We start from the raw sequence: 452751 nt of genomic DNA, 5'->3' as shown, positions 1-452751 counted from the left end.
GAGCCTGCGCGAGGCCAAGGACATCGCCGACAACGCCAGGGACAATGCCACCAGCGCGATGATCGACGACTGGACGGACCAGGCCGAACGCCGCGCCTGGTTCCTGTTCGAGGCTGGGCGGAAGGCGTGATATGGAGGCTGATGCCTGTTCTTGCGCGAGTTAGCGGACGGATAAGCGTCAGCCCTCGATCGTGATCAACCACAGATCGGGCGGCGCGCCGAACCGGAGCGGCGGGCCGCTCGTGCCTAATCCTCCGGTCACGATCACGGCACGCCCCGGATCGAGCACCAGCCCGCAGCGATACCGGTCCCCGAGACGGGATACGCTTGCAACCGGGCCGTAAAAGGGCAGCACGCCTTGTCCGCAATGCGTGTGTCCCGCGAGCAGCAGATGCACGTCCCCCGGCAATCGCGGCGCGATGTCGGGAGAATGCGTCAGGATGATGCGTGCTCCCTCGAACGGGCGCAGCTTGGCCATCGTCGCGGCGATATTGGCATGGTGGGAAAAATCATCGTCGATCCCTCCAATCGCAATTGGCCCGCGCGCTGTGACGTCGTTGACGAGAACGGTGATCCGCGCCTGGGCCAACGCGCTGGTGACGTCGTCGGCTCCGGTCCAATGATCGTGATTGCCGAGCACCGCGACGACGCCGAGCGGCGGATGCAGTTTCTTGAACGGCGCCACTAACCCGGGCCCGAGCTTCCTCCCGCCATGTGGATCGTGGCCATAGATGAAGTCGCCCGCCATCAGCACGATATCGGGATTGAGCGCGTCGATCTGGTCGACGATGCGGCTGAGGCGCGCTTCGTCCATCGCGTGACTGCCGATATGCACGTCGCTGATCAGGACGGCGCGAACCGGCTTTATTCCCTTGGGCCAGCGCGGCAGCTTGATCGTGGCGGTGCGCACTACGGGGTCCCACCGCGCTTCGGCGCGCGCATAGAGATAGAATCCCGCCACGATCAGCAGCAGGATCAGCAGAACCTTCAGCAGCTTGCGCATGGTCGAGGGCGTAAGGGGTGCGCGGGCGGCGAGCAATGGTCTGGAAATTCCTCCCCGTGCCGGGGAGGAATTTTGGACATGCACGATCATGCTCGCCTTCGCCAACGCCTCTGGTGGAACCGTTACGCGAGCGCCATGTTGGTCGCGACATGCATGCTTTCGCGCAGCTCCTCGATTCGCTGATCTACACGCGGTCGCGCAACGCCAAGCTCAAGCTGATCGGCGATTATCTCAAGGCGACCCCCGATCCCGATCGTGGTTGGGCGATTGCGGCGCTGACCGGCGATCTCGACCTTCCCGCAATCAAGCCGGCAGTGATCCGCGCGCTGATCGAGGAGCGTGTCGACCCGGTGCTGTTCCGCATGAGCCGCGATTATGTCGGCGATACCGCGGAGACGATCGCCTTGCTGTGGCCCGGTGCCGATGACGGCAGCGGCGAGCCGCTGTCGGTCGGGCAAGTGGTCGACACGCTCAATTCGCTGTCGCGCTCGGACGCACCCGCTGCACTCGCCGCGATGCTCGACCGGATGAATGCGGAGGAGCGATTCGCGCTGCTTAAGATGGCGACCGGTGCGCTCCGCATCGGCGTCTCAGCACGCCTCGCCAAGACCGCCTTGGCGCAGGCTTTCGGCGTCGCGGTCGAAGGTGTCGAGGAAGTCTGGCACGCGATTCGCCCGCCTTATGCCGAATTGTTCGACTGGGTCGAAGGCCGCGGGCCCCAGCCGACCGCCGCCGACGTACCCGTGTTTCGCCCCTTCATGCTCGCGCATCCGCTCGAGGACGGAACGGTCGATCTCGCCGATTATGCCGCCGAATGGAAATGGGATGGCATCCGCGTCCAGCTCGTCCATGTCGGCGGCACGACGAGGCTCTACAGCCGTGCGGGCGACGACATTACCGGGAGCTTTCCCGACATCGCCGCGGCGTTCCGCTCGCCGGGCGTGCTCGACGGCGAATTGATGGTGAAGGGCGAAGCGCAGGGCAGCGCGCTTGAGGGCGGCGCGGGTGCCGCCAGCTTCAATGCGCTGCAACAGCGGCTGGGACGCAAGACCGTGTCGGCAAAGATGCTCGACGATTATCCAGCCTTCGTCCGCCTCTACGACATCTTGTTCGATGGCGGCGAGGATCTGCGTGCGCTCGCCTGGACCGACCGGCGCGCGCGGCTCGAGAGCTTCGCCGGCCGGCTCGATTCCGGCCGGTTCGACATCAGCGTCCTGATCGAAGCGAAGGATTTCGCCGCGCTCGAGGAACTCCGCGCCGGCGCGCGCGATGCCGCGATCGAGGGCGTGATGCTCAAGCGGCGCGATTCCGACTACGTCGCCGGCCGCCGCACCGGCTTGTGGTACAAATGGAAACGCGATCCGCTGACCGCCGATTGCGTGATGATGTACGCGCAGCGCGGCAATGGCCGGCGCTCGTCCTTCTACAGCGATTATACGTTCGGCTGCTGGACCGAGGAGGGCGAGTTGCTGCCCGTCGGCAAAGCCTATTCGGGGATCACCGACGACGAGCTGAAATGGCTCGACAGCTTTGTGCGCAACCACACCGTCAACCGTTTCGGCCCGGTGCGCGAGGTCGAGAAGACCCTGGTGCTCGAAGTCGCGTTCGATTCGATCCACGAGTCGAAACGGCACAAATCCGGCGTCGCGATGCGCTTCCCCCGCATCCACCGCATCCGCACCGACAAGCCGGCCGCGGAGGCGGACACGATCGCGGGGATCAGGAAGCTGGTGACGTGAGAGACCGGCGCCGGGGGAATGACGCCGGTCCCTCGCTGCCCCGGAAGGAATTAGGGCAGCAGGACGGTGTCGATGACGTGGATCACGCCGTTCGATTGCATCACATTGGCGATGGTGATCATCCCGGTGTCACCCTTGTCGTCCATCACGGCCCAACCGGCGCCCATCTTCTTGAACTTGAGCATGCCGCCCTGGGCCGTCGCATAGCTGGCGACGCCGCCATTCTTCTTGGCCTTGGCCGCGATGTCGGCCGCGGTGATGCGGCCCGGCACGACGTGATAGGTCAGGACGGACGCCAGCTGGCCTTTATTCTCGGGCTTGAGCAGAGTGTCGACGGTGCCTGCGGGCAGCTTGGCGAACGCGGCATTGGTTGGGGCGAAGACGGTGAACGGGCCCTTGCCCGACAAGGTGTCGACCAGCCCCGCGGCCTTGACCGCGGCGACCAACGTGGTGTGGTCCTTCGAATTGACGGCGTTCTGGACGATCGTCTTGGTCGAATACATCGGCGCGCCGCCGACCATCGGGTTCTTCATCGCGGCGACGCCCGCGGTGGCGCCGGCGACCAATGCGGTCGCGAGCGCGAATTTCCGGAATACCTTCATGTCGCTCTCTCCTGAAGCACGCCTTCTGGCGCGTGCATCGAGAGGTACGGCTGGGGATCACCCTTGGATGCAGCTAGGCGATCGAGAGCTTGCCGCTCGCCACCACCGGTCCGGTCGGCAGGCCAGTCGGCGACCCGCCCAGTGGTTCGATCGACACCGCCAGCATGATCCCGGCTTTCAGGCCGCGACGCTTCTCCATCGGCAGCATCATGCGCGACGGTCCGGTCGAGGCCAGCATTCCCATCGGCTTGGGCACGCCGTCGCCGCCGATCATCCAGAGCTGCGCGGTCTTGCCCTGGGGCGCCATCCCGGCCTCGCCGATCCGCATCTCGCCGGTGGTCATGTCGACCATCGCCGGCACCGCGCTCGATTTATCGCTCATCATCAACGAGGCGACCATCATGTGGTGCGGCGGGCCGGCCACTTGCGACGTCGGTTGCAGCACGACGAACAGCGCAAACATCGCTGCGACCGCGCCGACCAGCGCTGCTATCGGCCAACGGAAGCCGGGTGTCGCCCGTGCCTGGGGCAGCGGCTCGGGCGCGGCCAGCCGTGCGGCAACCGAGTCGGGGGCCGCCACCTCGGGATAATCGTCGAACAGGCCGGCCAGCCGCTGGCGCCATTGCTCGACCTCGCGCGCGAAATGGGGATCGGCCAACACTCGGCGCAGCGCCGCGGCGCGCTCCTCGCCGTCGAGCAGGCCGAGCGCGAGTTCGGCGGCGGTCATATCGGGATCGGGAGCGTCAGGCGTCATCGACACATCCCCTCAGCTGGAGCAGGCCGCGCCGCATGATGCTCTTCATCGTGCCCAATGGCACGTTCTTGCGCTCGGCCAATTCGGCATAGGTCACGCCGTCGAAAAAGGCCGTGCGGATCGCGTCGCGCGCGCGCTCGTCGAGCGCGTCGAGGCAATCGTGTAGCCGTTGCGACTCCTGGTCGCGCTCGGCGATCTCGCGCTGATCGGGGGACGGATCGGCTACCAACGCGGCCTCCTCGACCGGATGCGAGGGCCGGGCGCCTCTTGCCCGCACCCAGTCGATCGCCTTGTTGCGCGCGATCGTCGCCAGCCACGAAATCGGACTCGCGCGGCCGGGCTCGTACGCGCCGGCGCGCTTCCAGATCGTGAGATAAACCTCGTGCAATACATCTTCGGCAGCGCTCCGCTCTCCACAGATACGCAGGCAAATTCCGAAAAGCTTCGCCGATGTCAGCCGGTACACGTCCTGCAGCGCCGCGCGATCCTCCTGCCCGGTACGCACCAACGCCTCGGTCAGGCGGGCGCGCGCGGCGGCGGGATCGGTAGGTGGGCGCACGCCCCATGACTAGACGTCGGCAGCGGCGCACGCAATTAGGGCGAGGATGACCGCCATGCTCGCGCCGCTGCTGATGATCGCTTCGGGATCTGTCCACGCGGTGGTCAATGCCATCGTCAAGGGCGGCAAGGACAAGATGGCGTCGCGCGCGATGACCGACGGGTCGGCGGCGATCATCCTGCTCCCTGCCTTGCTGCTCGTGCCGTTGCCGCAGGGCGCCTGGGTGTGGCTCGCGGCGACGGCGCTGGTCCATGCGCTCTATCTCTACGCGCTGATCCGGGCGTATCAGGTCAGCGATTTCTCTTCGGCCTATCCCGTGCTGCGCGGTACCGCACCGCTGGTCACCGCGGGCGTGACGCTCGGGCTGCTCGGCGATCATGTTTCGACGCTGGCGGTCGCCGGGATCGCGCTGATCGGCGTGTCGATGTTCGTGCTCGCGATCGGCCGTCACCTCAGCCGCGCCGGGTTCGGCTGGGCAGTGCTGACCGGTTTCACCATCGCCGCCTATACCGTGATCGATGCCGCCGGCGTGCGCGCGGCGCCGACGCCGTTCAGCTATATCGCCTGGATGTTCGTGACGATGGGGTTGGTCATCGTCGGCCTTTTCGCGATCCTGACGCGCGGCACCTTGTTCGCGTCGATGCGCCAGCAATGGCGGCCCGGCGCGATCGCCGGTGCGCTGTCGATCCTGACCTACGGCCTCGCGCTCTATGCACTGTCGATCGGTCCGACCGCGCCGCTCGCCGCGTTGCGCGAGACGGGGATGGTGACGGCGCTGATCATCGCTGTCGTGTTTCTGAAGGAGCGGGTGACGGTCGGGCGTGCGGTGGCGGTGCTGGGGATTCTGGCTGGGGCAGGGCTGATCTTGCGGGGGTAGTTCAATCCTCCCCGTCCCGGGGAGGATTTAGTTACGAAAAAGCCCGGCCCGCGCATGGCGGACCGGGCCTTTTCAAAAGCAGAACCGGAGGGCGATTAGATCGACGTCAGGTTCACCGCGGCGTATTTGCCGCGACGATTGTCGACCTCGAGCTCGAATTCGAGCCGATCGCCTTCGTTCAGGCTGGTCATGCCGGCGCGCTCGACTGCCGAGATGTGGACGAACGCATCGGGCTGGCCGTCATCGCGCTGAATGAAGCCGAAGCCCTTCATCGCGTTGAAGAACTTGACCGTGCCGGTCGCCTTCTCGCCAGTCAGCTCGCGGCCACCGCCGCCGCCAGCGCCACCCGGGCCGCCTGCCGCACGCTCGGGGCGCGGGCCGCGATCCTGGACCGGCAAGGGCTCGCCCTCGATCTTGAGGTCGGTCGCCGAAATGCGGCCGCCGCGATCGACGAGGGTGAAGCCCAGCGGCTGGCCCTCGGCCAGGCCGGTCAGGCCGGCCTGCTCGACCGCACTGATGTGCACGAACACGTCCTCGCCGCCATCGTCGCGAACGACGAAGCCAAAGCCCTTTTGTCCGTTGAAGAACTTTACGACGCCGGTGCCTTCACCGACGACCTGGGGGGGCATGCCGCCGCCGCCACCACCGCCACCACGGAACCCGCCGCCACCGCCGCCGCCGCCGCGGAAACCGCCGCCGCCGCCGCCGAAGCCGCCACCACCGCCGAAGCCGCCACCGCCGCCGCGATATCCACCGCCGCCGCCACCATAGCTGCTACCGCCGCCGAAGCCACCGCCGCCGAAATCACCACCACCGCCGCCAAATTCGTCACCGCCGAAATTGTCGCGCTTGTCACGGCCGCGACCACCACGATTGCCACGGCCACCTTTATCGAAACTCATGCCCTGTTCGTCTTTCCGGTTCGCCCCGTATCACATTCAAGAACCAACGCGTCGGACGACAGACGCAGGCCTTCGGACGCAAACCAATAGCGCCTTAGTGCGAGTCTTAGCCGAAAATCGGCCACGCCGCGAACAAAATCGTCGGCATTCCTGCCCTTGTCGTCGCGATACTTGCGCGAGCGTGGCCAAGACGGCACAGCCCTGCCCCATGTCGATCATCGAACTTCTCGCCAGTCCGGCCGCTTGGGCGGCGCTGTTGACGCTGATCATGATGGAAGTCGTGCTCGGCATCGACAACCTGGTCTTCGTCGCGATCCTGTCGAACAAATTGCCCGAGGCGGACCGTGCCCGCACGCGGCGAATCGGGATCGGGCTCGCGCTGATCATGCGTCTGCTGCTGCTCACGACGATCAGCTGGATCGTCGGCATGACGGCGCCGGTGATCGATCTCGGGCTGACGGGTGCTGCCGACGCGCATGGCACTCCCAGCTTCGAGACCGCCTTTTCGATTCGCGATCTCATCCTGATCGCGGGCGGCCTGTTCCTGCTCTACAAGGCGACGACCGAAATCCATCACAGCGTCGATCCGGCCGAATCGGACTCGCCACTCGACAAGACCAACAGCCAGAAGTCGCTCGGCTTCGCGTCCGCGATCGCCCAAATCCTGGTGCTCGATCTGGTCTTCTCGATCGATTCGATCCTGACCGCCGTCGGCATGACCGACGAATTGCCGATCATGATCGTCGCGGTCGTGGTCGCGGTCGGGGTCATGCTGCTCGCCGCCGATCCCTTGTCCAACTTCATCGCCAAGAACCCGACCGTGGTCATGCTCGCGCTCGGCTTCCTGTTGATGATCGGCCTCGTGCTGATCGCCGACGGCTTCGGCGTCCATGTCCCCAAGGGCTATGTCTATACCGCCATGGCCTTCTCCGCCGGGGTCGAGATCCTCAACATCTGGAGCCGCAAGGCGCGCGAGCGTCGAGGCGGGAACAGCGCCGCTCACTGAACGCCGCATCTTCCCCAGCCATTGAGCGTTCGGCTCGGAAGGGCTAGGCGCTAGGCGATGACCGTATATCTCCATGAGGAAGACCTTCCCGCCGGGCTGTTCGCGCCCGGCGCCGCGATCGCCGTCGATACCGAGACGATGGGGCTGATCACGCCGCGTGACCGATTGTGCCTGGTGCAATTGTCCGATGGCGGACCCGACGAGCATCTCGTCCGTTTCGGCCCCGGCAGCGATTATGCCGCGCCCAATCTCAAGGCGTTGCTCGCCGATCCGGCGCGCGACAAGCTCTATCATTTCGCGCGTTTCGATCTCGCCGCGATCAAACACTATCTCGGCGTCACTGCCGGCCCGGTCTATTGCACCAAGACCGCGTCGCGGCTGGTCCGCACCTATACCGACCGGCATGGGCTGAAGGAGCTGGTCCGCGAGCTGCTCGGTCAGGACATTTCGAAGCAGCAGCAATCGTCCGATTGGGGCGGCCCCGAGCTGAGCGACGCGCAAAAGGATTATGCCGCGTCCGACGTGCGCTATCTGCATCGCCTGCGCGCCGAACTCGATCGCCGCCTGGTTCGCGAAAATCGCGCCGAGCTGGCGCAGGCCTGTTTCGACTTCCTGCCGTGGCGCGCCGAGCTCGACCTCGCCGGCTGGCCCGAAATCGACATCTTCGCGCATGTCTGACGTCGCGCTCCAGATGCGGTCCGAGCGTCAGCGCTGGGCGGCGCCGGGGAGTGCACACGACACATTGATCGCGATCCTGCGCGTCGTCCTGCCGTCGGCGGTCGGCGTCGTCGCCGCGCTGATGGTATTCCTGCCGCTGACCGCCGGCGGCGACGTCAGTTTCGTGCTCGACCGCAACAAGGTGGAGATCACTAAGGAGCGCCTGCGCGTCCAGTCGGCAACTTATCGCGGGCAGGATGACAAGGGCCAACCCTTCACCTTGACCGCGCAATCGGCGGTGCAACGCGACGCCACCCAGCCGATCGTCGAGATCGACCGGATGAACGCCGATATCCTGCTGTCGGACGGTCCCGGCACGCTTCAGGCGCCCAAGGGCAATTACAATCTGAAGAGCCAGCAGGTCGACGTGTCGGGGCCGATCACCTTCACCGGCCCCAGGGGCTATAGCCTCCAGAGCAAGGCGGCGACGGTCGATTTGAGGAAGCGCACGATGCAGGGGACGGGCGGCGTCTCCGGCACCTTGCCGCAAGGTAATTTCAACGCCGATACGATGAACGCCGACCTCGAGAATCGCGTGGTGCGGCTCAACGGACGCGCGACCATGCACTTTAGCGGCAAGGCCAAGCGCAACCGATAGCCCGATTTATTGGCGCATCCGCCGCGCACACGCTTGCTCGCGGCGAGACGCCGGTGCATGGCACCGCGCGCGCCATGCACAAAGCTTGCCAATTGCCTGTCCGATAACCATTCAGTAACCAAGAGGCGGGCACTCAGGGAGCCGATATGAACGATACCGTTACCCTGGAAGAGATACCGCCGATCGCGGAAGCCCCGGTGATGCGCGGCCTGTCGGTCGTGTCGATCGCCAAGTCCTACGACAAGCGCGTCGTGCTGACCGACGTGTCGCTGTCGGTGGGCCCAGGCGAAGTGATCGGGCTATTGGGTCCCAACGGCGCCGGCAAGACCACCTGCTTCTATTCGGTGATGGGGTTGGTGAAGCCCGATTCGGGCCGCATCATGCTCGATGGCGACGACATCACCGGATTGCCGATGTACCGCCGCGCGATCCTCGGCCTGGGCTATCTACCGCAGGAAACCTCGATCTTTCGCGGCCTGTCGGTCGAAAAGACCCCCCCCGCGCCGAGATCGCGCGGGCGCTCGCCGCCAATCCCTCGATCATGCTGCTCGACGAGCCGTTCGCCGGCATCGATCCCTTGTCGATCTCCGACATTCGCGACCTGATCGTCGAATTGAAGAAGCGCGGCATCGGCGTGCTGATCACCGACCATAATGTCCGCGAGACGCTCGACATCGTCGATCGCGGCTACATCATCTACGATGGACGCGTGCTGTTCGCCGGCTCGCCCGAGGAACTCGTCGCCGACGAGAATGTCCGCCGGCTCTATCTGGGAGAGAGCTTCCAGCTCTGACCAGCCCATGAGTCTCGCGCCTCGCCTTGATCTTCGGCAGTCGCAATCGCTGGTGATGACGCCGCAGTTGCAGCAGGCGATTCGCCTGCTCGCGCTGTCGAACCTCGAAGTCGAAACCTTCATCGCCGAGGAGATCGAGCGCAATCCGTTGCTCGACAGTTCGAGCGCGGGCAGCGACGACGACGGCCCGATCGTCGAACGCGAGGCACCGGTCGCGATGGGCGACGAGCCGGCCAGCGCCGATGCCTTGCTCAACGGTGAGAGCGGCGGCGAAGCCTCGCTCGACGTCGACTTCGCGGCGGAAAGCTTCCACCACGATTCGCCGTCCGATCAGGCCGGGATGGATGGGTCGCTCGGCATGAACGGCGGCACGTCGGGCGGGGCGAGCGAGGACGGTCCCGATCTTGACGCCTTTGCCGACACCAGCCTGACGCTTGCCGATCACTTGCTGACCCAGGCGGGCGAAGTGCTGTCGGGCGTCGACATGTTCGTTGCCCAGCATCTGATCGACCTGATCGACGAAGCGGGATATCTGACCACGCCGTTGCTCGACATCGCCAACCGGCTCGGCGTGCCGCTGGTGCATGTCGAGGACGTGCTCAAGGTGATCCAGACGTTCGACCCAACCGGGGTCGGCGCGCGCGACCTCGCCGAATGCCTCGCGCTCCAGGCGAAGGAGGCCGACCGCTACGATCCGTGCATGGCGCGATTGATCGACAATCTCGACCTCGTCGCGCGCGGCGAGATGTCGCGGCTGCGGCGGATTTGCGACGTCGACGACGAAGACCTCGCCGACATGATCCGCGAGTTGCGCAATTACGACCCCAAACCCGGATGCCGCTTCGGCGGGGAGCCGATGCAAGCGGTCGTCCCCGACCTCTATGTCGCGCGCGCCAAGCAGGGCTGGGCGATCGAGATCAACGCGGCGACGTTGCCCAAGGTGCTCGTCAACCGCTCTTATTATGTCGAATTGTCCTCGGGCCCGCAGGACAAGACGGCCAAGGCGTGGCTGAGCGAGATGCTCGCCAGCGCCAACTGGCTGGTCAAGGCGCTCGACCAACGCCAGCGCACGATCATCAAGGTCGCGAGCGAGATCGTGAAGCAGCAGGAAGCGTTCTTCCTCCATGGCGTCGCGCATCTGAAGCCGATGACCCTGAAGCAGGTTGCCGACGCGATTGAGATGCACGAATCGACGGTCAGCCGGGTGACCTCGAACAAATATCTCAGCTGCGCGCGCGGGCTGTACGAGCTCAAATATTTCTTCACCTCGGCGATCCAGGCGGCCGATGGCGGCGATGCGGTGTCGGCGCAAGCGGTCAAGTCGGCGATTCGCACACTGATCTCGGCGGAGAGTCCGAAGGCGATCCTGTCCGACGACACCTTGGTCGACATGCTCAACGCCAAGGGTTTCGACATCGCGCGGCGCACCGTCGCCAAGTATCGCGAAGCGATGGGGATCGGTAGTTCGGTCCAGCGCCGGCGGCAAAAGGCGCTGGAGGGAGTCGGGTAGTTTTTTACCGTTCGGCAAAACATTCGCTCTAACCAAACGGCATGGCTGCACATTTCACGGTCCGGGCCGAACCCTCGCGCGATTTGATTCGCATCACCATGTCCGGCTTCTTCAATCCCGACGACATCCAGGCATTTTGCGACGCGCGCGCCGCGGAACATGCCCGCCTGACCTGCGGGCCCAACCAGCATGTCACGCTCAACGACCTCAGGGCGATGAAGGTGCAGGCGCAGGACGTGGTCGCCGCCTTCCAGAACCTGCTCGCCGATCCGGCCTATCGGTCGCGCAAACTCGCGTTCATCGTCGACCGCACGCTGGCGCGCAGCCAGCTGATGCGCGCGCTCAACGGCCGCACCGCGAAATGCTTCGAAAATCGCGTCGATGCCGAGCAATGGCTGTTCGCGCACGATTCGGAGATGGTGGCGGCCTGACGGGCCGTCCTTTCTCCTGCATCACCCCGGCCTTGTGCCCGTGCCGCCAGCGCGGAACGATGAGCTCAGGCATCTCGCTCGCCGGCCCGGTGGAGGCCGGGACGAGCCTGGCATGACGTGAAAAGGACCGGATGCGCCATATTTCTTTTATTTTCCTTGTTTTATAATACTTTCGTTAGTTCCACAGAACGCGAAAATGCTCTAGCCTCCCACCTAGGGAGAGGGCGTCATGATCATCGTCACCGGCAGCATCACCGCGAAGGAGGGCCAGTTCGAGCCGTTGCGCGATGCCTGCCTCGCGCACGTCCACCGCTCGCGGACCGAGGACGGCTGCATCAGCCATGCGGTTCATATCGATGCCGAAAACCCGCTCCGTCTGGTGTTTTTCGAGGAATGGCGCGACCTGCCCGCGCTGCAGGAACACTTCCTCACATCCGGCATCGCCCAGCTGATGGCCGCGATTCGCGAGCACGCCGCGTCGAGCGAGAAGATCACGACCTACAGCGCGCACAAGGCGCCGGATCAGTAGTCGATGCTTGGATACCAGTCGGTGCCGCGCCCGGCGGGGATCGTGTCGAGCACGTTCCATAAAGGCGACATTTCGGGCGCGCCGCGCGGGTCCTGACCGGGATCCTGGGTTCCGCCCAATTCCGATCCCCAGACATGGCGGATCGTGCCGTCCTTGTCCCTGGTGAACACATCGTAGGACGGCCAGTCGCCATCGTCGTGCCAGGCGTTGTGATCGCGGCCGAATGCCTCGCTGGTGTCGCTATAGAGCGGCAGACCGCGCCAACCGCGCTCCTTGGCGAAATCGTACAGTCGTTCGACGGGCGACCGCGCGATCACCGCCAGCGCGACCTTCTGGCGCAAGTCGAGCGCATTGGCTGCCAGCGCGCCGAGAAATTGGGTACACATCGGGCATGGCCGCGCGCGTTCGGGGCCGAACATCCAGCAATAGGTGACGAGCGCGTCATGCCCTTCGAACATATCGGCGAGTCCGACCTCGCCGTCTTTGCTTTGGAAGCGATAGTCCTTCGTGACCACCGGCCCTGGCGGCAGCGCGCGGCGTTGCGCGGCGACGCGTTCCAGGTGTCGTCGTAATTCAACTTCCTCGGCGAGAAGCTTCTTGCGAGCCTCGGCGTAATCGGCGCTTTCGCCTGGATAGGGATGATGCGCCTTATCGGCGAGCTCGCTGGCGGGAGCGAGCATTTTGACGTCGGCCTCGGCCATGATCCTCTCCTTTTCGCGCATCAAAGCGTTCGAAGTCGGAGTCGGGTTCCTATCAGGCGATGGCCGGATCGACCATGATCTTCACGTGGTTTTCGGGATCGCCGAGGTCGGTGAACGCCTGCGGCACGCCGTCCAGCCCAACCGTCCCGGTGATGACCCGGCCGACGTCGACCGTCTCCTCGGCGATCTCGCGCAACGTCGCGGCGAACTCGTCGGGGGTGTAGCCATAGACGAATTCCAGGTTGAGTTGCTTGGTGATCGCCATCGACGGACGGAAGCTGTCGGGTTCCATGCACACGCCGGCGACGACGATCTGCGCGCCGGGCGGGCAATCCTCGATGATCCGTTGCACCATGCCGGGCACGCCGACGCATTCGAACACGATTGGGCGGGCGTGCAGCTTGCCCGCCATCCGCGCGATATGCGCCTCGGCCTCCGTGGCGGGGACGCCATAGTCGGCCCATTTGCCGTGCGGCCCCTCGACCGCAGGGTCGATGATGACATCGGCGCCCATCCGTTCGGCCTCGGCGCGGCGGCGGGGAGAGAAATCGGCGGCGATCACCGGTCCCTTGCCGGCGATCTTGAGCGCGGCGATGATCGCCAGCCCGACCGGACCACAGCCGATCACCAGCGACGCCGACCCCGGCTCGAGCGCGGCGCGCGCGACGGCATGCGCGCCGACCGCGAACGGCTCGGTCAGCGCGGCAAGATCGTCGGAAAGGCCATTGGGTACCTCGAGCAACAACCGCTCGTCGAGCAGCATGCGTTCGGCGAACCCGCCCGGCGCCGAAGGCGAATAGCCGACGGGATGATAGCCTTTGGAAGAATTGGTGACGGGCACCGAGACCACGCGCGTCCCGGGCTTGAGCCGATGCGGCGTGTCGGGACCGTAATCGAGGATTTCGGCGCAGAATTCATGTCCCATCACCATGTCGGGCAAGGGGCGCGGCGTGCCGCCGGCGCGCTCGGCGACCATCTTGTCCATATGGTGCAGCGCGTGGAGATCGGACCCGCAAATGCCGCAACGTAGCGTCCGCACCAGCACCTGCCCCTTGTCGGGGGTCGGCTCGACGATCTCGTCGAGTTCCAGCCGCTGCCCCCGCTTGACCACTGCCCGCATCGCGCTCTCCTTTTTCCGTACCCTCTTTTCGAAAATACGGAGCGCGGTCAATCGTCCTCGTCTTCGAATCCGACCAGCGCCAGCGCGCGCGCCTTGATCTGCCGCGTCTCGCACCAATGGATCAGCGCGTCCTCGCGGCCGTGCGTCACCCACACTTCCCTGGGCGCGATCTCGATCAACGTTTCGGTCAATTCGTCCCAGTCGGCATGGTCGGACAGGATCAGCGGCAGTTCCACCAATCTCTGCCGCGCGCGCTGGCGGACGCGCATCCAGCCCGAGGCCATCGCGGTGATCGGGTCGGGCAGCCGCCGCGACCAGCGATCGTTGAGCGCGCCTGGTGGGCACAGCACGATCCGGCCCTGCAACTCGGCCTTGGCGACTCCGGTCGCGGGGCGAAGCTCACCGAGATCGACGCCCAGGTCGACATAGAGGTCGCACAATCGCTGCAGCGCGCCATGGATGTAGATCGGATCGTCATAGCCCATGTCGCGCAGTTCGCGGATCACGCGCTGCGCCTTGCCCAAAGCATAGGCGCCGACCAGAACGCAGCGATCGGGATTGGCGCGCGACGCGACGAGCAATTTGTCGATCTCGTCATGCGTCTCGGGATGGCGGAAGACGGGCAGCCCGAACGTCGCCTCGGTCACGAAGACATCGCACTTTACGGGCTCGAACCGCGCGCAGGTGGGGTCGGGGCGCCGCTTGTAATCGCCCGAAACGACGATCGTCTCGCCGCGATATCTCAATACGATCTGCGCCGATCCCAGCACATGGCCGGCGGGGACGAACTCGACCTCGACCCCGCCCATGTCGCGCGGTTCGCCATAGGTAACCGCGTGTCCGGCCTGCGGGCCGTGGCGGGTCTCCATGATCGCCAGCGTTTCCGGCGTCGCCCATACCGCCTCGTGCCCGCCGCGCGCATGGTCGGCGTGACCGTGCGTCACCAGCGCGCGCGGACTGGGTACCGACGGATCGATCCAGACATCGGCCGGCGCCACATAAATCCCCTGTGGGTGGGGCGTGATCCAATCGCCGAGCTTGCTCATCACGCCAATATGGCGCGGCGAGCGTTCCTGTTCCATCTTGCCCGGAAATAAGGAGGAAACGGATGCAGCAAACGGCTCTCGATCAGCGGCTCGATCGGCTCGAACGTACGGTCCGGCGGCAACGGTTGATGATGGGGACGGTCGGACTCGGTGGCGCAGCGGCGTTGCTGATGGCGCTCGCGCCCGCCGCGCCCGGCACGGTCGAGGCACAAGCGATTCGTATCGTCGATGCCGCGGGCAAGCCGCGCATCCTGATCGGCGCGCCGCCGCCCGCCGACGGTCGCCAGCGCAAGGATGCGCAGACCGCGTCGATCGTCGTACTCGGCCCCGACGGCGCCGATCGCCTAGTGCTGGGCGAGCAGCCGCCGGTGCTGGTCGACGGCAAGGCCTATCCGCGCATCGCCAGCGCCTATGGTCTGCTGATCCATGATGCCAAGGGCAATGAGCGCGGCGGCTTCAGTTTCCTGGACAATGGCCGCGCCATCCTGTCGCTCGACCGGCCCGGTGGCGATGCGGTGCTGCTCACCGCCAACGATAAGACCGGGTTCGCCGGGCTGGTGGTCAACTACCGGAACCCGCTGGGTAAATATGCCGAAGGGCTGCGGATGGGGACGCAAGCCGACACCGTCTGGCTGTCGCTCCAGGACCGTGCCGAGGGCGAGCGCGCAAGGCTGGCGGTCGAGGGCAAAGCGGCGCCGAAGCTGATCGCCCGGCCCGCAGGCGCGCCGCCGGCGCCATAGCGCGATCGGCGGCCCGCACCCTATATCTGCAGGATGAGCGCAGGCTTCCGTCTTTCCATAGCCCCTCCCCTTCAGGGGAGGGGTTGGGGTGGGGCCTATCCACAGGCGACTTGCTTGAGGCACTGCCCCACCCCCAACCCCTCCCCTGAAGGGGAGGGGCTTTAATGGAACTTCCCGCCCCTCTGACTGACTGGTTCGCCGCGCGCGGCTGGCGCCCGCGGCGCCACCAGTTCGAGATGCTCGACGCCGCGCGCGCCGGGCATCACGCGCTGCTCGTCGCCGCGACCGGGGCGGGCAAGACGCTGGCCGGTTTTCTCCCCACGCTCGCCGAGCTGATCGAGACCCCCGCCGAGGGGCTGCACACGCTCTACGTCTCGCCGCTCAAGGCGCTGGCGGTCGACGTCCAGCGCAACTTGCTCACCCCGATCGAGGAGATGGGAGTCGATATCCGCGTCGAGACGCGCACCGGCGACACGCCGAGCGACCGCAAGGCGCGGCAGCGCGTGCGCCCGCCGCAGATCCTGCTGACCACGCCCGAAAGCCTGTCGCTGCTGCTCAGCTATCCCGACAGCTTCCTGATGTTCGCCGGGCTCAAGCGTATCGTCGTCGACGAAGTCCACGCCTTCGCCAGCGGCAAGCGCGGCGACTTGCTGTCGCTGTGCATGGCACGGCTCCAGCGGATCGCACCCGACATGCGCCGTGTCGCGCTGTCGGCGACCGTCGCCGATCCCGATGCCTATCGCGCCTGGCTCGCGCCTGACGGCGATATCGACATGGTCGACCTGGTGCTCGGCGAGCCCGGCGCCGATCCCGACATCTCCATCCTGCTGCCCCAAGGGCGCGTGCCATGGGCGGGCCATTCGGGCCGCTACGCCGCCGAGCAGGTGATGGCGGAGATCGAGACGCGGCGCACGACGATCGTGTTCTGCAACACGCGCAGCCTCGCCGAGCTGATCTTTCAGGATCTGTGGAAAGTGAATCTGATGTCGCTGCCGATCGGCGTGCATCACGGCAGCCTGTCGAAGGAAGCGCGACGCAAGGTCGAAGGCGCGATGGCGGCGGGGCAGCTGCGTGCGCTGGTCGCCACCGCCAGCCTCGATCTCGGGGTCGATTGGGGCGACGTCGATTGCGTGATCCAGATGGGCGCGCCCAAGGGTTCGTCGCGCCTGCTCCAGCGGATCGGCCGCGCCAACCATCGGCTCGACGAGGCGAGCGAGGCGATCCTCGTCCCCGGCAACCGCTTCGAATATCTCGAGGCGCGCGCCGCGATCGACGCGGTTGAGGCGAACGAGCTCGACAACGAACCGTTCCGCCCGGGCGGGCTCGACGTGCTGGCGCAGCATGTCATGGCGTGCGCCTGCGCCGCGCCGTTTCTGAGCGACGAGATGCTCGCCGAGGTGCAAAGCGCGCTGCCCTATTCGGCGCTCGATGCGGAGACGTTCGAGCGCGTGCTCGGTTTCATCCGCGACGGCGGTTATGCCTTGCGCGCTTACGACCGGTTCAAGCGGCTGACGCAGGAGCCCGACGGCTCGTGGCGCGTCAGCCACCCGCGTTTCGTTCAGCAGCACCGCCTCAATGCCGGGATCATCGTCGAGGCGGCGATGCTCAATGTGCGGTTCAAGAACGGTCGGCTGCTCGGCAAGGTCGAGGAGGGGTTCGCCGCCTCGCTGTCGAACGGCGACACTTTCTTCTTTGCGGGCATGAGTTGCGAGGTGTTGCGCATCGATACCGAGGACGTGCTGGTCCGCGCCTCGACCCGCCCGGCGCGCATCCCGACCTATGGCGGCGCGCGCATGCCGCTGTCGACCCACCTCGCCGACCGCGTCCGCGGCTTCCTCGCGCAACCGCAGGAATGGGCGCGCTTCCCCGACGACGTGCGCGAATGGCTGGAAGTGCAATCCTATCGCTCGCGGCTGCCCGAAGCCGGGCAATTGCTGGTCGAGACCTTTCCCCGTGAAGGCCGTCAGTACATGGTCGCCTATAGTTTCGAGGGCTGGAACGCGCACCAGTCGCTCGGCATGCTGGTGACCCGGCGGATGGAGACACAGGGGCTCAAGCCGCTCGGCTTCGTCGCCAACGATTATGCGCTCGCTTGCTATTCGCTCGATCCGGTGACCGATCCGGCGTCGCTGTTCTCGCCCGACATCCTCGAACACGAATTTGTCGACTGGGTGCAGCAATCGCATCTGCTCAAGCGCGCGTTCCGCGAGGTGGCGGTGATCGGCGGCCTGGTCGAACGCCAACATCCCGGCAAGCGCAAGTCGGGCAAGCAGGTCACCTTCTCGACCGACCTGATCTACGACGTGCTGCGCAAATACGAGCCCGGCCATTTGCTGCTCGAGGCGGCCTGGGCCGACGCCCGCGCGCGGATGACCGATGTCGGGCGTCTCGCCGATCTGCTCGATCGTGCCGGTGACACGATGATGCACGTGACGCTCGACCGCATCTCGCCGCTCGCGGTGCCGGTGCTGACCTTGATCGGCCGCGAAACCGTGGCGCAGGGGCTCGCCGACGACGCCTTGCTGATGGAGGCCGAGGTGCTGGCGCAGGAGGCGATGCGGCTCGACTAGGCCCATAGCCCCGTTCGGGGGCGTATTATCCGCTTGGTACACGTCCGAAACGGGCGTATGATCCGGGCATGCGCGGGTTTATTCCCTTGTTGGCGCTTGGCATCGGTGCACTGGCCGGACCGCCCCTCGCCGCGCAACAGGCGCAGCCCTCGATCAAGCCCGTCGTCGCCGCTCCCGCCGAGGGACCCGCACCGGACGTCCTCACCATCGGTGAGCGCACCGACCGCATGACCGTCCCGGTGACGATCGGGCCGCATGGGCCCTTCCCCTTCATCATCGATACCGGGGCCGAACGCTCGGTCGTCTCGCGTGAACTCGCTGGCTACCTCAAGTTGCTGCCCGGGACCGATGTGAAGCTGTTCGATTTCACCGGCGCCGCCCAGGTTACGACAGTAAAAGTGCCGTCGCTGACCGCGGGCAAGCTCGGCACGCCGGCGATGGAAGCGCCGCAGCTGCTGCTGGCCGATATCGGTGCCCCCGGCATGCTCGGTATCGACGCGCTCCAGGGGCAGAAAGTCATACTCGATTTCAACACGCGGCGGATGCTGCTGCGACCGGCGCGGCGCCACGCCTCGGGCGATTTCGTCATTCGCGCCGAGTCGCGTACCGGCCAATTGATCGTGACCAAGGCGTGGTTCAACAATCAGCCGATCGCGGTGGTCATCGATACCGGATCCTGGCTCAGCGTCGGTAACACCGCCATGCTCAAGCTGGCGAAGAAAACACCGCGATCATACGGGCCGGTAGCGATCACGTCGGTGACCGGGCGAACTTTTACCGCCAATTTCGTCTCGATCAGCAACGTCAAGATCGATACCATCCGGTTCGACAATTTCGGGCTGGTGTTCGCCGATGTGCCGCCGTTCGATCGTTTCGGTCTGCGTGACCAGCCGGCGCTGATCCTGGGGATGAGCTCGCTCAAGCTGTTCGGCCGAGTCGAGCTCGACTTTGTCAATCGCGAGATCGGGTTCAGCCTGGCGCGGCCGCAGATCGATTTTCACGACATCTGCCGAAACGGCAGTGCCGCCTGCAGGAGTATCGGCCCGTCGTCCTGACTGGCAGTCCGCCGATAATTATTATGCGTCGATCTTCAACCCGGCTCGGGTGACGGTCGGCGCGATGCTCAAGGAGATGCCGCGCAAATATTGGAAAAACATGCCCGAAACCGCGTTGGTACCCGAGCTGATCGCGGGGGCGCAGGCACGGGAGCAGGCAATGGTTGCGACGGCACGGGCGAAGACCGGAGACAATGTCGAGGCCGCCTGGGCGGCGCTGCGTGACGAGGCGATGCATTGCCGCCGCTGCAATCTCTACAAGCATGCGACCCAGACCGTGTTCGGTGAAGGGCCGGTCGACGCCGACCTCGTCTTCGTCGGCGAGCAGCCGGGCGACCAGGAGGATCTGGCGGGCAAGCCGTTTGTCGGCCCGGCCGGGCAGGTGTTCGACCGCGCGCTGGCGGAGGCGGGGATCGACCGCGCCCGCGTCTATGTCAGCAACGCGGTCAAGCATTTCAAATTCGAGCAGCGCGGCAAACGCCGCATCCATTCCAAGCCCGATGCGGGCGAGATCACGGCCTGCCGCTGGTGGATCGAGCAGGAACTAGCACTAGTGAAGCCGCGCGTGACGGTGGCGCTGGGCGCGACCGCGGCGCGATCCTTGTTCGGCAAGACGATGACGATCAGCCGCGAACGCGGCCGCCCGCATGATCTGCCCGAGATCGGCGAAGCCTGGATCACCGTCCACCCCAGCTTCCTGCTTCGGCTGCCCGACGAGGACGCGCGGCACGCGGAATTCGCCAAATTCGTCCACGACCTCAAGGCTGTCGCCAGCCGCCTCCGTCGTTGACCGCGAACATTGCCGGCGCGTTACCGCCGCGCCCGATGCCGAAACCCCATCGCAACCCGGGCGCAAACAAGGGGCAATGACCCTGTCCCAGTGACAAACTTATGCGACAAATCGCGCTTAGCCCGGCCGCAGCGCGACGAAGGAGACGACATGACGGCTGGCGGCGGCCGGAATTCAGAGCGAGCGGGGTGTTGATGGCCCGCGACGAGCGCGCCGCCGACGAGCGGCGGGAGATGCCGTTGCTCGCGCGCCGGGTGCCGCTGTGGATGCTCGTTCTCGTCTGCAACGTGTCGCTGATCCTGGTCGTCGCGGTGGCGGCGCTCGCTCGCAGCGCGGAAAAGCATGGCGCGCTGGGCGTCGCGGCGGCGCAGATTGCCGAAATACCCGACACGATCGGCGATTGGTGGAAAGGCGCGGCGCCGTTCGCCAAGCCGCCTTACGAAAAGCTCCCCGGCGGTTTCCAGCGCAATGTCGCGCGGTCGTTCGTCGATCCGGGCTATGCGCTGATCACCCCTTATGACACCAAACGCGGCCGCGCGACGGTCCAGCTGATCCGTCTGTCCGATGGTCGGATACTCAAGGAGTGGCTGCCCGACGTCGCGGCGATCAATGCGCACTCGCGTTTCCAATCGGCGATCGTCGACCTCTATCGCGACAAAAGCGTGGACCGGATGCGACCGATGCATCCGATGCTGCTCGCCAATGGCGACTTGCTGGTCCACGACAACACGCCCTTGTCGCGGATCGACGGCTGCGGGCGGCCGCGTTGGGTGATTGACGGCATCTTCCACCATTCGCTGGAACGCGCCGCCGATGGCACGCTGTGGATTCCCTATCGGCTGACGCGGTCCAACGTTCCCGGTGTCGGCGCCAAATTCGCCGACGAGGCGCTGGCGCAGGTGGACGAAAAGGGCCGGCTGATCCGCGTCGAGCGATTGATCGACATCCTCGACCGCAACGATCTCGGCGGTTTGTGGCGTGGCCGCCCCTATGAGGAGGACCCGTTCCACCTCAACGATATTGAGCCGGTGCTGACTTCGGGCCCTTATTGGCAACAGGGGGACGTCATCCTGTCGCTCCGCAACATGTCGCTGATCGCGCTCTATCGGCCCTCGACGGGCCGCATCCTGTGGACGCGCGCGGGACCGTGGTCGGCGCAGCATGACGTCTCGATCCTCGACGATCATCGTATCATGGTGTTCGACAATCACGTGCGCTGGGGCGTGGCGGGGCGCCGCGTCGACGGCAACAGCCGCTTGCTGATCTACGATCTGGCGACCGACAAGGTGAGATCGCCGTTGGCCACCACCTTCGCGGTGCGGGGCATCACCACCGCGACCCAGGGCCGCGCCACGCCGCTGTCGAACGGCGACGTGATGGTCGAGGAGACCGAGCGCGGCCAGCTGATGCGCATCGCCCCCGACGGCAGCCTGCGCTGGCGCTACGTCTCCGCCGACCCCTCCGGCCGCCGCTTGTGGCTGAGCTGGAGCCGCTATCTCGACCCCAATGATCCGGGGGTCCTTTCCGCCGTCAAGGCGGCCACTGCCAGGGAGCAATGCACATGACCCCCCATCGCATTCCCGCGCTGACCGGCGCGATCCTGCTGACGATGATCCCGGCGATCGCCCAAGCCTATAGCGGCCCGGGCGTCGGGCTCGGCGCAATCGGCGTCGTGCTCGGTATCCTCGGGTCGGTGTTCCTGATGACCGTCTCGCTGATCTGGTATCCGGTCAAGCGCCTGATCCGCAGCTTGCGCCAGCGCCCGGCGCCGCCGCCGCGCGACAGCAAGGCATGATCGGGGCGATCGCACCGATCGTGCTTTTGCTCGCCGCGATCGTCGCAGCGGGCGAACTCGCGCGCCGGCTGCGCATCGTGCCGCGCTTCGCCACGCTTGCCGCGCTCGGACGTCGCGCGGGCACCGTGCTCGCCCGGCGCGGCGTGTCCGATCATCTGAAGGAACGCGCGACGCGCATCCTGGCGGGCCGCATGATGGCATCGTCGCTGACCGCCGGAGCGATCCTGGCGCTGGTGATCGCGCCGGTCGTCTTGCTGCTGCTGGCTGACGGGACGGTGCCGCTTGGCGTGCGCGCTGCCTTTTTCGATTGGCAAGCGCGTCTCCTCATCCTTGTCGTGAGTCTGATCTATGTCCTCGCTCGATGGCGGATCGGCCGGCGGCGGCTACAGCCGCGCTGACCGTCTGCTCCACCGCCTGGCGATGAACCCGGCGGTGCTCGACCTGTCGTTCGACCTCGAGCGCGCGCGTTATGGCGCCGCCGCCCGCGTGCGTGACGGCGGCGCGCCGGTGTTCGTCACCGGGCTGGCACGCGCCGGCACCACCATCCTGCTCCGTTTGCTCCACGACAGCGGCCAATTCGCCTCACTCACTTATCGCGACATGCCGTTCCCGCTCGCGCCCAATAGCTGGCAGAAAATGAGCAAGCGGTCGCGCCACGATCTGGCGGCGCAGGAACGCGGCCATGGCGACGGCATCGTGCACGATCTCGACAGCCCGGAAGCGATCGAGGAAGTGTTCTGGCGGACGGCCGAGGGCAAACGCTACATCACGCGCAGCCATCTCCATCCGCACCACCCGCTGCCCGACAGCATCGACGCCTTCCGCGATCTCGTTGCGTTGGTGCGCCACCGCTACGATCGCCCACGTTATCTGTCGAAGAACAACGCCAATGTGCTGCGCCTCGGCGGGATCGTCGCGGCGTTCTCGGATGCGGTGCTGATCCATCCGTTTCGCGATCCGCTGCAACAGGCGGCGTCGCTGCTCAACCAGCATCGCCGCGCGGTCGCGCTCGGCCGCGCCGATCCGTTCCGCGCGAGCTATATGCGCTGGCTCGGCCATTACGAATTCGGTCGCAGCCACCGGCCGCCGTTGATCCCTGGTGCGCCTGCCGCGAGCGAGCCGACTGACCGGATCGATTACTGGCTGGCGATCTGGAGCGCGGTTCACCGTCTGTTGCTCGACCAGCCGGGCGAGGTGAGGGTGCGGCAAGTGTTCGTCGATTACGATGCCTTGTGCGCGCAGCCAGCCGCTGGTGTCGCGCGCGTTGCCGCCGCGACGAGCGTGGTGCTTGGCTCGGGTGACAGCCTCCGACCGCCGCCGGTGCATGGGGTCGAGGGCGCGAGCGACGACGTGCTCGCCGAGGCGCGTGCGGTCCATAGCCAATTGGTTGCGCGCGCCCGTTGAAGTTGTCGCGCCCGATTGCCGATTGACCCTAACCGGCCATTCTGCGCATCGGTCGGTCCCATGATCGAGAAAATCCTGGGCTGGCTGGCCGGTATCATCATCGCCGTGATCTCGTCGGGCGGCTATCTTGGCATCGTCTTGCTGATGGCGATCGAGAGCGCATGCATTCCGCTGCCGTCCGAAATCATCATGCCGTTCGCCGGCTATCTCGTTTCGACCGGGCGGTTCGACCTCTATCTAGCCGCGACCGCGGGCGCGATCGGCTGTAATCTCGGTTCGATCGTCGCCTATGAGATCGGCAAGCGCGGCGGCCGCCCGCTCGCGCTCAAATGGGGCAAGTACGTGCTGGTCGGCCCGGGCGAGATCGACGCCGCCGACCGTTTTTTCGAGCGTTACGGCTCGATCGCGGTGCTGATCGGGCGGCTGCTTCCGGTGATCCGCTCGTTCATCGCCTTTCCGGCCGGCGTCGCGCGGATGCGGCTGGTGCCGTTCCACATCTATACGTTCCTCGGCTCGTGGCCATGGTGCTTCGGGCTCGCCTGGATCGGCATGAAGCTCGGCAAGGCATGGGACAGCGATCCGCGGCTGAAGGCGGCGTTCCATTCGGCCGATGTGGTCATCGCGGGCCTGCTGGTCGCGGCCGTCGCCTTCTACCTGTGGCACCGCCTGCGCGGCGTCAGGAAAAACCCAAGCGAGCCGCCGCGGCCCTGAACTTTTCCTCACGGTCAGGCGCCAGCTGCGCCACCCGCCGCTGATAGGTCGCGACCAATTCGGGTCCGGCTTTCTCGGGCGATCCGGCGTCGAATGGCGGTGCGGGGTCATATTCCAGGCTGAGTTGTACCGCCTTGGCGAACCCGGCGCTGCGCACCTCGGCCATTAGGGTCAGCGCGAAGTCGATCCCCGCGGTGACGCCGCCGCCGGTCACGCGGTTGCGGTCGACCACCACGCGCTCGGGCGCCATCTCGGCTCCGAACATTGCGAGATAATCGCGCCACGACCAATGCGTCGCCGCGCGATAGCCTTTGAGCAGTCCCGCCGCGCCCAGGATCAAGGATCCGGTGCAGACGCTCGTCACCCAGCGCGCTTCGGCCCCGACCACGCGAACCCACGCCATCGCCTCGTCGTCGGCGATCACCTCGGTCACGCCCATGCCGCCGGGGACGCACAATATGTCGGCGCTAGACACCTCGGCGAAGGTTGCGGTCGGCACGATCGCGAACCCGGCATCGGTCGTGACGGGCGCACGATCCTTCCACACCAGATCGAGCGTCACATTGCCCAGCCGCGACAGCACTTGCGCCGGCCCGGTCAGGTCGAGCTGGGTGACGTTGGGGAACAGCAGGAAAGCGACGGAAATCGGCGGAATGCTGGCCATGAGCGGACTCCTTGTCGAGTGCGGGATGCCCAGGCGAGCGGCGGGATATCAGGCTGCGCTCCCCTGTGGTGCCCCACGGTTTCGCCAGTCACGCAGCGGGGCGGAGTGTATCGCGCGAGCGGCGCCGGGCCAAGCGGGGGGGTGGCCATTCTGCGAAAGGTTCGAAATCGCGGGGGCGAGGCAGTGCGTCCAACGGGTCGCGATCAATTCCGACGCCGAACCCTTATTGCAATGCGGACAAGGCCGGCCACTGCCATGCGACCAGGCCGGCAATGACGATGAGCGCGATCGCCGCGGCAAGAACCAGGAACCAGCGTGCGCCGCCGGGCCGATCGTCGATCTCCGCTTCGTCCGCCTCGACGTCCGCGGCCGGATATAGCGTCGGCAGGTCGATCGCGACCGGCCGATCGACGGGCGTGGCAACCGCGACCGCCGGTTCGTCGCGTACGAAGACCGCGGGATCGTCGGGTTCGGAGGCGGCCGGATCGTCGGGTTCGGAGATGGCGTCCGGCTGGGCATCGCTGGGCCAGTCACCCCCTGCCAGGACATGTTTTTCGACCGCGATCGCCGCCTTCTGGCATCCGATGAAGCCGGACAGCGCTGCATCGCCGCCTGGGTGCGCCGGGGCGGCGTCCATGATGGCCGCAAGCTCCGCCATTTCCGCCTCGATATCGAGCAAGGTGTCGAGCGCCTGCATCGCGGAGCGGCGGTTCGACTTGTGGAGCGCGAGCTGCAGCCGGACCATTGTCAACTGACTTGCCCGCGCCAGGTCAAACCCGGCGCGCAATGCCGCCAGTTCGTCGATCGTCTTAGGATCAGTCGATCGGCTGGCGGCTGAAGCGGCGGCGGCTATATTCACGGCGTCGTTCCCGGATCCCATTGCCTGACGGATAGGCGCCGCGCCGCGTTGAATGTGAACCGCAATCTGGCGATCCGTTGGAACTTCACGCCCGATCGCCTTCCTGCCCCGTCGCGGCGGACCGGCGAGGGGCATTCCGCATCACGCTGCGGCGAAGGTTCAAGCTAGCCCAGGACGATGCGTCCGGAACGAGGATGTTCGGAATTGCGTAAGGCCGATAGAGCGTTCAGCATGATTGTCGCCGTTGGAATGCTCGGTTCGAAGGCAGGCACTGCATGTCGCGTTTGTTGATGCTGACCGCTGGGCTGTTGCTCGCTTCGCCATACTTATCGGCGTCTGCGCAAGATCGTGCGGCTTCGCCGGCACTGTCGGTCGCGGGTGGCCCACGTGGCGATCCGTACAAATGGTTCACCGATTTGGACTACCCTGCCGCTGCCCGGAATACAGGAGCGGGAGGGAAGGTGTCGGTCATGTTGAGCATCGATACCAATGGTCGTGTCGACGGCTGTCGTGTCACCGCGTCGAGCGGAAATCCCGCGCTTGACGAAATGACCTGCTGGCTCGTCCAGCGCCGCGGCCGGTTTATCGTGCAGAAGGACGCGAGTGGAAACCCCGAGCGCTATACGTTCGCGCTACGCGACGTCCCATGGCATCCGCCGAGTCGGTAGGAGCCGACCAAGGTCTCCACACTCACGACATGGTGAGAGCTACCGGCTTAGCCGCAGCTGCCGGGCTAATAGAAACGCCAAGGCGACCGCGGCCGTCAGATAGATTTCCACGCCTGGGATCGGACTCCACCCCAGGAAATCGCTTGGCAGCGTCCTCAGAGCGCCCGCCTTCCATGCCGTTAGGATCGGATCGGCCAGCGGGAAGCGATAGGTGTCGGGCGTGGTGATATTCGCCGCAGCGATCATCAGGTTGATCACCGTCGAAAGCAGCAGGAGTGCGACAGTCACCGCGCGCTCCCACGCAAACCTCAGGCTCGCCCAGAACGGCGCCAGGCCGATCGCGATCAGGCCGATCGCGGGGACCGAATGGCGCGGACCGGTCGAATGGCCGCCGTCCCAATAGACATAGGCCGAATTGACCAGCAGCACGGTGAGCGCCGCCGCCGCCAGCATGATCGCCAGGCCGCGATGCCTTCTGCCGAGCAACCACAATCCGATGAAGGCTGGGATCAGCACCGGTGCCACCCACAATAGGCCGCGCCGCATGCCGACAAGGATCTTCAGCAGCACCATCGGCTTGGGGCTGGTCAGCCCGAACAGGCCCTCGTCCATCCCGGCGAAACCGACGACTCCCTGATAGCCGAGCCGGAATAGCGTGCCGAAAGCGATCATGTTATAGGTCCAGAACGGCACGAGCAGCGTAACAAGCCCGGCGACCGCCGCTGCCGCGACCGCGCGGCGGTCGGCGCGCCACAGCCGGAGCGCTCCCCAGATCGCGATCACCGACCCCGCCAATGCCGCCTCGAACTCGATCAGTACCGCCAGCCCCAGCGCCGCGCCGCCGATCGCCGCGAAGCGCATCGTCTGACCCTCGCCCGCGCGCCACAAGGCCCACACCGCGATCACGAACAGCCCCGCCACCGGCGCATGGCCGAACAAGGTGGTCGACCAGCCCCAGACCGGCGTGCCCAGCGCGAAGCCCAGGCTCGCGACTAAAGCGCCGCTCGCACTCCCCGTCAGCCGCAGTCCGAGATCGTGCATCGCCAATGCCGCCAGTGCGGTGATGACGGCGCTCGCCAGCGCGACCGCCAGACGCACGCGTACCGTCATGTAATGTTCGAAGGTCGCGTCGTAGAGCGTCGGCGGCACATATTCGAGCGGCCGCCCGACATGGTCGGCGATCGCCATCGCGGGCAGCGACAACAAGGTCATCCCCGGTGCCTTGTCCATATAGAAATGGCCGCCGAACTCGGCCTTGTCGATCGTAAGCGCCTGATATTGATCGATCCGCGCGTCGCCGCGCTCGACCAGCGCCATGCCGGCATAGATCCGCGTCGCATTATTGGGATTGAGCGCCCACGATCCGAACCATACGCATGACAGCCAGACCAATGCGAACAGCAGCAATCGCGTCCGCGCCATTCGCTTGTTAGCCGAACAGCCAGCCGCCGAGCAGCCGAAACGGCGGCAAGGTGAAGAAGCCGGCGATCAGCAATGCGCCGGTGACCAGCCCGCGCACCGTCGCGCGATGCCGCGCGACCTGATGCGCGCGCGCGGTCAGCCAGACGCGCGGTGCCATCACCAGCACAAAGATCGACAGGATATGGATCAGGCTGAAATGGCCGGGATTGATCGTCTTGACCAACAGGCTGAGCGCCGCGGTGGCGACCATCGCCGTTACCCAGATCTTGCCGAGTAGCCGGTGGGTCTTGGTACCGCGCGCCCTGAGCAGCATCCACGGCGTCAGCACCAGCGCGACCAGCACGGTGACGAGATGCGCCCAGACGATGCCGGGAACGTGCGGCCATTGCGGCGCGCCCCGCGCCAATGCGACGACCATGATCGCGAGCAGCAGCATCGCCGCGCCCGACAGGACCTTGTCGTACCAATTGGGCGCGATCGAGCCGGCCTTCGTATCGGTTTTCATGAATAAGGTTGCCATCGGTCCCCCATGTTGTCGGGGCGAACCTAGAATCGGTTCCAGCGCGAGGGAAGGGAACAAGTGGTCCTGGCGCACGGCGGCGCCACCGACGTCACCCCGGCCTTGTGCCGGGGTCCACTCCTCCACTACCGAGATGAGGTGTTGTTGCACGGTGGATGCCGGGACAAGCCCGGCATGACGGTTGAGCAATGCAACGCAGCGTCGGCCCGATTCAAGGAGCTACAGCCGGACCCGGCCGCCAGCGCTACCTGGGCCTACTTCCCCTCTTCCTCGGCTTCCTTGCGGTCCTTGTTGATCAGCTTGTTCTCGCGGAACTGCTGTTGCGAGCAGCCGAGCGAGCCGCCCGGGCCGATCGCCGAGCACGATCCGATTCCCGACGCGCCGGTGTCGAGCGTGCCTTGCGCGCGCAGCGCCCAGCTCTGATTTTCGGGCGTGACCTTGAAATTGCGCAATTCCTTGGGAACCCGGAATTGCTCGGCGGCGTCGCGGCGCGTGCAGACGACGATCTCGTTGCCGTCGCGGTCGGTCGGGCATTGCTCGTTGCCATAGAGCACCAAAACCCCGTTGACCGGCGCGTTGCGCGACACCTGGCCAGGCGCGGTCGGCTTGGGCGGCGGCGGCACGCCGGGACCCGCCACTTGTGCGGTCGCGGGCATCGCGATCATCGTCGCGGCCAGCAGGCCCAGGGCAATATTACGCATCCTCGTCTCCTTCTCCCGCCAACGCCTAGAGGCGCTTGGCGGTTTCGATCGCCACCCTGCAGCCGAGCCGGATCAGCGCCGACATCAGCGGATAGGCCGGCGCCGATTCCGCGCCGTGCGCCAGTGCGGTCTCGCGATGCTCGACCTCCTCGGCCTGAAATTCCGCGATCGCCGCCGACAATGCGGGATCGCTATCGCCTAGTTGCTGAAGCTGTTCTGAATAATGTTTGTCGATCTCGGTTTCGACCGCCGCGGTGCAGGCCATCGCGGCTTCGGGGCCGATCGCCGCGGTCGCCGCGCCGAGCGCGAAGCCGGCGACGCTCCAGAATGGCTGGAGCAGGGTAGGGCGCACGCCGCGATCGGCGATCATCTTGTCGAAGAACGCGCGATGGCGTTCCTCCTGCCGCGCCATGCCGGCGATCTCGCGCGCAGCGTGGGTGCGGTCGCCCATGATTGCCAATTGCCCGGCATAGATGCGCGTCGCGCCGTACTCGCCGGCCTGGTCGACGCGGATCATCGAGTCGGTCCGCGGTCTGCGATCACCGGGGCGCCAGCGCTTCATGCCGCGCGGCTCCGGCGAGTCAGCAGGACCAGGATGACTAGCGCGCCGCTCAGAGAGACGATCGCGTTGAACCCCGCCAGCGAAATGCCGGCAAAGGTCCATTGCGGCGCATCGCAGCGCACCACCGGCGCGTTCATGATCGCGGTCAGCGTGTCACCGCCGCTGCTGAAGGTGGAGGTGCACGGCGTGAACCCCTGCCACCAATGATATTCGACCCCGGCATGCGCCACGCCGATCGCGCCGCTGATCGCAATCGCGATCGCCGCCAGCGCGACCAGTGGCCGCTGCGGCATGCCCGGCACGAACGCCAGCAACGCGATCGGCAGCGCGGCGTAATGCGGCCAGCGCTGCCAATGACACATCTCGCACGGGTAGAGGTGCCCGATCAGCTGGAACCCCCAGGCGCCGGCGAGCAGCGCGGCGGGGATCAGCAAGGCGAGCGCGCGGGCCTTTTGCAGCGAGGTCATGACGGTCTCAGCGCTTCTTCGGCGTCGCCGCCGCGGTGGTCACGGCGGGCACCTTGGACAGTCGCCCGATCGTCTGCAGCGCGTACCACAGCTGGAAATCGGTCACGCCCTTCTTCTTGAGCTCATCGGGCGTCGCGGCGAAGCGCGGATCGGTCTTGGTGTCCTCTTCGAGGATCGCGTTGTCGGCCTTGACCTCGTTGACCAGATGCTTGCGCAGATCGGCTTCGCGGAAGATCGGGCGCGATTTGTAATCGGGGTCCGAAATCTGCGGCACTGCAATGTCGGGGCGGATGCCGCCTTCCTGCACCGACCGTCCCGACGGCGTATAATAACGCGCGGTGGTCAGGCGGAGCGCGCTATTCTCGTCGAGCTGGAGCAAGGTCTGCACCGATCCCTTGCCGAAACTGCGTTCGCCCATGATCAGCGCGCGGTGATGGTCCTGCAGCGCGCCGGCGACGATCTCGGACGCCGATGCGGTGCCGGCATTGGTCAGCACGATCACCGGCAGCCCGGTCGCGAGATCACCCGGCTTGGCGTAGTAACGCTCGATATCCGCGGCATCGCGGCCGCGCTGGCTGACGATCTCGCCATAGGACAGGAACGCATCGGACACTTCGATCGCCTGGCTCAGCAAGCCGCCGCCATTGTCGCGCAGGTCGACGACATAGCCGAGCGGCTTGTGTCCGAGCGACTTGTCGACGCTGGAGATCGCCGAGCGGACGTCGGCGCCGGTATTTTCGGAGAAAGTGTTGATGTTGATATAGCCGATACCGTCGCGGACTTCCCACTTCACCGGTTTCTGGACGATGATCTCGCGGACCAGGCTGACGTCGATCGGCTTGTCGCGGCCCGGACGGACCAGGGTCAGCGAGATCTTGGTGCCCGGCTTGCCGCGCATCGAGGTGATCGCCTGGTCCAGCGTTTCGCCGAAGATCAGCTGCCCGTCGATATGGGTGATGTAATCGCCGGCCTTGATCCCGGCGCGGAAGGCGGGCGTGTCTTCCTGCGGCGCGATGACCTTGACCGCGCCGTCCTGCATCGTGACCGACAGACCCAGGCCGCCATAATTGCCTTCGGTCAGGATCTTCATGTTCTGAAAATCGACCGCGTCCATATAGGACGAATGCGGGTCGAGGCTGTTGAGCATGCCGTCGATCGCGCCGCGGATCAGCGTCTTGTCGTCGACCTTGTCGACATAGGACTTCTTGACCTGGTTGAAGACCTCCATGAACCGGTCGATCTCGCGATAGGTGTCGCCGTCGGAGGCCGCCATCGCCGCGGTGGCGGTAGGGACGAGGGCGATGGCGCCGGCGATGGCGGTCGCCTGGAGCCAGGTAAAAGCACGGGCCATGGGGTTACTGCGTTCCGATCTTGCTCAACTTCTGGTGTCATGTAGCGGTATTCGGCGGGCCTAGCCAGTCAGCGCCACCGGATCGACGGGACGGCCCTTGCGGCGCAGTTCGGCGGTGACCTGGCGATCTTCGCCTTGCGGTGCCGCGCCGAGCAGCGCGCCTTGTCCGACGCGCTGGCCGGTGGTGACCGACAAGCTGCCCAGCCCGATCAGCACGGTGCTCCAGCCGCCGCCATGATCGATCACGACGATCTTGCCATAATCACGGAACGGGCCGGCGAACACGATCTTGCCGGCGGCGGGCGCGGCGATATCGGCGCCGCCCGGCACTGCCCAGGTCAGCCCGCGCGAGGTGACGCCGGCGTCGGACGACACCTCGCCGAACCCGGTGACCAGCTTGCCAGTGACCGGCACGCGATAAGGCGCCGTGCCGCCGGTCCACGACAAAGGCGGGTCGGTCGCCTCGCCGGGGCGCGGCAACGGTCCCGACAGCGCGGCCAGCGCGGTCGCGGTCGCGCTGGCGTTGGTCGTTTCCTGCATATTGTCGACCAAGTCGCGGGCGCGCTCGCCCAGGCCGATCGCGCGGTCGCTCTCGGCCAATGCGGAGCGGCTGAGATCCTGCGACTTCAGGCGATGCTCCGCCTCCAGCCGCGCCAGCGCGATGCGGTTGCTCTCCAGCCGGCGGCGCCCTTCGGTCAGGCTGCGCGCGGCGAGCGCGGCGTCGGCGCGCAGCCGGCGGGTATTGTTCAGGTCGGCACGCAACCCCGCCGTGCGCGCACGCACCAGTGGCAGCGTGCTGCCGATCACCGCGCGGACATGGACCAGGTCGCCGACCGATCCCGGCTGCATCACGCTGACCGCGTCCGGCCGCTGCGCCAGCGAACAGAGCGCGGCGATCAGGCGCGCGATCGGACCTTGCTGCGCCGCCAGCCGGGCCTGCTGGTCGCCGAGCAGCCGATCGACCAACGTCACCCGCGCGCTCGCCGCGGCGATATCGGCCTGGGCCTGCTGGATCCGTGCGCCCATCGCCTCTTCCTCGGCGCGCGCCCTGGCGGCTTCGTTCTGTTCGGCTTTAGCCGCGGCGTCGAGTTTCGCCGCACGCTCGGCGGCGGCGGCCGATTGCGCCCGTGCGGCGAGCAAGCGGCGCTGCTGGTCGGCCAGATCGGACTGTGCTGGATCGGGTTGGGCATTGCCCTGGCTCGCGGCGAAGGCGGCGGCGATCGGGAGCAAGGCAAGAGTCCAGGCGGCGCGCATCGCGCTACCCTTCGCGATGATAGGGATGGTTGGCAAGGATCGAGCTCGCGCGCCACAATTGCTCGGCCAGCATCGCGCGCGCCAGCATGTGCGGCCAGGTCAGCCGGCCGAACGACACCAGCCAGTCGGCGGCCTTGCGCTCCTCTGCGGAAAATCCGTCCGCGGCGCCGATCAGGAAGCGGATTTCGCGTACCCCGTCGTCGCGCCATTTGCCGAGCTTTTCGGCGAACGCGACCGACCCCGGCGTGTCGCCGGTCTCGTCGAGCATGACGATGCGCGTTTGCGGTTCGACCACCGGCATCTTGCCGCCGGTATCGGGCAATTCAGTCACCCGCGTCGGGAAGCTGACGCGCTTGAGATAACGGTCGACCAGCTCCGCCTCCGGACTCCGCCCGATCCGGCCTCGCGCGACGATGTGGAGGAGCATTGGACTAAATCCTTCCCGTCATGCCGGACTAGTTCCGGCATCCAACGTGCGACAACGGAGCGATTCCGGTGTGGAGGGTTGGACCCCGGAACAAGTCCGGGGTGACGTATAGCGGTGAGGCTGTCTCACCCCACAAACACTTGTCTTAGTGCGACGAACCCGATGGCCCGTCGCCGAACGCCCACATCCGCTCGAGATTGTAGAAGGTGCGGACCTCGGGGCGGAACAGATGGATGATCACGTCGCCGGCGTCGATCAGCACCCAGTCAGCGGTCGGCAGGCCTTCGATCCGCGGGCCGCGGCCGGTTTCGGCCTTGATCCGCTCGGCGAGCTTCTGCGCCATCGACGCGACCTGACGCGTCGACCGGCCGCTCGCGATCACCATGTGATCGGCGATCGACGATTTGCCGGCGAGCGGGATCGAGATGGTGTCGACCGCCTGGTCGTCATCCAGGCTGGACAGGACAAGCTGGTGCAACGTCTCGGCCCCCTGGGGGTCGGACGAGCGGTACGCATGCGGGTTAGTGGCCAATGTGGGTCCTATGGTGCGGAGGAAGGAGGATCGGTGTCGTGCGATCGACGAAGGAAACGACGCTGCCAGGCCGGATCGGCCAAACGCAGCCGGGTGGCTGAGGTGGAATCAGGGCGGAAACGAAGCAGCACGAGGGCTGGCAATCTCCACATAGTCCAGTTCTTCGCCTGGTGTACGGGCCGGAAAAAGCGCCGCAACCAACCCATAGCGGGTACCGCCTGGGCAGCATGATCATAGCCCGGCCGCGCGATAACCGCAATCGGGATCGATTTCGCTATATGGCGCCAACCCTTCCACTGGTCGAAATTGACCAGATTGTCCTCGCCCATCAGCCAGATGAAGTCGATCCGCGAATAGAGCTGCTGCAGCTTGGCCAACGTATCCACCGTGTAGCGCGTCCCAAGCCGCTGCTCGATCGCGGTCACCCGAATCGGCGCGTGCCCGGCCATCGCGCGCGCCGAGGCGAAGCGCACCGCGAACGGCGCCATGTCGGTCGCCTTGTCCTTCAGGGGGTTGCCGGGCGACACCATCCACCAGACTTCGTCGAGCCCCAACGCCTTGATCGCCGCCAGGCTGATCGCCCGATGCCCCGAATGCGCGGGGTTGAACGATCCACCCAACAGCCCGACGCGCAATGCCCCCGCCATCAGATGCCGGACGATGCCTTGGGCGCGGGAGCGGGCTTGGTCATCGTTTCTCTGTGGACGGGTGATGTTCGCCGGGCAAGGGGGAGGGGAATATAGCTAGGCCGTCATTTTCCAATATGGAAAGTTTTTACTTGCCAACTTGGAAAGTTGGAAATATCTCTTTCCATATTGGAAAGTGAGGAATCGATGATGACAACCTTCGAGGAACAGGCTCGCCTCGCCTTGATGGCAAAGGGCGCGGCCGAACAGGACCTGGCGCGGCTCGCGATGTGCCCGCCCTGGCGCCATGCGGTGTTCGCCGGGATGATGGCGGCGCTGGTCGCCACCCCCGCCGTGCCGCTGACGCTGCGCTTCGTTCTGCTGGCGCTGATATTCGTCGCCATCGCCCTAGTCGTGCAATCCGACCGGCGCCGGCTGGGCGTGTTCGTCAATGGCTATCGCCGCGGCAAGACGCGCTTGGTCGCCTTGCCGATGCTGGCGCTGATCCTGCTGCTCTATGCCGCGAGCTGCTATTTCGCGCTCGATCGCGGCCAGCCCATGATCAGCCTGGCGCTCGCCGCGGCGTCGTTCGTCATCGGCTATATCGGCAGTATGATCTGGCAGCGGGTATTCGTCCGTGAACTCGGCGCCTGAGCCGCTCAACCCGATCGCGGGGTTCGAGCCGCTGCTCCAGGCGCCGGCGCGGCTCCAGGTGATGGCGGTGCTGGCCAATGCTCAGGACGCGGAATTCGCCCGGCTCAAAGAGATCACGGCGAGCAGCGATTCGGTGATGTCCAAGCACCTTGCGGCGCTGTCGGACGCGGGGTTCATCTCCTTGCGCAAGGCTGCGCTCGACGGCCGCCAGCGCACCTGGGTCAGCCTGACTCGCATCGGCCGCAAGGTGTTTGACGACCATGTCGCCGCGCTCCAGCGGATCGTCGCGGGCGGTTGAGCGGAGGACCGGGCGCCGCCCTGGAAGGAGGCATGAATGGCGCGCAATTTAACGGTTCCGCTATCGCCGCAGGAACGCAGCAACGTCCTTCGCAAAACGCTGCGGTTCCTCGACGAACATGAAGTGGCCGTCGTTTGGGTAGAGCAGGAAGCGGCCGCGGGGCAGGGCCTTCGCCAGGTCGCGTTGCGGCGCCTCGACCGCCTGGAAATCACGGCCGCCGGCGATGACGAGCGTCGGCGCGCTCACCTTGGCGGCGTCGGCGAAGTGGTAGCTCCATAACCCCTTGGAGCTGAGCGCATTGCCCAATTCGCCGGTATTGCCGAGGCTGTTGGCTGAATCCATCGCGTCGACTTTCCGGCCGATGGCGGCGTTCGGATACATGTTGCGGTGGATCGCTGCGCTCATGGCGTCGCCGTCATAGGCGCTGAAGACGTCGCAGCGCGGATAGGCACCCGGAGTCTTGCCCTGCGCCGCGCGAGCGAAGGCGGCGGGGTCGCTCGACTGGAGGCGCGCGCACTGGATATCAATCGCGCGCGGCAGGTCCGGCACCGCCCCGGCGAGCACGAGATGCGCGACGCGGTCGGGATAACGCGCGGCATATTCGAGGCCGAGGATCGTCCCGAACGAATGGCCGATCAGGTCGATGCGCGGCGCACCGAGGTGGACGCGGAGTGCTTCGATATCGTCGACCAATTGTGCGATCGAGTAATTATCCGCAGCCTTGGGCCGGTCCGACCGGCCACTGCCGCGCTGGTCGAGATAGACCATGCGCAATCGGGCTTCGAGCGTCGGCCCGGCGTAGCGTGCGAAGGTCTGGCTGCCCTCGCCCGGGCCGCCGTGGAGGAAGACGACCGGCGTGCCGCCGGGCTTGCCGGCGACGCGGTACCAGAGGTGGACACTGCCGACGGCGAAGCGATGTTCGCCGGTAGCTGTGGCGGTGGAGCGGGCGGCCGCGGGGGTCGGGAGTAGTAAAGCGGTCGCGAGGACGGCGGGCAGGAGTCGGAGCCGGGTCATGGACCGAGGCTCCATCATCCGGCCGAACGAGGCAAGGGCGCTTGCGAGTTCGGATGAACCGTCGGGCAGTTTCATCCACCGTGCCTCTGGGCGCGGAATTTGCGGCTCCGTGGATGCCGGGACGGGCCCGGCATGACGGGTTAGGTCAGTCACGCAGAGTGAGCCACTCCTCCTCTGGCGCCCGCTCGGTGCGCAAGCGGTTGGCCGCCTCGCTCTCATCCTCATACCCGATCGCCATCCCGCAAAAGAGCATGCGGTCGGCGGGTGTGCCGAGGAAGCGTTCGATCGTCTCGGGATACATCGCCCAGCATTCCTGTGGGCAGGTCGCCAGCCCGGCCTCGACCGCGAGCAGCATCACGTTCTGGAGGTACATGCCGAGATCCGACCATTGCGGCGGGCCCATCCGGCGGTCGACCGTGCAGAACAGAGCCGCTGGCGCGCCGAAGAACTGGAAGTTGCGCGCGAACCACGATCGCCGCGCTGCCTTGTCCTCGCGCGGAATACCGACATGGCCGTACATCGCCTCGCCGACCGCGAAGGTGCGCGCGCGATAGGGCGCGACGAATTCCCTGGGATAGATATCGTAGCCGGGGGCTTCGGTCTCACCCGCCTCAAGCTTGGCCGCCATGATCGCCTTGAGCTCGACCAGGCTGTCGCCGGTGACGAGGTCGATATGCCAGGGCTGGATATTGCCGCCGCTCGCCGCGCGCGCGGCCTTCACCGCGATGTCGCGGAGCAGCGCCGGGTCGACCGGCGTATCGAGGAATCCGCGCACCGACCGGCGCGCCGCGATGGCGTCGGAGACGTTCATGCCAGCGACCCTTGCCCGGCGCGGGCGGATCGGCAAGCGGGATCGCGTAGCGACTGCCCCGGACGGCACGCGCCATCCGGGGCCAAGCCGGTTATTTCGCCATCGTCATCTCGGACCACAGGCCGTCGTCGATGAAGGTGCGGTACTTCTCGTACCCAGCCACCGCGATCTTGCCCTCTTCCTCGCTGAACTTGGCGAAGATTTCCTTTTCGATCATCTGGTCGCGCGCCTTATCGGGCTCGAGCATCGCGGCGCTGGTGAAATGGGTCATGATCAGGACGCTCGGCGCGCCCTTGTTATAGCCGTTGCGGACGAGGAACTTGTAGGAGTCGATGACTCCATGCGCCTTCATCACCTCGAACCCGGGGACCTGCGACTTGCGTAGGCCGGTCAGATAGTCATCGACGTGATTGGGATCGACCTCGATGGCGTTGATTTCCCACACGCCCTTTTGTGGAATGTAATCAGTATATTGCTTTGAGATGGCGACAGTAGCGGCAAGACAAGTGGCGCCTACTGCCACCAAAATCATGGCACGACTCATGGTAGCCTCTCCTATGTTAATTATAGGAGGAAGGCCTCATTCGCAAATTGATGCAACCAAAATCGTTCCGCTCCGGCAACGGATTGGAAATAACGAACCTGATCGACATATCATCTATGCGCTAAGTTATACCGGTCAGGGGACTCGACTTGTCCACCAGGGGTCGGCAAGGACGAGCCATGCCTCGCCCTGCACCCTGGCGGCTCGATCCAACCGCCTATCCGCATCACGACATCATCCAGACCCGCTTTCAGGATCTCGACGTGCTCGGCCATATCAACAACGTCGCCTGGGCGGCGTTGTTCGAGACCGCGCGGGTGCGGTTCTATCATAGGCTCAACAGCCTGGGGCCAGGGCGCAACCGCGGGCTCGTCGCCAATGTCGAGATCAATTATCTTGGTGAGGGCAATTTTCCCGCCGAGGTGACGATCGCCAGCGGGATCGGTCGGCTCGGCACGCGGTCGTGGCAGACGCTGAGCCTCGCATTGCAGGACGGCGTGCCGCTGGCGACGTGCGACGTCACGATCGTCAGTACCGGCGTTAGCGAAACCGACCCCGCCTTTCGCGCCGAACTGGAGAAATGGCCGGTGCGCGAAGCCTGACGTGTCACAGGTCGACGATCACCGGCATATGATCGCTGAGCGTCAGCCAATCTTTCGGATCGCCGACCTCCAGCCCCGACCAGCCCGGCGGCACTTGGCTGGCGTGTGCGAAGAGATAGTCGAGGTGGAAAGGCTTTGCCGGGTTGCGGTGAAGGAAGAAGGTCGGTTGGCTCTCCGCTCCCTGCGGTTCGCCTGATGCGACGTGATACAGGCTGACCAGGCCGACCTCGCCGAGATCACGCACGCAATCCGAATGGTTCCAGTGCCGCGTCTTGCGGTCCCAGATCGCGTTGCTGTTGAAGTCGCCGCAGATCAGCGAGTCCGACCCGAAAGCGGCGCGGTGGCGCTGCAGATACTGCCAGAACTGGCCGATATAGGAATAGGTCGACGGCACGACCGGCTGCGTCCAGACCGCGAGCAGATCGAGCCGGCCGCCGATCCTGACCGGCAGGAAATGCGCCAGTCCGTCACCGTCCCAGCCTAGCGTTTCGATCGCAATGCCGTTGCGCGCGAAGACGCCGACCCCCTTGTGCTTGATCGCGCCGGTCCAGGCGTAATTGCCCGCCCAATCGGCATAGGCACTGTCCGATGCCGCGGGATTCTCGCATTCCTGGACCACGAGGATATCGGCCCCGAGCGCATCGATCGCCGAGGTCTTGCGGCGGAGCGCGCCGGCGCAGTTCCATGTCACGATCCTCATGCAGGACCGTTGTCGGGGGCCCGGCAGGCGGGGTTCGACCTGAATCGCGCGACGGGCATCTGCGGAGTCCGCCTACCCCAGGTCGAACCCGCGCGAGATACGGTCGACCGGTGTACCATCAGTGAGCGGGACGGCACGCGCGACCGCGTAGTCGACAAACCCCATCCGCGCGTAGAAGGCGAGGCCGCCGGTATTGTCGGCGCGGATCGTCGCGTTGATTGCACTCAGCCCGGCGGCGACCGCCGCGGCCCTGGTAGCGGCGAACAGCGCCGATCCGATCCCGCGCGTGGTCGATCCGCGGCGCGCGAACGTGCCGATATCGCCCCAGCCGGGCCCGAGCTTGTCGCTGGCGAGCAGGATCTGGAAGCCCATCGGGCCGCCATCCTCGTTCTCGGCGATCATGCTGGTGATCACGCCCGGCCCATCGACATGCGCGTCGGCAAAGGCCTCGGGTGTGAACGGCGTCTCATAAGCGGTAGTGCCGCCCGCGGCGATGATCTCGTTGAGCAGGTCGGCAAGCGCGGCGGCATCGGCACGTACTGTTGGCCGGACGTTCAGCTTCATCTCTCTCAGACCTCGAACAACGCTGCGCGCCTCGACATGGTTGGCGGCAATTCTTTCCATCATATTGGGCGGCTCCACTCTTCTCAAAACCGGAACTTGCGGACGAGCAGCCCGCGCGCGGCGAACGCCTCGATGGCCGCGCCGTCATGTCCCGGTACCAGGATCAGCCCGGGATTCGCCCTGCTGACCGCGGCGATCGCCTGCAATTCGGCGGCGACCGCGCCGCGATCGTCGCCGCTGATCAGCCAGGTGACGTAGCGCGATCGCTGGTGCTCGAGACGGACATTGTCGAGCATCGACGCAACGTCGCCCATGAACAGGAATTCGCGACCGTCGGCCTGGCGGACGTAGATCATCTGCGATCCCGGCGTGTGCCCCGGCGCCTTGATCAGCACTATTCCCGGCGCGATCGCCTTGATCGACGCGTAATCGAACGCCCGCAACGCGTCCCGGGCGCCTTCGGGCCAGCGCGGGGCCACCGCGCTGCCGGCTTGCGCGCGAGTGAGCAGCAGATGCGGCAGGTTGCGCATCAAATTGGGACTGGTCAGCACGCCGCCCAGATGATCGCCATGCTCGTGCGTCACGATGATCGCGCTGGCCCGGTCCAGGCCCGCGAGCATGCGGCGATAGGCGGCGCGATCGTACCGGTCGGCGCCCGAGGCCCGCGCGCTCGCCTCGTCATAGCCGGTATCGACGATCACCGAGCGATTGGGCGACACGATTCGGTAGCTTGCCCGCGCCAGATCGATCTTGCTCCAATCGGTGCCGCTCACCATCGCTGTGCGCGGCACCGCGTCGTGCGACAGGATTTCCAGCTCGATATGCGTGGGAAGATTGCCCGGCACACTCGCCGCCGCCACCCGGATAGCCGGCAAGTCGAGCGCATAGCCTGCGCGTGGTGCCGGACCAGTATCGTAGAACAGCCAATAGACCGCGGCGCCGGCCAGACAGAGCAGCACGACCGCCGTGATCGCCAACCCACGCGCCAGTCGTCTCAGCGTCATCCTGTTCCTCCTCTCAGCCCCTGCACCGACAGGCCAGGTCCTCGCCCTGCTTCAGTCCTGAAACGCCGCGGCGCGCTTCTGTATGTTGGCGGCTACCGCTTCCATCATGTTGGGCTTGCCGATCACCTTGACCTGCTCCTCGGTTTCGGCGGCGAGCATCGTCACCGGATCGACATCGTGCATCATGTTGAGCAGGCGCTTGTCGCCGCGAATCGCATGCGGACTGCGGCCGGCGATCTCGCGCGCCAGGTCCATTGCCGCGCTGAGCGGATCGTCGGCGAGGCGGGTGACGAAGCCATGCGCCAGGGCTTCCCGGGCATCGAATTCGCGTGCGGTATAGACCAGTTCGCGCAGCACGTCGTCGCGGACCAGGCTGCGCCAGAGAGGAAAGCCGGCCATGTCGGGAACCAGGCCCCAATGCGTTTCCCGGATAGCGAAGCGCGCGGTCGGCGCGGCGATGCGGATATCGGCGCCGGACATGATCTGAAAACCCCCGCCGAACGCGACGCCATGGACTGCCGCGATCACCGGCATCGGCAGGTTGCGCCAGCCCCACGCCACATGCTGCGGCAGGATCGCCCCCTGGTCGTTGCGGCCGCGCGACGACAGGCCCGAGCCACCCCCTTGCATGCTCGTCATGTCGAGCCCGGCGCAAAAGCCGCGCCCCTCGCCCGACAGCACCACACAGCGGACGTCTGCGCGGCCGGCGAGCGAATCGATTGCCGCACCGATGCCTTCGAACATTGCCGGGTCGATCGCATTCATCTTGTCGGGCCGCGCCAGCCGGACGTCGGCGATCTGGTCGGCAATGGTGATGGTGACGCGGTCGTTCATGGCAGRGCCGGGGCCGCTGGGTTCACGCGCGCGCTTCGAATCGCGAAGCGGCCCCGGCCTCCGCCGGGGCGACGCGCACTTAGACGATCCTGCTCCCGCTCTCGCCCCAATAGCGATCGCGGAGCAAGCGTTTGTAGAGCTTGCCGGTGGGGTGGCGCGGCAGTTCGGCGGTGAAGTCGATCTGGCGAGGGGTCTTCACCCCCGACAATTCGGCGCGGCACCAGGCAGTCAGTTCCTCGGCAAGCGCGGGGCCGGCATCGGCCATGTCGGCGGGCTGAACAACCGCGATCACGCGCTCGCCCATATCTGGATCGGGGCCGCCGATCACCGCGACGTCGGCGACCTTGGGATGAGTGATGATGCGATTCTCTATCTCCTGCGGATAGATGTTCACTCCGCCCGAGATGATCATGAAGCTCTTGCGGTCGGTCAGATAGAGGAAGCCTTCGTCATCCAACCGCCCGATATCGCCGAGAGTCGTCCAACCCTTGGCGTTCGATGCCTCGGCGGTCTTGGCCGGATCGTTATGATAGGCGAACTGCCCGCCGCCTTCGAAATAGATCAGGCCTTCGCTTCCCGCCGGCAATTCCTCGCCATCCTCGCCGCAGATATGCGCGATGCCGTAAGCCGGCTTGCCGACCGAGCCCTTGTGCGCAAGCCATTGCTCGGCGGTGATCGAGGTGAAGCCGTTGCCTTCGGATCCGGCATAATATTCGTAGATCACTGGCCCCCACCAGGCGATCATCTTTTCCTTGACCGGGACCGGGCAGGGTGCCGCAGCGTGGATCGCGGCTTTCATGCTCGACACGTCATGTGCCAGCCGATCGGCTTCGGGCAGTTTGAGCATGCGGACGAAATGGGTCGGCACCCATTGGCTGGCGTTGACGCGATATTGCGCGATCAGCGCGAGCGCGGCGACCGGATCGAAATGCTGCATCATGATTACGGTGCCGCCGAGCCGGTGGACGGTCATGCACCAGCGCAGCGGCGCGGCATGATACATCGGCGCGGGGCTGAGATAGATTGTGTCGGGACCGAAGCCGTAAAGCCCCTGCGCCAGCATCGCCAGGACGTTGACCGCGGCGATGTCGGTATCCTCGGGCAAGGCGACGCGAACGCCTTTGGGACGGCCGGTGGTGCCCGACGAATAGAGCATGTCGATCCCGGCGCGCTGGTCGGCGATCGGCGTCTCCGGTTGTGCCGCCAGCGCATCCTCGAAGCTGTTCCAGCCGGTCGTCGTGCCGCCCAGCATCAGCCGGTCGAGATCGGGAATCAGCGCGGCCAGCGGCTCGGCAATGGCTGCGAGCGCGGCCGAGGCGACGACCAGTTTCGCGCCCGAATCGCGGACGATATAGTCGGCCTCGGGCGCGGTCAGCTTCGACGAGATGCAGACGTAGAACAGCCCGGCACGTTGCGCGCCCCAGGTCAGCGCGAAATATTCCGGCACGTTGTCCATGAAGATCGCGACGGTGTCGCCGATCGCCAGGCCGCGCGCGCGGAACAGCTGGGCGACGCGGTTCGACCGGCGATCGAGCTCGGCATAGCTCCACGTCTCGCCGGTTTCGGCGACGATCAGCGCCGGTTTGCCGGCGTCGGTCCGCGCATGGACGCTGGGATGCATCCGCCTCTCCTTACATCGTTGTCAGCAAGGCTAGCCAGTCGCCGCGACAAGGCAAGAGCGCGCGTACCCGGTTGCGCCGGGCGGCGGCGCGTGTAGGGCAATGGGCAATGAGTGAGGGCTTTCAGTTCGACCCCGCGCGGTTCCTCAACAGCCGGCTGGGACATGGCGGCGCGATCGGCATCGGCTATCGCGCGCACGGCCCCGATTGGGCCGAACTCGAATTGCCCTATGACGAGCGGCTGATCGGCAATGTCGACACCGGCGTGATCGCCTCGGGCCCGATCCTGTCGATGATGGACATGGCGACGAGTCTGGCCGTGTGGCTGCGCGCCGACGCGTTCGTCGCGCATGCGACGCTCGACCTGCGGGTCGATTATCTGCGGCCGGCGACGCCGGGCAAGACCGTGATCGGGCGCGGCGAATGTTACCGGCTGACGCGGTCGATCGCGTTCGTGCGCGGCCAGGCGCATGATGGCGATCCGAGCGATCCGCTCGCGCATGTCGCAGGGACGTTCATGGCGCCCGACGGCTATCCGCGATGATCGACCGGCTGCCCCCTTACGCGCAACTGCTCGGCCTGACCGCCGAGCGCGACGGCGATGGTGCGCCGGTGCTGGTGATGCCGTTCGGCGTCGACGTGCTCGGCCGCCCCGGCTTCCTCCATGGCGGCGCGATCAGCGGGCTGATGGAGATGGCGGCGATCGTCGCTTTGTACGATGCCTTGGCGGGCGAGGGCGGGGGCGAGGTCAAGCCGGTCAACGTGACGGTCGATTTCATGCGCGGCGGTCGCGACAAGCCGACTCGCTCGCGCGGCATCGTCACCCGGCTGGGCACACGCGTCGCCAATGTCGAGGCGACGGCGTGGCAGGACGACCCCGACAAGCCGATCGCCGCGGCGCGGATGAACTATTTGATCGTGCGGGGATAAGGATAGCGCACCTCCTATTTCGGCCCATGCCTTTGCCGGAGTGACGCCGGGCTTTTGCCAGGGTGAGATGAGCGGGCGTTATGCTGCCCTCTCCCGCTTGCGGGTGCACCGGGTCGGTCATGCCCTCGGCATGACCTGAACAGCGCGGGGCGCTGTTCACCCGGTGCAGGTTGGGTGAGGGTCTTCTTCCTTCTTCCAAGCGGGCAACGCGACGAAACAAGAAAGAAGACCCTCACCCTCCCACCGCTTCGCGGCGGGCCCCTCCCTCTCCCGCAAGCGGGAGAGGCGACCTAGGTGACAAATCCCGCTCCCTCGCAATAGCGATCAGCTCCAATCACCCCTTTGGCGTCAGCCGCATCAGCCGTCCGCCGGAGCCCTCCTCGCCATCCTCGAGCAGCCAGATCGACCCGTCGGGCGCCTGCGCCACGTCGCGGATGCGCGTGCCGAAATCCCAAAAATCGGCTGCGGTCGCGGTATCGCCCGATAAAGTCACGCGAATCAGGCCGGGTGTCGACATCGCGGCGATGAAAAGCGAGCCCTTGTATGCCGGGAACATGATGCCCGAATAATAGATCATGCCGCCGGGCGAGATCGATGGGTTCCACCACAATTTGGGCGCTTCGAGATCGGGGCGGCTGGGATGGTCGGGGATCGGCTGGCCCGAATAATTGTCACCGTTGGAGACGATCGGCCAGCCGTAATTCTTGCCCGGCAGGATCAGGTTGAGCTCGTCGCCGCCGCGCGGGCCCATTTCCTCTTCCCACAACCGCCCGTCGGGGGCGAACACCAGGCCGTAGGGATTGCGATGGCCGCAGGTCCAGGTCATCGCCTCGACGCCGCCCCGATCGTACATGGGATTGCCGACCGCGGCCTTGCCGTCGAGCGTCAACCGCAGGATCTTGCCGAGCGCCTGTTTGGGATCCTGCGCCGGGGTGAAGCGCTGGCGCTCGCCCGAGGTCAGGAACAGATATTGACCGTCGGGCGAGAAAGTGATGATCGAGCCGAACTGACCGCCGGGCCCGGCCGAGCCCGAGCGCCAGATCACCGACAGGTCGTCGAGCTTGTGCCCCTTGAGGTCGAGCTTCGCCTTGGCCAACGCGAGCTGGCTGCCGTCCGTGCCCGGCTCGGCATAGCTCAGATAGACGATATGGTTGTCGACATAGGTCGGCGCGATGGCGACATCGAGCAACCCGCCCTGTCCGCCTTTGGCAACTGCAGGCACGCCGGCGATCTCGAGGACCTTGCCGTCGGTCTGGCGCAGCTTTAGCACACCCGCTTTCTCGGTGACGAGCAGCCCCTGGTCGGTGGGCAGGAAAGCCATCGCGAACGGCGCATCGAACTTGCCGATATCGGTTACGGTGAACGGTGCCGGCGCGATCGGCATGTTGGCGCGTCCGGTCGTCGCGGGCACGTTCTTGATATCAGGTTCGAGCGGGGAATTGCGCGGCACGCTGGTCTTCGTCGCGGACTGGGCGTTCGCCGGTCCGTCCGACGGGCCCGAGCACGCCGTGACGATCAGGCCGGTCAACAACAATGCGCGACGGATCATGATCGCAGCTCCCTGAAAGAAAAAAGGATGCTGACACAACGCCCCATTCGCCGCCAGGGTTGCCGGCTTGCCACGGCGCGCGGACCGGCCTATATCATTGGCCAATCTCTACATCGCCAGGTGAAGAGGTCGGAGGGTTCCCGCTCTCCGGCGCCGAACCTGCTTGTTTCACGGACACCCCATGGCGGACATCGCCCGACTGACGCAATTGATCGAGCCCGAGGCGCAAGCCCTGGGCTTCGACCTGGTGCGCGTGAAGATGTTCGGGGGCAAGGACGACCTGACCTTGCAAGTGATGGCCGAGCGGCCGGACACGGGTCAGCTGACGATCGACGATTGCGCCGAGCTGTCGCGCCGCATCTCCGACAAATTCGACGAGGTCGATCCGATCGAGGAGGCGTACCGGCTGGAAGTCAGTTCGCCCGGAATCGACCGGCCGCTGACGCGGCTCAAGGATTTCGCCAACTGGATCGGGCAAGAGGCACGCATCCACCTGACCGCGCCGGTCGATGGCCGCAAGCAACTCACCGGTGATCTCGCTGGTGTGGACGGCGACCGCATCACGATCGATGTAAAGAAGCATCAGCCGATGACGATCGGCTTCGATCAGGTCGCCGACGCGAAATTGCTGATCACCGACAAACTGATTGCCGCAACCGCGCCGCTGTCGAGCGACGGCGCAGAAGAATTCGAGACAGAGGAAAGTAACTGATGGCCACCGCCGTTACCGCCAACCGCGCCGAGCTGATCGCGATCGCAAACTCGGTCGCGACCGAGAAGATGATCGACCGCGGCATTGTGATCGAGGCGATGGAAGACGCCATCCAGCGCGCCGCCCGCGCGCGCTACGGCGCCGAGAACGACATCCGTGCCAAGCTCGACCCGAATACCGGCGACCTGCGCTTGTGGCGCGTCGTCGAAGTGGTCGAGGCGGTCGACGATTATTTCAAGCAGGTCGATTTGAAGGGTGCGCAGAAGCTGCAGAAGGACGCCAAGGTCGGCGACTTCATCGTCGATCCGCTGCCCCCGATCGAATTCGGCCGCATCGCAGCGCAAGCCGCCAAGCAGGTCATCTTCCAGAAGGTCCGCGACGCCGAGCGCGAGCGCCAGTTCGAAGAATTCAAGGATCGGATGGGCGAGATCATCACCGGCGTGGTCAAGCGCGTCGAGTTCGGCCATGTCGTCGTCGATCTGGGCCGGGCCGAGGGCGTCATCCGCCGCGACCAGCAGATCCCGCGCGAAGTGGTGCGCGTCAACGACCGTATCCGCTCGCTGATTCTCAACGTTCGCCGCGAGAATCGCGGGCCGCAGATCTTCCTGAGCCGCGCGCATCCCGATTTCATGAAGAAGCTGTTCGCGCAGGAAGTGCCGGAAATCTATGACGGCATCATCGAGATCAAGGCCGCTGCCCGCGATCCCGGCTCGCGCGCGAAAATCGGCGTGATCAGCCACGATTCGTCGATCGATCCGGTCGGCGCCTGCGTCGGCATGAAGGGCAGCCGCGTCCAGGCGGTGGTCCAGGAAATGCAGGGCGAGAAGATCGATATCATCCCCTGGTCGGAAGACACCGCGACCTTCGTCGTCAACGCGCTGCAGCCGGCATCGGTCAGCCGCGTCGTGATCGACGAGGAAGAGGACCGGATCGAAGTGGTGGTGCCCGACGACCAGCTCAGCCTGGCGATCGGCCGCCGCGGCCAGAATGTCCGCCTGGCCAGCCAGCTGACCGCCAAGGCGATCGACATCCTGACCGAGGCCGATGCCAGCGAGAAGCGCCAGCGCGAATTCGTCGAACGGTCGGAAATGTTCCAGAACGAACTCGACGTCGACGAGACCTTGGCCCAGCTGCTGGTCGCCGAGGGCTTCGGTGCGCTCGAGGAAGTGGCCTATGTCGACCTCGCCGAGCTCGCCTCGATCGAAGGCTTTGACGACGATCTCGGCCAGGAGCTGCAGAGCCGCGCGCAGGAAGCGCTCGATCGCCGCGAACAGGCCAATCGCGAGGAGCGCAAGGCGCTCGGCGTCGAGGATGCGCTTGCCGGCATGCCGTACATGACCGAAGCGATGCTGGTCACGCTCGGCAAGGCGGGGATCAAGACGCTCGACGACCTCGCCGATCTCGCCACGGACGAACTGGTCGAGAAGAAGCGCCAGGAACCGCGCCGCCGCGCCGAGGACGCGCCCAAGCGCCCCGAGCACAAGGGCGGCGTGCTGGCCGAATATGGCCTGACCGACGAGCAGGGTAACGAGATCATCATGGCCGCCCGCGCGCATTGGTTCGAGGACGAACCCGCGACGGAAGGCGAAGCGGCGGAGGGTGAAGAAGCCTGATGCCGTTCGTCTCGATCCGCATCTCGGGCACCGCCACGAAGGACCAGAAGTCCGGCATCGTGGCGGACGTCACCCAGTCGCTCGTCGAGCGGCTGGGGAAGAACCCGGCTGCGGTGCAGATCGTGATCGAGGAAGTTTCGACCGAGAATTATGGCGCCGGCGGCATCCTGATCGCCGATCGCGATGCCCCCAAGATCGAGGGAGACGCGCATGCGGTCCCCTCGCAATGATAATGCCAACGTAGGCAAGCGGCGTAACCCCAGCCACTCCCCTTCGGGAGAGGGGCAAGAGGTGGAACAGCAACGGTCGACGCTCGATGCCTCGGCCGATGCTGCAGTTACAGACGACTCCTCTATTCCGAAGGGGAGGGGCTCCAGCGACCCGATCCGCCGCTGCATCCTGTCGGGCGACCGCGAGCCGCGCGGGGAGTTGATCCGGCTGGCGCTCGGGCCGGAAGGTCAGGTGCTGCCCGACATCCGCGCCAAGGCGCCGGGACGCGGGGCGTGGATCGGGGTGACGCAAAGCGAGCTCGACGCGGCCAATGCCAAGGGCAAGCTGCGCGGCGCGCTGGCGCGGGCGTTCAAAACCAACCAACTGACGATTCCCGCCGATTTGGGCACGCTGATCGCCGATCAGTTGCAGCGTGCGTTCCTCGACCGGCTCGGTCTCGAATCGAAGGCGGGCAAGATCGTCAACGGCACGGAACGGGTGGAGAAGGCGGCACGATCGGGCCAGGTCCGGCTGTTGCTCCATGCCTCCGATGCCGGCACCGACGGTGCGCGTAAGCTCGCCCAGGCGTGGCGGGTCGGGCGCGATCGCGAAGGATCTGGCGAAGAGGGCTTGGCACTTCCCCTCCCGCGCACCATATTGTCCTTGGCGCTAGGCCGCGAAAATGTGGTACATATCGCCGTGACCGACCCCGCTGCCGCGGTCCGCGTGCGTGACGCGCTCGACCGCTGGCGGCACTTTATCGGCCCTGATTTGACTACCGAGCCTTGCGAAACGGCCTCGCAGGGCGCATCGGCGCTTCCCGCGGCAGTCGGAAGCACTGGCGGCTCGGCCGACAACGACGAGGATATTGAGTGAGCGATACCGACAACGACAAGCCGAAACTCGGAATGCGCCAGCCATTGGGGCTGAAGCGCACCGTCGAGACCGGCAAGGTGAAGCAAAGCTTCAGCCACGGGCGCTCGAACACCGTCGTGGTCGAGGTCAAGCGTCGCCGCGTGCTCGGTCCGAATGCCGGCGGCCCTGCCGAGGCGCCGGTCGTCGAGGAAGCCCCCGCACCGGCCCCGGCGCCTGCCCCGGCCGCGCCTGCCGCGCGCGCACCGTCCGCGCCGCAGCTATCGGCGCAGGAGCGCCAGACGCAATTGCTGCGTGAGGCCGAGGAACAGCGCATGAATGCGCTGGAGGATGCGCGCCGCCGCGAGGACGCGCAGCGTCAGGCCGCGGTCGAGGACGAAAAACGCCGCGTCGAGGAAAAGAGCAAGGCGGCGGACACGCCGCCCGCGCCGGTCGAGGCTCCTGCTCCGGCCCCCGCACCGACCCCGGCTGCCCCCGCCGTCGCGGCGACACCCGCCGCGCCCAAGCCCGCCCCAGCGCCAGCCCCCGCACCCGTGCCCGCAGCGCCGGTCGCGGTGCAGCTCGATCCGAGCTTGCCGGCGCCGCGCCGCTTCACCCCGGTCGCGCGTCCCGAGATTCCCAAGCCAGCCCCGGCGCCCGCATCTGCTCCGGCGCAGGCACAATCGACTGCATCGGCGCCGACCGCTGCATCCGCATCCGCACCCCGCGCTACGCCGTCGGGCTCGGGCCAGGCGACGCCGCGCCGCGGCGCCGAGACCGCGCAACCCGCACGCCCCGGCCAGCGCGACCGCAAGGGCGAGGAACGCCGTGGCGGCAAGCTGACCGTCAACCGCGCGCTCGGTGGTGAGGAAGGCGCTCGCGCCCGTTCGCTCGCCGCGCTCAAGCGTGCGCGCGAAAAGGAACATCGCCGTCACGTCGGCGGGTCCGCGCCGCGCGAGAAGCAAGTCCGCGACGTCGTCGTGCCGGACGCGATCACTGTCCAGGAACTCGCCAACCGCATGGCGGAAAAGGGCGCTGACCTGGTCAAGTCGCTGTTCAAGATGGGCATGCCGGTCACCGTCAACCAGACGATCGACCAGGACACCGCCGAGCTGCTGGTCACCGAATTCGGCCACAACATCACCCGCGTCAGCGATTCGGACGTCGATCTGTCGACCCATGAGATCGAGGATGCGGTCGAGACGCTCAAGCCGCGTCCCCCGGTCGTCACGATCATGGGCCATGTCGATCACGGCAAGACCAGCCTGCTCGACGCGCTGCGCGGCACTGACGTGGTGCGCGGCGAGGCCGGCGGTATCACCCAGCATATCGGCGCCTATCAGGTCACGCTGAAGGACAAGTCGAAGGTCACCTTCCTCGACACGCCGGGCCATGAGGCGTTCAGCGAGATGCGCGCGCGTGGCGCCAACGTCACCGACATCGTCGTGCTGGTGGTGGCCGCGGACGACGGGCTGATGCCGCAGACGATCGAGGCGATCAACCACACCAAGGCGGCCGGCGTGCCGATGATCGTCGCGATCAACAAGGTCGACAAGCCCGAGGCCAATCCGCAGCGGATCCGCGAACGCCTGCTCGAGCACGAAGTCGTGGTCGAGCAGATGGGCGGCGACGTCCAGGACGTGGAAGTCTCGGCGCTCAAGAAGACCGGGCTCGATGAGCTGATCGAGAAGATCCAGATCCAGGCCGAGCTGATGGAACTCAGGGCCAATCCCGACCGCGACGCCGAGGGCACCGTGATCGAGGCCAAGCTCGACAAGGGCCGTGGTCCGGTCGCGACCGTGCTGGTCACGCGCGGCACGCTCAGGGTCGGCGACGTGTTCGTCGCCGGCGCCGAGAGCGGCAAGGTCCGCGCCTTGGTCAACGACAAGGGCGCGCAGATCAAGGAAGCCGGACCGTCGATGCCGGTCGAGATCCTGGGTATTTCGGGCGTCCCCTCGGCGGGCGATCCGCTCCAGGTGGTCGAGAACGAAGCGCGTGCCCGCGAAGTTGCGGCCTATCGTGCAGGCGTCATCCAGGACAAGCGCACGACCAATGCGCCGGCCAGCCTGGAGAGCATGTTCTCCGCCTTGAAGGCCAACCAGGCGATCGAATATCCGCTGGTCATCAAGGCGGATACGCAAGGGACGGTCGAGGCGATCGTCGGCGCGGTCAACAAGATCTCGACCGACGAGATCAAGGCGCGCGTGCTCCATTCGGGCGTCGGCGGCATCACCGAAAGCGACGTGACCCTGGCCGGTGCCTCGGGCGCGCCGATCATCGGCTTCAACGTCCGCGCCAATGCCAAGGCGCGCGAGATCGCCGAGCGTCAGAAGGTCGCGTTGAAATATTATGACGTGATCTACGACCTGATCGACGAGATCCGCGCCGGCATGGCGGGCGAGCTCGGTCCCGAAGCGTTCGAGACCGTGGTCGGCCGCGCCGAAATCCGCGAGGTCTTCTCGGCCGGCAAGCACGGCAAGGCGGCCGGTCTGCTGGTCGTCGACGGCGTCATCCGCAAGGCGCTCAAGGCGCGCATCACCCGCGAGGATGTCATCATCTATCAGGGCGAGATCGCGAGCTTGCGTCGCTTCAAGGACGACGTCGCCGAAGTTCGCGCGGGGCTGGAATGCGGTGTGACGTTCACGCAGAACTTCACCGACATCAAGGCCGGCGACTTCCTCGAAACCTTCGAGGTCGAACTGCGCGAACGGACGCTGTAAGATCAACCGTCATGCCAGCGAAAGCTGGCATCTCGAGCCGCGGGCGGTACCTTATCGGTCTCGCCCGCGGCATGAGACCCCAGCTTTCGCTGGGGTGACGCAGTGCCGGAGGCCGCGTCATGCAAAACAAAGATTCCAGCCCCGAAAAATCGGTCCGCACGCTCCGTGTCGGCGAACAGGTACGCCATGTGCTGAGCGAGATCCTGCAGCGCGGCGATGTGCACGACGACACGCTGGTCAACCACATGGTCTCGGTCACCGAAGTACGGATGTCGCCCGACCTCCGACATGCGACGGTGTTCGTGAAGCCGCTGCTCGGCAAGGATGAGGACGTGGTGCTGAAGGCGCTGCGCACCAACACCGCTTATCTGCAGCGCGAGGTCGCTAGCCGCGTGCAGACCAAATATGCCGCCAAGCTCAAGTTCCTGGCCGACGAAAGTTTCGACGAAGGCAGCCATATCGACTCGCTGCTGCGCGCGCCCAAGGTGGCGCAGGATCTGGACCAGAACGGCGACGACTGACCGTGGACGCGCGGCGCGCCGCGTGCTTAGTTTCGTGACATGATGCTCCGTCGGCTGTTGCCGCTCGCCCCCTTCCTTCTCGCCGCCTGCCATTCGCCCGGCGGCGCACCCGCCGCGCCGGCGGTGACGGCGGACCAGATCGCGATCGAAGCCGCGGTCGTGCGTGACTATGCCGCGCGCTATTCGGGCAATGCCTGCGTCGCGCCGCAGACGGTCGCGCGCAAGGGTCCCGAGCCGATCCCGCCCGCCATCGCCGGCAAGGCCATTACCTGGACCTATCTCGAGCGCGACGCGCAAGGCCTGTATCAATTGGTCGACGACCAACTCGCGAGCACGCTCGCCGCAGCCTGGGCGCAAGCTCGTGCGCGCGACTATCCCGCGCTGACTCTCTCCGCCTCCGTGCAGCGCGACAAGCCGGCCTCGTGCGGCAGAACGCTGACGCTGACCTCGCCGATGATCGTCGCCAACATGGCGTTCGTCCGCTGGGACGACGGAACCAGACGCCGCACCATCGCGATCTACAACAATGGCAAGGGCTGGGCAGTCCTGGCCGAGGGACCCGCGAAGATCGGCTGATGGCGAAACTCTATTTCTATTATGCGTCGATGAACGCCGGGAAATCGACCACCTTGCTCCAGGCCGATTTCAATTATCGCGAGCGCGGCATGACGACGATGTTGTTCACCGCGGCGATCGACGACCGCTTCGCCGCGGACGCGATCACCTCGCGGATCGGGCTCGAAGCGAACGCGATTCCGTTCGACGGCTCCACCGACATCGCGACGATCGTCGCCGAGCGTCATGCGCATGAGAAGATCGCCTGCGTCCTGGTCGACGAAGCGCAATTCCTGACCTCGCCGCAGGTCGATCAGCTCGCTCATCTCGCCGATGTGGTCGGGATTCCGGTGCTCGCTTATGGTCTGCGCACCGATTTCCAGGGGCAGCTGTTCCCCGGATCGGCGCGGCTGCTGGCGTTGGCCGATTCGCTGATCGAGCTCAAATCGGTATGCGAGTGCGGGCGCAAGGCGACGATGAATCTGCGCGTCGATGAGCAGGGCCGGGCGGTGGTCGAGGGCGCGCAGACCGAGATCGGCGGCAACGACCGCTATGTCGCTCTGTGCCGCAAGCATTTCGTCGCGGCGCGGCAAGCGGCGGGGCAATGAACACCACGCTCTATACGGTCGCGATCTGGCTGATCCCCTTGGTCATCGCGATCGTGTTCCACGAAGTCGCGCACGGCTATGTCGCGCGCATGCTGGGCGACCAGACCGCGGCCGAGCGCGGGCGGCTGACGCTCAATCCGATCCGCCATGTCGATCCGGTCGGGACCTTGCTGGTGCCGATGATGCTCGCGCTCGCCAATGCGCCGATCTTTGGCTGGGCGAAGCCGGTGCCGGTGATCACGGAACGGCTCAACCATCCGCGTCGCGACATGGCGCTGGTCGCGCTTGCCGGGCCGGGGATCAACCTGGTCATGGCGATTGTCGCTGCGGCCGCGCTCGGGCTGTGGAACCTGTGGGGCGGCGGCCTGCCGCAAGTCGGCGGCGGCAGGTTCGCGGTCGATAATCTCGCGAGCTTCCTGCGGATCAACATCTTCCTGGCGATCTTCAACCTGCTGCCGGTGCCGCCGTTCGACGGTGGGCACGTGGTCGAGGCGCTCCTCCCGCGCCCACTCGCCGCGCAATATGGCAAGCTGAGCCGTTTCGGCTTTCCGGTGATGCTGTTCCTGCTGGTCATCCTGCCAATGCTACTCCCAGGTGCCAACGTCGTCGCGCGCGTCGTCGGACCTATCGTCTACGGCGTAATGGGCGCGCTATTGTCGCTGTTCGGCCTGGCCTAACGCTTCAGCCCGAATTCAGCCTTGGCGTGGCAGGACAAGGGTGACAGTCATTCACTTCGTCCTGGTTCTCGAAAGGCAAGGCACATGATCCGTACTCTGACGATCGCGATGCTGGCGGCGGTAAGCCTGGCCGGCAGCGCTATCCCCGCCGCCGCCAAGCAGCAGGATCGCACCTGGCCCGCCGACAAATTGGGCAAGGAAACCAGCATTCCGTTCATCGGCACGATCGGGCTCTATAATTTCGAGGCCGATAGCGACCGCGGCGTCTGGCTGCAGGACCAGCAACGGCGCTGGTATTATGCCACCGTCATGGCACCGTGCACCGGCCTGTCCTTCGCGAACCGGATCGGCGTCGACACGCGGTTCGGCGGCACGCAGCTCGACCGCACCGGCACCTTGCTGGTCGATCGCCAGCGCTGCCATATCGACAGCCTGACCGCGAGCAACGGCCCGCCGCCCAAGGTGAAGAAGGTCAAGAAGAAGGGCTGACCGCGCCCGCCCCGCACGCTAGGGCGCGCGGATGCATGGCTGGATCATCCTCGACAAACCGCTCGGACTCGGATCGACCCAGGCGGTGAGCGCGGTCAAGCGCGCGCTGCGCCAGGGCGGCTATGGCAAGGCCAAGGTCGGGCATGGCGGGACGCTCGATCCGCTCGCCTCGGGCGTCCTGCCGGTCGCGATCGGCGAGGCGACCAAGCTCGCCGGACGGATGCTCGACAGTGACAAGATCTATGAGTTCTCGATCGGGTTCGGGGTTGAGACCGACACGCTCGATGGTGAGGGTATTGCGATCGCGGAGAGCGATGTGCGGCCAACGCTGCCCGAGGTGGAAGCGGTGCTGCCGCGCTTCACCGGACCGATCGAGCAGGTGCCGCCCGCCTATTCGGCGCTGAAGGTCGATGGCGAGCGGGCGTATGACTTGGCGCGGGCAGGCGAGGAGGTCGTGCTCGCGACGCGGGCGGTGACGGTGCATTCTCTTGCCGTCGCCCCGGCGGAGGCCGGGGCCGCTGGAGTTGGGGCACTGCCATCGCCAAGTAGCCCAGCGGCCCCGGCCTCCGCCGGGGCGACGGCTGATGCCGTCRCCCTCACCGCCCACGTCTCCAAGGGCACCTATATCCGCAGCCTTGCCCGCGACATCGCACACGCCCTTGGCACTGTCGGCCACGTCACTTATCTCAGACGGGTCAAGGCAGGCCCGTTCGACCTCTCCCACGCGATATCGCTGGACAAATTGACCGAATCCGCTAATGCGCGGCGCCTTGAACAGATTCTCCTGCCATTGAGGGCGGGGCTGGACGACATCCCGGCTCTCTCCCTCGACCCCGACCAGGCAGGAGCGCTCCGACAGGGGCGCGTTCTGGTCGGGATTGCCGAAGACGATGGCCTTCACTTCGCAATGCTGGGCGAAACCCCGGTGGCGTTGGTGGAAGTCGAAAGCGGGGAAGCTCGTATCGTCCGCGGGTTCAATTGTTAGTCACGCGATGTCGAAGGAAACAGAATGTCGATTACCCCCGAGCGCAAAGAAGCAGTTATCAAGGACCACGCCCGTGGCGAAGGCGACACCGGCAGCCCCGAGGTCCAGGTCGCTATCCTGACCGACCGCATCAAGACGCTCACCGAGCATTTCAAGACCCACGCGAAGGACAATCACTCGCGCCGCGGTCTCTTGATGATGGTCAACAAGCGCCGCTCGTTGCTCGATTATCTGCGCAAATCGGATGGCGACCGTTATCTCGCCCTCATCGCGAAGCTCGGTCTTCGCAAGTAATTCAGGGACGGCGCCTCAGGGCGCCGTTTCGCTTATTCGGCCCCGTACAATTCGGTACGGGCCGGCGGCGGAACTCTCCGCCACCAGGACCTGAAGGCAGGTCCTCATTTGGGTTCCCATGAAAGCATTACTTTCATGGGGTCCCTTCAGGCACCGGCAGGCATAGGGCCGCCGGACGAAGGAAATAGAATGTTCGATACCAAGAAGGTAAGCATCGAGTGGGGCGGCAAGACCCTCACGCTCGAAACGGGCAAGGTTGCCCGTCAGGCCGACGGCGCGGTGATCGCGACCCTCGGCGAGACCGTCGTGTTGTGCGCGGTCACGGCCGCCAAGTCGGTCAAGGAAGGGCAGGATTTCTTCCCGCTCACCGTCCATTACCAGGAGAAGTTCTCGTCCTCGGGTCGTATCCCGGGCGGCTTCTTCAAGCGCGAGCGCGGCGCCACCGAGCGCGAGACGCTGATCAGCCGTCTTACCGACCGCCCGATCCGTCCGCTCTTCCCGGAAGGCTTCTACAACGAGATCAACGTCATCGCTCAGGTGATGTCGTATGACGGCGAGAACGAGCCCGACATCCTGGCGATGATCGCCGCCTCGGCCGCGCTGACCATTTCGGGCGTGCCATTCATGGGCCCGATCGGCGCCGCGCGCGTCGGCTACAAGGACGGCGAATATCAGCTCAACCCGACCGACGCCGAAATCGCCGAAGGCGAGCTCGACCTGGTCGTCGCCGCCACCCATGACGCGGTGATGATGGTCGAATCCGAAGCCAAGGAGCTGTCGGAAGAGGTCATGCTCGGCGCCGTGATGTTCGCGCACCGCGCGTCGCAGGACGTCATCAAGGCGATCATCAAGCTGGCCGAGCAATCGGCCAAGGAGCCCTGGGAGCTCAAGAACAGCGACGACAATTCGGCGATCAAGGCTGAGCTGAAGAAGCTGATCGGCAAGGACATCGACGCGGCCTACAAGCTGGTCGACAAGTCGGCCCGCTCGAACGCGCTCAACGAAGCTCGCGCCGCCGCCAAGGCCGCGATGGCCGACAAGGCGCCGCAAGAGCAGATGGTGGCGATGAAGCTGGTCAAGAAGCTCGAAGCGGAAATCGTCCGCGGCGCGATCCTCAAGACCGGCCGCCGCATCGACGGCCGCGACACCAAGACCGTCCGTCCGATCGAGGCGGAAGTCCACTTCCTGCCGCGCGCGCACGGCTCGGCCTTGTTCACGCGTGGCGAGACGCAGACCATCGCGACGACGACCCTGGGCACCAAGGACGCCGAGCAGATGATCGATGGGCTGGGTGGCCTGAGCTACCAGCACTTCATGCTGCACTATAACTTCCCGCCTTATTCGGTCGGCGAAGTCGGCCGCTTCGGGGCGCCCAGCCGCCGCGACATCGGCCATGGCAAGCTCGCCTGGCGCGCGCTGCACGCGGTGCTGCCGTCGAAGGAGGAATTCCCCTACACGATCCGCGTCACCAGCGACATCACCGAGTCGAACGGCTCGTCGTCGATGGCGACGGTGTGCGGCGGTTCGCTGAGCCTGATGGACGCCGGTGTGCCGATCAAGCGCCCGGTCTCGGGCATCGCGATGGGCCTGATCCTCGAAGGCAAGGACTTCGCGGTCCTGTCCGACATCCTGGGCGACGAGGATCACCTCGGCGACATGGATTTCAAGGTGGCGGGCACCTCGGAAGGCATCACCAGCCTTCAGATGGACATCAAGATCGCCGGCATCACCGAGGAGATCATGAAGGTCGCGCTGGCGCAGGCCAATGAAGGCCGCGCGCACATCCTGGGCGAAATGGCCAAGGCGCTCGACCACACCCGTTCGGAACTGTCGGCGCACGCGCCGCGGATCGAGACCTTCACGATCGACAAGACCAAGATTCGTGACGTCATCGGCACCGGCGGCAAGGTCATCCGTGAGATCGTCGCCACCACCGGCGCCAAGGTCGACATCGACGACGAGGGCATCATCAAGGTCTCGTCGTCCGACGTCAGCCAGATCGAAGCCGCGATCAACTGGATCAAGGGCATCGTCGAGGAGCCCGAGGTCGGCAAGGTCTATAACGGCAAGGTCGTCAACATCGTCGACTTCGGCGCGTTCGTGAACTTCATGGGTGGCAAGGACGGTCTCGTCCACGTCAGCGAAATGAAGAACGAGCGGGTCGAGAAGCCGGGCGACGTCGTTTCCGAAGGCCAGGAAGTCAAGGTCAAGGTCCTCGAGATCGATCCGCGCGGCAAGGTTCGCCTGTCGATGCGCGTCGTCGACCAGGAAACCGGCGCCGAGCTGGAGGACACCCGTCCCCCGCGCGAGCCGCGCGAAGGTGGCAACCGTGATCGTGGTCCGCGCAGCGGCGGCGGTGATCGTGGCGGTGACCGTGGTCCGCGCCGTGACGGCGGCGGCGATCGCGGCCCGCGTCGCGACCGTGGTCCCGACCGTGGTGGCGATCGCGGCCCGCGTCGCGAGCGCAGCGAAGGCGGCAAGGACGAAGGCCCCGAGCCCGAGTTCGCGCCGGCGTTCCTGACCGAGCGCAACGACGACTGAGCTTTGCGCGGGAAAGCGGCTACCGCTTTCCCGCAAAAGCGATAGGACGACAAAAGGCATAACACCGGGAAAGCCGGGGAGGATGAAGCGGCTCGGGAGCAATCCCGGGCCGCTTTGCCGTTTGGGTCTCAGCGCAATTCAGGTGTCGGTGGCGACATCGTCCCAATCATCATCCTCATATCGGCAAAGCCAGTTCAGAGCATGATGGCGTTCAATCACGACACCCTGGTCGATGCCGGGAGGCGGAGGACGATGGTGCAGTTCCGCGTCGCGCAGCCGCCAGTGCAGGTCGCGGATATGATCGGTCGCAGATATAATCTCCGCTTCCGGCCTTATCTCCACGTCTTTCCAATATCCGGCCGGGACAGTGAGCCAGAACTCGGACAGATATTCGAAGTCGAAGGTGTCGGTCGGCTCCGGCATCATCTCGAACAACCCAGTGGCCCACATCAATGGGACCATCGCCTCGCGCCGCCAGCTCAAGGCAACGCGCTGTTTGGCGGGCATAGGATCGGTGGTGAGAAAGCCTCTTTCTATTGGCGTCAGAGAACCCTCAAGATCCCATGCACGCAACAGATCCACGCCCTTGTCGACGGCATTGTGGATCGCGGCATAACTGACCGCGAAAAGGCACATGGCTCGGCGCATTGTTTCTTCGCCGGTCCTCACCGCCCCGTAACCACTCACGTCGTTCAATGCGGCCTCCCCCAAACTGCCAGCGTCATACCAATCGGTATCGGCATGTATGATAACGAGTTTTCGATCCGTGGCGGTGCCTGGGGTTGACGCGAACTACGGTATGAACAATACTTCGCTACATGGTGAAGTATCAGTCATCCGCGATCGACCGCACCTTTTCCGCGCTGGCCGACCCGACGCGACGGCACATCCTGTTGCGGCTGAAGGACGAGCCCGGCCTGTCGGTGAGCGAACTCGCGCGACCTTTGTCGCTCAAGCTTCCCGGCATGATGAAGCATCTCGACGTGCTGTCCGATGCCGGGCTGATCACGCGGGCCAAGACCGGGCGCACGGTGTCGGTCAATCTGTCGGTCGGGCCGATGCAGGAGGCGATGGCGTGGCTGCAACGGTACGAGCGTCTCTGGACAGTGAGCATCGATCGGCTCGTCGCCTACGTCGAACAGGATGGCGAATAATGGCCGACACTCTGCCGAGCGTGACCATCGTCCGCCGCATCAAGGCTTCGCCGGCCAAGGTCTGGGCGGCGATCACGCGGCCCGATCAGATGATCCAATGGTGGGGGCCCGATGCCGGGCCGACGCTGCGTGCCGACGTGGATGTGCGCCCCGGCGGCCGGTTCAGCGTGGTGTTCCGCTTGCTCAACGGCGACGAGCACAATCCCACCGGGATCTACCGGGAAGTGGTTCCTGAGCGAAAGCTGGTCTTCACCTGGGATCTGCCCGGCGAGCGCGAATCACTGGTCACCTTCCTGCTCAAGCCGATCGACGGAGGCACCGAACTGACGTTGCTCCACGAGCATCTTCCCAACGAAGCCGAGCGCGAGAGCCATGAGCAAGGCTGGCGCGGCCTGCTCGACAAATTACCCCTATTCCTTGGAGTCTGATGACATGGGCGATCTGACCCTGTTCACCTACGATTGGGTTCCCGAGCCGCCGCGCGGCTTCGTGCGCGACATACGCTTGCGCTGGGCGCTCGAAGAAGCCGGATTGCCCTATCGCGTCGCGAGCGTGCCGTTCAAGGACCGCGGTCCCGAGCATTTCGCGCACCAGCCGTTCGGTCAGATCCCCTGGCTGACCGATGGCGACCTGTCGATCTTCGAGAGTGGCGCCATCCTGCTTCATCTCGGCGGCTTGAGCGACACGCTGATGCCGACCGACGTCCAAGGGCAAAGCGACACCAAGGAATGGCTGTTCGCAGCACTCGCGTCGGTCGAGGCCGCGAGCCAGCCCTGGTCCTTCTTCATGTTCTCCGGCGATACCGGCGAAAACCCGATGCGGAAGTTCTTCGATGGCTTCCTCGAGGCTCGGCTCAAGCATATGGAAATCGTGCTGGGCGACAGGGAATGGCTGGCCGGGAACTTTTCGGTTGCCGACATCCTGATGTCCGATGTGCTGCGCCTGGTCGATCGGTTCGACGGACTGGCGGACTATCCCGCCTGCCGCGGCTATGTCGAGCGCGCGACGGCGCGGCCGGCGTTCGTCAAGGCGCATGCCGACCAGATGGCGCATTTCGCCGCGGCGGACGAGGCGGGGACCGCTCCGTGAGCCGCATCGAGATCAGGCCCCACAATTGGTCGCAACGGGGTTGACGAATCGCGCTCGCCGAACCACTTGCGCCCACGGCTCCGCTTGGAGTCGCAACCCATTTTTCCTCTCAGAGGGACCCATGTCCGACAACGACCATAGTCGATCGACCGTCCCTCTGGAGGCGACTGGCGGAGTGAACTGAGGTTCATCTCACCGGCGGCGCCCCCAGGGGGCGGTCGCAGCAATAGGTGAGTTATGAACGCAATCCGTTTCTTTGCCGGCCCCTTCCGGCGTGTCCCGCGCGTCCGCGACGTCAACGAGGTTTTCGAGGCGCGCCTGACCTTTGGCGACCGGCTCGCCGATCGCGTCGCTGCGATCGGGGGATCGTGGAACTTCATCATCGGGTTCACCTTGTTCATGGTGGTCTGGGCCATCCTGAACACGGTCGTTCTTGTCCGCCACGCCTTCGACCCGTTCCCCTTCATCTTCCTCAACCTGATGCTGTCGATGCTTGCCGCGCTGCAGGCGCCGATCATCATGATGAGCCAGAACCGGCAGGCCGCGAAGGACCGGCTCGACATGCGGCTGGATTACGAAACCAACCTGCGCTCGGAACAGGAGATCGCCAGCCTGCACGAGAAGATCGACCTGCTGCTGGCAATGGCGGGCGATGAGGCGATCGCTCTGCGCGAAGCGGCACACACCTCGAAGTGACGCCCCTCAGGTCAGTCGCCAGACCAGGCAGAGGATCGTGACGAGCACCACCGGCGCCGCGGCCGCGAACATGCGGTGACGGCCCGGCATGTCGCCGCCGGCCATGTCGCCGGCGGCGATGAGCGCGGCGATCAGCACCGCGAGCATAGTCCAGAGGTGATAGCGCAACTCGCACGCCACGCTCGCCGGCAGATAGCCGAGGCCATAGAGCAGCCCCGATAAAGCCAGCGGGATGACCAGCCGCCGCGACGGCAGGCCGGGCGCGATGACAAGCAATCCGATCGCCAGCGCCATCCACCAGACCGGCCAGCCCAAGGGCGTATGCGCCGACCAGCGCGCGCCGCGGTCGAGCCAGGTCAGCACCGGATTGGGCGTGAGGCGGAAGCCCCAGTCATTGGGCGGGATCTGGCCCATGACCGGGCGTTCGACCTCGTCATGGACGAGGAAGCGGATGTTGATGTTAAAATGCGTCAGGCGATGCTCGGCATAAGCGATCGGGTGCGTCAGCACCGCGCCGAGCCAGTGGCGGTACGGATTCTCGCCGCTCTGCTTGAACAGATCGTCCATCGCGTCGAACCCGAGCGGGCAGGGATCGGGCACCCACCAGCTATAGGAATCCCAGCGCTCGGGCTTGTAGCAATGGCGATTGACCGCGACCGGATCATCGACATCGTCGTCCGCGGGAAAGGCGTCGACCCCGCTGAACCGGGTGATGCCGCCGAGGTCGAAGATGACCAGCGACAGCCCGACGCCGCTCGGTTTGGCGCCGACCGCTCGATTGGCGAGCGGCAGCGCGGCGGCGATCACCGCGGCGCCGATCAGCAGCGCGGCGCCGAACCGCACCCGCGTCGCGCGCCACGATGCCGGCAGCAGCGCGATCGCCAGCGGCAGGCAGGCGGGGAGCGCGTTGAAGCGCAACGTCGCCGCACAGACGATCAGGATCAGGGCGATCACCCGGGCGACGGGCCGGCCGCGCGTCGGGATCGCGACCAGGATCGCGCTGGCGGCGAGCAGCAGCGCGGCCATCAAGCTGTCCTTGATGATCTCCGCCATCAGCACGACCGGGAGCGGCAGAACCGAGGCGATCGCCAAGGCAATGCCGAGCCGCCGCCGACCCGCGCGCATCGCCCAGACGACCAGGCCGGCGAACGCTGTCCAATAGAGCCCGAGCTGGATCGCCAGCATCGGCGCGGGACCATGCGCGATCGGCAATGTTTGCCGCCACAGCCATTCCATCGCCGGCGGATGCCAGTCGTCGAACTCGCCGCTCAGCGCCTGGCCATATTGGCGGATCGAATCCCAAGTCATCAGCCCAGGCGCATAAGCATAGGCCTGCGCCGCGCAGACGAGCGCCATCGCCAGCAGCAAGGCTGTGATCAGTCGATGGTCGGTCCAGCGGATCGGCACGCCGCCCGGTCTGCGCCGATTGACGGCGCCGACGCAAGCGCGGTTGCGATCAGTCGCGGAAGCCCGGGTCGATCCGGTCGAGCTTCCTCAGCAGGGCCGGCCAGGCGAGACGTTCGGCCGCCATTGCCATGCCCGCGGGCGGGGTCTGGCCGGCGACCTTTTCCTCGGTTCCCTGGGGCGGGTTGGAGAGATGATCGTAGCCGGCCGACAGCATCATCACCTGCGCCTGGCACGCGCGCTCGAGGAAATAGAGCCGCAGGAAGCAATCGCCGACGGTCTTGCCCACCGCCAGCGTGCCGTGATTGCGGAGGATCATGGCGTGCTTGTCGCCCAGATCCTGGACCAGCCGCTCGCGCTCGTCGAGGTCGGTCGCGATGCCTTCATAGTCATGGTACGCGACATTGTGCTTGGCGATCATCGCCGTCTGGGTGTGCGGCAACAGGCCGAATTCCATCGCCGACACCGCCTGGCCGTGCGGGGTGTGGAGGTGCATCACCGCCGCCGCATCGTCGCGCGCCATGTGGATCGCCGAATGGATGGTGAAGCCCGCCGGGTTGACCGGATGCTCCGACTTGCCGACCGGATTGCCCTGAACGTCGATCTTGACCAGGCTCGATGCGGTGATCTCCTCGAACATCATGTCATAGGGGTTGATCAGGAAATGATGCTCCGGCCCCGGCACGCGTGCCGAGAGGTGGGTGAAGATGAGGTCGTCCCAGCCGTAGAGCGCAACCAGCCGGTAGGCGGCAGCGAGATCGACCCGCGCTTCCCATTCGCCCGGGGCCATGCCGGTATCCTCGACCTTTGCCAATGTCGCCATGTCAGCCTCTCCGATTCCGTTGCGCCGAACCTAGCTCGGCGAGCGCAATCGAACAATGGGTATGGTGGGCTCTGGGTTCGACGACGGAATAATGCGCTACTTCTCTCGAATCTGTAACATTCGCCGGCCAAGCAGCCGGCGACAGCGGGAGAAGCGACATGGCGGGACGGTGGATGGTCGGAGCGGCGGCGCTGCTCGGCTTGGGATTCGCCCTCGGCGCGTCGGCGCCCGCGCGGACGTCGGCCGATGCGCTGATGGTCGACCGCGTCGTGGTGATGATGCGTCATGGCGTCCGCCCCCCGACCAAGAACCCCGCCATGCCCGCCAAATATGCCGCCGATGCCTGGCCCGGCTGGTCGGTCAATCCCGGCTGGCTGACCCAGCATGGCGCGCAGGCCGTCGCTGCAATCGGTGCCGCCGATCGCGCTTTCTACGCGCGTGCCGGTCTGTTCGCGCGCGGTTGCCCCGATGCCGCGATGATCGCCGATAGCGACCAGCGGACGATCGCCACGGCCCAGGCTTATGCCGGCACGTTGGCGCCGGGCTGTACGATGGCGATCGATCATCAGCCGCAGGGCGCCGACGATCCGCGCTTTTCGGCGATCGAGCAGGGGCTGGGCACGGTCGACGCGCCAGCCGCCAATGCCGCGATGGCCAAGGCGATCGGGCCGGGCGGGATCGCCGCGGTCGAGGCGCGGATGCGGCCGTTGCTCAACCGGCTCGACGCGATCCTGTGCGCGAAGAAAGCGGTTTGCGGAGTGAGCGCGGAGCAGACTGCCATCGCGCCAGCAGCTCCGAACAGGCGCCCCGATTTGACCGGTGCGCTCGATCGCGCGTCGACCGCGGCGCAAATCCTGCTGCTCGAATATGCCGACGGCAAGCCGATGCGCGAGGTCGGCTGGGGCCGCGCGACGGCGGCGGACGTTACGGCCTTGAGTGAATTCCACGCGCTCGAATTCGCCATCCTGGCGCGGCCCAAGCCGATCGCGGCCGCGAACATGGCCGGGCTGACCCCGCCGATCCTGCGCGCAATGGCGGGCGAAGGTCCGAAGCTGCTGATGATTTCGGGCCATGACACCAATGTCGCCAATCTTGGCGGGATGCTCGGCCTGCACTGGCGCGTGCCGGGTTTCGCCGCCGACGATCCTGCGCCGGGCGGAGCAGTGATCCTCGAGCGGCTGAAGGACGGCGCCGGGAATGCTTTTGTCCGCGCTTATTATCGCGCCCAGACGCTCGATCAGCTCCGTGCGGGCGCGGCGCCGGGCTATCGCCAGATTTTGCCGATCGCGGGCTGCAAGGCGCGCGGTGTCGCTGGCCTGTGCACGCTCGCGCAGTTCCAGACGGTGATGTCGGGGAAATAAGGGTAAGTGGGGAGCTTCTGTTGCCCGGTGCTCCCCGTACCGCTGGAATCCGCTTCTGTTGCCCGGTGCGGTCCAACCGCGCATTTTAGAATAACCTTAAGCCGTTAGGCCTTGGGGTTACGCCGCAATAGCGAGTGCTTCGTTATCGTTGGCACTTGTGTAATGAGCCGTCACAGTGGCCCGTTCTGAGCGAACGTCGGCGCTTTTCAACACACGTCGATCCTGGTTCGGCCCCGTCAGAAACGGTGTCCAGATCCACCACCATTTCTGGTGGAGCCGCCGGGTACTGCCCCCGGGTCCGCTGCGTCTATTGCACGCCATCATTTATCGCCATAGCCGGCGAACCGGCTCCTCCAATATAGGCACTGCGCGCTTAAAGGAAAGTGGTGCCCGCAATCGGCTCGGGCGGATGGTCGACACTGGCCGCTCCCGCCGACATCAAAACGGCCAGAAAACACGCTTTTTCGCGAGTTTTGCCTGTACTTCGCCTTTCGGTCGCCACATTATCGGGTAATAAGGTTACCTATTATGTTGACGCAGCGTTCCCGTTACGCGCTTCGCGCGATGCTCTATCTGGCCGAGGCGCCCGCGGGCGGCCCCCCGATCCCGATGAACCGGATCGCCGAACATGCCAATGTCCCGCGCAAATTCCTCGAATTGATCCTGGCCGATCTGCGCGAGGCAGGCTTCCTGCATAGCCATCGCGGCAAGACCGGCGGCTATTGCCTATCGCGCCCGACCCATTTGATCTCGCTTGGAGAGATCATCCGCGTGATCGAGGGGCCCCTGGCGCTGGTCCCCTGCGTCAGCCGCACCGCCTATCGCCGCTGCGCCGATTGCAAGGACGAAGCCGCCTGCGCGATCCGTCACGCCATGGCGCGTGTCCGCGACGAGACCGCGCGCATCCTCGACGGTACCAGCTTGGCCGATGCGGTCAGCGAGGATCTCGCGGCCGCTTGAGCAAGCCGGTTCCCCTCCCTGGAAGGGAGGGGTTAGGGGTGGGTGGCTCTCAGTAACGCCATCGAGATGATGCTGATCTTCGGACGCCACACCCTAGCTGCGCCTAGGAGCGAGCTCAGCAGTTTCCACACGCCCACCCACCCCCAACCCCTCCCTTGACTAGGGAGGGGAGTTTTGAAGGTTGAAGCCTAAACCCCCTTGCGTGCCCGCAATTCGTCGCGGATCTCGCGCAGCAGCACGACATCGGCGGGATCGGCCGGCGCGGCTTCCTCGGGCTTGGGCGCGACGCGGTTCACCGCGCGGACCAGTAGGAAGATGATGAACGCGACGATCAGGAAATTGACCGCGGCGGTGATGAACTCGCCATAGCCGAACAACGCGACGCCAGCCTTTTTGAGTGCGGCGTAATCGGTCGATCCGGCCAGCGCCGGGGGCACCTTTTCGGGCGACAGGACGATGAAATGGCTCGAGAAATCGAGTCCGCCGAAGACTTTGCCGATCAGCGGCATGATGAGGTCGTCGGTCAGCGAGGTGACGATCTTGCCGAATGCCCCACCGATGATCACCGCGACCGCCAGATCGAGCACGTTGCCGCGGGCAATGAACGCCTTGAATTCCTTGAACATGATCCGATCTTTCCCTGTCTCAGCGCGGCACAGCCTAAGCCTGGATTGCATGGATGCAAGCGGCGGTCCGTTGCGCCCGCGCAACCGAATCCGCTTCACGACGGCGCCGGGCGTCACTACATTGCCGCCACGCAAGGGGCACTGGAGGATATCTCGATGAAGTTTCGTGCGATGATCGTGCTGGCCGCCATGGCGATGCTGTCGGCTTGCGGGATCAACTCCGTCCCGACCGCGGAGGAAAATGCCAAGGCACGCTGGGCCGACGTCCAGGCCGCCTATCAGCGCCGCGCCGATACCATTCCCAACGTCGTCGCGTCGGTAAAGGGCAGCGCCGCGTCCGAAGGCAAGATCCTGACCGACGTGATCAACGCGCGCGCCAATGCGACGCGGGTCCAGGTCAACGCCACCGACCTGACCGATCCGGCCAAGGTCGCGAGCTTCCAGGCCGCGCAGAACCAATTGGGCTCGTCGCTCGGCCGGTTGCTGGCGACGGTCGAGGCCTATCCCGATCTCAAGAGCCAGGAGAATTTCCGCTCGCTGATCACCGAGATCGAGGGCAGCAACAACCGCATCACGATCGCGATCCGCGATTATAACACCGCGGTCCAGGCGTATAACACGCGCATTCGGACCTTCCCCGACGCGGTCGGCGCCAAGATCTTCTATGGCGCCAAGCCGATGGTCCCGTTCCAGGCGCAGCCGGGCGCCGAGACCAACCCGACGGTCGATTTCGGCAACACGAACTGACCGGCGTGATCCGGGTGCTGACCCCTGTTCTGCTGGCGCTGGCCGCGTGCGGCCAGCCGGCGACGAGCGCCCCGACCGCAACGGCGACGCCGGGATATGATTTCCCGGCGTTGACCGGCCGGGTAGTCGACCGCGCTGAGATACTGCCAACAGCCGACGAGGCGCGGATCGTCGCCAAATCGGATGCCCTCGAGCGCACTACTGGCCATCAATTCGTTGTCGTGACGGTCCCGACCCTGGGCGGCCATGCCATCGAGGAGTATTCGCGAGCGCTCGGCAGCAATTGGGGAGTCGGCCGCAAGGGCGCCAATGACGGCGTGCTGCTGGTGGTTGCCCCGACCGAGCGCAAGGTCCGGATCGAAATCGGCAAGGGGTTGGAAACGACGCTCACCAATGCCGAGGCGCAGCGGATCATCGACACCGACATCCTCCCGGCATTCAGGTCGGGCGATTTCGTTCGCGGGATCGATAATGGCGTCGATGGCGTGATCCGCGACGTCGGGCCGGCGGGAGGTGGCGCATGAAGACGCTTCGTGCCCTGATCCTGATGCTCGCGCTGCTGGTCGTCCCGCAACTGGCCTCCGCACAAACCTTTCCGGCGCTGTCGGGACGCGTGGTCGATGCCGCGAGCCTGCTCAGCCCCGCGCAGAAGCAGCAGCTCGAGGCGCTGTCGACCGATGTCGGCAATGTCGCGCAACGCCAGTTCGTGGTGGCGACGATTCCTGATCTGCAGGGCTATCCGATCGAGGATTACGGCTACAAGCTCGGCCGCGAATGGAAGATCGGGCAAAAGGACGCCAATAACGGCATCATCCTGATCGTCGCGCCCAATGAGCGGAAAGTGCGGATCGAGGTCGGCTATGGGCTAGAGCCGATCATGACCGACGCTTTGGCGCAGACGATCATCGATGACCAGATCCTGCCCAAATTCCGCGCCGGCGACATGGCGGGAGGCATCATGGCAGGGGCGCAGGCGATTGCCGAGCAGATGAAGGCGCCACCCGAAGCCGCCGAGGCGAGAGTCAAGGCGGCCGCCGTTAAACCGCAGGCGGCGCGGTCATCGGGCTCGTCATCGGACGGCTTCATCGCGATCTTCTGGATCGTCATCATCCTGTTCTTCGTGCTGCCGATCGTCTTTCGCGGTGCGCGCGGCCGGAAATATCGCGGCGGGCGTGGGCCGGTGGTGCTGTGGGGTCCGGGGCTGGGCGGCGGCTGGGGCAGCGGCGGCGGATCGTCGTCGAGCAGCTGGAGCAGCGGCGGCAGCGACTGGGGCGGCGGTGGCGGCGGCTTTTCCGGCGGCGGCGGGTCGTTCGGTGGCGGCGGCGCGTCGGGGAGCTGGTGATGCGCGGACCGATCCTGACCCCGGCCGAGCGCGAGCAAGTGACCCAGGCGGTCATCGCCGCCGAAGCCGGCACCGATGCCGAGATCGTCACCATCGTGGCGCCGCGATCGGACCCCTATCACGATATCGGCCTCAACCTCGGCATCGTCGCGATGCTGTTGGTGGCGGGGATCGCCGCGCTCAATCCCACCGCGATCGAAGACAAGATCGCCTGGTTCCAGAATGGCTGGCAGGGCGGGGTCAACCTGGGCCGGTCGTTCTTCGCGCTGATGGTGGTGGAGGCGGTCGTGTTCCTGCTGGTGCGCGGCGCGCTCTATTGGGCGCCGCTTCGGATGGCGCTGACGCCCAAGGCGGTGCGGTCGCGTCGGGTGCGGCGCCGCGCGATCCAATATTTCAAGGTCGGCGCCGAACGCCGCACCGCCGCTCGGATCGGGGTGCTGCTCTATCTCTCGCTCGACGAGCGGCTGGCCGAGATCGTCGCCGATGAAGCAATCCATGCCAAGGTCCCGCCCGAACGCTGGGGCGCGGCGATGGCCGCGCTGATCGACCGGGTGCGCGCGGGCCATCCGGGCGACGGTATGGCCGCCGCGGTGACAGCGATTGGCACCATCGTCGCCGAACATTTCCCCAAGACGGAAAGCGACGTGAACGAGCTCCCCGACCGGCTGATCGAATTGTGAGCGTCACCGACGCGGAGCTGCCCGAGGAAACCGTCTGGAAAGGCCGTTTCCTCGAAATGAAGAAACGCGGCCGCTGGGAATATGTCGGGCGCGTCGGTGGCGTCCAGGCTGCGGTCATCATCGCGATCGACGACGGGCACGTGATACTCGTCGAGCAATATCGCGTACCGCTGGGACGCTCGTGCCTCGAACTGCCCGCCGGCCTGGTCGGCGACGAGAGCGAAGGCGAGACTGCCGAAATGTCGGCCGCGCGCGAGCTCGAGGAAGAAACCGGCTATCGTCCAGCCAAATGCACCCCCTTGGGGACCTTCTATGCCTCGCCCGGCATGGTCAGCGAATGCTTCACCTTGGTCCGCGCGAAAGGGCTGATGCGGGTAAGCGAGGGCGGCGGGACGCCGGATGAGAATATCATCGTCCACCGCGTGCCAGCGGCGACAATAGCAGACTTCATCGCCGAGCGCCGCGCTGCGGGTGTAGCGATCGACGTCAAGCTGCTGACGCTGCTCGGGCCATCGTTGCTTTCCGATCAGGCGGTAGATTCATAGAAAGCCGGATTTCGGCAAGCGACTCATTGGTTAACTCTTGGAGGCGAACAGAGCCGCCCGAGACGGTCGTTACTGCTCCGGCAAAAAATCCCAGGAATACGTAAATGTGTGCTCGCACTTCAGCCCTGAAGGGTCCCGAATTTCAAAACGACTATATACGCTTTTATCATTCTTCCGCCCCCTCAGGTTTATGCCCGTGAGCCATATTATGAGACGGGGCTTGCCGTTCGAGAAGCTGGTCGGACCATAGATGGCGTAACGGCCGCCCCTTCCCCGCACGCGATAAACCGACGTGCTTCCGTTGGAGTAGACCAAGCGCTTCAGCCCTTTTGCTGGCGCGAATATCTCGCCCTCACCAATCGAGAAGTGACCGGACCTGCTGGTGACGGATACCGAGATTCCTTCCGGCGAGCCAGACAACTCTGCGATACTCTCGCCCTCGTCGAGGTAGAATGTGCTGTATTTGAAGCAGATTAGTTTTGGGCCGATGACGGGTTTGTCGAGCGTGTCGGCTCGGGCTGCGACAGCTCCAAGGGAAATCAGTGTCAGTAATATCGCTCTGGTGAACATAAGCCCCCCATGCTTAGCCCGGTCATAGGGGACAAAACGTGCTGATCCAATGTCCATCACGGACGTCCCACGACCGAAAGCGGATATTCGCCTTATCACCCAGTTTTCTCCACTCGGCCTGTATCCTGATAGCGGCCGTTATGGATTCGAGAGTTTGCGATCGTCTGTACCCGATTGCGATGGCGCTTGGCGCGGCGTGCCCCTGACGCACACCGCGGCTTACCAGGCGCCGAGCCCCGTGAGCCCTTGCCGATATTCGGCGATCCGGCGCGCGGTGGCGAGGGACAGTGGAGCGGGCAGGGCGTCCGGCGCGAACCAGCCGGCCTCCTCTATCTCGGCCAGATCGGCGCGGCGCAACTCGGCGCTCGCGTCGGGACCGGCCTGCGCGACGAAAATGACGATATGGTCGTCCTTGCCCTCCCGCCGGCTATGATAGACGCCGAGGACGCGCTCGATCGTGGCGCCGATCACGCCCACTTCTTCCGCAAGCTCGCGAAATAGAGCGGCGTCGATACTCTCGCCTTTCTTCACTCCGCCGCCGGGCAGGTACCATTGATCCATATAGGTGTGGCGGACCAGCGCGATGCGGCCATCCCGATCGAGCAGGATTGCGCGAACCCCGAGCGTCCGCGGCCGGGTGATCCGCCACACGATGCGCGCGGCCTTGCCGGCCAGCCGATGCGTCCACGCCATCCCCGGCCTCCTTCGCAGGCGCCGGCTGCGGCGCGCGTTTACCAATGCACCAATCAAACTGGAGCGTACATGGTGGCGCACCGACCGTGCGAATTCCACCCTTGGGTAAACTCACGCCGCAACTCGATAATCAATACTCTTATTCGGCCTCTCAAGCGCCGCCAGTCGCCGACGGGTCCATCCACATGATCTCCCAGACGTAACCGTCGAGATCCTCGACATGACGGTTATACATGAAGCCCAGGTCCTGCGCGGGATTGGGATCGGCGGTGCCGCCCGCTGCCGCGGCGCGATCGACGAGCGCATCCACCTCATCCCGGCTGTCGGCCGACAGCGCGAGCAGCAAGGGGCTGGACGCATGCGCATCGGCAATCGGACGCTTGGTGAATTCGCCATAATGCGCATGGGTGAGAAGCATGACGAAGATCGTGTCGGAGAACATGAGGGAGGTCGAAGTCTCTCCCGAAAACTGTGGGTTAACCGTGCCGCCCAGCGCGACGTAAAAGGCTGTCGAGGCCGCCAGATCGCGTACGGGGAGGTTCACGAAAATCATTTTGGGCATGGTCTGCTCCACTGCTAGCTCGAATCTAGTACTAGACCGGCTAGTACTGGTGGCGAGCTAGCATTCGGTGTCGGTACTGTCTAGTACCGCGTCGGCGAGGGCGCATGAAAACTGACGGCGAGACGAGATCGGCGCGCAAGGAGCGCGACATCATCCAGGCGGCGACGGCCACTTTCATCAGCCAGGGCTATGACGGCACCAGCATGGAGGAGATCGCCACCAAGGCGGCGGTCTCCAAACAGACGATCTACAAGCACTTCACCGACAAGGAGACGTTGTTCGGAGAGGTCGTCCGCTCGACCGCGGCCGGGGCGAACGACATCGTCGAGTCGGTGACGACCTTGCTGTCCGACACCAAATTCCGGCAGGGCGGTCTCGTCGAGCTCGGTCGGCTCGTGGTGACGACGCTGTTGGACGACGAATTGGTGAAACTCCGGCGCCTGATCATCGCCAATGCCGATCGGATGCCGAGCCTCGGCCGCGATTGGTACGAAAAGGGTTTCGAGCGAATGCTCGGCACCATGGCATCCTGCTTTCGAAAGCTGTCGGCTCAAGGCCTCATGCGAGCCGATGACGCCGATCTCGCCGCCAGCCATTTCTTCGGAATGCTGCTGTGGATTCCGATGAACGAAGCGATGTTCACCGGAAACCGCCATCCCCGATCGAGGACCGAGCTGGAGCGGCATGCCGACGCCTCGGTCGAGGCCTTTCTCGCCCTTTATGGAAGGACGTCCGGCCAAGCCCGTTGAGGGATCGCCAAACTAGGACGGGTCGAACGATGGCGGAAAGTCGAGCACCGCGCCGGTATAGGTTTCGACCACGTAACTGAACGGCTCGCCATCGGCGCGCGTCAGCAGGGCCTGATGCTCGATCACCTTGTCGGGAATCAGCAAGGAAGCGCCTGGATTGGCGCGCGGCAAGGGCGCGCCGCCGCTATCCCAACCCTCGGGCAATGGCGACCAGAGGAGCTTGGCCGCGACGGTGTGACGCTGGAACCGAAGCGGCTGTACGACGCGACCGAATGCCGTATCGCTGGTTTCCAGCGTTCGGTTCATGTCGGGCGTGAGGCGCGACGGCACGTACCAATTATCGGCTTCGGACAGGATGTGCTCGCCGCAGCGCAATCGCACCCGGCGATAGGCGATCGGCTGGTCGGCCCCGGCATGCAATTGTTCACGGACCGCGGCGGGCGGTGCCTTGTCCTGGCCGCGGACGCGGTCCGCCACGATCTTGGCGCCATCGGCGAGATGGTGGTGCGCGCACCAGCGGTCGAGCGTCAGCGTCGCGCTGTCATGGCTCAGCAGATCGGCATTCAGCGTCTGGAGTTCGGCCAGTATTTCGAGCCTGGCGATCGGCGCGTCCGGCCAAGCCGTCCGTGCGGGCGACGCGCCGAGCGTCAGCACTGCCAGCGCGCCGGTGGTCAAGGTTCGCTTTAGGGTGGCGATGACGGGTGCTCCTGAGTCGGGATCACGTTGATATGGGCAAAATACCTTTCCCGGGCATTTTGGGCATGTCACGTAGTTTCGGATACCGGCCAGGATTCGTCGCCGATCCGATCCGGCGTCACCGCAGCTTGACGACGACCTTTCCCTTCGCCCGCCCCGTTTCGACCAAGGCCAGGGCTTCGTTGGTATCGTCGAATGGGAAGATCCGCTCGACGACCGGGCGGATGATGCCCTTGTCGATCAGCGTCGCGATCTGGCCGAGCTGGTTGCCGTTCGCACGCATGAACAGGAAGGAATAATGGACGCCGCGGGCCGCGGCCTTTCGTCGGATGCCGAGGCTCAGCAGCCGCATCACTTGCCGCAGCGCCCAGCTCAACCCCTGCTCCCGGGCGAAATCCGGGTCGGGCGGACCGGAGATCGAGATCAGCTTGCCGCCCGGCTTGAGCACATCCAGCGACTTGCGAAGCGTGGTGCTATCGAGGCTGTTGAGGACGACATCGTAGCCGGACAGCAGCTTGTCGAATTCCTGATTGCGGTAATCGATGACGATGTCGGCGCCGAGGCGCTTGACCAGATCCACATTGGCCGTGCTCGTGGTGGTCGCCACCGTCGCGCCGAGATGCTTGGCGAGCTGGATGGCGGCAGTGCCGACCCCGCCGGAACCCGCATGGATAAGGACCTTCTGCCCTTGCTCCAGACCCGCTCGTTCGACCAGCGCCTGCCAGGCGGTCAGCCCGGTCAGCGGGATCGAGGCCGCTTCCTCCATGCCGATCGTTCCGGGCTTCAGCGCGACATCCGCCTGGTCGATGGCGATCCGTTCGGCGAAGGCCCCGATCCGGCCGTCGCGCGGCCGGGCATAGACCGCATCGCCAAGCTTGAAGCGCCGGACGTTCGCGCCGACCCCAATAACGATACCCGCCACGTCGTGGCCCAGAATGAAAGGCGGCCGATAGGGAAGGATGGCCTTGAACGCGCCGTCGCGAATCTTGCCATCGAGCGGATTGAGCCCAGCGGCGTGGACTTCGACCAGGACGTCGTCTTGCCCCGGTACCGGCTCCGGCACGTCGCCATAGCGCAGGGGTTCGTTCTTCCGGTAGCGATCGACGATATAGGCCTTCATGCGCGATGTCCTTGCCAAATGCGGGGCGGGATCAGCGACCCCGCCGAACGTTCAGGCGGGGAGCCCGTTGAACTTCCTGAGATTCCGGTCGACGAACGACTCGGGCATGAAGCGGCGTATGAAGCGCACCTGGGCCGCCACTTTTCCGGCCGTGTAGCGTCGCTTGGGTACCACCGCATTGGCGGCCTTGACGACCGTGTCGGCGACGATCTCGGGAGCCTCGCCCTTTTCGATAACCTCGCGCATCAGCACCTCGGCGGCTGTTCGGACGGTATCGTAGACGGGAAGCGGGCGATCCGCGCGCGTCAAATTGTCTTCGAACGAGGTGCGGATGCCGCCCGGCTCGACCAATACGACGCGGATATTCTGGGTTCGCACTTCGTGGTCGAGCGATTCCGAATAGCCCTCGATCGCGTGCTTGGACGACGAATAAAGCGCGTTGAACGGCGCCGGGATGAGGCCGACCAGTGAGCCGAGATTGACGATCCTGCCGCTTCCCTGGCGCCGCATCACGGGCAGAACGGCATTGGTCACCCGCAACACGCCGAAGACGTTCACGTCGAACAGCGCCTTTGCCTGGGCTGGGGACGATTCCTCGGCACCGCCAAGCAACCCGATTCCGGCATTGTTGACCAGCAGGTCGATCCGCCCCGCGCGGCCCACGACTTCGTCGACCAGCGCCTGCACGGACGCGTCATCGGTGACGTCGCAGACCAGCATCGTCACGCCCTGATCGGTTTCGGCCATCTTTTTGCGGCTGGTGCCGAACACCCGATAGCCGTCCCGGTGCAGCGCCCGTGCGGTCGCCAGTCCGATTCCGGAGGAAGCGCCTGTGACCAGCGCGACGCCGCGTTCAGTCTTGCTCATCGATCTTGCCTTCACTTTGTCGTGGAACACCGTCGCGAGCCCTGTTACTATCGATTCGATATTAAGTCACTACTAAAAAGATACTGACATGTCGAATCTCTCGGAACAACCTTGCCTGATCGCCCGCAGCCTCGCTTTGGTGGGGGATGCGTGGAGCATGCTCATCCTGCGCGATGCCCATGCCGGGCTCACCCGTTTCGACGAGTTCCGCAAAAGCCTGGGCATCGCGCCGACGATCCTGACTCGTCGCCTCGCGATGCTCACCAAGGAGGGGCTGCTCGAAAAACGGCGCTATTCGGAACGCCCGCCGCGCGACGAATACGTGCTGAGCGAAGCGGGACGCGACTTCCTGCCGGTGTTGTTCGCGATCAGCGCCTGGGGCCGGAAGCACCGCAATGGCGACGGCGTGACCCGCTTCTTCGACGCGGAGGCGGGCAGCGAGATCGACCCCGTCACCATCGATCGGTCGACCGGCGCGCCGATCGGAACGCGGGCCATTCGGATTGTGCTGCCCGATTGACGGGGACAAACGCCGTTACGGCCTCGGCTAAACCAGGGTGTCAGCCAGATCGTCCCTCAGCCTTTGCGCGTTTCGCTTGAGGAAGTCGGCGATAAGCTCCAGCTCCTCGCCATCGTAGCGCTCGCATAGTTCGGCCAAAGACGGGTTCGGCACGCCGAAGCCGCGACGCGAGGTCGTCACGGAAGCTTCGTTCAGCGTCACGACGATCCGCCGCCGATCCGTGGGGTGGGGGCCTCTGCTGACATAACCCTTCGCAACGAGGCGATCGATCAGGTCGGTTACCGACGCGGTCGCCAGCCCGGTTTCCTTCGCGATCTCCCCTGCGCTGAGCGGGCCCAGGCGGCCTAGCAGAAACAGCGTCTTATAGGCTGACGGGTCGAGGCCCATGCTCTGGGCAACCGACGAATGGAACAGCACCACGGCCTCGCTATGCGCATTCAGGGCCGCAGCCAGGTCGGCCGGAACCTTGTCCAAACGGTCCGTCTCCTCGTGCTGTTTTGACATGATGACCTCAAAGTGTTACGGTCTACCGTAATATACGTCATACCGTAGTAAATCAACGCGGGGCCGCTGATGCGGGCCGCTGTCATGGAGCACCACGGTGGGCGCGTGTCGACTCGGGCGGTCGGGATATGCCGCCGCCGAGTACGCAATGAACTGGTCGCAAACAGCGAAGGAGGATGGACAATGAAGGTTCTCGCAGCCCGTTCGGCATATTTTTTGGCGATCTTGCGGATCGTCGCCGCACTCCTGTTCCTGGAGGCGGGGGTATACCACCTCTTTGAATGGCCGGCATTGCCGATGCCCGCGCCACCGCCCGAAATGGCGCCCTGGCTGTTCGCGGCCGGTCTGCTCGAGTTCGTCGGAAGCATGCTGCTCATCGTCGGGCTCTTCACCCGTCCGACTGCCTTCCTTTTGTCGGGAATGATGGCGGTCGCTTATTGGGGGTTCCACGTGCCGATGGGATTCTGGCCGGTCGCGAACATGGGGACTGCGGCCATCCTCTATTGCTTCATCTTCCTTTATTTCGCAGCGGCCGGCCCTGGCGCCTGGGCAATCGACAATGTCCGGGCGCGCGATCCGGAAGATCATGCCCTGCGGCGCTCGGTCGCCTGATTCTGGCCATCGCTGACCTATTCGAGCCAAGCCGCCGCGTCCCGAGCGCGCCGAGCTGACCATCAGGTTCGTCCAAACAAACGGGGATTCAATTGCCCGAACCCTGCATTTCGGCCGAAAGCGCGGATGCCGGTCGCCAACGCGGCTGGCCGAAGCGCCTGCTGCCATGGATCCCCATCGGCATGGCGCTCGCCTATCCTTGGACGTTGCGCCTTTTCCACGAGGCAATCGTCGCGCAGCCCCGGAGCGTCGTTCCGGCAATCTGGCTGATCCTCGCCTTCGCTCTGCCCCTCTCATGCCTGGTCTTCGCCTGGCGCTGCGCGGAACGATCTGGCGATGCGCTACCGGTTGTACGCCGCGTCGCTTTCGTCGCTTTGGCGGCACCGCCTTTGTTCGTGTCGACCGGCGTGATTTCGAGTTTGGTCAACTCTCCTGTCCCCGACCTATGGACCTGGTCTATCCTGTGGCTCGGACTCGGCATCGGCGCTGCGGTCGCGAGTTCCAAAGGGCAACCGCGACCGCCGGGGGTCATGACGGGCCGCTTGCGCGTGGCGCATGGCATCTCCGCTTTGGCCATCCTCCTTTTCGTGGCTTTCCATCTGACCAACCATCTGTTCGGATTGTTCGGACCCGTCATGCACGCGCAGGTGATGGCGATAGGGCGGGTCGTGTATCGCTCTCGATTCGTCGAACCGGTCCTCGTCGCGATCCTGCTTTTCCAGGTTGCGAGCGGCGTCAAGCTGGCATGGCGATGGAGCGCTCGTCCGCTCGATGCCGCGGGGGTGCTACAGGTCGGATCGGGCGCGTATCTCGCGGGGTTCATTCTCACCCATCTCAACTCGGCCTTCGTCTCGGCGCGATGGGTGTACAACATCCCGACCGACTGGGCCTGGGCGACGGGCGCCCCGGACGGTCTGTTAATGGACGCGTGGAACATCAGGCTGCTGCCGCATTATGCGCTCGGCGTCTTCTTCGTCATCGCCCACGTCTTTTGCGGCTTGCGCACGGTCTTGTTGGCGCACGGCGTCAGGCCGTCGTCCGCGAACCGTCTATGGGCGTCCGGTCTTCTATGCGCGGGCGGCGTGTCGCTTCTGATCACAGCTGCCCTTTGCGGGCTGCGCATCTGAGGTCGCCAGGACCGGAAGAGACTCAGGAAGCGGGTTGTGGCGGAAGCGGATAGACAATGAAGTCGGTATGCCGATCGACCATCGGCGCCGAACTCATCTTTGCAACCGCCCACTGGAGTTCTCCGATCGCCGACGGCGGCAGCGGGAGGGGGTGTTCCAACGGGTGCGCCGCGGCCTTCATCGGATAGTCCTGCCCGGGCGCATTGGTCATCTCGATATGCGCCCCGAGCAGCGCGCGAATCGGATGGCTGGCCGCGAAGGCGGCTAGCCGGTCGACGCTCGCGCGGAACTGGCCGAACTGTCCACGCGGCACGTAGAGCCTACCCGGGTAGAGCATGTCGCCCGAGAACAGCAATTGTGTGCGCACATCATAGACCATGATGTGCGCCGGCTGGTGGCCGGGGGTCGGGATAATGTCGAGAACGCGCCCGCCGAGATCGAAGCGAGCGACGTCCTTTGGCCAACTCTTGATACGAAAGAAGGTCGCGACATCTTCCGGCGCGAGGCCGACAATGTCGGTGTCGGGACGATCGCGAAATTCATCGTCACCCGCATGATGATCGCCATGGCCGTGCGAGTGCGCAACGATGAGGTGGAGCGAACGATCGCGATGTTTTGTCCGCCATTCGCTTATTATCCGGTCGATGGTCGGACGGATCCTGAGTCCTCCTGCGCCGGTGTCGATCAACAGCGCACGATCCTTGCCGAACAGCAGATAGAGGAACGGCGCTTCGAAGTTGGTTTCGACCGACTGACGAATGACGAATGTGTTGGCATCGATCATCTGGACCTGTGTCTCGGGTTCGTTCGCCGTTGCACCGTCGATCCAGTGCGCGAACTGCGGCAAATTGGGCCCGGAAGGCGCTGAGCCAAGCAGCAATACCGAACCGATCAGCGCCATGGAATGACGGCAGGTGGCCAGGCGGCGGGCGGTGCGAAACGAGGCGAGCAGGTCCATAGGCTCACCATATGAGGTATTACCTATTCCGACAAACGTAATATCATGGCAATCGCCACGGGCTCTACTTGTCAGAGACGTGCGCGAGAAAGCCGTCAGTCCGGACAGGCCATTTCCGATCGCCTCAATGAATCGTCTCGCCGCGCGCGCACATCCCGACGAATTTCGCGATCCGCGCGGCCCGCGTTTCCGGCTTCTTCGCGGTCTGCACGCGGTACAGGATCGCGTAGCGGTTCGCCCCGGTCAGCGTGTCGAAGAACGCCCGCGCGGCGGGCACCGCGTCCAGCGCGGCCGTCAAATCCTCCGGCTCCGCCGCGGTCGAGGCTGGGGCATAGGCCTTGTCCCAGCGCCCATCGGCCTTGGCCGCTTCGATCTCCGCCAGTCCCGCCGGCGCCAGCCGGCCGTCCGCTACCAGTTGCTCCGCGCGCTTGCGGTTGTTCTCCGACCATTTGCTGGTGCGCTTGCGCGGGGTGAAGCGGGTCAGGAACCAGGCCTCGTCATATTTGTCGATCTGCCCGTCGATCCAGCCATGGCATAGCGCGCCGTCGATCGCCTGCGCCTTGGTCAGGCTCGACGCAGCGTTGCCCGCCTTGGCGATCTTCAGCCACAGGCCGGCGGCATTTCCGCCGCGTGTCGCCAGCCACGTCTCCCACGCTTCGGCATCGACGAAGTCCAGCACCGGCAACCCGCCGCGTTCCTTATCCATCGCGCTCTCCATCGCCGCTCTCGCACACCCCTTGGCATTGCCGGCCTTGACTCTTCAATTACTGTGCATCATACAGTGTATATCACACACTATGTGAAGCACAGCTCATGCCGGTCGATGACGACACATTCGAGAAACTGCGCGTCGAGCTTCGGCGGGGGTCGCTGGTGCTCGCCGTGCTCGGGGCGCTGCGCGAGGAACGCTATGGCTATACGTTGCGCCAGTCGCTCGAGGATGCCGGGCTGCTGATCGACGAAGGCGCGCTCTATCCGCTGCTGCGCCGGCTCGAATCGCAGGGCCTGCTGATCAGCGAATGGCGCGAGGAGGCCAAGCGCACCAAGCGCTTCTACCGCCTCTCGGTCGACGGCACCGACACGCTCGCCGCGCTGCTCCACGAATGGAACGCGATTTCAGAATCGATCCTGCGCCTTACCGAAAAGGACAAATGAGATGGACCTGATCGACCGCTATCTCGCCGCGATCGCGCGGCGCCTGCCGGCGGACAAGGCCGACGATATCGTTGCCGAGATTCGCGACGACCTGCTCACCCGCCAGGAAGTGCGCGAGGACGCGCTCGGCCGCCCGCTCGACAGGAAAGAGGTCGCCGCGTTGATCAAGGAGGTCGGTCACCCGCTGATCGTCGCCTCGCGCTATCGGCCGCAGCAATATCTGATCGGGCCGGACGCCTTTCCGTTCTTCGTCGCGACCTTGCGCATCGTCGCGATGGTCCTGGCGCTGGCCTTCGCGGTCACCGCGGCGTCGAGCGTGGTGTTCGGCCATGCCGATATCGCCCATGCCCTCGGCCGCACGATGTCCAACCTGTTCGGTTCGGCGATGCTCGCCTTCGGCACGGTCGCCGCGGTGTTCTACGCGCTCGAACGCACCGGCTTCCCCGCCGACCATCTCGCCAAATGGCGGCCGCAGGACCTGCCCGAGGTCAAGGACAAGCAACCCAATGTCTGGGGATCGGCGTTCGAGGTCGCGATCGGGGTCTATTTCATCCTGTGGTGGTGCGGCTTGGTGCCGTTCCCGGCCTATTACAGCAACGTGAAGGGACTGACCCTGACGCCCGATCCGGTCTGGACCGCGATCTGGTGGCCGGTGCTGGCGTTGATGGTCGCGCGCCTGGTGTTCAACCTCGTCCAATGGCTGCGCCCGCGCTGGAAAGCGGTGCTGGCGGCGCTCGCGGTCGCCACAGCGGCGGGCGGGTTCGGCCTGGCCTATATAATCTATCAGGCCGGCCATTGGCTCACCGCGAGCGGCACGCTCCCCGCCGACAAACTGGCGCAGATCGATCGTGGCGTGAACATCGGCATCCACTGGGCGATCGTCGTGGTCGGCGCGATCCTGGTGCTCCAGGGTCTCCAGGAAGTGTGGCGCCTCGCCAGGTCGCGTCCGGGGGCGGTGGGCGTGAAGGCGATCTAAACCGCTTCTAGTGGTCGAAGCCAAATGTCTGAAATAATGTTTGAATAACGGCTCCGACCATAATGGACACGATAAGCTATTCCAAAGTATTGCGAATGCTCGTCTCCTGAACTTGATCGTCCCGCCCGGCGGGCGAGTCGTGGGGAGATGAGCGATGTCCGAAAAACTCATGCAATCGACCAAGGCCGCCGAAAGCAGCCGCGTGATCGCGTTCGAGAGTGCCGAGGTGGTACCAGGGATCGTCAACGGCACCTTTTTCCTGATCGTCACCGGCACCGCGCCGTGTTTCAACATGACCGTCAAACTCACCCCGCTGATCTACATCCGCCAGCCCGATTATTGGGGCATCGAGGTAGTCGGCACCTTGGCTGGCGGTATCTGCCTCGACGCGGTGAAACCGTATCATGTCTCCTTGCCGCTCACCGGTATCACCGGCACCAAGGGGATCGAGGTAATCGGGGCCAATCAGACCGAGCAATTCGACGTGTCCTAGCCTTGCTCGTATCGGGTATCCGACGCGAACGAGTTGCCGATATCGTGATCGACCGCCATGCTCCCGGCATGGCGGTCCGGCCGGCCGCGCTATTTCGGAGGATGCCCGATGAAGCTCCTGCTCTGCGCCGCTCCGCTGCTGCTATGGCCGCTCGGCTCGCTCGAAGCGGCCGCGCCGGCCGCCACCGCGTGCAACGTCATGGTCAGCGTGATCGATCCCGATCCTGCCGGCACCAATGTGCGCAAGACCCCCGGCGGCGCTGTCGCCGCGACGTTGCGCACACCGCGCACGGCCGACGACTGGATAGAGGTCCATGTCGTGGGCCAGGCGGGCGACTGGTTCGCGATCGACCGCGCCGATCTGGTCGGCGACGCGCGCAAGACGATCTTCCGCGGCAGCGGCTATATGCACCGCTCCGTCCTCGGGTCCGATGGGCTCGTCAACGGAGAGCCGATCCGTGCCGACCACGACGAACGCGTTGCGCAGATTCTGGCAGGGGAGATTGGCGACCAACCCGCTTATCTGCTCGGCTGTGCGGGCGATTTCGTGAAGATCCGCATCAAATCGGGGGTCGGCTGGACCAAGACATTGTGCCTCAACCAGCGCACGACCTGCGCCTGAACGCTATTTTGACGGGCTTGCTATTGCTCGTCAGGCTGCCGCGCAGTCCGGCCGAGCCAGCCCCAGCAGCAATTGGTCGACCACGCGGCCGACATCGCGTTGCGCCTGCGCCGGGTCGGCGGCGGTCGCCAGGAACAGCGCGCCTTCGCGCACCATGCCGAGCAGGACGTGCGCCAGCGGCGGCACTGGCTGCGGCGGGATTTCCCCCGCCGCGATCGCGCTGCTCAGCAGATGCTCGACCAGCGCCAGGCTGTAGCGGTCGCCGATCGCGCGCCAGCGTTCCCAGCCCAGCACCGCCGGTGCCTCGATCAGCGCGATCCGATGCACCTCCGGCTCGCGGCACAGGTCGAGCCATGCTCTGGTTCCGGCACGTATCCGATCGAGCGCGCCGCCCTCACCACCGGCGGCGGCGAGCCGGGCGATCGTCTGCTCCTCGATCGCCTCGAACACCGCGGCGAACAGCCCCTTCTTGTCCTCGAAATGGTGGTAGAGCGCGCCGCGCGTGACGCTGGCCGCCGCGACGATCTCCTCGGCGCTGACCTCGGCATAGCTGCGCTCGGTGAACAGCGCCCGCCCCGCCGCGATCAATGCGCCGCGCGTGGCGGTCGTCCGTTCGGCTTGCGTACGGCGTTCCGTTTTCATACAAACTGTATGTATGTTTCTGAGTCGAGCACACGCCATTGTCGGCACCGGACCGCGAAGTGCAAGCCAAAGCGCATCCCATCCATAGCGGCGACCATGCTGAGCCCGTCCGACCAGAGGACAATCATCTGTTTTCGTGAGGGAGTTCGAACCATGGACAAGACGATCGAAATTACCCGCGCGGCCGTGATTGCCGGCCTCGTCGCCGGCACGATCGACATCGGCGCGGCGGCGCTCATCAACCATGTCGGCCCGGCGCTGATCCTTCAGGGCATCGCCAGCGGGCTGATCGGAATGAAATCCTATGCCGGTGGTGCTGGGACCGTGACCTTGGGACTAGCGCTTCAGCTCGCCATGTCGATCGCGATCGCCGGCATCTACGCCGCCGCCGCGACGCGGCTCGCCTGGCTACGGACGCGCCCCGTCCTGGCCGGTCTGGCCTTCGGTCTCGGCGTGTTCGTCGTGATGAACTTGATCGTCGTGCCGCTATCGGCGTTCGGCCCCAAGCCGGCGCACATCTCGCTGGTCTGGCTGTTGCTCAATGTCCTGGCGATGCTGGTGTTCGGCGTGATCGTCGCGATGATCGTCCGCTGGGGCTTCCGGCGGGCGACGGCGGGATAATCGGGCTGCGCGCGAGCTACGCCGCGCGCTTCTCCAGCGCGTGCGCGGCTTCGGCCATCAATTGCGCGATGATGTCGGCGACTGGTTCTTCCTCTTTCACCATGCCGACCGACTGGCCGGCCATCAGGCTGCCATGCTCGATATCGCCGTCGATCACCGCACGGCGCAGCGCGCCGGCCCAATAATGTTCGATCTGCAACTGCGCCTCGGCCATCTCGACCGTGCCGTCGTTGAGCGATTGCGCGACTTCGAGCTGTTTGGCGGTGAACAATTCGGTCCCGGCATTCTTGAGCGCGCGGACCGGGATCACCGGCAGGCGCGGGTCGATCTGCACGCTGGCGACGGCGTCGCGGGCATTGGCGCGGAAGAACGCCTTCTTGAAATTGGGGTGCGCGATCGATTCGGTCGCGCAGGCGAAGCGCGTGCCGAGCTGGACGCCGGCCGCGCCCATGTCGAGATAGCCGGCGATCGCCTCGCCGCGGCCGATCCCGCCGGCAACGAACACCGGCACCTGCTCGGCGACCTCGGGCAGGATTTCCTGCGCCAGCACGCTGGTCGATACCGGGCCGATATGCCCGCCGGCTTCCATGCCCTCGACGACGAGGGCGTCGACGCCCGAGCGGATCAGCTTCTTGGCGAGTGCGAGCGCGGGAGCGAAGCAGATGAGCTTGGCGCCGTTTGCCTTGATCGCGTCGAGCGACCCCGTCGGGGGCAGGCCGCCGGCCAGCACGACATGGCCGACCCCATGCTTGCTGCAGACCTCGATCAGGTCGAACAGCATCGGGTGCATCGTGATCAGATTGACGCCGAACGGCTTGGCGGTGAGCTTCTTGGTCTCGGCGATCTCGTTATCGAGCAATTCGGGAGTCATCGCCCCGCACGCGATCAATCCGAACCCGCCGGCGTTGGACATCGCCGATACGAGGTGGCGTTCGCTCACCCAGGACATAGCGCCGCACAGGATCGCGACCTCGGAGCCGAGAAAATCCACGCCGCGCGCCATGCGCCGCTTTAGGCGCTCGGCGCCGATCGATGAAGGGGATGTCATGCCGCCGGACCTAGCCTTGCCCGGGGGTTTGGGGCAAGCCCGCGTCATGCGGCAGGAAACCACACGGCTCGTCGTTCGGACGCCCGGCCAGGGGTTGCACGACTATACCGAGGTGATTTGTCGTTGGGTTGCGGACAGCGGGATCGTCACCGGGCTGCTGACGGTTTTTATCCGTCACACCTCGGCCTCGCTGTTGATCCAGGAAAATGCCGCTCCCGCCGCGCGGCGCGACCTCGAGCACTATTTCGTCAGCATCGCACCCGAATCACACGATTACGAACATGATGACGAAGGTCCCGACGATATGCCCGCGCACCTGCGTGCCGCGCTGACCCAGACCAGCCTGACGATCCCGGCGATCGGCGGCCGCCCTGCGCTTGGGACGTGGCAAGGCATTTATGTGTTCGAACATCGCCATGCTCCGCATTCGCGGCAACTTGCGCTTCACCTCATCGGCGAGTGAGCAGCCCTTCTAATTCCGGACGCCCAACCCAAATCGAATTACCTCCTCAAGAACATCTATATTGATGTCCTTCAATTTCTTGAATTTGATGCAATAGCCAGTCACAGATGCTTTTCCGAGTTTTTGGCCATAAGTCTGGGCGAGGTATTTCTTGTCTTCTACGCCGATTATATAGACCGATATTCCGGTCGTATTCGCGCTCAGGCCGATTTGGTAAAATTCCCTGGTTTTACCATCGGCATATTCGATCGTCTGGGTTCCATATCCAATATTCGGATTGGAAACTGTTTTGCCTTCCTCGTTCCTGCCGTCCAGGAACCATGTTTTACAGGTCGGCGAGATGCGCAGGATGAGCTCGTGCAGCTCCCGCAGCTCATCGCCTTTCGGCTGGGGCTGCCCGGCAATATAGGCATGGATTTGCTCATCTATGGTCATGGCGGGAGCCCCCTTCCATCGTCACCACGCTCGTCGCGCGCCTGCGGACGGCGACTCTAGGCTTTGTGCCTCCAACGGCCCAGCCGCATCTCGCCCGTGGCGGACAGTCACGGGCGAGATGCGGCTGATCAGGCCGGGCCGTCGATCCCGCCGATTGGTTGATCCCCGGCATTCGGCAGGCAATGATGTGTTCGAGCACCGTCGGGCACCGCATCGGCGGCACCTCGCGCTTCATCTTATCGGCGAGTGAGTCTCGGGCCCTGCGCAGGCACTTCGAATGTCAGGAAACGACAGGGCCGCCGACCGGCACGATTTGTCGTCCCCAGGTCGCATTGGTGACGAAGGCGAAGCTGCCGTACATCGCCAGCGATCCGCAGAGCAGGCCGAGCCACCCGCCGAGATGGCCCAAAGCGGGCTGCCCCAGCGCCGCGCCCAGTCCCAGCAGGAAGAATGTGGGCCAGAGCGTGAGGAAGATCAGGAAGACGATGCGCGCCAATCGAAAGGTGCTGATCCAGAGACCGAGCGTCAGCACGCCCCACAACAATAGCGCGACCCCGACCGTCGGACCCGCCGACGAAATATCGATCACGCCGGTGTGCGCGAAAATCTGCAGCAGGCCGAACCACAGCCAAAAGGCGCCATAGCTCAGAAAGGCCGTCATTCCGAAGGTGTTGGCAAGCCGGACTTCGAGCAAGCCGGCGATGAGCTGGATCAGCCCGCCAAAAGCGAGCGCCAATGGCACGACCACGCCTTCGCCACCCGCGGGAAGCAGGCCGGCGTTGATGAGGCTGAGCAATATCGTCGTGAAGCCAAAGCCCACGAGGCCAAGAGCGGCAGGATTGGCCGGCGCCGGCACGGTGTTTGAATCAGGCACGAACCTCTCTCCCCCTAAGCGATCTTGCAGTTGACCTAACAAACACGGTTCGCCGCCACACAGTCAAGCGTGCGCCGCTCCGTGAGCCTGTTCAGCGTGCTTCAGGCCGCCGCTTCCTCGGCATCCAACCCATAAGCGGTATGCAGCACGCGCACCGCGAGCTCGGTCTCGTCCTCGTGGATCAGCACGCTGACCTTGATCTCGCTGGTCGAGATCGCCTGGATGTTGATGCCGCGCTCGCCGAGCGTGGTGAACATCTTCGACGCGACGCCGGCATGGCTCTTCATCCCGACGCCGACCACCGAGATCTTGGCGACGCGGGTGTCGTGGACCAGTTCCTCGAACCCGATCGATTCCTTGGCCTCGTTCAGCGCCTGGATCGACCGCGCCAGGTCGACCGCGGGGACGGTGAAGGTGACGTCGGTCGACCCCGCGCGCCCCGCGCTCTGGTGCGCGATGTTCTGGATGATCATGTCGACGTTGATATTGGCCTTGGCGAGCGGCGCGAAGATCGCCGCGACCGAGCCCGGCGTGTCGGACACGTTGGTCAGCGTGATCTTCGCCTCGTTCTTGTCGTGCGCGATGCCGGTGATCAGCTGGCGTTCCATGTCGTCGATCTCCTCTTCGCCCACGATCATCGTCCCGGGCAATGTATCCGCCATCGGCGCGTCCTCGCCAGTGAACGACGACAGCACCTGGACGCGGACATTTTCCTTCATCGCAAGGCCCACCGAGCGCGTCTGGAGCACTTTCGCCCCGACGCTCGCGAGCTCGAGCATTTCCTCGTACGTGACTTTCTTGAGCTTGCGCGCCCTCGGCACGATACGCGGGTCGGTCGTGTAGACGCCGTCGACATCGGTATAGATGTCGCAGCGATCGGCCTTCATCGCCGCCGCCACCGCCACTGCCGACGTGTCCGATCCGCCGCGGCCAAGCGTCGTGACGCGGCCCTGTTCGCCATCGGCGCTGTCGGCGACGCCCTGAAATCCCGGGATCACCGCGACCTGGCCCGAGGAGAGCGCGAGGTCGAGCGCGGCAGTGTCGATCTCCTCGATCCGGGCAGAGGCATGGGCGTCGCTGGTATGAATCGGCAACTGCCAGCCGAGCCAGCTCCGCGCCGGCACGCCGATCGCCTGGAGCGCGATCGCAAGCAATCCGCTGGTGACCTGCTCACCGGCCGAGACCACTACGTCATATTCGCGCGGATCGTAGAGCGACGACGCTTCGCGGCAGAAATTGACCAGCCGATCGGTCTCGCCGGCCATTGCCGATACCACCACGGCGACCTGGTTACCGGCATCGACCTCGCGCTTGACGCGATTGGCGACATTGCGGATTCGCTCTATCCCGGCCATCGACGTCCCGCCGAACTTCATGACAATACGGGCAGGGGGCGCGGCCATCGGAGGAGCGGAAGTCCTTTGGATTGGAGAGGCGCGCCTGATAGGAAGCCGCGATGGCAAGCGCAACCGTAACGTCTGTAACCACTATCGACCCCGAGGAAGCCGCGCATTTCGGCAAATTGGCGCGCGACTGGTGGGATCCCAAAGGCTCGTCGGCGATGCTCCATCGGCTTAACCCGCCGCGGCTGGGCTATATCAGGCGCCAAATCGATGCGCATTGGGGTGGCGATCTGGCGAGCTTCACGCCGCTGGCGGGGAAGCGCACGGTCGATGTCGGCTGCGGTGCCGGGTTGTTGTGCGAGCCGCTGGCGCGGCTAGGCGCCGAGGTCACCGGGATCGATGCCGCGGCGGAGAATATCGGCGTGGCGCGCACGCATGCGGCGCAATCGGGGCTGGCGATCGATTATCGCGCGGGCAGTGTCGAGCTGTTGGCCGGAGAGCGGTTCGACCTCGTCACCAGCATGGAAGTGATCGAGCATGTCACCGACCCGGCGGCGTTCGTCGCGGGGCTGGCTACCGCACTGGCCGAAGGCGGGTTGATGATCCTGTCGACGCCGAACCGCACCGCGCTGTCGCGTCTCGCGATGATCACGGTAGGTGAAGGCAGCGGGATGATCCCCAAGGGCACGCACGACTGGAGCAAGTTCCTGACGCCTGAGGAACTGACGGAGCTGGTCGAGGATGCGGGACTAAAGGTGATCGACGTCAGCGGGCTGAGCTTTTCGCCGGGTAAGGGGTTCAAGGTAAGCGACGACACCAAGCTCGACTATTTCCTGACCGCGGTTCGGGGGTAAATTTCCCTCTCCCTTCGGGAGAGGGAGGGAGCGCCCATAGGGCGCGGAAGGGTGAGGGCAGAGCGTTGCTCCAACCTGCCCTCACCTTTCCGCCGCTGCGCGGCTCCCTTCCTCTCCCAAGGGGAGAGGAATTTGGTCACGCCATCACATTCCGCCCACGCGCAACGCTCGTGCTATGCCCGACCACCGCATTGCGCGACTTCGCCCGGACCGTATCGACGAACAGCCAGTCGTTCGACACCTTCTCCGGCGTGATCGTCAGCGCCATGTAGCCGCGGTGCGAGGTGTCGCACCATTTGAGTTCGGGATTGCCTGCGACCAGCCCGGCGGCGACCGTCTTGGGATCGACCTTCACTTCGTGCTCGTAGCCGGGCGAGGTCACGCTGTGCCCGGCGAACTCGACGCCCGCCGCTTTGCCATCCTGCTTGAGATCGAACGCCCAGCCATTGTGGCTGTCGCCTGAAATCACCACCAGATTGGCGTTGGTCCCCTGTGCCGCGCGCAGGAAACGAGCACGCGCGGCCGGATAGCCGCCCCAATTGTCGTAATTGAACGGCAGGCCGAGCTTGCCCGCCTGGATACCGGCGAGGACGTAATTCTTCGCCCGCTCGCTGGCGTTCGGGTCGACCCAGCCAAGCGCGGCGGCGGGCATCACCGTCTCGCCCAGGATCGTGCCGAACCCGACCAACTGCCATTTCTGCCCTGCCGCGACCGATCGGCGCATGGCGTGGAACAGCCAGTCTTCCTGCTGCGTCCCCATCATCGTCGCGGCGGGATCCATCCAAGGGCCATCGCGGAACGCCTTGAGCGCCGCGACCGGGTCGGCCGCCTTGAACAAGGGCGCGATATCGGGCTGCTCGGTGCGCGCCAGCACGCGCGTTTCGGTGCGGAACAGCGTGGCGAGATCGCCGATTTCATAGGCTTTCCACGGCTCGTCGCTGACCGGCATCCATTCGCGATAGACCTGGATCGCGGCCATCTTGCGCAGCGTCCAGTCGCCTTCGTCGGGCTGGTGGTTCTCCGCGCCGCCTTCCCACGAATCATTGGCCGATTCGTGGTCGTCCCATTGCACGATCATCGGCAGGCGGGCGTGGAGCGCCTGGAGGTCGGGGTCGCTGCGATAGCTGGCATAGCGGATGCGGTAATCGGCGAGATGGACCAATTCGTTGGCCGGTTCGGTCGAACGCACCGTGTCCTTGGGGGCGGGATAGCCGCCGGTCTTATATTCGTAGAAATAGTCGCCGAGATGGATGGCGAGGTCGAGATCGTCGCGCGCCGCGGCGTGACCATAAGCGTTGAAATAGCCGAACGGCATGTTCGAGCAGGAGAAGATCGCCGCCCTGAACGCATTGGCCTGCGGCCCCGTCGGCAGCGTACGCGTCCGGCCGGTTGGCGATTTGGAGCCATCGGGACCGACGAAGCGGTAGAAATAATTGGTGCCCGGCTTGAGGCCATCGACGGTGATCTTGGTCGTCCAGTCACGCCACGGTCCGGTGATCGCCATGCCGTTGCCCGCGATTTTGGCGAAATCGGCCTGTTCGGACAGTTCGACCGTCAGATGGACGGGCTTGCCGTCGGCCGGGACGTAGCGCGTCCATAACAGCATCGAGTCGCTGGCCGGTTCGCCGCTCGCGACCGAATGGGTGAAGCCGGTCGCGGTGGTGACGTTAGTTGTCTGCGCGAACCCTGGGACGCTCCAGGCACCCAGTCCCAACGTGCCGGTGACGAGAAGCGAACGGCGATCGATCCGAAGCATGCGTTTCTCCTTGCGGTGCCGGCCCCCTTGCGCGCTTCATATGGCGCGTTCGTGACAGGTCCGGTACGGACGCGGCCATGTTGCTACGGATGATGCGTGGGGGGCAAGCGGGCGCACCGCTGATCCTGGGTCTGATCTTCCTGTTCGCGGTGCTGTCGGTGCTGCGGCCGGTCAATCATGACGAGAGCCAATATGTCGCCGCCGCGATCCTTGCGCGCAACGCATTGCCGTGGCGCGACTTCGCTTATTTCCAGACGCCGTTGCAGCCGGTGTTGTTCGCACCCTTCGCGGTCGGCCTGGGGACACTGGCCTGGCCGGGACTGCGAGTGCTCAATGCGGTGCTCGGCGTGGTCGCGGTGCTGATGGTCGGTCGTGCGGCGCGGGCGGCGGGCGCGACATCGCGGATGGCGATCATCGTCGCCGGCTTGTTTGCAGGAACCGACGTCCTGCTGTTCAGTGCGGGGACCGCGCGCAACGATGCGCTTCCCGCCGCCGCGTTGGCGGGTGCGCTGGTGCTGATCGCGCGCGCGGCGCAAGGGCAAGGCTCGACGCGCCACGCGCTGCTGACCGGGTTCCTGCTCGCGCTCGCTGCGGGAGCCAAGATCAGCTACGCGATCCCGGCGGTCGCTTATTTCGTCTGGGCATTGCTCGACCGGCGCCATCGTCCGGTGATGATCGCGCTCGGCACGCTGCCGGTAATCGCGCTGATCGGCTGGATGGTCGCGCAAGCGCCCGAAGCGGCGCGGTTCGAGATGATGACCTTTCCGGCGCTCGCTCCCGACCAGATGTACCGCGATGCTGGCCGTGCGTTCAAATTGTCGCTCGGGTTCAAGGCGATCGATACGCTCAAATTTCTCGCTCTCGGCACCGCACTGCCCGCGATCGTCGCGGTCGCGGCGCGCTGGCGGCGCGACGAACAGGGAGTGGCGCGGCTGCTCGACATGTTGATCGTGGCGGGGCTGGTCGCGGCGTTGCTGCCCGAGCCGACCTGGCGGCAATATCTGCTTCCCGTTCTGCCGCCGTTGTTCGTGCGGCTGGCATTATTGTGGGAAAGCCGGCCGCCGGCGCGCTGGGAGCGGATCGCGTTCGCGGTGTTCTTCTTCGCCGGCCTGGCGCCGTCGGTCGAGGCGATGGTGCTGACCGCCGAGCATGGCGCGCCGATGGCCAATGCGGTGGCCGACGGCGCGCGGCTGACCGCGGCGATGGACCAGCAAGGGGTGACCGGCATGGTCGCGACGCTATCGCCGCAATATGTCGCCGCGACCGGCCGCGCGATCGATCCGCGGTTCGCCGCCGGGCCGTTCTATTTCCGCAGCCACGATCTGCTCGATCCGGCGAGCGAGCGGAGGCTCAACCTGGTGTCGGCGAAGAATTTGAACGGCGCGGCACTGCCGGATGCGGTGCTGGTCGGCGGCGATGCCGATGCCGAAGGTGGCGATGCCGCGCTCGAGGCGAAGCTCGCGGCCTGGGCGGCACCCCACGCAGTCGGCATCGCGCGGTTGAACGGGAAGTTTACGCTCTACGTGCTGCGCTGACGCCGGCGCCGTCGCCGTCACGCGCGTCGATTAGCGACTGGTAATAGGCCATCAGGTCGACGGCATGTTCGCGGTCGGTGCGGACGCGGCCGGCCGCGACTTTTGCCGCCTTGCGCAGGATAGCGGGTTCGCGCACGAACAAGCGCTGGATCGCGGCAGCGGCCGACACGGCGTCACGCGCGCGATAGGTTTCGCTGGTCAGAGGGTCTGCAACCTCGGCACAGCCGCCGGTATCGGGGACGATCAGCGGCAGGCCCGACGCCATCGCCTCGGACGGGACCAGCCCGAACGGCTCGGCCTCGGAGCCGTGGATCAGCGCGTCGGCGCTCGCCATGATCCGCGCCAGTTCGTTGCGTTCGTAAACCGGCCGGAACAGCCGGATATGCGGGTTGCCGTCGATCCGCGCCTCGAGCCGCTTGCTCTCGGGACCAGTGCCAAGCAGCATCAGACCGACGGGCAATTTGTCGCCCGCCATGCGCACCGCATCGATCACCAGCGGCCAGCGCTTCTCGCCATGATGGCGGCCGATCCCGATCAGCAGATGCCCTTCGGGCGGCAGGTCGACCTGCCGCAGCATCGCCGCGCGCAATCGCTCGTCGCGCAGACCGGGCGAGAAATGGCTGCGCTCGATGCCCAGGGTCATCGCGGCATCGATCCGGACACCGCGCCGCGTCAGCCGCTTCTGGAGCGCCGGGCCGTTGGTGACGACGGTGTCGTAGAGCGTCAGAAAGCGGTTCATGTACCGCGCATAGAGGGCGCAGGCCTCCTCGATCTGCTCGGGCGGGGCCAGCCCCTCGAGCCAGCGCATCGGATAGGCCGCGATATTGTCGTTGTGCATGAAGAACGACTTGAGCGCACTGCCCTGCCACTTGCCGACGATCCAGGCTGGGCGCCATGGCGACGAGGTTTCGACGACGTCGGGCTGCAATTGGTCGAGCCAGCGCCAGATCGGCTCGTAGCGTGAGAACAGGCCGTAATTCTTGTCAAACGGCAGACCCGGCGACTTGATATAGATGATCTTGCCGCCGCCGGCGCGTTCCTCGACCCGGTCTTCCTTGCCGCAGGCGATGCAGATCAGTTCGTGGCCCATATCGGCCATGATCGACATCTTGCGGTCGATATAGGTCCGCACGCCGCCACCGGTCGGCGAGTAGAATTCGTTGACGTCGACGACCAGCATCGCGCGCGGCCTAGATCTGGCGCTTGATCAGCGCCTGGACCGCGAAGAACGCGGCAAAGGCGACATGGACCACGAGCGTCAGCGCGGTGGTGAAGGCGATCAAATTGGCGAGATCGACATTGGTCGCGTTGCTGTTGCTGTGAACGAGAATCGCACTGGTCATCGTCGCGAAGACCAGATCCTTGTTCACGAACGGCAGGCGCGACACCAGCATGCGCACGGCGGACAGGATCAACCAGGCGCCGATGCCGACATTGGGCAGCCCGAAATGCCAGGCGAAGGCGATCAGCACGCAGCCGACCGTCAGGCGCGCGGCATGAATCCAGAAAATCCACCACAGCGTCTTGCGGTCGAGCGAGAACACTTTGCGCGAGAAGATCAGGAACGGCAGGCACATCGCGATCACGACGGGGATGCCGACGGCCAGGCCGGTATAATAACGTGGCGGCAGCACCTCGAGCGCGAACGGCAGCGCCAGCGCGGTCATGACCAAGGTCATCATGTTGCCGGAAATCGCCGACAGGATCGAGACGTCCTTGACCGCCCCGAACGGGGCCGCGACCATCGCCGCGCGTTGCCGCGCCCAGGCGTAGAAATAGGCATCGCCCGAATAACCGACCACCGCCTCGTTCGCGATGCGCTTCTTGATCAGAGCGCCGAATCCCTCGAACGGAATTTTCCACAACCGGCGGAAGATGATGTAATCGCCAGTCGGCGGCGAAATGTAGAGCAACGCGAAGGCTATGTAATAGAGCCAGCTGTTGGGCGCAGCGTGGCTGAACCCTGCCAGACCCGAGCCGAGCAGTTGCTTCGCCAGCCCCGCGATCATCGCCAGGCTCAGCACGCCGGCGATGATCATCGGCCAGCGGCTCTTCAGGCTCCTGACGGGTTCGAGCCCGGCGAGGTCCTCGGCCGCATCAACAATCTTGGGCGCCAGACCGGCGGCAGGATTGTTGGATGCCCCGACAAAGCCGCTGTTCATCGACGCTCCAAAATCTGTTCATCCAAATGCGGCAGTTTAGTCTCCAATCGGACCTGCCCGGAAATAATGGCCGCTTAACGGCAATGCACGAGCACGACAATTGGCCCGCGACAAGCCGGTTGCCGCGAGCGCCGCGCGATTTGGGGGTGGAAAGGGCGAATGACAAGCACTATGTTGCAGCGCAGCATCGTTTCGGAGGCAAATAAGTCGGTTTTGCCCTAATTTTTTCGCTTCCGAGAAACTTTTGACACAAATCGACGTTAGCGCGCCAATTCATGCTCAGTCCTTACGCCCCCGTAAGAATCCTGACTTTCGCTCATAGCCTTCAGGGCGGCGGGGTCGAACGCGCGATGTTGCGGATGATCCGCGGCTGGGTCGAAATAGGGCAGCACGTTACCTTGGTGCTGAGTTCGGCGCGGGGGCCGCTGGCGGCCGAAATCCCCGACGGCGTGCAACTGATTGAGCTCGGTACGACTCATCTCGGCATGATCCGCGCGCTTCCCCAGGCAGTGAAGAGCGCCGCGCCCGATATCGTGTTCTGTCCGGGCAATCATTATTCCAGCGCGGTCGCCTGGCTGAAGCTGCGGCTCGGTCGCGATTGTCCGCCGGTGGTGGGCAAGGTGTCCAACCGGCTCGACCGCGGGGATCAGCATTTTCCGGTGGCGCAGGGCTATCGCGCGTTCCTGCGTTCCTATCCCAGCTTCATCGATCATCTGGTCGCGATGAGCCCGGCGATGGCCGAGGAAACGGTACGGATGACCGGAATCGGTGCCGATCGCGTCAGCGTGATCGCCAATCCGCCGAGCCCCGAGCCGATCGGGGCGCCGACTCCGCCGCTGCCGGGTGCCGACTATCTGATCGGGATCGGCCGGCTGACGCCGCAAAAGCGCTGGGACCGAGCGATCTCCGCGCTGGCGCGGGTCGAACGCCGCGACGTCAAGCTGATGATTGTCGGCGAGGGAGAGGTTCGCGGCGAACTGGAGAACCAGATCGACGCGCTGGGTCTGCGCTCGCGCGTCCATCTGCCCGGCTATTCGACCAATCCGCGCCCCGCTTTGGCCCAGGCGCGCGCGTTGGTGCTGACCTCGGACTTCGAAGGTGTGCCCGGCGTGCTGCAGGAAGCATTGGCGCTCGGCACGCCGGTGGTCGCCACCGACTCGAGCGTCGCGATCCGTGAGATCGTCGCACATCCGCGTCTCGGCAGCGTCGTGCCCACCGACGATCCGCTCGCTTTGGTCTCCGCGTTCGACCATTGGCTCGCCCCCGGCCGGCCACGTCCCGACCCCGTGCCCGAACGTGGGCGCGATTCGATCGAACGCTATGTCAGGCTGTTCGAAGAGCTGGTGCTCGATCGCAAGCTCAGGTCGCTGAGGGATTAGGGTTCGCCTGGCGAATCCATTCGCCGCCCGATTGATGCTCAGCCATAGGTAACTCTGGCGCGCCGTTGCAGCGCAGCATATGCTTACCCTATGCGGATCGCGATCATCGATACCAGCACGACTCGTGCGGCGATCATATCTGAAGGTCTGCGCGAGGCGGGACTCGACGATCTCATCCTGATCGACAATTCGAATGCGCTCGTCGCGCAAATCGAGGCAGCCAACCCCGAAGTCGTGCTGATCAACCTCGAAAACCCCAGCCGCGACGTGCTGGAGGAATATTTCGCGGTGTCGCGGGCGCTGGCCAAACCGATAGCGATGTTCGTCGATCAGAGCAATCCCGAGACGACCGCCGCGGCGATCGATGCCGGCGTCTCGGCCTATATCATCGACGGTCTGTCGAAACAGCGGATCATGCCGATCGTCGATCTCGCGGTGCGACGCTTCAACGCCTTTTCGCGGCTCCAGGACGAACTCCACGAGGCGCGCAACGCGCTGGCCGACCGCACCGCGATCGACAAGGCGAAGGCGATCCTGATGCGCCGCCGCGCGATCGACGAGCCCGCCGCTTATGCCTTGCTGCGCAGCCACGCGATGCAATCCAACCGCCGCATCGCCGACGTGGCGGAAGCGATCATCACCAGCGCGGCATTGATGGGGGACGATATTTGACGCTCGACCGCATCCGGATCGGCTTTCTGCCGCTGGTCGACGCCGCCTTGCCGATTCTGGCGCGCGAGCGGGGATTCGCCGCAGCGCACGGACTCGAGATCGAATTGGTTCGCGATCTCAGTTGGGCGACGGTGCGCGACCGCCTGCTCTATGGCCATACCGATGCCGCGCACATGATCGCACCGCTGGCGATCGCCACCGCGCTCGGCCGTGGCCGCCCGGCGGTCGAGATCGACGTGCCGTTCGCGCTCGGCCTCAACGGCAACGCGATCACCTTCTCGATCCCGCTCGCGGCCGAAACGCTGGAAAGCGGCCAACTCGGCGACCCGCGGACCGTCGGAGAACGCCTCCGCCAGGTCGCATTGGCGCGGGCGCAAGCGGGTCGCCCGCTCCGCTTCGGCGTTGTCCATCGCTATTCGAGCCACAATTACATGCTGCGCTACTGGTTGGCGGCGGTCGGCATCCGGCCCGACATGGATGTCGAGATCGTCACGACCAGCCCGCCTTTCGCCGCGGACGCGCTTGCCGCGGGAGAGGTCGACGGCATCTGCGTCGGCGAACCGTGGAACAGCGTGGCGGTCGATCGCGGGGTCGGACGGATTGCGCTGGTGACGGCGCAAATCTGGCGGCGCGGGGTCGAGAAGGTGCTCGCGATGCGGCGCGAGACGGTGCGCGGATCGCCCGAATTGGTCGAACGGCTGATTCGTGCGCTGCACGATGCCGCGGCGCATTTCGTCGAGCCGGACGCAGCCGAAGAGAATGCACGGATCCTGGCGCAGCCCGCTTATCTGGCGGCGCCGGAGGAGACGATCCTGCGCGCGATCACCGATCGCGTCCGTTTGTCGCAAGGCGCGACCCCGCTCCACATTCCCGATTTCATGTTCCAGTTTCGCGAGGCGGCGAACTTTCCGTGGCGCAGCCAGGCGGCGTGGCTCTATTCGCAAATGACGCGGTGGGACGGCACGCCTTTCTCGGCCGAAGAAGCCGCCCGCGCCGAAGGCGTGTTCAGGCCGGACCTGTATCGCGCTGCGCTGGCTGGGTCGTCGGCGATCCTGCCGGGCGCGAGCTCGAAACTGGAAGGTGCGATCGGCGATCCGCTCGGTGCCGGATCGGTCCAGGGGCGGCTTGTGCTTGGCGCCGATCGCTTCTTCGACGGCCGCGCGTTCGATCCCGACGATGCGCAGGCGTATCTGGCGTCGCTGCCCTGATTTTTGCTGCAAGTGCGAAATAAGCTTGCGTCCGGCGAGCGAATCACGCATCATCCCTTTCGCAGGGCAATGACGCTCGGCACGAAATAACCGCGACGACCTCCACCGACGGGGGTAATTGCGGGGCGGGTCCGACGATCCGCCAAGGCAACGAAGCCGCCCCGACGCGCCAATATTGGCTGCCGTCGGGGCGGCTTTTTTCTTGTCCATCGCACGCGAAGGGGATCCGCATGGCGACCGCATTCTGGAACAGGGAACAAGGCAGGCAGCAGGACGGCTTCTGGTCGAGCGGGCATGTCCCGACGCTGATCGCCGCGTTCCTTTATTTCGACCTCGCCTTCATGGTCTGGGTATTGCTGGGGCCGCTCGCCCCGGAAATCGCCAAGACATTGGCGCTGACGCCGGCCGAAAAGGGCCTGATGGTGGCGACGCCGACGCTCGCCGGCGCAGTGCTGCGCGTGGTCAACGGCCTGCTCGTCGACCGTATCGGTCCCAAACGCTCGGGCACGATCAGCCAGATCATCGTCATCGCCGGACTGCTGACCGCCTGGTTGGCCGGCGTAACCAGCTTTGCCGGCACCTTGGCGCTCGGCGTCATTCTCGGGTTTGCCGGGGCGAGCTTCGCGATCGCGCTGCCGCTGGCGAGCCGCTGGTACCCGCCGCAGCATCAGGGCAAGGCGATGGGGATTGCCGGCATGGGCAATTCGGGCACCGTGCTCGCCGCTCTGTTCGCGCCCTTGCTGGCCAAGGCGTTCGGTTGGAACGCCGTGCTCGGCCTGGCCTGTATTCCGCTGGTGCTCGTGCTGATCGCCTATCAGTTGATGGCGCGCGATGCGCCCAACCGCCCCGCGCCCAAGTCGCTCGCCGAATATCTCCACCCGCTCAAATCGGCCGACGCCTGGTGGCTGATGGGCTTCTATTCGGTGACCTTTGGCGGGTTCGTCGGACTCGCCGCCTCGCTGCCGATCTATTTCACCGATCGCTTCGGGCTGACGCCGGTGGCCGCCGGCTATTGCACTGCCGCCTGCGTGTTCGCCGGCTCGCTGGTTCGGCCGCTCGGCGGCGCGATCGCCGACCGGATCGGCGGTGTGAAGGCACTGACCGCCGTGTTCGCCGCCGCCGCGCTCGCGCTGGTGGCGGTCAGCATGGCGCCGACCCTGGTCATGGCGATGGCGATGTTCGTGCTGGCCATGCTGGCGCTGGGGGTCGGCAACGGATCGGTGTTCCAGCTGGTGCCGCAGCGGTTTGCCGAAGAGATCGGCGTGATGACCGGGCTGGTCGGCATGGCGGGCGGCGTTGGCGGTTTCTACCTCGCCTCTTCGCTCGGCATCGCCAAGCAGCTGACTGGCAGCTTCGCACCCGGCTTCCTGATCTTCGCGGGACTCGCACTGGTCGCCGGACTCGGTCTGCTGATCGTCAAGCATTCCTGGCGCCGGCGCTGGGGCGCGGCGGCAGGCGTGCGGATCTGAACGAGAGCAGGGGAGACACGCGATGAAACCTGCCTGGTTGATCCTTGGAAGCGTGCTGGCGGCAAGTCCCGCCATGGCGCAGGACATCAAATTGAAGCCACTGATCGATGCGCGGTTGCGCTATGAAACTGTCGATCAGGCGGGGCAGCCGAAAGATGCGGAGGCGGCGACCATCCGCATCCGCAGCGGGGTGCAGGCGAGCAGCGGGCCGCTTTCCGCGATCGTCGAAATGCAGGGCACCCTTGCGCTGGTCGGCGACTATTATGACGGACTGCATGGCGCCGCCACGCGCCCGCTGATCGCCGACCCGCAGAATATCGCGCTGTACCGCGCGCAGCTCCAATATCGCACCAAAGCCGTCGCCCTGACCGTCGGCCGCCAGCGGATAGCGCTCGACGACGAGCGCTTCGTCGGTGCGGTGCCGTTTCGCCAGAACAGCCAGACCTTCGATGCCGCACGCTTCGAATGGACGGGCGTGAAAGGGCTGAAAGCCGACCTGACCTATGCCTGGCGGGTCAACACCGTCTGGGGAATCGACGGCGTGGGCGCGCGGCCGCGGTCGATCGGGGGCGACAATGTGCTGGGCAATTTGTCCTATGCCAGCCCGCTCGGCACGATCACCGGCTTCGCCTATCTGGTCGACCAGGACGAAGCCGCGGTGCAGGGGTTCCGCCTGTCGAGCCAGACCTATGGCGCGCGGCTGGCTGGCGCGCGCCCGCTCGGCAAGGGGGTCAAATTCTCTTACCAGCTGAGCTACGCGACCCAGTCCGATTATGACCGCAACCCCAATCGCTATCGCGCCGATTATTATCTGATCGACGGCGGACTCGATCTCCACGCGGTCAAGCTCGGCGCGGGGTATGAAGTGCTCGGCGCCGACAAGGGTGCCGCGCTCACGTCCTTCCAGACGCCGATCGCGACCGGCTTCAAGTTCCAGGGCTGGGCCGACAAGTTCCTGACGACGCCGCCCGATGGCGTCCGCGATCTCTATGGCAATCTCGGCTATGGCTGGAAACAGGCGGGGCCGTTCAAGGCATTGACGCTGCAGGCGGTCTATCACCGCTTCGCCAGCGACCGGCATAGCCGCCTCTATGGCGACGAGATCGACCTGCTCGCCAGCGCCAAGCTGGGCAAGACCAGCCTTTCCGCCCGCTACGCCGATTACCAGGCGGACGGCTTCGCCACCGATACCCGCAAATTCTGGCTGCAGCTCGATTGGAGCTTGTGATGGATTTCCTTGTTTCCGCGTCCAACCCTGACTCCGAGCCGGACGCGCCGTCCGGCTCGGAGTCGGGCCTTCCCCATCTGGTCGTCATCGGCAACGGCATGGCCGGATGCCGCGCGGTCGAGGAACTGATCGCTCGCGACGCCGGGCGTTACCGGGTGACGATCTTCGGCGCCGAACCGCGGGTGAACTACAACCGCATCATGCTGTCGCCGGTGCTGGCGGGCGAGAAGACGTTCGACGACATCGTGATCAACGACGCCGCCTGGTACGCGGATAACGGAATCGAGCTGGTCGCCGGCGATCCGGTGGCGGCGATCGACCGCGCCGACAAGACCGTAACCGCGCGATCGGGCCGGTCGGTGCGCTACGACAAATTGCTGATCGCGACCGGATCCGACCCGTTCATCATTCCGGTGCCGGGCAAGGAGCTGCCCGGCGTGATCACCTTCCGCGACATGGACGACGTCGATCATATGCTGGCGGCGGCCGATCGCGGCGGCAGCGCGGTGGTGATCGGCGGCGGGCTGCTGGGGCTGGAGGCGGCGCACGGCCTGTCGCTGCGCGGGATGAAGGTCACCGTGCTCCACTTGATGCCGACCCTGATGGAGCGCCAGCTCGACGAAGCGGCAGCCTGGCTGCTCAAATCGGCGCTGGAGGCGCGCGGCCAGACCGTCCTGACCGGCGCCGACACCGCCGAGATCCTGGGCGACGGCAAGGTCGAAGCGGTGCGGCTCAAGGACGGACGCGACATCCCTGCCGACCTGGTAGTGATGGCGGTCGGCATCCGACCCGCGGTCGGTTTGGCGCGCGCGGCCGGCCTGGCGGTGGGGCGCGGCATCCAGGTCGACGACCATATGGTCACCAGCGACCCCGACGTGCTCGCGGTCGGCGAATGCGTCGAGCATGACGGTCAGGTCTACGGGCTGGTGGCGCCGCTCTGGGATATGTGCCGGGCGCTGGCTGACGGACTGGTCGAGCGGCCGAGCGGCTATCGCGCCAGCGTCACCTCGACCAAGCTCAAGGTGGCCGGGCTCGACGTATTCTCGGCGGGTGATTTCGCCGGCGGTGAAGGATGCGAGGACATCGTGCTGCGCGATGCCAGCCGCGGCGTCTACAAACGCGTCGTGCTCAAGGACGACCGCGTGGTCGGCGCGGTGCTCTATGGCGATACCGCCGATGGCGGCTGGTATTTCGACCTGATGAAGCGAGGGGAGGATATCTCCACCACGCGCGACCTGTTGATCTTCGGCCAGGCCTTCGCCTCGGGAGGGGGGCAAGCGGACCCTAAGGCGGCCGTTGCGGCACTCTCCGACGGAGCGGAGATTTGCGGCTGCAACGGCGTCAACAAGGGTCAGGTCGTCTCCTGCATCGCCAAAGGTGCGCACAGCCTCGATGCGGTACGCTCGGGCTGCAAGGCAAGCGCGAGTTGCGGATCGTGTACCGGGCTGGTGGAGACCCTGCTCGCACTGACACTCGGCGAGGATGTCGAGGCGGGCCCGAAGACGATGTGCAAATGCACCAGCTTCGGCCATGACGACGTCCGGCGCGAGATCGTCGCGCAAGGCATGCGCTCGATCCCCGAGGTGATGCACAAGCTCCACTGGTCGACGCCGGATGGATGTTCGAGTTGCCGCCCGGCGCTCAATTACTATCTGCTCTGCGCCTGGCCCGGCGAGTATGAGGACGACCAGCAGAGCCGCTTCGTCAACGAACGCCTCCACGCCAACATCCAGAAGGACGGCACCTATTCGGTCGTCCCGCGCATGTGGGGCGGCATCACCAGCCCGCGCGAGCTGCGCGCGATCGCCGACGTGGTCGAGAAATACGACGCGCCGATGGTCAAGGTGACCGGCGGCCAGCGGCTCGACATTTTCGGGATCAAGAAAGAGGATTTGCCTGCGGTCTGGGCCGACCTCAACGCCGCCGGCATGGTCTCGGGCCATGCCTACGGCAAGGCGCTGCGCACGGTGAAGACCTGTGTCGGCTCTGAATGGTGCCGCTTCGGCACCCAGGATTCGACCGGGCTGGGCGTCAAGCTCGAGCGCGGTTTCTGGGGCAGCTGGATGCCGCACAAGTTCAAGATGGCGGTCTCCGGTTGTCCGCGGAACTGCGCCGAGGCGACGATCAAGGATTTCGGCGTGGTCTGCGTCGACTCGGGCTACGAACTCCATGTCGGCGGCAATGGCGGCATCCATGTCCGCGCGACCGATCTGTTGACCAAAGTCGCGAGCGAGGAAGAGGCGATCCACGTCGCCGCCGCCTTCGTCCAGCTCTACCGCGAGGAGGCGCGCTATCTCGAGCGCACCGCGCCGTGGATCGAGCGCGTCGGGCTGCAACATATCAAGGATCGCGTGGTCGAGGACGAAGCCGGCCGCGACGCGCTCGCCGAGCGCTTCTGGTATTCGCAGAAATTCAGCCAGGACGATCCCTGGGCCGAACGCGCCTCGGGCGCGGCGCGCGAACAACATGCGCATATGGCGCATTTTCAACCTTTGGCATTGGAGGTCGCGGAATGATCGGCGATTGGCTCGATATTGGCTGGCTCGATCAAATTCCGGTTCGCGGCAGCCGCACCGTCACCGTTTCGGGCGGCGAGGAAGTCGCGGTGTTCCGCACCGCCGACAATCGCGTCTTCGCGCTCGCCAATCGCTGTCCGCATAAAGGCGGACCGCTCAGCCAGGGCATCGTCCACGGCCACAGCGTCGCCTGTCCGCTGCACAATTGGCGGATCGCGCTCGCGACCGGCGAGGCGCAGGGCGAGGACAAAGGCTGCGCGCCGACGATCCCGGTCAAGGTCGATGCCGGCCGCGTGCTGCTGTGCCGCACCTCGACGCTGAAAGCCGCCGCCTGACATGGAAGCGGTCCGCACCACCTGCGCCTATTGCGGAGTGGGGTGCGGCGTCGTCGCGCGGCGGACCGGCGAGCGCAGCGTGGAGATTGCCGGCGACCCCGATCATCCCGCCAATGCCGGTCGGCTATGCTCGAAGGGCACGCATCTCGGCGAGACCGTCGGGCTGGAAGGGCGCCTGCTCCATCCGATGATCGGGGCCAAGCGCGTCGGCTGGGATCGCGCGCTCGACCTGGTCGCGCGGCGCTTTCGCGACACGATCGCGCGCCATGGGCCGAACAGCGTCGCTTTCTACGTCTCCGGCCAATTGCTGACCGAGGATTATTACGTCGCCAACAAGCTGATGAAGGGGTTCATCGGCTCGGGCAACATCGACACCAATTCGCGGCTGTGCATGTCGAGCGCGGTCGCCGGCCATGTCCGCGCGTTCGGCGAGGATGTGGTGCCGGCAAGCTATGCCGATCTCGACGTGGCCGACCTGATCGTCTTGGTCGGGTCGAACACCGCCTGGTGCCATCCGATCGTCTATCAGCGGATCATGGCCGCGCGCGCCGCTCGCGGGACGAAGCTGGTGGTGATCGATCCGCGCCGCACCGAAACCGCGGCCGAGGCCGACCTCCATTTGGCGATCCGGCCGGGCAGCGACGTCGCGCTGATGAACGGGCTGCTCGCCTGGTGCCGCGACGCGGGGCTGATCGATCACGACTATCTCGCCGGGCATGTCAATGTTCCCGGCGATTTCTGGGACAAGCTTGGAGAGGGGAACGATCTGTGGTCGACGGCGCGGACGTGCGACGTCCAACCCGCCGACCTCAGACGTTTCTACGATCTGTTCGCCGCCAATCCGCGCACGGTGACGATGTTCAGCCAGGGTATCAACCAGTCGGTCAGCGGCACCGATCAGGTCAATGCCATCACCAACCTGCACCTCGCGACTGGCCGGATCGGCAGGCCCGGCGCGGCGCCGTTCTCGATCACTGGCCAGCCCAATGCGATGGGCGGGCGCGAAGTTGGCGGGCTCGCCTCGACGCTGGCGGCGCATATGGACTTCGCGCCTGACAATGTCGCGCGCGTCGGCCGTTTCTGGGCCGCGCCCAACATGGCGACCAAGCCCGGATTGAAGGCCGTCGACCTGTTCCGCGGCGTCGGCGAGGGACGGATCAAGGCGGTGTGGATCATGGCGACCAACCCCGCCGTCTCGATGCCCGATGCCGGCCAGGTGCGCGAGGCACTGGCTGGATGCCCGTTCGTCGTCGTGTCCGATGTCATCGCTGATACCGATACCAGCCGCTTCGCGCATGTCCGCCTGCCGGCGACGGCCTGGGGCGAGAAGGACGGCACGGTGACCAATTCCGAGCGCTGCATCAGCCGCCAGCGTCCGATCTTCGCGCCGCCGGGCGAGGCGCGGCCCGATTGGTGGATCGTCAAGGAAGTCGGCCGTCGCATGGGCTGGCGGTCGGCCTTCGCTTTCGACCGTCCGGTGGACGTGTGGCGCGAACATGTCCGGCTGAGCGCCTATCAGAATGACGGTGCGCGCCGCTTCCGCCTCGACCGCGCGACGCCGGGCAATAGTGATTATGAGACGATGGAGCCGTTCCGCTGGGGCGACGACGCCTTTGCCGATGGCGTCTATCCGACGCCGGACGGACGGGCGCGGCTGATCACCGTCACCCGGCGTTCCAGCGAGCGGCCGCTCGACCGCTGGCCGATGACGCTCAATACCGGGCGGTATCGCGACCAATGGCATACGATGACGCGCACCGGGCTCGCCCCCAAGCTCGCACGCCATCGCGAGGAGCCGTTGGTCGAGATCCATCCCGACGATGCCGCGCGGTTGGACATTGCCGACGGCGCCCTGGCCCGGGTGTCGACGCCGCGCGGCGAGAGCCTCTATCGCGTTGCCGTGACGGACGCGCAGCGGCTCGGCGAATTGTTCGTCCCGATCCATTGGACCGATCGCGGGTCGACCGGCGGACGCACCGGGCTGCTGCCGCGCCCGCTGGTCGATCCGCATTCGGGCCAGCCCGGCTTCAAGACGACGCCGGCGGCGATCGCGCCGGTGGCTACCGCGTGGCACGGCTTCCTGCTCATGCGCGGCGAGCCGGCCGCGATGCCGGACTGCCTGTGGGCCACCCGCGTCGCGGTGCCGCAAGGGACATTGTGGGAACTGGCCGGCGACGGCGACGCCGCGGCGATCGAGCGCCTCTTGCCGCAAGGCGACCGCATCGAAGCGTTCGATCCAGCCAAGGGATCGCGCCGCATTGCCGTCATCCGCGAGGAGCGGCTGGCGGCATTGCTGTTCGTCACGTCGGAGGGCGTGCTGCCATCGCGCGACTGGCTGATCGCGCAATTGGCGGCGCCCGCGGTCGCACCGACCCTGCTCGCCGGCCGCGCACCCGGGCCGAGCGTCGATCGCGGCCCGATCGTCTGCGTCTGTTTCGATATCGGCGCGCGCGCGATCACCGATGCGATCCGCGCGGATGGCCTGGCGGACGTTGCCGCCGTCGGCGCGGCGCTGCGCGCGGGAACCAATTGCGGATCGTGCCGCCCGGCGATCGCCGGATTGATCGCCGATCACGCCAATCGGGAGAGTGTCAATGTCGGTCGATGACTTTCCGCCAGGCAGCGTCTGGCTGGTCGGCGCGGGTCCCGGAGACCCCGATTTGCTGACGCGCAAGGCCGAGGCGCTGTTGCGCCGCGCCTCGGTCGTGTTCCACGACGCCCTGGTCGGACCTGGCGTGCTGGCTCTCATTCCCGACCATGTCCGGCTGGTCTCGGTCGGCAAAAGGTCCGGGCGCCATTCGCGCGACCAGGAGGCGATCAACCGCCTGCTGATCGAGGCGGCCGGCGACGGCGAGCGGGTCGTCCGCCTCAAGGGAGGCGATCCGACCCTGTTCGCGCGGTCCGCCGAGGAAATGGCCGCGCTCTCCGGCGAGGGGATCGCTGTTCGGATATGCCCCGGCATCACCGCGGCAAGCGCCGCCGCGGCATCGGCGGGACTGTCGTTGTCGCTGCGCGGCCAGGCGCGGCGGGTCGAATTCGTCACCGCGCACGCCGCGCCGGGCCGCCCGCTCGAGCTCGATTGGCGCCGGCTGGCCGATCCGCAAGCGACGATCGCTTTCTACATGGGGCGCGGCGCCGCGGCCGACATCAGCCGAAACCTGATCGCCGCCGGGCTTGCCGCGGCGACGCCCGTGATCGTGGCGTGCGATATCAGCCTGCCGGGAGAAACCAGGCTGCAGACCCGGCTCGACCTGCTGCCGTTCGCGGTCGCTGCAATCGCCGACGATCGCCCGACGCTGATCATCGTCGGGGAGGCCGTCGCGCCGCCTGGGATGGCGATGGCGCAGGTCGCCGGGACGAAAGCGGCCGACGCGCAACGTTAGAGCGTGATGACGTGAGGAGCGTCCCGCTTACCGCTTGGTCGTGCGATCCGGGACATAAGGCCGCCCGGCCTTGTCCGCTGCTGCCTTGGCCGGCGTATCGGGGAACAGGTCGTTCATCTTGGTCGGCAAATTGGGCTGGACGTACCATTGCGGCGGAAAATCGGCCGCGCGAGTGCCGTTCACGTCGCGGTTGACCAGCCCGCTACTGGTCTTCTCGGTATAGGGCACGACATGCTGCCCCCTGCTGTTGGAGAGTTGCTCGAACAGCGCGTGGCGCAGCACCAACTTGCGATCGAAATAGGCGGGATCGTCGACCAGATTGTTCATCTCGTCGGGATCTTTGGAGAGGTCGTACAGTTCCTCAATATCCCATACCCCCTGATACTGGATGTATTTCAGGCGATCGCGCTCGATGGCAAAGGTGGTCGGCGTTTGCGGGAAGGTCCATTCCCAATAATATTCATAGACGAAATCGCCGGGCTTCCAGTCGGCCGGTTTCACTTTGCCTTCGGCCAATGCGAGCCAGCTCTTTCCTTCCATCTGCTTCGGCTCGGCAAGATGGGCGACATCGAGGAAAGTTGGTGCCAGATCGAGGTTGCGCACCAGGGCAGGGTTGACCGCGCCGCGCGGCAGCATGCCCGGAGCATAAGCGATCATCGGGACGCGGACCGATGGCTCATAGGCATTGCGCTTGTCGATCAGGCCATGGTCGCCGATCAGGAAGCCATTGTCCGAATAGAAGACGATCATCGTGTTCCGTTCGAGGCCTGCCTTCTTGAGATAGGCGATGATTCGACCCAGGCTCTCATCGACCGGCGACAGCGTGCGGTAGATATCGCGCACCTGCTCGGTCAGCTTGCGATCGGTATGATACGGGAAGCCGGCGCCATGCCAGCTGTTGCGCTGGTTACGCACCCATATCGGCTTGCCGCGATTATTCTCGGGCGTGTTCGCCATGCTGGCCGGCAGCTTGATCTCGAGATTGCTATATTGCGTCTTGTAGCGATCCGGCGGCACCGCGTCCGAATGGACGGCCTTGTGGCTCAGATAGAGGAAGAACGGCTTGCTCGGATCGCGCCCCTTCTCCAGCCAGTCCATCGCATAATCGGTCAGCTCGTCGGTGATATAGCCCGTTCGCTTGACGACCTTTCCGTCGACATTCAGCGTCTGGCGCTCGCCCGCCGCGATCTGGGCTGGCGATAGCTGATCGGTCGGGAAATAGGTTCCCTGGCCCTTGAAGCTGACCCATTTGTCGAATCCCGGACGCGGCGCGTCGGTGTCGTTGCCCATATGCCACTTGCCGAAGAAGCCGGTCTGATACCCGGCCTGCTGCAGATAGGCGGGAAAGAAGATCAGGCCTTTTTCCGACGAATTGTTGTTGTCGATCACGCCGTGATTGCGCGCCGTTTGCCCGGTAAGGATCGTCGCGCGGCTTGGCGAGCATAAGGACGAGGTGACGACGGCATTGGGGAAATAGACCCCGTTCTTCGCCAGATAATCGATATTGGGAGTCCGCAGGCCAGGAGTGAGGAACCCCATCGCATCGAAGCGAAGATCATCGACCAGCACGAAGATGATGTTTTCGGGTTTCGCCGGTACGGGCCTTGCCGGCTTGGGTTTTCCCGCCGGAGATACCGTTGCGGGTCCTCGGGCGGACAGCGGAGAGAGCGCCAGGGTGCAGGCCCCCAGCGCGACGATGCTCAGGCGAAAGCGGCGACGGACGGTCATGGTCTGTCCTTTCTGCGTAGCACGCATCGAAAGCCGATATGACTGGTGGAGGAGTCGATCGCCTGGGCGTGCCGAGCCGCCGGGCGATAGCGCTGGCAGTAATTGGCGGCGCAAAGATGCGATCCGCCTTTCAGCACCTTGCGCCCGATCCGCACGTCCGGCGTGACCGGATCGCGGCTGTCGCGCTCGCGGCCGCCACGCGGATTGGCCGGAACGCAGCAGGCGTTGCCACGCTTCTTTTTCTCGATCGTCGGAAGCGCCCACCAGTCCGCGGTCCACTCCCAGACATTGCCGATCATGTCGAACAGTCCGTAGCCGTTGGGCGGATAGGTGCCGACCGGCGACGTGCGCTCCCATCCGTCGAGCAACTGGTTGGCAAAGGGAAAGGCACCTTGCCAGTAATTGGCGAGCATTCGGCCCTCGGGCGCCAGCTCGTCACCCCAGGCGAATTCGGTGCCGTCCAGGCCGCCGCGCGCGGCATATTCCCATTCCGCCTCGCTCGGGAGGCTTTTGCCGGCCCAGGCGGCATAAGCTTCCGCATCGCTATAAGCGACATGGACGACGGGGTGATCGGCCAGATCGTCGATCCCGCTGTCCGGTCCGAGCGGATGGCGCCAGTCCGCACCGAAGGCGAAGCGCCACCACAAGGAGAAATCCTGCAGGTCGACCGGTCCCGTGGTCGGCTCGAACACCAGCGACCCGGGTTGCGCCATCTCGATGGGCATGCCGGGATAGTCCGCCGGATCGGGAGCGATCTCGGCCAGCGTGCGATGACCGGTCGCGGCGACGAATTGGGCGAATTCGCGGTTGGTGACTGGCGCTTCATCGATCCAGAAGGGGTCGACGCGCACCAGGCGCACCGGCGCCTCTTCCGGGTAGAAACGCTGCGATCCCATCTTGAAGACGCCGCCGTCCAGATGACGCATGCCGGCGGTCGACGCGATGCTTTCACCTGTCGTGACGGACGCCGGTGTCACCATCGCAACTGCTCCTGACCGCAAAGGGCGTCGACCGGGCTGCGTCCGGTGAACCCCGCCTCGCCGACCAGCCGGCGAACCAACTCGCGCTGGTTGTCGGCCAGCGAACAATAAGCGTTGATATAGGTCGAGAAATTGGGCGCGTCGTAGAGATAATAAGGCTGGCCGAACGACACCAGCAGGGTCGGAACCTCGCGGTTGAACTGGGCCATCGCCTTGCGCGACCCGCCATGCAGTTTGGCCATGTCGAGGAAGATATGGCCAAGGCTCGGCGTCGCTTCCTGGCCGATCAGATAGACCAGCAAATCGGTGTCGGCCGGCGTCGGAAAGTGATCGCGATCGTACAGGCGCAATTCAAAGCCGCGCCGCTCCATCTCTTCGACGAACGGCGCGAAGCTGCGCTCGGGCGCGCCTGAGAAAAAGCTCCAGCCTCGCTCGGCGATCATCGTCACGCGCCGATGGCGTACAGGGTCGAGCGGCAGCAGCGCTTGCGTATCCTTGACCAGCGTCAGCCCCTCGCCAGCCGCCCGCCGCGCGGTGGCGAGATCGGCCGGCCGTCGCAGCCGCGCGCGGACCATATCGAGTGGTGGGAGCCGCTCCTCCACGGTGGCGCGGTGCAGGCCGAGCTTCGCCTTCAATGTCAGCATCCGGGTTACCGCTTCGTCGAGCCGGGCCTCGCTCAACCGGCCCTCCCGCAACCCCTTGAGCATCAGCGCCAGGTCGGATCGCGGGTCGCGGCTGAACAGGAACACATCGCAGCCATTCTCGATGACCGCCGGAACCGCCTCTTCGCGGTCCATCCAGCTGGTGAGCCCACCCATCGGGGTCGCGTCCGACACGATGAGTCCGCGAAAACCCAGGCCATCGCGTAACAATGTCTGGTTGAGCAGGCGCGAGACCGACGCCGGACGGAAAGCCTCGCGGCCCGCGTCGGGGATCAGCGACCGCACGAAGGCGGGCAGCGCGATGTGCGCCGACATCACCGTCATCACGCCATCGCCGATCAGCGAACGATAGATGCGCCCAAAACTGTCTTCCCACTCCGCGAGATCGAGCGGATTGACGGTGGTGGTAAGATGCTGGTCGCGGTCGTCGATCCCGTCGCCCGGCCAGTGCTTTGCGGTCGCGGCGATGCCATGCGCCTGCAACACCCGGACATAGGCCCGCGCCTGCGCGATGATCGTGTCCGTGTTCGCGCCGTAGGACCGCGTCCCCACCACGGCGTTGCGGAAAGCGCGATTGATGTCGACGACGGGCGTGAACGACCAATTGTAGCCGAGCGCGCGGCTCTCGCTCGCGACGATCGCGGCGATCTCCTCGGACAGCGTCAGATCGTCGCAGGCCGCGATCCCCATCTGGTTGGGAACGGGCGTGACGAACGGATAGCTGGTCGTGCCGCCTTCGATATCGCCCGAAAGGATCAACGGAACCTCCGCGCCGTCCAGCGCGTCGCGGGTCGCGCGCCACGCGGCGGCCAGATCGCCGGCCGGAAAGCGGTGGATGCCGCCGGGAGCGAGCGCGGAGAGCGCCGCGGTCTCCTCGGCGGTGTCTTCGCGGCTCGACAGCACGAAAAGCTGTGCGATACGCGCTTCGGTGTTCAGGCCGTCGCGGGTGCGTTCCACCCATTGCCGGTCCACCGGGAGAAGCGCGAGCGGATCCGGCATGGCGCCGGGCTGATCGGTCATGGGTGGCATGACCACGAGTTCGGGGGTCATTCGGTGCCCTCGATCGATTGCGTGGCCTTGAGCCCGTGCATGCCGAGCAGGAGAAAGGCCACCGCGAGCGGTGAGAAAACGGCGCAGGTGATGGCGATGGCCTCGGGCAGGCGCTGCGGATCGTGGAAGCCGTAATCGGTGATGAGCGCCACTACCATCGGCCCGAGAACGCCGCCGACGAGGTTGACCAGCAGCATGTAGCCGGCGGAGACGAGCGCTCGCATGCGATTGGGCGTAAGGTCCTGGAGCGCGGCGAGGCCGCCGCCGAGGTTGAAGCCCGCGAAGAAGTTCATTGCGCCGATCATCGCCAGGGCCAGCCACGGCGCCGCGACCAGCGGAAACCCGATCGTGAGCGGCACCAGCGCGACGAAGCCGGTCAACGCCACCAACAAATTACCCCGCGAGAAGCCGAGGCGATGCAGCCAGCTGGCGCAGAAGCCGCCGGCCAAGGCGCCGGTCGTCCCGCAGAAGAAGACGATCAATCCGTACCGCGCCCCGATCTCAGCGATCGTCCAACCGAACTTGCGCCCGAAAAAGGCGGGGATCCACGCGCCCGTGCCGTTGCCGACCAGGATCATCATCGCAAAGCCCAGGCCGATTCCGAAATAGGCCGCCTTGCGCGACAGGACATGGCTGAACAGCGTTGCAAGCGGCACCGAACCGGAATCCGACGTCAGCCCGCGGCGCGCGGGTTCGCGGATCGCCAATACCAACAGCGACAGGAGCAAGCCCGGCACACCCAGTGCGAGGAAGACGACGTGCCATCCCTTCACCGCGCCGATCACCGGGAGCGTGAACGAGCTTTCCGGCGGAAGCACGCCGGCGACCAGTCCGCCGATGAGCAATGCCAGCGCACCGCCGAGATAGACGCCCATCTGATAGACGCCCATCGCCGAGGCGAGCCGTTCGCGGGGAAAATAGTCGGACAGCAACGAATAAGCGGACGGGCTGAATCCCGCCTCGCCCGCGCCGACGCCGATGCGCGCCACGAACAAGGCGCCGAACGATCGAACGAGCCCGCACGCCGCGGTCGCCAGGCTCCACACGAAGATCGATGCCGCGATGATGTTGCGCCGGTTGGAGCGATCGGCCAGCCGTGCGACCGGAATGCCGACGCCGACATAGAAGAGCGTGAAGCTCAATCCATAGAGAAGGCTCATCGCCGTATCGGAGGCATGCAGATCCTGTTTGATCGGCTGCACAAGCAGCGCGAGCGCCTGACGGTCGACGAACGCCAGCGTGTTCGCCAGCATCAGCACGATCGCGACGAACCAGGCCGTTCGCTGCGGTGGCCAGACGTCCACGCTGGTCGACTCCTCGCCCATCAATCGGGCTGGGCCAGGCCGGGCGGCGTGAAGTCGCGGAAAACCGCCGGAACGCCTTTCTTGAATCCGGCGAAACGCGCGCGCGCGGCGGCGAAGCGCGCGCGCATGTCGGCAAGCACCTCGGGATAGCGATCGGCGACGCTGTAGCTTTCGCTGGAATCGGCGGCGATATCGTAGAGTTGGGGATATTTGGCGTCGGTCGAGATCAGGTGACCGCGATAATAATCGAACGCCACATATTTCCACCGCTGCGTACGGATGCCGACGAGATCCTCGTTGTTGAACAACAGCAATGCATCGTGCGGCGTCCGCGCCGCCGACCCGTCGAGAACCGGCGTGAGGTCGCGACCGTCGAGCTCGACCTGCGGCAACGATGCGCCGGCGAGCCTGCATAACGTCGGCAGGAAATCGATTCCCATGGCGATCGCATCGGTGCGGCGTCCGGCGGGAATCAGCCCGGGCGCCCAGGCGATCAGCGGAACGCGATAGCCGCCATCATAGCCGCCGCCGCCCTTGCGCTGGCGCAGACCTCCTGCCGAACCCTCGAACCAGGGACCGTTGTCCGACGTGAACAGGATCACCGTGTCGCGATCGAGCTTGCTCGCCTTGAGCTTGGCGACCAGCCGGCCGACGATATCGTCTATCTCCGCGACGACATCGCCATAGGAGCCGACCGCGGCGCGTCCCCGAAAGGCCTTGTTGGGATATTCCGGCAAATGGGGGGCGCTCAACGCCAGTTCGACGAAGAAGGGGCGGGACACGTTCCGCTCGATGAAGCGCTCGGCTTCGGCATAGAAACGTTGCTGCAATTGGGGCAGGTCTGGCTTCTCTTCGCGCACCGGCCCGTCGCCGTCGATCGTGTAGAGCGGCAGCGGCGCCATGTCGTGGCTGTAGGGAATACCGAAGAAGTAATCGAAGCCGTGCGCGATCGGGGTCCAATGGTCGCCGGTATGACCGAGATGCCATTTGCCGAACAGCCCGGAGACATAACCGGCAGGCTTGAGCGCCTGCGCGATCGTCACTTCGGATTGAGGCAAAACGCGCGTGTCGTTCTGCATGATGACCTGATAGCCAAGGCCGGCGCGGACCGGATAGCGTCCGGTCAGCAACCCGGCACGTGATGGCGTGCATACATTGGCGGGCGCGTAATAATCGGTGAAGGTGAGGCCTTGCGCGGCCAGCCGATTGAGGTTGGGCGTCGGGATACGGCGTCCACCCGTCGGCTCGATATCGCCATAACCAAGGTCATCGCAAAGGATGACGATGAAGTTGGGCGGCCGTTTGGAACCGCGCGCGCCCAGCGGGCCGGACAGGGCTTGGCTGGCCAGCAATGCCGCTGCCGACCCGAGAAGCTGACGACGATCCATCGCTTGGTTCCTTCAAAATCCCGCCGGTCATATCCTCAGAAATGCACCGCGAAGGTCGCCCCCACATAGCGGTCGGCATCCTTGTTGAAGGTCGCGACGATGTCTTTCGAATTCGTCGTCGTGGCGAGCAGCGAGTTGTGCGCGATGGTCGAATAGTAATTCTGATCGAACAGGTTCTTGGCGAACAATGTCAGGCTGAAGCGGCGGTCGCTGGTATAGGCGCCGATGCTGAGGTCGACGATCGTATAGGCCTTCTGGATGAGCAGCGGATCCTGCTCGATGGCGAAGCCTTGCTTGCTCTGATAGCTCACCGCCACCTGCGCGAAGCCGCCAAAGGCGCTGCCGACATCGAAATCGTAACGCGGCGCCACCGTGAACCGCCATTTGGGCGAGGCCGGCAAGGGCGCGTTGCGCAAATCCTGGCGCGGGCCCGAAACGGTCGTCACGCCGTTCACCGTCGTGCTGGCGCGATAACAGCTGTTGGTAGGGAAGTTGCCGGTGAGGGTCGGTGCCGCAGCCTGGAATTGTAACGGGCAATTCAGACCGTCGATGCTCACCGTCGAGTCGGTATAGGCCAGCGATGCCTGGATATCGAGTTTCGCCAGGGGATGCAGCGTGGCTTCCAGCTCGACGCCCTGGCTGCGCGATTTGCCGGCATTGGTCGAGATGAAGGAAATGACGCCGGTGATGGGGTCGCTGCGGTTGGCCTGCACCTGCAGGTTCGTATAATCCGCGCGATAGACGGCGAGCGCGAAACTGAGCAGCCCGTCTCCGGTCCGGCCCTTGAGGCCGATCTCATAGGCATTGACGTGCTCGGGCTTGAGGTCGGTCTGATGGGCGAAGTCGGTGCCGGCCTCCATATTGTAGCCGATGCCTTTGTACCCCCTGGTATAGGTCGCATAGGTCTGCAGGTTGCGGCTGAACTCATATTGCAGGCCGGCCTTGCCGGTCACCGCGGTGTCGCTGTCCCTGAGGGTTCCCGTCGAGACGGCGGCCACGCCCGGCAATAACGTGTCACCGGCGTTGGTGACGCCAAGCTGCGTGCCGAAATTGGTGCCCGTTTCATATTGGACGCGCAGCCCGCCGATCAGCTTGAGTCCGCCGACGACCCGATATTCCGCCTGGCCGAATGCCGCGATATTATCGGTCTTGAGGTCGGCGAAGCTCGACGAGGATTGATAGGTCGGCGCGGCGCAAGGCTGGCCGATCGTGCCGCTCGCGCAGACCGCGCGGCGGCGTGCGTAAGGCCTTTTCACCTCGCCATGGCTGTAAAAGGCGCCGACCACATAGGTGAAGTCGCGATTGCCGTTGGAGGCGATGCGAAGCTCCTGCGAGATCTGGTTCAGATCGACGATGCCCTGGTTGAAATTCCACGACGCGTAAGCGGATGGGCCGACATAGAGCACCGGGTTCGAATCGATGCGATCGACCGGCTGGTTCACCAGCAGGTGATATTTCTGATAGGCGGTGATCGACGTGATCGTGGCCGCGCCCAGATCCCAGTCGCCCTGCAGCGAGATTGTCGTCTGGCGGCTATTGGCCTTGTTGGGGGTATCCTCCGAGACCAGGCGATTGGTCGGAGAGGCTACCACCGGGGCTTCGAGCCGGGCGATCACCGGGTTGACCACGCTGATCGACGAATAGGTGCAACAGCTCGAATAGGTCTCGCGATAATCGGCGCCGAGCAGGAAGGTCAGATTGGGCGCCGCCTCCCATTCGATCTTGCCGCGTAGGCCCCAACTCTCCTGACCGTTGACATGGCGTTTCAGCGTGACGTTGTACGCCGGCCCCTGCACATTGTTGTAAAAGCCGCCGACGCGCACGCGTAGCGTGTCCGAGATCGGGCCGGACAGGGTGCCCTTGACGCGATATTCATTGTCCTCGGCGATCGTCACATCGCCCTTCGCTTCGAAAGTCGACGTGGGGCGGGCGGTCACGATGCTGAGCACGCCGGCGCTCGCATTCTTGCCGAACAGCGTACCTTGCGGTCCGCGCAGCACTTCGATGCGGTCGACGTCCGCGATGTCCGACAGAGACTGGGCGGCGCGCACCATCGGGACGCCGTCGACGACCACAGCGACCGACGATTCGACCCCCTGACCGAACAAGGCGGTGCCGACGCCGCGGATACGGAAGGTGGTGTTCGCCGGGTGGTTGCCCTGTTGGAAGGTGAGAGAGGGGACTGCCCGCGTCAGCGCCGTGGTGTCGTTGATCTGACGGCTGGCGAGCGTTTCCCCGCTGACCGCGGTTACCGCGAGCGGCACGTCCTGCAATCTTTCGCTCCGCTTTTGGGCGGTGACGATGATGTCGTTCGACGAATCCTGCGCGGACGCCTGGTCGTCGCTTGGCGCCGCGGGGCTCGCCGGGGTCGGGGCCGGCGCCGGTGCGGACTGCGCATGGGCGGGAAAGGCGCCGATGGCCAGCGAAATGGCGAGCGCGCCCGCCGCGCTGGAGAGGCTATAGAAGCTACGAAGATCGGCCATGTTGGGGCATCCTCCTTTTTCCGAAGCCGCACATGCATGACGGCCCAAATCGGGATGCTCGAGCCCTTGGTGCCCGCTATCCCCTCGGCTCTGATCTACGTCAGATGTAGCGCTACATGATCTGGGGTTTGGAGCGAGTCAACAACTTTGTGTAGCGCAACAAGTTGGTTTCTGAGAGGATGCGGATGTGGGCGACAAGGACAGATCTCGGAAGTCGAGCAACGCGGTGACCATGCACGCCGTCGCCGTTCGTGCGGGCGTATCGCCGATGTCCGTCTCCAACGTGATCAACGGCCGCACCGTTCGGCCGGCAACGCGCGAGGCGGTATTGCGGGCGATCGAGGAGCTCGATTACACGCCGAATGTCGCCGCCCGCGCGCTGGCGAGCGCGACGATCACGCGCATCGGATTGTTGTATCACAGCGCCGAGAGCGCGTTCGTCAGTGCCTTGCTGGTGGGGGCGCTCGACGCCGCCTCGCGCTTCGGCGCGCAATTGCTGATCCGCCGGTTCGACGAGGCGCGTTCGCTCGCCGATATCCTGCTCGACATGGTCGCGGGCGGCGCCAACGCGCTCATCTTGCCGGCCCCGCATTGCGAGGCGATCAGTGGCACCGGCCTGGTCGAGCAACTGAAGGTACCGGTCATCGCGCTCTGTTCCGGCGACGAACTGCCCGACATGTCCTCGGTCCGCGTCGACGACGTTGCCGCGGCGCGCGACATGACCAACTATCTGATCGGCCTCGGCCATCGCCGCATCGGCTTCGTGCGCGGCGCGCAAAACCACGTCATCAGCAGGACGCGGTTCGAGGGCTATCGTCTCGCTTTGGCCGAGCATGGCGTGGACCTCGATCCCGACCTCGTCGTCGATGGGGATCTCACCTTCGATTCGGGTCTGGCGGCAACGGAGCAATTGCTGTCCTTGCGCGATCCGCCCACCGCGATTTTCGCGAGCAACGACGACATGGCGGCGGCGGTCGTTTCCGTCGCCCATCGTCGCGATATTCGCGTGCCTGATCAGCTTTCGATCGTGGGCTTCGACGACAGTCCGATTTCGCGCAAGATCTGGCCGGCCCTGACAACCATCCGACAGCCGATCGTGGACATGACGGCAATTGCCGTCGAATCGCTGATAGCGATGCTCGGCGATCCCCAGGCAAGATTGTCTCCGGCCATTTCCACGATTTATGCCGAACATTCGCTCGTGATCAGGGGATCGAGCGGTGCCCCGGAATGTCCCGGGTGAGCTGAACACTAGGATCGCTGCAACTCATCAAGTGCCTTAACGTGCTGTGCATTGGGCTGCCTGGTGGGTAAAGTTCCTCAAAGTCAGCCTCATTGAAATAGAGGCCATCTTTATACGACCAGCAAGACCGTGCTGCACGATCGTCGAAGACGACGCCGAGATCAGCGAACTCGCTGCGGCGCTGTTCAGTCGCGAGGCCTTAGCGGTGGGCGTTTGCCGGGATGGAGCTGAGGTTGACCGGCTGAGTGGCAGCCGCCGTGAGCGGTCGGACTAACGGCCGACAAGCGAAGACGATCAAGCCCCCGGCACCGCTATAACCGCGGGTCTCTTGCCTCGTTTTCCTGAAAAATGACCGGGCCGGTGCGATTGCGACCGGCCCGGTGAGGCTTCTCCGGCCATCATGGGGTACCGAAGACGATTCAGGCGCTGCGGTCTGGTTGTCCGGTGATGGGCGTGTGTTGCGAATAGATGGCGATCCAACGACCATCGCGGCGGTTGAAGACATCGATGCCAAGCGATGTCGCGCCGCGATAATGGACGATCGCGACATCGCCGACCAAATCGATCGTGACCGATGGGTTGGGCGGCGGCGCTTTCCAATCGGGGTTGGCGCCGGCGCGTCGCTTCGCGGATGACAGCAATTGCATCTTGGTGTGAACATTGCCGTTGTCGCTGATCGACACATATTCGGGCGCGAGCAGCCTTTCCAGGAAAGGGACGTCTCCCTGCGCTTCGGCGCGATTCCAACCATTCTCCGCAACCATGATTGCCGCGCGCGGATCGTCTGATGCAGCCATGGCCATGGCGAGTAACAAGGGTATCATGGTGTCTCCTTCGTGGGTGAGGATCGACGGCGGCGGTTCGGCATTCGCCGCCCGTTTTCGCTAAGTCTTGTCGGTCTCTTTTCCTGTTGGAAAAGTTGCGCGTGCGGCAACAAGCCAGGCCGAACTGGCCAGCATCACCGCCATTGTCAGCATCGTCAGTTCCAGCCGGTTGCCGGGCGCCGCTGCCACGCGCGGAAGGTGCAGGAGGAGCACAAACGAGCACATCATCAGGGCCTCGACGGTTGCTGCCAGCGCGGCGGCGCGATCGATCAACAGGCACAGGCCGGTTACGATGTGGATCGTCCCGGTCAGGTAGGCGAGCACCAGATGATGTGGCAGCCATGCCGGGATCATGCCCGCGGTGAAGTCCGCATAGACGTAATGCGCCGTTCCGAACACGATGCAGCACAGCCCGAACCCGCGGCGGAGCAGCTTTGTCCAGCGGTCGTCGTTGCTCGCCAATGTTGCCAGGCCCGCGGCCATGGCGAGGTTCTCCGCCGTACCGTTCAGCGAGGCGACCGAGCCATGCGCGGCCCAGACCAGCGGCAAGTGCAGGGCGATCGCCCAGAGTAGAAACCAGCCGCCAGCGACATTGGCGGCGATCGGACGCGCGGCTTTCGCGACCAGGGCGGAGCCGGTGACGATCAGGAGCAGCGCCGAGAGATAGACGATGACGAGGCGGCCGGTAATGCCGGCGGGAAGCGGCTGCCATTGCAGCAGCGTGTCGCCGAAGACGAGCGTCAACAGGCCCATCGCAATCATCGCGGTCAGCGCGCCGCCGATGCCGATCGCAAGCGACACGCGCGCAGGCAGCGGCCGCAGCTTGTCTCGCAGCGCCTCCGGCCCGGACATGAACCGGGCGCCGCGCAGCGCGGGGTGGCGTTCGAGCCGGTTCATGTCAGTCTCCCAGGGCGTGGACGGGATGGGCACCGCGCGTGGCGATCGTCTGCCTCCGCGCGGCCGGCACTGTCAGATCGTGTGGCGAAACCGTCACGGGCCAGTTGGGACTTCGCGGTATGAGCCAGACCGGGCCGTCGGCCACCACGGCCTCTGGGCCGCTGGCGATCGGCGCCTGTCGCGGGCGCGGGTCGGGCCGGATGATTTGCCGTTGCGCAACGGAGAGGCCGGGCGGTTGCCCGACCCCTCCGCTCGCAACGATGACGTCAGAACTTGAACGTCGCGCCCGCCTTGAAATACCGGCCGATCGCGCCCGAGGCAGCCCAGGCCGGATTGTAGTTGTTGCCGCCATAGGTGTTCGGATCGAACGGCGCCTTGGCGTCGAACAGATTGGCCACATTGGCATAGAAGGTGAAGCGGTCGCCGACCTTCACACTGGTATTGAGGTCAAACGAGAGGAAGTGCTTCACCGTGCATTGCAGCGCCGGTCCAAGCGTGCGCGCGGTACCGTCGGCATTGTACTTGACCGACGATTCGGGTGTCGCGCCCGCGCCGCAGCTGCCGACGCCGGCATAATCGGCCGCCCAGCCCCTATATCCGCTGGTGTAATAGCCCGTCAGGCTTACCGCCCAAGGCCCGATCTCCAGCGTGTTCTGCCACGTCGCACGCCAGCGCGGCGTGCCTGATGCCGAGGTTACATTGTACGATCCGAGGGTCCCGAGATAATCGTAGATCGAGCCATCGGCATTGATCTGCTTGTACTCGAGAACCTCTGTGCCCTCGAGATTGGTCGTCCATTTGACGTCCGGCCCGAGGTGGAATGTCGCCTGGAGCTGGGCGTCGATGCCCGAGGTCTTGAGCGACTGACCATTTTGGTAGGCCGCGTTCACAAACAGCGGCGTGGCGAGCAGATTGGGATGGTCGGGATCGGCCGGATTGAGCGTGACCGTGATCCCCGGCGGCAACGCGCCGGCGGTCACGCCATTGCCGAGGTACGTGGTTGCAAACGTTGAATCAGCCGGACTGTAGATGACGTTCTTCTTCCTGATGTTGTAATAGTCGATCGTCAGGCTGATCGAGTGCACAGGCTGGAACACGGTACCGAACGTGAAGCTTCGCGATGTTTCGGGCTTCAGGTTCGGGTTGCCGACCGAATTGAGGCCGAGCGAGTAGGGCAGCACATAGGCGTTGTTGCCATGCGCCGCCGACACGGTCGAGTTGGGCGTGTAGTTGACGAACCCGATCACGTTACCGCTGGTTTCCGGCACCGACGGCGCCCGGAAGCCTTCCGAATAGGTGCCACGGATCGCCAGTTGCTTGATCGGCTTGAACTTGAACCCGAACTTCGGGGAGAAATGGTCGAAGCCGATCGAATAATGGTCGTAGCGGCCCGACGCGTTGAGTTCGAGCATGTTCAGCACCGGCGCCTGGACTTCGTAGAAGGCCGAACTGATGTAACGGTGACCGATCGCGGTGAAGGCGTTGATCGTCAGGAACTGATTGCCTGGATTCGGCGTCGGATCGAAGATGTTTTCATAGCGGAACTCGCCACCGACACCGAGGCTGAGCGGACCGCCCGGCAGCTGGAAGAGATCGTGGGTGACGACGCCCTGGATTTCACCGGTTTCCGAATGCGCCTTGCTCTGCTGTTCGGGCGAAATCTGATCGCGGATCGCCTGGCTGTTCGACGACGGATTGATGAAATTATAGGTGCCGTCGTTGATCGCCTTGGTGAGGCCGGCGAGATTGATGTTGCCGGTGCGATCCTGGGTCAGGTTGGTGCGCATGTAGCTGCCGTTCAGGCTGTAGCTCCAGACGCCGCCGTCGCCGAACTTGCCGTCGATGCCGCCCGCGATGCGATAGGTTTGCGACGTGTTCTTCAGCGCCGACGGAATATCGCCGAACGAGTAGAAGATCATCGCCGCCTTGCCCGCCGCGGCATAGGGGTCCTGCGGATTGAGTGAGCCGTTCGACAGATGCGACGGCAGGACGAGGCCGTAAGTGAACACCGGGTTGTTGGACCGCAGGGTGCTGGGCGGGCGATTCTGGAAGATGATGCTCTCGTAGAACGTGCCTGCGAGATAGGCCTGCGCATTCGAACCGACATTGACGGTCAAGCGGGCGGTGCCGCCAAACCGGGTCTGATCGGGCGCCAGCTGTCCATACTTCTTGACCTGATCTTCCTCGCAATACTGGCCCGCCGAGTTGGTGCGCGTGGTCAGACCCGCGCCGCAATCGGTGCGTCCGAGGATCTGATACTGGCCGCCGGCGATCGCGACCCCGCTCAGGATGTTGCCGGGCGTGATCTGGTTGGCCGGGCGAACCACCGCGACCGTCGTGCTGCTGGCGCTGCTGACGCTCGGCGGCAGGAAGTCGACGTCGCCATTGGCCCCGGTGAAGCCGTTGCCGGCATCGATCGACGACAGGTTGTTGGTGTTGAGCGGGAAGCCGCGGTCGCGCGCCCAGATCGATTTCTGGTGCTGATATTCGCCGCTGATATAGATGTTCCAGCCCTGCTCGCTCAGCTTGCCGTAGCCGGCCGTGAGCTGCGCGCGCTGGCCGCCGCCGTCGCCGCGCTGCGAGACGCCGCCTTCGAGGCGACCCTGGATCCCCGTGATCTCCTTCTTCATGATCACGTTGACCACGCCGCCGACGGCGTCGGCGCCGTAGGTCGACGACGCACCGTCGCGCAACACCTCGATACGATCGACGATCGCCGACGGAATGGTGTTGAGGTCGGCGAAGCTGCGCTGGCCGTCATCGGCGAGCGGGTAATAAGCGGGGCGCAGGCCGTCGAACAGGATCAGCGTCGAGTTGACGGTGAGACCGCGCAACGACACGCCCTGCGCACCCGAGGCGAAGGCATTCATGAAACCCTGCGGAACACTGCCGCCATTGCCCGCCGAAATGGTGTTGATCGCATCGGCGATCGTCGTCAGGCCGCGCTGTTCCAGCGTCTGAGCCGATAGCGACGTGACCGGCGACGGCGTCTCGGTATCCGTGCGGCGGAACAACGTACCGGTGACGACGATATCGTTCGCCATGGCGTCCTGGCCGTTATCGGGGGCGGGCTGGCTCGACGCCGGCGTCGCGTCCTGAGGCTTGACGGCATTGCTCGCCGTTTCCTGGGCGAATGCCGGTTGCGTCGCTGCCAGCGCGCAACACGTCAGCACTGCAAGGCTGGCTGCCGTCTTGAAATGGGCTCGGCGTGCTCTGGTACGGTTTCCCAGCGGAAATGCTTCGTTCTCGGTCATTAATGTCCAACCCCTTGTGAACCCGCCGGTCGCCCCGGCTGCCGCTCTGGTGCGGTTCGGTGGAGGCGTGGCGGGTGCGCGTTATCGCGATCGCCCGGCAGACGGATGCCTACCGGGCACGATCGACCGCGCGGTGTCGCAAGAAGCGGCGCGAGCCGATTGGGCCAGAATGCCGGATTGCGGCTGGGCCAAGCGGCAGCCGACCCGCGATAGAGGAAAGGTGACGGCTAGGGAGCGGCGTCGAGCGTCGGCGGGCCGCGTGTAATCGCCTCCGCCAGCCGCTTGGCGAGCGCCGGCGCCCGCCGCTCGGGGACGTTGGCGAAACCAACCAGAAGGGCGTCGCGCAGGTCCTCGCGCGCAGTGAGGCGTGCCAGAGCGAGTGCTCCCAGTCCCTCCGGCCGCAATGGATCGAAATGAGCGAACCGGCTGCCTTCGCCGGGAATCCTCAGCAGCAGATGAAGGCCGCCGATCGCCTGGTCGATCTGTGCTCCTCCAGCGAACTCTGCCTCGATCGCCTGCGTCATGGCGTCGCGGCGCGTGGCGTAGGCGATCCGCATGCGCTGGACGTGACGCGCGAACTGGCCGCTGGCGAGAAGGTCGGCGACGGCCGTCTGGTCGACGATCGAGCGACCGCCTTCGCTAACGCGCAGCGCGCGGCGCAAGCGATCGGCGATCGGCCGCGGAGCGACGATGTAACCGAGCCGTAGACCCGGGAAGAGCGACTTGCTGAACGTGCCGGCATAGAGCACGCGTTCGCCTTCATCGATGCTCTTCAGCGAGGGCAGGCTGCGCCCGTCGCTGCGAAATTCGCCATCGAAATCGTCTTCCACCACCCAGGCGCCTTGCTCGTACGCCCAGGCCAATAGTTGCTGACGTCGCGCGAGCGACATCGCGGTCCCCAATGGATATTGATGCGCTGGGGTCACGACGCAAAGCGCGGCGTGCGGATCGAGCGCGCGTCCGGCGTCGACCGACAGGCCCTCGCGATCGACCGGTACCATGATCTGGCCGAGCCCCGCCTGGCGCACCGCGGCACCCGAGATCGGATAGCCGGGATCCTCGAGCCATACCGACCGGCCACGGCCGGCCAACTCGCGCATGATGAGGGTGAGCCCGGATTGGAAGCCGCCCGTCACGACAATCTGCTCGGGTGCGCAGGCGATGCCGCGCGAGACGCCGAGCTGGGTAGCAATGACGCTGCGCAATTGCGGCAGCCCGGCCGCGTCGGGATAGATCATGTCGGTGCCGCTGGTCGCGCGCGCGGCCCGGCCGATGGCCTGCGCCCATATCTTGCGGGGAAAGAGGTCAAGCGCCGGGACGCCCGGCGTAAGCGGCAGCAACGCGTCGGGCCGCCAGGAGCGTGTGGACTTGGTCGATGCCGCGGCCGGTGACGCTCCAGGCAGATCGTCATTGCCCGCCGGCGGGCGCCGCGCGACAATCGTGCCGATCCGCGGTCGTGTGTCGATAAAGCCGTTGCCCGCCAACATTCCATAGGCCGCATCGACGGTGCCCCGCGCAACGCCCGTCTCATTGGCATAGGCGCGCGCAGACGGCAGCCGGTCGCCGGGCTGCAGCCGCCCGTCCAGGATCGACTGGACGATCCGATCGTACAGCTGGCGATACAAGGGTGTGGCGGCCTCGCCGGCGGCCTCGCGCCCGGCGGCATCATCGAAGGGACGTAGGTCATTCATCGGGTCAAAATCCGCTCGTAACCGGAAGGAACCCATGCAACATGCGCTGCGGCAGGCGTGGCATATCCCATACGCTGGTCCGTGGCCGATGTTGTAGCACGCCCATCGTGCCATAGGGAAAGACGTGAGCAGGCGGACCCGGCCTTGGGAAAGGCGATGGGGCGATGCGATATGGCGAGGTGTCGTCGCGACTGGCCGATACCGAGCATTTTCGGCGCTGTCTCTCATGCTTGCCGGGCTGAACGGATGTCGGGCCAGGTCGATTGCCTTTGCCATAGGCGTCGGCTCACGTCGTTTTGAACCTATTTGCTCTCGACGCGTCCGACAACCTGCACATCGAATGGTCCGCGGCACCGTCCGGCGTGGACTGACACTCGGCGACGTCGTCAATGGCCGTCGGGTCAACGGACTACGCGCCAGCGTAAGCGACAGGGGCCGGGGGGCCTCCAATACGTCAGGGCGCGAACTACGACGTGCCGGGAACGAAAAAGGGTAGCACGGGCATAACTCGGGCGGATTGCGGAAACACGTTCCGCGCTGCCCGATAAGTCATTGAGAAATGGCGCACCCGACAGGATTCGAACCTGTGGCCTCTGCCTTCGGAGGGCAGCGCTCTATCCAGCTGAGCTACGGGTGCGAGCCGGGTGCGCCTAGCAAAGCATCGCTGCGCGCGCCAGCGATTCTATTTCGCGCCTATTTCGTAATCGTGACCGGTTGGAACTTGCCCAGGCCGCAACGCGGGCCGGGGCCAGCACCGCCCGATTGCAGCACGGTGATCGTATCGACCGAGCATAATTGGTTGGTCGATACCGAATAAGCGAAGCGCTCCTCGAAGCCGAGGCCGGGGCACGAATTGGGCAGGGTGTTGCGCAGGATCTTGCGGTTGTTCATCTCGAAATCGATCACGCTGTCGCTGCGGACATGCGTCTCGCGCACCTGGCTCAGATTGACGCAATCGACCGCGGGGCCGGCGGGGGTCGCGGGCGGGACTTCCTTGTCCTTCGCGCTCAGCGGGGCGACGATCGCGGCGGCGGCGAGAGCGAACAAGAGCGGGCGCATGGCTTTTCTAACTCCGTATCAGGCGGCGCGGGTCTTGGGCGCCGGCGTCTTGGGCTTGAACGCACAAAGATCGGCAACGACGCATCGCCAGCATTCGGGCGTGCGCGCCTTGCAGACATATCGGCCGTGCAGGATTAACCAGTGATGAGCATGCAGCCGGAACGGCTGCGGCACGGCCTTTTCCAGCTTGAGCTCGACCGCTAGCGGGGTGTTGCCACGCGCCAGGCCGGTGCGGTTACCGACGCGGAAGATGTGGGTGTCGACCGCGAAGGTCTCGGCACCGAAGGCGACGTTCATCACGACATTGGCGGTCTTGCGCCCGACCCCGGGTAGCTTCTCCAACTCGTCGCGGTCGTCGGGGACCTCGCCCTGGTGATCGGCGATCAACTGCTCGGACAGCGCGATGACGTTCTTCGCCTTGGTGTTGAACAGCCCGATCGTCTTGATATGCTCCTTGAGCTTCTCTTCGCCGAGCGCGACCATCTGCGCCGGGGTATGGACCTGCTGGAACAGCTTGCGGGTCGCCTTGTTGACCCCGACATCGGTCGCCTGCGCCGACAGCACGACCGCGACGAGCAATTGATAGGGATTGCCCGATTCGAGTTCGGTTTCGGGATGCGGATTGTCGGCGGCGAGGCGGCTGAAGAACTCGACCACATCGGCCTTGTTCATGCGCTCCTCACCGTTGGCCTCACAGGCCCAATACCTCGGGCATCGTGTAGCGCCCGGCCGGCTGGCCGGCGAGCCACAAAGCCGCACGCACCGCGCCGCGCGCGAACATCTCGCGGCTTTCGGCGCGGTGGATCAGTTCGAGCCGTTCGCCCGGTCCGGCGAAGATTACCTGATGATCGCCGGCGATCGATCCGCCGCGGATCGCGGAAAAGCCGATCGTCCCTTCGCTCCGTGCTCCGCTCAGTCCGGCGCGGTCGACCACTTTGAGATCGGCAAGCGCCGCGCCGCGTCCCTCGGCCGCCGCATCGCCGAGCAGCAGAGCGGTGCCCGACGGCGCGTCGACCTTGTGGCGATGATGCGCCTCGACGATCTCGATATCCCAATCGGGTCCGAGCCGCGCGGCGGCATCGGCGACCAGCCGGGTAAGCAGCGTGATGCCGAGCGAGGTCGTGCTGGTCTGCAGCACCGCGATCCGCGCGGCGGCATTGTCGATCAAATCGTGATGCTGCGGGCCCAGCCCGGTCGTGCCGACGACGATCGGCGTCCCCGCCTCGCACGCCGCCGCCAGATTGGCTTCGAGCGCGGACGGCGCGGTGAAGTCGACCAGCACGTCGGCGCCACGCGCGAGCGTCAGCGGATCGCCGCCGGCGTCGACGCCCCCCGCCACGGTCGCGCCGAAATCGGCGGCGATCGCGGCGATCGCGCGGCCCATCCGGCCCTCGCTCCCCAGAATCCCTATCGCGGTCATGGCTGTCCCCTTGCACCAATCTCCGGCGGCGCGACAGGGGGTAAGGGAGGCTGAGCGCCGGGCAGTGCGGGCGCGGCGCCCAATACCAGCGACCAGGGCTGGGGCAGATAATCAACCGACATGTAGAAATAGAAGGCACAGCTGCCGTCGGGACGATAGGTCGCACCCTTGAGGATGCCGAGCGCGGTCGTGCCCGAGAACACCGGCGACCCGCTGTCGCCGCCCTTGCAGGTCGGGCCGGAGACGGTGACCCAGGTCGGCAGGCACGCGCCGCCGCACAGATCGCCGGCCGGCGCGAAATCGGTCAGCTCCACCAATGCGCAACTATAGCCGGTGCGCTCGCCGCGATGGCAGACGAAGTCGCCCGCGCGCGTCTGATCGCGGGTGCGCGATCCCGTCACCGGGCGCTCGATCGTCTTGGCGGTATCGGCGTAGAATAGCCCGGCGAGCGGCCCCTGCACGGTGCCGATCTGGAGGTCGTGATAACCCCATCCCCATTGGCCGACGAAATCGAGCGGCACCTCACTGTGGTCGGGGGCGATGAAGCTCATTTGGTCGAGGCAGTGCGCGGCGGTGGCGACCCCGTAGCGCGCGCCATCGGTGACGACGAAGCCGCTGGTGCACAGATAACGCTTGCCGTCATCCGGGCTGACGCCTTCCAGCCGCGCGCCGCCAAGCGGTGGCGCGGACAGATTGACGTCGACCTGATCGACCACGCGGATGCTGACCGGCACGCCCGCCACGCCCTCGACCTTCTTGCGCCATTGCTCGACGCCGCTCTTCGCCTCGCCACTGGTGATGAGCACGACCAATTCGCCTGTACGCGGGTCGAGGCCCATGGCGGGCGGGCGCGAGAACATCGCGCGGATCTGCGCCTGGTGCCAGGTCACTGCCCAGATTACGCGATCGCGCGAGGCGCGCGCGCCGGTGCGGAAGGTGACGGGGACGGTCATCCCGCCCAGTTGCAGCGTCTCGTCGGGAACGGCCTCGCTGCCGGTCAGGTAAACGTTGATGCGGAAGTCGGGACGATGCTGGATCGAGATGCCGGCGATGCGGTCGCGATATTTGGCTTCGATCGCGTCGGTGACGGGGACGCTGGCATCGAGCGCGGCGAGGCGGCGTTCGGCTTCATCCTGCGGGACGGCGAACAGCTTGGCATATTCGGCGGCGTCGCGGGTCAGGGCTTCCGCCCGGGTTTCGATGGTCTGCGCGTTCGCCATGCTGGGCAGAACCGCGAAGAAAAGCAAAAAGACGGTCAGCAGAATACGCATATGGCCGCCATCACTACATCGTCATCCCGGGCTTGTCCCGGGATCCACGGTGCCACCATCCGCGAAGCGAGAGCCTCTTGTCCAGCGCCTGCCTCCCGGTGGACGCCGGCACAAGGCCGGTGTGGCGAAGGTGTTGGTTCACTGTCCAATTCCACCACCCCGTTCGTCCTGAGCTTGGCGAACCGCTGAGAGACTAGCCCGCCGCCATTGCTCCCATGGTCACATAATCGAGCTTCCCCGTCCCGAGCACGGGCAATGCCTCGACCACCCGAATATCGCGCGGCACAGCCAACTCGGCGATCCCGTTCGCCTTGCCCCAAGCCTGAAGTTCCTGCGCCTTCGCTCCCTTGGCGGTGGTGAACAGCACGAGTTGCTCGCCCTTGCGCGGATCGGCACGCGTTACCACGGCATGGTCGGCGTCGGGCCACACCGCGGCGGCATAGCCCTCGACCGCAGGCAGCGAGACCATCTCCCCGCCGATCTTGGCGAAGCGCTTGGCGCGGCCACGGATGGTGATGAACCCCATCTCGTCGATCGTCACGATATCGCCGGTATCGTGCCAGCCCTCGACCGGCGGCTGCAGCATGCCGGGGCCGTCGGCCTTCATATAGCCGGCCATGATATTGGGCCCGCGGATCGACAATTTGCCGCCTTCCCAGATACCCTCGACCGGCTCGACCTTGGCCTCGATCCCCGGCAGCAGGCGCCCGACACTGCCCGCCTTGAAATGCATCGGCGTGTTGACCGCGATCACCGGCGACGCCTCGGTCGCGCCATAGCCTTCGAAGATGCGCACGCCGAACTTCTCGGCCCATACCTTGCGCGTCTCGTCGCGGACGCGCTCAGCGCCGGCGAAGACGTAGCGGACCGAATAGAAGTCGAAATTGTGCCCCATTCGCGCATAGCCGGCCAGGAAGGTGTCGGTACCGAAAAGGATCGTCGCATTGGCATCATAGGCCAACGCCGGGACGATCCGGTAGTGGAGCGGATTGGGATAGAGCAGGGTGCGGATCCCGCTCAGGATCGGCAGCAACGTACCCCCGGTGAGCCCGAAACTATGGAACACCGGCAGCGCGTTGAGCACCAGGTCGGACGAATTGAAGTCGATCCGCGCCGACAATTGCTTGCAGTTGGACAGCAGGTTGCGATGGGTAAGCACCACGCCCTTGGGCAGCCCTTCCGACCCGCTGGTGAACAGGATCACCGCCGCGTCGTCGGGCGATACTTTACGGCGGCGATGCAGCCGTCCCGCCCAGCGCGCCGCGACCAAGGCGCGCAGCTTGGCGACCGTGCCGAGTCCGGTGCCGATATCCTCGAGATAGACGATCTTGCGGCCATCGGCCTCAAGTCCTTCGACGATCGGCTCGAGCTTGCCCTGCGTGACGAAGGCGCGTGCCGTAATGATCGTTTTGACTTCAGCCGCCTGGCACGCCGCCTTCAAATTGGTCAGCCCGGCAGTGTAATTGAGCATGGCCGGCACGCGTCCGATCCGCTGCAGCGCGAAGAAGGTCGCGACCACGCCCGCGACATTGGGCAGCAGCACGCCGACCGCTTCGCCTTGTCTGGTCATCGGATCGAACGCGCGGCCCAGCGCCATGCTGCCGACGACCAGTTTCTTGTAGGTCATCGGTTCGCGCTTGATGTCTTCGACGATCGCCGACTTGCCGCCATTGATGTCCTTGGCGTCGAGCAGCGCCTGGAACAACGTCGTGTCCGTGTCCGACGTCGCGAAGATCATGTTGCTCATCTCGTCGTAGAGACGGCGCCCGGCGATCGTGCGGCGGGCGCGCGCGGTCATCTCGCCCAGAATCTCGAACCGCCGCGGCGGCAACACGGTCAGCGTGATCTTGGGGAACAACTTCAATCGCACCTTGCCGCGCAACTTGGAAAAGGTCGAATATTGCGCCCCGTCGATGCGCACCGGGATGATCGGCGCATCGGCCTTGTCGGCGACCATGCCGGGGCCGTCGAACACCTTCATCAGCGCGCCGGTGACGGTAATCCGTCCCTCGGGGAAGATCACCAAGGTGTTGCCGTCCTTGACCGCCTTGACCATCGCCTTGGTCGACATCGGATTGGTCGGATCGACCGGGAAAGCGCGGAACAGCTTGAGCGCGGGCTTGATCCACCAGCTCGCGACCACCGCGCTGTGTACCGCGAACACCGGCTTGCCCGGCAGGAACACCGCGAGCAGCAACCCATCGAGCCACGACACATGGTTGACCACGACGACCGCGCGCTCGCCCGGCCTGGGCATATTCTCGGCACCATGCACCTCGACGCGATAGGCGATCTCCAGCACGGTCCGGATCAGCCGCTTGATCACCGTTTCGGGGAGGAGCCAGCAACTGACCAAGGCGACGATCAATGTCGCGAAGCCCATCGTCGCGATCACCACGGGGATCGCTGCACCGTAATGCGCCATCGCGATCACCACCGCCATGACCAGCACGATGACGAGTGAATTGACGATATTGTTGGCGGCGATGATCCGCGACCGCTCGGCGACCGGGCTGTTGGTCTGGAGCAGTGCATAGAGCGGGACGATGAACATGCCGCCGGCAAAGGCGAGGCCGGCGAGGTCGATCAGGATGCGCCAGCTGCCCGGCGCCGCCACGAAGCGCGCGATATCGGCACCGGGCGCGGTGACGACGAAGCCGCGCGTGGCCAGCCACAAGTCGATCATGAACCCGGCCATCAACAGCGCCGACAGCGGCACGTAGCGCGCCGATACCTTGCCCTTGAGCAAGCGGTTGACGGCCAGCGAGCCGATCGCGATCGAGATCGAGAAGACCAACAGGAACAGGGTCACGACCGGCTTGTCCGCACCGAGGCGATTGGTGACCAGCGGCGCGAAATCGTTGAGCAGCACCGCGCCGATCGCGAAGAACCAGCTGATTCCCAGTATGCACAGCCAGGCGTCGCGCCCGTCATGCGCCGATTTGAGCACATGCCATGTGCTGCGGAACACATTGCGCTCGACCCGGACGACGCCTGGCGCGGCCGGTGCCGGCGGGATCGCCAGGCTGGCGAGGAACCCCAAAACCGCCATCCCGGTCGCGACCAACCCGGCTTCCCAGGGCGGGATGAAATTGGGCATCAACTGGCCGCCCAGGATCGCCAGGAACGTCCCGGCTTCGATCATGCCGGTGCCGCCCATGATCTCGTTGGGGCCGAGATGCTGGGGCAGGATCGAATATTTGACCGGGCCGAAGATGGTCGAATGGCACCCCATCAGAAACAAGACGGTCAGCAGCAGCGGCACCGATTGCAGCGCGAGTCCCGCAAGACCGAGCGCCATGAAGACGATTTCCGCCGCCTTCACGATGCGCATCAATTTCGCCTTGTCCCAGCCGTCGGCGATCTGTCCGGCCAGCGCGGAGAACAGGAAATAGGGCAGGATGAAGAGCCCGGTGGCGAGCGCCGCAAGCGACGCCGCCCCATTCTCGTCGCCCTTGTAGAGGGTGAAGGTGACGAGGAAGAGCATCGCATATTTGAGCGCGTTGTCGTTGAACGCGCCGATGAACTGGACGACGAACATCGGCCCGAAGCGGCGCTTCGCGAGCAGCGAGAAATCAGGTGCGGACATGTTACCCCCGGGTGTCGGCAGGAACGGTATCGGCCGAGTATGACTCTTCGGTCAACGCGGCGTCAGCCAATGCTGCATCGGGAAGATAGCGGCTGTAGAGCCATCCCACCCCGATCAGGCTGAAGCCAAGCGCGGCGAACGATGCGATGCGCAGCAGTCCGTCAAGACCCGCGGCGTCGAGCAGGAACACCTTGCCCACTGCCGCCAGCATCAGCACCAGCGAGACGATCCGCCAGTCGCGCGACGCACGACGGATGCCCCATTGCAGGAAGCCGATCGCGATCACGATCGCGGTCAGCGACCGACCAATATCCTCAGCCTGGCTCACCCCCGCTTCCGACAGCAACGAGCCGTGGAATGCCTGGCGGAGCAGCGACGCTGCGAACATCAGGATCAGCGCCATCCGCATTCCATCGCGTGCGCGGTCCGCGCCCGGCTCGGGGAAGTCATGGCTCGACAGCCACAGCAAGACGAAAGCCAGACTATAAGCCGGCACCAGCCAGGGCCCAACCCACTGGTCGGTCCATAACGGGTTGTGCATCGCGCCGGTGAACCACGCGAAGTGGAGCAAGGCCGCGACGCCCAGTCCGATCGCGATGCGCTGGGCGCCGAGCCGCCAGGCGCCGAAAGCGGTGGCGGCGAGCAAGGCTTCCCACAGGCTTCGCTCGGCCATGCCGGCAGCGGCGAATCGCGCCGCGTCGGCGATCGCCAGGACATGCTTCCACAGCGAGTGGGTGGCGATCAGGCTGAGCACGATCGCGACAATCGATCCGATCTCGCGCAGCCGCTCGGGCAGGATATTACGGAGCAGCAGGGCGATCAGCACGCAGGCCGGTACGGCAACGCGGATCAGCGTCATGTCGATCGCTGGGGTCGCCGTGACGAGGAAGGGTATGCCGACAACCGCTCCGCCCGCGCCGGTTGCCCAGATCAGCAGCGGCTGTACCGCCCAGCCGATCGACAACAAGGCAGCCATAGGCGCCACGGTCAGCGGTGCGCGCCGGCCCGCCAGCGCCGCGCCGGCAAGCATCGCCGCTGGCACCAGCGCCAGCCAAGTTGCCGGCACCATTTGCGTCGCGGCGACATACACGAGCAGGACGGCGATCGCGGCACTGACCTGACGCGCTCCGCGGTCGATCGACCAGCGGGCAAAGCTCGTCGCCGCTGCCGCCCCGACGGTCCAGCGCAGCAAGGCGATGCCGGCATCGCGATCCTGCACGAGGCCGACCGCGCGTCCGATCTCATTGGCGTCATAGCCGACGAGCAACGCCATGGCAGTCATTCCCGCCACGAACGACGCGTTGCCGATACGAGCATCGTCCGCGGTGCGGCCGAGCAACAGTATAGCGGCCGCACCCAGCGCGACGATCGGCCCGATCGCCCATACCGGCACCGTCAGGCTGGCACCGAGCGCCGTCAACACGACCGCGCTGATACCCAGGATCGCGAACCGCGCATCATCGCGCCGATCGACTATCCGCCAGCCCCAGCCGGCTGCTGCGCCGGTCACGATCGCGGTGACGAGCGCTAGCGGGGCGAAATCGGCGCGCGGCTGCTGGAGCCAGAAATGGCTCGCGGGGATCAATACGCCGGCAAAGCCGAGCACCGCGACCTGTGCCGCGTCGCTCAACCGGCCGTCGGGGCGCCACAGCCGCCACAAGGCGGGCAAGCCATAGATCGCCGACCCGCCGGCCAGCACCAGCGCCAGCATCATGCCGTCAGGGCTTGGCCAGACAGCGGAGAGCAGCAGCCCGACCACCAATCCGGCTAGCGGCAATTCGGCAAAGCTGGGCTCGCGTCGTGCCAGCCAGATCATCGCCGCCGACAGCAAGGCGAACAGGCCCCAATCGAGCGGAGCGAAACCGCCGAGCGCAACGATCGCCGCCATTTGCGCGCAACCGAACAAGGCGGCGATCAAGCGAGCCACACGCCCGGGGTCACCGGCCATCGCAAGCGGAAAGACGATCGCGAGCATCAGGATCAGCATGCCGGTCGACAGCAATGATGCGATGTCGTGCAATCCGGTGGCGATCAATACCAGACCCCAGCCGAACCCGCCCGCCACCGCGAGCGCGCCGAGCCACCACCAGCCCTGCCGCCGCCCGAGCATCGACAATCCGCCCGCGGTCAGTGCCAGCCAGCTCGCCAGCAACGGCACGTCGGGGGAGGTCGATCCGACCAACGCCGGCGCGGCGAGACCGCCGACCAGCCCCAATATTGCACTCGGGGCGCCGAAGCGGACCGACAGCAACCCTGCGAGCAAGGTGATCGCGGCCAGCCCGGCAAAGGCGGTCATCGGCTCGATCAAATGATAGAGATTCGCCGCGACCAGGACGGAGGCATAGAGCGTCGCGATGCCCGCGCCCGACAAAGCCTGGCGGATGCGCGGATCGCGCGCCACGTCGTCGCGGCGCAGCGCGAGTTCCGCGCCGGCGATCAGGGCGCTGCCGAACGCCAGGCCCAGGATCACGCGCACTGGCGGCGACAACAGCCCGGAATCGATCGAATATTTGACGATCAGGAACCCGGCCACCGCGAGCGTGATGCCGCCCGCCCAGATCGGCAGGTAGCGCCCGAAGATATCCTCGAACCCGAAGCGCCTTGCGTGATGTTCGACCGGCGCGGCGACGTGCGTCACCGGTTCGATAGCCGGGGCAGGGGGGAGGGTTTCGGATTCGGGCGCGGCATAGCGCGTCACCGGTTCGGTCTCGGCGATTGCTTGGGGGATTGGCTCTGCCTCGGCAGACGACGGCGGCCCCGGCTCCGGCGCAATCCAGTCGGAGCGCTCGAATCTTGCTTGATCAGACATGGCATCTCGCGCGATCCGCTCCCCGCGATCGAGCGCGAGCTCAAGCGAGGCGATCCGCAGTTTGAGCGCGTCGTCGCGCTGCCACAAAACCGCCGCCACCACGATCAGACCGATCAGCACCAACGCCGTCATTGCCCGAGCCTCCTCCAGGATGGCACGCTGGATAGCATAAACTGAGCGGTGTTCAATAAAAATATTAGACAGTGTTCAATTAAGCTTTTAGGCGGACTCCATGGGACGGCGGTCAGATCATACGCGCGACGAACTCGAACAGCTGATAATCGGCGCGGGGCATACCTTGCTGGCCGAGGTCGGCTATCAGCGCTTCTCGGCGCGTGAGGTGGCGAAACGGATCGGCTATTCGGTCGGCACGATCTACAATGTGTTCGACAGCCTCGACGACCTCATGCTGGCGATCAACGGCCGCACCTTCCTGATCTGGGCGGAAACGATCGCCCGGTCGCTGCAGAATGCCGGTCCCGATCGCATCGCATTGCTGGTCGCCTCCTATTTCGATTTCGCGACGAGCAACCGCAATCTTTGGATGGCGATCTACGACCACCGCCTGCCGGTCGGCGTACCGCTTCCCGAACGTTATGCGCGTCAGCGCGGGGTGCTGACCGACATTCTGCGAGGTGAAATCGCCGCGGTGCTGCCCGACGACCGCCGCGACCGCTCCGCCGCCTTGGCGCGATCGTTGCTCGCCACTGTGCATGGCCATTGCGTGTTCGCGCTCAACGGCACGTTCGCGCTGCTCGAGGAACACGATCCGCACGGCGCTGCGCTGGCGCGCGTGCGTGAAGTGCTGGCGGCGGCGGGAGCGATGAGCGACGAATAAGCAAACGCGACGAGCGTTTTGCGGGTCGTTGCACGGGATCCGGCCTAGCCTGCAAACGACTCGCAACAAAGCGACTCCTGGAACGAACCCAACCTCGGTGCGGTTGAAGGGGGAAAATCAGGAGAGACACCATGGCCGACAAACAGGATGCGATCGCGCTGCTGAAATCCGATCACCGCAAGGTCGAAGACCTGTTCGAGCAGTTCGAGAAGGCGAGCGGTGAGGGTCGCAAGCAGAAGATCGCGCTCGAAATCTGCCTCGAGCTGACGGTCCATGCCCAGATCGAGGAAGAGATATTCTACCCCGCTTGCGAGGGCAAGGTTGAAGAAGATCTGCTCAAGGAAGCCTATGTCGAGCATGACGGCGCCAAGGTGCTGATCGCCGAGATCGAAGCGGGCGCGCCGAGCGACGAGTTTTACGACGCCAAGGTCAAGGTGCTGTCGGAACAGATCGAGCACCATGTCGAAGAGGAAGAAAAGCGGATGGAAGGCATGTTCAGCCAGGCGCGCCACGCCGGGTTGGACATGGATGTGCTCGGCGATCAGCTGCGCGCGCGCAAGGAAGAGCTGATCGCCAATTATAACGCGAATGGGCTCGCCAAGCCGGAAACCACGACCTTGACCGAGGCCAGCGTCTGACGGCCGCGCCCGTCCGTTCGTCACGAACCGGGCCGTCATGTTGCCATGCTTGACTGCGTGGTGGTGGGCGGCGGCCCGGCCGGGCTGACGGCGGCGATCTATCTCGCGCGCTTCCATCTCGACGTGCGCGTGATCGATGCCGGTAACAGCCGCGCGGCGGCAATCCCGATGACGCGCAACCATGCCGGATTTCCCGATGGCATCGCCGGCACCGATCTGCTCGACCGCATGCGGACGCAAGCCCGGCGCTATGGCGCGGCGTTGGTGCGGGCCGAGGTCACCGGGCTAAAGGCGGCTGCCGACGGCCTGCACGTTTCGGTCGGTGACGAGGTCATCGCCACGCGGAGTGTCCTGCTCGCGACCGGGGTGGTCAATCGCCGCCCGCCGATGCCCGACGATCTGCATGCGACCGCCTTGGCGCGGGGATTGCTGCGCTATTGCCCGATCTGCGACGGCTATGAAGTGACCGATCGCCGCGTCGGCGTGCTCGGCACCGGCGGCCACGGGACGCGCGAAGCGGTGTTCCTGCGCGGTTACACCGCCGATGTGACGTTGATCGCACCAGCGGGAAAGCACGACCTCACCCCTGCCGAGCGCGCACTATTGGCGCAATGCGGGGTGGCAACGGTCGACGGTCCGGCCACTGCTTTTGCGATCGACGGCGACGAGATCGGCCTGCGGACAGCCAACCGCGATTGGCGCTTCGACAGCCTCTATCCGGCGCTGGGTTCGGACATCAATTCGGGAGTGGCCGCGGGCCTCGGCGCGGCGCGGTCGGAGGAAGGCTGCTTGATCGTCGACGCGCATCAGCGAACCAATGTCGGTCGCCTCTATGCCGCGGGAGACGTGGTCAAGGGGCTCGACCAGATCAGCCACGCGATGGGCGAAGGCGGCGTGGCGGCGACCACGATCCGCAACGACCTGGCAAGCGAGCACGCCCTGCTGCGCTCTACACCGCCTGGATAGGGCGAAAAGCTTAGCGCTGGCTTTCGTTGCTGGCTGGCATCGCCGGCGTCCCCACGACTCGGCTAATATTGGCTACGTGCACGTCCATGCGGCCCGGACTGTCCGCACAATGCGCCGCATAATAAAGCCGCTCCGGCGTTCGCCGGTCGATCGCCGCGCCGAGGATGAAGGGAGAGCAACCGATGCCCAGCGGGCGCCTCGACGTCCAACCCGATCGCGTACGATAAGATATGAACAGCCGCACGTCGGCCGTATCCGCATCCATGTCTCCAACGCTGAAAACGAGCGTGCGGCCATTGGGCGTAACCGCGGCATCGAGTTCGTCGAGCGGGCCGTTGATCGCATCGCCTAGATTGGCCGGCCTGGCACCGGGCGTGCGAAGATCGACCTCGTACAGATCGTGCTTGCCGCGGCCGCCCCAGCCGTTTGAGGAAAAGATCAGCCCGCCCGCAGGCGTTGGCGTCGCGGCCCATTCCTCTCCGGGTGTGTTGACCTGCGGGCCCAGGTTGCGGGGCGTACCGAAGCGGCCGCTGACCGGATCAATCGACACGACATAGAGGTCGCTGCCGCCGAGCCCGCCGGCGCGGTCGGACTGGAAGTACACCCAACGGCCGTCCGGCGAGAAAGCGGGATCGAATTCGGCCGCGTCGGTATCGAACGACACCCGTGCCGGCGCCGACCATCCCCTGCGAATGCGGTGGATTTCCCAGATATCCTGCTGGTCCGCCGCGGCATCGCGTCCGATCGTGCCCCACAAAATACGTCTGCCATCGGGGCTATGGGCGATTCGCACTTCCGCCGCGGCGGTCGAAATCATGCCGGGACGAACCAGCGCGTCGGTCGCCGGTGCCAGTGCGAGCGAAAGGGCCAGGGCGGAGATCATGCCGATAGCCGTCGCGCCGTTCGGCACGGCCAATGATGAACAAATGCCATCGTCGATCTATGTAATTGGTGCCGGTTATCGGCAAGAGCGGCAGCGTTTCGGTCGAAGCAGAACTCGGTCGAGCGACTCAATGGCCCCATCCTTCCCGGACTTCCTCGCGACCGTCGTCGGGAGCGGCCAAACCAGCATATCGATGCTCAAACATCTTCTCCCGCGAAGCTGAATAGCGCGGTGCCTGTCGGGTGCTCGCTCTCCGGAAAGGGCCGGGGACGCTGACCGCGACTATTTCTTGGTATCGCAAAAATACTAAACGGTCCAAAATGGTTCAGCATTGGGCTAGCTTAGCATCATGGATGATTCGCGCTTCTCTTCGTTGACCCCTCGGGAGATCGAATGTTTGAAGGGTGTCGCGCAACACAAGCGCACCAAGGACATTGCGGCCGACCTGCAACTCTCCCCCAAAACGGTCGACGCATACATTGCCAATGCGGTGCGAAAGCTCGGTTTCTCCGATCGCGACAGCGCGGTTCGGGCACTGATGAGCAGTAGCGCGATGGTAGGGGGTTTTTCCTCATCGGCAATTTCCGGCGTTGAGAATGAGGTTTCTAACGCGCCTTCCTCGTGGCTCGGACGGCTGCCCTGGCCGTTCCCGACGCGAGAAAGGCCGACCAATGACTTGAACTATCCTGGGACGATCGCCGCCATCCTAATCGCGGCGTCGCTGATGGTGACGGCAGTGTCTCTCTACATGCTCGCCATCCGCATGCTCATCGAGCGCCTCTAGGCGCGCATCCAGCAGTCGATTTTTGATTGGCCGGACCAGTGGTCCCGGCGGAGGGGGAATCATGTCCGTTGCATCAATGCAAACTAGCAGTCTCGCCGACATTCCGACAACCAACCTGGCAGTGGCACGGAGGATCATGCGTGCGTTGCTGCCGGCAGAAACCGGCATCGACAGCGCGATCATCGCCCAAACCGACCTGATCGGCTCGATCGTCCGTGGCCGTATGGAAATGGGCGCGTCGATTGAGGTGGGTCACGACGCGGCGGTTCTGGCGGCGCATTCGCTCGCCCATCTATTCGAGGCTCGCGAGGACACGATCAAATGCCATCAGCGTCTCGCCGTCACACGTGATGTACTGGGGCTGGACGGGTCCGATGTCGGCTGCGGGACCGACAAACTGATGGGGGCAGGCCGCAAGGCTAGGGCTGCGTAAATTCGTCGACCGATATAGGAATCGGATCCTATGCAACTCTATCTCTATATCGGTCTTGTCGTCTACGTCATCGCGTTTCCGGCACTATGCGTATTCGCATGGTTTCGAGGCGGCGTGACCGAGCGACGGGTGGCAACCTCTTATATGATTGCCGCCATCGCCTCGATCTCCGCCGGCCTGTTCGGCAACCATTGGCATGGACCCAATTGGGGCGTGATCGTCGTCGACGTCATATTCCTGATCATCCTCGTCGTGATCGCGCGTCAAAGCACAAGGTTCTGGCCGCTATGGACAGCAGCATCTCAATTGGGAGGGTGCCTCGCGCACTTTCCCGCAATCATGAATCCGGCATTTCCCAAGGAACTCTACGTCAGCACGCAACCCTATTGGGCACTGCCACTGCTGGTGAGCCTGTTGATCGGAGTGATTTCCGCGCATCGGCAACGTCGAGTGTGGGAGACGTCAGGCGGCATGAACTCCGGGCCTCGCCCGCCGATTCCGGTCTAATCGCCTACGCCAAGTTCCTGCTCAAGACGGCGGGACGACGGACGAAGGTAGCGTCGGACCTCCGCCTGGTCAGCGCGCAGTGGAGTATCCTGCTCGACTTGTTCATTTCCGCCTTCGAGCGGCGGGCGGTGCCGACCGGCGATGCCTGTCTCGCCAGTTCGGCACCGCATTCGACCGCGCTGCGTCACCTCATCTTCCTGATGGAAGCGGGTTATGTCACCAGAGTACCGGACCCGGACGATGCGCGCCGCACGCTGGTCGGATTGACGTCCAAGGGCGTGGAACTCGTCGGCGGTTGCCTGCAAGCGGAATTCGATGCGCTGAAGGCGGCCCTGGCGGGAGCGACCGACTGAACTGCCTTGGGAGGGCCGGCCGGTCGCTTACGACCAGCCGCCTGCCAGGGCGCGGAACACGTCGATCTGGGCGTCGGCGATCCGCGCGTCCTGCTGGGCGAGCGTCGCCTCGGTCTCGGCATAGGTCCGCTCGGCGTCGAGCCAGGCGAGCGAGTCGACTGCGCCTTCCCGCTGTTGCGCGCGCGTGATCGCCGCGGCGCGTGCCGCTTCGTCGCGCGCCGCCTTGAGCGCGGTACGGCGGTCGAGCGCTCGGGCGTAGCTGTTGAGCGCGGTCTCGGTCTCTTCGAGCGCGCGCAACACGGTGCCATCGAAGGTCGCGAGCGACGCCTGGGTGTCGGCCTTGGCGGCGGCGATCTTGGCGCGCGCGCCTTCCTGGTTGGGAAAGGCCCAGTTGATCAACGGCCCAAGCAGCCAGCGCAGCGGCCCGCCGCCGAACACGTCACCGATATTGGGACCGGTCGAACCGATCGATCCTCCCAGGCTGATACGCGGATAGAGATCGGCAGTGGCGACCCCGATCCGCGCGGTGTCGGCAGCGAGCCGGCGGTCGGCGGCGAGGACGTCGGGGCGGCGCTTGAGCAGGGCAGCGCCGTCACCAACCGGAATCGGCTGGGTGATCTCGAGCCCGACGACGCGTTCGGCGGCGGCAGTCGGAAGGTCGGCCGGCGGCCGACCCGTCAAGGTCGCGAGGCGGAACAAAGCGGCCTGGCGATCGGCTTCGAGCGCCGGAATGTCCGCCGCTCGCTGTTGGCGGAGCGTGGCGATACGCGAGACGTCGAGCTGGGTGGCAAGGCCGGCCTCGTGCCGCCGCTGGGTGAGCAGCAGCGATTTGTCGAGCAGATCGACGATCTGGTTGGCGACCTTGAGCCGCGCGGCGCCCGAGGCGGCGTCGGCATAAGCGCGGGTGGTGTCGGCGACCACCGCGAGGCGGACGGCATCGGCATCGGCCGCGGCGGCGGCTTCGTCGCCGCGTGCCGCCTCGATCCCACGCTTGACGCGGCCGAACAGATCGACCTCGTAGGACACCGACAAGCCGGTATCGATCGACCAATCCTCACGCGGGCTGCCGGGCGCGCGTTGGCTTTCGGGCAGGCGGCCATAGGTCGCGCCGGCATTGAGGCCGGTCGACGGCAGCCGGTCGCTGCGCGCACCGCGGAGCGAGGCGCGGGCGCGTTCGAGATTCGCCACCGCGACGCGGATGTCGGTGTTCGATTTGAGCGCATCGGCGATCAGCACGTCGAGGACGGGGTCCTGATAGAGCCGCCACCAATTCGACGCCGCCGGATCATTGCTGAGCGCGGGAGAATTGGCCGAGACGAACTGGCCGGCCGCGGTCGGCGGCGTGATCGGGGCGACGTAGTTCGGCCCCACCGCGCAGGCGGCGAGCGACAGCGCGGAAACAGCGGTGAGAACCAGCCGCAGTTTCCTCCCTCTCCCCGGAAGGGGAGAGGGTTGCGCAGACTTAGCGCGCGCGAAGCGCGGGCTTAGTCGGAGCTGGGAGAGGGGTGAGGAAGCACGCTGTCCGGAGTGCTTCCTACCCCTCTCCCAACCTTCGCTAGGCGCGCCGACTGCGTCGGCGGGCCAAGCTTCGGTAACCGTCCCTCCAGAGGGGAGAGGGAGTGTTTGCTTCACATCAAACGAACGCATCGAATTCCTCCTCATTCAGCCGGCTGCAGCGATCCGGACAGGTCCGGGCCGGCGGCCGGCCGCTTGCCGCGGGCGCGGGCGATGCGATCGCCCAGCGCGCGGCACACGACGTAGAAAGTGGGGGTGAACAGCAGGCCGAAGGCAGTGACGCCGATCATCCCGAAGAACACTGCGGTACCCAGTGCCTGGCGGAGTTCGGATCCCGCGCCGCTCGCGATCAGCAGGGGCACGGTGCCCAGGATGAAGGCGAAGCTGGTCATCAGGATAGGCCGCAACCGGGTCTGCGCCGCCTGGATCGCGGCACGCGCCGGGCTCAACCCTTCCTGCTCCTCGCCCTGTTTGGCGAATTCGACGATCAGGATCGCGTTTTTCGCTGCCAGCGCGATCAGCACCACCAGGCCGATCTGGGTCAGGACGTTATTGTCCATTCCCCTCAGGTTCACGCCGACCATCGCGGCGAGCAGACACATCGGCACGATCAGGATGATCGACAGCGGCAGGACGAGGCTTTCATATTGCGCCGCCAGCACCAGGAACACGAACACCACCGCCAGCGCGAAGACCACGCCCGCCGTGCTGCCTGCCGCCTTTTGCTGATAGGCGATGCCGGTCCATTCGGTGCCGTAATCAGCGGGGAGATTTTCCGCAGCGAGCTTCTCGAAGGTCTTCAACGACTGACCCGACGAATAGCCCGGCGCGGTGTCGCCATCGACCTCGACCGCGGGGAACAGATTGTAGCGCACGACGCGATACGGCCCGGTCTTGTCGCTGAAATTGGCGACCGATCCGATCGGCACCATCTCGCCCGAATTCGACCGCGTCTTGAGGTTGGCGATATCGGCGACGGTCGCACGGAACGGGGCGTCGGCCTGGGCGGTGACGCGATAGGTGCGTCCCAGCAGGTTGAAGTCGTTCACATAGGCCGAGCCGAGATAGACGTTGAGCGCTTCGAAGACGCGCTCGGGCGGCACGCCGATCAGGTCGGCCTTGGCCCGGTCGATATCGGCGAAGACGCGCGGCGTGTTGGTGTCGAAGAAGGTATAGATCTGATTGAGGCCCGGCGTCTGGTTGGCCTTGCCGATCAGACCGTAGGACTTGGCGGCAAGGTCGGCATAACCGTGCCCGCCGCGGTCCTCGACCATCAGGCGATAGCCGCCGGCCGAGCCGATCCCCTGGATCAACGGCGGGGGCACGATCATCAATCGTGCCTCGTTGATGTCGGCGGTCGCCTTGCGCGCCTCACCCATGATGCTGGCAAGCGTGACGCCGAGTTTCTCGCGATCCTCGAACGACTTGAGCGGGATATAGGCGGCGGCCGAATTTGGCGCGAGCGTCTGGGACGGCCCGTCGAACCCGGCGAGCATCACCGCACCCTTGACGCCCTTGAGCGGCAGGATGCGGTCGGCGACCTTGCGCATCACCGCGTCGGTGCGTTCGACCGAGGCACCGGGCGGCAGCGAGATGACGGTCAGGAAGTAGCCCTGATCCTGCGCCGGGATGAAGCCGGTCGGCGTCGCCCAGAACAGAGCGCCCGTCGCGGCGATCAGGCCGGCATAGATGGTCATCATCCGCTTCGGTCGCGCGACGAGACGCGCGGTGAGCCGCGCATAACCATTGCTCATCCGCTCGAAGCCGCGGTTGAAGCGATCGCCCGCCGCCAGCACCAACTGGTGCAAGCGGCCGCCTTTGGCTTCCTGCGCACGCGGGCGCAGCAGCAAGGCAGCGAGCGCAGGCGACAGGGTCAGCGACAGCAGCAGCGAGATGATCGTCGCGGTGGTGATGGTCACCGCGAACTGCTGATAGAAGGCGCCCGACAGGCCGGTCAGGAACAGGGTCGGCACGAACACCGCGCAGAGCACGAGGACGATCGCGACCAGGGCGGCGGACACTTCGTCCATCGACGTGCGTGCCGCCTCCAATGGGCTCAGCCCGTGTTCGAGATTGCGCTCGACATTCTCGACCACGACGATCGCGTCGTCGACGACGATGCCGATCGCCAGCACCAGGCCGAACAGCGACAGGTTGTTGAGCGAATAGCCGAGTCCCGCAAGGACGGCGAACGTGCCGATCAGCGAGACCGGGATCGCCACCACCGGGATGATCGCGGCGCGCCATTTCTGCAGGAACACGACGATCACCAGCACGACCAGCACGATCGCCTCGAGCAAGGTGTGCATCACCGCGGTGACCGATTGCTGGATGAAGTCGGTCGGGTTCCAGATGACGCTATAGGCGAGACCCTTGGGGAATTTCGCCGACATCGCGTCCATTTCCGCCTTCACCTTCTCGGCGGCGGCGAGCGCGTTGGATCCGGGCCGCTGGAAGATACCCAGAACCACAGTCGGCTTGCCCGACAGATAGGTGTTGGAATTGTAATCGGCGGCGCCCAGTTCGACGCGCGCGACGTCGGAGACGCGGACCTGGCGTCCGTCGGGATCCGAGCGGACAACGACATTGGCGAATTGCGCCGGGTCGGTCAGCCGGCCCTGCGTCTCGACGTTGAACTGGAAGGCGTTGCCCTGGGCATAAGGCGGCTGGCCGAGCGAGCCAGCGGCGACCTGGACGTTCTGCGCGCGGAGCGCCTGGACGATCTCGCCCGCGGTCAGGTTGAGCGCGGCGGCGCGATTGGGGTCGATCCAGACGCGCATCGCATAATCGCGGCTGCCGAACAGCCGGACGTCGCCGACGCCGTCGATCCGGCTCAACCGGTCGCGCACCTGGGTCAGCGCGTAATTGGAGAGATAGCCGCGATCGAGCGAATTGTCGGGCGAGACCAGGTTCACCACCATCAGGAAGTCGGGCGAGGTCTTGCGCGTGACGACGCCAAGGCGCTGCACTTCCTCGGGCAGGCGCGGCACGGCGATCGCGACGCGATTCTGCACCAGCACCTGCGCGGCATCGAGATTGGTGCCGATCTTGAAGGTGACGGTGATCGTGACGTTGCCGTCGCCGGTCGATTGGCTCGACTGGTACAGCATGTTGTCGACGCCGTTGATCTCTTGCTCGATCGGCGCGGCGACGGTTTCCGCCACCGTCTCGGCCGAGGCGCCGGGATAGGACGCACTGACCGTGACGGTTGGCGGGACGATGTCGGGATATTGCGACACCGGCAGGCCGACCCAGGCGATCGCGCCGACGATGGTGATGATCACCGCGATGACCGCGGCGAAGATCGGGCGCGTGATGAAGAAGCGCGACAGGCGCATGATTCCTGTTCCTCGAAGAAAGAGGCGAAAATTCCGGATGTCTCCTCCCCCGTTCGTGCCGAGCCAGCGAAGCACGAGGAGGCTCGGCGCCCGTCGATACGCTCGGGCGAACGAGGGAAGAGTGGAGTCTTACTGGGCGAGCGTGGCCTGACCCGCGGGCGGTGCTGCCAGCTGGGGTGCGGTGGCAGTGGGCGCGACCGGCGCGATCTTGCCGGCCAGCGTCTGCACCTTGGTTCCCGGCTGCGCCATCTGCGTGCCGACGATCACCACCCGGTCGCTCGTCGCGAGCCCGCCGCGGATGACGCGGAGGCCATCGACCACCGGGCCGAGCTGGACCGGCTTGGCGGCGACGCTGCCGTCCTTGGCCACGACCAATACCGTCTTGCGCGCCTGGTCGGTGACGATTGCGGTGTCGGGCACCATCAGCGCGCGGCTGTGGCCGCCGGTCGCCAGCCGCATATTGCCGAACATGCCGGGGGTCAGGAACAGGTTCGGGTTGTCGAGCACGGCGCGACCCCGGATCGTCCCCGACTTCATGTCGAGGCCGTTATCTGTGAAGTCGAGCCTGCCCTTCCAGCGATAATCGCCCTCGTCCTGCAATTTGACCTCGATCGGCGACGCGGCGCCGGCGCCGGCGCGCTTGGCCTTGAGGAACAACGCCTCCGATCCGTCGAAGCTGAAATAGATCGGGTCGAGCGCGTTGATCGTGGTGAGCAAGGTGGCGTTGCCGCCCTCGCCCGCCGCGACCAGGTTGCCGGCATCGATCTTGCGGTCGGAGATCCGGCCCGAGATCGGGGCACGGACGACGGTGAATTCGACGTCGAGCGCACGCGCGCGGGCCCTGGCCTGTGCGGCGGCGAGCGCGGCGGTGGTCGCCTGGACGCGGGCGCGCAGGCGATCGAGCTCGCTTTTCGACACGCCATCGACATCGACCAGCCGCGAGGCGCGGTCGTAATCGACGCGGGCGAGCGCGAGATCGCTATTAGCGGTCGCGACGCCGGCGCGCGCTTCCGCCAGAGCAGCGGCATAAGGACGCGGGTCGATCGTGAAGAGCGGCTGGCCGGCGCGGACGATTTGGCCGTCGGTGAAGTGGATCGCGGTCACCGCGCCCGAGACGCGCGGACGCACCTCGACCGAGCGGCTCGGCTCGAACCGGCCGACATAATCGTCCCACTCGGTGACGTCGCGTTCGAGCGGCGTGGCGACGGTGACGGTCGGCGGTGGCGGTGCGGCCATCGCTGGGGCCGAGCGATGGACCAGGCCATAGCCGGCGGCGAGCAAAGCAACGGGAGCGGCGACCCAGGCGGCACGCTGCCACAGCTGGCGGCGTCCCGGCGCGCTACCGTCGAGCGGATGCGCGGTAGCGTCGTCGTTGATCGGGGTGATCATGTTCATCGGCGGAAGCTCCGGGGAAGATTGGTGCGGATCGCATTGATCCGGAAGAGCAGGGTTTCGTACTGTTCGAGCGTGAAGCCGGCGGCGAGGAAAGCGCGGACTTCGGCCGGCGCGACGGAGAAACCGCGATACCAGCTCAGCACGGCGATGCGGCGCAATGCCTCGAGCCGCGGATCGGATAGGGCCGTCTTGACCACGCCGCCAAATGCCCAGCGAAACGCGCGGGCGAGCGCGCCTGGGCGGTTGATCGACGATAGCCGATCACGCTGGGCGAGATCGACGACCTGCCATTCGAGCGCGGAAAAATCGGCCGGCTTCGGCGTGAAGCTGCGGGGTGCCACGGGGGACCGATCGAGCAGCGCGCCGCCGCCGGCGGGGGCGAATTCGAGATAGGCCATGGCGTGTCCTCCTTATTGTTGGGGCCGCCGCAGGGGGCGTGCGGCGGCCCATGCCCGGCGATGGGGTAGTCGCCGGGGTGATCCGATGAAGATGTGACAAGTCGCGCGCTCCGGCACCGCATCCGGCGCTCGGGGGCGAGGGCTTATCCCTATAATACGCAAACGCTAGAAGTGAGTGTCCGCTCGGCCGTTCATCCGGTCTCTTCCCTTCGACCCGAAGGACGCCCTGGGGAGGATCGTCCATCTTCTATACCGAGCAGTATAGAAACTCAGGTGGAATGGTTCAAGGGAAAATTCTGTACCGAGCGATATTTTTTGCAATGCGGCGTGAAGCCTGGCTTGTCAATCAGCGGCTTGGCCATACAGCAAGCGTGGTATCGACCAGCCGCTGCAAGTCCTCGCGTGAGGCGCCCGCGCCGGCCTGGACCGCCATGCCCTGAAGGATCGCGGTGAGGTATTTGGTGATGCCCTCGGCATCGACCGGAGTGTGGAAATCGCCTTCGGCGACCGCGCGCTCCATCCGCTCGATCAGCGCTTCGTGCGCGATCCTGCCGCGTTCGAGCACTTCCTGTCGGATGCAGTCGGCTTCGGCGCCGCACGCGACCGAACTGATCACGCCGAGACATCCTCGTGGGTCGTCGCGGCTGGTCTGGTTTTCCAGGCTGCCCTGGAGCAAACGCTGGGCGACGCCGCGTGCGGTCGGTGCCTCGAGCGCCTGGCCCATATAGCACAGCTTCTCGCGCTCGTAGAGGTCGAGCGCCTTGCGGAACAAGGCTTCCTTGTTGCCGAACGCGGCGTAGAGGCTGGGACGAGTGATCCCCATCGCATCGGTGAGGTCGGTCATTGACGCGCCCTCATACCCTTTGCTCCAGAACACGCGCAGAGCCGCCGTCAACGCCTGGTCGACGTCGAATTCACGGGGGCGGCCACGGAGGACGGCTGTTTCCATATCGGTCGGTAGATAATTATCGAGTCGGTGTTTGTCCATAGCGGCGCCCTACCCAGCTTGAGCGGTTGTCATCCCTCGGGTTAGCGGCATAGTCGGCTGATGACGAACAGGGTCGAGGAACTGGCGCCGGATGCCGCCATCGTGCTGGCCGATCGCACGGCGCCGGCGGTTTTCCGCGGGATCGCCGCTGACTGGCCGGCGGTGAAGGCCGCCGACCCTGGCGCCTATCTGGCGCAATTCGACACAGGCAAACCGATCGGCGTGGCGATCGCGCCGCCCGAGGCCAATGGACGACTGGGGTATAATGCCGACATGTCGGCGTTGACCTTCGTCCGCGACTCGGGAACGCTTGCCTCGTTGTTTGCGCGGCTCCACACCGCCGCACCCGCGTCAACGCCGCCGGCGATCGCGGCGCAAGCGGTGGCGGTGCCCGAGGCGCTGCCGGGCTTCGAGGCGGAGAACCGAATGCCGTTGGTGCCGGAGGGCGTGGCGCCGCGCATCTGGATCGGCAATCGCGTGCGGGTCGCGACGCATCATGACATGAACAGCAATATCGCCGTGGTGATGGCGGGGCGGCGGCGCTTCACGTTGTTTCCGCCCGATCAGGTCGCCAATCTCTACATCGGTCCGATCGAATTTACCCCTGCGGGCACGCCGATCGGTCTGTTCGATCCCGACGAACCCGATTTCGATCGCTTCCCGCTGGCGCGCGAGGCGATGGCGCATGTCCATATCGTCGAACTCGAGCCAGGTGATGCCCTCTTCATTCCGCATATGTGGTGGCACCATGTCCGCTCGCTCGATCCGGTGAGCATCCTGGTCAATTATTGGTGGGACGAGGCGCCCGCGCCGCAGCCGGGGCTCGCGCCGCTCGACACGATGGTCCACGCGATCCTGGCTTTTTCCGGCCTGCCCGAAAACCAGCGCGCGGCGTGGCGGGCGATGTTCGACGAATTCGTGTTCGGTCCGCCGCTCGATCATGTGCCCGAGGAGCGGCGCGGCATTCGCGGGACGTTGAGCGAGGACAGCAAGGCACGCGTGCGGCGGCAGCTCGGGCAGATGATGTCGCGTTGATTTTTCGGTGCTCCCGGGAAAGCAGGAGCAGGAGTTATCTGGCGACTGCCGCTACCGGTTGCACCACACCACTCGCCTCACCGCCGATCCACGTTTCGTGCACGGCATAATCGTCGTCGAGCAGGACGAGATCGGCGCGCATGCCGGCGGCGATCGTGCCGGTCTGGCCGCTCAGTCCCAGAAACGCCGCCGGTGTCGCCGAAGCCATCGTCACCGCCGTCGCGAGCGAGACGCGGCCGCGCTCGATCATGCCCTTGACCGCGCCTGCCATCGTCAGGGTCGAACCGGCGAGCACGCCGTCCGCGCCATGCAAGGTATCGCCGTCGCGCCAGATCTCGCGGCCCTGGAGCACGAACCGCGTCTCATCCGAGCCGACGCTCGGCATCGCGTCGGTCACCAGCATCAGGCGATGTTGCCCCTTGGCGCGGACCGCGACGCGCAACGTGGCGTCGTGGAGATGGTGGCCGTCGGCGATGATGCCGGCATAGGTGCTGTCATCTTCGAGCGCGGCGCCGACCATGCCGGGCGCGCGGTTGGCGAGCTGCGACATGGCGTTGAACAAATGGGTGAAGCCGGTCAGGCCCGCATCGATCGCGGCGCGGACGGTTTCATAGCGCGCGTCCGAATGGCCGGCACTGACGACAACACCCTTGGCGGCGAGATGCGCGATCTGCGCGGGGGTGGCGCATTCGGGGGCGAGCGTGACCATCGTCCGACCGCGCTTCGCCGAGGTCAGCAGATCGAGATAATCGTCCTTGAGCGGCTGCAGCTTGTCGACCGAATGGATGCCGTGCCGCGCGCTGGACAGGAACGGCCCCTCGATATGGATGCCGAGCACGCCGGGCAGTCCGGCGTCGATCGCGGCATCGACCGCACGGATACCGGCTTCGACTACCGAGAGATCGTCGCTGATCAAGGTCGGCAGCAGGCCGGTGGTGCCAAAGCGGCGGTGCGTTTCGGCGATGACGCGGATCGTCTCGACGCTGGGATCGTCATTGAACAGTCGCCCGCCGCCGCCATTGACCTGGGTGTCGATGAAACCGGGGAGCAGCAATCGGCCGGTGAGATCGACGATCCGTGCATCCTGAGGCGGGGCGGACGAGATCGCGCAAATCTCGCCATCGCCGATCACGACGCAGACATCGTCGCGCAGGCCGGAAGGCAGCAGCACGCGGGCATTGGTGAGCGCGGTGCGGGTCATACCGTTTCGGTCACCTTGGCGAGATGCGGAGGACGGTCGGGATCGCGGCCGCGCGCGACGGCGAGCGCGTTGGCGAGGCGGTAGAAGCTCTGGACGAGCAAAACCGGCTGGAGCACCGGATGCGCGTCGAGGCTTGGCAAGCTCAGGCCCGGCGCATCCTTCAACCCGGCACTCAGCACCAGCGCGCCGCGCTCGGCGAATTCGGGGGCGAGGTCGGCGACGCTGTCGCGCGATTCGTCATCCTGGCCGAGCAGCAGGACCGGAAAGCCCTTTTCGACGATCGCCATCGGGCCGTGGCGGACTTCGGCGGCGCTGAACGCCTCGGCATGGAAGCCGCAAGTCTCCTTGATCTTGAGCGCCATTTCCTGCGCGATGCCGAACGCCGGGCCGCGCGCGACGACATAGAGATTGGTGGCGTTGCGCAGCGGCTCGAGCGCGGGCGACCAATCGAGCGCCCAGGCCTGCTCCAGCAGTGCCGGCAGCCCGTCGAGCGCAGCGAGCAATTCGTCATCCTCCGCCCAGTCGGCGATCAGATGGATCAGCGCGGCGACGCTGGTGATGAACGATTTGGTCGCGGCGACGCTCTTTTCCGGGCCCGCGGCGAGCGGCAGGAAGGTGTCCGCAAGGGCTGCGAGCGGCGAGCTTTCGTCGTTGACCAACGCGACCAGCCGCGCGCCGCCCGTTTTAGCCATCTCGGCGGCGGCGATCAGATCGGGGCTGCGGCCCGATTGCGAGACTGCCAGCATCAAGGTGCCGGCATAATCGGGTGCCGAATCGTAGACCGAGGAAACCGAGGGCGCCGCCGAGCTGGTCAGCAGGCGAAGATGCGTTTCGACCAAATAGCGTGCGACGGTTGCAGCATTGTCCGAGCTGCCGCGCGCCAGGGTCACCACCGCGCGCGGCGGCGCCTGACGCAGCGCTGCGGCCAAGGCGATACGCGCATCGCGCTGGCGGATCGCCTGGCGCGCAACCGCTTCCGCCGCTTCGGCGGCTTCGGCAAACATCAGCGTATTGTGGGGAAGAAGCGGCACGGGACTCTCAGGCTGGCGGGACGTTGAGTTCGGCGACGAAGTCATATGCGTCGCCGCGATACCAGGATTTGGTGAATTCGACCGTACGGCCATCCTGGGTATAACCGCGGCGTTCGATCTCGAGCCCCGGCGAATTGCGCGGGATCGCCAATAATTCGGCCTGCTCGTCGGTGAACAGCACCGCACGGAAGCGCTGCAGCACGCGCACCGGACGGTCATCGCCCAATGCGTCGTAGAGCGATTCGGTCACCGCCTCGAGCCCGGGCAACGAGCTCGCCGGGACGGTCGCATATTCGAGCGCCATCGACACGCCGTCGGCATAGCGGATGCGAGTGAAGCGATAAACCTGGCTGCCGGGGCTGAGCCCCAGCGCCATCGCTTCCTCGGGGGCGACGGTGCCTTCGGTGCGCGCCAGCCACTCGCTGTGCGGCACGCGGCCGCGCGACTGCATGTCCTCGGTGAAGGACGAGATCGTCGCGAAATTCTTCTCGACGCGCGCGGCGACGAAGGTGCCGGCGCCCTGGCGCCGAGTCAGCATCCGCGCGTCGACCAGCCCATCGAGCGCTTTGCGCACGGTGACGCGCGAAACGTTATAGGCCTGGGCAAGATCGCGTTCGGGCGGCAGCGCTTCGTCGGGGGCGAGAACCTGGCGCTCGATCGCGGCGCGCAGCACGCGCTGCAGCTGCTGGTACAGCGGCGCGGTATCTCCTTCCGGCAGCTTTCCTACGCGATCGACGAACATGGCGGACAACCCCCTGACACGACATTCTTTAAGCCATCAGATAATGCCATTTCAATACCAAAGTGCGAAATATTTGCACTGGTATTGATTTTGGTATTGCAATTTAATGACCAATACGCCTTTATGACACTCGCAACAGACCTGATCCGGGCCAAAAATGAGACCGGACAGGGCAGATGGCGACAGTTGGTCGTACTTTGGTACAGTCCAATCCAGGGGTTGAAGGGGAAGATCATGGTCACGTTCCAAACCAAAACGCATCGGGCGATGTTCGCCTGTACCGCAAGCGTGCTCGCGCTGACTATCGCGGCGCCTGCTTTTGCGCAGACCGCTCCAGCAGCGGCGGCGCCTGCCGATGTCGGAGGCAGCGGTCAAGCCACCACTGCCGATCCGCAGGACCAAAGCAACGACATCGTCGTCAGCGGCATCCGCGCCTCGATCCAGGCGTCGCTCGATTCGAAGCGCGCCAATGACGTCGTCTCCGAAGTCGTCACCGCGCAGGATATCGGCAAGTTTCCCGACAAGAACGTCGCCGACTCGCTCGGCCGTCTGACCGGCGTCAACGTCGTCACCGGATCGGCCAATGCTGGCGGCTTCGGCGAGAATCAGTCGGTGTCGATCCGCGGCACCGACCCGACGCTCAATCTGACGTTGCTCGATGGCCATTCGGTCGCGACCGGCGACTGGTTCGTGCTCGACCAGACCAGCGGCGGGCGCAGCTTCGACTTCAGCCTGTTGCCGTCGGAAATCGTCGGCAAGCTGGAAGTCTATAAATCGTCCGAAGCCGACCTGCCTGAAGGCGGCATCGGCGGCACGATCAATCTTCACAGCCGGCGCCCGCTCGATCTGCCGGCCAATTCGTTCAGCCTGACCGCCCAGGCCAATTACAATGACCTGGCCGACAAGGTGAAGCCGCAGGTGTCGGGTCTCTATAGCTGGAAGAACCAGGCGGGGACGGTCGGTCTGCTGATTGCCGGCTATTATCAGGAGCGCGAGTTCCGCCGCGATGGCCAGGAATTCCTCGGCTACACCACGTACAACAATTTCGCCGGCACCAATCAGACGGTCACCGCACCCAATCTGATCGGCGCGGCCTATTTCAGCCAGAAGCGCGTCCGCAAGGGCGGTACCGTCGCGCTGCAATACAAGCCGAACGACCAGTTCGAGGTGACGCTCAACGGCATCTACACGCGGATGGACGCCAACAACGTCAACCGCAACTCGATGGCGTGGATCAGCCGGGTGATCGGCAGCAATTCGACGCCGGGGTCGCCGACCAACGCATTGGGTCCGTACACCGTCACCAACGGCTATCTGACGGCGGCGTCGTGGAACCAGCTCGATGCCAGCGGCAATCCGATCCAGGGCCGCGTCCAGGACGACATCTTCCGCGACGCCTATTCGTCGACCTGGGTGATCAACCTGGAGACCGAGTGGAAGCCGACCGATCACCTGACGCTGTCCGGGGAAGTGGGCTACACCAAGGGTGAGGGTGCCACCAAGGACACTTATGCCTGGGAAACCTATTGGGACACCGGCGTCAATTACGCGCTCGCCGGCAAGGGCGCGACGGTCAATTATCCCGGGCTGCCGACCGACCCGAAATCGGCGGCGTATCTCAACAATTATTACAGCTGGTCGTGGGGCGGCCGCATCCTGTCGCCCGACAAGGAAACCTATGTCCGCGCCGACGCCGAATATAAGTTCGACGGCGATTTCCTGACGGCGATCAAGATCGGCGGCCGGTATACCGACCACACGCGTGAGGTGAACTACACCGCTTATTCCTGGGCCGGGAACGGCCTCTATTCAGGCACCAAGGGTGTCGGACTCGGCACCGTGTTCAACGGCGGCACCACGCCGGACGATTTCCTCGACGGACTGGTCGCCTTCCCGCCTTATTCGATCGCGGACAAGGACAAGGTGCTGGCGACCTTGGCGACGCAGGGCGGCCGCCAATTCGCTTTCTATCCGCAGGCGAGCTTCTCGGTGAAGGAGAAGACCGAGGCGGTCTATGCCATGGCCAAGCTGGGCGGCGAGAGCCAGGGCTGGCGCGGCAATATCGGCGTTCGTGCAGTGCATACCGAACTCAACACCACGCAATACACGCCGAACCCGCTGGCTACTGGCGGCCTCGATCCGGTCTATTCGATGTTCTGCCCGACGCAGTCGGACGGGAAGGCCTGGTGCGACACCAATCGCGTCAATCGTAGCTATTGGGATTTCTTGCCCAGCGCCAACCTGACCGTGAACGCGATGCCCAACCTCCTGATCCGAGCAAGTGCCGCCAAGACGATGACGCGGCCGGGCTATGCTCAGCTCGCCGGCGCCTTCACCGTCAGCGACCTCGCGTTGACCGGTACTTCGGGCGGCAATCCCTATCTGGATCCGACTCGTGCCTGGCAGTTCAACCTTGCGGCCGAATGGTATTACGGCAAGCAGTCGCTGTTCTCGGTCAATTTGTTCTACCTCGACATCGACTCGTACATCACGACGAACACCACGACGCAGTTCCTGATCACGCAGCAGCACCCGGCGGGCGCGAACTTCCTGATCACCGGCCCGGTCAACGGAAAGGGCGGCACCAACAAGGGCGTCGAGGTCAATTGGCAACAGCCGATCTATGGCGGGTTCGGGCTGCTGGCGAACTACACTTATGCCGATGCCAAGGCGGCGGACGGCGGTGTCATCGACGGCAATTCGAAGCACACGTTCAACGTCACGGCCTATTATGAGAATTCGCTGATCTCGACCCGCTTCGCTTATACGTTCCGCTCGAAATTCCGCTCGGGCATCGATCGCTCGACACCGATGTGGCAGGCCGATTTCGGCACGCTCGACGGTTCGCTGACGCTCAACGTGACCAAATATTTCGCGTTGACCGCCGACGCGCAGAATCTGCTCAACCACAAGCTCTATTACTTTGTCGGCGACCCCTCGATCCCGCGCGCTTATTACAACAATGGCCGCACCTTCTGGGTCGGTGGCAAAGTCCACTTCTGACCTGTCGCGCATCGGCAAGACCGAATAGGATTACCCGATGCGCACCGCCCTGTTCGCCGCCGTCATGATCTCGACCATGCCGGCGGCGGCATGGGCATCACCTGACCTCCCCCTGCTGCCGATGCCCGCGACGGTGACGTCGCAGGTCGGCAGCTTTTCTTTTGCCCGCGCGACGATCGCCGCCGACGATGCCGGCGGCACCGCCGCCGCGCGACGCCTGGCCGAACTTGTCGCGCGCACCGGCGGACCGAAGCTGGCGCTGGCCAGAGGGGGCGCGATCCGGTTCCGCCGCGACGCGTCGATCAAAGGGAATGAGGCCTATCGCCTGCGCGTGACGCCGGCCGGCGTTACGGTATCGGCGTCCACCGACACCGGGCTCTATTATGGCGCGACCACTCTATGGCAGCTGATCGCCGCATCGCGCGACGGCCGGATCGGCGCGATGACGATCGACGACGCGCCGGCTTTCACCTGGCGCGGGGTGATGCTCGATTCCGCCAGGCATTTCCAGCCGCCGGTCTATGTCAAACAGCTGATCGATCGCCTGGCGATGGAGAAGCTCAATATCCTGCAATGGCATCTGACCGACGACCAGGGATGGCGGATCCAGATCGACAAATATCCGCGCCTGACCGCGATCGGCGCGTGGCGCCAGCCGGCGGGCGCAGCCGGTGTCGACCCGAAGACCGGCAAGCAGGTGCGCTATGGCGGCTTCTACACCAAGGCAGAGATTCGCGAGATCGTCGCTTATGCCGCGGCGCGGCACGTCACGATCGTGCCCGAGATCGACATGCCGGGCCACGCCACCGCGGCGATCGCCGCCTATCCCGCGCTCGGCTCGACCGCGACCCCGCCCAAGGCTCCCAGTTCCGACTGGGGAGTGATGTACAATCTGTACAACACCGAAGACGCGACCTTTACCTTCCTGACCAATGTGCTCGACGAAGTGCTCGAGCTGTTCCCGTCGCGCTATGTCCATGTCGGCGGCGATGAAGCGGTCAAGGATCAGTGGAAGGCCGATCCGCGCGTCCGGGCGCGGTTGAAGGCGCTGGGGCTGAAGGACGAAGAGCATCTCCAGGGCTGGTTCATGGCGCGGATCGGCGACTATCTCCAGACGCGCGGCCGACGGCTGGTCGGCTGGGATGAGATCTTGGAGGGTAAGGTGCCACCCTCGGCGACGGTGATGTCATGGCACGGCGTGTCCGGCGCGATCACTGCGGCCAAGGCAGGGCACGACACGATCCTGTCGCCCTCGCCCGATTTCTACCTCGACCATATCCAGAGCGATTCAGGCGACGAGCCGCCGGGGCGCGGCGGAGTGATGGACTGGAAGCACATCTATACGTTCGATCCGCTCCCCGATGCGCTGAGCGCGGACGAGCGGCGGCATCTGTTAGGGGTGCAGGTCAATCTGTGGACCGAGCATGTCCGCACCACCGCCTATGCCGATCGCATGCTGTGGCCGCGCGCGGCGGCGCTCGCTGAACTCGGCTGGACGCCGGCGGCGAAGCGTGACTGGAAGGGATTCGCCGCGCGATTGCCGGCGGAGTTCGCGCGCTATCGGCTGCTGGGGCTCGGGTACAATATGACTCCCCTCGAGCCGCTCGCGAGTGTCGATGGCAAGGATGGGGAAGTGACCATCAAGCTTCGCCAGCAGGCCGATGTCGGTACACTGCGCTATACGATCGATGGAAGCGCGCCGAACCCGGCCTCGTTGGTCTATGAAGGTTCGCTGACCTTGCCGGAGGGAACCCGGCTCCGCGCGCGCGCCTTTGCCGGGAGCGAGCCGCTAGGCGCCGGGCGCGACTGGACGCTGACCGCGGCCTTGCTGCGGACTCGCACCGCGACCGAGATGGACTTGTGCACCTCGGCGGTCTCGCTGCGGCTCGAGGATGACGGCGTTACCGACGGGCTACGCCGGGTGCATTGGGGCGACATCTTCCATCCCTGCTGGATCTGGAAGCGCGCCTCGCTCGACGGCATCGCGTCGCTGTCGGCGGAGGTCGGCCAGGTGCCGTTCAACTTCTCGATCGGCGCCGACCTCGCCAAGGTTGTGTTCGACAAACCGCGCACGCCGACCGGCGAGCTCGAGGTCAGGCTCGACCGCTGCGATGGCCCGGTGGTCGCGAGCATTCCGCTCGGCGCCGCGATACGCAATGCCGGCGTCAGCACGATCACCGGATCGCTGCCGCCGCAACAAGGACGCCACGATCTGTGTATGACTTTCACCCAGACCGGCCCCAATCCCCTGTGGATGCTCGACCGGCTGACCCTGGGCCCGGCGAAATGAGCCTGGCCATCGCGAGCCCGCTGGCGGGCTGGGCGACGCGATTGGCCGAGGTGCCCGATCCGGTGTTCGCCGAGAAGATGCTGGGCGACGGCGTCGCGATCGACCCGGTCGAGGGGCGATTGCTAGCACCTGGCGCGGGCGTGGTGGTGTCGGTGCACCCGGCGGGGCATGCGGTGACGCTGCAACTCGATACCGGACCGGTATTGCTGATGCATATCGGGCTGGAGACGGTCGGGCTGGGCGGCGAGGGCTTTGCGCCCAAGGTCGCCGACGGCCAGCGCGTGGCGGCGGGCGAGTTGCTGGTCGAATTCGATCTCGATCGGCTGGCGCGGACGGCGAAGAGCCTGATCACCCCCGTCATCGTCACCAATGGCGACGCGTTCGCAGTCGAGGATCCGGTGAGCGATCGCGCAGTCGCGGCAGGCGAGACGGTGATGCGCTTCCGGTCACTCGGCGATGCGGTCGCGGCGACCGAGGCGACGGCAGCGACCATCAGTCGAACGCTCGACTTGCCGCTCGCTTATGGGTTGCACGCGCGGCCGGCGGCGCGGATCGCGCAACTCGCGGCTAGCTATCCTGGAACGATCGAAATCGTCGCGTCGTCGGGCCGGGCCGCCTCGGCGCGGAGCGCGGTGGCGATGCTTGCGCTGGCGCTGGCGCACGGCGCGGCGATCACAGTGCGCGGTAGCGATGGTGACGGCGTTGCGGCTGTGGCGGACTTGCTGGCGACCGGGATGGGCGAGCTCAAGCCGGTCGGCGGGCCTGCCGAACCGGCACCGAGCGCTGCAATTGCCGAGCTGCCCTCGATTCTGAACGGCGTGACCGCGGTGCCGGGAACGGCGATCGGACCCGCCTTCCGTCCGGTCGATCCGGTCGCCGACATTCCTGAGAACGGCGCGGGAATCGACGCGGAACGCGCCGCACTCACCGGGGCGAAGGATCACGTGCGCGCCGAGCTGTCGGCGGATGCTGCGGGCGAGGGCGATCGCGCGGGCATCGCAGCGGCACATCTCGCTTTGCTCGACGATCCCGAATTGGCGAGCGCAGCCGACGCGGCAATCGCGGCGGGCAAGAGCGCGGGCTTCGCCTGGCGGCAAGCGATCGGTTTCTATGTCGACCAATTGCACGGCGCGGCTGATGCGCGCTTCGCCGAACGGATCGACGATTTCAATGATCTCGGGCGCCGCGTGGTGCTGGCGATCCACGGCGAACCCGATCAGGTCCCGCCGCCGCCCGGCGCGATCCTGATCGCCGATGAACTCTATCCTTCGCAATTGATGGCGCTGGGCGAAGCGGGGTTGGCTGGAATCGCGACCTCGCGCGGTGGGACGACCTCGCACGTCGCGATCATCGCGGCGGGGATGGGGCTGCCGATGCTGGTCTCGCTCGGCGACGCGCTGGGGCGGATCGAGCCGGGCACCGAATTGGTGATCGAGGACGGTGCGCTACGGATCGCGCCTGATGCGGCGGACGTGGCGGCGGTGCGCGCACGGATCGAGACGCGGCAGGTGCGCCGCCAGGCAGCGTTGGCGCATGCCGACGAACCCGCGGTCACTACCGACGGCAGGCGGATCGAGGTGTTCGTCAATCTCGGCTCCGCCGCCGATGCGCGCGCTGCGGTGGCGGAGGGCGCCGAGGGTTGCGGGTTGCTGCGTACCGAATTCCTGTTCCTCGATCGCGCGACGCCGCCCGACGAGGAGGAGCAACGCGCCGCCTATCAGGCGATCGCCGATGCACTGGGCGAGCGGCCGCTGATCGTGCGCACGCTCGATATCGGCGCGGACAAACCGGCGCCCTATCTGACGATCGCGGCCGAGGAGAATCCGGCGCTCGGCTTGCGCGGCATCCGGCTTCAGCTCGCGCGGCGCGATCTGCTCGATGCGCAGTTGCGTGCTTTGCTGCGGGTGAAGGCGCACGCGCCACTCAAGCTGATGCTGCCGATGGTCGCCGATCGTGCCGAGCTGACCGCGGCGCGCGAGGCGCTGGCGCGGCATGCCGACGATCTTGGCGTGGCAGCGCCTGAACTTGGCATCATGGTCGAAACCCCCGCAGCAGCGCTGACCGCGGCGGGACTGGCGGTCGACGCCGACTTCTTCTCGATCGGCAGCAACGACCTCTCGCAATATGCGCTCGCCCGCGACCGCACCAATCCGGCGGTCGCCGCCGGGTTGGATGGACTGCATCCCGCGGTCCTGCGGCTGATCGACGAGACGGTGCGCGGGGGTGCAGTGCACGGACGCTGGACCGGCGTGTGCGGCGGGCTCGCCGCCGATCCGGAGGCAGTGCCTTTATTGATCGGAATGGGCGTGACCGAATTGTCGGTGCCGGGCGCGGCGGTCGCCGAGACCAAGGCATTGGTCCGCACGCTCGATCTCGCCCGATGCCGCGCGATCGCCGCGAAAGCGCTGACCGCGCCCGATGCCGATGCGGTGCGCTCGCTCGTCTCTTCTCTGTCGGAGCAAGGCCAATGAAGCTCTCGCTGCAATCGCTCCAGCCGCTCGGCCGCGCGTTGATGCTGCCGATCGCGGTCCTGCCGATCGCAGGGCTGTTGTTACGCTTGGGCCAGCCCGATCTGCTCGACATCCCGTTCGTCGCCGCGGCGGGGGGGGCGATCTTCGACAATCTCGGCCTGCTGTTCGCCCTCGGCATCGGGGTCGGCATCGCCAAGGACAATAATGGTGCGGCGGGGCTGGCCGGCCTGGTCTGCTTTCTGGTCGCGACGCGCGGGGCGATGACACTGCTTCATGTGCCACCCGACATCACTGCCAATATGGGCAAGGATATCGCCGCGCTGGCCGAGGCGGCGTGGCGCGACAAGGCGATCTCCAAACTGGCGGTGCCGATCGGGATCGCCTCCGGGCTGATCGCGGGGGCGTTCTACAATCGCTATTCGACCATCAGACTGCCGGATTATCTGTCGTTCTTCGGCGGCCGGCGGTTCGTGCCGATCCTGGCGGGGTTCGCCGGGCTGGCGCTCGCGGCCTTCGTCGGCTTCGGCTTCGCGCCGATTGACGCGGGCGTGGACGGGCTGAGCTATGGCGTCGTCCAGTCGGGAACGATCGGGCTGTTCGTCTATGGCGTGCTCAACCGGCTGCTGATCGTGACCGGCCTGCACCATGTGCTCAACAACGTCGCCTGGTTCATCATCGGCGATTTCCACGGCAAGACCGGCGACCTCAACCGCTTCTTCGCCGGCGATCCCAGCGCGGGCGGGTTCATGTCGGGATTCTTCCCGGTGATGATGTTCGGCCTGCCCGCCGCCTGCCTGGCGATGTACCGCTCCGCCTTGCCCGAGCGGCGCCAGGCGGTGGGTGGCATGCTGACCTCGATGGCACTGACGGCCTTCCTGACCGGGGTGACCGAGCCGATCGAGTTCACCTTCATGTTCCTCGCGCCGTTGCTCTATTTCATGCACACGATCCTGACCGGCGTGGCGATGGCGCTGATGCACATTCTGGGCGTGCATCTGGGGTTCGGCTTTTCGGCCGGGTTCTTCGATTACGTGCTCAATTTCTCCAAGTCGACGCGGCCGTTGCTGTTGCTCCCGGTCGGGCTGGCCTATTTCGCGATCTATTACGGCACCTTCCGCTGGGCGATCGTGAAGTTCGACCTCAAGACGCCAGGCCGCGAGCCCGAGGAGGCGGAGGAAGAAGGTGCCGCCCCGCTGCCGGCCGAACGTGGACTGGCGTTCGTCGAGGCACTGGGCGGGGCGGGCAATCTCGCCAGTATCGATGCCTGCACGACGCGGCTCCGCCTGGTGGTCAACGATCAGGCGAAGGTCAGTGAAGCGCGGCTCAAGAAGCTCGGCGCCAGGGGCTTCATCCGCCCGAGCGCGCAGGGACTGCAGGTGGTGCTCGGTCCGATCGCCGATTCGGTGGCCATGGAGATGCGCGCGGCGGCGGGGCCGTTATCCGCTGCCGTAGCGGTGGCCGAAAGCCGGCCGACAGTGACGGCCGCCGATCCGGCGCCGTGGCTCGCTGCGTTGGGCGGACGCGGCAATATTTCCGCATCTGGCGCGGCATCGAGCCGATTGTGGGTCGATCTCGCCGATCCGGCGCGCGCCGACGAGGCGGCGCTGCGGCAACTCGGCGTGCGGATGATCGCACGGCCCTCGGCCAATGCGCTGCACCTGATTTTGGGCGCCGATGCCGCGTCGGTCGCGGCGGGGCTTCAGGCGGCGTAGCCGCCCCTGGCAATTGCCTCGGCCAGGATGGCGCGTGCCGGCTCGAGTTCGCGCGCATAATGCCGCCAGCGCCCGATCGAACGATCGTTGAGCGGTTCCTGGACCTGCGCATAGCTCGGGGTCGGGGCGAAGCGCTGGCTTTCGTGGAAAGCGAGCTGACCAGGCTCCATCGGCAGACCGATATGCGCCATCAGCGCTTCGGTTTCGCCCATCTGCGCAGCGACGAAATTCTCGTAGCGGAGCTGATGCGGCGCAATCCCCGGCAGTTTCCGCCACTCGGCCATCAGCGTGTCGATCAGCGCATAATGGCGCGCGGCATCCTCGAGCCGATAGCCGCAATTGAAGCCATGGGTGAAATCGTGGCTCATCGCCGACACCATCACGTCGAGCGGATGACGCCCGACGGCGACCAAAGGCGCTGCGGGAAAAGCGAGGCGTAGCAGCGGCAGATACAGTTCGTTGAGCGGCATCTTGTCGGTGAAGAACGATGTTCCGGGTGCGAGCAGCCCGAACGCTTCGGCGCGGGCAACATAATGGTCGCGCAGATCGATCGCCAATGTGGCGCGGGTTGCGGCGTCGAGGTCGTTGACATGCGTGGGAAAGGCGCCGCGGGTCCGTTCCGTCGCCATCGCCGCCAATTCGGCGGCGAAGGGCAGCTCGCCGCCAGCGCGGACGCCGGAATGGCTCGCCAGCACTTGTTCGGTCAGCGTGGTGCCCGAGCGCGGGAAGCCGAGGATGAAGATCGGTTGCGGTACATCGTCGCGGACCGATGCGGGGGCCAGTGCGGCAAACCGCTCGGGCCGGAAAAACGAGGTGAGATCGGCGATCAGGCGCTCGACCTCGGCGCGCGCATAGCGGCGGGCTGACGCAGCGGAAAGCGCGGCCTTGCCGTCGGTGAAGTCGCGCCAGGCCTCGGCGTGGCGGCCGGCGCGATCGCGCATGCGCCCGCGCTGGAGCAGGGCGGCACCCGACAGGCCGGGCTCCGCATCGAGCAGCGCCAGCCCGTCGCGCCAATCCTCGGTGCGCGACAGCAATGCTGCGCGCTGCAAGGTAACGTCGCTGCCTTGCGCCCGCGCCAGCCGCTCGGCGCGGTCGAGCATCGCCGCCGCCTCGTCGAACCGCCGGGCCTGTTCGAGCAACTCGGCCAGCCAGGCGAGCGGCGGCAACGCGTCGGGCATCGCGGCGACGGCGCGGCGCAGCAGCGGCTCGGCGTCCGACAGCGCTCCCTGCCGCTGCAGATTGCGGCCGAGATTGGCGAGCAATTGCGGATGCTCGCCGGCCAGCGCGATCGCCCGGCGCAGATGGGTGGCGCCGGCGACCAGCTCCTCGCGTTCGGACAGGATATTGCCGAGCATCATTTCGGGTTGCGGATTGCCGGGATCCGCGGCGATGGCGGCACGGCAGGCTGCCTCCGCCGCGACCACGCGTCCGCTGTCGAACAACATCATGGCAAGGTCGTCATGCGGCCAGCGCGGGCGGGAGTCGATCGCGATCGCTTCGCGCAACAGCCGTTCGGCACCGGCCACGTCGCCGCGCCCGCTATGGGTCAAAGCGAGAATTTCGATCGCATCGAGCGATGCTCGATCCTGCGACCGCGCTTCGGCCGCCAGCTTTTCCGCCTCCGCATGGCGCCCGGACTGAAACGCGGCGCGGGCGCGGGCGACCAGATCGCTGGCGGAAGAAAAAGGGGACATGGCGTCGGATAACGCCATGTCCCGCTCTAAGGAAGCCGATGCTAAAGGGAGGCTCGGCTCTGGACTAGGGTATTCAGACTGCCGGCAAACAATCTGGGGGTCGGAACCGCCCACCCTTGCGATGCAAAAGGGAAGCTGGGGTGGGCGGTTCCGATACAACCGGGATAACGGCGGGAGGTCGGCGCCGCATGTCCCGGTCGTAACGAAAGATTGCTGGAGCAATCCTACGCAGCGAGGCGAGCGAGCCGTCCGTCGGCGCCGAGCAGGGTGACACTGGCCCCGCTCGCGCGGCGCCGTGCCAGCCACTCGCGGAACAGTTCCGCGCAACTGTGATCGACCGCCGCCAGCCCGCGGACGTCGATCGTCAGCGGTTTGTCGGCAGGCGCCTTGTCGAGCGCGTCGCTCAGTCGCGGCAGTTGGACGAAGGTCGCGGTGCCCGACAGGCTGATCGCGGCATGCTCGTCCACTTCCTGGTGATCGACGCCGAGCTTGAGGCGCTTGATGTGCGGGATCACTTCGATCAGCGACAGTGCGATGCCGACCAGCACGCCGGTCAATAGATCCTCGGCGACGACGATCACCAGGGTGGCTGCCCAGATCACCGCGGGCAGCACACCGTGATGGCGGAACAGCTCGCGGACATGCGCGACATTGACCAGCTTCCAGCCGGTGACGACCAGCACTGCGCCCAGCGCCGCCATCGGAATCTCGCGCAGCAGCCAGGGCAGCAGGGCGACGAAACCCAGGATCCAGACGCCATGCAGGATCGCCGACAGCCGCGTCACCGCGCCTGCCTGAACGTTGGCCGAGCTGCGCACGATGACGCCGGTCATCGGCAAGGCGCCGGCCGCTCCGCACAGCAGGTTGCCGATACCCTGCGCGCGCAATTCCTTGTTGTAATCGGTGCGGACGCCGTTGTGCATCTTGTCGACCGCAGCTGCCGACAGCAGCGTTTCCGCGCTGGCGATGAAGGCAATGGCCAGCGCAGCGGCCAGCGTCGACGGCTTGAGCCAGGTGGCGAACACCGACGCGTCGGGCAGCGACACCGCGGCGGCGATCGATTGCGGCACGTCGACCCGGGTGACGTCGAGCCCGAACAGATAGGCAGCCAGCGTGCCGGCAATCACCCCGAGCAACGCGCCGGGGACGAGGCGCAAAGCGGTTGGGCGCAATTTCTCCCAGCTGATCATCACCCCGATCGTCAGCAGCGCGATGAGCAGCGCGAGCTCAGTGGCTTTGGCATTGGCTGGGTCAAGGCCGAGCAGGCGGCCGGGCATGGCGGCGAGATTCTCGAGCCCGCTCGACAGTGGCTTGGCGTCGAACAAGACGTGGAACTGACCGACCACGATCAGCACGCCGATTCCGGCGAGCATGCCATGGACCACGGCAGGCGAGATCGCGCGGAACCAGCCGCCGAGTTTGAAAATGCCCGCGACGACCTGGATCAGCCCGGCGAGGATCAGGATCGGACCGAGCGCGGACAGGCCCTGATCGCGGATAAGCTCGAACACGATCACCGCCAGGCCGGCGGCAGGGCCGCTGACCTGGAGCGGCGATCCCGCCAGCATGCCGACGACGAGGCCGCCGATGATGCCGGTGATCAGTCCTTTTTCGGGCGGCACGCCCGAGGCGATGGCGATGCCCATGCACAGCGGCATCGCGACGAGGAAAACGACGATCGAGGCAGTGAAGTCGCGGACGAGGAATCCGCTTGCCGGCTTGGCCAGGCTCATTCCGCCGCCTCCGCGAAATCCTCGTCCATCGCCAGGCGCTGCGCGGCGGCCAGCGCCACGGGAAGCGGGCGATCGTCGCGGATCGGCAGGAAGCGCCCGGTATCGCCGTCGAGCCCGAGCATCACGCCCTCATGGATATCGACGAACCAGCCGTGGAGCGAGATTTCGCCACGCGCGATCCCCGCCGCGACTGCCGGGTGCGTGCGAAGGTGCGCGAGCTGGACGACGACATTCTCCAGGCTGGCGGCGCGAACGCGCTCGTTGTTGGTGAGCGGGCCATAGCCGGCGCGCACGACGCTTTCGGCGGCATGGCTGTGGCGCAGCCAGGCGGCGACGTTAGGCATGCCCTCGAGCAATTCGGGGTTCATCAGCGCCTTCATCGCGCCACAGTCGGAATGGCCGCAGACGATGATGTCGCGCACGCCGAGCGCGAGCACGGCATATTCGACGGTCGACGACACGCCGCCATTCTGTGTCGCGAACGGGGGGACGATGTTGCCCGCATTGCGGCAGACGAACAGGTCGCCGGGCTCGGCCTGCATGATCAGCTCGGGCACCACGCGGCTGTCGGCGCACGAGATGATCAATGCCTTTGGGCTCTGCCCGTCCACCGCGAGCTTGGCATAGAGGTCGTTGCTGGGAAAAACGCGCTTTTCGAAATCGAAAACGCGTCCGATCAGATCGTTCACGGCAGATGCTCCTCTTGGCTGGTTGCCGGGAAGAGCTAGGGTGTTGAATTTGCCGCAGTGCAGCGCGGGCGTAAGGAAATGTTGCCGACGGCGCAGCCGCTTAGTCGCCGGTGACGAGATCAGTTCGCTTCGGTGCTTGTACTCACCCGACCAAACACGATCGACCGGCCGTAGCGGTCAAGCAGCAGATTGCCGTTATCGATCCGCAACGGCGTCTCGGCGAATGCGACCTTGCCGAGGTCGTTCTGCTCGAACCGGACGTGGACGCGCGAGGCCGGGGTGCCGTCGAGGGGAAAGGCACCGCTACGAAGTTCGTACACGCCCAATACCAGGCGCAACGATACCGGCCGGTCGCCGGGCGCTAACGGAATCGCGTCGCTGTCGTCGGACAATGGACCGCCGACGGATCGGCCATCGGCGAGGCCGATTTCGGCATCGAAATATTGCCTCGTCCAGCCCTTGGGCAAATCGAGCACGAGACGCGTCTTCCCGTCGGATGCGGGTCTTTGCTCCAGCAGCGTGAACTTCGGCGGTGTGACTGGATCGCTCGTCAGGAGGACAACATTGCCCTCCACGCGCCAGGTGCCGCTCGCGCTCTCATCCAGCGCGCCATAGGACAATCCATAGTAGAACCGCCCATCCGCCCGCAGCTCGAGGCCGACCGCCATTTCCATCTGGTGGCCATCATAGGTTCCGACCAATGACGATGAACTCGCCGGCGGGCTCTGCCAGACCGCGCCGGATGAGGTGGCCGCTGCGATCGCAAGCAAAAACCCGCCCATTGCGGCGGTCATCATGTAATTCCGCAGGTGCCGCGCGATGGAAGGCATGTGGCCATAGTAGACGCCTCCGTAACGACCGTACAGGCAGGGCCGATTCTGGCAAGATGCGCATCGCGACGACCTTAATGCCTAGCTTATGCGAGCTGGCTGCAATCGCCGTCGAACCTTAACGGCCGACTCTCCTATCTTGCTGCCAGCACCGACGATGACCGGCGCCTGCAACGAGCGTGATGGCGATGAGCGATGGAAATGACCGGAACAATGACGATCGCCCTGCTGGCGAGCATCCTGATAGCTGCGGCGATGGCGTGCGGGTTGGGCAAGCGGCAAGCGCCACGAGTCGGCGACTACGCGCCGCCGGCGCCCGACCCGACGCGGGGCTTTCGCGATCCGTCGCTTTGACGACCTTCTGGCAACGCGTCGATCCACGGCCTGGTGAGGAGCGTTGAACGATGGCGAGTCCAGCCTATCGCGTCGATCGCTGGCCGGTGACTGCGCAGCCGGGCGAGCAGAGTAGCGACGGCGATGTCCGCGCAAAGATCGACGCGGTGCTCCGCGACTTGCGCCTGCGGGCCGGCACGCGCTCCGCATTGTCGATCTAGGCTGCGGCACCGGCGGCTGGCTGATCGCCACGGCAAAGCGTGCCCGCGACCTGGGGTTCACCGCGATAGAGGGGCGCGGCGTCGATCGCGATCCCGACGCGATCGAGCGCGCCTGGGCGGCAACGCTCGTCCGGCGCGACCCGGCGATCGGCTTGACCTTCGAAATCGGATCGATCGCGCGCGCCGTCGACGAGGAAAGCGAGGAGGGCTGCGATCTCATTCTGTGCCTCGACCGCGGCCTCGATGAGGTCGATCCCAGCGGGGTTGCGGGACTGGTGCGGGCGATGCTGCTCTGCGCCGATGCCGCGGCGTTCGTGACGATCGGTAGCGGGCAACACCGGCGCGTGATCGAGGCGTTGCCGCTCGGGCCGCGTTAGGTCCGTACTCAAATACCGCGAGGATCGTGACGGCTCAGCCAGCACCGCGCCTGTTTTCGTGTCGTAGCCGACGAAAGAGCAGGACTAGCCCTGCCAGGACGAAACAAAGCCACGGCACCGCCAGCCAGTCGATCCAGTCCGGGCCGGTCGGCGCACTGGTCTGGCTGTCGGTATAGGCGGCCAGCAGCACCAGCGCGACAGCGTGCGCCAGGACCAGCCACAGGCTATCGGAAGTGATTGTCCAGGAACGCTTGTCCGCGGGTTTGGTCAGCAATGTCCGGATCGCCGATAAGAGCGCGGCAACGATGAATATCCCGCCGCCTGCGACGAGGACCAGCCCGAGCAACAGGCCGTCTAATCGGATCGCGATGTCGCTCAATTGCCCTCCCTGGCGTCGGCCCCGCTCAATGAGCCGATCGCACGAATATCATCGGTCGGACTCAACCGTCCCGTTTTTTGCCGCGCAGCGCCTTGCACACCTCGGCCGGCCCGGCTGCCAGTATGGCGGCGATGATGAACGCCGATAAGAACGGCGCCAGGATGATCCCGATATACGTGCTCTTCAGCACGGATTTCTTGATCGGATCGGGGTCCATGGTCGATTCATATCAGTTTCGTCGACCACTGGGCAGCCCGCTGGGCGCGCTACTCGGCGATCGCCGCCCCGCGCGGCAGCGTGATCCGCGCGCTGAGCCCGCCCGACGGCGCACTATCGAGCGCGAACTCGCCGCCATGCGCCGCCACCGCGCGCTGGACGATGGCGAGGCCGAGGCCGAACCCCTGCGTATCGCGGCCGCGCGCGTCGTCGAGGCGGACGAACGGTTCGAGCGCGCGGGCACGATCCTCTGGCGCGATACCGGGGCCATTGTCCTCGACCGCGATCGTCACTCGATCGGGAGTGGCATCGAGCCGAATGTCGACGCGCTTGCCGTAATGAAGCGCATTCTCGACCAGGTTGGTGACCGCACGCTTCAGCGCGACGCGGCGGACGATCAGTTCGCAATGATCGGGGCCGTGATATTTGGCCTTGCCGCCACGATCGACGGCGTCATCGGCGAGAGTCGCGCACATCACCGCGAGGTCGGTCGCGCTGGGCGCTTCCCCGTCGGCTTCGTCCTCGCCTGATAGATAGGCAAGCAACGACGCGACCATCTGGTCCATCTCGACCACGTCGTGCTGGATCGCGTTGCGCAACTCCTCCTCGTCGATCGCGTCGGCGCGCAGATGGAGGCGAGCGAGCGGGGTGCGGAAATCGTGGCCGACCGCGGCGAGCGCCTGGGTGCGGTCGGCGATCAATGTGTGGATGCGCGCCTGCATCGCGTTGAACGCGACGATCACATCGCGCACTTCGCTCGGACCGCGCTCGGGCACCGCTTCGACTTCGCCATGGCCAACGCGGTCGGCGGCGCGGGCAAGATCGCGCATCGGGCGCAGCATCTGGCGCACCAGCAATCCGCCGATCAGGATCAGGGCGACCGCCGGGGTCAGCGCGAGCAGGATGCGGCTGACCGCCATGTCGAGCGCGCGCACCGGTTGGCGTGTGCGAAACGTGACCCAGCTGGCATCGTCGAGCCGGAACGCGCCGGTGATGAAGCCGTCGCGCCCCGGCGAGGTCAGGCTGAGGCGGAGGTCGCGCCCATCGAGGTCGGGTTCCCAGGCGAGCACTTGCTCGGTCAATTTGTCGAGCGACGGTGCGACCGCGGGCGATTTGGGCAGTACCGCGCGCCATGCGACCGCGTAGCGCGACGTAGTGAGCTCGGACGCCATCGTGCTGCGCTCGCCGATCGGCGCTTCCTCGATCAGCTTGCTGGCGATGACGAGGTGCTCGGCGAGCCGGTGCGCTTCGTCCTGGCGCACCGAGAACTGGCTGGCGCGCTCATACAGGAATGTGCTGGCGCCATATTCGACCAGCACCGCGAGCAGCAGGATCGCGAAGACGCGGCCGATCAGCCCCAGAGTGAGATGGGGCAGGCGCGTCAACGCCGCTCGACCGCGACGTTGAGCATATAGCCGACGCCGCGCACGGTGATGATCGGGGCGGGCTTGCCCGCGCTCGACAATTTGCGGCGCAGACGGCTGATCAACACGTCGACGCTGCGGTCCGAACTGTCGCCGAGTCGGGTGCGCGACAGCTCGATCAGGCGTTCGCGTGCGATCACGCGCTGGGCGTTGTCGCACAAGGCGACGAGCAGATCGAACTCGGCGCCGGTCAGCTCGACCGCGGCGCCGGTCGGCGACAGCAATTCGCGGCGCGGCAGATTGACCGTCCAGCCCTCGAAGCTGAGCTCGCCTTTCTCGCGATCGGCGGGGCCGCGCTCGATCGCATGGCGGCGCAAGACGGCGCGTATGCGGGCGACCAGCTCGCGCGTGCCGAATGGCTTGGCGAGATAATCGTCGGCACCGAGTTCGAGCCCCACGACGCGATCGGTCTCGCTGCTCTTGGCCGAGATGAAGATGATCGGCACCTCGCTCGTGCGGCGAAGCTCGCGGCACAAATCGATGCCGCTGGTGCCGGGCAGCATGATGTCGAGCAGGACGAGATCGACGGGGCCTTGTTCGAACGCGCGCCACATTTCGGGCGCGGTCGCGGCGGGCCGGACATTATAGCCATTCTCCTGTAGCGCGCGGGTAGTGAGCGTGCGGAGCGGCGGGTCGTCCTCGACCAGGACGATGTTGGGGGCGGTCATCGGACGGCCTCTATCGGTGTCATGCGCTGGACCTAGTCGCGCGACGCTCCGCCCTCAAGGTTGCCGCCCCGGGCCGGCAATGATTTGTTACGGAGCGGCAAGGCGGCGCGACGGACCGAATGGCAGGAAGCGGGCTCTTCAAAAAGGAGTCCAATGTGAAATCCGTCCTGATCGCCGTGGCCGCCGCGCTTGTCCTGCCGCTGCCCGCCGCCGCGCAATCGCTCGATGAAACGCACGAACTGGTCTGGCACCCGGCCGGCAAGACCCCTGCGGCCACCTATCGCATGCGCGACCGTCCGGCATGCACCCCGACCGCTGGGCATCACCAATCGGGCAAGACTGCGATGCCGACGAAGAAGGCTTGCCTTGTGGAAGTGGCGAAGGCGCCGGCCGCAGCGAAGGGTGGAGAGCCAGCGATCGGGCAATAACGGGGCTTCCCCACCCGCCAAGTTCAAAGGCCGTCTCGCCCGTTTCGCAGCTCAAGGCAGCGCGAGTTGCGCCTTGGCGACCTGTTGCAGCTGGACCGCGACCCGGGGATCGATGCCGAGATCGTCGGCGGCGCGCTCATTGGCGCCCAGCCTGGTCGGGTCGACCCCGGTGACGCGGCCGAACACGACCAACGCCTCCAGATAATAGCCGAAGATACTGGCGTGGTAATGGTCGTAGGTCCACAGATCGACCTGGCCGAACGCGACGCCGTTATAGGGATCGGGGTCGGCGATTCCGCTCGCGATCGCGCGGTTCCATGCCTCCCCGACAGGGAGGACGCCGCGGAACGCAGGCGACAGCGCGCGAACCCCCTCGGCCGCGCGGCGCAAATCCTGCGCCATTGCCGTGATCGGCTTGCCCGACCAGGGGCTGCCCGGCAGATAGACCAGATCTGCGCGGCTCCAGGTCGCCATCAGATAGACGTCGACCCGCGGGTTGTTGCGCGCGAACATCGCTGCGAATTGCGGGGCATAGGTGCGGTAGTCGGTCGGGTCGCCCGGACGCTCGCGGTCGAGCGTGCTCAGCTCCTGGAGGACGACGACATCCCATTGCCGGGAGACCAACTGACGGCGCTGGTTCCAGTGGAAGCCGAGCGTCTTGCCGCCATCCGTCTCCAGCGCCACCGTATAATTGAGCCCCGATTCGGCAGCGAACAATTTGAACAGAGCCGGCACGCCGCCATAGCCGTCGCCGTTCAGATCGATCACGGTGTTGTTGCGATAGCGTTTGACCGCCGAATGCGCCCCTTGGGTGAAGCTGTTGCCGATGAACAGGATCGAGCGCGGCCGAGCAGCCGTCGCGGCCGGGGGCGCGGCGGTCGTAGCCGGTGGCGGCGGGGCCACCTGCGCCGCCGCCGGGGTGGCGGCGATAGTGGCAAGTGTGAAACCGAGCGCGGCGCCAAACAGGGCAAGTCGCTTCATCGTCAGAACTTCTTTCCGATCTGCATGTACCAATAGCGTCCATAGGGCACGTAGAGCGAGCCGAGATAGCCCGACTCAGTGACTGGCGGCTGCTTGTCGAAGATGTTGCGCGCGCCGACCCTGAAGCTTGTGCCGTCCATCGGGCCTTTCCGGAAGCGGTATTGCACATAGAGGTTGAACTGGGTCTGGCCGTCCACGACGAACGGGTTGCCCGCGCCATCGAGGAAGTTGGTGTCGTACACTGTGCCGATATAATTGGCGTAGCCGCCGAGCTGGACCCCGCCCAATGTCCAGGTCAGCGATCCCGACCAGCGCCATTTGGGCTTGCCGTTGACCTGGAGCAGGCTGCTGGCATCGGTCAGCGGGGTAGCCGGATTGATGGTGCCGGCGGCGCGCGCGTCGAACAGCGCCTGCACCACGGGCGGCGTCTGGCGGCTATACTTGGTCAGCCGCGCGACGTTGACGTTGAGGTTGAAGCGCCCGAACCCGGTCTTGACCGTGTAGAGCATGGTCAGATCGTAGCCGCGCACCGTCTGCGGCAGCAGGTTGACGAACTGGTCTTTGATCAGCGTCACCGCGCCCGCCGGGGCAAGCCCGGTGCCGGCGAAGACCGGCGTATCGTCGCTGGTCGGTGCGGCGCGGATCACATTGGGATTGCTCGAGCCTTGCAGGCGCAGCAAGTAATCGAGCACCAGCGCGTTCTGCGCGCCGAACTGGCCGACGATTCCGGTCTGCTTGATCGACCAGTAATCGGCGGTGAAGGTCAGCTTGCCATACTCACTCGGGATGAACTTGGGTTCGAGGACGACGCCCGCGGTCCAGTTGGTGCTGTTCTCGGGCTTGAGGTCGGGATTGCCGCTGACCGAAATCGAATAGCCGATCGTGCGCGAGCAGCCGGGGAAGTTGTTGGCCGCCAGCCGCCCGGCGCGAACATCCGCTTCACAGCGATAATAATCGGTCGATGCGGCGCCGTTGGTGTTGAGCCGCGAAAAAGCGACCGCGTTGGTCTGCTCCAGGTTCGGCGCGCGGAAGCCCTTCGAATAGGACCCGCGCAGGCGGATGCCGTCGATCAGGTCCCAGGCGGCGGCGATCTTGGGCTTCGCCACTGATCCGAAGTCGCTGTAATGTTCGTAGCGGCCGGCGAGTTGGACATCGAGGCGGCGGATCAGCGGCACGTTCATGTCGGGCGAGATGACCGGCACGGCGAGTTCGCCGAAGGCCGAAAAAACCGTACGCTCGCCATGGGTGCTGAACGTCGGACTGACCGCGGCGATGTTCGACAGGTTGGTCGCGCCGGTCACCGTATCGGTGAAGGTCACGGTACCGTTGAGGTTCGGGTCGCGATCGTCGCGCTGCGTTTCGCGCCGGCCTTCGATCCCGAGCGCGATACCCAGGCCGCCGGCGGGCAGGCTGATCAGGTCCGGTTTGGACAGCTTGAAATCGGCGAGGCCTAGCGTGGTCTTGGACTGGCGGCGCAGATTGACCTTGAACTGGTCGATCGTCGACTGGCTGGCGGGCGAGCAATCGCCCAGGCTGGGCGATGCAGCGCAACCGCCGCTGAACGGATTATAGGCGTCGGGCGTCGACAGGCTCAGATTCTTCTGCAGCCTGGTCATGTCGATCGCGTTCGAACTGTCGGTCGCCTGGGCCTCCGAATAGAGCAGCCCGGTATCGAAATCGAAGCTGCCGATCTTGCCCTTGGCGCCTATCAGGAAGCGATCCTGCCAATTGACCGTGTTCACCACCTGATAGCCGGCATCGAGGAAGCGATAGGTGCTCAAGGTCACCGGCAGGCCGGCGGCGGGGACGTTGGTCAGGCCCGGGATGCGGTTGGGGTTGGTCTGGCCATTGGCGAATTTCACCGGGCCGAACGGGTTCCAGTAATTCGACGCCGGGATCGTGATGGCGTTGAGGTTGATCGTCGGCGGCTGGATGCGCTGCGTATCAGCGCGGTAATAGCCGAACTCGGTATAGAGCGTGACGCGATCCGACACGTCATAATGCGCGGTCAGGAAGCTGTTGTAACGATTGAGCGACGGCGTGACCGAGGTGCCCGGACGCGTATCGAACCGCTCCGAGCGCAAGGTCGTCGCGGTCGCGCGGGTGCCGGTGCCGAGGCAGGTGTCGGCGCTGATCACGAACACGCAGCCGGGGTTGAGCACCGACTGGGTGTGGAAGGCGCCGGCCGACGAGGTCAGCGCCTTGTTGCCCGGGCTCATGCGGATTGTGCCCGGGCCGCCGACCACGGCGAGGTTGGCCCAGGGCGACTGAGTGGCGCGGCCGTCCGCGCTCAGGTTGCCGGCGAAGGCGGGATTATCCGCGAACAGCGAGAGCAGATTATCGGTTGCGGTATAGGGCTGGTCCGAGGCGAGCTGCGCGGTGTGTCGGGTGTAATCGAGGTAGAGCGACACGTTGCCGCGGCCGCCGCCGAAATTCTTGCCGTAGGTGCCGGTCAGTTCGTAGTCGCGGCGGCTGGTGCCCTCGGGCCCACCATAGCGGAAGTCGAAGCTGCCGCCGTTGAGGTCGGTCTTGGTCACGGTGTTGACCACGCCGGCGACCGCGTCCGAACCATAGATGGCGGCGGCGCCGTCGCGCAGGATTTCGACACGCTCGAGCCCCGCAACCGGCAGCGAATTGGCATTGTAGCCGAGCACCGGGACATTGCCTTCGCCCGCCTGGCTGGTCGGGTGCGAGACGAGGCGGCGGCCGTTGAGCAGCACCAGCGTGTAGCCGATGCCGAGATTGCGCAGATTGATCGAATTGACGTCGCCGCGCGCTGCGTTGCTGGTCTGCGGATTGTTGCCTTCGTTGAAGGTCACGTCGCCGGCCTGCGGGATCGAGCGGAACAGATCGTCGCCCGACGCCGCGCCCATGGCATCGATCTGGTCGCTGCCGATCACCGTGACGGGCAAAGCGGCGGTGGTCTTCGCGCCGCGGATCTGGGTGCCGACGACGACGATGTCCTTTTCGGATCCGGACTGGCCGTTCGCCTGACTGTCGCTGCTTTGCGAGTCGGTAAGACCGGGGACGTTATCCTGCGGCGCGGGTTGGTTTTGCGGCGCTGCGGCGGGTTTGTCCTGCGCGAATGCGGGGTTCGCCGCAGTCAGCGCCGCCAGCGCGGTGCCCGCAGCCATGGCGCGCCGCCCGATCGATCGGTTCATGTCACTCTCCCTTATTTTATTATGCGATGTTTGTTATGCGATGATCTGCGGCTCGACGGCCGCTTCGAGATTCTCTTCGATGAGTGGGCGTTGGTTGAGTGCGCGGTCGAGCGCGGTGCGGTCGAGTTTCCCTTCCCAGCGCGCGACGACGATCGCGGCGACCGCGTTGCCGATGAAATTGGTCAGACTCCGGCACTCGCTCATGAAGCGATCGACGCCCAGGATCAGCGCCATGCCGGCGACCGGCACCGACGGTACGATCGACAAGGTCGCAGCCAGCGTGACGAAGCCCGCGCCGGTGACTCCGGCGGCGCCCTTCGAGCTCAGCATCGCGACGGCCATCAGCAATAATTGGTCGCCCAGCGACAGATGCACCCCCGTCGCCTGTGCGATGAACAGCGCCGCCAAAGTCATGTAGATGTTGGTGCCGTCGAGGTTGAACGAATAACCGGTCGGCACGACCAGTCCGACCACGCCGCGATCGCAGCCCGCCGCTTCCAACTTGGCGATGAGGTTGGGGAGCGCAGCTTCGGACGACGAGGTGCCGAGCACGAGCAGCAATTCGGCTTTGAGATAGGCTAGCAGCTTGAGGATCGAGAAACCGTGCACGCGCGCGACCGCGCCGAGCACGACCAGCACGAACAGCAACGACGTTAGATAGAAGGTCGCGACCAAGGCGCCGAGATTGACTAGGCTGCCGACGCCATATTTGCCGATGGTGAAGGCGATCGCGCCGAATGCGCCGATCGGGGCGGCTTTCATCAGGATGCTGGTGAGCTTGAACACGACGAGGCCGAGCCGCTCGACCAGTTCGAGCACGGGCTCGGCGGGGCGGCCGACCAGCGACAGCGAAATGCCGAACAGGATCGCGACGAACAATGTCTGGAGGATCGACCCTTCGGTCAGCGCCGAGACCATCGTGGTCGGGATGATCGCCATCAGGAAGCCGGTGACGCTGGTCTCGTGCGCATCGTGGGCATAGCCGGCGACCGCCTTCATATCGAGCGTCGCGGGGTCGACGTTCATCCCCGCGCCGGGCTGGACGACATTGGCGACGACCAGGCCGATGATCAGCGCCAGCGTCGAGAAGACCAGGAAATAGCCGAACGCCTTGATCGCGACGCGGCCGACCGAGCCGAGCTCGCGCATCCCGGCGATGCCGCCGACCACGGTCAGGAAGATGACCGGCGCGATGATCATCTTGACCAATTTGATGAACCCGTCGCCGAGCGGCTTGAGCGCCTCGCCGCCAGCCGGCCAGACATGGCCGAGCAGCGCGCCGAGCACGATTGCCGCCAGCACCTGCGCATAGAGATGACGGTAGAAAGGCGCGCGCGCGCGAGCGGCGGGAACCTCGACAGGTTGGGCGATCATTCTTCCTCTCTGTGGCGGCGGCAAGCCGCGCGGCTCTTGTCACCGGGCCTTGGTCGTGCATTCTTGCAGCAAGGAGAGAGGCGGGCCAGCGGCTTGTCGCTTCGATCTAATAGACTGAGAAACATGGAATTTATCGATTATTCCAGTCGACGCTCGCAGACAAAATGTGTGGATTCCCGCACACTATCGGCGGGATAGTGCGGATTTTCGCCCCTTCGGTCCGCGCGGCTTGGCGCCGGGTCTGGCTGATCGGGCTCGTGCTGCTGGCGCTGGCCGCGCTGTTGGTCTGGGTGGGCGCGCGCTGGTCGCTGGCGCAGGCGGAGGCGGTGGCCGACGCCACCGCGCGCCAGACCGCACGCACCCATGTCGCCTTGCTGTCGAGCGAGCTTCAAAAATTCCGTCTGCTGCCGCTGGTGCTGGTCGAATATCCCGACATGGCGGCGACACTGGGCGACAGAAGCGGCGCCGCGCAGGCACGGCTCGACCGCACGCTCGAACAGCTCGCGCAGCGCACCGACGCGGCGGCGATCTATGTCGTCGACGCCGCGGGCACGACGCGTGCGGCGAGCAACTGGAACAGCCCCGCCAGCTTTGTCGGCCAGAATTACGGCTTCCGGCCCTATTTCCGCGACGCGATGGCAAACGGGGCGTCCGAATTCTTCGCCTTGGGAACGGTCAGCGGCCGCCCCGGCCTGTATCTTGCCCGCCGCGTCGACCGCGATGGCCGCGCGCTCGGCGTGGTGGTGGTGAAGGTCGAATTCGACGGCGTCGAGGCGGCATGGACGCGCAACACGGGCATGAGCTTCGTCGTCGATGCGCATGGCGTCATCCTGGTGACGGGGGTGCCCGACTGGCGCTTCCATGCGATCCGGCCGATCGATGCGGCGACCATCGCCGACCTCAGGCGCACGCTGCAATTCGGCAATGCTCCACCGGCACCCGCGCCTGTCGCGTTCGACGGTGCCGGAGCGCTGGTCGGCGGCAAGACCCGCTATCGCGTCGCGACCGAACCCGCGCCGCTCGGTGGCGGGCGGTTGTACCATTTGTCGCCGCTCGATCCGCCGCTGGCGGCGGCGCGCAGCCAGGCTTTGTTGCTCGGGCTGGGGCTGCTGCTGGTAGTCGCGGTCGGCGCCGGCTTGCTGATCCGATCGGCCGAGACGCGGCGGTTGCAGGCGGCGGCGCGCGCGGCGCTCGAGGAAGAAGTGAAGCGCCGCACCGCCGAATTGAGCGACGCCAATGCGCGGCTGGTGGTCGAGTCCGAGGAACGTATCGAGGCCGACCGCCGCTATCGCGAATCGCGCGAGGAACTCGCTCAGGCCAACCGGCTCGCCTCGCTCGGCCAGATCACCGCCGGGGTCGCGCATGAGATCAACCAGCCGGTCGCGGCGATCCGCACCTTTGCCGAAAACGGCACGACGTTCATCGACCGCAATGCCCCCGGCAATGCGCGTGAGAATCTGGTGCGGATCGTCGACCTGACCGCGCGGATCGGCACGATCACCGGCGAATTGCGTGCCTTTGCGCGGCGCCGCGCGGGCGCGAGCGGCACCGCAGCGCTGGGGCCGGTGCTCGACGGCGTATTGCTCCTGCTCGGCGAACGCGCGCGGGGCGTGGTGCGGGTCGCGATCGACGATCGGCTGCTCGCCTCGCCATTGGTCGGCGATCGCACCCGGCTCGAACAGGTTGTCATCAATCTCGTCCAGAACGCGATCGAGGCGGTCGACGGGCGCGCCGACGGCAGCGTGATACTGACCGCGGCACCGGTCGACGGGGCGATCGAGCTGACCGTCGCCGACACCGGGCCAGGGCTGGACCCGGCGATCGCGGCGAGCCTGTTCACGCCGTTCGCGTCGGCCAAACCCGAAGGGCTTGGACTCGGGCTGGCGATCGCCCGCGACATCGCGCGCGAATTCGGCGGTGACATCACGCACAGCCCCGGTCCGGCGGGCGCCACTTTCGTCGCGCGATTGAAGACCGCATGACCGGCCCGGTGATCTTCGTCGAGGATGACGACGCATTGCGGCTGGCGACCGGACAGGCGCTCGAACTTGCCGGGATCGAAGTAATGCCCTTCGCGCGCGCCGATCACGCCGTCGCGGCGATCACTCGCGACTTTCCCGGCGCGATCGTCAGCGACATCCGCATGCCGCATATGGACGGGCTCGAATTCCTGGCGGCGGTGGCAGCGATCGACCGCGAGATCCCGGTCATCCTGATCACCGGTCACGGCGATATCGCGATGGCGGTGGGAGCGATGCGCGATGGCGCGGCCGATTTCCTGACCAAACCGTTCGCGACCGACCATCTGGTCGCCGCGGTCCGCCGCTCGCTCGACCATCGCGCGCTGGTGATGGACAATCGCCGATTGCGCTTGCTCGCCGAGCAGCCCGCCGACGATCCGCTGATCGGCGACAGCCCGGCGATGCAGCGGCTGCGCCACGTCGTCCGCCAGCTGGCAGAGGCCGATATCGACGTGCTGGTCGAAGGCGAGACCGGGACCGGCAAGGAACTGGTCGCCACCTTGCTGCACCGTTGGGGACGGCGGCGTGCGCGCCCGCTGATGGCGGTCAATTGCGGCGCGTTGCCCGAAGGGCTCGCCGAGATCGAGCTGTTCGGCCATGCCTCGGACAGCGTGCCGCACACCCGGCTGTCGCGCGTCGGCCAGATCGCGGCGTCGAGCGGCGGCACCTTGCTGCTCGACGAGATCGACAGCATGCCGATGGCGATGCAGGCGCGACTGCTCCGCGTGCTCGAGGAGCGAGAAGTCCATCCGATCGGCGCCGAGCGCCCCGAACCGGTCGATTTGCGCGTTGTCGCGACCAGCAAGATCGATCTGGCCGAGGCGGTGAAAGCGGGGCAGTTCCGCGCCGATTTGCTCTATCGACTAAGCACAGCGCGCATCCGCGTGCCACCGCTGCGCGAGCGCGGCGAGGACGTGCTGGCCTTGTTCGCGCTGTTCGCGCGCGAGGCGGCCGAGCAGTTCGGCCAGGCCGACTGGCGCATGGACGCCGTGACGCGCGGCCGGCTGCGCCATCACGATTGGCCCGGCAACGTCCGCGAGCTGCGCAATTTCGCGGTCGAAGCAGTGATGGGTATCGCACCCGACGACCTGCCAGGTCGCGCCGTCGCCCGGTCGCTGCCGGAACGCGTTGGCGACTATGAGGCGAGCGAAATCCGTGCCGCGCTGGAAGTCAGCCGAGGACGGATCCAGCCGGTGCTGAGCGCGCTCGGGCTGCCGCGCAAGACACTCTACGACAAGATGGCGAAATACGGGATCGTGCCGGGGAATTACCGAGGAACCTGACGACGATTCGATCTGTCGGAGTGCGGTGGCGCCGACACATCCCCCCCCGGAAATGCTGGGGTGCGGCCTCATCCTTGCGGATTGGCCAGCGTTCCCCGGTCGCAGCGCCACCGAGTGGATCATTAGCGCAATTCCGCGTCATCGCCTTTGAATGCGGAGCCCGCTTACTTGAACGAGTGTTTCAGATAGCGGCGTTAATGATCTTCGTCGGCCAGATCTCGACCGGTTCGGCGGATATATCGCTCGAATTCCTCTACCTTCAGGGCTGCTCCGGTGGGTGCCATCGCGCGATTCGCACGCCAAGAAATACCGCATTTGAATGCACGTTCCGTGTGCGTAACCACCGTCAGATCGATGTCAGGCCAATCAATTGCCGCCGGTAGGTGCTGGGCGCGACGCCGTAGCGCGCGCGGAACGAGCGCGACAGGTGCGCCGCGTCGCTGAACCCGTAAAGGTCGGCAAGCGCCTGTAGCGGCTCGTCGCTGCCGGGCTGGCTCAAAAGCTGGTGGACCGCTTCGAGCCGACGGTTTCGGATATAGGCCTGGACGCCGCCATCGTCGTCGAACAACCGATGCAGGCTGGTCCGCGACAGACCAAGGTCACGGCACAAGCGCGCGATGGTCAGGCCGGCCGATCCGAGGTGTGCGTCGATCAGCGCCCGGGCGGCGTGCGCAGCGGCAGCGCGACGCACTGCCTGTGCGCTTTCGGGCTCCGCCGAGCGCTCGGTCAATACCAGCAGGTCGATGATCGTCCGCGACAGCAGCGGAATGTCTTCCTCGCAATAGGCGTCGGCGGTCTGCAACAGCCGGTCGAGATAGGCGATCAGCGCGGCGCCGGCGGCGGAGCGGACGACCACGCCATGCAAGGCCGCGACGTCGAGGCCGTTGCTGGTCGCCAGCGGTCGAGCAACGGCCACCAGGATCGTCCGGCTCGCGCTCGAATCGTGGCGCGAGGTCTGCGACAGGTCGACGAAATGCACGCTGCCCGGGCCGGTGCGAAACGGGCGGTCGCCCATAACGCCTGCCGCGCGCCCGGCCAGCGTGATGGCGATATTCAACGTCCCGGGATCGTTCGCGGCGATCAATTGGGCATCCCGAACCCAGCGCTGGGCCGTGAAATCGGCGCGATGCACGATCAGATCGCCGAGCAGGAGCGACACCGCCGAAGCGGCGAACGGCTCGTGCGGCGTCGTGCGATAGAGCGTGCCGATGCTCGGCCACGGCCGCTCGACCCAGGCGCTGTGACTGGTGGCGCCCGAATCCGCCTTGAAGTGCCGAAGCCGGAGGCGCGGGGACGAACGCATCAGCGTCTCCTAGCAGCGGCGGCGACGTTAGTGGAGCGCGCGGAGGCCGATCCCGACCTGCTCGCCAATGCTCGAGACCTTGCCGCCGCTACCAAACGTGGACGCGATCCTCGGGCGCCAGGTACAATTTGTCGCCCGGCTTGACGCCGAACGCGGCGTACCAGGCGTCCATGTTCCGGACGATGCCGTTGACGCGATATTCCTCCGGGCTGTGCGGGTTGGACAGAAGTTGCGCGCGTAACGCGCCTTCGCGTGCCTTGCCTTGCCAGCTCTGCGCATAGGCGATGAAGAAGCGCTGGTCGCCGGTATAGCCGTCGATCACCGCCGGCTCGCCATGGCGCGCGACATAGCGCCGATACGCAGCGTATGCGGCTTCGAGCCCGCCGAGATCGCCGAGATTCTCGCCCAGGGTCAGCTCGCCCTTGATGTGGACGCCAGGGATTGGCTCATAGCCGTTGAACTGCGCGACCAGCTTTTGCGCGTGCGCGGTGTAGCGGTCGGCCGATTCCTTGGTCCACCAATCGCGCAATTTGCCTTGTGCGTCGAACTGGCGGCCTTCGTCGTCAAAGCCGTGACCCATTTCGTGGCCGATCGTGGCACCGGTCTCGCCGTAATTGACTGCAGGATCGGCGGCGGGATCGAAGAACGGTGGTTGCAGGATCGCCGCCGGGAACGTCACCTGGTTCATCAGCGGGTTGTAATAAGCGTTCACTTCCTGGACATTCATGTCCCACAGCCCGCGGTCGACCGGCTTGGGCAGCCGCGACAATTCGAGCTTCCACTGGAAATCCTCGGCAGCGATCGCATTGCCGAGCGGATCGGTCCGCGACACCGTCATCGCCGAATAATCGATATATTTGGCCGGATGCCCGATCCGCGGATCGAACGAGGCAAGCTTGGCGAGCGCTTCCTTGCGGGTCGGGTCGTCCATCCATGCCGCGTTGTCGATCTTCTCCTTATACGCGGCGCGCAAATCGCCGATCAGTTCGGTCATCTGCTTGTCGGTGTCGGCGGTCCAGTGATGCTGGGCGTAAAGCTCGCCGACTGCCTCGCCGAGATAGTCGTTGAGCAGGCGCACGCCGCGCTTCCAGCGCTCGGGCTGGCTCTGCACGTCCTGCATCGTCCGGCTGTAGAAATCGAACCGCGTATCGTCGAACGTCTTGGGCAGATATTGCGCATGGTCGCTGATGAAGCGGAAGGTCATCCAGTCCTTCCAGGTGGCGAGCGGCGTCGTCTCGATCGCCTTGCCCGCAGCGGTCACCGCGCTGGGTTCGGCGACGACCACGATCGGCATCTTGCCCAGGCCGATCTTGGCCAGCACCGGGGTCCAGTCGAATTGCGGCGCCAGCTTGTTGAGGCCGGCGCGGTCCATCGGGTTGTAGGTCTTGACCGGGTCGCGCCGCGCTTCGGGCGTCCATTGGTCCTGCGCCAGCTTTGTCTCGAGCGCGATGATCGCATCGGCCTTGGCCGCGGCATCCGAGATCCCGGCCAGCTGCTGGATATGGATGATATAGTCGCGATAGGCCTTGCGGTAGCCGACGTACTTGGCGTCGGGCAGCAGATAATAATCGCGCGTCGGCAGGCCGAGCCGGGCTTGGCCGGTGTCGACCGTATAATGGGTCGGATCCTTGGAATTGGGGCTGACCCCGATGTTGATCGGCGCGGCGTAACCGGGCTCGGCCATCAGCGCGACGAGCTGGTTGGTAGTGCCGACCGCGGCGATCCGCGCGAGCCAGGGCTTGAGCGGCGCAGTGCCGCGCGCCTCGATCCCGGCCTGGTCCATCCAGGCGCCATAGAAATTGGTGATCCGGCGCATCTTGGGATCGGCGGGGTTGGGGCCGGCATCCTCGACCAGCTTGCGGACTTCCGCCTCGCTCTCGTCGGGCATGTCGTAATTATAGCCGGCGCGCGCCTTGTCGGGTGCGATCGGCGCGGTCTTGAGCCAGCTGCCCTCGGCGTAGCGGAAGAAATCGTCGCCGGGCTTGGTTGCCTTGTCCATCGAGGTGTAATCGACGCCCCAGGGACCGTATTTCGGCTTGGGTGCGGTCTGGGCAAGCGCCAGCCCCGACATGCCCAGCAGCAACAGCGCAGCAACCCGCTTGATCGCCATGACGAAACTCCCCGCTCGATGATCGCTCGCGCGGTGTGTTGTCAGACTATGGCGGCCGACAAAAGCGGAATCTTGTTGCCCCGGTTCAGGCGGCTTCGGCGACGATCTGGCGCAGCGCGCGCTCGAACGCTTCCGGCGGCTGTCCGCCCGAAATCAGATAGCGGCCGTCGATGACGATCGCCGGCACCGAGTTGATGCCGCGCGACTGCCACAGACGCTCGGCGTCGCGGACCTCTTGCGCATAGCGGCCCGAGGACAGGACTTCGCGCGCGGCGGCGCCGTCGAGCCCGGCCTGTTCGGCAATGGAGACCAGGATGTCGTGATCGGACACGTCCAGCCCTTGGGTGAAGTTGGCCGCAAGCAAGGCATGTTTGAGCGCGACCTGGCGCCCTTCGGTCTCGGCCCAATGAAGAAGGCGGTGCGCGTCGAACGTGTTGTGTAGCCGCCGCTCGCCCAACATCGCCATGTCGAAGCCGACCGTCGCGGCGCGGTCGCGGATCGTCTCGCGATTGGCGGCCGCTTGCTCGGCGCTGATGCCGTATTTGCGCGTGATATGCTCGACCGAATCCTCGCCTTCCGGCGGCATGTCGGGATTGAGCTCGAACGGCTGGAACGTGATGTGCGCATCGACCAGGTCGCCGGTGCGCGCCAACGCTTCCTCCAGCCCGTTAAGCCCCACCGCGCACCACGGGCAGGCGACGTCGGAAACGAAATCGATCTTGATGGGACGGGGCATCGGCTATCCTTTCGTGTCGCGGTCGCGGCACAGATAAGGATCGAGCCGGCGCGTTTCATCAGGGCTGCGGCCCAGGCGCCGCCGTTTCCGCAGTGCGTCGCGCGTCGGGAAAGTGGCGCGCGGCGTTACGACGCGGTTTACGCGCACTTAATCGTGTCGGGTGCATGAAGCGGCGATGCTGCATGCGCCCGTGTCCAAGCCGGAAGAGGAATCGCCGTCGCCTTCGCTGTTTGCGCAGGCGCGGTCGGCGGTGATCTGGCGCTCGGGCGCGCAGATCGTCGGACAGATCATCACCTGGGGCGCGACCTTCCTGGTCATCCGCATCCTCGATCCGCACGATTACGGCCTGTTCGCGATGACCCAGGTCGTGCTGGCGGTGCTCAACATGCTCAACGGCGCGGGGTTGGCGAGCGGGCTGATCCAGAAGCCCGACGCCGACGAGCGCACGATCCGCCAGCTGTACGGCATGCTGATCGTGCTCAATTTCGGGCTGGGCGCGGTGCAGTTCCTGATGGCGCCCTTGGTCGCGGCCTATTTCCACCAGCCGATCGTCGCCGACCTGCTGCGGGTTCAGGCATTCATTTATGCCACGACGCCATTCGTCGCCTTCCCCTACGCACTGCTGGCGCGGGCGATCGACTTCAAGCGGCAAGCCAAGGTCTATTTCCTGTCGTCGATCACCGGTGCCGTGGCGGCGCTGGCGGGTGCTTATGCCGGGCTAGGCGTGTGGACGCTGATCCTGGCGCCGGCGGTATTGTACATCACACGCGCGATCGGGATGACCAGGGTGTCGGGGCATCGCTACCGCCCGCTGTTCGACTTCCGCGGCGCGGGCGAGCTCGCCAAGTTCGGCGGGCTGATGGCGGCGGGGCAATTCTTCTGGGTGCTGCAGAGCCAGGCCGACGTGTTCATCGCCGGCCGCGTGCTCGATCCGGCGACGCTCGGGCTCTATACGACCGGGCTGTTCCTGACGCAGATCCTGGTGTCGAAGTTCGTGCCGGCGATCAACGACGTCGCCTTTTCGATCTATGCGCGGATGCAGGATGATCGCGATGCCGTCGCCCAAGGTTTCGCGCGATCGTCGCGGATGGTGATGCTGGTGGCGATGCCTTTCTATGTCGGGCTGGCGGTGACCGCCGGGCCGCTGGTGGCGACCGTGCTCGGACCCAAATGGGTCGAGGGCGCGCCGCTCGTCCGCCTGCTCGCGGTGGCGATGCCGGCAATGACGCTCCAGGTGCTGTTCAGCCCGGCGTGCAGCGCGATGGGGCGGCCTGGAATCAACGTCCATACCGGTATGATCGGGGCGGTACTGTTGCCGCTGGCGTTCGTGGTCGGGCTGCGCTGGGGTGTGACCGGGCTCGCCGCTTCCTGGTTCTTTGCCTACACGATCTACCTCGCGATCACCGCATGGCGGGTGCTGCCGGTGCTCGGGTTGTCGGCGATGGCGCTGACGAAAGCGATCGCGCCGACGGTGACGCCGGCACTGGCAATGGGCGCGCTGGTCGTGGGGATCGACACCATCCTGCCGGCGATGGCGGTGCAGCTTCGCCTCGCGATCCTGGTCGCGGCAGGCGGCGTCGCCTATCTCGGCTGGCTGTGGCTGTTCTCGAAAGACATTGTGCTCGAGGCGATCTCGATGGTGCGCGGCAAGCCTTATTATCGCGCGGGCGAAGGCCCGGCCCAGGTCACCAGCGCCGCCTGATAGCCGGGCGCGGGCTCGAACGAAGCCAAAATCCAACCCGGCTCGCCGCTGGTGACGCGTGCTGGCTCGCCGGGGGCCACCGACACGGTGAAGGCGTCGAGCGGGTGCGAGAGGCCGAGGCCGAGCGCTTTCACGTACGCTTCCTTTCGCGTCCAGCAATTATAGAAGCCGGCGATCCATAGCTCGCTCGGGAGCGCGGTCAGCGTCGCATATTCTTCGGCCGCGAACAGCCGTTGGGCGACGCGCGGACAGGCCAGTTCGGGATTGCGCCATTCGATGTCGCAACCGATCGACCCTCCGCGCATCGTCGCCAGCAGCGCCAGCCCGTTCGAATGCGAGAGGTTGAAGGCGAGATCGGGATCGTCGCGCAGAAACGGCTTGCCGTGCTCGTCCGTGGCGATGCACACCATCTGCGGCGCGATACCCAGTTCCTGACCGAGATGCGCGCGCATCAGTCCGCGCCGAGCGACAAATCGGTCGCGGTCGACCGGACGACGGAAAGCCGCCGCCCGCCGACATTCGTCCGCGTCGAGCCAGCAACGATATTCGTCGAGTTCCGCGCGCGGCAGGTCGAGGTCGAGCAACGTCAGGGTCGCAATGCCCGGCGCGGCGCGGTCGATCGCGACCATCTCCATGATCAGGGCCTCAGGCGGCGGCCCGGCCGGCAGGCCCGATCGAGCGCTTCGTTCAGCCGCTGCGCGAAGGTCGCGACGTTCGGCGGCTCGGCCATCGTGCCGTGCGTGCCGGGAACGTCGAACGATTCGAGCGAGCCCCGTACGACTTCCGACCAACCCGGGCGGCTGTCGAGCACCGCCAGCCGTTCGGCCGGCTGGAACAAGGCGACCACGCCGTCATAGTCGCCGGGGAAATAGCTATACGCGGCCTGCTCCATCTGCGCGGCGAAGACGCGGTAGCGACCCTCGCGCTCGGCGATCTCGGCGACGCCGACATCTTCCATCAGGCCCCGCGCGCGGTCGAAGGCGTAATCCAGCCGCTTGCCGATCGGCAGATTGCTCCACACGCCGAGATGGTAGCGCGCCTTGCTCATCCGCATCTGCGTCGAGGTAATCTTCTGGAATGCGACCGGGTTCATCGTATGGCCGAGCGCGAGCAGCGGCACGTCTTCGCCCGCGGCGCGCAATTGCCGCGCGACCTCGAACGCCATGATGCCGTTGGTGCACCAGCCGCCGATCAGATACGGACCGTGCGGGCGGCTCTCGCGGATCACCGTGACGATCTCCGACGCCATCTGCTCGAACGTCATGCCCGGCTGCAAGGTGCGCTCGAGGATCGGGCCGAGCGGCAGCCCGAGGAACGGGCGGTCGGTGCCCATCGCTTCCGCCAGCGCCATGAAGGTCGGGCCGCCGTCGAGCCACAATAGCGGCAATTCGTCGCCGAGCGGCTGGAGCGGCACCCACTCGCCGAGATCGGCAATGACATTGCCCTCGATCCGCTCGGCGAGCTTTTCGAGCGCCGGCGCCTGGAAGAATTCGGCCATGCCGATGCGGCGGCCCCATTGCTGTTCGATGCGGACGAGCAGCCGCGCGACGAGCAGCGAATGCCCGCCGAGTTCGAAGAAGCTGTCGTCGCGGCTGACCTGGCCGATACGCAGCAGGTCGCACCAGATCGCGGCGAGCTTCTCCTCGGTCTCGCCCTGCGGCGGTTCGATCTCGCGCGCACCCGCGCCACCAGGCTGCGGCAGCGCCTTGCGGTCGACTTTCGCATTTGGCGTCATCGGCAAGGCCGGCAGATGCTCGAAATGCGAGGGGATCATGTAATCGGGCAGCGTCCGGGCGAGATGCTCGCGCAGCTCGGCGCGGCTCGGCGGCGTGTCGCCGCGGGTGACGATATAGGCCGCGAGTGCGCGTTCGCCCGAGGCGTCGGGCCAGCTGCGCACGGCGGCGGCGGCGATGTCGGGATGCTCGGCGAGCGCGCCTTCGATCTCCTCGACCGCGACGCGATAGCCGCGGATCTTCTCGTCATTGTCGACGCGGCCGAGGCACAGGATCGTGCCGTCGGGCCGATAGCGGGCGAGGTCGCCGGTGCGGTAGAGGCGCTCGCCACGGATCTCGACGAAGCGCTCGGCGGTGAGGTCGGCGCGGTGGCGATAGCCGTGCGCGAGGCCGGCGCCGCCGATGAACAATTCGCCGACCACGCCGATCGGCGCGGTGTTGCCATAGCGGTCGAGGATATGGATCGTCGTGTTGGCGATCGGGCGGCCGATCGGCACCGGGCCGTCGCCGGGCGTGATGCGCGCGACGGTCGACCAGATCGTGGTCTCGGTCGGGCCGTAGACGTTCCATAGCTCGCCCGAGCGTTGGATCAGGCTTTCGGCGAGGTCGCGCGACAGGGCTTCGCCACCGCACAGGATGCGCAAGGTCGGCGATCCTTGCCAGTTCGCCTCGATCAGCGCACGCCAGGTCGCGGGGGTCGCCTGCATGACGCTCGGTTTGGCGCCGACGAATAGCTCGTTCAACTGGCGCGGGTCGGCGGTGACGCTCTTGGGCGCAACGATCAGCTCGCCGCCGCTGATCAGCGGCAGGAACAGTTCGAGCGCGGCAATGTCGAACGACAAGGTGGTGACCGCGACCAGCGAATCCTCGGACGTGAAGCCGGGGTTGGCGCGGAACGAGGTCAGCAGGTTGATCAGCGCTTGATGGCCGATCTCGACACCCTTGGGATTGCCGGTCGAGCCCGATGTGTAGAGGACGTAGGCGAGGTCGGTCGCCTGGACGGCGACCGACGGACGCGTGGTGCCGGCCGGCGCGACGTCGTCGATCAGAATGCGCTTGAGCGGGCAGCCGGGCAGGACGTGGCTCAGGCGTCGCTCGGTCAACAGCGCCGCGGCACCCGCGTCGGTCGCGATATAATCGAGCCGCGCGGCGGGGAAATCGGGATCGAGCGGCAGATAGGCGGCGCCGATCCGGTGCACCGCAAACAAGGCGGCGACCATATCGGGCGAACGGTCGAGGCAGATGCCGACCAGGTCGCCCTGTTTGAGCCCCGCCGCATGCAAGGCCGCGGCGATCGCGTCGGCACGCGCGTCGAGCGCGGCATAGCTGACCGCCTGATTGCCGAAGCGGATGGCAATGGCATCGGGCCGGTCGGCGACTTGCGTACGGAACGCTTCGGACAGCATCGCCGGCGACAGCGGCACGGCGGTGTCGTTCCACTCGACCTGCAATTGGTGGCGCTCGGTTGCGCCGAGCAACGGCAAATCCTTGAGCGGCAGCGTCGCATCCGCGACCACGCCTTCGAGGATCGTCAGATAATGACCGATCATCCGCCGCACCGTCGACGGATCGAACAATTCGGTCGAATAGAGGAAGCGACCGTGCATTCCCTCGCCCTGGCGCTCGTCGAGTTCGAGATAGAGGTCGAATTTCGCGCCACCCACGACGACATCCATCTGGGTCAGGTCCCAGCCGTCGGGGAACGGATCGACCGGCGGCTCGATCGAGAACAGGCAATTGAACAAGGGATGCGTGCCCGGCCGGCGCTTGACGTCGAGCGCGCGGACGACTTCGTCGAACGGCGCTTCGCTCGCGGCTAGCGCGCCGAGCACCGAGTCGCGCACTTCGGTCAGGAAATCGCTGAACCGCGTCTCGCCTTTGGGCCTAGCCCTCAGCGCGATCGTGTTGAGGAAATAGCCGACGACATTTTCGAGTTCGGGGCGGCGGCGCAGGTCAGTAACCCCGCCGACGATGATATCCTCGTCGCCCGAATAGAGGTGGAGCTGCGCGTGATAGGCGGCGAGCAGGGTCATGTAGAGCGTGACGCCGTGGCGTTGTCCGACCAGCTTCAAGTTTTCGATCAGGTCGTTCGGAATCTCGAACACTTCCATCGACCCGGCATGGGTCGGGCGCGCCGGCTTGGTGCGGTCGCCGACCAGTTCGAGCTTGGGCGGCGCATCGGCGAGCATGCGGCGCCAATAGTCGATCTGCTTCTGGATCGGCGCGCTCTTCAGATGCTCCTGCTGCCAGATCGTGTAATCGCCATATTGCAGCGCCGGCATCGCCAGCGGCGAGGGCGCGCCGCGCGAGAACGCGTCGTACAATTTCGCCAGCTCGGGCACGATCACGCGATAGATCGCGACGCCGTCGAAGATGATGTGGTGGAGCGTGAAATAGAGCCGGTGATTGTCGTCGGCGAGCTTGACGATGCGCGCGCGGAACAGCGGCGCGTCGTTCAGGTCGATCGCGCGGCGCGCATCCTCCTGGCCGATCGCCAGCGCGGCGGCGTCGCGCTCGGCTTCGGGCAGATGGCTGACATCGTCATAGGGCAGCACGATGTCGTGATGCTCGCGCACGCGCTGCACCAGCACGCCGCCTTCCTCGACGAACGCGGTGCGCCACGCTTCGTGCCGACGCAATATCTCGTTAACGCTGCGCTCCATCGCGCCGCGGTCGAAACTGCCGAAGCGGTGGATCGTGATCGATTCGTTATAGAGCGGCACGTCCGGCGCCATGATGGCGTGGAGCCACACCTGGCGCTGGTCGGCCGACAGCGGAATCTCCGCGTCGGGCGCGCGCTTCTCGATCTGCTGCGGCTTGGCGGCGGCGACACCACCGCCGCGCATCATCTTTTCGAGCAGTGCCCGCTTCGACGCGGACAGGTCGACATGCGCATTCATGGGTGTTCAGGCCTCCACGGGGCGGAAGGCGAGCGGGAGGGCGCTCAACCCGCGCAGCCCCGAATTGGTGCGCCATTCGAGCGTGCTCTCGGGCACCGCGACGCGAATGTCCTCCATCCGCGCGAGCAGGGCGAGGTACGAGATCCGCGCTTCCATCCGCGCCAGCGCCGCGCCGAAGCAGAAATGCGCCGCCCAGCCAAAGGCGAGGTGACGGTTGTCGGTGCGGGTCAGATCGAGCTCGTCGGGATTGGGGAAGCGTTCGGGATCGCGGTTGCCGGCCGCCATCACCGCCATCACCGCCTCGCCCTTCTTCATCAGCTTGCCGCCGATCTCGGTGTCCTGCTTGACGATGCGGGCGGTGTGCTGGCTCGGCGTCTCATAGCGCAGCAATTCCTCGACCGCGCTTTCGATGATCTCGGGATGCGCGCGCAATTGCGCCATCTTGTCGGGCTGACGAGTGAGCGTCAGAATCCCATTGCCGATCAGATTGGTCGTGGTCTCCTGACCGCCCACCATCGTCACGATCGTGTTGGCGATGACCTCGTCCTCGGACAGGCGCTGGCCGTCGACCTCGGCATCCATCAGCGAGCGGATCAGCCCGTCATGCGGGTTGCGCTCCTGCTCGCGAACGGCATCGCGGAAATAGCCGGTCATGTCGGCGACGCACTTGAGGACGTCGCGGACGCGGTCGGGGTTGTGCTGGAAATTGCCGAGCATCTCGGCGAAGGTCGCCGACCAGGCCTTGAGCTGGCGATGGTCCTCGAGCGGCACGCCGAGCAGGCCGGCCGTGACGATCGCCGGGAAGGGCTCGGCGAAATCGGCGATCAGCTCGCACTCGCCGCCTTGCACCGCCTGGTCGATCAGGTCGTGCGCGATCTCGCGGACCTTGTCCTCCATCGCATCGACCCGGCGCGGGGTGAACGCGCTCATGCACAATTTGCGCAGGCGGGTGTGGTCCGGCGCGTCGAGGAACAGCATCTGCCGCGCCATCAGATCGGCGACGGGGCCGAGCGAGGGCAGGCCGAGCGCCTCCATCTTCTTGGGATCGGGCGTGCGGTCCGCGCTGAATTCCTTCAGCACGAAATGCACGTCCTCGTACCGAGTGACGACCCAGGTGTGCATGAACGGATCCCACATCACCGGCGCTTCCTCGCGGAGTCGGCGGTAGAACGGGAAGGGATCGGCATGCACTGCCGGGTCGAGCAGCTGGAACAGGCTGAGGCTCGGGTCGAACGGCTGGGCCGCGGCGATGGGCGAATGCTCGGTCATATCTCTCGGCTCTCCGTTGGGCCGTTATTGCTGGGCGCGCGTGGCGGCTTCGTCGTCGTCCATCGCCTCGATCATCGCGAACACGATCTCCTCGATCCGCGCGGCGAGCTGGCGGATGGTCGGCGCCTGGAACAGGTCTCGCAGCGTCAGATCGATGCCGAACGCCTCGCCCGCGCGCAGCACCACCTGGGTGCCGAGCAGCGAGTGACCGCCGAGCAGGAAGAAATTGTCGTCGACCCCGACATTGCCGCGGCCAAGCACGCCTTCGAGGATCTCGGCGAGCTTTGCTTCGGCCGGCGTCTCGGGCGCGGCGAACCCGGCCGAGGCGAGGGCGTTGGCGTCGCTCGGTTCGGGCAGAGCGCGCTTGTCGAGCTTGCCGTTGGGCGTCAGCGGCAGCGCGTCGATCCGGACGAACGCGCCGGGGATCATATATTCGGGCAGGGTCTTGCCGAGGAATTCGCGCAGTTCTTCGGCCGACAGCGGGTCCTTCTCGACGACATAGGCGACGAGCATGTCGCCGCCATCGGGCGAGGGCGCCGCGATCACCGCGCCCGAGCGGACGCCGGGATGGGTGCGCAGGACGCTCGCGGTTTCCTCGGGCTCGACGCGATGGCCGCGCACCTTGGCCTGGTCGTCGACGCGGCCGTGGAACGTGAGCTGGCCATCGGGGCGCCACGCGGCGCGGTCGCCGGTGCGGTAGAAGCGCTCGCCGTCGATCATGATGAAGGCGGCGGCGGAGAGCTCGGGCTGATGGCGATAGCCGCGCGCGACTTGCGGACCGCCGATATAGATTTCGCCCTGTTCGCCATCGGCAACGGCCTTGCGCTCGCCGTCGAGGATGCGGATCGTCGTGCCCTTGATCGGATAGCCGATCGCGGGAAGCCCGGTTTCCTCGTTGCCCGGCGGCACGATCGCCGACGTGGCGACGACGGTGCATTCGGTCGGGCCGTAATTGTTGACCAACGCGAAGGGCAGACCCGGACGCGGACGACCGAGCAGCCGATCGGCGCCGGTCAGGATGTAGCGGAGCTTGGTGCCCATCGCCCAATCGTCGCGGACCAGGTCCTGCGCAAGCGCGGTGGGAACGAAAGCGACGGTGACGCCCTGGACGATCAGCCACGCGCGCAACCGCTCGTCCGAGGTGCGGACGTCGTCGGTCGCCAGCACCACCGAGGCGCCGGCGCACAGATACGGCCAGACTTCCCAGACCGAAGCGTCGAAGCCGAGACCGGCAAGGTGGCTGCCGCGATCGTCGGCGGTGACGCCGAACGCCTCGTTATGCCAGCCGATCAGCCAGGAGAGATTGGCGTGGGTGACCTCGACGCCTTTGGGCTTGCCGGTCGTGCCCGAGGTATAGATGACATAAGCGAGCGCATCGGGATCGTTGGGCGCCGCGGCGAGCGGCTCGGCGGTAGCGAGCTCCGGGGCCTGCCAGTCGAGCGTGACGACCGGGGTCGGGCTATTGGGCACGCGCGCGGCAGTGTCTCCGCGGCCGACGACGAGCGCACAAGCGGCTTCCTCGACGATCGTCTGGAGGCGGCCGTCGGGCCAGCTCGGATCGAGTGGCAGATAGGCGGCACCCGCTTTCCATGCGCCGAGCACGACGACGAGTTGGTCGAACGAGCGCTCGAGGCACACGCCGACCAGCGATTCGCGACCGACGCCCTGCGACGCCAGCCAGGCGGCGACGCGGCTCGCTTGGGCGTCGAGCTCGGCATAACTGAGCACGCCGCAGGGTGCGACCAGCGCGGTGGAATCGGGATGGCGCTTGGCGATCTCCGCGACGACATGCGGCGTCGAGAAGGGCGGCGCGACGAAAGCGGCGGCGCGGGTTGCCGGGGATTCGCCGCCCTGCGACGAATGGAGCGATGCGTTGTGCTGACTAGCCATAGGCTCGCGCTTAACCGATCAGTCGTTTTGAAACGTTTAAAGCGGCGGCAACCCTCTCGTGCCCGCTGCTCGGCGAAGAGCGGTTAAGAGAGGCCGAGTAGTGAAGGCCGCGTTAACCATCGTCGCTCAACGGATCGAAACGCGTCCCGGGCAATATCCTGCTTATGGGGGAGGGCCTTCAGAACCGCGATGTCGCGTGGACATCACCCCCGCCGCGCGTCGACAAGCCGCGCGTTTCGGGCATCGATCTGTTTCGCGGCGCGCTGGTCGTCCTGGTCATCCTCGGCCATTTTGCCGAACTGAGCCAACGCCACCATTTCCTGACCTGGTTCGGCATCGGCTTCCGGATGCCGCTGTTCATCGGCCTGACCGGTTATCTGTTCAACCTCGAACTGGCGCGCAGCCTGTCGTCGGCGGGACTGCTGCGGAAATATTATGACCGCATGGTGCTTCCCTGGCTCGCCGCCTGTGCGGTGGCGGTGGTGATCACCGGCTCGATCGCGTGGTTCTCTCCATTCTATGCGGTGATCCGCCCGCCTTATCATTTGTGGTTCGTGCCGGTCATCCTGGCCTTCATGTTCGCGGCGAAGCTGTGTCGCCTCGGTCCCGCGACGATGCTGGCGATCGCCATCCCGATCAGCATTGGTTCGATGTACGTGTTCGGCGTCGGGCACGATGTCTGGCAATTCGGCGCCTGGACGCCCGACCGGCGCTATTTCATCTATCCGATCTATTTCACGCTGGGGATGTGGGTCGCGCGCCGCCCCGCGCCGACGCGCGAATATCCGCTGCTGCTAGTCGCGTTTGTCGGGCTGCTGTGGTGGTCGCGTCTGTACGATCATCCCTCAACTCCGGCCGAGGCAGCCGCCGAACTGCTGCTGTGCGTTCCGCTGATCGCCTTGTTTCCCTGGTTGCGGCGGATAACGTTCGACATTCCGCTGATCAGTGCGATCGGCCGGGACAGCCTGTTCTTCTACCTTTGGCATCCGCTGGTGTTCGCCTTGTGGTCCGCCTGGGGATTTTCTGGCGCGCCTCTACTGGCGCTCGCGGCCGGCACGACATTGGCGACTTGGGTGGCGATCGCGCGCTTGCCCAATTTGTCAGGTGTGCTGGGCGTGCGGCCGGTCGCCTCGCCGGCTCCCGCCGCAGCGATCGGAATGCCCGATGCCGCATCACCCGAGGGCGCGGTATGAGCACGGCGTTCAGACTGTGCCGCACGGGCATGATGACCATCGCCTGGATCATGGTGTTGCCGTGCCTGCTCATCCTGATCGGCGCGGTCGTGCCGATCATCCCGTGGTTTCGTATCTATGCGTTGGGCGTCGTACCCAACCACACGTCGTGGCTGTTCCTGTGGGGGATCGTCGCGCTGTTGATCGGGTTGCTGGCGAATTCGCTGTTCAAATCCCGGGCCGCGATCGCCCTCGTCGTGACCGCCGTCGTCACCATTCTCGCGACAACCTGGGTGATGCTCCACTTGCTCTATATCGCGCAGGTCAACGGCGCGCGGATCAACGTCGTCCGGGCGCTCGACTTGCGCGAAGTGCGGGACGGCGCGCGCCCCGACGAAAGCCGAATCTATTCGCGGCCGGGCGGCGAAGACCTGTGGCTCGATATCTACCACCCCGCGCCAAACCCAGCCGGCACCTTGAGTCCGGTGCTGATCGCGGTGCATGGCGGAGGCTTCTTCCAGGGCAGCCGATCGTTCGGCGCCGCGAACCAGCGCTGGTTCGCCGACCATGGCTGGACCGTGGTCAGCATCGACTATCGGCTGGCCAGAGACGATCGGCCGACCTGGAATCTGGCCACGCGCGACGTGCAATGCGCGCTCGCCTGGACTGTCGCCAATGCGGGCGCGCTGCACATCGACCTCGATCGCGTGACGCTGACCGGCGGGTCCGCTGGAGGCAGCCTGGCGATGGCCGCCGGATATCTGGCCAATGCCAAGCGCACCGACCCGGAATGCGGCCCCGCCATTCCGCACATCGCGGTCGTGGTCGCCAAAGCGCCGCTGATCGATGTCATCGGGTCGTGGTATTATGCTAGCGAATTGCGTGACGAGCAGCGTTCATACCTGACGCGCTATATCGGCGGGTCGCCGCGCGATTATCCCGATCGTTATGCCGCGATCGATTTGCGCCATTTCCAATTCCCCAGCAATCCGCCGACGCTGATCCTGGGCGGAGCCTCCGATCCCTTGTTATCGCCGGAAGCCGGGACGGATTTCGTGCGCAAGGCAAATACCGCCGGTCTTGAGGTCCACCAGATCCTGTTTCCCTATTCGGGGCATGATTTCAACACGACCTATAACAGCATCACCAACCAGGCGATGCGGCAGATCATCGCGCAATTCATCGTCGACCATGGAGCGGGGCCGAAGCTAACCGGACTGACGTTCGCGGACTGACTGGCGTATCCGTTCCTGGATCGGCCGGGCTGCTTTCGCACGCGGTCAAGCGCCGCCCGATCGCTCGGCTATTCAGTCAGCGGGCTTGAACCGGTCGGGGTGCGCCGCGGCGACCGCGTCGATCTCGGTCAGCCGCGCATCGATCTCCACCAGGCGGGGAAAGGCCTCAAGTTGGGTTTCCAGCCGTCGCGCATTGTACATTTGGGGCACCAGGCAGACGTCGGACAAATCGGGCGATCTCCCGCCTAGGAAGGCGCCGCTGCCAGCCATGGTCTCCAGCGCAGTGAAGCCCTCGATGATCCAATGGCGGTACCAATCGTCGCGCGCCGCCTGATCTACACCCATCTCGTTCAGCCGGCGCAGGACGCGCAGATTGTCGACCGGGTGGATGTCCGCGGCGATCACCAGCGCGCGTTGCAGGGTCATGGCGCGGGCGAGCGCATCAGCCGGGATCAGCCGCGGACTGGGAAAACGCGCGTCGAGATAGTCGATGATCGCCAGGCTCTGGCCCAGAATATGGCCGTCAATCTCCAGCGTCGGCACCAATCCCTGCGGATTGACCGCGAGATTTTCCGGTGAAACGTGCTCACGCTTGAGCAGATTGACGTCATGACGCTCATAGTCGACCTGCTTCATCGCCAGCGCGATGCGGACACGATAGCTCGCCGACGAGCGCCAATAATCGTGCAGCCTTATCGTCACAGCATCCCCATGCCGGCAGCCGCCGCTTCGGCATCCTCCTCGGCGGTGCGTTCCGAATTGCGCTCGAGCGCAACCTTGATCATCGCGGTCAGCGGGTCGGCGAGCGCGAGGCCGAGCACGCCGAACAGGGTCGAGGCGAGAATCTGCATCGACAGGGTCAGCGCCGGGGGCAGATCGACCGTGCGCCGCGCGACCAACGGGATCACCACCCAGCCGTCGAAGGTCTGGATGACGAAATAGATGAAGATCGCCCACAATCCCTTGTCGACACCCGCGCTGAAACCGACCGAGATCATCAGGACACCGCTGACGAAGGCGCCGACATTGGGGATGAACGCCAGCATGCCGGTGATGATGCCGAGCACCAGCGCCATCGGAATCCCGGCGATGCTGAGCGCGATCCACATCAGCACGCCTTCGAACGCCATTCCCGCCAGGCGGCCGGCCAGCAGCCGCCGGAGCTGGGATGCCATCCGCCCGAGCGTGATCGAGAATTCGGCGCGATAGTCGCTCGGCACCATCCACTGCAGCCCGCGGTCATAGATGCGGGGTTCCATCGCGACGAACAGCCCGATGACCATGATCATGAACAAGGTCGTGACCGCACCGAGCGCAGTACCGATCCAGCTGGTGAGCTTGCCGACCGATCCCAACGCCTGTTGCGCGAGGCCCTTGAGATCTTCGGCTCCGGGCAGGATGCCCTGCGCTGCCGCCCATTGCGACATGCGGTCGGCCTGGATTTCGAGCGTGGCCTGGAGCTGTTGGAACTGGATCACCACGCCCGCGCCCGTCTTGTAAAAGACGATTCCGATGAAGGCGATCGTCAGGATGACGACGATCAGCAACCGCCAGCTGCGCGCGATCGGCAAAGCGCGGCCCAACAGCCGCACGCCGCCGTCGAGCATCGAGGCGAATACCAGACCCGCCAGAATGATGAGGATCGGCTGGATCAGGATCACCACCAGCGCCATCGTCGCGGCGAGCCCCAGCCAGACGGCCGCGCGCTTCAGCTCGCGGCGCATCTCGGGATCGCGCATTTCGTTGGGGCTGGGCTCGGCGACCAGCGCTGGGGTGTCGTCGGCCATTTATTTATCCCGTGCCGGGTGGAGCGAGGTACCCGCGCGGCCGCCGCGCAGCCCGCCCCACCAGGTCAGCGGGTTCCAGGTCGCCCTGCCGTTCTTGGAAAAGGTGACGAACTCGGCGCGGCCGCCGATATATTCCCACGGCACCGGGCCGCCCAGCCCGCCTTGGTCGAGCGCGATGCGGCTGTCCGCCGAGCGCTCGCGGTTGTCGCCCATCAGGAAGACATGGTCGGGCGGCACCACGCGCGGGCCGTAATTGTCGCCTTCGTAATAGCTCGGACCGCTGTCCGGCGTACCGCGGCTGAGATCGACCGTTTCGAAGCTGCGCCCGTTGGGCAAGGTCTCGCGGACCAGCGGCAACCGGCAAAAATGCTTGTTCGCCGGACCCTGCAGGCCACCGGGGATGTCGCAGGTCGTGCCATATTCCTCACCTGTCAGCGCCACGCCGCCATAATCGGGCAGGTCGACATAGTGAACCGGGCCGCGCTTCACTGGTACATTGTTGATGAACACGACGCCGTTGCGCACCTCGATTCGGTCGCCCGGCAGCCCGATCACGCGCTTGATGTAATCGGTGTTGCGCCCGGGAGGCGTGACGATGACGACATCGCCGCGCTCGGGCAGGCGGCCGAACAGTCGGCCGTGGATGAAGGGCAATTGCACGCCCCAGCTTTCCTGCGGCTTGTGCTGGACGAGATCGCGCCACATCGCGATGGGGTTGGGCAAGGTGGGCGAGATGAACGACCAGCCATAAGCATATTTGGCGACGACCAACTGGTCGCCGACCTCGAGCCCCGGCAGCATCGATTCGGACGGGATGTAGAATGGCTTGGCGATGAAGCTGTGAAAGCCGAGCACGGCGAGGATCAGCCAGAAGATGCCGGCAATCTCTTTCCAGACGGCGTGTGCGCCCGCACGCCACTTGTCCGCGGGCGCGGGCTTGGCGGTTTCGGCCGGTGCCACGGGGTCGAATTTTCCGTCGTTCAACGCCAACTCGTCACTCATTCGTCATTCCCGATACCATGTCTCGACCCGATAGCATCATCCGGGGCCGGCCGCGCCTCGATCACCACGAAGGCCTGCGCCCAGGGATGATCGTCGGTTAGTGTTACATGTATATAAGACACGTGGCCAGCCGGTGTGATCGCGTCGAGCCGTGCTTTCGCGCCGCCGGTCAGCGCCAGGGTCGGCGCGCCCGATCGCGCATTGACCACACCGATATCGCGCATGAAGACGCCGGCCTTGAACCCGGTGCCGACCGCCTTGGAAAAGGCTTCCTTGGCGGCGAAGCGCTTGGCCAGCGTGCCGGCCTTGGTGAACGGGCGGCGATTCGCCTTGGCACGCTCGCCGCACCCCCATCCGGCCGCCCATAAGATACCATGACTGGGCGGCCGGGTGGGCGCGCGGGCCGGCMCCGCGCGCCTCTACGCACATCAGCGCGCCCATCAGGCCGTCGCCCCAGCGAAAGCTGGGGTCTCGTGCCGCAAGCGCGCGCTCCGAAGGCCTGAGATCCCAGCTTTCGCTGGGATGACGGGATCGAGCTAGGCTCACCTAGCCTCATCCATCAGAGCACGCATCCGCCGCACCACCGGCGCCAAGCCGTCGAAGATCGCCTCCCCAATCAGGAAATGCCCGATATTGAGTTCGCGGATCTGCGCGATCGCGGCGATCGGTACGACATTGTCGAAGGTCAGGCCGTGGCCGGCATGCGCTTCGATCCCGTTCTTGGCGGCGAGCGCTGCGGCATCGGCGATTCGGCGGAGTTCGACGGCGCGGTCTTCACCGTCCAGCTCGCAATAGCGGCCGGTATGGATCTCGACCACCGGCGCGCCGAGGCTCAGCGCCGCCTCGATCTGGCGCGGGTCGGGCTCGATGAACAAGGAGACGCGGATATTGGCCGCGCCCAGCGCGCGGACCATCGGCGCCAGGTGATTGTGCTGGCCCGCGGCGTCGAGGCCGCCTTCGGTGGTGCGCTCCTCGCGCTTTTCGGGAACGATGCACGCCGCGTGCGGTCGATGACGCAGCGCGATCTCCAGCATCTCGTCGGTCGCCGCCATTTCGAGGTTGAGCGGGATCGGGAGCTCGGCCGACAGCCGCGCGATATCGTGGTCGGTGATGTGGCGGCGGTCCTCGCGCAGATGCGCGGTGATCCCGTCGGCACCCGCCTCGGCCGCGAGCAAGGCGGCGCGCACGGGATCGGGATAGCCGGAGCCGCGCGCGTTGCGGACGGTCGCGACATGGTCGATATTGACGCCCAGGCGCAGGCGTTCGGAAGGGGAGCCGCTCATCTGACGCCCCAGATACGGGCCCGGTTCGAGGCGCGCAACGTCATGTCTCTGCGAAAATCGACTCCCGCGCTTGAAGATTGCGACGCGGGCGGCGTATAGGCCCGGGCCAGACGGGCCAAATCCGCGACTTATGGGGCCGCTGCCGCGGCTCAAATGCTTGAACAGGGTGACGCGACAATATGCGCTTTACGGTTGTGAAAACAGCGATGCTGGCGGCGGGGCTGATGCTCGCCGGCGCCGGCCAGGCCGCGCCACAGGCGCCCACGGCGCCGCCGCCCGCCACCGCCGCGACTCCGGCGGCGACGACTGCCGCTCCTGCCGGGGCCATCGTTGTCACGGCGGTGCCCAAAGGGACGCCGGATGCCAAGGCGGCGCCCGCGGCTAACGATCCGTTGCTGTCGATGGACGGCGCGCCACCGATGAAGCCCGTCGCAGGGATCGGCCAGCCGGTCGATGGTGAGATCGGTCTCCAGCCGCAGGTGACCAAGAATGGCGAGCGTGCCGCCTGGTTCCACAACGGCCCGCTGCTCTGGACGATCACGATCATCTCGGTGTTTGTGCTGCTCCTGCTGCTCTGGGTGATCTTCCGCTATAACCGCCGGTCAAACCCGGTGCCGTCGAAGACCGCGCACAACACGATGATCGAGGTCGTGTGGACCTTGCTCCCGGTGGTCATCCTCGTGCTGCTGGCGATCCCGTCGATCGGCCTGCTCCAGGCGCAATTCGCGCCGCCGCCGAAGAATGCCATCACGCTCAAGGTGACCGGCAACCAATGGTATTGGACCTATAGCTATCCGGACAATGGCGGGTTCGAAATCACCGCCAACCTGCTCAAGGAAAAGGACGAGGTCGGCCCGGGCGAGCGCGCGCGCACCGACGACGACGGTCCCCGCCTGCTGGCGGTCGACAATCGCGTCGTGCTGCCGGTCGGCGTGCCGATCCGCCTGATCACCACCTCGGCCGACGTCATCCACAGCTGGGCAATGCCGGCATTCTGGATCAAGCTCGACGCCGTCCCCGGCCGCCTCAACGAGACCAGCTTCACGATCGAGAAGCAGGGCCTCTATTTCGGCCAGTGCTCGGAATTGTGCGGTCCCAAGCATGCGTACATGCCGATCGCGGTCGAAGCGGTTCCGCTCGACGTCTACAACAAATGGGTTGTCGCCAAGGGCGGCAAGGTCGCCGGTGCGGCCGAACCCGCCGCGGCGCCGGCTGCTGCCAATGCGTCGGCTCCGGCGGATGCCAACACCGCCGCACCCGCGGACAATATGACCGCCTCCGACAATGCCGCTGCCGGCAATTCGACTGGACAGTAAGACAATGAGCGATATCGCCCTCACGCCCAACGCCTTCGAGGCGCATCACGGCGGCCACGAGCATCATCATGACGCGGATCACAAACCGGGCTTCTTCGCCCGCTGGTTCATGTCGACCAACCACAAGGATATCGGGACGCTGTACCTGATCTTCGCGATCACCGCGGGGATCATCGGTGGCGCGATTTCGGGCCTGATGCGCGCCGAATTGATGCATCCGGGCATCCAATATCTCGGTTATTGGGCCAATACGCTCAATCACATTCGTGGCGGCGGCGACGTCAACATGGACCAGGCGCGCCATTTGTGGAACGTGCTGGTGACGGCGCACGGCCTTATCATGGTGTTCTTCATGGTCATGCCGGCGATGATCGGCGGGTTCGGCAACTGGTTCGTGCCGCTGATGATCGGCGCGCCGGACATGGCATTCCCGCGCATGAACAACATCTCGTTCTGGCTGCTGATCCCCAGCTTCACGCTGCTGCTCGCCTCGCCATTCTTCGGTGGTGCGGATGGCGGTGCGGGTACCGGCTGGACGGTCTATGCGCCGCTATCGACGCAGGAGGCGGGGCCATCGGTCGACATGGCGATCCTGTCGTTGCACTTGGCGGGCGCGAGCTCGATCCTGGGCGCGATCAACTTCATCACTACCATCTTCAACATGCGCGCGCCGGGTATGACCCTGCACAAGATGCCGCTGTTCGTGTGGTCGGTGCTGGTCACCGCGTTCCTGCTGCTGCTGGCGCTGCCGGTGCTCGCCGCGGCGATCACCATGCTGCTGACCGACCGCAATTTCGGCACGACCTTCTTCCAGGCCGAAGGCGGCGGTGACCCGATCCTCTACCAGCATCTGTTCTGGTTCTTCGGTCACCCCGAGGTGTACATCATGATCCTGCCGGGCTTCGGCATGATCAGCCAGATCATCGCCACCTTCTCGAAGAAACCTGTGTTCGGGTACCTGGGCATGGCGTACGCGATGGTCGCGATCGGCGTGGTCGGATTCATCGTGTGGGCGCACCACATGTTCACCACCGGCCTCAGCGTGAACACCAAGATGTACTTCACCGCCGCGACGATGGTGATCGCGGTGCCGACCGGCATCAAGATCTTCTCGTGGATCGCGACGATGTGGGGCGGCTCGCTCAGCTTCAAGACCCCGATGGTCTGGGCGATGGGCTTCATCTTCATGTTCACCGTCGGCGGCGTGACCGGCGTCGTGCTCGCCAATGGCGGCGTCGACGACTACATGCAGGACACGTACTACGTGGTGGCGCACTTCCACTACGTGCTCAGCCTCGGCGCGGTGTTCTCGCTGTTCGCGGGCTTCTATTACTGGTTCCCGAAAATGTCCGGCCGGATGTACAACGAGCTGCTCGGCCATGTGCATTTCTGGGTGTTCTTCATCGGCGTGAACGTGCTGTTCTTCCCGATGCACTTCCTCGGCCTGCAGGGCATGCCGCGGCGCTATCCGGACTATCCCAACGCGTTCGAATATTTCAACAAATTCGCGACGATCGGCTATATGATCATGGCCGCGGGCATGGCCATCTTCTTCATTAACCTGATCTGGTCGCTGATCGCGGGCAAGAAGGCGCCCGACAATCCCTGGGGCGAAGGTGCGACGACGCTCGAGTGGACCTTGTCGAGTCCGCCGCCGTTCCACCAGTTCGAAACGCTGCCCGTCATAGACGGGGGTGATTCCCATCATCATTGATCGGTACTGATCCGGCAACGGAGCGCCCCGGAAGTTTCCGGGGCGTTTTCGTTTCGGCGCAACCGCTTTGCATGCCGCCGCGAGCCGCTTATAGGCCCCCTCAACCCATGACCACCGAGACCATCGCCCTTCCTGCCGACTGGCGCGATTTCCTGGCGCTGACCAAGCCCCGGGTGATGACGCTCGTCGTCTTCACCGGGCTGTGCGGCATGCTCGCGGCACCGGTTGCGATCCACCCGGTGATCGGCTTCACCGCGATCCTGTGCATCGCGCTCGGCGCGGGCGCGGCGGGGGCGCTCAACCAATGGTATGAAGCCGATATCGACGCCAAGATGAAGCGCACGCGCGGGCGGCCGCTGCCGGCCGGGCGGATGCGCCGCGACTCGGCGTTGCAATTCGGTGTCGGGCTGGGTGTGTTCTCGGTGTTGCTGATGGGGCTCGCGACCAATTTGCTCGCGGCGGGCATCCTGACGGCGTCGATCCTGTTCTACGTCTTCATCTACACGATCTGGCTCAAGCCCAGGACGCCGCAGAATATCGTCATCGGCGGTGCCGCCGGTGCCTTTCCCCCATTGATCGGCTGGGCGGCGGCGACCGGTAGTCTAGCGCCGCTGCCGGTGCTGCTGTTCGCATTGGTGTTCCTGTGGACGCCGCCGCATTTCTGGGCGCTCGCACTGTTCGTGAAGACCGATTACGCCAATGCCGGCATTCCGATGCTGCCGGTGGTCGCGGGCGAGCGCGCCACGCGGACGCAGATCGGACTCTATACCATCCCGATGGCGGTTGCCGCGGTGGCGCCCTGGCCGCTCGGGCTGACCGGCGCGATCTATGGCTGGGTCGCGGTAGCGGCAACAGCCTGGTTCGCGCTGCTCGCGGCGCAGATCACATTCCGTACGACCGGTGCCGAGGATCGCATGCGCCCGGAAAAGCGCCTGTTCGCTTATTCGATCGCCTATCTCTTCATCCTGTTTGGCGCGGTTGTCGCCGATCGGTGGCTGGCATGACTCCCGACCAACAGAGACTCGCGGCGCAACGCCGCAATGCGCGCGCACTGGCGCTGGTGCTGGGCATGCTGGTGATCCTGATCTTTGCGCTCGCCATCGCCAAGATCGGACTGGGTTGGTCGCACGAGTGATGGCGATGCAGCGGACCACACGTACAGCACTTCTGGCCGTGATCGGCGTATGCTGCTCGACCGGCCTCGCCTGGGCCAGCGTGCCGCTCTATCGCATGTTCTGCCAGGCGACGGGGCTCAACGGCACCACCGGACGGGCGCTGCGGGCGCCGGGCGCGGTGGACGGCAAGGTCACGGTCGCGTTCGACACCAACGTCGCACCCGGCTTCAAATGGAATTTCAAGCCCGAGAACGAGTCGGAAACGATCGATATCGGCGCGCGCGACATGGCGTTCTTCGATGCGACCAACACGTCCAGCCAGACGCTGACCGGTACCGCGACGTTCAACGTCACCCCGGCGCAGGCGGGGATATATTTCAAGAAAATCCAGTGCTTCTGCTTCACCCAGCAGACGCTCAAGCCCGGCGAGACCCAGCGCATGCCGGTGATCTTCTTCGTCGATCCGGCGATCCTCAAAGACCCGGACGCGCGCGATATCCAGACCATCACGCTCAGCTATACGTTTTACCCGGTAGATTCCGCGAAAACGCCAAGCTAGAGGCTTAATCAAACCAGTCTAACGGGGACCGACATGGCCGGCGCCAAGAACCACGATTACCATATCCTGCAACCCGATCCCTGGCCGCTGATCGGCGCGATGTCCGCGCTGGCGCTGGCGTCGGGCGGTATCATGTGGATGAAGGGCGCGCATTACGGTTCGCTGTTGTTCGGCTTCGGCCTGATTTGCGTGCTGTTCACGATGTTCTCCTGGTGGTCCAACGTCATCAAGGAAGCGCATCAGGGCGATCACACCCCGGTCGTGCAGCTCCACCTGCGCTACGGCATGGTGCTGTTCATCGCCTCCGAAGTGATGTTCTTCGTCGGCTGGTTCTGGGCGTTCTTCGATTTTTCGCTGTTCCCCGCGCCGGTCGTGTGGGACGCCGCGAGCAAGACGGCGAGCCTGGCGACCGAGAATATCGCCGCCGCCTCGGTCTGGCCGCCCAAGGGCATCGAGGTCATCAACGCCTTCCAATTCCCGTTGCTCAACACGATCATTCTGCTGCTGTCGGGCACGACGGTGACCTGGGCGCACCATGCGCTGATCCACAATCAGCGCGGCGGCGCGATGAAGGGCCTATGGGGTCTGCTGGGCGTCGGCGAGAATGACGGCGTCAAGAAGGGCCTGTGGCTGACGATCGTGCTCGGCGTGCTGTTCAGCTCGATCCAGGCGTATGAATATTCGGAAGCGCCGTTCCCGTTCAAGGGTCTCAACTATGGCGCGTCGTTCTTCATGGCGACGGGCTTCCACGGCTTCCACGTGCTGATCGGGACGATCTTCCTGACCATCAACCTGATCCGCGCGTACAAGGGCGACTTCACCCCGAAGCAGCATTTCGGCTTCGAGGCAGCGGCCTGGTATTGGCATTTCGTCGACGTGGTGTGGCTGTTCCTGTTCATCACGATCTACGTCTGGGGTGGCTGGGGCGCGCCCGTCCACGCCGGCTGATGACTGAGGCGCGACCCGACGGGGGCTCTGCGCCCGCCGTGGTCGCGCCGGTCCAGGTTGCGCTGCGCGGTCTCTGCCCGCGCTGCGGGGCGCCGACCTTGTTCTCCGGTTGGGTGCGCTTTGCCGATCGCTGTTCCGCCTGCGGGCTCGACATTTCGGCATTCAATGTCGGCGACGGTCCGGCGGCGTTCCTGATCCTGATCCTGGGCGGGGCGATCGTCGCTGCGGCAATCACGCTCGAACTGTCGCTATCGCCACCCTTCTGGGTTCATGTGCTGCTCTGGATTCCGCTGAGCGCGGCCGCCGTGCTGCTGGCGTTACGAGTGTCGAAGGCAGGATTGCTCGCGCTCGAATATCGCAACAAGGCGCGCGAATTCCGCAGCGAGGGCCCGCGATGAAGCGCTTCCCGATTGTGGCGACCGTGCTGGTGGCCTTGGCCGTGACCGCGATGATTGCGCTGGGGTTCTGGCAATTGCAGCGGCGCGGGCAGAAGCTCGCCGAATTGGCCGTGCTCGCCGCCAACCCGTCGAAGCCGCCGATCGCCTTCCCGATCCCGGCGATCGGCGACGATTTGCTGTTCCGCCGCGCCGGCACCTTCTGCCTGAAACCGGTCAGCTTCGCGCTCGACGGCGCGGGCAAGGCCGGGTTCCGTGTCATCGCGCGATGCGCCACGGGGGCCGAAGGGCCGGGCTTTTCGGTCCAGCTCGGCACGACGCACAATCCCGAGTTCAAGCCCAAATGGACCGGCGGCAAGGTCGACGGAATGATCAGCCACGCGCCGTCGAGCACCCCGCTGATCGCGACATTGTTCGGCAGGGCCGCGCCCAAGGAATTGCTGTTGGTGGCCAATACGCCGGCGCCGGGACTGGCGGCGAACGAGATGCCCAGCATCGAGTCGATCCCCAACAACCATCTCGCCTATGCGGTGCAATGGTTCCTGTTCGCCGGGATCGCGGTGATCATTTATCTGCTGGCGCTGCGCCGCCGCGCTCGTAAGGGGTAAGCATGCAATATGTGAGTACGCGCGGGGCAGCGCCTGCGCTCGGTTTTCGTGAGGTCACGCTGGCCGGATTGGCGAATGATGGCGGATTGTACCTTCCCGAGGCGTGGCCGACGCTGAGCCGCGACGAGATCGCCGGGCTGGCTGGTCTATCCTATGTCGAGACCGCGGTCCGGGTGATGGCGCCGTTCGTCGGCGACGCGCTGAGCGAGAACGAGCTGCGCGATCTGTGCACCCAGGCTTACGGCCGTTTCTCGCACGACGCGGTGACGCCGCTCGTCCAGCTCGATCACCGGCAGTGGCTGCTCGAATTGTTTCACGGCCCGACCTTGGCGTTCAAGGACGTCGCGCTGCAATTGCTCGGGCTGCTGTTCGAGCGCTTCCTGGCGGGCACCGACCAGAAGCTGACGATCGTCGGCGCGACCAGCGGCGATACCGGATCGGCGGCGATCGATGCGGTCGCCGGGCGGACCGGGGTCGAAATCTTCATGCTCCACCCGAAAGGGCGGGTGTCCGACGTCCAGCGCCGCCAGATGACCACGGTGTTCGCGCCCAACGTCCACAATATCGCGATCGAGGGCAGTTTCGACGACGCCCAGGCGATGGTGAAGGCGATGTTCAACGCCAATGCCGCCGGGACCGGCCCGCTCGGGCATCTGACCCTGTCGGCGGTCAATTCGATCAACTGGGCGCGGCTGATGGCGCAGGTGGTCTATTATTTCTACGCCGCCGTCCGGCTCGGCGCGCCCGAGCGGGCGATCGCCTTTTCGGTGCCGACGGGCAATTTCGGCGATGTGTTCGCCGGCTATGTCGCGGCGAAGATGGGACTGCCGGTGGCGAAGCTGATCGTCGCGACCAACGTCAACGACATTCTCCACCGCGCGCTGTCGAGCGGCGACTATTCGGCCGCCGGGGTGGTGGCGACGCCGACCCCGTCGATGGATATCCAGGTGAGCTCGAATTTCGAGCGGCTGCTGTTCGACGTCGGCGGACGCGATGGCGCGACGATGGCGGCGCAGATGGCGGGGTTCGAGGCGTCGAAGGCGATGCGGCTGACCAACCAACAGCGCGAAGGCGCGGCGGATCTGTTGTCGAGTGCGCGGATCGACCTCGACGACATGGCGTTGGCGATGCGCTGGGCGTGCGAGCGCGCCGGGCAAGTGATCGACCCGCATACCGCGATCGGTCTCGGCGCGGCGCGGCAGGTCGACGTGGACGCTCCGATCGTGACCTTGGCGACCGCGCACCCGGCCAAGTTCGGCGATGCGGTCGAGCGTGCCACCGGCGTACGCCCGGTCCTGCCGGCGCGGGTGGGCGATTTGTTCGAGCGCGAGGAACGGTACGAGACGCTGCCAGCGACGTTCGAGGCGGTGACGGAGTACATCGCTAAGACGGCGGCCTGATGCACAGACCCTCACCCTTCCGGCGCTTCGCGCCTCCCTCCCTCTCCCGCATGCGGGAGAGGGAATGGGCCCGCCCGGCGCMGCCGGGGGGGAAGGGTGAGGGTCTGTCGAAGGCCATCGTATGAACCTCGACACCATGATCGGTGAGCCCTGGGCGGACTACGGGCTGGTCGACTCAGGCCATGGCCGCAAGCTCGAACGCTATGGCCGCTTCCGCTTCATTCGCCCCGAACCGCAGGCAATGTGGGCACCAGCAAGCCCCGACTGGAAGGCCGACGCCGAGTTCATCCCCGGATCGGACGAGGAAGGCGGCGGGCGCTGGCAATATAGCGGCCAGGTGCCGCGCGACGGCTGGCCGATGAAATGGGACGATGTCGGCTTCACCGCGCAGACCACGCCGTTCCGTCACCTCGGGTTCTTCCCCGACATGGCGCCGGTATGGACTTGGATGCGCGAGCGGCTTGCGGGCCTGGACGAGGCGGAGGCGCTCAACCTGTTCGGCTATACCGGTGTCGGCACCCTGGCATTGGCGTCCAAGGGCGTGAAGATGGTCCATGTCGATGCCTCGAAGAAATCGGTCGAAGGCGCACGCGCGAACGCGCGGCTGGCTGGCCTCGATGACCGGCCGGTACGTTGGATGGTCGACGACGCGACCAAATTCGCCGCGCGCGAGGTGCGACGCGGCCGGCGTTACGACGGAATCCTGCTCGACCCGCCCAAGTTCGGCCGCGGCCCCGAGGGCGAGGTGTGGCGGCTCGAGGAAGGGCTGCCGGGGCTGATCCAGGACTGCCGTCAATTGCTCGACGAGCGCTCGCGCTTCCTGTTCCTGACCGTCTATGCCGTGCGGATGTCGGCACTGGCGATCGGTGAACTCGTCAGCCAGGCTTTCGCCGATCTGCCCGGCAAGGTCGAGGCGGGCGAACTCGCGGTTCGCGAGGAGGCGCGCGGACTGTTGCTGCCGACCGCGATCTGGGCGCGCTGGAGCCGGTGAACGGCCGTAGCTGGTAGATGCCTGTCGGCCCGCTTTCGCGATCCGTCGCGCCCGTGCCTCGACAGCTGAAAGGGGCCGGTTTTCCACTGCCCGACGAACATGCTATTCTCCGCCGACATTGCGGGGAGCGGTCCAATGCATCGGTTTCTGAGCACCTTGACCATCCTGTTGGCAGCGACATTGGCTGTCCTTCCTCGCACCGCTGTCGCCCAGCGCGCCGGCACGCTCATCGCCGCGCAGCCGGTCGGGGACGCTCCCGCCAATGTCCGGGCCTGGCGGATCGAATATTGGACCAGCGGGGATCGCAACCAGCCGATCCGGGTGACGGGCATGGTCATCGCCCCTCGGGACCGCTCCAGTGCCGGTCCGCGACGGGTGATCGCCTGGACGCATGGCCTGATCGGCATCGCGAAGCGCTGCGCGCCTTCGCTGGGCAATACCAACTTCACGCTGATCCCGGCGCTCGATGAGGTCGTCCGCCGCGGCTATACCGTCGTCGCGCCCGATTATCCCGGGCTCGGTTCCGACATGGTCCATCCCGTGCTGGTCGGCACCAGCGAAGGTAAGTCGACGCTCGACGCGGTCCGTGCGGCGCGGGGCATTCCCGAAGCCGAAGCCGGATCGCGCTTCGCCGTCTGGGGCGAATCGCAAGGCGGGCATGCCGCGTTGTGGACCGGCCAGCTGTGGTCGAGCTACGCCCCCGATCTGCAACTCGTCGGGGTCGCGGCGATCGTGCCGCCGACCGACCTGCACCGCAATTTCAAGGAAGGCAGCGACGCCCGCGTCCGCGCCCTGCTCACTGCCTATACCGCGACGAGCTGGTCGCGTTATTACGGCGCGTCGATGTCGATCCTGGGACCGCGCTCGGTCCAGAACGTGATGACCCGGCTGGCCGACAACAATTGCGTGAACTTCGACGCCAAGCCCAAGCTCGGCACGATCATCGGCATCGTCATCGCCCAGCGCGCGATCCGCAATCTCGACCTCGGCACGAAACAGCCCTGGGGACGGTTGATGCGCGAGAACAGTCCGTCGGCTGCTGCCATCAAGGTGCCGGCGCTGATCGCCACCGGGACCGGCGACACCATTGTCGCCCCGGCCGTGGTGCGCGATTTCGCGCGCGCCGCCTGCGCCTCAGGCAAGACGGTGCGCTTCATCTCGGTGCCGGGCGGCGAACACGGCACTGTCGCCCGTACCGAGGCGGAAATGACGCTCGGCTGGATCGATGCGCGCTTCGCGGGAGGGCGGGCGCCGAGCAATTGCGGGTCGTTCTAAGCGCCTGCGGAGCCCTTAATCCAGCCCGGCGCGGATCGCCGCACCGGCGACGAACGGCGCTCCCGCGACCAGCACCAGGCTGACTGCCGCCAGCAGCTTGAGCGCACCGACACCGCCGTCGAGACTGCCGGCGCCGAAGATCAGCAACGGTACCGCCAGCGGCAGCAGCAGCAGCCCGGCGATCGCGCCGGCGCCGCGCAGTCCCGCGACCAGCGCTCCGGTTGCCAGCGCGAGCGCGGCGAGGCCGGGGGTGCCGATCAGCAGGCTGATTTCGACCCGGACCAGCGTCTTGGTCGAGAGGTTGAGCAACGCCGCCGCGGGGAGTGCCGCGAGCAGGATCGGAGGGGCGAAGGCGAGCCAGTGCGCGATCAGCTTGGCGAAGGCGAGCGTCGCGGCGGACTGGCCGCGTGTCAGCAGTTGGTCGATCACCCCGCTGGCCAGATCCGGCGCGACGAGGCGTTCGATCGGGATCAGCGCGGCGAGAAGCGCTGCCGCCCACAACACGCCGCCGCCGACACGCACGAGCAGCTTGGCGTCGGGGCCGATCGCGAACGGAAACAGGATCGCGACGAGCAGGAAGAACGCCACCGGCAGCAACGCGCCGCCGCCGATCCAGGCGCGGCGCAGGTCGCGGGCGATGAGGAGGACGAGAGCCGAACTCATGCCGCCGGCCCCAACTGAGGCAGGTGCTGGGAAAGATCGATTGCGAGGGCGTCAGGCAGCGCGATCGGTGTGTGGCTCGCCACCAGAACCGCGCCGCCCGACGCGCGATGCTTGGCGAGCGCCGTTTCGAGCAGACCGAGCGCGGCCTTATCCAACCCATTGGCCGGCTCATCGAGCAGCCAGAGCGGTGCGCCGCTAGCGATGACGCGCGCAATCGCGGCCCGGCGGCGCTGGCCAGTCGAGAGCAAGCGGACGGGGATGTCGGCGAGATCGCTCAGCGCAAGAGCGTCCAGTGCGGTCGTGACATTGTCCGCTGCTCGATCGAGCAGCGCCCAAAAAGTGAGTGCGCGGGCCAGCGGCAATTCCTCGTCGAGCGAGGGCTGGTCGGTCAGGAGGGCACGCGCCGCGTTACCGGCGATGCGACCGGCGGCAGGGGCGAGCAGCCCGGCGGCGAGACGGATCAGGCTCGACTTGCCGATGCCGTTCGGGCCGGTGACCAGCGCCGCTCCACCCTGCTCCAGCGTGAAAGACAGGCGCTGGAACAGTGCCCGTCCGCCGCGAATGCAGGTGACGGCGTCGAACGCGATCAGGGTCACGCGTCGTCCTCGAGCCGGTGCATATCGTCGTCGCTCAGGCCGAAATGATGCCCGACTTCGTGGATCACGATGTGGCGGACGAGCGTCGTCAGATCCTCGCCGTCCTCGATCCATTCGTCGAGGATCGCGCGGCGATAGAGATGGATGCGGTCGGGTACCGCGCCCGACTCCATCGATGATTTCTCGCCGATCGGGCGGCCATGATAGACGCCCGTGAGGTCGAACGGACTTTCGATATCGAGCGCCTTCAGCGTCTCGTCATCGGCGAAATCCTCGACGATCAGCACGATCTCGCCGAGATGGCGGCGAAACGCGTCGGGCAACGCCGCGAGCGTTCGGCGCGCGATCGCCTCGATCTCCTGTGCGCTTGGCGCGACATGTGCGCCCTCTTGCCCGCTCATGACGAGCGGCATAGGCCGTTATCCATCGCGGCGGCAAGCAAGGGAGAAAGCGATGGTCGAACAACTGAGCGACGAGGAACGCGGCGAAGCGCTCGATGAACTCGACGAATGGGATTATGACGAGGGCCGCGACGCGATCAGCCGCAGCATCACCTTCGGCGATTTCAGCGAGGCGTTCGCGTTCATGACACGCGTCGCGCTGTTGGCCGAAAAGCACGACCACCATCCGGAATGGTCGAACGTGTGGAACCGGGTCGACATCACGCTGACCACGCACGACGCCGGCGGATTGTCGCACCGCGACATCGCGATGGCGGAGGCGATCGATCTGTTAGTCGACTAGCGATGGGATTCCGCCGCCATTGCGTGGCCGTTCCGCTTAGCGGATGTCCTCATAGCCCTTGGTGGCGGGCTTGCCGCGGAAGACGATCGAGAAATAATTGAGGAAATAGATACCGGCGATCTTGGCGAAGCCCTGTTTCTTCATCCGCCGTCCCGAGGTGGGCATGACGAACCGCGGCGAGAACAGCACTTTGCCCTGTTGCTTGGCGCGCTTGGCGATGTCGACATCCTCGCCATAGAATTCGATCGAGCTGTCGAACCCGCCCATCCGCTCGAGCACGTCGCGCGGAATGGCGAAATTGCCGCCGACCATCATATAGCCGGTAATCCCGTACAACGGCCGCGCCGCGACGAACCATCCGCTCGAAATCTTGTTACGCAGCCCGCTGAGGTCGTAAAAGCTGTACGGCCCGGACAGGCAGGCCAGATTCTTGCGCTTGCCGAACTGTTCCCAGATCTGCTCGATCCAGCCCGCCGGCGGGTGCGTATCGGCATCGACATAGGCCAGGATATCGCCGGTCGCCTCGAGGAAGCCGCGCTGGCGCGCCCGGGTGATGCCCTTTTCGGGCTCGAACACATAGGTGACGCCGGGATAGCGCTCGATCACTTGCCGCGTGCCGTCGGTGCTGTTGTTGTCGACGACGATGATTTCGGTCACCTTGCCCGCGACGTTGCGCATCACCGCATCGAGACAGGCGGGAAGATATTCCTCCTCGTTATAAGCGGGGATGATGAGGCTGATCGTCGGCCTTCGCTCTTGGGTCACGCCGGGCATAAATTCGCTAGTGCCGCAATATCCGCTTCCTGGCCAGAGCAAGAGCGAACGCACCGAAGTCGGGGATGTTCACCGGGCCGATTCCCGTTCCCGATCCCGCACCAATCGATCTCGCGACGAGCGCCATAGGCCGCGCCCGGTGCGTCGTCAAAGCGCCAGCGACCACGTCTGGCCGACCAGGTCCTTGCCGAAGGAATGGTGCGGCGTTTCGTCGACCAGCACGAAACCGGCTCGCTCGTAGATCGCGCGCGCGGCGGACAGGACGCTGTTGGTCCACAGGTCGAGCCGTTTGTATCCGACCGCCCGCGCACGGTCGATGCACGCCGCGACCAGCATCTTGCCGACCCCCGTGCCGCGCGCATCGCGCTCGACATAAAGCAGGCGCAATTTGCCCACGTCCGGCTCGTCGCCATGAACCAGGAAGATCGAGCCCGCCATCCGCCCGTCCATCTCCGCGATCCAGGCCGCGTCGCGGTCGGGATCGAAGGACTGATGGAAGTCGGCGAGGATGCGCGCGACCAGCGCTTCATAGTCGCCGTTCCAGCCATATTCCTCCGCGTAGAGGATCGCCTGTCGCGCGGTCACCATGCCGAGGTCGCCGGGCCTGAGTCCGCGCAGCACGGGCCGGGGCGTGGTATCCTGTTCGAATATCCGGGTTATCGTCCTCGCCGCGGAGAGCATCGCCGCGCGCCGGAAGGGCGGCAATCCGTCCAACAGCGCGCCGACCGCGCGCTGCGTATTGCCTTCCAGCGCGGCAAAGGCGGCTCGGCCCGGCCCGGTGAGCGACAGCAATTGGTGGCGGCCATGCGATGGATCGTCACGCATCGTGACCAGGCCGCGATTGGCGAACCGCTTGATCGTGCGACTGATCTGCGCCGGGTCGAGCCGGAGCACGCGGGCGATTTCCGCCGCGGTTGGATCGGTCCGGTTGGCCAGTTCGTAGAGAATCCGCGCTTCACTCAGGGTGAACGGGCTGTCGTCGAGATGGGCGTCGAGCAGTCCCAACTGCATGGTATAGACGCGGTTGAAGCCGCGCAGCGCGGCCACGTCCCGCTCGTGTCGAACCGTCATGTCGCAACAAATCCATTATGTTGATCGAATCAACACTATAGAATCATGACTGAGTCAACAATCCCTCCCGGCGGACAGAATGGGGAGGTCTGAATGTCGATCCACCTAATCCTTGCTGCCGATCCCGCGCCGCATCATCTTCCTGAGCTGGCCTGGCATCCAGCGGGCGGCGAATTTCATCCGGAACGCGGTCTTGCCGACATAAGTGTGGACGGCGTCGCCATGAACCGCATTCCACGCGGCGTCGGCGACGTCGGCGGCGCTGCTCAGCTCTAGGCCCGCCGCGGTTACTGACTCGCGGATATTGCGATTGCTGCCGTCGACCGGCACCTGGAGCAAAGGCGTGTCGATAAAGGCGGGAATGAGGTCGCGCACCTTGATGCCGTCGCCATACCATTCGCCATCGAGCGCCTCGGTCAGCGAACGCACGGCGAACTTGGTCGCCGAATAGACCGACAGGCCGGACGTGCCATAGATCGCCGAGGCTGAGGCGGTGTTGAGCAGGCACGATCCCGGCGTCTTGGCCAGATAGGCATGGCCGATCTTGGCGCCGTTGAGCACGCCGACCAGGTTGATCTGGACGACCCGGTCGAGATCCTCGAAGCTCATCTCGGTGATCCGCCCGCCGGTGCCGATCCCGGCATTGTTGAACAGCACGTCGAGCCGGCCGCCGGTCTTGGACGTGAAATCGTCGAGATCGTTCTTCCACGAATCGCGATCGCGCACGTCCATGATATAGGTGTCGCTCATCCCCGTAGGCAGCAACGCGGCGGTCTCGGTCAGTCCCTTGGCGTTGACGTCGGCGAGGCCGACCCGCCAGCCCTCCCGCGCGAACCGCTGTGCCACCGCGCGGCCGATGCCCGATCCGCCGCCGGTGATGAAGATTGCTTTGGTCGTCATTCCCCGCCCTTTTCGTACCGTCGTCATGCCGGGCTTGTCCCGGGATCCACGGAGCCTCTTGGCCCAGGATTGCGGCACAGTGGATCCCGGGACAAGCCCGGGGTGACGAATTCGAGCGTTTGACCCTGTGGCAATCGTTCCGCACAACGTCCGCGTGAGTCTGCCAGGCCCATCCGTCGCCCTTTCCGGCGTGACCAAGAGCTACCCCGGCGGCACCGTCGCGGTCGACGACGTGACGGTCGAGATCGCCGGGGGAAGCTTCGTCGCGCTGGTCGGCAGCTCGGGGTCGGGCAAGTCGACTCTGCTCAAAACGATCAATCGGCTGATCGAGCCGAGCGCGGGCAGCATCGCGATCGACGGGCAACAGATCGATACCGAGGACCGGTTCCGACTGCGGCGGCGGATCGGCTATGTCTTCCAGAATATCGGGCTGTTCCCGCATCTGACCGTCGCCGAGAATGTCGCGATCGGGCTCAGGCTGGAGGGAGAGAAGGACCCGCACGCCCGCGTTGCGGAACTGCTCGGGCTGGTCGATTTGCCGGCGGACTTCGCGACGCGCATGCCCGATGCCTTGTCAGGCGGGCAGCGCCAGCGCGTAGGTGTCGCGCGCGCCTTAGCGACCGAACCCAGATTGTTGCTGATGGACGAGCCGTTCGGCGCGCTCGACCCGGTCACGCGCGATCAATTGGGCAACGCCATCCGCGCGCTGCATGATCGGCTCGGGCTGACCACGATCATGGTCACGCACGACATGGCCGAGGCGCTGCTGCTCGCCGACCGCGTGCTGGTCATGGACAAGGGTCGGATCGTCGCTGATGCGGTGCCTCGGGCGCTGTTGGCCGGTGAAGGCGGCGCAGCGGCGCAGGCGCTGGTCGCGGTGCCGCGCGAACAGATGAAACGGCTCGGCGCGCTGGAGGCGAGCGCGTGATGGGTTCCCCCCAAATCCTCCCCGCTTGCGGGGAGGGGAACCAGCCGGAGGCTGGTGGAGGGGGGGCGCCACCGGCTACATCCCTGGAGGCCTACCCCCTCCACCACCGGGCTGCGCCCGGCGGTCCCCCTCCCCGTGCCGGGGAGGAGTTTTAGTGGTCGACTTCCTCGACGCCCTAGCACGGGTCCCCGATCTCCTCGCCCAGCATCTGTTGCTGGCGATGAGCGCATTGGTGCTGGGGATCATCCTCAGCCTGCCGCTCGCGGTGTGGTCGGCGCGGGTTCCTTCGGTCGGTCGGATCGTGCTCGGCTTCGCGAGCCTGGTCCAGACGATCCCGAGCCTGGCATTGCTCGCTCTGTTCTATCCGATCCTGTTGTCGCTCTCGACGCTGGTCGGCGGCGGAATTCCTGCATTGGGCTTCCTTCCCTCGCTCCTCGCGCTGACGCTCTACGCCTTGCTGCCGATCCTCAGGAACGGCGTGACCGGGCTCGCCGGGATCGATCCGGCGGTGATCGAGGCGGCCGATGGTGTCGGCATGACCGCGTGGCAGAAATTGCGGCTGGTGGAGGCGCCATTGGTCGCGCCGGTGCTGATGGCCGGCATCCGCACGGCGGCGGTGTGGACGATCGGCGCGGCGACACTGTCGACCACGGTCGGTCAGCCGAGCCTGGGCGATATGATCTTCGCCGGGCTGCAGACGCAGAATTGGGCGTTGGTGCTGGCGGGGTGCACCGCGGCGGCGGGACTGGCGCTCGCGGTCGATGCGCTGCTCGGCGTGATCGAGCGCGGCATCGCGCGGCGCAAACGGCTCGGCGCATGGATCGCGTTCGGTCTGCTCGCGCTCGGCGTCGTGATCGCCTTGCTCCCGGTGCTGCCGGTGCGGCAGGAGACGGTGACGATCGGCGCCAAGGGCTTTTCCGAACAATATATATTGGCGCGGATGATCGGCCATCGGCTAGAGGCGGCGGGCTATCGCGTGCGCTACAAGGAAGGGCTGGGATCGGGCGTGATGTTCGCGGCACTGACGTCGAGCGATGTCGATGTCGCGGTCGATTATACCGGCACGATCTGGACCAACGAGATGATGCGGACCGACACGCCGCCACGCGATGCGATGGTGGCGGCGATCCGCGACTGGCAGACGAAACAGGGGCTCAATCTGCTCGGACGAATGGGGTTCGAAAACGCCTATGCCTTCGCGATGCGGGGCGATCGGGCCAAGGCGCTGGGGATCGCCAGTCTCGACGATTTGGTCGCCAAGGCGCCGGACCTGCAATTCGGCGCCGACCTCGAATTCCTCGAACGCCCCGAATGGAAAGCGGTGCGCGTCGCCTATCCGATCCGGTTCGGATCGGCCCATGCCTACAACCCGACCTTCATGTATCGCGCGCTGGAAAGCGGGCAGGCGGACGTCATCTCGGCTTTCTCGTCCGACGGGCGGATCGCGGCGGACAGGCTGACCGTGCTGAGCGATCCCAAGGGGGCGATTCCCAATTACGATGCGATCCTGACCATCGCTCCGCGCCACGCGAAGGATGCGCGGATGATCGCGGCGCTGAAGCCGCTGATCGGGCGCGTGCCGGTCGAGGCGATGCGCGAGGCCAATTACATGGTCGATCGCGATGCGGGGAAGGAGAGCCCAGACGCGGCGGCGCGGTGGCTGGAGAAGAAGGTGGGGTTGTAGGGATCTCGGCGACGACATTCTCCCCTCCCTGAAAGGGAGGGGATCAAGGGGTGGGTGTAGCGTCGGGCGAGGCTCGATGCCTCGTCCGGCGCTCTCTAGCGATCGGCCAATGAGTCTTTACGGCGCGCAGACGCGCGCACCCACCCCCAACCCCTCCCTTTCAGGGAGGGGAGTTAGTTGGGGATTGTGCAGTAGCCGGCCTCTCGACGCGGCAAAGCCGCGTCGGACGGCGCCTTTGGCGCCGCCGGCCGGGCCGAGCGCCGGGCGGGAAATAGCGCCGCTATTTCCCTGCACGCGGCCTAGAAGAACACCTTTCTCACGCTCAGCCGAATCGTCCGGCCCATCGGGTCGAGATAATCTGGCTGATAGCTGATCGGCGTGTCGCCATTGGCGTCACGGACGCGCTGGCGCGAATCGAAGACGTTGTTGAGCGCCAGGGTCACCCGCATCCCCGCTGCCCAGGGGTTCTTCTTGAGGAACTTAAGCTGTTGGGTGAGGTCGGCGAACAGCCGCAGGTTGATCGTCCCCAGGCTCGAAAAATCGAGCGGGTTGGGATTGCCCGGACTGCCGCCCAGCACATGCGTGCCGCTTTGCCAATCGGCCGACAAGCGGACGCCCAGGCCGTTATTGGAATAGCCCGCCTGTGCCTCCAGTTCGTGGCGCGACTGGCCGCCTTGCCCGATCGTGCCGCCATTGAGCAGGTCGACGACCGGGAGCGTCGGCGAAAGCTCGACGCGGTCGGTGAAATGCCAGGTGTGGTAGAAAGCGAATTGCAGCCGGCCACCGCCGCCGCCGAACGCACCACGACCGCCGCGCCCGCCGCCGCCGCCGAAACCACCGCCGCCGAACCCGCCACCGCCAAAGCGTCCGCCACCAGGACGGCCGCCGCCGGCCGCACCATCCTGGGGCGGGGTACCCGTCGCGTTGGGATTGCTGCCGTCAGCCGGCGGCGTGGTGGCATTGGGCGTGCCGCCGTCACCCGGGGGTGGACCGCCCGCGCCCTGCGGCCGCTCGCCAAAGCGGCGGTTGTTGGGCAAGCGCAGGCCCTGGAACGGGTTGGGGCCCTTGCCGGCGCGGAACGCCTCGATTTCTTTCTGCAACTTGGATTTGAGCGGATGCGAGAAATTGAAGCCCCAGCGCAATTCGGACCGGTCGGTGCGCGCGAAGTTCACCGTGCGCGTATCGATCGCGGTGAGGTCGCCATCGGCGTCGCGCGTGAAGCGGTCGGGAAAGGCGGCCTCGACCGCCGCCGTCGCCGACGGCAAGCCGGCGATCGCGTTGCGCACGCTCGACTTCACGTAATTGGCGGTCAGCGTGAAATCGGTCTTTTCCCACGGCTTCAACGTCAGGCCGATCTTCAGCGTATGCTTGCTGTCGGCGTTGAGGAAGGGGTTGCCGCCGGTCGTGCTGGTGACGCTGACCGTCTCGCCCTTGATATAGTCGAACACGCGGACGTTGGGCGTGACGACGGTGGGATTGGCAAGCTGCGCGGCGGACGGGGCATCGTCCTGGTCGGTCACCGAGGCGATGAACCGCACGCCCTGGATCGGCTGCCAATTGGCGCCGTATCCGCGGGTGGTCAGCGTGCCGAAGTCCGACAATTGGTGCACCGCGTAATTGCCGTTGAGCGACAGGTCGCCGATGAACGCCAGGACGTGCTTCGATTTGCTCGCGATCGGCACGTCGAGATTGATTTGCCCCGAAGCTTCGTTGCGCGTGGTCGATCCGCTGGTGCTGACCAGCCCGCTCTGCGAGTCGAGGCGATACGACTGGCTGTCGAGGCTCGACAAGGAGCCGCCGACCCGGATCGCGGTCGAAATGTCGCCGGCGGGCAGCTTGAGCAGCTTGCCGTTGACCAGCGCATCGACGCCGCCGCTATTGGAGGTCGATTGCCCGCGATTGGCCGGCGCCACCGCATAATCGAGCGGATTGATCGGTCCGAGCGGATTGAACGTCGGGTCGCCGGCATCGAGCCGGGCTTGAAGGGCGCTGACGTCGAACCCCGTCTCGCTGAACGTCTCGCTGTCGACGCGATCGTAATTGGCGGTCAGCGACCAGCGCCATTGCGTCCCGAACTGGCCGTTGAAGCCGGTGCCGAGATGATAGGTCAGCGCCGAATTGCGCTGCTTGAGCGGATCGTAGCCGGTGGCGACGCGGTCGATCTCGACATCGCCGGCGGAGGTGGAAAACGGATTGCCCGCGGGCAAGGTCAAATCGAGCGTCGGCAGACCCTGCGCGCCGGTCGATTCGGTATATTGGAACGTGCCGTTGATCGTCGCATTCACCTTGCCCAGCGGCCGGGCGTAGACCAGGTTCGTCTGGAAATTGCGGCTCGACGACAAGAGCGTGCGATAGGGCCGCTGGTCGAAGCCCGGATTGAGGTCGATCGTTCCCGGCGTGGCCGGCTTGGTCACCGGCGGCAGGATGTCGCGTTCATTCTCGTAGAGCGGCGAACTGTCGGTATAGCCAGCGTGCAGGCTGAAGCGGTTGTTGCGGCGGATCGTGACGATATCGCCGGTCACCGATGGCGTGTTGCGGCCGCCTTCGGTCGCGACCTGGTCGCCCAGTTCGGTGGTGATCGACTTGAAGCGCTGACGCAGGACGATGTTCACCACCTTCTGGTCGGCGGGATAACCGTATTTGAGCGCGACTTCCTCGGGCAGGATATCGACGCGCGCGATCGCCTCGGTCGGCAGATCGCGGATTTCGGCGAAGCTCGAGATGCGGCGACCGTTGAGCAGCACCACCGGCGCGCCGCCCGATCCACGATCGCTGCGGATCTGCGGCGCGAGTTCGTTGAGCAGGTCGCTGACGCTGTTGACGCCGTACGAGCGGACATCGGCAGGCCCGAGCGACTGTTCGGGCGGGATATCGCCGACTACCGCGCCGGGCAGGCTGCGCGAGCCGGTGACGACGATGTCGTTCTCATCCGCGCTGTCGTCGTCCGATTGCGGCGCAGATGCGGGCTTCGACTGCGGAGGCGCCGGGTTCGGCGCTGGGGCAGGCGCGGTTTGGGCGTGGAGCGCGACGGGCGCGCTGCCGGCAAGCAATAAGACGAGGCTGATCGAACGACGCATTCATTATCCGCTACTGGTCGGGAGCAATGCAGGCCACTACATTCGAATTGTCGCAGAATTGTGCCGTTCCGGTGCCTTTGTAGCGGCGGGTCTGTCCCGGGGAGAAGGCGATGCGGATCACCGTCAACGGCGAAGCGCGCGAGGTGGAGGCGGACGTTCGCACCACCTTGCTCGACCTGTTGCGCGAACATCTCGGTCTGACCGGCGCCAAGAAGGGATGCGATCACGGCCAGTGCGGCGCGTGTACGGTGCTGGTCGACGGGCGGCGGATCAACGCCTGTCTGAGCCTGGCGGTGATGCACGAAGGCGACGAGGTGGTGACGATCGAGGGACTCGGCACGCCCGACCAGCTCAGTCCGTTGCAGGCGGCGTTCCTCCATCATGACGGTTTCCAATGCGGTTATTGCACGCCGGGACAGATCTGCTCGGCGACTGCGATGCTCGATGAAGTCGCCCAGGGCTGGCCGAGCCATGTCAGCGACGATCTCGATCATGTCGTGTTCGACGATATGGAGATACGCGAGCGGATGAGCGGCAATATCTGCCGCTGTTCGGCCTATCCGACGATCGTCGCGGCGATCCGCGAGGTGGCGGATGCCAAGCGCGTGGCGGAGGCCGCGGAATGAAGCCATTCGATTATGCGCGGGCCGCGACCGTCGAGGACGCCTTGGCCGCCGGCGCGGACGGTGGGCGTTATATTGCCGGTGGGACCAATCTGGTCGACCTGATGAAATTGCAGGTCGAGACGCCGGTCAGGCTGGTCGACATCAGCCGGCTCGCACTCGATGGCGTCGAGCAGATCGCTGGCGGCGGCGTGCGGATCGGCGCGTTGGTACCGAATAGCGATCTCGCCGCCCATCCGCTGATCCGTGCGCACTATCCGATGCTGAGCCGGGCCCTCTTGGCGGGCGCGTCGGCGCAATTGCGCAACAAGGCGTCGACCGCCGGCAATCTGCTGCAGCGGACGCGCTGTTATTATTTCTACGAGACCGCGGCGGCCTGCAACAAGCGCGAGCCGGGCAGCGGGTGCGACGCGATCGGCGGGTTCAACCGCATCCATGCGGTGCTCGGTGGATCGGAATCGTGCATCGCGACGCATCCGTCGGACATGGCGGTGGCGTTGCGCGCGCTCGACGCGGTGGTGGTGACCGCGCTGCCTGACGGCGAGGAGCGGCGGATCGCGCTCGGCGATCTCTATCGCTTGCCCGGCGACACGCCCGAGATCGAGACCAATCTCAGACCCGGCGAACTGATCGTCGCGATCGAGCTGCCCGCGCCGCCACCTGGCCGGCAACTCTATCGCAAGGTGCGCGACCGCGCGTCCTATGCCTTTGCGCTGGTGTCGGTCGCGGCGGCGGTTGCGGTCGAGGATGGTGTCGTCACCTCGGCGCGGCTGGCGTTCGGCGGGCTTGCGTCGATGCCGTGGCGCAGTGCCGAAGCCGAAGCCGCATTGGTCGGCAAGCCTGCCGGGACCGAAGCGTTCGAGGCAGCGGCCGACGCGCTGCTGAGGGCCGCGCGCGGGTACGGCCATAACGATTTCAAGATCGTGCTTGCGCGGCGCACGCTGATCGCCTGCCTGCGTGACCTCACGGCGTAGCGGGCTGGTCGGTCGCCGCCATCTCGACCGGCTGGCGGCCTTTCCAATTGGTACGTTCGGCACTCTTCCAGGCGGCGTGAAGCCTGGCGTGACCCATGCCCAGGCCAATCCGGTCAGCGGTTTCGGCCCAATCTTCGCCGATTGCGGTAAGGCGGACATTGGTCGGCCCCGGTGGTAGATCGTCGACCCAGCCGCTGATTGCGGTCGGATTGAACAACGCCAGTCCCAACGTTGCCAAGGCGACGATCACGCCCGTCCATTTGAGCGTTGCGTGGCCGTCATCGTCTTGGTCGGGAAGATTGGCGGGGAATTCGTAGAGGTCGGACATGATCGGCTCTCTCAGAAGCGGAAGTAGATGAACGGGGCGATCCCTTCGAAGCGCATCGCGTCGACCACCAGCATCGCCGCGACCAACGCGCCGGCGAGCGCGGGCGCGGGCAAGCCGCGCAGCCGCTCGGCCAGTCGCGTCATCGAGTCCCAGCGTAAGGCGTGGATGGCGAGGCCGAACGCGATCAGCAGGACGACCAATGGCGTCACGGTGACCGCGCCCGTCGCCGGCGCGACAATCCCGCCGAGATAGGCCAGCGCGTCGCCGAAGCTTGCCGCGCGGAAGAAGATCCAGCCCAAGGTCACGACGTGGAAGGTCAGCACGACCTTGGCCCAATGCGGCAGAACGATCTTTCGGGTCTGCGGGCTCGTTGCCCAGACCCGCTCTATCACCAATGCCGCGCCGTGCAGTCCGCCCCAGATCACGAAGGTCCAGGCCGCGCCGTGCCACAGCCCGCCGAGCAGCATGGTGATCATCAGGTTGCGGTAGAGCCGCATCTTGCCGCCGCGGCTGCCGCCCAGCGCCTCGATATAGAGATAATCGCGCAGCCAGCGCGACAGGCTGATATGCCAGCGCCGCCAGAATTCCTGGAGCGAGGCCGAGCGGTAGGGCCGGTCGAAATTGCGCGGGAAGCGGTAGCCGAGTAAGGCGGCGATGCCGATCGCCATGTCCGAATAGGCCGAGAAGTCGCAATAAATCTGGACCGCATAGCCGTACGCCGCGAGGATCAGGTCGAGCGAGCCATGCGCCGAGGGGGCCGAGAAGACCGGGTCGACGAATTGCGTCGCGAGCTCGGACGCGATTACCGCTTTCTTGAACAATCCCCAGACGATCAGCAGCAACCCCATCGAGACCATTCCACGATTGAGCTTCGGGGTCTGCTGGAACTGGGGCACGAGATCGGCGGCGCGGACGATCGGCCCGGCGACGAGATGCGGGAAGAACGACATCAGCAGCAAAATGTCGAGCAATCGCGCGGCGGGAACGCGCCCGCGATGCACGTCGACGACGTAGCTGATCCCCTGGAAGGTGAAGAACGAGATGCCGACCGGCAGGATCACCTGCATCAGCGGCGCGTCCTGGCCGATGCCGAACAAGGTGAGCAGGCTGCCCGCCTGCTGCGCGAAGAAGTCGAAATATTTGAAGAAGCCGAGCACCAAGAGATTGGCCGCGACGCCGCCGATCAGCAGCGCCTTGCGCGCACGCGCATCGTCGCTGCGCGCGATCAGCGCGGCGGTGCCCCAGTTGATCAGCGCCGAGCCGATCAATAACGGCACGAAGCGCCAGTCCCACGCGCCGTAGAACACCCAGCTGGCGACGAGCAGGAGCAATTTTCGCCATTCGTTCGACCGCGCGGCCCACACCGCGGGGAAGACGATCAGGAAGAACAGGCCGAAGGTCAGCGTGGGGAACAGCATCGCGTCACTCGCTCATCGCAGCGTCGAGATCGGCTTGAAGCCGGGCGGCGAGCGCCTGACCGCCAAGCCAGCGGAAATGGACATGGTCGGGGCGCATCAGCGGCGGCATCGCGTTCGTCCACGCGCGCGCCGCGCACGGCCCGCCCATCGCTGCTTGCCAGTCCCAGAAAGCGATGCCGAGATCGCGTGCGACCTCGCGCTGGATGCCGCGAACCCGCCCGAGTGCCGGCGGCGCGATCAAAGAGGGCGTTACCGCGTCGGGGCAGCCGAGCAGCGCGCCCTCGGCATTAGTCTTGAGCGCCTGGTTACGGGTCAGCGCGTCGGGCGCGCCGAGCAGCAGCAGCGGGATGCCGGGGGCGAGCGTGCGTATCCGGTCGATTTGGCCGCGCAAGCTTGTCTCGTATTCGCGCGGGTCCAGGTGCGGCGAGAATCCCTCATTGGTGCCGAAGGCCAGCACGATCAGATCGGGCGTATAAGCGCGCAATTCCTCGGCGATCACCGCATCGTCGGTGCGGCCGAAATGCCGCAGCTGCGCGCCGACTACGCCGAGATTGGACAGCACCACGCCGCCCTGGTCGCGGAACGTCGCCCAGGAGGTGATCGTCGCGGGGCGATCGCCGGCGGTCACGGCGACCGACGATTGCGGCATAGAGCTACGAATCGTCGTGCAGCGCGGGGTCGGGACGGGGGCGTCGAGCGTGATGCGCTGGTCGATCCCGCTCAGCCGGACGGTCAGCGTCGCATCATTGGGTCCAGCCATCGCGCACAGCACGAAGCGGTCGAAATCCATGGTTGGGCTGTCGGTAGTGAGGCCGATCGTCGCGCCGGGCTGGAGCGAGGTCAGCGAATAACTCGACAGGCCGAGCGGCACCGCCATGTTCTCGGAACCCTTGCCGAAACTTGCCGCGACCCGCCAGCCAGGCGACATCGTCGCGGTCACGCCATGCGTAATATAGCCGTCCCATGGCCGTCCGGCGGCGAGCACGCCGCGCCCTCCACTGCCATAGCGCGCCTGAAGCAGGTCGCGCCAGGCGCCGGTCAGCACATCGCCGGCGGTGTGGCTGTCGCCAATCTGGATGATATGGACCGGGCGCATGCCCGGGATTCCCGCCCGCGCCGCGTCGAGCCGCGCGAAGACTGGCCTGAGGGTGGCGAGATTGCACGCCTCGCGCTGGCAATTGTCGGCAGCGGCGGTGCCGGGCAACAGCAACGCCAGGGCAAAGGCGAGCGCCTTCACTGCGCGACCTCTGGCGCGACGGCGGGCGCGGTATCGATCGCTCGCGTGGCATCGACATAGTCGCGGATGCGCGCCGCCAGCCCCTTGGTGATCCACAGATAGCCGGTCATCGACATGTGCACGCCGTCGCCTTCGCGGACCAAAGTGCGCTCGCCAGTCTTGGGATCGGGCAGATAGGCGGCATATTGGCCGTTCTTGTCCGAGGCGAGCGGGCGGGTGTCGACAAACGGCACGCCGAGCCTGGCCATTTCGCTCGCGTAAAAGTCGTTGATCGCGCCCATGTCGCTGTCGGTCTGCGCCTCGCGCATGCGCGGCAGGCCGACCCAATAGACCATCGCATGGTGGCGGCGGAGCAGGCCGACGAAACGGTCGATCCGGGTCGCGATCTGCGCCTTCCAGCGGTCGCCGAGCATCGGGCCATATTTGCCGTCATCGGTGATGATGCCCTGGATGTCGTTGGCGCCGAACGAGATCACAGCGATATCGATCGGCTCGGCGCCGAGCTGCTCGGCGGTATGTGCCTCGATATTGAGCCGCTTGTAGCGCGTGAAGCCGGTTGCCGGCTGACTGTATTTGACGACCTCGAAGTTCGCGCGCGGCAATTGCCGCTGCAGCCCCGACCAGACACCATCGCCGTACGAATCGCCGAACACCGCTACACGTACCGGGCGGCCTTGGTGCAAGGTGGCGATCAACTGTTTTTGCGGAACCGATCCGCATAAGCGCGCGGCGGCGACTTCCGGCGGCGCGGCGTTCGTCTTGGCGGGAATCGCGCAGACAGGGGCTTTTACTGCGGACGCGCCAGAACCGGCGTGCCCGACAAAGCCGAGACCTATGGCGGCCCCGGCGCACACGCCGAGGAGAAGGACCGCAGAGCGGTCCAATACTATGAATGGCAATGGCATGGTGAACCCGTTAGTTCGAGTGCGATATCCAGGTACGCCGAATCATACGAACGGGCAATAGTATTTTATTGATATTATCTCATAATTACTTGAGGAGATGGCAGGCTATATTTAATCTCCATCAATAGGTTGTGCCAATTGGGGCAGGCTAAATGTCCTATCCACGTATATGGCGCGATCTATCCACGGCAATTTAGCAAGAATCGCCGGTCAGTATTCGATCGCGTTACTATCCGTCACCGTTTTCCGCTGTTTTTCCGAGGCTCCGGCGATTCTCGCGACTAAAACCGATATCGTTTCGGCGACGACACTTTATCTCGCGACAATTCGCGCGACGAGGCGAGCCAAATCAGCGGTGAAACGTGATCCGGGTGCGACGAAATGAGGAAGATTGGGCCGGCCGACGGTTTTCAGTCGATTCGTGGCCATGAGTCGCCGCCATTCCGTCGATTGCCTTGCCCCGGTCGCTGCGGCACGATCCGCCGATCGATGGGAGGGATTGCCGATGGCCCGGGTGGTCATGCCGCTGCCGCATCGCGATTTCGATCCGTCGGAAGTGGCGGTCAGTTGGCGCGTGCTGACCGATCGCGGACATGAGGTGTGGTTCGCGACGCCGGATGGCGGACCCGCAACGGCCGATCCGATCATGCTCGACGGCATCGGGCTCGATCTTTGGAGTCGCGTGCCGGGACTGCGCCGTATCCGCCTGATCGGGTTGGTGCTGCGCGCCAATCGCGATGCGCGGCGGGCTTACGCCGAGCTCGAGCGCGATCCGCATTTCCGTACGCCGCTGCGCTGGGATCAGGCATCGGCCGGCGATTTCGATGGGCTGGTGCTACCCGGCGGACATCGCGCGCGCGGGATGCGCGATTATCTCGAAAGCGCGATGCTGCAGCGGCTGGTGGTTGCCTTCTTCGATGCCGACAAGCCGGTCGGCGCTATCTGCCACGGCGTGCTGCTCGCCGCGCGCAGCCTGCGCGGCGACGGCAAGTCGGTGCTGCACGGCCGCCGCACCGCGTCGCTGACCTGGGCGCAGGAGCGCGCCGCCAGCGCGCTCGCGCATGTTGGGCGCTGGTGGGATCGCGATTATTACCGCACCTATGTCGAAGAACCCGGTCAGCCCAAGGGCCATATGTCGGTCGAGGCAGAGGTGACGCGCGCGCTGGCAAGCCCCGGCGATTATGTCGACGTGCCGCGCGATGCGTCCGATTTCCGGCGCAAGACGAGCGGGCTGGCGCGCGATACGATCGACGATGCCCGCCCGGCCTGGATCGTGCGCGACGGCAAGTATGTCTCCGCGCGCTGGCCGGGCGACGCACATACCTTCGCTGCGCGCTTCGCCGAATTGTTGGACTAGCCCGGGCGGGCCGCGCGCTGCTAGGCGGTTCGCGAGGAGCCGCGACGGATGCGTCAACCAATTCAACGGCCTGCGATCGCGCGACTGGTCGGCATTGCCCGCGGGAGCGCGCCAGCCTTAGCCATTGCAGCAGCGATCGCGATCCCCGGGCGTGGCGGCGCGGACGGTCCGATCGGAGGCTCCGGATTCGACGCCAGCGGCATGGACCGCAGCGTCGCGCCGGGGGCCGATTTCTTCCGCTACGCCAATGGTGGTTGGGAGCGCCGCACCGCGATTCCCGCCGACCGGTCGAGCATCGGCACGATCGGCCAACTCGACGATCTCAGCCGGACCCAGGTCCATGCCATCCTCGACGAACTGGCACGCGACCGAGCGAGCCGCGCCGGCACCGCCTATCGCGCGTTCCTCGACCAGGATCGTATCGACCGGCTGGGCATGGCGTCGGCGAACGCTTGGCTCAATAAGCTGCGGGCGGTCCGGTCGCCGGACGATTATTGGGCCGCCGCCGCCCAGGCCGGCCGGCGCGGGGTCGATCTGCCGCTTGCCTTCGCGGTCGAACCCGACGACCGCGATCCCGGCCATTATGCGCTCACCGTGTCGCAAGGCGTGCTCGGCATGCCCGATCGCGATTATTATACCTCCGACACCCCGACGATGCGGCAGGCGCGCGCCGCGTATCGCGATTACCTGATCCGGATGCTGAAGGTCGCGGGCGTCGCGGCGCCGGACAGCGCCGCGGACGCCGTCTTTCGCCTGGAGACGGCGATCGCGGCAACCCAATGGTCGGCAGCCGACAGCCGCGATGCCGCCCGGACCTACAATCCGGTTGCCGTGTCGGCGCTCGATGCCGGGCGCTCCCGCTATCGCGTCGCCACGCTGGTGCGGGCGCTGGGCTATCGCACGCCGCGGATCATCGTGCGCCAGCCCGATGCCATCGCCGCCACGTTGCGCCTGATCGATGCGGCCCCGGTCGCGACGTTGCGCGCCATGCTGATCGTCCGCACGCTCCATCATTATGCTGAAGTCTTGCCCGCAGACGTTCGGGCGGCCGATTTCGCATTCTACGGTCACGTGATCGATGGCGTGGACACGCCGGAACCGCGCTGGCGCCGCGCGATCGCCTTCGTGCTCGACGCGGTGCCCGACGAGGTCAGCAAAATCTATGTCGCGCGCCATTTCGCGCCGGCGACGCGCACCGCCGCCGAGGCGATGGTGCGCAACCTGGTTGCGGCCTTTAGCCACCGGATCGACGCGCTCGACTGGATGACGCCGGAGACGAAGGCGCGCGCGCACCGCAAACTGGCGGCCTTCCACGCCCAGATCGGCTATCCCGATCGCTGGCACGATTATGCCGGCCTCACGATGCGCGATGGCGATGCGTTCGGCGACGCCATGCGCGCCGCCGAGTTTCGCCACGATTGGGAAGCGGCCAAAATCGGGCGAGCTATCTATCGCTGGGAATGGAGCGCGACGCCGATGACGGTCGACGCCTTTGCCAATTACCCAAAGGTCGCGATCACCTTTCCCGCAGCGATCCTGCAGCCGCCTTTCTTCGATCCCAGAATCGATCCGGCAGTCAATTATGGCGGCATCGGCGCGTCGATCGCGCACGAGATGACGCACCAGTTCGACGATCAGGGCGCCAAATATGACGAACAGGGGCGGCTGGCATCCTGGTGGTCGGCCGCCGATCGCGCCGCGTTCGCGAAACGCACCGCGGTGCTGACCGCGCAATTCGACCGCTACGAGCCATTGCCCGGCCTGCACGTCAACGGCGCACTGACGCTCGGCGAGAATATCGCCGACCTGGGTGGACTGACGATCGCTTATGACGCCTATCGCGCTTCGCTGGGCGGACGAGAAGCGCCGGTGATCGACGGCCTGACCGGCGACCAGCGGTTCTTTCTCGGCTGGGCGCAGATCTGGCGGCTGAAATATCGCGACGCCGACCTCAGGCGGCGCTTGTTGACCAACCCGCATGCTCCCGCCGCGCAACGCGTGTGGACCGCGCGCAACATGGAGGCATGGGTGCGCGCGTTCGGAGTCAGGGCGGCCGACCCGCTATATCTGGCGCCCGGCAATCGGGCGGCGATCTGGTAGGGACTCGGACAGACCCGATAATCTCCCAGCCTTCTTTAAGGCCGAGCGGCTCCTGCACGCTACCGTAATAGTACGGAAGCGACATCGGCCAATATCTTTCGATATACTGGACGTATAAATCTTGCTCATTTTGGCTTCGATTTACCAGAAGATAGTGATTGTCTGATACATAGGTTATAATCTCAAGTTGACTAGCGTGGTATTCGATGCCGGGAGTATAAAGCGTCAGCCGTACGGGGGACGTAGTGCAAGGTATTTTTGTAAGAGCGTCGGAATTTGCGCGCCAATTCGGCCACCTGAGTCAGGCTGGTAGGACAGTATTCGTCACACATCATGGGCGCGAAACCCATGCTCTGCTCCCGATCGCCAATTATCACGAATTTATCGCCACCGCGAAAAGCGACGATCATGACTCGCTCTTTTCCAACCAGGAACTCGCCGACTGGCTGCCATTATTGCTCGTCGTCGTCGATGAAGGGCGGAATATCATCATGGCCAACCGCACCGCGCATGCGATGGCGCGCAAGGCGGAAGGGGCGCTTCCCGGGCGCGGCTTGTTCGAGGCCTTCCCGGCGCTCAGGGAAACCATGTTCGAGAGCTATTGCAATCGGACCGAGCGCTCGGGTGAGCCGTGTTCGTTCGAACTGCCGGGGCTGTTCGGGTCGGACACCTGGCATCGGATGGAGACGTTCCGGACACATCAGGGCGTCGTGATGCTCGCGCGCGACATTACCGATGACGTGAAAGCCTATCGGCTGGCCGACACGAAGAAGGCGCTGATCGAAGCGATCCTGGCGCATGGTGGGATCGGCTATATCTGGTTCAACGTGCGCGGACGGATCGAGGAAGTCGACGCCGCGATGAGCGACCTGCTCCAGCTTCCCCGCGAACGACTGTCCAACGTCTCCGTCGTCGATCTCGTGCCGGTTGGGCAGCGCGTGATGCTGCGCGAGGCGATCGAGACCGTGCTGAGCCACGGCGGCACGCAACGGTTCGAGACCGAATTCCTGCGCAACGACGGTACCACCGTCCCGGCAGTCGGGGCGATCAAGGACCTGCGCGGCGTCTATGGCAGCGAAGGCGCGGTGATGGTGGTGACGCGCAAATAGATTTACTCGGGCGACGCCGAACCCGCCCTGCCGCATGAGGCTCAGATATCCAGCGGTTTTCCCAGTTCCTGCGATAGCGCGGCGTACTCGGCATGCGCGGCGCTCGGCACGCCGTACGGCATGACACGACGGCAACAGGCCGCCGACTCCCGAGCCATGTGCTGAACGACGCTGAGGTGCAGATGCTGGTCGAACATCAGTTCGGCGAAACCGCTGTCGCTCCAGGCGGTACTCGCCTTGATCGGCGCGAAGCCATCGACGAACAAGGTGATCGGTCGTTCGACCCGGATCTTGAATCCGGCCCATAATCCGCAGCCGGCGACCGACAGTTCGAGCAGCAAGATGTCGAGGCGGCACGACCGGAATTCGCGGATTTCGGCCGGCAATTCGAGCCGATAGCTGAGCGGCCGCCAGGTATCGTCGCGCCTGAAGACTAAATTCGATCTACCCATTTCCTCCCCACCCCGGTCGCTATCCGACCAACACCGGCGTGCCGCATCGCACACCATTTACCCACACGTCCGCTTGCCCGACGTGAACCCCCAGCAGCGACGTGACCTGGCCAAACACACCGTCTAGCGGTGCGGCCGCCAGATTGAGCACCTGGCCGACCAATGCCGTCAGCGTCCCCACGTTCAGCCCCAGTCCCAGCACATTGACGTTGAGGTCGATCCGCGAAATCAGCGAGGATGCCACGTCTTGGAGCAGGTCGTTGGTGCTGACCTGCTTCACGGTGTGGTTGGCAATGTCGCTCGCCGAAAAGAACACATCCTGTGGATCGGCGCCGCCCAGCTTGACGTCGGCGAAGCCGGACACGCTGGCGAGCGGCGTGCGCAGCATCGTCACGCGGTTGAGCGTGGGCGCCGCCTGGAAATTTCCCAGCGTGGTCGGATCGACATCGGCGATCGCGGCTTCGCCCAGCGAAGGCGTCACGGTCAGCTTGACCGTCGCCTTGCTCGCTCCCGCGGAGCAGGACACCTCCTTCAATCTCGCACTGGCGGCGGCCAGTTCGACATAGATCGGCACTCTGAGCGAGGCGAGGCCGAGTTGCGGCGCGACCTGGGTATCCAGATAGATCCGCGTCTGCGCCGTACGTACCTCGACATCATGCGCCGCGGTGACCCTGAGCCAAGGCGAATTTGCCGGCCGTTCACCAATCGCGATCCAGATCTTGGTCGAGGTGAGGCCCGGCACCGTCGCGCCGAGATCGGTACTGATCTGATGCTGCCCGCCAAGCTCGAGCGTGCCGCGCAGCATCGAGAAAGCATCGACGGTAATCGGCCGCGACGGGTCGGACTTGGTCTCTTCCGCGAGTGGACCGAGGTCGATCAGCGAAGACAATTTGGTCGAGTTTTGCGGCAACCGGTTGGCGACGGCACTCAGCACCGACGACGCCTGGGCGTCGGTGACCGATGCCGCCATCGCGCGCGAAATCTGGGGCAAGCTGGCCTCCATGTTCATCAGCTCGCCAAAGGTCGCGGTCTGGACGTTGAGTTGCGAGCGCAGCGCCTCGCTGAATTTGAGGATGTCGAGCTGGCCGCCGGCGAGTGCCTGATAGTCCATTGCGCTCAGTTGCAGGTCGGTGCCCGCGAGTTGCGACAGCATGGCGTTGGGCAGACCGCCGCTGACCCCCGCCAGCCGCGAGCCGATCGAGAAGGCGACCAGATCGATCCGGGCGGCGGTGCCGCGCGCTTCGACCGGCACGGTCGGCTTGCCGAAAATCCGGGCGAAATAGAGCGGCACGTCGACATGGACACGGACGCGCGCGGCGTTGGCGCCATCGGCACCCACGACGAAGCGTGTGCTTGCCGCAATCTTCGGATCGTCGGTATATTTGCCAGGCTCGACGCTGACGATCGAGAGCCCCTGCATCGAATTGGCGTTGCGCGCCGCGGCTGCGGCGCCGCTCGCATCGTCAATATTACCCGCCGCCGCCAGCGCCGCCGCATCGGCGATCCCCTGAGCATGGCGCTTGGCCAAATAAAGATTGGTCGCGTCGACCGCGAGCGAAGCGACCCCCAGGAACGCGAGCAGGCCGCCGCCGAACAGGATCGTGACGTTGCCGCTGGTCGAGGCGAACAGGGAAGATCTGACGCGCATTCTTGCCCCCTTCAAAAATTGCTCAACCGCACGGCGGCGCTGCGCGATAGGACCTTGTCTGGGATGGGTGCGAACGGCAGCTTCATCACCGGCTGGTCCGACATGTCGTAATTGACCGTGACGTTGAGCGTGGCGCCGTCGTCCTGGATGCCGACAACCACCTTGCGCTGGTCGATGCCGTCATAATGCGACAGCGAGTCGGTAACCGTCTGCCGCGCGGTCAGCGCGCGTTCTTCCTGCGACAGGCCCGACAAGCTGGCGCGCGCGCCTTCGTTCGCACTTTGTTGCAGGGCGTTCGCACAGGCCAGCCATTGTCCGTAGACGATGATCCCCATGATCAGCAGCAGCAGCACGGGCAGGACCATCGCCATCTCGACCAGCGCCGCACCGCGTTCGTCTTGAAGAAGTCGCCGGCGACCGCCGCGGTGGCGAGACAGGAAGGCGTTACGGCTCGTCATGACGACATGGTTAGGCGAGGGGCATTGCCGAAATCGCTAGCGGCCTGTTCGATGCAATTGCTCAAACTGCGCAGTTTTACGCGTGCTGGCTGCCGCATCCGGGGCGCGCACCGGGCGGCGGCGACAGCCGTTTCGCCACTTCCGCGGCGAGCAGTGCGACTCCGGCCTGGGCGTTGGCAGCGAACACGCTGGTCGATCCGCACCAGGTCGCGCTGCCCGCCGGTCCGACCGACCATGACAGCGCCAACCTGGTGTCCGAGCGGAGCCGGTCGACCTTCAATTCGCCTCGTATTTCGCTGTTACGCAGGTGCTCGGGAAGATTTTGCTGGATCCGGCGTGACAAGTCGTCGGCTTCGCCCGCGGCATCCGTGGAGGTCGTCGCGATCGACACGCGCGATGCCGGCGCGGGCGTGGTCGCAGCCGCCGGGTCACTGCCCTCGGCGTCGGAGGATGCGATCGCGGTCGACACTTTGCCTTCGACCTGGCGCATCCCCAGTGCGTCGCTGCGCACCCCGACCATCATGAGTTCGGTGATAACGAGCATCGACACGCCCGATTGGATGAATACCGGCGCCCCGGATCGCCACACCAGGATCAGCGAGGCGAAGGCGCCGAAGCACATCGGCGCCAGCCACATCATCGGCGGCGACGTGCGTCCGACGATCAGCACGGCGGCGACGACCAGGAACAATCCGACCGGCGCGAGCGCTGGCCAGGGACTGGAAGGGCCGGGTGAGAATGTCGCCGTCGGTCGCATGCAAACCTTTTCGATGATGGGCGAGGGGTTTGCGCGCACGCGCATTGCGCGACCGTTGACGGGGGCAGAAGGCCAACTGCGCAATTTACGCAGTTTTTGGCTTTGAGTCTGTGCGCTCGGGCGACAATCGGTACGATTCGGTCGGCGATTCAGCCTGCTAGACACGCGATTAGACGGATTCCACTCACTCGCATCACGCTCTCGGCCGGACAGAAAAAGGGGCGCCTGTTGCCGGACGCCCCTCTAATTTTATGCGCGATGGTCGTTGGCGTCAGAACTTCACCTCGACTGACATGGTGTACGACCGGCCACGCGGATCGGTAACGCGGGGTTCCCATGAGCTACCGGCGCCAGTGTTGCCGTCATAGGTGATGGCGAAGGGCGGATCGGTGTTGAACAGGTTCTTGACGCCCAACGCGATCTTGAAGCCCTTGAGACCAGTATAGGCCAATGATGCGTTGTAGATGATGTAGTCGTCGACGAACTGGTTGTAATCGGGCCGCGAGACGGTGCCCGCGGCGATCCCCGGCAAAGCGAAATTCTTATAGCCCTTGCGGAAAATCTGGGTCAGCGAAACGCTGACATTGTTGTTCGACCAGGCGACGAAGGCGTTGTGCTTCCACCGGATGCCCAGGTCGCCAGCGAAGGTGAACACGCCGATCAGGCTCGGCCCGTAAGCCGAGGTCGGAGTGAGCTTCTCGCGCTTCTTGAGCAGCAACGAGCCGTCGAGCCCGGTGCTGATTGTGCCACCCAGCGCGTCGAACGAGCCGCGATAGGTGAATTCGAGGCCTTGGGTGCGTCGCGACCCGGCGTTGATCCAGCGATCGTCGATCGTCACGATCGTATCGGTCGAATCGCGGATGAACCGATCCTGGAACAACGATGCATTGTCGATCAGCTGACGTAGGGTCAGCAGTTGGATGGTGTTGTCGACGCTGATCGACCACCAGTCGACCGACAGGCTGACGTTCTTGACTGGCTGCAGCACCACGCCGAGGTTGAACTGCTTGGCGGTTTCGGGCTTCAGACTCAGCGTGCCGCCAGTCCAGATATTCGGTCGGATGAACGCGCAGGCCGGATTCGTCAGGTTAGGCACGCCGCCCGAGCATTTGACGGGATCGGCCAAGTCGCTGCCCGCGTAAGGCGATTCGGTGATGCCGTTGAATATCTGGTTGAAGGTCGGCACGCGGAAGCTTGTATTGTACGATCCGCGAAACATGATCTGCTGGACCGGCCGGAACTTGAACGACACCTTCGGATTGGTCGTCGTGCCAAAGCCGGTATAGTCGTCGACGCGCACGGCTCCGGTTACGTCGAGGCCCGGTAGGATCGGTACCAGCATTTCGGCATAGGCCGCCTTAACGGTGCGTTCCTTGGGCGTCAGTGCGTTGACGTTATCGAACGCCGCCAGGAAGATCGTCGGCTGGCCTGCGGCTGCCGCCGGCGACCCATTGAACGAATAGGTCTCACGGCGATAGTCTACCCCCAATGCAAGCTGGATGTCGCGGCCCCCGATCGGGAAGAGCGGGCCCGAGATGGAAGCGTCGAACTGCTTCACCTCATATTTGCCGCCATAGAGCGTCGTGCCCTTGGCCGAGACCGCCGCTAGTCCATCGATTGCCGCCTGGGATTGGGTCAGCGAGAACGGGTTGAGGATGCCGCTGTTGATCAGGCCGACCAGGCCAGGCTGGGTTGCGCCGGGTGCGATTGGTGCCTTGGGATCGTTTGAATAAGTGGTGACGGGGGGCGTGCCGCTAATCGTGGCGAGGATGCCCGAATAATAATAACCGCTTCCCAGCACCGACGAGGATTCGCTGCGCGCATAGGAAGCGCCGGCGCGATAATCCCAACCTTTGAGCGGCAGGGGCCCTTCCAATCCTGCCGCGATCCGGAGCGTCTTGGTGTCGGTCACATATTCGCGCGGACCGCAGGCGGCGCAACGCCAGCGGAAGCCGATCGGCTTGCCGTAATTGGCGTTAAGCCCCGCCGTCGCACCGGGGAAGTTGGTCAGGAGCGCATTGAAGATCGAGTCATAGGTCGATTTGGTGATCGAATTGAGCGGGTAGGCGACCGGCAGACTGGTCGTATTGCCCGACAGCTGCGCATTGGAGAAACTCTTGGCCGACTTTGCATCCGATCCGGTCACTTCGAGCGATAACTCGCTCGCCCCGAGCTTGACCACGCCGCGGCCATAATAGGTCAGAGTCTTGATCGGCTGTTGGATGACGGCAGCACGGCCGGTGTCCCAGGAACAGGCATAATAGGCCGTCGGCGCGTTCCACAGCACCTCGTCATACGCCATCCCGCCATCGATCGAGGCGCAACCGGCGCCGCCGGGCAGATCGAGCGTGTTGATGCCGCCGGCAGCGGCATTCGCACCATTGGGGGCTGTCAGCGTCAGGCCGCCAGTCAGCGTGCCCGTCAGCAACGGGTTGAGCGAGTTGCGGGGCTGCAGCACGCTGGCGCCGGTGTTGAAGATGGTGGCGATCGGCGTGCCGCGGGTGTCGATCGACAGGCCGCGATTGGGTTGGTTGCCGTTGACGAAATCGCGGTCCGATCCGCGCAGGATCTGGTTCCAGCTATAGCTGACCGCGGCCATGATATTGAAGCCGTTCTTGTTCAGGTCGCCATAGCCGACCACGCCCGACAAACGGTAGATGTTGCCGTCGCCCTGCTCGGTCGTGTCGGTAAAGCCCTGGACATCCAGGCCGGTGAAGTTTTTCTTGGTGATGAAGTTGATCACGCCGCCGACCGCGTCGGTGCCGTAGATCGCTGAGGCACCGTCCTTCAGCACCTCGATCCGGTCGATCGCGGCGAAGGGAATCTGGTTCACGTCGACCGCCGATCCCGACAGACCGTGCGCGGCGACGCGGCGGCCGTTCAGCAGCACCAGAGTCGCAGCCGACCCCTGGCCGCGCAGGTTCGCCGCCGACAGGCCATTGGTGCCGCGCTGCGCACCGCTGACCACGTCCGAATTCGATGCAAGGTTGTCCGCGCCGCTGCCGTTGGTCGGCAGGAACATGATCAGCTGTTCGGGACTGCTGATCGAGTTGCGTTGCAGGTCCTGGTTGGTGATGATCGTCAACGGCAGCGCGCTATTGTTCGGGTCCTGCTTGATACGCGAACCCGTGATGATGATCTCTTTGCCGCTGCCTCGGTCCTCCTGGTCGTTGACCACCGGCGCCGCCGCACCCGTCGGAGTCGCGGCGGGCGCCGTGGTCTGATCGCTATTGGTCGATTGCGCGAAGGCAGCGTTCGGCAGCAAGCACAAGGCGGCAAGCGCCGTCCCCGACGCCAGCACGAGACGAAGCGAGTTCGATCCTGTCATGATATGGTCCCCCTGGACGCGCCCTTCCCGAGGCGCTTTCATTGGCGACATTAAGCATCAAAATGGACAAGTCTTGTCACCTTCCTTTTGCGCCAAGAGATGAAACCGGTTCCCTTTTTGTGTGCAGAAGGGGCAAAGCGTTGCGTGGTTGCAACACAGCAGCCATTGACGCGGCCGGGCGGGCATCGGACCGTGGCTCCAATGCGTGAGAGAGGATCGCCGGTGCAGCATTTGATCAGCCGCAAGATCGGACCGCGCGCATGACGGCAGGAGCGATGGATTCCGGTGCGGCCGAGCGCACTGTGCTGCGTCCGGGTTTCGGGCGGCTGGCGCTGTACACGCTGCTCGGCTTTTCCGCCGGCTTGCCGTTCTACATGTTCAACACCGTGCTGTTCCTGCGTCTGGCGCGGCACAATGTCGACATCGTAACGATTGGCTATTTCGCCTGGGTATCGCTGCTGCCGACGTTCAAATTCGCCTGGGCGCCGTTGCTCGACAAATATGACATGCCGGGGTTTGGTCGCTTCTGGGGCCGGCGGCGCGGCTGGATCATGGTTTCCCAGCTCGGCATCTTCCTATCGACGATCGGCATGGCGTTCACCGCATCGGACAAGAGCCTGCCGCTGACCGCCTTGTTCGCATTGCTGCTCGCCTTCTGGACCAGCACGCTCGAGATCGCGGCAGATGGGTGGCGGGTCGAACTGGCGCCGACCGCCGAAGAGCAGGGGCCGCTCGTCGCGGTCAACCAATGGGGCTATCGCATCTCGATGGTGGTGGCCGGCGGCGGCGCGATCTACGTCGCCGCGATATCCGACTGGACCTTCGCCTATCTGGCTATCGGCGTGCTGGCGTTCCTGCCTTTTCCGCTCCTGGCGGCGATGCGGTCCGAGAGCGGCCGCGTCGACGGTCGGATCCCCGCGCTGCTGAGCGGTTTGCTGACCAGCGGGGCGGCAATCGCTGCCATAACCGTGGCGACCGCAGTGATCGGTTGGGTGCTGCTGTCCGCGATCGGCTCGGTCGGGATCGATAATCCCGACATCATGAAATATTGGGTGGCCGGGCTCGGGCTGCTGCCGTTCCTGGTGCTCGGCGCGGCAGTGCCATGGCTACGCAAGCTGCCCTGGCACGCACCGCTGCGACGGTCGCTGGCGGTCGGTCCCTATGTCGACGTGGCGTGGCGATACGGCCTGGTCGTCATTCCGATCCTGCTGTTCATCTCGATTTACCGGACCGGCGATGTGATGGCGAACACGCTGTCGCATCCGATGTTCAATTTCCTGGGCTATGGGCTCAAGCAGATCAGCGCCGCCGACGGCGTCGTCGCTTTGGTGTCGGGGTTGCTCGGCGTGACCTTGGGCGGGCTGCTGGCGGCTCGGGTGTCGATGGGCTGGGCGCTGGTGATCGGCGGGGTGATGTCCGCGCTCAGCAACTGGATCTTCGCGTGGCTCGCGCATCAGGCGCCCGGCGGGCCGGTATTGTTCTCGCTGTTCGGCCTCGGCGTGACCGCCGGCGATCTCGATCTCTATCTCGCCATGGCGGTCGATCAATTCGGGCACGGATTCGAAGGCGCGGTGTTCGTCGTGTACCTCTCGCTGCTCGTCAATCCGCGCTATCCCGCCGCGCAATATGCGCTGTTCTCCGGGCTCGCCTTCCTCATTCCTAGATTGCTCGCAGGGTTGTCGGGGGTGTTCCAGAAGGCAATCGGCTATGACGGCTTCTTCATCATGGCGGGCACGATGAGCGTAGCAGTGCTGGTCCTGCTGCCGTTCATTGTCCGCGCGAAGCCGCGACCCGACGATGATCCCAACGCGACCGGAGCCGTGGCGGCATGATCGAACAGGCCTTCGCTCCTGCCGCCGCCGCGGTCGTGGCGGGCAGGATTCCCGGTGCGACGCTGGGCGTGGTGGCAGCCGACGGGCGGCGCTGGGTGACGCATGCCGGGATGGCCGCGCTGCTGCCCGAGTCCGAGGCGTTGACGCTCGACCATTGGTTCGACCTCGCCTCGGTGTCGAAAGTGATCGCGACGACGACGATGATCTTGCGCCTTGCCGATCAGGGCAGGCTCGACCTCGACCGCCCGCTGACCGACGCCATCCCCGATCTGCGTCAGTACGACGTCGCCAACGCCGCCGAGCGCAAGCTCAGCTTTCGCGACTGCCTGGCGCATCGCAGCTTCCTTCCCGCGGTCGAGCCGATCTACACTTATGGCGATGACCCGGCGCGGCTGCGCGCGTTCGTGTTGCAGCGCGAGTGGCGGCATGGACCGCCGGTCTATTCGGACATCAACTTCATCCTGCTGGGGATCGCGATCGAGCGGATCACCGGGCGGCCGCTCTCGGCCTGGCCGCTCGGGACGGGGTTGAGCTACGGCCCGCCGCCGGGTCCCGCTGTCGCGACCGAGCTTTGCCAGTGGCGCGGACGCGTCCTCAAGGGCGAAGTGCATGACGAGAATTGCTTCGCGATGGGTGGCGAGACCGGTCATGCCGGGCTGTTCGGGACGGTAGCGGGGGTGCTCGATTTCGCTTTGGGGCTGCTCGACGGCAGCGGCGCGTCGTCGGCGATGCTCGAGGCGATGCGCACGCCCTATTACGGCCACCGCACCTGCGGCTGGGAACGGTGCTTCGACGGCTGGTCGGGCGGGGCGGCCTGTTCGGGCGAGACGATCGGCCATACCGGCTTCACCGGTACCGGCCTGTGGGTCGATTTCGACCGCGGCATTGCGTGGACCTTGCTGACCAACCGTGTCCATCCGTCGCGACATAGCGAGGCAGGGAAGAGCATTTTCGAGGTCAGGCCGGCGACCGGCGATGCAGTGATCGCGGCCTGGGACGCGCAGCGTCAGGCTTAGCGGCGGCGACCGACTGGGCTAGTTGCCGCCGCAAGCATCCGCTCGCCCGAGCAGAAACGCCTGCTCGCGCGCGTTGCGGGTAAGCGCGGCGGCAGCCTCGAATGCCGTCCGCGCCTCGGCCAGCCGGCCCGCCCGGAACAGGAAATCGCCTCTCGCCGCCGGGAATGGCGCATAGTAGCGCAAGGCGTCGGCATCGGGAATCTCGTCGATCAGCCTGAGCCCTGCGTCCGGTCCGAACGCCATACTGTGCGCGATCGCGCGATTGAGGTCGACCACGGGCGAGGGGGTCACGACGCGCAGCCGATCGTAGAGCGCGGCGATGCGCGTCCAATCGGTATCGGCGGCCCGGCGCGCGCGCGCATGGCAGGCGGCGAGTGCGGCCTGCAGTACATAAGGCCCCTGACCGCCGAGCGCGTCGGCGCGGGCCAGCGCGTCGAGCCCGCGCAGGATCAGCAACTGATCCCAGCGCGCGCGATCCTGCTCGGTGATGGGCACGAACGCGCCGTCCGGCCCGGTGCGCGCGTTCAGCCGCGACGCCTGGATCTCCATCAGCGCCAGCAGGCCTAGTACTTCAGCTTCCTCGGGCATCAACCCCGCCAGGATGCGCCCCAACCGCTGCGCCTCCTGCGCCAGCCCCGGCCGGACCAGGTCGTCGCCCGCCGTCGCCGCATAGCCTTCGTTGAAGATGAGATAGAGGACCTCAAGCACCGCGGGCAGCCGCGCCGCCCGCTCGGCGCCCCGCGGCACCTCGAACGCCAGGCCGGCCTTGGCGATCGCCTTCTTGGCGCGAACGATGCGCTGTGCGATCGTCGCTTCGCTCGACAAAAAAGCGCGGGCGATCTCGTCGGTCGTCAGCCCGCCGACCACCCGCAGCGTGAGCGCCGCGCGGGCATCGGCCGACAGCATCGGATGACAGGCGGTGAAGATCAGCCCGAGCAATTCGTCGCCGAGGTCGTCGTCCAGCGCGGCGTCGATCGCCGCGGTCGCATCCTCGGCTTCCTCATCGAGCGTCCGCGCGATTTCCTCGTGCTTGCGCATCCGCATCTGGTCGTGCCGGATGGCGTCGATCGCGCGCCGCTTGGCGACGGCCATCAGCCAGGCGCCCGGATTGGCCGGAACGCCGGTCTTCGGCCAATCGGACAACGCGACGATCAGCGCTTCCTGCGCCAGTTCCTCGGCCCGGTCGATGTCACGCACCATGCGGGCGAGGCCGGCGATGAGCCTGGCCCGTTCGATGCGAAAGGTCGCCTCGATCGCCTGATGGGTTTCGCCGGTATACGTCTCGCCTGCCGTCACGCCGCCCCTTGTCCGTCAGGGGCGGCGACGACGCAAGCAGGCCGTTATTCAGCTGGTCGGCGGCGCGTTCACCGCCAATTGCGCGGCGAACGCCCGCTGATAGGCCGGGCGCGCTTCGCCGCGTGCGACATAGGCGGCCAGGGTCGGAAACTCATCCAGAATCCCCGACATCCGCAGCCGCAGCAGCACCGACACCATCAGCAGGTCACCTGCGCTGAACCTGCCGTCGAGCCACTCGGCATCGCCCAGGCGATCGGCCAGCTGGCGCAACCGGGCGCGGATGCGGTCGAAGACCAGCTGCATCCGCTCCTGCGCCCATGGCTTGTCGCCTTCCGCGAATTTGGCCGTCTGGAGGTCGAGGATCGGCGGCTCGACGCTGCTGAGCGCGGCGAACATCCAGGTAATTGCGCGCGCCCGGGCATCAGGGTCCTCGGGCAGCAGGGCCGTGTGTCGCTCCGCGATGTGGAAGACGATCGCGCCGGTCTCGAACAAGGCGAGATCGCCTTCCTCGAATGTGGGTATCTGGCCGAACGGATGCACCGCCAGATGTGCCGGTTCCTTCATCTCGGCGAAGGAAACGAAACGAACGTCGTACGGCAGCCCTGCTTCTTCGAGCGCCCAGCGAACCCGCGTATCACGTGCCAGGCCTTTGCCGCCGTCGGGCGACCGTTCGAACGCAGTGATGGTGATGGTCATCGTCAATCTCCGATGATGGCAAGGCGTGTCGACGAAACGATCATCGGCCGCCAATCAGAGTGAAGCCGGCTGGAGAGGCCTTGCCGCCCCAGCCGACCGGTTCAGGCGACGCCAAGCTTGCCGCGGTCGCCGCCGCGCGGGCTGGCGAGTTCCTCGGGCGCGACGAAATCGGCCAGGTCCGCCGCTTCGTAGAATGGCCGGATTTCGACCTCGCTGCCGGCCATCATGGGGTAGCGCGTGGCCCAGGCCACGGCCTCGTCCATGTCCCTGACTTCCCAGATCGAGAAGCCCGCGATCAGCTCGCGCGCTTCGGCGAACGGCCCGTCGGTGACCGTGCTGCTGCCGCCCTCGTACGCGATACGCTTCGATTCGGTGCCGGGCTTGAGCCCGGCGCCGGCGATGAAGATGCCGGCCTCGACCAGTTCCTCGGTGAACCGGTCCATCGCCGCGAACGCTTCCAGCATTTCGGAGGTGGGCGCGAGGCCCGCTTCGGTGTCCTCGTTGCCTTTCACCAGCACCATTACACGCATCGTCTGTCTCCTTGGTCGAGCCGGCCCCAATTGGCGTCTCATCGGGACGACGAACGAGTGTGTCGGAAATCGACATGAGTTCGCAAATTTTTTCCGACGGGCAATGTGCGTGGTTGGTTAGGCTGACTGACCAGCCGTGTCGCTCCGCTTTGGTGTCCTTCAATTCTCCGCGGCGATCAGTTCCAGCGCGGCGTCCACCGCCTTGGTCGCTTCGACGCCCGGTGGGATGTCGTTGGCATAAGTCGAGAAGGTCAACGTACGGCCGCTCTTGGCAATCATATAGCCCGACAAGGCAGCCGAGGCGTTGAGCGTGCCGGTCTTGGCGAACAATTTGTGGTCGAGCAAAGTCCCGCCGAAGCGCTTTGCCAGCGTGCCGTCGACCCCGCCGACAGGCAAAGTCTCGCGCCACGCCGCGCCCCAGGGCTGCGTCGCGATCCAGCGCAGCATGATCACCGCGCCGCGCGGTGCGACGCGGTTGTAGCTCGACATGCCCGACCCATCCGAGAAGTCGAATGCCGCGCGCGGCACGCCGGCCTTGGAGAGCATCGCGCGCACCGCGACCTGGCCATCGGCGATCGATCCGCTGCCGGCGACCAGCGACGAGCGGCGCAGGAACAGTTCGGCGTGGAGATTCTGGCTGACCTTCATCGTCAGATGCATGTCATCGATCAGCGGCGGCGGAGTCAGCTTGGCGAGTGCCGGGGGCAATGGCGGCCGGGCGGGCGGCGCGTTGCCGCGGATCGCCGGATCGTCGCCGGGCATCAATGGACGGTGGCGGACGTTGACCTTGCCGGTGACGCGGACACCGCGTGCCTTCAACAACTGGACGAAGCGCCAGGCGGCGTAGCGCGCCGGATCGTCGATCCCGACGCGCAGCTTTTCGGGCTTGGCGTCGGCGCCGACCGTGCCGGTCAGGCGAAGCTCAAAGCCATTGGGCGCGCGATCGAACTCGACCGAGCTTTTCGCGCCGGGAACGGTGATCAGACGGTTATCGACCGTGTAATAAGCCGGCAGCTCGACCTTGGGCACCGAACCGACCGGGCCGGGCGTGATGGTCACCGGTAATTCATTGTCGTCCATCGTCAGCGCCGAGGTGCCGGTACCCGATCGCGTCGGGATGTTGTTCCAGCTCATCCCCGGGCCCCAGCGCTCGTCGGGCAAAAGGGTGTCGTCGCCGATGACATCGCCGACCACGCGCGTCTTTTTCGCGACCGCATCGGCGAGCGTCGTCAGGCAATCGACCGTGCAATCGTCGGCGCCCGACAGCCGCGCGTCGCCATTGCCGATCAGCACGACGTCGCGCCCGTCGAGCCGCACAGCGGCACCCCCGGTCGTGTCGGGCTGGGTCAGGTCGCCCATCGTCGCCAGCGCCGTCGCGGTGGTGAACATCTTGGTGTTCGACGCCGGGATGAAGCGCGCATCGGGGTTGATCGCGACCACGTCGCGGCCCTGGTCGTCGACCACGACGATGCCGAACCGCGTCCCCGGCCCGGCCAGCTGTGCCAGCGTCGCCTCGACCCGCGCCGTGAGGTCCTTGTCCTGCGCCGTCGCGGGAACCGAGACGGTCAGCGCAGCGAGCAGGGCGAGCGTGGTTTTCTTCGTCGGCAATGTCGCCATCGGATCCTCTATTGTTTGGGAATGCGGGTCGCGCTGGGCTCGTCGATCCATTGCCGCTCCATGGCATCGCCGGTCAGGCGAACTCGGAGATGATCGTCATAGCCCTCGATCGAGAACAGCCCGTCGGCGGTCAGCGGTACCAGCTTCACCACCTGACCGTTGGTCCGCTGGTAGGTCAGGCCGCCATTCTGAAACCCGATGCGGTTGGTGCCATAGACGCCGGTCCACGACCGGAGCTTGGCCTCGGCGATTACCGGCGGACGCAGGCGGGCATCGATGGCGATGCGCGCCCATTGCCAATCGGCACGATGGCCGGCGTCCGCGTTGGGCCGAGCGGCGAGCGATGCCAGCGCCAGCGACTGGGCGGTATCCAATGCCAGGCCGGGATCGATCGCCACGTCGGGCGACACACCGTTCTTCTCCCAGTTCGACTGCGATATCGGATGGACCGGTCGGCCGAACGAGACGCTCAGCATGAATCCAGGTGCGATCGGCGAAAAGCGGTTGTTGTTCGCCGCACCCGCGGTCGTCGCGCCGATCAATGTTCCCAGCCGAAATTGCTGGACGTCATAGGCAAAGGCCTCCGCGGCCGACCCGACATATTGGTCGATCAGCACATAGAGCGGCTTGCCCTTGAGCCGTCCGGCCGGAAGATATTCCAGCGTCCGCGACTGCGACGGCGGCTCGCCGGCCTGAAGGAAGGTCATGTCGAGCGTGTCGCCGTCCATGAAGTGGCTGAGCAGATAGCGGACCGCGGCATGCGAGCCGCCGCCATTGCCGCGCAAGTCGATGATGACGGCATCGCCGTCGCGCAGGAAGCGCATGGCGGAATCGTACGCTGCGCCGGTCTGGTCATCGACCCACTCGAACCCGGTGATCTTCAGATAGCGGACATTGCCCGGCAGGATGTCCATCCGGGCCAGGCCATGATTGGCGCGGATCGCGGTGCGGCGGTGGATCGCTGCCAGCGCCGGGCTCTCCTTCTGGTCGTTTGCGGCGGTCCCGGCGTTCCCCGCTGCGGCGAATTCGTCAGGCGCGTAGTTGAGATACATGTGCCGGTCGTTGCTGGCGGCGCGGAGATCGGTCGTTACCCGTTCGGCGAAGACGCTGGGATCGGCGGTGTCGTAGCGCTGGGTGAGCCCCTCCTTCAGCCTGGCGACGATCGCGGGAACGCGGTCGGGAAAGACATAGCCTTTTTCGATCGTGCCGATGATCTGGTCGATCGCGGCGTTACGTGCCGCTGGCGTCAGCGCGATGGCGGTACCGGTGCGTGCCACCGCGGTAGGCGCCGCGCGTTGTGCCTGGACGGGCATGGACGTTGCCGATGCGAGCAAGGCGACGATCGCGAAGCGAGGGGCGGTCATTTTCGGGTCTCCAGCGAAAGGATGATTCGCTGAAAGGGTAGATCGACTACATCTGTAGTCAACAATGATTCCTGTCGGAACAACGGTATCGCGATTTGTGCTCACGAAAAAGCGAGCGGCGACGCCGCCCATTCGGCGCGTGCCCGCGCGATCAATGTCTTGAGCGTCGCTGCCTGCCGCCGCCACGCGCCCTCGGTCGCCGCGTCCCAATGGTCGATCGTGTCGCGCAGCGCATCGATCGCGAAGTCGACGAACACATCATATTCGTCCTGGCGGAGCTCGCCGTAATTGCGGTGGTTGAAGACGAGTTCGGCAACCTGGCTCCAGACCCATTTACGATCCTGTGCCAGCCCGTACATCCATTGCAGCGTCTCGTCGGTCATCCGCACCGAGGTGGCGTCGACATGGATGAAGATCGCGCGGCGTTCGGGGAAGCGCGCGAAGAAGCGATCGAACAACAGCCCGCGCATCGCGGCCTCGCGGCCGTCGAGCGCGATCAGGCTCGCTTCGATCAGCGGGGCGTCACTCATCGTCGGCCGAGCGATAGATGTCTTCGTCGAGCTCGCCTTCCCAGCGCGCGACGGTCGTGGCGACGGCGAGGTTGGCACACGCGCTGGGCACGGTGCGGGTCATGTCGAGCAGGCGGTCGAACGGTAGGACGAAGCCGACGACGAGCGCGGTCTGCTCGGGCGGGACGCCGACCGCCGACAGCACCGCGGCGAGCATGAACAGCGACGCGGAGGGGACCGGCGCGGTGCCAAACGCGGCGAGCGATCCGGTGAGCAGGACGAGCAGGTATACCGAGGGCGTCAACGGTGTGCCGAACGCCTGGAGCGCGAACAGGCTGAGCAGCCCGACATACATCGCGGTGCCGTCCTTGCCGATGCTCGCGCCCAAGGGCAGCACGGTCGAATAGACCGGACGGCTGATGCCGAGATTGTCCTCGGACACGCGCATCGCGACGGGGAGCGTCGCCCCGCTCGACGCGGTCGAAAAGGCGACGACCAGCGCGTCGACGATGCCGCGGAAGAAGGGCAGCACCGGTAGCTTGGCGACCAGGCGCAGCAACAGGCTGTGCACCACCAGCATCTGGATCAGCGACCCGACGACCACCGCCAGCGCGAGCCAGCCGACATGGACGAAAACCGCGGCGCCATTGGCCGCGACCGCATTGGCGATCAGTGCGAACACGCCGAACGGAGTCGCTTCCATCACGATCGTCACGACCTTGAGCAGCACCGCCGAGGTCGCCTGGAGGAACGTGGCGAATGGCTTGCCCGCTTCCCCGGTCAGCACCGTGCCGACCCCGAACAGGATCGCGACGAAGATGAGGGCGAGCATGTCGCCCTTGGCCAGCGCATCGACGATGTTGAGCGGAATGATAGCGATCAATTGGTCATAGGGCGTGACCGGCGTGCCCAGCGCGTGCGGCGCGGCGGTGCCGAGCGGGGCGCCGGCGCCGGGGCGGATCACGGTCGCGACCAGCATGCCGACCGACACCGCGATCGCGGTGGTCGCCGCGAACAGCCCGATCGTGCGCGCGCCAAGGCTGCCGAGCTTCCTGGGATCGGCGAGGCTGGTGATGCCGGCGGCGATCGTCACCAGCACGATCGGCGCGACCAGCATGCGGATCGCGCGGACGAACAGGTCGCCGATGAACTGGACGTACGGGGCGCCCGCCGGCCAGGCGAGCGCGAAGATCACGCCGAGGATGAGCGCGCCGACGACGCGCTGCCACAAGGGGATGGCGAACCAGAAGCGCAGAGGGTTCACAGGCTCTCACCCTTCCCATCGCTGGCGCGATGGGCCCCTTCCCTCTCCCGCATGCGGGAGAGGGAGGGAGGCGCGAAGCGCCGGAAGGGTGAGGGCAGCATTATGAACAGGTGCCGGGCGTCGGCGTATGCGGCAGCGCGCGGCCGGCGGCGGAGCCGGTCAGCTTGCCGTTGTCGACCGCGACCTTGCCATTGACGACGACAGTCTTCACGCCGGTCGCCGGCAAAGTCGGCTGCTCGTAGGTCGCCTGCGCGGCATAGGTCTTCGGGTCGAACATCACGACGTCGGCGAACGCCCCAGGCTTGAGCTCGCCGCGTCCGGTCAGTCCGAACCATTTGGCGGTGACCGACGAACTGCGCTCGATGAAATCGCGCAGGCTGATCACCTTATCCGCGACGACATATTTGGCATATTTGCGCGCGAACGTCCCCCAGACGCGGGGGTGGCCGCTCGACGCGTCGCTGTCGGTCATCACCCAGGGCTGCTTCATGAACGCGGCGATGTCGGCTTCGCTCTGGTTGAACGAGACGACCCCGGCATCGTGCACCCGGATCGCCGCGATCGCGGCCGAGATCGGATCGGTCTTCATTACCGCGGCAATCTCGTCGAGGCGTTTGCCGCGCCATTGCCCCTCCGTGATCAGCAGCGAATGCGGCCCGCCACGCTTTCGCATATTTTCGGCGATGCCTTCCCGCAGCTTCTGCTTGAGCGCGGGATCATCGAACCGCTTGATCAGCGCGGCATCGCCACCGTCCTGCGCCCAGAGCGGGATCAAGGAGGCGACTAGGCTCGTGCCTGAGGCGGACCAGGGATATTGGCTGGCGGTGATGTTGACCCCGGCCGCGCGCGCGGCGTCGATCTTGGCGATGATCGCCGGCGCCATGCCCTGGACATCGACGCCCAGCGCCTTGATGTGGCTGATATGGATCGGCATGCCGGTCGCCTTGCCGATCGCGATCGCTTCGTCGATCGCGGCGGCGAGGCCGACGGTGTAGCTCGATTCGTCGCGGATATGGCTGTCGTAATAGCCGCCGCGCTTGGCCGCTTCCTGCGACAGCGCGATCACTTCGTCGGTCTTGGAGAAACTCTGCGGCGCGTAGAACAGCCCGGTCGAGAAGCCGATCGCGCCTTCGCACATGCCCTTGGCGACCAGCGCCTTTTCCTTGTCGAGCTCGGCCGGCGTCGGCGCGCGATTGGCACCGCCGATCACTTGGCTGCGGATCGCGCCGAAGCCGACATAGGTGACGAAGTTGGGCCCGACCGGCTTGGTCTTGGGCGTCGCCAAGGTCGCGGCGACATCGGTGCCGCCGCCGCCATCGTTGCCGATGAACGCGGTGGTCACGCCCTGGAGCAGGAAAGCGGGGATCAGCCGCGTCTTCGCGTCGGCCGAGGCGAGCCAGGGGCCGGCATGGGTGTGCGGATCGATGAAGCCGGGCGCGACGATCATGCCGGTCGCGTCGATCGTCCGCGCGGCGGCGATTTTCAGGCTCGGCCCGACCGCGACGATCTTGTCGTCCTTGATCGCGACATCGCCCGTGAAGGGTGCGGCATCGCCGGTATAGACGGTGCCGCCGCGCAGGATCAGGTCGGCTTGCATGGCGGGGGAGGGTGCGGCGCCGATCGAACAACCGGCGAGCAAGGTGGCGGTAAGAGCGAGGCGCAACTTCATGGCCGCGATCCTTTCGGTCGCGGCAGTCGGCGTCAAGGATGGGCTAGCGATTCCTCGGTGATGGTATAGCTCGAGTGCATACCCTTGTCGGTCGGCACGTCGGTCGCGAAATAGGCCACGCCGGTACCGCTGGCGGAGTCGACCCACAATCCGGATTTGAGACCATAAGCGTCGCCAAGATGCCCGAACCGCCGCTTGCCGTCGCCGAACGGATCGTCGCGACACCCCGCTTGCGGCGTCGGAATCACGAACATGCCGAGGCCATAGCTGCACACCCAGCCGTCGCCGATGTCGCCGTTCTTGCCGTCATAGGTCCAGGCGGGCGTCTCCATCAGCTTGAGCGACGCGGGCGAGAGCAGCCGCACACCGTCGACCTTGCCGTTGCCGAGCAGCATCCGCCCGATCCGCTCGAGCCCGCGCGCCGAGATATGCAGCCCCGATTGCGGCGCGAAGATAGCGCCATTTGCGCCCGCCTTCCAGCGCGAGAGGTCGCAGCTGCCGTTGGTCGCCGGTGTGACCGGGCAGGCGGGGCGCTTGCCGTGATTGTCGTCGCGCGTCACCTGACCGCCGCGGAACAGCACCACGCCATGCGCGATCGTGGCGTCGTCGCACGTATCCCATTGGTAGCAAGCGTTGAGCCGGAGCGGCTTGATCACCAGCCGATCCATCAGCCGGTCGAAGCGTTCGCCGGTCGCCCGTTCCATCACCGCGGCCACGACCGGGAAGTTGAAATTGGTGTAGCGGAAGAAGCTGCCCGGGGCGTGCTCGGCGTCCCATGCCTTGGGATTGGCCAAGGTCGCGCGCATGTCGCCATCTAGCGGCAGGACATAGTCGATCGTGTCGGTCAGGCTCGAACGATGCGACAGCAGCAAGCGGAGTGTGATCGGTGTGTCCGGGAAAGCCGGATTGCGAAAGGTGTAGCCGAGCCACTTGGATATGTCCGAATCGAGATCGAGCTTGCCCTGCTCGACCAATCGCATCACCCCGATCGCCGTCACAAGCTTGGAGATCGAGGCGATCCGCACCGGGTCGTCCGGCGTTACGCCGCGATTGACCGCCGGATCGGCGAAGCCCTCGGTGCGGGCCGAGGTCTCGCCCTTGCGGTCGAACGTGACACGAACCGAAGCGACGGGTTGCGCAGCGCTCGCCGCGGCGAACAGGAGGAAGGACAGCATGGGACGAGGCTAAGGCGCGCCGGTGTTCTCGGCAATGGCCGTCGCATTCGTCATGTGCACGACCGGATTGAGTACTGCCGCGTGGCAGTGCCTCAGTAGATGCCGGTACACGCACCGGGACCCTTGTCGCGATTCTGGTCGCAGGTCCCTATGACGGACGTGAGACGCTGCAACGTAGCGAAATCACGCTGGTATCGCGCCGGGGTGGTTACGAGCGTCAGCTCCACCTCATATTCTTTTTGACGGTAGAGCGAGGCGATTCTGACGATCCTCAGCCCCGCCTTTGCCTTCATGGCGCAGACCGGGCGCTCGCTGCCGAACAGGCGCATGGTCGCGACCTGGCGGCACGATCTTGCGGTTAGCGGGCGAATACCGTCGTCGATGAATGTCCCGTCGTAATAGACCTCGATACGCGGCGTCGTGCCAGGTTCGAAACCACGTGCGATCGACGGGAAACCGATGCCGTAACACCGGCGAGGCGGAGTGAGGAAAAGGATCGTCCCATGGTCCGTTCCTGTCCAGTCGGTTGGAATTGGGCATGTCCAGGTTTCGCGCAGCGATGGGAAAGCGAGCGCATAATTCTGGCTCGTATATCGTCCATGGGCGCGTTGTGGCGAATAGGGTCTGGAGGTTTCGGCGAGAAGCAGGGCCACAGCGCTAAGCAGCATCGTCATTCTCCGGGGAGCAACGAAGGATATCGCAACCGCCGCCCCTGGCAATCGGGGCCGTCGCACTTCGCACTCTTGCCGTGTCCTGCCCCGGAGCGGCTATTTGCTGAGCGCTCCCGGCCCTGTCGGAATGCTTGTGCGGCCGCCATCGTCGAACGACCCGGCGCGATAGAGCAAGGTGATCGACACGCGGCGATTGCGCGGGTCGGCGGGGTTGTTCTCGATCATCGGCTCGCGGTCGGCGACGCCCTCGATGCGGTAGAAGCGATCCTCGACCAGTCCGCCCGATGCCAGCCGGCGGCGCGTCGCTTCGGCGCGGCCGGTCGACAGCATCCAGTTGTTCATCGCCAGCGGATTGCCATAGGCCAGATTGTCGGTGTGGCCGCGGATCATGATCGGATTTTCCATCGCCTTGACCGATCCCGCGATCATGCCGATCAGGTTGCTTGCTTCCGGCACGAGCTGGGTCGTGCCGAGCGAGAACATCGAATAATCGGCGTCGTCGACCAGGTCGATGCGCAAGCCGTCGCGGGTCTGGACGAATTTCACGTGGCTCGCGAGCTTGGCGAAGGCAGGCGACTTCATCGCCTGTTCGAGCTTGCGTTTCATGTCCTGGAAATTCTTCTGATCCTCGGCGGTCAGCCGTGCCTTGAGCGAGCCCTTTTCGCCCGAGCCGATATTGGACCCGCCGGTCGCGCCGACGGGAATGGTCAGCGACTTGGTGCCGGTCTGCGAGGCCTTGTGCGGGTAATTGTCCTTGTCGGTGATCGACGATCCGCCAAACATGCCGTTCGACCCCGCGCTATTCTCCTTCATGTTGACCAAGGTCGGGGAGAAATAGTCGGCGATGCCCCTGCGCTGCTTCTCGGTCGTCGCGCCGAGGATCCACAGCAATAGGAAGAACGCCATCATCGCGGTTACGAAGTCGGCATAGGCGACTTTCCAGGCGCCGCCATGATGCGCGCCATGGGCCTCGATATAGATCTTCTTGACGATGATCTTCGGGGGCTGATTGCTGCCGTGGGGAGCGCGCGCGGCCATCAGGCGACCTCCGCTTTCAGCAGGATATTGGTTCGCGCAGAGGCGCGGACGACGCCGAGAGGCGTTGCCCGGCCGCGCCGGCGGCCCTTCGCTCTGAGCGGCCCGGAATAGCTGCGCTGATGCGCGGGTGAACGCCTTTGCGTCCTCTGCGCCTCTGCGCGAATATCAAGGACGAACGCCGGCCTCTGCACGATCAGCGTCCACGCAGACCGTCGAAGACCTCGGCGAACGCGGGCTGGTTCGAATGCGCGATGCCCGAGCGCGCGGCCTCGATCACCAGCGGCTGCGGGTGACCGTGCAGCGAGGCGATGATGATCTGCTTGACGACGTGATAGATCGCCGCGTCGGCTTCGATGATCTGCTTGAGGCGCGTCGCCAGCGGGCCGACCATGCCATAAGCAAGCAACACGCCCAGGAAGGTACCGACCAGCGCCGAGCCGATCATCGCGCCCAGGATCGCGGGCGGCTTGTCGATCGAGCCCATCGTTTTCACGACGCCGAGCACCGCCGCGACGATACCCAAAGCGGGCAGCGCGTCGGCCAGGTTCTGCAGCGTCCCCTGCGGCCCCTCGACTTCGTGGTGGTGGGTCTTGATCGCGTTATCCATCACTTCCTCGACCGCGTGGACGTCAAGCGTGCCCGACGAAACGACGACGAGGCGCAACGTGTCCGCGATCAGATTGACCAAGGTGTGGTCGGCGAGCAGGCGGGGATATTCGGCGAAGATCGCCGACGATTTGGGGTCCTCGACATGCGGTTCGAGCGCGATCGGCCCGTCCATCCGCAGCATCTTCATCAGCTTTGAGACGAGGAAGATGACGTCGAGATAATCCTGTTTCTTGTATTTCGGCCCCTTCATCACTTTCATGATGCCGCTGCCCAGGCCTTTCAGCTCCTTGGGCGAGTTGCCGATGATCAGCGCGCCGGCCCCGGCGCCGCCGATGATGAGCATTTCGTGGGGAATGGCCTCGAGCACGGGCCCCAGCGCGCCGCCGGTGAAGACGAACCCGCCGAAGACCATCGCCAGTAGGACAACGAGGCCGATTGCCGGAAACATCTTAGCTCTACTTACCCCCTGCAATCACGGCCTAACCGGATAACGACCGGTTCGATCGATGGTTAACCGGCTTTTCGTAGCCAACCGGTTAAGGACGTTGCGGTTTGTCGATTCAGCGGAGCTGAACCGGGTGCGGCGCCACCCTCCGCAGCATCGCTGGAGCGGCTGCGGAGGGTGGCGCCGCCGGACTTATTTCAGGAAGTCGAACAGCGACATGCTGGCGAGCTTGGTGAAGCTCGCCTGGGTCGCCTGCAAGACCGTCATCGTCTTCTGCAAATTGGTGATCGTCGCGGTGACGTCGGTGTCCTCGAGCGCCGATCGGGCCGCTTCGCGATTGGTGGCGATATCCTTGAGTCGCGAGGTTTCCAGATCGACTCGCGCTGCGCGGGCGCCGAGCCCGGCCTGGACGCTCGCCGCCTGGTCGTTGGCTGCCTGCAGCGCGTCGCCGGTCGCGCCGGCGATGGTCGAGACGTTACCGGAGCCCCTGAGTGCGGCCGAGAGCGAGGAAATGGTGGAGAGAATGTTGCCACCGCTCGAATCGACGAACACGCGCGCGGCCGAATCGCCGGGCTGGATCGACTCGTTGGCGCCGACCGGGATCGATGTCGGGCCGGTGGCCGCGAAGCTGAACGTGCCATCGGCATTCCTGGTCACGGCATCGGCGTCGCCATTGGCGAACACCGCAGCGCCGCGCGAATCCTTGACGTTGGCATAGCTGACCAGATTGGTGACGATGGCGTCGAGCTGGTCGGCGATCGCCACGCGATCGCTTGGCGACAGCGTACCACTGTTCGCCTTGACCGCGAGCTCCTTGGCTTGCTGGAGCGCGTCGGTGATCGAGCTCAGCGTGCTGTCGGCCTGGCTCAAGGTCGTGCCGGCGAGCGTCAAATTGCCGCCATAAGCGAGGTCGTCGGCGCCATCGCGCGCGAGGCTCTGCAGCCGCCGCCAGGACACCGCGTCGTCGGATGGCGCGTTGATCCGCTTGGTCGTCGCAATCTGCGTCTGCAATTGATCCGCGGTCGCGGTCAGCGACTGCATATTCTGTTGGTTGAACGCGTAGAATTGGTTGGTCGAGATCTGCATCGGGGCTACCTGATATCGAGGATCGTCTGCATCGTTTCGCGCGCGACCTGGATGACGCGGCTGGTCGCCGCATAGGCCTGCTGGAAGCGCATCAGGTCGACCGCCTCGCTGTCGAGATTGACGCCGGAAGCGCTATCGCGCGCCGCGACGGCGTTGCTGTGGATCGTGTTCTGCGCCGCGGCCACCGCCTTGCGCTGCGACAGGGTCGCGGCATTGGCGGTCGTCATGTCGACGATGCGATTCTCGTAACCGGCAGACGTGCGCAGCGCGGCGAGTGCCGTGAGGTTGGTGTTGTCGCGAGTCCCGCCGCCGACCGCTGCCGCGGCGATGCCGCGCGGGTCGTCGAGGGTGACCATCATGTCGGCGGTACCGCCAGTGCCGAGCGCGAACAGCGGCTGGCCGGGATTGCCGTCGAGGTCGCGCCCGCCGGCCTGGACCGTGTTGACCCCAGTGGCAAAATCCTGGGCCACGGCCTGAAGTTGGCTCTTGGCGTCGACCACCCGCTGCATCGAATCGACCACGCCCGCCAGCGCGCCGCCGCTCGGGGCGAGACTCTGTTGCGCGGCGCCGTTGAGCACATTGAACGACACCGCGCCGGCCGAATTGGAGGTGTAGATGACCGTCGCGGCCTGCGCGCCGGAGACCAGGACGGGGCCGGCGCTGCCGCCGCCATGCACGGTGGCGCGGCCGATCGCATCGAAGTCGACCGAGATGTCGGTCAGCGCGCTCATCTGTTCGAGCACCTGGTCGCGCTGGTCGAGCAACGCCGCGGCGCCCGCAGTGCCGGCGGCGGCGCGACTGAGGCCGTCATTGATCCGGGCGAGCGTGGCAGTTGCGGAATTGAGCGATTCGACCGACGAGCGCGCGGTGCCGTCGAGATCCTGGGCAACCTGATCGAGCGCCTTGCCGGTACTCGAAAACGCGCTGGCGACGCCGGACGCGGCTTCGAGCATCGAGGCGCGCGCGCCCAGCGATGTCGGATCGGCGGCGAGCGTGGTCGAGGCGGTGAAGAAGTCCGACAGTCGGGTGCTCAGCTGATTGCCGTCGAGGCTCGATTCGATGCGGTCGAGCCAGGTGACGCTGGTCTCGGTCCGCGCCAGGTCGGAACCCGCGGTGCGAACCTGGGCCGCGGCGTAGAAATCGCCGGCGCGGACGATCCCGGTAACCAGTGAGCCCATGCCGTTGAGCGACGTGTTCTTGCCGACCGCGGCCACCTCGGAGGTCGAAGCGGAGCGGCGCGAATAGCCAACCGTGCCGGCGTTGGAGATATTCTCCGACACGGTGTTGAGCGCGACCTGATAGGCCTTGAGCCCGCTCGCGCCGATCGACAGCATGTCGCTCATGACGTGGTTCCTGCGTCAGGCGTGGCCGGTGCGGGGGACGCCGCCGATGTGGCTGAGGCGGCCGCTGCATCCTGCAGCGCCTTTCGCGATTTCGCGAGGAACTCGGTCATCGCCTTGCCGATGCCGATCGGCTGATGCGCGGCCATGCTCTCCGCGACTTGCTTGTCCTGCATGTCGCGAAAGGTTTCCGAATTCTTGGAGTCGAACAATCCGTCGCCCAGATTGGCCTGGCGCATCGACTTCAGCATCATCCCGATGAACACCGATTCGAACTGCTGGCCGGCCTTTTTAAGATTGGCAAGCGACGTCAGCCGGCTGGTGTCGGTCGAGATGCCCGCCGTCGGCTGGGCCAAGGGCTGGGTCGGTGAAGGAATATCGGTCACAGGATGATCAGGTCCGCTTTGAGCGCACCCGCTTCCTTGAGCGCCTCGAGGATCGCTACGAGGTCCGACGGCGTGGCGCCGATCGCGTTCACCGCCTTGACGATATCGGCCAGCTTGGGTCCCGGGTTCATCAGGAACATCGGACGCTTCTCTTCCTCGACACTGACGCCGGATTTCTGTTCGTTGGCGGTCTGGCCCTGGCTGAACGGGGCGGGCTGGACCACGGTCTGCTTCTCGTCGATGCGGACGGTCAGCTTGCCATGCGTGATCGCGGCGGCGCCGACGCGGACGGTTGAATTGATCACGACCGTACCGGTCCGGGCATTGACGATCACGCGCGCGGGTGGGTCGGCCGAGGTGACAGTCAGGTTCTCGATCTCGCTCATCATCGTCGCGCGGACATCGGCGCCGGCAGGGGCGTTGACCTTGATCGACACGCCGTCGACCGCGTCGGCGACGCCGCCGCCGAACCGCGCGTTGATCGCGGTGGCGACATTCTGCGCGGTCGTGAAATCGGCGCGGGCGAGGTTGAAGACGAGCGTCGGCGCGGTTTCGAACCCGGTATCGACCGTGCGTTCGACCGTGGCGCCTTCGGGGATACGGCCGGTCGAGGGGACGTTGACGACGACCGACGATCCGTCCTTGCCCTCAATGCCCAGGCCACCGACCGCGAGGTTGCCCTGCGCCATCGCATAGATCTGGCCGTCGGCACCCATCAGCGGGGTCATGATCAGCGCGCCGCCGCGCAGCGACTTGGCCTTGCCCATCGAGGCGACGGTGATGTCGATCCGTTGACCGGGCTTGGCGAAGGCCGGCAATTCGGCGGTGATCATCACCACCGCAGCGTTCTTCAGGCCGGGATTGACGCCGGCGGGCAGCTGCAGGCCGAAGCGCGACGCGACCGCCTTCATCGATTGCATGGTATATTCGAGATTGTCGTCGCCCGTGCCGGCCAGACCGACGACGATGCCGTAACCGGTCAGCTGGTTGCTGCGGATGCCCTGGAATCCGCCCAGGTCCTTGACGCGATCGGCGGCGGCCGGGGTCGCGGCGAAACCGGTCATCAGAGTCAGGAAGACGAGCAGGGCACGCAGCATGGGAGTTTATCCAATCATTCGATTAGGTCGGCATGTCGCATGGAGATGGTTAAGAGGACGCTAACCATCAAAACGGGCTGATCACCGAGAAGAAGCGGCCGAGCCAGCCCTGGCGGCCGGCGCGAGCGACGTCGCCCTTGCCGGTATAGGCGATGCGGGCATCGGCGACGCGGGTCGACAGCACACGATTGTCGGCGCTGATATCCGCGAAGCGGACGAGGCCCTTGATCTGGACAAACTCGTCGCCGCGGTTGAGCGTGACGCGCTTCTGCCCCTGCACCAGCATGGTGTTGTTGGGATAGACCGCGACGACCGTGACCGAGACTTCGCCCGACAGCGAGTTCGACTGGTCGGCGGTGCCCTTGCCGTTGAAGTTGCGCGCGCCGCTGACCGAGGCGTCGCTGGGCTTGAACAGGGACAGCGCGCCGGTGCTCGGCGGGGTCAGGCTGAACCCGCCGCCCGAATCGAGCTTGGACGACGACGACTTCGATGCCTGGGTGTTCTCGACCAGGACGATGGTCAGCGGATCGCCGACCTTCCTCGCCACCGAGCCTTCGTACAGCGCGGCATAGCCGTTCTGCGGCTGGAAGATCGATCCGTTGGCGGGCGCCGACGGCGGTGCCACTGGCGGGGCGGCGGAATAATCCTCGGCCGGCTTCTTCTTGCCGAACAGGCGCGCCTCGGCGGGCGCGCCGGCCGACAGAGCGAGCCCGATCGCGGCGGTGCCGAGGGCGATGGTGGTGACGATGCGCATCAGAGGTTCTGATTGACGTATTTGAGCATGTCGTCGGTGGCCGAGATCATCTTGGAATTGACCTCGTAGGCGCGCTGGCATTCGATCATGTCGACCAGTTCCTCGACGACGTTGACGTTCGACGCCTCGAGCATGCCCTGGCGGACGGTGCCGCGACCATCTTCGCCCGGCACGCCGAGATTGGCGGCGCCCGACGACGCGGTCTCGAGCATGTAATTGTCGCCCTTCGACTGCAGCCCGGCGGCATTGGGGAAGTTCGCGACCTGGAGCTGGCCGAGTTGGGCCGGTTCGGTCTGGCCGGCGATCGTCGCCGACACGGTGCCGTCGGTGCCGACAGTGATCTGGGTCGCACCCTCGGGCACGGTGATGCCGGGCATCACCTGATAGCCTTCGTTGGTGACCAAGAGGCCTTCGGGCGAGCGCGAGAAATTGCCCGAGCGGGTATAGCCGAGCTGGCCGCCGGGCAGCTGCACCTGGAAATAGCCGTCGCCGTCGAGCGCCAGATCGAGCGCGTTGCCGGTCTGCTGCATCGTTCCCTGGGTTTCCATCCGCGACGTGCCCTGGATGCGCACGCCGGTGCCGAGGTTGAGCCCGGTGGCGTATTTGCTGTCGCTTGACGATTGCGCGCCGGCGGCGGTCACCGTCTGATAGGACAAGGTCGCGAACGACGCGCGGTCCTTCTTGAACCCCGTCGTGTTGACGTTGGCCAGGTTGTTCGAGATCACCCGCATCCGCATGTCCTGGGCGTCCAGGCCGGTGCGGGCGATGTGCATCGCTGCGCTGCTCATCTCATTCTACTCCTTAGCTCGGCATCCGCATCACGGATGCGGCGCTCTCGTCCATGTCCTTGGCCGATTTCATCAAATTGGCCTGTACTTCGTAGCTGCGCTGGTTCTCGATCATGTCGACCAGCGACTGCGTCATGTTGACGTTCGATTGTTCGAGTGCGCCCGAGATGCACTTGGCATTCTCGTCGGTCGGCAGAATGCCGCCGCCCTGCACATGGATCAGATTGTCGAGACCCTTGCTGGTCTGCGAGCCTTGCGCGCTGGCGAATTTGATGCGGTCGATGACCTGCGGGTTCTTGGCGTCGCCGCCGACCGGGATGATCGAGATCGTCCCATCCTGCGCGATCGAGACCGACGTCGCGGGCGGCACGGTGATGGGGCCCCCCGACCCCATCACCGGGAAACCGTCGCCGGTTTCCAAAACGCCCGTCGCAGAGATGCTTAGATCGCCGCGGCGCGTATAGCCCTCACTACCATCATTCGCCTGAACCGCCATCCACTGGTCACCCGGAATGGCAATATCGAGGTTGCGCCCGGTGGTGGTAACGGCGCCCGCGCTGCGGTCGAAATCGGTTATGTTCTCCGACGCCGGCTGGCGGCTGTCGAAGCCCGCGCCCTTGAGTAGCAGGCTGTTGAAATTGACCTTCTCGGCGCGGAAGCCGATCGTCGACGCATTCGCCATATTGTTGGCGATCGCCGCCTGCGCCGCCATGTGACTCTTCAGCCCCGACGCCGCGGTATAGATCAGCTTATCCATGTCTTAGTCCCCAATGCCTCGATCATCAGCTGCGGATGTTGAAGATCGTCTCGGAAATCTGGCTGGCCGTATCGAGCGCCTTGGCATTCGCCTGGAAGTTGCGCTGTGCCGCGATCAGGCTGACCAGTTCCTCGGTGATGTCGACGTTCGACCGTTCGATCGTCGACGACATCAGATTGCCGAAGCCGTCGCTGCCCGGCGAACCGACCACCGGCGCGCCCGACACACCGGTCGCCGCCCAGGTCGAGTCGCCCAGCTGACGAAGGCCGGCCGGGTTGGTGAAGTTCGCCAAGACGACCTTGCCCAGCGACTTGACGTCGCCGTTCGAGAAGCTGGCCTTGACCATGCCGTCGCCGTCGACCGTGACGCCCTGAAGCTGGCCGATCGCGGCACCGTCGGCGCTGCGCGAGGTGATGTTGAACGCCGTCGGCGTCTGTGCGCTCGCAGCGCCCAGGGTGAAGTTGATCGACTGCGCCGCAGTGGCGCCCGTCGGAGTGACCGGATCGAACGTCGTGGCGCCGGTCGGCGCGGTCATCGCACCGGTCGCATCGAACGACATGGTGATATGGTCCGACCCGCCCGCGGTCAGCGGTTTGTCGCCGATGAAGCTATAGGCCGACCAGGTCGACGGTGCGCCAGTCGTCTCGCGCTTGAAATAGGTGGTCATGGTCTGCGGGTTGCCCGCCGAGTCATAGACGGTGGTCTGCGCCGATTGATTGTAGCTCGACGGATCGAAGCGATCGAAGGTCGCGGTGGTCGGGACCGCGGCGCTCGATGGCATATTGACCGTCATGCCGACATTCTGGGTCGGGCTGGGCGTGCCGCTGGTGGCCGGCAGCTGCAGGCTGATCGCCTGGTCGAGCCCGCTCGCGACGACCGCGCCCGATCCGTCGACCGGATAGACCTGGAGGTAATCGCCCTGGGCGTCGGTGACATAATGGTCGGGGTCGACCTTGAACCCGCCGTTGCGGGTGTAATTGACGTTCGAGCCGTTGAGCTGCGGCTTGATCGCAAAGAAGCCGTCACCCGAAATGGCGAGATCGAGCGCCGAGGCCGACTGGATGAAATTGCCCTGGCTGAATTGCTGGACGTTGCCTTTCACCATCGTGCCGGCGCCGACCATCATCGTCGGCGACAAATTGACGCTCGACGCGATGACGTCGGCGAATTCGGTGACGCTCTTCTTGAACCCGTTGGTGTCGACGTTGGCGAGGTTGTGCGAGATCGTCGACATCTGGGTCTGGGCGGCGGTGAGGCCGGAAAGCGACGTGTAAAAGGACATGGTTCAGGCTCCTTGGGAGATGGGTTGGATCAGCCGATCTGGCGAACGGCGGAGAGGTCGACGTTGCCGATCCCGGCGACGTTGAGGACGGGGCTGCCCGAGCTGGGCATCGAGACCGAAGTGACCGGCGCCCAGACCAAGGTGTGGGTGGCGACGGTGGCGCCATTGGCATTGGCGGTGCTGACGACCTTGAACGGACCCGCGCCGGCGTCGGCGCCGGCCTCGGTCTTGCCGTCCCAGTCGAAATTGACCGTGCCCTTGGTCTGCGCGCCGAGGTCGAGCGTCTTGAGGACGTTGCCGTTCTGGTCCTGGATCGTGACCTTGAGGTCGCTCGCCGCGCTGTCGACATCGACCGCGCCGGCAATGCCGCCAGTGGTGCGCCCGAACGCGGTATCGCCCTGGGTCAGCACGGTCTTGCCGACATAGGCAAGCGCGTCGTTGGCCGAGGTGCCGGTCAGCTTGTCGGCGATCGACTTCAGCGTCGAGTTCATCTCGGAAATGCCCGAGAGCGACGAGAATTGCGCCATCTGCGCAACCATCTGGGTATTGTCGACCGGGTTGAACGGGTCCTGGTTCTGCATCTGCGCGGTCATCAGCTTCAGGAAATCGGCCTGGCCAAGCGTCTGCCCGGATCCGGCCGGCGCCACCGTCGGCGTCGAGGCGCCGGTGCGTCCGATGCCGATATTGGCGAGCGTGGTATCGAAGGTCGAGGTCATCTCTTATTTCCCGAGCTTGAGGGTATCGAGGATCAGCGACTTGGCGGTCTGCATGACTTCGACATTGTTCTGGTAGCTGCGGCTGGTCTCCATCATGTCGACCAGCTCGCGGGTCTCATCGACCGCCGATTCCCAGACATTGCCGTCCTTGTCGGCCATCGGGTTGGCGGGGTCGTAGCGTTTCGTCGGGTTCTCGCCCGCGGTGACGACGCTTTCGACGTCGACCGTCGACATGCCGCTGGCCTTGTCGAAGCTGGTGCGGAACACCGGCTTGATCGTGCGATAAGCGGTGTCGGCGGAGCTCGCGACCGACCCGGCATTGGCCAGGTTGGAGGCCGTCGTATTCAGGCGCACGAGCTGCGCGCTCATCGCGCGGCCCGAGACCTGGAAGATCGTGAGCGGTCCGTTGCTCATGATTATTCGCCCCTCAGCGCGCGGGTGATCTGGCCGATCCGCCCGTTCAGGAAGGAGAGCGTCGTCTGATACTGGACGGCATTCTCGGCAAAGGCGGTCTGCTCGGTCGACAGGTCGACCGTATTGCCGTCGAGACTGGGCTGCAGCGGCACGCGATATTTCGTCGCGCCCGCGAGGCCGGTGTCGGTCAGCCCGCCGGAGCCCGTCGCCGAGGACAGCGCCTGCTGAAAGTCGATGTCGCGCGCCTTGAACCCGGGGGTCGAGGCGTTCGCGATATTGGAAGCAAGCACGCCCATGCGCTGACCGCGCACTTCGAGCGCCGCCCCATGTATCCCGAACAGAGTGTTGTCGGCCATTGCCGTCACCTCGCGTGAAACCCCGGCGGAGGCCGGGGCCGCCCAGTTACCAAGCTTTCTGCTCGCCACGCAGCGGCCCCGGCCTGCGCCGGGGCGACGGGTGGCGAACTGGCACCATGCTTGCAGTACATCGCGCATATGACGACGGACCCCATCACGCTCGGCGCTTTCCTCGACCCCGCAGCGATCGGCATCGTGGCCGGCGGCACTGTGGTCGCGACCCTGTTGCGGACCTCGCTCGGCGATGTCGGGCGCGGTGTCGCGGCGCTCGGTGCGCTGGCGCGGAAACCATTCGATGCGACGCCTTTGGTCGACCAGATTTCCGCGCTTGGCCGGATCGCGCGCCGCCACGGCATGCATGCGCTCGACCGGTCGGTGATCGCCGACCGCGATGTTGCCGCCGCGGTAGCCGGAATCGTCGACGGCGCGACGCCCGATGAGATCATGCGCCAGCTCGACGAACGCCGCCGCGCGCGCATCTTGCGCCATGCCGCCGCCGCCGACATGTGGGCAGGCGCCGCCGAGGTCGCGCCGGCCATGGGCATGGTCGGCACGCTGGTCGGCCTGGTGAAGATGTTCTGGGCGATGACCGACCCGGCCGCGATCGGCGCGGGGATGGCGGTTGCCCTGCTCGCGACGCTCTACGGAGCGCTGGTCGCCAATCTGATCGCGATGCCGGTCGCGGTGCGCCTGCGCCGCCGCGCGCGCGCCGAAGCCGAAGAGCGCACGAGGCTCGTCGCGCCGCTTGCCGCGCTTGCCGAAAAGGGGCGCGTCAAGGCGCCGACCAGTTTCACGCCGGCGGTGCTATGAGCGAGACCGATCTGCTCGATCCGCCACCCGCGCGGCCGCTCTGGCTATGGACGCTGGCCGATCTCGCTTTGTTGCTGGTCGGCTTCTTCGTGCTCGTCCAGGCGACCGATCGCCAGGCGTTGGCCAAGGGATTGCGCGAGGGGTTCGGCGGCAAGCCGGCGACGACCGCTGCGATCTCCACCCCCACCGACCCGATCCCGCTCGCTTCCGCCGCCGCGGGGTTCGCTCCCGGTTCGGCCAGGATCGTCATCACCGACGGCCTGCTCGACTTCGCGATGGAAAGCCTGCGCGATCCGCGCGTGACCTTGCGGATCGCCGGCAGTGCCGAGGGGACGAAGGCCGATAGCGACCCAACCACCGGCAGCGCGCAGATCCTGGCCAGCGACCGCGCCCGCGCCACCGCCAGCTGGCTGATCGCGCACGGCGTTGCCGCCGACCGTATCATGATCGCGACGCCGGGAACCGGCCGCCGCATCGCGCTGGTGACGATGAGCTTCACCGGCGATCCCGTCAGGAAACAACCATGACCCGACCTTTATCCTTCATCGCGCTGATGCTCTTGGCGAGCCCCGCCGCGGCGCAGAACTTCCAGAGCACCACGCTGATCGACAAAGCGGTCGCGGGCTTTACCGGCCATGCGATCGGCGAGTCGGGCGGTGCACGCACCGCGGTCGACACGCGGCTGAAACTCGCGACCTGTCCGATGGTCTCGCTCAACTGGCGCACCGACAGCCACGATTCGGTCGTGGTGACCTGCACCGATCCGCAATGGCGTATCTTCGTACCCGTGATGATGCCGGCACGGCCAGCCTCTGCCGCGACGCCGGCAGCGGCGGCACCCGTCGTCGCGGCCAAGGCGGCGATCGTCATCAAGCGCGGCGATCCGGTGACGGTGGTCGCGGGGGATGGCGCCTTTTCGGTGACGCGCGACGGCATCGCGACGACCGATGCTGCGGCCGGCGCGCGCGTGCTGATCCGCGTCCAGGACGGCAAGCCGCCGATCCAGGCGGTCGCGGTCGAGCCGGGCAAAGCGATGATTCCCGGCGCGGAATAATTTTTTCTAAAGAATTTGGGCAGGCGGACGTTCGATGATCCAGATACGCTTCAGGGTGGACAATGGTGGACTCGATCGGACCGAAGGGCTCAACGCCCAATGCCCGTATCGCTCCGGTGCTCGGGGCGGCGGCTGCCGCGAAAATCGCGTCGGCCATCGCCACGCCCGAGCAGCAGATGCAGGCGTCGCACCCGGTCGGTCAGCTGGCGCAGGAACTCGCCGCCAAGCCTCCGGTGGATGCGGAACGCGTCGACCGGTTCCGCCGGGCGATCGCCGATGGCAGCTTCCAGCCCGACCCGCAGAAGGTCGCGGACCGGATGTTGTCGTTAAGGGGGGAATGGATCGATGACGCGGCGTGATGGCCTGATCAAGGTAATCGACCTGCTTCACGCCGAGATTGCGGCGATGAAGTCGAACGATGTCGACGCGCTGGACAAGGCGACCAATGCCAAGCTGGCCGCCCTTAATGAGCTGGCGGCAATCGACGGCGGCATGCTGGAACCCGGCGTGCGCGAGCTCGCCGAGGAAGCGCAGCGGCTGAACGAGACCGCGCGGATCTATTGCAACCTGTTGGCGGCAAATGTCCGTCGCCGCCTGCAAATTCTTGCCGGTGACGCTGCCGGTGGCTACCGCGCCAACGGGCATCTCGCGGCGTACGCGTAAGTTTTTTCGACGAAATCTGATGGTCTTCTACTTCCCCTCCCGCCTGCGGGAGGGGCTAGGGGAGGGCATGTTTCTCAGGGGGCGGCGTTGTTTCGACACGCCCTCCCCCAACCCCTCCCGCGAGCGGGAGGGGAGTTTTCCACTCCCCATTAACCTAAACTGGCACGCTGCTTGCTGAGTGACCCCCGTAACAGGGAGCATTCAGCCAAACCCCATGGGCGGCGTCGTAGCACTTACCGGAAATGTCGACCGCGTCAGGACGGCGATCGCGAATGCGAGTCGCTCGACCGGCATGGATTTCGACTATCTGCTCGGTCAGGCCCAGCTCGAAAGCGGGCTGAACCCAGGCGCGCGCGCCGGCACCTCGTCGGCCACCGGCCTCTATCAATTCATCGATCAGTCCTGGCTCGGTATCGTCAAGCAACACGGCGCCGAGAATGGCCTGGGCTGGGCGTCGAATGCCATCACCCGCTCGGGCAATCGCTGGGTGGTGAGCGATCCGCAGATGAAGAGCGCGATCCTTAACCTGCGCAACAATCCCGAAGTCTCCGCCACGATGGCCGCCGAGTTCGCCGCGGATAACCAGGCATCGCTCGAAAGCTCGCTGGGCCGCGGCGCCACCGGCACCGACCTCTATATGGCGCATTTCCTCGGCCTGGCCGGCGCCAAGTCGTTCCTCCAGACGATGCAGAGCAATCCCGGCGCATCGGGCGCGGCGATGTTTCCTGCCGCCGCCCGCGCCAATCGCTCGATCTTCTACGATGCCGGCGGCAATGCCCGTAGCCTGGGCGACATCTATCAGCGCTTCGCCGCCAAGCTCGACAAGGGCGCGGCCAAGGTCGGCGCTACCAGCCTCGCGTCCGACGCGCTCGACGGATCGGGCGCGACCGCGTTCGCCAAGGCCTATGGCACCAGCGCGTTCGAAACCGCCAAGGCCAATTTCGCCTCGCTCGCCTCGGTCACTGGGCTGGGCACCGGGCTGGGCGACGCGCAGGTCATCACCGGATCGGCGGATACCAGCGGCAGCGCCGCGGCCTGGGCCAAGGCGGCGCTGATGCGCGTCAACGGCGCGCAGGCCTCGACCGGCGCGCCGACCGATCCCGCCAATTCCGCCAGCGCGGTCAACCTTCTCCGGCCGACGCCTGACAATGCGCGGCTGGCCTATCTGATGCTTGCGAGCCTGGGAGCGTAACGCGTGCCGCCTGTCCTGAAGAATCTCCTCGCCGGCAACGTCCGCAACGCCGCCCTGCCGGGCGCCATCCTGCTGCTCGTCGTCCTCATGGTGGTGCCGATCCCGGCCGCCATGCTCGACATCTTCTTCGTGACCAACATCGCGATCAGCCTCGCGGTGCTGATGGTCGCGTTGAACGCGCAAAAGCCGCTCGATTTCTCCGCCTTCCCGACCGTTTTGTTGTTCGCGACCCTGTTCCGCCTCGGCCTCAACGTCGCCTCGACCCGCGTCGTCTTGGTCCATGGCCATGAGGGCGAGAGCGCGGCCGGCCATGTCATCGAGGCGTTCGGATCGTTCCTGATCGGCGGCGACTATGTCGTCGGCATCTTCGTCTTCTCGATCCTGGTGATCATCAACCTGATCGTGGTGACCAAGGGCGCGGGGCGCGTGTCCGAAGTGTCGGCGCGCTTCACCCTGGACGCCTTGCCCGGCAAGCAGATGGCGATCGACGCCGACCTCAATGCCGGCCTGATCACGCCCGACGAAGCCAAGGCCCGCCGCATCGAAGTGTCGACCGAGGCCGATTTCTACGGATCGATGGACGGTTCGTCCAAGTTCGTGAAGGGCGACGCGGTCGCCGGCCTGCTGATCCTGTTCGCCAACATCATCGGCGGCCTGATCCTGGGGCCGGTCAGCCACGGCATGTCGATCAGCGATGCGGCGCATAACTACATTCTGCTGGCGATCGGCGACGCGCTGGTCGCGCAGCTGCCGTCGCTCATGCTCTCGATCGCTGCCGCCGCGATCGTTACCCGCGTTACCTCGAGCCAGGATTTGGCCGGCCAGATCGGCACCCAGTTCGGCTCCGCGCGCACCTGGACCCCGGTCGCGGGCATCCTCGGCCTGCTCGGCGTGCTGCCGGGCATGCCGCATCTGGTACTGCTGTCGGCCGCCGCGATCGCCGGATTCGCCGCGTGGAAGCTGCGCCAGATCGCGCATCGCCCGCCGCCGCCCGCACCCGCCGCGCCTGCTCCCGATCTGTCGAAGATCGGCTGGGACGAAGTCAGCGACGGCATGCAGATCCATCTCGACATCGGCTATGGCCTGGTGCCGCTGGTCGACGAGCGTCGCGGTGCGCCGCTGATGGGTCGCATCACCGGTGTCCGCCGTCAGCTCAGCAAGGACCTTGGCTTCGTCGTGCCGCAGGTGCGCGTCCGCGACGACATCAACCTCGCGCCCTACACCTATCGCATCATCGTCGGCGGCGTCGTCATCGCCGAGGACCAGGCATCGGCCGACGAGATGCTCGCGCTCGATACCGGCCAGGGCGTCGGCGAATTGCGCGGCAAGAAGGCCAAGGACCCGACCTTCGGGCTCGACGCGACCTGGATCCAGCCGGGCGATGCCGATGCCGCGACCGGCCAGGGCTATCTGGTGGTCGATGCCGGCACCGTGGTCGCGACGCACCTCAACCATCAGCTCGGCCAGAACGCCTCCGACATGCTCGGCGCCGACGAGGTCCAGCAGCTGCTCGACGGGCTGAAGGAACGCAATCCGCAGCTGGTCGCCGCGCTGACCCCGGCGCCGTTGCCGCTGACCACCTTGACCCAGGTGCTCAAGGGTCTGCTGGCCGAAGGCATCAGCCTCAAGGAATTCCGCCGCATCGCCTCGGCCATCGCGGTCGCCGCGCAGCGCACGGTCGATGCCGAAGAGATCATCGAGGCGATCCGCCCCGATCTCGGCGGGCTGATCATCCAGAAATTGTGCGGCGTCCACGAGCCGCTGCGCGTGATGACGCTGGAGGGGCAGCTCGAAGGGCTGCTCGGCCAGGCGGTCCGCTCGGACCCGTCGCGCCGCCACACGATCGAACCCGATCTCGGCCGCCGCATCGTCGACGCGCTGACCCAAGCGGCGGCACCGCTCGTCGCCGAAGCCAAACCCTTCGCGCTCGTCGTCCAGCCCTCGATCCGCCTCGCGATCCGCAAGCTGGTCAAGACCTGCCTCCCCGACACTCCAGTGATGAGTTTCTTCGAAGTGCCTGAAGAGAAATCAGTCGAAGTCGTCGCCGTGATCGGCGCTCCCCAGGCGCTCGCGGCATGAGCGCGGAACCGATGATGGGCGCGTTCGCCAACGCGCAACCGATCACGGGCCCGCTGACCTATGGTCGCACCGGCGCCGATATCGACGCTTTGGTGCGCAAGCATTCGCCGCTCGTCCGCCGCATCGCCTGGCATGTCCATGGCAGTATTTCGGGCGTGTGCGAGGTCGAGGATCTGGTCCAGATCGGGCTGGTCGCTTTGGTCGAGGCGATCCACGGTTTCGAGGATCGCGGCCAGGTGACGTTCGAACAATATCTCGCCACCCGCCTGCGCGGCGCGATGATCGACCAGCTCCGCCGCCAGGCGACGCTGACTCGCGGCGCGATGCGCCGGCGCAAGCAATATCAGGAAACGGTCGCCTCGCTGACCGTCGACCGCAAGCCGCCCGCCGAGGCCGATGTCGCCGAGAAGCTCGGCGTCAGCGTCGAAAAACTGCGCGCCGATTATGCGAGCGCGGAAGCGGTACGGTTCGACTCCTTGGACGAGGTCTATACCGACGACGGCCCGTGGTTCATGTCCGACGAACCCGACGCGTTCGAGCAACTCGCCGAAGCCGATCTGCGCGAGACATTGGTCGGCGCGATCGCCGCTCTGCCCGAGCGCGAGGCGCAGGTGGTGCAGCTTTATTATGTCGAGGAACTGAACCTCGAGGAGATCGGGCATGTGCTGGGCGTCGGTGCGGCGCGCGTGTGCCAGATCAAGGCGTCGGCGCATGCGCGGTTGAAGAAGGTGCTGGCGAAGGCGGTTTGAGGCCTGTCGCGATTGGCTTTGCGATCGCCGGTTCTAGACGATCCAAGCCATGATTCGATCGAGCGGGATGCGGGACGAAGCCAGCGCGTCAACCCTTAACTAGCTCGAAAATGGATGTATCTCTTGTTGCGCCGCTTTCGCTGCGCATGCTCTCTGCCGCTCTGGGCAGGGGAGAATTCCATGAGTCGTGCCAAGGTTTGGTTGGCAGCGTCGGTCGCGACCGCCGCCATTCTGTCATGCAGCGCTTTGGCGCAGGAAACGACCAATTATTCCTATGACGGGCTGGGTCGGCTCAAGGGCTCCACCATCACCGGCGGGACCAACAACGGCCGCGCCACCGGGACTTGTTTCGACGCCGCCGGCAATCGTACGCGTTATGATGTCGCGACCAGCGCGCCCGCCGCGTGCCCCACGCCTACCCCGACACCAACCTCTAGCCCTTGAACGCTCGCCAGGTCCAACTGAGTTCGTTCGGGAAAGAGGGAATAAGGTATGTTTTGGAAGCCGCCGGTGTTTGCCCTGTTCGGTATTTTTGCAGCATTACCGAGCATTGCGTCCGCGCAGACCCTGACGCCGCCAAAGGTAATCACGAGCAGTCCGACCGGCGTGAACATGATAGATGGTACCTATACCACGTCGGTCGACGACCTATCCATCGGCTCGCTTACCTTGCAACGGTCCTACCTGGGAGGTCAGGAGACTTCGAACCATTATTTCGGTCCAAACTGGACGCATAACTTCGACATATACATGAAGTATCGGGCAGCTTCGCTGAACCACGAGGCGACCACGACGATGGTCATAGGACGGGAGAAGTTTGTCTATTACGGACCACCTCAGTCTGCCGTGCCTCAAAGTGACGAGACTGATACCAGCTTTCAAGTGATCAGCAGTAATTACGTTTTCACCAATCGGTATGGGGTGGTGTATACGATCTTCAGTGGCAGTGGGAACGTAAATATAAGATATCCCAGTGGTCGTACAATTGACATTGTCAGGGTAAATAATCTACCGAAACTTATTACCTCTAATGATGGGTCGGCGATACTATTTGACTATACAGGTAGCTCAATAAGCGCTGCATGTGCCTTCAATCTGTCGCAAACCTATGTATCAACGGCGTCGACCTGCGCATCCGCCGCGTTGAAGACAACCTACCAATACACCAGCGGCAATTTGACGGGCGCCACAGACGTCATGGGCAATCAGGCGAGCTATAGCTACGGCTCAGGAGGGCTGGCGTGCCTTACTGACCCCGGTACACCCACCTGCAAGATCACCAATTACTACGCCGCCGGACATGCCAATATAGATCACCAGGTACTGGCCGATGGAACGACGTGGTATTTCTCTTGCACCTGTTCTGGCAGCGGGGGGCGGGACGATGGTATTGACAGCTCGCCGGACGATACCTCTTCCTGGTTGGATCCTGCTGGTAAATCGGTGTCCTTTGACTATCACGCCTATGTTCTCAATCAGATTACCGACGAGCGGGGTCTTTCGCATCAGCCCACCTATTTTGGACGGTATCTGACTACGATCAAATCGCCGGAAGGAAATATTACCACGTTCCTTTCACCCGATGGTAGATTTCCGGCTTATCAATTCACGGCAAAGCCGGGCTCCGGCCTTACCGACATTGTCCAAGGCGCACAGACCTTTCCGACGAATCCCTGTTCCAATCTGGTAACCTGTTACCTGCCTCTGACGATCGCGGACGCAAAGGGCAACATCACCAATTATGTCTACGATCAGACGCATGGGGGTGTGTTGTCGGAGATGCAGCCGGCGCCGACCAGCGGCGCGGCACGCCCGCTCAAGCTCTACACCTATGTCCAGAAAAGTGCGTATGTGAAGAACTTCGGCGGCAGCCTGGTGTCGACCGGCGTGCCGATCTGGGTGATCAGCACGATGATCCAATGCCAGACGGTGGCGGGCAGCAGCACCGCCGCCTGCGATACGGCGGCTGGCGCGCCGCGGCTGCAGACAACCTATCAATACAGCTCAGCCGTCACCGCCAACAACCTGCTGGCGCGAGGTGTCGAGGTCAAAGACCTGGTTACGAGCGCGACCCGCCTGACGTGTTACACCTATGATCCGATAGGCAGAAAGATCAGCCAGACGAGCCCGCGTGGCAATGCCAGCATCTCGGTGTGCCCGTGAGCGCGGCGGTCATCATGCGGCGGCTGGCCGCGCTGGGCGGAGTGCTCTGGGCAATGCTCCCGGCGGTGGCCTTAGCACAAGCATCGCCTTCGGATTTCACCACGGCGACGCGCTACGACAATGCCAATCGCGTGGTGGGCACGATCGCGCCAGATCCGGATGGCAGCGGACCGTCGGCGCCGCTGCTCTATGCCGCAGTCAGAAACACGTACGACAATGAGGGGCGGCTAATCAGCGTGGAGAAAGGCCAGCTCTCGAGTTGGCAAAACGAGAATACGCTCCCGTCGGCATGGCCGGTTTGGAACCCAACCACCGCTACTGGCTTCCAGATCTTTACCAAGGTCGTCGCTAGTTATGACGGACTGGGCCGCAAGATACTTGAGACGACGTTGGGATCGAGTGACGGAGGCGCGACTTGGGTCCAGAGCAGCGCAACACAATATAGCTACGATCCTGTCGGCCGACCTGAATGCACCGCGGTTCGCATGAACCCGACGACTTGGGGCGCGCTTCCGGCTTCGGCCTGCACGCTGGCGACGACCAGCAGCACTTATGGCCCCGACCGCATCACGAAAAACGTCTATGATGATGCCGGGCAGTTACTGAAGGTCATCAAGGCATACGGCCAGACGACGGCGAATGGCCTGCCGCAACTCCAGCAGGATTACGTCACTTACACCTATACCGATAACGGCAAGCAGAAGACGCTGAAGGACGCCAACGGCAATCTTGCGACCTATACCTATGATGGGTTCGACCGGCTGGCCGCTTGGGCGTTCCCGTCGAAGGCGACGACCGGCAGTTCGGCGGCGTGCACGATCGGTACGATCGCGGAGGCAACCGACGGGTTCGGCAACACGGTCGCCGGTCCCTCGGAAACGCGCACTGCCGGCGATGATTGCGAGAAGTACGCTTACGATCGCAACGGCAATCGCGCCAAGCTGATGAAGCGCGACGGTAACGTCATCCGCTACGCATTCGACGCGCTCAACCGCAACACGATCAAGGATATTCCCGGCGGCACGCTGAATGACGTCTATTTCGGCTACGACGCGCGGGGCTTGCAGACCTTTGCGCGGTTCGTTTCGACCAGCGGCGCGGGTATCACCAACGTCTATGATGGGTTCGGTCAGCTACAGTCGACCACCAACAATATGGGCTTCGCACCGCTGGCGCTGGGCTATCTGTACGATGCCGATGGCAACCGCATCCGGATCACCTATCCGGACAGCACTTACTTCACTTACGATTATGACGGGCTCGACCGGGCGACGACGATCAAGGCAAATGGCGCGGCGACGATCGCGACGATCGGCTATGACAATCAGGGGCGCCGTTCGGGCGATACGCGTAGTGGGGCCAGCACGACCTACGGCTATGATCCCGTTTCGCGGCTCGCCAATCTTTCGAACGACCTGGCGGGGACGTCAAGCGATGTGACGAGCACGTTTGGCTATAATCCCGCCAGCCAGATCGTGACGAAGACGAGATCGAACGACGCCTATGCATTCACCGGCTATGTTAATGTCCCTGGCCGCCTCTACACCGTCAACGGGCTCAACCAATATACTGCCGCCGGCAGCGCAAGCTTCACCTATGACGACAACGGCAATCTGACTGGCGACGGCACCAATACGTATGCCTACGATGTCGAAAATCGGATGGTAGGTGTAACCACGGCGCTCGGCGCTACCACGCTAATCTACGACCCCCTTGGGCGTCTCTGGCAACAACTGCGTCCCGGTGGAGGCGGCGCTGCCTGGCAGTTCCTCCATGACGGCGACGACATTGTTGAGCGCTACAATTATTTCCTCACCGGTCAGTCGCTCAACACACGCTACGTCCATGGGCCGGATGTCGATGATCCCCTGGTCTGGTATGGTACGTCGAGCATCGCTAACCCGATGGGCTTGCAGAGCGACTATCAGGGGTCGATCATCTCGTCAGCCGATGCCAGCGGCAATCTGACCGGCATCAACGCCTATGATGAATACGGCATTGAAACGTCGACATTTACCGGCAACCAACCCTTGTTCGGATATACCGGCCAGGTCTGGCTGCCCGGGATCGGGCTTAATTACTACAAGGCCCGGATGTACTCGCCCACGCTGGGACGGTTCATGCAGACTGATCCGATTGGGTATAAGGATCAGAATAATCTGTATGCTTATGTCGGGAATGATCCGGTCGACGGGCGAGATCCCAGCGGAAACCAAACGATATCGATCGATACTGCTTCTGCCCAGGTCCAAGCGCTACGGCAGATCGGCAAATCCGATGCTGAAATACGATCTATCCTTAGTCAGCAAGCAGAGGCTGAAAACGGTGCATCGTCGATGGTGGCTACGGCTGGATCGTTGATCGTTCCGATAGAACGGTTGGTGACCAGTTTGCCGATCGTTGGGAAAATTCTGGCCTTTGCTGAGAAGCTGGCTCCTGAAATCAAGGCTGGCTCTGCTGGTGGCGAAACCGCAGGAAAGGCATTTTCCCCGGCCACCAAGGCAGCTGCTAAAGCGGAGAACCCAACAGCTACTTGTGTTTACTGTCGTAGGCCGGGAACAGGGACGCAAGTCGATCATGCCATTCCACGGGCGAGAGGTGGCAATGCCACCCCGGAAAATGCACAACTTGCGTGTCCGCACTGCAACCCGTCTAAGGGAGCGGGCGAATTTCCAAAAAACCCACCCTCGGGTTATCGTGGCAAGTGGCCACCCGATCATTGGTGAGCGAGTATAGATTATGAGGTATGAAGAAGGTGATTACGAAGCATCTCACCCATCGCCTATTTGGCGTAATCGTGCCAACTTCATCTTAGCTGCTCATCTCGGAATAAAGAATGGACATAACGAATGGGAGCAACTGTGGGGAGAAGAGATAGGATCAAACAGATATATTCTTTGCTGCATCCCCTTCTTTGCCTACGATATCGCTCTAGGGGACGAGGTGGAGACTGATGGCGACTCAACGTTGCTAAGGGTGATCAGACGATCGGGGCAAGCTACTTTCCGAGTCTGGTTCGGTGATGGTTCGCCTGAAAGTCGTCAAAATATAGCATCCGAAGTTGAAGCTACGGGCGCGCTTCTAGAATGGGCGTCCGGAAACTTGCTCGCTCTGAGTATTTCCGAAAACGACGCAAATAAGGTCGCAGGCCTCCTTCAGCGATACGAGCAAGGTGGAAGCTTGCAGTATGAGACGGGCCAAAGCGCCAAAAACTGAGAGCGACGTCCGGGTTATGGTGCTGGGTTCCGGGTTATGGTGACACGTGCAATAACCCCTTTACCGCCCCAACCTGCTCCGCGATCAGCTTGCGATACCAATAATAGGAATCCTTCGGTGTCCGGCGTTGCGTGGCGTAGTCGACCCGCACGAGACCGAAACGTGGTCCATAGCCGTCGGCCCATTCGAAATTGTCGAGGATCGACCACACCAGATACCCGCGCACATCGATACCGGCATCCATCGCCTTCCTGACCGCGCGGATATGGGCGTCGAGGAATGCGATGCGGTCGGCGTCATGCACCGCACCCCGCACGACATTATCGGAGAAGGCCGCACCGTTTTCCGTAATGATGATCGGGGGCAGGGCACTCCCGTAGCGATCGCGTAGCCCGAGCAGCACGTCGGTCATACCTTGCGGGTCGACTGGCCAGCCCATCGCGGTTCGCGCGAACTTCGCCGGCGGCGGCGCTTCCTCGATCGGCTGGGCGCTGCCCGGCGGGCTGACGCGCATGAAGTTGGTGTTGTAATAATTGACGCCGAGGAAATCGAGCGGCTGCGCGATCGTCGCCAAGTCGCCCTCCCGCACTGTTGTCGCGGTGAGGGCGTCCGGCAATTCCGCGGGGTAGCGGCCGAGCAGCAGCGGATCGACATGCAATCCCCAATAATAGAGCGTCATTGCCTGGGCAGCCGGTTCGTCCCGCGCCGGATCGGCCGGCCGCACCATCGCCAAATTCTGGGCGATGCCGATCTGCGCCTTGCGTTTCACCGTCGCGCGGAGCGCCTGGACGGCCTTGCCGTGCGACAACAGCAAGTGATGCGCGACCGGGAAGGATTGCGGCATGTCGAGCTTCAGCCCCGGCGCGTTGACGCCGAGAACGTGCCCGAGGACGTGGTGCATGAAGGTCTCGTTATGCGTGATCCAGCGCGGCACGCGATCGCCGAGATGCTCCGCCATGATGTGCGCATAATCGGCGAACCGATCGCACGTGTCGCGGTTCTGCCAGCCGCCGGCATCCTGCAACTTTTGCGGCAGATCCCAGTGAAACAGCGTCGGCATCGGCGCGACGCCCTTGGCCAGTAGCTCGTCGACCAGCCGCGAATAGAAATCGAGACCCTTGGGATTGGCCGCGCCGCGGCCCTCGGCTTGAATCCGGGGCCATGCGATCGAGAACCGATAGGCCCGCGCGCCGAGCTGACCGATCAACCCCACGTCCTCGCGATAACGATGATAGTGATCGCACGCGATGTCGCCATTGGCGTTACCCGCGATAGTACCGGGTTGACGGCAGAACGTGTCCCAGATCGACGCGCCGCGACCGTCCTCGTTTACGGCGCCTTCGATCTGATAGGAGGACGCTGCCACTCCCCATAGAAAATCGCGTGGGAATGCCGGCATGGCGGGTTGTGCCCCGGACTTCGACGCCGCGATCAGGCCAGGTGCCGCGATCGTCGCGCCCGTCGCCAGTACGAATTCACGCCTCCGCATGCTCGCCTCTCCCACCTCCCCATGGTCTCGGCCGCTACGGCACAAGCGGGGTAGTTGGCCGATCAAAGAGCGCGCCGAAACAATAGTCAACGCTATATTTTGGCATGAGGTTACGGCAGCAATAGCGCCTAAATCTCGTGCGCCGCCCGACTATCCTCCGGCGCCTCGTCCCGCTCCGTCATCCCATAATCCCGGACCACTCGTGCCACCCGCAACCGATAATCCGCGAACACCCCGCCGCGCCCCGCCGCCTGCGCATGGCGATGGTCCTCGGTGTTGCGCCACGCTGCCACCGCCGCCTCGTCACGAAAGAAGCTCAGCGACAGCATTTTGCCGGGATTGGCCAGGCTCTCGAACCGCTCGACCGAGATGAAGCCGTCGACCGCCTCCAGTTCGGGTTTCAACCGCGCGGCGATGTCGAGATAGCTGTCGCGCTGCCCCTCGGCGGGCTCGACCTCGAAGATCACCGCGATCATCGGTCGACCCTGGCCAGAAAGACGCGATCCTCGCGGCGGATGAAGCGCTCGCCTTGCGCGAAGGCGAAGTTCTTGCGGCCGAGCGGATGGTCCTTGAGCCGTGCGCGATAGGCTTCGTACTCGGCCAGGCTCTCGACGGTGTAGACGCCGTAAGCGGTGGTCGCCGATCCCTCGTGCGGGGCGAAATAGCCGATCAGGTCGGCGCCGCAGTCGGGGATCGCCTGACCCCAGGCGCGGGCATAGTCGACGAATGCGTCGCGGCCCCAGGGCTCGATATCGTAGCGGATGAAGCAGGTGATCATTCGGTCTTCTCCAAAGTGTCCGCGCACTTTAGCGATTCCGGCTGCTGCGATGGTTCGGTACAGATCGAACCATGAGAGAAGGCCCCTATATCGCCGAAATCGCCGCGCTGATCGGCGACCCCGCGCGGACCAACATGCTGACCGCGCTGATGGACGGGCGCGCGCTGACGGTGAGCGAGCTGGCGCAGGTAGCGGGCATCACGCTGCCGACCGCGAGCGGGCATATCGCGCGGATGGAGACGGCAGGGCTGCTCGCCGCGGAGAAGCAGGGGCGGCATCGCTATCTGCGGCTGTCGGGGCCGGATGTCGCTACCGCGCTCGAGGCGCTGATGGAGCTTGCCCAGCGCACCGGCGCGGTCAGGGTGCGGACGGGGCCGCGCGACCCGGCGCTGCGCGAGGCGCGGGTGTGCTACGATCATCTCGCCGGCGCGCGCGCGGTGGCGGTGGCGGCGAAGCTGGCGGACGAGGGGATGATGGTCGACCACGGACTGACCGATGCCGGTCGCGCCTGGCTTGCCGAGCGTGGGTTCGTACGCGGGGACGGGCGGCGGCCGTTCTGCCGCACCTGTCTCGATTGGAGCGAGCGGCGGCACCATCTCGGCGGTGCGCTCGGTGCGCAGATCTTGAGCCGCGCGCTCGACGAAGGCTGGGCACGGCGCGGCGAGGGCAGGGTGATCGATTTCGGCCAGCGCGGCGCGGCGGCGTTCGACCGGTTGTTCGGGCTTTAGGGTGAGGCATTCAGTTTTCCAGCTCCCCTCCCTGCAAGGGAGGGGTTGGGGGTGGGTGCGCGTGTCCGCGCGCTCACAAAGACTCATAGGCCGTCGCCAAACCCACCCCTTGATCCCCTCCCTTGCAGGGAGGGGAGAATCGTAACGTCGATATGGCCTAGATCCCCGCAACGCCGCGTAGCGCCGCCGCGTCGAGCACCCGCAGCGACCGATAGCCCGGCGCGACCCAGCCGCGTTTGGCCAGTGCCAGAATATGCCCGCTCGCCGATTTGCGGCTGAGCCCGCACATTTCGGCGAGATCGGCCTGGGTCGCGGGAACCTCACCCTTGTCGTCGGCCAGTTGTGCCAGCCGCGCCGCGACGCGTTCGCGCGGCGACAAACAGGGGTTGAGCGCCGCATTATGCACCGCGACGTCTAGCTGGTCGTAGAGCAAGGCCATCGTCGCCGGCCACGCACCCGGCTGGCGCGCCGCGATCCCCGGCAAGGCGGCGTCGGGGACCAGCAGCACGCGCGCCGCACGCTGCGCGCGCGCGGTCACGATCCGCCGTCCGCCGCCGAAGCGCCGGGACTGGCCGATCGCCTGGCCCGGCCCCGCCAGCCCGAGCAGCACGTCGCGGTCGGGGCCGACGCTCGCCTCCAGTCGCAACACACCCTCGATTACTAGACACAAACCCGGCTCCTCATCGCCCTCCGAATAGATCCATTGCCCGGCGTCGAGCGTGGCGACACGTCCGGCTGCGATCAGTTCGGCGACGAGCGCGGGGTCGAGCGTGGCAAACCAGCGGCCGTGGCGCAGAGTGTTGAGCAATTCCATCGGTCAATTGCTACGATCGTAGCAATTCGGTCGCAAGCGGCGCGATAGTGTCACGGGCAAAGGAGAGGACTCATGACCATCCAGATTCGCCCGATCGCCGATCATTGCGGCGCCGAAGCCAGCGGCATCGACCTGCGCGACTTCGACAACGCCGAGATCGAAACGCTCAAGGCGGCGCTCGCCGATCGCGGCGTGCTGTTCATTCGCGATCAGGAGCTGACGCCTGAGGATCATATCGCCTTCGCTCGGCGCTGGGGCACGATCGACATCAACAATTACTTCCCGGCGAACGGCGGCTACCCCGAGATCGCCGAGGTGCGCAAGGCCGAGACGCAGACCACCAATATCGGCGGTGGCTGGCATACCGATCACAGCTATGATCAGGTCCCGGCAATGGGCTCGATCCTGCTCGCGCGGGAAACCCCGCCGACCGGTGGCGACACGCTGTTCTCAAGCCTGGGCGCAGCCTACGATTCGCTGTCGGACGGGCTGAAGGCGACGCTCGAAGGACTGCGCGCGGTGCATTCGGCCGATCACATTTATGGCCATGACGGCATCTACGCGAAGACCGACCAGGCCGCCGATCTCAAGGGGCATGAGATCCGCGCCAATGCGGTCCATCCCGTGGTGATCCGCCACCCGGTGACGGGCCGCAAGATCCTCTACGTCAATCCCGCCTTCACGCTCCATTTCGAAGGCTGGACGCGCGAGGAGAGCATGCCGTTGCTCGCCTATCTCTATTCGGTCGGCATGCGGCCGGAGTTCCAATGTCGGCTGCAATGGGCGCCGGGCTCGCTCGCGATCTGGGACAATCGCTCGACCTGGCATTGCGCGATGAACGATTATCAGGGGCATCGGAGGGTGATGCACCGCATTACGATTTCGGGGGTGGCGTTGAGCTGAATTCCCTCTCCCTTTGGGAGAGAGAGGGAGCGCCGAAGGCGCGGAAGGGTGAGGGCATAGCGACGCCCACCAGCCTGCCCTCACCTTCCCACTCGGCTGCGCCGAGCGGGCCCCTCCCTCTCCCAAAGGGAGAGGAAATCGCGCCAGATTTAAGGCGTTAAGCTGGATCGAAGGCGACCGCGCCAGATGGGAGCATGTCGGATTTGCAGCGTGATCAGGCCCTGAGCTGGTCCGGTCGCGCCGCCTGCGGGTGAGCGCCGGCACCGCGTTTCACGGTCCAGGCGAGGACGATCGGCACGAGATTGACCAGGCTACCGATGTGCCAGCCGTGCCATCCCGGCCCGACATTAAAGCTGATGATCATCAGGCCGATCCACGCACCCGCCAGTGCTGCGTCGTGTAGCCGGTAATATGTGATCACGATCAGCAGGATGTAGAGCGCGATTCCGATCAGCGCGCCGATCCAGTCGGGACCGCCCAGCATGTTGAGGATCGCAGGAAGCCCGAAGGCGGCAAGCAACAAGATGACCGACGCTATCCTGTACGGCGTGCGCGCGGCACAGCTTTGCACGAACGAGCCCATGCGCGCTTTCTATCCTGTCCGATGCCTGCGTTCCAGGGATAGTGACGTCGCGCCTGCCGTCGTGCGCCACGCCGTCGGACGTGCGGCCCGCCGCCCGACGTGACGAGTCCCGGATTTGCCGCGGTCAATTGGGGGCCGTCCGCTACTTCATCAGCACCAATTCCTCCGCCATGGTCGGGTGCAGCGCCACCGTCTGGTCGAACGCGTCCTTGGTCAGTCCCGCTTTCACCGCGACCGCCGCCGCCTGGAGGATCTCCGCCGCCTCCGGCCCGATCATGTGGATGCCGAGGATCTTGTTGGTCTCGCCGTCGCAGATCATCTTGTAGAGCGCGCGCTCGTTGCGGCCGGCGAGCACGTTCTTCATCGGGCGGAAGTCGCTGACATAGACTTTGACCGAACCGAATTTTATCTTGGCCTGGCTCTCGGTGAAGCCGACGCCGGCCATCTGTGGGTGGCTGAACACCGCGGCGGGGACGCAGTGATAATCGACCTTGGTCGGCTTGTTGCCGAAGATCGTGTCGGCAAAGGCTTGGCCTTCGCGGATCGCGATCGGGGTCAGCTGGATGCGGTCGGTGACGTCGCCCACGGCGTAGATGCTCGACACGGTCGAGCGATTGTCCTCGTCGACCTTGATTGCGCCTTTCTCATTGAGTTCCACTCCCGCCGCGTCGAGCCCGAGATTCTCGGTGTTGGGCACGCGGCCGGTGGCGAACATCACGCAATCGACCTCGATCGGCGCGTGGTTCGACATCGACACCTTGAGCGACCCGTCGGCCTGCTTCTCGATCCCTTCGAACTTGGCGTTGAAGCGGAAATCGATCCCCTTCATCATGCTGATCTGGAGCAGGCGGTCGCGGATTTGCTCGTCATAGCCGCGCAGGATCTGGTCGCTGCGGTTGATCAACGTCACCTTGGCGCCGAATTCGTGGAAGATGCCGGCGAATTCGTTGGCGATATAGCCCGCGCCCGCGATCAAAATGCGCTTGGGCACGCTTTCCAGGTGGAACGCCTCGTTCGAGGTGATGCCATATTCGTGGCCGGGGCAGGTCGGGATGTGCGGCCGCGCGCCGGTCGCGATCAATATGTATTTGGAGGTGACCTCGCGTCCCGATGCCAGGCGGATCGAATTGGGGCCGGTCAGCTCGGCGCGCTCGTTGATGACCTCGACCTTATGGCTGTCGAGCGTCGTATTGTACGCTTTGCTGATCCGGTCGACTTCCTCGAACACATTGCCGGTCAGCGTCTTCCAATCGAACTTGCAGTCGGCCGGCACGTCCCAGCCGAAGCGCCGCGCATCCATCAGATCCTCGGCGAAATGCGCGCCATAGACGAGCAGCTTCTTGGGAACGCAGCCGCGGATCACGCAGGTGCCGCCAACGCGATATTCCTCCGCCGCGGCGACCCGCGCGCCATGCGCCGCCGCTACCCGCGCCGCGCGCGTGCCGCCAGATCCGATGCCGATGACGAACAGGTCGTAGTCGTAGTCAGCCATTCATTCTTCCTTCGTCACCCCAGCGAACGCTGGGGTCTCGTGCCGTATTTCCCCGCCTGAGATCCCAGCTTTCGCTGGGATGACGGTTGTTACCCAAACGCCCGCTTGATCAGATCCTGGGTCGAGGCGTCGAAATCGCCGCCGCCCTTGGCCGCCGCCTTGGCCATTTCCTTGCCCAATTCGACGCCGAACTGATCGAACGAATTGATCCCGAGCAGCACGCCCGACACGAACACGCGATGCTCGTGATAGGCGATCAGCGCGCCAAGGGTGCGCGCGTCGAGTTCGTCGAGCAGCAAGGTGGTCGACGGCCGGTCGCCGGGATAGGCGCGGGCGAGGTCGTCGGGATTCTCGCGGCCCTTCATCAGCGCGGCGCCCTGCGCGAACATGCTGTTGAGCAGGGTCTTGTGATGGTCCTCGCTCAGCGTATCGGCCTGTTCGATCACGCCGATGAATTCGAGCGGGACGAGATGCGTGCCCTGGTGGAGCAACTGGAACACGGCATGCTGCTGGTCGGTGCCGACCCCGCCCCAGGTGATCGGCGCGGTTGGACGACCGACGGGCTTGCCCTCGATCGTCGCCCCCTTGCCGTTCGATTCCATCTCGAGTTGCTGGAGATAGGAGGGGAGCAGCCGCAGCCGCTCGTCGTAGCAGAAGACGCCGCGCGTCTCGCAGCCGAACGCCTGGGTGTAGAGCAGGTCGGTGAAGGCGGCGAGCGCGGGGACATTTTCGTGCAGCGCCGACAGCCGGAAATGGCGGTCCATCTCGGCCGCACCCTCGAGCAGTTCGGAAAAAGCGTCCCAACCGAGCGCCATTGCCGCCGGGAAACCGATCGACGACCAGAGCGAATAGCGCCCGCCGACCGTATCCGCGAACGGCAGGACGCGGGTCTCGTCGACGCCCCATTCGATCGCCTTGTCGGGATCGGCGGTCAGCGCGACGACGCGGCCATAAGGGTCCTCGACTCCGCCCGCCTGCATCCACTCGATCACGCTTTCGGCGTTGAGCATCGTCTCGGTGGTGGTGAAGGTCTTGGACGCGATCGCCAGTACGGTCGCGCTCGGGTCGAACCGCTTGAACGCTTCCTCCAGCGCCAGCCCGTCGACGTTCGAGACGATCGCCACTTCGTAGCGATTGGCGTCGCGCCCCAGCGCGTCGATCAGCAGATCGGGACCCAGCGCCGACCCGCCGATCCCGACGTGCAGGATATTGCGGATCGGCCCCAGCGCCTCGGCCTCGATCGCGTCGATCAGCGCGCGCATCCGGGCATGGAGCGCCTGCGCGCTGGCGACGTCATCCTTGGCGCCTTCGCCGCGCTCGGCGGTGTGGGTGACGGCGCGGTTCTCGGTGACGTTGATCACCTGGCCCGAAAACAGCGCCTCGCGCTTGCCGGCGAGGTCGCTCGCCTTGGCCAGTTTCTCGAACGCCTTGATCGCCTCGTCGGTCAGATGCGTCTTCGACCAGTCGAAATGAATGCCGGAAACGTCGGCCGAATATTTGCCCAGCCGCTCGGGATCGTCGGCGAACAGCTTGGTCAGGGGGATGCGCTTCAGCGCCTCGATCTCGCTCCAATCGGCCATGTTTGGGTTCCTTATTCGACTCCGGGGTCTCAATGGGCGTTCCGGCCGTCCCGTTCAAGGAACCACGCCCGCCTTGACGCGCGCATTACGGATGCGCAAACCGCGCGACATGACCGATACACCTCAGGCGACCCCGTCCGACGCCGCGCCCGATCCCATTGTGGCGCCCGCCGGCACGCCTGCGCCCGCCGCGAAGAAACCCAAGAAGGAAGAGGATTGGAAGGACACGTTCAGCTTCATCATCAAGCTGGTCATTGTCGTCGTGATCTTCCGCAGCTTCCTGTTCTCGCCTTTCTCGATCCCGTCGCAATCGATGCTGCCGCGGCTCTATATCGGCGACTATCTGTTCATCTCGAAATGGAATTACGGCTTTTCCAAGCATTCGCTGCCGTTCAGCGTGCCGCTGATCCCGGGCCGCATCCTCGGCCGTAATCCGACGCCGGGCGACGTCGTGGTGTTCAAGGCGCCGCCGGGCAACGACCAGGATTATATCAAGCGCGTCATCGGCCTGCCCGGCGACACGATCCAGATGCGCCACGGCCAATTGATCCTGAACGGCGTCGCGGTGCCCAAGGTGCGCGTCGCCGACTTCGTCATCCCGCTGACGCCCAATTATCCCGCCGGCAAGGAATGCCCGGCCGAATTCCAGGCGACCGACAGCGCGGGCACGCCGATCTGCCGCTATATGCAGTTCAAGGAAACCTTGCCCAACGGGGTCAGCTACACCGTACTCGACCGCGGCGAATTCCCTGACCGCGACGACACCGACGTCTATACGGTTCCCGCTGGCCACGTCTTTCTGATGGGCGACAATCGCGACGATTCGGGCGACAGCCGCTTCCCCGCGCAGGAAAATGGCGCGATCGGCATGGTCCCGCTGGAGAATCTGGAGGGCAAGGCAGTCGTCACTTTCTGGTCGACCGACGGCAATGCGCAATGGTTGCTGCCCTGGACCTGGTTCTCGGCGGCGCGCTGGAGCCGCTTGGGACAGGGCTTTTGACCGCTGCCCCTCGATCGGGGAATAGCCACGTGACGACCAAGGAACTTGCCGGCTGGATCGTCGCGACCTTCGGCCGTGCGCCCGGCGACCTCGCGCGGTTCGAGCGCGCGCTGACGCATGGCAGCCAGGCGAGCGCGAATTACGAGCGGCTCGAATTCCTCGGCGACCGCGTACTTGGGCTGGCCATGGCCGAATGGTTGTACGAACTGTTCCCCGATGAGCCTGAGGGCAGCTTGTCGAAACGCCTCAACGCGCTGGTCACCGGGCCGGTCTGCGCCGACGTCGCGCGCGAGATCGGGGTGCGGCCCTTCCTCGGGCTGGGCAAACAGGCGCGCGACGATGGCGCTGCCGATAGCGACAATGTGCTGGGCGACGTGATGGAGGCGCTGATCGGTGCGCTCTATCTGGACGGCGGGTTCGAGCCGGCGCGCGATTTCGTCCGCGCGCGCTGGGCCGATCGCGTCCATGCCGATGCCCGCGCGCCGCAACACCCCAAATCGGCGCTGCAGGAATGGGCCGCCGCGCACAATCGCAAGTCGCCGGTCTACGAAGTCATCACGCGATCCGGCCCGCAGCACGCTCCGCGTTTCACGGTGCGCGTGTCGCTCGGTGCCTTCGCCAGCGCCGACGCCGAAGGATCGAGCAAGCAGGAAGCGGAAACCGCCGCCGCCCGCGTGCTCCTCGCGCAGGTGCAACCATGACGCAACATTGCGGCCTCGTCGCCGTGCTCGGTGCGCCCAATGCCGGCAAGTCGACCCTGGTCAATGCGCTGGTCGGCCAGAAGGTCGCGATCGTCAGCCCCAAGGCGCAGACCACACGCACGCGGCTGCTCGGTGTGGCGATCGAGGGTGAGACGCAGATCCTGTTGGTCGACACGCCGGGCATTTTCGAACCGCAGCGCCGGTTCGACCGCGCGATGGTCGCGGCGGCCTGGGGTGGGACTGAGGGGGCCGACGTGACCGCTTTGGTAGTCGATGCCAAAGGCGGGCTCGGCCCCAAGGTGATGCCGATCGTCGAGAGCATCGCGGGCCGCCCCGAACGCAAGTTCCTGGTGCTCAACAAGGTCGATATAGCCGACAAGGCTCGGCTGCTGGTCCATGCCGAGCGGATCAACGCGGCGACGCATTTCGATGAGACCTTCTTCGTCTCAGCCTCGACCGGCGACGGTCTGGCCGAACTCAAACAGGCGTTGAGCTACGCCATGCCCGAAGGGCCATGGCATTTCCCCGAGGATCAGGTCAGCGACGCGACCGAACGCGCGATGGCGGCCGAGGTAACGCGCGAACAGCTCTACCTCCAACTGCACGCCGAATTGCCTTATGCCAGCGCGGTCGAGACCGAGGCGTTCACCGAACGCGAGGACGGATCGGTCGAGATCCGCCAGCAGATCCTGGTCGAACGCCCGACCCAGCGTGCGATCGTGCTGGGCAAAGGCGGCAGCCGGATCAAGGAGATCGGCGCGCGGGCGCGAGCGCAGTTGAACGAATTGCTCGATCGTCCGGTGCATCTGTACCTGCACGTCAAGGTCAAGCCGGGCTGGGACGAGGATCGCGAGGTCTATCGCGATATCGGGTTGGATTGGGTCGACTGACCCTCCGGTCACTCCGGCATACTTCTGTCGCCCCAGCTAACTCTTCCCTCAGCTCGGCCTACCCTCCCGTCACCCCAGCGAAAGCTGGGGTCTCGTGCGGTATGCGATGCGGCTTGAGATCCCAGCTTTCGCTGGGATGACGGAAGTGGCTAGGCCAGCACCGACTCCACCCAATCCGGCACCAGCACCCCGGCCGGCCCCAACCGGCTCTCGTGAAACCACCCGCTGCCCTCGGATCGATCGAGGTTGAGTTCCAGCGTCCGCGCACCGTGATACTTCGCGGTCTGCACGAAGCCCGCCGCTGGATACACCGCCCCCGACGTCCCGATCGACACGAACAGATCGGCGCGCGAGATCGCGCGCTCGATCACATCCATCGCGTAGGGCATCTCCCCGAAGAACACGATGTCCGGCCGTACCGCCGCGGCGCCGCACGAAACGCAGACCGTGCCCGGCAGCATATCGCTGGCCCACACCTGCCGGTGCTCGCACGCCGCGCACAGCGCCGACTTCAACTCGCCATGCATATGAAGCATCCGTTTCGCGCCCGCACGCTCGTGCAGATCATCGACGTTCTGCGTGACGATCAACAACTCGCCCGGCCACTCGGCATCTAGCCTGGCCAGCGCATGATGCGCCGCATTGGGCTCGACCCCGCCCAGCGCCGCGCGGCGCAAATCGTAGAAGCGATGCACCAGCTCGGGATCGCGCGCCAACGCCTGCGGCGTGCAGACATCTTCGACGCGATGCCCTTCCCACAGCCCGCCCGGTCCACGAAACGTTGCGATGCCGCTTTCAGCCGAGATGCCGGCGCCGGTCAGGACGACGATGTTGCGGACGGCGTTCATAGGCGGGGGATACCGGGCAGCGTCAATATTTGCTATTTGGAGATTGAGACTGTTGCAGGAAGGGCCGCCTTTCAGACGACTAATCGTCCGGCAACATAGCCACTGCGGTAATCAACAGACAAATCAGAGCATACTCCCCAAAGACAGCCAGACGCCGCGAAGGCAGCCGGGTGTCGCTGCTTATCGAACGACCCGCGTCCGGAGGGCATCGTCCCCGTCCAAAGGCCGAGAGTAATGAGGCCTGCGAAAAACGCTGCGCCGAGCGCGGAGAAGATGCTCAGATTACCCAAGGTTGAATTTGCTCCCCAGCAACCAAATCGCATGTGTCTAATCAAACAAATCGCCAACGGCCACGGCGGAAAAGCGGCGATTGCGCGATGCGCGCCCGTCGCCAGCCCCACGACATGGATCCCGCCATCGACGCCTCGCCTGCCCCCGGTCGCGCGATGGCTGCGCGGCGCTGCGCGGCGTGATACGAGCGATTATGGGTAGCCTGCACAAATCGGCCGCGTCGCTAAGCTTCTTCGGCGACGATCTCGATCCCGATGAGATTACCGCGTGTTTGGGCGCAGCGCCTACCGTGGGGGTGCGTAAGGGTGGTGTCTGGCTGACTGCGCGCGGCGGCGAGAAGATCGCGCGAACGGGATGGTGGAGGTTAGTGACCGAACGATGCGAACCCGCCGATCTGGACGGGCAGATCAACCGGCTACTCGCCGAATTGAGCGACGACCTGTCCGGCTGGCGGTCATTTTCCGATCGCTATGACGGCCGGATATTCTGCGGCCTTTTCCTTGCTAGCGGCAATGAGGGGTTGCGGCTGAAGCGGGATACGTTGGCTCGTGTCGGCGAGCGAGGTTTGGCGATCGACTTCGATATATACGGACAGGATTTGCCAGACTGAGCGATTGTCGACCGGACGTGCCGACTTACGCGCCCTGGTCGGCGAGGCCGGTTGGACGACACCCTCTTTACAACGCCTCCATTTCCGCGTGACACGGCGCGATGACCGATTTCGCGACGACCCGGCGGTTGTTCCATCTGCCCGAGGGCGTGCTTTACCTCGATGGCAATTCGCTCGGGCCGCTACCCATGTCGGCGGAAGCGCGGGTGCGCGAGGTGCTGACCCGCGAATGGGGCGATCAGCTGATCCGCGCATGGAACAGTGCCGACTGGATCGGCCTGCCGAGGCGCGTCGGCGATCGCATTGGTCGGCTGATCGGAGCGCCCGAGGGCAGCGTCGCGACCGGCGATACGCTGTCAGTTAAGGTGTTCCAGGCGTTGGCCGCGGCGCTGGCGTTGCGGCCCGAGCGCAAAGTAGTATTGTCGGATACCGGCAACTTTCCCTCGGACCTCTATATCGCCAGCGGGTTGCTCCAGGCGCTGGGCGGCGGGCTTGAATTGCGGTTGGTCGAGCCCGAAGACGTCGAGCATGCGATCGACGACAGCATTGCGGTGACGTTGATCACCGAGGTCGGCTACCGCACCGGTCGCCGCCATGACATGACAGCGCTGACCGCCAAGGCGCATGCGGCGGGCGCGGTTACGGTGTGGGATCTCGCGCATTCGGCCGGGGCGGTGCCGGTCGACCTGACCGCCGCCGACGCAGATTTCGCGGTCGGCTGCACCTATAAATATCTCAACGGCGGTCCCGGCGCGCCCGCCTTCATCTATGTCGCGCCGCGCTTCGCCGACAGCGCGCGGCCGATCCTGTCCGGCTGGATGGGGCATGAGGCGCCGTTCGCCTTTGACCTGGATTACCGCCCCCATGCCAGCGTCGAGCGGATGCGCGTCGGCACGCCGCCGGTGCTGGCGCTTGCGGTACTCGATGCCGCGCTCGATGCCTGGGACGGGGTCGATATGGCCGATGTCCGTGCCGCCTCGATCGGCCTGAGCGAGCGCTTCATCGCCGAGGTCGAGGCGCGCTGTCCCGACTTGACGCTCGCCTCGCCGCGCGACCCGCAGGCGCGCGGCAGCCAGGTCTCGTTCCGCCACCCGCAAGGCTATGCGATCATGCAGGCGTTGATCGCCAACAATGTGATCGGCGATTTCCGCGCGCCCGATCTGATCCGCTTCGGCTTCACCCCGCTCTATCTGTCGAAGGAGGATGTCGTCGCCGCGGCGAAAGTGCTCGAACGTGTGATGACCGAGCGCTTGTGGGACGACCCTGCCTATGCCACGCGATCGAAAGTGACATGAACGATACGCCGGAAACCGACTTCGCCGACAAGATGGCCTATGGAGACTATCTGCGCCTCGACCTGATCCTCGGCGCGCAGCAGCCGCGCTCTGCCGCGCATGACGAGATGCTGTTCATCATCCAGCACCAGACGTCGGAGCTGTGGATGAAGCTCGCGGTGCACGAACTCGAATCGGCGTGCGACGCGATCGCCAACGACAAATTGCCGCATGCCTTCAAGATGCTCGCGCGCGTCTCGCGCATTCTCGAGCAGCTCAACAACGCCTGGGACGTGCTGCGCACGCTGACGCCGAGCGAATATACCGAATTCCGTGCCGATCTCGGCCAGTCGTCGGGATTCCAGTCGCATCAATATCGCGCGATCGAATTCCTCTGCGGCAATCGCAATGCCGCGATGCTCAAGCCGCATGCGCATCGTGCCGAGGTCATGGCAGAGCTGGAAGGTATATTGGCGCGGCCGAGCCTGTACGACGAAGCGATCCGCTTGCTCGCGCGCTCCGGCTTCGACGTCGGACCGGAGCGTGCCGACCTGGGTGAGCAGCGCGTCGAAAGCGACAAGCTTGGCGCCGCCTGGGCAGCGATCTACCGCGATCCCGATACGCATTGGCCGCTCTACGAGTTGGCCGAGAAACTGGTCGATCTCGAGGATTATTTCCGGCGTTGGCGGTTCAACCACGTCACCACGGTCGAGCGCGTGATCGGCCTCAAGCGCGGCACTGGCGGCACCCAGGGCGTCGCCTATTTGCGCCGGATGCTCGAAGTCGAGCTGTTTCCCGAATTATGGCACGTGCGGACCGAACTTTAGCGCGCGTCACGCGTCGGTCGACGCGGTCGTCCAGCCCAGGCGGGGAATCGTCACCGACCGCCGCCCCGACAGATCGGTGCGCGTCACGATGACGTCGCGATCCTCCATATAAGCGAGCACGCGGCGCGCGCGGCCGAGCGAGCTGGTGCCATAGATGCGCGCGATCTCTTCGTCGCTCGGGCAGGGGGCGTTTTCGCGTGCGGCGCGGGCGATCAGCAGGAAGGCGCCGAGCATCTCGTCGGGCACCGCGGCGGCGGCGGTCATTGCCGGCGCCCATTGCTCGTCCTCGGGCTGGTAGATTCCGGCGCGCGCCGCGGCCAGCCGGCGCGCGAAGCTCGACGGGTCGAGCGCGATGCGGCGCAGCCCGGCCATGCGGCAACGCACCTGGAAATCCTGGAACAACGCCGCTGCAGGACGCAGCGCGCTGTCGGGATCGGCGACGATGCCATGCAGCGCGTCGGCCATGGCCGCATCGGCATCGACCGGGTCGGCATCCTCGGGCTCGGCCGCGGGAGTCGCCGCCAGCGCTTCGAGCAATTCGGCCGCGGGTGCCGGGCGCGGCGGGGGCGGGGGTGGCAGCGGAAGCGACAGCGTTTCCTCGACCGGCGCCAGGATGAAGTCGCGCATGTCCTCGGCCGGGCTCTGGTCCGGGAGCGGCACCAGCTTGGGGCTCGAACTGCGCGCGCTGGTCTCGACTTCGCCGATGCGGATCGTCACCGGGCGCCGCGCCACCGCCGGGCCCAGCCCGAGGAAAGTGCCGCGCGGCAAGTCGCGGATCGCTTCGGCCTGGCGCCGCTCCATCCCGAGCAGATCGGCGGCGCGCGCCATGTCGATGTCGAGGAAGGTCCGCCCCATCAGGAAGTTGCTCGCCTCCGCCGCGACGTTCTTTGACAGTTTCGCCAACCGTTGCGTGGCGATGATCCCGGCCAGCCCGCGCTTGCGCCCGCGCGACATCAGGTTGGTCATCGCGCCCAATGAGGCGCGGCGGACGTCCTCGGCGACCTCGGCTCCGGCAGCCGGCGCGAAGATCTGCGCCTCGTCGATCACAACCAGCGCGGGGTACCAATAATCGCGCGGCGCATCGAACAATGCCGACAGGAACGTCGCCGCGCAGCGCATCTGCCCTTCCATCTCGAGCCCTTCGAGGCTGAGCACGACCGAGGTGCGATGCTCGCGGCAACGCGCCGCGAAGCGCGTGATCTCGGCCAGCGAATAATCGACCGCCTCGATCGCGACATGGCCATAGGGGCCGGCAAAAGTGACGAAGTCGCCCTCGGGATCGACGATGACCTGCTGCACCTGGCGCGCACTGCCTTCGAGCAGGCGGCGCAACAGATGCGACTTGCCCGATCCCGAATTGCCCTGGACGAGCAAACGGGTGGCGAGAAGTTCTTCGAGATCGACGCATGCCGGCCGGCCGCTCGAATCGATCCCCATATCGATCTGGAACGTCATTGCCCCGCGCATGGTGGCAACCGCCATCGAAGGGCAAGCCGTGACGGCGAAAAAAGCTGCGGATTATCCGTTCGCTATGCTGGGCGGAGGCACGAAGGCCACCGATCAATAGCCGGCTATCTCCGGCACGCAGGTATCTCCCGCCGTCGGGCATCGTTGCCAGCCGCCGCCCATCGCCTGGAACAATTGGACGCGCGCGGTCAGCGCGTCCGCGCGAAGCTGAATTAGCGACAATTGGGCGCCGAGCAGCCCGCGCTGGGCATCGAGCTGTTCGAGATAGGGCGAATAGCCTTCGCGATAGCGGTTGGTCGCCAGCCGTAATCCCTCCGCCAAAGCATCCTGCTGCGCACGGGCGAGGTCCACTTGCTCGTCGAGCCGCTTGGCGCTGGCCAAGGCATCCTCGACCTCGCGGAACGCGGTCAGAGCGGCGCGGCGATAGGAGAACGCCGCCTGGTCGCGCTGCGCGCCGGCCGCTTCAGCCTGCGCGGTCAGCCGGCCGCCCTCGAAAAGCGGGGCCAGGATGCTGCCGCCAACGGACCAGATCGTGATCGGATCCTTGAGCAGGGTGGAAAAGGCGGCACCGGCGGCGGCGCTAAGCCTGACTTGCGGCAGGAAGCGTTTGCGCGCGGCGGCGAGCGACTTGTCCGACGCGGCGAGCTGGAACTCGGCTTGCGCCACGTCGGGCCGCCGGCGCAGCAATTCCGACGGCAGTCCGGCGGGAACAAGCGGTACGGCCAATCGGTCGAGCGGAAGGCCGCGATCGATCGCTTGCGGCGTCTCCCCGGTCAGCTGGCTGAGTGAATCCTCGGTCCGCGCGATGGCGAGCTCGATCTGTGGCACGATCTGCGCGGTGGCGTCATATTCGGCCAGCGCCTGCTGGAGCTCGAGCTTGGGCGAATAGCCGCGCCCAACCCGCGACTTCGCCAGCCGGAGCGATTCCGTCCGCGCCGTGACGGTGGCCTTCGCGACCTCCAGCCGGGCGTCGAGCCCGCGCAGGGAAATATAGCCGCTCGCCACCGCGGCGGCGACCGATAGCCGCACCGAATCGCGCGCCGCCTGGCCGGCGAACCAGGCGTCCCTGGCCGCTGCTTTCTGGTCGGCGAGCCGGCCGAACAGGTCGACCTCGTAAGCGGCCTGGACCTGGGGTTGCGCGGCATTCTGCACCGACGGCAGGCCGAACGCGTTGACCGAGCGCGACCGCGCGCCGCTGAGACTGGCATCGATCGTCGGCAGCAATTGCGCGCGCGCGAGCGCCAGATTGGCCTCCAGTTCGCGCACCCGCCCCATTGCGGCGCCGATATCGGTGTTGTTGGCCAGCGCCTTGTCGATCAGCGCAGTCATCGCCGGGTCGCCGAACGACTGCCACCAGGCGCGGTCGATCGGCGCCACCGGACCGGCATCGGTGCGCCAGGTCGGAGGCGGCGCCACTGGCGGTACCGCGGCTGTCTTCACCGGCGGGCCGGCGCACGATGCCAGCGCTACCACGAGCGCGAGCAGCGGCGTGGCGTACTGCAACTTCATCGTTGCGGCCTGTTGCGCGTGTCGATGCTGACCTCGACCGACATGCCGGGCCTGAGCCGCGCCGCCGCGGCCTGTCCCGGGTCGATCGCGATGCGGACCGCGATACGTTGCGCGACCTTGACGAAATTGCCGGTGGCATTGTCGGGCTTGAGTACCGAGAATTCGGATCCCGCCGCCGGCGACAAATTCTCGATCCGGCCGTTGAGCCGCGCCCCGCCAAGCGCATCGACCTTGAACGTCGCGCGCTGGCCGATTGCCATGTCGCGCGTCTGTGTCTCCTTGTAATTGGCGATCACCCAGACATTGTGCGGCACGATCGACAGCAATTGCGTGCCGGCAGTGACATAGGCGCCGTCGCGCACGCCGATCTCGGACAATTGGCCATCGACCGGCGCGCGAATGATCGTGTTGTCGAGATCGATCTGGGCAAGGCGAAGCTGCGCCTTGGCCGATTCGACCGATGCCTCCAGCCCGGCGCGACCGACGACGACAGTGCGGACGTCCTGCGTGCCGATCGCGCGGCTGGCCTGGGCCTGGCGCACGCCGGCCTGGGCGGCCAGCAAGGCGGCGCGGGTCTGGTCGAATTCGCGCGTCGAGATCGATCCATCGGCGACCAGCGCGCGGGCGCGGCGCATATCGGCCTGCGCCTTGACCAATTGCGCCTGGGCGTTGGCGATGCCGGCATTCTGCGCTTCGGTCGCGACTTCGCGCGAGCGTTGCGCCTGCGCCGAATTGGCCAACGAGGCTTGCTGTGCCGCGACATTGGCTTCCGCCTGGGCGACGCGGGCGCGATAGATGCGGTCGTCGATCGTCGCCAGCACCTGGCCTGCCTTGACCTCGGCAAAGTCCTGAACGGTGACGTGCATCACATAGCCGCTGACTTGCGGACTGATGATCGTGACGCGACCACGGACATAGGCATTGTCGGTCTTTTCCGACCAGCCGGCGAATGGCGGCAGCCGCCAAGCGTAGAGGATCGCCAGGATCGCGCAGAGTGCGAGCACGATGATTGCCGCCACGGTCGCGCGCGACTTGGCCGGCGGACGCCAACTCGATGGTGCTGGATCGACCTGAGCGTCGGGTACTGGTTCCGCTGGCAACGGTTGGTCGCTCATCTCATTGCCCCTTTTGCGCTTGCGCCTGAGCCTGCATCTGCTGCTGGAGCAACACAACCGGCGATGCTTCGCCACGCCGCCAGATCGACCAGCGGATCACGAAACCCCACAGCGCCATCAGGATGGCAAGCACCCCGACCAACAGGAAAACGTCGTTGAACGCCAGGATATTGGCCTCGCGCGAGACCTGTTGGCTCAGCAGGGCCGCGCCCTGGGCGCTGCGCAAGGTTGGATCGCCCACTACGCCGGCGATCGCGCCGCCGCTCGCGCGCAGCCGCGCCGCGACCAGGGGATCGGTCGCCACGATGCGCTGGACCAGTTCGTGCGAATGGAATTTCTCGCGCATCACCTGAAACGTGCCGAGCAACGTGCCGCCGAGCAATCCGCCGACGCTCTGGCTCAAGCCGAACAGCACGACGAAACTGACGAAGTTGCGGCCGCCGGCGAGCAAGGTTCGCGCGATGCCGATCACCATCGCCTGGGCCAGGAACAGCAAGGAGGCGAAGCCGATCAGGGCCTGGCTGACATAGAAGCTGCTCGGCCGGGTCAGGTTGGTGGCATCGGCGTCCATGAACGCGCCGATCACGATCAGGATCACCGCGATACTGATCGGTAGTCCGACGTCGCTCGGTCGGAAGGTCAGCACCGCGGTGACCAGTCCGGCGATCGAGGCGAGCACGATGATCCAGTTCAAGGTGACCATCTGGTCGTTGATCAGCCCGAGCACGTTGAGCAGGCCAACCGACCCGAATGCCTGTTCGGACAGCAGGATGCGTACCGACGCGGCGACCACCATCAATCGTACGATCTCGCGGCTGCCCAGCCAGCGCGTATTGATCAGCGGATTGGCGCGCTGGTGTTCGACGATCACCGCGCCCGCGATCAGCGCGATGCTGGCGGCGAGCGCCCAGCCAATCCAGGGCTGGTCGGTCCACCATTCGATCCGCCCCTCCGACAGGACCGCGATCAGCAGCCACAGCCCCGGGGCGAGCAGCCCGAAGGTCAGGAAATCGGCCGGCTCGAACGCTTTTTCGCGCTCGCTCGGGGGTAACGGCAGGCTCATCACCGCCGCCAATGTCGCCAGCGCCAGCCCCAATTCCAGCCAGTAGAGATTGTGCCAATCGCCCCATTCGAGCAGGTGCGGCGACAGAATCCGGGCGAACGGCGTCGCCAGTTGCGGGATGCAGATCCCGATCATCACCCCGGCGAGGCGCTTGGCCGCGGGCAGCGACTGGAAGAAATAGAGGATCGTCAAGGTCGTCAGGCCGCTCGCCGCGATACCGCTCATCGCCCGCACCGCTACGGACGTCCAGAAATCGTGGACGAACAAATGCATCAGCGTCGTCGCGGCATAGACGACCAGCGAATAGCGGATGAACGGCTGCAGCCCGAATTGCTGGCGGTATTTGACCAGCAACAAATTGGCGGTGACGTTGGTCATGAAATAGGCGCCGGTCAGCCAGGCGCTCTCATTGGTGTAGAGGTCGAGCGTCCCCTGCGCGAAATTCAGGTTTACCGTGACCAGCGCATTGCCCAGTCCGCCGGTGATCCCGATCAGGCAACCGATCAGGAAATAGAGCAACCGGCGGCTTGCCGGGTGATCGGGATTGGCCGGCGACCCGGGCAGCGTCGGCCTTTCGTGCGGCTTGAAGACATAGTCCGTCACGCATCTGCCCCTGGCATCCCGGCCACCCACCGCCGGCCGCCCAGAGTTATCAGCTTTCGCTCGATTGGCCAGTAGCGCAGGCTGGTGAGGGCGAAAGTCCAGAACACTCCCGAAGTTTAGCTTTCGCGGCGGCAAAGCCGCACGACGCGGCGCCGACGATCTGACATCGCGAGAGCGGCCTTCGGGCCGCTCTCCACTTCCCTTCCTCGACCATCGCCTAGCGGCGCGGGCGCTGAGCCACGATCACAATCTCTTCACCGCATTCCCTCTCGATGCAGGTCGCTTCGAGCATCCTGTCTAGTTTCGTCACGATCGGACCGGTCGAGACGGCGGTCGTCTTTGCCAGCCTGACCGCCGGCGTCTAATGCAGCCAGCGCCGCAGCCTGGTATTGCGTTCGGTGACGATCGCCGGCTTCGTCCTGCTGCTGTTCGCGGTCGGCGGCGCGCTCGCGCTTTCGCTGCGGCGCAACCAGAGCGCTTCCCCTGTCGTCAGTTTCCTTAGCAGCGGCTCGCCAAAACGCCGAAACGACGCCGATATGGACCGAATTCCCCGGGGACACATTGACGGCCGGCAAAATTTGCGCGTAAGCCAACCTATCGTTCCTACAGGATTTCTTTGCCAAACAGCAGGACTCAAGCGAACCTTTTCCTGTGTCTTCCGCGCTCGCCGCGGGCGGGGTTGCCATGACGGTGACTCCGTTGGTCGCGGGTATGTTGACGTAGTGGCGTATCGAGGCGGACTGCATGCTGGAACGGGAATTTGCTCTTGACGTGAGTCGCCTGGTTTGGCGCAGTTGGTCGCGACGCTTGGCGACTGGCATAGACCGCGTTTGCCGCGCATATCTGGAATACTTCGGAGATCGCTCGCAGGCGGTGGTTCAATATCGCGGCGTCGCTCGTTTTCTTTCGGCCGGCCATTCCGACGCGCTGTTCAAAATCCTTCTCGATGATGATGATGATGGTGAGAATTTCAGAAGAAGGTTGCTGGCGCTCGCGCCCAAGGCGTTGAGCGATTCGCAATCCGTACTGAACTGTGATGGCGCCTATTACATCAACGTCGGGCATACGGATATCGATCTCGATCGATCGATGCGCTGGATCGATACCTGCGGGTTGCGATCCATTTATCTAATCCACGACTTGATTCCCCTGACGCATTCGGAATTCTGCAACCCGAGTTCGATCGTCCGTCATCGCGGTCGCGTGACCAATGCACTCAATCATGCCGCCGGCATCATTACGAATTCGAACGCATCGGCGCGGGATTTGGAGCGCTTTGCTGTCGCGGAGGGCCTGCGCCTCCCGCCCGTCATTCCGGTCTGGCTCGGCGGCGCGCGGATCGAAAAGCCCGATGCGTTACCGTTCGCGGCGCACTCTTATTTCGTGTGTGTGGGGACAATCGAGGCGCGCAAGAATCATTACCTCCTGCTTCAGATTTGGCGCAGGCTGGTGGAACGTTTGGGCGCTGCCGCGCCACGGCTGGTGATTATCGGCCAAAAGGGCGCCCAGGCGAGCCATGTCGAAAATATGATCGAGCGATGCACGGCCATCCAAGATCATGTGATCACGCTGCCATATTGTTCCGACGAGGAACTGGGTCGTTGGATCGGCGCTGCACGAGCCCTGTTGATGCCGTCGTTCGCCGAGGGCTTCGGCCTGCCGATAATCGAGGCGTTGCAAATCGGCACTCCCGTGATCGCCAGCGACTTGCCATGCTTCCGCGAGATCGGCGCTGGCATTCCCACGTTGCTGGACCCTCTCGATGCAATGGCGTGGGAGCAGACGATCACGGGATTCCTGGACAACGGGCCGGATCGCAGTCGTCAATATCGCCTTTTGCGTGACTATCGGGCGCCAACCTGGACGGACCATTTCGCGCGAGTGGAGGCGTGGCTCGAAACATTGCCGCGCCATGACGCCGGTCGCGGGTTGCCGAGCTTGGCTGCCGCTGGTCCGAATGGGCGCAATTTCAGAAAGCCGCCGGACGACCGCCGAGCTGCGATGAGCCCGCTTCACCTTTTTACTCAGGCGAATTCTGAGCCGGCAAAGATCGAGCGATCACGAGTGCGACTTGATCAACAGTGGATCGAGACGCGTGCACAAGCGGCCTGGTCGCTGGGCTCCTGACCATGGATATCATGACCCACATTCACGATCGCGCCGAAGGCGCGGACCTGCTGGCTCGTTTCTTCGCCGAATTTCTCGACGAGAACGCGTTTTCCGAATTCCGCAGGATCGAGCGCCTATTCGATAATTTGCGCGAACAGGGTGCAACGGTTTCGGGGTATCCGGTTATCCGTCCGAGCGACTGCGCCCGGATCACGAGATCGCTCGACGAGTTTTTCGAGCAGTGCCGGCCACAATTCCGGACGTGCGATGTCAGGATCACCGAACGATTCGAGGAATTGATCGGCGCCTTTCACGCCTTTTGCCGCTCCATCTATCCGAGTGAGGCAGCCGCGGTGCTGGTGTTGCACGGTAAAGTTCTTCTGTTCATGGGCCGGATCGAACGGGTGATTGAGCTCGTCTCCCACCTCGCTCTCCGCCCCTATGCGGTCGAAAATAACCTCGGGCATTGCATCGAATTGGTCGAATTGTTCGGGCAAGCCCATTTGCAACGGGGCTCAGTTGCAGAGCAGCCGCTCTCCTTCATTGCCTTCGGCGCTTGGTTGTTGGCGCAGGCGAAAGGGCCGTCCACAGCCGCCGTGGCGAAAAGGATGGCGCCTTATGTCAACAACGAGCGCTCAGAGGGCGCCGCGCCCTTCAGGTTGCGGCTGATCCGGTGGGCAACCGCTGGGTATTTGCGGGCTATACGTGGTCATATCGGGATTCGAAGCAACGTCTCGGCCTTCTTAAGGCGGAACCTCTATCTCGGGCTGATGAGGTTGGGCTACATGACCCTGCGCCGCGCGCCTGGTCGCAATGCACCCTTCTCGCTACGAATGAACCAGGCGGGAAAAACCCTCATCACTCGCGGAATGGGCGGAATCGGCGATTTGCTGATGATGGCCCCCGGCCTGGCGGCGCTGGCCGAGCGGGAAAAGGTCGCGGTGGATTTCGCCATCCCGCGGAAGTTCTTTCCGGTTTTCGCCAACAATCCGCACGTCCGACTGATCGATATCGACGGACCGGCAATCGATATCTCTGCCTATCGGCGGTTCGTGAACCTGAGTTTTTGCCCCGCAGGCCAGTATGAAAGCCGCACACGTCCTTTCGTGAAGCGAGGCCGGGTAGAGATTTTCGCGCGAGCGATGGGAATTCGGTCGTCCGAATTGCAGAAGCAGGGCTGGCATATCGATCAGTTCGTTGATGCGGAGCGGGAAGCTTTTTGCGACGCGTTCTTGGCCGAAAGAGATCTGGGCGCGCGGCCCATCGTGGGTGTTCAGCCCTATTCACGCGACAGCTACAAGGATCACCCCAATATCCGCGGGATCATCGCGGCATTGGCGGTGCATTATGATGTCCTGATCTTCCATCATGTCGCCGACGGACTGCCCCAGGGGCCGGGCGTCGCCACTACCGCGGGTACGGCTCTTGCCAATTCTCTGGCACTTGTCTCGCGGCTAGATGCCATGGTCTGCGTGGATAGTGCGTTTCTCCACGCAGCTGCTGCACATCACATCCCGACCATCGCGCTTTTTGGCCCGACCGACGCGCGAACCTTTACCAGGCATCATCGCGATGTAACAATTTTGTGGAAGCCTCAAATCTTCGGATGCGTCCCTTGCTGGCGCAATGAGGACATCCCTTGTCGAATTACCGGACAGCGCTCGCTCAGCCCATGCCTTGCGGCCATCACAGCCGAAGAAGTGCTCGACGCGACGGCAAAAGCAATCGGATCGCCGCGATGACGGACCTGGATGATGCTCTGAAGCCATGGGTGCAGATCGCGACGCAACCGGCGGCGGATTCGCGGGCGCTGTTCCTCGATCGCGACGGAACGATCATCGAAAATGTCCCCTACCTTTCGGACGCCGATGCGGTCTCCCCGATCCCCGGGGCGACCGACGCGATCAATGCATTCCATAGTGCCGGCTTCGCGGTGGTCATCGTCACCAATCAATCCGGCGTTGCGCGAGGGCTGATCAGTCCGGAGCAGTACAATGCGGTGGATGCGGCGACCCGGGAGCAACTGGGTCGAGGATTTGTCAACGCGACCTATGCCTGCCCCTATCATCCCGAAGGCGAAGGACAATATGGCGGCGACCATGACTGGCGCAAACCAAATGGGGGCATGATAACGGCCGCCGCAGAGCATCTGCGGTTGGATCTTACCCGATCCGTGATGGTGGGCGACAGCCTGACCGACATCATGGCCGCGGCAAACGCCGGCGTCGGCGTCGCGATACACGTTCTGACGGGACACGGCGCGAGTGAACGCGATGCGGTGGAGCAATGGGTCGCGGACCAGAAAGCGGGGGGAGCTATGCCGCACGTGCGGTTCGTTTCGAGCATAGCCGCTATCTCGCCAGAGGACCTCGCATGATGCTCGTCGTATTGCCCCCGCGTTTGGCGACTTATCTGGACTTGGCTGTGCCGCCCGGTCTAACTGCGCGGACCCCACGAGTCGCCAAAAGCAGAGATAAGTGACGTGATGTACGCAGAAAATTTGCGCCACGCCGATATCGGCACGCCCTTCGACCCGCGGGTCTGGCTCCAGCTTTTCGACTATGAGCGTTTGCTTCAACCTGCGAAATTACCGGTGGTCGAGCGGTTCGACTGGTCGGGTCGTCCCGTCGAGCCCGGCTTTCGCCGCGTCCGCGTTATGGCGCGGCAGACATATGTCTTGAGCCATGCCGCGATCGGTGGGAGCCCCTCGGCTGCCGCAGCGGCTCCGCGTGCTGCCCGTGCGCTGATGGATCACGGTGTGGACGCCGGCCAGTTCCATTGTCGGCTTGGTCCGGACGGGGCAGTGCTCGATTCAACGGCGGACTTGTACGACATCGCGTTCGGCCTCTTCGCGATGGCATGGTGGTATCGCTATTCCGGTGACGAAATCGCTCTCTCCGTGGCCGAGCAATCGATCGCGCATCTTCGGGAACACCTCGCCAGTCCCTCCGGACGGGGTTTCGAGGCAAGGGCGGGCGGCACGGGCCGGCACGAACAGAACCCGCACATGCACCTTTTCGAAGCCGCGATCTTCCTCACAGCATTTTCGGCGCGACCGGCATTCCGCGCCCTGGCCGACGAGTTGTTCGCGCTGGCGGAAGACGTGCTGATCGACCGTGGCACGGACACGCTGGCCGAATTTTTCGATGACGAATGGCGGCCGATCGCAACTGACGGGGCCGTGCTCGTGGAGCCTGGCCATCATTACGAATGGGTCTGGCTCCTCCACCGGTACGGCGCTCTTGCAGATCAGCCGCGGGCTTTTGCGATCGCCGACCGACTATTCGATTTCGCCCTTCGCCACGGCCATGACGTCCGCACGGGGCTGGTCCTTGCCGCCGTCTCGTCCACGGGGGAATCGCTCGGAACCGACCTGCGCGCCTGGCCGAACACCGAATTTCTGAAGGCCCAAATCGCCATGCGCGAACTCAGAGGAAGCCGGCCCGGCTTCAATGAGGCGGCGATCGAAACAAACATCAACCGTATCTGGTCATATTTCCTGAGGTCGCCAGCGGACGATATCATGGCCGGACTCCAGGATGGGCTGTGGATCGATTGTGTCGAAGCGCAGGGCTATCGACCGAAAGGCGACCATGTGCCCGCGTCCACGCTCTACCATCTGTTTTTTGGCTTTTCCGAATTGCTCCGCGATCGCGGGGGTCACCCGCAATTCAGCGGGCTTCCATGGTAACAGCGCGGTTCACTCCGGTCGGCGGCACCGCCGAGAATCCCGCATCTGATGGCGTAACGAGAGCTGATATGTCGACGTACCTGCCCCAGCACTTCTCGTTCGACGGCGCGCGCGTGCTCGTGATCGGCGACATCATGCTCGACAAATTCCGCTATGGGTCGGTCAACCGGATTTCCCCGGAAGCGCCAGTGCCTGTCATGCATGTTTCCAGCGAGCAGGCGATGCTCGGCGGAGCCGGCAACGTGCTGGCGAATCTCGCCGCCTTGGACTGCGCCTGCGGACTGATCGCGGTGGTGGGAGAGGATGAACCGGGTCGGCATTGCCGGCGGTTGATCGAGAAGGTGGGGGCGAACCCTGAGTTGTTGGTCACTGCGCCGACCCGCATGACGACCCAAAAAACGCGGCTCGTCAGCGGTAGCCACCAACTCCTGCGGTGCGACGAAGAAGATGCGACGCCCATCGATGCCGAGCTCGAGGCATCGATCATCGAGCGATTTGACGAGGTCATCCTGGGCTATACGGCGGTTGCGATCTCGGACTATGCGAAAGGGGTCCTCAGCGATCGAGTGCTTCGGCACGTGATTTCCCGCTGCCGCGAGGCCGGCATTCCGGTCATAGTCGACCCCAAACGGCGCGATTTCGGGGTCTATGCGGGCGCCACCGTCATCAAGCCGAACCGGGCCGAACTCGCAGCCTATGTCGGCAGGCCTTGCCGTGACCTGTCGTCAAGTCGTGTCGCGGCCGATAAGGCCATGGAGGCGACGGGGTCGGCAATTCTGCTCACGCTCTCCGAAGATGGCATGGCCCTGTTCAGACCGGGCATGGAAATGCAGCATTTTCACGCTACCGCGACGGAAGTGTACGATGTCTCCGGCGCGGGAGACACCGCGCTGGCGATTTTTGCCGCGGGTATCGCGGCGGGCTTGCCGATGGACGAGTGCGTGATGCTGGCCAATGCCGGTGCCGGCGCCGTCGTGCGCAAGCTCGGCACCGCTACATTGAACCGTCTCGAACTGACCCGGGCCGTCCATGCGGTGGGCGATCCCCGGATCGGGGCGGTCTGCAGCCAAGAGGACGCCGCGATGCAGGTGGCGCACTGGAAACTCGAAGGGCTGCGTGTCGGCTTCACCAACGGCTGTTTCGACATCGTGCATGCCGGTCACATCGAGATCCTGCGGCAATCGCGTGCTCGATGCGATCGTTTGGTCGTGGGGCTCAACAGTGACGCGTCGGTGTCGCGGTTGAAGGGGCCCGACCGGCCGATCCAGCCCGAGTCATCGCGCGCGCAGGTGCTGGCGGCGATCGACGCGGTCGATCTGGTCGTGGTCTTCGACGAAGACACGCCGCTGAACTTGATCAAGACCTTGATGCCGACCGAACTGATCAAGGGTGCCGACTATAGCGAAGATGCGGTAGTGGGGGCTCATGAGGTCAAGTCTGCCGGCGGCCGGGTGCACCTGATCGACCTGATCCCTGGGCTTTCCACCACGCGCGCGGTCAAACGCATTCGCGGGGAATTGGCGCCGTCCTACCGAATCTGAAGGCCTGAATTGCATGTTGAGTCGCGCGTACACGAGAACAGGTAACGGTCGGTCATGATTCTAATTACGGGGGGCGCGGGCTTCATCGGCGCGAATATCGCCGTCGCTTTGCAGGGACGCGAGCCCATCGCGGTGCTGGACAGGTTCGGCGCCGACGACAAGTGGAAGAATCTCCGTCATGCACGGGTCGATCACTATGTCTTCCCCGAGGAGCTTGACGCGTTCCTGGCCGAGCACGGGCCCGCGCTGTCGAGCGTCGTCCATATGGGCGCGATAAGCGCGACGACCGAGCGGGACGTCGATCTTATCGTACGAACCAACCTCCACCTGAGCCGTACGCTTTGGGCCTTCTGCGCCCGCCGTGGCATCCCCTTCATCTACGCCTCATCGGCTGCCACCTATGGCGATGGCAGCTTCGGTTTCGACGATCGCTCCGACGACGCCCATCTCGGCCAATTGCGTCCGCTGAACCCCTATGGTTGGAGCAAGCTCGCCTTCGACCGCATGGTCCTCGATATCGTGCGCCGAGGCGAAGCAGCGCCGCCGCGTTGGGCAGGGTTGAAGTTTTTCAACGTCTATGGCCCGCGCGAGCAGCACAAGGGATCGATGCGGTCGGTGATGACCAGCAATTTCGATTCGCTGCGCGATGGCGGAAGCCTTCGCCTTTTCCGTTCCGATCGACCGGATTACCCCGATGGCGGACAGAAGCGCGACTTCGTCTATGTCGACGACTGTGTCGGAGTGATTTCCTGGATGCTCGACCACGAATTTCCGGCGGATCTCTACAATGTGGGTACCGGCAAGGCGCGGACATGGCTCGACGTGAGCGATGCCATGTTCGCCGCGTTGGAACGTGGCCCGGCGGTCGAATTCGTCGATATGCCCCCGACGCTGGTCGGGCGATACCAATATTTTACCGAGGCACGGATGGAGAAGCTCGCCGGAATCGGCGCACCGATTCCCGCCACGAGCCTGCGCGATGGCGTGGCGGCGACCTATCGATATCTCGCGGCGGAAAGCGAATGAGCGCCGGCCAAGCCAAACTGCAATCGCTTCGTTTCACGACGGAAGAAAAACGCGGGCCACTGCGCACCTATCTCTCGGCGCATTACGGCCGCGTCCTGTTCGTCGCGGTCTTTATTCTTCCGACATTGTTGGCCGCCATCTATTTTGGGCTCGTCGCATCGGATCGATATATTTCGGAAGCGCGCTTCATCGTGCGCTCGGCCGACAAGCCAGCATCGCAGGGCGCGGCCGCGTACCTGCAGGATTTCGGCATCACGCGCGCCAATGACGATGCATTCGCGATCGCCGATTACATCCATTCGCGCGATGTGATGCAGGCGATCGAAAAGCAGATCGACATTCCCGCCGTCTATTCGCGCCCTGGCGCCGACATTTTCAGCCGTGTCGGCGGTCTATCGGGTAGGGCGAAGTCCGACGAAGCGTTGTTCCGCTATTTCATCCGACAAGTCGCGGTCGAGAAGGACCCCGAAAGCGGGATTACGGCGGTGAAGGTCAGCGCCTATCGACCGGAAGACGCCAAGGCGCTGCTCGATCGGATCGTCGCGCTGAGCGAAGCTCGGGTCAACCAGCTCAATGTCCGGGCGCGGCGCGACAGCCTGGCCGATTCCCAACGGGCGATGGACGACGCGGCACGCCGACTGGCCCAGGCGACGGTGGATGTCACTCGCGCTCGCGAGATTGCCGGTACCGTCGATCCGCAGCAGAGCGCGGGCGCCACGGTCGATCGCAGCTCTTCGCTTCAGCAGGAACTTGCCCAATTGCGGGTCACCCTGCAGACCATGGTGGCGCGGGCGCCCGGCAATCCATCGATTCCGGCGCTGCGCCAGCGTATCGCCGCACTTGCCGGGCAAGTGACGGCGCAACAGAACCAATTGACCGGCCGGCAAGGGTCTCTGTCCGGCAAGCTGGGCGATTACGAACAGCAGCAAGTCGAACGCGAATTGGCCGAAAAGGCCTATGAAGCCGCGCAGAAGCAATTCGATACCGCACGCTCGGAAGCGGATCGCCAGCAGGTCTTCATCGAATTGATCGCGCGGCCGAACCTGTCGGACGACCCTCAGGAGCCGCGCAGGTTGCGCTACATAATGACGGCCGCGTTGCTGTCGTTCTGGGCCTTCCTCATCCTTTACCTTCTGCTCTCGGGCAGCCGCGAACATTTGAATTTGAATTAGCGATGGCGGCTTCTCTCTCTTTCCCCCGGCTCCGGAAAAAGGCGCGGACTATCAACGCGCTGCTGATTCGCGAACTGATGGCGCGTTTCGGCCACCACAATATCGGCTTTTTGTGGCAGGTGATCGAGCCGCTGATGCTCACGCTTGGCGTGATGATCTCCTGGTCGTTCATCTACGGCGAGCGCAATCACGGCGTCCGTGTGATCCCGCTCGTGCTCACCGGATATACTTATCTGACGCTGTGGCGACATATGGTGGCGCGCCTGACGCACGCATTCCGACACGGCTCGGGATTGTTGTTTCACCGGAACGTCAAGCCGGCCGACATACTCGTGGCGCGTGGTTTGCTCGAGAGTATCGGGACGATCATCTCGTTCTTCGTCGCCTATATCCCATTGGCGTTGCTCGACGTGATTCAACCCGTGGACGACTATCTCATTCTGCTGAGCGCCTGGACGCTGATGTGCGCGTTTTCGTTCGGGGTGGCGATGATCATCACCGCCTTGGCGCATTTTTCGGACGCGTTCGACCGCGTGGTCCAGCCGATCATGTACCTGATCCTGCCCCTCACCGGCGTGTTCTACATGGTCTATTGGCTGCCGGCGTCGTTGCAGATGATCGTGTCCTATTCGCCGCTCGTGAACATAATCGAGATGTTCAGGGCGGGCTATTTCGGTGCCGACGTGCCGACGACGTGGGACGTTGGCTACGTCGTCGTGTGGGTGATCGCGGTGAATGCCATCGGGTGGGTGTTGGTGCTCAAGGCGCAGCGGCATATTGAGCTGGAATGACGCCACGATGCGAGCTGGAAACCCTAAAGTGACGGACGAGACGTCGGACACCGTCAAACACGATCGTCAGCTGGTGCTCCTAGAAGGGGCCCAGGGCATCGACGATCGCGAGGACGTGACCGCGCGCCGTCGCGACCTCTTCCTGTTGGGTGTGTTTCTGGTCGTGGCGCTGGGGGCGGCGCTGTACAATTTCGTGATTGCGACCCCGCGCTACAGCTCCGAGTTCAGTTATGTCGTCCGCTCGCTCGACAGTTCGCACGAGCGCTTCAGCATTCTGAACGTTGCCGCGACCGGCGGCGGAAGCGACAATAGCGAAGCGATCGTGTCATTCGTGGGGTCCCGCGACATGTTGGCCCTGATCGATCGCGATGGCCTCATAACGCGCATGTTCGCCGCGAAGGGCATCGATGTCTTTTCCGCGTTTCCGTCCTTTGTCTCCGGGCATAGCCGGGAAGATCTATACCGCCATTTTCAGCATTATGTTCGCGCGTCGTTCGATCAATCGACCAATATCACCCATGTCGAGGTCCAAGCCTTCTCTCCCGGCGAGGCTCAGGCCATCGCCCTCCGCGTGATGCAGGCGTCCGAGCAAATGGTGAACGCGCTCAATGACCGGGCAAGGGCCAGCCTCGTCACCTCCGCGGAAAAGGAGGTCGACACCGCCAACGCGTCGCTGACGAGCACGCTGGACCAGCTCAACCGCACGCGCAACGACCTTCGGCTGCTCGAACCCAAGTTGGAGGCTGGCGCCGCGATCAAGAATTCGTCGGGCGTCGCCAGCGAACTGGCGCGGAGCAATGTCGAGCTCGCTCAGACGATGCGCGTCGCTCCGAACAGCCCCGCGATGGGCCAGTTGCGCGCCCGTCGCGCCGCGCTCGAGGCCGAATTGTCGCGGCAGATATATGCGTCGGCAGGCGCTCCTGGCTCGCTAGCCGAGCGGACCCGCCCGTACGAGGAATTGAATGCCAAGCGTGACATCGCCGAAAAGCACCTGCTGGCGGCCAGCCTGGCGCTTGCCAGCGCACGGGCGAGCGCAGGGCGGACGCAATTATATGTGGAACGCATTTCGCAACCCAATCTTCCCGATGAGCCTCGGTATCCGCGGGGTTGGGCCAATTTGCTGATCACCATGGCGCTCGCTCTTGGCGTGCTGTGGATCGTCCGCTCGCTTTCGGAATTGTTTCTCGACCATGACTAGTTTGCCGGACCTTCTCATCCCGCCTCGGGAAAAACCCGTCGCTGCCAAGCGGCGCGACGGTGCGATAACCGCGCGTCGGATCAGCAAGATTTACGAGACGCCCACTGGGCCGAAAAAGGTGCTTACCGATATCGACTTCACGATCGCGCGAGGTCAGAAGCTCGCGGTGCTCGGCCGTAACGGCGCCGGGAAGTCGACGCTGGTCAAGATCATCGGCGGTGTCGAGCGGCCCACGACCGGTGAGATCCGTCGCGGCATGTCGATGTCGTGGCCGCTGGCATTTGGCGGTGGCTTCGAAGTGAGCATGACCGGGTTGGACAACATCCGGTTCATCGCGCGGATCTATAATCATCCGATCGAGGAGACGATCGAGCGGGTCGACGATTTTGCCGAATTGGGAAAAAACCTGCTGCTCCCGGTGAAATATTACTCGTCCGGCATGCGTGCGCGTCTGGCGTTCGCTCTGACTCTCGCGATTGATTTCGACTGTTTCCTGATCGACGAGGTCATTGCCGTCGGCGACCAGCGCTTCCACCAGAAGTGCCACGACGCGTTGTTCCGGGACCGGCGCGACGCGGCGATGATCCTTGTCAGCCATGACACTGGCATCATTCGGGAATATTGCAGCTCGGCGCTGGTGCTCAAAAATGGCCACGGCCGCGAATTCGAAGATCTCGATCTGGCGATCAGCATTTATGCCACCCTCTGATGATTACCGAGATGCCGACGGGCGAGGAGCCGGGTTCGTGCGCACCGTTGAAGGACTGCAGGAGAAAATGATGCGCCGGGCCAACCGCAGCAAAATGACCAAGGCCGTGGCCTGCGCCTGCTTGACGATGATGAGCGGTTGCGCCGCGCTTCCGCAAGCCGGTCCGATCGGCAAGACGATTACCCGTGCGGGGGACCGGGGCGCCTATACTGTGGTTGAAGTGGATACAGGCGCTGCGCTCCCGCCGCTGCCGGCCACGCCCGATTATGCGCCGCTACCGGCGGTTGGGGCACAAGATGTCGGCGCGATTGCGCCGGGCGATGTGATCAGTGTCATCTATTACGAGGTTGGCGCGCGCGTTTTTTCCGGTGGTGGGTCGGCACCGGGGAGCGCGTTCGACCCGGCGGCCAAGGAGCAGCGGGTCGGGCCGATCGAGGTGGATGAGAATGGCCAGATTCGCCTGCCCTATACCGGCACGATACGGGCAGCGGGCCGCACGCCAACGCAATTGGCGCGTGATGTCGAAGCCAGCCTGCGTGGAAAATCCGAAAACCCGCAGGTCATCGTCCGCCTGGAAGCTGCGAACGGCAGTTCGGTGATCGTCGGCGGCGAGATCGGCAGCCCCGGCCGGGTCCGGCTGAGCGGCGCTCATGAGAAGCTGCTCGACATCATCAACCTGGCCGGCGGGCATCGCGGTTCGGCGGCGGACATCCTCGTCCAGATCAACCGCCAGGGCACGATCAGTGACGTACCGTTCGAGAATCTGACTTATGCCAATATCGGCGGCATGGCGATGCAGCCGGGCGACCGGGTCGAGCTGATCCGCCAGCCGCGCAGCTATTCGGTCCTGGGCAGCGCGAACAAGGTCAACCAATATGACCTTCCGTTGCGGCGCTTTTCACTGGTTCAGGCTCTGGCGTTGTCGGGCGGGCCCAATGAGAATCTCGCCGACCCCGCCGCGGTGTTCATCTTCCGGTTCGAAAAGAGCGGGGAGAACGGGACCGAGCGTCCTATGGTCTATCACTTCAACATGTTGAAACCCGCCTCCTATTTTCTCGCCCAGCAATTTTTCCTAACGGACAAGGACGTGCTCTACGTCGCTGGCGCGGAAGCGAACCAGCCAGCGAAGCTGTTGCAGATTATTGGGCAGGTGTTCACGCCGATTGTGATCGCGAGGCAGGTGACGAATTGATCGAGGCACAAAATGGCTAGACTAGATCAGCAGAACTACGCCTTTTTAGGCAATGGCATGGGTATAACTCGGACACATCGCGGTCATCGCTTCTTCGTGTCTACGGATGACTACGGCCTCTCGCCACATGTTATTATGGACGGCATATGGGAGGAGGCCATCGAAGCTTCTATCCTGTCCCTGCTACACCAAGACGAGACTGTCGTCGAGGTTGGGTGCAACATGGGCTATCACACTTTAGCCATGTGTGAGAAGATTGGTCGCGGTGGGCGACTATACGGATTTGAGGCTAATCCGGAGGTCTATCGGCTACTTTTACTGAATCTTGAGTATAACGACTTCAACTCGCAAGCTGTCGCCCATAATTTCGCTGTCTCGGATCGCGAAGGTGTAGCGCAATTAGCCTATCGCCCTGGCCAGATTGGGAGCGGCAGTATTATAGCGGGCGTGCATAGGCAGTTCGCAACGGACGTCGTCGATGTGCAAACCAGAAAGCTCGACGATGTGCTGGACGATGTTTCAGACGTCGCGATGCTACGTATGGATGCGGAGGGGTCAGAGCCCCTCATTGTGCGAGGCGCAGAGAAGCTGATTTCTCGTTCGCCCAACTTGAAAATCGTCACCGAATGGTCTCCCGGCATGATGGCCGGATCCGTTGACGTGAATGCCTATGTCGATGGGCTAGACGCCATGGGTTTCCGAGCATGGCGGATCGACGGGAAAGCCCAGTTTACCCCGCTGGGAATTCACGAATTGATCGATCTCCGCCATTGCGAGATCGTCTTATCCAGAAGCGATCTGAATACTCCTGGCAAAGCGCCGGCCCTAGCGATCGCTCCCTCAGCTCCGCTTCAAACGAAGAGTGATAACATGACCGATAACGTTACGCTGCCACCGCAACGGCAGGATATGAAGTGCAAGCTATGTGGATCGCACGCCACACTGGTCTTCGGGCTGCCTTATAATAAGAAGGCGGGTCACCCAATTCCAGACGAGCCGGACGATAGTTGGTATTATCAGTGCGATTCATGCCAATTTCTTTTCTCCGATGTCATCGACTATCGTGACAGTCACACGGAGATTTATGACGAAACTTATTGGGATAACCAAGACCCGGATTGGTATGGACGCGTCACAGAGACATTCAGATTGGTGGCGCTAGCTAACGAACTTCTAAATATTCGCTTGGACCAAGCAGAGATTCTTGATTTTGGTTGCGGTATCGGCGGATTTGTCGACATGGGTCGTAGATCTCTTAATCTGAATGTCTGGGGAACGGACATTATTCCGCCGAAGGTTGGCAATGATTACTTCCTGCCGGATCTCGGAGATCGGAAATTTGATATTATCACATCTTGCGAAGTCATAGAGCATTTGTCGCATCCACGAGAAATATTCGAACGGATAAAATCGCATCTTAAACCGCGCGGGGTGTTTGCATTTCAGACGGCGCAATGGGACCCAGAAGCGCTCGGACGGGACTGGTGGTATTTGGGGCCGCATAACGGGCATATCTCGCTATATAGCAGAGATGGCTTAACCCATGTTTTCAATGATATGGGGGGTAAGCAACGAAGGCTGTGGAATGATTATCCTGGGGTCCAGGCGTGGCTGTTTCACAGCGACCGATAGTAGATCGACGTCTTGACGAGTGGGAGCCGGAGGACTGCGGACCTAGCACTTGGAGGGTGTGATATTCGGAACGCTCTTTAATCAGGAGCGAGCGGTGTTGAATGCGGCATTCACCGGATTGGCAATCTAGCGACCTCTTCCTTGGTCCGCGAATCTGTTCATTCGATAATTCAGCCAAACTCGCGGGTAAATGACAGCAATAGTGCTATGGATCCAATCGCCAGAGCTGAATGTGCTAATCGGGCAGGTAGTATCCGGTGACATTTCCACTAATCTAACAATACGCCCCGAGGAACGAAATGAGACTGATTGTACTGGCATCGATGGTCCTGGTCGCGATAATGGGTGCGTGGACGCCGGCGGTGGCCAGTTACAGCTCGACGGTCAATGTGCGGGACTACTGCACGATCGTCGACGGTTCGACCGATAATACTGTCTGCATACAATCGGCGATCAATTCATTGACCTCCTCTGGCGGAGTCGTCTTCTTTCCGTGCGGCAATTACAAGACCACGGCGAGCGTTATCCTGCCGGCTGGCCTGATCTCGTTGCAGGGTTCGGGGAGATGCACCTCCTGGGGCGCCTATGGCGCCTTCGACACAATTCGGGCGAATGTCGGCGGCTCGTCTTATTGGGTCGGGAACGGCATTTCTCGAATCTATTTCGCGGAATTCAACAAGACCTCAGGATACACCCTTAACCTTGACCATATGCACCAGCTGACGCTCGACGATCTCACCGTCGATGGGCCACCCGCTGGTATATTCCTGCACGACTTTAACAATGCGAGTATGTCCAACATCACGATCAATAATGTAAGCGCCGCGAATTCGGCGGCGATCTATCTGACTGGTGGTGGAACCGGCGATCCGAATGGACGAGCGGATGGGCTCAATATGGATGGCATACTCGTCAGTTCCTCGTCCAACGCGCTCGGGACGCGACATGGCATTGTCATCGACGGCTCGGTCTTCACGCTCAATGGACGCAAGGTGCTGCTCACTCACGTCGATGGTCACGCGCTCTGGCTCAGAAATAGCGTCGGCGCGGCACATGCGCCGCAATTCGTCGACATCTATGACCTGGAGTCCGAGTTCTCCAGTGGGGCCGCCATCTACGCCGAGGCAGGATCCGTTTATCACTTCTCCGATGCACAACTGCACGGAGCGATGTCCCAATCGAATGTCGTAGTGCTGGCAAATGTGTCGCGCGTCTCATTCAACGGCGGCTTCTCGTCCGGTGCCAAATATGCTGGCTTCGACCTATTCGGCCAGCAGATTGCGGTCTCGAACATGGACATCACCGAGAATTCGACCCCCAATTCGGGCGGGATAGCTGGTGCCTGGTCCGGGCTGGTTATCGAACCCTCTGCTAGGCTCTTGACGATCACCGGCAACAAAGCGGCCTCGCCCGACAATCCGGGCTGGCAGAAATATGGCATAGAAGTGCGGAGCGGCGCCGACCAATATGCGATCACCGGCAACGTCGTTAGGTTCAATGCGGCCCCTGGCATTGCCGGCGCAAGCGGCACAAGTTCACAGGTTATTGCCAACAATGCCTTTTAAGGGGCGTCACCAGGATGACGAGCGGTTAGTCGTTGGCCTCGCCCCGAGATCCGCCAGGCACTTGAGCGGCAATTGCTCGATAAGGTCGCGAAGCGTGGTAAGCGGTGTTTTAGACCCATGGCGACAAGGGATGAGAATGGCGACGCTCTGGCGGGATGACCGCTGACGAGCTTGGAGAGCGTATTCGGCCCACCGCTGTGACCAAGCTTAGCCGCACTTCTCCAGCGAGAACGAGTGCAATCGCAATTCACCTTCGATGGATCCTCGACGTAGATGCGTGCGAAATTCGAAAGGGTAATAAGAATCTTCGATCTCGAAACGAAATTCGAGGGAAAACCTCCCATCCACGGCGATTTCGAAATTCTCTTCTAATTTTATCTGCTCATCGGCGGTGACGTCAAATCCGACCGTATTGGTCGAGCGATTTGCTATCGAAGAAAAAGTGAGGACGCTTTTCCAACTGCCCGTCGGCAAATAAAGATAGGGCCCGAAGCTCAAGCATCGCGCCGGGCCCAGCAGGTCGAACGAGTTGGTTGCCGGCAGATAGGGTGCGGCCGCTTCCATGAACAAGGCGGTAGGCATGAGCCACGTCGGCTCACGCCGTTCGGAATGAAAGCTATAAAATCGATCGAGCTGGCTAAGCAGCTCAACAACATCGTGAGGCTGCGGAGATTGTTCGTAAGCAAAATGCTCGTCGAGCGCATCGCCTAACGCGCGGCCGAGATTTCGTTCATCGATCATCGTCTGACACAGTGCCGGGTCCAAACCCAAGATGGCCGCCATCTGTTCGGCAAGAACCGAAGCCGGTTCGCGACGATCGACTGACAGCAAGTCGCTTCGCGGAATGTCGAGCAAAGCGTTCAACCCAACCTGGGCACGAGCCATCGTCCGCACCGTATCAAGCAGTTTCGTATCCCGTGCCGCGATGAAATCCAGGCTGGCTTCGGAGAAACTCTGGTCGACCATCAGGATCGGAAAGTCAGACCGGCTGAGGGCTTCGACCACTGCGGCGTTCGGAATTTCCGAAAGAAACACAACCGAACCAGTCGCAGCCGCGATCCTCTCAACGGTGGCTTCGTCGAATTCGTTAAGCACGATCACTTCGCACGCGCCGTATTTGCGCGACAACAGGTCGCGGCACAGTTCGGCGGCGAAATAGGTCGCCGAGCACGGCAGCCCACCGACCAGGGCCAGGTGATTGCTTTTGGAAGAAAGCGGCGAAAGCGCGGTCACCGGCTCGTTGAGGGCTGGGTCAAGCTCGCCGGTCATGGACAGCCCGTCGTAGCAATCGCGCGGTCCGCATAGAGATCGGCCAAGCGCGCCGGCGCCTCGGCTTCGGCAATCGTCAACGCGCGCGGATCATCCACGTCGAGCCACCAGGCTCCGTCGATCTCCATCGTCGCCGCTCGTCCACGGTCCGCCAGTCGCTGCATGCCGTCGGAGAGGCTGCCCGGCCGGCCGGCCGCAATCGCCTCGGCAATCGCGGACGACAGCGCCGGCGTCGCCAGGAACGCACCGCAGTCCACCGCATCATATGGCGAAACCGTTTTGCCGATCGCCGTAATGAACCCACGCTCATCCAGTCCGACCCAGGTGGCATCCTCCGGATCGACCAGGGGACTGTCGACCCGACGATCTATCGCCAGCGTCACGTCGCGATCGGTTCCGCCCCGACCGACCAGATCGGCGAGGATCGATCGCGTAAAAAGATGGTCCGCCATCATCAGCAGATAATTGCCCTCGATGCGCGCGGCACCCGCCATCACCGAATAGCCATTGGGTAACGACCAATCCTCGACCCGCTGCGCGATCACCGGAATTCCCGCGCCGCGCGCAAAGGCGGGCAGAGCCGCCTCGACCGCGTCAGCGCCATGTCCGGTCACGACGACGGCGCGCCGCGCGCCTGCGCTTGCCGCCTGCCGGATGCCGAGTTCCAGCAGCGCCACTCCCAATATCGGGGTCAGCGGCTTGGAGTCGGAAACGGAACGCAGTCTGCTGCCGAAGCCGGCCGCGATGATCAGCGCGTCCATCGAAGCATCATCCGGAGATCGGCAACGGGTATCGGCTCGGGCATCAGCCCACGGCGCGCGCGACTTCGACGATGTAGGCGTCGAGCATGCGGCCCGCGACTTCGTCATTGAATTGCTGCGGCGGATGCTTGCAGAAATAGGCCGAGGGCGCGATCAGCACGCCGCCTTCACCGCGCTCGAGCGCGATCTTGCAGCAACGGATAGCATCGATCACGCACGCCGCGGCGTTCGGGCTGTCTTCCACGGACAGCCGCACTTCGACGTTGAAGGGCACATCGCCCCATTGCGTACCCTCGACCCGGAGGAAGCAGACCTTGTTGTCCTTCTGCCACGGCACGTATTCGGACGGACCGATCAGAATGTTTTCGTCTTCCAGCCGCTCGGCAAGCGCGGCCTGCACGGCTTCGGTCTTGGATAGTTTCTTGCTGGTGAGGCGTTGACGATCCAGCATGTTCATGAAGTCGGTATTGCCACCGGTGTTGATCTGATAAGTGCGCTGAACGGTCACGCCCCGGGCGGTGAACAGGCTTGAGAGCGCGCGGTGGACGATCGTCGCGCCAACCTGCGCCTTGATGTCGTCACCGACGATCGGAAGCCTGCGCTCAGCGAAACGAGCCTCCCAATAGGGGTCGCTGGCGATGAAGACGGGCATGCAATTGACGACCGCCAAACCTGCCTCAAGGGCGCATTCCATATAGAATTCAGTAGCATCCTGCGATCCGACGGGCAGGAAGTTGACGAGTATCTCCGCGTTGGATTGCCTCAGCGCCTCGACGATGCCTTCCTTGGTGGCATCCGGTCCATCGGCGAGCACGAACCCGCGCTCCCCGGCTGTGGTCATATGCGGAGCGACGCCGTCAAGCGCGCGTCCACGGATCACCGTCGCGCCCGTCAACGGCACATCGGGATTGAACACCGTGGTGTTGTTGGGCGCGGCGTAAATCGCCTCCGCAATGTCCTTGCCTACCTTGCGGGCGTCGACATCGATGCCGAGCACGAACTGCACGTCACCCGCACCGTACCGCCCGATCGTCTCATGGATTAGTCCCCGCGACGCATCGCCCCGGTAATGATATACCCCCTGTACCAGCGAGCTTGCGCAATTTCCGATGCCGACAAGCGCGACGCGAATCGATTTCATTTTACCTCACTCATTTACTCGCCTTCAAATCTCGGCGCGGGTAGGACGACCTGCTCGTTGATACCAGAGTAAGTTTGCCAGGGAACGGAAATTCCATCCATTTTCGCAGGTTATCCAATCACAGGCACGGTTGGGCTTTGCGGATGGGATATTTTCCACCTATTGCGGCATCGCCGCGGCGCATTTTCGCTGGCCAATGGCCGCGAGCCCATCGGCTAGGAAAGACGGCGGGCTAGGGAGTGTTTTCGTGGTTCGTCCCTGATGCGTTTACGGCTCCCCAAAATGGTAAAGCATCGCTTCGTCGGCGAGCAGCCTGGCTGGGACCGATGAGAGCAACCCCGATCCATTATCCGTGCCGCATGACGACCGTCTGCATCGACTGCCGGTATATCGGGCCGCGTCCCAGCGGCATTGGCGAGGTGGTGCAAGGTCTGGTCGACTTCCTGCCGGGTCTTGCCCCTGACCTTCGATTCCTGCTGCTCCGCAATCCTTCTGCAAAGCGGCTCAGCATGGCCGAGAATGTCCGCGAGATAATTGTCCGACAAGCCGCCAACGGCCCCGCCACCTTATGGTGGATGTCGCGTTGCGCCGATTTGTCGGGCGTCGACCTGTTCCATGCTCCTTTCAACATCATGCCCGGTCGCCTTTCGATGCCGTGCGTCACGACCGTTCACGACATCATGTGGCTTTCGAATCCGGAATGGTGCGCTTCCGGGATGTTCGCACCAGTCAAACGAACTTTCTATACCCGCGGAATCGATCGCGCCCTGCGCTACTCGGCGGCGATCATGACGGTCAGCGCGGCAAGCCGGGATGCCATCGCCGCTTGGTTGCCGGATGCTGCGGATCGGATCGCGGTGACGCGATCGGGCGTTTCGCCGGCGTTTCGCCCGGTCGACCCAGATCCGACGCTGCTCGCGTCGCTCGGATTGCCTGCGGGGAAGCGCTTTGTACTGACGGTCGGTCAGTTCGCACCCTACAAAAATCATGAAGGCGCTCTCCGCGCCTTCGCCGCGGCCTTTGCTGACCGTGATGAGATCGACATTGTCCTCGTGCAACGAATGAGCCGGGGCACCGGGCGGCTGTTACGGCTCGCCCAATCACTCGGCATTTCGGGGAGGGTGCACTTGCTGGGAAAGATCGATCGCGAGGAACTCGTGCATCTCTATTCCGCCGCGCTTGCGTTGCTCCACCCGTCGCTATGTGAAGGATTTGGCAACCCGCTTGCCGAGGCCATGGCGTGTGGCTGCCCGGTCGTCACGAGCAATTGTTCGGCAATGCCGGAAACCACCGGAGGTGCCGCCATCCTGGTCGATCCGCGCAATCCGCTGGAGATTGCCGGGGCGCTCCGGCGTATCGCCGAGGATCCCGGGCAGGCGCGCGAAATGCGCGAACGCGGTCTGGCACGCGCCGCCGAACTGAGCTGGCGCGATTTCGCCAGGGCCAATCTGGACGTTTATCGTAAAACGCTGGCGCGCGGTTGACCGAGCAGGGCGTCAACGCGAATCGTCGCGGTCCTGCAGCGGCCGATCGACCGGAACAGCAGGAGGTTTAGGATTATCGATTCATAGAGGAAATAATAGATCGGTGACCCAAAGAGCATGGAAAGGCCCAGCATCAACGTTCGCTGATTCGCGCCGAGCAGTTGCAACTCGGCCAAGGGCTTGAGGAACTGTCCGCGCACGACCGAACGAATTTTCTCCAGCGCCGCGGGATCGTTTGCGGCGGCTTCGATGGCGTCGTCGATCCGTCTCGATGTAGGAGCCACACTGTTTGCCACCGCCAGATAAGCTGCGCCCAGAACGAACAAACCGCCTTTGTTACGGAATTCGCCGCGGGGCGCATTGCGCAACCAGGGCACGGCATACACCCACCATTGATACTGACGCCGCTCGACCTCAAAATGATTGGCCTGCAGGATGCGGCTCATCCCTGCGGCAATCGTCGGCATCCAGGCAATTGGGCCGATCGCTCTCTGCAGCATTGCGCCCAGCGCGAGATACAGGACGACATGCCCTGCATAGTCGCAAATGCCGTCGATCACTTCCCCGATCGGTCCGCTCCGTCCGGTGAGACGCGCGACGTCGCCATCGGCGCCGTCCAGGACATGCCAGGCCATGTGAAATAGCAACCCGAGGGCCGCGGATAACGGCCAGGCCAGCCGGGTATAGGCGATCGCTGCGGCTACGATGCACAGGCCCCCAGCGACCGAAATCATGTTCGGCGTGATCGGTGTCCTGGCGAGCCGCCGAGCGAGCCACCAGGCGAGCGGGTGATATAGATGGAAGTTCAGCGCATCCTGCAACTCGCGCGGACGCGATTGGCGACTCATCGGATTCGCGCCTTCTTTTCGCCCATCGTCCTCACAAATATCTGCCGCGACATTTTATACCCTCTGAATCAATCGCATCGGCGCCTTTCTCCACTTGCATAAGAGTTCGCCCGACGGGAATAGCGTCGGCGCATTCTTTTTCGGAGCTCCTCGCACTGTGACCAGTCTGGTGCTCGTGTTTTCACGAGCGGATACCGCCAATTATCTCGTCGCCGGCGTACCGGCGGCTGCCCGTGCCGCGCGGGAGGTTTCGCTGGCGGGCCGCGAGATCGACGCGATCGGGCGATGCATTATCGCTGTGCCCGGCGGCTGGAGCCCGAATGCCCGATGCGAAGCGGAACTAAMACGACTCGCGCCCGACCGCACCTGGACTATTGCCGACGCTTGCCTGTTAGGCCCGCTCTCCGACGCGCTTTATCTGCGCGGCGAAGCGCTTTCGCGTGCGCCCGACATTATAGCAGCGATAACAAATCCGCTCGCGGCATTGCCCGGGATCTGCCGTGATCAATTTGATCTGGCCCACATGGCCGACCCCGGCTCGGTGAGGAAATCCTTCGCCGAATTGAACAGGCGGAGCGGGGAAATCTTGCTCGCAACGGCAAAACCGAGCGACGGCATCGTATCGCGCACGATCAACCGTCCGATTTCCCGGACCATCAGCCGCGTTCTGCTATGCGTGCCCGGCATCACGCCGCTGCATGCCACCTTCGGTACGGCGGCACTCGGCATTGCGATGGCGGCCTGCTTGTTCCTGGGCCATTCAATGGGCTTGATCTGGGGCGCTGTACTGTTCCAGGCGGCGTCAATCTTCGATGGCGTCGACGGCGAGATTGCGCGCGCTACTTTTCGAACGTCGGCGAAGGGCGCGATGCTCGACAGTGTTACGGATGCCGCCACAAACCTCGCCTTCATTGCGGGACTGACGATCAATCTGGGGATCCAAGGCCGGCACATCGCCGCCGCCGCGGGCGCGGAAGGTCTTGCGATGCTGACGTTGGGACTAATCCTGATCGGCCGACGCGCGCATTTAAGAGGCGGACCCTTCACTTTCGATGCGGTAAAGGATCATTTTCGCGCAAAGCCGTCGCGGCTCATGCAAGTGCTGACCTGGATAACGATGCGGGACTTCTTCGCGGCTGCCGGCGCCGTTTCTATCCTGTTGGGGTTGGCTTCCGAAACGCTAATCATCTTCGCAATTGCCGCGACAATCTGGCTGGCTATTACCTTGTCGGTACTTCTACGAACTCACAAAGAACCAGCATGAGCGAGAACGTCCTGCACGAATAGGTGGAGCGCGCGGCCGCGCTCCACATCCGGCCGGTGTCCAGCTTCAGCGGATCGTGATCGGCAGATCGCGCCCTGCCGATGCGACGTTTCCGGCGCGGTCCGCGGCATGAATGCGGATCGTGTAATTGCCGGGAGCGACATCCGCCGGATTCCAGCCGCCGGGACTGACGCGGCCATGTCGCACGACGTTGGTGACGACGTAGAGAAAGCGCGTCCGCTGGTCGCTATGGACGGTATCGCCGCTGGACGGCGCGTAGGCGATTTTCGCCGCCAAAGGCGCGGTCGGCATGCGATCGAACAAGATCGTGATGCGCGGCCGTTCGAACCCGGCCACCGGCGTGCCGTCTTGTTTCAGGATCTGGAAGCCTGCCGCATAGAGACCGAGACGGCGGCGCGCGGCATTGTCGTCGACTTGGTCCCATGCGTCGGCAACGATCCCGACCGCGCCGCCTGCGGCGGGAACGATCAGCCGGCCATCCTGCTTTTCGCTGAGGTGCTGACCATTGGCATCGAGCACATAGACGTCGTCGATATGCGGCGCGGCGTGATCGCCTAAATTGGGAAAGCGCAGCAATAGCGCATTGACCTTGGCGCGCGGGGCCCCGAGTTCGAGATGGACATGCGCCATGCGGTTGATCGTGCCGAGCGGATCGCCGACCCGGAAACGAGTGCCGCGCTTGACCCGGACCCGGACGACATGGCCTTCGTCGTCGCGGACGATCTGGAACCGATTCGTGTCCAGCGGAACGCCGGTCGCGGTGCGGCCGACGCGCATATGGATATAGGTCATCTGGTCGACGCGCAGCCCTTCGCTCAGACCCTCGACATCCCAATTGGGGAGCGGGTCCCGCACTGTCTCGTCCGCGGAGGCGAGCACCGTCCCACCCACCGGCGCGCTGATATCCAGCCCGGCATGGAGATGGTCCCGACTTTCGCCATCATAATTGCCGCGCACTTCGCCCATGTCGCCGACCACTTCGTGCCAGCCAAATTGCGGGTCGACCGGCCAGGGGAAGACCGGCTTGCTGACCAGCGCGGGGGCAATTGGTTCGGGAATGGCCGCAGGGATCGGGGCGGCACCGACAAGACGCGGACTGAGCTTGCGAATGGCATAGGCCGAAGCGTCGGCAATATAGAGGCCGCCAGCACCATCGATCGCGAGCCCGGCCGGCCCCGTTAGCGGCAGCGCGGCATTGCCGTCGATCGTCGATCCCGGCCCGACGAGCACGCGTAGCGATCCCGCGGGCGACATTTCGACGATCCGCCCGCGGCGATAGGAAGCGATATAGACGAACCCGTCCCAAGTCGGCGCCAGTCCGATGATCCCTTGCAGCAGGCCGGCGCCGTCATTGGGATCGGTACGGGCGAGCGTCGATACCCGCCCGTCCTTGTCGACCTTGCGGATCGCGTTGTTGCCCGAGTCCGCGACGAGTAGCACGCCGTGCCGATCGAGCGCGATCCCGGTCGGCGTGTCGAACGCCGCGGCCGCGCCCTGTCCATCGGCAAAGCCCGGCGCGTCCTGGCCCGCCAGAGTCCGCACCCGGCCTTCCGGCGTGATGACGCGGATACGATCGTTATAGCTGTCCGCGACATAGACATTGCCTTTGTCATCGGCCGCCACGCCGATCGGCCCATTGAAGCGCGCGGTTGTGGCGGGGCCATCGCGATACCCCGCCGCTCCGTCTCCGGCGAGCGTGCTCACCACCCCGTCGGGACTGATCTTGCGGATCGTATTGGCGCCGGTGTCCGCGACGAAGAGGTTGCCAGCGGCGTCGAGCGCAAGGCCCGATGGCGTATCGAACGATCCCGGCAAGGTGGTCACCTTGCCGTCGGGATCGATCTTGCGGATCCGGCCGGTGTCACCGGCGTCCACCACGAATAAAGTACCGCGCGCATCCAGGACGACCGCGAAGGGATCGCCGAATCGCGCCTTCGCCGCGCCGCCGTCGGTCTGCCCTCGCACTCCCTCGCCGGCGACATTGGTCATGGCGACCGGCCAACCGAACCGCGTCGGCGGCGGCGTGAACCATCCCAGTGTCACCAGCAGCCAAACCACACTCCCTGCCGCCGCGAGGACAATCAGACCCGCAAAGATGGCGAGCTTGCGCGGCGATTTCATGAGCATGCGGATGCCCTAGCAACAAACCGGACGGCATCTCCACAGGGTTGCGACGATTGCGCACCACCCGATCCGCGATCCGCTGAAGGTTTCAACCTAGCGGTGAGCGAACTGAATCCCGGCCGCACGGCCTCCGCCATCGAGCGGAGACCATGCGGCTTTTCAGGGCCGATTTGCTGCGGCCCTGATTGCAGCCGACGAGATCACTTTCGGTCGACCAGTGCCGCCTCGCGCTGGCCATAGCGCTCGCCCCGCACGTCAGCCATGACGCCGCCGATACGGGCGATGTCGTCATCCGACAATGCGATGTCGGCGGCGGCGACATTGTCTTCCAGATGCGGGATTTTGCGCGCGCCGGGGATCGGCACCACGTCATTGCCCTGCGCCAGCACCCAGGCGAGCGCCAGTTGCGCCGCCGTGACGCCCCGCTCGCCCGCCATGGCCGAGAGGGTGTCGACCAGCGACAGGTTCGCCTCGAGATTGCCCTCTGCAAAGCGGGGCAGGGTCGAGCGGAAATCATCCTGTTCGAGATCGTCTTTGCTGCGAATCTGGCCCGACAGGAATCCGCGTCCGAGCGGGCTATAGGGTACGAACCCAATGCCAAGTTCGCGACACGCCGGCAGGATGCTTGCTTCTACGTCGCGCTGCCACAGCGAATATTCGCTCTGCAACGCGGCGATCGGATGGACCGCATGCGCGCGCCGCAGCTGGTCGGCGGTAACTTCGGACAGGCCGATCGCGCGCACCTTTCCTTCCCGGACCAGGTCCGCCATCGCGCCGACCGAGTCCTCGATCGGGGTCGCCGGGTCGGGGCGGTGGAGATAATAGAGGTCGATCACGTCGGTGCCCAACCGCTTCAGTGACGCCTCGGCGACGCGCTTTGCATTGGCCGGCGATCCATCCAGGCCGTTGGCTCGCTGGAAGCCGACGCCTTCGTCGCCGATCCGGAATCCGAATTTGGTCGCGATCTGAACCTTGTGCCGAACCTCCTTGAGCCCGCGGCCGACGATCGGTTCATTCTCATAAGGGCCGTACACTTCGGCAGTATCGAACAGAGCGACGCCGAGCTCGACCGCGCGGTGCAGCGTCGCGATCGACGCGCCTTCATCCTGGCCGCCATAAGCCGCGGTGAAGCCCATGCAACCGAGCCCGATGGCTGAAACATCCAGAGGTCCGAGTTTTCGCATTTGCATGATCACGTCTCCATCAGAAAGTGCGCCAGCGATATGGCGTGCTCGACTGTCCGGATTAGACCAACTATATCGTACATCCTGTTCGATGAGGTCGATCAATGGATCGCGACCGCTTGCCCCAGCTTGCTTTGTTTGCCGAAGTCGCCCGCACCGGCGGCTTTCGCGCCGCCGCCCGCGAACTCGGCATGTCGCCATCGGCGGTCAGTCACGCGGTCGGCGCGCTGGAGGCGCGGCTGGGCATGCGTTTGCTCAATCGCACCACGCGCAGCCTCGCGCTGACCGAAGCCGGGCAGCGGCTGCTGGGCCGGCTCGGTCCGGCACTGGGCGAGATCGAGGAAGCGATGCGCGATGCGCACGCTACCGACACCACGCCCGCCGGTCCTGTGCGCGTGACTGCGCCGCGCTCTGCCACGCTGCAGATGATCGGACCGCATCTTGCCGCCTTTGCCGAGACCTATCCGTCGGTGGCGATCGATCTGGTCGTCGAGGATCGCTTCGTCGATATCGTCGCCGATGGCTTCGACGTCGGGCTTCGCCTCGGCGAAAACCTGCAGCCGGACATGATCGCCACACGGATTGGCGGACCGCAACGCTTCACGATCGTCGCCGCCCCAGCCTATATCGACCGCCACGGCGCTCCCCTGGCGCTCGAGGATCTGGCGCGGCATCGGTGCCTGGTTCGCCGCTTCACCGGCGGCGGCGTCTATCAATGGGAAGTGGTCCGCGACGGCGCGGAAATCACGCTAGGCGCCGCACGAGACTCCTTCACCACCAATGACGATCAGCTCATGGTCCGCGCTGCGCTCGATGGCATGGGGATCGCCTTCCTCCACGAACATCGGATCGCGGATTACCTGGCCAGCGGGGAATTGGTGGAACTGTTTCCCGATAATTGCCCGCCTTTTCCCGGCTATTATCTATACCATGCCAGTCGCCGTCACGTACGCCCGGCGGTTCGCGCGTTCATAGACTTCTTCGTCGCCGCGAACCGTCCGGCTCGCTAATCGCGCTCGCCGTCGGCGCTTCCGTCACAAATTCGGACCAGTTGACCGGAAAATGTCATTGCCCGTCTCCGTATGGCGCCCGCGTCCGCAGTCCCGTCGTTCAGTCGCGCAATCGACGACAACATCCCGATTGGTCCGTGCGACGGTGATTCCGTGGCACACGTGCGATTCAACGCTGGGCGCTCCGCGCGCTCCCATAGCGGCAGGTCCATTCGGCCATTTTCGATAAAATATGCTGTAAACCAGCCGCTCGGTGGACCTTTCCGGACGATGCCGGAAGGTCCCTGGTGCCCAGAAGAGGACTCGAACCTCCACGCCCTTGCGAGCGCCAGCACCTGAAGCTGGTGCGTCTACCAATTCCGCCATCTGGGCACGGGGTAGGGGGCGCGCTCTATTGGCGCACCTGCTGGTTGTCAACAGCGACCGCGACGCTTGCGGCACGGCGCGGGGCGCGGCATGGGGAGGGCAGGCATGGTGTCGAGGATCGTCATGAAGGACAAGCTGGTAACACTGATCGGCGGAGGCGGATTCATCGGCCGTTACGTCGCGCAGGAATTGCTCGCCGCGGGCGCGCGGATTCGCGTGGTCGAGCGCGATCCGCGCCGCGCCTGGTTCCTGAAGCCGCTGGGCGGGCTCGGTCAGACGCAGTTCGTCGCCGCCGACGTGACGAAGCCGGACACGATCGCGCGCGCGGTCGCCGGCTCGGACGCCGTGGTTTATCTGGTGGGAACCTGGGGTCCCGATTTCCACGGCATCCACGTCGCGGGCGTGCGCGCGGCGGCGAAGGCGGCGCGCGATACCGGCGCGGCGGCGTTCCTCCATCTCTCGGCGCTCGGTGCCGATGCCGAGTCGCCGTCGCGTTATTATGCCAGCAAGGCAGCGGGCGAAGCCGCGGCGCGCGAGGTTTTTCCGGATGCCATCGTGCTCCGTCCCTCGGTCGTGTTCGGGCCTGAAGACAAGTTCCTCAACCGCTTCGCCGGGATGATCAGCAGTGCCCCGGGCGTGTTCGGCCGCGCGGCGGTGCCGGTGCTGCGCGCGGGCGCTAAATTCCAGCCGGTCCATGTCGTCGACGTCGCGCGCGCGGTCGTGCGGGCTTTGGAAAAGAGCGATTCGCAGGCTGGCCGGACGATCGAGGCGACCGGTCCCGAAGTCATCACGATGCGCGACCTGCTGCGCTGGCTATCCGAGACGATCGGGCGCGAGGCCGACTTCATCGAATTGCCCGACATTGCCGGCCAGGCGATCGCTTACGCCGGCTTCCTGCCGGGCGCGCCGATCAAGCTCGACCAGTGGAAGATGCTCAAGACCGACAATGTCGCCGGCGGCACGCTTCCCGGATTGGAGTCGCTGGACATCGCGCCGACGCCGATGGAAGCGGTCGCGGGGTCCTGGCTGGTGCAATATCGCAAGGCGGGCCGGTTCGGCCTGCGCGCCAAGGCGGCCTGACCTTCCAACAGACATCCGTTCGCGGCTGCGCCCGCGTATAGGGAGTATCCCCCGTGAACGACGTGATTACCGCCATCATCCTCGGCATTGTCGAGGGCGTGACCGAATTCCTGCCGGTTTCCTCGACCGGGCACCTCATCCTGGCCAGCGCGCTGCTCGGCTATAATTCCGAATATTGGGCGCTGTTCAACATCGTCATCCAATTGGGCGCGATTCTGGCGATCGTCGTCCTCTATTGGCGGACGTTCTGGGCCGTGCTCCAGGGGCTGTTGCGGTTCGATCCGACCTCGGTCCGCTTCGTCCGCAACCTGCTCGTCGCATTCCTGCCCGCCGCAGTGATCGGGCTCGTCTTGCACAAGCAGATCGAGAAACTGCTCGGATCGCCGCTGACGGTGGCGATAGCGCTGATCGTCGGCGGCATCGCGATCATCGGCATCGAACGCACCGTCAGGGAAGGGCGGATCAAGGGCGTCGCCGAGATCCCGCTGCCCAAGGTAATCGGCATCGGCTTCATCCAATGCCTGGCGATGATCCCCGGCGTCAGCCGCTCGGGCGCGACAATCCTCGGCGCGCTCAGCCTGGGGGTCGAACGGAGGACTGCGGCCGAATTCAGCTTCTTCCTGGCCATCCCGACCATGCTCGGCGCGACCGTGCTCGAGCTCGTCACCAAGCGGCACGAACTGATGGCCGCGAACAGCGTCGGGTTCGGCCTGATCGCCGTCGGTTTCGTGGTCGCGTTCGTCGTGGCCTTGCTCGTGGTCAGGTGGTTCGTCGGGCTGGTTGGCAAGACGGGGTTCAGCCCGTTCGGCTGGTACCGAATCGCTGTCGGCGCCTTGGCACTGGTGTTCCTGCTCAAATAAGTCCGAATCGGAACTAAATAGATGATCTTCTCCACGCTATACGGCGGAACAACTCAGAATGACGATTAAATAAGGCAGTATAACTGCCGTATCGGACCGAATTTGCGTGACGAACGGAGAGAAACAGGCTAGCGGCCGTTCCGAAGGGAGCGGGCGATGGCCGGTGATATGCTGAAATTCGTGGGTGTAACGCAGGCCTATCCGGCCAAACGCGACGCTCAGCAGCGCGCGGAGGACTTTCACGAGATCGCCGACCGCTATGGTGTGCCCGCCGCCGAGGAACAGTCGGCGCGCTGCTCGCAATGCGGGGTGCCTTATTGCTCGGTGCATTGTCCGCTGCACAATCATATCCCGGATTGGCTGCGGCTGACCGCCGAGGGCCGGTTGCGCGAGGCCTATGAGCTCAGCAACGCGACCTCGACCATGCCGGAGATTTGCGGCCGCATCTGTCCGCAGGACCGGTTGTGCGAAGGCAATTGCGTGATCGAATTCTCCGGCCATGGCGCGGTGACGATCGGATCGGTCGAGAAATTCATCACCGACACCGCCTGGGAGAATGGTTGGGTCGAACCGATCGTGCCGGGGCCCGCGCGCGGCCAGTCGGTCGGCATCATCGGCGCGGGGCCGGCCGGGCTGACCGCGGCCGAGTTGCTGCGCGTCGCGGGCTATGAAGTCCATATCTATGACCGCCACGACCGCGCGGGCGGGTTGCTGACTTACGGCATCCCCGGCTTCAAGCTCGAAAAGCCGGTGGTGATGCGTCGCGTCGATCGCCTGAAAGCGGGCGGCATCGTGTTCCACGAAGGGTTCGAGGTCGGGCGCGAAGCCGGACTCGAGGAATTGCGGACCAGGCACGACGCCATCCTGGTCGCGACCGGCGTGTACAAGGCGCGCGGTCTTGCCGCCCCGGGGGTCGAGGCGAGCGGCGTGGTCGAAGCGCTCAACTATCTGACCGCATCGAACCGCAAAAGCTTCGGGGACGCCGTGCCCGATTTCGACAGCGGCGCGCTCGACGCGGCAGGCAAGAACGTGATCGTGGTCGGCGGCGGCGATACCGCGATGGATTGCGTGCGCACCGCCGTGCGCCAAGGCGCGGCCTCGGTCGCCTGCCTCTATCGTCGCGACCGCGCCAACATGCCCGGCTCGCAACGCGAGGTCGGCAATGCCGAGGAGGAAGGCGTCGAATTCGTCTGGCTATCGGCGCCCGAGGCGTTCGGCGGCGGCGAGGCGGTCGACAGCGTGTCGATCGCGCGGATGCGGCTGGGCGCCCCCGACGCAAGCGGCCGCCGCGCGCCCGAACCCGATGGCGGCGACAGCGAAGTGCGACGCGCCGACCTGGTGATCAAGGCGCTTGGCTTCGACGCCGAGGATTTGCCGCGATTGTTCAACGCGCCCGAGCTCGGGGTGACGCGCTGGGGGACGTTGCTGGTCGACAATGCCACGCTGATGACCAGCCTGGATGGCGTGTTCGCCGCCGGCGACATCGTCCGCGGTGCCAGCCTGGTGGTCTGGGCGGTGCGCGACGGGCGCGATGTCGCGGCGCATATGGACAAATATTTGCGCGCGAAGAGGGCGATCGAAAGGAAGGCGGCATGACGGGGTGCGCGGACGCGCGGGGGAAACTGCCATGATTAGGGCACCCCTTTTCACCATCGCGACAATGCTCCTCGCCGCACCGGCGTCTGCGCAAAGCGTGCCGTCGGCAGCATCTTCGCCTGTAGCTGGCCCGGCCGACCTCGGACCGGTCGACCCCGCGCGGCTGGCGGCTGCGCGACAGGTTATCGACCAGGTCTGGCCGCTGGGGACCTACGAGCGCATCATGCGGGCGGTCATGGACCAGATGGTGAACGGGACGATGGCCAGCATGTACGACATGCCTGCAGACACGTTCGCCAAGGGATTGAAGGCGGACGGCCCCGATAAATCGACAGGCAAGACGTTTCGCCAAGTCTTGGCTGAGGACGATCCCTTTTTCGAGGAGCGTATGCGCCGGTCGATGAACGTCATGATGGGTGAAATGACCGCCCTGATGAACGAGGTCGAGCCCGACGTGCGAGTCGCGTTTGCGAATGCCTATGCACGGCGATTTACCGTCGCCCAGCTCAATGACCTCCACACCTTCTTTCAGACTCCGACCGGCCAGATATACGCGCGCGAATCGATGACGCTGATGATGGGTCCGGACATGATGAAGGCGATGCAGGCTTTCGCACCGAAGATGATCGAGCGGATGCCGACGATCATGGCCAAGGTCGAGGCGGCGACCAAGGATCTGCCGTCCCCAAAGAGAAAGACAGCGCAATGACCGATCAACGCGCCCGCCTCGCTGCCGAGGGGATGTACCGTCCCGAATTCGAATCCGATGCCTGTGGCGTCGGCCTTGTCGCCGCGACCGACGGCCAGCCGTCGCGCCGGGTCGTGCAGTCGGCGATCGATGCGCTGAAGGCGGTGTGGCACCGCGGCGCGGTCGATGCCGATGGCAAGACCGGCGACGGCGCCGGGCTCCATGTCGACTTGCCGCACAAATTCTTCGACGAGGCGATCCAGGCGTCGGGGCACAAGGTCGCCGACAACCAGCTCGCGGTCGGCATGATCTTCCTGCCGCGTACCGATCTCGGCGCGCAGGAATCGTGCCGCACGATCGTCGAAAGCGTGATCATCGAGGCGGGCTATTCGATCTATGGCTGGCGCCAGGTGCCGGTCGACGTGTCGGTGATCGGCCGCAAGGCGCAGGAAACGCGGCCCGAAATCGAGCAGATCATGATCGCCGGCCCCTTGCCGGGCACGCAATCGGCCGAGGAGTTCGAGAAGGATCTGTATCTCGTTCGCCGCCGCATCGAAAAGCGCGTCATCGCCGCGCAGATCAACGGCTTCTACATCTGTTCGCTGAGCTGCCGCTCGATCGTCTATAAGGGGCTGTTCCTCGCCGAGAGCCTGTCGGTCTTCTACCCCGACCTCAAGGACCCGCGGTTTGAGAGCCGCGTCGCGATCTTCCATCAGCGTTATTCGACCAACACCTTCCCGCAATGGTGGCTGGCGCAGCCGTTCCGCTGCCTCGCGCACAATGGCGAGATCAACACGATCCGCGGCAACAAGAACTGGATGCTCAGCCACGAGATCAAGATGGCGGCGAACGCGTTCGGCGAAGCGTCGGAAGACATCAAGCCGGTGATCCCGGCGGGCGCGTCGGATACCGCCGCGCTCGACGCGGTGTTCGAGGCGATCTGCCGCTCCGGCCGCGACGCACCGACCGCCAAGCTGATGCTGGTGCCCGAGGCATGGGGGCCGAAGGGCGAGATGCCGAAGAAGCATCTCGACATGTTCAAATATCTCGGCTCGGTGATGGAGCCGTGGGACGGCCCCGCCGCGCTGGCGATGACCGACGGCCGCTGGGCGGTCGCCGGCATGGACCGCAATGCGCTCCGGCCGTTGCGCTATACCCAGACTTCCGACGGGCTGCTGATCGTCGGGTCGGAAGCGGGCATGGTCGTCGTGCCCGAAACGATGATCGTCGAAAAGGGCCGGCTCGGACCGGGCCAGATGATTGCGGTCGATCTCGAGCAAGGACGCCTGCTCCACGACCGCGAGGTCAAGGATCGCATCGCCGACGAGCACGATTACGCCACGATGATCGGCGAGTTCCTGACCGTCGATGAACTTCCGGCGCCCAAGGGCGAAACGGTCACCCGTTTCGACCGCGCCGAGCTGCTGCGGCGCCAGGTCGCTGCCGGCCAGACGCTGGAAGACATGGAGTTGATCCTGTCGCCGATGGTCGAGACCGCCAAGGAAGCGATCGGATCGATGGGCGACGATACGCCGCTTGCGGTCATCTCGGACAAGCCGCGACTGATCAGCCAGTTCTTCCGCCAGAATTTCTCGCAGGTCACCAACCCGCCGATCGACAGTCTGCGCGAGCGTCACGTGATGTCGCTCAAGACGCGGTTCGGCAACTTGGCCAACATTCTCGACACCGGCGTGCGGCGGGACCGCGTGCTGGTGCTCGAAAGTCCGGTGCTGACCGGCGCCGACTGGGCCAAGCTCAAGGCGCATTTCGGCAGCCAGACCGCTGAAATCGACTGCACTTTTCCCTCGGGCGGGGGACCCGATGCGCTGCGCACCGCGATCCAGCGCATCCGCAACCAGGCCGAGCAAGCCGTGCGCGAGGGAAAGAGCGAAATCTTCCTGTCCGACCGCGCGATCGGCCCGGACAAGGTCGCGATCGCCGGCGTGCTGGCGGCGGCGGCGGTGCACACGCACCTCGTCCGCCGGGGCCTGCGCTCCTATTGCTCGGTCAATATCGAGACCGCCGAATGCCTCGACACGCATTATTATGCGGTGCTGATCGGGGTCGGCGCGACCACGGTCTATGCCTATCTGTCCGAAGCGGCGATCGCCGATCGTCATGCGCGCGACCTGTTCGGCGAGCAGAGCCTCGACAAGTGCCTCGGCAATCATCGCAAGGCAGTCGAGGAAGGCCTGCTCAAGATCATGTCCAAGATGGGGATCGCGGTGATCTCCAGCTATCGCGGCGGCTATAATTTCGAAGCCGTCGGTCTGTCGCGCAGCCTGGTCGCCGACCTGTTCCCGGGGATGCCGGCCAAGATTTCGGGCGAGGGTTATGCCTCGCTCCACCTCAATGCCGAACTGCGCCATCAGCAGGCGTTCGACACCGGTGTGGCGACGTTGCCGATCGGCGGCTTCTACCGCCAGCGCTATGGCGGCGAGACGCACGCTTATTCGGCGCAGCTGATGCACTTGTTGCAGACCGCGGTGGGGACCGACAGCTATTCGACCTATCAGAAATTCTCGCGCGGGGTTTCCGACCTGCCGCCGGTCTATCTGCGCGACCTGCTCCAGTTCAATTTCCCCGACGAAGGGATCGCGGTCGACCAGGTCGAGCCGATCACCGAGATCCGCAAGCGCTTCGTCACGCCGGGCATGAGCCTGGGCGCGCTGTCGCCCGAAGCGCACGAGACGCTGGCGATCGCGATGAACCGGATCGGCGCCAAGGCGGTGTCGGGCGAAGGCGGCGAAGACAAGCTCCGCTACCAGCCGTACGAGAATGGCGACAACGCCAATTCGGGCGTCAAGCAGATCGCCTCGGGCCGGTTCGGCGTGACGGCCGAATATCTCAATGCCTGCGACGAGATCGAGATCAAGGTCGCCCAGGGCGCCAAGCCGGGCGAGGGCGGGCAGTTGCCCGGCTTCAAGGTCACCGAATTCATCGCCAAATTGCGCCACGCCACGCCGGGCGTGACCCTGATCAGCCCGCCGCCACATCACGACATCTATTCGATCGAGGATCTGGCGCAGCTGATCTACGATCTGAAGCAGATCAATCCGCGCGCGCGGGTGTGCGTGAAGCTGGTCAGCTCGGCGGGGATCGGCACGGTTGCGGCCGGTGTCGCCAAGGCGCATGCCGACGTCATCCTGGTCTCGGGCCATGTCGGCGGCACCGGCGCGTCGCCTCAGACCAGCATCAAATATGCCGGCACGCCGTGGGAAATGGGCCTGTCGGAAGTCAACCAGACGCTGACGCTCAACGGCTTGCGCGGTCGCGTGAAGCTGCGCACCGATGGCGGGCTCAAGACCGGACGCGACATCGTCATCGCCGCGATCCTGGGCGCCGAGGAATTCGGCATCGGCACGCTCAGCCTGGTCGCGATGGGCTGCATCATGGTGCGGCAATGCCATTCCAACACCTGCCCGGTCGGCGTCTGCACCCAGGATGCCAAGCTGCGCGACAAGTTCACCGGAAGCCCGGAAAAGGTCATCAACCTGATGACCTTCATCGCCGAGGAAGTGCGCGACATCCTGGCCCGGCTCGGCGTGCGCAGCCTCGACGAGATCATCGGTCGCACCGAATTGCTACGCCAGGTCAGCCGCGGTGCCGAGCATCTCGACGATCTCGACCTCAACCCGATCCTGGCCAAGGTCGATGCCGATGAGGACCAGCGCCGGTTCAGCCTGCAGACCTGGCGCAACGAAGTGCCCGACAGCCTCGACGCGCAGATGATCAAGGATGCGGCGCATGTCTTCTCGCGCGGCGAGAAGATGCAGCTGACCTATTCGGTGCGCAACACGCACCGCGCGGTCGGGACGCGTCTCTCCAGCGAGATCACGCGTACCTTCGGGATGGACAAACTCGCCGACGGCCATGTTACCGTGCGGTTGCGCGGCTCGGCCGGGCAGAGTCTCGGCGCGTTCCTGTGCAAGGGCATCACGTTGGAAGTGTTCGGTGACGCCAACGACTATGTCGGCAAGGGGCTGTCGGGCGGCACGATCGTTGTTCGCCCGGTCGTCTCTTCGCCGCTGGCGAGCCAGGAAAACACCATCATCGGCAACACCGTGCTCTATGGCGCGACCAGCGGGCGGTTGTTCGCGGCGGGGCAGGCCGGCGAGCGGTTCGCGGTGCGCAATTCGGGAGCGAGTGTCGTCGTCGAGGGCTGCGGCGCCAATGGCTGCGAATATATGACCGGCGGCATCGCGGTCGTGCTCGGCGCGGTCGGGGCCAATTTCGGTGCCGGCATGACCGGCGGGATGGCGTTCGTCTACGACGCCGGCGCCAGCTTCGAGCGGCGCGCCAATGGCGACTCGATCATCTGGCAGCGGCTGGCTTCGGCGCATTGGGAAGCGGTGCTCAAGAACCTGGTCCGCGCGCATGCCGCAGCGACCGACAGCAATTGGTCGCAAGGGATTCTCGACGATTGGGATCGCGCGCGCACCAAGTTCTGGCAAGTTATCCCGAAGGAGATGCTCGAGCGATTACCGCACGCGCTCGACGACAGCGAGGAACTCCAGGCCGCAGAGTAGCGTTGAAGGGGCGATCGGTGCTATAAGGCGACTCACCGGTCGTTTCTCGGGTGATGTGTCATGCGTAACTATATGCTGCTTCCCGTCCTCGCTTTCGCCGCGACTCCGGCGATCGCGCAAGATCGCGATGCCCCGCCGCCGCAGATGGACGCGCGCGCGGCGGCCAATGCGCTCAACAACCCGATGGTGCAGAATGGCGTCGTCGGACTGATCGACGCGCTGACCGATGCAGTGATGCAGACGCGAGTCGGCCCAATGGCCGCGATCGCGCCCGATTCGAGCATCCGTCCCAGCGACACGCTCGACAGCATGGCGGCGCGCCGCAATCCCGATTACCGCAACGAGATTCACCGTAACGCCAAGCAGACGGTGGTCGCGGCCGGCCGGACCGCAGGCGCCGCGGTGGCGATGTCGGACGAGCTCAAGGCGACGACCGAGCGCATTCGCCGGGTGCTGGGGACGACCAACCCTAACTGACCCACTCGGAAAACCGAATATGGTGACCTGATGGCGTTGCTGTCGGGCTTGTCGAACGATGGGTATCGGCTACCCTTCTCCAACATAAGGAGAGGGATCGATGAGGCTCAGCCAGCCGCAAGCAACGCCAGAATGACGATGATGCGATACAATCCGGGCAGTCCGAACGCGTAGGGTCGAACCGCCGCGGGCCGCTCGGCGACTTCGGCGAGCAGGTCGAGTGCCTCATTCAGGGACCCCAGGGCGACGCGTATCTGGATACCCTGCAGCGCGGTCAGGATCGGACCCTGTGCCGAAACATGCCGGCGCCCGAGTGCAAACGCCGGGATGCCGTAGAAGTCGAACATCGACAGCATCACCGCGGCTTCGGGTTGGCTCCAGGTGATTGCGACGGTCTCGAAGCGATCGTCGAACGAATAGTCTGCCAAGCCATCTTCCCCCGCCCGTCGCCAGCTTATAACAGCGGTAGGATGTGGCAACTCCTTCAATTCCCGCTCTGCCCCTTCTCGCGCAAGGTCCGGCTGCTCCTCGGGGAGAAGGGGGTCGGCTATACATTGGTGCGCGAGAATCCGTGGGAGCGGCGCGACGAGTTCATCGACATGAACCCGGCGGGACAGACGCCGGTGATCACCGATGCGCAGCGCGATATCCGGCTGATCGATTCGCTGGTCATCTGCGAATATTTCGAGGAGACGGTCGATAAGGCGCAGATGATCAACGGCACCGCGATCCAGCGCGCCGAGATCCGCCGCCTGGCGACTTGGTTCGACACCTTCTTCTTCCGCGACGTGACCGAGCGACTGCTGGGCGAGCGCATGCTCAAGCGCATCGTCACCAAGGCGAGCCCCGACGCGCGCGTGCTGCGCGAGGCGATGAAGTCGGCGGTCGAATATCTCGATTACACCGACTACCTACTCGATCGGCATAATTGGATGGGCGGCGCGACGCTCAGCCTCGCCGATCTGGCGGCCGCGGCGCAGATCTCGGTCGCCGACTATCTCGGCGGGATCGACTGGAAGAATCACGAACAGACCGCGCGCTGGTATGGTGGCATGAAGAGCCGCCCGAGCTTCCGCCCTCTGTTGAGCGAGCGGATGGAAGGCATTCCCGCCTCGCCGCATTATCATGATGTGAATTTCTGATGCACGTCACCCACAACAGCGCCGCGCCGGCGGCCGAGACGATCGCCTTCGACGATTTCCTCAAGGTCGACATCCGCGTCGGCACGATCATCGCCGCCGAGCCCTTCCCCGAGGCGCGCAAGCCGGCGTTCAAGCTGACGATCGATTTCGGCGATCCGATCGGAACCAAGCGCTCGTCGGCGCAGATCACCGAACATTATGCGCTGGAGGATCTGATCGGCCGCCAGGTCGCCGCCGTGGTCAATTTTTCGCCGCGCCAGATCGGGCCGATGAGGTCGGAGGTGCTGACGCTGGGGTTTCCGGATTCGGGCGGCAAGGTGGTGCTGATCGGGCCGAGCGAGCCGGTGCCCAACGGCGGGCGGTTGTTTTAGCCATTAAATCCTCTCCCCTTGTGGGAGTTCGAGGTAAACAGCGCCCCGCGCTGTTTAGGCCATGCCGGGGGCATGGCCGACCTCGAACTGATAGCGAAGCTTGCGAGCTTGCTCGCTAGCGTAGCTTGGTGAGGGGAAGCGGAGCGAAGCTCCGCGGGGGGGGGGGGCCCCCCCGCGGTCGCGTCGCGACCGCTTCCCCTCTCCCAACTACGACTAGGGTCCTGACGGACCCAAGTCTCCGTATCCCTCTCCCACAAGGGGGGAGGGTTTATTTGGCACTACCCCTCCAAACTCTTCGACGCCTGCTCGAACAGATCCTTCGACAGGCCCGGCGTCGCCAAAATCCGCTCCAGCTCCGCCTTCATCAGTGCCGCGCGAGTCTCGTCGAACCGGCGCCAGCGACCCAGCGGCGGCAGCAGCTTGGCGGCGGTCTGCGGATTGAGCCGGTCGAGCGCGATCAGATTGTCCGCCAGGAAGCGATAGCCCGCGCCGCCCGCGGCGTGGAACGCGCGCTGGTTGACGCTGAACGCGCCGACCAGCGAGCGCGCGCGGTTGGGATTGGCCAGCGTGAAGTCGGGATGCCGCGCCAGTTCCTCGACCGTCGCCGGGGTGTCGTCGCGCGACGACAGCGCCTGGGTCTGGAACCATTTGTCGAGCACCAGCGCGTCGGTCGAATAGCGATTGTAGAAGATGTCGAGCGCGGCGATCCGCTTGTCCGACATGCCGTTGGCGAGCGTGGTCAGCGCACCCTGGCGGTCGGTCATATTGTCCGCTGTCTCGAACTGGGCGAACGCCACATCGGCGGCATCGTCGGCGCCCGAGGCGGCGATATAGCCGAGAGCGACGGTGCGCATCCGGCGATCGGCCTTGGCGGCGGGCGAATAGACGAACGGGGCGCCGGTCGAGGCATCGACATAGGCTTGGCGCCATAAGGGTGCGAGCGTCTTGCCCAGGTCGCGGCGCAGCGCCTCGCGCGCGCGAAACACCGCCTCGGGATCGACCCGCTCGAGCTGGTCGCCGATGAAGCTGTCCGACGGGAGTAACACCGCTTCCGCGACAAAGGCATGGTCGAGCGCCTCATCCTCGAGCGTGCGGCGCACCGCCTCGATCAGCGGGCCATGATCGGCGCGGCCGAGCTGCGTCGCGGTCACCAACGTATCGAGCATCAGCTGTTGCATCGCTTCGTAGCGCGCGAACGAGTCGTCGTCGTGCGCCGAGAGGAACGCAAGGTCGCGCGCCGAACGGTCGCTGTCGATGATGACCGGCGCGGAGAAGCTGCGGTTGATCGACAGCACCGGCGCTTCGCTCACGCCGTCGAACACGATCTCGCTGGTCGGCTGATCGAGCAAGTAGAGTTGCTCTTGACCCAGCGCCGCGCCAGTCGCGCTGCCGAACAGCTTGAGCTTGAGCGGCAGGACCATGGGTTCCTTGACCGACTGGCCGGGCGTGGGCGGCGTGTGTTGCGCGAGGCGCAAGGTGGCGCGGCCCGATCCCGCATCGTGATCGAGCGCGGCGGAGACACGCGGCGTTCCCGCCTGCGAATACCATAAGCGGAACTGGGTCAGGTCGATGTCGCCGCCTTCTTCCATGCAGCGGACGAAATCTTCGCAGGTCGCGGCCGTCCCGTCGAAGCGGTCGAAATAGAGGTCGGTGGCGCGGCGGAAGCGATCCTTGCCCAGGATCGTCGCCATCATTCGGATCAGCTCCGCACCCTTGTTGTAGATCGTCGCGGTGTAGAAGTTGGAGATCTCGATATAGCTTTCCGGGCGAACCGGATGCGCCAGCGGGCCATTATCCTCGGGGAACTGGCTGGCGCGCAGGCCGCGCACATCCTCGATCCTTTTGACTGCCGCCGATCCCTGGTCGGCCGAGAAGCTCTGGTCGCGAAAGACGGTGAAGCCTTCCTTCAGGCTGAGCTGGAACCAGTCGCGGCAGGTGACGCGGTTGCCCGACCAATTGTGGAAATATTCGTGCGCGACGACCGCGGCGATGGCGTCGTAATCGTAATCGGTCGCGGTGTCGGGGTCGGCCAGGATGTAGCGGCTGTTGAAGATGTTCAGCCCCTTATTCTCCATCGCGCCGAAATTGAAATCGTCGACCGCGACGATGTTGAACACGTCGAGATCATATTCGCGGCCATAGACCTTCTCGTCCCACGCCATCGCCAGTTGCAGCGCGTCGAGCGCATGCTGGGTCTTGGCCAGATCGCGTTCGCGCACCCAGATGCCGAGCTCGACCGTGCGCCCCGACATGGTAGTGAAGGTCGCGCGATTGGCGGCAAGGTTGCCCGCGACCATCGCGAACAGATAGCTCGGCTTGGGAAAAGGGTCGCGCCATTCGGCCCAGTGGCGGGTCGCTTTCCCTTCTTCGGGGTCGAGATCGCCCGAGGCGATCGGATCGCCATTGGCGAGCAGGATCGGGAAGCGATTCTTGTCCGCCGTCATCCTGACCGAATAGCGCGCGAGCACATCGGGCCGGTCGGGAAAGAAGGTGATGCGGCGAAACCCTTCCGCCTCGCATTGCGTGCACAGATTGCCGCCCGACGCGTAGAGCCCCATCAGCTGGGTATTGCGGTCGGGATGGATCTCGACCTCGGTCTCGACCCGGTGTTTGCCGGCGGGAAGGTCGATGACCAGGTCCGACCCGTCCATCCGCCAGTCATTGTGCGGATTGCCGTCGACGCTGACCGACAGCGGCACCTGCCCGTCGCCATCGAGCCGGAGCGGGCGATCGTGATCGCCGCTGCGCGTCACATCGAGCGCCGCCTTGACCCGCGTCGTCGCCGGATCGAGCTCGAAATCGAGCGCGATGTCCGGGACCAGCCAATCGGGCGCGCTGTAATCCTCGCGGCGCGTCACGACTGGGTTGGCAAGGGCGGATTGGGCGTCGATCATTCTGTTCTCGTTCGTTCTCGTTGGCCTGGCTTTATCGTAAACATCACGCAGCGTTGCCAAGTTTCATCGGTCTGCTACGCGCCGCGACAGGGACAGCCAAGAGGAAAGCCATGTTGAGACTGATCGGCGCGGTCGCATTGACGCTCGCCGCCGGGACTGCGCTGGCGCAGACCGGGAAGGTTCCGGGCATCCCGACTCCGAAAAAGGAGAGCGCCAGGTCGATCAACGAGCGGGTCAATGCGCCGCTTCCCGCCGACCAGGCGGCGATGAAAGCCCATGTCATGTTCCTGGCGTCCGACGCGATGCGCGGGCGGGAAGCGGGTAGCGCCGAATTCGACATCGCCGCGCAATATGTCGCGGCGCAATTCTACGCCGCCGGGCTGCGCCCTGGGGGCGATGATGGCGGCTATCTTCAGAAGGTGCCGCTGATCGGCGTCAAGCTGGCCGACAAGGGCAATTTCGTCTGGACGCCGTCCGGCGGGAAACCACAGACGCTCGTGTTCGGCGAGGATTTCGTGCCCTCGGCCAATGCCGCCAAGGCGGAGACCAGCGTCAACGCGTCGATCGTCTTCGTCGGCTACGGCATCGTCGCGCCCGATTACAAACGCGACGATTATCGCGGCGTCGATGTGAAGGGAAAGATCGTCGCTTTTGTCAGCGGCGCGCCGACCAAATATGACGGCGAAGAAAGAGCCTTCTTCTCGAGTGCGGCGACCAAGGCGCGGATCGCCGCCGACCATGGCGCGATCGGCGCGGTCCAGATCGAAAGCCCGCGCGGCGGGCGCGGCAATTTCCCGATCGCGGCGCTGGCGCGGTCCTGGGACCGCGAACGGGTGACCTGGTCCAACGGCAAGAGCACCGGCGGCGCCGAGGGCGTGCCGGTGCTGGGGACCTTGTCTACGGGCGCCGCTGCGAAGATGTTCGCCGGCGCCAGGATCGGCTGGGATCAGATACGCAAGGCAGCGGACAGTGACGATGCAGCGTTCAAGCCGGTCGCGCTCAACGGTACCTTGTCGGTCGCGATCAAGACCGAGACGCGACCGATGCCGTCGTCGAACGTGATCGGCGTCCTGCCCGGAAGCGACCCCAAGTTGCAGGATGAAGTCGTCATCCTGTCGGCGCACCTTGACCATATCGGCGTCGGTGCCCCCGACAAGACCGGCGACACGATCAACAATGGCGCCGAGGATAACGCCATCGGCATCGCCAGCCTGATCGAAGAGGCGAAGCGGTTCGTCGCGTCGGGCAAGCCGCCGCGGCGAACGATCCTGTTCCTGGCGGTGACCGCCGAGGAAAAGGGCCTGATCGGCTCGGACTATTTCGCCAACAACCCGACCGTGCCGCTCAAGTCGATCGTCGCCGACGTCAATCTCGACATGCCGCTGATCACCTATCCCTTCGAGGACATGGTGGTGTTCGGGGCGCAGCGCTCGACGTTGGGGCCGATCGTCGAGCGCGCGGCGGGGTCGGTCGGCGTATCGATGTCGCCCGACCCGATGCCGGAGCAGGGCATCTTCGTGCGCTCCGACCATTTCCGTTTTGTGCAGAAGGGCATTCCCTCGGTCTTTCTGTGGCCGGGCGAGAAGGGGGCGGGCAAGGCGGCCTGGGACGACTTCATGGCCAATCATTATCACCAACCTTCGGACGACCTGTCGCAGCCGCTCGATTGGGCGCAGGGCGTGCGCTTCGTGACGGTCAATTACACGATCGCGCGCGAGATCGCCGATAGCGACGAACGGCCGCGCTGGAACAAGGGCGATTATTTCGGGGTGTATTTCGGCGGTTATGGTGCGAAGTAACCTTCTGATCTTTGGATTGGGCTATGCGGCGAGCGTCGTTGCCGTCCGGCTCCACGACTGGGAGGTCGCCGCCACCGGAAGCGCGGGCAATCTCGATTTCGACGATCGCGACGGCGTGATCGCGGCGATCGATCGCGCGACGCATATCCTATCCTCGGTGCCGCCCGACGCGGTCGACCCCGTGCTCGCACGCTACGGCGCGGCGCTGGCGGATGGCGGCAAGTGGCTCGGCTATCTCTCCTCGACCGGCGTCTATGGCGATGCCGGCGGGGCCTGGGTCGACGAAAGCGCGCCGATCGTGGGGCGGCGTCAGGCCCGTAACCGCGCGGATGCCGATTGGCTGTCGCTCGGCGCGCGGGTGTTCCGCCTGCCGGGCATCTATGGGCCCGGCCGTTCGCCGCTCGATCGCGTGCGGAGCGGGCGGGCGCATCGGACCGGGATCGCCGGGCAAGTGTTCAGCCGCATCCATGTCGACGATCTCGCCGCCGGCGTGATCGCCGGGTTCGACGCGCCGCCCGGTGCCTATAATCTGTCCGACGACATGCCGGAGAGCCAGGATGCGGTGATTGAGTTCGCCGCGGGGTTGCTCGGCATCGATCCGCCGCCGATCGTCCCGCTCGATGCGCTGACGCCCGAAGCGCGCGCCTTCCACGCCGAGAACCGGCGGGTGTCGAACCTGAAAGCGAAACGCGTGCTGGGCTGGCGGCCGGTCTATGCCGACTATCGGTTGGGCCTGCGCGCTCTGGTTTAGCGATTGGGCCTTCTGGCCCTGAGGGCGACGACCAGCCCGAATGCGGCCAGCGCGGCGCCGCCGATCGCCAGCCCCGACCAGCGATAGCCTTCGAACAGGGTCGACAGCATCATCGCGATGACCGGCACGATCACGCTCGAATAGGCCGCCTTGGCCGGGCCGATCGTGCGGATCACCCCGAAATAGAGCGGGAAAGCGAGCGCCGAGGCGAAGATGCCGAGATAGAGCGTGCCGACCCAATAGATGGCGCGATGCTCGATCACCGGCGCGCCGGTGGTGGCATAGGCAAATATCGCATCAATCGCCGCGCCCGCGAGCATCGCGACCGCGACAGTGGTGCCCATCGGGTAGCGTGCTGCGGTCGGCGTCGCCTGCATGACGTTGGCGGTCGACGCACACAGGATCGCGCACAAAGTGAAGCCGATCCCGGCGAGCACCTGGCCCGGTCCATGCGGATCGACTCGCGCTTCGCGCACGAACAGCAGGATGACGCCCGCCATCGCGATCGCCGATCCGATCATCAGCTGGCGGCCGAGCTTCTGACCGAGAAAGACGCGGCCGAACAGCGCATTGGGGATCAGCAGCATCGCGAACACCACCGACACCAGGCCCGAGGTGACGTGCTGTTCGGCGCGATAGACGAAATTGAAATTACCGGAGAATTGGAGCAGCCCGAGCAAAGCCGCGAAGCCATAACCGCGCGCGCCCAGCCGCCAGCTCTCGTGCTTCCACAGCGCCCAGCCGGCCATGCAGATGCCGGCGACCAGAAAGCGATAGGTTACCGACCAGCTCGGCGGCACCACGCCCAATTGATCGCGGATCACCAGCCAGGTCGATCCCCAGATCAGGGTGACGATGCCGAACGGTACCAGCACGCTGAGCGTGGTGGAGCGGGGCTTGGCTTGGGGCGGCTGGAGCACGATTCCGCTCTACCGTGGTGTGTGGGCGTAACAACCCGGCTTCTGCTTGTCGGATGAAAAGGTGAGTCTATGGACGACCGCCTTTTTTTAGGCCCTCTCCCGCTTGCGGGAGAGGGTTTGGGTGAGGGTCTTCTTTCTTCTTCCAAGCGAGAGCACTAAAAAAGAGCACTCAAAAGAAGAAAGAAGACCCTCACCCTCCCGCTTCGCGGGCCCCTCCCTCTCCCGCAAGCGGGAGAGGGAATTACGGCAAAGCCGCGATCGCGTCCGCCAGCGGGCGGATCGCGTCCTCGGCCTGGTCCCAGCAGGTGACCAGTCGCACTTCGCCGGGCGCCCAGTCGTAGAAGTCGAAGCCCAGAGCACGCAAACTCGCCGCTTCCGCCGGTGTCGCGCGCAGGAACACCTCGTTCGCTTCGACCGGATAGACCAGTCGGTCACCCGCCGCGCGCGCCAGCAGCGCAGCGCCGGCATTGGCGGCAAGCGCATTCTTCAGCCACACGTCATTGTCGAGCATAGCCAGGATCTGCGCCGCCAGGTAGCGCCCTTTCGACGCGAGCAACCCCGCGCGCTTGCGGCGATAATGGGTCGCCGTGGCCAGCTCGGGCTTGAAGAACACCAATGCATCGGCGGTCATCCCGCCATTCTTGATGAACCCGAAGCTCAGCGCATCAACCCCGGCGCGCCAGGTCAAATCGGCGAGATCGGCGCCCGAATGCACCACGGCATTGGCGAAGCGCGCGCCGTCCATATGGAAGCCGAGCCCGCGCGCCTTGGCGAGGTCACCCAGTGCGGCGACTTCATCGGGCGTGTAGCTGAGGCCGTATTCGGTCGCGTTGGTGATCGATAGCGCATGCGCCTGGACCTGGTGGACGTCGTTGCGGATGCCGGCGAGCACCCCCTTGACCGCGTCCGGCGTCACCTTGGCGCCCGGCCCCTCGGCCAGCAGCAATTTGGCGCCGTGGAGGTAGAAGCCCGGCGCTCCCGCCTCGTCATTGTTGATATGCGCCTCACGGTGACAGATGACCGCGCCGTGCGGCTGGCAGAGCGCCGCCAGCGCGAGGCAATTGGCCGAGGTGCCCGAGGGTGTCCACAACACCTCCACCTGCGTTCCGAACAGGTCGGAAAAGCGCCCGTTCAGCTGTTTCGACCAGCGGTCGCCGTCATAAGCGGTGTCGAGGACATTGGCGGCGGCGATCGCATCGATCACCGCGGGGCAGGCCGGGGCGGCATTGTCGGAGAAGAAGCGCATAGTGGCTCCATCTTTCATGCGGGGGCGAGAGGGAAGAGGGAAATATCCTCCTAGCCCTCTCCCGCTGGCGGGAGAGGGTTGGGTGAGGGTCTTCTTTCTTCTTCTTTCTCATCGCGTCGATCGAAGAAGAAAGAAGACCCTCACCCTCCCACCGCTGCGCGGCGGGCCCCTCCCTCTCCCGCACGCGGGAGAGGGGAAACAAGAGGTCGAGCTAGAGCTTAATGCTCGCCATCATCCTCATTGGGCGGCCGCGGCGGGCGGTCGCCGGGGTCAGGCGCCGGCGAAAGCCGCAAGGTGCCATCGCGCTTGACCTGGAGGTTGACGCCGAGCCCCGAGATATTGCCCTCGACCGGAAGCGGGCCGGTGCCGGGGTCGATCGTCGTGCCGTCCTCGTCGCCATCGGTCGCATTGTCGTCGACCGTGGCCGGGACGGCCGGCGGTGGCGGCGGGGCGATGCCCAGCGCGTTCTGCATGAAGTCCTTCCATACCCGCGCCGGAATGCCGCCGCCCGACAGGCCGGCATTGGGGGTATTGTCGTCATTGCCGACCCACACGCCGACCACAAGGTCCTTGGCGAAGCCGACGAACAAGGCGTCGCGATTGTCCTGCGTGGTCCCGGTCTTGCCATAGGTCGGGACCGACAAAGCCGCCTGCCGTCCGGTGCCCCCGTCGGTCGAGGACGACAGCAGGTCGAGCATTTCGTCGCGGATATTGCCGCCGAGCGAGCGCGGGCCGCCGACGATGTTCGAATACCAGGCCTTGCCCTCGGTCGCCTCGATGCCGCGCGCGCTGACCGGATAGCCGTCGCCGGCGATCGCCGCGAACGCACTGGTCAGTTCGAGTAGCGACCCGGTCGAGGTGCCGAGCGCGATCGACGCGTCGTGAGCGATCGGAGTCGAGATGCCGAGGTCGCGCGCCGCCTTGATGACGTTGTCGATGCCGACCTTCTGGATCAACCGCGCGGCAGCGACATTGCTCGATTTCTGGAAGGCGCGGCGCAGCGTGATCTGGCCTTCGTAGCGGCCGTCGCTGTTCTTGGGGCTCCAGCCGCCGATCGTGATGGGTTCGTCCTCGACCATGTCGTCGGGAGTCATCCCCGCGCGCATCGCCGCCAGGTAAACGAACAATTTGAAGGTCGATCCGGGCTGGCGGCGCGCTTGCGTCGCGCGGTTGAACGGGCTGGTCTTGTAATCCTTGCCGCCGACCATCGCGACGACGCGGCCGTCGGGGCGCATCGCGACGATCGCGACTTGTGCCTGGCGCAGGCCCGCGCGCCTGACCGCGCGCTCGGCAGCCTTTTGCAAGCGAGGTTCGAGCGTGGTGACGACCCTGGTTTCCTGGCTGAGATCGCCTTGCGTATCGCGCGCCTCTGGCAGGACCCAGTCGGCGAAATAGGTGCCGTCGGGCAATTCCTTGACCGGCCGTACGCGGACCGAAGCCAGCCGCACATCGGCCTGATCCTTGGTCAGGACGCCGGCGGCGACCATCGCGCCGAGCACTACCTTCTCCCGATCCTGAGCGCCCCGCAGATTGCCGGTCGGCGCCAGCTTGGACGGCGCCTTGACCAGCCCCGCCAGCATCGCCGCCTGGCTGACGCTCAACTGCTCGGGTTCGACGTTGAAATAATGGAGCGAGGCGGCGCGCAGGCCATAGACGTTGTCGCCGAAATAGACGTTGGACAGATAGCGCGACAGGATCTCGTTCTTCGACAGCCACGCTTCGAGCCAGAAGGCGATCAGCGCCTCGCGCAGTTTGCGCCCGGCGGTGCGATCCGAATCGAGAAAGGCGTTCTTGGCCAGCTGTTGGGTGATCGTGCTGCCGCCTTCGCGCACGCCGCCGGCCATCACATTGTGCGCCATCGCGCGCATGATACCCCAGGGATCGACGCCCCAATGCGAATAGAAGCGGCGGTCCTCGATCGCGATGAACGCGCCTGGCACGTATTTGGGCAATTTCGACGCATCGACGGGTTTGTCGACCGTTGCGCCCCGCCGCGCGATCGGCGTGCCGTCCGCGGCGAGCAAGGTCACCGAGGGTGGGGTAGGCGGCTGCAACGACTTGGAGAGCGGCGCGGTGATCGCCAGCCAGCCGACCAGGATCACGAACAGTACCACGCACGCGGCCAGCGCGCGCACGATGATGCGGCCCCAACGGCGCTTCTTGCGAACGACCGGCAGGTTGGTGGTGTAGCCGGGCTCAGGCTGGCCCGTACCGCCCGTCGAATCGGGTGGAGGAACCGCCGTTGCCGCCTGGCTCAGATAATCGTCGGGATAGGCCGAATGCGCGCCCCAGCGGGGGTCGGGTCGTCGGTTGCCGTCAAAGGGGTCGTCGCGCATCCACTGCTTCCACACGGCCCACGGGGCCAACAGGCGTATTACTAGAATAACACAGGCCGTGCAATGCCGCTGTAGCAGATCGCGCGCAGGGAGGCTATCGCGGGACAATGCGTGGCGAAGGAGTTGGGATGCCGGACAAACCGTTGATCGTCGGAATCGGAGGAACGATCGGCGCGGTTTCGTCGACCGAACGCGCGCTCAGGATCGCGCTCGATGCGGTCGAACGCGAAGGATTCACGACCCGATTGTTCGGCGGCGAGGATATGGCGCGGCTGCCGCTCTATGATCCGCGTGCGACCTCGCGGACCTCGCAGGAACGCGAGTTCGTCGACGCGGTGCGCAAGGCCTCCGGCGTGATCATCGCCAGTCCCGGCTATCACGGCAGCCTGTCGGGCGTGGTCAAGAACGCGCTCGATTTGCTCGAGGAGACCGCCAAGGACGATCGACCTTACCTCGCCGACATGCCGGTAGGGCTGATCGCCACCGCTTATGGCTGGCAAGCGACGGGGTCGACGATCGCGGCGCTGCGCTCGATCGTCCACGCGCTACGCGGCTGGCCGACGCCGTTCGCGGCGGCGATCAATACCCAGGTCACGCAGTTCGATGGCCAAGGCGGGGCGACCGACCCGGCAGTGGTCGAGCAATTGTGCCTGATCGGGCGGCAAGTCGCCCGCTTTGCGCCGCTGGTCGAGCGGACGAGTAGTTAGGCTTCTAAGCCCCTCCAGGGGCTTGATGAGCTCTACTTCTTCAGCTTCTTCGCCATATCGAGGTGCTCCCGCACCTTGGGCAGAATCTCGCCCGCCGCTGCCTTCAGGCTCGGCGTATCGCCCTTGTCGGCATAGTTTTTCATCAGGGACAGGGCGTCTTCGTGTGCCGAAACCTGGCCGTCGATATAGGCCTTGTCGAAATCGGCGCCCTTGAGCTTGGCGAGATCGTCGAGTTTCGACTGCAGGTTGCTGGTAAGGGCCGGATCGGGCTTGATCTCGGGGGTCGCCTTGGCGGCGGCGGCCTTGATCTTGGCGGTCGAGCCGGTGTGGGCCTCGATCATCGTCGCGGCGAATGTCTTGACGTCGGCCGACTCGGCATTGGTCTTGGCGAGCTTGGCCGCGGCGATCTCGAATGCGTCGCTCTTGGCCGCCTTGTCGGCGAATTCTTGTCCGCTGGGCGTGGGATTCAGCGCGTTGCCGGCGGCATCGAGCGCATTGCCGGCGACGTTGCCCGCCGCGTCGATCGCACCACTGGTCGTATTGCCGATGTCGGACCCGATATCGGTCACCGCATTGGTGGTCGTGTCCTGCGCCTTTTGCGAGCAGGCACCGAGGGCCGCGATAAGCGCGATCGCACCGAAGCTAAGTTTGGCGTTCATGCTTTCTCTCCTTCGAGGGGCACGAACGCCTTGGTGGCCGGGGACGTTCCGATGTCCCGCCTAAGCGAGGCTCGGCAAGTCGAGCGCCTTCTCGCGCGCACAGTCGATCGCGATGTCGTAGCCGGCATCGGCATGGCGCATCACGCCCGTCGCGGGGTCGTTCCACAATACGCGCTCGAGCCGCTTCGCTGCCTCGGGCGTGCCGTCGGCGACGATCACCATGCCGGCGTGCTGCGAATAGCCCATGCCCACGCCGCCACCATGGTGGAGCGACACCCAGGTCGCGCCGCTGGCGGTGTTGAGGAGCGCGTTGAGCAGCGGCCAGTCGCTGACCGCATCGGAGCCGTCCCGCATCGCCTCGGTCTCGCGATTGGGGCTGGCGACCGATCCCGAATCGAGATGGTCGCGGCCGATCACCACCGGTGCCTTCAATTCGCCGCTGGCCATCATCTCGTTGAACGCGAGGCCGAGCCGGTGGCGGTCGCCCAAGCCAACCCAGCAAATCCGCGCGGGCAGGCCCTGAAAGTGGATCCGCTCGCGCGCCATGTCGAGCCAGCGGTGGAGAGGCGCATTGTCGGGCAGCAACTCCTTCACCTTGGCGTCGGTCTTGTAGATATCCTCGGGATCGCCCGACAGCGCGACCCAGCGGAACGGGCCGATGCCGCGGCAGAACAGCGGGCGGATATAGGCGGGGACGAAACCGGGGAAATCGAAGGCGTTGGCGACGCCTTCGTCCTTGGCAACCTGGCGGATATTGTTGCCATAATCGACCGTCGGCACACCCGCCGCCTGGAAATCGAGCATTGCGCGGACATGGACCGCCATCGATGCCTTGGCGGCCTTGGCCACGCCTGCCGGATCGCGCTTGCGCCCCTCGAACCATTGGTCGAGCGTCCAGCCGATGGGGAGATAGCCGTTGACCGGATCGTGCGCCGAGGTCTGGTCGGTCAGCAGATCGGGGCGGATGCCGCGGCGGAACATTTCGGGCAGCAATTCGGCGGCGTTGCCGAGCAGGCCGACCGAGACCGCCTTGCCCTCTGCCTTGGCGCGGTCGAGGATCGCCATCGCTTCCTCGATCGTGTCCGCTTTATAGTCGAGATAGCCGGTCGCCAGCCGCATCTCGATCCGACTCGGCTGGCATTCGATCGCCAGGCACGAGGCGCCCGCCATCACCGCCGCGAGCGGCTGCGCGCCGCCCATCCCGCCGAGCCCGGCGGTCAGCAGCCAGCGGCCGGTCAGGTCGCCGTCATAATGCTGGCGGCCCATTTCGACGAACGTCTCATAGGTGCCCTGAACGATGCCCTGGGTGCCGATATAGATCCACGACCCGGCGGTCATCTGGCCGTACATCATCAGCCCGGCGCGATCGAGCTCGGCGAAATGCTCCCAGGTCGCCCAATGCGGGACGAGGTTGGAATTGGCGAGTAGCACGCGTGGTGCGTTCTCGTGGGTGCGGAACACGCCCACCGGCTTGCCCGACTGGATCAGCAGCGTCTCGTCGCCCTCCAGCCGGCGCAGCGTCTCGACGATGCCATCATAGCTTTCCCAGTCGCGCGCGGCGCGACCGATACCGCCATAGACGACCAGTTCCTGCGGATTCTCCGCCACGCGCGCGTCGAGATTGTTCATCAACATGCGCAGCGGCGCTTCGGTCAGCCAGGATTTGGCCGAGAGTTCGGTGCCGGTTGCGGCCTGGATGTGACGCTGATTGTCGATGCGGGTCATGCTTGGTCCTTGGCGAACGAAAGAGCGGCGGCGAGCACGTGCGCAAGGTCGGCGCGCAGCGGGGCGGCGAAATCGGGATTGTAAGCGGGCGGCCAGTTGCTCTCGTCGGGCTCGCCTTGCGGCTCGTCGAGATAGGCGCGCATCGCGATCTCCATCTGGATCGCGTGGACGCCTTGCTCGGGCTGGCCGTAATGGCGCGTCGTCCAGCCACCGCGGAAGCGACCGTTGAGGACGTGGTTGCGGCTGGCGCAGGCGGCGACCACCGCATCGCTCAGCGCCGGATCGCACGTCGCGCCGTTGTCGGTGCCGATATTGAGTTCGGGAAGCTCGCCGTCGAACAGCCGTGGGACGTGGCTTCGGATCGAGTGGCAGTCGTACAGCACGACGCGCGGATGGAGAGTGCGGAGGCGCGCGATCTCGGCCGCGATCGCGGCGTGATAAGGCGTGAACCAGGTATCGCGACGCGTCGTGACCTCGGGCGCGGCGCCGTCGCGATAGAGCGGCTCGCCATCGAACGTCTCCGTCGGGCACAGGCCAGTCGTCGCCTGCCCGGGATAGAGCGACGCGCCGGAGGGATCGCGATTGCAGTCGATCACGCTGCGCGACACGTCGGTCCAGATCAACGTCGCGTCGGCGAGGCCGTCGTACAGCGCGCGGATATGCCAGTCCGCATCGCGGACCGCCCACCAGCGCGAGCGGAAATCAGGGAGCAGGAGGTCTGGGATCTCAGTTCCGCCATGGGGGAAGGCGAGGATCAGCGGGGAGTCGCTGCGCTGGACGTGGAGCCAGGTCATGCTGTGTGCCCTCCGCTCGCGCCAACTCCCAACGTCATCCCGGCCTTGTGCCGGGATCCACCGTGCCGCGAACCCTGGACAAGGGGCTCAAGCTTCGCGCTCGGTTGCGCAGTGGACCCCGGCACAAGGCCGGGGTGACGGGTAAGGAGACGGGGCCCGATCATCCCACCACTCCCGGCAATTCCCCCACCGCCACCAACAACCGCTTCGATCGCACCAGCTCGGTTGCGATCGCCATGTCGGGTGCCATGTGCCGGTCGTCGGTCAGCATCGGCACGCGTTCCCGCAGCAACCGCCGCACATGCTCGACCGGCTCGCTCGACAGCATCGGCGTATGGAAATCGCAGCCCTGCACGCCAGCGAGCAATTCGATCCCCAGCACCGCGTCGACATTCGCCGCCATCTCGATCAGCCGCCGCGCGCCGTGGGCCGCCATCGAGACATGATCCTCCTGATTGGCCGAGGTCGGGATCGAATCGACGCTGGCGGGCGTCGCGCGTTGCTTATTCTCGGACACCAAGGCGGCGGCGGTCACTTGCGGGATCATGAAGCCCGAATTGAGCCCGGGTTTCGGCGTCAGGAACGCCGGTAGCCCCGACAAGGCCGGATCGACCAGCATCGCGACGCGGCGTTCGGCGAGACTCCCGATCTCGCAAATGGCGAGCGCGATCATGTCGGCGGCGAAGGCGACCGGCTCGGCATGGAAATTGCCGCCCGACAAAGCCTCGTCGGTTTCCGGGAAGATCAGCGGATTGTCCGATACGCCATTGGCTTCGGTCACCAGCGTCTCACCTGCCTGGCGCAAGATGGTCAGCGCCGCACCCATCACCTGGGGTTGGCAACGCAGGCAATAAGGATCCTGGACGCGCGTATCGCCTTCGCGGTGCGAGGCGCGGATCGCCGACCCCTCCATTATCCGGCGCAGCGCGTCCGCCGTCTCGATCTGACCGCGATGGCCACGCAATGCATGGATGCGGCGGTCGAACGGCGCGTCGGAGCCTTTGGCCGCCTCGGTCGACAGGATGCCGGTGACCAGCGCGACGCGGTACAGTCGCTCGGCCTCGAACAAGGCGGCGAGCGCATAAGCAGTCGAGAACTGCGTGCCGTTGAGCAGCGCCAGCCCTTCCTTGGGGCCGAGTTCGAGCGGCTCGAGCCCTGCCTGCACCAGTGCGTCCGTCGCGGGCAGGCGCTGGTCGCCGACAAACATCTCGCCGACCCCGATCATCGCCGCGGTCATGTGCGCGAGCGGTGCGAGGTCGCCCGACGCGCCGACCGATCCTTGCGCGGGCACTACCGGCACCAGGCCTTTGGCCAGCATCGCTTCGAGCAACTCGACCGTCGCCGGCGCCACGCCCGACGCGCCGCGCGCGAGGCTGGCGAGCTTCAGCGCCATCATCAGCCGCGCGATCGGCACCGGCATCGGATCGCCGACGCCGGCGGCATGGCTCAGCACGATATTGCGCTGGAGCTTCGCCAGATCCTCGTCGCCGATCCTGACGCTGGCGAGCTTTCCGAACCCGGTATTGATGCCATAGATCGGCTCGTGCCGCGCCAGGATGCGCCCCACCGCCGCCGCGCTTTCGGCGATCGCCGGGCGGCAGACGGGATCGAGCACCGGCACGGCACCTTCATAGATCGCTTGCCACGCCGAATAGGGGACGGCACCGGGAGTCAGCAGCATTCGCCGTCCTTCACGCGTAGATGGAGAGGATTGAAGCCGATCCGGTAGACCAGCTCCGCCGGCGCGGAGATGTCCCACACCGCCAGGTCGCAGGCCCTGCCGGGTTCGAGCGTGCCGATCGTGTCGGCGAGACCCAAAGCGCGGGCGGCATTGACCGTCACGCCGCGCAACGCCTCGGTCACGGTCAGCCGGAACAGCGTCGCCGCCATATTGAGCATCAGCAGCAGCGAAGTGGTCGGGGAGGTGCCGGGATTGCAGTCGGTGGCGATCGCGATCGGCACGTGATGCGCGCGGAACAGGTCGACCGGCGGCAATTTGGTTTCGCGCATGAAATAGAAGGCGCCGGGCAGCAGCACCGCAACCGTCCCCGCCGCCGCCATCGCCTTGGCGTCGGCCTCATCGGCATATTCGAGGTGATCGGCGGATAATGCGCCAAAGCTTGCGGCGAGGCTGGCGCCGTGGAGCGCCGACAATTGCTCGGCATGGAGCTTGACCGACAAGCCGGCCTGACGCGCCGCCGCCAATACGCGCCCGGTCTGCTCGGGCGAGAAGCCGATCCCTTCGCAAAAAGCGTCGACCGCATCGGCGAGGCCGTTCGCTGCGGGGATCATCTCCTCAGTGACCAGCGCGACGTAATCGTCGGGCCGCCCGGCATATTCGGGAGGCAACGCATGCGCGCCAAGCAACGTGGTCGCGACACGCACCCGGCGTTGATCGCCCAGCGACCGCGCGGCGCGCAGCATCTTGAGTTCGTCGGCGACCGTCAGGCCATAACCCGACTTGATCTCGATCGTCGTCACGCCCTCGGCAAGCAAGGCATCCAGCCGCGGCAACGCGATCGCGACCAGATCGGCCTCGCTCGTCGCCCGCGTCGCGCGCATCGTCGACACGATGCCGCCCCCGGCGCGCGCGATCTCCTCATAGGACGCGCCGTCGAGCCGCATCGCCCATTCGCCCGAGCGGTCGCCGGCATGGACCAAATGCGTGTGGCAATCGATCAGCCCCGGGGTGATCCAGCGCCCGCCGCAATCCACGCTCTCGCCGGTCGCTACGGGCGCACCGGCGCGCGGGCCGGCATAAGTGATCACGCCATCGCGCGCGGCGACCACGCCATCCTCGATCACGCCCAGCCCGTTGCCGGCCATGGTTGCGAGTCGGGCATTGGTCCAGGTCCGCTCCATGTCTCCATCCTTGCCCGCGTCCATTATTATGTCTAGACATAATCGACAGGAGGACCAATGCCGACACTCTGGTTCGAACGCGCATTGCTGCCCGATGGTTGGGCCCAACAGGTCCGCATAGCGATCGATGGCGCGACCATTTTCGCGGTCGATGCCGGCGCAGCGCCCGAGCCCGGCGACCATCGTCATGGCGCGGCGCTCCCCGGCCTATGCAACGTCCACAGTCACGGTTTCCAGCGCGGCATGGCGGGCCTGTCCGAGCGTCGCGGCCGGCCCGACGACGATTTCTGGAGCTGGCGCGAGGTGATGTATCGCTTCCTCGACCGCCTGACTCCCGACGACATCGAAGCGATCACTGCCCAGGCCTATGTCGAGATGCTCGAAGGCGGCTTCACTCGCGTCGGCGAGTTCCATTACCTGCACAATAACGTTGATGGCGCACGCTACGCCGATCCGGCGGAGACCGCTGGCGCGATCATCGCGGCGGCGGAAGCGACCGGGATCGGGCTGACGCTGCTGCCCGTCTTCTACGCGCATGCCGATTTCGGCGGCGCTCCGCCGGCGCCCGGCCAGCGCCGCTTCATCTCGGATGTCGATGGATTCGCCCGATTGGTCGAGGCAAGCCGAGCCAAATTGCCTGACGATGCAGTGCTCGGCATCGCGCCGCACTCGCTTCGAGCGGTCACGCCCGACGAACTCGCCGCGATCCTGCCGCTGGCCGATGGCGGTCCGCTCCACATCCACGCCGCCGAACAGGTTCGCGAGGTCGAGGCCTGCCTCGCCTGGAGCGGCGCGCGACCGGTCGAGTGGCTGCTCGACCATGCCGATGTCGACGCGCGCTGGTGTCTGATCCACTCGACTCATGTCGATGCACACGAGGCCGCGCGTCTCGCGGCGAGCGGCGCGGTCGCCGGCCTGTGCCCGGCGACCGAAGCCAATCTCGGCGACGGTGTGTTCCCCGCCGTCGATTACCTCGCGGCGGGCGGACGGTTCGGTGTCGGCACCGATTCGAACATCCTGGTCGACGCCGCGAGCGAACTCCGCGGACTCGAATATTCGCAGCGACTGACGCTCAGAAAGCGCGCTCTGCTCGTCAACGGGGCCGAGCCCTCGGTCGGCGCGACCCTGTTCGCCAAGGCGCAGGCCGGCGGGGCGCAGGCGCTCGGCGTGGCCAGCGGCATTGCTGTGGGCAACGCCGCCGACATCGTCTCGCTCGACCTCCAGCACCCCGCCTTGGTCGGTGCCGCCAGCGACTTGCTCGACCGCTGGATCTTCGCCGCGCGGCCGGGCGCGATCGATTCGGTCTGGCGCGCGGGTCGCAAGCTGGTCGACCACGGCCGCCACATCGCCGCCGACACGATCGCCGACCGCTATCGCCGCACGGTCGCCGCTCTGCTGGCATGACGGTCGAGGCGCGCATCCGCCACGATATCGAGGCACGCATCCATTCGGGCGAATGGAAGCCCGGCCATCGCATCCCGTTCGAACACGAGCTGGTCGCGACCTATGGCTGCGCCCGCGCGACCGTCAGCAAGGCGCTGGGCAGTCTCGCCAAGGACGGCCTGATCGAACGCCGCCGCAAGGCCGGATCGTTCGTTGCGTATCCTCAAGTCCATTCGGCGGTGCTCGAAGTCCCCGATCTCGCGCAAGTCATCGCCGCGCGAGGCGAGGAATATCGCTGGCAATTGACCAATCGCTGCATCGTCGACCACGCCGAAGACGTCCCGCTTCCAGCTTTGCTGGTCGAAGGCGTGCATCATGGTGGCGGCGAACCCTTCGCGCTCGAACACCGATTGATCGCGCTGGGCGCGGTCCCCGACGCCGCGCAGGAGAGTTTCGCCGACGAAGCTCCAGGCACCTGGCTTCTCCACCACGTCCCCTGGACCGCCGCGCGCCACCGAATCCGCGCGGTCGAGGCGACGACAGCGGAGGCGAGGGCTTTGAGGCTGCGGCCGCGCGGCGCCTGCCTCGAGCTCGACCGCACGACCTGGCGCGCCGGCCAGGTCGTCACACACGTGCGCCAGCTGTTTCGCGGCGATCGCTACGATCTCGTCGCGGAGTTCAAGCCGTAAGCGGGGTCAGTCGACGACCCAGAGGAATACTTCGCGTCCATCGACGGTCTCGTGGGCGCGCGGCGCCCAGTCGGGCATCGCAAAGGCATGGCTGAGGACGCGGCTGCCCGAGGCAAGCTCGGCGCGCAGACGCGCGGCGAGCAGTCGATTGGGAAGCGGCAGCAGATAGAGCGTGACCACGCTGGCGCCGTCCAGCCGCGTCGCGAACAGGTCTTCGCAGCGGAACCCGACGAGATGCTCGAGGCCCGCTTTATGCGCTGCCGCCTCGGCTTCGGCGATGCGCTCCGAATCGATGTCGACGCCAAGCGCGGTGGCGCCACGCCGCGCGGCGGCAATGACGACGCGGCCGTCGCCGCAACCGAGGTCGATGAGATGATCGCCGGGCCCGACCCTGGCGAGATCGAGCATGCGCTCGACCAGCGGCTCGGGCGTCGGCCAGAAGGGGGCATCGAAATGATGCGGCGTACCGGCCCAGGGTCCACGGAGCGCCTTGAACGCGCGGTCTTCAGGGTCTTCCGCGGCGGTCGTCGGGTGAGTTGGATCCACCGCGTCCTGTTCCTTGCCGATATCCATGCCCATTGCCGCCCCGATCATGGCGGCTTTTCGTCCGCTCGTTCGCGAGAATGGGAGGCTGGGTACGCCAGGTCAATCCAATGCCGGCATCGGGCGCGCATTGTCTCATGCGTTGCCCATGCTGCCCGGGAGGCGACGGCAGGGGTTTGATATCAGCCAATTATCGGAAAAATGGTGCTGCCGGTGAGGATTGAACTCACGACCTCAGCCTTACCAAGGATGCGCTCTACCACTGAGCTACGGCAGCACTCACGCGGGACCAAAGGCCCCGACGGAGGCGCGCCTATGTCCGTCGACCCGGATATTGTCAAGGCGCGGTCGGCGGGTTTAGGTGATTCCGCCTGATGACCGCCAAGAACGACAAACCGGACCGTGCCGCCCGCCTGGCCGAGCAATTGCGCGCCAATCTGCGCCGTCGCAAGGCGCAGGCGCGCGAGGGCGTGGCTGTGGAAACCACGAAAGGCGATGACGCGGACCGCGCAGACGATTAAGCAGCACCGCCATGCACCGTCCCAAACTGTCGATCGTCGTCCCCTGTTATAACGAGGCGCTCACCCTCGAGACTTTGCACGGCCGCGTCACTGCCGCCGCCAAGGCGGAGGTCGGCGAAGATTACGAACTCGTCCTGATCAATGACGGATCGCAGGACGATAGCTGGTCGATCATGCGCCGGCTGTCGCAAAGCGATCCGCGTTTGGTCGCGATCAACCTGTCGCGCAATCACGGCCACCAGCTTGCACTGACCGCCGGGCTCGATCTGTGCGCGGGGCAGCAGATCCTGATCATCGACGCCGATTTGCAGGATCCGCCCGAATTGCTCGGCGACATGCGCAGGATGATGGCCGCGGAGGACGCCGATGTGGTCTATGCCGTTCGCCGCAAGCGCGAGGGCGAGACCTTGTTCAAGAAGGCGACCGCCGCCGCCTTCTATCGCCTGCTCGATCGCGTCACCGACACGCCGATCCCGCTCGACACCGGCGATTTCCGGTTGATGTCGCGCCGCGCGCTCGATGCGTTTCTGGCTCTGCCCGAACAAGCGCGTTTCATTCGCGGCATGGTCGCCTGGATCGGCTTTCGCCAGGTGCCGTTCCCGTATGACCGCGCAGAGCGCTTCGCCGGCGAGACCAATTATCCGCTGTCGAAGATGCTGCGACTCGCGTTCGACGCGATGACCGGATTTTCGACCAAGCCGCTGACTTTTGCCAGCCATGTCGGCCTCGCGCTGACCGGGGCGTCGTTCCTGCTGCTGATCTATATTGCGGTCGGCTTCTTCTCGGGGACCGCGGTGCCGGGCTGGACGTCGCTCGCGTTCATCGTCGTGCTGCTGGGCGCGGTGCAGATGTTCGTGCTGGGGATGATCGGGGAGTATCTGGGTCGGCTGTACGTCGAGTCGAAGCGACGGCCGCTGTATCTGGTGTCGGATGTCGCGGGGCCGGTGCAGGGCAAGGCGACCTTGGGCTATCGCGCCGAGGACCGCGAGCAGACGGCTAAAATCCTCCCCGTTCACGGGGAGGGGGACCAAGCCGCGTAGCGGGTTGGTGGAGGGGGCAGGCGGCTGCCGGAATCCGAGGAGGCGAACCCGCTCCACCACGCGACTTCGTCGCGCGGTCCCCCTCCCCGCAATGCGGGGAGGATTTTACCCCTTCGGCATTGCCAGCGTCAGGATCGACAGACCCGGCGTCATCGGCACGCGTCCGACCATGTGGCGCTCGAGCCGGAAGATCGTCTCGAACAATTTGTTGACCGGACCTGGCGGCGGCGAATCGTCGCTGTCGTCGCGGCCGGTCATCCGGCCGGCGACACGCGCGGCGGCAGCCAGCGGGAACAGTAGCGAGTTGAAATAGCCGAACTTGCGCGTCTCCAGCCCGGCGGCATGGATCGCTTTTTTCAAGCTCCCCTTGGAATAGCGGCGATGGTGATGGTTCACGACGTCGTGCGCCGACCACATCCATTGGTGCGCGGGCACCGCGATCAGGATCTTGCCGCCGGGCTTCAGGCAATCCTTCATCGCGTGCAGCGCGGCAACGTCGTCATCGATATGCTCGACCACGTCGAGCACCGCGATCATGTCATAGGCGCCGCGTTCGATCCCCGGCAGCGTCGGCAGCGGCGCGTTGCTGACCGGCTTGTTGAGCCTTTTGCTGGCGATCGCGGCGGCGGCGGGATCGATCTCGATCGCGTCGACATCCCCGAATTGCTGCAACATCGCCAGATTGTGCCCGGTGCCGCAGCCGATCTCCAGGATACGCGCCTGTTTGGGCAGATCGGCGTAGCGCGCGACATAATCGTGCAGGATATCGCGACGCGCGACATACCACCAATGCGACGAATCATGCTCCGCCATGCGGTCGTAAACGATACGGTCCATTAAGCGAACACCAGCCAGCGATTGAGGATGAACGTGAAGATCGTTGCCAAGGCGATCGCCGGCAAGAGCGGTACCCAGGCGGGATAGCCGAGCAACGCGGTCCCGACCCAGGTGATCACGGCATTGAGCCCCATGCCCGACGCCTGCACCATGACGAACTTGACCTGCTGTGCGCCGCCCGGTTGGCGCGTGCCGTGGCCCTTGAAGCTCCAGCGGCTGTGCAGGAAGAAACCCGCCGTCACCGCAACGGCAAAGGCGAAGGGAACGGCATAGACCGCGTGTGCGCCGCGGAACACCCAGGTGGTGAGCGGCAGATAGACCGCCGAATAGATCAGCGTCGAAATTCCGCCGGCGACGCCGAAGCGCACCAGCTGGCCCATGAGGCCGCTTTCCCGCCACGTATCGATTTGTTTGAGAATTGCCGTCACACGCTTGCCCCGGGAGTGGGGGTCCCCCTAAAGCGAGCCAAGGCGCGAGGGAAGCATTTTGAGCAAGATCGAAAGCTGGTGGTCCGACCTGGTCGCTGAACTCGACCGGCACTGGATCAAATACGCGCTGCTCGCCTGGTTCATCGTCAGCCTGTGGTACGTCATCAGCTCCTGGCCGCAGATCCGGTCGCTGGGGCTCGGCGATACCGACGACAATATGCGGCTGATGCAGGTCCGCGCGCTGCTCAACGGGCAGGATTGGTACGATCTGCGCGATTATTACCTCAATCCGCCGGGCGGCTTCGACATCCATTGGAGCCGCATCGTCGACTTGCCGATCGCCGGGCTGATCCTGATCCTGCGGCCGTTCGTCGGCACGCCTTGGGCGGAGCGGGTCGCGTGCGGCATCGCGCCGCTGCTGCCGCTGTCGATCGCGTTTATCGGCCTGGGCGCCACCGTCCGCCGGCTGGTCAGCCCGCATGCCTGGCCGCTGGCGATGGCGCTGCTGGTCTGCGCGTGCACACCGACGATGCTGATGTTCGCGCCCGATCGGATCGATCATCACGGCTGGCAACTGGCGATGCTCAGCCTGACCGTCGCCGGGCTGTGCGATCCCAAGGGCGCGCGCGGCGGCGTGATCGTCGGGCTGGCGAGCGCGGTGAGCATCTCGATCGGCCTCGAAATGCTGCCTTATGCCGCGATGGCGGGGGCGATCATCGCGCTGCAATGGATCTGGGATCGCGGCGAGGCACGGCGCGTCGCTGCCTATGGCGTCAGCCTGGCGAGCGGCACCGCGCTCGGCTACGGCGCGTTCGCGTCCTATGCCAATTCGGTGATGCGCTGCGACGCGCTGACGCCGGTCTATTTGACCGTGATGCTGGTGGCGGGCGGCTTGCTGTTCGTCCTCGCCTGGTTGAGCCCGGCGTCGCGTTGGGCGCGGTTGGGGCTGGCGGTGGCGGCGGGCGCAGTGATCGTCGCCGGCTTCGCTTGGCTGTTCCCGCAATGCCTAGGCCGGCCCGAACAGGTATCGCCCGAACTCGTGCGCAACTGGCTCGACAATGTGCGCGAGGCCAAGCCGATCTACCAGCATCCCTTCCGCCAGGCGTTTCCGATCGTCACCCTGCCGATCATCGGCCTGCTGGGCGCGGCAATCGCGACCAAGCGCGCCATCGACGGTCGCGCGCCGAATATGGTCGGCTGGTCGGCAGTGACGCTATTCACGCTGTTCGCCTGCCTGATGCTGTTGTGGCAGACGCGTGCCGGGCCAGCGGCGCAATTGCTCGCGGTGCCGGGTGCTGCGGCGTTGATCTGGATCGCGGTGCCGTTGCTGCTCGATAGTCCCAATATCCTGGTCCGCGTGCTCGGACCGGTCGCGGTGGTGCTGATCGCCTCGGGCATGTTCAGCGGGCTATCGCTCAGATACCTACCGATCGATAAACCCGATGCGCGGATGACGACGATCAACCGTGCGAGCGCGCGATGCCCCGCCATCACCAGCCTCGCGCCGCTCAATCGATATCCGAGCGCGACGATTTTCAGCTTCGTCGATCTCGGGCCGAGGATCATCGTCGTCACGCATCACAAAGCGGTGGCGGGGCCCTATCACCGCAACGGCGACGCGATCCTGGACGTCCAGCACGCTTTCGGCGGGTCGCCCGACCAGTTCCGCGCGATCGCCAAGAAGCATGGCGCGACCTTGCTGTTGATCTGTCCGAACATGGCCGAATCGACGATTTATCGTGTCCGCAATCCGGGCGGATTCTACGATCGCATGGCCAAGGGCGAGACGTTCGCGTTCCTTGAGCCGCTGGAACTGCCGAAGAATTCGCCGTTGCGGTTGTTCCGGATTAAATAGGCGCGTCGTTTCCCAGCGCGCCCATCCGTCACCCCAGCGCAAGCTGGGGTCTCAAGCCGTATCGCGCCTTTGCTTGAGATCCCAGCTTTCGCTGGGATGACGGTAAAAGGCGCTGGGGTGACGGATTAAGAGAGGCGCTGGGGTGACGGTTACGTCAGCCCCAGGCTGATCCGAATCCCGTCGATCACGAACTGCACTGCCAGCGCGCCGAGCAGCACGCCAAGAATGCGCGTGATGACGGCCTCGATCCGTGCCCCGAGCAACCGCATCAGCGGCCCGGCGGCGAGCAAGGCAGCCAGGGTCAGCGCCAGGATGGTCGCGAGCGCGGCGAGCACCACGGCCACTCTCTCGAAGCCATGGTTGCGGCTCATCATCAGCATGACCGAGGCGATCGATCCCGGCCCGGCGATCATTGGCATCGCCATCGGGAAGATCGAGACGTCCTCGACTTCGGGGCTCTGCGCAACCTTGGCGGCACGGTCCTCGCGGCGTTCGGTGCGTTTCTCGAACACCATTTCGAGCGCGATCAGGAACAGCATGATGCCGCCGGCGATGCGGAAGGCCGCCAGGCTGACGCCCAGCGCCTTGAGCATCGCCTCGCCGACCGCGGCGAACACGAACAGGATGATCGCGGCGACGACCACCGCGCGGATTGCCATTGATCGGCGATGCGCGGGCGTCGCGCCATGCGTCAGCCCGGCATAGATCGGCGCGCAACCGGGCGGATCGATGACAACGAAGAAGGTGACGAGCGCGGAGAGGTAGAGTTCGATCATTTAGCTGGGGCGGCAATGGTATCGTCGATCACGGGATCGAAGGTGCTGCCGTTCCATAGGAATGCCTGGAACTGCCGCGCGCCGTCCGGCTTGACCTCGTACCTCCAGAATAACGTGCGATCGGGCGAGCCGCCCTGATTGGAGGGTTGCGAGAGGGGGATGACCTGCTGAATACCCCTGCAGGAAGCGCGGACCACTTTGGGTTCGCCCCGATCGCGCGACTTGGTGAGTCCATCTCCGCCGTCGACGGTCCATTTCCAGCTACGATCACGCTGCCGCTGCCAGACTGTCGTGAAGAACCCCACGCTGCCATCGGGGCGCCGCCAGCCGCCGGTGTTGACGGCCTGCTTGCCGTCGCAGGAGATGTAGCTCGCGGTCGGCCACCAATCGATCGCCTGGGGTGGATCCTTGCGGTTCTTGAGGAAATCATGTGCGTTGGCCGGCTGCGGCACGAACATCACCGCATCGTCGGTCGACCATTTGCGAAAGGCGGTCCATTGGCCGATCGTCTTGGCGTCGGCGGCAAAGGCGCGTTCGGCGTCGACCGGCGTCTTTGCCGGCGCATCGGCCCCCGCCAGCATCAGCAACAACGGAATCATAGCGCCCCCTTGTCATACGCCACACCCGCGCGGCGATGCGCGGACACCAATGTGTTCCGGAGCAACACCGCGATCGTCATCGGTCCGACGCCGCCCGGCACCGGGGTGACCGCGCCCGCGACGCTGAGCGCGCCGGCAAAGTCGACATCGCCGACCAGGCCCCGTTCGGTGCGGTTAATGCCGACGTCGATCACGGTCGCGCCGGGCTTGATCCACTCGCCCTTGACCATTTCCGGTCGGCCGACTGCTGCCACCACGATGTCGGCGCGCTTGACCACGCTCGACAGGTCGCGGGTCTTCGAATGCGCCACGGTGACGGTGCAGCTTTCCTTGATCAGGAGCTGCGCCATCGGCTTGCCGACGATGTTCGAGCGTCCGATCACCACCGCGTCGAGCCCGGCGAGGTCGCCCAATTGATCTTTGAGCAGCATCAGGCAGCCGAGCGGCGTGCAGGGCACGAAGCCATAAAGCCCGGTCGCCAGCCGCCCGGCATTGACCGGGTGGAAGCCGTCGACGTCCTTGTCGGGATCGATCCGCGTGGTCACCACGCGCTCGTCGATATGGCCGGGCAGCGGCAGCTGGACGAGGATGCCGTCGACCGCGGGATCAGCATTCAGCCGGTCGACTAGCGCGATCAGATCGGCCTGCGACGTATCGGCGGGAAGCTTGTGTTCGAAGCTTTCCATTCCCGCGCCGATGGTCGCTTTGTGCTTGTTGCGGACATAGACCGCCGAGGCGGGGTCTTCGCCGACCAGCACCACCGCCAGCCCGGGCGCGCGGCCCGCCGCCGCGCGGAAGCTCGCGACCTGTTGCGCCACGCGCTCGCGCAATCCCTGCGCGAACGCTTTCCCATCGATGATGCTCGCCGTCATGGCCCGGCCTGATAGAGCGCGGCGGCGATCTTCGCCAGCGCTTCGGCGTCTCCTGCGATCGTCAGTCGCTTCAATCTGGCGCGATCACCGGCGATCAGCCGGACGTCGCGCTTGGCCACCCCGAAATGCTTGGCCGCGAGGTCGATCAGCGCGGTGTTGGCGGCACCGTCGACCGGCGGCGCGTTGAGTCGCGCCACGGCGTGGCCCGGACCCGGCGACAATTCATTGCGCGACGATCGCGGTGTCACGCGCACCGCGATCTCGATTCCGTCAGGTGTCGTGCGCCAGCCGCTCAGAGCGCGCCTGCGCCGACCCACCACAATGCCAGCCGCCCGATCGCGATCTGGATACACCAGATGATCAGCAACACGACCAGCGGCGACAGGTCGAGCGCGCCAAAATCGGGCAGGATGCGCCGGATCGGCCGATAGAAGGGCTCGGTGATCCGATCGAGCGCCGTCCAGATCGCGCGCACGGTGTCGTTGTGCGTGTTGATGACATTGAACGAGATGAGCCAGGACAGGATCGCCTGGATGATGATGATCCACTGCGCGACGGTCAGCAGGACCTGCAGGATACTGAGGATGGTAATCAAGTTTGTCTCCGGACGTGCGGCCCTGTCCGGATCGATATAGGAACGAACCGGCCGCGAACAGCCCTTGGAGCGTGATGGCGGAGCAAACTCACGCCATCACGCTCTAGGCGCGCACCAGCGTGCCGGCGCCGCGCCGGGTGAAGATTTCGAGCAGCATGCCGTGCGGCACACGACCGTCGAGGATGACCGCTGCCTCGACCCCGGCCTCGACCGCGGCGACGCAAGTGTCGACCTTTGGGATCATCCCGCCGGAGATGGTGCCGTCATCCTTCATCGCCTCGATTGCCGCGCGGTCGAGGTCGGTCTGGAGCTCGCCCGCTTTGTTGAGCACACCGGCGACGTCGGTCAGCAGAAAGAAGCGCGTCGCGCCCAGCGCGCCGGCGATCGCGCCTGCCATCGTGTCGGCGTTGATATTGTAGGTTTCGCCATCCGCGCCCAGCGCGACCGGCGCGACGATCGGGATGAACCCGTCGCGCGCTAGATTCTTGAGGATCGATGGATCAACCTTCACCGGCTCGCCGACAAAGCCCAGGTCGACATGGCGCTCGATGCCTGAATTGCGGTCGGGTTCGGTGCGGGTGACCTTTTTGGCGATCACCAGATTGGCGTCCTTCCCCGAAATGCCGACCGCGCGACCGCCGAGAGCGGCGATCCAGCCGACGATTTCCTTGTTGATCTTGCCGGCCAGGACCATCTCGGCGACCTCGGCAGTCGCGGCGTCGGTGACGCGCAGCCCTCCGATGAATTCCGATTCGACGCCGAGCCGCTTGAGCATCGCGCCGATCTGCGGGCCGCCGCCATGGACGACCACCGGGTTGATCCCGACAGCCTTGAGCAGCACGACGTCCTCGGCGAAATCGCGCTGCGCCTCGGGGTCGCCCATTGCGTGGCCGCCATATTTGATGACGAAGGTCTGGCCCGCGTAGCGCTGCATGTACGGCAGCGCCTCGACGAGCGTTTCGGCCTTGGCGAGCAATTGGGGCGAGGGGCTATGGTCGGTCATGGGCGCGCCATACTCATTCCGTCACCGCAGTGAAAGAATATCAGGAGGCTCCTGTCTCGGACGATCTAGGCTTGGGTGTCATGCTCAATCGGATCTGGTTCGATCGACGGCGAGAGATGCCAGTTTCCGCTGACAGGGCGACCCCAAGTGGATCGATCCGACCACCCCACATCCGCAATCCGTCATGCCGGGCTTGTCCCGGCATCCACCGGGCACCGCTCCTAGCGCTCAAGCCTCTTGCTTCTCGGCTGGCGGCACGGTGGACCCCGGCACAAGGCCGGGGTGACGGTGAAGAGTCAGGCGCGATCCAGCCTTTTCCCCAGCGCGACGAAGCCGGTGATCAGGAACGGCACCAGCACGATCGACAGCACGATTTTGGTCAGCATCTGCCCTTCCATCAGCTGGAGGATCGGGCGCTCGCCGTAGAAGGAGATGGTGATGAACAGCAGGGTGTCGACGATCTGGCTGATCACGCTCGCCACCATGCCGCGGAACCAGACCAGGCGGCCCTTGCCTTCCTGGCCCTTGAGCTTGGAGAAGATGAAGACGTTCAAGGTCTGGGAGGTGCCGTAGGAGACGAATCCCGCGAGCATCATCCGCACGCTCTGACCGACGACGATCGGGAACGCGTCGATCGCCGGCGGATACATGCCCGGATCGTGCGGCAGCGCGAGCACGATCTGGATCAGCGCGGCCGAGGTGAACAGGGGCACGAAGCCGAGCCGGACCAGCATCGTCGCGGTCTTTTGCCCATGAATCTCGGCGACCGCGCTCGACAGCACGACCAGCAGCAGGAAGCCGAAAATACCCGCCTCGACCGCGAGCGGTCCCAGCGCGACTTGTTTGACGCCCAGCACGCCCGCCATGCAGACCATGCCGCCATAGAGGATCGAAAAGACGAAGAGCGAACGGGGCAGCTTTATCTCTAGGGCGGGAGCGGGTGTTTCCATGCAGATCAACGCTAGCGACTATTCCGCTAACGTCAAACGGCCCGGCCGACAGGGGGATCGACCGGGCCGCCCCCGTGGGTCACTTCAGCCGCTTGTTGCAGGCGCTCCAATATTGCGGCCAGGTCTGGCCCGGTGCGATCTTGCCGGCAGCCTTGTCGGCCTTCCACTGGTTGCCGCACTCGTGCTGGCGAGATGCGGTCGCGGTCTGCGCCGCGCTGCGAGGACGCCTGGCGCCAGTCGATGCGGCTGGTTTGTCGCCACTAATGGCGGCGGATTTGGGCAGGGATGCACGGCATTGCGCGAGGAACTGCATCCATGTCTGTCCGGCGGGCAAGGTGCCGGCGGTCTTCGCTTCCCGGTATTTAGCGCCGCAAATCTTCATCGGATTGTCGGCGGCCAGCGCCGGAGTCGCCAGCACACCAAGGCCTGCAATCGTGATCGCAGCCATCGCGGTCTTCACCATCATCGTCATCCCACATCCTTCCTTTGCGACGTGTTCGCCGCCGGCGGTGGCCGACCGGAGGATACCGGCGGCCGTGGGATGGGAGATACCGCACTTGGTGCATCCGAGTCCGCGATTGCCTCCAAAACCGATCAATTTGTTCGGCATTCGTTCCCGGCTCGTGCCGCGAACTGAGATGCGCACCGTTGGGGGCAACTAGGAGGCTAAGACGGCGAGGTGGGCTCTCTGCGTTGCGCCAGACCCAAGCGTGCCGACAATCCACCGTAAACGGCCCGGCCGGTTGCCGCCGGCCGGGCGCTTGGAGCAGTTATTTCATACGCTTGTTGCACGCGCTCCAATATTGCGGCCAGGTCTGGCCGGCGGGAAGCTTGCCGGCGGCTTTCTCGGCGCGATATTGCGCGCCGCACTGACGTTCGCGGGCATACATGGCGGCCTGCGCAGGGCTCGGCTGGCCTGGGGTCTTAGGCGGCTTGGCCACAGCGACGCGCGTCGGGGCCGGTTTCGCCGCAGCGGCCGGCTTGGCGGCGACCATTGGCTTGGCCGGCGTCGTCACCGCGGCCGGCTTGGGCAAGGATGCCCGGCATTGCGCCAGATACTGGTTCCAGGTCTGGCCCGCAGGCAGGGTCTTGGCGGTCTTGGCGGCCTGGTATTTGGCGCCGCACACCTTCATCGCGTTGTCGGCCGCGAACGCAGGAGCGGCGGTGCCGATCCCCGCTAGCATCGCCGCGGCCACCGCGATCTTCATGATATGAGTCATCGTCCATGCTCCCTCGCAGGCGCGCCCTGCCACGCGGCGCGGGCTGCCTGTTTTATACGGCGTGATCCCGCGAAGATGAACGCCAGATGACTGAATTTATGCGCCGAAGAAGCTGTTGGTAAAGACGTCGGCCAAGGGGCTGTCCTAGTCCGATTTTTGCCGCCATAGTTGCCGGCAATTCGAACGATCGCATGCGCGGGCGCGGGGTATGCCCGCCACGGGCACCAGATGAGTGAGTGGGGGCTTACCAACACATGCCACGTTTCCTGATCGGCGTTGCCGGCATCCTGGTCATTCTGGCGATCGCCTATCTGCTTTCCACCAACCGGAAGGCGATCCGGCTGCGCGTCGTCGGCGCGGCGTTCGCGCTACAGGCAGTGATGGCGGTGCTGGTGCTGTACGTGCCAGCCGGCAAATTGGTGATCGAAAAGATGGCGGGCGGGGTCACCGCGTTGCTCAATTACGCGCATGAAGGCACCAATCTGATCCTCGGCCCGCTGGCGACCGATCCCAAGTTCAAGGATGGCTTCGCGATTTCCGCGCTCCCGGTGATCATCTTCTTCGCCGCTCTGGTGTCAGTGCTCTATCACCTCGGCATCATGCAGTTGATCGTGCGCTGGCTCGGCGGCGCGATTGAGAAAGTGGTCGGCGTCAGCAAAGTCGAATCGCTATGCGCGGCGGCCAATATATTCGTCGGTCAGTCCGAGGCGCCGCTGGTCATCCGGCCGTATCTCGCCGCGCTCACGCCGCCGCAATTGTTCGCGGTGATGTCGGTCGGCATGGCGGGCGTCGCCGGCACCATCCTGGCAGCCTATGCATCGTTGCTCGGGCCGACCTCTCTGCCCTATCTGCTGGCCGCCTCGTTCATGTCGGCGCCGGGTGGGCTGCTGATGGCCAAGCTGATCATGCCCGACGATCTGGTGCCCGCCGGCGAATTGCCACTCGAGGGCGGCGCGGCGATGCTCGCGCATGAGGACGATGCGATCCGCGTCGCCGATGTACAGGTCGAGGAAGAACGCGCGTCGAACGTCATCATGGCGGCGGCGATGGGCGCGCAGACCGGCGTCAAGATCGCGGTCGCGGTGGCGGCGATGGTGCTCGCCTTCGTCTCGCTGGTCGCGCTCGCCAACGGGCTGCTCGGCTGGGTAGGCAGCTGGTTCGGCTATCCGACGCTGAGCTTCCAGGGACTCCTCGGCGATATCTTCGCGCCGGTCATGTACCTACTCAACATCCCGTGGAACGAGACCGGCGCCGCCGGGCAATTGTTCGGGCAGAAGATCGTGCTCAACGAATTCGTCGCTTTTATCGACCTCGGCCAGATGAAGAATCTGTCACCGCGCACCAACCACATCGTCACCTTTGCCCTGTGCGGCTTTGCCAATTTCTCGTCGATCGCGATCCAGATGGCCTCGACCGGCAGCCTGGCACCCAACCAGCGGCCGATGATCGCCAAGCTTGGCCTGCGCGCGCTGGCGGCGGGCAGCCTCGCCAATCTGATGTCGGCGGTGCTGGCGGGGATGCTGATTCCGTAAGGGCGACCGCGCGGACCGGAGTTAATGCCACCCCCGAGCCTTGTGGCTCACCGCGTCGGCACCGGTTCCGCGCCCGAATAATCGTAGAAGCCGCGCCCGGTCTTGCGGCCGTACCAGCCGGCCTCGACATATTTGACCAGCAAGGGCGCGGGGCGAAATTTGGGATCGCCGGTGCCCTCGAATAGCACGCGAGTGATTTCCAGGCAGGTGTCGAGCCCGATGAAATCGGCCAAGGTCAGCGGCCCCATCGGATGGTTGAGCCCGAGCTGACAGGCGAGGTCGATGTCGCGGATCGTCGCCACCCCTTCGCCGAGCGCGAAGCACGCCTCGTTAAGCATCGGCATCAGGATGCGGTTGACGATGAAGCCGGGTGCATCGTTGGCGCGCACCACCTGCTTGCCGAGCGCGGCGGCATAGGTCTCGATCAACGTTACCGTCTCGTCGCTGGTGGCGAGGCCGCGGATGATCTCGATCAGCCCCATGACCGGGACCGGATTGAAGAAATGGACGCCGATGAATCGTTTGGGGTCGGGCGTCGCCTGGGCGAGCCGGGTGATCGGGATCGATGAAGTGTTCGAGGCCAGCACTGCGTGGGCGCCGAGCACCTTGCCGACCTCAGCGAAGATTGCGCGCTTGATTTCCTCGCGCTCGGTTGCCGCTTCGATGATCAGCCCGCATTTGCCCATCGCCGACGGGCCCTCGATCGTCTCGATCCGTGCCAGCGTCTGATCAGCGACCTCCGCGGTGATCTTTTCCTTCGACACTGCGCGCGCCAGCTGCGCGGCGATTCCCGCCTTGCCGGCATCGGCGCGTTCCTTGGTCACGTCCGCTAGGAGCACGTGATAGCCGGCCTGTGCCGATACCTGCGCGATGCCTGCGCCCATCTGTCCCGCTCCGATCACGCCGACGCTCTGCATGTCATTTCCCGTTCAAGCTGTTGCGGCCGAGGCCAATCCGGTCCGCCCTAGCCATAGCGGCGGGCGCGCGGCAACCCGGTCAGTCGATCCGGCGGCAATCGTAAGCACGAGTTACATAGGGGAAAAGGACCTTGCGCTTGCCGGCCAGCTCAGGCGTCGCGGCAATCATCGCGCGAATTTCATCGACCAGGGTGGCGCGGCGATCGTCGGGCAAAGCGGCGATGAAGCTGGTCGACAAAGTGCGGCCGATAATGACCTCTTCGGCGGTTCCGGCATGATCGTAGCGCATCGCGGTTTCGTGGAGCGGTGAGAAGCCGGGCGCCGGAAATACGTCACGCCATGCCTGGGACTTCTGGCGCGGCGCGTCGTCCTGATAACGATCGGTGATCTCCGACAATCGCCGCACCCAGGGGACCTCGGTATCGCGCACGTTCCAGATCAGCCCGAGCGTTCCGCCCGGACGCAGCACGCGATGGAATTCTGCGAGCACCGGCGACGTGGCGAACCAATGGAAGGCGGTGGCGCAAATCACGGCGTCGACCGACTCCGCCGCGACCGGCAATGTCTCGGCGGTGGCGATGGCAGTCGCGACGCCCGGCACCGTCGCCGCCAGATGGGCAAGCATCTCCGCCACCGGGTCGACAGCGAGGACCCTGGCGCCGGTTTCCAGGATCAGGCGCGTGAACAGCCCGGTGCCTGCGCCGACTTCCACTACGCGGCTGGCCGCCCCGATTCCCATCCGGTCACGCAGCCAGTCGAGCGCCTCGCCCGGATAGGCGGGGCGGCTCGCGGCGTAGATGTCGGCGCCGTCAGCAAAACCGGTCGCAGCGGCGCGATGGACGCCGGCTGTCACGGCGCGGGGCGCGGCGGCTGGGCCTCGGCAAGATAGAGCGCGAACTGGTCGTCGGAGTCGGTCCATTCGGCGATCGGCGTCCACCCGCCCGACCGCAGCAGCAGACGGGCGTCGCGCGCGCCGTATTTGTGGCTATTCTCGGTATGGATCGTCTCGCCCGCTGCCATCTCAAACGGTCGGTCTTCGACCATGAACCGCACATCGCGCACGGCTTCGAGGTGCATTTCGATCCGCGCGCGATCGTCGTTCCAGATCGCGCGGTGGCGGAATGCCTCGACCGGGATCGTCCCGTCGAGTTCGCGATTGATCCGTTCGAGCAGGTTGAGATTGAATTGCGCGGTGACCCCGGCGGCATCGTCATACGCGCGTTCGAGCACGCTTACGTCCTTGATCCGGTCCATCCCGATCAGCAGCATCGCGCCCTGGTCGAGCGACGCGCGCATCGCGCGCAGCAGGTCGGTCGACGACAAGGGGATCATGTTGCCGATCGTCGATCCCGGAAAGAAGCCCAGCTTGGGCGCCGTGCGGACTTGTTGCGGCAACGCGATCGGTTTGAGGAAATCGGCCTCGACCGGGAAGACCGGCAGGCCGGGGAATCTCTCAGCCAGCGCGCGCGAGGATTCGCGCAGGAAATCGCCCGAAATATCGATCGGCACATAGGCCGAAGGATCGAGCGCCTGGAGCACGATTGGTGTCTTGGTCGACGATCCTGACCCGAATTCAACCACCGCGCGGCCCGGTCCGACACGCTCGGCAATCTCTTCCGCGACCGAGCGCAGCAAAGCGGTCTCCGTCCGTGTCGGATAATATTCGGGCAATTCGGTGATCGCCTCGAACAATTCGGAGCCGCGATGATCATAGAACCAGCGCGCCGGAATCGCGCGCGGCCGTCGCGCCAGCCCGTCGATCACGTCGGCGCGGAAAGCAGGATCCGCGAAACTTCGAGTGCCGTCCTCGATTTCCTGTTTGAGCATCAGATATCCTTGGCAAGGCGCACGCCGGTGAATTGCCAGCGCTGATGGGGGTAGAAGAAGTTGCGGTAGCTGGCGCGGGCGTGACCGCGCGGCGTGGCGCACGATCCGCCGCGCAGCACGAACTGCCCGCTCATGAACTTGCCGTTATATTCGCCGACCGCGCCCTCGGCCGGGTGGAAGCCCGGATAAGGGCGATAGGCGCTGCCGGTCCATTCCCAGACATCGCCGAAAAACGCGGGGCCGCCAGGGGAGGGACGTGGTTCAACCGGTCCGGCGACGTCGAGCTGATTGCCGCTGTCAGGATCGTAGGCCGCCGCGGCGGCTTCCCATTCGACTTCGGTCGGCAATCGCGCGCCGGCCCAACTGGCATAAGCATCCGCCTCGAAGAAGCTGACGTGCGTGACCGGCGCGGCGGGGTCGATCGGCCGCCGCCCGTCAAGCCCAAAGCGGGTCCAGGCGTCCTCGCGCTGTTCCCAATAAAGCGGCGCCGTCACGCCCTCGCGTTGCACCCAGGCCCAGCCGTCGGACAGCCAGTGGCGCGGCTCGGCATAGCCGCCATCGGCGATGAATGCGGCCCATTCGCCATTGGTCACGGTACGGTCGGCGATGGCATGCGGGTGGAGCAGCGCGCTGTGGCGCGGCCCTTCGCAATCGAACGCGAAATGCGGGCTGTCATGCCCGATCTCGACCACGCCGCCCGGATGCTCGATCCAGCCCAGCGCATCGGGCATGCCGACCGGTACCTTGCGTGCGCCCGGCCAGATCGCCGGCTCGATCGGATTTTCCGAAAACAGATGGAGGATGTCGGTCAGCAGCAATTCCTGATGCTGCTCCTCATGATGACAGCCGAGACGGACCAGTTCGCGCGCCTCTTCCGGCAATGTCGGCAACGCCGCCGCCAGCGCGGCGTCGACCGCGGCGCGATAGCCCAGCACCTCATCCAGGCTCGGCCGCGTCACCATGCCGCGCCGCGCGCGGCTGTGACGACGGCCCTCCGCCTCGTAATAACTGTTGAACAGGAACGGGAAGCGATCGTCGTGGAGCGTATAGCCGGGCACGAAATCGCGCAGCACGAACGTTTCGAAGAACCAGGTCGTATGCGCCAGATGCCATTTGGCTGGCGACGCATCCTCCATCGACTGCACCGTCGCGTCCGCGTCGGACAGCGGCGCGACGAGCGCCACGCTCAGTCCGCGCACCGCCGCATAACGGGCGCCAAGCGCTTCCGGAGTCGGGCGGAGGCCAAGTCGCGTTCTCATTATGTTCCTCTTTTCGGTCGTTTCGCCGACGGAGTCAATCGCTCACATAGGAAATACGGGCCGAAACCCAAGTGGGTCAGCGCGAGGCGCCAGGAACCCAAAGAACGTCGCTGGCGCCCAAATTGTTCAATCGCCGCGCGGCGACGAACAGCCAGTCGGACAGGCGATTGATATAGGTCAAGGCCTTGGGACTGAGCGCATTGTCGGCTGTAGCGGCGACCGCGCTGCGCTCGGCGCGGCGGACGATCGCGCGCGCCAGGTGAAGCTGCGCCGCCCCGGCCGCTCCGCCGGGCAGGACGAAGCTGGTCAGCGGCGAAAGAGCGGCGTTCATCGCGTCGATCTCGCGCTCCAGCCGGTCGATCTGCTCGGACGTCACGCGCAACCCGCCGTCCATGTCGAGCGGCGTCGCGAGATCGGCGCCGAGGTCGAACAATTCGTTCTGGACGCGCCGCAAGGGTACCACGGTGCTCTCGTCGTCGATCGACACCAGCGCCACGCCAATCGCGCTGTTCGCCTCATCGACGTCGCCGATCGCCGCCATCAGCGGATCGGCCTTGGAGATGCGCCCGCCGCCGACCAGCCCAGTAGTGCCGTCATCGCCGGTGCGCGTGTAGATCTTGTTGAGCTTGACCAACGGTCAGCCGCTCAATGCTGGCGGCCGACGAGCAACAATAACAGCACCGCGATCAGGATCGCTACCGCCTGAAAGATGATGCGGTACATCATCATCTGGTTCGACCGGATCGAGGTCGCGCTGGGGCCTTCGCCGCTCTTCACATCGTCGGTCGCGCCCTTGAGGAACAGGATGACGCCGCGGACCAAAGCAGCGACGGTCGCGATCATCGCGGCGATCAGCAGGAGGGCGAGGAAAGTGGTCATGGGGTTTATCTAGGCTTGGTCGAGTGCGAAGCCAATGGGGAGGGGCGTTCATTTGGCGACCGCGCCGTTCGCCGGTCGGCGTTTTCTGAGCCCTCTCCCGCTTGCGGGAGAGGGTTTGGGTGAGGGTCTTCTTTCTTCCAAGCAGGTAGAACCAAAAAAGAAGAAAGAAGACCCTCACCTTCCCACCGCTTCGCGGCGGGCCCCTCCCTCTCCCGCTAGCGGGAGAGGGAGCAGCCAATGCGTTACTTAGCCGTCCTTGCCAGCGTATATTTCCCGTCCGCTACGCTTGGTCGAGCCTATATCCGAAAGGTAATTCACCGACCCGCAATCGCTCGACCAGCGCGATGCCATCCATCCCTTCGGCCCGCCAGTCAGCCAGCGTGGGCGCGCTATGGCGCTTGGCGAGGCGGTTGCCCTCGGCATCCAGCACTAGGCTATGATGCCGATAGCGCGGCTCGGGCAGACTGAGCACGGCTTGGAGCAGGCGATGCGCGTGGGTCGAGGGCATGATGTCGCGTCCGCGCACGACATGGGTCACCCCTTGCGCCGCGTCGTCGACCACCACAGCGAGGTGATAGCTCGCCGGGCGATCCTTGCCCTTGAGCACCAGGTCGCCGAGCAGTTGCGGATCGACCGGCGTCGTGCCGGCCAGTTCGTCGGTCCAGGCGAGCGGCCCCGCGCGCCGCGCCGCTTCGCCCGCATCGAGCCGCCAGGCGTAGGCCTCGCTGGCCATCCGCGCCGCGCGCGTCGCCGGATCGATCACTCGGCACGTGCCGGGGTAAAGCGGTCCGTCGGGACCATGCGGCGCGTGCAGGCTGGCGGCGACTTCGCGTGCGATCTCGGCGCGGGTGCAGAAACAGGGATAGGCGAGTCCGGCATCGCGCAATTGATCGAGCGCGGCATCGTACAGCGGCAACCGCTCGGATTGCATCGACATCTCATCCCAGCCCAGCCCGAGCCACTCGAGATCGGCGATGATCCCGGCGACATGTTCCGGGCGCGACCGCGTCACGTCGGTATCCTCGATCCGCAGGAGGAACCGCCCGCCCGCGTTCTTCGCGCGATCATGCGCCTGGATCGCCGACCAGGCGTGGCCCAAATGCAACCCTCCGGTCGGGCTCGGCGCGAAACGGCTGACGATCATCGCGGCGACTCTTGACCGCGAGTCATGGCCTGTGCTGTCATCATGGCGTCATCCTGATCGGCTTTACGCCCGCCAGGAAAGCGAAGGGGGAAGGTGTGTTTCATCCCGACCTAATGCGACATCCGGACAGTTGCCCGGCGTTGGTGCTGAACGCGGACTATACCCCGCTCAGCTATTACCCGCTCTCCGTCTGGCCATGGCAGACCGCCGTCAAGGCGGTCTTTTTGGATCGGGTCGATATCGTCGCGCATTACGAACGCGAAGTGCGCAGCCCGACCTTCGCGTTGAAGCTGCCCAGCGTGATCGCGCTCAAGCAATATGTCCGGCCGAGCGCGTTCCCGGCCTTCACCCGGTTCAACCTGTTCCTGCGCGACCGTTTCCAATGCCAATATTGCGGCACGCACAAGGATCTCACCTTCGACCATGTCATCCCGCGCGCTTATGGCGGACGCACGACCTGGGAGAATGTCGCCACCGCCTGCGCGCCGTGCAATCTGCGCAAGGGCGGGCGGACGCCGCGCGAGGCGAAGATGCCGCTGCATGTCGAGCCGATCCGCCCGACCAGCTGGCAATTGCAGGAACATGGGCGGAGTTTTCCGCCGAACCATCTGCACGATACGTGGCATGACTGGTTGTATTGGGATGTCGAGCTGGAGGCTTAGGGGCTGCGGCCCCGAAAACAGTCATTCCCGGGCATTATTCGAGCAAAATGACGCGGCTGGGTGAACTCAACCCGTCACGCCGGGCTCGTCCCGGCATCCACTGTGCGGCAGACCGAACGGCCTGAGTTCCTCGTCCTGCGCCGGCGGCACGGTGGATCCCGGCACAAGGCCGGGATGACGGTCGGGATATAGACGCTTGCTGATCTGTTTCATGCAAACGTATGCGCCCTCCGTGAGCGCATTTTGGAATAAAATGCCATGAGCGGGTCCGATAACGAAATGATTGACCCAAATCGCGCTGCAGTGCAGCAGGGCGACATGGCCGACCTCCCCACCATCACCAACAATCCCGACGTGCGATTCCTGGGCAAATTGCTCGGCGACGTGATCCGCGCTTATGGCGGCGAGGCGCTGTTCAAGCGCACCGAATATATCCGTTCGGCCTCGGTCGATCGCCATCGCGGCGTCGGCGGCGATGTCGATCTCGGCCTCGACCGCCTGTCGCTCGACGAGACACTCGATTTCGTTCGCGGCTTCATGCTGTTCTCGATGCTCGCCAACCTAGCCGAGGACCGGCAGGGCGTCGCCGCCGAGCCGGGCGCGGATGTCGCGGCGGCGCTGCAACGGCTGGCGGATGAGGGGATCGGCAAGGACAAGGTCATGCATCTGCTCGACCACGCTTTGGTCGCGCCCGTCCTGACCGCGCATCCGACCGAAGTGCGGCGCAAGTCGATGATCGACCATCGCAACCGCATCGCCCAATTGATGGCGCTGCGCGATCGCAAGGTGGCGACGACCCAGGAAGGCGACGATGTCGAGCAGGCGATCACGCGGCAAATCGCCTTGCTGTGGCAGACGCGCGTGCTGCGGCGCGAGCGGCTGTACGTCGCGGACGAGGTGGAGACCGCGCTCTCCTATCTGCGCGACGTGTTCCTGCCGGTGCTGCCAGGGCTGTACCAGCGCTGGGACCGCGCGCTCGGGGAACGTACGCCGAGCTTCCTCAAGCCGGGCAGCTGGATCGGCGGCGATCGCGACGGAAATCCCAATGTCGTCGCGGAATCGCTGACCGCGGCACTGGCCCGTTCGTGCGAGGCGGTCCTTGGCTATTATCTCGACGCGGTCCATGCGCTCGGCGCCGAATTGTCGATCTCGACCGATCATGCGCGAGTCAGCGATGAGTTGCTCCAGCTGGCGGCGGCGAGCGGCGACGATGCGCCGAGCCGCGACGACGAGCCGTATCGCCGCGCGTTGTCGGGGGTCTATGCCCGGCTCGCGGCGACGCATCGCGCGCTGACCGGCAAGTCCGCACCGCGTCCGGCCGCGCTCAAGGGCGAGGCTTATGCAGATCCGCAGGCGCTGCGCCGCGACTTGGTCATCATCGCTCACGCTTTGGCGGACGAAGGCGCGGGGCCGCTCGCCTCGGGCGGCGCGCTTGGCCGGCTGATCCGCGCGGTCGATACGTTCGGCTTCCATCTGGCGACGCTCGACCTGCGCCAGAACAGCGCGGTCCACGAACGCACGGTCGCCGAATTGCTCAAGGTTGCAGGGGTCGAGGCCGATTATATCGCGCTCGACGAAGCCGCGCGCGTGGCGCTGCTGCGCCGCGAACTCGCCAATGTCCGCCCATTAGTCAGTCCCTATGCGACCTATAGCGCCGACACCGCGTCCGAACTCGCGATCCTGCGCGCGGCGGCGGAGGCGCATGGCAAATACGGGCCGGCCTGCATCCGCCAATATATCGTCTCGATGGCGATGTCGGTCAGCGACCTGCTCGAAGTCCATCTGATGCTCAAGGAAGTGGGGCTCTATGTGCCCGGCGATCCGCCGACCGCGGCGATCATGGCGGTGCCGCTGTTCGAGACGGTCGGCGATCTGGAAGCGGCACCGGCGATCATGGCCGAGTGGTTCGCGCTGCCCGAAATCGCCGGGCTCGCGGTCGAGCGTGGCGTCCAAGAAGTGATGATCGGCTATTCGGACTCGAACAAGGATGGCGGCTATCTGACCTCGACCTGGCAATTGAGCCGAGCGTCGGAAGCGCTCGAGCCGGTGTTCGAACAGGCGCATGTCGGCATGCAATTGTTCCATGGCCGCGGCGGCGCGGTCGGCCGCGGCGGCGGGTCGTCCTTCGCGGCGATCCAGGCGCAGCCGCCGGGATCGGTCCAGGGGCGCATCCGCATCACCGAACAAGGCGAAGTGATCGCCGCCAAATACGGCACCCGCGAAAGCGCCACCACCAATCTCGAGGCGATGGCCGCTGCGACCCTGCTCGCCAGCCTCGCCCCGCCCGCGCTATCGGATGCCGACCGCAAGCGGTTCGGCACGGCGATGGACGAGCTGTCGGCGACAGCGTTCAAGGCCTATCGCGACCTGGTCTATGGGACCGATGGGTTCCGGACCTTCTTTCGCGAGATGACCCCGATCGCCGAGATCGCCAATCTCAAGATCGGCAGCCGCCCGGCGAGCCGCAAGAAATCGGACGCGATCGAGGATCTGCGCGCGATTCCCTGGGTGTTCAGCTGGGCGCAGGCGCGCGTGATGCTGCCGGGTTGGTATGGTGTCGGCCATGCGCTGGCAGCGTTCGAGGACAAATCATTGTTGCGCGAAATGGCGCAGGCCTGGCCGTTTTTCGCGGCGACGCTCGACAATATGGAGCAAGTGATCGTCAAATCCGACATGGCCATCGCCGAACGCTATTGCTCGCTGGTCAAGGACCGCGCGCTGGCCGAGGCGATCTTCCCGCGCATCCGCGACGGCTGGAAATGGACCCGCGATGGCCTGCTCGACGCGACCGGGCAATCGCGGCTGCTCGAACGGAATCCTGGCCTCGATGCCTCGATCCGCTTGCGCCTGCCTTATATCGAGCCGCTCAACCTGCTCCAGATCGAGCTGATGAAGCGCCACCGCGCGGGGGAGGACGATCCACGGATCGGCGAAGGCATCCTGCTGTCGATCAATGCGATTGCCACGGCATTGCGAAATTCAGGCTGAAGACGCGTCTCTGGTTAACCAGCTTCTAACATCCTGCCGTTACTGCGGCGGGCGTGTCACGGCGCTGGTTCCTCCTTCGAACGCGTATTCCGGCAGGCTTCGGCCTGCTGGCGATGGTCGCGTCGTGCCTGCCCCAGGGCGGTGTACCGCTGCAAAGCACCCAGCGTCCGATTGCCACCGTGACGATGATCAATCGCCTCGCGCTCGACTTGCCGGCCGATATCGCCGCCAAGCTTCCGGCTTTGGTCGATGCGACGGTTTCCAATGCCGCGATCAGCGCCGCCCAGCCGCTGCTGGCACTGTCGACGACGCGCAGCCCCGACGATGCCGCGCGCGCGATCGAATGCATGACCGCGGCGGTCTATTACGAAGCACGGTCGCAGAATGACGACGGCCAGCGCGCCGTCGCGCAGGTCGTGCTCAATCGCGTGCGCGATCGCGCCTTTCCCGACAGCGTGTGCGGCGTGGTCTATCAGGGATCGACCCGGCGCACCGGATGCCAGTTCAGCTTCACCTGCGACGGATCGATGGCGTTCCGCCGTGATCCCGCTTCCTGGGCGCATGCCCGCGACATCGCGGTTTCGGCGCTGTCCGGCCAGGTCTATGCGCCGGTCGGCTCGGCAACCTTTTATCACGCCAATTACGTGCTGCCCTGGTGGGCATCGAGCATGGATCGCATCGCGACGGTCGGCGCCCATATCTTCTACCGCTGGCGCGGCGGGCTGGAAGGCGCGCTCGCCAACAGCCAGAATTATTCGGGCCTGGAGCCCAGCGTCACTGGCCGCACAACGCCATGGCCAGGCGGCGACAGCGGCACTGCCCTCGCGGCAACCTATGCCGGCTTTAATGCGCAGGAAGTCGATTCGGGGGTGGTCGTCCATCGCGGCGGCGCGACCGCTCCTGCGCCCGAGACCGCGGCGCTGTCGGCCCCGGTTCCGGTCGCGCCGCTGCCGATGGGCAAGCGCATCCGTGTGAGCAGCGCGATGGCCTCGACGGGCAATGTCCGTGTCCATCGCGGCGTGGGGCTGGCGGATGCCGGCGATATGCCGGCCGATCTTCCGAGCGCTGATTAAGCGATCAAGCGGCGCGCATTGCTGCGCGCGGCTTCGGCCAAGCGGACCATAACGACGCTGCCCCGGCCAGGATGCCGATCGCGGCCAGCGCCGCTACCGGAACCCGGGTCAGCGCGGCAAAGGCCTCGGTCCAGGCCGCGCTACGCCCGAAGCTTTCGACCAGAGCGGCCTGCGCAACGGTGATCGCGGCGACCGTCAGGAACGGCCTCCGGCTGCGGGGATAGGCCAGAGCGAGCAGGACGGCGACCACGCCGGCGCCCAATTCGGCGGTCAGGTAAGCGGCATCGAACGGGCTCAGCCCGGGAACGGCCATTGGCGGCAACAGCCGGGTCACGATCGGCGGCAAGACCAGCAACAAAGTCGATAACATGTAGCCGGCATGCAGCCAGACCTGGCGGCGATCGAGCAACGCGGCGCGGACGAAGAACAGGAGCGCGATACTGGCGATCGCGTCGTCGAGCCCCAGCATCGCGCCGAACGGGGCGTAGAAGGGATGCCCGGCGAGTGCTTTCGCCGCCATGCTCTGCATTGCCAGCAGCGCGCCCGCCATGAACAGCGGCACGACGGCGAACACCGCCAGGCCGGCCGTGCGATGAAGGGCATTGCGTCGCTGATGGATCGACCAATGCTGAAAGAAGACCAGGGCGATCCACAAGGCGGCGGTGAGGCCGTGGGCATGAAGCGCGAATGCGGCGTGCGGCAGGTCATGGAGATATTGCGGCCAGAACGCGACCGCGATCATCGGCACCAGCAGCAGCAACGCCCATCCGGCATGACGAAACGGCATGTGTCCCCCATCCCCCTTAACCGTCACCCCAGCGCAAGCTGGAGTCTCAAGCATATCGCGCTTCTGCTTGAGATCCCAGCTTGCGCTGGGATGACGGGTGGAAGGTCAGGCCGCGCCCTCCAGTTCAAGCAGGAAGGCTTTACCCTCCAAGCCCCCCGCAAAGCCGGTCAGCGCGCCGTTGGTGCCGATCACGCGATGGCAGGGCGCCACGATCGAGATCGGATTCTTCCCGTTCGCCGCACCCACCGCGCGGAACGCGGTCGGGCGGCCGAGCTGGCGGGCGATCTCGGCATAGGACCGCGTCTCGCCGAACGGGATGGTCAGCAATGCCGCCCACACGCTCTTCTGGAAATCGGTGCCGTGGAAATCGAGCGGCAGGTCGAAATGGGTGCGCGTGCCAGCGAAATAGTCGCTCAACTGGCGCATTGTCTCGACCAGCACCGGGTGGTCGGGCTGTTCGGTCATCGCGCCCAGCCGGACGCGATCGGGATCGTCATTCTCCCACAGGATCGCGGCTAGCCCGCGGTCGCTCGCGACGAGCTTGAGCATGCCGACCGGGGAGGCGTAGCTGGTGAAAGCAAAGGTCATGGCTTGGTCCTTCGTGGCTTGGACCAAGGATCTAGGCGCGCCACCGACCGCCGGCTTCCCGGCCCTTGCGCTCAATGCCATTTAGCGTCCAATCCCCATGCGCTGCAGCTCCTTATGCCCTTCCATCTGGTGCTTGATCGCGCCGGCGAGATGCAGGACGAACAATAGGTAGACCAGATAGGCGATCAACTCGTGCGCTTCGCCGAAAGTGGAATGGATCCATTCTTTGGTGTCAGGCGCCATGCTCATGATGAAGCCCAGCCGCGGCCATTCGAACGTGCCGAAGAACAGCATCGGATGCGTCGCCGCGTCCTTCCATGCCGAATCCATCACCCACCCGGTGATCGGCATCGCCAGGATGACGACATAGAGCCCCCAATGGACGATATGCGCCGAGATCCGCTCCCATGGCTTGTAGCGGGCGGGAAAGGGAGGCGGCTTGTGCCCGATCCGCCACAACAGCCGCAGGATGGCGAGCGCCAGAATGGTGACGCCGGTCGATTTGTGGATGTCGATCATCGGCCGGACATATTCGCCGATCGCGTCGTTATGATCGCCGAGCGGCCAGACCCAGGCAAGGGTGACGTTGGTCACCACGCCGATCGCGATTAACCAGTGCAACCAGATTGCGGTTTTCGTGAACCGTTCGTTCTCCACGACGTACTCCCGTAAGCAATTACCATTCCGGCTAGTCCGGCGCCGTAACGAACGCTAGGGATATGGCGCCCCCAAATGAAGTCGTGTTCTCCATGATTCAGCGTACCCCGGCGGACGCGCTCGCCCAGTCCTTCGCCAAGCTTTCCCCGCGCCTCAATCCCCGCCGCGTGGGGTGGCCGAGCCGCGGGGTGACGGCACTCGTATATGTGGCTTTCGCCGCCTTGGTGGTTCAGGCGTTCCTGCGCCAGGGCTTCCTGGTCTGGTCGGTCGGCGTCGGCTATATCCTCTATGACACCGCGCTGTTGATCTTCACCGCAGTGCAGATCTGGCCGCTGCGCCACGGTGCGCGACCCGCACCCCCGTCCGACGCCCGGTCCAGCCTCGCCATCATCGTCGCCGCGCGCAACGAAGCCGCGGTGCTCGACGTGACGATTGATCGCCTGGCCGCGCAGAAGGACGCACCCGACCTGATCCTGATCGCCGATGACGGATCGGACGACGCGACGCCGGAGACGCTCGCGCGCTATGGCCTAGAGCAGCCAGCGCGGGGCACGATCAGCCCGCCGGCGCCCGGCCTGCCGTCGCTGCGCTGGCTGCGGCTGCCGCATGGCGGCAAGGCGCGCGCGCTCAATGCCGCGATCCTCCATGTCGACGAGGAGATCGTCGTCACGGTCGATGCCGATACCTTGCTCGAGCCCGGCGCGATCGCCGCGATGCGCAACGCCTTCGCCGCCGAGCCCGAACTGGTCGCGGCGACCGGTGTGATCCGGCCGATGTGCGGGCCGAACCTGTCGGGCCGTCTGTTCGAGTGGTTCCAGACCTATGAATATGTCCGCAACTTCCTGTCGCGCTACGCCTGGGAGCGGCTGAACGGCCTGCTGCTGGTGTCGGGCGCGTTCGCCGCGTTCCGGACCAGGGCAGTGGTCGAGGTCGGCGGGTTCGATCCCGATTGCCTGGTCGAGGATTACGAGCTGATCCACCGCCTGCACCGCGTCGCGCACGATACGGGCCGCGATTGGCAAGTCCGGGTGGTCGGCGATGCGCTCGCCTCGACCGACGCGCCGGCGACGCTTCCCGCGTTCCTGCGCCAGCGCCGCCGCTGGTTCGGCGGGTTCCTGCAGACTCAGCATTGGAACCGCGACATGGTCGCCAATGGGCATTTCGGAAAGCTCGGCACCGCGATGCTGCCGGTCAAGGCGGCCGATACGGTGCAGCCGGTGTTCGGCCTGACCGCGTTCGTCATTCTCCTGGTGGTGCTGTTCAGCGGCCGCTTCCACATCGTGCTGCCGATCCTGATCATCATGGCGGTCAAGATCCTGGTCGACCTGACTTTCCATCTGACCTCGCTCCACCTCTATTCGCGCTGGACCGGGCAGACCAAGGGGCTGCGTTTCGGGCCGGCACTGGCGGCGGCAGTGCTCGAGCCGTTCAGTTTCCAGCTATTCCGCCACTGGGGCGCGATCCTGGGGTGGAAGGCGTTCCTGACCGGCCGCGAGACCTGGGCGCGGCAGAACCGGACAGCGATTGCGGAGGTGAAGCGGGAAGGGTGAGGTTTGGCTGCCGGTTGCCGCGCCGTAGATGTCCGGAAGGAGTCATTGGCGGCGAAAGCTTAGGCGCGGGGCTAAACTCGCCGATTCGAGCGATTAGCAGCCACCGAACGGTAGCTGCCACGTAGCCGGCATGTCCGCGAAGTAGCCCCATGATTCCCAGGGGCCGGCGCTGCCGCTCGACCGCGTTGCCAATCTCCACTCAGGCGGATCGGGAAAGCCATGCCAGGCTAATTGCATTAGCAACATATCCTCGCCTTCATGCGTAGCGAAATATCCCACGTCGGCGCCCACACGCTTCTGTTTTTCGATCCCGAACAACGACGGGCCTGCGGCAGGCAACAGCGTCCAGCCGATTGTCTTGGCTGCTCTCGCTTGAAATCCCTTCAATTGGGAATTGGCTACTTCATCGGAAGCATCCCATGGGTCGGCTTCCCAAACGTTTGACGCGGAATTCATGCGCTCGGCTTGAGTCATCGCCGTCTCCGTCCGGTACCTTATGCCGTAGGTTGAAGGTTGGCCAGTGCGTCGTTAGCCGCTATTCGTTAGCGAGCGTTCGCTGAGTTTTACGAGCCAGGCTTGAGCCTGTTTGGGCTCACCCACGGCGCTTGATGCTACAGGGCCGCGGGATGCCAGGAACTCCTGATGCAGCTCGAATGCTTCCAATGAGAGCTGCTCGCGGAGGCCATCGATTGCCTGAGCAAGCTCGCACAGATTCTCGACGACCGGCGCTATTTTAACACGTGTCCAACGATCTTGATTGTGATCGAACAAGCCCCAGGCACCGGCGGCGGTGACTTGAAGAGCCGCGATCAACGTCTCCAAATATTCCGCTTCCAGCTCACCTCGCCGAATGTCCAGGCGTTCGAGACGATCAGCTTTTCCCATGGGAGAGTCGTAGCTGGGATGAGGTGGCCGTCAATGATCTGGGATCTCTGAGGCGATCGGCGAGCGCGCAATCCAACCCTAAACCCAGCCTGTACGGCCGGTTCAGCGCCGGCCAATATTGCGGTCGATAAACCTCGCTCGGTCATCACCGATAGGAGGTTGTAATGACGCGTACCATGATGTTCCTTTCGACTGCCGTGGCGGGCAGCCTTCTCGCTTTTATGCCGGCTTCTGCGTCCGCGCAGCGCTGGGGTTCTTCGTATAGCCAGGATTATCGCGGCTATGGCTATAATGATGGCTATTATCGCGATGGCCGGCGCGACCATTGGCGCGAACGCCGCGAGCGTTGGGAAGCGCGGCGGCGCTGGGAGCGCGAGCGCGAATGGCGCCGCGAGCATCGTCATCACCGGCGCTACTGGGGCTATGACGACTACCGCTATTGAATGATGCGGCGCGGCGCGGGCTCCCAAGCTCGCGCCGCGAGCGTTGCCGTTGCGTTACACGGAACGGCGGCGTCAGTCGAGAAACGGTGCCGCGAGCTCGGGCCTGACCCGCATCAGGCGGCCCGTCGCCCGGTCGATCAGCGCCCAGGTTGTGACCGCCTCGACCTTCACTTTCCCATCCGCGCCGGTGAACCGGACATGGCGGTCGAACCGCGCGCCTTGCGGCGGCTCCGACACCCAGGTCTCGGCTGTCACCGTCTCTCCGACCGACACGTTGCCGCGATAATCGATCTCGTGCCGCGTCACGACCCAGATCATGGCGTCGCGCTGTTCAGGCGTGGCGATCGTGTTCCAATGCGCCACCGCAATATCCTGGATCCACTTCACCCAGACCGCATTGTTGACATGGCCGAGTTCGTCGATGTCCGCCTCGGTCGCGGTGATGGGGTAACTTAGCCCCGCCATCTCAATAGTCGTCACCCCGGACTTGTTCCGGGGTCCAAATCTCCGCAACGGAATCCCGCCGTTGTTGCGCGTTGGATGCCGGAACAAGTCCGGCATGACGGTGTGAGGCCTTCACTCCTCGACCCCCATTTGCCACAACACGAAGCAATGCTCCTCGGCGCCTTCGTACAGGCTGTCGAACCGCCCCGACTTGCCGCCATGGCCTGCGCCCATATTGGTCTTGAGCAGCAATAGATTGTCGTCGGTCTTGGTCGCACGTAGCTTCGCCGCCCATTTGGCCGGCTCCCAATAGGTCACGCGCGGGTCGTTGAGTCCTCCGCTGATGAACATCGGCGGATAGGCCTGGGCAGTGACATTGTCGTAGGGCGAATAGGAGCGGATCAGCTCGAACGCCGCTTTGTCCTCGATCGGGTTGCCCCATTCGGGCCATTCGCCGGGAGTGAGCGGCAAGCTGTCGTCGAGCATCGTGTTGAGCACGTCGACGAACGGCACGTCGGCGATCACCGCGCCCCACAGATCGGGGTCCGAGTTGACCACTGCGCCCATCAATTCGCCGCCCGCCGAACGCCCGGCGATGGCGATCTTGCCGGCGCTGGTCCAGCCATCCGCCACCAGCGCGTTCGCCACATCGACGAAGTCGTTGAACGTGTTGCTGCGCTTTTCAAGCTTGCCGTCGTGATACCATTGCTGGCCGAGATCGTCGCCGCCGCGAATATGCGCGATGGCATAAGCGAAGCCGCGATCAAGCAGCGACAGACGCCCTGTCGAGAAGCCGGGCGGGATGGCATAGCCATAGGCGCCATAAGCGTAGAGGAAGAGCGGGCGCGATCCGTCGCGCGGAAAGTCCTTGGGATAGACGATCGACACCGGCACCTCGGTGCCGTCGCGCGCTTTTATCTTGAGCCGCTCGGTGTCGTATTTGCCCGCGTCATAGCCCGAGGGGATTTCCTGGACCTTCAGCGTGGTCATCTCACCCGTTGCGACGTCGTAGTCATAGACCGTCCCTGGCGTGACCATCGATTCGTAGCCGAGCCGGATCACCGGCATGTCATATTCCGGATTGTCGCCGAGGCCCGCGGTGTAGCTCGCCTCCGGGAAGGCGATCCGCTGGGGCGCGATCGCAGGATCGTAACGATGGATCCAGATTTGATCGAGACCGTCCTCTCGCCCCTCGACGACGAAATAGTCGCGATAGCATTCGACACCCGTCATGTAGAAATGTGTCGATGGCGCGATCAACTCGCTCCACTTCTCCGGATCGGCGATCGGCGCGGTGCACAGGCGCCACATCGGATCGATGTCGTTGGTGTGGATGTAGAGGGTCTGCCCATGCGTCTCGACATCATATTCGCGCCCGGTCTTGCGCGGCGCGACACAGATCGGCTTGGCCATCGGATCGGTTGCCGGGAGCAGATAGACTTCGCTGGTGACATGGTCGCCTGTGGCGATGACGATCCACTGGCGGTCGCTCGTCTCGCTGACCCCGACGCGGAAACCTTCGTCATGCTCGTGATAGAGTTCCGCGTCGGCCGTGGGATCGGTGCCGAGCTTGTGCAGTCGGGCATTGTCGGTGCGCCATTGCTCGTTGGCGAGGCCATAGAGAAACGCGCTGTCGTCGGCGGTCCAGACGATCTCCGACAGCATGCCCGGGATGGTGTCGGGGAGGTGTTCGCCGGTCGCCAGGTTCTTGACCCGGATGGTGAAGCGCTCCGAGCCATTGTCGTCGATCGCATAAGCGAGCAGCTTGCCGTCGTTCGACACCGAAAAGGCGCCGAGGCGGAAATATTCCTTGCCCTCGGCCAGCGCGGGTTCGTCGAGCAGCAACTCGTCGGGACCGCCCGCGACGGGCTTGCGCCACCATTTGCGATACTGGCCGCCGGTCTCGTACGCGGTCCAATAGAGCCAGTCGCCGTCCTTCTGCGGGACCGAGGCATCGTCCTCTTTTATCCGCCCCTTCATCTCTTCGTAGAGCCGGTCGGTCAGCGGCTTGTGCGGCGCCATCATGGCCTCGAAATAGGCGTTCTCCGCCTCGAGATAGGCGAGCACATCCTTGTCTTTCACGTCCGGATAGCTGGGGTCCTTGAGCCACGCCCAGGGGTCCTCGATCGTGATGCCATGGGTGGTGAAGGAATGCGGACGGATCGCTGCGACGGGCGGCTTGGGTTGGTCGGTCATTCGCCCTACCTAGGGCGGCGCAAAGGTCTCGTCACCCCGCTCAGCGTAGCTGCGCCAGCCAGCGCAACAACTGACCCCCTCCGGCCATGATCGCTGGAAATCCGTAACACAGCCAGATCGGCAGCGGCGCCCCTTGGCTGCTCGACGCGATCAGGAAAAACGTGCCGGCAACGGCGACGACGATCGCCCATTGTATCAGCAGTCCGGCGCCGACAGCCCGGTTGGTGGCGGGTTCTACGCTCAAATTGCCGATGCGGGCCGTCTGAGGTGCGGCGTAAGCGGACAATTGCTCCCAGTCGCGCGCGCCGATCGTCAGTTTGCCGATCTCAGGCCGGCCGAACCGGAGCCGGACCATAGGAACGAAGAAGGGTCGCGTTTCTTCCGCTTCGACCTCGGACCAAGGGACCAGGAACGGCCGCTGGAAGGGCGCCATCAGGCGCGATGCGCTGATCCGCAGACCCGAACGGCAGGCGGCGACCGTAATGACGCGGCGGAAATGCACGCCAAGTCCCATGCTGGCCGAGCCGATCCTGCGCTTGAACAATGGGTCGTCTTCACCACGCGGGTAATGTTGCTGGAGCGCGAACCACCCCGACATCACCCCGAGCAGGGAAGTGATCGCGAGCCACATCCCCACGAACAGGAAGGGAAAGAAGATCGGAAACCAGCGTGCCATCTCAGGGTCCATTTGACCGTTCAAGCGTCACCCCCAATTCACGTCGGCACCGGATTTCCGGTATTGCACCCTCTTACTCTCGCGTGGTGCGTGCCGACAATTGCCGCGTTGCTGTCCATCCGGCTCGCGTATCGTCGCTTGACCTCTGCGTCTTGCGCGCAAATGTGGGCCACTGCGCTCTTCGCGCGTTAACCACCCAGTCGCCTCCCGCGACGTCAATGGAAGTGCTCGATGTCCACTTATGCCGACCGACTTTCCGCTCTCCGCGAGCAATTGAAGCGCGAGCGCCTCGACGGTTTCGTCGTGCCGCTGACCGACGAGCACATGTCCGAATATGTCGGCGCCTATGCGCAGCGGCTGGCCTGGCTGACCGGGTTCCAGGGATCGGCCGGGACCGCGGTGGTGCTGCCGGCGGAAGCGGCGATCTTCACCGACGGGCGCTACACGCTCCAGGTGCGCGAGCAGGTCGACGGCGATCATTGGCAGTTTGTCGGCGTGCCGGAGACCAGCGTATCCGATTGGCTCGGTCGCCATGCCGGACAGGGCGCGCGGATCGGCTACGATCCCTGGCTGCACACCTCGGCCTGGGTCAAGGAGGCCGAAAAGGCGCTGGCGGCCAAAGGCGCGACCCTGGTCGCGGTCTACACCAATCCGGTCGACGCGGTGTGGCCCGACCGGCCGGCGCCGTCGGATGCGCGGCTGGTGGTCCAGCCCGATGCGCTTGCCGGCAAATCCTCGGCGGAGAAGCGCGCCGATATCGTCGATTGGCTGAGCGAGCAGCAGGCCGATGCCGTGGTGCTCTCGGCGCTCGATTCGATTGCCTGGACGCTCAACGTGCGCGGCGCCGATGTCGAGCGCACGCCGGTCGCGCTCGCTTATGCCATCGCCAATGCCGACGGCACGGTCGACCTTTACGTCGCGCCCGAGAAGATGAGCGAGGAGGTCGCCGCGCATCTCGGCAATGCGGTGCGCGTGCATGATCGGAACGATTTCGCGCCGGCGCTCGCGGCTTATGGCGGCAAGCGCGTCGCTGCAGATCCCGAACGCGCTGTGGCGGCGATCTTCGACGGTCTGCAGCGCGGTGGCGCGACGGTGCTCGCATTGCGCGATCCCGTGGTGCTGGCCAAGGCGATCAAGAACCCGGCCGAGGCGGCAGGGCATCGTGCCGCGAGTGTGCGCGACGGGGCGGCGCTGACCCGCTTCCTCAAATGGTGCGAGGAGACGCTGCCCAAGGGTGCCGAGACCGAGTTGACCGCAGCGGCCAAGCTGCAGGAGTTGCGCGAGGCGACCGGGCTGCTCAAGGATCTGAGCTTCGACACGATCTCGGCGACCGGGCCGCATGGCGCCAGCCCGCATTATCGCGTCGACGAAGACTCCAATCTGAAGATCGAACAGGGCCAGCTCTATCTGGTCGATTCGGGCGGCCAATATGCCGATGGCACTACCGACGTGACGCGCGTCGTCCCGGTGGGCGAGCCGACCGCCGAGATGCGCGATCGCTTCACCCGCGTCCTTCAGGGACATATCGCGCTCGCCACCGCGGTGTTCCCGGAAGGCACCAATGGCGGTCAGCTCGACAGTTTCGCGCGCCGGCCCTTGTGGGAGGCCGGTCTCGATTTCGCGCACGGCACCGGCCATGGCGTCGGCTCGTACCTTGCGGTGCACGAAGGGCCGCAGCGCATCGCCAAGCCCAATTATCCCGGCGGCGGTCCGGCCGAGCCGCTTCGTCTCGGCATGATCATCTCGAACGAGCCGGGTTATTACAAAGCGGGCGAATACGGTATCCGCATCGAGAATCTCGTGCTGGTCGAGCGGCGCGACATTCCCGGCGCCGAACAGCCGATGATGGGCTTCGAGACGCTGACCTTCGCGCCGATCGAGCGCCGGCTGATCGAGCCGGCGATGCTGACCCAGGCCGAGCGTGCGTGGCTCGACGCCTATCATGGCCGCGTGCTCGACGTGCTGGGGCCGGAGCTCGGTGCCGACGAACGGGCGTGGCTGTTGGCGAAGTGCGCGCCGATCGGCGGATAAGGGCGGCTCCGAATTCGCGACGGGCGGGGAGGGCGGATTTGATCAGCTCAAACACGCCCCGTTCGTTGCGATCACCTCGCCGTACAGCTTGGCCGAATCCTTGAACGTCCGTTCCTGCGTTTCGAAATTGACATGGACGATGCCGAACCGTTTCGAATAGCCGAGCGACCATTCGAGATTGTCGAACAACGACCACAACATATAGCCCTTGATCCGCGCGCCCTGCTCGATCGCCTTGCCGACCGCGGCGACATGTTCGCGCAGATAGGCGGCGCGCAACGGGTCCTCGACCCGGCCTTGCGATGCGGCGGGGGGGTCGTAGAAAGCGGCGCCATTCTCGGTGATGTAGATCGCCGGATCGCCGTAATTGTCCTTCACCCACAACAGCACGTCGGTCAGGCCTTGGCCGAACACTTCCCAGCCGGTGGTGGTGTAAGTCGCTTGCGGTTGCACCACCATGCCTGCCCGCACCGGGAAACTGTCGTCGGCCTTGGTGACGTTGCGGGTGTAGTAATTGACCCCGACGAAATCGATCGGCTGTTTGGCCAGCGCCAGATCCTCCGCCGACCAGTCGATCCAGGCCTCGCCGAACACGTCGGCGAGTTCGGGCGGGTTCGTGCCATGGATGGCGGGGTCGAGATATTGGCGGTTCATGTAGGCCGTGGCGCGCGCGGTCGCGGCCTGGTCCTCGGGCGAATCCGACGCCGGATATTTGGGCTCGAGATTCACCACCAACCCGATCTCATGCTTGCCGATCTCGCGATAGGCTTTCACCGCGGCGCCATGCGCGCGCATCAAATTGCGGCTGGCGATCGGCGCTTCGAACACATTCTTGTGTCCCGGCGCGAGCGCGCCGTGAAGGTAGCCGCCATCGGTCACCACCCAAGGTTCGTTGAGCGTCACCCACTTCGTCACGCGGCCATCGAGCCGGTCGAACAGCACGCGGCCATAATCGGCGAACCAGTCCGCACTATCACGATTCAGCCAGCCGCCTCTGTCGTCGAGGGCGGCCGGCAGGTCCCAATGATAAAGCGTGCACAACGGCTCGATGCCGTTGGCGAGCAACGTGTCGACCAGTCGCTCGTAAAAGCCCAGCCCGGCCTCGTTCACCTGGCCGATGCCGTCGGGCAGCACGCGGCCCCAGGCGACCGAGAAGCGATAGGCCTTGAGCCCCAGCCGCTTCATCAGCGCGACGTCGTCGGCCATGCGGTTATAATGATCGCAGGCGACGTCGCCGGTATCGCCCTTGGCCGCCATCAGCCGCGGATCGTGGCTGAATCGCTGCCAGATCGACGCGCCGGCGCCATCGGCGAGCGGTGAGCCCTCGATCTGGTATGCCGCGGTCGCGCATCCCCACAGGAAATCGTCGGGGAACGGATTACTCATGTGTCTCGGGCCTTCTTTTTGTTGGTTTTCTGGGGACCGCCTGGGGCGGGAACGGTGCGGCGCTGCTCGAGCAGCCAGCGCCACATCGTCGGATCGTCATAAGCAGGCTCCCACGATCCGTGGGTCATCTGCGGATAGATCGTCATCTTCGGGCGGACACTGCCCTTGCAGGCATCGACCTTCTTGACGATCGCGAAGCCTTGCTGGGGATCGACAACGTCATCCTGGTCGCCGTGGAACGCCCAGATCGGCATGTCCTTGAGCACGCAGGGGTCGAGGTCCTTGTCCTCGGAAAGGCCGGCGACCGGCACGATCGCGGCGAATAATTCCGGGTGCCTGAGCGCCCAGGCCCAGGTGGCATAGCCGCCCAGGCTGAGCCCGGTCAGGTAGATGCGGCTGGGGTCGACGCGATACTGCTTGCGGACGGCGGCGAGCAATTGGTCGAGCTTGGCCGTGTCCCACCGTTTGTCTTCGTCGCTGGCGGCTTCGAGCTGCGGCGAGACGAGGATGAAAGGCGATCCGGGATGCTGCGCGATGATCTTGGGCGGGCCGTTGCGTTTGACCGCCTCGATATCGCTGCCGCGCTCGCCCGATCCGTGAAGGAAGATCACCAGCGGCCATTGCTGCGTCTTGTCGGCATCGTAACCGCGCGGCTTGAAGATCAAATAGGGATAGCCGCCTTCAGCCGGCGCCGGCTGCGCGGTCTGCACGCCTTCGGGAAGCGGGGGAGGGGCGGAAGGGTGTTTGGTCGCGGCGATCGTCGCCGCGGCGGCCAGGGCCAAGATCAGTCTCCTCATCCCTTGACGCTCCCCGCCATCAGCCCGGCAATGTAGTAACGCTGCAACAACAGGAAGAGCAGGAGGACGGGGATGAGCGTCACTACGGTGCCGGCCATCATCAGCTCGACATCCTGGACATGCTCGCGGCTGAGGTTGGCGAGCGCTACCGGCAAGGTCTGCTTCTGGCTGTCGTTGAGGATGATCAGCGGCCAGAGGAAATCGGACCATGAGCCGAGGAAGCTGAACGTCGCCAGGGTGGCCAGGATCGGCTTCAAGGTCGGCAGCACGATCGAGCGGAAGATCCTGCCCTCGCTTGCGCCGTCGATGCGCGCGGCCTCGAGCATCTCGTCTGGGATCGACAATGCATATTGGCGGACCAGGAAGATGCCGAACACCGTCGCGATCGACGGTACCAGCACGCCGGCGAAGCTGTTGACGATGCCGAGCGACTTGCAGATCAGGAACAGCGGAATCATCGCGACCTGCGCCGGGATGACGAGCGCGGTCAGCAGGAAGCGGAACAGCCGCTCGCGCCCGCGGAACCGCAATTTGGCGAAAGCGTATCCTGCCATCACGTTGAAGGTCAGCGACATCAGCGTGGCGAGCGTGGCCAGCGTCAGGCTGTTGACGAGGTATCGCGCCATGTCGGTGCTGGCGAAGAGTTCGACGAAATTGGCAAGGGTCGGATGCGCCGGGAGCAGGGGCGGCGGGAAGGACGAGGCCTCGCCCGGGGTCATCAGGCTGACCGATACCATCCACAGCAATGGCGCCATCGCGAACAGCGCGATGGCCCACAGTGCCAGATTGGGCAGGACACCGCCGCGCTTCATTGCGTCCACCGCTCGCTGACGCGCAGCTGCACCAGGGTCAGCGCGAACATGATCAGGAACAGCACGAAGGCGATCGCGCTGGCGAAGCCCAGGTTCCACCAACGGAATCCCTGCTCGTACATGAAATAGAGGATCGAAACGGTGCTCTCGACCGGGCCGCCCTGGGTCATGACATAAGGCTCGGCGAAGAGCTGGAAATAGCCGGCCATGGTCAGGATCGACACCACCAGCAGCACCGGGGCGAGGCCGGGAAGAGTGACGTGGCGGAGGCGCTGGAAGGCGTTGGCGCCATCGATCCGCGCCGCTTCGTGCAACTCCTCGGGGATGGTCTGCAACCCCGCCAGGATGATGATCATGTTGTAGCCGAAATTCTTCCACACCGCGAACAGCACGATCGCGGGCATCGACCAATGCGGATCGCCCAGCCAGTCGATCGGCGCGACACCGATCCCACCCAGCGCCCAATTGATCAGACCGTATTTAGTGTGGAGCAAATAGCGCCAGATCACCGCCACCGCGACGAGCGTGGTGACCACCGGCGCGAAATAGACGGTGCGGAAGAAGCCCTTGAACCGCGCCAGCTTGTTGTCGAGCAGCAAGGCGGCGGCGAGCGACATCATGATCGACAGCGGCACGCCCAGCACCACGAACCAGGCGGTGTTGCCCAGCGCTTTCCAGAATAACGGCGTCTCGAGCAGGTGGAGGTAATTATCGAACCCGACGAAGCGCAGATTGCCGATATCCGCCACCGCATAGATGTCGAAATCGGTGAAGCTCAGGATCAGCGCGGCGGCGACCGGCAGGAAGAAGAACAGCCCCAGCGCAACCAGCGCTGGGGCGACGAATCCCCAGGCTGCGCGCTCCTGGTTCATGACCGTACCTCCGCGAGCACGCCGACTTGCTTCTTGCGCGCCAATATCCACCGCCGTTTGGCGAGTATCTCATCGGCGCGCTTGTCCAGCTCGGCGACGGTCTGGTCGGTGGTCAGCTCACCGTGCGCGGCCTTCTCGGAGACGAGTTTGAGCTCGGTCGCGATCCGCTCCCATTCCGGGACCTTGGGCGTGGCACGCACCCGCGTCATCTGTTCGCCGAACGCCTTGGCATAAGGGTCGTTGGCGAGTTCGGGCGTTTTCCACACACTGATCCTGGGCGGCATATCGCCGGTCAGCGCATGGAAGCGAATCTGGATGTCGGGACGCGACAGGAACGCGACCAGCTTCCACGCCGCATCCTTCTTGGTCGAGGTTTTGAACAGCACCAGGCTGGACCCGCCAGCATTCGACACGCCGGGGCCGTCGGGGCCGGGCATCGGCGCAGTCATCCATTCGCTTTGGTGTGCGAGCGGCAGGCGGCGCTTGAACTCGCCGATCTGCCACGGGCCGGTGATGTAGAAGCTGAACCAGCCGCGATCGAATTCGTCCCAGACATTTGCGACCTGGGTGGTCGCCGCGACCGGCGCGAGCCCGTCGCGCATCGTGCTCAGGTAGAAATCGAGCGCCTTGCGGAACCCCGCGCTGCGAAAATTGCCGCGCGCATCGTCGGTAACCATCGGCTCGGATGCCTGCAGTCCGAGGATTTCGAGCGGCTCATATTCGTTGAGCGGCAAATAGGCGGCGTATTTGTCGGGCCCGACCAGTTTCTTGATCGCCACCATCTGGCGCCGCCATTCGGCCCAGTCACGAGGTGGATGGTCGAAACCGGCCTTCTTCAGGATGTCGCGGCGATAGAACAGCAACCGCGTGTCGACATACCAGGGCACGCCGTAGAGCTTGCCGTCGACGACATTCGAGTCCCAGATGCCCGAATAATAGTCCGCGCGCGGGATCGCCGGCGTCGCCGCGATCCGCGCGTCGAGCGGTTCGAGCGCGCCGAGCGTGGCGAACTCGGGTACCCAGCTATTCCCCAATTGCGCCAGGTCGGGCATCGCGTCGCCAACGAACGCGGTCAGCAGCTTTTCGTGCGCGGCGGTGAACGGCAACTGCTGGATGCGGACCTTCACCCCCGGATTCTCGCGTTCGAATTCGGGGACGAGATCGCCGATCACCTCGCCCTCGCGGCCCATCGCCCAGACGTCGAGCACCGTCGCCGATGGCGCGGCCGAGCACGATCCCAGGAAGATCGAGACCAACCCGAAGACCAGGGGCAGCAGCCGATTCACCCCAGCCAGCCGCCGGAGAATCCCGCGCGCTGCAGCCCGCGCCTGATCGCGGGGTGGCTGCGCATCGCGTCCCAGATCATGCCGCTCCGCTGGTTCTCGATCATCGTCACGACCGGGCCCTGGTCGAAGCCGAGAAAGTCGCTGTCGACCCAACCCGCCGTCGCCGTGATCGTGCCGTGCTCATGCGGCTGGTCGGCGAAGGTGAAGCTCGGGTTGAACGCGTCGAGGAAGCCGTACTGGCCGTAAATCGCGCTACCGTAGCGCGTGTACAGCGCCTGAGTGGCGGGCTCGACGATTTCCGGCGCAAAGGGCAGCGAGCCGACCACGGCGGTCGGCGCGAGCGTGCCGTCGTCGAACCCGTCGGGCAGGCCGATCGGACCGCGCGCCGAATAGCCGGTGAACTGGCGTTGCGTGCCGTTGACCATCCCCTGCACGCCGCCGGGTCCATCGCACGCGGTCAGACCCCAGATGTCCTGCGAATAGCCGACCCACCTGCCGGGGTTCCGCTTCGCGTAGTCGCGTTGCCAATAGGTCGCGCGGCGGCTGTTCTCGAAATAGTCGAACCCGGCCTCGCGCATCGTCGCGTCGCGGATGCCACGCATGTCGAGCCAACACTGAGTATATTGGTGCGCAAAGTGCGGGCCGAAGCCGAGATGGCGTGTGTCGCCGCTGCCGCGCCAGCTGTTGGGATAGGTCGAGCACCACCCGTCATAGGCGTCTTTGTCGAGGTAGAAATCGGGCGCACCAAGCGCGAGGACGTAGAGAATCTGCCCCTCGGTATAGCCGAACCACGGCGTCGCGATGAACCCGCTCTCGGGGTGCCAGCCCATCGAGACGCGCTTGTGCGTGTCCTGTTGCTGAAACCAGCGCCAGTCGCATCGTGCGTAGATCTTGGCCGAGAGGTCGCGGATCTCGGCCTCGTCGACCCGGTCGTAATATTGTCCGGCGAACAGCACGCCAGCGAGCAACCAGCTGGTGTCGACCGAGGACAATTCGTTCTGCCGGAAGCGCAGCCCGGTATCCATATCGAGGAAGTGGTAGAAGAAGCCCTTGTAGCCCGCCATCCCGCTCGGCGCGTCGCCTTGCGGCGCGGTCCAGAAGAAACGCAACGTCGCCAGCGTACGCTCGCGCGCCTGATCTCGCGTGATCCAGCCGTGCTTCACGCCGATCGGATAAGCGGTCAGCGCGAATCCGGTCGCGGCGATGCTCGAGAAGCTCGGCGTCGGCCAGCGATCGACCATCAGGCCGTTGGCCGGGTTCGACCGTTCCCAGAAGAACCGGAACGTGCGCCGTTGCATGTCGGTGAGCAGATCGGCGGTCGACATCGCCGCCGGCGCCGGGGACGCGGAGCTCGACGGCGCACCGCTCATCAGATCGGTGGAACAGCCGCCGAGCAGCGCCGTAGCGCCTCCGGCAAGCAGCAACTGGCGACGGTCAAGCATGGCGACGGCTGGACGCGCGGATGACGAGTTCGGGCTTGAGCATTTCGGTGGTCGCCTCGACAGTATCTTCGGACTCGGTGATCGCGACGAGCTTTTCGAGCGCGCGCTCGCCGAGTTCGGCGAGGTTGAGCGCCATCGTCGACAAAGCGGGCGTGACATATTGCGCGATCGGCACGCCGTCGAAACCGATGATCGCGACATCGTCGGGCGCGCGCATGCCGCCTTCGGCCAGGGTTGCCATGCACGCGACCGCCATCATGTCGTTGGCCGCGAACACGCCGTCGATATGCGGGCGTTGGCTGAGGATCTGCCATGCCGCGTCGATTCCCGAGGCTTCGCTGAAATCGCCTTCGATCTCGATTGCTGCGTCGGCGCCGAGCAACTCGGTCACCGCCGCGCGGAACCCGGCGCGGCGCGCATCGGCGTCGGCATTGCCTTGCGGCCCGGTGACGTGCGCGATCCGCTTGCAGCCCTGCGCCACCAGATGCGCGACTGCCTCGCGCGCGCCGGCCAGATTGTCGATCGCGATCGTCGGATGCGTGCCGTCGCTCGCCGCGGCGTTCATGACGATCGCGGGCAGCCCCTTGGGCAGGTTGCGACCAAGGAATTCGGCATCGACTTGCGGCGACATGACGAGCAATCCGTCGACTCGCCCGCGCATCGCCCGGATCGCCAACTCGGTCTCGTCGGCGCTGCCATGCATGTTGGACAGCAGCAGCTGAAGTCCGCGGCGATGCGCGGCGTAATCGATGCCGCGGATGATTTCGGAGAAGAACTCGCCGAACAGATCGGGCAGCACGACGCCGATCGTGTTGGAGCGGCCGCGCGACAGGCTGCGCGCGCCGAGATGCGGCACGTAATCGAGCGCGCGCGCCGCCTCGATCACGCGCTGGCGCGTCGCTGGGGTGACGCTGGCATGATTGTTGAGCGCGCGGCTGGCGGAGGCGACCGAAACCGCGGCGCGGCGAGCGACATCGCGAATGGTGACGGCCGACATCTATTCCTCCCCAACGCGCCCGCGGGCTGCGCGTGTAACCGTTTCCACGAACTCTTCTAAGCCCCAATCGGGCGCCGCGCCAAGCGGCTTTTTATGAACGTATCGATGCTAAGCGGCAGCGCGTGGGACAGCCGGCATCGGCCGCGGCAGCGCACGACCGTGTTCGTCGAACAGGTGCAGCGTCTCTGGCGCCAGCGCGATGCTGAGCGTCTCACCCGCCGGTCGTGTTGGCAGCGAGGCGACCAGCGGTTCGGCGAGCCCCTCGATCGCGAGATGGACGTGATGCACCGCTCCAAGCGATTCGACCATCCCAACCGTGCCTGTCAGCCGGTTCGTCGCGCCGTCGGTTCCCACATGCTCGGGCCGGACGCCCAGCGTCAGGATCGTTCCGCTCGCGATCGATTCGATGGCTATCATGGTTTCGATGACCTGGCCGCCGGCCAATTTGACCATCGCGCCCTTCGCACCAGGTCCGGTATAGATTGCCGGAATCAGGTTCATCGTCGGCGATCCGATGAACCCCGCGACGAACATTGTGTCGGGCCGCGCATACAGATCGTCAGGCGTGCCGACCTGTTCGATCACGCCGCCGTTCAGCACGACGATGCGATCGGCCAGGGTCATCGCCTCGACCTGGTCGTGCGTGACATAGATCATGGTCGTTCCCAGCGCCCTGTGCAGGCTGGCGAATTCGTAGCGCATGCGCACGCGCAGCGCGGCGTCGAGGTTGGACAAAGGCTCGTCGAACAGGAAGACCTTGGGCTGGCGGACGATCGCACGGCCGATCGCGACGCGCTGGCGCTGGCCCCCCGACAATTCCTTGGGCCGCCGGTCGAGCAGATGCGCGATGTCCAGCGTTGCCGCAGCGGCATCGACCGCCTCCGCAATTTCCGCCTTCGATCGTCCGGCCAGCTTGAGCGCGAAGCCCATATTCTCGCGCACGCTCATATGCGGATAGAGCGCGTAGGATTGGAACACCATCGCGATGCCGCGCTCCGACGGGGGCACCGCGTTGACCATGCGTCCGTCAATCTCGACCGTCCCCGAGCTGAGCGCCTCCAGCCCGGCAATGCTGCGCAACAAGGTCGATTTGCCGCAGCCCGAAGGTCCCACGAACACGACGAATTCGCCGTCGGCGATGTCCAGATCGATTCCCTTCAGGACCTCGACCGGCCCGAACGCCTTGGCTGCTTGTGTCAGGCGTAAAGTCGCCATCGCGCTCTCCTGCTGCGGCGGTGCCGCTTGCCGCGACCCTAACTGCGCTACGCCGCGATGCAAGGCGGCGGTGCGAGCGGTGACGGCAGCGATTGACTCCATGCCGCCGCACGTCAGGCTGCGGCGTAGATATGGGGCGTGATCAAGACAACGCGGGCTGAACGAGCGCGACAGGGTCAGTTCATTGACATTGTGCGATGACCTCGGCGGTGTCGGCAGGAGTGGGGCAGATGATGACGCGGAAGCGGATCGGTTCGGTGACAGGGGCGATTTTCGTGCTGTTGGCGAGTGTGGCGCTACCCGGCATGGCCGCCGCGCAGGATGGACCTTCCGTCGCCGCATCCGCATCCGACGACGCTTATCGCTATATCGACGATGCCGATGCGCTGCTCGACGCGATGGGCACCTCGCCGCCCGATCACGGCTTCAGGTTCGACGGTGTGGATTGCTGGGCCTGGGTGATGGCCGATGGCTCGACGATCCTCGCCGAGCCGCTCGGCGACGATTACCGCTATTACATCTTCGCCCCCGGCGACGATTATCCCTTCTTCGTCGGCGACCGGACCTATGCCTATGGCTTTGACGGGCGGACGCTCGCCGCGGTCTATGGCGACAACGGCGACCTGATCGATCCGTCCGACGACATCGCCGACGGGGCGGCTTGGCTGTCGGATCGCGGTTTCGGCATGAAGCGGGCGATGCAGACTCCCGAGCCGGTCTATGCCGGCGACTGGGCCGACAGCATCGGCTGGTTCGGCGCGATCGAGCTGCGGCTCGACACCTGGCGCAATCGGCCGGGCTGGGTTCGCTATCGCGCCGGACCGGGACGGTGGCATCATCGCGACTGGCGCGAGAAGCTCGGTGCCGAGGGCCAAAAGCGGCGTGAGCGCGCCGAGTGGTTCGACCGGTGGCGGCGTGGCGGCTATCGCGGCCGGCCGCAAGATGGCGGCAAATGGGTCACCACGCCGGGCGGCGCGCAGCCGGGCAAGGACATCGGCCCTGGCAATCGGCCTGGCAGAGGCCATTGGATCGGGCGCCCACGGCCGGTCGCACCCCCGACGCCAGGCACGCCTGGAGCGACACCGGGCTGGCCGGGTCGCGGTGACGGTGCCGGGCCAGGTCGCCGGCCGTACCCGCCGCGCTTTGGCCGGCCGGTCCCGGGTTCGCCCATGCCGACCGCTCCCGCCGCTCCCGTGACCTCTCCGCCGCCAGTCATTGCTCCGACGCCGAGTGCGCCGGGGGCGAAACCCGGCTGGCCGGGTCGCGGCGACAATGCCGGACCGGGTCGCCGCCCCTATCCGCCGCGCTTCGACCGGCCGGTCCCGGGGTCACCCATGCCGACCGCTCCCACTGCTCCCGAGACCTCCGCGCCGCCGCCGGTCGCCGTTTCCCCGGCGCCGGACGGCGACCGTGGCGGCCGCCCGATGCGCTGGCCTCGGATTCAGCGCGATGGCGATCGGCCGACTATAGTTGCGCCGCCGGCTGCGCCCGCACCCGCTCCGGCACCAGCACCTGGCGCGATGCGCGGCGGCGGGCGCTTCGAACGGCCGGTCCGCATCGCGCCACAGCCGCCGATGGCGAAGATAGACCGCGGGGGAGCGACCGACTCGCCCCCGCCCGAAGTGCGGGCCGTATCGCCGCGCCCCGAGCCTCGGCGCTTCCCGCCGCCCGTTTCGATCGCGCCGCGGCCGAGCTTCACACCGCCGCGCGCACCCGTCTCGGCGCCGCCCTCACCGCCACCCTCTCCGCCTTCGCCACCGGCGGCGGCGCGAGTCGCTCCGGCGCCGCCGGCCGCGCGACCAGGCGGCCTGGCTTCCGGGCCACGCAACGTCGGATCGCCGCGGGGCGATGGCGGCAACAGGCCCGGCGGCAAGGGCAGAGACAAATAGCCTTACCGGCATGATCACCCCGGTTGCTCTCGCGGCGGAAGGGTCCCGCGCCCGCTCCGGAGCCGGCGCGACGTGCGTGTCCAAACTGCAACCGACCGCACCTAAAATCGTTTCACCTGCCGCGCGATCGGAGGGAATTCCGCGGTCGTGCGTTGATGACATGTCCGGCGGCGTTTGACGCGTAACCGGGCGTGTAAGAAGAAGTGAGAGGTCACCATGCGTAACAAGATGATTCTGGCTTTGGCTGCCGCCGGCACGATGCTGGTCGCCGCTACCCCAGCCATGGCGCGCGACAGATGCGGCCGTGGTTTCCATCGCGGTTGGCATGACCGCTGCGTGCCCAATCGTGGACCGGGCTATTATGCGGGCGGCCCGAATGTCCGACTGGTCATCGGCAATTATTATCCCAATCGCGGCTATTGGGATGGCCGCCGCTATTGGTGGCACCGCGAGCGGTGGAACGGTGGCTGGCGCTATCGCTGAGCTGACGAAGGGCTAGGCGGCGCGGCAAAGCCGCGCCGTCGGACGGGCCGGGCTGCGCCCGCCCGCCGGCCGGGGCAAACCCCTTTGATCCACATTTAGCCGCAGGCTAAATGTGGATGGGTTTGCCCGTCACCGCCATCGCCGCTTCCTTGATCGCCTCGCTGTGCGTCGGATGCGCGTGGCAGGTATAGGCGATGTCCTCGCTGGTCGCGCCGAACTCCATTGCCTGCGCGGCCTGGGCGATCATCGTGCCGGCGACGCTGGCGATGCACCAGACTCCCAGCACGCGATCGGTCTTGGCATCGGCGATCACCTTCACGAAGCCGTCGGGCTCGTGATTGGTCTTGGCGCGGCTGTTGGCCAGCATCGGGAATTTGCCCACCTTCACTTCGCCGCGCTCCTTCGCCGCTTCCTCGGTCAGGCCGACACCGGCGATTTCGGGCCAAGTATAGACCACCGACGGGATGACATCGTGGTTCACGATGCCGTGCTGGCCGGCAATGTTCTCCGCGACCGCGATGCCTTCGTCCTCGGCCTTGTGCGCGAGCATTGGGCCGGGAACGACGTCGCCGATCGCCCAAATGCCGGGGACCGAGGTGCGGAAGTCGTGGTCGATCTCGATCTGGCCGCGCTGATTGGTGCTGAGCCCAGCCTTGTCGAGCGCCAGGCCATCGGTGTTCGGCTTGCGACCGATCGACACCAGGACGGTATCCGCCTCGATCGTCTCGGCCGCGCCGCCGGCGGCTGGCTCGATCGTCACAGTGGCCTTGTCGCCCTTCACCGTGACGCCGGTGACCTTGGTCGACAGCTTGAACTCGAGACCCTGTTTCTTGAGGATCTTGTTCGATTCCTTGCGGACCTCACCGTCGAAGCCGGGCAGGATCTGGTCAAGGAATTCGACCACGGTGACCTTGGCGCCGAGCCGGCGCCACACGCTGCCGAGCTCGAGCCCGATCACGCCGCCGCCGATCACGACCATCTGCTCCGGCACCTTGGGCAGTTCGAGCGCGCCGGTCGAATCGACCACCACTTTCTGATCGATCTCGACGCCGGGGAGCGGGGTGACCGACGAGCCGGTGGCGATGACGATGTTCTTCGCGCGCACGCTGCGGTCGCCGACCTGGACGGTATCGGTGCCGGTGAACGCGGCATGGCCCTTGATCCACTCGACCTTGTTCTTCTTGAACAGGAATTCGATGCCGCCGGTCAGCTGCTTGACCGCATCCTTGCGCTGGCCGTGCATCGTGTCGAGGTCGAGCTCGGGCGTGACCTTGATGCCCAATTTGGCCATCATGCCGTTGGCGGCGTGGTCGTAAAATTCGCTCGCGTGCAGCATCGCCTTGCTTGGGATGCAGCCGACGTTGAGGCAGGTTCCGCCCAGCGTCTCACGGCTCTCCACGCACCCGGTCTTGAGCCCGAGCTGCGCCGCGCGGATCGCCGCGACATAGCCGCCGGGGCCGGAGCCGATCACCAGGACGTCGAAATCATAGTCAGCCATGTTTTCCTCCGCCGTCACCCCAGCGAAAGCTGGGGTCTCATGCCACCGGCGAACCTTCGCCGCGTGAGATGCCAGCTTTCGCTGGCATGACGGATATCTCGTTTCCTAGCGTATATAGTTACAGGTCGATCAAAATCCGCGTCGGGTCCTCGATCGCGTTCTTGAGCGCGACCAGGAAGGTCACCGCCTCGCGACCGTCGATCAGGCGATGGTCGTAGCTGAGCGCGAGATACATCATCGGGCGCACCACGACCTGGCCGTCGCGGACCACCGGGCGGTCCTCGATGCGGTGGAGACCGAGCACCGCCGATTGCGGCGGGTTGATGATCGGGGTCGACATCAGCGAGCCGAACACGCCGCCGTTAGAGATGGTGAAGGTACCGCCCTTCATCTCCTCCATCTTGAGCGTGCCGTCCTTGGCGCGCTTGCCGAAATCGCCGATCGTCTTCTCGATGCCGGCGACCGACAGCTGGTCAGCGTCGCGGATGACCGGCACGACCAGGCCCTGCGGCGCCGAGACGGCGACCGAGATATCGGCATAATCGTGATAGACAATTTCCTCGCCATCGATCTGGCCGTTGACCGCGGGCACGTCCTTCAGCGCCATGCACGCGGCCTTCACGAAGAAGCCCATGAAGCCCAACCGGACGCCGTGCTTCTTCTCGAACAGATCCTTATACTTGGTCCGCGCTTCGATCACCGCCGACATGTCGACGTCGTTGAACGTCGTCAGCATCGCCGCGGTGTTTTGCGCGTCCTTGAGCCGCTTGGCGACGGTCTGGCGCAGGCGCGTCATGCGGACGCGCTCTTCCTTGCGGCCGGTTGAGGCGGCGACCGATGGGGTCTGGACCGGCTCGGCAGCTGGCGCGGGTGCGGCGGGGGTTGCGGCGGCAGCGAGCACGTCGTCCTTGGTCAGCCGGCCGTCCTTGCCGGTGCCCTTGACCGTCGCGGGATCGACGCCGGTTTCGAGCACCGCACGGCGCACCGAGGGGCTGAGCGCGGCGGGTGTATCGCCCGATGCCGGCGCCTGCGGACCGGCGGTCGCGGCGGGGGAAGAGGCGAGCGTCGGCGCGGGCGCCGCCGGGGCAGGGGCCGGTGCGGCGGCGCCGGCACCGCCTGCCTCGATCGTGGCGAGCAACGCGCCGACCGCGACATTGTCGCCGACCGCAACCGCATGCTGGCCCATCACGCCGGCGACCGGCGAGGGCACTTCGACCGCGACCTTGTCGGTTTCCAGGCTGACGATGGGTTCGTCGGCCTTCACCGGATCGCCCGGCTGTTTCAGCCATTCGCCGACAGTTGCCTCGACGATCGATTCGCCCAGCGTGGGGACATTGACTTCGGTTGCCATCTTCACCTCGTCATCCCAGCGGAAGCCGGGATCTCATGATTGGTATCTGCCGCTCGAAACCCCGGCTTTCGCTGGGGTGACGGGCGGATTAGCTCTTCCGCGTGCGGCGGATTTCTTCGCGTACGTTATGGCCCAGCGCGTCGGCGACGAGCGCGGCCTGTTCCGTCTGGTGGCGCTTGGCGAGGCCCGTCGCGGGCGATGCCGAAGCGGCGCGGCCGGCGTAGCGCGCACGCTTCACCTTGCACTTGGCAGCGGTCAGCGCTTCCTCGATCAGCGGTTCGACGAAGAACCAATAACCGTTGTTGCGCGGCTCTTCCTGCGCCCAGACGATCTCTTCGAGATTGGGCATCCGGCGGACGCGCTCGGCGAGCGGGTCGCCCGGGAACGGATAGAGTTGCTCGACACGAACGATCTGGGTGTTCTTGTCGCCCGCCGCGTCGCGTGCCTCGAACAGGTCATAGGCGACCTTGCCCGAGCACAGCACCAGCCGCTTGGTATCCTGGTCGGCCGACGCATCCGGATCCGACAATAGCCGGCGGAAGTGGCTGTCGCCCAGGAAATCCTCGGCCTTCGACACCGCGCGCTTGTGGCGCAGCAGCGACTTGGGCGTGAAGATCACCAAAGGCTTGCGGAACGTCCGGTGCATCTGGCGACGCAACAGATGGAAGATGTTGGCCGGCGTGGTGCAATTGGCGACTTGCATATTGTCGCCGGCGCAGAGCTGGAGGAAGCGTTCGGGGCGCGCCGAGCTGTGCTCGGGCCCCTGGCCTTCGTAACCGTGCGGCAGCATCATCACCAGGCCGTTGGCGCGCAGCCACTTGGCTTCGCCCGACGCGATGAACTGGTCGATCATGATCTGCGCGCCGTTGGCGAAATCGCCGAACTGCGCTTCCCAGATCACCAGGGTCTTGGGGTCCGCGAGCGCATAGCCGTACTCGAACCCGAGCACGCCATATTCGCTGAGCGGCGAATCGAGCACTTCGAAATTGCCGTGCTCGACGCTCCAAAGCGGCACGTACTTGTGCTCGTCATTCTGGTCGACCCAGACGGCATGGCGCTGCGAGAAAGTGCCGCGGCCCGAATCCTGGCCCGACAGGCGGACGCCATAGCCTTCGGACAGCAGCGACCCGAATGCCAGCGCCTCACCGGTCGCCCAGTCGAAATTCTCGCCCGACTTGAACATCTCGCGCTTGGCGTCGATCACGCGGTTGAGCGCCTTGTGGACGGTCAAATCCTCGGGGATCGTGGTCAGCGTGCGGCCCAGACTGTCGAACAATTTGCGCTCGATGCCTGTCTCGACGTTGCGCCGCGCGCTCTCGGCATCGGCCGGCGCGTGCAGCCCCGACCAGCGGCCGGCGAACCAGTCGGCCTTGTTCGCTTTGTACGATGCGCCCGCTTCGAACTCGCCTTCGAGCAAGGTATCGAACTGATGCGTGATCGTGTCGATCCAGGCCTGGTCGACCACGCCCTCGGCGATCAGCCGCTTGCCATAGACTTCGCTGACGCCGGGATGCTGGCGGATCGCCTTGTACATCAGCGGCTGGGTGAAGCTCGGCTCGTCGCCTTCGTTATGGCCGAAGCGGCGATAGCACCACATGTCGATCACGATGTCGCGATGGAATTTCTGGCGGAACTCGATCGCCATCTTGCAGGCGAAGGTCACCGCTTCGGGGTCGTCGCCGTTGACGTGGAAGATCGGCGCCTGGACGCCCTTGGCGACATCCGAGCAATAAGGCGACGAGCGCGCGAATTGCGGGCTGGTGGTGAAGCCGATCTGGTTGTTGATGACGAAATGGATGCAGCCGCCGGTATTGTAGCCGCGAATCCCCGAGAAGCCGAAGCATTCCCAGACGATGCCCTGGCCCGCGAACGCCGCGTCGCCATGGATCAGCACCGGCAGCGAATGGCTGTGCTCCTCGAGGTCGCCGGCGAGGGTCTGGATCGCGCGGACCTTGCCGAGCACGACCGGGTCCTCCGCCTCGAGGTGCGAGGGGTTGGCGACCAGCGACATATGGACCTTGATCCCGTCGAACTCGCGGTCGGTCGAGGTGCCGAGGTGATACTTCACGTCACCCGATCCGCCGACATCCTCGGGATTGGCCGAGCCGCCGCCGAATTCGTGGAAGATCACGCGCAACGGCTTGGCCATGACATTGGCCAGCACGTTGAGGCGGCCGCGATGCGCCATGCCGAAGACGATCTCGTTGACGCCCATCGCGCCGCCATATTTGATCACGCTTTCGAGCGCGGGGATCATCGCTTCGCCGCCATCGAGGCCGAAGCGCTTGGTGCCGACGAACTTCTTGCCGGCAAAGCGTTCCCACTGCTCGGCTTCGATCACCTTGTTGAGGATCGCCTTCTTGCCGTCGACGGTGAACTGGATGGCCTTGTCCTTGCCCTCCATCCGCTCCTGCAGGAAGCGGCGTTCCTCGACATCGGCGATGTGCATATATTCGAGGCCGACATTGCCGCAATAATTGGCGCGCAGGATGTCGACCAGCTCGCGGATCGTCGCCCATTGCAGCCCCATCGTCCCGCCCAGGTAGACCGGGCGGTCGATGTCGCTTTCGGAAAAGCCGTAATATTCGGTCTTGAGGTCGTCGGGCAGATCCTGCCGGATAAGGCCGAGCGGATCGAGCGTCGCCGCGAGGTGACCGCGCACGCGATAGGTGCGGATCAGCAGCATCGCGCGGATCGAGTCGCTCGCCGCCTTGACGATGTCGTCCGCACTGGCGGGCTTGGCGGCCGGCGCGGGAGCGGCAGGAGCACCGCCGCGCGCGGGCTTCGGCGCGGGCTCCATCTGGGTTGGGTCGAGCGCGGCGGTCAGGTCGTCGGTCGACGATGGCGGCCAAGCAGGGTTCGCCCAGCTCGCGGTCGACGGGCCGTTCTCCAGCCCTTCGAACCAGCCGCGCCACGAAGGCTCGACCGAGTCGGGTGATTCCTTGAACTTCCTGTACAGCGCCTCGACGAACGCAGGCGATACACCCGCCGCGATCTCGCTGAAATCCAGACCTTCGTATCCCATTTGACACTCCTTCCCTCTCCCGTCGGGAGAGGGTTGCGCAGACTTAGGCCCGTCAGGGCCTTAGTCGGAGCTGGGTGAGGGGATCACCCTATCGAGAGCGGGTCCCCTCATCCAACTTCGGCTAGGCAGCAAGCTGCCAAGCCTTCGTATCCTTCTCCCTCTGGAGAAGGATCGAAACTTCACCCCTTCAACACCTCGAGCAGCGTCTCGCCGAGCAGGCTCGGGCTGGCCGAGACCTTGATGCCGGCCGATTCCATCGCCGCGATCTTGTCCTCGGCGCCGCCCTGGCCTCCCGAGACGATCGCGCCGGCATGACCCATGCGGCGGCCCGGAGGCGCCGTGCGGCCGGCGATGAAGCCAGCCATCGGCTTCTTGCGGCCACGCTTGGCTTCGTCCTTCAGGAACTGCGCCGCTTCTTCTTCGGCCGATCCGCCGATCTCGCCGATCATGATGATCGACTTGGTCTCGTCATCGGCCAGGAACAGTTCGAGCACGTCGATGAAGTTAGTGCCGTTGACCGGATCGCCGCCGATGCCGACCGCGGTGGTCTGGCCAAGCCCTGCATTCGAGGTCTGAAACACGGCTTCATAGGTAAGCGTACCCGAGCGGCTTACAACGCCCACGGAGCCCTTCTTGAAGATGCTGCCCGGCATGATGCCGATCTTGCACTCGCCGGGCGTCAGCACGCCGGGACAGTTGGGGCCGATCAGCCGCGACTTGGAGCCGGACAAAGCGCGCTTGACCTTGACCATGTCGAGCACCGGAATGCCTTCGGTGATCGTCACGATCAGCGGCACTTCGGCGTCGATAGCCTCGAGGATCGAATCCGCGGCGAAGGGCGGCGGCACGTAGATCACCGACGCGGTCGCACCGGTCTTGCTCACCGCTTCGGCGACGGTGTCATAGACCGGCAGGCCGAGATGCTCGGTGCCGCCTTTGCCCGGCGTCACGCCGCCGACCATCTGCGTGCCGTAATCGAGCGCCGCCTTGGTGTGGAAGCTGCCGGTTTCGCCGGTCATTCCCTGGGTAATGACCTTGGTGTTCTTGTCGACGAGGATGGACATCAGTTTTCCTTCTTCGCGTCTTTGGCGGCACTGTTGCCGATGACGAGGATGATGGTGGAGGCGGTGCTATCGGTCTTCGGTGTGACGACCGGGATAATCAATTCGCTGTTCGGGAGCGCGATCGGCGTCGGTTGGCCGCCCGGTATCGGGGCCTGCACCGTGGCGCCGACCGCCGCACTGACTTGCGGATAGAAGGTCGCCGGATTGAACGAGGCGTCGCCCTTGGCCATCACGACGCAGCCGCCATCGATCCCGGTCTTGTAGATCACCAGGGCGTTGTCGCGCTGCAGGACGGTGCCGTCGGGGCCGTTATCAAGCCCCTTGCTCTGGTCGGCCGTCGCGGGTGTCCAGCCCGCGAAGCGAGTCGCCTGGCTGGCGGGGTCGGTCGTCGTACCCAGGCAAGCCTTTGCTGCAGCGACGATCGTCGCCTGCGGGGCCGGTTGCAGGTTCGGATCGTCCGCCGCTGCGGCCGGCGCGGTGGCGAGAATCAGCGCCGCTGTAACGCAGCCTGCCAGCCCCAAGGAGGAACGCATCGGTATCACGCCAGCGAGCCGTCGATGCCCTTGCAAGCCACCAGCAATTCCTTGACCGCGTCGACCGAGACACCGAGGTTCGCTTTGGCTTCGTCGTCCAGCGCGATCTCGACGATCTCCTCGACACCGCCGGCGCCGATGATCACCGGCACGCCGACATAGAGGCCATCGAGCCCGTACTTGCCCTCGACATAGGCGGCGCACGGCAGCAAGCGCTTCTGGTCGCCGAGATAGGCTTCGGCCATCGCGATGCCGCTGGTGGCCGGCGCGTAATAAGCCGAGCCGGTGCCGAGCAAAGCAACGATCTCGCCGCCGCCGCCGCGGGTGCGCTTGACGATCGCGTCGATCCGCTCCTGGGTCGACTTGCCCATCTTGATCAGGTCGGGAACCGGGATGCCGGCGACGGTCGAGTACTGGACCACCGGGACCATCGTGTCGCCGTGGCCGCCGAGCACGAAGGTGGTGACGTCGCGCGCCGACACGCCGAACTCGTCGGCGATGAAATGGCTGAAGCGCGCCGAGTCGAGCACGCCCGCCATGCCGACCACCTTATTGTGCGGCAGGCCGGAGAATTCGCGCAGCGCCCAGACCATCGCGTCGAGCGGGTTGGTGATGCAGATGACGAACGCGTCGGGAGCGTTGTTCTTGATGCCTTCGCCGACCGCCTTCATCACCTTGAGGTTGATGCCGAGCAGATCGTCGCGGCTCATGCCCGGCTTGCGGGCGACGCCGGCGGTGACGATGATGACGTCCGCGCCTGCGATATCCTTGTAATCGTTCGACCCGGTGATCTTCGCGTCGAAGCCCTCGATCGGGCCGCACTGGCTGAGGTCGAGCGCCTTGCCCTGGGGCACGCCCTCGACGACGTCGAACAGGACGATGTCGCCCAATTCCTTCTGTGCGGCGAGATGGGCGAGCGTGCCGCCGATATTGCCGGCGCCGATCAGCGCGATCTTCTTGCGGGCCATGAGCACTCCTAAGCGCGAGTGGGCGCACCCCAAGGCGCGCGGGACGCGACGGCGCTTAGGCGCTTGGCCGTCCCGAAGCAACCGCTAAACGGGAGGAATTAACTTGCATTACTGCAATTCATTCGCAAGTGCAATAGTGCGTCAATCATCGATATAACGGCGCTCGCCGGTTGATGCGTTGAACCAGACAGTGATCGGCCGCCCGGTCGCCTCGTCGAGAAAGCGTTCGTTGGTCGGTCGCCAATTGGCGTCGAGCGGCGTGCTGGCATTGCCGCGGTAATTGACGCGTTCGAACACGATCCCGGCGACGAGGATCGCCGGGACAATCAGCATCGGCCAGCCGGCGGCGTCGACCAAGGTGACCCATAGCCCGACCGCCAGCCAGGCAAGGCCGAGTGCCAGGACGATGTTGCGCAACATGTCAGGGCGCCGGATCGAGGATCACCGCCGTGCCATAAGCGACGACCTCGTTCATCGCTTGCGCGATCTCGCCCGAGTCGAAGCGCATCATGACGACTGCATTGGCGCCCATCACGGTCGCGTTCTGGATCATGCGGTCGATCGCGTGACGCCGCGCATCCTCGACCAGCTTGGTATATTCGGGAATCTCGCCACCGACGATCGAGCGCAGGCTGGCAGTGATGTTACCGCCCAGGCCTCGACTGCGGACGACGACGCCGAACACCTGGCCCAGATTCCTGACGACCTCATGGCCGGCGACGTTCTCGGTAGTGGTGACGATCATGCAGCTTCTCCTGGACGCTGGCGGGATACGCTCCCCGCGGCATTTGTATTCGGATGGTCTTGAACGGCAAGGCTGATAAGGCTGCGCACACACCTTTTGGCGGAATGGTCGATGCAAGGCGGGGTTGGCAAAAACTCGGGCAAGCGCTCGCCCGGAACCGGTGAAGCTCCATCGCACGGCGCGGGAACGCTGTTCGTCGGCGACGGCTATATCGACCTGGACGGCTGGATCGGCGAGAATGCGGCACACAGCCATCTTGCGTTCCAGCTCTCTATCGGTCTCGACGGGCCGATCGAACTGATCGGAGACGAGACCCGGCTGGTTGCCGACGCGATCCTGATCGCTCCCAATACGCGACACTGGATAGGTCCGGTCGGACGGCGCGTTCGATCCATTTATGTCGAACCGCAATTGCCCTGGGCACGCATTTTCGCCGGACGGCTCGGCGGACGGCGCATGATAAGCGGGGCGGCCGAACTGATCGCGCTGACGGATCGGCCCAATGCCGCTGACGATAGCAGAGCGACCCGGCTTCGCGCGCTGATTGAGACCGCGCCCGCCGAGCAGGGGCCACGCGATTGGGCCAAAGCATGGAACTTGTCTCCCAGCCGCTTCCGCGCGCTATGCGTCGAATTGCTTGGCGCCCCGCCGATCCGGCTGCGGCAATGGGGGCGCCTCAAGACCGCGGCCCGCGCCCTTATGGACGGTGCCGGCCTGGCCGAGGCGGCCGCAGCAGCAGGCTATGCCGATCAGGCGCATTTCACGCGCCAGCTCCGGCGCTGGTTCGGTGTGTCGCCCGCGCGTGGCCTGGCCTCGTTCAGGATACGCGCCGCGCGATAGCAGGCGTTTCGTTCAAGCCGCTCGCCCCGCTTCCCGGCTAGGCCCCGGCGCGAGGAGAAGGTTGATGACCGAGGATACTCTGCCTGCGCCCGCCCGATTCACGCCGGCTGCTGGCTGCCGCTGGCTGACGCCCTTGTACGACGGGCTGGTCATTACGCTGACGCGCGAGAAGGCGTGGCGAGACGCGCTCGTCGCACAAGTCGCGCCAGCACGCGACGACGTGATCGTCGACTTGGGGTGCGGGACGGGATCGATGCTGATCCGGTTGGCGGCCGCGGATTCGGGTGCGAGCCTGATGGGCGTCGATCCCGACCCGGCGATCTTGCGGCTCGCGCATCGCAAGGCTGCCGCTGCCGGGGTTTCGCTGCAACTGCTCGACGGTTTCGGGCGCGATGTCGCCGGCCTGTTCGGCGGCTGGGGCGTGACCAAGATCCTGTCGAGCCTGGTGCTGCACCAGGTGCCGCTGGTCGAAAAACGCGCGACCCTGGCAGCGGCATACGATCTGCTGCTGCCGGGCGGCGAGCTGCACATCGCCGATTACGGGCGACAAGCCGGCGCCGTGATGCGCCTGCTGTTCCGGATGACGGTGCAGATGGTCGACGGGGTCGCCGATACGGGTCCGCAAGCCGACGGCATCCTGCCGGACCTGATCGCCGAAGCGGGCTTCACGGACATTGTCGAGACACGGGCGTTCGACACGCCGACTGGCACCATCCGTCTGTACCGGGCGATGCGGCGATAATGCGGTCGCTACTTTGACGCGGCGTGGAAGCCGGCGTCACCCAGCCCGTGACCTTGCGCCAGATAGTCGTCGGAGCGCATTTCCTCGAGCCGGCTGACGGTGCGCTCGAACTCGAAGCGGCCGTCGCCCTTGGGATAGAGGTCGGCGGGTTCGGCATCGGCGGCTGCGAGCAATTTGACCTTGTGCTCGTAGAGGGCGTCGATCAGCGAGACGAAGCGCGCCGCCTCGTTGCGGTTGTCGGGCCCGAGTTTGGGAATGCCGACCAGGATCACGGTATGATAGCGTCGCGCAATCGCGAGATAATCCGCCGCGCCGCGCGCTTCCGCGCACAATCGCTTGAAGCTGAACACGGCGACGCCCTTGAGCGATTTGGGCACATGCAGCGTCCGTCCTCCCTGGACCGGGATATCCTCGCTCGGCACATGCGCGGCATCTTCGGGCGGATAGTCGGTCAGGCGGAAGAAGGCGGCGGACAATTCCTTGGTCACTTCGGGACCATTGGGCACCAGCCAGGTTTCCTGCTGGCCGAGCCGGTCGCGGCGATAATCGACCGGGCCGTTCAACGGCAGCACGTCGAGCCGCTGCTCGATCAGGTCGATAAAGGGCAGGAAATGCTCGCGGTTGAGGCCGTTCTTGTAGAGGTCCTTCGGCGGCCGGTTGGAGGTGGTGACGACGGTCACACCGGCTTCGATCAGCGCGGTGAACAATCGTGACAGGATCATCGCGTCGGGCGAGTTGGTCACCATCATCTCGTCGAACGCGAGCAGCCGCGCTTCATCGGCCAGCGCGGCGGCGACGGGCGCGATCGGGTCGCCGACCTCCTTCCTGCGCTCCTCAGCAATGCGCTGGTGCACTTCGAGCATGAATTCGGCAAAATGGACGCGACGTTTGCGGTTGATTGCCAGGCACCCGAAGAACAGGTCCATCAGCATCGATTTGCCGCGCCCGACATCGCCCCACATATAGATGCCGCGCGGGGAATCGGGCTTGCGGCCGAGCGCGCGCCACAACACCGATCCGCGTTTGGGCTGGGCTTCGAGTTCCTGCTGCAGCCGGTCGAGGCGCCGGGCGGCGGCTTCCTGGTCTGGATCAGCGCGCAGTTCGCCCGCCGCGATCAGGGCTTGATATTGGTCGATGACCTTCATCAACGCCCTCTCCCCGATGAGGAGAGGGAGAAAGAGCGCCTCATTGGGTGCCGCCCGGAGGTGACGACTTGCGCAACGTCCCCGTAAAGCTCGCGATCGTCGGCGCGCCTTCCTGCACGATCAGCCCGCGCAGGAACAGCATGCGGCTGGTTTCGCGCAGCAATTCGATATGCGCCTCGAGCGGCTCGCCGATCATGCCGCCGCCGATGAATTGCGCCGACAAATCGAGCGTCACCGCGCCGCCGGCGCTCAGGCATCCGAAGGCCCGGCTGGCGGCGAATAGCGACACGTCCATGAAGCCCAAAAGCGCGCCGCCATGGACATTGTCGCGCATGTTGGAATGATCGTGGCGCGGCATCATGCGGACTCGCGCGATACTGCCCTCCAGCTTGACCTGGAGCGGCTCGAGGAAGGAATTGAACCGGGTCGAGTCGCGAAACTGCCAGCGCTTCCAGCCGGGCAGATCGGGATCGTCGTCGTAGAGGAAGAGCGGGCTCGGCGCGTCGGTCACAACTGGTCCGGCCGGGGCGTCAGACAATCCGCTCGGCTTCCATCTTCTTGATCTCGGCGATCGCCTTGGCGGGATTGAGTCCCTTCGGGCAGGCGTTCGCGCAATTCATGATCGTGTGGCAGCGATAGAGGCGGAACGGATCCTCGAGCTGGTCGAGCCGGTCGCCAGTCATCTCGTCGCGGCTGTCGGCGAGCCAGCGATAGGCCTGGAGCAGGATCGCCGGGCCGAGGAACTTGTCGCTATTCCACCAATAGCTCGGGCAGCTGGTCGAGCAGCAGGCGCACAGGATGCACTCGTAAAGCCCGTCGAGCTTCTCGCGGTCCTGCGGGCTCTGCAGCCGCTCTTTGCCCGCCGGCGCCGGGGTGACGGTCTGCAACCACGGCTTAATCGACGCATACTGGGCATAGAAATGAGTGAAGTCGGGAACCAGGTCCTTGATCACTTCCATGTGCGGCAGCGGGGTGATCGTCACCTCCGACTTGCAATCCTCGATCGCGGTGGTGCAGGCGAGGCCGTTCTTGCCGTCCATGTTCATCGAACAGGATCCGCAAATCCCTTCGCGGCACGAGCGCCGGAAGGTGAGCGACGAATCCTGCTCGGACTTCATCTTGATCAGGGCGTCGAGCACCATCGGGCCGCAGGTATCGAGGTCGACCTCGAAAATGTCGTAGCGCGGATTCTCGCCGGTGTCGGGATCGTAGCGATAGATCTTGAAGCGGCGGATATTGGTGGCGCCTTCGGGTGCCTTGTGGACCGTGCCGTTCTTGCGGATCTTGCTATTCTTCGGCAGGCTGAACTCGGCCATTGCGTGTCCCTATCGCGGTGCTGCGGTGCGGCTATGCCTTTCGGCTGCGGAGTGCAACCCCGTCAGACCGCGTTGCTGGCAAGTATCGCATCGAGCAGGCCGGGAAAGCGCCGGTCGAACTCGGCGCGGCGCAGCACGTTGATCATCTCGCGGCCCGATTGCGTGGTTTCGATCAGTCCCGCGGCGCGGAGCGTCTTCAAATGGTTGGACAGCGTGCTTTTGGGAACCGGCGCGTCGCACGGCGCGGCGTTCGCACAACTCAGCCCCGTCGCGGCCGCCAGTCGCGCGACGATCGTCAGACGATTGGCATCGGCCAGCGCATGGAGCGCCAGATCGAGCGGCACGTCCTCCAGCCGGGGATGGGTAAAGCGGGGCATGCGACGAATATAGGAAAGGTTCGTAATTTTCATAGTTCGGGAATATTGAACTATTGAATCGAGCATCCCAGATCACGGTCCGCCGGCAGCGCACGACGTCGTGATCGCGGGCAGATATTCGGAGAAGACACATGTCCCATAGCAAGGTCCTCGGCGGCAAGAAGGCGCTGGTCACGGGTGGATCGCGCGGGATCGGATCGGCGATCGCCAAGCGGCTGGCGGCTGACGGCGCCGATGTCGCGATCACCTATGCCGGCAACAAGGCCGCCGCCGACGCGACCGTCGCGGCTATTGAGCAAGCAGGTGGAAAGGCAGTGGCGATCCAGGCCGACGCAGCCGACGATGCCTCGCAGCGCGCCGGGATCGACGCGGCCGCCAAGGCGTTGGGCGGGATCGATATCCTGGTCCACAATGCCGGCGTCGCCGAGTTCTTCGAGGTCGATCAGGATACCGACGAGTCGTTCGCCCGCCAGTTCGGGGTGAACGTCCGCGGCCTGCACGTCGGAACGCGCGCGGCGCTGCCGCATATCCCCGACGGCGGACGGATCATTCTGATCGGATCGATCGCGGGCGACACCGCGGCATTTCCGGGCATCGCGACCTATGGCGCGACCAAGGCGGCGGTGGCCGGATTGGGGCGCGGCTGGGCGCGGGATCTCGCCGCCCGCAAGATCCTGGTCAACGTCATCCAACCGGGGCCGATCGCTACCGACCTCGCGCCCAGCGAGGGGCCGGTCCACGATCTGCTGATCTCCCAGGTACCGCTTGGCCGCTTCGGCGAGGCCGAGGAAGTCGCCGGGGTCGCCGCTTTCCTGGCGGGGCCGGATGCGTCGTACATTACCGGCACGACGCTGACGATCGACGGTGGCATGACGATCTGACGCGGAGCGGAGAACAGGAAAAGCCCCTCCCTGGACAGGGAGGGGCTTTTATATGTTTGGGCTTATACCGGGACTGGCGGCGTGACCCGTCCCCAGTCGATGTTGCGGGTGAGGAACATCACCGCCGCCAGGGCCGCGAACAGGAGCAGCGATCCGATCAGCAGTGAATAAGCCTCCAGGCTGAGCAGGATGTAGAGCACCGCGTAGAGCGCCACGAGCAGGCCGAGGATGAACCCGGCGCGCCGGCGGCTCTTGAGCACCGCCGCCGAATAGGCCGTCAGCAAGCCGACGATCGCGGCTGCCGCGACCAGATAGGCGAGCGTGAAGCCGACCACTTCCGCGAACGCCAGCAGCATCACGAAGAACAGGATCAGGCCGGCGCCGACCAGCAGATATTCGACCGTCGCGACGCGCACCCCACCGACCACGTCGAACATCAGGAACGCCATGAAGGTGAAGCCGATGAACAGGAAACCGTATTTCACCGAGCGGTTGACCTGGTCGTAAAGGTCAACCGGCGTGACCAGGTCGACCTGCGCGGTCATCGCTTGCGGGCCGGCGGCAGCCGTGCGCTCGACCGATGCGGAGCCGGGCGATGCCGGGACGACCGGCGCGGCCGCTGTGTCGCCGGTATCGATCAATGTCCGTCCGAGCGCGAGATTGCCGACGCGATAGGTCGCGGTGAACCCATTAGCCGCGACATGACGATCGGTCGGCAGGAAGCCGCCCTGGAAGCTGGGATTGGGCCAGGGCGAAGTGATCGCCCAGCGCGTGTCGCCGGCGCGCGGAACCAGGGCCAGCGACGCGTTGCCGCGCAGGTCGAAGGCGAAATCGGCGATCATCGGCTTCGTCGTCAGCGTAGTGGCGTCGAGCCAGGTATAGAAGCCGGCGCCGTTGGTTTCGCCAGGCCCCTTGCCGGGCTGGAGCGAGCGCGCAACGCCGTCGATCGTGACCTTGGGCGGCGCGCCGTAGAGACCACGCGGATCGGATACGCCGAAGCGCAGTTCGGCACGATCGAGCTGGAGTTTGTCGGCGGCGACGCCATAGCGCTGCAGGTCGGCGGGCAAGGCGAAGCGCGCCCGCCCGGCGGTGTGCGCGCCATAGACGACCGCTTCATAGATCGACCGCTTGCGAACCTCGGGCGCGATCTTGGTCACGACATCGGCGGTTTCCGGCGAGAGCACCAATTCGCGCGTCTCGATACCGGTCTTGGTCACTTGCTTGCCGTCGACCGTCTCGGTGGTCGTGGTCTCGGCCCGATAGGGAATGACCAGCAGCGGCCCGATCAGCGTCTGCGGTCCGCCCCAGCCCTGCGCGATCGAGCTGCGCGCGGTGTCGGACTGATGCTGGCGATCATAGACCAGAAGGTAGATCGCGAAGAGCGGAACGGTCAGCATCATGGCGATGACGATCGCCAGGATGAGCTTCAATCCGGGCGATCTCTGAGAGGCGGTATCGGGCTGCATGCGCGTGCTCCGTCGACGAACCGTGCTATTTCATAGACGAATTGAGTAGGGCGTCAAGGCTGTCGCGATAGAGCGACGTTCAACTCCGTCACCCAGTCAACATCCCGTCACCCCAGCGGACATTCTTCGTCACCCCAGCGAAAGCTGGGGTCTCGAGCGGTCACGCGATGCGGCTTGAGATCCCAGCTTTCGCTGGGATGACGGCGACCAGGCGATCAGCCGATCACGGCCTTCAGGTTCATGAATTCGTGCAGGCCCCAGGGTCCCAGTTCACGGCCATGGCCCGAGCGTTTGATCCCGCCGAACGGTGCTTCGGGAGTCGAGGAAAGCATGCGGTTGACCGCGGTCATGCCGGCGGCGATGTCGCGAGCGAAGCGCTCCTTTTCGGCATCGTCATTGGTCCAGACCGACGATCCCAGCCCGAACGGCACGTCATTCGAGAGCGCTATGGCCTCGTCGATATCCTTGACCTTGAAGACCATTGCGACGGGACCGAACACTTCCTCCTTGGCGACGTCGCTGTCGGGATCGACATCGACCAGCACGCCGGGCGTCAGATAGGCGCCCGGCAAATCGGGCTTCTCCGCGCCCAACAGCAAGGTCGCGCCGGCGTCGCGAAACTTGGCGATCTGGCCGAGCACGGTTTCCCGCTGCTCCTCCGACGAGAGCGGCCCCATCTCGGTTGCCGGGTCCACCGGGTCGCCGATCTTCACCGCCTTCATCCCCGCCGAGAATGTCTCCATGAAATCATCATAGACATCGGCATGGACGATCATCCGCTTCGCACAGATGCACGACTGGCCCGTATTCTGGGTCCGCGCGGTGACCGCGGTCTTGGCGGCGAGCGCGATATCGGCTGACGGCATGACGACGAACGGGTCCGATCCGCCGAGTTCGAGCACGACTTTCTTGAGTGCGCGACCCGCAGCCTCTCCAACCTTGGCACCTGCTCCTTCGCTGCCGGTCAGCGTCACCGCGACAATGCGGTCGTCGGCGATCAGCTCGGCGACCTTGGCCGATTTGATCGCCAGATTCTGGAACAGGCCTTCGGGCGCTCCGGCCGCCAGGACCGTCTCCTCCAGCGCGGCGGCGCAGCCCTGGACCGAAGAAGCGTGTTTCAACAGCCCGACATTGCCGGCCATGATCGCCGGTGCGGCGAAACGCACCACTTGCCAATAGGGAAAATTCCACGGCATCACCGCGAGCACCGGCCCCATCGGCAGCCAGCGCGCGACGGCATGGCCGACCGGCGTGTCGACTTCGACCACCTTGAGCAGTTGCGCCCCGTGCCGCGCATAGTAACGAAAGGCGGACGCGCATTTCTCCACTTCGGCGACTGCCGATTTCAGCGTCTTGCCCATTTCCTCGGTAGCGATCCGCGCCAGCCGATCCTTGTCGTCCTCGAACCGCTCGGCGATGTGGCGGAGCAGGGTCATGCGGTCGGCGAGATCGCTGCTGCGCCAGGCGAGGAAGGCCTCGTGCGCCTTGGCCAGTCGTGCTTCGACCTGCGCATCGGTCAGTTCGGCGAAGCTGCGACCGGCCTCATTGGTGGCAGGGTTGATGCTGGTGAACATAGGGTTGCCTCTCGTTTCGGTCAGCCGAACGCACGGCTCCGATGGCGGGTCCCGTGGTCCGCATTCTCCAGGGAACGACTTCTCGAACGAGTCATTGTGCAACCGGAATGGTCATGCAATCCTGCTGACGCCACATGGCCTTAGGGAGAGAGAGTAATGGGTATCATCCGCATGATCATCGTCGGATTGATCGTCGGCGCGCTGGCGCGCTGGTTCTATCCCGGTCCCGTCCACGTCGGTTGGATCGTCACGATCTTGCTGGGCATCGCTGGTTCGTTCGTTGCCGGTTTCGTTTTGCAGCTGCTCAATCGCAGGGCGAGCGAGCCGTTCCATCCGGCGGGTCTTATCGCATCGATCCTTGGCGGCATGGTGCTGATCTTCGTCGCGCGGCTGCTGCATATCGCTTGATCACAAGTGGCGGATCGGCGGGTTGCCCCCGCCGGTTCGCTGCCGCATAGCGTGGCGGATGGACACTCCGATCGATGACTTGTCGTTCGAGGACGCGCTGAAGCGCCTCGAGGAAATCGTCCGCCAGCTCGAAAGCGGCGAGGCGAAACTGGATGACGCCATCCGCCTCTACGAGGAAGGGACGCGCCTCCGTCAGAAATGCACCGAGCGGCTCGACGCGGCGCAGGCGCGAATCGAGGCGATCCGGCTCGATTCGGATGGCCGCCCCGCGGGTGTCGCGCCGTTCAACGCCGCATGAGCGTCGGCGCCGTGGCAACCTCCCCGTCGCTCAAGGCCGCGTTGACCCAGGTGGGCGCGGAGGTCGATCGCCGCTTCGACGTGATGCTCGCGGTACCCGACGATCCGCGCGCCGAATTGTACCAGGCGATGCGGCATGCGGCGATCGGCGGCGGCAAGCGGCTGCGACCGTTGCTGGTCTTCGCCACCGCCGGCCTGTTCGGGGTCGATCGCGAATGCACCGCGCGCACCGCCTGCGCGATCGAGGCAATCCATGTCTATTCGCTGATCCATGACGATCTGCCGGCGATGGACAATGACGATATGCGCCGCGGCAAACCGACCGTGCATCGCGCTTTCAGCGAAGCGGCGGCGATACTCGCGGGTGACGGCCTGCATGCCCTCGGGTTCGAATGGCTCGCCGATCCGGCGACCCATCCCGATCCCTATGTCCGCGCCGAATTGGTGCTCGAGCTCGCGCGCGCGGCGGGCCCTGCCGGCATGGCCGGTGGGCAGGCGATGGACTTGAAAGCCGAAACCCAGACGTTCGACCTCAACACCGTCACGCGGCTGCAGGCGATGAAGACCGGCGCGCTGATCAGCTGCGCGGTGGAGATGGGCGCGATCCTGGGCCGCGTCGCGCCCGAGGGGCGGACGGGGCTGCGTGGCTATGCCCGCGATATCGGGCTCGCGTTCCAGATCTCCGACGATTTGCTCGACGTCGAGGGCGACGAGGAAAAGGCGGGCAAGAAGCTGCGGAAGGACCAAGGCGCGGGGAAAGAGACGTTCGTCTCCCTGCTCGGCGTCGATCGCGCACGCGGCCAGGCCCGGATGCTGGTCGATCAGGCGATCGATCATCTGCGCGGTTATGGGCAGGAGGCCGACCTGCTGCGCAGCATCGCGCGCTATGTGCTAGAGCGCGACCGCTAGCCGAAGGGAGGGGGGCATGACCATTCGCACCGGGGTCTATCCCGGCACGTTCGATCCGATCACGCTCGGGCATATGGACATCATCCGGCGCAGCGCGAAGCTGGTCGACCGGCTGGTGATCGGGGTTACCACCAATATCGCCAAGTCACCCTTGTTCGCTGACGACGAGCGAATCGCGATCGTCCGCCGGGAGGTCGAGGCGACCGGCATCGACAATATCGAGGTGGTCGGGTTCAGCTCGCTGCTGATGGACTTCGCCGACAGTCAGGGGGCGTCGATCGTCATCCGCGGCATTCGCGGCGTCACCGACTTCGAATATGAATATCAGCTCACGGGCATGAACCGGCAACTCAATCACCGCGTCGAAACGGTGTTCCTGATGGCCGACGTGTCGCTCCAGCCGATCGCCAGCCGGCTGGTCAAGGAAATCGCGATGTTCGGCGGCGACATCTCCAAATTCGTCACCCCCAGCATCCGCGACGAAGTGATTGCGCGAATCGACCGCGACGGCCTGCGGCGGGTTTAACTCGCGCGAAGGCGCTAAGATTTTGTTCGCGCAGAGGCGCCGAGAACGCGGAGAAGTTGCGCGCGACAGCGCGCTTTCGTTTCCCGTCATCGTTGATTGAAAGGCTGCTGACGCAGCCAAGAGAAACACCTCAGCGCTCTCCGCGCTCTCCGCGAAACCACTCTTCTTCGCGCCTCCGCGCCTCCGCGTGAATCATTATTTGGCGCGCTCGCCTATGTCAGGCGCAGGCGTCGCTTTGCCTCAAAAAAGCCGCACGCACTGCGCATTGGCGCTTGGCGATAATTGCTCTAAGCCCCCACACCGAATGACCGTCTTTTCCGGAGTGCCCATGCGTTTCTTTTTCGGCCTGATTGCGATGATGAGTGTCGCGATCGCCGGCAGTCCTTCGATCGCTGCCAAGAAGCAGAAGGCACCTCCGACTCCGCCGGCGGCGCCGCGGCTCGCTCCGCCGCCGATGACCGACAAGGAAAATCTGCTCTATCTCGATTTGTCGACCGGCGGCCGCGTGGTGATCTGGCTGCGGCCCGATGTCGCGCCCAAGATGGTCGAGCGGGTGAAGACGCTGACTCGCCAGCATTTCTATGACGGCCTCAAATTCCACCGCGTGATCGACGGTTTCATGGCGCAGACCGGCGATCCCAAAGGCGACGGCACCGGCGGCTCGACGCTTCCCGACCTGCCCGCCGAGTTCAACTATCTGCCGCACGTGCGCGGCGCGGTGGCGGCGGCGCGTGAGGGTGCGGCGCCGGACGCCTCGCCCGAGGACAAGACCAAGGCGGAGAACAGCGCCAACAGCCAGTTCTTCATCGTGTTCCTGCCCAAGCTGGCGCTCGACAAGAAGTACACCGTCTTCGGCCGCGTCATCTCCGGGATGGAATATGTCGACGCGGTCGAGCGTGGCGAGCCGCCGGCGAACCCGTCGACGATCTTCCATGCCTATGTCGCCGCGGACAACCCGCCGCCTTACTCGGCACCCCCGCCGCCTCCGCCGCCGCCGGCCCCCGTGCTGGCGCCCGCGCCGACGCTGACAACGCCGACCTTGGCGCCTGGCAAGAAGGCACCTGCAGCCAAGGTGCCGGCTGAGAAAGCACCGGCAGCAACGACGCCGGCGCCGACTCCGGCTCCGGCTCCGGCCAAGAAGTAATCACGACCAACTGACGCGAGGGCGGCGTGGACGTCGACCTGTTCGACTTCGACTTGCCGCCCGAGCGGATCGCGCTGCGTCCGGCGAGTCCGCGCGACGCGGCGCGAATGCTCGTGCTCGATGGCGCGGGCACCGGCGGGGCGACGCGCGACCGGCTGGTCAGCGACCTGCCGGGCGAACTGCGGCGCGGCGACCTGCTGGTGTTCAACGACACCAGGGTGATCCCGGCGCAGCTTGAAGGCATGCGTGGCGAGGCGCGGATCGGGGCGACGCTGCATAAGCGCGAAGGGCCGCGGCGTTGGCGCGCGTTCATCCGCAACGCCAAGCGCTTGCGTGAGAGCGAGACGATCGATTTCGGGGCGGGCGTTACTGCTACCGCCACCGATCGCGCCGAGGACGGCAGCTTCGCGCTCGACTTCGCCGGCGACGAGCCGGTCGAATTGCTGCTCGAGCGCGCCGGTCGGATGCCGCTCCCGCCGTACATCGCCGCGCGCCGCCCGACCGATGTGCGGGACGCCGACGATTATCAGACGATGTTCGCGAACGAGCCTGGCGCGGTCGCGGCGCCGACCGCCGCGTTGCACTTCACGCCCGGCCTGATGGCGGCGCTGGAGGCGGCAGGCGTCGGGCACGTCACGCTGACGCTTCATGTCGGCGCGGGCACGTTTCTGCCGGTCAAGGTCGAGGACACCGATGAGCACAAGATGCACGCCGAATGGGGCCGCATCGACGCCGCCACCGCCGATCGCATCAACGCGACCCGCGCCGCCGGCGGCCGCGTCATCGCGGTCGGCACCACCAGCCTCCGCCTGATCGAGAGCGCGGCGGATGAAGCGGGCCGGGTCCACCCGTTCGAGGGCGACACCGCGATCTTCATCACCCCGGGAGTTCGAATCCGCGGGATCGACGGGCTGATGACCAACTTCCATTTGCCGAAATCGACCTTGTTCATGCTGGTTTCGGCGTTGATGGGGCTGGAGCGGATGCAGGCAGCGTACGCGCACGCGATCGAGAACGGCTACCGCTTCTATTCGTACGGGGATGCCTCACTGCTGTTGCCGTGACGGTGCTGTTGCCGTGCGGTTGGACCTATCGGAGCGATGGCATCGGCGGCGCGAATGAGGCACAAAGCAAGTCATGTCGGGGGAAATGGCGTCGCCTTGGTCCGGGAAACCATCTCGCCGCTGCGGTAGCCGCTGACCCATGGCCGGTCGCGGCGATGATCCTGACGCTGACTTGGTGGCCGGCGCGGTTGCCGGTGACCGCGCGGCATTCAGCGCGCTGCTCGAACGTCATTATGACCGCATTCACGGCCTGGCCTGGCAATTGACCGGGACGCGCGCCGATGCCGACGATATCGCGCAGGACGTGTGTTGCGCGCTGGTCGAGCGGATCGGATCGTTTCGCGGCGAGGCCAAGTTCACCACCTGGCTGTGCGGCATTGTGTTCAATGCGTGCCGCGACTTTCATCGCCGCCGCAAATCCCTGGGCGGGTTCGCCGCGCGCCTTGCGGTGCTGGCGGGGCTGGCGCGGGGTCCCGACGGCCGCGATCTGCATGACGCGATGTGGGTGAAGAGCGCGATCGCCGGCCTGCCGCCCGCGTATCGCGACACGGTGGTGCTGGTCGCCGGACAGCAGTTGTCGCATGCCGAAGCTGCGGCGATCCTGGGGGTGGCCGAGACCACCGTGTCGTGGCGGATGCACGAAGCGCGGCGGATGCTCGCCGGGAAGGAGGCCGCCGAAGCCTGACGCCTGGCGAGAGGCGCGTGAAAAAATCTCGACCCTTGTCCAAGGAATCCCCGGCGAGCCGCGTCGAAGGGAGATGCGGACGATCCTGCCCGCTGCAACCAAGGGAGAATGATATGCCCCATCTGTATCGGGCAGTCGCCACCGGGCTGGCTCTGACATTGCTCGCGTCCTGCGCCGGATCCGACACCCGCCTCACGTCCGCGTCGGACGCAAAAGGGGAGGCCAAAGCGGATGAAGGCGCCGCTGAGATCGTCGTCACCGGACAGAGCATCGCCAATGCGCCGGCGGACAGAGCGTCGCGAATATCGACCTTCGCCCCGCCAGCTCCGCCCACACCGCCGCCATCGCTAACGTCCCCGCAGCAGCCCTCGGTGCCGTCGCCCGCGATGACCACCAGCCGCCTTGCCAAGCGCGCAGCGCCGGAGCCGCGGCCTTATCCCCCTTATTATCAGGATGTCGGCCGCGACAAGTTCACCAGCACCGACCAGAATGCGTTCAAGATCGTCAAGGAAGAGCCAGTCTCGACCTTCTCGCTCGATGTCGACACCGCCTCCTATTCGTTCGTCCGCGCCTCGCTCAACCAGAACACGCTGCCGCAGCCAGCGGCGGTGCGGACCGAGGAGATGGTCAATTACTTCCCTTATGACTATGCGCCCGCAGCCGGCGCGTCGCAGCCGTTCAGCACCAATGTCGCGGTGTTCCCGAGTCCCTGGACGCCCGGGCGCAAGCTCGTCCGGATCGGCGTGAAGGGATATGAGATCGGGCGCAGCACGCGGCCGCGCGCGAACCTGGTGTTCCTGATCGACACGTCGGGATCGATGTACGCGCCCAACAAGCTGCCACTGGTCAAGCAATCGCTCGAAATGCTGCTCGATCAGCTCGACGGCAACGACAGCGTTGCGATCGTCACTTATGCCGGCAGCGCCGGTACCGCGCTCGAGCCGACGCCGGCCAGCGAGAAGGCCAGGATCAAGGCCGTGATCGAGGGGCTGGGCGCGGGCGGCAGCACCGCCGGTGCCGAGGGTATCCGCCAGGCCTATCGGCTGGCCGAGCAGCATTTCGATGCCAAGGGCGTCAACCGCGTGATCCTGACCACCGACGGCGACTTCAACGTCGGCATCACCAATCAGGACGAGCTCAAGGGCTATATCGAGCGCGAGCGCGGCAAGGGCGTGTTCCTGTCGGTGCTCGGCTTCGGCATGGGCAATTACAACGACGCGATGATGCAGACGCTGGCGCAGAACGGCAACGGCACCGCCGCCTATATCGACACGGTCAACGAGGCGCGGAAGACGTTGGTCGACGAGGCGACCTCTACCCTGTTCCCGATCGCCAAGGACGTGAAGATCCAGGTCGAGTTCAATCCCCGCACCGTCGCCGAATATCGCCTGATCGGTTACGAGACGCGGATGCTCAAGCGCGAGGATTTCGACAATGACAAGGTCGATGCCGGCGATGTTGGGTCGGGCCAGACCGTGACGGCGTTGTACGAGGTCGTGCCGGTCGGCGGGCCGCGGGCGAATGGCGATTTGCGCTATGCCGCGCCGGCCCCGGTTGCCGCGGCGGGATTAAGCGGCGAACTCGGCTTCGTGAAGATCCGCTACAAGCTGCCCAAGTCGGACGCGAGCCTGTTATTGTCGACGCCGATCGATCGGCGCGTCCAGTTCGCGCGGTTCGAAGACGCGCCGCAGGATGCGCGCTTCGCCACCGCCGTCGCCGGTTTCGCCGAATTGCTCCGCGGCGGGCGCTATAACGGCGCGCTCAGCTATGACGACGTCCTGCGCATGGCGAGCGGCGCCAAGGGCAAGGACGAATTCGGCTATCGGACCGAGTTCATCCAGCTCGTCCGCACCGCCCGAATTGCCAACGGCATTGCGGCGACCGGGCAATGATGTGGAACGGGACGCTGCGGTTGCGGCGTCCCGCATCGCCGTTCGCGATCATGGCTTAGACCGGGCAAAGATTGCCGTTATAGATCGATCGATGTCCGTTTCCCGCCTTCCTTGCCTCAGCGGCACCGGCCATTGCCGGTTCGTCATTTGGGGGCGTTGAATGGCCGACGACAGCGATCTCGCCCGCCTGCTCCCCGACTCGCCACCGCCGCGGCCCGCCGCGCGCGATGCGGCGATCGCGGCTGCGATGCGTCGCTTCGACGGCGTCTCCGATCCGACGCCCGCCGCTGCTCCCGCTCGGCGTCCAACGCGATGGGTGTCCGGCAAGCAGATCGGTGCGTTCGCCTCGATCATCCTCGTCGCCGGGATCAGCCTGTCGATCGCGCTCAACCGGCCCGGTGGTCTGCAGCCCGGCAAGGTCGAGCAGCCCCCGGCCGACATCGCGCCGCGCTCGGCGCCGGCGCCTGATCGCCCCGGCGTTTCAAAACCGCCGGCGACCAGTGCAGCCAAAGAGTCGACGCCTGCCGTCAAGCCGGAGCCGCCAATCCAAAAGCCGACCGCTCCGGCTGCCCCGGTCACCTTGGCCGGCGGTGCTGATCGTCGCGCCTCCGAGGACCTGGCACGGTCCGCCTCGCCGCCACCTCCGCCGTCGCCTGCGCCCCCCGCAGCCATGGCACCACCGCCGATGCAGTTCGCGCCACGGAGCGCGGCACCGGCTCCGCCAGCTGACGAGAGTCCGGTCGCTGCTGCCGGGCGCGTGGCGCAACCGAAAGCGATCGAGTCCGCGAGTCCGGTCAGTATGGCAAGCAAGAAGGCTGATGAAGATGAAGGGCCTCGCGACGTCGTGGTAACGGGTGCGCGAAGGCGTCCGAATGCCTATGCCGCGCGTGGCGATTGGAATGCCTGCACGGTGATCGATCCCGAGGAAAGCCTGCGCGGCTGCAAGAGCGTGCTTGGCATTGGTGCGAAGGGACCGGCGGGCGAGGCGGCGGCGCGGCTTGCCAATGGTCTGGCGCTTGCCTGGCGTGGAGACTTGGACGGCGCGATCGCCGCGTTCGATCAGGCCATCGCCCTCAAGCCCAGATTCGCCTTCGCATATCTCAACCGGGGACTGGCCTATCAGCGCCAGGGAGAGCCGGCGCGCGCCGCCGCCGATCTCGATCTCGCGATCAAATATGCGCCCTATGCGGCGCGCGGCTATTACAATCGCAGCGTCCTGCGGCGCGAACAGGGCAACCGGCGCGGCGCTGACGCCGATGCGAATCGGGCGGTCCAGCTTGACCTGGATTATCCGGACCCTGCGCAATGACTCCGACCGACGATCCCTAGGCGGCGGCCTCCAGCCGTTCGACCAGGGCGGCGAAGCGGGCGTCAAGCTTTTCGGCATGCCTCCGGACCGCGAGTCCGATCACCCGGGTCGAGCCGGCAGTGTCGGCCACCTGATCCAGCGCGGCGGAGATTGCCGTGATCGCTTCTTCGGAAGTGCGGACATTGTCGGCAATGCCGATCGAGTTGCGCTGGATCGCGCCCACCGCCTGATGCTGCTGGTGGGCAGTCGTCGCCGCCTTTCCGACGGCGTCGAGCAAGGCGCCCATGATGCCGTCCACCTGATCGACCAGCGCGACTGTCTCGCGCACCGCCGAGGAGACGCCATCGACGCGCCCCTTGATCGCCGACGTCGTGTCGCCGACCTGCTTGGCGAGTCCCTTTACTTCGCCCGCTACCACGGCGAAGCCCCGCCCTGCCTCGCCGGCGCGCGCCGCCTCGATAGTGGCGTTGAGCGCCAACAGGTTGGTCTGGCCGGCGATCTGGGCGATCAGCTCGGCCGCCTCGCGGATCAGATCGACGTTGCGGACGAGGTTGCCATTGGTGCTCCGCGCTCGGGCGGATTGCTGGCTTGCATCGTTGACGGCGACGCGTGCCCGCTCGGAAGCCGTGCCGATCTCGCCGATCGAGGAGGAAAGCTCGGTCAGCGTATCGGAGATGGATTGCGTCGCGCGGCTCGCCTCGTGCGAGCGATCGCGGATTGCACCGGTTTGCGCCTGCTGGTCGGCGATGACGGAAAGCATTGTGTCGGCGCTGCGTTCCAGCGCGCCGGCGGAATCGATCAGATCGGTGACGAGGCTGGCCAGCGAGCGGCGCAATTCTTCCGCGACGTCGCGCTGGCTTTCGCGCAGCTGGACCTCGTGGCGCGCTTGTTCCTCGACCGCGTGGGCGGCGAGCCGATCGGCGCGGACTCTCGCTTCCTCGGCCTGGCGGAGCGCGTTGGCCGTTTCGGCGGCGCTGCGTTCGGCGCGGCTTGCCTCGGCTTGCGCGGCGCGCATGCTGTCCTCCAGGCGTCGGCGCGACCGGAGGATCAGCCGCAACAACCAGGCGGAGGTCAGCGCGAACGCGCCGCCGACCGCGAGCAGTATAGGCAGGATGCCGCGTAGCGCGTCCTGCCCGGCGGTGGCCAGCGGCCAGGTTATCGTCCCGATCGGCACATTAGCGGCATCGCGCACCATTAGCCTATTGGGCGCATCGCCCGCCATGGACGACCAGCCGATGCTGGTCAGGCCATAGGCGTCGCCCCATGCTGACAGCACTCGGCTATCCAACTCGCGCACCAATACCAAATAGCGCAGTCGCCCCACTTGCCTAGGCCGCAAAAGAGGCAGGATCGGCATGCCCGAAATCACCGCCGGCCGACCCTGAAAACGAACCGGGAAGGCAGTGCCGGTGGTCATCCTTTCGGCTATGCGCTGGCTGTGCGGAAGGCGCGACATCAGGGCGGCAAGGGTGCTGCCGATCGCGCCGGCAAGCGGCACCGGCTTCCCCTTGCCGTTGGGCGGGCAAGCCCAGAGCGTGTTACCCTGATCGTCGATGATGTAACTGTGCATCGGATAGGAAAGGTTGGTGCGGGCCCATTCCGCATCAACGCGGCCATAGAGGTGATCGACGGCGTCGTCCCAATGAGCAGTAGTCGATGTCGAGTCGGCCAGGCTCCGCGTCTCGCGCTTGACGGCGCCGGACACCAACGTGTGCTTGGTGGCGGTATCGTTGCTGTCGACGCGATGCACCAGCGAGACGACGACCAGCGCGGCGCCAGTCGCCGCCAGACCGATCAGGGTCAGCAGCGGGCCGAGCAACCCATCGAATTTCCTGCCGGCTACGTCCAACTCACGCCCCCTACGACTGGGGCAGTCTAATATGAGTTGGTTATCGCGCTCTTAAGCATGGCCCCGAAATCCTGCCAAGGTTGGGGCGGGCGAGCCTGTTTCCAGGCGGCGCGATCGCGATCGAGCCTTCGCGACTGAATGCGGCACAATGCGCGCTGTTCCTTTCCGCGCCTTCGGCATAAAATCGGGATGTGATCCTATCCTACGCCCCGATTTCGCTCGCCGATTCCCCCGCCGGCTCCAGCGTGCTCGTCGCGGCGATATCCTGGCTGCAGGATGTGCTGCTCGGCACGGTGGCGACGTCGATCGCGGTGATCGCGATCGCGGCGATCGGGTTCGGGATGCTGACCGGGCGAGTCAATATCCGCCATGGCGCGACCGTCATCCTCGGCTGCTTCATCCTGTTCGGCGCATCGACCATCGTCAACGGACTGCGTTATGCGGCCAGCGGCGTCGGGGGGTATGACCCGCCGCCGGTAGTCGTCGCCGCACCTCCGCCCCCGCTACCGCCGCGCGTCCAGCCGACCAGGGCGCCGGCGCCCTATGATCCCTATGCCGGGGCATCGGTTCCGATGCAGTAACGCAGCACATCGCCAGTCAGTGGCTGTTGCCGAGCCCGGCCCGCTGGGGCACAGCCTGTCTCATGCCGCCGAATCGCTTTACGCCAGCCATCCACCGCGGCTTTGCCCTGGCTCCTCGGACTTTCGTGCTTGCCTCCGCCCTGGTGGCGATCGGCTTGTCGAGCCCAGCCGCCGCGCAGAACGATAATCGCGTGCCCGTACCGCTCGGCAGCAAGAAAGGCGCGCCGGTATCGATCGCCGCGCCGCCGATCCTGGTGGTCGAGCCGGTGGCGATGATGATCGCGGCGTTCGACGCGGACGGCGATGGCCGCGTGACGCGCGACGAGATGCGCAAGGGTGTGGCGAAGAGTTTCGCCGCGATCGACACGGCCAATACCGGCAAGCTCGGCTATATCGCCTTTTCCGACTGGGCGCAGAAGTGGCTCGGCGATCCCAACGCGCTGCCCGGCGCGTACGAGACCGACAGCGACAGCGACAACCAGATCACGCTGGCCGAACTCCAGGCGAAGTTCGACCAGATCTTCACCCGGCTCGACAAGGACAAGGATGGCGTCCTGACTCGCGCCGAACTGCTGACGATCCGCGCCTTCCCGATGGGCGATGGCGGGAAACGCGGGAAACGAGGCGGATAATCGTGGTAGCCGCTCGGCATGCATATCAGCTGGTCATTTTCGATTTCGACGGGACGCTGTCCGACAGCGGCCACTGGTTCCTGTCGATCGTCGACGATCTCGCCGAACGCTTCCGGTTCCGCAGCGTCCATCCCGACGAGGTAGAGGGATTGCGCAAGCGCACGACACGCGAAGTGATCGACCATCTTGGCATCTCGCGCTGGAAATTGCCGCTGATCGCGCGCCACGTCCGCGCGCGGTTCGGTCGGCACACGGATGAAATCCAGCTGTTCGACGGTATCCGCGACATGCTGAAGGCGATCAGCGAGACGAACGTCCGGATGTTCGTCTGTTCGTCCAATTCGGAAGCCAATGTCCGCGCAGTCCTGGGACAGGAGGATTGCGCCAGGATCGAGCGTTTCTTCTGCGGCTCGGGCCTGTTCGGCAAAGTGCGCAAATTCCGCCAGGCGATCAAGGCAAGTGGGCTCCCGCCCAGCGCGATCTTGTCGATCGGCGACGAAACCCGCGACATCGATGCCGCGCGCGCAGTCCGGATCGGCGCCGGCGCGGTGTTATGGGGCTATGCCAATCCCGAAATGCTGTTGGCGATGAAGCCCGACAAGACGTTCGCGACACCGCAAGAGGTGGTCGACTATCTGACCTGAGGTCGACAAACCGCAGACCCCGCCGCTAGAGCGACGGCGATGTCTCCCCAGCGCTCCGTTCCCGATAGTTTCGACCCCGAGATCGTCGCGGGCATCGATGCGCGCCTCTCGGCGGCGGAGCGCGACGAACTTGTCCATATCCCGATAGCGATCGAGAGCGGCAGTCGTGCCTGGGGTTTCCCGTCGCCCGACAGCGACTATGACTGTCGGTTTGTGTTTGTGCGGAGCCAGGACGATTACCGTTCGCTCTGGCAACCACGCGATGTGATCGAGACGCCCCTTGATGCGATCTATGATGTCGGCGGTTGGGATCTTGGCAAGCTTATCAAGCTGATGGTCAAGGGCAATGCTGTTGCGATCGAATGGCTGACCTCGCCGATCCGCTATCGATTCGACCAGCGTATCGCCAACCGCCTGCTGGATTTGGCGCGTGATGTGACCGATCGGGCCGCGGTCCGACGGCATTATTACAATCTGGCCAAAGCGTCTTGGATTCCGCTCGATCGCGAAACGCACGATGTTCCGTTCAAGAAGCTCCTTTATGCGTTGCGTCCGGTCGTTGCGATGACTTGGCTCGACCGCCATCCCGGCGAGGTCGTGGCACCGATGGCGTTCACGCAGTCGCTCGCTGCGATCGATCTGCCCCTGGCGCTCCGTGCCGAGATCGATTCGCTGATCGAACGCAAGTCGGTCACAGCCGAGCTAGGAGGTGGGCCGGTGCCACCCGCCATCGCTGCGCTGATCGATGCAGCGCTTGCCACCGATCCGCCGGTTGCCGTCGATCCGGTCTCGCCAGAAGAACGGCGGCGCGTTGCCGATCGCGTTTTCCTCGACCTTCTCGACGAACTGGCTCCCGCATGACTCCACGTTTCGACTTCACTATCCATGCCACCGACGGTAAGGCGCGCACCGGCGAGATCGCCATGCGCCGCGGCACGATCCGCACGCCCGCCTTCATGCCGGTCGGTACCGCGGCCACGGTCAAGGCGATGAAGCCGGGCGATGTCCGCGCGGCCGGCGCCGACATCATCCTGGGCAATACCTATCATCTGATGCTGCGCCCGACCGCAGAGCGCGTCGCGCGGCTGGGCGGCTTGCACCATTTCATGGGGTGGGACCGGCCGATCCTGACCGACAGCGGCGGTTATCAGGTGATGAGCCTGTCGGAGCTGACCAAGCGCGACGAGAATGGGGTCGAGTTCAAGAGCCATCTCGACGGCACGCGGCATCTGATGAGCCCCGAACGGTCGATGGAAATCCAGCGACTGCTCGGATCGGACATCGTCATGGCGTTCGACGAGCTGGTGCCGACGACCTCGACTGCCGAGGTGCAGGCAGCGGCGATGGCGCGGTCGATGCGTTGGGCGCGGCGCTCGCGTGACGCGTTCCTTGGCGGCGGCGAGCATGCCGACCATGCCGCGCAATTCGGCATCCAGCAGGGTGCGCTGAACGAGCAATTGCGTGGTGAGAGCGCGGCGGCGCTGACCGAGATCGGGTTTGACGGCTATGCGATCGGTGGGCTTGCGGTGGGAGAAGGGCAGGCGGCGATGTTCGGCTGTCTCGATTTCGCGCCGAGCCAGCTTCCCGCCGATAAGCCGCGTTACCTGATGGGGGTGGGCAAACCGGACGACATCGTCGGTGCGGTCGAGCGCGGGGTCGACATGTTCGACTGCGTGCTGCCGACGCGCTCGGGCCGCACCGGCCAGGCGTTCACACGGGCCGGCCCGATCAACATCCGCAATGCCAAGTTCGGCGAGGATCAGGGGCCGCTCGATCCCGAATGTGGCTGCCCGGTCTGCGCCACCTGGGAACGCGCCTATCTCCACCATCTGGTGCGCGCCGGCGAGATACTGGGCGCGATGTTGATGACCGAGCACAACATTTGGTTCTACCAAGCGTTGATGGCGGACTTGCGCGCAGCGATTGCCGCTGGAACGCTCAACGCATTTGCGAGCGGATTCCGGGCACGCTACGGTCAGGGACGAGGAGAGTAAGCGTGACCGACAAGCCCGAAGACAAGCCTGAAGAAGAAAACGAGATCATGGCCGCCGCGCGGATCGCCAAGGAGCGCCAGAAGGGTGCCGAGGGCACGCCCGAACCGGCGAAGCTGAGCAAATGGGGCATCGCGGCGCTGGGCGCGGGGGTCGGATCGGCGGCGATCGCCGCGGCGGTGCTCTACGCCAATCGCAACAAGAAGCGTGGGTGAAGACCGACGCCTGATCGCCGATGCCTATCGTTGGCAGCGGCGGCTCGGGCATCGGGTCATCGAGACGCGCTATTGCGGGATTGTCGCCGATCCGGCGCGGCCCGATCTGTGGGATGCCAACCACGCTGACAACGTGACGGCCGATGACGAGGCGGCGATCGACGCCGTGCTGGCCGCGATGAGCGAGCATCTCGGGCATTCGGACTGGCGCGTCGTTCACAGCGATTGCTTCACGCCCGAGCGCTTCCTTGCGCGGCTCGCCTATCTGGGCTTCGAGGAGCGGCCGGTGGTCGTTCAGATGGCGTGCGACCGGCTGAAGCCGACCGGCGGCGCGGACGTCAATATTGTCGAGGTGGGCGGGCAACGCGATTGGGATGCGCTCGCCCAGCTGGTCCTGGCAGATGTCGAAGAAGGCAAACGGACCGGGCATCTCGACCTCGACGCCCGTTTCGTTGGGGACATGGTGAGTAATTACCGGCTCAAGACCCCCGACTACCGCTTCCACCTCGTGCGGCGCGGCGATCACGCGGTGGCGTACGGTGCCATGGCGATAGCGCCCAACGGCATAGGGATGATCGAGGATCTGTTCACGCGGCAATCCGCGCGGCGGCAGGGGATCGCCTCGACGCTAATCGCTCATTTCGACCGCACGATGCGCGCGGCCGGCGCCCGTGGCGTCTTTTTGGGTGCGGTGGCCGGGGAAGAAGCGAAGCGCCTCTATTACAGTCTCGGCTTCCGACCCGTCATGCTGACGCGATGCTGGGTGAAGCAGGTGTCGCGGGGCGATTGACTCGCGCCGGTTTAGCGCGACACATCGGCGTCATCCTCACCTCCTTTGCGGAGAATTGAATGCGTCTGACTCGTGCCGCCCTGTTGATGGGCGCCGCCCTGATTCCCGTCGCCGCCACCGCCACCACGCCCGCCCGGAAGGCCGCTCCGAAAACGGCGGCGGCCACCAGTGCGACGGCGGTCAAGCCGATCGCCTATACCGTCCGCACGCTCGCCAATGGCCTGCGCGTCTACGCGATCCGCGACACCAAGACCGCCAATGTCTCGGTCCAGGTCTGGTACGATGTCGGGTCGAAGGACGATCCCAAGGGGAAGTCGGGCTTCGCGCACATGTTCGAACATCTGATGTTCAAGGCGACGAAGAATCTGAAATCGGAGAATTTCGATCGCCTGACCGAAGATGTCGGCGGCTATAACAACGCCTCGACCAACGACGATTACACCAATTATTTCGAGGTCGTCCCGGCCAACCATCTCGAGCGCCTGTTGTTCGCCGAAGCCGATCGCATGGCGAGCCTGGTGGTCGAACCGGTCAGCTACGCCTCCGAGCGCGACGTGGTGAAGGAAGAGCTTCGCCTCCGCACCTTGGCGACCCCGTACGGCAAGCTCTATTCGATCTACTATCCCGAGATCAGCTACCGCGTGCATCCCTATGCGCGACCCGGGATCGGCAGCCTGGAGAATCTCGAAGCCGCGACGATCGACGACGTTCGCGCGTTTCACGCAACCTATTACCGGCCTGACAATGCAGTGCTGGTGGTGGCGGGCAATTTCGATCCCGCCGAGCTCGATCGATGGGTCGACAAATATTTCGCGGGGATCAAGAAGCCCGACCGCCCGATCCCGCGCGTGACCGTCGCCGAGCCACCGCGGACCGCGCCGACCCGCTATACGGTCTATGAGCCCAACACGCCGCTGCCTGCGGTACTGATCAGCTATCAGGTGCCGTCGGACAACAATCCCGACATTCCCGCGCTGACCCTGCTCGACGCGATCCTGTCGCGCGGCGATAGCTCGCGGCTATATCAGGATCTGGTCTATCGCGATCAACTCGCGCAGTCGGCCAATACTTTCCTCGATACCAAACAGGGCACCGGGTCGTTCGTCGTCACGGCGACGATGGCCGACGGCAAGAGCGTCGCCGATGGCGAGAAGGCGTTGCGCGCCGAGGTCGCCCGCGCGCGCGACACCTTGGTGACCCCGGCCGAACTGACCCGCGCCAAGAACCAGCTGATCACCGCGACGATCGAGAGCCGTGAGACCGCCGACGGCAAGGCGTCGACAATCGCGCGATCGGTGATCATCGACGGCGATCCCGCCGCCGCCGACAAGCAGCTTGCCGCGATCGGCAAGGTGACTGCCGCCGACATCCAGCGTGTCGCGCGCAAATATCTGACCGACACTGGCTCGGCGATGATCGACTATATGCCCGCCGAAATGGCGCCGAAGGACGGGCCGAAAGGCGACAAGATCGCGGTCGCCGATACGGTCGAGGTCGCCGAGCTGCAGACGCCGGGCAATGTCGAGGTCGTCAAGCCGGCGAGCGATGCCGACCGCGTCGCCGCGCCCGCGCCGGCCAAGCCGGTGGTCGCGGCACTGCCGGCGCCGGTGACAGCGACTTTGGCCAACGGCATGAAGCTGATCGTGGTCGAAAAGCACGATCTGCCGCTGATCACCACGCAGGTCCTCGCCAATGGCGGCGGCGCTGCGGACCCGGCTGACCGCGCCGGGCTCAACAGCCTGACCGCCGATTTGATGACCAAGGGTACCAAGACGCGTTCGGCGACGCAGATCGCCAATGAGGTCGAGAAGCTCGGCGGCTCGATCAGCTCGGCCGTCGCCTGGGATGCGGCTGAGGTGACGCTGCAGGTCAAGTCCGACCAGATCGCCCCGGCGATGGCCGTGCTCGCCGATGTCGCGCGCAATCCGGTGTTCACGGTCGAGGAACTCGAGCGCGATCGCGCGCAGACGATCGACAGCGTCCAGGTCCAGCTCAAGAATCCGGGCCGGCTCGCCTCTTTGGTCGCGGCGCGCACGGTGATGGGCGGCGGGCCTTATGGTCATCCGATCGCGGGTACGCCGACCTCGCTCAAGGCGATCACGCGAAGCGAAGTGCAAACCGCCTATGCGCGCACCTGGGCGCCGTCGCGCGCAACTTTGGTGATGGTCGGCGACATCACGCCGGTGGCGGCCAAGGCGCTCGCCGAGGCGAATTTCGGCAGTTGGCAGGCCAAGGCCGCGCCGGTCGCCGCGCCCAAGACCGATTCCGCCACCGCAACGCCGCGGATCATCGTCGTCGATATGCCCAATGCCGGCCAGGCTGGGGTCGTCGTTGCCCGCCGAGGCATTGCCCGCAGCGATCCCGATTTCTACGCGGCCAGCGTCGCCAACGCGACCCTGGGGGTCGGCTTCTCATCGCGGCTCAACCAGGAAATCCGCATCAAGCGCGGCCTTGCTTATGGTGCCGGCAGCGGCATCGCGGCGCGACGCCAGCCGGGCTATGTCGCGGCTAACACCCAGACCAAGAACCCGTCGGCGCCCGAAGTCGTGGGGCTGATCATCGATACGATGAAGGGAATGGGATCGGCGCCGGTGCCGAACGACGAACTCGCCTCGCGCAAAGCGGTGCTGATCGGCGATTTCGGCCGCGATACGGAGACCACCGGCGGCATTGCCGGCGTGCTGGGCGATTATGTCGTCGAGAACGTGCCGCTGTCCGAACTCAAGGCATTCACGCCCAAGATCGAAGGCGTCGATGCGGCGGAGGTGCAGCGTGTCGCGCAACGGCTGCTCGATCCGACCGACGCCAGCGTCATCGTCGTTGGTGACGCGAAATTGTTCCTCGACGATCTCCGCAAGAAATATCCGAATGTCGAGGTGATCCCGGCGGACAAGGTCAATCTGGACAGCACGACGTTGCGATAGCGCCCTCCGTCATGCCGGCCTTGTGCCGGCATCCACCGAGCCGCAAGCGCCAGGGGCGTGAGGAGGAGTGGACCCCGGCACAAGGCCGGGGTGACGGCTAGGGCTAGGGGCGGGGCACCCAATTAACGTCGGGGGAACGGTTGCCCATCCCCCCGACGCCCCCTCCGAGCTCTAACGCGGTGCCGGCAGCCAGCTCAGGTCGAGACCCTCATAGCGGTCGATATAATTGGCCGCGCGCAGCAGCCCGCGTTCGTTGGTGAAGGTGACACGCCCGTTCACGCGCGCGATCAGCCCTTCTTCCTCGATCTGACGCAGCATGCGGTTGACATGGACCGCGGTCAGGCCGGTCGCGTCGCCGATCTCTTCCTGGGTCAGGCCGATCGTGAAAGTGTCGGTGATCGACTTGTCACCCGCGCGCAGGCGGTTGCGCATATCGATCAGCATCGCGGCGACACGGGTCTTGGCCGAGGTGCGGCCGAGCGCCGCAAGCCGGTCGGTCAGCGCCGCGCGCTCGATCTGGCTATAGACCAGCAGCAGCGCCGCGAGTCGCGGATGCGCCGCGATGACGTCGCTCAACATCGATCGCTCGAACGGCGCGACGACCGCGTCGCTCAGCGCGGTGAGCGTCTCGGGCGTCTCGCGATAGACCAGGCTCGACAGCGCGATCACATCGCCGGGGAACAAGAACCGCAGGATTTGGCGGCTGCCGTCGTCGAGCAGCATCGACGACATCAGCATACCCTTGCGAACGATGAACATCTCGCCGGCGCGATCATTTTCTCGCTGGATTGTGGCACCCCGCCGGACCGGTCGCTCGCGCTCCTCCAGCCGCTCGAGCGCCGCATGTTCTGCCGGAGTAAGAGTAACCAGATCGCCCAATCTTTCGGCGAAACGAACAGCGCCCCGCGCTGTTCACCCAATGCCGGGGGCATGGCAGATCCAATGCGCCCCCACCCGACCACCCATAGAATACGCTGTTGGGCGGTCGGGTGGGGGAGCGGGCCGGTGCGGCAACCGTTTCAGCTCCGCTGAAACACAAGAGACGCGTTACGCTTGCTTGTGGTGCGGCGGGCGATAGAAGCCTTTGGATGGACCGTATCCTCATTCGCGGCGGTAATCGCCTGACGGGCAAACTGCCGATTTCGGGCGCCAAGAATTCGGCGTTGACGCTGATGCCGTGTGCATTGCTGACCGAGGAGCCGGTGACGCTGCGCAATTTGCCGCGGCTCGCCGATGTCGACAGCTTCGGGCATCTGCTCAACCAACTCGGCGTGTCGACCGAGATCGAAGGCGCGCGGCCGAGCGATTTCGGCCGCGTCATGACGATGCGCGCCGGGCGGCTGACCTCGACCGAGGCGCCGTACGACATCGTGCGCAAGATGCGCGCGTCGATCCTGGTGCTGGGCCCGCTGGTCGCCCGCGCGGGCGAGGCGACGGTGTCGCTGCCTGGTGGTTGCTCGATCGGCAACCGCCCGATCGACCTCCACCTCAAGGCGCTCGAGGCGATGGGCGCGCGGATCGAACTCGCCGCCGGCTATGTCAAGGCGATCGCGCCAGGCGGGCGCCTGCCGGGCGGTCGCGTCGCCTTCCCGATCGTGTCGGTCGGCGCGACCGAGAATGCGGTGATGGCGGCGGTGCTCGCCAAGGGCGGTACGGTGATCGAGAATGCGGCACGCGAGCCCGAGATCGTCGATTTGTGCAATCTGCTGCTCGCGATGGGCGCGTCGATTTCCGGCGTCGGGACCGAGCGGCTGGAGATCGAAGGCGTCGACCGTTTGCACGGCGCCACCTATCGCGTGATGCCCGACCGCATCGAGGCCGGCAGCTATGCTTGCGCCGCTGCGATCACCGGCGGCGACGTCGAATTGATCGGGGTCAAGGCCGACGATATGCGCGCGACCATCGCGGCCTTGATCGACGCCGGCGTCAAGGTCGAGGAAAAGGGCAGCTCGCTGTTCGTATCGTCGGACGGCAAGCTCAAGCCGCTGACGCTGTCGACCGCCCCGTTTCCCGGCTTCGCCACCGACATGCAGGCGCAATTCATGGCGATGCTGTGCAAGGCCGACGGCGCCAGCGTGCTGACCGAGACGATCTTCGAGAACCGCTACATGCACGTGCCCGAGCTGGCGCGAATGGGGGCGGACATCCAGGTGCGCGGCCGTACCGCCGTCGTGCGCGGGGTCGACCATTTGGTCGGCGCGCCGGTGATGGCGACCGATCTGCGGGCGTCGATGAGCCTGATCATCGCCGGGCTGGTCGCCGACGGCCAGACCGAGGTCAGCCGCGTCTATCACCTCGATCGCGGCTATGAGCGACTCGAGGAGAAATTGTCGGCGGTCGGCGCCGATATCGAACGCGTCGGCGACGGCTGATCCATGACGGTTAGGGGGTTCAGCACGACGCTCAGCGACCGCCAGGCGCTCTGGGCGTTTGTGCTGGGATGCGTCGCGGTGACCGCCGGCGTGGCCATGCATATCCCGATGTTCCTGATGGGCCGGACGATGCACTACCGGCTCGCCGGCATGGCGATGGGCTGGGACATGGTGTTCGGCATGGGGCTGATCATCGCCGGTGTTGGCGTCGCCGCTTACGGCCTGTTGCCGCGCGACATCGGCAGGCAGCGGGCCGAGAGCGGTGCGATCGAGATTTCCGCGCCCGAGGACGCGCCGTTGAGCTGGGCGCATTGGCGGTTGATGCTGGTGCTGGTCATCGCGCTGATCATCGACGTGATGAAGCCTGCCTCGCTGGGCTTCACCGTGCCCGGCATGGTCAGCGAATATGGCGTGCCCAAAGCGACGGTCAGCCTGGTGCCATTCTTCGCCTTGATCGGCACCGTGACCGGATCGGTGCTATGGGGCGTGATCGCCGACATCTACGGCCGCAAGGCGTCGATCTTGTTGTCGGCGGTGATGTTCGTCGGCACGTCGATCTGCGGTGCGATGCCCAGCCTCGCCTGGAATATCGGCATGTGCTTCATGATGGGCGCGGCCGCCGGCGGGATGCTGCCGGTGACCTATGCGCTGCTCGCCGAGATGATGCCCAACAAGCATCGCGGCTGGAGCCTGGTGCTGGTCGGCGGGCTCGGCGCGGTCGGCGGCTATTTCGCCGCGAGCGGGCTGTCCGCGTTGCTCCAGCCCCAATTCGGCTGGCGGATATTGTGGCTGCTCAATTTGCCGAGCGGGTTGATCCTCGTCCTGCTTGGCGGCTTGATTCCCGAATCGGCCAAGTTCCTGTTGGCGCGCGGCCGTGATGCCGAGGCGCGGACAGTGATGGCGCGGTTCGGCTCGACCGCGAAGCGGCTGGCAGCGCTGCCGCCGCTGCCCGCGGGGACAGTGAGCCATGCGCTGACCGGGGCCAAGCTGGTCGGCAAGTTGGCCGCTTTGTCGATCGCGGCGATCGCCTGGGGGCTGGTCAATTTCGGGTTGCTGCTGTGGTTGCCCGCCGATCTCGTCGCCAAGGGATATTCGGTCGCGGTGTCGAGCAAGCTGCTTGCCGAATCGGCGCTGATCGCCTTTCCGACGGTGTTCGTCGCGGCGCTGATGTACAGCCGCTGGAGCACCAAATGGTCGCTGGTCACGATGATCGGCGTCACTTTGTTGGGGTTGGTCGGCGTGCTGCGGCTGGAGTTCGCCGGGATCGGCAGCCCGGTCCTGCCGGTGGCATTGCTCATCGTCGGATCGAACGGGATCATCGCGATTCTGCTGCCTTATACCGCGGAAAGCTTCCCACTGCGCGTCCGCGGTCGCGCCACCGGCTGGGTCGCGGCGTGCACCAAAGGCGGCGGCGTCGCGGCTCAGGCGCTCAGCATCACCGCTTTGGTCCCGGCGATGGGCGTGACCGCGGGGCTGATCATCGTGCCGACGGCGCTCGCGCTCGGTCTGTGTGCCTGGTTCGGCCGCGAAACCAAGGGCAGGGACCTCCGTTTGCTCGACGACGCACTGGCCGGCTGACGCTCAGAACGGTGCGATCGCCGTCGCGTAATGCGCCATCGCCATCGTCGTCAGCTGTGCATTGACCCGGATACAGCTGGCGAAGGTGCTGGCATCGGTGACGAGCACGTTGGCGGTGCCGTGGACGCGGCAATCGAGGTCGACCACGCCATGCTCGCGATCCTTGCCACGGGCATTGCCGCCTTGGGGATGCGAGCTCGACAGAGTAATATCGTCGGCCTCGCTGATCGCGCTGTCGAAAAAGGCATCGACATCGTCGCCGGGCTTGAGCGTCTGACCGCGCGCGAGCGCCGGATAGACTTCCTCCGCGCCGGCCGCGAAATGGACCTTGGTCAGTGCTGACAGCGCGCGTTTGATCAACGGAATTTCGACATCGTTGCGCAATTTGAAACTCAGGCCGGAATCGATCAGCTGGCCGCAGCGATCGGCGGGGATCAGGATGCCGGCCGACGCCAGCCGGCCGTAATTGCGCATCCGCTGGGCATGGTCGCCGAACCAGCCGGGCATCAGGGTCGACATGCTCATCGGCGGCTGGAAATGCGATTCGAGCAGGAAGTCGCCGCGATCGACATAGGTCGCCATCTGGTCCTCGTCCCAGCTGCGCATCGACTGCTCGCCGGGCATCAGCGCGACCACCGGGCAGGCGATGTTGAGCGAGATACCGGTGCCGGTGCCGTCGATCCCGCTCGCCGCGAGGATGCGGCTCGACGCCATCGTGCCGGCCGCGACCACCACGCCTTCACGCGCGCGGATGAAATGCTTGCGGCCGTCGGCCAGCACGACCTCCACTCCGGTCGCGCGCCGCTTGTCCCAGTCGAGCGGGGTTTCCCAGCGGATCGCCGTGACCTTGGTATCGGCCAAAATATGCGCGCCGCTCCTGCGTGCGTCGAGCAGGAAGGACTGCGCCATGCCCTGCTTGCGGCCATAGGGGCAGCCGGTGTTGCAATAGCCGCAATAGGCGCATGCCGCTCCGGCGGAATCGGGGCCGTAATTCTTGCTGAACCAGGGCGTGGGCGAAGACTGGTCGCCTGGGAGACCCGTCGCGGCCGCATGTGCCGCCCAGCCTCGTTGCAGATGCGGACCGTTATTGCGCCCGGCGCGCGCGTCGATCGGACCGACCGACAAGCGTTGTTCCACTGCACGATAAGCGGCATCGAACCGGTCGCGGTCGACCGGCGCGCCGAGCTCGGCCCATTTGGCGAAGATGTCGGGCGCTTGCGGGTGCGTCAGCCCGGGCTGGTTGACGCGCAGGCAGATGCCGTTGTTGAGCACGGTCGATCCGCCGACGACGCGGCCCTGGAACACGACGACGTCATGGTCGCGGCTGGTCTGCACGCCGCCATCGACGAACAGCCGCGCGGTCATTTCCCATTCGCGGTGATTGATCTTCGAAGAAGGGTAAAAGGGACCAGCTTCCACCACCAGCACGTCGTGCCCCTGCGCCGCCAGCGTCGCTGCGGCGACCGCGCCGCCGGCACCCGATCCGATCACGATCACCCCGGCTTCGTCGGGCGCCTCTTTCAGAATGTCGGCATCGGTCAAATCGCGGCCGGGAAAATCGGTGATCGGCACTTCGCCCGGCGCCGAGCGATCGCGATGAGCGGGCAGGGTAAAGCCGATCTGCGCGAATACCGGATTGTCGCGGTTATCGTCCTGGGTCTCGCCCTGCCAATGGCCGTAATAGCCGGCATAAACCACGCTCCGCACGCGGGCGAGATCCTGCATCAGGTCGTTGTGCGTGCGCTCGAGCCGCCTGGCGACTTGCCGCGCGCGCCAGGCCGGGCTCAGGATCAGGAACAACGGCCCGCCCATCACCAGGCAGAGCAGATAGAGGCTGAGCCCGATCTCGGTCGCCTTGCCGCCTTTCACCAGCGCGAACTGGCGCTGGAGGTTGGCGACCACCTGGCTCGAGGGGATCGCCATGTCGGTATCGTGGAACAGTGCTTCGGCCAGCGCCTTCAGGATTGCGGCCTGGACGAAATTGAACGGCTTCCCCATGCCCTTACTCCCCCGCTGCAAGGTCAGTCGGGCTCGGTCATAGCCGGTTTGTTGGCCACCCGAAATCGCGTTTGAGGTCACAATGGGGAGAAGTGACTCTACACCTCCCACCATCCATCTTTGTTGGGCGTCCACCATGGCGCGCCGGCGGTGATGCGCGCGGCGAGCCCGGATTCCCGAGACAACACGAGCGGCAGGCCGGGTTGCGCCGCCAGGCGTTCGACGTCGGCGTCGGAAAAGTCGGTCGGCATCCCGCCAGCCTCGCGACAGGCGAGACGAAAGAGTTCCATCTCCTGTCCCCAGAAATAGAGCGAGCTCGCGCCGATATTGGCCTGAAGGCGGTGGACGTCGTCCCATTTGCCGGGCTCGACGATCTTGGCCCAGATGTCCGCCTGGAGGCTGTCGACCGCGGCGTCGGGGCGCCAGTCGAAGGCGTCGGCATTGACGATCGTTACCTTGTCGCGGGCGGCGCTGGGAAGCTGGTCGAAAACGCCCTGCTCGGCGATCAGCGCGATCACGTCGGCGTCCCGCTCAATCACGGTGACGCGATCGACTTTGGGGTTCAGCGCCACATTGGCCGCGGCCCAGCCCATGCCCAGCCCGAGCACCACGGTATGGCCGCTTGCGGCGGCGATGCCGATTTCCTGGCTTTCGACCTCCATCGGGACGATCGACATCCAGGTGGCGTCGCCGTCGCGGACGGGGCCGCTGAGCACCGCACTGCCCAGCGTGGCATAGGTTTGTCCCCAATATCCACGTCCGGCCGCGAGGAACGCGACGCGTAGCGACCATTCGCCCCAAGTACCGGCGCGATAATGCGGCAGCCACAGACTGGTCGTGAACTGACCGAGCAGGTCGATCGGACTGATCGCTTCCGGATCGTACGTCACGACGCAGTCGGCTGGACGTGTGCGTAGCTGTCGGGCCGGTCGCTCACACCGTTTCCAGCGCCGCCGCGAAATCGGCGATCAGATCGTCGGCATCCTCGACGCCGATCGAGATGCGGACCAGATTGTCGGTAATCCCCAGCGCCTGTTTGCGCGCGTCGGGCACCGACAAATGGGTCATTCCGGCGGGATGCGACGCCAGCGTTTCCGTCCCACCCAGGCTGACCGCCAGCTTGGCGATCTTGAGCGCGTCGAGGAAGGCAAATGCCTCTTTCTCGCCGCCCTTGAGGTAGAGCGAGAAGGTCGACCCGGCGCCCGAGCAATGCCGCTCGTAGATATCCGCCTGGCGCTTGTCCTTGCCGTCCTTGAGGAAGCCGAGATAGCCGACCTTTTCGACCTTGGGATGATCGCGCAGGAATTCGCAGACCTTGACGGCATTCTCGCCGGCGCGGCTCATTCGCAGTTCGAGCGTCTCCAGGCTGCGCAGCAGCATCCAGGCGGTGTTGGGATCGCAGATCGTGCCGATCGTGTTGCGCATCAATCGGATCGTGTTGATGTGCTCCTTCGACCCGAGCACGCCGCCTGCGACGAGGTCCGAATGGCCGCCGGCATATTTGGTCAGCGAATAGACGACGATGTCGGCGCCATGTTCGAGCGGCTTGTGCCACAGTGGCCCCAGGAAGGTATTGTCGATCGCGATCGGCGGCTTGTTGGCGCCGGTGAAGATCGCGTCGCGGCTGGCGGCGACCGCCTCGACATCGACCAAAGCGTTGGTCGGGTTGGCCGGGCTTTCGAGATAGATCAGCGGGACATTGCCCGACGACGCCTTTTGCAGCACCGCGTCGATCTCGGCGCGCGTCGCGCCGGCCGGGAAGTCGAGCCAATGGACGCCGAAGCGACCAAGAATGCGTGCGATCAGCGTCTCGGTCGCAGCGTAAAGCGGACCCGAATGGACGATCGTGTCGCCGGGCTTGACCATGGCGAGAAACAGGGTCGCGATTGCCGACATACCTGAGGAGAAGGCAAGCGCATCCTCGGCGCCTTCCCAGATGCCCAGGCGATCCTCGAGGATTTCCTGGTTTGGGCCGTTGAAGCGCGAATAGACCAAACCCTCGGCGCCACCCGGGCGCTTACCCGTCACGCCCTCGAAATGGCGCTTGCCGGCGGCGGCGTTGGGGAACACGAAGGTCGAGGTCAGGAAGATCGGCGGCTTGAGCGATCCTTCGGACAGTGTCGGATCATAGCCATGGCCCATCATCAAGGTCGATGGCTTGAGTTGCCGCCCGCCGATCGATGCCGGCTCGGTCTTCTTGGGTGCGAGGGCCTCGACCCCGGTCAAATCGGCTTCGGTCTGGGTCGGCTTCTTGGACATCATCTACTCCTTTGGCCGACGCTGTAGCGCCGTGTGGTTTCAGAAGAAACTAAATCCCGATGATCGAAATCTGTCGTCCATAATCGGGCTCACCCCGGTGCGTCGCGCGGCGGAAGCTGTAGAAACGATCCGCGTCGGCATAAGTGTCGAGCCCCATCATTTCGATGGTCCGCACCCCGGCGGCGGCGAGGCGATGCGCGACATAGCCTTCCAGGTCGAACTGCGCGTGGCCGTCGCGGCCGGGCGCGAAGAAGCGTTCGTTGGCGGGATCGTCGGCTTCGAAGCGGTGCTGGAACGCGTCGTCGACCTCGTAGCTGGCGCGCGCGATGCACGGGCCGATCGCGGCGACGATGCGGTCGCGGTCGGCGCCGAGCTTTTCCATCGCGGCGACGGCCGCGTCGGTGACGCCGCCGATCGCGCCTTTCCATCCGGCATGCGCCGCGCCGACGATCCCGGCCGCGCGATCGGCGAGCAGGACAGGCGCGCAATCCGCGGTCAGGATGCCGAGCGCGAAGCCCGGACGGTCGGTCACCATCGCGTCGGCGTGCGGCCGATCGGTATCGTCCCAGGGCGTGGCGAGTGTCACACAATCCGCTGAATGGACCTGATAGAGTGTGACGAGCTCGGCGCCCGGCAGCACCGCGGCGACCGCACGGCGACGATTCTCGGCAAGGTCGGGGCCGATCTCGATTTGCCCGCGCCGGCCGAGATCGAGCCCCGCGGTGATGCCGGTAGAGACTCCGCCACGCCGTCCGAGGAACCCATGCGCCACGCCATCGAGCGCACGGGCGCGATTGATCTCGACGGTCACAGCGTGAGTCTCATCAGCCGGTCGTCATCTTCCTGTTCGCCGACCATGAATTTGTATTGGCCGATTTCCTCGAAGCCATAGCGTTCGTAGAACCGCCGCGCGCGATGATTGTCGATATAGACCGACAGGATCATCTCGCTGGCGCCGCGCGCCCGCGCCTGATCGAGCGCCCAGTCCATCAGCACCGGCGCAAGGCCCGCGCCGTGATGGTCGGCCAGGATATAGAGCTGGTGCAGTTCGATCGCTTTATCCGGCCAGTCGCCGGGAAAGGTGACCGGGCCGATCTTGCAATAACCAACGATCGTGTCGTCGTCGGTCGCGACGCGGACGCGATAAGCGGGGTCGGTCAGGTCTGCGGGCAACCCGGCCGATCCGAACGCCGCATCGAGGAACTGCGCGAGATCCTGCTGGCGATAGAGCGTGCCAAACGTGTCGGTGAAGCTGCGCCGCGCCATCGCCGCGAGTGCCGGTCCGTCGGCGGGCGTCGCGTCGCGATAGGTGATCGCCGCGCTCACAGCGCCAGCCGCATGATGTGGTCGGTGTCGATCTGCGTACCGACCGCGAAGGCATAGTCGCCGATATGGTCGAAGCCATTCTTGCGATAAAAGGCGGCCGCGCGGTGGTTTTCTTCCCACACGGTCAGCAGCAGCGCCGTCGCGCCTCCCGCCCGCGCGGTGGCGATCGCCCAGTCGAGCAACGCCTTGCCGACGCCCGCGCCATGCTGATCGCTGCTGACATAGATCTGGCTCAATTGCAGCGCGCTGGGCTCGGCATCGGGCAGCCAGGGCGGGTTGACCTTGGCATAGCCGACCACCCGGCCGTCAACGAGCGCGAGGTGAAAGCGCGCCGCGCCGCTCGACAGATCGGCGAGCAGCTTGCCGTTGGGGCCATAGGCCTGGGCGAGATAGGTGGCCGCATCCTCGGCCGAGACGCCGTGCGCGAACGTCTCGATCCAAATTGCCTGCGCCATGGCGTCAAGCGCGTCGCCATCGGCGGGGGTAGCATCGCGATATTCGATCATAGGAATCCTGCTGGAATTGGCCAGTCGCGCGCGGTCCAGGCCATCGCCCTGAACAATGTTCCCATCTGGTCGTGCTCGACCAGCCGCGCGCGATCGGCGGCGATCGCCTCGGCCTTTTCTGGCGTCGATCGCGCCAGCGCCTCGGCGCGCGGAGCGATCCCCAATGCAGTTAGAAATGCGCCTTGCCCGACCGGGCCGTCGACCCTCACGCCCTCGATCCCGGCGGCGGCGGCCAGAGTGGCGAAATCGACATGGGCGGTCAGGTCGCGGCTGCCCGGTTCCTCGAACGGATTGGCGAATTGGTGTCCGCTCACCGCCTGCAACGTGTCGCCGATTGCCGGACCGTCATAACCATAATCGACCACCAAGGCGGCCCCGCCGTGCAGTATCAGGCGCTGCGCCAGCGCGCGACCAATCGCCACCGACGCCGGCGAGGTTTCGATCACCGATCCGACCGGCGCATCGCGCAAATTTTCCGGGATCACGCTGGCGGGCACGTCCTTGCCGGCGATCGGCAGGAACATCAGGTCCTGACAAGCGACCAACCGCTCGCGCCAGGCATCGCCCGCCTTGACCAATTGGCGGATCGGCAGCGCGTCGAAGAATTCGTTGGCGACCGCGATGATCGGCCGGTCGTCGGGCAATTGCGTGATATCGTCGTGCCAGGTGGCATAGGGGACCGCAGCGCGCTGCCGGGCGCGCAGCGTCGGGCTGGTTTCGACGAAATGGGCTGGCGGATCGAGCCCGACCCGGCCCATCGCGCGCATCGCATCGGCGGTCAGCGTGCCGCGCCCTGGGCCGAGTTCGACCCAATAGATGTCAGGCTCGCCTGCGCGCTGCCACAGATCGGCGGCCCATAGCCCGATCAGCTCGCCGAACATCTGGCTGACTTCGGGTGCGGTGGTGAAATCGCCCGCCGATCCCAACGGGTCGCGGGTCGCATAATATTCGGCATTGGCCGCCGCCATGTACTGCGACAATGGGATCGGCCCCGCCATGGTGATGGCACGCGACAGCCGATCGGGCAGCGACCCGTCCATCTCAGGCGACGCTTTCGTCCCCGGCGATCGGGGTGACGCGATCGCGCCGGCCTTTGGCCGTCCAGATCAGATAGATGCCACCCAGAATCATCGGCACGCACAACCATTGGCCCATGTGCAGATAGCCATTGTCGAAGATCGTCCCTTGGAACTGGGCATCGGGTTCGCGGAAGAATTCGACCGTGAAGCGCGCAAGGCCGTAGCCGGTCAGGAACAGCCCGACGAGCTTGCCCGGCTCGTAGCGCGCCTTGGTCCGCCAGAAGGCGTAGGCGAGCAGCGCAGCCAGCACGACGCCTTCGAGCAGTGCCTCGTAAAGCTGGCTGGGATGGCGCGGCATCGGACCGGCATTGGGGAAGATCATTGCCCAGGGCAGGCTGGCATCGGTGGGCTTGCCCCACAATTCGCCGTTCACGAAATTGGCCAGACGACCGAAGAATAGCCCGAACGGGGCGCAGCAGGCGACATAGTCATGGACGCGGAGCCAGCTGAGCTTGTTCCGCCGCGCGAACCAGAAGATGCCGAGCGAGGTGCCGATCACACCGCCATGGAAGGACATCCCACCTTCCCATAATTTGAAGAAGCCAAATGAAAACAGCAGGCTGGGGAAATGTGTGTCGTAGAACAGCACATAGCCGATCCGCCCGCCGAGGATGATGCCGAGCGTCGCGTAGAACACCAGATCCTCGACGTGCCGCTTCGCCATCGGCGCGCCCGGCGCGCGCAGCATGCGCATCAGGTACATCCAGCCGACGACGATGCCGGCGATGTACGCAATCGAATACCATTTGATGTCGAATATATCGCGCCCGAACAAATGGATGTGCAGCAGCACCGGATTGAGGTGCAGGTCGTCGAAATTGATCGCGGTCAGTGCATGCAGGATCAAGGCTTTTCCCCGGGCTTTGTCGCTCCCATAAGGTGGTAAGGGTCCCAAGTCGACAAAGACCAGGTGGAGAGAATGCCGATGCCCAGCGCGCTGGATCTACGGATGGACGGCGGAATCGCGAAGCTGACCGGCCCCGGCGCGCCGATGGCGGTCAGCGAGATCGAGGTGCGCGGTCGATCCTACCCGGCGATCGCCGCGGCGCCGCCCAGCCTGGCGCATTATTTCGCGCATTTCTGCGCCCAGCACGCTGACGTGACGTTCCTGGTGGCGGGCGAGGAGCGGCTGACGTTCGGACAGGTGTACGGCCAGGCTGGCGGCGTCGCACGGTCGTTGGTGGTGCAGGGGATCAAGCGCGGTGACCGGGTCGGCATCGCGATGCGCAATTCGCCGTCCTGGATCGCGCTTTATATGGGCGTGCTGATGGCGGGCGGCATCGCGGTGCTGCTCAACGGCTGGTGGCAGTCGGAGGAATTCGCCAACGCGCTGGCCGAGGTCGAATGTTCGATCGTGTTCGCCGATCCGCCGCGCGGCAAAAGGCTGGCTGACATCGAGGGCCTGACCGCCAGGGTGGTGGTGATCGACGATTTCAAGCCGCTGTCCGAGGCGCTCGCCGCGACAACGGTCGATGCGGAGACGCCGCTGCCGGAGCTTGGCCCGGACGATCTCGCCACGATCCTGTTCACCAGCGGGTCGACCGGGCAATGCAAGGGCGCGCTCAGCGACCATCGCGCCGTGCTGCAGGGCACGCTCAATTACCTCACCCAGGCGCTGATGATGCTGGGTTTCGCGACCGAGGACGGCAATCCGCCGCAGGGTCAGCCGTCGACCCTGCTCAACGTGCCGCTGTTCCACGTCACCGCCGAAGTGCCGGTGATGCTGCAGAGCTTCGCCATGGGCCGCAAGCTGGTGCTGATGCCGAAATGGGATGCCGAGGACGCGATGCGGTTGATCGAGCGCGAGCAGATCAGCTATTTCGTCGGCGTCCCGCTGATGAGCTTCGAGATCCTGACGCATCCCAATCGCGCCAACTACGATCTGTCGACGGTGACCGATTTCGCCGCCGGCGGGGCGCCGCGCCCGATCGACCATGTCCGCCGGATCAACGAGGAAATGGGCGGGGGTGCGCCGCTGATCGGCTATGGCCTGACCGAGACCAATGGCGTCGGCTGCGGCAATTGGCGCGAAAATTATCTCGCCAAGCCCAATTCGACCGGACGTGCCTCGGCGCCGCTGGTCGATCTTGCGATCCTCGACGATGCCGGTGACAAGGTCGCGGCGCTCGAGCGCGGCGAGGTGGCGATCCGCTCGATCTGCAATTTTCGCGAATATTGGCACCGGCCCGATGCGACTGCCGCGGCGTTCAGCAAGCATGGTTATTTCCTGACCGGCGATATCGGCTATCTCGACGAGGACGGCTATCTGTTCATCGTTGACCGCAAGAAGGACATCATCATCCGCGGTGGCGAGAATATCAGTTGCCAGGAAGTCGAGGCGGCGATCTACGAGCATCCGCTGGTCGCCGAGGCGGCGGTGTTCGGCCTGCCCGATGAGCGTTTCGGCGAAGTGCCCGGCGCCGTCGTCCATTTCCATGATGGCGAGACGGTCGACGAAGCCGCACTGCAGGGCTTTTTGTGCGAGCATATCGCGGCGTTCAAGGTGCCGGCGCGGATCTGGATCGCGCCCGACCCGCTGCCGCGGCTGGGGACGGAGAAGATTGATAAGGTCGGGCTGCGCGCCAAATATCGCGCGGTGGTGGCGGGATGAGTCATCTGGAACCCCTCCCCTTCAGGGGAGGGGTTGGGGGTGGGGCCTATCCAGGGGCGATTAGCTTGCGGCACTGCCCCACCCCAACCCCTCCCCTGAAGGGGAGGGGCTCAATACCGCCAACCCGCAGGCTTCCCCCTTGCTCACCCGGGCGATAGAGCAGCGGTAATGGCCGACGAAATCCCGCCCAAAAAAAGCCTGACGCGTCGCCAGTTGCTGATCGGTGGCGGCGTCGGAGTCGGGCTGGTGATCGCTTGGACAGTCTGGCCCCGGCGCTACGGCCCGAACCTGACGGCCGCGAAAGGCGAGCACATCTTCAATGCCTGGCTGAAGATCGGCGAAGACGGGCATGTCACCGTCGCGGTGCCGCAAGCCGAGCACGGCCAGGGGAGCTGGACCACCCTGCCGCAGATCGTCGCCGATGAGCTTGGCGCCGACTGGCGCACCGTCGCGGTCGAGCCGGCGCCGCTCAACCCGCTCTACGCCAACCCGCTGGCGGCATCGGAATTGTTCGACGGCGTGTTCGATCGATTGCCGCAGAATATACGCGAAGGCCATGTCACGCGGTCGGCGCTGATGCTGACCGCCAGCTCGACATCGGTGCGCCAGTTCGAAGGCGATCTGCGCGATGCGGGCGCCGCGGCGCGCGTGCTGCTGCAGAAAGCGGCGGCGAAACGGTGGAATACCGATTGGCAAGCGACTGGCACCGCGCAGGGCTTCGTCGTTCACGACAAGGACAAATTGCGGTTCGGCGAACTGGCGGCCGAGGCGGTCGGCGGCAGTCTGCCCGATCCGCTGCCGTTGCGCGCCGGCGAAAACGGCCGGCTTTCGGGCCAGTCGCTGCAACGGCTCGACAGCCCGGCCAAGATCGACGGCTCGGTCAATTTCGCCGCCGACATGCGCTTGCCCGGCATGGTGTTCGCCGCGATCCGCCAGGGGCCGACGCCGGACAGCCGGCTGGTCAGCGCCGACAAGGGCGCGGCGGACCGCGTGCGCGGTGTGCTGAAGGTGGTCGAGGGCGAGCATTGGGTCGCTGCCGTCGCCGACAATTGGTGGGCCGCCAACCGGGCGCTCGGCGCACTCGCCCCGCGATTTGCCGCGCCGGTCGGTGGGGCAAGCGATTATTCGATCCGCAGCGCGCTCGACGCGGCGCTGAACGGCGACGGCGTCCGGATCGGCGCCGCCGGCGATGTCGGCGCCGCCTTTCGTGGCGTGCAAGTGGTGAGCGCGGAATATCGCGCCGCGCCGGCACTCCACGCCGCGATCGAATCGCGCACGGCGACTGCCGCCTGGAGCGATGGGTCGGTTGAATTGTGGATGCCGACGCTCGCCCCCGGGCTTGCGCGATCGGCGGTCGCGGCGGCGATGGGCGTCGGCGAGGATGCGGTGATCGTCCATCCGATGCCGATCGGTGGCGGGTTCGGGATCGGACTCGAATCGGACGCCGGGGTGCAAGCCGCGGCGATCGCCCGCGCAGTCGATCGGCCGGTGCAATTGACCTGGTCGCGTGCCGAGGATTGCGTGCATGACCGCTTCCGCGCGCCCGCCGCGGCACGGATGACCGGGCGGGTCGACCAGAACGGACGGCTGGTCGGGCTGCTCGCGAAGATCGCCGCGCCGTCGACCGGGCACGAACTCGCCGCGCGGCTACTGGCGAGCGACAAGGCGGCGCAGGCCGCGCTGGCGCTGCCCGCCAATGGCGATGCCTATGCGGTCGCCGGCGGCACGCCCTTCTACCAGATCCCCAATTGGGCGCTCGATCATCATCCTGCTGACGTCGGTATCCCGACGGGCCATTGGCGGTCGGGCGCGCACAGCTACACCTGCTTCTTCACCGAATGTTTCATCGACGAACTGGCCCACGCCGCCAATACCGAGCCGCTGTCATTCCGCGTCGCGATGCTGGGCGGTAATGCCCGGCTGGCGCGCTGCCTGACGACGGTGGCCGCGCTCGGCGGCTGGGAAGGCGGTGTGGCGGGGAGCGGGCAGGGGATCGCCTGCCACAGTTTTCGCGGCAGCCATATCGCGGTGTTCGCCGAAGCGCATATCGAGGAGGACCAGTCGATCGGGATCGACCGCATCGTCGCCGCGATCGATTGCGGGCGGCAGATCAATCCCGACATCGTCCGCCAGAATATCGAAGGCGGGTTGGTATTCGGCATCGCCCAGGCGCTCGGAGCCTCGACCCGGTTCAAGGACGGCCTTGCCACCGTGCGGGGGTTCGGCGATCTCGATCTGCCGGTGCTGGCGGATATGCCCGACATCACCGTCGAGCTGATCGCCAGCGAAGCCGATCCCGGTGGCGTGTCGGAACTGGCGGTGCCGCCGGTCGCCCCGGCCATCGCCAATGCGCTGCAATCGGCGACGGGGTTCAGGATTCGCAGCCTGCCGCTCAAGGTTGGGGAAGCGTAGTTTTGGACGATCCTCTCAATCGTCACCCCGGGCTTGTCCCGTGTTCGAGCTTTGGCTTGCCCCCGGCAAGCCAAGATCGTGTCCGGGGGACACGATCTCGCTCGAACACCAACCCTCCTCTACGGAATTCAGCCGTTGTTGCACGTTGGGTGCCGGGACAAGCCCGGCATGACGGTGGGGTTTTGACATGACGATTCCCCCCAATCATCCCCCGATCTCGCCCCCCCGCGTCGGCATCCTGCTGGTCAATCTCGGCACGCCTGACGAGGCCAGTCCGAAAGCGGTGAAGCGCTACCTCGCCGAATTCCTGTCCGATCGCCGGGTGGTGGAGATTCCCCCGCTGGCCTGGCAACCGATTCTGCGCGGTATCGTCCTCAACACCCGCCCGAAGAAGTCGGCGCATGCCTATCAACAGGTCTGGACCGACGCGGGATCGCCGCTTGCCGCCGTCACCCGTGCGCAGGCGGAAGCGCTGAAAGATGCGTGGCCCGGCGTCACCGTCGACTGGGCGATGCGCTACGGCACCCCGGCGATCGGCGACCAATTGGAGGCGATGAAGGCGGCCGGATGCGATCGCATCCTGATCGCGCCCCTCTACCCGCAATATTGCGCCGCGACGACCGCGACCGCCAACGACAAGGCGTTCGAGGCATTGGCCGCGATGCGCTGGCAGCCGGCGATCCGCACCTTGCCGCCTTATCACGATGATCCCGCCTATATAGACGCGCTGGCGCAGTCGGTGCGCGCCTCGCTCGCTGCGCTCGATTTCGAGCCTGAGGCATTGATGGCGAGTTTCCACGGCATGCCGGCGCGCACGCTCGAGCTTGGCGACCCCTATCATTGCCATTGCCAGAAGACCGCACGCCTGCTCGGCGAAGCGCTGGGGCGCGAGTTGATCGTCAGCTTTCAGTCGCGCTTCGGTCGGGCCAAATGGCTCGAGCCTGCGACCGATACCACGCTCACCGCGCTGCCGGGGAAGGGAATCAAAAGGGTTGCGATCATCGCGCCCGGATTCTCGGCCGATTGCCTGGAAACGCTGGAGGAGCTCGCGATTCGGGGTCGCGACACTTATCTCGCCGCGGGCGGCACGCAATTCGCCTATCTTCCATGTCTCAACGATGGCGAGATTGGCATAAAGATGCTTCGCGAAATCCTGTCGCGGGAACTTGCCGGTTGGATCAGCGCTCAATAGCCTCGACCCGACGACACCGCCCGAATCAGGGCCAATAGGAGAGAAAAATGGCACGCGTAGCGATCGTAACCGGCGGAACGCGCGGGATCGGCGAGGCGATCAGCCTGGCGTTGAAGGACATGGGGATGACCGTCGCGGCGAATTATGCCGGCAATGACGAGCGCGCTCGCGAATTCTCCGATCGCACCGGGATCAAGGCATTCAAATGGGATGTCGGCGACTATGATGCGTGCCAGGACGGCGTGAAACAGGTCGAGGAACAGCTCGGCCCTGTCGACGTGGTGGTCAACAATGCCGGCATCACTCGCGACGGCACGATCCTCAAGATGACCTACCAGATGTGGAAAGAGGTCATGGACACCAATCTGGGCGGTTGCTTCAACATGGCCAAAGCGACCTTTCCGGGCATGCGCGAGCGCAAATGGGGGCGGATCGTCAATATCGGCTCGATCAACGGCCAGGCCGGGCAATATGGCCAGGTCAATTACGCCGCGGCCAAATCGGGCATCCACGGCTTCACCAAGGCGCTCGCACAGGAAGGCGCGCGGGCCGGCGTGACGGTCAACGCGATCGCGCCGGGCTATATCGACACCGACATGGTGGCGGCGGTGCCGGCGGATGTGCTCGAGAAGATCGTCGCCAAGATCCCGGTCGGGCGCTTGGGCCAGGCGCAGGAAATCGCGCGCGGCGTGGCGTTCCTGTGCTCGGAGGATGGCGGGTTCGTGACGGGCTCGACGCTGAGCATCAATGGCGGGCAGCATATGTACTGACGGGCGGAGGCGCGGAAGCGACGCTTCCGCGCCGGTCGCGCCTGCGGCGCGAGCGCCTGCGGCGCGAGCGCCCGGCACGGCCGGCGGGTCGGCGCAGCCGAACCCGTCCGACGACGGCGGCTTTGCCGCCGGCGGGTCGGGACTTCACTAACTGACGGGGCCGTTGCGTCGAGGATGCAGGCGCCCAACCCCTAGCGCCCAGCAATCGGTGCATTTGCTTCGACTCCGCAAACGCCTTTGTATCGCGGCATGACCTGCGGGGTCATGTCGTGGTGGCTGCGCGCTTGGTAACCGATCCGGACGGCGCGAAGGCGCGTTTCAGTTCGGAGTGATGATATGCAGATCGCGCGCAGGGACTTCCTGAAATATGGCGGCGGCACGGTGGCGGCGCTCGCGCTTCCCGGAGTGCTGCCTGCCGCCAATGCTGCTCGCAAGCCAATCATCGACGTCCACATGCATGCCTATCCGGCCACGATGAAGCTGCCCGTGCCGATCGTGAATCCGATCACCGGCGTGAAGAGCTCGATCATCACCGGCGCAGACCATCTCACCGCCTGTCTCGAGCAGATGCGGCGGTACAATATCGTCAAGGGCGTGGTCAGCGGCGGCGATGGCGACCGCTTGCAGGCAGCCTATGATTGGCATGATCGCGATCCCGCACGCATTGTCGCCGGCGCCGGCATCCGCGGCTCGGACGACACGCCGCTGCCGCCGCTCGAAACGCTGCGCAGCGCCTTCGCCACGGGCAAGCTGAAGGTCTTGGGCGAGATCACCGCGCAATATGCCGGCCTGTCGATCAGCGATCCCAAATACGACCCCTATCTGGCCCTCGCCGAGGAATTCGACGCCCCCGTGGCGATCCATCTCGGCACGATGCCCGCGGGCACCACGTTCGACCCGTGCTGCCGCACGGCGCGAGCGGCGTTCGGGCATCCCGAAACGGTGGAGGGCGCGCTCAACAAGCACCCGAAACTGCGCGTCAACCTGATGCACAGTGGCTGGCCCTATATCGAAGAAGCCGAGGCGATGATGATGCTCTACGACAACGTCAATATCGACACAGGCGCGCTGTCATGGCTGCTGCCGCGGCCGGCCTTTCACGACTATCTGCGTCGGCTGGTCGATGCCGGCTTCGGCAAACGGGTGATGTTCGGGTCCGACCACATGTACTGGCCCGATGGGATCGGGCTCGCGGTTGAACATGTCGAGGCCGCGACGTTCCTGACCGAGGAGCAGAAGAGCGACATTTTCTACAATAATGCGGCGGCCTTTTATAAGCTGGCACCCGCGGCTCCCGTGACCCTCTCCGATGCTGATGCAACCCGCACACCGAATGGCTAATGTTGGCGTGTCAGGCTTCTAGCGCGCGGTGACCGCCACCGGGCCCAGGATGCCGGAGGGCTGGCCAGCCGGTGCATAGACGAGCAGCGCGACGATGCGCGGTCCGGCGCCGGGCGCGATCGGTGCGCGCAGGGGAGCGGTATCGGTGCCGTCCTTGATGGCTGTTCGGGTGCCGTCGATCCAGAGTTCGGCCCTGCCGCCAACCGCGTCGAACGCGATCACGCCTCCCTCGGCCGCGATGCGCTTCCAGGGCAGGATGCGCGCTCGATAGAGGCGCCACCCGGGCTGCGCCTCTCCGGGCGTGGGGTCGCCGCTATGGATGAAGTCCCAGCTGTTGTTGTCGCCATCGGCGGGGGCGAAACCGGGATCGGGGCGTTGGGTGAAGGTCGGCGAACGGCGCCAATCGCGTAGCTTCAACACGGCCGGAACGACCGCGACCTGCGGGCGCGGGGCGATATCGGCGCGATCGAGCTTCAGCACGGCGGGTTTCAGCCCGGACGCTGTGGCGCGGACGGTGATGCGTCCCCGGCCCGCATCGGCGCGGACGATCACCTGGGCCAGGCCATTGAACAGCGACCGTTCGCCTGCTGGCCCCGCAAACTGCTCGGGCTCGTGACTGTTGGGATCGCCATTGCCGACACCCAATAAAGTCGCACCCTCGACCGTGAAGCGCGTCGCCAGATTGGCGGTCGGGACGTGACGGCCGCGCGCATCGATCGCGTCGATGGTGATCGGCTGGGCGTCCTCGTCGTCGCCGGCCATGACCATGCGCGTGGGGGTAAGCCGCAGCGCCACCGGCGCGCCCGCTGTCTCGTGGACCGCGGTCGCCACGACTTTGCCGCCGCGCATCGCGCGCGCCTCGATCCGGCCCGGCGCATATTGCACGGTCCATTCATTCCCCATGATGCGGTCGACCCGTTGCACGCCAAGGTCGCGGCCGTTGAGCATTAGCGCCACGGTCTCGGCGTTGCTGGTGACGAAGACCTTGATCGGTTCACCCTCGCGGCCGGGCCAGGTCCAGTGCGGGGCGATCGCCACGACTGGCCGGTCGTCGATCCAGTTCGCGCTATGGATGTCGAACGCGGTCTTGGGAAAGCCGCACAGGTCGAGAATGCCGAAGAAGCTCGAGATGGTCGGCCATTCGTGCGGCGTCGGCTCGCCATGATAGTCGAACCCGGTCCAGACGAAGCCGCCCGCGACGAAGGGGCGCTCGGCGATGTTCTTCCACGATGCGCGATGCGTGCCGCCCCAGCTTGCGGCATCGGTGTCGTAGGACGTGATGACATGCCCGGCGGGATCGGTGGCGAAGGCGCCGCGCGTCTCGAAGGCGCTGGTGTCCTCCGAGCTCGTCATCGGCTTGGTCGGGTTCAGCCGGTGAAACTTGTCGTAATCGCCCTGGTAATAGTTGAACCCCATCACGTCGACGACGGACGACACGTTGGAAGGAGTGTAGAACGAGCCGTTCATCGCCGCGGTGATCGGCCGGCTGTCGTCGAGCCGGCGGACAGCGGCCGACATACGGCGCACCATCTCCACCCCGGCTTCGGTGCCCTGCATCGGCTCCTCGTTGAACACCGACCAGAGAATCACGCTCGCGTGGTTGCGGTCGCGCCGGACGAGCCATTCGAGCTGGGCGAGATAGTCGGGCGCCGGATTGAAGTTGCGATTCTCGTCCATGACGAGGAAACCCATCCGGTCGCACCAGTCGAGCAGCTCGGCAGTGGGCGCGTTGTGCGACATGCGGATCGCGTTGCAACCCATCGCCTTGAGCCGCTCCAACCGCCAGGCGAGCAGCGCATCGGGCATCGCGACACCCACCCCGGCATGGTCCTGATGGAGGCAGACTCCCTTGAGCTTGACCGGTCGGTCGTTGACGAACAGCCCCTTGTCGGCATCGAAGCGTATCGTGCGGAAGCCGATTGCGACGCGACGCTCGTCGACGATCTCGCCACCGCGCAGCACGCGGGTCCGCACCATATGGAGCGTCGGCGTCTCGACCGACCAGCGCGCGGGGGTGTCTGCATCGAGAGTCAGCGCGGCATCAGCTCGTCCCAGCACGGGGACGGTCACGTCGGTCCGTTCCGTCGCGATCTCGCGGCCGTCGGGATCGAGCAGGGCCGCCTCGACCGTCACGCTCGTGGCGGCGCGATCGATGTTGGCGAGGGTCGCGGTGACGGGGACGCGCCAGTGCCCGTCGGGCCCCTGGCGCGGATCGCAATGGACACCGTCGCTGACGATGGCGACGGGGGCGCGGCGAACGAGCCAGACATGGCGGTAGAGGCCGGCGCCCTCATACCACCAGCCCTCTTTGACATCGGCATCGGCGCGAACGACGATCATGTTGGTCTCATCGCCGAAGCGCGCGAACGGCGTCAGATCGACATAGATGCTGTTATAGCCCGACCAATTATGCGCAGCGAGGCTGCCATTGACCCAGATCGTCGCGTTGGTGGCGATGCCGTCGAAATGGAGCTCGATCGTCTTGCCGCGATCCGCAGGGTCGAGCCGCAGCGCGCGCCGGTACCAGCCGATGCCGCGCGGGCGATACCCTTGCGAGACGTTCGCGGTGCGGACGAAGGGTTGCGCCGCCGCCCAGTCGTGCGGCAGCCGCACTTCCGCCCAGTCCGAATCGTCATAGGCCATCGCCGCCGCGCCGCGCGCATTGCCGGCCTTGACGCTCATATAGGTGTCATCGTGCCCCTGCGGCTCCGGCGTCGGGACGTCGCCTTGATGGAAACGCCAGCCCAATTCGAGGCGCGTACGCGAAGGATCGGGCTCGGAGAGCCGCGGCAGGAGGCGCCGCTGGGGCGCCGGCATCGGAAAGCCGTCGCCATCGCCGCTCCCGTGCGTGGCAACCGCCGCCTGTCCGGGCATCGCAAGCAGCGCGCCGGCACCGGCACCGCCGAGGAGAAGTTGGCGACGATCCATTGCTGATACTCCAACACGATGCGGGGGAATGCGGGGTGCCCAGAGCGTGATGACGTGAGTTTGACCCGCCGTGACGGAGCGGATTTTGGCGCAGGGCGAGGAACGAGGAGCGGAGCGATGCAGAATGCATCGTGACCGACGAGAGACGCTGCCCTGCGTCAAAAGGCGCCCGCCGCTTTGCGGTTGCCCGGGCGCGC

General features: G+C 65.3%; 425 protein-coding genes, 3 tRNA genes, 1 other RNA gene, 3 pseudogenes and 1 riboswitch (1 of these 433 only partly in view). Of the genes and pseudogenes, 201 read left to right on the top strand and 231 right to left on the bottom strand.

Annotated features, from left to right (window positions below):
- Positions 1-130 carry the end of a Dps family protein gene (locus AC1DSD_RS14735; RefSeq protein ID WP_478031129.1) on the top strand. Its footprint begins 362 nt before the window's first position, so only the last 130 of its 492 coding nucleotides appear in the window; its start codon lies off the left edge, out of view; the stop codon is at positions 128-130.
- Positions 131-178: 48 nt separating this feature from the next.
- Here the strand turns inward: AC1DSD_RS14735 and AC1DSD_RS14730 are convergent, their stop codons facing one another.
- A complete protein-coding gene (locus AC1DSD_RS14730) occupies positions 179-1003 on the bottom strand; it encodes a metallophosphoesterase (RefSeq protein WP_478031127.1) in 825 nt (274 codons plus the stop codon).
- Positions 1004-1152: 149 nt separating this feature from the next.
- On the opposite strand from AC1DSD_RS14730, the gene AC1DSD_RS14725 reads away from it, so the two are divergent.
- Positions 1153-2742, top strand: a complete 1590-nt coding sequence (locus AC1DSD_RS14725) for a cisplatin damage response ATP-dependent DNA ligase (RefSeq protein WP_478031125.1) — start codon at positions 1153-1155, stop codon at positions 2740-2742.
- A gap of 50 nt (positions 2743-2792) precedes the next feature.
- Here AC1DSD_RS14725 and AC1DSD_RS14720 read toward each other — a convergent pair whose 3' ends face one another.
- The 3 genes from AC1DSD_RS14720 to AC1DSD_RS14710 all read right to left on the bottom strand — a co-directional run bounded on the left by AC1DSD_RS14720 (position 2793) and on the right by AC1DSD_RS14710 (position 4657).
- Positions 2793-3344: a fasciclin domain-containing protein gene (locus AC1DSD_RS14720; protein ID WP_478031123.1), complete on the bottom strand. Its 552-nt coding sequence runs from the start codon at positions 3342-3344 to the stop codon at positions 2793-2795.
- Between the two features lie 73 nt (positions 3345-3417).
- A complete protein-coding gene (locus AC1DSD_RS14715; RefSeq protein WP_478031121.1) occupies positions 3418-4098 on the bottom strand; it encodes an anti-sigma factor in 681 nt (226 codons plus the stop codon).
- On the bottom strand, positions 4088-4657 hold the full coding sequence (locus AC1DSD_RS14710; RefSeq protein WP_478031120.1) for a sigma-70 family RNA polymerase sigma factor: 570 nt from the start codon (positions 4655-4657) through the stop codon (positions 4088-4090). The genes AC1DSD_RS14715 and AC1DSD_RS14710 overlap by 11 nt, the downstream gene beginning before the upstream one ends.
- Positions 4658-4703: 46 nt before the next feature.
- Here AC1DSD_RS14710 and AC1DSD_RS14705 point away from each other — a divergent pair, with 46 nt between their 5' ends.
- Positions 4704-5534, top strand: a complete 831-nt coding sequence (locus tag AC1DSD_RS14705) for an EamA family transporter (protein ID WP_478031118.1) — start codon at positions 4704-4706, stop codon at positions 5532-5534.
- Positions 5535-5629: 95 nt separating this feature from the next.
- On the opposite strand, the gene AC1DSD_RS14700 is transcribed toward AC1DSD_RS14705, so the two are convergent.
- Positions 5630-6436, bottom strand: a complete 807-nt coding sequence (locus AC1DSD_RS14700; protein WP_478031117.1) for a cold-shock protein — start codon at positions 6434-6436, stop codon at positions 5630-5632.
- A 208-nt stretch (positions 6437-6644) separates the two neighbouring features.
- Here AC1DSD_RS14700 and AC1DSD_RS14695 point away from each other — a divergent pair, with 208 nt between their 5' ends.
- From AC1DSD_RS14695 to AC1DSD_RS14665, 7 genes and pseudogenes are all read left to right on the top strand, one after another.
- A complete protein-coding gene (locus AC1DSD_RS14695; RefSeq protein WP_478031116.1) occupies positions 6645-7442 on the top strand; it encodes a TerC family protein in 798 nt (265 codons plus the stop codon).
- A 57-nt stretch (positions 7443-7499) separates the two neighbouring features.
- Entirely contained in the window at positions 7500-8120 is a 621-nt protein-coding gene (locus AC1DSD_RS14690) for a ribonuclease D (protein ID WP_478031114.1), read from the top strand.
- Positions 8113-8757 (top strand): LPS export ABC transporter periplasmic protein LptC, encoded by a 645-nt coding sequence (lptC, locus tag AC1DSD_RS14685; RefSeq protein ID WP_478031113.1) that lies wholly within the window; start codon positions 8113-8115, stop codon positions 8755-8757. Before AC1DSD_RS14690 ends, lptC begins: the two co-directional genes overlap by 8 nt.
- 146 nt (positions 8758-8903) lie before the next feature.
- Positions 8904-9550 (top strand): annotated as a pseudogene (locus AC1DSD_RS14680) (LPS export ABC transporter ATP-binding protein).
- A 7-nt stretch (positions 9551-9557) separates the two neighbouring features.
- Positions 9558-11060: an RNA polymerase factor sigma-54 gene (gene rpoN / locus AC1DSD_RS14675; protein WP_478031111.1), complete on the top strand. Its 1503-nt coding sequence runs from the start codon at positions 9558-9560 to the stop codon at positions 11058-11060.
- 41 nt (positions 11061-11101) lie between these two features.
- Positions 11102-11491, top strand: coding sequence for a hypothetical protein (locus tag AC1DSD_RS14670; RefSeq protein ID WP_478031110.1), 390 nt, complete (start codon positions 11102-11104; stop codon positions 11489-11491).
- Between the two features lie 229 nt (positions 11492-11720).
- Positions 11721-12020 carry a putative quinol monooxygenase gene (locus tag AC1DSD_RS14665; protein ID WP_478031108.1) on the top strand — a complete coding sequence of 100 codons (300 nt, stop codon included), beginning with the start codon at positions 11721-11723 and terminating at the stop codon, positions 12018-12020.
- Here the strand turns inward: AC1DSD_RS14665 and AC1DSD_RS14660 are convergent.
- Genes AC1DSD_RS14660 through AC1DSD_RS14650 form a run of 3 tightly spaced genes read right to left on the bottom strand, consistent with a single transcriptional unit; the run spans position 12014 to position 14887 of the window.
- The gene (locus tag AC1DSD_RS14660) at positions 12014-12721 is read right to left on the bottom strand and encodes a DUF899 family protein (protein WP_478031106.1); all 708 of its coding nucleotides are present in this window, start codon (positions 12719-12721) and stop codon (positions 12014-12016) included. The two genes, AC1DSD_RS14665 and AC1DSD_RS14660, sit on opposite strands and share 7 nt — an antisense overlap.
- 52 nt (positions 12722-12773) lie before the next feature.
- Entirely contained in the window at positions 12774-13841 is a 1068-nt protein-coding gene (locus AC1DSD_RS14655) for a zinc-binding dehydrogenase (protein WP_478031104.1), read from the bottom strand.
- 47 nt (positions 13842-13888) lie between these two features.
- Positions 13889-14887: a ligase-associated DNA damage response exonuclease gene (locus tag AC1DSD_RS14650; protein WP_478031374.1), complete on the bottom strand. Its 999-nt coding sequence runs from the start codon at positions 14885-14887 to the stop codon at positions 13889-13891.
- Positions 14888-14949: 62 nt separating this feature from the next.
- Here AC1DSD_RS14650 and AC1DSD_RS14645 point away from each other — a divergent pair, with 62 nt between their 5' ends.
- The 9 genes and pseudogenes from AC1DSD_RS14645 to AC1DSD_RS14605 all read left to right on the top strand — a co-directional run bounded on the left by AC1DSD_RS14645 (position 14950) and on the right by AC1DSD_RS14605 (position 23952).
- Positions 14950-15627: a hypothetical protein gene (locus tag AC1DSD_RS14645; protein WP_478031102.1), complete on the top strand. Its 678-nt coding sequence runs from the start codon at positions 14950-14952 to the stop codon at positions 15625-15627.
- Between the two features lie 164 nt (positions 15628-15791).
- Positions 15792-18197 carry a ligase-associated DNA damage response DEXH box helicase gene (locus tag AC1DSD_RS14640; protein WP_478031099.1) on the top strand — a complete coding sequence of 802 codons (2406 nt, stop codon included), beginning with the start codon at positions 15792-15794 and terminating at the stop codon, positions 18195-18197.
- Positions 18198-18265: 68 nt separating this feature from the next.
- The gene (locus AC1DSD_RS14635; protein WP_478031097.1) at positions 18266-19252 is read left to right on the top strand and encodes a retroviral-like aspartic protease family protein; all 987 of its coding nucleotides are present in this window, start codon (positions 18266-18268) and stop codon (positions 19250-19252) included.
- 19 nt (positions 19253-19271) lie between these two features.
- Positions 19272-20042 (top strand): annotated as a pseudogene (locus tag AC1DSD_RS14630) (UdgX family uracil-DNA binding protein); the annotation flags it as partial.
- A gap of 194 nt (positions 20043-20236) precedes the next feature.
- Positions 20237-21607 (top strand): arylsulfotransferase family protein, encoded by a 1371-nt coding sequence (locus tag AC1DSD_RS14625; RefSeq protein WP_478031095.1) that lies wholly within the window; start codon positions 20237-20239, stop codon positions 21605-21607.
- A complete protein-coding gene (locus AC1DSD_RS14620) occupies positions 21604-21837 on the top strand; it encodes a hypothetical protein (RefSeq protein WP_478031094.1) in 234 nt (77 codons plus the stop codon). The genes AC1DSD_RS14625 and AC1DSD_RS14620 overlap by 4 nt, the downstream gene beginning before the upstream one ends.
- Entirely contained in the window at positions 21834-22235 is a 402-nt protein-coding gene (locus AC1DSD_RS14615; protein ID WP_478031093.1) for a hypothetical protein, read from the top strand. The genes AC1DSD_RS14620 and AC1DSD_RS14615 overlap by 4 nt, the downstream gene beginning before the upstream one ends.
- On the top strand, positions 22186-23241 hold the full coding sequence (locus AC1DSD_RS14610) for a sulfotransferase (protein ID WP_478031092.1): 1056 nt from the start codon (positions 22186-22188) through the stop codon (positions 23239-23241). The genes AC1DSD_RS14615 and AC1DSD_RS14610 overlap by 50 nt, the downstream gene beginning before the upstream one ends.
- Positions 23242-23301: 60 nt before the next feature.
- Positions 23302-23952 (top strand): DedA family protein, encoded by a 651-nt coding sequence (locus AC1DSD_RS14605; RefSeq protein ID WP_478031090.1) that lies wholly within the window; start codon positions 23302-23304, stop codon positions 23950-23952.
- Here AC1DSD_RS14605 and AC1DSD_RS14600 read toward each other — a convergent pair.
- The gene (locus tag AC1DSD_RS14600) at positions 23918-24616 is read right to left on the bottom strand and encodes a DJ-1/PfpI family protein (protein ID WP_478031088.1); all 699 of its coding nucleotides are present in this window, start codon (positions 24614-24616) and stop codon (positions 23918-23920) included. The two genes, AC1DSD_RS14605 and AC1DSD_RS14600, sit on opposite strands and share 35 nt — an antisense overlap.
- Before the next feature lie 20 nt (positions 24617-24636).
- Positions 24637-24718: riboswitch (ZMP/ZTP riboswitch) on the bottom strand.
- A gap of 121 nt (positions 24719-24839) precedes the next feature.
- Positions 24840-25475 (bottom strand): hypothetical protein, encoded by a 636-nt coding sequence (locus AC1DSD_RS14595; protein ID WP_478031087.1) that lies wholly within the window; start codon positions 25473-25475, stop codon positions 24840-24842.
- 275 nt (positions 25476-25750) lie between these two features.
- On the opposite strand from AC1DSD_RS14595, the gene AC1DSD_RS14590 reads away from it, so the two are divergent.
- Positions 25751-26143, top strand: coding sequence for a TonB family protein (locus AC1DSD_RS14590; RefSeq protein ID WP_478031086.1), 393 nt, complete (start codon positions 25751-25753; stop codon positions 26141-26143).
- A gap of 39 nt (positions 26144-26182) precedes the next feature.
- Here AC1DSD_RS14590 and AC1DSD_RS14585 read toward each other — a convergent pair whose 3' ends face one another.
- From AC1DSD_RS14585 to AC1DSD_RS14540, 10 genes are all read right to left on the bottom strand, one after another.
- Positions 26183-27565 (bottom strand): hypothetical protein, encoded by a 1383-nt coding sequence (locus tag AC1DSD_RS14585; protein WP_478031085.1) that lies wholly within the window; start codon positions 27563-27565, stop codon positions 26183-26185.
- Between the two features lie 7 nt (positions 27566-27572).
- Complete coding sequence (locus tag AC1DSD_RS14580) at positions 27573-28070, bottom strand: DUF2306 domain-containing protein (RefSeq protein WP_478031084.1); 498 nt, start codon at positions 28068-28070, stop codon at positions 27573-27575.
- Positions 28071-28339: 269 nt separating this feature from the next.
- On the bottom strand, positions 28340-28786 hold the full coding sequence (locus tag AC1DSD_RS14575) for a hypothetical protein (protein WP_478031083.1): 447 nt from the start codon (positions 28784-28786) through the stop codon (positions 28340-28342).
- Between the two features lie 25 nt (positions 28787-28811).
- On the bottom strand, positions 28812-29348 hold the full coding sequence (locus tag AC1DSD_RS14570; protein ID WP_478031082.1) for a demethoxyubiquinone hydroxylase family protein: 537 nt from the start codon (positions 29346-29348) through the stop codon (positions 28812-28814).
- Complete coding sequence (locus AC1DSD_RS14565) at positions 29345-29815, bottom strand: disulfide bond formation protein B (protein ID WP_478031081.1); 471 nt, start codon at positions 29813-29815, stop codon at positions 29345-29347. Before AC1DSD_RS14565 ends, AC1DSD_RS14570 begins: the two co-directional genes overlap by 4 nt.
- A 7-nt stretch (positions 29816-29822) precedes the next feature.
- Entirely contained in the window at positions 29823-31166 is a 1344-nt protein-coding gene (locus AC1DSD_RS14560; protein ID WP_478031080.1) for a S41 family peptidase, read from the bottom strand.
- Positions 31167-31226: 60 nt separating this feature from the next.
- Complete coding sequence (locus tag AC1DSD_RS14555; RefSeq protein ID WP_478031078.1) at positions 31227-32420, bottom strand: murein hydrolase activator EnvC family protein; 1194 nt, start codon at positions 32418-32420, stop codon at positions 31227-31229.
- Positions 32421-32424: 4 nt separating this feature from the next.
- The gene (locus AC1DSD_RS14550; protein ID WP_478031077.1) at positions 32425-32847 is read right to left on the bottom strand and encodes a 23S rRNA (pseudouridine(1915)-N(3))-methyltransferase RlmH; all 423 of its coding nucleotides are present in this window, start codon (positions 32845-32847) and stop codon (positions 32425-32427) included.
- A gap of 145 nt (positions 32848-32992) precedes the next feature.
- Complete coding sequence (rsfS, locus tag AC1DSD_RS14545) at positions 32993-33379, bottom strand: ribosome silencing factor (RefSeq protein WP_478031075.1); 387 nt, start codon at positions 33377-33379, stop codon at positions 32993-32995.
- A gap of 8 nt (positions 33380-33387) precedes the next feature.
- On the bottom strand, positions 33388-34026 hold the full coding sequence (locus AC1DSD_RS14540) for a nicotinate-nucleotide adenylyltransferase (protein WP_478031074.1): 639 nt from the start codon (positions 34024-34026) through the stop codon (positions 33388-33390).
- Between the two features lie 186 nt (positions 34027-34212).
- Between AC1DSD_RS14540 and AC1DSD_RS14535 the strand changes: the two genes are divergently transcribed.
- Positions 34213-34659: a hypothetical protein gene (locus AC1DSD_RS14535; RefSeq protein ID WP_478031073.1), complete on the top strand. Its 447-nt coding sequence runs from the start codon at positions 34213-34215 to the stop codon at positions 34657-34659.
- Positions 34643-34957: a transcriptional regulator gene (locus AC1DSD_RS14530; RefSeq protein WP_478031072.1), complete on the top strand. Its 315-nt coding sequence runs from the start codon at positions 34643-34645 to the stop codon at positions 34955-34957. The genes AC1DSD_RS14535 and AC1DSD_RS14530 overlap by 17 nt, the downstream gene beginning before the upstream one ends.
- 60 nt (positions 34958-35017) lie before the next feature.
- Here AC1DSD_RS14530 and AC1DSD_RS14525 read toward each other — a convergent pair whose 3' ends face one another.
- From AC1DSD_RS14525 to AC1DSD_RS14515, 3 genes are all read right to left on the bottom strand, one after another.
- The gene (locus AC1DSD_RS14525; RefSeq protein ID WP_478031070.1) at positions 35018-35971 is read right to left on the bottom strand and encodes an alpha/beta fold hydrolase; all 954 of its coding nucleotides are present in this window, start codon (positions 35969-35971) and stop codon (positions 35018-35020) included.
- A gap of 145 nt (positions 35972-36116) precedes the next feature.
- Positions 36117-36782 carry a nitroreductase gene (locus tag AC1DSD_RS14520; protein ID WP_478031068.1) on the bottom strand — a complete coding sequence of 222 codons (666 nt, stop codon included), beginning with the start codon at positions 36780-36782 and terminating at the stop codon, positions 36117-36119.
- 91 nt (positions 36783-36873) lie between these two features.
- Positions 36874-37326, bottom strand: a complete 453-nt coding sequence (locus AC1DSD_RS14515; RefSeq protein WP_478031067.1) for a hypothetical protein — start codon at positions 37324-37326, stop codon at positions 36874-36876.
- Positions 37327-37505: 179 nt separating this feature from the next.
- Between AC1DSD_RS14515 and AC1DSD_RS14510 the strand changes: the two genes are divergently transcribed.
- Positions 37506-37928: an acyl-CoA thioesterase gene (locus AC1DSD_RS14510; RefSeq protein WP_478031066.1), complete on the top strand. Its 423-nt coding sequence runs from the start codon at positions 37506-37508 to the stop codon at positions 37926-37928.
- A gap of 4 nt (positions 37929-37932) precedes the next feature.
- Here the strand turns inward: AC1DSD_RS14510 and AC1DSD_RS14505 are convergent, their stop codons facing one another.
- The 5 genes from AC1DSD_RS14505 to AC1DSD_RS14485 all read right to left on the bottom strand — a co-directional run bounded on the left by AC1DSD_RS14505 (position 37933) and on the right by AC1DSD_RS14485 (position 42651).
- Positions 37933-38628: an endonuclease/exonuclease/phosphatase family protein gene (locus tag AC1DSD_RS14505; RefSeq protein ID WP_478031064.1), complete on the bottom strand. Its 696-nt coding sequence runs from the start codon at positions 38626-38628 to the stop codon at positions 37933-37935.
- Between the two features lie 72 nt (positions 38629-38700).
- A complete protein-coding gene (locus tag AC1DSD_RS14500; protein ID WP_478031062.1) occupies positions 38701-39255 on the bottom strand; it encodes an N-acetyltransferase family protein in 555 nt (184 codons plus the stop codon).
- 20 nt (positions 39256-39275) lie between these two features.
- Positions 39276-40196: an MBL fold metallo-hydrolase gene (locus tag AC1DSD_RS14495; RefSeq protein ID WP_478031061.1), complete on the bottom strand. Its 921-nt coding sequence runs from the start codon at positions 40194-40196 to the stop codon at positions 39276-39278.
- A gap of 51 nt (positions 40197-40247) precedes the next feature.
- Positions 40248-41030 carry a crotonase/enoyl-CoA hydratase family protein gene (locus AC1DSD_RS14490; protein ID WP_478031059.1) on the bottom strand — a complete coding sequence of 261 codons (783 nt, stop codon included), beginning with the start codon at positions 41028-41030 and terminating at the stop codon, positions 40248-40250.
- 79 nt (positions 41031-41109) lie between these two features.
- The gene (locus tag AC1DSD_RS14485; RefSeq protein WP_478031057.1) at positions 41110-42651 is read right to left on the bottom strand and encodes an acyl-CoA synthetase; all 1542 of its coding nucleotides are present in this window, start codon (positions 42649-42651) and stop codon (positions 41110-41112) included.
- 107 nt (positions 42652-42758) lie between these two features.
- Between AC1DSD_RS14485 and AC1DSD_RS14480 the strand changes: the two genes are divergently transcribed.
- Both AC1DSD_RS14480 and AC1DSD_RS14475 read left to right on the top strand, forming a co-directional pair.
- The gene (locus AC1DSD_RS14480) at positions 42759-43193 is read left to right on the top strand and encodes a PaaI family thioesterase (protein WP_478031056.1); all 435 of its coding nucleotides are present in this window, start codon (positions 42759-42761) and stop codon (positions 43191-43193) included.
- Positions 43190-43579 carry a PaaI family thioesterase gene (locus tag AC1DSD_RS14475; RefSeq protein WP_478031054.1) on the top strand — a complete coding sequence of 130 codons (390 nt, stop codon included), beginning with the start codon at positions 43190-43192 and terminating at the stop codon, positions 43577-43579. The genes AC1DSD_RS14480 and AC1DSD_RS14475 overlap by 4 nt, the downstream gene beginning before the upstream one ends.
- Before the next feature lie 334 nt (positions 43580-43913).
- On the opposite strand, the gene AC1DSD_RS14470 is transcribed toward AC1DSD_RS14475, so the two are convergent.
- The gene (locus tag AC1DSD_RS14470) at positions 43914-45128 is read right to left on the bottom strand and encodes a PQQ-dependent sugar dehydrogenase (protein WP_478031053.1); all 1215 of its coding nucleotides are present in this window, start codon (positions 45126-45128) and stop codon (positions 43914-43916) included.
- A gap of 181 nt (positions 45129-45309) precedes the next feature.
- Between AC1DSD_RS14470 and rimP the strand changes: the two genes are divergently transcribed.
- The 13 genes from rimP to pnp all read left to right on the top strand — a co-directional run bounded on the left by rimP (position 45310) and on the right by pnp (position 57905).
- Positions 45310-45840, top strand: coding sequence for a ribosome maturation protein RimP (gene rimP / locus AC1DSD_RS14465; RefSeq protein ID WP_478031051.1), 531 nt, complete (start codon positions 45310-45312; stop codon positions 45838-45840).
- On the top strand, positions 45840-47453 hold the full coding sequence (nusA, locus tag AC1DSD_RS14460) for a transcription termination factor NusA (protein WP_478031050.1): 1614 nt from the start codon (positions 45840-45842) through the stop codon (positions 47451-47453). Before rimP ends, nusA begins: the two co-directional genes overlap by 1 nt.
- Positions 47453-47683: a tautomerase family protein gene (locus AC1DSD_RS14455; RefSeq protein ID WP_066827428.1), complete on the top strand. Its 231-nt coding sequence runs from the start codon at positions 47453-47455 to the stop codon at positions 47681-47683. Before nusA ends, AC1DSD_RS14455 begins: the two co-directional genes overlap by 1 nt.
- Before the next feature lie 61 nt (positions 47684-47744).
- On the top strand, positions 47745-48539 hold the full coding sequence (locus tag AC1DSD_RS14450; RefSeq protein ID WP_478031049.1) for a DUF448 domain-containing protein: 795 nt from the start codon (positions 47745-47747) through the stop codon (positions 48537-48539).
- A complete protein-coding gene (gene infB / locus AC1DSD_RS14445; protein ID WP_478031048.1) occupies positions 48536-51235 on the top strand; it encodes a translation initiation factor IF-2 in 2700 nt (899 codons plus the stop codon). The genes AC1DSD_RS14450 and infB overlap by 4 nt, the downstream gene beginning before the upstream one ends.
- Positions 51236-51354: 119 nt before the next feature.
- Positions 51355-51756 (top strand): 30S ribosome-binding factor RbfA, encoded by a 402-nt coding sequence (rbfA, locus tag AC1DSD_RS14440; RefSeq protein ID WP_478031046.1) that lies wholly within the window; start codon positions 51355-51357, stop codon positions 51754-51756.
- Between the two features lie 39 nt (positions 51757-51795).
- On the top strand, positions 51796-52332 hold the full coding sequence (locus AC1DSD_RS14435; protein WP_478031044.1) for a hypothetical protein: 537 nt from the start codon (positions 51796-51798) through the stop codon (positions 52330-52332).
- Positions 52332-52919: a thymidine kinase gene (locus AC1DSD_RS14430; protein WP_478031043.1), complete on the top strand. Its 588-nt coding sequence runs from the start codon at positions 52332-52334 to the stop codon at positions 52917-52919. Before AC1DSD_RS14435 ends, AC1DSD_RS14430 begins: the two co-directional genes overlap by 1 nt.
- Positions 52916-53596: a site-2 protease family protein gene (locus tag AC1DSD_RS14425; RefSeq protein ID WP_478031041.1), complete on the top strand. Its 681-nt coding sequence runs from the start codon at positions 52916-52918 to the stop codon at positions 53594-53596. The genes AC1DSD_RS14430 and AC1DSD_RS14425 overlap by 4 nt, the downstream gene beginning before the upstream one ends.
- 84 nt (positions 53597-53680) lie before the next feature.
- On the top strand, positions 53681-54085 hold the full coding sequence (locus AC1DSD_RS14420; protein ID WP_478031039.1) for a DUF6491 family protein: 405 nt from the start codon (positions 53681-53683) through the stop codon (positions 54083-54085).
- Positions 54086-54116: 31 nt separating this feature from the next.
- Positions 54117-55070: a tRNA pseudouridine(55) synthase TruB gene (gene truB / locus AC1DSD_RS14415; RefSeq protein WP_478031037.1), complete on the top strand. Its 954-nt coding sequence runs from the start codon at positions 54117-54119 to the stop codon at positions 55068-55070.
- A gap of 24 nt (positions 55071-55094) precedes the next feature.
- Entirely contained in the window at positions 55095-55364 is a 270-nt protein-coding gene (gene rpsO / locus AC1DSD_RS14410; RefSeq protein ID WP_478031035.1) for a 30S ribosomal protein S15, read from the top strand.
- 189 nt (positions 55365-55553) lie between these two features.
- Positions 55554-57905 (top strand): polyribonucleotide nucleotidyltransferase, encoded by a 2352-nt coding sequence (pnp, locus tag AC1DSD_RS14405; RefSeq protein WP_478031034.1) that lies wholly within the window; start codon positions 55554-55556, stop codon positions 57903-57905.
- A 138-nt stretch (positions 57906-58043) separates the two neighbouring features.
- On the opposite strand, the gene AC1DSD_RS14400 is transcribed toward pnp, so the two are convergent.
- On the bottom strand, positions 58044-58592 hold the full coding sequence (locus AC1DSD_RS14400; protein WP_478031373.1) for a DUF4272 domain-containing protein: 549 nt from the start codon (positions 58590-58592) through the stop codon (positions 58044-58046).
- Between the two features lie 131 nt (positions 58593-58723).
- Here AC1DSD_RS14400 and AC1DSD_RS14395 point away from each other — a divergent pair, with 131 nt between their 5' ends.
- From AC1DSD_RS14395 to AC1DSD_RS14380, 4 genes are all read left to right on the top strand, one after another.
- The gene (locus AC1DSD_RS14395; protein ID WP_478031032.1) at positions 58724-59059 is read left to right on the top strand and encodes an ArsR/SmtB family transcription factor; all 336 of its coding nucleotides are present in this window, start codon (positions 58724-58726) and stop codon (positions 59057-59059) included.
- Positions 59059-59487, top strand: coding sequence for an SRPBCC family protein (locus tag AC1DSD_RS14390; protein WP_478031030.1), 429 nt, complete (start codon positions 59059-59061; stop codon positions 59485-59487). The genes AC1DSD_RS14395 and AC1DSD_RS14390 overlap by 1 nt, the downstream gene beginning before the upstream one ends.
- 4 nt (positions 59488-59491) lie before the next feature.
- On the top strand, positions 59492-60148 hold the full coding sequence (locus AC1DSD_RS14385; RefSeq protein ID WP_478031028.1) for a glutathione S-transferase family protein: 657 nt from the start codon (positions 59492-59494) through the stop codon (positions 60146-60148).
- 237 nt (positions 60149-60385) lie between these two features.
- Positions 60386-60844, top strand: coding sequence for a DUF1003 domain-containing protein (locus AC1DSD_RS14380; protein WP_478031027.1), 459 nt, complete (start codon positions 60386-60388; stop codon positions 60842-60844).
- A 6-nt stretch (positions 60845-60850) separates the two neighbouring features.
- On the opposite strand, the gene AC1DSD_RS14375 is transcribed toward AC1DSD_RS14380, so the two are convergent.
- Together AC1DSD_RS14375 and AC1DSD_RS14370 are read right to left on the bottom strand one after the other, a co-directional pair.
- Complete coding sequence (locus AC1DSD_RS14375) at positions 60851-62251, bottom strand: hypothetical protein (protein WP_478031025.1); 1401 nt, start codon at positions 62249-62251, stop codon at positions 60851-60853.
- 49 nt (positions 62252-62300) lie between these two features.
- On the bottom strand, positions 62301-63071 hold the full coding sequence (locus tag AC1DSD_RS14370) for a class II aldolase/adducin family protein (protein ID WP_478031023.1): 771 nt from the start codon (positions 63069-63071) through the stop codon (positions 62301-62303).
- Between the two features lie 158 nt (positions 63072-63229).
- On the opposite strand from AC1DSD_RS14370, the gene AC1DSD_RS14365 reads away from it, so the two are divergent.
- Positions 63230-64432, top strand: a complete 1203-nt coding sequence (locus tag AC1DSD_RS14365) for a histidine-type phosphatase (protein ID WP_478031021.1) — start codon at positions 63230-63232, stop codon at positions 64430-64432.
- A 44-nt stretch (positions 64433-64476) separates the two neighbouring features.
- On the opposite strand, the gene ssrA is transcribed toward AC1DSD_RS14365, so the two are convergent.
- Positions 64477-64819: a transfer-messenger RNA gene (ssrA, locus tag AC1DSD_RS14360) on the bottom strand.
- Positions 64820-64960: 141 nt separating this feature from the next.
- On the opposite strand from ssrA, the gene AC1DSD_RS14355 reads away from it, so the two are divergent.
- A complete protein-coding gene (locus tag AC1DSD_RS14355) occupies positions 64961-65392 on the top strand; it encodes an RrF2 family transcriptional regulator (RefSeq protein WP_066809744.1) in 432 nt (143 codons plus the stop codon).
- A gap of 188 nt (positions 65393-65580) precedes the next feature.
- Here AC1DSD_RS14355 and mscL read toward each other — a convergent pair whose 3' ends face one another.
- Positions 65581-66018 (bottom strand): large conductance mechanosensitive channel protein MscL, encoded by a 438-nt coding sequence (mscL, locus tag AC1DSD_RS14350; protein ID WP_478031019.1) that lies wholly within the window; start codon positions 66016-66018, stop codon positions 65581-65583.
- Between the two features lie 156 nt (positions 66019-66174).
- Between mscL and AC1DSD_RS14345 the strand changes: the two genes are divergently transcribed.
- From AC1DSD_RS14345 to AC1DSD_RS14325, 5 genes are read left to right on the top strand one after another with little or no spacing between them, the layout of a single operon-like run.
- A complete protein-coding gene (locus AC1DSD_RS14345; RefSeq protein WP_066809741.1) occupies positions 66175-66765 on the top strand; it encodes a LemA family protein in 591 nt (196 codons plus the stop codon).
- A 5-nt stretch (positions 66766-66770) separates the two neighbouring features.
- The gene (locus AC1DSD_RS14340; protein ID WP_478031017.1) at positions 66771-67289 is read left to right on the top strand and encodes a TPM domain-containing protein; all 519 of its coding nucleotides are present in this window, start codon (positions 66771-66773) and stop codon (positions 67287-67289) included.
- On the top strand, positions 67286-68107 hold the full coding sequence (locus AC1DSD_RS14335; RefSeq protein ID WP_478031015.1) for a TPM domain-containing protein: 822 nt from the start codon (positions 67286-67288) through the stop codon (positions 68105-68107). Before AC1DSD_RS14340 ends, AC1DSD_RS14335 begins: the two co-directional genes overlap by 4 nt.
- Positions 68107-68787 carry a TPM domain-containing protein gene (locus AC1DSD_RS14330; RefSeq protein ID WP_478031014.1) on the top strand — a complete coding sequence of 227 codons (681 nt, stop codon included), beginning with the start codon at positions 68107-68109 and terminating at the stop codon, positions 68785-68787. Before AC1DSD_RS14335 ends, AC1DSD_RS14330 begins: the two co-directional genes overlap by 1 nt.
- A gap of 56 nt (positions 68788-68843) precedes the next feature.
- Positions 68844-69332 carry an NUDIX hydrolase gene (locus AC1DSD_RS14325; RefSeq protein ID WP_478031372.1) on the top strand — a complete coding sequence of 163 codons (489 nt, stop codon included), beginning with the start codon at positions 68844-68846 and terminating at the stop codon, positions 69330-69332.
- Between the two features lie 69 nt (positions 69333-69401).
- Here the strand turns inward: AC1DSD_RS14325 and AC1DSD_RS14320 are convergent, their stop codons facing one another.
- From AC1DSD_RS14320 to AC1DSD_RS14310, 3 genes are all read right to left on the bottom strand, one after another.
- Positions 69402-69902 (bottom strand): hypothetical protein, encoded by a 501-nt coding sequence (locus tag AC1DSD_RS14320; RefSeq protein WP_478031012.1) that lies wholly within the window; start codon positions 69900-69902, stop codon positions 69402-69404.
- Positions 69903-70121: 219 nt separating this feature from the next.
- Positions 70122-70595 carry an NUDIX domain-containing protein gene (locus AC1DSD_RS14315; RefSeq protein ID WP_478031010.1) on the bottom strand — a complete coding sequence of 158 codons (474 nt, stop codon included), beginning with the start codon at positions 70593-70595 and terminating at the stop codon, positions 70122-70124.
- 151 nt (positions 70596-70746) lie between these two features.
- Entirely contained in the window at positions 70747-71157 is a 411-nt protein-coding gene (locus tag AC1DSD_RS14310; RefSeq protein ID WP_478031009.1) for a VOC family protein, read from the bottom strand.
- Positions 71158-71261: 104 nt separating this feature from the next.
- On the opposite strand from AC1DSD_RS14310, the gene AC1DSD_RS14305 reads away from it, so the two are divergent.
- Positions 71262-71906 (top strand): TetR/AcrR family transcriptional regulator, encoded by a 645-nt coding sequence (locus tag AC1DSD_RS14305; RefSeq protein ID WP_478031007.1) that lies wholly within the window; start codon positions 71262-71264, stop codon positions 71904-71906.
- A 12-nt stretch (positions 71907-71918) separates the two neighbouring features.
- Here AC1DSD_RS14305 and AC1DSD_RS14300 read toward each other — a convergent pair whose 3' ends face one another.
- From AC1DSD_RS14300 to AC1DSD_RS14290, 3 genes are all read right to left on the bottom strand, one after another.
- Positions 71919-72581 (bottom strand): hypothetical protein, encoded by a 663-nt coding sequence (locus AC1DSD_RS14300; RefSeq protein WP_478031006.1) that lies wholly within the window; start codon positions 72579-72581, stop codon positions 71919-71921.
- A 139-nt stretch (positions 72582-72720) separates the two neighbouring features.
- Positions 72721-73722, bottom strand: coding sequence for an NADP-dependent oxidoreductase (locus AC1DSD_RS14295; RefSeq protein WP_478031004.1), 1002 nt, complete (start codon positions 73720-73722; stop codon positions 72721-72723).
- Positions 73723-73773: 51 nt separating this feature from the next.
- The gene (locus AC1DSD_RS14290; protein ID WP_478031002.1) at positions 73774-74589 is read right to left on the bottom strand and encodes an oxidoreductase; all 816 of its coding nucleotides are present in this window, start codon (positions 74587-74589) and stop codon (positions 73774-73776) included.
- An 88-nt stretch (positions 74590-74677) separates the two neighbouring features.
- On the opposite strand from AC1DSD_RS14290, the gene AC1DSD_RS14285 reads away from it, so the two are divergent.
- On the top strand, positions 74678-75109 hold the full coding sequence (locus AC1DSD_RS14285; RefSeq protein WP_478031001.1) for a winged helix-turn-helix transcriptional regulator: 432 nt from the start codon (positions 74678-74680) through the stop codon (positions 75107-75109).
- Between the two features lie 27 nt (positions 75110-75136).
- On the opposite strand, the gene AC1DSD_RS14280 is transcribed toward AC1DSD_RS14285, so the two are convergent.
- Entirely contained in the window at positions 75137-75613 is a 477-nt protein-coding gene (locus AC1DSD_RS14280) for a MarR family winged helix-turn-helix transcriptional regulator (protein WP_478031000.1), read from the bottom strand.
- Between the two features lie 183 nt (positions 75614-75796).
- On the opposite strand from AC1DSD_RS14280, the gene AC1DSD_RS14275 reads away from it, so the two are divergent.
- A complete protein-coding gene (locus AC1DSD_RS14275) occupies positions 75797-76225 on the top strand; it encodes a DoxX family protein (RefSeq protein WP_478030998.1) in 429 nt (142 codons plus the stop codon).
- 182 nt (positions 76226-76407) lie between these two features.
- Positions 76408-77352, top strand: a complete 945-nt coding sequence (locus AC1DSD_RS14270; RefSeq protein ID WP_478030997.1) for a hypothetical protein — start codon at positions 76408-76410, stop codon at positions 77350-77352.
- 22 nt (positions 77353-77374) lie between these two features.
- Here the strand turns inward: AC1DSD_RS14270 and AC1DSD_RS14265 are convergent, their stop codons facing one another.
- Both AC1DSD_RS14265 and AC1DSD_RS14260 read right to left on the bottom strand, forming a co-directional pair.
- Complete coding sequence (locus AC1DSD_RS14265; protein WP_478030996.1) at positions 77375-78310, bottom strand: MBL fold metallo-hydrolase; 936 nt, start codon at positions 78308-78310, stop codon at positions 77375-77377.
- Positions 78311-78434: 124 nt separating this feature from the next.
- Positions 78435-79016 (bottom strand): YdeI/OmpD-associated family protein, encoded by a 582-nt coding sequence (locus AC1DSD_RS14260; protein WP_478030995.1) that lies wholly within the window; start codon positions 79014-79016, stop codon positions 78435-78437.
- Between the two features lie 107 nt (positions 79017-79123).
- Here AC1DSD_RS14260 and AC1DSD_RS14255 point away from each other — a divergent pair, with 107 nt between their 5' ends.
- The 4 genes from AC1DSD_RS14255 (at position 79124) to AC1DSD_RS14240 (ending at position 81555) form a co-directional block, all read left to right on the top strand.
- On the top strand, positions 79124-79465 hold the full coding sequence (locus tag AC1DSD_RS14255) for a PadR family transcriptional regulator (protein WP_478030994.1): 342 nt from the start codon (positions 79124-79126) through the stop codon (positions 79463-79465).
- A gap of 1 nt (position 79466) precedes the next feature.
- The gene (locus AC1DSD_RS14250; RefSeq protein ID WP_478030993.1) at positions 79467-80441 is read left to right on the top strand and encodes a hypothetical protein; all 975 of its coding nucleotides are present in this window, start codon (positions 79467-79469) and stop codon (positions 80439-80441) included.
- Between the two features lie 154 nt (positions 80442-80595).
- Positions 80596-80934 (top strand): hypothetical protein, encoded by a 339-nt coding sequence (locus AC1DSD_RS14245; RefSeq protein ID WP_478030991.1) that lies wholly within the window; start codon positions 80596-80598, stop codon positions 80932-80934.
- Between the two features lie 108 nt (positions 80935-81042).
- Positions 81043-81555, top strand: a complete 513-nt coding sequence (locus AC1DSD_RS14240; protein WP_478030989.1) for a hypothetical protein — start codon at positions 81043-81045, stop codon at positions 81553-81555.
- Between the two features lie 30 nt (positions 81556-81585).
- Here the strand turns inward: AC1DSD_RS14240 and AC1DSD_RS14235 are convergent, their stop codons facing one another.
- Entirely contained in the window at positions 81586-82197 is a 612-nt protein-coding gene (locus AC1DSD_RS14235; RefSeq protein WP_478030987.1) for a TetR/AcrR family transcriptional regulator, read from the bottom strand.
- Between the two features lie 153 nt (positions 82198-82350).
- Here AC1DSD_RS14235 and AC1DSD_RS14230 point away from each other — a divergent pair, with 153 nt between their 5' ends.
- Positions 82351-82818, top strand: a complete 468-nt coding sequence (locus AC1DSD_RS14230; RefSeq protein WP_478030985.1) for a hypothetical protein — start codon at positions 82351-82353, stop codon at positions 82816-82818.
- Between the two features lie 16 nt (positions 82819-82834).
- Here AC1DSD_RS14230 and AC1DSD_RS14225 read toward each other — a convergent pair whose 3' ends face one another.
- On the bottom strand, positions 82835-83866 hold the full coding sequence (locus AC1DSD_RS14225) for an NAD(P)H-dependent flavin oxidoreductase (protein WP_478030983.1): 1032 nt from the start codon (positions 83864-83866) through the stop codon (positions 82835-82837).
- Positions 83867-83912: 46 nt separating this feature from the next.
- On the opposite strand from AC1DSD_RS14225, the gene AC1DSD_RS14220 reads away from it, so the two are divergent.
- Entirely contained in the window at positions 83913-84329 is a 417-nt protein-coding gene (locus AC1DSD_RS14220; RefSeq protein ID WP_478030982.1) for a secondary thiamine-phosphate synthase enzyme YjbQ, read from the top strand.
- Between the two features lie 9 nt (positions 84330-84338).
- On the opposite strand, the gene AC1DSD_RS14215 is transcribed toward AC1DSD_RS14220, so the two are convergent.
- From AC1DSD_RS14215 to AC1DSD_RS14205, 3 genes are all read right to left on the bottom strand, one after another.
- Positions 84339-84764 carry a DUF1801 domain-containing protein gene (locus AC1DSD_RS14215; protein ID WP_478030980.1) on the bottom strand — a complete coding sequence of 142 codons (426 nt, stop codon included), beginning with the start codon at positions 84762-84764 and terminating at the stop codon, positions 84339-84341.
- A gap of 280 nt (positions 84765-85044) precedes the next feature.
- Complete coding sequence (locus tag AC1DSD_RS14210) at positions 85045-85638, bottom strand: acetate uptake transporter (RefSeq protein WP_478030979.1); 594 nt, start codon at positions 85636-85638, stop codon at positions 85045-85047.
- Positions 85639-85739: 101 nt separating this feature from the next.
- Positions 85740-87041 (bottom strand): aspartate kinase, encoded by a 1302-nt coding sequence (locus tag AC1DSD_RS14205; RefSeq protein ID WP_478030978.1) that lies wholly within the window; start codon positions 87039-87041, stop codon positions 85740-85742.
- 53 nt (positions 87042-87094) lie between these two features.
- Between AC1DSD_RS14205 and ubiG the strand changes: the two genes are divergently transcribed.
- Positions 87095-87835: a bifunctional 2-polyprenyl-6-hydroxyphenol methylase/3-demethylubiquinol 3-O-methyltransferase UbiG gene (ubiG, locus tag AC1DSD_RS14200; protein ID WP_478030977.1), complete on the top strand. Its 741-nt coding sequence runs from the start codon at positions 87095-87097 to the stop codon at positions 87833-87835.
- Between the two features lie 136 nt (positions 87836-87971).
- Here the strand turns inward: ubiG and AC1DSD_RS14195 are convergent, their stop codons facing one another.
- Positions 87972-89591 (bottom strand): alkaline phosphatase D family protein, encoded by a 1620-nt coding sequence (locus tag AC1DSD_RS14195; RefSeq protein WP_478030975.1) that lies wholly within the window; start codon positions 89589-89591, stop codon positions 87972-87974.
- 77 nt (positions 89592-89668) lie between these two features.
- On the opposite strand from AC1DSD_RS14195, the gene AC1DSD_RS14190 reads away from it, so the two are divergent.
- Positions 89669-91126: a DUF2029 domain-containing protein gene (locus AC1DSD_RS14190; RefSeq protein WP_478030973.1), complete on the top strand. Its 1458-nt coding sequence runs from the start codon at positions 89669-89671 to the stop codon at positions 91124-91126.
- Here AC1DSD_RS14190 and AC1DSD_RS14185 read toward each other — a convergent pair.
- Together AC1DSD_RS14185 and AC1DSD_RS14180 are read right to left on the bottom strand one after the other, a co-directional pair.
- The gene (locus AC1DSD_RS14185; protein WP_478030971.1) at positions 91104-92306 is read right to left on the bottom strand and encodes a glycosyltransferase; all 1203 of its coding nucleotides are present in this window, start codon (positions 92304-92306) and stop codon (positions 91104-91106) included. The two genes, AC1DSD_RS14190 and AC1DSD_RS14185, sit on opposite strands and share 23 nt — an antisense overlap.
- Before the next feature lie 10 nt (positions 92307-92316).
- On the bottom strand, positions 92317-93288 hold the full coding sequence (locus AC1DSD_RS14180) for a hypothetical protein (RefSeq protein WP_478030969.1): 972 nt from the start codon (positions 93286-93288) through the stop codon (positions 92317-92319).
- A 275-nt stretch (positions 93289-93563) separates the two neighbouring features.
- Here AC1DSD_RS14180 and AC1DSD_RS14175 point away from each other — a divergent pair, with 275 nt between their 5' ends.
- From AC1DSD_RS14175 to cobA, 9 genes are all read left to right on the top strand, one after another.
- Positions 93564-94667, top strand: a complete 1104-nt coding sequence (locus tag AC1DSD_RS14175) for a glycosyltransferase (protein ID WP_478030968.1) — start codon at positions 93564-93566, stop codon at positions 94665-94667.
- Between the two features lie 90 nt (positions 94668-94757).
- Complete coding sequence (locus tag AC1DSD_RS14170) at positions 94758-95339, top strand: ANTAR domain-containing response regulator (protein ID WP_478030966.1); 582 nt, start codon at positions 94758-94760, stop codon at positions 95337-95339.
- Positions 95336-96547 carry a CmpA/NrtA family ABC transporter substrate-binding protein gene (locus AC1DSD_RS14165; RefSeq protein ID WP_478030964.1) on the top strand — a complete coding sequence of 404 codons (1212 nt, stop codon included), beginning with the start codon at positions 95336-95338 and terminating at the stop codon, positions 96545-96547. The genes AC1DSD_RS14170 and AC1DSD_RS14165 overlap by 4 nt, the downstream gene beginning before the upstream one ends.
- A 230-nt stretch (positions 96548-96777) precedes the next feature.
- Positions 96778-98016, top strand: a complete 1239-nt coding sequence (locus AC1DSD_RS14160) for a nitrate/nitrite transporter (protein ID WP_478030962.1) — start codon at positions 96778-96780, stop codon at positions 98014-98016.
- Positions 98017-98038: 22 nt separating this feature from the next.
- Entirely contained in the window at positions 98039-99244 is a 1206-nt protein-coding gene (locus AC1DSD_RS14155) for an alginate export family protein (protein ID WP_478030961.1), read from the top strand.
- Positions 99244-101760, top strand: a complete 2517-nt coding sequence (nirB, locus tag AC1DSD_RS14150; RefSeq protein ID WP_478030959.1) for a nitrite reductase large subunit NirB — start codon at positions 99244-99246, stop codon at positions 101758-101760. Before AC1DSD_RS14155 ends, nirB begins: the two co-directional genes overlap by 1 nt.
- Entirely contained in the window at positions 101757-102095 is a 339-nt protein-coding gene (gene nirD / locus AC1DSD_RS14145) for a nitrite reductase small subunit NirD (protein WP_174543173.1), read from the top strand. Before nirB ends, nirD begins: the two co-directional genes overlap by 4 nt.
- Position 102096: 1 nt before the next feature.
- The gene (locus AC1DSD_RS14140; protein ID WP_478030957.1) at positions 102097-104703 is read left to right on the top strand and encodes a molybdopterin-dependent oxidoreductase; all 2607 of its coding nucleotides are present in this window, start codon (positions 102097-102099) and stop codon (positions 104701-104703) included.
- Positions 104690-105478, top strand: coding sequence for a uroporphyrinogen-III C-methyltransferase (cobA, locus tag AC1DSD_RS14135; protein ID WP_478030956.1), 789 nt, complete (start codon positions 104690-104692; stop codon positions 105476-105478). The genes AC1DSD_RS14140 and cobA overlap by 14 nt, the downstream gene beginning before the upstream one ends.
- Positions 105479-105505: 27 nt before the next feature.
- Here the strand turns inward: cobA and AC1DSD_RS14130 are convergent, their stop codons facing one another.
- Genes AC1DSD_RS14130 through AC1DSD_RS14105 form a run of 6 tightly spaced genes read right to left on the bottom strand, consistent with a single transcriptional unit; the run spans position 105506 to position 115073 of the window.
- Positions 105506-107206, bottom strand: a complete 1701-nt coding sequence (locus AC1DSD_RS14130) for a sulfatase family protein (protein WP_478030954.1) — start codon at positions 107204-107206, stop codon at positions 105506-105508.
- On the bottom strand, positions 107203-108132 hold the full coding sequence (locus AC1DSD_RS14125; protein ID WP_478031370.1) for a formylglycine-generating enzyme family protein: 930 nt from the start codon (positions 108130-108132) through the stop codon (positions 107203-107205). The genes AC1DSD_RS14130 and AC1DSD_RS14125 overlap by 4 nt, the downstream gene beginning before the upstream one ends.
- 47 nt (positions 108133-108179) lie before the next feature.
- Positions 108180-109898 (bottom strand): glycoside hydrolase family 3 protein, encoded by a 1719-nt coding sequence (locus tag AC1DSD_RS14120; protein ID WP_478030953.1) that lies wholly within the window; start codon positions 109896-109898, stop codon positions 108180-108182.
- Positions 109895-111202 (bottom strand): spinster family MFS transporter, encoded by a 1308-nt coding sequence (locus AC1DSD_RS14115; protein ID WP_478030951.1) that lies wholly within the window; start codon positions 111200-111202, stop codon positions 109895-109897. The genes AC1DSD_RS14120 and AC1DSD_RS14115 overlap by 4 nt, the downstream gene beginning before the upstream one ends.
- Positions 111203-111222: 20 nt before the next feature.
- Entirely contained in the window at positions 111223-112590 is a 1368-nt protein-coding gene (locus AC1DSD_RS14110) for a sulfatase family protein (protein ID WP_478030949.1), read from the bottom strand.
- A gap of 35 nt (positions 112591-112625) precedes the next feature.
- The gene (locus tag AC1DSD_RS14105) at positions 112626-115073 is read right to left on the bottom strand and encodes a TonB-dependent receptor (RefSeq protein ID WP_478030947.1); all 2448 of its coding nucleotides are present in this window, start codon (positions 115071-115073) and stop codon (positions 112626-112628) included.
- A gap of 232 nt (positions 115074-115305) precedes the next feature.
- Here AC1DSD_RS14105 and AC1DSD_RS14100 point away from each other — a divergent pair, with 232 nt between their 5' ends.
- Positions 115306-116316, top strand: coding sequence for a LacI family DNA-binding transcriptional regulator (locus tag AC1DSD_RS14100; RefSeq protein ID WP_478031368.1), 1011 nt, complete (start codon positions 115306-115308; stop codon positions 116314-116316).
- A 419-nt stretch (positions 116317-116735) separates the two neighbouring features.
- Here AC1DSD_RS14100 and AC1DSD_RS14095 read toward each other — a convergent pair whose 3' ends face one another.
- The 11 genes from AC1DSD_RS14095 to AC1DSD_RS14045 all read right to left on the bottom strand — a co-directional run bounded on the left by AC1DSD_RS14095 (position 116736) and on the right by AC1DSD_RS14045 (position 133262).
- On the bottom strand, positions 116736-117140 hold the full coding sequence (locus AC1DSD_RS14095; protein ID WP_478030945.1) for a nuclear transport factor 2 family protein: 405 nt from the start codon (positions 117138-117140) through the stop codon (positions 116736-116738).
- Positions 117141-117200: 60 nt separating this feature from the next.
- Entirely contained in the window at positions 117201-118037 is an 837-nt protein-coding gene (locus AC1DSD_RS14090; protein ID WP_478030943.1) for a DoxX family protein, read from the bottom strand.
- A 266-nt stretch (positions 118038-118303) separates the two neighbouring features.
- Positions 118304-121291, bottom strand: a complete 2988-nt coding sequence (locus tag AC1DSD_RS14085) for a TonB-dependent receptor (protein WP_478030941.1) — start codon at positions 121289-121291, stop codon at positions 118304-118306.
- A 227-nt stretch (positions 121292-121518) separates the two neighbouring features.
- Positions 121519-122982: a MocR-like pyridoxine biosynthesis transcription factor PdxR gene (gene pdxR / locus AC1DSD_RS14080; protein WP_478030939.1), complete on the bottom strand. Its 1464-nt coding sequence runs from the start codon at positions 122980-122982 to the stop codon at positions 121519-121521.
- Between the two features lie 560 nt (positions 122983-123542).
- A tRNA-Arg gene (locus AC1DSD_RS14075) sits at positions 123543-123619 on the bottom strand.
- Between the two features lie 56 nt (positions 123620-123675).
- Positions 123676-124041, bottom strand: coding sequence for a hypothetical protein (locus tag AC1DSD_RS14070; RefSeq protein WP_478030938.1), 366 nt, complete (start codon positions 124039-124041; stop codon positions 123676-123678).
- 18 nt (positions 124042-124059) lie between these two features.
- A complete protein-coding gene (nth, locus tag AC1DSD_RS14065; RefSeq protein WP_478030937.1) occupies positions 124060-124713 on the bottom strand; it encodes an endonuclease III in 654 nt (217 codons plus the stop codon).
- Between the two features lie 19 nt (positions 124714-124732).
- Complete coding sequence (gene dapB / locus AC1DSD_RS14060) at positions 124733-125461, bottom strand: 4-hydroxy-tetrahydrodipicolinate reductase (protein ID WP_478030935.1); 729 nt, start codon at positions 125459-125461, stop codon at positions 124733-124735.
- Positions 125458-126732: a chymotrypsin family serine protease gene (locus tag AC1DSD_RS14055; RefSeq protein ID WP_478030933.1), complete on the bottom strand. Its 1275-nt coding sequence runs from the start codon at positions 126730-126732 to the stop codon at positions 125458-125460. Before AC1DSD_RS14055 ends, dapB begins: the two co-directional genes overlap by 4 nt.
- Positions 126733-126925: 193 nt before the next feature.
- Complete coding sequence (locus tag AC1DSD_RS14050; RefSeq protein ID WP_478030931.1) at positions 126926-130321, bottom strand: acyl-[ACP]--phospholipid O-acyltransferase; 3396 nt, start codon at positions 130319-130321, stop codon at positions 126926-126928.
- Between the two features lies 1 nt (position 130322).
- Entirely contained in the window at positions 130323-133262 is a 2940-nt protein-coding gene (locus AC1DSD_RS14045; RefSeq protein WP_478030930.1) for a DUF2339 domain-containing protein, read from the bottom strand.
- Positions 133263-133362: 100 nt separating this feature from the next.
- Here AC1DSD_RS14045 and AC1DSD_RS14040 point away from each other — a divergent pair, with 100 nt between their 5' ends.
- The 3 genes from AC1DSD_RS14040 (at position 133363) to AC1DSD_RS14030 (ending at position 135572) form a co-directional block, all read left to right on the top strand.
- Complete coding sequence (locus tag AC1DSD_RS14040; RefSeq protein ID WP_478030929.1) at positions 133363-133968, top strand: TetR/AcrR family transcriptional regulator; 606 nt, start codon at positions 133363-133365, stop codon at positions 133966-133968.
- Between the two features lie 131 nt (positions 133969-134099).
- Positions 134100-134606, top strand: a complete 507-nt coding sequence (locus AC1DSD_RS14035) for a hemerythrin domain-containing protein (RefSeq protein WP_478030928.1) — start codon at positions 134100-134102, stop codon at positions 134604-134606.
- Positions 134607-134651: 45 nt separating this feature from the next.
- Positions 134652-135572, top strand: a complete 921-nt coding sequence (locus AC1DSD_RS14030; protein ID WP_478030927.1) for an NAD(P)/FAD-dependent oxidoreductase — start codon at positions 134652-134654, stop codon at positions 135570-135572.
- 10 nt (positions 135573-135582) lie between these two features.
- Here AC1DSD_RS14030 and AC1DSD_RS14025 read toward each other — a convergent pair whose 3' ends face one another.
- A complete protein-coding gene (locus tag AC1DSD_RS14025) occupies positions 135583-136455 on the bottom strand; it encodes a TolB family protein (RefSeq protein ID WP_478030925.1) in 873 nt (290 codons plus the stop codon).
- A gap of 349 nt (positions 136456-136804) precedes the next feature.
- On the opposite strand from AC1DSD_RS14025, the gene AC1DSD_RS14020 reads away from it, so the two are divergent.
- The 4 genes from AC1DSD_RS14020 to AC1DSD_RS14005 all read left to right on the top strand — a co-directional run bounded on the left by AC1DSD_RS14020 (position 136805) and on the right by AC1DSD_RS14005 (position 138532).
- Positions 136805-137239 (top strand): helix-turn-helix domain-containing protein, encoded by a 435-nt coding sequence (locus AC1DSD_RS14020; RefSeq protein ID WP_478030923.1) that lies wholly within the window; start codon positions 136805-136807, stop codon positions 137237-137239.
- Between the two features lie 136 nt (positions 137240-137375).
- Positions 137376-137672: a hypothetical protein gene (locus tag AC1DSD_RS14015; protein WP_478030922.1), complete on the top strand. Its 297-nt coding sequence runs from the start codon at positions 137376-137378 to the stop codon at positions 137670-137672.
- 30 nt (positions 137673-137702) lie between these two features.
- Positions 137703-138179 (top strand): hypothetical protein, encoded by a 477-nt coding sequence (locus tag AC1DSD_RS14010; protein WP_478030921.1) that lies wholly within the window; start codon positions 137703-137705, stop codon positions 138177-138179.
- A complete protein-coding gene (locus AC1DSD_RS14005) occupies positions 138125-138532 on the top strand; it encodes a winged helix DNA-binding protein (protein ID WP_478030919.1) in 408 nt (135 codons plus the stop codon). The genes AC1DSD_RS14010 and AC1DSD_RS14005 overlap by 55 nt, the downstream gene beginning before the upstream one ends.
- A gap of 27 nt (positions 138533-138559) precedes the next feature.
- On the opposite strand, the gene AC1DSD_RS14000 is transcribed toward AC1DSD_RS14005, so the two are convergent.
- The 5 genes from AC1DSD_RS14000 to AC1DSD_RS13980 form a co-directional block, all read right to left on the bottom strand.
- The gene (locus tag AC1DSD_RS14000) at positions 138560-139954 is read right to left on the bottom strand and encodes an efflux transporter outer membrane subunit (RefSeq protein WP_478031367.1); all 1395 of its coding nucleotides are present in this window, start codon (positions 139952-139954) and stop codon (positions 138560-138562) included.
- A 236-nt stretch (positions 139955-140190) separates the two neighbouring features.
- Positions 140191-143385 carry an efflux RND transporter permease subunit gene (locus AC1DSD_RS13995; RefSeq protein WP_478030917.1) on the bottom strand — a complete coding sequence of 1065 codons (3195 nt, stop codon included), beginning with the start codon at positions 143383-143385 and terminating at the stop codon, positions 140191-140193.
- Positions 143386-143514: 129 nt separating this feature from the next.
- Positions 143515-144780, bottom strand: a complete 1266-nt coding sequence (locus AC1DSD_RS13990; RefSeq protein WP_478030915.1) for an efflux RND transporter periplasmic adaptor subunit — start codon at positions 144778-144780, stop codon at positions 143515-143517.
- Complete coding sequence (locus AC1DSD_RS13985) at positions 144777-145178, bottom strand: hypothetical protein (RefSeq protein ID WP_478030914.1); 402 nt, start codon at positions 145176-145178, stop codon at positions 144777-144779. The genes AC1DSD_RS13990 and AC1DSD_RS13985 overlap by 4 nt, the downstream gene beginning before the upstream one ends.
- Positions 145179-145524: 346 nt before the next feature.
- Entirely contained in the window at positions 145525-146166 is a 642-nt protein-coding gene (locus AC1DSD_RS13980; protein ID WP_478030912.1) for a TetR/AcrR family transcriptional regulator, read from the bottom strand.
- 60 nt (positions 146167-146226) lie between these two features.
- Here AC1DSD_RS13980 and AC1DSD_RS13975 point away from each other — a divergent pair, with 60 nt between their 5' ends.
- Complete coding sequence (locus tag AC1DSD_RS13975; protein ID WP_478030910.1) at positions 146227-147201, top strand: cupin-like domain-containing protein; 975 nt, start codon at positions 146227-146229, stop codon at positions 147199-147201.
- Positions 147202-147235: 34 nt separating this feature from the next.
- On the opposite strand, the gene nagA is transcribed toward AC1DSD_RS13975, so the two are convergent.
- The 3 genes from nagA to AC1DSD_RS13960 are packed head-to-tail and all read right to left on the bottom strand — an operon-like array spanning position 147236 to position 150175.
- On the bottom strand, positions 147236-148402 hold the full coding sequence (gene nagA, locus AC1DSD_RS13970) for an N-acetylglucosamine-6-phosphate deacetylase (RefSeq protein ID WP_478030908.1): 1167 nt from the start codon (positions 148400-148402) through the stop codon (positions 147236-147238).
- The gene (locus tag AC1DSD_RS13965; protein WP_478031365.1) at positions 148399-149406 is read right to left on the bottom strand and encodes an SIS domain-containing protein; all 1008 of its coding nucleotides are present in this window, start codon (positions 149404-149406) and stop codon (positions 148399-148401) included. The genes nagA and AC1DSD_RS13965 overlap by 4 nt, the downstream gene beginning before the upstream one ends.
- A 34-nt stretch (positions 149407-149440) precedes the next feature.
- Positions 149441-150175 (bottom strand): GntR family transcriptional regulator, encoded by a 735-nt coding sequence (locus tag AC1DSD_RS13960; protein WP_478030907.1) that lies wholly within the window; start codon positions 150173-150175, stop codon positions 149441-149443.
- A 234-nt stretch (positions 150176-150409) separates the two neighbouring features.
- On the opposite strand from AC1DSD_RS13960, the gene AC1DSD_RS13955 reads away from it, so the two are divergent.
- From AC1DSD_RS13955 to nagE, 4 genes are read left to right on the top strand one after another with little or no spacing between them, the layout of a single operon-like run.
- On the top strand, positions 150410-153178 hold the full coding sequence (locus AC1DSD_RS13955; RefSeq protein ID WP_478030905.1) for a TonB-dependent receptor: 2769 nt from the start codon (positions 150410-150412) through the stop codon (positions 153176-153178).
- Between the two features lie 37 nt (positions 153179-153215).
- The gene (locus AC1DSD_RS13950; protein ID WP_478030903.1) at positions 153216-155468 is read left to right on the top strand and encodes a family 20 glycosylhydrolase; all 2253 of its coding nucleotides are present in this window, start codon (positions 153216-153218) and stop codon (positions 155466-155468) included.
- Entirely contained in the window at positions 155465-157939 is a 2475-nt protein-coding gene (gene ptsP / locus AC1DSD_RS13945) for a phosphoenolpyruvate--protein phosphotransferase (protein ID WP_478030901.1), read from the top strand. Before AC1DSD_RS13950 ends, ptsP begins: the two co-directional genes overlap by 4 nt.
- Complete coding sequence (gene nagE / locus AC1DSD_RS13940; protein WP_478030899.1) at positions 157936-159651, top strand: N-acetylglucosamine-specific PTS transporter subunit IIBC; 1716 nt, start codon at positions 157936-157938, stop codon at positions 159649-159651. The genes ptsP and nagE overlap by 4 nt, the downstream gene beginning before the upstream one ends.
- Here the strand turns inward: nagE and AC1DSD_RS13935 are convergent.
- The 4 genes from AC1DSD_RS13935 to AC1DSD_RS13920 form a co-directional block, all read right to left on the bottom strand.
- Positions 159639-161363 (bottom strand): sulfotransferase family protein, encoded by a 1725-nt coding sequence (locus tag AC1DSD_RS13935; protein WP_478030897.1) that lies wholly within the window; start codon positions 161361-161363, stop codon positions 159639-159641. The two genes, nagE and AC1DSD_RS13935, sit on opposite strands and share 13 nt — an antisense overlap.
- A 206-nt stretch (positions 161364-161569) precedes the next feature.
- Positions 161570-163078 (bottom strand): SulP family inorganic anion transporter, encoded by a 1509-nt coding sequence (locus AC1DSD_RS13930; RefSeq protein WP_478030895.1) that lies wholly within the window; start codon positions 163076-163078, stop codon positions 161570-161572.
- Positions 163075-163767: a carbonic anhydrase gene (locus tag AC1DSD_RS13925; RefSeq protein ID WP_478030893.1), complete on the bottom strand. Its 693-nt coding sequence runs from the start codon at positions 163765-163767 to the stop codon at positions 163075-163077. The genes AC1DSD_RS13930 and AC1DSD_RS13925 overlap by 4 nt, the downstream gene beginning before the upstream one ends.
- Before the next feature lie 119 nt (positions 163768-163886).
- Positions 163887-164561 (bottom strand): hypothetical protein, encoded by a 675-nt coding sequence (locus AC1DSD_RS13920; RefSeq protein ID WP_478030891.1) that lies wholly within the window; start codon positions 164559-164561, stop codon positions 163887-163889.
- A gap of 237 nt (positions 164562-164798) precedes the next feature.
- On the opposite strand from AC1DSD_RS13920, the gene AC1DSD_RS13915 reads away from it, so the two are divergent.
- Genes AC1DSD_RS13915 through AC1DSD_RS13905 form a run of 3 tightly spaced genes read left to right on the top strand, consistent with a single transcriptional unit; the run spans position 164799 to position 165528 of the window.
- Positions 164799-164951 (top strand): hypothetical protein, encoded by a 153-nt coding sequence (locus tag AC1DSD_RS13915; protein ID WP_478030890.1) that lies wholly within the window; start codon positions 164799-164801, stop codon positions 164949-164951.
- A 50-nt stretch (positions 164952-165001) separates the two neighbouring features.
- Entirely contained in the window at positions 165002-165151 is a 150-nt protein-coding gene (locus AC1DSD_RS13910) for a hypothetical protein (RefSeq protein ID WP_478030888.1), read from the top strand.
- A complete protein-coding gene (locus tag AC1DSD_RS13905) occupies positions 165139-165528 on the top strand; it encodes a methyltransferase domain-containing protein (RefSeq protein ID WP_478031363.1) in 390 nt (129 codons plus the stop codon). Before AC1DSD_RS13910 ends, AC1DSD_RS13905 begins: the two co-directional genes overlap by 13 nt.
- A 34-nt stretch (positions 165529-165562) precedes the next feature.
- Here AC1DSD_RS13905 and AC1DSD_RS13900 read toward each other — a convergent pair whose 3' ends face one another.
- The 4 genes from AC1DSD_RS13900 to AC1DSD_RS13885 all read right to left on the bottom strand — a co-directional run bounded on the left by AC1DSD_RS13900 (position 165563) and on the right by AC1DSD_RS13885 (position 168215).
- Positions 165563-165907 carry a hypothetical protein gene (locus AC1DSD_RS13900; RefSeq protein WP_478030887.1) on the bottom strand — a complete coding sequence of 115 codons (345 nt, stop codon included), beginning with the start codon at positions 165905-165907 and terminating at the stop codon, positions 165563-165565.
- Between the two features lie 61 nt (positions 165908-165968).
- A complete protein-coding gene (locus tag AC1DSD_RS13895) occupies positions 165969-166124 on the bottom strand; it encodes a hypothetical protein (protein WP_478030885.1) in 156 nt (51 codons plus the stop codon).
- A gap of 49 nt (positions 166125-166173) precedes the next feature.
- On the bottom strand, positions 166174-167508 hold the full coding sequence (locus AC1DSD_RS13890; RefSeq protein ID WP_478030883.1) for an ATP-binding protein: 1335 nt from the start codon (positions 167506-167508) through the stop codon (positions 166174-166176).
- Positions 167505-168215, bottom strand: coding sequence for a response regulator (locus AC1DSD_RS13885; protein WP_478030881.1), 711 nt, complete (start codon positions 168213-168215; stop codon positions 167505-167507). The genes AC1DSD_RS13890 and AC1DSD_RS13885 overlap by 4 nt, the downstream gene beginning before the upstream one ends.
- A 155-nt stretch (positions 168216-168370) precedes the next feature.
- On the opposite strand from AC1DSD_RS13885, the gene AC1DSD_RS13880 reads away from it, so the two are divergent.
- Positions 168371-168643, top strand: coding sequence for a hypothetical protein (locus tag AC1DSD_RS13880; protein ID WP_478030880.1), 273 nt, complete (start codon positions 168371-168373; stop codon positions 168641-168643).
- Positions 168644-168694: 51 nt separating this feature from the next.
- Here the strand turns inward: AC1DSD_RS13880 and AC1DSD_RS13875 are convergent, their stop codons facing one another.
- The 3 genes from AC1DSD_RS13875 to AC1DSD_RS13865 are packed head-to-tail and all read right to left on the bottom strand — an operon-like array spanning position 168695 to position 174159.
- Positions 168695-169624, bottom strand: a complete 930-nt coding sequence (locus AC1DSD_RS13875; protein WP_478030879.1) for a PEP-CTERM sorting domain-containing protein — start codon at positions 169622-169624, stop codon at positions 168695-168697.
- Between the two features lie 2 nt (positions 169625-169626).
- Positions 169627-172785, bottom strand: coding sequence for a TonB-dependent receptor domain-containing protein (locus AC1DSD_RS13870; protein WP_478030878.1), 3159 nt, complete (start codon positions 172783-172785; stop codon positions 169627-169629).
- Between the two features lie 33 nt (positions 172786-172818).
- The gene (locus tag AC1DSD_RS13865) at positions 172819-174159 is read right to left on the bottom strand and encodes a dicarboxylate/amino acid:cation symporter (protein ID WP_478030877.1); all 1341 of its coding nucleotides are present in this window, start codon (positions 174157-174159) and stop codon (positions 172819-172821) included.
- Between the two features lie 197 nt (positions 174160-174356).
- On the opposite strand from AC1DSD_RS13865, the gene AC1DSD_RS13860 reads away from it, so the two are divergent.
- Together AC1DSD_RS13860 and AC1DSD_RS13855 are read left to right on the top strand one after the other, a co-directional pair.
- On the top strand, positions 174357-176141 hold the full coding sequence (locus tag AC1DSD_RS13860) for a sensor histidine kinase (RefSeq protein WP_478030875.1): 1785 nt from the start codon (positions 174357-174359) through the stop codon (positions 176139-176141).
- Positions 176138-177463, top strand: a complete 1326-nt coding sequence (locus AC1DSD_RS13855; protein ID WP_478030873.1) for a sigma-54-dependent transcriptional regulator — start codon at positions 176138-176140, stop codon at positions 177461-177463. The genes AC1DSD_RS13860 and AC1DSD_RS13855 overlap by 4 nt, the downstream gene beginning before the upstream one ends.
- Positions 177464-177809: 346 nt before the next feature.
- On the opposite strand, the gene AC1DSD_RS13850 is transcribed toward AC1DSD_RS13855, so the two are convergent.
- From AC1DSD_RS13850 to AC1DSD_RS13840, 3 genes are all read right to left on the bottom strand, one after another.
- Entirely contained in the window at positions 177810-178766 is a 957-nt protein-coding gene (locus AC1DSD_RS13850; protein WP_478030871.1) for a helix-turn-helix domain-containing protein, read from the bottom strand.
- Between the two features lie 88 nt (positions 178767-178854).
- Positions 178855-180876, bottom strand: a complete 2022-nt coding sequence (locus tag AC1DSD_RS13845) for a M13 family metallopeptidase (RefSeq protein ID WP_478030869.1) — start codon at positions 180874-180876, stop codon at positions 178855-178857.
- Positions 180877-180961: 85 nt separating this feature from the next.
- A complete protein-coding gene (locus AC1DSD_RS13840) occupies positions 180962-181612 on the bottom strand; it encodes a DsbA family oxidoreductase (RefSeq protein WP_478030867.1) in 651 nt (216 codons plus the stop codon).
- Positions 181613-181787: 175 nt separating this feature from the next.
- Between AC1DSD_RS13840 and AC1DSD_RS13835 the strand changes: the two genes are divergently transcribed.
- Positions 181788-183314 (top strand): lipopolysaccharide biosynthesis protein, encoded by a 1527-nt coding sequence (locus AC1DSD_RS13835; RefSeq protein WP_478030865.1) that lies wholly within the window; start codon positions 181788-181790, stop codon positions 183312-183314.
- On the opposite strand, the gene AC1DSD_RS13830 is transcribed toward AC1DSD_RS13835, so the two are convergent.
- Genes AC1DSD_RS13830 through AC1DSD_RS13815 form a run of 4 tightly spaced genes read right to left on the bottom strand, consistent with a single transcriptional unit; the run spans position 183269 to position 191106 of the window.
- Complete coding sequence (locus AC1DSD_RS13830) at positions 183269-183949, bottom strand: 4'-phosphopantetheinyl transferase family protein (RefSeq protein WP_478030863.1); 681 nt, start codon at positions 183947-183949, stop codon at positions 183269-183271. The genes AC1DSD_RS13835 and AC1DSD_RS13830 overlap by 46 nt on opposite strands.
- A gap of 2 nt (positions 183950-183951) precedes the next feature.
- On the bottom strand, positions 183952-187947 hold the full coding sequence (locus AC1DSD_RS13825; protein WP_478030862.1) for a non-ribosomal peptide synthetase: 3996 nt from the start codon (positions 187945-187947) through the stop codon (positions 183952-183954).
- 6 nt (positions 187948-187953) lie between these two features.
- Positions 187954-189216, bottom strand: a complete 1263-nt coding sequence (locus AC1DSD_RS13820) for a cytochrome P450 (protein WP_478030861.1) — start codon at positions 189214-189216, stop codon at positions 187954-187956.
- Between the two features lie 24 nt (positions 189217-189240).
- Positions 189241-191106 (bottom strand): non-ribosomal peptide synthetase, encoded by a 1866-nt coding sequence (locus AC1DSD_RS13815; protein WP_478030860.1) that lies wholly within the window; start codon positions 191104-191106, stop codon positions 189241-189243.
- Positions 191107-191270: 164 nt separating this feature from the next.
- On the opposite strand from AC1DSD_RS13815, the gene AC1DSD_RS13810 reads away from it, so the two are divergent.
- Both AC1DSD_RS13810 and AC1DSD_RS13805 read left to right on the top strand, forming a co-directional pair.
- A complete protein-coding gene (locus AC1DSD_RS13810) occupies positions 191271-192299 on the top strand; it encodes an acyltransferase family protein (protein WP_478030859.1) in 1029 nt (342 codons plus the stop codon).
- Entirely contained in the window at positions 192296-193513 is a 1218-nt protein-coding gene (locus AC1DSD_RS13805; RefSeq protein ID WP_478030858.1) for an alpha/beta hydrolase fold domain-containing protein, read from the top strand. The genes AC1DSD_RS13810 and AC1DSD_RS13805 overlap by 4 nt, the downstream gene beginning before the upstream one ends.
- Before the next feature lie 72 nt (positions 193514-193585).
- On the opposite strand, the gene maiA is transcribed toward AC1DSD_RS13805, so the two are convergent.
- The 5 genes and pseudogenes from maiA to AC1DSD_RS13780 form a co-directional block, all read right to left on the bottom strand.
- Positions 193586-194215: a maleylacetoacetate isomerase gene (gene maiA / locus AC1DSD_RS13800; protein WP_478030856.1), complete on the bottom strand. Its 630-nt coding sequence runs from the start codon at positions 194213-194215 to the stop codon at positions 193586-193588.
- Complete coding sequence (locus tag AC1DSD_RS13795) at positions 194212-195300, bottom strand: AI-2E family transporter (RefSeq protein WP_478030855.1); 1089 nt, start codon at positions 195298-195300, stop codon at positions 194212-194214. Before AC1DSD_RS13795 ends, maiA begins: the two co-directional genes overlap by 4 nt.
- Complete coding sequence (gene lepB / locus AC1DSD_RS13790) at positions 195301-196302, bottom strand: signal peptidase I (RefSeq protein ID WP_478030853.1); 1002 nt, start codon at positions 196300-196302, stop codon at positions 195301-195303.
- Positions 196299-196643, bottom strand: a pseudogene (locus AC1DSD_RS13785) (holo-ACP synthase); the annotation flags it as partial. The gene lepB (AC1DSD_RS13790) and the pseudogene AC1DSD_RS13785, both read right to left, overlap by 4 nt.
- Before the next feature lie 201 nt (positions 196644-196844).
- Positions 196845-197585 carry a pyridoxine 5'-phosphate synthase gene (locus tag AC1DSD_RS13780; protein ID WP_478030851.1) on the bottom strand — a complete coding sequence of 247 codons (741 nt, stop codon included), beginning with the start codon at positions 197583-197585 and terminating at the stop codon, positions 196845-196847.
- Positions 197586-197764: 179 nt separating this feature from the next.
- Between AC1DSD_RS13780 and coxB the strand changes: the two genes are divergently transcribed.
- The 11 genes from coxB (at position 197765) to AC1DSD_RS13725 (ending at position 207906) form a co-directional block, all read left to right on the top strand.
- Complete coding sequence (gene coxB / locus AC1DSD_RS13775; protein ID WP_478030849.1) at positions 197765-198901, top strand: cytochrome c oxidase subunit II; 1137 nt, start codon at positions 197765-197767, stop codon at positions 198899-198901.
- 4 nt (positions 198902-198905) lie between these two features.
- Positions 198906-200615 (top strand): cytochrome c oxidase subunit I, encoded by a 1710-nt coding sequence (gene ctaD / locus AC1DSD_RS13770; RefSeq protein WP_478030847.1) that lies wholly within the window; start codon positions 198906-198908, stop codon positions 200613-200615.
- A 107-nt stretch (positions 200616-200722) separates the two neighbouring features.
- Positions 200723-201619, top strand: coding sequence for a heme o synthase (locus tag AC1DSD_RS13765; RefSeq protein ID WP_478030845.1), 897 nt, complete (start codon positions 200723-200725; stop codon positions 201617-201619).
- Positions 201616-201750, top strand: coding sequence for a hypothetical protein (locus AC1DSD_RS13760; protein WP_478030843.1), 135 nt, complete (start codon positions 201616-201618; stop codon positions 201748-201750). Before AC1DSD_RS13765 ends, AC1DSD_RS13760 begins: the two co-directional genes overlap by 4 nt.
- Entirely contained in the window at positions 201750-202289 is a 540-nt protein-coding gene (locus AC1DSD_RS13755; protein WP_478030841.1) for a cytochrome c oxidase assembly protein, read from the top strand. The genes AC1DSD_RS13760 and AC1DSD_RS13755 overlap by 1 nt, the downstream gene beginning before the upstream one ends.
- Positions 202290-202322: 33 nt before the next feature.
- Positions 202323-203237, top strand: coding sequence for a cytochrome c oxidase subunit 3 (locus AC1DSD_RS13750; RefSeq protein ID WP_478030839.1), 915 nt, complete (start codon positions 202323-202325; stop codon positions 203235-203237).
- Entirely contained in the window at positions 203237-203635 is a 399-nt protein-coding gene (locus AC1DSD_RS13745) for a DUF983 domain-containing protein (RefSeq protein WP_478030837.1), read from the top strand. Before AC1DSD_RS13750 ends, AC1DSD_RS13745 begins: the two co-directional genes overlap by 1 nt.
- Positions 203632-204240 (top strand): SURF1 family protein, encoded by a 609-nt coding sequence (locus tag AC1DSD_RS13740; protein WP_478030835.1) that lies wholly within the window; start codon positions 203632-203634, stop codon positions 204238-204240. The genes AC1DSD_RS13745 and AC1DSD_RS13740 overlap by 4 nt, the downstream gene beginning before the upstream one ends.
- Before the next feature lie 2 nt (positions 204241-204242).
- A complete protein-coding gene (gene thrC, locus AC1DSD_RS13735) occupies positions 204243-205640 on the top strand; it encodes a threonine synthase (protein WP_478030833.1) in 1398 nt (465 codons plus the stop codon).
- A gap of 121 nt (positions 205641-205761) precedes the next feature.
- Complete coding sequence (locus AC1DSD_RS13730; protein WP_478030832.1) at positions 205762-206631, top strand: class I SAM-dependent methyltransferase; 870 nt, start codon at positions 205762-205764, stop codon at positions 206629-206631.
- 135 nt (positions 206632-206766) lie between these two features.
- Complete coding sequence (locus tag AC1DSD_RS13725; RefSeq protein ID WP_478030830.1) at positions 206767-207906, top strand: alpha/beta fold hydrolase; 1140 nt, start codon at positions 206767-206769, stop codon at positions 207904-207906.
- A gap of 15 nt (positions 207907-207921) precedes the next feature.
- On the opposite strand, the gene AC1DSD_RS13720 is transcribed toward AC1DSD_RS13725, so the two are convergent.
- Genes AC1DSD_RS13720 through AC1DSD_RS13710 form a run of 3 tightly spaced genes read right to left on the bottom strand, consistent with a single transcriptional unit; the run spans position 207922 to position 209578 of the window.
- Positions 207922-208569, bottom strand: a complete 648-nt coding sequence (locus AC1DSD_RS13720) for a heme exporter protein CcmB (RefSeq protein WP_478030828.1) — start codon at positions 208567-208569, stop codon at positions 207922-207924.
- Complete coding sequence (gene ccmA / locus AC1DSD_RS13715; RefSeq protein WP_478030826.1) at positions 208566-209165, bottom strand: heme ABC exporter ATP-binding protein CcmA; 600 nt, start codon at positions 209163-209165, stop codon at positions 208566-208568. Before ccmA ends, AC1DSD_RS13720 begins: the two co-directional genes overlap by 4 nt.
- Positions 209162-209578: a metallopeptidase family protein gene (locus tag AC1DSD_RS13710; RefSeq protein WP_478030824.1), complete on the bottom strand. Its 417-nt coding sequence runs from the start codon at positions 209576-209578 to the stop codon at positions 209162-209164. The genes ccmA and AC1DSD_RS13710 overlap by 4 nt, the downstream gene beginning before the upstream one ends.
- Before the next feature lie 40 nt (positions 209579-209618).
- On the opposite strand from AC1DSD_RS13710, the gene AC1DSD_RS13705 reads away from it, so the two are divergent.
- On the top strand, positions 209619-209909 hold the full coding sequence (locus AC1DSD_RS13705) for a 4a-hydroxytetrahydrobiopterin dehydratase (RefSeq protein WP_478030823.1): 291 nt from the start codon (positions 209619-209621) through the stop codon (positions 209907-209909).
- A 36-nt stretch (positions 209910-209945) separates the two neighbouring features.
- Here AC1DSD_RS13705 and AC1DSD_RS13700 read toward each other — a convergent pair whose 3' ends face one another.
- From AC1DSD_RS13700 to AC1DSD_RS13690, 3 genes are all read right to left on the bottom strand, one after another.
- On the bottom strand, positions 209946-210674 hold the full coding sequence (locus AC1DSD_RS13700) for a glycosyltransferase family 2 protein (RefSeq protein ID WP_478030821.1): 729 nt from the start codon (positions 210672-210674) through the stop codon (positions 209946-209948).
- A gap of 156 nt (positions 210675-210830) precedes the next feature.
- Positions 210831-211754 carry a bifunctional helix-turn-helix transcriptional regulator/GNAT family N-acetyltransferase gene (locus AC1DSD_RS13695; RefSeq protein WP_478030820.1) on the bottom strand — a complete coding sequence of 308 codons (924 nt, stop codon included), beginning with the start codon at positions 211752-211754 and terminating at the stop codon, positions 210831-210833.
- Positions 211755-211859: 105 nt separating this feature from the next.
- Positions 211860-212654, bottom strand: coding sequence for an SDR family oxidoreductase (locus AC1DSD_RS13690; protein ID WP_478030818.1), 795 nt, complete (start codon positions 212652-212654; stop codon positions 211860-211862).
- Positions 212655-212844: 190 nt separating this feature from the next.
- Here AC1DSD_RS13690 and AC1DSD_RS13685 point away from each other — a divergent pair, with 190 nt between their 5' ends.
- Both AC1DSD_RS13685 and AC1DSD_RS13680 read left to right on the top strand, forming a co-directional pair.
- On the top strand, positions 212845-213582 hold the full coding sequence (locus AC1DSD_RS13685) for an ATP-binding cassette domain-containing protein (RefSeq protein ID WP_478030816.1): 738 nt from the start codon (positions 212845-212847) through the stop codon (positions 213580-213582).
- A gap of 220 nt (positions 213583-213802) precedes the next feature.
- Positions 213803-215266, top strand: a complete 1464-nt coding sequence (locus AC1DSD_RS13680; protein ID WP_478031362.1) for an ABC transporter permease/substrate-binding protein — start codon at positions 213803-213805, stop codon at positions 215264-215266.
- 299 nt (positions 215267-215565) lie between these two features.
- Here AC1DSD_RS13680 and AC1DSD_RS13675 read toward each other — a convergent pair whose 3' ends face one another.
- The gene (locus tag AC1DSD_RS13675) at positions 215566-218343 is read right to left on the bottom strand and encodes a TonB-dependent receptor (RefSeq protein ID WP_478030814.1); all 2778 of its coding nucleotides are present in this window, start codon (positions 218341-218343) and stop codon (positions 215566-215568) included.
- A gap of 110 nt (positions 218344-218453) precedes the next feature.
- Here AC1DSD_RS13675 and AC1DSD_RS13670 point away from each other — a divergent pair, with 110 nt between their 5' ends.
- The gene (locus tag AC1DSD_RS13670; protein ID WP_478030812.1) at positions 218454-218969 is read left to right on the top strand and encodes a 2Fe-2S iron-sulfur cluster-binding protein; all 516 of its coding nucleotides are present in this window, start codon (positions 218454-218456) and stop codon (positions 218967-218969) included.
- Positions 218966-219940 carry an FAD binding domain-containing protein gene (locus tag AC1DSD_RS13665; RefSeq protein ID WP_478030811.1) on the top strand — a complete coding sequence of 325 codons (975 nt, stop codon included), beginning with the start codon at positions 218966-218968 and terminating at the stop codon, positions 219938-219940. The genes AC1DSD_RS13670 and AC1DSD_RS13665 overlap by 4 nt, the downstream gene beginning before the upstream one ends.
- On the opposite strand, the gene AC1DSD_RS13660 is transcribed toward AC1DSD_RS13665, so the two are convergent.
- The 4 genes from AC1DSD_RS13660 to AC1DSD_RS13645 are packed head-to-tail and all read right to left on the bottom strand — an operon-like array spanning position 219930 to position 223618.
- On the bottom strand, positions 219930-220268 hold the full coding sequence (locus AC1DSD_RS13660; protein WP_478030809.1) for a hypothetical protein: 339 nt from the start codon (positions 220266-220268) through the stop codon (positions 219930-219932). The genes AC1DSD_RS13665 and AC1DSD_RS13660 overlap by 11 nt on opposite strands.
- Positions 220269-220279: 11 nt before the next feature.
- Positions 220280-221686, bottom strand: coding sequence for an MBOAT family O-acyltransferase (locus AC1DSD_RS13655; RefSeq protein WP_478030807.1), 1407 nt, complete (start codon positions 221684-221686; stop codon positions 220280-220282).
- Between the two features lie 4 nt (positions 221687-221690).
- On the bottom strand, positions 221691-222923 hold the full coding sequence (locus AC1DSD_RS13650) for a GDSL-type esterase/lipase family protein (protein ID WP_478030806.1): 1233 nt from the start codon (positions 222921-222923) through the stop codon (positions 221691-221693).
- Positions 222920-223618 (bottom strand): SGNH/GDSL hydrolase family protein, encoded by a 699-nt coding sequence (locus tag AC1DSD_RS13645; protein WP_478030804.1) that lies wholly within the window; start codon positions 223616-223618, stop codon positions 222920-222922. Before AC1DSD_RS13645 ends, AC1DSD_RS13650 begins: the two co-directional genes overlap by 4 nt.
- 715 nt (positions 223619-224333) lie before the next feature.
- Between AC1DSD_RS13645 and AC1DSD_RS13640 the strand changes: the two genes are divergently transcribed.
- The 3 genes from AC1DSD_RS13640 (at position 224334) to AC1DSD_RS13630 (ending at position 228394) form a co-directional block, all read left to right on the top strand.
- Positions 224334-225185 (top strand): type 1 glutamine amidotransferase domain-containing protein, encoded by an 852-nt coding sequence (locus tag AC1DSD_RS13640; RefSeq protein WP_478030803.1) that lies wholly within the window; start codon positions 224334-224336, stop codon positions 225183-225185.
- A 48-nt stretch (positions 225186-225233) separates the two neighbouring features.
- On the top strand, positions 225234-227285 hold the full coding sequence (locus AC1DSD_RS13635; protein ID WP_478030801.1) for a M13 family metallopeptidase: 2052 nt from the start codon (positions 225234-225236) through the stop codon (positions 227283-227285).
- Between the two features lie 245 nt (positions 227286-227530).
- Positions 227531-228394: a PAS domain-containing protein gene (locus AC1DSD_RS13630; RefSeq protein WP_478030800.1), complete on the top strand. Its 864-nt coding sequence runs from the start codon at positions 227531-227533 to the stop codon at positions 228392-228394.
- Between the two features lie 41 nt (positions 228395-228435).
- Here the strand turns inward: AC1DSD_RS13630 and AC1DSD_RS13625 are convergent, their stop codons facing one another.
- The 5 genes from AC1DSD_RS13625 to AC1DSD_RS13605 all read right to left on the bottom strand — a co-directional run bounded on the left by AC1DSD_RS13625 (position 228436) and on the right by AC1DSD_RS13605 (position 235037).
- Positions 228436-228846: a hypothetical protein gene (locus AC1DSD_RS13625; protein ID WP_478030799.1), complete on the bottom strand. Its 411-nt coding sequence runs from the start codon at positions 228844-228846 to the stop codon at positions 228436-228438.
- Positions 228847-228865: 19 nt separating this feature from the next.
- On the bottom strand, positions 228866-230494 hold the full coding sequence (locus tag AC1DSD_RS13620; RefSeq protein WP_478030797.1) for a TadG family pilus assembly protein: 1629 nt from the start codon (positions 230492-230494) through the stop codon (positions 228866-228868).
- A gap of 11 nt (positions 230495-230505) precedes the next feature.
- Positions 230506-230952 (bottom strand): TadE/TadG family type IV pilus assembly protein, encoded by a 447-nt coding sequence (locus AC1DSD_RS13615; RefSeq protein WP_478030795.1) that lies wholly within the window; start codon positions 230950-230952, stop codon positions 230506-230508.
- Between the two features lie 76 nt (positions 230953-231028).
- Positions 231029-231709, bottom strand: coding sequence for a hypothetical protein (locus AC1DSD_RS13610; protein WP_478030793.1), 681 nt, complete (start codon positions 231707-231709; stop codon positions 231029-231031).
- Between the two features lie 271 nt (positions 231710-231980).
- Positions 231981-235037, bottom strand: a complete 3057-nt coding sequence (locus tag AC1DSD_RS13605; RefSeq protein WP_478030791.1) for a TonB-dependent receptor domain-containing protein — start codon at positions 235035-235037, stop codon at positions 231981-231983.
- A 275-nt stretch (positions 235038-235312) separates the two neighbouring features.
- Between AC1DSD_RS13605 and AC1DSD_RS13600 the strand changes: the two genes are divergently transcribed.
- Together AC1DSD_RS13600 and AC1DSD_RS13595 are read left to right on the top strand one after the other, a co-directional pair.
- Positions 235313-236869, top strand: coding sequence for an MFS transporter (locus AC1DSD_RS13600; protein WP_478030790.1), 1557 nt, complete (start codon positions 235313-235315; stop codon positions 236867-236869).
- On the top strand, positions 236866-237885 hold the full coding sequence (locus AC1DSD_RS13595; RefSeq protein WP_478030788.1) for a serine hydrolase domain-containing protein: 1020 nt from the start codon (positions 236866-236868) through the stop codon (positions 237883-237885). Before AC1DSD_RS13600 ends, AC1DSD_RS13595 begins: the two co-directional genes overlap by 4 nt.
- Positions 237886-237903: 18 nt before the next feature.
- On the opposite strand, the gene AC1DSD_RS13590 is transcribed toward AC1DSD_RS13595, so the two are convergent.
- The 23 genes from AC1DSD_RS13590 to flgB form a co-directional block, all read right to left on the bottom strand.
- Positions 237904-239181 carry an RNA polymerase sigma factor gene (locus AC1DSD_RS13590; RefSeq protein ID WP_478030786.1) on the bottom strand — a complete coding sequence of 426 codons (1278 nt, stop codon included), beginning with the start codon at positions 239179-239181 and terminating at the stop codon, positions 237904-237906.
- A gap of 48 nt (positions 239182-239229) precedes the next feature.
- Positions 239230-239877, bottom strand: coding sequence for a glutathione S-transferase family protein (locus tag AC1DSD_RS13585; protein WP_478030785.1), 648 nt, complete (start codon positions 239875-239877; stop codon positions 239230-239232).
- Positions 239878-239978: 101 nt separating this feature from the next.
- Complete coding sequence (locus AC1DSD_RS13580; protein WP_478030784.1) at positions 239979-240407, bottom strand: YciI family protein; 429 nt, start codon at positions 240405-240407, stop codon at positions 239979-239981.
- A 159-nt stretch (positions 240408-240566) separates the two neighbouring features.
- On the bottom strand, positions 240567-242024 hold the full coding sequence (dacB, locus tag AC1DSD_RS13575) for a D-alanyl-D-alanine carboxypeptidase/D-alanyl-D-alanine endopeptidase (protein WP_478030782.1): 1458 nt from the start codon (positions 242022-242024) through the stop codon (positions 240567-240569).
- A gap of 8 nt (positions 242025-242032) precedes the next feature.
- Positions 242033-243388, bottom strand: coding sequence for a S41 family peptidase (locus tag AC1DSD_RS13570; RefSeq protein WP_478030780.1), 1356 nt, complete (start codon positions 243386-243388; stop codon positions 242033-242035).
- 101 nt (positions 243389-243489) lie between these two features.
- Positions 243490-243918: a globin family protein gene (locus tag AC1DSD_RS13565; protein WP_478030778.1), complete on the bottom strand. Its 429-nt coding sequence runs from the start codon at positions 243916-243918 to the stop codon at positions 243490-243492.
- Complete coding sequence (locus tag AC1DSD_RS13560) at positions 243911-245161, bottom strand: dicarboxylate/amino acid:cation symporter (protein WP_478030777.1); 1251 nt, start codon at positions 245159-245161, stop codon at positions 243911-243913. Before AC1DSD_RS13560 ends, AC1DSD_RS13565 begins: the two co-directional genes overlap by 8 nt.
- A gap of 100 nt (positions 245162-245261) precedes the next feature.
- Complete coding sequence (locus tag AC1DSD_RS13555; protein ID WP_478030775.1) at positions 245262-246830, bottom strand: N-acyl-D-amino-acid deacylase family protein; 1569 nt, start codon at positions 246828-246830, stop codon at positions 245262-245264.
- Between the two features lie 32 nt (positions 246831-246862).
- Positions 246863-248005 carry a serine hydrolase domain-containing protein gene (locus tag AC1DSD_RS13550; RefSeq protein WP_478030773.1) on the bottom strand — a complete coding sequence of 381 codons (1143 nt, stop codon included), beginning with the start codon at positions 248003-248005 and terminating at the stop codon, positions 246863-246865.
- A 92-nt stretch (positions 248006-248097) separates the two neighbouring features.
- The gene (locus AC1DSD_RS13545) at positions 248098-248679 is read right to left on the bottom strand and encodes a hypothetical protein (RefSeq protein ID WP_478030771.1); all 582 of its coding nucleotides are present in this window, start codon (positions 248677-248679) and stop codon (positions 248098-248100) included.
- A gap of 93 nt (positions 248680-248772) precedes the next feature.
- Positions 248773-249714, bottom strand: a complete 942-nt coding sequence (locus tag AC1DSD_RS13540) for a flagellar motor protein MotB (protein WP_478030769.1) — start codon at positions 249712-249714, stop codon at positions 248773-248775.
- A 193-nt stretch (positions 249715-249907) separates the two neighbouring features.
- On the bottom strand, positions 249908-250771 hold the full coding sequence (gene motA, locus AC1DSD_RS13535; RefSeq protein ID WP_478030768.1) for a flagellar motor stator protein MotA: 864 nt from the start codon (positions 250769-250771) through the stop codon (positions 249908-249910).
- Positions 250772-250960: 189 nt separating this feature from the next.
- Positions 250961-251854, bottom strand: coding sequence for a flagellin N-terminal helical domain-containing protein (locus AC1DSD_RS13530; RefSeq protein WP_478030767.1), 894 nt, complete (start codon positions 251852-251854; stop codon positions 250961-250963).
- A gap of 5 nt (positions 251855-251859) precedes the next feature.
- Entirely contained in the window at positions 251860-253197 is a 1338-nt protein-coding gene (gene flgK, locus AC1DSD_RS13525) for a flagellar hook-associated protein FlgK (protein WP_478030765.1), read from the bottom strand.
- Complete coding sequence (locus AC1DSD_RS13520) at positions 253194-253580, bottom strand: rod-binding protein (RefSeq protein WP_478030764.1); 387 nt, start codon at positions 253578-253580, stop codon at positions 253194-253196. The genes flgK and AC1DSD_RS13520 overlap by 4 nt, the downstream gene beginning before the upstream one ends.
- Positions 253577-254677 (bottom strand): flagellar basal body P-ring protein FlgI, encoded by a 1101-nt coding sequence (locus AC1DSD_RS13515; RefSeq protein WP_478030762.1) that lies wholly within the window; start codon positions 254675-254677, stop codon positions 253577-253579. The genes AC1DSD_RS13520 and AC1DSD_RS13515 overlap by 4 nt, the downstream gene beginning before the upstream one ends.
- A gap of 67 nt (positions 254678-254744) precedes the next feature.
- Positions 254745-255431, bottom strand: a complete 687-nt coding sequence (locus tag AC1DSD_RS13510; RefSeq protein ID WP_478030761.1) for a flagellar basal body L-ring protein FlgH — start codon at positions 255429-255431, stop codon at positions 254745-254747.
- Positions 255431-256219 (bottom strand): flagellar basal-body rod protein FlgG, encoded by a 789-nt coding sequence (flgG, locus tag AC1DSD_RS13505; RefSeq protein WP_478030759.1) that lies wholly within the window; start codon positions 256217-256219, stop codon positions 255431-255433. Before flgG ends, AC1DSD_RS13510 begins: the two co-directional genes overlap by 1 nt.
- A 13-nt stretch (positions 256220-256232) precedes the next feature.
- Positions 256233-256976 (bottom strand): flagellar basal-body rod protein FlgF, encoded by a 744-nt coding sequence (flgF, locus tag AC1DSD_RS13500; protein ID WP_478030758.1) that lies wholly within the window; start codon positions 256974-256976, stop codon positions 256233-256235.
- A 25-nt stretch (positions 256977-257001) separates the two neighbouring features.
- The gene (locus AC1DSD_RS13495) at positions 257002-258258 is read right to left on the bottom strand and encodes a flagellar hook protein FlgE (protein ID WP_478030756.1); all 1257 of its coding nucleotides are present in this window, start codon (positions 258256-258258) and stop codon (positions 257002-257004) included.
- A gap of 29 nt (positions 258259-258287) precedes the next feature.
- A complete protein-coding gene (locus tag AC1DSD_RS13490) occupies positions 258288-258974 on the bottom strand; it encodes a flagellar hook assembly protein FlgD (protein ID WP_478030755.1) in 687 nt (228 codons plus the stop codon).
- 3 nt (positions 258975-258977) lie between these two features.
- A complete protein-coding gene (flgC, locus tag AC1DSD_RS13485) occupies positions 258978-259388 on the bottom strand; it encodes a flagellar basal body rod protein FlgC (protein ID WP_478030753.1) in 411 nt (136 codons plus the stop codon).
- A 2-nt stretch (positions 259389-259390) separates the two neighbouring features.
- Positions 259391-259744, bottom strand: coding sequence for a flagellar basal body rod protein FlgB (gene flgB / locus AC1DSD_RS13480; RefSeq protein ID WP_066807891.1), 354 nt, complete (start codon positions 259742-259744; stop codon positions 259391-259393).
- Positions 259745-259882: 138 nt separating this feature from the next.
- Between flgB and AC1DSD_RS13475 the strand changes: the two genes are divergently transcribed.
- The 12 genes from AC1DSD_RS13475 to AC1DSD_RS13420 all read left to right on the top strand — a co-directional run bounded on the left by AC1DSD_RS13475 (position 259883) and on the right by AC1DSD_RS13420 (position 271670).
- Positions 259883-260554, top strand: coding sequence for a motility protein A (locus AC1DSD_RS13475; protein WP_478030751.1), 672 nt, complete (start codon positions 259883-259885; stop codon positions 260552-260554).
- Positions 260551-261081, top strand: coding sequence for an OmpA family protein (locus AC1DSD_RS13470; RefSeq protein WP_478030750.1), 531 nt, complete (start codon positions 260551-260553; stop codon positions 261079-261081). Before AC1DSD_RS13475 ends, AC1DSD_RS13470 begins: the two co-directional genes overlap by 4 nt.
- Positions 261078-261608 carry a flagella basal body P-ring formation protein FlgA gene (locus AC1DSD_RS13465; protein ID WP_478030748.1) on the top strand — a complete coding sequence of 177 codons (531 nt, stop codon included), beginning with the start codon at positions 261078-261080 and terminating at the stop codon, positions 261606-261608. Before AC1DSD_RS13470 ends, AC1DSD_RS13465 begins: the two co-directional genes overlap by 4 nt.
- A 62-nt stretch (positions 261609-261670) precedes the next feature.
- Positions 261671-261967 carry a flagellar biosynthesis anti-sigma factor FlgM gene (gene flgM / locus AC1DSD_RS13460; protein ID WP_478030746.1) on the top strand — a complete coding sequence of 99 codons (297 nt, stop codon included), beginning with the start codon at positions 261671-261673 and terminating at the stop codon, positions 261965-261967.
- Positions 261954-262271, top strand: coding sequence for a flagellar protein FlgN (locus AC1DSD_RS13455; protein WP_478030744.1), 318 nt, complete (start codon positions 261954-261956; stop codon positions 262269-262271). Before flgM ends, AC1DSD_RS13455 begins: the two co-directional genes overlap by 14 nt.
- A 214-nt stretch (positions 262272-262485) precedes the next feature.
- Positions 262486-263463: a lytic transglycosylase domain-containing protein gene (locus AC1DSD_RS13450; RefSeq protein ID WP_478030743.1), complete on the top strand. Its 978-nt coding sequence runs from the start codon at positions 262486-262488 to the stop codon at positions 263461-263463.
- 3 nt (positions 263464-263466) lie between these two features.
- Positions 263467-265542 carry a flagellar biosynthesis protein FlhA gene (gene flhA / locus AC1DSD_RS13445; protein WP_478030742.1) on the top strand — a complete coding sequence of 692 codons (2076 nt, stop codon included), beginning with the start codon at positions 263467-263469 and terminating at the stop codon, positions 265540-265542.
- Positions 265539-266291: a sigma-70 family RNA polymerase sigma factor gene (locus AC1DSD_RS13440; protein ID WP_478030740.1), complete on the top strand. Its 753-nt coding sequence runs from the start codon at positions 265539-265541 to the stop codon at positions 266289-266291. The genes flhA and AC1DSD_RS13440 overlap by 4 nt, the downstream gene beginning before the upstream one ends.
- 180 nt (positions 266292-266471) lie before the next feature.
- Positions 266472-266735 carry a hypothetical protein gene (locus AC1DSD_RS13435; protein WP_478030738.1) on the top strand — a complete coding sequence of 88 codons (264 nt, stop codon included), beginning with the start codon at positions 266472-266474 and terminating at the stop codon, positions 266733-266735.
- 48 nt (positions 266736-266783) lie between these two features.
- Entirely contained in the window at positions 266784-268454 is a 1671-nt protein-coding gene (locus tag AC1DSD_RS13430) for a DUF6531 domain-containing protein (protein ID WP_478030737.1), read from the top strand.
- A gap of 14 nt (positions 268455-268468) precedes the next feature.
- Positions 268469-271180 (top strand): RHS repeat-associated core domain-containing protein, encoded by a 2712-nt coding sequence (locus AC1DSD_RS13425; protein ID WP_478030735.1) that lies wholly within the window; start codon positions 268469-268471, stop codon positions 271178-271180.
- Between the two features lie 13 nt (positions 271181-271193).
- Positions 271194-271670 (top strand): DUF4265 domain-containing protein, encoded by a 477-nt coding sequence (locus AC1DSD_RS13420; protein ID WP_478030733.1) that lies wholly within the window; start codon positions 271194-271196, stop codon positions 271668-271670.
- Between the two features lie 34 nt (positions 271671-271704).
- On the opposite strand, the gene AC1DSD_RS13415 is transcribed toward AC1DSD_RS13420, so the two are convergent.
- From AC1DSD_RS13415 to AC1DSD_RS13405, 3 genes are all read right to left on the bottom strand, one after another.
- Complete coding sequence (locus AC1DSD_RS13415) at positions 271705-273159, bottom strand: GH1 family beta-glucosidase (RefSeq protein ID WP_478030732.1); 1455 nt, start codon at positions 273157-273159, stop codon at positions 271705-271707.
- Between the two features lie 128 nt (positions 273160-273287).
- Positions 273288-273635 (bottom strand): antibiotic biosynthesis monooxygenase family protein, encoded by a 348-nt coding sequence (locus AC1DSD_RS13410; RefSeq protein ID WP_478030730.1) that lies wholly within the window; start codon positions 273633-273635, stop codon positions 273288-273290.
- Positions 273632-273937, bottom strand: a complete 306-nt coding sequence (locus tag AC1DSD_RS13405; protein WP_478030729.1) for an NIPSNAP family protein — start codon at positions 273935-273937, stop codon at positions 273632-273634. The genes AC1DSD_RS13410 and AC1DSD_RS13405 overlap by 4 nt, the downstream gene beginning before the upstream one ends.
- Positions 273938-274008: 71 nt before the next feature.
- Between AC1DSD_RS13405 and AC1DSD_RS13400 the strand changes: the two genes are divergently transcribed.
- Complete coding sequence (locus tag AC1DSD_RS13400; RefSeq protein ID WP_478030727.1) at positions 274009-274665, top strand: ArsR/SmtB family transcription factor; 657 nt, start codon at positions 274009-274011, stop codon at positions 274663-274665.
- 157 nt (positions 274666-274822) lie between these two features.
- On the opposite strand, the gene AC1DSD_RS13395 is transcribed toward AC1DSD_RS13400, so the two are convergent.
- Positions 274823-275479, bottom strand: coding sequence for a Crp/Fnr family transcriptional regulator (locus AC1DSD_RS13395; protein ID WP_478030725.1), 657 nt, complete (start codon positions 275477-275479; stop codon positions 274823-274825).
- A 72-nt stretch (positions 275480-275551) separates the two neighbouring features.
- Between AC1DSD_RS13395 and AC1DSD_RS13390 the strand changes: the two genes are divergently transcribed.
- Complete coding sequence (locus AC1DSD_RS13390; RefSeq protein ID WP_478030723.1) at positions 275552-276382, top strand: TauD/TfdA dioxygenase family protein; 831 nt, start codon at positions 275552-275554, stop codon at positions 276380-276382.
- A gap of 214 nt (positions 276383-276596) precedes the next feature.
- Here the strand turns inward: AC1DSD_RS13390 and AC1DSD_RS13385 are convergent, their stop codons facing one another.
- The 3 genes from AC1DSD_RS13385 to pgi form a co-directional block, all read right to left on the bottom strand.
- A complete protein-coding gene (locus tag AC1DSD_RS13385; RefSeq protein ID WP_478030721.1) occupies positions 276597-276965 on the bottom strand; it encodes a DUF805 domain-containing protein in 369 nt (122 codons plus the stop codon).
- Between the two features lie 142 nt (positions 276966-277107).
- On the bottom strand, positions 277108-278457 hold the full coding sequence (gorA, locus tag AC1DSD_RS13380) for a glutathione-disulfide reductase (RefSeq protein WP_478030719.1): 1350 nt from the start codon (positions 278455-278457) through the stop codon (positions 277108-277110).
- A gap of 89 nt (positions 278458-278546) precedes the next feature.
- Complete coding sequence (pgi, locus tag AC1DSD_RS13375) at positions 278547-280037, bottom strand: glucose-6-phosphate isomerase (RefSeq protein ID WP_478030717.1); 1491 nt, start codon at positions 280035-280037, stop codon at positions 278547-278549.
- Positions 280038-280146: 109 nt separating this feature from the next.
- On the opposite strand from pgi, the gene lepB (AC1DSD_RS13370) reads away from it, so the two are divergent.
- The 3 genes from lepB (AC1DSD_RS13370) to era are packed head-to-tail and all read left to right on the top strand — an operon-like array spanning position 280147 to position 282628.
- Positions 280147-281037 (top strand): signal peptidase I, encoded by an 891-nt coding sequence (lepB, locus tag AC1DSD_RS13370; RefSeq protein ID WP_478030715.1) that lies wholly within the window; start codon positions 280147-280149, stop codon positions 281035-281037.
- Positions 280974-281738 carry a ribonuclease III gene (gene rnc, locus AC1DSD_RS13365; RefSeq protein WP_478030713.1) on the top strand — a complete coding sequence of 255 codons (765 nt, stop codon included), beginning with the start codon at positions 280974-280976 and terminating at the stop codon, positions 281736-281738. Before lepB (AC1DSD_RS13370) ends, rnc begins: the two co-directional genes overlap by 64 nt.
- Complete coding sequence (gene era / locus AC1DSD_RS13360) at positions 281735-282628, top strand: GTPase Era (RefSeq protein ID WP_478030711.1); 894 nt, start codon at positions 281735-281737, stop codon at positions 282626-282628. Before rnc ends, era begins: the two co-directional genes overlap by 4 nt.
- A 149-nt stretch (positions 282629-282777) precedes the next feature.
- Here the strand turns inward: era and AC1DSD_RS13355 are convergent, their stop codons facing one another.
- Complete coding sequence (locus AC1DSD_RS13355; RefSeq protein ID WP_478030709.1) at positions 282778-283476, bottom strand: NAD-dependent deacylase; 699 nt, start codon at positions 283474-283476, stop codon at positions 282778-282780.
- Between the two features lie 370 nt (positions 283477-283846).
- Between AC1DSD_RS13355 and AC1DSD_RS13350 the strand changes: the two genes are divergently transcribed.
- The 3 genes from AC1DSD_RS13350 (at position 283847) to kynA (ending at position 286478) form a co-directional block, all read left to right on the top strand.
- The gene (locus AC1DSD_RS13350; protein ID WP_478030707.1) at positions 283847-284377 is read left to right on the top strand and encodes a DUF4279 domain-containing protein; all 531 of its coding nucleotides are present in this window, start codon (positions 283847-283849) and stop codon (positions 284375-284377) included.
- A gap of 101 nt (positions 284378-284478) precedes the next feature.
- A complete protein-coding gene (kynU, locus tag AC1DSD_RS13345) occupies positions 284479-285672 on the top strand; it encodes a kynureninase (RefSeq protein ID WP_478030705.1) in 1194 nt (397 codons plus the stop codon).
- A complete protein-coding gene (gene kynA, locus AC1DSD_RS13340; RefSeq protein WP_478030703.1) occupies positions 285669-286478 on the top strand; it encodes a tryptophan 2,3-dioxygenase in 810 nt (269 codons plus the stop codon). The genes kynU and kynA overlap by 4 nt, the downstream gene beginning before the upstream one ends.
- A gap of 6 nt (positions 286479-286484) precedes the next feature.
- On the opposite strand, the gene AC1DSD_RS13335 is transcribed toward kynA, so the two are convergent.
- From AC1DSD_RS13335 to AC1DSD_RS13315, 5 genes are all read right to left on the bottom strand, one after another.
- The gene (locus AC1DSD_RS13335; RefSeq protein WP_478031360.1) at positions 286485-287933 is read right to left on the bottom strand and encodes an ATP-binding protein; all 1449 of its coding nucleotides are present in this window, start codon (positions 287931-287933) and stop codon (positions 286485-286487) included.
- A gap of 105 nt (positions 287934-288038) precedes the next feature.
- The gene (locus tag AC1DSD_RS13330; protein ID WP_478030701.1) at positions 288039-289454 is read right to left on the bottom strand and encodes an efflux transporter outer membrane subunit; all 1416 of its coding nucleotides are present in this window, start codon (positions 289452-289454) and stop codon (positions 288039-288041) included.
- A complete protein-coding gene (locus AC1DSD_RS13325; RefSeq protein ID WP_478030699.1) occupies positions 289451-290569 on the bottom strand; it encodes an HlyD family secretion protein in 1119 nt (372 codons plus the stop codon). Before AC1DSD_RS13325 ends, AC1DSD_RS13330 begins: the two co-directional genes overlap by 4 nt.
- A gap of 1 nt (position 290570) precedes the next feature.
- On the bottom strand, positions 290571-292235 hold the full coding sequence (locus AC1DSD_RS13320; RefSeq protein ID WP_478030697.1) for an efflux MFS transporter permease: 1665 nt from the start codon (positions 292233-292235) through the stop codon (positions 290571-290573).
- Positions 292236-292489: 254 nt separating this feature from the next.
- Entirely contained in the window at positions 292490-292921 is a 432-nt protein-coding gene (locus AC1DSD_RS13315; protein WP_478030695.1) for a hypothetical protein, read from the bottom strand.
- A 58-nt stretch (positions 292922-292979) separates the two neighbouring features.
- Here AC1DSD_RS13315 and AC1DSD_RS13310 point away from each other — a divergent pair, with 58 nt between their 5' ends.
- The 13 genes from AC1DSD_RS13310 (at position 292980) to AC1DSD_RS13250 (ending at position 308861) form a co-directional block, all read left to right on the top strand.
- The gene (locus tag AC1DSD_RS13310) at positions 292980-294362 is read left to right on the top strand and encodes a glycosyltransferase family 4 protein (RefSeq protein WP_478030694.1); all 1383 of its coding nucleotides are present in this window, start codon (positions 292980-292982) and stop codon (positions 294360-294362) included.
- A 2-nt stretch (positions 294363-294364) separates the two neighbouring features.
- A complete protein-coding gene (locus AC1DSD_RS13305; RefSeq protein ID WP_478030692.1) occupies positions 294365-296086 on the top strand; it encodes a glycosyltransferase family 9 protein in 1722 nt (573 codons plus the stop codon).
- A complete protein-coding gene (locus tag AC1DSD_RS13300; protein ID WP_478030691.1) occupies positions 296083-296721 on the top strand; it encodes a D-glycero-alpha-D-manno-heptose-1,7-bisphosphate 7-phosphatase in 639 nt (212 codons plus the stop codon). The genes AC1DSD_RS13305 and AC1DSD_RS13300 overlap by 4 nt, the downstream gene beginning before the upstream one ends.
- A gap of 123 nt (positions 296722-296844) precedes the next feature.
- Positions 296845-298035: an AGE family epimerase/isomerase gene (locus AC1DSD_RS13295; RefSeq protein WP_478030690.1), complete on the top strand. Its 1191-nt coding sequence runs from the start codon at positions 296845-296847 to the stop codon at positions 298033-298035.
- Positions 298036-298103: 68 nt separating this feature from the next.
- Entirely contained in the window at positions 298104-299576 is a 1473-nt protein-coding gene (gene rfaE1, locus AC1DSD_RS13290) for a D-glycero-beta-D-manno-heptose-7-phosphate kinase (protein WP_478030689.1), read from the top strand.
- Positions 299577-299630: 54 nt separating this feature from the next.
- On the top strand, positions 299631-300602 hold the full coding sequence (gene rfaD, locus AC1DSD_RS13285; RefSeq protein WP_478030687.1) for an ADP-glyceromanno-heptose 6-epimerase: 972 nt from the start codon (positions 299631-299633) through the stop codon (positions 300600-300602).
- The gene (locus AC1DSD_RS13280) at positions 300599-301774 is read left to right on the top strand and encodes a KpsE/RkpR family capsule polysaccharide export protein (protein ID WP_478030686.1); all 1176 of its coding nucleotides are present in this window, start codon (positions 300599-300601) and stop codon (positions 301772-301774) included. Before rfaD ends, AC1DSD_RS13280 begins: the two co-directional genes overlap by 4 nt.
- Before the next feature lie 2 nt (positions 301775-301776).
- A complete protein-coding gene (locus AC1DSD_RS13275) occupies positions 301777-302565 on the top strand; it encodes an ABC transporter permease (RefSeq protein ID WP_478030684.1) in 789 nt (262 codons plus the stop codon).
- A 28-nt stretch (positions 302566-302593) separates the two neighbouring features.
- On the top strand, positions 302594-303763 hold the full coding sequence (locus AC1DSD_RS13270; RefSeq protein WP_478030682.1) for a KpsE/RkpR family capsule polysaccharide export protein: 1170 nt from the start codon (positions 302594-302596) through the stop codon (positions 303761-303763).
- The gene (locus AC1DSD_RS13265; protein ID WP_478030681.1) at positions 303756-304472 is read left to right on the top strand and encodes an ABC transporter ATP-binding protein; all 717 of its coding nucleotides are present in this window, start codon (positions 303756-303758) and stop codon (positions 304470-304472) included. Before AC1DSD_RS13270 ends, AC1DSD_RS13265 begins: the two co-directional genes overlap by 8 nt.
- Complete coding sequence (locus AC1DSD_RS13260) at positions 304411-305664, top strand: polysaccharide biosynthesis/export family protein (protein WP_478030680.1); 1254 nt, start codon at positions 304411-304413, stop codon at positions 305662-305664. The genes AC1DSD_RS13265 and AC1DSD_RS13260 overlap by 62 nt, the downstream gene beginning before the upstream one ends.
- A 12-nt stretch (positions 305665-305676) precedes the next feature.
- Positions 305677-307296 carry a class I SAM-dependent methyltransferase gene (locus tag AC1DSD_RS13255; RefSeq protein WP_478030679.1) on the top strand — a complete coding sequence of 540 codons (1620 nt, stop codon included), beginning with the start codon at positions 305677-305679 and terminating at the stop codon, positions 307294-307296.
- A 299-nt stretch (positions 307297-307595) separates the two neighbouring features.
- Positions 307596-308861, top strand: a complete 1266-nt coding sequence (locus AC1DSD_RS13250) for a glycosyl hydrolase family 28-related protein (RefSeq protein WP_478030678.1) — start codon at positions 307596-307598, stop codon at positions 308859-308861.
- 207 nt (positions 308862-309068) lie between these two features.
- Here AC1DSD_RS13250 and AC1DSD_RS13245 read toward each other — a convergent pair whose 3' ends face one another.
- From AC1DSD_RS13245 to AC1DSD_RS13235, 3 genes are read right to left on the bottom strand one after another with little or no spacing between them, the layout of a single operon-like run.
- Positions 309069-310130, bottom strand: a complete 1062-nt coding sequence (locus AC1DSD_RS13245; protein WP_478030676.1) for a hypothetical protein — start codon at positions 310128-310130, stop codon at positions 309069-309071.
- Positions 310127-310891: a phosphocholine cytidylyltransferase family protein gene (locus AC1DSD_RS13240; RefSeq protein ID WP_478030675.1), complete on the bottom strand. Its 765-nt coding sequence runs from the start codon at positions 310889-310891 to the stop codon at positions 310127-310129. Before AC1DSD_RS13240 ends, AC1DSD_RS13245 begins: the two co-directional genes overlap by 4 nt.
- A 43-nt stretch (positions 310892-310934) precedes the next feature.
- Positions 310935-312032: an inositol-3-phosphate synthase gene (locus AC1DSD_RS13235; protein ID WP_478030673.1), complete on the bottom strand. Its 1098-nt coding sequence runs from the start codon at positions 312030-312032 to the stop codon at positions 310935-310937.
- Positions 312033-312271: 239 nt separating this feature from the next.
- On the opposite strand from AC1DSD_RS13235, the gene AC1DSD_RS13230 reads away from it, so the two are divergent.
- A complete protein-coding gene (locus AC1DSD_RS13230) occupies positions 312272-313516 on the top strand; it encodes a glycosyltransferase family 4 protein (protein WP_478030671.1) in 1245 nt (414 codons plus the stop codon).
- Here AC1DSD_RS13230 and AC1DSD_RS13225 read toward each other — a convergent pair.
- Complete coding sequence (locus AC1DSD_RS13225; protein WP_478030669.1) at positions 313489-314364, bottom strand: CDP-alcohol phosphatidyltransferase family protein; 876 nt, start codon at positions 314362-314364, stop codon at positions 313489-313491. The two genes, AC1DSD_RS13230 and AC1DSD_RS13225, sit on opposite strands and share 28 nt — an antisense overlap.
- 157 nt (positions 314365-314521) lie before the next feature.
- Here AC1DSD_RS13225 and AC1DSD_RS13220 point away from each other — a divergent pair, with 157 nt between their 5' ends.
- Complete coding sequence (locus tag AC1DSD_RS13220) at positions 314522-315628, top strand: CDP-alcohol phosphatidyltransferase family protein (protein WP_478030668.1); 1107 nt, start codon at positions 314522-314524, stop codon at positions 315626-315628.
- A gap of 66 nt (positions 315629-315694) precedes the next feature.
- Here the strand turns inward: AC1DSD_RS13220 and AC1DSD_RS13215 are convergent, their stop codons facing one another.
- Together AC1DSD_RS13215 and AC1DSD_RS13210 are read right to left on the bottom strand one after the other, a co-directional pair.
- Positions 315695-317776: an SMP-30/gluconolactonase/LRE family protein gene (locus AC1DSD_RS13215; RefSeq protein WP_478030667.1), complete on the bottom strand. Its 2082-nt coding sequence runs from the start codon at positions 317774-317776 to the stop codon at positions 315695-315697.
- A 197-nt stretch (positions 317777-317973) separates the two neighbouring features.
- A complete protein-coding gene (locus AC1DSD_RS13210; protein WP_478030666.1) occupies positions 317974-318963 on the bottom strand; it encodes an aldo/keto reductase in 990 nt (329 codons plus the stop codon).
- Positions 318964-319061: 98 nt separating this feature from the next.
- Between AC1DSD_RS13210 and AC1DSD_RS13205 the strand changes: the two genes are divergently transcribed.
- Positions 319062-319967, top strand: a complete 906-nt coding sequence (locus tag AC1DSD_RS13205; RefSeq protein WP_478030664.1) for a LysR family transcriptional regulator — start codon at positions 319062-319064, stop codon at positions 319965-319967.
- A gap of 285 nt (positions 319968-320252) precedes the next feature.
- On the opposite strand, the gene AC1DSD_RS13200 is transcribed toward AC1DSD_RS13205, so the two are convergent.
- Positions 320253-320339 (bottom strand) — tRNA-Leu (locus AC1DSD_RS13200).
- Between the two features lie 117 nt (positions 320340-320456).
- On the opposite strand from AC1DSD_RS13200, the gene AC1DSD_RS13195 reads away from it, so the two are divergent.
- From AC1DSD_RS13195 to AC1DSD_RS13170, 6 genes are all read left to right on the top strand, one after another.
- On the top strand, positions 320457-321413 hold the full coding sequence (locus AC1DSD_RS13195; protein WP_478031359.1) for an NAD-dependent epimerase/dehydratase family protein: 957 nt from the start codon (positions 320457-320459) through the stop codon (positions 321411-321413).
- Between the two features lie 53 nt (positions 321414-321466).
- Positions 321467-322273 (top strand): undecaprenyl-diphosphate phosphatase, encoded by an 807-nt coding sequence (locus tag AC1DSD_RS13190; protein WP_478030663.1) that lies wholly within the window; start codon positions 321467-321469, stop codon positions 322271-322273.
- 156 nt (positions 322274-322429) lie between these two features.
- Entirely contained in the window at positions 322430-323869 is a 1440-nt protein-coding gene (locus AC1DSD_RS13185; RefSeq protein WP_478030662.1) for an NAD(P)-dependent oxidoreductase, read from the top strand.
- Between the two features lie 31 nt (positions 323870-323900).
- Positions 323901-324578, top strand: coding sequence for a DUF2059 domain-containing protein (locus AC1DSD_RS13180; protein WP_478030661.1), 678 nt, complete (start codon positions 323901-323903; stop codon positions 324576-324578).
- The gene (gltB, locus tag AC1DSD_RS13175; RefSeq protein ID WP_478030659.1) at positions 324575-329086 is read left to right on the top strand and encodes a glutamate synthase large subunit; all 4512 of its coding nucleotides are present in this window, start codon (positions 324575-324577) and stop codon (positions 329084-329086) included. Before AC1DSD_RS13180 ends, gltB begins: the two co-directional genes overlap by 4 nt.
- Positions 329087-329146: 60 nt before the next feature.
- A complete protein-coding gene (locus AC1DSD_RS13170; RefSeq protein ID WP_478030657.1) occupies positions 329147-329563 on the top strand; it encodes a hypothetical protein in 417 nt (138 codons plus the stop codon).
- A gap of 107 nt (positions 329564-329670) precedes the next feature.
- Here AC1DSD_RS13170 and AC1DSD_RS13165 read toward each other — a convergent pair whose 3' ends face one another.
- A complete protein-coding gene (locus tag AC1DSD_RS13165) occupies positions 329671-329991 on the bottom strand; it encodes a hypothetical protein (protein ID WP_478030656.1) in 321 nt (106 codons plus the stop codon).
- A 42-nt stretch (positions 329992-330033) separates the two neighbouring features.
- Between AC1DSD_RS13165 and AC1DSD_RS13160 the strand changes: the two genes are divergently transcribed.
- Both AC1DSD_RS13160 and AC1DSD_RS13155 read left to right on the top strand, forming a co-directional pair.
- On the top strand, positions 330034-330705 hold the full coding sequence (locus AC1DSD_RS13160; protein ID WP_066804026.1) for a glutathione S-transferase family protein: 672 nt from the start codon (positions 330034-330036) through the stop codon (positions 330703-330705).
- Positions 330705-331076: a tRNA-binding protein gene (locus AC1DSD_RS13155; protein ID WP_478030654.1), complete on the top strand. Its 372-nt coding sequence runs from the start codon at positions 330705-330707 to the stop codon at positions 331074-331076. The genes AC1DSD_RS13160 and AC1DSD_RS13155 overlap by 1 nt, the downstream gene beginning before the upstream one ends.
- A gap of 278 nt (positions 331077-331354) precedes the next feature.
- Here the strand turns inward: AC1DSD_RS13155 and pepN are convergent, their stop codons facing one another.
- Positions 331355-333970 carry an aminopeptidase N gene (pepN, locus tag AC1DSD_RS13150; RefSeq protein WP_478030652.1) on the bottom strand — a complete coding sequence of 872 codons (2616 nt, stop codon included), beginning with the start codon at positions 333968-333970 and terminating at the stop codon, positions 331355-331357.
- 110 nt (positions 333971-334080) lie between these two features.
- Between pepN and AC1DSD_RS13145 the strand changes: the two genes are divergently transcribed.
- Complete coding sequence (locus tag AC1DSD_RS13145) at positions 334081-335769, top strand: M28 family metallopeptidase (RefSeq protein ID WP_478030650.1); 1689 nt, start codon at positions 334081-334083, stop codon at positions 335767-335769.
- On the top strand, positions 335759-336520 hold the full coding sequence (locus tag AC1DSD_RS13140; protein ID WP_478030649.1) for a Rossmann-fold NAD(P)-binding domain-containing protein: 762 nt from the start codon (positions 335759-335761) through the stop codon (positions 336518-336520). Before AC1DSD_RS13145 ends, AC1DSD_RS13140 begins: the two co-directional genes overlap by 11 nt.
- Here the strand turns inward: AC1DSD_RS13140 and AC1DSD_RS13135 are convergent.
- From AC1DSD_RS13135 to AC1DSD_RS13125, 3 genes are all read right to left on the bottom strand, one after another.
- Entirely contained in the window at positions 336517-337440 is a 924-nt protein-coding gene (locus AC1DSD_RS13135) for a DMT family transporter (protein ID WP_478030648.1), read from the bottom strand. The two genes, AC1DSD_RS13140 and AC1DSD_RS13135, sit on opposite strands and share 4 nt — an antisense overlap.
- Before the next feature lie 241 nt (positions 337441-337681).
- Entirely contained in the window at positions 337682-338686 is a 1005-nt protein-coding gene (locus AC1DSD_RS13130) for a threonine aldolase family protein (RefSeq protein WP_478030647.1), read from the bottom strand.
- 218 nt (positions 338687-338904) lie between these two features.
- Entirely contained in the window at positions 338905-341022 is a 2118-nt protein-coding gene (locus AC1DSD_RS13125) for a transglycosylase domain-containing protein (protein WP_478030645.1), read from the bottom strand.
- A gap of 128 nt (positions 341023-341150) precedes the next feature.
- Here AC1DSD_RS13125 and AC1DSD_RS13120 point away from each other — a divergent pair, with 128 nt between their 5' ends.
- Positions 341151-341729: an NADPH-dependent FMN reductase gene (locus AC1DSD_RS13120; protein ID WP_478030643.1), complete on the top strand. Its 579-nt coding sequence runs from the start codon at positions 341151-341153 to the stop codon at positions 341727-341729.
- Positions 341730-341761: 32 nt separating this feature from the next.
- On the opposite strand, the gene AC1DSD_RS13115 is transcribed toward AC1DSD_RS13120, so the two are convergent.
- From AC1DSD_RS13115 to hutI, 5 genes are all read right to left on the bottom strand, one after another.
- Entirely contained in the window at positions 341762-342388 is a 627-nt protein-coding gene (locus tag AC1DSD_RS13115; RefSeq protein ID WP_478030641.1) for a DUF4142 domain-containing protein, read from the bottom strand.
- Positions 342389-342448: 60 nt separating this feature from the next.
- Positions 342449-344113 carry a urocanate hydratase gene (hutU, locus tag AC1DSD_RS13110; RefSeq protein WP_478030640.1) on the bottom strand — a complete coding sequence of 555 codons (1665 nt, stop codon included), beginning with the start codon at positions 344111-344113 and terminating at the stop codon, positions 342449-342451.
- A complete protein-coding gene (gene hutG / locus AC1DSD_RS13105; RefSeq protein WP_478030638.1) occupies positions 344110-344907 on the bottom strand; it encodes an N-formylglutamate deformylase in 798 nt (265 codons plus the stop codon). Before hutG ends, hutU begins: the two co-directional genes overlap by 4 nt.
- 160 nt (positions 344908-345067) lie before the next feature.
- On the bottom strand, positions 345068-346588 hold the full coding sequence (gene hutH / locus AC1DSD_RS13100) for a histidine ammonia-lyase (RefSeq protein ID WP_478030636.1): 1521 nt from the start codon (positions 346586-346588) through the stop codon (positions 345068-345070).
- Positions 346579-347769 (bottom strand): imidazolonepropionase, encoded by a 1191-nt coding sequence (gene hutI / locus AC1DSD_RS13095; RefSeq protein ID WP_478030635.1) that lies wholly within the window; start codon positions 347767-347769, stop codon positions 346579-346581. Before hutI ends, hutH begins: the two co-directional genes overlap by 10 nt.
- A gap of 57 nt (positions 347770-347826) precedes the next feature.
- Between hutI and AC1DSD_RS13090 the strand changes: the two genes are divergently transcribed.
- Together AC1DSD_RS13090 and AC1DSD_RS13085 are read left to right on the top strand one after the other, a co-directional pair.
- Entirely contained in the window at positions 347827-349173 is a 1347-nt protein-coding gene (locus tag AC1DSD_RS13090; RefSeq protein ID WP_478030633.1) for a formimidoylglutamate deiminase, read from the top strand.
- Positions 349170-349841, top strand: a complete 672-nt coding sequence (locus tag AC1DSD_RS13085) for a UTRA domain-containing protein (RefSeq protein WP_478030632.1) — start codon at positions 349170-349172, stop codon at positions 349839-349841. Before AC1DSD_RS13090 ends, AC1DSD_RS13085 begins: the two co-directional genes overlap by 4 nt.
- A 6-nt stretch (positions 349842-349847) precedes the next feature.
- Here the strand turns inward: AC1DSD_RS13085 and AC1DSD_RS13080 are convergent, their stop codons facing one another.
- Together AC1DSD_RS13080 and AC1DSD_RS13075 are read right to left on the bottom strand one after the other, a co-directional pair.
- Positions 349848-350435, bottom strand: coding sequence for an SAM-dependent methyltransferase (locus tag AC1DSD_RS13080; RefSeq protein WP_478030631.1), 588 nt, complete (start codon positions 350433-350435; stop codon positions 349848-349850).
- A gap of 151 nt (positions 350436-350586) precedes the next feature.
- A tRNA-Thr gene (locus AC1DSD_RS13075) sits at positions 350587-350661 on the bottom strand.
- A 97-nt stretch (positions 350662-350758) separates the two neighbouring features.
- Here AC1DSD_RS13075 and AC1DSD_RS13070 point away from each other — a divergent pair.
- Both AC1DSD_RS13070 and AC1DSD_RS13065 read left to right on the top strand, forming a co-directional pair.
- On the top strand, positions 350759-350905 hold the full coding sequence (locus AC1DSD_RS13070; RefSeq protein ID WP_478030629.1) for a hypothetical protein: 147 nt from the start codon (positions 350759-350761) through the stop codon (positions 350903-350905).
- 11 nt (positions 350906-350916) lie between these two features.
- A complete protein-coding gene (locus tag AC1DSD_RS13065) occupies positions 350917-351945 on the top strand; it encodes a glycosyltransferase family 2 protein (protein WP_478030627.1) in 1029 nt (342 codons plus the stop codon).
- 105 nt (positions 351946-352050) lie between these two features.
- Here the strand turns inward: AC1DSD_RS13065 and AC1DSD_RS13060 are convergent, their stop codons facing one another.
- Positions 352051-352782, bottom strand: a complete 732-nt coding sequence (locus AC1DSD_RS13060; protein WP_478030626.1) for a class I SAM-dependent methyltransferase — start codon at positions 352780-352782, stop codon at positions 352051-352053.
- Positions 352782-353162 (bottom strand): GtrA family protein, encoded by a 381-nt coding sequence (locus AC1DSD_RS13055; RefSeq protein WP_478030624.1) that lies wholly within the window; start codon positions 353160-353162, stop codon positions 352782-352784. The genes AC1DSD_RS13060 and AC1DSD_RS13055 overlap by 1 nt, the downstream gene beginning before the upstream one ends.
- Positions 353163-353268: 106 nt before the next feature.
- On the opposite strand from AC1DSD_RS13055, the gene AC1DSD_RS13050 reads away from it, so the two are divergent.
- The gene (locus AC1DSD_RS13050; RefSeq protein WP_478030622.1) at positions 353269-355065 is read left to right on the top strand and encodes an AcrB/AcrD/AcrF family protein; all 1797 of its coding nucleotides are present in this window, start codon (positions 353269-353271) and stop codon (positions 355063-355065) included.
- Between the two features lie 149 nt (positions 355066-355214).
- Here the strand turns inward: AC1DSD_RS13050 and AC1DSD_RS13045 are convergent, their stop codons facing one another.
- The 9 genes from AC1DSD_RS13045 to AC1DSD_RS13005 all read right to left on the bottom strand — a co-directional run bounded on the left by AC1DSD_RS13045 (position 355215) and on the right by AC1DSD_RS13005 (position 361080).
- Entirely contained in the window at positions 355215-355841 is a 627-nt protein-coding gene (locus AC1DSD_RS13045) for a MarC family protein (RefSeq protein WP_478030620.1), read from the bottom strand.
- Positions 355838-356440 (bottom strand): hypothetical protein, encoded by a 603-nt coding sequence (locus AC1DSD_RS13040; RefSeq protein WP_478030619.1) that lies wholly within the window; start codon positions 356438-356440, stop codon positions 355838-355840. The genes AC1DSD_RS13045 and AC1DSD_RS13040 overlap by 4 nt, the downstream gene beginning before the upstream one ends.
- On the bottom strand, positions 356437-357312 hold the full coding sequence (gene folD, locus AC1DSD_RS13035; RefSeq protein ID WP_478030618.1) for a bifunctional methylenetetrahydrofolate dehydrogenase/methenyltetrahydrofolate cyclohydrolase FolD: 876 nt from the start codon (positions 357310-357312) through the stop codon (positions 356437-356439). The genes AC1DSD_RS13040 and folD overlap by 4 nt, the downstream gene beginning before the upstream one ends.
- On the bottom strand, positions 357309-357566 hold the full coding sequence (locus tag AC1DSD_RS13030) for a DUF167 domain-containing protein (RefSeq protein ID WP_478030616.1): 258 nt from the start codon (positions 357564-357566) through the stop codon (positions 357309-357311). Before AC1DSD_RS13030 ends, folD begins: the two co-directional genes overlap by 4 nt.
- Positions 357567-357604: 38 nt before the next feature.
- The gene (locus tag AC1DSD_RS13025; protein WP_478030615.1) at positions 357605-357907 is read right to left on the bottom strand and encodes a YggT family protein; all 303 of its coding nucleotides are present in this window, start codon (positions 357905-357907) and stop codon (positions 357605-357607) included.
- 103 nt (positions 357908-358010) lie between these two features.
- Positions 358011-358910, bottom strand: coding sequence for an acetylglutamate kinase (argB, locus tag AC1DSD_RS13020; protein ID WP_066810266.1), 900 nt, complete (start codon positions 358908-358910; stop codon positions 358011-358013).
- A 296-nt stretch (positions 358911-359206) separates the two neighbouring features.
- On the bottom strand, positions 359207-359860 hold the full coding sequence (locus tag AC1DSD_RS13015; RefSeq protein ID WP_478030613.1) for a queuosine precursor transporter: 654 nt from the start codon (positions 359858-359860) through the stop codon (positions 359207-359209).
- A 79-nt stretch (positions 359861-359939) separates the two neighbouring features.
- Positions 359940-360323 (bottom strand): hypothetical protein, encoded by a 384-nt coding sequence (locus tag AC1DSD_RS13010; RefSeq protein ID WP_478030612.1) that lies wholly within the window; start codon positions 360321-360323, stop codon positions 359940-359942.
- A 307-nt stretch (positions 360324-360630) separates the two neighbouring features.
- Positions 360631-361080 carry a hypothetical protein gene (locus AC1DSD_RS13005; protein WP_478030610.1) on the bottom strand — a complete coding sequence of 150 codons (450 nt, stop codon included), beginning with the start codon at positions 361078-361080 and terminating at the stop codon, positions 360631-360633.
- A 254-nt stretch (positions 361081-361334) separates the two neighbouring features.
- On the opposite strand from AC1DSD_RS13005, the gene AC1DSD_RS13000 reads away from it, so the two are divergent.
- Positions 361335-362612, top strand: a complete 1278-nt coding sequence (locus AC1DSD_RS13000; RefSeq protein WP_478030608.1) for a NupC/NupG family nucleoside CNT transporter — start codon at positions 361335-361337, stop codon at positions 362610-362612.
- 47 nt (positions 362613-362659) lie between these two features.
- On the opposite strand, the gene AC1DSD_RS12995 is transcribed toward AC1DSD_RS13000, so the two are convergent.
- The 7 genes from AC1DSD_RS12995 to gluQRS all read right to left on the bottom strand — a co-directional run bounded on the left by AC1DSD_RS12995 (position 362660) and on the right by gluQRS (position 368638).
- Positions 362660-363529 (bottom strand): 3-hydroxybutyryl-CoA dehydrogenase, encoded by an 870-nt coding sequence (locus tag AC1DSD_RS12995; RefSeq protein ID WP_478030607.1) that lies wholly within the window; start codon positions 363527-363529, stop codon positions 362660-362662.
- Between the two features lie 79 nt (positions 363530-363608).
- Positions 363609-364382: a class I SAM-dependent methyltransferase gene (locus tag AC1DSD_RS12990; protein WP_478030605.1), complete on the bottom strand. Its 774-nt coding sequence runs from the start codon at positions 364380-364382 to the stop codon at positions 363609-363611.
- The gene (gene egtD / locus AC1DSD_RS12985; RefSeq protein ID WP_478030603.1) at positions 364379-365356 is read right to left on the bottom strand and encodes an L-histidine N(alpha)-methyltransferase; all 978 of its coding nucleotides are present in this window, start codon (positions 365354-365356) and stop codon (positions 364379-364381) included. The genes AC1DSD_RS12990 and egtD overlap by 4 nt, the downstream gene beginning before the upstream one ends.
- Complete coding sequence (egtB, locus tag AC1DSD_RS12980; RefSeq protein WP_478030601.1) at positions 365356-366615, bottom strand: ergothioneine biosynthesis protein EgtB; 1260 nt, start codon at positions 366613-366615, stop codon at positions 365356-365358. The genes egtD and egtB overlap by 1 nt, the downstream gene beginning before the upstream one ends.
- 76 nt (positions 366616-366691) lie before the next feature.
- Positions 366692-367249 carry a cob(I)yrinic acid a,c-diamide adenosyltransferase gene (locus AC1DSD_RS12975; RefSeq protein WP_478030599.1) on the bottom strand — a complete coding sequence of 186 codons (558 nt, stop codon included), beginning with the start codon at positions 367247-367249 and terminating at the stop codon, positions 366692-366694.
- A gap of 11 nt (positions 367250-367260) precedes the next feature.
- The gene (locus AC1DSD_RS12970; RefSeq protein WP_066810249.1) at positions 367261-367494 is read right to left on the bottom strand and encodes a twin transmembrane helix small protein; all 234 of its coding nucleotides are present in this window, start codon (positions 367492-367494) and stop codon (positions 367261-367263) included.
- Positions 367495-367774: 280 nt separating this feature from the next.
- A complete protein-coding gene (gene gluQRS, locus AC1DSD_RS12965) occupies positions 367775-368638 on the bottom strand; it encodes a tRNA glutamyl-Q(34) synthetase GluQRS (RefSeq protein ID WP_478030597.1) in 864 nt (287 codons plus the stop codon).
- Positions 368639-368733: 95 nt separating this feature from the next.
- Here gluQRS and AC1DSD_RS12960 point away from each other — a divergent pair, with 95 nt between their 5' ends.
- On the top strand, positions 368734-369300 hold the full coding sequence (locus AC1DSD_RS12960) for an HNH endonuclease (protein WP_066810247.1): 567 nt from the start codon (positions 368734-368736) through the stop codon (positions 369298-369300).
- 66 nt (positions 369301-369366) lie between these two features.
- Here the strand turns inward: AC1DSD_RS12960 and AC1DSD_RS12955 are convergent, their stop codons facing one another.
- Positions 369367-369513 (bottom strand): hypothetical protein, encoded by a 147-nt coding sequence (locus AC1DSD_RS12955; RefSeq protein WP_478030595.1) that lies wholly within the window; start codon positions 369511-369513, stop codon positions 369367-369369.
- A gap of 105 nt (positions 369514-369618) precedes the next feature.
- Here AC1DSD_RS12955 and ppc point away from each other — a divergent pair, with 105 nt between their 5' ends.
- Positions 369619-372288 carry a phosphoenolpyruvate carboxylase gene (gene ppc / locus AC1DSD_RS12950; protein WP_478030594.1) on the top strand — a complete coding sequence of 890 codons (2670 nt, stop codon included), beginning with the start codon at positions 369619-369621 and terminating at the stop codon, positions 372286-372288.
- 53 nt (positions 372289-372341) lie between these two features.
- Positions 372342-373361, top strand: coding sequence for a cell wall hydrolase (locus AC1DSD_RS12945; protein WP_478030592.1), 1020 nt, complete (start codon positions 372342-372344; stop codon positions 373359-373361).
- 4 nt (positions 373362-373365) lie between these two features.
- Here the strand turns inward: AC1DSD_RS12945 and AC1DSD_RS12940 are convergent, their stop codons facing one another.
- From AC1DSD_RS12940 to AC1DSD_RS12930, 3 genes are all read right to left on the bottom strand, one after another.
- Positions 373366-374148: a hypothetical protein gene (locus tag AC1DSD_RS12940; protein ID WP_478030591.1), complete on the bottom strand. Its 783-nt coding sequence runs from the start codon at positions 374146-374148 to the stop codon at positions 373366-373368.
- A 105-nt stretch (positions 374149-374253) separates the two neighbouring features.
- Positions 374254-374736 (bottom strand): methylated-DNA--[protein]-cysteine S-methyltransferase, encoded by a 483-nt coding sequence (locus AC1DSD_RS12935; protein WP_478030589.1) that lies wholly within the window; start codon positions 374734-374736, stop codon positions 374254-374256.
- Positions 374737-374817: 81 nt separating this feature from the next.
- Positions 374818-375393, bottom strand: coding sequence for a cytochrome b (locus AC1DSD_RS12930; protein WP_478030587.1), 576 nt, complete (start codon positions 375391-375393; stop codon positions 374818-374820).
- Positions 375394-375485: 92 nt separating this feature from the next.
- Here AC1DSD_RS12930 and AC1DSD_RS12925 point away from each other — a divergent pair, with 92 nt between their 5' ends.
- The gene (locus AC1DSD_RS12925; RefSeq protein WP_478030585.1) at positions 375486-376943 is read left to right on the top strand and encodes a glycosyltransferase family 2 protein; all 1458 of its coding nucleotides are present in this window, start codon (positions 375486-375488) and stop codon (positions 376941-376943) included.
- A gap of 93 nt (positions 376944-377036) precedes the next feature.
- Here AC1DSD_RS12925 and AC1DSD_RS12920 read toward each other — a convergent pair whose 3' ends face one another.
- Together AC1DSD_RS12920 and AC1DSD_RS12915 are read right to left on the bottom strand one after the other, a co-directional pair.
- Entirely contained in the window at positions 377037-377417 is a 381-nt protein-coding gene (locus AC1DSD_RS12920) for a hypothetical protein (RefSeq protein ID WP_478030583.1), read from the bottom strand.
- 54 nt (positions 377418-377471) lie between these two features.
- Complete coding sequence (locus AC1DSD_RS12915) at positions 377472-377828, bottom strand: hypothetical protein (RefSeq protein ID WP_478030581.1); 357 nt, start codon at positions 377826-377828, stop codon at positions 377472-377474.
- A 164-nt stretch (positions 377829-377992) separates the two neighbouring features.
- Between AC1DSD_RS12915 and AC1DSD_RS12910 the strand changes: the two genes are divergently transcribed.
- Positions 377993-378271: a hypothetical protein gene (locus tag AC1DSD_RS12910; RefSeq protein ID WP_478030579.1), complete on the top strand. Its 279-nt coding sequence runs from the start codon at positions 377993-377995 to the stop codon at positions 378269-378271.
- Positions 378272-378343: 72 nt separating this feature from the next.
- Here AC1DSD_RS12910 and AC1DSD_RS12905 read toward each other — a convergent pair whose 3' ends face one another.
- The 3 genes from AC1DSD_RS12905 to AC1DSD_RS12895 form a co-directional block, all read right to left on the bottom strand.
- Complete coding sequence (locus AC1DSD_RS12905) at positions 378344-378736, bottom strand: acyl-CoA thioesterase (protein WP_478031358.1); 393 nt, start codon at positions 378734-378736, stop codon at positions 378344-378346.
- Between the two features lie 111 nt (positions 378737-378847).
- A complete protein-coding gene (locus AC1DSD_RS12900; protein WP_478030578.1) occupies positions 378848-380911 on the bottom strand; it encodes a S9 family peptidase in 2064 nt (687 codons plus the stop codon).
- Between the two features lie 40 nt (positions 380912-380951).
- Positions 380952-381587 carry a hypothetical protein gene (locus AC1DSD_RS12895; protein WP_478030576.1) on the bottom strand — a complete coding sequence of 212 codons (636 nt, stop codon included), beginning with the start codon at positions 381585-381587 and terminating at the stop codon, positions 380952-380954.
- A gap of 231 nt (positions 381588-381818) precedes the next feature.
- Between AC1DSD_RS12895 and AC1DSD_RS12890 the strand changes: the two genes are divergently transcribed.
- Entirely contained in the window at positions 381819-383618 is a 1800-nt protein-coding gene (locus AC1DSD_RS12890; RefSeq protein WP_478030574.1) for an aminopeptidase P family protein, read from the top strand.
- Between the two features lie 42 nt (positions 383619-383660).
- Here AC1DSD_RS12890 and AC1DSD_RS12885 read toward each other — a convergent pair whose 3' ends face one another.
- From AC1DSD_RS12885 to AC1DSD_RS12850, 8 genes are all read right to left on the bottom strand, one after another.
- A complete protein-coding gene (locus tag AC1DSD_RS12885; RefSeq protein ID WP_478030572.1) occupies positions 383661-385004 on the bottom strand; it encodes a GH1 family beta-glucosidase in 1344 nt (447 codons plus the stop codon).
- On the bottom strand, positions 385001-385801 hold the full coding sequence (locus AC1DSD_RS12880) for a carboxylesterase family protein (protein WP_478030570.1): 801 nt from the start codon (positions 385799-385801) through the stop codon (positions 385001-385003). The genes AC1DSD_RS12885 and AC1DSD_RS12880 overlap by 4 nt, the downstream gene beginning before the upstream one ends.
- Positions 385798-386613, bottom strand: a complete 816-nt coding sequence (locus tag AC1DSD_RS12875; RefSeq protein ID WP_478030568.1) for a carbohydrate ABC transporter permease — start codon at positions 386611-386613, stop codon at positions 385798-385800. Before AC1DSD_RS12875 ends, AC1DSD_RS12880 begins: the two co-directional genes overlap by 4 nt.
- Positions 386610-387485, bottom strand: a complete 876-nt coding sequence (locus AC1DSD_RS12870) for a carbohydrate ABC transporter permease (protein ID WP_478030567.1) — start codon at positions 387483-387485, stop codon at positions 386610-386612. The genes AC1DSD_RS12875 and AC1DSD_RS12870 overlap by 4 nt, the downstream gene beginning before the upstream one ends.
- Entirely contained in the window at positions 387482-388771 is a 1290-nt protein-coding gene (locus tag AC1DSD_RS12865) for a sugar ABC transporter substrate-binding protein (protein WP_478030566.1), read from the bottom strand. The genes AC1DSD_RS12870 and AC1DSD_RS12865 overlap by 4 nt, the downstream gene beginning before the upstream one ends.
- Positions 388768-390213, bottom strand: coding sequence for a glucoamylase family protein (locus tag AC1DSD_RS12860; protein WP_478030564.1), 1446 nt, complete (start codon positions 390211-390213; stop codon positions 388768-388770). The genes AC1DSD_RS12865 and AC1DSD_RS12860 overlap by 4 nt, the downstream gene beginning before the upstream one ends.
- The gene (locus AC1DSD_RS12855) at positions 390206-391210 is read right to left on the bottom strand and encodes a LacI family DNA-binding transcriptional regulator (protein WP_478030563.1); all 1005 of its coding nucleotides are present in this window, start codon (positions 391208-391210) and stop codon (positions 390206-390208) included. Before AC1DSD_RS12855 ends, AC1DSD_RS12860 begins: the two co-directional genes overlap by 8 nt.
- A gap of 108 nt (positions 391211-391318) precedes the next feature.
- On the bottom strand, positions 391319-392425 hold the full coding sequence (locus AC1DSD_RS12850) for an ABC transporter ATP-binding protein (RefSeq protein WP_478030561.1): 1107 nt from the start codon (positions 392423-392425) through the stop codon (positions 391319-391321).
- Positions 392426-392655: 230 nt separating this feature from the next.
- On the opposite strand from AC1DSD_RS12850, the gene AC1DSD_RS12845 reads away from it, so the two are divergent.
- The gene (locus tag AC1DSD_RS12845; RefSeq protein WP_478030560.1) at positions 392656-394314 is read left to right on the top strand and encodes a hypothetical protein; all 1659 of its coding nucleotides are present in this window, start codon (positions 392656-392658) and stop codon (positions 394312-394314) included.
- A 216-nt stretch (positions 394315-394530) separates the two neighbouring features.
- Entirely contained in the window at positions 394531-394797 is a 267-nt protein-coding gene (locus AC1DSD_RS12840; RefSeq protein WP_478030558.1) for a GCG_CRPN prefix-to-repeats domain-containing protein, read from the top strand.
- Between the two features lie 106 nt (positions 394798-394903).
- On the opposite strand, the gene lpdA is transcribed toward AC1DSD_RS12840, so the two are convergent.
- The 8 genes from lpdA to AC1DSD_RS12800 all read right to left on the bottom strand — a co-directional run bounded on the left by lpdA (position 394904) and on the right by AC1DSD_RS12800 (position 403981).
- Positions 394904-396295 carry a dihydrolipoyl dehydrogenase gene (gene lpdA, locus AC1DSD_RS12835; protein WP_478030557.1) on the bottom strand — a complete coding sequence of 464 codons (1392 nt, stop codon included), beginning with the start codon at positions 396293-396295 and terminating at the stop codon, positions 394904-394906.
- A 118-nt stretch (positions 396296-396413) separates the two neighbouring features.
- Positions 396414-397646, bottom strand: coding sequence for a 2-oxoglutarate dehydrogenase complex dihydrolipoyllysine-residue succinyltransferase (odhB, locus tag AC1DSD_RS12830; protein ID WP_478030555.1), 1233 nt, complete (start codon positions 397644-397646; stop codon positions 396414-396416).
- An 88-nt stretch (positions 397647-397734) separates the two neighbouring features.
- Entirely contained in the window at positions 397735-400671 is a 2937-nt protein-coding gene (locus AC1DSD_RS12825) for a 2-oxoglutarate dehydrogenase E1 component (protein ID WP_478030553.1), read from the bottom strand.
- 179 nt (positions 400672-400850) lie between these two features.
- Positions 400851-401735: a succinate--CoA ligase subunit alpha gene (sucD, locus tag AC1DSD_RS12820; protein ID WP_066587047.1), complete on the bottom strand. Its 885-nt coding sequence runs from the start codon at positions 401733-401735 to the stop codon at positions 400851-400853.
- Positions 401735-402268 (bottom strand): hypothetical protein, encoded by a 534-nt coding sequence (locus AC1DSD_RS12815; RefSeq protein ID WP_478030551.1) that lies wholly within the window; start codon positions 402266-402268, stop codon positions 401735-401737. Before AC1DSD_RS12815 ends, sucD begins: the two co-directional genes overlap by 1 nt.
- Positions 402269-402273: 5 nt before the next feature.
- Positions 402274-403236, bottom strand: a complete 963-nt coding sequence (mdh, locus tag AC1DSD_RS12810) for a malate dehydrogenase (RefSeq protein WP_478030549.1) — start codon at positions 403234-403236, stop codon at positions 402274-402276.
- 141 nt (positions 403237-403377) lie between these two features.
- On the bottom strand, positions 403378-403656 hold the full coding sequence (locus tag AC1DSD_RS12805; protein WP_478030548.1) for a hypothetical protein: 279 nt from the start codon (positions 403654-403656) through the stop codon (positions 403378-403380).
- Between the two features lies 1 nt (position 403657).
- Positions 403658-403981 (bottom strand): YbjQ family protein, encoded by a 324-nt coding sequence (locus AC1DSD_RS12800; protein WP_478030546.1) that lies wholly within the window; start codon positions 403979-403981, stop codon positions 403658-403660.
- A gap of 111 nt (positions 403982-404092) precedes the next feature.
- Here AC1DSD_RS12800 and AC1DSD_RS12795 point away from each other — a divergent pair, with 111 nt between their 5' ends.
- Together AC1DSD_RS12795 and AC1DSD_RS12790 are read left to right on the top strand one after the other, a co-directional pair.
- Positions 404093-404821: a helix-turn-helix domain-containing protein gene (locus AC1DSD_RS12795; protein WP_478030544.1), complete on the top strand. Its 729-nt coding sequence runs from the start codon at positions 404093-404095 to the stop codon at positions 404819-404821.
- A gap of 64 nt (positions 404822-404885) precedes the next feature.
- On the top strand, positions 404886-405563 hold the full coding sequence (locus tag AC1DSD_RS12790) for a class I SAM-dependent methyltransferase (RefSeq protein ID WP_478030542.1): 678 nt from the start codon (positions 404886-404888) through the stop codon (positions 405561-405563).
- 8 nt (positions 405564-405571) lie between these two features.
- On the opposite strand, the gene zapE is transcribed toward AC1DSD_RS12790, so the two are convergent.
- The 4 genes from zapE to AC1DSD_RS12770 all read right to left on the bottom strand — a co-directional run bounded on the left by zapE (position 405572) and on the right by AC1DSD_RS12770 (position 408401).
- On the bottom strand, positions 405572-406708 hold the full coding sequence (gene zapE, locus AC1DSD_RS12785) for a cell division protein ZapE (protein WP_478030540.1): 1137 nt from the start codon (positions 406706-406708) through the stop codon (positions 405572-405574).
- 40 nt (positions 406709-406748) lie between these two features.
- Entirely contained in the window at positions 406749-407219 is a 471-nt protein-coding gene (locus AC1DSD_RS12780) for a PaaI family thioesterase (RefSeq protein WP_478030539.1), read from the bottom strand.
- A 19-nt stretch (positions 407220-407238) separates the two neighbouring features.
- Positions 407239-408024, bottom strand: coding sequence for a succinate dehydrogenase iron-sulfur subunit (locus AC1DSD_RS12775; RefSeq protein ID WP_066812540.1), 786 nt, complete (start codon positions 408022-408024; stop codon positions 407239-407241).
- A gap of 62 nt (positions 408025-408086) precedes the next feature.
- The gene (locus AC1DSD_RS12770; protein WP_478030537.1) at positions 408087-408401 is read right to left on the bottom strand and encodes an ArsR/SmtB family transcription factor; all 315 of its coding nucleotides are present in this window, start codon (positions 408399-408401) and stop codon (positions 408087-408089) included.
- A gap of 131 nt (positions 408402-408532) precedes the next feature.
- On the opposite strand from AC1DSD_RS12770, the gene AC1DSD_RS12765 reads away from it, so the two are divergent.
- Positions 408533-409282 (top strand): SDR family NAD(P)-dependent oxidoreductase, encoded by a 750-nt coding sequence (locus AC1DSD_RS12765; RefSeq protein ID WP_478030535.1) that lies wholly within the window; start codon positions 408533-408535, stop codon positions 409280-409282.
- 62 nt (positions 409283-409344) lie between these two features.
- Here the strand turns inward: AC1DSD_RS12765 and creD are convergent, their stop codons facing one another.
- A complete protein-coding gene (gene creD / locus AC1DSD_RS12760) occupies positions 409345-410748 on the bottom strand; it encodes a cell envelope integrity protein CreD (protein WP_478030534.1) in 1404 nt (467 codons plus the stop codon).
- A 215-nt stretch (positions 410749-410963) separates the two neighbouring features.
- Positions 410964-412322 carry an NAD-dependent succinate-semialdehyde dehydrogenase gene (locus AC1DSD_RS12755; RefSeq protein WP_478030533.1) on the bottom strand — a complete coding sequence of 453 codons (1359 nt, stop codon included), beginning with the start codon at positions 412320-412322 and terminating at the stop codon, positions 410964-410966.
- 156 nt (positions 412323-412478) lie between these two features.
- Here AC1DSD_RS12755 and AC1DSD_RS12750 point away from each other — a divergent pair, with 156 nt between their 5' ends.
- The 9 genes from AC1DSD_RS12750 to AC1DSD_RS12710 all read left to right on the top strand — a co-directional run bounded on the left by AC1DSD_RS12750 (position 412479) and on the right by AC1DSD_RS12710 (position 420556).
- Complete coding sequence (locus AC1DSD_RS12750) at positions 412479-412730, top strand: GlsB/YeaQ/YmgE family stress response membrane protein (protein ID WP_478030531.1); 252 nt, start codon at positions 412479-412481, stop codon at positions 412728-412730.
- Positions 412731-412788: 58 nt separating this feature from the next.
- Positions 412789-413028: an exodeoxyribonuclease VII small subunit gene (locus tag AC1DSD_RS12745; protein ID WP_066590374.1), complete on the top strand. Its 240-nt coding sequence runs from the start codon at positions 412789-412791 to the stop codon at positions 413026-413028.
- Complete coding sequence (locus tag AC1DSD_RS12740; protein ID WP_478030529.1) at positions 413025-413936, top strand: polyprenyl synthetase family protein; 912 nt, start codon at positions 413025-413027, stop codon at positions 413934-413936. Before AC1DSD_RS12745 ends, AC1DSD_RS12740 begins: the two co-directional genes overlap by 4 nt.
- A 16-nt stretch (positions 413937-413952) precedes the next feature.
- Positions 413953-414462 carry a pantetheine-phosphate adenylyltransferase gene (gene coaD, locus AC1DSD_RS12735; RefSeq protein WP_478030527.1) on the top strand — a complete coding sequence of 170 codons (510 nt, stop codon included), beginning with the start codon at positions 413953-413955 and terminating at the stop codon, positions 414460-414462.
- A gap of 328 nt (positions 414463-414790) precedes the next feature.
- The gene (locus AC1DSD_RS12730; RefSeq protein ID WP_478030525.1) at positions 414791-415606 is read left to right on the top strand and encodes a peptidylprolyl isomerase; all 816 of its coding nucleotides are present in this window, start codon (positions 414791-414793) and stop codon (positions 415604-415606) included.
- A 26-nt stretch (positions 415607-415632) separates the two neighbouring features.
- A complete protein-coding gene (gene queA / locus AC1DSD_RS12725; RefSeq protein WP_478030524.1) occupies positions 415633-416670 on the top strand; it encodes a tRNA preQ1(34) S-adenosylmethionine ribosyltransferase-isomerase QueA in 1038 nt (345 codons plus the stop codon).
- A 139-nt stretch (positions 416671-416809) separates the two neighbouring features.
- The gene (locus tag AC1DSD_RS12720) at positions 416810-417355 is read left to right on the top strand and encodes an RNA polymerase sigma factor (RefSeq protein ID WP_478030522.1); all 546 of its coding nucleotides are present in this window, start codon (positions 416810-416812) and stop codon (positions 417353-417355) included.
- 113 nt (positions 417356-417468) lie between these two features.
- Entirely contained in the window at positions 417469-419247 is a 1779-nt protein-coding gene (locus AC1DSD_RS12715) for a vWA domain-containing protein (RefSeq protein WP_478030521.1), read from the top strand.
- A 160-nt stretch (positions 419248-419407) separates the two neighbouring features.
- Positions 419408-420556, top strand: coding sequence for a tetratricopeptide repeat protein (locus AC1DSD_RS12710; RefSeq protein WP_478030520.1), 1149 nt, complete (start codon positions 419408-419410; stop codon positions 420554-420556).
- Positions 420557-420572: 16 nt separating this feature from the next.
- Here the strand turns inward: AC1DSD_RS12710 and AC1DSD_RS12705 are convergent, their stop codons facing one another.
- Positions 420573-422405, bottom strand: coding sequence for a methyl-accepting chemotaxis protein (locus AC1DSD_RS12705; protein WP_478030518.1), 1833 nt, complete (start codon positions 422403-422405; stop codon positions 420573-420575).
- A gap of 191 nt (positions 422406-422596) precedes the next feature.
- Between AC1DSD_RS12705 and AC1DSD_RS12700 the strand changes: the two genes are divergently transcribed.
- From AC1DSD_RS12700 to AC1DSD_RS12665, 8 genes are all read left to right on the top strand, one after another.
- Positions 422597-422986: a TrbC/VirB2 family protein gene (locus tag AC1DSD_RS12700; protein ID WP_478030516.1), complete on the top strand. Its 390-nt coding sequence runs from the start codon at positions 422597-422599 to the stop codon at positions 422984-422986.
- 125 nt (positions 422987-423111) lie between these two features.
- Positions 423112-423618: an EF-hand domain-containing protein gene (locus AC1DSD_RS12695; protein ID WP_478030514.1), complete on the top strand. Its 507-nt coding sequence runs from the start codon at positions 423112-423114 to the stop codon at positions 423616-423618.
- A gap of 2 nt (positions 423619-423620) precedes the next feature.
- Complete coding sequence (locus tag AC1DSD_RS12690; RefSeq protein ID WP_478030512.1) at positions 423621-424262, top strand: HAD hydrolase-like protein; 642 nt, start codon at positions 423621-423623, stop codon at positions 424260-424262.
- A 39-nt stretch (positions 424263-424301) separates the two neighbouring features.
- Positions 424302-425123, top strand: coding sequence for a nucleotidyltransferase domain-containing protein (locus AC1DSD_RS12685; protein ID WP_478030511.1), 822 nt, complete (start codon positions 424302-424304; stop codon positions 425121-425123).
- Positions 425120-426256, top strand: coding sequence for a tRNA guanosine(34) transglycosylase Tgt (gene tgt, locus AC1DSD_RS12680; RefSeq protein ID WP_478030510.1), 1137 nt, complete (start codon positions 425120-425122; stop codon positions 426254-426256). The genes AC1DSD_RS12685 and tgt overlap by 4 nt, the downstream gene beginning before the upstream one ends.
- Before the next feature lie 2 nt (positions 426257-426258).
- The gene (locus tag AC1DSD_RS12675; RefSeq protein WP_478030509.1) at positions 426259-426468 is read left to right on the top strand and encodes a hypothetical protein; all 210 of its coding nucleotides are present in this window, start codon (positions 426259-426261) and stop codon (positions 426466-426468) included.
- Entirely contained in the window at positions 426461-427258 is a 798-nt protein-coding gene (locus AC1DSD_RS12670; RefSeq protein WP_478030507.1) for a GNAT family N-acetyltransferase, read from the top strand. Before AC1DSD_RS12675 ends, AC1DSD_RS12670 begins: the two co-directional genes overlap by 8 nt.
- A 59-nt stretch (positions 427259-427317) precedes the next feature.
- Complete coding sequence (locus AC1DSD_RS12665; protein ID WP_478030505.1) at positions 427318-430182, top strand: M16 family metallopeptidase; 2865 nt, start codon at positions 427318-427320, stop codon at positions 430180-430182.
- A gap of 171 nt (positions 430183-430353) precedes the next feature.
- On the opposite strand, the gene AC1DSD_RS12660 is transcribed toward AC1DSD_RS12665, so the two are convergent.
- The gene (locus tag AC1DSD_RS12660; protein ID WP_478031357.1) at positions 430354-431052 is read right to left on the bottom strand and encodes a Crp/Fnr family transcriptional regulator; all 699 of its coding nucleotides are present in this window, start codon (positions 431050-431052) and stop codon (positions 430354-430356) included.
- 218 nt (positions 431053-431270) lie between these two features.
- Here AC1DSD_RS12660 and murA point away from each other — a divergent pair, with 218 nt between their 5' ends.
- The gene (murA, locus tag AC1DSD_RS12655; RefSeq protein WP_478030503.1) at positions 431271-432554 is read left to right on the top strand and encodes a UDP-N-acetylglucosamine 1-carboxyvinyltransferase; all 1284 of its coding nucleotides are present in this window, start codon (positions 431271-431273) and stop codon (positions 432552-432554) included.
- A gap of 3 nt (positions 432555-432557) precedes the next feature.
- The gene (locus tag AC1DSD_RS12650; RefSeq protein ID WP_478030501.1) at positions 432558-434132 is read left to right on the top strand and encodes an MFS transporter; all 1575 of its coding nucleotides are present in this window, start codon (positions 432558-432560) and stop codon (positions 434130-434132) included.
- A 3-nt stretch (positions 434133-434135) separates the two neighbouring features.
- Here AC1DSD_RS12650 and AC1DSD_RS12645 read toward each other — a convergent pair whose 3' ends face one another.
- The 8 genes from AC1DSD_RS12645 to lgt all read right to left on the bottom strand — a co-directional run bounded on the left by AC1DSD_RS12645 (position 434136) and on the right by lgt (position 442147).
- Complete coding sequence (locus tag AC1DSD_RS12645) at positions 434136-436130, bottom strand: GMC family oxidoreductase N-terminal domain-containing protein (RefSeq protein ID WP_478030500.1); 1995 nt, start codon at positions 436128-436130, stop codon at positions 434136-434138.
- A 98-nt stretch (positions 436131-436228) separates the two neighbouring features.
- Positions 436229-437020: a hypothetical protein gene (locus AC1DSD_RS12640; RefSeq protein ID WP_478030499.1), complete on the bottom strand. Its 792-nt coding sequence runs from the start codon at positions 437018-437020 to the stop codon at positions 436229-436231.
- 43 nt (positions 437021-437063) lie between these two features.
- Positions 437064-438389: a cystathionine gamma-synthase family protein gene (locus AC1DSD_RS12635; protein WP_478030497.1), complete on the bottom strand. Its 1326-nt coding sequence runs from the start codon at positions 438387-438389 to the stop codon at positions 437064-437066.
- Between the two features lie 49 nt (positions 438390-438438).
- A complete protein-coding gene (gene pgeF / locus AC1DSD_RS12630) occupies positions 438439-439200 on the bottom strand; it encodes a peptidoglycan editing factor PgeF (RefSeq protein WP_478030495.1) in 762 nt (253 codons plus the stop codon).
- Complete coding sequence (locus AC1DSD_RS12625) at positions 439197-439715, bottom strand: N-acetyltransferase family protein (protein WP_478030494.1); 519 nt, start codon at positions 439713-439715, stop codon at positions 439197-439199. The genes pgeF and AC1DSD_RS12625 overlap by 4 nt, the downstream gene beginning before the upstream one ends.
- Positions 439712-440221, bottom strand: a complete 510-nt coding sequence (locus AC1DSD_RS12620; RefSeq protein ID WP_478030493.1) for an N-acetyltransferase family protein — start codon at positions 440219-440221, stop codon at positions 439712-439714. Before AC1DSD_RS12620 ends, AC1DSD_RS12625 begins: the two co-directional genes overlap by 4 nt.
- On the bottom strand, positions 440218-441261 hold the full coding sequence (locus AC1DSD_RS12615) for a class I SAM-dependent methyltransferase (protein WP_478030491.1): 1044 nt from the start codon (positions 441259-441261) through the stop codon (positions 440218-440220). Before AC1DSD_RS12615 ends, AC1DSD_RS12620 begins: the two co-directional genes overlap by 4 nt.
- 1 nt (position 441262) lies before the next feature.
- A complete protein-coding gene (gene lgt / locus AC1DSD_RS12610; protein WP_478030490.1) occupies positions 441263-442147 on the bottom strand; it encodes a prolipoprotein diacylglyceryl transferase in 885 nt (294 codons plus the stop codon).
- Between the two features lie 78 nt (positions 442148-442225).
- On the opposite strand from lgt, the gene AC1DSD_RS12605 reads away from it, so the two are divergent.
- The 5 genes from AC1DSD_RS12605 (at position 442226) to AC1DSD_RS12585 (ending at position 449626) form a co-directional block, all read left to right on the top strand.
- Positions 442226-443911, top strand: a complete 1686-nt coding sequence (locus tag AC1DSD_RS12605) for a class I adenylate-forming enzyme family protein (RefSeq protein ID WP_478030488.1) — start codon at positions 442226-442228, stop codon at positions 443909-443911.
- Between the two features lie 168 nt (positions 443912-444079).
- On the top strand, positions 444080-446323 hold the full coding sequence (locus AC1DSD_RS12600; protein WP_478030487.1) for a xanthine dehydrogenase family protein molybdopterin-binding subunit: 2244 nt from the start codon (positions 444080-444082) through the stop codon (positions 446321-446323).
- A gap of 187 nt (positions 446324-446510) precedes the next feature.
- Entirely contained in the window at positions 446511-447515 is a 1005-nt protein-coding gene (hemH, locus tag AC1DSD_RS12595) for a ferrochelatase (protein ID WP_478030486.1), read from the top strand.
- A gap of 47 nt (positions 447516-447562) precedes the next feature.
- Positions 447563-448285 carry an acetoacetyl-CoA reductase gene (phbB, locus tag AC1DSD_RS12590; protein ID WP_066824678.1) on the top strand — a complete coding sequence of 241 codons (723 nt, stop codon included), beginning with the start codon at positions 447563-447565 and terminating at the stop codon, positions 448283-448285.
- 336 nt (positions 448286-448621) lie between these two features.
- The gene (locus AC1DSD_RS12585) at positions 448622-449626 is read left to right on the top strand and encodes an amidohydrolase family protein (protein ID WP_478030485.1); all 1005 of its coding nucleotides are present in this window, start codon (positions 448622-448624) and stop codon (positions 449624-449626) included.
- Positions 449627-449644: 18 nt separating this feature from the next.
- Here the strand turns inward: AC1DSD_RS12585 and galA are convergent, their stop codons facing one another.
- A complete protein-coding gene (gene galA / locus AC1DSD_RS12580; protein WP_478030484.1) occupies positions 449645-452554 on the bottom strand; it encodes a beta-galactosidase GalA in 2910 nt (969 codons plus the stop codon).
- Positions 452555-452751: the final 197 nt, after the last annotated feature.

The sequence above is a fragment of the Sphingomonas sp. P4_D12 genome (genome assembly GCF_056401895.1).
Note: the sequence above shows the minus strand (reverse complement) of the source record. Positions and strands in the feature narration are given on the sequence as shown.

Coding starts and splice junctions, on each gene's coding strand:
- AC1DSD_RS12900 (WP_478030578.1), bottom strand. CDS start 380,911: ATGACCGACCAACCCAAGCCGCCCGTCGCAGCGATCCGTCCGCATTCC.
- AC1DSD_RS13655 (WP_478030807.1), bottom strand. CDS start 221,686: ATGCTGTTCCCCACGCTGACCTTCGGCCTGTTCTTCCTGATCGTCTTC.
- AC1DSD_RS13805 (WP_478030858.1), top strand. CDS start 192,296: ATGAGCACGGCGTTCAGACTGTGCCGCACGGGCATGATGACCATCGCC.
- AC1DSD_RS13420 (WP_478030733.1), top strand. CDS start 271,194: ATGAGGTATGAAGAAGGTGATTACGAAGCATCTCACCCATCGCCTATT.
- AC1DSD_RS14040 (WP_478030929.1), top strand. CDS start 133,363: ATGGGACGGCGGTCAGATCATACGCGCGACGAACTCGAACAGCTGATA.
- AC1DSD_RS14110 (WP_478030949.1), bottom strand. CDS start 112,590: ATGGATCGTCGTCAGCTTCTCGGGTCGGCAGCGGCATTGCTGGCCAGC.
- rpoN (WP_478031111.1), top strand. CDS start 9,558: ATGAGTCTCGCGCCTCGCCTTGATCTTCGGCAGTCGCAATCGCTGGTG.
- AC1DSD_RS14020 (WP_478030923.1), top strand. CDS start 136,805: ATGGATGATTCGCGCTTCTCTTCGTTGACCCCTCGGGAGATCGAATGT.
- lptC (WP_478031113.1), top strand. CDS start 8,113: ATGTCTGACGTCGCGCTCCAGATGCGGTCCGAGCGTCAGCGCTGGGCG.
- AC1DSD_RS14550 (WP_478031077.1), bottom strand. CDS start 32,847: ATGCTCCTCCACATCGTCGCGCGAGGCCGGATCGGGCGGAGTCCGGAG.
- AC1DSD_RS14655 (WP_478031104.1), bottom strand. CDS start 13,841: ATGCGGGCAGTGGTCAAGCGGGGGCAGCGGCTGGAACTCGACGAGATC.
- mdh (WP_478030549.1), bottom strand. CDS start 403,236: ATGGCCCGCAAGAAGATCGCGCTGATCGGCGCCGGCAATATCGGCGGC.
- AC1DSD_RS13705 (WP_478030823.1), top strand. CDS start 209,619: ATGGTCGAACAACTGAGCGACGAGGAACGCGGCGAAGCGCTCGATGAA.
- folD (WP_478030618.1), bottom strand. CDS start 357,312: ATGACGGCGAGCATCATCGATGGGAAAGCGTTCGCGCAGGGATTGCGC.
- AC1DSD_RS14395 (WP_478031032.1), top strand. CDS start 58,724: ATGGTGAAGTATCAGTCATCCGCGATCGACCGCACCTTTTCCGCGCTG.
- AC1DSD_RS14695 (WP_478031116.1), top strand. CDS start 6,645: ATGTCGATCATCGAACTTCTCGCCAGTCCGGCCGCTTGGGCGGCGCTG.
- AC1DSD_RS14245 (WP_478030991.1), top strand. CDS start 80,596: ATGTCCGAAAAACTCATGCAATCGACCAAGGCCGCCGAAAGCAGCCGC.
- AC1DSD_RS13765 (WP_478030845.1), top strand. CDS start 200,723: ATGACCACCGAGACCATCGCCCTTCCTGCCGACTGGCGCGATTTCCTG.
- AC1DSD_RS14265 (WP_478030996.1), bottom strand. CDS start 78,310: ATGGACCTGCTCGCCTCGTTTCGCACCGCCCGCCGCCTGGCCACCTGC.
- AC1DSD_RS14095 (WP_478030945.1), bottom strand. CDS start 117,140: ATGATACCCTTGTTACTCGCCATGGCCATGGCTGCATCAGACGATCCG.
- AC1DSD_RS13975 (WP_478030910.1), top strand. CDS start 146,227: ATGACGAACAGGGTCGAGGAACTGGCGCCGGATGCCGCCATCGTGCTG.
- AC1DSD_RS13585 (WP_478030785.1), bottom strand. CDS start 239,877: ATGACCATCACCATCACTGCGTTCGAACGGTCGCCCGACGGCGGCAAA.
- AC1DSD_RS14010 (WP_478030921.1), top strand. CDS start 137,703: ATGCAACTCTATCTCTATATCGGTCTTGTCGTCTACGTCATCGCGTTT.
- AC1DSD_RS14670 (WP_478031110.1), top strand. CDS start 11,102: ATGGCTGCACATTTCACGGTCCGGGCCGAACCCTCGCGCGATTTGATT.
- AC1DSD_RS12955 (WP_478030595.1), bottom strand. CDS start 369,513: ATGAAACAGATCAGCAAGCGTCTATATCCCGACCGTCATCCCGGCCTT.
- AC1DSD_RS14170 (WP_478030966.1), top strand. CDS start 94,758: ATGCGGATCGCGATCATCGATACCAGCACGACTCGTGCGGCGATCATA.
- AC1DSD_RS14365 (WP_478031021.1), top strand. CDS start 63,230: ATGGCGGGACGGTGGATGGTCGGAGCGGCGGCGCTGCTCGGCTTGGGA.
- AC1DSD_RS13635 (WP_478030801.1), top strand. CDS start 225,234: ATGCGTCAACCAATTCAACGGCCTGCGATCGCGCGACTGGTCGGCATT.
- hutH (WP_478030636.1), bottom strand. CDS start 346,588: ATGCTGCTGACTCCCGGTGCCGTCCCCTATTCGGCGTGGCAAGCGATC.
- AC1DSD_RS14175 (WP_478030968.1), top strand. CDS start 93,564: ATGCTCAGTCCTTACGCCCCCGTAAGAATCCTGACTTTCGCTCATAGC.
- AC1DSD_RS13965 (WP_478031365.1), bottom strand. CDS start 149,406: ATGTTTGCCGAAGCCGCCGAAGCGGCGGAAGCGGTTGCGCGCCAGGCG.
- creD (WP_478030534.1), bottom strand. CDS start 410,748: ATGCAGCCCGATACCGCCTCTCAGAGATCGCCCGGATTGAAGCTCATC.
- AC1DSD_RS14295 (WP_478031004.1), bottom strand. CDS start 73,722: ATGAAGGCCTATATCGTCGATCGCTACCGGAAGAACGAACCCCTGCGC.
- AC1DSD_RS14030 (WP_478030927.1), top strand. CDS start 134,652: ATGCTTGACTGCGTGGTGGTGGGCGGCGGCCCGGCCGGGCTGACGGCG.
- AC1DSD_RS13625 (WP_478030799.1), bottom strand. CDS start 228,846: ATGGGTAGATCGAATTTAGTCTTCAGGCGCGACGATACCTGGCGGCCG.
- AC1DSD_RS14015 (WP_478030922.1), top strand. CDS start 137,376: ATGCGTGCGTTGCTGCCGGCAGAAACCGGCATCGACAGCGCGATCATC.
- AC1DSD_RS13865 (WP_478030877.1), bottom strand. CDS start 174,159: ATGATCGCCCAACCTGTCGAGGTTCCCGCCGCTCGCGCGCGCGCGCCT.
- AC1DSD_RS13680 (WP_478031362.1), top strand. CDS start 213,803: ATGAGCGCATTGGTGCTGGGGATCATCCTCAGCCTGCCGCTCGCGGTG.
- AC1DSD_RS12650 (WP_478030501.1), top strand. CDS start 432,558: ATGACGGTTAGGGGGTTCAGCACGACGCTCAGCGACCGCCAGGCGCTC.
- phbB (WP_066824678.1), top strand. CDS start 447,563: ATGGCACGCGTAGCGATCGTAACCGGCGGAACGCGCGGGATCGGCGAG.
- dacB (WP_478030782.1), bottom strand. CDS start 242,024: ATGGCGACATTGCCGACGAAGAAAACCACGCTCGCCCTGCTCGCTGCG.
- AC1DSD_RS13205 (WP_478030664.1), top strand. CDS start 319,062: ATGGATCGCGACCGCTTGCCCCAGCTTGCTTTGTTTGCCGAAGTCGCC.
- AC1DSD_RS13875 (WP_478030879.1), bottom strand. CDS start 169,624: ATGAAGCGACTTGCCCTGTTTGGCGCCGCGCTCGGTTTCACACTTGCC.
- AC1DSD_RS14205 (WP_478030978.1), bottom strand. CDS start 87,041: ATGGCCGCGCCCCCTGCCCGTATTGTCATGAAGTTCGGCGGGACGTCG.
- AC1DSD_RS13545 (WP_478030771.1), bottom strand. CDS start 248,679: ATGACGATGCTGCTTAGCGCTGTGGCCCTGCTTCTCGCCGAAACCTCC.
- nirB (WP_478030959.1), top strand. CDS start 99,244: ATGGATTTCCTTGTTTCCGCGTCCAACCCTGACTCCGAGCCGGACGCG.
- AC1DSD_RS12755 (WP_478030533.1), bottom strand. CDS start 412,322: ATGTTCACCAGCATCAACCCTGCCACCAATGAGGCCGGTCGCAGCTTC.
- AC1DSD_RS14155 (WP_478030961.1), top strand. CDS start 98,039: ATGAAACCTGCCTGGTTGATCCTTGGAAGCGTGCTGGCGGCAAGTCCC.
- AC1DSD_RS14255 (WP_478030994.1), top strand. CDS start 79,124: ATGCCGGTCGATGACGACACATTCGAGAAACTGCGCGTCGAGCTTCGG.
- AC1DSD_RS14070 (WP_478030938.1), bottom strand. CDS start 124,041: ATGCGCCCGCTCTTGTTCGCTCTCGCCGCCGCCGCGATCGTCGCCCCG.
- AC1DSD_RS13440 (WP_478030740.1), top strand. CDS start 265,539: ATGAGCGCGGAACCGATGATGGGCGCGTTCGCCAACGCGCAACCGATC.
- AC1DSD_RS14640 (WP_478031099.1), top strand. CDS start 15,792: ATGGAACTTCCCGCCCCTCTGACTGACTGGTTCGCCGCGCGCGGCTGG.
- AC1DSD_RS12825 (WP_478030553.1), bottom strand. CDS start 400,671: ATGGGATACGAAGGTCTGGATTTCAGCGAGATCGCGGCGGGTGTATCG.
- AC1DSD_RS13550 (WP_478030773.1), bottom strand. CDS start 248,005: ATGCTGTCCTTCCTCCTGTTCGCCGCGGCGAGCGCTGCGCAACCCGTC.
- AC1DSD_RS13125 (WP_478030645.1), bottom strand. CDS start 341,022: ATGCGCGACGACCCCTTTGACGGCAACCGACGACCCGACCCCCGCTGG.
- AC1DSD_RS12970 (WP_066810249.1), bottom strand. CDS start 367,494: ATGACCACTTTCCTCGCCCTCCTGCTGATCGCCGCGATGATCGCGACC.
- AC1DSD_RS13130 (WP_478030647.1), bottom strand. CDS start 338,686: ATGCGCTTCTTCTCCGACAATGCCGCCCCGGCCTGCCCCGCGGTGATC.
- AC1DSD_RS13325 (WP_478030699.1), bottom strand. CDS start 290,569: ATGAGCGACCAACCGTTGCCAGCGGAACCAGTACCCGACGCTCAGGTC.
- AC1DSD_RS14055 (WP_478030933.1), bottom strand. CDS start 126,732: ATGCGTATTCTGCTGACCGTCTTTTTGCTTTTCTTCGCGGTTCTGCCC.
- kynA (WP_478030703.1), top strand. CDS start 285,669: ATGAACGATACGCCGGAAACCGACTTCGCCGACAAGATGGCCTATGGA.
- AC1DSD_RS14435 (WP_478031044.1), top strand. CDS start 51,796: ATGATGCTCCGTCGGCTGTTGCCGCTCGCCCCCTTCCTTCTCGCCGCC.
- AC1DSD_RS12775 (WP_066812540.1), bottom strand. CDS start 408,024: ATGGCCGAGTTCAGCCTGCCGAAGAATAGCAAGATCCGCAAGAACGGC.
- AC1DSD_RS13400 (WP_478030727.1), top strand. CDS start 274,009: ATGAGAGAAGGCCCCTATATCGCCGAAATCGCCGCGCTGATCGGCGAC.
- AC1DSD_RS14430 (WP_478031043.1), top strand. CDS start 52,332: ATGGCGAAACTCTATTTCTATTATGCGTCGATGAACGCCGGGAAATCG.
- AC1DSD_RS12710 (WP_478030520.1), top strand. CDS start 419,408: ATGGCCGACGACAGCGATCTCGCCCGCCTGCTCCCCGACTCGCCACCG.
- AC1DSD_RS13760 (WP_478030843.1), top strand. CDS start 201,616: ATGACTCCCGACCAACAGAGACTCGCGGCGCAACGCCGCAATGCGCGC.
- AC1DSD_RS12620 (WP_478030493.1), bottom strand. CDS start 440,221: ATGATCGAATATCGCGATGCTACCCCCGCCGATGGCGACGCGCTTGAC.
- AC1DSD_RS13615 (WP_478030795.1), bottom strand. CDS start 230,952: ATGACGAGCCGTAACGCCTTCCTGTCTCGCCACCGCGGCGGTCGCCGG.
- AC1DSD_RS12585 (WP_478030485.1), top strand. CDS start 448,622: ATGCAGATCGCGCGCAGGGACTTCCTGAAATATGGCGGCGGCACGGTG.
- AC1DSD_RS12805 (WP_478030548.1), bottom strand. CDS start 403,656: ATGTTGCGCAACATCGTCCTGGCACTCGGCCTTGCCTGGCTGGCGGTC.
- AC1DSD_RS14325 (WP_478031372.1), top strand. CDS start 68,844: ATGAAGAAACGCGGCCGCTGGGAATATGTCGGGCGCGTCGGTGGCGTC.
- AC1DSD_RS13750 (WP_478030839.1), top strand. CDS start 202,323: ATGGCCGGCGCCAAGAACCACGATTACCATATCCTGCAACCCGATCCC.
- AC1DSD_RS13080 (WP_478030631.1), bottom strand. CDS start 350,435: ATGATCGGGGCGGCAATGGGCATGGATATCGGCAAGGAACAGGACGCG.
- rfaE1 (WP_478030689.1), top strand. CDS start 298,104: ATGTCGACGTACCTGCCCCAGCACTTCTCGTTCGACGGCGCGCGCGTG.
- AC1DSD_RS12605 (WP_478030488.1), top strand. CDS start 442,226: ATGCCCAGCGCGCTGGATCTACGGATGGACGGCGGAATCGCGAAGCTG.
- AC1DSD_RS14645 (WP_478031102.1), top strand. CDS start 14,950: ATGCAGCAAACGGCTCTCGATCAGCGGCTCGATCGGCTCGAACGTACG.
- AC1DSD_RS13710 (WP_478030824.1), bottom strand. CDS start 209,578: ATGCCGCTCGTCATGAGCGGGCAAGAGGGCGCACATGTCGCGCCAAGC.
- hutG (WP_478030638.1), bottom strand. CDS start 344,907: ATGACCTGGCTCCACGTCCAGCGCAGCGACTCCCCGCTGATCCTCGCC.
- AC1DSD_RS14470 (WP_478031053.1), bottom strand. CDS start 45,128: ATGATCCGTCGCGCATTGTTGTTGACCGGCCTGATCGTCACGGCGTGC.
- AC1DSD_RS13315 (WP_478030695.1), bottom strand. CDS start 292,921: ATGGCAACCCCGCCCGCGGCGAGCGCGGAAGACACAGGAAAAGGTTCG.
- AC1DSD_RS13250 (WP_478030678.1), top strand. CDS start 307,596: ATGAGACTGATTGTACTGGCATCGATGGTCCTGGTCGCGATAATGGGT.
- AC1DSD_RS14580 (WP_478031084.1), bottom strand. CDS start 28,070: ATGAAAACCGATACGAAGGCCGGCTCGATCGCGCCCAATTGGTACGAC.
- AC1DSD_RS12880 (WP_478030570.1), bottom strand. CDS start 385,801: ATGAGGAGACTGATCTTGGCCCTGGCCGCCGCGGCGACGATCGCCGCG.
- AC1DSD_RS14335 (WP_478031015.1), top strand. CDS start 67,286: ATGAAGACGCTTCGTGCCCTGATCCTGATGCTCGCGCTGCTGGTCGTC.
- AC1DSD_RS13430 (WP_478030737.1), top strand. CDS start 266,784: ATGTTTTGGAAGCCGCCGGTGTTTGCCCTGTTCGGTATTTTTGCAGCA.
- AC1DSD_RS12920 (WP_478030583.1), bottom strand. CDS start 377,417: ATGACTCAAGCCGAGCGCATGAATTCCGCGTCAAACGTTTGGGAAGCC.
- AC1DSD_RS14700 (WP_478031117.1), bottom strand. CDS start 6,436: ATGAGTTTCGATAAAGGTGGCCGTGGCAATCGTGGTGGTCGCGGCCGT.
- AC1DSD_RS12740 (WP_478030529.1), top strand. CDS start 413,025: ATGAGCGTCGGCGCCGTGGCAACCTCCCCGTCGCTCAAGGCCGCGTTG.
- nth (WP_478030937.1), bottom strand. CDS start 124,713: ATGAACAAGGCCGATGTGGTCGAGTTCTTCAGCCGCCTCGCCGCCGAC.
- AC1DSD_RS14330 (WP_478031014.1), top strand. CDS start 68,107: ATGCGCGGACCGATCCTGACCCCGGCCGAGCGCGAGCAAGTGACCCAG.
- AC1DSD_RS13310 (WP_478030694.1), top strand. CDS start 292,980: ATGCTGGAACGGGAATTTGCTCTTGACGTGAGTCGCCTGGTTTGGCGC.
- AC1DSD_RS13090 (WP_478030633.1), top strand. CDS start 347,827: ATGCCGACACTCTGGTTCGAACGCGCATTGCTGCCCGATGGTTGGGCC.
- flgF (WP_478030758.1), bottom strand. CDS start 256,976: ATGGATAAGCTGATCTATACCGCGGCGTCGGGGCTGAAGAGTCACATG.
- AC1DSD_RS12895 (WP_478030576.1), bottom strand. CDS start 381,587: ATGGCACGCTGGTTTCCGATCTTCTTTCCCTTCCTGTTCGTGGGGATG.
- AC1DSD_RS14285 (WP_478031001.1), top strand. CDS start 74,678: ATGTCGAATCTCTCGGAACAACCTTGCCTGATCGCCCGCAGCCTCGCT.
- AC1DSD_RS14045 (WP_478030930.1), bottom strand. CDS start 133,262: ATGACGGCGTTGGTGCTGATCGGTCTGATCGTGGTGGCGGCGGTTTTG.
- AC1DSD_RS14035 (WP_478030928.1), top strand. CDS start 134,100: ATGGCCGACAAACAGGATGCGATCGCGCTGCTGAAATCCGATCACCGC.
- AC1DSD_RS13425 (WP_478030735.1), top strand. CDS start 268,469: ATGCGGCGGCTGGCCGCGCTGGGCGGAGTGCTCTGGGCAATGCTCCCG.
- AC1DSD_RS13070 (WP_478030629.1), top strand. CDS start 350,759: ATGACCGCCAAGAACGACAAACCGGACCGTGCCGCCCGCCTGGCCGAG.
- AC1DSD_RS14420 (WP_478031039.1), top strand. CDS start 53,681: ATGATCCGTACTCTGACGATCGCGATGCTGGCGGCGGTAAGCCTGGCC.
- AC1DSD_RS12720 (WP_478030522.1), top strand. CDS start 416,810: ATGGCCGGTCGCGGCGATGATCCTGACGCTGACTTGGTGGCCGGCGCG.
- AC1DSD_RS14260 (WP_478030995.1), bottom strand. CDS start 79,016: ATGGATAAGGAACGCGGCGGGTTGCCGGTGCTGGACTTCGTCGATGCC.
- AC1DSD_RS14100 (WP_478031368.1), top strand. CDS start 115,306: ATGCACGCCGTCGCCGTTCGTGCGGGCGTATCGCCGATGTCCGTCTCC.
- AC1DSD_RS14105 (WP_478030947.1), bottom strand. CDS start 115,073: ATGGCCGATCTTCGTAGCTTCTATAGCCTCTCCAGCGCGGCGGGCGCG.
- AC1DSD_RS14625 (WP_478031095.1), top strand. CDS start 20,237: ATGGCCCGCGACGAGCGCGCCGCCGACGAGCGGCGGGAGATGCCGTTG.
- AC1DSD_RS13240 (WP_478030675.1), bottom strand. CDS start 310,891: ATGGACGCGCTGATCATCGCGGCCGGCTTCGGCAGCAGACTGCGTTCC.
- AC1DSD_RS14225 (WP_478030983.1), bottom strand. CDS start 83,866: ATGACATCCCCTTCATCGATCGGCGCCGAGCGCCTAAAGCGGCGCATG.
- AC1DSD_RS13145 (WP_478030650.1), top strand. CDS start 334,081: ATGTTGAGACTGATCGGCGCGGTCGCATTGACGCTCGCCGCCGGGACT.
- AC1DSD_RS13040 (WP_478030619.1), bottom strand. CDS start 356,440: ATGATTCCGTTGTTGCTGATGCTGGCGGGGGCCGATGCGCCGGCAAAG.
- odhB (WP_478030555.1), bottom strand. CDS start 397,646: ATGGCAACCGAAGTCAATGTCCCCACGCTGGGCGAATCGATCGTCGAG.
- AC1DSD_RS13995 (WP_478030917.1), bottom strand. CDS start 143,385: ATGCGCCTGTCGCGCTTCTTCATCACGCGCCCGATCTTCGCCGCGGTC.
- AC1DSD_RS12885 (WP_478030572.1), bottom strand. CDS start 385,004: ATGAGTAATCCGTTCCCCGACGATTTCCTGTGGGGATGCGCGACCGCG.
- AC1DSD_RS13720 (WP_478030828.1), bottom strand. CDS start 208,569: ATGAGTTCGGCTCTCGTCCTCCTCATCGCCCGCGACCTGCGCCGCGCC.
- AC1DSD_RS14305 (WP_478031007.1), top strand. CDS start 71,262: ATGAAAACTGACGGCGAGACGAGATCGGCGCGCAAGGAGCGCGACATC.
- AC1DSD_RS12790 (WP_478030542.1), top strand. CDS start 404,886: ATGACCGAGGATACTCTGCCTGCGCCCGCCCGATTCACGCCGGCTGCT.
- flgC (WP_478030753.1), bottom strand. CDS start 259,388: ATGAGCAACGGACCGCTCACGATCTTCCAGGTCTCGGGCCGCGCGATG.
- AC1DSD_RS14130 (WP_478030954.1), bottom strand. CDS start 107,206: ATGACCGTCCGTCGCCGCTTTCGCCTGAGCATCGTCGCGCTGGGGGCC.
- AC1DSD_RS14230 (WP_478030985.1), top strand. CDS start 82,351: ATGGACAAGACGATCGAAATTACCCGCGCGGCCGTGATTGCCGGCCTC.
- rbfA (WP_478031046.1), top strand. CDS start 51,355: ATGCAAAACAAAGATTCCAGCCCCGAAAAATCGGTCCGCACGCTCCGT.
- AC1DSD_RS12995 (WP_478030607.1), bottom strand. CDS start 363,529: ATGCAGAGCGTCGGCGTGATCGGAGCGGGACAGATGGGCGCAGGCATC.
- AC1DSD_RS12645 (WP_478030500.1), bottom strand. CDS start 436,130: ATGGGGAAGCCGTTCAATTTCGTCCAGGCCGCAATCCTGAAGGCGCTG.
- AC1DSD_RS14455 (WP_066827428.1), top strand. CDS start 47,453: ATGCCGTTCGTCTCGATCCGCATCTCGGGCACCGCCACGAAGGACCAG.
- AC1DSD_RS13450 (WP_478030743.1), top strand. CDS start 262,486: ATGGGCGGCGTCGTAGCACTTACCGGAAATGTCGACCGCGTCAGGACG.
- AC1DSD_RS13265 (WP_478030681.1), top strand. CDS start 303,756: ATGACTAGTTTGCCGGACCTTCTCATCCCGCCTCGGGAAAAACCCGTC.
- AC1DSD_RS13330 (WP_478030701.1), bottom strand. CDS start 289,454: ATGAAGTTGCAGTACGCCACGCCGCTGCTCGCGCTCGTGGTAGCGCTG.
- AC1DSD_RS13795 (WP_478030855.1), bottom strand. CDS start 195,300: ATGGCCGACGACACCCCAGCGCTGGTCGCCGAGCCCAGCCCCAACGAA.
- hutU (WP_478030640.1), bottom strand. CDS start 344,113: ATGACCCGCATCGACAATCAGCGTCACATCCAGGCCGCAACCGGCACC.
- AC1DSD_RS13835 (WP_478030865.1), top strand. CDS start 181,788: ATGCTGCATGCGCCCGTGTCCAAGCCGGAAGAGGAATCGCCGTCGCCT.
- AC1DSD_RS13980 (WP_478030912.1), bottom strand. CDS start 146,166: ATGGACAAACACCGACTCGATAATTATCTACCGACCGATATGGAAACA.
- AC1DSD_RS13055 (WP_478030624.1), bottom strand. CDS start 353,162: ATGGGCCAGCTGGTGCGCTTCGGCGTCGCCGGCGGAATTTCGACGCTG.
- AC1DSD_RS13910 (WP_478030888.1), top strand. CDS start 165,002: ATGGCGAGTCCAGCCTATCGCGTCGATCGCTGGCCGGTGACTGCGCAG.
- AC1DSD_RS14090 (WP_478030943.1), bottom strand. CDS start 118,037: ATGAACCGGCTCGAACGCCACCCCGCGCTGCGCGGCGCCCGGTTCATG.
- kynU (WP_478030705.1), top strand. CDS start 284,479: ATGACCGATTTCGCGACGACCCGGCGGTTGTTCCATCTGCCCGAGGGC.
- AC1DSD_RS13660 (WP_478030809.1), bottom strand. CDS start 220,268: ATGTCCGACCTCTACGAATTCCCCGCCAATCTTCCCGACCAAGACGAT.
- AC1DSD_RS14585 (WP_478031085.1), bottom strand. CDS start 27,565: ATGGCGCGGACGCGATTGCTGCTGTTCGCATTGGTCTGGCTGTCATGC.
- AC1DSD_RS13510 (WP_478030761.1), bottom strand. CDS start 255,431: ATGCGCATCGTCACCACCATCGCCCTCGGCACCGCCGCGATCGGGCTC.
- AC1DSD_RS13640 (WP_478030803.1), top strand. CDS start 224,334: ATGGCCCGGGTGGTCATGCCGCTGCCGCATCGCGATTTCGATCCGTCG.
- AC1DSD_RS13405 (WP_478030729.1), bottom strand. CDS start 273,937: ATGATCACCTGCTTCATCCGCTACGATATCGAGCCCTGGGGCCGCGAC.
- AC1DSD_RS14345 (WP_066809741.1), top strand. CDS start 66,175: ATGAAGTTTCGTGCGATGATCGTGCTGGCCGCCATGGCGATGCTGTCG.
- AC1DSD_RS14195 (WP_478030975.1), bottom strand. CDS start 89,591: ATGCTTCGGATCGATCGCCGTTCGCTTCTCGTCACCGGCACGTTGGGA.
- AC1DSD_RS13885 (WP_478030881.1), bottom strand. CDS start 168,215: ATGACCGCCCCCAACATCGTCCTGGTCGAGGACGACCCGCCGCTCCGC.
- AC1DSD_RS14635 (WP_478031097.1), top strand. CDS start 18,266: ATGCGCGGGTTTATTCCCTTGTTGGCGCTTGGCATCGGTGCACTGGCC.
- AC1DSD_RS13275 (WP_478030684.1), top strand. CDS start 301,777: ATGGCGGCTTCTCTCTCTTTCCCCCGGCTCCGGAAAAAGGCGCGGACT.
- gltB (WP_478030659.1), top strand. CDS start 324,575: ATGACCGATCAACGCGCCCGCCTCGCTGCCGAGGGGATGTACCGTCCC.
- AC1DSD_RS14510 (WP_478031066.1), top strand. CDS start 37,506: ATGCCTCGCCCTGCACCCTGGCGGCTCGATCCAACCGCCTATCCGCAT.
- AC1DSD_RS14615 (WP_478031093.1), top strand. CDS start 21,834: ATGATCGGGGCGATCGCACCGATCGTGCTTTTGCTCGCCGCGATCGTC.
- sucD (WP_066587047.1), bottom strand. CDS start 401,735: ATGTCCATCCTCGTCGACAAGAACACCAAGGTCATTACCCAGGGAATG.
- nagA (WP_478030908.1), bottom strand. CDS start 148,402: ATGACCCGCACCGCGCTCACCAATGCCCGCGTGCTGCTGCCTTCCGGC.
- ptsP (WP_478030901.1), top strand. CDS start 155,465: ATGAGCCTGGCCATCGCGAGCCCGCTGGCGGGCTGGGCGACGCGATTG.
- AC1DSD_RS14575 (WP_478031083.1), bottom strand. CDS start 28,786: ATGCGTAATATTGCCCTGGGCCTGCTGGCCGCGACGATGATCGCGATG.
- AC1DSD_RS13605 (WP_478030791.1), bottom strand. CDS start 235,037: ATGACAGGATCGAACTCGCTTCGTCTCGTGCTGGCGTCGGGGACGGCG.
- AC1DSD_RS13840 (WP_478030867.1), bottom strand. CDS start 181,612: ATGCCCCGTCCCATCAAGATCGATTTCGTTTCCGACGTCGCCTGCCCG.
- coaD (WP_478030527.1), top strand. CDS start 413,953: ATGACCATTCGCACCGGGGTCTATCCCGGCACGTTCGATCCGATCACG.
- AC1DSD_RS13810 (WP_478030859.1), top strand. CDS start 191,271: ATGGGGGAGGGCCTTCAGAACCGCGATGTCGCGTGGACATCACCCCCG.
- galA (WP_478030484.1), bottom strand. CDS start 452,554: ATGGATCGTCGCCAACTTCTCCTCGGCGGTGCCGGTGCCGGCGCGCTG.
- AC1DSD_RS13335 (WP_478031360.1), bottom strand. CDS start 287,933: ATGACGTTCCAGATCGATATGGGGATCGATTCGAGCGGCCGGCCGGCA.
- AC1DSD_RS12765 (WP_478030535.1), top strand. CDS start 408,533: ATGTCCCATAGCAAGGTCCTCGGCGGCAAGAAGGCGCTGGTCACGGGT.
- AC1DSD_RS14190 (WP_478030973.1), top strand. CDS start 89,669: ATGTTGCTACGGATGATGCGTGGGGGGCAAGCGGGCGCACCGCTGATC.
- AC1DSD_RS12915 (WP_478030581.1), bottom strand. CDS start 377,828: ATGGGAAAAGCTGATCGTCTCGAACGCCTGGACATTCGGCGAGGTGAG.
- AC1DSD_RS13195 (WP_478031359.1), top strand. CDS start 320,457: ATGAAGGACAAGCTGGTAACACTGATCGGCGGAGGCGGATTCATCGGC.
- AC1DSD_RS14385 (WP_478031028.1), top strand. CDS start 59,492: ATGGGCGATCTGACCCTGTTCACCTACGATTGGGTTCCCGAGCCGCCG.
- AC1DSD_RS13015 (WP_478030613.1), bottom strand. CDS start 359,860: ATGGAAACACCCGCTCCCGCCCTAGAGATAAAGCTGCCCCGTTCGCTC.
- flgM (WP_478030746.1), top strand. CDS start 261,671: ATGGTGGACTCGATCGGACCGAAGGGCTCAACGCCCAATGCCCGTATC.
- AC1DSD_RS13245 (WP_478030676.1), bottom strand. CDS start 310,130: ATGACCGGCGAGCTTGACCCAGCCCTCAACGAGCCGGTGACCGCGCTT.
- AC1DSD_RS14515 (WP_478031067.1), bottom strand. CDS start 37,326: ATGAGTCGTGCCATGATTTTGGTGGCAGTAGGCGCCACTTGTCTTGCC.
- AC1DSD_RS14185 (WP_478030971.1), bottom strand. CDS start 92,306: ATGCTGGTCGTCGACGTCAACGAATTCTACTCGCCGACCGGTGGCGGC.
- AC1DSD_RS12925 (WP_478030585.1), top strand. CDS start 375,486: ATGATTCAGCGTACCCCGGCGGACGCGCTCGCCCAGTCCTTCGCCAAG.
- AC1DSD_RS13065 (WP_478030627.1), top strand. CDS start 350,917: ATGCACCGTCCCAAACTGTCGATCGTCGTCCCCTGTTATAACGAGGCG.
- AC1DSD_RS14540 (WP_478031074.1), bottom strand. CDS start 34,026: ATGGCGGGGGCATTGCGCGTCGGGCTGTTGGGTGGATCGTTCAACCCC.
- AC1DSD_RS14480 (WP_478031056.1), top strand. CDS start 42,759: ATGAGTGAGGGCTTTCAGTTCGACCCCGCGCGGTTCCTCAACAGCCGG.
- AC1DSD_RS14715 (WP_478031121.1), bottom strand. CDS start 4,098: ATGACGCCTGACGCTCCCGATCCCGATATGACCGCCGCCGAACTCGCG.
- AC1DSD_RS12685 (WP_478030511.1), top strand. CDS start 424,302: ATGTCTCCCCAGCGCTCCGTTCCCGATAGTTTCGACCCCGAGATCGTC.
- AC1DSD_RS13870 (WP_478030878.1), bottom strand. CDS start 172,785: ATGAACCGATCGATCGGGCGGCGCGCCATGGCTGCGGGCACCGCGCTG.
- AC1DSD_RS12850 (WP_478030561.1), bottom strand. CDS start 392,425: ATGGCGACTTTACGCCTGACACAAGCAGCCAAGGCGTTCGGGCCGGTC.
- AC1DSD_RS12795 (WP_478030544.1), top strand. CDS start 404,093: ATGCAAGGCGGGGTTGGCAAAAACTCGGGCAAGCGCTCGCCCGGAACC.
- AC1DSD_RS13260 (WP_478030680.1), top strand. CDS start 304,411: ATGGCCACGGCCGCGAATTCGAAGATCTCGATCTGGCGATCAGCATTT.
- dapB (WP_478030935.1), bottom strand. CDS start 125,461: ATGACCGCGATAGGGATTCTGGGGAGCGAGGGCCGGATGGGCCGCGCG.
- AC1DSD_RS12855 (WP_478030563.1), bottom strand. CDS start 391,210: ATGTCGGCCGTCACCATTCGCGATGTCGCTCGCCGCGCCGCGGTTTCG.
- pnp (WP_478031034.1), top strand. CDS start 55,554: ATGTTCGATACCAAGAAGGTAAGCATCGAGTGGGGCGGCAAGACCCTC.
- AC1DSD_RS13915 (WP_478030890.1), top strand. CDS start 164,799: ATGACCGGAACAATGACGATCGCCCTGCTGGCGAGCATCCTGATAGCT.
- AC1DSD_RS13385 (WP_478030721.1), bottom strand. CDS start 276,965: ATGGGCTCGTTCGTGCAAAGCTGTGCCGCGCGCACGCCGTACAGGATA.
- AC1DSD_RS14180 (WP_478030969.1), bottom strand. CDS start 93,288: ATGAACAGCGGCTTTGTCGGGGCATCCAACAATCCTGCCGCCGGTCTG.
- AC1DSD_RS14120 (WP_478030953.1), bottom strand. CDS start 109,898: ATGACCCCCGAACTCGTGGTCATGCCACCCATGACCGATCAGCCCGGC.
- AC1DSD_RS13830 (WP_478030863.1), bottom strand. CDS start 183,949: ATGGAGATGGTCGCGATCGACCGCGCCGCGCCGGGCATTGCGACCCTG.
- AC1DSD_RS14355 (WP_066809744.1), top strand. CDS start 64,961: ATGTTGACGCAGCGTTCCCGTTACGCGCTTCGCGCGATGCTCTATCTG.
- AC1DSD_RS14720 (WP_478031123.1), bottom strand. CDS start 3,344: ATGAAGGTATTCCGGAAATTCGCGCTCGCGACCGCATTGGTCGCCGGC.
- AC1DSD_RS13985 (WP_478030914.1), bottom strand. CDS start 145,178: ATGGCCTATCTCGAATTCGCCCCCGCCGGCGGCGGCGCGCTGCTCGAT.
- lepB (WP_478030715.1), top strand. CDS start 280,147: ATGACCGATACACCTCAGGCGACCCCGTCCGACGCCGCGCCCGATCCC.
- zapE (WP_478030540.1), bottom strand. CDS start 406,708: ATGAAGGTCATCGACCAATATCAAGCCCTGATCGCGGCGGGCGAACTG.
- AC1DSD_RS13060 (WP_478030626.1), bottom strand. CDS start 352,782: ATGGACCGTATCGTTTACGACCGCATGGCGGAGCATGATTCGTCGCAT.
- AC1DSD_RS13515 (WP_478030762.1), bottom strand. CDS start 254,677: ATGCTGCGTGCCCTGCTCGTCTTCCTGACTCTGATGACCGGTTTCGCC.
- AC1DSD_RS14730 (WP_478031127.1), bottom strand. CDS start 1,003: ATGCGCAAGCTGCTGAAGGTTCTGCTGATCCTGCTGCTGATCGTGGCG.
- AC1DSD_RS14495 (WP_478031061.1), bottom strand. CDS start 40,196: ATGACGCTGAGACGACTGGCGCGTGGGTTGGCGATCACGGCGGTCGTG.
- AC1DSD_RS13600 (WP_478030790.1), top strand. CDS start 235,313: ATGGATTCCGGTGCGGCCGAGCGCACTGTGCTGCGTCCGGGTTTCGGG.
- rpsO (WP_478031035.1), top strand. CDS start 55,095: ATGTCGATTACCCCCGAGCGCAAAGAAGCAGTTATCAAGGACCACGCC.
- AC1DSD_RS13595 (WP_478030788.1), top strand. CDS start 236,866: ATGATCGAACAGGCCTTCGCTCCTGCCGCCGCCGCGGTCGTGGCGGGC.
- AC1DSD_RS14250 (WP_478030993.1), top strand. CDS start 79,467: ATGGACCTGATCGACCGCTATCTCGCCGCGATCGCGCGGCGCCTGCCG.
- AC1DSD_RS14320 (WP_478031012.1), bottom strand. CDS start 69,902: ATGTTCACCAGAGCGATATTACTGACACTGATTTCCCTTGGAGCTGTC.
- AC1DSD_RS13305 (WP_478030692.1), top strand. CDS start 294,365: ATGGATATCATGACCCACATTCACGATCGCGCCGAAGGCGCGGACCTG.
- AC1DSD_RS13045 (WP_478030620.1), bottom strand. CDS start 355,841: ATGATCGAACTCTACCTCTCCGCGCTCGTCACCTTCTTCGTTGTCATC.
- AC1DSD_RS13695 (WP_478030820.1), bottom strand. CDS start 211,754: ATGACGGTTCGACACGAGCGGGACGTGGCCGCGCTGCGCGGCTTCAAC.
- AC1DSD_RS14660 (WP_478031106.1), bottom strand. CDS start 12,721: ATGGCCGAGGCCGACGTCAAAATGCTCGCTCCCGCCAGCGAGCTCGCC.
- AC1DSD_RS13850 (WP_478030871.1), bottom strand. CDS start 178,766: ATGCGTTCGTCCCCGCGCCTCCGGCTTCGGCACTTCAAGGCGGATTCG.
- AC1DSD_RS13120 (WP_478030643.1), top strand. CDS start 341,151: ATGCCGGACAAACCGTTGATCGTCGGAATCGGAGGAACGATCGGCGCG.
- AC1DSD_RS13935 (WP_478030897.1), bottom strand. CDS start 161,363: ATGGCGTTATCCGACGCCATGTCCCCTTTTTCTTCCGCCAGCGATCTG.
- AC1DSD_RS12860 (WP_478030564.1), bottom strand. CDS start 390,213: ATGCTTGACCGTCGCCAGTTGCTGCTTGCCGGAGGCGCTACGGCGCTG.
- AC1DSD_RS13740 (WP_478030835.1), top strand. CDS start 203,632: ATGAAGCGCTTCCCGATTGTGGCGACCGTGCTGGTGGCCTTGGCCGTG.
- AC1DSD_RS13990 (WP_478030915.1), bottom strand. CDS start 144,780: ATGAACATGATCACCCCGATCAACGACGACGCTACCGCGCATCCGCTC.
- argB (WP_066810266.1), bottom strand. CDS start 358,910: ATGACCGACCATAGCCCCTCGCCCCAATTGCTCGCCAAGGCCGAAACG.
- hemH (WP_478030486.1), top strand. CDS start 446,511: ATGACGATTCCCCCCAATCATCCCCCGATCTCGCCCCCCCGCGTCGGC.
- AC1DSD_RS12750 (WP_478030531.1), top strand. CDS start 412,479: ATGGGTATCATCCGCATGATCATCGTCGGATTGATCGTCGGCGCGCTG.
- AC1DSD_RS13465 (WP_478030748.1), top strand. CDS start 261,078: ATGACCCGACCTTTATCCTTCATCGCGCTGATGCTCTTGGCGAGCCCC.
- AC1DSD_RS14235 (WP_478030987.1), bottom strand. CDS start 82,197: ATGAAAACGGAACGCCGTACGCAAGCCGAACGGACGACCGCCACGCGC.
- AC1DSD_RS13855 (WP_478030873.1), top strand. CDS start 176,138: ATGACCGGCCCGGTGATCTTCGTCGAGGATGACGACGCATTGCGGCTG.
- nirD (WP_174543173.1), top strand. CDS start 101,757: ATGATCGGCGATTGGCTCGATATTGGCTGGCTCGATCAAATTCCGGTT.
- AC1DSD_RS14605 (WP_478031090.1), top strand. CDS start 23,302: ATGATCGAGAAAATCCTGGGCTGGCTGGCCGGTATCATCATCGCCGTG.
- AC1DSD_RS13755 (WP_478030841.1), top strand. CDS start 201,750: ATGGCGATGCAGCGGACCACACGTACAGCACTTCTGGCCGTGATCGGC.
- AC1DSD_RS13155 (WP_478030654.1), top strand. CDS start 330,705: ATGCACGTCACCCACAACAGCGCCGCGCCGGCGGCCGAGACGATCGCC.
- AC1DSD_RS13005 (WP_478030610.1), bottom strand. CDS start 361,080: ATGACTCATATCATGAAGATCGCGGTGGCCGCGGCGATGCTAGCGGGG.
- AC1DSD_RS14500 (WP_478031062.1), bottom strand. CDS start 39,255: ATGATGGAAAGAATTGCCGCCAACCATGTCGAGGCGCGCAGCGTTGTT.
- AC1DSD_RS13470 (WP_478030750.1), top strand. CDS start 260,551: ATGAGCGAGACCGATCTGCTCGATCCGCCACCCGCGCGGCCGCTCTGG.
- AC1DSD_RS14610 (WP_478031092.1), top strand. CDS start 22,186: ATGTCCTCGCTCGATGGCGGATCGGCCGGCGGCGGCTACAGCCGCGCT.
- AC1DSD_RS13185 (WP_478030662.1), top strand. CDS start 322,430: ATGGCCGGTGATATGCTGAAATTCGTGGGTGTAACGCAGGCCTATCCG.
- AC1DSD_RS12890 (WP_478030574.1), top strand. CDS start 381,819: ATGTCCACTTATGCCGACCGACTTTCCGCTCTCCGCGAGCAATTGAAG.
- AC1DSD_RS13115 (WP_478030641.1), bottom strand. CDS start 342,388: ATGAACGCCAAACTTAGCTTCGGTGCGATCGCGCTTATCGCGGCCCTC.
- AC1DSD_RS14290 (WP_478031002.1), bottom strand. CDS start 74,589: ATGAGCAAGACTGAACGCGGCGTCGCGCTGGTCACAGGCGCTTCCTCC.
- AC1DSD_RS14370 (WP_478031023.1), bottom strand. CDS start 63,071: ATGGCGACATTGGCAAAGGTCGAGGATACCGGCATGGCCCCGGGCGAA.
- AC1DSD_RS14425 (WP_478031041.1), top strand. CDS start 52,916: ATGAACACCACGCTCTATACGGTCGCGATCTGGCTGATCCCCTTGGTC.
- AC1DSD_RS14565 (WP_478031081.1), bottom strand. CDS start 29,815: ATGACCTCGCTGCAAAAGGCCCGCGCGCTCGCCTTGCTGATCCCCGCC.
- cobA (WP_478030956.1), top strand. CDS start 104,690: ATGTCGGTCGATGACTTTCCGCCAGGCAGCGTCTGGCTGGTCGGCGCG.
- flgG (WP_478030759.1), bottom strand. CDS start 256,219: ATGAGCAGCGCAGCGATGCACATCGCCCGCACCGGCCTGGACGCCCAG.
- AC1DSD_RS13580 (WP_478030784.1), bottom strand. CDS start 240,407: ATGCGTGTAATGGTGCTGGTGAAAGGCAACGAGGACACCGAAGCGGGC.
- AC1DSD_RS14050 (WP_478030931.1), bottom strand. CDS start 130,321: ATGTCCGCACCTGATTTCTCGCTGCTCGCGAAGCGCCGCTTCGGGCCG.
- AC1DSD_RS13085 (WP_478030632.1), top strand. CDS start 349,170: ATGACGGTCGAGGCGCGCATCCGCCACGATATCGAGGCACGCATCCAT.
- AC1DSD_RS12745 (WP_066590374.1), top strand. CDS start 412,789: ATGGACACTCCGATCGATGACTTGTCGTTCGAGGACGCGCTGAAGCGC.
- AC1DSD_RS13415 (WP_478030732.1), bottom strand. CDS start 273,159: ATGCGGAGGCGTGAATTCGTACTGGCGACGGGCGCGACGATCGCGGCA.
- AC1DSD_RS13390 (WP_478030723.1), top strand. CDS start 275,552: ATGACCATCCAGATTCGCCCGATCGCCGATCATTGCGGCGCCGAAGCC.
- AC1DSD_RS12845 (WP_478030560.1), top strand. CDS start 392,656: ATGATGACGCGGAAGCGGATCGGTTCGGTGACAGGGGCGATTTTCGTG.
- AC1DSD_RS13665 (WP_478030811.1), top strand. CDS start 218,966: ATGAAGCCATTCGATTATGCGCGGGCCGCGACCGTCGAGGACGCCTTG.
- AC1DSD_RS13555 (WP_478030775.1), bottom strand. CDS start 246,830: ATGAAGTTGCGCCTCGCTCTTACCGCCACCTTGCTCGCCGGTTGTTCG.
- AC1DSD_RS14125 (WP_478031370.1), bottom strand. CDS start 108,132: ATGCGTCATCTGGACGGCGGCGTCTTCAAGATGGGATCGCAGCGTTTC.
- gorA (WP_478030719.1), bottom strand. CDS start 278,457: ATGGCTGACTACGACTACGACCTGTTCGTCATCGGCATCGGATCTGGC.
- AC1DSD_RS13950 (WP_478030903.1), top strand. CDS start 153,216: ATGCGCACCGCCCTGTTCGCCGCCGTCATGATCTCGACCATGCCGGCG.
- AC1DSD_RS14085 (WP_478030941.1), bottom strand. CDS start 121,291: ATGACCGAGAACGAAGCATTTCCGCTGGGAAACCGTACCAGAGCACGC.
- AC1DSD_RS13455 (WP_478030744.1), top strand. CDS start 261,954: ATGACGCGGCGTGATGGCCTGATCAAGGTAATCGACCTGCTTCACGCC.
- lepB (WP_478030853.1), bottom strand. CDS start 196,302: ATGAGTGACGAGTTGGCGTTGAACGACGGAAAATTCGACCCCGTGGCA.
- AC1DSD_RS13180 (WP_478030661.1), top strand. CDS start 323,901: ATGATTAGGGCACCCCTTTTCACCATCGCGACAATGCTCCTCGCCGCA.
- AC1DSD_RS14535 (WP_478031073.1), top strand. CDS start 34,213: ATGATGACAACCTTCGAGGAACAGGCTCGCCTCGCCTTGATGGCAAAG.
- nusA (WP_478031050.1), top strand. CDS start 45,840: ATGGCCACCGCCGTTACCGCCAACCGCGCCGAGCTGATCGCGATCGCA.
- AC1DSD_RS13825 (WP_478030862.1), bottom strand. CDS start 187,947: ATGAATGCGCATGTCGACCTGTCCGCGTCGAAGCGGGCACTGCTCGAA.
- pepN (WP_478030652.1), bottom strand. CDS start 333,970: ATGATCGACGCCCAATCCGCCCTTGCCAACCCAGTCGTGACGCGCCGC.
- AC1DSD_RS12665 (WP_478030505.1), top strand. CDS start 427,318: ATGCGTCTGACTCGTGCCGCCCTGTTGATGGGCGCCGCCCTGATTCCC.
- flgB (WP_066807891.1), bottom strand. CDS start 259,744: ATGGCCGACAACACTCTGTTCGGGATACATGGGGCGGCGCTCGAAGTG.
- AC1DSD_RS14220 (WP_478030982.1), top strand. CDS start 83,913: ATGCGGCAGGAAACCACACGGCTCGTCGTTCGGACGCCCGGCCAGGGG.
- AC1DSD_RS14160 (WP_478030962.1), top strand. CDS start 96,778: ATGGCGACCGCATTCTGGAACAGGGAACAAGGCAGGCAGCAGGACGGC.
- AC1DSD_RS14590 (WP_478031086.1), top strand. CDS start 25,751: ATGTCGCGTTTGTTGATGCTGACCGCTGGGCTGTTGCTCGCTTCGCCA.
- AC1DSD_RS13690 (WP_478030818.1), bottom strand. CDS start 212,654: ATGACGACCAAAGCAATCTTCATCACCGGCGGCGGATCGGGCATCGGC.
- AC1DSD_RS13210 (WP_478030666.1), bottom strand. CDS start 318,963: ATGCAAATGCGAAAACTCGGACCTCTGGATGTTTCAGCCATCGGGCTC.
- AC1DSD_RS14215 (WP_478030980.1), bottom strand. CDS start 84,764: ATGACCATAGATGAGCAAATCCATGCCTATATTGCCGGGCAGCCCCAG.
- motA (WP_478030768.1), bottom strand. CDS start 250,771: ATGTTTCCGGCAATCGGCCTCGTTGTCCTACTGGCGATGGTCTTCGGC.
- AC1DSD_RS13670 (WP_478030812.1), top strand. CDS start 218,454: ATGCGGATCACCGTCAACGGCGAAGCGCGCGAGGTGGAGGCGGACGTT.
- AC1DSD_RS12870 (WP_478030567.1), bottom strand. CDS start 387,485: ATGAACCAGGAGCGCGCAGCCTGGGGATTCGTCGCCCCAGCGCTGGTT.
- AC1DSD_RS13620 (WP_478030797.1), bottom strand. CDS start 230,494: ATGCGCGTCAGATCTTCCCTGTTCGCCTCGACCAGCGGCAACGTCACG.
- AC1DSD_RS13300 (WP_478030691.1), top strand. CDS start 296,083: ATGACGGACCTGGATGATGCTCTGAAGCCATGGGTGCAGATCGCGACG.
- AC1DSD_RS13000 (WP_478030608.1), top strand. CDS start 361,335: ATGCCACGTTTCCTGATCGGCGTTGCCGGCATCCTGGTCATTCTGGCG.
- AC1DSD_RS13955 (WP_478030905.1), top strand. CDS start 150,410: ATGGTCACGTTCCAAACCAAAACGCATCGGGCGATGTTCGCCTGTACC.
- AC1DSD_RS13475 (WP_478030751.1), top strand. CDS start 259,883: ATGACGACGGACCCCATCACGCTCGGCGCTTTCCTCGACCCCGCAGCG.
- AC1DSD_RS14505 (WP_478031064.1), bottom strand. CDS start 38,628: ATGAGGATCGTGACATGGAACTGCGCCGGCGCGCTCCGCCGCAAGACC.
- AC1DSD_RS12940 (WP_478030591.1), bottom strand. CDS start 374,148: ATGCCGTTTCGTCATGCCGGATGGGCGTTGCTGCTGCTGGTGCCGATG.
- rnc (WP_478030713.1), top strand. CDS start 280,974: ATGGTTGCTGCCCTGGACCTGGTTCTCGGCGGCGCGCTGGAGCCGCTT.
- hutI (WP_478030635.1), bottom strand. CDS start 347,769: ATGGAGCGGACCTGGACCAATGCCCGACTCGCAACCATGGCCGGCAAC.
- AC1DSD_RS14270 (WP_478030997.1), top strand. CDS start 76,408: ATGGCGCTCGCCTATCCTTGGACGTTGCGCCTTTTCCACGAGGCAATC.
- AC1DSD_RS13010 (WP_478030612.1), bottom strand. CDS start 360,323: ATGGTGAAGACCGCGATGGCTGCGATCACGATTGCAGGCCTTGGTGTG.
- AC1DSD_RS13730 (WP_478030832.1), top strand. CDS start 205,762: ATGAACCTCGACACCATGATCGGTGAGCCCTGGGCGGACTACGGGCTG.
- AC1DSD_RS13490 (WP_478030755.1), bottom strand. CDS start 258,974: ATGACCTCGACCTTCGATACCACGCTCGCCAATATCGGCATCGGACGC.
- AC1DSD_RS13355 (WP_478030709.1), bottom strand. CDS start 283,476: ATGAACGCCGTCCGCAACATCGTCGTCCTGACCGGCGCCGGCATCTCG.
- pgi (WP_478030717.1), bottom strand. CDS start 280,037: ATGGCCGATTGGAGCGAGATCGAGGCGCTGAAGCGCATCCCCCTGACC.
- gluQRS (WP_478030597.1), bottom strand. CDS start 368,638: ATGATCGTCAGCCGTTTCGCGCCGAGCCCGACCGGAGGGTTGCATTTG.
- ubiG (WP_478030977.1), top strand. CDS start 87,095: ATGGCAAGCGCAACCGTAACGTCTGTAACCACTATCGACCCCGAGGAA.
- coxB (WP_478030849.1), top strand. CDS start 197,765: ATGCGCTTTACGGTTGTGAAAACAGCGATGCTGGCGGCGGGGCTGATG.
- AC1DSD_RS14555 (WP_478031078.1), bottom strand. CDS start 32,420: ATGCGCGCCGCCTGGACTCTTGCCTTGCTCCCGATCGCCGCCGCCTTC.
- AC1DSD_RS14525 (WP_478031070.1), bottom strand. CDS start 35,971: ATGACCCGGCTCCGACTCCTGCCCGCCGTCCTCGCGACCGCTTTACTA.
- AC1DSD_RS12815 (WP_478030551.1), bottom strand. CDS start 402,268: ATGCGTTCCTCCTTGGGGCTGGCAGGCTGCGTTACAGCGGCGCTGATT.
- AC1DSD_RS12715 (WP_478030521.1), top strand. CDS start 417,469: ATGCCCCATCTGTATCGGGCAGTCGCCACCGGGCTGGCTCTGACATTG.
- AC1DSD_RS14275 (WP_478030998.1), top strand. CDS start 75,797: ATGAAGGTTCTCGCAGCCCGTTCGGCATATTTTTTGGCGATCTTGCGG.
- AC1DSD_RS14690 (WP_478031114.1), top strand. CDS start 7,500: ATGACCGTATATCTCCATGAGGAAGACCTTCCCGCCGGGCTGTTCGCG.
- AC1DSD_RS13610 (WP_478030793.1), bottom strand. CDS start 231,709: ATGCGACCGACGGCGACATTCTCACCCGGCCCTTCCAGTCCCTGGCCA.
- AC1DSD_RS13745 (WP_478030837.1), top strand. CDS start 203,237: ATGACTGAGGCGCGACCCGACGGGGGCTCTGCGCCCGCCGTGGTCGCG.
- egtD (WP_478030603.1), bottom strand. CDS start 365,356: ATGCTCAAACAGGAAATCGAGGACGGCACTCGAAGTTTCGCGGATCCT.
- AC1DSD_RS13170 (WP_478030657.1), top strand. CDS start 329,147: ATGCGTAACTATATGCTGCTTCCCGTCCTCGCTTTCGCCGCGACTCCG.
- AC1DSD_RS13675 (WP_478030814.1), bottom strand. CDS start 218,343: ATGCGTCGTTCGATCAGCCTCGTCTTATTGCTTGCCGGCAGCGCGCCC.
- AC1DSD_RS12600 (WP_478030487.1), top strand. CDS start 444,080: ATGGCCGACGAAATCCCGCCCAAAAAAAGCCTGACGCGTCGCCAGTTG.
- AC1DSD_RS14390 (WP_478031030.1), top strand. CDS start 59,059: ATGGCCGACACTCTGCCGAGCGTGACCATCGTCCGCCGCATCAAGGCT.
- AC1DSD_RS13540 (WP_478030769.1), bottom strand. CDS start 249,714: ATGGCCGCGCGCGCTCCCCACGGCAGCAATCAGCCCCCGAAGATCATC.
- AC1DSD_RS13780 (WP_478030851.1), bottom strand. CDS start 197,585: ATGAGCGGCTCCCCTTCCGAACGCCTGCGCCTGGGCGTCAATATCGAC.
- AC1DSD_RS14315 (WP_478031010.1), bottom strand. CDS start 70,595: ATGGCGTGGACGCATCGGCTGGCCGGCAAGGCCGCGCGCATCGTGTGG.
- lpdA (WP_478030557.1), bottom strand. CDS start 396,295: ATGGCTGACTATGATTTCGACGTCCTGGTGATCGGCTCCGGCCCCGGC.
- AC1DSD_RS12910 (WP_478030579.1), top strand. CDS start 377,993: ATGACGCGTACCATGATGTTCCTTTCGACTGCCGTGGCGGGCAGCCTT.
- AC1DSD_RS13930 (WP_478030895.1), bottom strand. CDS start 163,078: ATGAGCCTGGCCAAGCCGGCAAGCGGATTCCTCGTCCGCGACTTCACT.
- AC1DSD_RS12615 (WP_478030491.1), bottom strand. CDS start 441,261: ATGGACGGGTCGCTGCCCGATCGGCTGTCGCGTGCCATCACCATGGCG.
- AC1DSD_RS14725 (WP_478031125.1), top strand. CDS start 1,153: ATGCATGCTTTCGCGCAGCTCCTCGATTCGCTGATCTACACGCGGTCG.
- AC1DSD_RS14560 (WP_478031080.1), bottom strand. CDS start 31,166: ATGGCCCGTGCTTTTACCTGGCTCCAGGCGACCGCCATCGCCGGCGCC.
- AC1DSD_RS12800 (WP_478030546.1), bottom strand. CDS start 403,981: ATGATCGTCACCACTACCGAGAACGTCGCCGGCCATGAGGTCGTCAGG.
- AC1DSD_RS14650 (WP_478031374.1), bottom strand. CDS start 14,887: ATGAGCAAGCTCGGCGATTGGATCACGCCCCACCCACAGGGGATTTAT.
- AC1DSD_RS13895 (WP_478030885.1), bottom strand. CDS start 166,124: ATGGACCCCGATCCGATCAAGAAATCCGTGCTGAAGAGCACGTATATC.
- AC1DSD_RS14140 (WP_478030957.1), top strand. CDS start 102,097: ATGGAAGCGGTCCGCACCACCTGCGCCTATTGCGGAGTGGGGTGCGGC.
- AC1DSD_RS14520 (WP_478031068.1), bottom strand. CDS start 36,782: ATGAACGTCTCCGACGCCATCGCGGCGCGCCGGTCGGTGCGCGGATTC.
- AC1DSD_RS13280 (WP_478030686.1), top strand. CDS start 300,599: ATGAGCGCCGGCCAAGCCAAACTGCAATCGCTTCGTTTCACGACGGAA.
- AC1DSD_RS14490 (WP_478031059.1), bottom strand. CDS start 41,030: ATGAACGACCGCGTCACCATCACCATTGCCGACCAGATCGCCGACGTC.
- AC1DSD_RS13815 (WP_478030860.1), bottom strand. CDS start 191,106: ATGGCTAGTCAGCACAACGCATCGCTCCATTCGTCGCAGGGCGGCGAA.
- AC1DSD_RS14025 (WP_478030925.1), bottom strand. CDS start 136,455: ATGATCTCCGCCCTGGCCCTTTCGCTCGCACTGGCACCGGCGACCGAC.
- AC1DSD_RS13435 (WP_478030738.1), top strand. CDS start 266,472: ATGAGTCGTGCCAAGGTTTGGTTGGCAGCGTCGGTCGCGACCGCCGCC.
- AC1DSD_RS14240 (WP_478030989.1), top strand. CDS start 81,043: ATGAAGCTCCTGCTCTGCGCCGCTCCGCTGCTGCTATGGCCGCTCGGC.
- AC1DSD_RS12905 (WP_478031358.1), bottom strand. CDS start 378,736: ATGGCGGGGCTAAGTTACCCCATCACCGCGACCGAGGCGGACATCGAC.
- flgK (WP_478030765.1), bottom strand. CDS start 253,197: ATGAGCGACATGCTGTCGATCGGCGCGAGCGGGCTCAAGGCCTATCAG.
- AC1DSD_RS14310 (WP_478031009.1), bottom strand. CDS start 71,157: ATGCCCAAAATGATTTTCGTGAACCTCCCCGTACGCGATCTGGCGGCC.
- AC1DSD_RS13225 (WP_478030669.1), bottom strand. CDS start 314,364: ATGAGTCGCCAATCGCGTCCGCGCGAGTTGCAGGATGCGCTGAACTTC.
- AC1DSD_RS13960 (WP_478030907.1), bottom strand. CDS start 150,175: ATGTTCGTCGATCGCGTAGGAAAGCTGCCGGAAGGAGATACCGCGCCG.
- nagE (WP_478030899.1), top strand. CDS start 157,936: ATGAAGCTCTCGCTGCAATCGCTCCAGCCGCTCGGCCGCGCGTTGATG.
- AC1DSD_RS14380 (WP_478031027.1), top strand. CDS start 60,386: ATGAACGCAATCCGTTTCTTTGCCGGCCCCTTCCGGCGTGTCCCGCGC.
- era (WP_478030711.1), top strand. CDS start 281,735: ATGACGCAACATTGCGGCCTCGTCGCCGTGCTCGGTGCGCCCAATGCC.
- AC1DSD_RS13570 (WP_478030780.1), bottom strand. CDS start 243,388: ATGACCGCCCCTCGCTTCGCGATCGTCGCCTTGCTCGCATCGGCAACG.
- rimP (WP_478031051.1), top strand. CDS start 45,310: ATGGCGGACATCGCCCGACTGACGCAATTGATCGAGCCCGAGGCGCAA.
- AC1DSD_RS12935 (WP_478030589.1), bottom strand. CDS start 374,736: ATGACCTTTGCTTTCACCAGCTACGCCTCCCCGGTCGGCATGCTCAAG.
- AC1DSD_RS14705 (WP_478031118.1), top strand. CDS start 4,704: ATGACCGCCATGCTCGCGCCGCTGCTGATGATCGCTTCGGGATCTGTC.
- AC1DSD_RS12875 (WP_478030568.1), bottom strand. CDS start 386,613: ATGAAGCGCGGCGGTGTCCTGCCCAATCTGGCACTGTGGGCCATCGCG.
- AC1DSD_RS13255 (WP_478030679.1), top strand. CDS start 305,677: ATGGCTAGACTAGATCAGCAGAACTACGCCTTTTTAGGCAATGGCATG.
- AC1DSD_RS14600 (WP_478031088.1), bottom strand. CDS start 24,616: ATGGCCAGCATTCCGCCGATTTCCGTCGCTTTCCTGCTGTTCCCCAAC.
- AC1DSD_RS13410 (WP_478030730.1), bottom strand. CDS start 273,635: ATGATCGCGGTGATCTTCGAGGTCGAGCCCGCCGAGGGGCAGCGCGAC.
- mscL (WP_478031019.1), bottom strand. CDS start 66,018: ATGTTCAAGGAATTCAAGGCGTTCATTGCCCGCGGCAACGTGCTCGAT.
- AC1DSD_RS13845 (WP_478030869.1), bottom strand. CDS start 180,876: ATGGCGATCAAGCGGGTTGCTGCGCTGTTGCTGCTGGGCATGTCGGGG.
- ppc (WP_478030594.1), top strand. CDS start 369,619: ATGGCCGACCTCCCCACCATCACCAACAATCCCGACGTGCGATTCCTG.
- AC1DSD_RS12770 (WP_478030537.1), bottom strand. CDS start 408,401: ATGCCCCGCTTTACCCATCCCCGGCTGGAGGACGTGCCGCTCGATCTG.
- AC1DSD_RS13395 (WP_478030725.1), bottom strand. CDS start 275,479: ATGGAATTGCTCAACACTCTGCGCCACGGCCGCTGGTTTGCCACGCTC.
- AC1DSD_RS13820 (WP_478030861.1), bottom strand. CDS start 189,216: ATGACCGAGCATTCGCCCATCGCCGCGGCCCAGCCGTTCGACCCGAGC.
- AC1DSD_RS13160 (WP_066804026.1), top strand. CDS start 330,034: ATGTGGCAACTCCTTCAATTCCCGCTCTGCCCCTTCTCGCGCAAGGTC.
- AC1DSD_RS14280 (WP_478031000.1), bottom strand. CDS start 75,613: ATGTCAAAACAGCACGAGGAGACGGACCGTTTGGACAAGGTTCCGGCC.
- tgt (WP_478030510.1), top strand. CDS start 425,120: ATGACTCCACGTTTCGACTTCACTATCCATGCCACCGACGGTAAGGCG.
- AC1DSD_RS13725 (WP_478030830.1), top strand. CDS start 206,767: ATGCATCGGTTTCTGAGCACCTTGACCATCCTGTTGGCAGCGACATTG.
- AC1DSD_RS14665 (WP_478031108.1), top strand. CDS start 11,721: ATGATCATCGTCACCGGCAGCATCACCGCGAAGGAGGGCCAGTTCGAG.
- AC1DSD_RS14620 (WP_478031094.1), top strand. CDS start 21,604: ATGACCCCCCATCGCATTCCCGCGCTGACCGGCGCGATCCTGCTGACG.
- AC1DSD_RS12840 (WP_478030558.1), top strand. CDS start 394,531: ATGCGTAACAAGATGATTCTGGCTTTGGCTGCCGCCGGCACGATGCTG.
- murA (WP_478030503.1), top strand. CDS start 431,271: ATGGACCGTATCCTCATTCGCGGCGGTAATCGCCTGACGGGCAAACTG.
- AC1DSD_RS13920 (WP_478030891.1), bottom strand. CDS start 164,561: ATGACCGCCGCAATGGGCGGGTTTTTGCTTGCGATCGCAGCGGCCACC.
- AC1DSD_RS13565 (WP_478030778.1), bottom strand. CDS start 243,918: ATGAGTGACGCCCCGCTGATCGAAGCGAGCCTGATCGCGCTCGACGGC.
- AC1DSD_RS12730 (WP_478030525.1), top strand. CDS start 414,791: ATGCGTTTCTTTTTCGGCCTGATTGCGATGATGAGTGTCGCGATCGCC.
- pdxR (WP_478030939.1), bottom strand. CDS start 122,982: ATGAATGACCTACGTCCCTTCGATGATGCCGCCGGGCGCGAGGCCGCC.
- ctaD (WP_478030847.1), top strand. CDS start 198,906: ATGAGCGATATCGCCCTCACGCCCAACGCCTTCGAGGCGCATCACGGC.
- AC1DSD_RS13235 (WP_478030673.1), bottom strand. CDS start 312,032: ATGAAATCGATTCGCGTCGCGCTTGTCGGCATCGGAAATTGCGCAAGC.
- AC1DSD_RS14475 (WP_478031054.1), top strand. CDS start 43,190: ATGATCGACCGGCTGCCCCCTTACGCGCAACTGCTCGGCCTGACCGCC.
- AC1DSD_RS13215 (WP_478030667.1), bottom strand. CDS start 317,776: ATGCTCATGAAATCGCCGCGCAAGCTCGCCATCTTTGCGGGTCTGATT.
- AC1DSD_RS14485 (WP_478031057.1), bottom strand. CDS start 42,651: ATGCATCCCAGCGTCCATGCGCGGACCGACGCCGGCAAACCGGCGCTG.
- AC1DSD_RS13530 (WP_478030767.1), bottom strand. CDS start 251,854: ATGCAGATCTCGACCAACCAATTCTACGCGTTCAACCAACAGAATATG.
- AC1DSD_RS14570 (WP_478031082.1), bottom strand. CDS start 29,348: ATGAAGCGCTGGCGCCCCGGTGATCGCAGACCGCGGACCGACTCGATG.
- rfaD (WP_478030687.1), top strand. CDS start 299,631: ATGATTCTAATTACGGGGGGCGCGGGCTTCATCGGCGCGAATATCGCC.
- AC1DSD_RS12635 (WP_478030497.1), bottom strand. CDS start 438,389: ATGTCCAAGAAGCCGACCCAGACCGAAGCCGATTTGACCGGGGTCGAG.
- AC1DSD_RS13495 (WP_478030756.1), bottom strand. CDS start 258,258: ATGTCCTTTTACACGTCGCTTTCCGGCCTCACCGCCGCCCAGACCCAG.
- egtB (WP_478030601.1), bottom strand. CDS start 366,615: ATGAGAACGCGACTTGGCCTCCGCCCGACTCCGGAAGCGCTTGGCGCC.
- thrC (WP_478030833.1), top strand. CDS start 204,243: ATGCAATATGTGAGTACGCGCGGGGCAGCGCCTGCGCTCGGTTTTCGT.